Raw genomic sequence first — 352,120 nt, forward strand, 5'->3', positions numbered from 1 at the left:
AGGACCGGGGCTTATCTAGGCCAGGGGGTGCTGTGCCGAGCGGTGGTGGAGGAGTAAATGAACAGTCCTGTGAAAGGTGTTGCTTGTGTTCAGAGGCGGCCGAATGCATTTGGCTGCCTTCATTTTTTGCATATTTATAGAAGGAGAACCCTCACTGCTTTCTCAGGTTATACGTTGTCTCACTGTGTATATTTGGTACCACTTTTGTGATTGTGGGTTGTTGATTTAAGCTGTAAACGGTTGCTAATCTGCATCCGGCGTATTATAATAATTACGATGTGAAAATTGAAGATGCCTGAAAAGCTATTGCAACGGGCTGATTAAAGGTTGCTCCCGCCTCAGGGGCGGGAAGAAAAGGTTAAGGGGTGTAAAGATGGAGCAGCAGATGAGCTACAAAAAGGCCACAATTGTGGTTATCATAATCACGCTGATCAGCAAGGTGACTGGTTTTTTGAGGGAAATACTCCTGGGCAATGCATACGGCGCTTCATATATCACCGATGCCTATCTGATATCCCTGACCATACCGCAGACCCTGTTTTCCAGCATAGCGGCGGCAATCACCACCACATTTATCCCCCTTTACTCGCGTATCAGGGTAGACGGCGGGCCCGGTGAGGACATCCGCTTTACAAACAGGGTGCTCAACGTAGTGCTTGTTTCAAGTGCCTCCCTGGCTGTACTGGGTATGGTGCTTACACGTCCTATTGTTTCCCTGATTGCCATGGGCTTCAAGGGAGAGGTTCTCGAGCTGGCAGTCAGCTTTACCAGGATAACCTTCCCCATGATCGTGTTTATCGGCATATGCCAGGTTTTTATCGGGTATCTACAGGCCAATAGCGAATTTGCGCTGCCCGCACTCATTGGCATACCCAGCAACGCCGTGATCATAGCAATGCTTCTTTTAAGCGATACCGTGGGACCGTATGGTCTGGTACTTGGTACCCTTGCTGGTGCAGTGATACAGGCTGTCATGTTGCTGATCGGTGCATTCAAAAAAGGATATAGCTACAGAAGCGAATTGAATTTCAGGGACTCGTATGTGGTAAATGTGATCACTTTGGCGTTTCCAGTTATGCTGGGTTCGACGGTGCAGCAACTCAACGCCCTGATTGACAGAATGCTAGCCTCAGGCCTAGCTGAGGGCAGCATCTCGGCGCTCAACTTTGCCAACAAGCTAAACGGCTTTGCGTACGGCCTTTTCACCGTATCGCTGGCTACCGTCATATATCCACTGCTTTCGCGCCTTAGCGCAGAGAAGGACATGGCCGGCTTCAAGGAGAAGCTTGTAAAGTCTCTAAACGTTATCACCCTCATCATACTTCCCATTACCGTTGGGGCGGTGGTTTTAAGGCAGCCTATAGTGTCGGTGCTGTTTGAGAGGGGTCGGTTTGATGCAAGGGCAACTGCCATGACCGCCTCGGCGCTCATGTTTTATTCGCTGGGCATGGTATTTTACGGCTATCGCGACGTGCTGAACAGGACCTTTTATTCGCTGCAGGATACCAAAACGCCCATGATAAACGGCATGCTTACCGTTGCGCTCAACATTGTGCTGAACCTCATCCTGGTCAGGTTTATGCAGCATAATGGCCTGGCGCTGGCCACCAGCCTGTCGGCTGTGGTCATGACCATGCTTTTGTTTGCAAACTTGAGGAAGCGGCTGGGCGGCATCGGTGGGAGAAAACTGGTTGGCGCGTTTTTAAAATGCGGTGCGGCATCGCTGATAATGGGATTTGTCGTGTACTGGCTAAATGGTTTTGCTGCAAGGCATCTTCCTTTGTCCAGCGGCGTGACGAGCATTTTGGTCCTTGGGTTTATGATAGGGTTTGGCGCCCTGCTGTATTTTGCTCTTGTTTATCTTTTCAGGGTTGAAGAGGTGGGTTGGCTGGCAGATATGGCCAGAAAGCGGATGAAAATTTCTGAATGAAAATTATAATGTTTTCGTTTTGCAGGAAAAGGATGACAGATGAAACTGATTCAATCACCCATCTGTTTTCGAACTCTTACTTCATTGATGGCATCAATTATTGAAAACCAGTTAGAATCATCAATTGCGCCAGTTCCGCCTATAACATACACTTCTCTTATCTGTGGTGCGATCTGACGCAGGTAATTTAGAGTTTCCGCTTTTACATAGTATCTTGGGACCAGCAAGAAAGGCCATCCTTTTTTGGCAGCCAGGCACACACCTGCCAGCATATCGGGATAATCCTGCCCTGTTGCAAGCACAACCCCGCTTGAGCCACTGTGGTTTTCATCATAATAACGGTTTATCCTGACGGATGTCAGGTACCTGTCGGTACCGTATATTCTCTCAGATGTCAGGCCTATTTTCTCGAGCTGTTTCTCGATATTCGGTGAGACGGCAGCCGGACCGCCGGCTATTATCACCTTTTTTATACCCCACCTTTCAATGGCATCTTTAAGCTCAAACTCTAGGCTACTGCCAGCGGTAAGCAAAATAGGTTGCCCCCTTTGGGCAGCGCAGGCTGCGGCCGCCAGCGCATCAGGATAGTCATATCCCGTTGCCAGAACAACAGTGTCAAAATCTGTGATTTCCTTTAATCTGGAAGCCACCTCAATAGAGGTATTCACCCTGTCACTGCCATAGATGCGCTCTACATGGTAGCCCAAACTGGCAAGGTCTTTCTCTATGTTCTTTGAAACCGCTTCCCTCCCGCCGAGTATATAAACATACGAGGCTCCCAGACGCTCAAGTTCATCCAGCACCCCCGGGTACAGCGTGTGGGATGGTGTAAGCAGTAAGGGCGCATCAAGAGCACGGGAGAGAGGAGCCGCAGCAAGCGCATCTACATAATCCTCGCCGCCTGTCAGAATAACACTTTCTGCAGATGCCCAGCCCCTTTTACTTGCCTCTATTGCAGTGTCGTATCTGTTCTTTCCTGCTATTCTGATGCTTGATATCGCTTCCGGCATGGGATAAATTCTTGCTTCCATGCTTGCATCGCTTATTTCGTATTTAATCGGGAGTGCGGTGCTATCCGCCAGCATCAACCTTAAATTCCATGTTCCTTCTTTAAGCTCTGCAGCAGGGTCAAATACAGGCATCATATTGAAATAGCCCTCGCTTACTGCGCGAAAGCGTATATAAAGGAGGGTTCCATCTCCGGTTATCCCCCTGCCACCCGTTAGGACACATGCGTAACTTAAACTACCGGCATCGTTGTCACAGTAGTTTACCACTTCTTTCAAAAGAGACCCTGTACTATTGAAAACATCTCCCTGCGTTACCCCAACAACGCGCAGGATATTCGGGTTATAAGTCATCTCTAAAGACATACCGTAAAGGTCACGAACACCGCTTACTTTTATTTCAACAGCAAATTCTTCCCATGTGCGAACATCACTCGGAAGGTTTATACGAATCCCAACGTTTTGCTGGATAGTCTTTCCGGGATAAAGGACTGTTATTCTTTTAAAATGCAGCACATAATCGTAGAGGTTTACCAGACCGTCTTTGTTCAGGTCTTTTACTCGTATAAGGTTTTTCGGGCTGTCATCCGTATCAATTATAATTTCTGGTGGTTTTACGGTAGCAGACAAAAGTACTGGAAAGATGAGCAAAACTGCAAGTACCACATAATAAACATAAATACTTTTTTTCAGCTTCATTTCCACTGACCCCTTTTAAGCTGTTTTTATTGAGCTCTCATAGTTAGATAACTTTCGAATACCGGATATAAAGGCTATAATAAGCAATAAAAAGGGCATAATTTGAACATGATACAATACTCCACCAGTAATATTGTTGATTGCGAGGCACAGGAAAATGCACTTTTCAAATAAGCCAAGCCACTTTGTTTCCCTTGATTTTTCAGTCGCGGAAGCTTCCCTGTATATGAGGTAATAGCCAAATACATAAAAACCAAAACCAATGATTCCGTACTTTCTCAATACCAGAAGGTATTCGTTGTCAACCGGCGGGGCAATGTCGAAAACGTTTTTCGCAGGTCCCCACCCAAAAACTGGCGATTCGGCTATCTCTTGTAGCACATCAGCCCATCTTTGAAGCCTAGCAAGTAAACTCCTATCATGTGTAAAATGGAGGCCGCTTATCATGCGTATTCTGAATGATTCATCAAAGGCAAAAAAGATAGCAACAAAAGCTACAGCAGCAAAAAGCAAAAGAAGGGTTACCTTTTTCATCCGGGGAGATGCTCTCTTTTGGGATTTAAATATGAGCCATGCCACGCAGATGAAATTGGCAAGAATATTCGTCCTCGACAGGGTACAAAGCAGTGCCGCAAATGATGTAATGGCCAAAAGTACTTCGGCCCAGATGATGCCTTTTTTTTCTTTTCGCTGGAAAAAGAAAAGCCTGCACACCATGTAAAAAAATATTATATTCAAGAAAAATCCAGCACTGTTGGGATCGGCCACTGTCCCTATTATACGGCGGTATTTGTAGAGGGCATCGATGTGAAGTTCGTGGGTGTACAAAAAAGAGATATTTCCGTTAAAGTGAAAGAGGTTGAAAAACTGGTAGAAGCAAAAGAGAATAAAAACAAAGGAAAAAAATATAAAGGAGTTGAAAAAGTTCTGGATGTCTTTTTTTGAAGCACTGAAGGTGATAGTATTCACCACCGCCACCACAATGCCGTATTCTATAAAACGCGCTATTTCAAAAAAATCTCGCACAGAGGGGATGCAGTTGAGGAATAAAAACGAAAAAAGTATCGAAATTAATCCGTACACCACGATGAAAAAAAGCAATTTTATTCCAGTAGCATTTTGTTTGAGAAAAGTGCGCGGATCTTCGTAAAGCAACCTTATTAAAAGCAAAGCTAACATAATCTCGTCAAAGCGTATGCTGGGGAGCGTAGTCACAACAAAAACCGGCGGTGAGAGGATAAGCAATCCTGTGAATACAGAGAGCGCAGCAAATTTGCCGACACGCCAGGCAACAAATACCACCAAAAATGCAGTTACTGCAAATACTGCCATATGCAGCATAACATTTGGGTTATTTCTTTGCAAAAATTTGCCCGTCAAAATCAAATCAAGGAGTACAACTGTCATAAAAAGAGAATATCTTGTGTCATTTTCCTCTAAAGCGGTACAATACATAAGCACTTGTTTCACCGCCTTCCTTTTCGTAAATAACCGCAGCCCAAATATCTTTCCGTATTTTATCACGCAGCTACAATTTTTGTAAAGGTTCATTGTAAAATTAAAATGCAACTCCCCAAAATTCATAGCCCTCATTAAATTGATGAGGTATAAACCATGATTCATTCTAAAGTAGCGAGGAAATGTGAGAAAGGAGATACACAAAACTTCCTTGTCCTATTGTTGTTTACATTATCTTACTTCTGTGATAACATAATGGTATAAAGCGAGAAATGTAAATGTAGGATTTGGGTCAATCTCATGTAAATAAAAGGAAATGGTAGAAGATATTTGTTGATGGAGAGGTAATGAGAGATGGGAAATAGTATAATTTGCCATATTACGTCTGCGCATCCTCCATATGATGACCGTATATTTCATAAAGAGTGTAAAACTTTAGCTGGGAATGGGTATAAAGTTGTTTTAATTGCACCCCATGATAAAGATGAAGTGGTTGAAGGAGTTAAAATTAAAGCGATACCAAAACCTAAAAATCGTAAAGAGAGAATATTAAAAATTACATTACAAGTTTATAAGTCGGCATTACGAGAAAATGCAGAAGTTTACCATTTTCATGATCCTGAATTAATACCTGCAGGAATAATGTTGAGATTCCATGGCAAAAAAGTTATTTATGATGTACATGAGGATGTGCCAAGGCAAATTATGAGTAAGGAATGGATACCTAAATATTTAAGAGGAATGGTAGCAGGTGTAATGGGTATGATTGAAGCATTAGCTTCAAAAATTATTGATGGTATAGTGGCAGCTACACCTGCTATTGCTAAGCGTTTTCCAAAGTTTAAAACTACAGTGGTTCAAAATTTTCCTATTGTTAGTGAGTTTGTTTTGGGCGAATCCATTCCTTATCAAAATCGTCCGGCGAAAGTCGTATATATAGGTGGAATCTCGATTATAAGAGGTATAAAAGAAATGATTAAAGCTGTTGAATTAGTAGCCAAAAAGGTGGATGTGCGTCTTGTCCTTGCTGGTAGTTTTTCACCACCTAGTTTAAAGGATGAAATAGAGAATCTAGAAGGATGGCAATATGTAAATTTTTTGGGTTGGCAGAATAGGGAGTCAATAGCACGATTACTTGGGGAGGCAAGAGTAGGTTTAGTCGTTTTACATCCTATACCTAACTACGTTGAAGCATGGCCGGTAAAATTGTTTGAATATATGGCTGTTGGGCTTCCTGTGATTGTATCTGATTTTCCGTTGTGGCGTGAAATTATAGAGTGTACAGGATGTGGGATTTTAGTGAACCCGCTGAAACCTAAAGAAATTGCGGATGCCATAAAATGGATTTTGGAGCATCCTGAAGAAGCCGAAAAAATGGGACATAGGGGAAGAGAGGCTGTATTGAATAAATATAATTGGCAAGTTGAGGGAAATAAACTATTAGAGTTTTATAGAAGGATTTTAAAAGAGGAGGTTGCAGTTTGAGTGGAAATAAAAGAAATAAAAAAAGAAAATGAGATAGAAGAATATAGAAAGCTCGCTTCTAGCTATGGGTCAATATTTAATACATATGAGTGGTTAAAAATATTTAATAATATTGTTCTCTATGGTATTTATGATAAAGGAGGTAATTTGATAGGTGGTTTTCATTTATACGAAGAAAAAAGAATTGGGCTTACAATTTATCGTAATCCGCCATTTACTCCATTTGTTGGACCATTCTTTAAAATAGATGCTCATAATCCAGTAAATGTCTTGAATAAATATAGAGAAATTCTTTCTGTAGTTGCTGAGTTTTTAGAGCAATTGGATTATTCCATAATTTCTATTTCTCTTGGAAGAAATATTATGGATACTTTACCTTTTATATGGAAAAGATTTAAAGTTGTTCCTGGTTATACATATATTTTAGATTTGAAAAAGTCGGTCGATGATCTTTATAACCGAATGTCAGTTGAAAGAAGAAATGATATAAACAAGGCTATTAAAGATAATTTAGCTGTACGGAAGATTGATGATTATAATATTGTAAAATCGTTGGTATTGAAGACCTTTTCTCGTCAAAAAAAAGATGTTGATAACAAATACTATTTGGATAAAATACTTTTTAGTTTCGCAAACGATAATAATTCTTTTGCTTTTGCAACTTTTAAGGAAGAAATACCTATTGCAAGCGCTTTTTGTGTGTATGATAGAACAACTGCATATTACTTGTTAGGCGGTTATGACCATGAATTTAAACATCATGGAGCTGGCGCTTTAGCAGTGTGGGAAGCTATAAAGTGTTCTAAGGAGCTCGGTTTAAAATATTTTGACTTTGAAGGTTCAATGATACCACAAATAGAAAGATATTTCAGAGGTTTTGGTGGAGAATTAACGGCGTATTTTAGAATAAATAGAGCATGGTTACCTTTAGAGGTGATTCTCAAGTGTTATAGAAGGGAGTTATTCTGATGAAAGTTATAGTTACTCACGATGTAGATCATATCAGGGTTTTTGAGCACAAGAACGATTTGATAATTCCTAAATTCTGGATTAGGAGCTTTATTGAATTTGGTTTAGGTTATATAGCCTATAGAGAAGTGAAAAATAGGCTTAAAGAGTTTATTCATAATAAGTGGCATAATCTTGAAGAACTTATAAAATTTGATAAAGAAAACAGAGTTCCTTCAACATTTTTTGTTGCGGTTTCAAAAGGAAGGAATCTTGCTTATTCTTTAAGTGACGCAGAATTTTGGATTAAAAAGATAATAAATGAAGGATTTAAAGTGGGAGTTCATGGAATCTCTTTTGAAGATTATGATGGTATTAAAAGTGAACATGAAATTTTCAAGAAAGTATCTGGTTTAGAGAAATTTGGAATAAGGATGCATTATTTAAAAGTTACCAATAAGACCTTGGATATGTTGAATAAAGTTGGTTATCTGTATGATTCTTCAATTTATGAGTTAGCCAATCCTTTTAAAGTGGGCGATTTATGGGAATTCCCTTTGTCTTTAATGGATGGGTATATAATCAACAAAAACTCTCGCTATCAAAATCAAAATTTAGAGCAGGTGAAAGACACAACTAAAGAAATTATAGAAAAAGCTATTACATGTAATTTAAAGTATTTTACAATCTTATTTCATGATAGGTATTTTAGTGAAAGTTTCTTGACATGGAGAGAGTGGTACGTTTGGTTAATAGAATATTTAAGAGAAAATAGGGTTGAATTTATTACGTTTGAGGAAGCTATAAAAGAATTGAGGGAAACCTAACTTAATGTGACTGATTGTTGTTTACTCCCTTTTGTTGACATTGTTGGCAAATACCATCCCCACGCCGGCGTTTGCGGGAGGGAGTTATCAGCGTATAGTCGGCAATGACAGATATGAAAACATCGGCAGCTATAAGCCGAATTGGTTGGGAGACTGCCGATACCGCAATAATTGCCCGTAGCGATGATTTTCGGATGCCTGTTTGATGGTTCACTGGCATATAAGCTGAATGTTTTGCTTCTGATTACCAAAAGGATAATATACTGCCTGGTTTGGCGCCCTGCTGTATTTTGCGCTTGTTTACCTTTTCAGGGTTGAAGAGGTCAAGTGGCTTATAGACATGGTTAAAAGACGTTTGGGAATTTCTGGATAACAACGAGTCTGAAATTACCGGTTGACAATTTTACATGAAGCGAATATAATATTCTTTGCAAACCGATAAAGGTTGTTACAAACAGATAGCCTTTAGTGTGCGGAAGTGGCGGAACTGGCAGACGCGGTAGTTTGAGGGGCTGCTGCTCGTTAAGAGCGTAAGGGTTCGAGTCCCTTCTTCCGCACCAGAGTGAAAGCCTCGCTTGATTTATAGCGGGGCTTTAAATTTTTTTTGGCGAATTATTTTCTCGCTCCGTCAAATACTAAACCTGTGTCAATGACTTGTTTATACCCATCAGGAGGTTGGATTGATGACTGGTATATATCTCGGTATGGTGGTTTATTTCATACTGTACCCAGGAGGAAGGAATGGTGATAAAGCGCAGCATAGCGTGTATACTGCTTTTTGCGTGTATATTTTTTTATTCGAGCGGTGTGTACCCTGTTCAAGGTAATTGTTCGAGCAATATAGCTTATAGCGATTTAACGGGCTCTAGAATAAATTTTAAACTTCAAAATGTATTTCAAAAATCTGATATAGGTGTGATGGAGGTTGGCCATTATATTGAAGGTTTTTCCCTTGCCTCTAGAGTACCTCACAGAGTATCCCCCTCTACTGCTGCAAGGGCGGCTGTGGTGATGGAGGTTTCCAGCAAGAGAGTGCTATACGCCAAAAACCAGCATATGAAGCTACCCATGGCCAGTACCACCAAAATCATGACGGCCATATTGGCCATAGAAATGGGCAATCTTGACGATGTGGTAGTAGTTTCACCTAGAGCGGTGGGGGTGGAAGGTTCGTCCCTCTACCTAGCAAAGGGAGAAAGGCTTACCCTGGAGCAGCTTCTCTACGGCCTTATGCTTCGATCGGGCAATGATGCGGCTGTTGCCATTGCCGAGCATATAGGCGGTAGCGTTGAAAACTTTGTGAAGCTTATGAACAGGAAAGCGGTTCAAATAGGAGCAAAGAATACCAATTTTGTCAACCCACACGGGCTGCATGACGATATGCACTATACCACAGCCTATGACCTGGCACTTATATCAGCCTATGCTATGCAAAATCCCGTTTTTCGCACCATAGTGTCCACCAAATACAAAAAAATTCCCTGGGAAGGACGAAGCTATGATAGAGTACTCCAAAACAAGAATGCCCTGCTGTGGAGCTATGAAGGAGCTAACGGTATAAAGACGGGCTATACTAAAGTTTCCAAGAGGTGTCTTGCCTCTGCCGCATTGCGCAATGGTATGCAGCTGGTGTGCGTGGTGCTGGACTGCCAGCCATGGTTTGACGACAGTGCGGCATTGTTGGACTATGGCTTTTCAAACTTTAAACCGTATACCGTGATTTCAAAAGAGCAGGTTATGGGGTATATCCCAGTTAAGGATGGGTATGAGGTACAGGTGGCAGCTATATGCAGAGAGGAGATAGTTTTGCCGGTAAAAGAAGGGGAGGAAAAGGGAATATTAGTGGAGGTTAAGTTGCCAGATTATCTAAAGGCTCCGGTGAAGGCTGATACCAAGGTGGGGTATGTGAAGGTGACTTTGGGCGATGAGGTAAGCATAAAGAAGGACCTGTATACCGCAACCGATATCAAAGAAAACACCATAAGGTCAAATTTGAAGAGGATAATTGACAGGTGGCTCGATATAGAATATTGATTTTTTGAAATACTTTTGAAATATTTTTGTAAAAAATAGATGCATTTTTCCGTGAGCTGTGTTAATATAAAGATAGGTTGTACACTTTCAAAAAAGGTGGTTACAATGAAAAAGGTGTTCACCACGCTTATATTGATGTTATTTGTATGCTTGATGTTGAGCGCACCTGTCAGGGGGGAAGGGACACCTGTTAATGGGGATGTGAGTGGGGGCATATCTGGTCCTACAGATAGTGAGGTATTAAAAGTGAAGAGTACTGGACAAAAGGTAGTAGACCTTCAGATGAGGCTCAGGGACCTGGGGTATTTTAATTATAAAGTCACGGGATACTATGGGACAGCTACAGCCGATGCTGTGCGCCTGTTTCAAGAGCAAAACGGGCTTAAAGTGGATGGTACGGTGGGACCTGAAACCAAAAAGGTGCTGTACAGCCCTAATGCCAAGCGTTATACAGTCTATCCGTCTCAGGCGTCTTCTTATCTGCCGGCTTCCCGCGGTGGTAGGACATCCTTGGGAGTGCTGGTTGATTGGTTTTCAAAAGGTCAGTATCTCTTTCCCAGGGGTGCAGTGGCAAAGGTAATAGACCTGTATACTGGCAGGTCGTTTTACATGAAGCGCACCGGTGGGACCAACCACGCGGATTCAGAGCCGGTGACAGCGAAGGACGCCTGGACTATTAGGGAGATATGGGGTGGATGGAGCTGGGATCGCAGGCCGGTCATAGTGGAAATCGGGGGAGTGCGAGTAGCCGCTTCCATGCATGCAATGCCCCATGCCTATGATATTATCCCCAACAACGGCATGGAGGGGCATGTGTGTATCCATTTTTACAAGAGCAAAACTCATATACATAACAGACAAGACCCCGAACATCAGGATGCTGTGATGAGGGCCGCTGGCCGATGAGGCCGGCTTTTATTTTTTTTGGCTTATTACAAACTTATCTTGGTTGACTTGCCTGTGACCACTTTATTTTGCATAATCCTTTTTCACTGTAAAAGTTGCAGCAGGCATAAAAGGCCGCCTATTTGGTAAGATTAATTTACGGGTGATGCGAAATATGAAACGTTGGCTTAAAATTGGAATATCAGGCTTTGTGGCCGGGTTGTGCAACGGCTTTTTTGGCTCGGGAGGCGGTGCTATTGTGGTGCCGGCCATGGTACACCTCTTGGACATGAAGGAGCACGACGCGCATGCTACTGCTTTGGCGGTTATACTTCCTTTGACGGCTATAAGTTCATTTGTGTATTTCAAAAGCGGATTTTTTCAGTGGGATGTGGCTTGGAAAGTGGCTATTGGCGGTGCAGTAGGGGGACTTGTAGGGGCTTGGATCTTAAACAGAATTTCACCTTATTGGTTACGCAAAACCTTTGGCCTTTTCATGATCATTGCTGCTATAAGGATGATAGCATAAGATGCTGCTTTTTTTGATAGGGTTGTTTTTTGGAATTATCAGTGGAATGGGTATTGGGGGCGGTACTGTCCTTATCCCAGCCCTAGTGTTTTTGGCTGGGCTGTCTCAGCACGCTGCTCAAGGGATCAACTTAGTGGCATTTTTCCCAACGGCAATTTTGGCGATTTTTCTTCATGTCAAAAATGGATACATCAAGTACAGAATGGCCATTTACCTCTTCCTAGCAGGGGCTATAGGCGCATTTCTGGGAGCTGAGCTTGCTGTTATCACCTCTTCTGAAATCTTAAAGAGGCTGTTCGGGATTTTCTTATTGGTAATGGGCATTTATGAATTTGTCCGAAGCGGGAAAAAATAACATGGTAGCTGTACGCTTGTCGAAAAAAATTGCGTATGGGGTTTTAATGGGATTGCTAAATTTATAACATGTAAAGTGTCATGAAGAAAGTCATGCATCTCTATTAAAAACATTGAGTTTTCCTTAATTTTTGTGAAATATATGTATAATACACATACTATAATGTGTAATAGTTATATAACAGCCAAAGTCGTTTAAAATGCTGTTTTCAAGCCATTTGTTAAAAAATAAACTTGTAGAGTGTATAACATTTTTGCAAAACCTGTGTTATAATATATGATGATAAATGCAAGTTATATTGCATTATGACGGATAAAATTACATGCCATTGGCGCCATTATAAACTGTGGGAAGAAGGTGTGTGAAATGGGGTTAAAGGTGCTTGGGTTTAGAGGAGGAGTGCATCCCTTCCATAGAAAGGAAAGCACGCAGGACAAAGCAGTTGAAAGGATGCAAGCGCCAAGGCTGGTGTATATACCATTGCAGCAGCATATAGGTGCTCCCTGTGAACCGCTGGTAAAGCCAGGTGACCGTGTTAAACTGGGACAGAAGATTGGACAGCCAAAAGGATTTGTAGGCGCACCGATTCATGCCAGCGTTTCGGGAGTTGTAAAGGATATAAAGCAGATGCCTCATCCTACTATGGGACAGGGGATTGCCATAGTTCTCGAAAATGATGGGAAGGATGAATTGGACGAGTCAATTGTTCCAAGGGATATAGAGGCGTTGGACGTCGATGAGCTTAAAGGCTTAATCTTTGAGGCCGGTATTGTGGGTATGGGCGGTGCTGCCTTCCCGACTCACGTCAAGCTTTCGCCGCCTAAGGACAAGAAGATAGATGTTGTGATTTTAAACGGTGCTGAATGCGAACCTTATTTGACGGCTGACCACCGTTTGATGTTGGAAAATCCGCAGGATGTGGTGGATGGGCTGAAGGCCATCATGAAAGTGCTTGGAGTCGAAAGAGGGTATATCGCCATAGAGGATAACAAACCAGATGCTATACGCACTATTGCAGAAGCTACCGCATCGATGCCAGGTGTTGAAGTGGTACGGCTTAGGACCAAATATCCTCAAGGCGCCGAGAAACAGCTCATATATGCTGTCACCGGCAGACAGGTTCCATCTGGAGGACTGCCCATGGACGTGGGGGTTGTGGTCAATAATGTTGGGACAGCGGCTGCCATTGCCCGTGCAATAAAGACAGGTATACCGCTTATCGAGCGCATTGTAACGGTGACGGGTGGCGGAGTGGCCCAGCCCAAGAACCTTTCGGTGCGTATAGGCACGCTATTTAAGGATGTGATTGATGCCTGTGGCGGCCTGGTGGGTCAGCCGGCTAAGGTGGTATCGGGAGGGCCTATGATGGGGATTGCGCAGTACACCTTGGAGGTGCCGGTTATCAAAGGTACATCGGGTATCCTGGTACTCACTAAGCAGGAGGCCGAAACGCCTGATCCGGGTCCCTGCATACGATGCGGTAAATGTGTAGATGCCTGTCCTATGCGGCTTATGCCTCTATTTATCAGCGTTTATTCTCTCAAAGGGGATTATGATAATAGCGAAAAACTACATGCCATGGATTGTATAGAGTGTGGTTGCTGTTCGTATATATGCCCCGCCAAACGCCCGCTTGTGCAATCCATTCGCACGGCAAAGCGCGTGATTACCGAAAGGAAAAGGCGCGCAGCCGGTGCTAAATGACCGACGTGTACGCATGCTCCGATTGCATAGTTGCTGTTGTTATGCCATTGAGGCAACCGGGCAGTTGATTTGTGTTGGATTGATGAGCAGGGCTGTCTCCGATATCGCCTGTTGGGGTGGGAGCAGCTTGTAAGGCGGATTACAAATGCATCAACCTTCTAATTTGGGATTGTGTCCTTGGGATTTAGATGAACAGGGGGTGTTGCGATGGATTCTTTGATAGTTTCTTCTTCTCCCCATGTGTATTCAAAGGATACCACGGTTCGCATCATGCGGGACGTGGTGCTGGCGCTTTTACCGGCGGCAGCCGTTGCTGTGTACTTCTTTGGAGTAAGAGCAGCTCTAATAATGGCTATATCCGTTTTATCGGCTGTGATAACCGAAGCGGTTGTACAAAAGCTCATGAAAAAGCCGATTACCGTCAATGATTGGAGTGCTGCGGTGACGGGGCTTATGCTGGCTTTTAACCTGCCGCCCACCGTGCCCTTGTGGTTACCCGTGGTGGGTTCGATTGTTGCCATTGCCCTGGTTAAGCAGGCCTTTGGTGGATTAGGGCACAACTTCATGAACCCGGCCTTGGCTGCCAGGGCTATATTGCTGGCAGCGTGGCCGGTGTACATGACTACCTGGGCCGAACCCATTCATGGGATTGTGAACTCGGCGGCAGATGCCGTCAGCTCGGCCACGCCGCTTGCCATACTTAAGGGGCTTGAGGGAACCGAGGCGCAGCTTCCTCCTCTGTGGGCCATTATTCTGGGCAGTACCAAGGGTTGTCTTGGCGAGACGTCAGACCTGGCGCTTCTGCTGGGTGCTGCTTATCTGCTGTGGAGAAGGGTAATAAACTGGAGAATCCCGTTTAGCTTCATAGGCACTGTGGCACTGCTTACCTGGGTTTTGGGGCCACGGGGTCTTTTTACGGGAAATGCGATATATCATATATTTTCAGGTGGGCTTATCCTGGGCGCATTCTTTATGGCCACAGATTATTCGTCTTCACCGGTAACGCCTAAAGGGCAGATAATAATGGGTATTGGTTGCGGAGTAATCACGACCATTATTCGGCTGTACGGTGGTTATCCCGAAGGGGTCACCTATTCAATACTGCTGATGAACGTGGCCACTCCATTGATCGACAGGTTTACCATGCCACGCATCTATGGAGAGGTGAGAGCTGATGTCTGAGGGGGTGAAGATGTCCATCAAGCTGTTTATAATAACTGCTGTGGCGGCTCTTGCACTGAGCGTCACTTATGCCGTTACCGAGGAGCCCATAAGGCTGCAGAACGAACAGGCCAGTATGGAGGCTAGAAAGGCCGTACTGCCCGATGCCCAGGAGTTCCTTCCCGTCGACATATCGGAGTATAAAGATGAGTATCCCGATGTTATTGAGGTGTACCAGGGTAAATCAGGAGATGACGTAGTAGGTTATATCTTTAGGGTGGTATCCAAAGGTTACGGTGGCAATGTGGAACTATTTGTGGGTATAGACGGTAAGGAAAACAGGATCGAAAGCGTAAGCATCATCAGCCATAAAGAAACCCCAGGGCTGGGAGCCAAAGCGACTGAGTCAGATTTTTTGAGCCAGTATACCGGTAAATCGGCTGATAGTTCACTGGTGGTGGTTAGGGGAAGAGCCACGCAGGACACGCAAGTGGAAGCTATAACCGGTGCTACCATAACTTCTAAAGCCGTAACTCAAGGCGTAAACTCTGCTCTGGAGTTCTACGGCCGGGTATTAAAGGACGGAGGTGCTGAGCGATGAAGGCCTTGAAGGTGTTTTTCAATGGGGTACTCAATGAAAACCCCACTTTCAGAATGGTTTTGGGGATGTGTCCTACTCTTGCTTTGACTACTGCAGCCATAAACGGCATAGGCATGGGGCTGGCCACCACCTTTGTTCTGGTGGGTTCAAACCTGGTTATATCGCTACTTAAAAGCTTTATATCGCAAAAGATAAGGATTCCGGCTTTTGTGGTGGTCATCGCCACCTTTGTGACGGTGGTCAGCATGGTAATGCAGGCCTTTCTCCCTGAGCTCAACAAAAGCCTGGGTATATATATTCCGCTCATCGTTGTAAACTGCATTATTTTGGCAAGGGCAGAGGCCTTTGCATCCAAGAATTCGGTGCTTCTGTCGATAATGGACGGATTGGGCATAGGCATAGGTTTTACGCTGGCGCTGCTTTTGTTGGGTTCAATACGTGAGATAGTGGGTGCCGGCACCTGGTTTGGTGTGCCCCTTTTTTCAGACAGCTTCAGCCCGGCTGTCATCATGATCCTGCCTCCGGGAGGGTTTATAACCCTGGGGTTGGTGTTGGGGCTGCTCAACAAGTTGACTGGCAGGGCTGAATAAATCCTTGGTATACCACTTTTAATAAAACTTCAGTGAGCTTAGATTGGCTGTAGAGGGAGCGAAACTCCTATGACCAGCCAATTACACGATAGATAGACCGGGTAACGAAGGCGTGTTGCAGATTCTATTGCAGATGCGTTTGGTTACCACCACGGTTAATGGGTTCAGTTTTAAAAGCAATGTGTAGGGGGAAAGGGTATGGAATACGTGGGTAGAATATTCGTCATATTGATAAGCTCGATACTAATAAATAATTTTGTTATGTCGAGGTTTTTGGGCATCTGCCCCTTTCTTGGGGTATCAAAGCGGGTTGAAACGGCGATAGGCATGGGTGCTGCCGTCACTTTCGTGATGGCCATGACATCTCTGATTACCTATATCGTTCAGTATGCCATACTTGAACCTTTGGGCCTTAAGTATTTGCAGACAATCATATTTATTCTGGTAATAGCTTCGCTAGTGCAATTTGTTGAAATGGTTGTCCAGAAGGCCAGTCCGACGCTGTACCAGGCGTTGGGTGTATATCTACCGCTTATCACCACCAACTGTGCCGTCTTGGGAGTGGCAATCATAAACATAGATGAGAAGTATGATTTGATTCAGGCGCTGTTCAATGGGGTGGGTGCTGCCCTTGGATTTACCCTGGCTATAGTGCTTTTTGCTGGAATACGTGAAAGGTTGGAATTATCCGATATCCCCAAGCCACTCAAAGGTTTTCCCATTGCTCTCATTACAGCAGGCTTGATGTCGGTGGCCTTTCTAGGGTTCCAAGGGCTTATAAAATAAAGGGGGATTGTTGTATATGGAGAAGATTCTACTGTCCTTGCTCAGCCTGGGAGGTATGGGGTTTTTGTTTGGGGCGGTTTTGGCGTTTGCATCCAAGAGGTTTGCTGTTGAGAAGGACCCCAGGGCCGAGGCTATCCGTGAGGTGCTGCCAGGCGCAAACTGCGGCGCATGCGGCTATCCAGGGTGTGATGGTTTTGCAGAGGCTGTGGCCTCGGGTAGAGCCCCAGTGGATGGCTGTACCGTAGGGGGATCGCCTGTGGCCGTGAGGGTCGGCAGCATAATGGGCGTTGAGGTCAAGCAAAAAGAACGAGTTATTGCTCATGTGCTGTGCCAAGGTGACTGTCACAATGCTGTAAACAAGTACCAATACAAAGGTATACAGGATTGCGTGGCAGCATCCATGCTGGCAGGTGGACCCAAGGGTTGCAGCTACGGTTGCCTTGGGCTTGGAACATGTGTGAAGGTATGTCCTTTCGATGCCATCCACATCTCCGACGGTAGTATTGCTGTGGTGGACCGGGACAAGTGTACAGGGTGTGGCAAGTGCGTAGAAGCCTGCCCTAAGAATTTAATAGAGCTCATACCTGAGTCCAATCTGGTACAGGTGCTGTGTATATCAAAGGACCCGGGCAAACAGGTGCGTGAAAACTGTAAAGTGGGATGTATAGGGTGCCGGCTATGCCTCAAGGCTTGTCAATTTGAGGCCATAGACTTTGTTGACAATCTTGCCAGGATAAGGTATGATAAGTGTGTAAACTGTATGGTATGTGCTGAGAAATGTCCAACCGGTGCCATATATGCTCACTTTGCCAAGCGCAAGGTGGCCTTTATCCACGAGAACAAGTGCATAGGCTGTACCGCCTGTAAGAAGGTATGCAAGTTTGAAGCCATAGAGGGTGAGCCCGAGCAAAAGCACAGGGTGTTGCCTGACAGGTGTACGGGATGTGGCCAGTGTGTTGAACGGTGTCCGGTGAATGCCATTTCATTAAATGTCCGAGAGCATTAAAATTTTTGCATGCGGAAGAAGAGCACTTTCTTCTTCCGCTATGGATTAATAAAAAGCCGGGAAGAGAAAGTAAAGTGCTATCTTCAAGGCGAAGTTTTAATTTGCCCAATAAGGTAAGCGGTTAACCAGACCGGTTTCAAATAGGCCACTATCTTTGGTAATTAGGGCAATTGGATAGTGGCGAAAAAAATACATTAAATTTATTAAGAAATTGGGGTGAAGGTGATGAAGCTTAGCTTGGCCGATTTGAAAAACAGGCTGAAATGGGAGGAAAAAGGCTATAAGCTGCCGGAGTTTGACATCGAAAGGGTAAGGGAGAAGACCAGGAAAGAACCCATATGGATTCATTTTGGGGCCGGTAACATATTCAGAGCTTTTCCGGCTGTACTCCAGCAGACCCTTCTGGAAGGGGGATACAGTGACAGAGGTATCATAGTCTGCGAGTCTTACGATGAGGAAATCATAGAAAAGGCCTATGCGCCATTTGACAACCTCAGCGTAGTCGTTACTTTGAGGGCTGACGGCAGCGTGGATAAGAGGGTTGTAGCCAGCGTAGCCGAAGCCATACCTGCCAGAGGCAATATGGACAGGCTGGTAGAGATATTTACTTCTCCGTCGCTGCAGATGGTCAGTTTTACCATAACCGAGAAGGGATATTCGCTTAAGAATGCCAGGGGTGAATACTATCCCGAGGTAGTTGACGACCTCAACTCCCTGTCGGATCAGCCAAAAACTTTGATGGCCATGGTCGCATTACTGTGCTATAAGAGGTATCAAGCCGGCAGATTGCCCATAGCGCTGGTGAGCATGGATAACTGTTCCCACAACGGTACTAGGTTGTATGAAGCCGTGAAGGCTTTTGTCGATGCCTGGGTAGAAAAAGGTTTTGTTGACAAAGGGTTTAGGGACTATATAGAGGACCCCAATTTCGTATCTTTTCCTTGGAGCATGATAGACAAGATAACGCCGCGTCCGTCTGAGCAGGTAAAGGCCTTGCTGGAGGCTGATGGCCTTGAAGGGGCCGACATAGTGTGCACCAGAAAGAATACCTATATTTCCTCCTTTGTGAACGCCGAGGAAGCGCAATATCTGGTGATTGAGGATGTATTTCCAAACTCAAGGCCGCCTCTGGAAAAAGCCGGTGTGATATTCACTGACAGGGAGACGGTGGACAAGGTTGAGAAGATGAAGGTGTGTACCTGCTTGAATCCCCTTCACACCGTCCTGGCAATTTACGGATGTTTGCTGGGCTACAAGTCCATAGCCGATGAAATGAAGGATAAACACTTAAAGGCTTTTATAGAGAAAGTAGGGTATGAAGAGGGGCTACCTGTGGTGGTGGATCCAGGCATAATCGATCCTCAAGAGTTTATCAAGGAGGTCATCGAGAAGCGCTTTCCTAATCCATTTGTACCCGATACGCCTCAAAGGATTGCTACCGACACCTCACAGAAGATACCGGTGCGTTTTGGTGAGACCCTGAAGGCTTATATCAGGACGGAGAAAAGGGATATATCTACATTGACCTATATACCGCTCTTCTTTGCGGGCTGGCTCAGGTATCTCATGGGGATAGACGATGAGGGCAATCCCTTTACGCCCAGCCCAGACCCCATGCTGGAGCCCCTGCAGTCTTACGTGAAAGATATAAAGCTGGGAGATACCGGACCCTTTACTGAAACATTAAAACCCATATTATCCAACGAAAACATATTTGGCGTTAACCTGTATGAATATGGGTTGGCTTCTAAGGTTGAGGCCATGTTTGCAGAGCTGGTCGCTGGCAAGGGTGCAGTGAGGAAAACGCTGGAGAAATATATAAATATGTGATACGGCTTGTAGGGTTGGGTATGGCTTGTAAGATTGTTGGATAGAAGCAGAGTGGTGAGTAAAGAAAGGTTGCTGGACTTTAGAAACGTTTGGTGGGTAGAGATTGACTGTTGCCTTTGTCCCAATGCCTTGGGTGTTTTTGCTACCTACCAAGTGAATTAATGGTTGATAATAGTTGATGTGGTGATGGATTTGGTTCGATTAAGGCAGGTACATGTTATAGGAGAAGAGTACTGCGCAGGTATGGATACTCGCATGGACTGTTTTACAGACGGCAGAGTAGATACCGGTGCAAAGGCTGGTTCAAATACTGGTTCGTATGCCGCTTCCAATGCCTACTTATGTGCTGATTCAAATGCCGGACCAAATACCGGTTTAAATGCCGCTGTAAACAGCGATTTATATGGCAGTGTCGGACATGATTTACAGCATGTCATTGGCAGGTTTTACTGGTGCGATGTGCTAAAAGCTCTTCCATTGTTGCTTGAACAGTATGAAGGCAAAATACAGGTGGTGTACATGGACCCACCTTTTGTGACCGGCCAGGTGTTTCGATTTCAGCAGCCGGTTGGTGCACAAGGGTGGAGGGGAAACCGCACATACATTATAACCCATACCGCCTACGATGACCTGTGGAAATCGGGCAGGGATGCCTTTTTATCGATGATGAGAGAGGTGCTGTCCTGCGTATACCGCCTTCTTTCTCCTGAGGGGTCATTGTATCTGCACATCGACTACCGTACCAGCGCTTACATGCGCATAATGCTGGATGAGATATTCGGAGAGGAGAATTTCCTAAACGAGATCATATGGCACTATAGGAGCGGTGGCAGGGCTAAAAACCACTTCAGCCGTAAACACGATACCATACTGTTTTACAGAAAATCGCCTCAGTATTATTTCGATATCGAGTCGGTGGGGGTTGCCAGGGGGAAGGATAAGCGCAATCATATGAAACAGCAGGTGGATGAGGATGGGCGAATATTCTGGTCCATAAGGTCAGGAGGCAGGGAGTACCGGTATTACGAGGACAGCAAGATATATCCCAGCGATGTGTGGGACGATATCTCTCACCTCCACCAAAAAGACCCCGAAAGGACGGGGTATGATACGCAAAAGCCCGAGGCGCTGCTTGAGCGGATTATCAAGGCATCGTCCAGGCCGGGGGATCTGGTGGCCGACCTTTTTGCAGGTTCGGGAACCACTTTGGCAGTAGCCCAGAGGCTGGGTAGGCGATGGATAGGGGTGGACAATGGTGTCTTTTCGCTGCATACTTGCAGAAAGCGACTTGTGCACCAACTGAACTGCCTTTATGGTGAAGACGGTTTGAAGGCACAACGGTGGTGTAATAACGGTGAGGGCGCCGAGCATTTGATGGCTCATGTTGGGTCAGTCAGTGTGGGCCAGGATGGTTGCAGTGCCATTGTAAGCGAGAATAAATATGGAGATACCGGTGGAATGTCAGGGGAAGTGTCAAAGAGAGGAGTAAAGGTGCTTTTTCATCACTACCAGCGTTTCGAGAATGTTATGGGATATAGAGTGACCCCAAAAATTGATGTGGAGTGCGTCAGGCTGCACGATCACCATGTTGCTGTGCGGCTTAAAGAATACGCTTTGCCGCAAATCCAGGGGTATGAGTGCTTAAGCGATATGGTAAGGGAGTTGCCTTTAGGGCCTCTCGACCTTGTGGATTGCTGGGCGGTTGGCTACTTGGAGGATGGCGTGTTCAAAGCGGCTAGCTGGTCGATGAGGAGCTTTGATACCCCTTGCCTGAATGATGAGCTGAAGGTTCCTGTGCGCGGCGGCCAAGCTCCTGTGATGCACTTGGTGGATGTGTATGGGCAGCAGTGGTTTTTTAGTATGGAGGGATTGTAGTTATGTACAGGGATTGCAGGTAGCGGCCATTGGCCTATTGTTGCCTGTTGAGGCACGACTTTGTAAATTCACTTAATCGATAAAAATCGGAGTTCAGCGCAGTTGAAAGTGCTGGCTGGAGGTAACGATATTCATGTATCACAAGCTGATGGATATATATTACAGGATGTATAAACATTTTGGGCCCAGACACTGGTGGCCAGCCGATACGCCGTTTGAGGTGGTGGTAGGGGCGATACTCACCCAGAGCGTTGCGTGGCGAAATGTTGAACAGGCCATAAAAAATTTAAAACAGGGTGGGCTCCTGGACCTGGTAGCCATAGCTCAGGCTCAGCTTGATGAGCTGGCCCAGCTTATACGCCCCACCCGGTATTACAATACAAAAGCCAAGAAACTCCAGGCCTTCTGCAGGCATGTGGTGGAGAATTATGATGGGTCGCTGGAGCGCTTTTTTGCCAAGGACTTGTGGCCTTTGAGGGAGGAGCTTTTGGGGATATACGGCATAGGCGAGGAGACAGCCGACAGCATATTGCTTTACGCCGCTGAGAAACCCATATTTGTGGTAGATGCCTATACGAGAAGGATATTTTCCAGGCTGGGTATGGTGGATGCCGATATAAAATACGGCCAACTTCAAAGATTTTTCATGGATCACATTCCGCCTGATGTAATGCTTTACAACGAGTATCATGCGCAGATTGATGCGGTGGGCAACCATTATTGCGCAGCCAAAAAGCCATCATGTGAGGAGTGTCCGTTAAAGGCTTTGTGCGGATTTGTCCCCTCTGTCTAATTTGCTTGTACTGTTTACGCGTTGTTTGCTATTGCTTGTGATAAACTGTTTTTGGTTTTAAAGAAGATACTGCCTTGTTGTTGAGCTTTTCTGATTTTCAATCTTCTTTTGTTTTGGCCACGTAAGGCTCATTGTGTTGTGATTTGGTCTTGCCTTTTTCCTGGAGTTCTGCTCCACGCTTGTGTGTTCCTTCTAAGCCTGTCCAGGCATGAAAGGTTGATATAAACTCTCCGTAAGCGCTTTTATCTTGCAGGATGTCGTTTACCATATCATCTTTTTGGACGCGCCTTTTCTTTGCCAAGGTTATCACCTTCCCTTTTTTGATTATTGTACTGTTAGTCTGTACATATACGCTATTTTTTATTTAAAATTCTTGTTAAGTTTCCCTTTTGCGGACCAGGTAAAAATGTGGTAAAATATCTTCGATGGTGTTTTAAAGGATAAGGGGAGAAAGGGTTATGAGATAAATATGAGCCTGTGGGGGATATTTTTAAGTGCGCTTATAATAGGTTTTTCAGGAGCCATGATGCCGGGCCCTATGATGGGCGTCACTATTGACGGGAGCCTTAAAAAGGGGGCAGTGGCTGGACCAGTAGTGGTGTTGGGGCATGGGGTCCTTGAATTTATACTGGTTATGGTTATGGCATTTGGTTTGAAGGATTTTTTTGCCAACCTCAAGGTGGCGGGACTGATAGGCCTGGTGGGCGGAGCGTTTTTGATGTGGATGGGCTTTAACATGGTAAGGTCGGCTGTGCACAACGCTGTTCCCCTACAGGATGGCGCTAAAGGTTGTTTGAATGTTCAAAATCTGGCACTGGCAGGGGCGGTGGTCAGCATCACCAACCCGTATTTTATAATGTGGTGGGCTACCACTGGTATGGAAATGATACGTCAGGCTTATGTCCTGCGATTTTGGGGAGTGGCCTTCTTCTACGTGGGTCACATACTATCAGACCTCATATGGTACTCTGCCGTTTCTGTGGGGATATCCAGAGGAAAGAAGGTTTTGAGCGACCGTCTGTATCGCTGGATAATCTTTGCGTTGGGACTATTTTTGATTGGATTTTCGTTGTACTTTATGTACAGCGGAGTAGAAATGCTTATATAATTGTGCTTGAACGAGCAATAATAAGCACTGGGGAGGTCGTTGATATGAGTACGTTGATAGAGGATGGGGCAGTGGTATTGTTTCAGGGCGACAGCATTACCGATTGTGGACGAAGCAGGAGTGATGATGGTGACTTGGGAAACGGTTATGCGAGTATGATAGCGGCCTGGTTCAACGCCGTTTATCCCGAAAAAAGGGTGAGGTTTATCAACAGGGGGATAAGTGGTAACCGCGTAAGGGACCTTGTAGAGCGTTGGCAGCGTGACTGCATAGACCTTAATCCTTCCTGGGTGTCCATATTGATAGGCATAAATGACTGCTGGCGCAGGTATGACAGCAATGACCCCACACCAGTAGAAGTGTTCGCAGCGGGATACAGAAGGATCTTGACTGAGGTTTGCGAAAAGTTGCATGCCAAAATTATTATATGCGAGCCTTTTGTTCTGCCTGTGCCGGAAGACCGCAAGATGTGGCGGGAGGACCTGGACCCCAAAATCCACGTTGTACGGGAGCTGGCCAGGGAGTTTGGTGCATTGTACGTCCCCTTGGATGGTATTTTCGCCTCAGCTGCCGCAAAACGCGAACCGGAGTTTTGGGCACCTGATGGGGTTCATCCCTCTCGGGCGGGACATGCGCTCATTGCCCGTGCTTGGCTGCAAACAGTCAAGGCGGAACTTTAGAGGTATCCGAAAGTTTTTAAGCTTTGTGCTGTTTTGTATGTGAGATTGGTTTAAAGCAAAAGTGTTTTCTTAAAGCAAGTTTTGCGATGAATGGTAGAGAGAACGGAATTTGACATTTTAAAAGGAAGGAGGAAGGCGTTTTATCTTCCAACCTGTGCTGTGCAGGATGATGCCATTATGGCTTGTGAGCGTTGGATATGTTTTTTCAACTTGACACGGCTATGGTGGTGATGTGCAGGAAGCACAGGCAGGCACAGGTTGGAGGTTTTGTGCCGCAGTGCTATGGAACACAGGGCTGATATAGGAGTATTCGGTGGTTCGGGATTTTATTCCTTTTTAGAGGATGTGGAGGAAATAACGGTTCCCACTCCTTACGGGGCGCCCAGCGATAAGATTGCCGTGGTTAGGATAGGGGACAAACGTGTAGCCTTTCTTCCACGGCATGGAAAGGACCACAGATATCCGCCACACAAGATCCCTTACAGGGCAAATCTGTATGCTATGAAAGAATTGGGGGTCAAGCAGATCATTGCACCAACTGCATCGGGGAGCTTACAGCCCCACATCAAACCCGGTGATTTCGTGGTGTGCGACCAGTTTGTTGACAGGACATGGGGCAGGGAGGATACGTTTTTTGAAGGGCCAGTGGTGAGGCATGTAAGCGCGGCATACCCTTATTGCCACAGGTTGCGCAAGCTGGCGGTAGAGACCGGTAGGGAACAGGGTATAACCATCCACGATGGGGGTACGGTGGTGGTAATACAGGGGCCAAGGTTTTCTACTAAGGCGGAAAGCCGTTGGTTCAGCAGCATGGGCTGGGAAGTCATAAACATGACCCAGTATCCAGAGGTGATTTTGGCACGGGAACTGGGCATGTGTTATGTAAACATTGCCCTAATTACCGATTATGATGCAGGGCTTGAAGGGCGCGACGATATAGCTCCTGTGACCGAAGAAGAGGTCTTTAGGGTCTTTAAGGAAAATAACGATAAGGTGAGGAACCTCATAATGGCCATGATTGAGAAGATGGACGTAAACGTCGAGTGTGACTGCTGCAAGTGATTTAGTCTTTTAATGAGAAGACCTGTAATGCTCCATCCAGATATTGCCTTGTTGTTATAGCTTGCTCATGAGTGCAATCAGATGAAAAAGTTATTTCATGGTTTCCAGACAGGGAATATGATAAAAGCTATTGTACCAAGAGATTGAGCCTCCACGTGTCAGTAAGAAAAGGTGAAGATAACAAGAACAAGGAGGGAACAACCATCAGGCCTATTGAATGGAAAAACGATAGACTGTACCTTCTTGATCAAACTATTCTTCCACATGAAAAAAAATACGTAGAGTGTTTCACGTATCAGGATGTGGCGAAAGCCATAAAGGAGATGATTGTACGAGGAGCGCCTGCTATCGGAGTTTCGGCGGCTTATGGCATAGTTTTGGGCGCTGCAGAATATAAAGGGAATTATGTGGAAGGGTTTTTAAAACACGTTGAAGCGGTAGCGCAGGTGCTTAAAAATACGCGTCCCACGGCTGTCAACCTTTTCTGGGCCATAGAGCGGATGCTGAAGGTGGCTTATGATAACAGGTACAGGCCGGTTGGGGACATCAAGGATATGCTGCTTAAAGAGGCTGACAAAATGGCACAGGAGGATGTTGAGACAAACCGCAGGATAGGCCGTTTTGGTCAGCAGCTTTTGAAAGATGGCGATGTGGTGCTGACACACTGCAATGCCGGAGCTCTGGCTACTGTAGGCTATGGTACTGCACTGGGAGTTATACGGGCGGCCCACGAGGCGGGCAAAAAGATTTCGGTATATGCCGACGAGACTCGTCCCTATCTACAGGGAGCAAGGCTGACTGCCTGGGAACTTATGGAGGAAGGCATACCGGTTACCTTGATCACCGATAGCATGGCGGGGTATTTTATGAAGAAAGGTGTTATATCGGCTGTCATCGTTGGTGCCGATAGAATTGCCGCCAATGGGGATGTGGCAAATAAGATAGGCACCTATACCCTAGCGGTGTTGGCAAAAGAAAACCGGATCCCGTTTTATGTGGCAGCTCCGGTATCTACCTTTGACCTTTCGCTAAAAAGTGGTGAGGATATACCTATTGAAGAAAGGGATGAACGAGAGGTTACTCATATAGGGGGGATACGTATTGCGCCTCAGGGGGTAAAGGTGGCCAACCCGGCTTTTGATGTAACGCCAAATCAATATGTAACCGCTATAATTACTGATGTTGGAATTGTCTATCCTCCTTATGAACAAAATTTAAAAAAACTTTTAAATGATAAGTGAAAGTACGGTAAGTAAATGAAGAAGGCTGATTTTGGTGTATTTAAGCCTTCATTAGAAAAATACGGCATATAACAGCTTTATACAGGTTTGCATTATATTTCATCAAATAAAAACCAGTATAGCAGGCAAACTAAAAACAAGGAGGCGATAAACATGAAATTGATAAGATCCCTTGTTTTGTTTGCCTGTGCGTTACTGGTTTTAATGTTTTCTGTTTCATGCACTCAAAGGACTGCGCCGCGGCCAAACGCTCAGAATGTGCCACGCACAACCCGCTGGACTGCACCACCTAGGACGCCTACTACTCCGCCTGCGCCTAATGTCACACCTACAAGGGTTGATAACAGGCAGTATGTGAACAGGGCACGCCGCATTGCTGATAATGTGGCTGACCTTAAAGAGATTGAGTCGGCTACTTGTGTCATAAGTGGTAATACCGCAATTATAGGTGTGCAGTTTAGCGAGCAGTACAAGGGCAAAATGACCGACGAGATAAAGAAAAAGATCGATCAGATGGTCAAAAAGACTGATACTAGGATTAGGAGAGTTGCTGTTACTGCTGACCCTGACCTGGTGAGCCGTATACGGGACATTTTCAAGGACATAGGGCGAGGTAGGCCGCTGTCTGGTTTCGTTAAGGAGATTAATGAGCTGCTTAACAGGATACAGCCCAAGTAAGGGATAGGGCTGCATGGCCCTGTCCCTTACTTATTTTGACGTTTTTTACCTGGAAAATTGTATGATAAAATGATAAAATAAAAATGCAACCAAATTGTAGTAATTAACCGGGCAAATATAGTATACTTTTTAATAAACCAGATGTTATTGTTTGGTAAACGGAGAGTTGTTTCAAGGATTAACAAAACAAATTATAGGGAGGTAGTTTTTATGCAAAAGGCTGTTGAATTACATAAAAATGGTATGACATTAAGGGGGATGTTGCACAAGCCCGATAATGTGACAGGGAAACTTCCTATGGCTCTGATCTTCCACGGTTTTACCGGTAACAAGATGGAACCTCACTTTATATTTGTCAAGCTGTCCAGGCGGCTGGAGCAGGCGGGTATTGCCAGTTTGAGGTTTGATTTTCTAGGAAGCGGAGAAAGCGATGGCGAGTTTAAGGATATGACGCTTTCGGGAGAACTTGACGATGCAGAAGCCATTTTAAATTATGCTAAAAGCCTGGAGTTTGTGGACAAAGACAAAATTTTTGCAGTGGGTTTGAGCATGGGTGGTGCAGTGGCCAGCATGCTGGCAGGGCGACATCCGCAAGATATTGCGGCCCTTTGTCTGTGGGCTCCGGCTGGCAATATGGGCCAGCTCATTCAAGAGAGGATAAAACAGATCCAAGCAGCCGGGGTGAATATAGGCTCTATGGAGTATTTTGACCTGGGTGGTAACCTTGTAGGCAAAGGGTTTATAGAGGATGTATTGTCACTTGATATATTTAGCGTAGCTGCTCCTTATGATAAACGAGTATTGATTTTGCACGGAGACAGGGATGAGGCCGTACCTCTAAAGACATCCTACAGATATCTGGAAGTTTACGGAGATAGAGCTAAACTACATGTGATAGAAGGAGCCGATCACACGTTTAATAAATGGGAATGGGAACAGGAGGTAATTGAGAAGACGGTTGAGTTTTTAAAGAGCCATGTGTAAGTTGTATTCCGGTTTTCCTTAGGCTGTCCCAAATACCGACTGTTGGGAATGGGGCAGCTTGAAAGGGAGGTGTGGCTAAAGCGTGTTTTGGGAGGATGTATTTAAGCTTGTGTTGGCCATGTTACTTGGGGGGCTTGTGGGGCTTGAGAGAGAGATCACAAACAGACCTGCTGGATTTCGGACTCATACCCTTGTTTGTATGGGTTCTACGCTGGTGATGGTTACGTCGATCCATCTCTTCAGGTTGTACCACGGCATGGTCAACCTGGATCCGGCACGCTTGGGTGCACAGGTCATAAGCGGCATCGGCTTTTTAGGGGCCGGTACCATACTCAAGGATAAGACCAGGGTGCGCGGGCTCACCACTGCTGCCAGCCTGTGGGTTGTGGCGTGTATTGGCTTGGCGGTGGGGGCCGGCTTGTACGAATTGTCCATACTCGTTGCGGTGCTTGCCTATATCACCTTGATATTGCTCAAAAAAATGGAACGATTTCTCAAAAATAAATCGAAAGTAGAAGAGATTGAACTTGATATGCGGAATGTGCCAGGTCAGATTGCGAAAGTGACCGAACGCATGGGGCGCTTAAATGTCCAGATAAGGGATATAAAAATGGAGCCTACCGACGAGCCGTGGGTTCAGACCAAGTTTTATGTAATGCTTCCTCGGGGTATGAAACGAGAGGAATTGATGAAGGAGCTTAAGACAGTGGATGGGGTTGTGGTGGTTTATACGGAAGAGGATTGAGGGCACAAAGTTTTTAGGTTATATCTGCCATTTTAAGAATTTATAGAATAGGAGTGGTATGATAGATGTTTGAGCCTGCCAAAACTGCCCGTCCCTCTGTAGAGCTTTACGAGGAATACATTCAAGACAAAAGCCGCCGACCCATAAAGGCTGGTATGGTGAAGTTTGCTACCAAAACCAAGAAGGATATATACAATATTACAGCGCCCTTTATTCATGAATCCGGGAAATATATGGCAGGACGTGTGGAAAACAGGCATGATGAGCTGTCCAAGGTATGGCTGTTTGTTGAAAACAATGGCAAGTGGGTGAGGTCGCCTGTAGCGCCGGAGTTCTTGCGCTTTCAGGATCCGTTTCTGACCAGGGTAGGAGAAGAGGTCATATTCGGCGGTGTACAGATCGATACAAATCCCATGAACGAAAACCAGATCATTTGCTGGAGAACGCTGTTTTTCAGAGGAAAAAATTTTAGTGATATGAAGCTATTTGCTCGTGGTCCTAACGGCATGAAGGATATAAGGGTTGTGGGTCTAAAAGATGGCAAGATAGCGGTGTTTACCCGTCCACAAGGAGAGATAGGAGGCAGAGGGAAGATAGGGTATATAACTCTTAACTCGCTGGATGAGCTGAATGAAGACAACATCAACAAGGCTACTGTTTACCATTCCCATTTCATAGATCAGGAGTGGGGCGGCGTAAATGAAGTACATGTTCTGAAAAATGGACTTTTAGGTGTGTTAGGCCATATTGCTCGCTTTGACGAGGAGGGCAATCGCCACTATTATCCGATGGTGTTTGCGTTTGACCCAGAGTCTATGACTCATTCGCCTTTGAAGATTGTGGCTTGTAGGGATGACTTTTTACCCTCTCCGGCAAAACGAAATGACCTGTACGACGTGGTGTTCAGCGGTGGTTTGGTACGCCAGGAGGATGGGACTGCTGTACTTTATGCAGGCGTTTCGGATGCAACGGCCCAGTGGCTGGTGATACCTGATCCGTTTATCGAATATGAATCCTAAAGATTTAGCCATGCATAGAGTATTTTGGGTGGAATGCATTCATATTTGCCATAAGTGAGTGGCTTGGATTGAGAAAGCCACAGTGGATCCAGATTACGACAAAAAAGGGGCCGAATAAAACGTTTATTCAGCCCCTTTTTGGCTCTATTTATTGGCCATTGGAAACAGATTTTAAATTCATTTTCCCATAAACATCTTTATATCATCATCTGCATTGGTTATGCCGCCAATGCCGAATTTTTCGACCAATACCTTGGCAACGTTGGGCGACAGGAATGCCGGCAGCGTCGGCCCCAAATGGATGTTTTTAACGCCCAGGTACAGCAGCGCAAGCAGTACTATGACTGCTTTCTGTTCGTACCATGCAATGTTGTAAGCTATAGGCAACTCATTTACATCCTCCAGGCCGAAGGCTTCTTTGAGCTTGAGAGCGATTACGGCCAGGGAATAGGAATCATTGCACTGCCCTGCATCCAGTACCCTTGGTATGCCGTCTATGTCCCCAAGGTTCAGCTTGTTGTATCTGTATTTTGCACATCCTGCTGTCAGTATGACGGTGTCATGTGGTAGTTTCTTGGCAAATTCGGTGTAATATTCCCTGCTCTTCATTCGGCCGTCGCATCCTGCCATCACAAAGAATTTCTTAATCTTGCCTGCTTTTATAGCTTCAACTACTTTGTCGGCCAGGCTGAGCACTGTGTTGTGTGCAAACCCTCCTATGACCTCTCCCGTTTCGATCTGTGTGGGCGGTGCACATCTTTTGGCGTGTTCGATTATCTCGGAGAAGTCTTTTGTACCGTCCTCACGAACCGGGATGTGCTTGACTCCAGGATAGCCTACTACTCCGGTGGTGTACAGCCTGTCCTTATAGGAGTCCTTAGGCGGTATCAAGCAGTTGGTGGTCATCAGGATGGGCCCATTGAAGCTCTCAAACTCCTTGTCCTGTTTCCACCAGGCGTTTCCGTAGTTACCAACGAAGTGTTCATACTTCTTGAATGCCGGGTAGTAATGTGCTGGGAGCATCTCGCCGTGGGTATAGACGTCCACGCCAGTCCCTTGTGTCTGCTTGAGCAGCTCCTCAAGATCTTTCAAGTCATGGCCGCTTATCAGTATACCGGGATTGTTTCTCACACCGATGTTCACCCTTGTGATTTCGGGATGTCCGTAGGTAGACGTATTGGCCTTGTCTAGAAGTGCCATAACCTGAACCCCATACTTGCCGGCTTCCATGGCCAGTGCCACAAGTTCGTCGGCTGTTAGGCTGCTGTCAGGGAGTGCAGCCAGCGCTTTCTGCATAAAGGCGTTCACTTCAGCATCTTCGTACCCCAGGACTCTAGCATGGTATGCATAGGCTGCCATACCCTTGATACCATACAGTACCAGCGACTTTAAGGAACGTATATCCTCGTTTTCTTCCGACATGAGGCCCACGGTTGTAGCTTTTGTCTCAAAGTCGATCAGGGTTTTACCTTCCCAAATGGCAGCATCTGGTAAGTTTTCATCTAGCTTTATGCCAATGTTTAAAGCCTGTTCTTTGAGTTGGTCCCTGAGGTTGAGAGCCTGGGTTATTTTATTTACAAAGTATTCCTTATCGAAATTCACGTTTGTAATGGTGGAAAACAGGCTTTCAATAATGAATTTATCGGCTTCAGGAGTCTTAATGCCTGCCTCTTTCAATTTTATGGTATATACGGATATTCCTTTTAGCACATAGATTAAGAGGTCCTGCAGATTTGCCACATCGTCGGTCTTGCCGCACACACCTCTTAACGTGCATCCTACACCCTTTGCAGCCTCCTGGCATTGATTACAAAACATATTCATAAATGTACCAACCTCCTTGAAAATTTATCGGTCATATTCTAAATCTCTTCACTAAAAATCATCCTCAATAATCGTTCTATACCAGTTTTAGTCAGTTATCATCATTCTGGTTTCAATCAGTCTTCGATGACCTTTCCGTCTATCGAAATGGTGACCACGCGCCAGGGGATCATCTTGCTGCTCCTTGCAAGGGCATCTCTCACCGCATATGCAAGGCCACTGCAGCAGGGAACCTCCATCTTGAGCACTGTAATGCTTTTTATATCGTTGTATTTCAATATGTCGGTCAGCTTATCCGAATAGTCCACGTCATCTAGCTTGGGACACCCGATGATGGTGACTTTGTTGCGCATGAAGTCCTGGTGAATGTTGGCATAGGCATATGCGGTGCAGTCGGCTGCTACCAGCAAACTGGCATTGCGGAAATACGGTGCATTTGGTGGTACCAGCCTGATCTGGCACGGCCACTGGCGCAGCTGTGACTCAACCGGTGGTTGGCTCTGTTGCTGTGTCGGGCTATTTACAGACCTTTCCATTGACCTAACCTGTGTTCCCGGGCAACCACACGGCAGCGTTTCTTCCCTTCTTTGCATCATATGCTGTTTGACCGCTTCTTCATCAAAAGGTTGCGCCTCGCGCTCCTCGATGGAGATGGCTCCCATGGGACATTCAGGCAGGCATGCACCCAGCCCGTCGCAGTATGACTCCGATACCAGGGTGGCTTTGCCGTTTATAAGCTGCAGAGCGCCCTCGTGACAGGCGTCTATGCACAGCCCACACCCGTTGCACTTTTCCTGGTCAATTTTTACGATCTTCCTTATCACGGCTTTCTACCTCCTTTCTAAATACAGTCTTGTACCGGGACAATTATGAGTTTATCCCGCAACCGTCTTTGTTTGTAATCGCTATGGCCAACGTTATGATCTGCTATAAAATTCATGGCGTTGGCTTTTTACTCTGTTGTCCTGCTGCGGTTATTATATTATAATTACAATTGTCATGTCGGTATCTGATGTTACGAAAAATTAAAGGGTGGTCATATGGAGCTTGAAAGATACGTAGAAGTGCTTTCAAAGGCTGAGTTGTTTAAAGGCTTTGAGAAGGATGAAATCATCTTGATGCTTAAGTGTCTTGAACCAAAGGTGAAGGCATATGATAAGGGCAATTGCTTGGCCATGGCCGGTGAAAAGTTCCATGGTCTAGGCATTATGCTGGAGGGGGAAGCAGCCGCCTATAAAGAAAATATGGCTGGCACTAGGGTGATAATGGTACTTCTTGGGCCGGGGGATGTGTTTGGCGAGATTGTAGCCTTTTCCTCGGAGTCCCAGTGGCCTGTCACCGTTGAGGCGCAGCAGCCCTGCAAGGCGCTTTTCATAAGTCGCGACAAGATTGTTGGCGAGTGTAGGCATGTGTGCCCGTGGCACAGGAGGCTTATAGAAAATATGCTTATGATGGTGTCTGAACGTGCCATCGCATTGAGCAGAAAGGTGGAGTATCTGTCCATAAAGAGCATACGCGGCAAGATAAGCACTTATTTGCTAGAACAGTATAAAAAGACAGGAAAGACCACGTTTATGTTGCCTATGAATCGCAACGAACTAGCAGATTTTTTGAACGTGTCGCGGCCTTCCCTGTCAAGGGAGATGTGTAATATGCGGGATGAGGGAATAATAGATTTCCATCGCGCTTCAATAAAGATCAAGGACCTGCATGCGTTAAAAGGGATGGCACAGTGACGGTGATGACAAGATTTAAAACAAAAAATAAAAGTAGTGTTCAAGCAGAAAACGAAATATGCACGCATTACAATAAGGGACTGTATTCCTTAGTGTGTAATTCTGAAGACACATTTTCTCCTAGATATTCGTAAAGGACCTTCCCTACTGTTTTTACACCGGCTTGTATTTTTTCGGAGTTTACTGCGGCAAAGCTCAGCCTGAAATGGCGTATATCATGATTTTGATGGTAGAACAGGGAGCCTGGTGTGATGAGCACCCCTTTTTTGAGGCAACGGGCATACAGCTCTTGGTCGCTGTATCCGGGGGGAAGTTCAAACCATATATGCAGTCCTCCGTCCGGGGCTTTATACTTCACGTTTTTCGGGAAGCTTTTTTCTACAGCCTGTAGGAATATTTCGTATCTTCTTTTGTACTCTTCTTTCATATATTTTATATGGTCCAACCATATATTCTCCCTGAGGTACAGGTCAAACGTCCGCTGTATGAGGCCGGATGTTGAGATGTCCGATGTGTGTTTGGCTGAAATAACTCTGCCGCGTAAGGTTTCAGGCACTATCATAAATCCCAACCTTAAGCCAGGCATGAATATCTTGGAAAAGCTCTTGATGTATATGACGGTTTGGTGCTTGTCAAGCGCTTTTAAGGGCAGGGGTCGCTCATCGGTAAACGACAGTTCGCTTAGAGAATCATCTTCTACGATGAAGGTTTTGTGTTCCCTTGCGATTTTGAGTATTCCTATTTTTTTGGCGTGCGAATAGGAATAACCCGTTGGATTTTGAAAATAGGGCATCACGTATATGAACTTGGGATGGTATGTGGATAGCGCATTTTTCAGAGTATCCAGGTCTATGCCATCTTCTTGCATAGGTATTTCGATTATTTTAGCTCCTCTAGACTTGAAAGCCTCAAGCGCACCTCTATAAGTTGGGCTTTCCACAAACACGCAGTCACCGTATTCGATAAGGGCTTTTGAGATGATATCTATTCCCTGTTGTGCCCCCGATATTACATGCACGTCATCCGTTAAAACATCTATTGAAAAAGTTTTCAGATAATTGCATATTGACTCCCTTAAGGGTTGATAGCCCTGAATCTGATGGTAACCAAAGGCTTCGCCTTTGTCCCTATCCAATACCTTATTGATAAGTATTTTAAAACTGTCTACGGGAAACAAATCAGGCGTGGGTGTAGTACTAGCAAGGTTTATGGTATCTTCACCCACCTGAACTTGTCCTTTTTCCATCATCCGTAAGTGTTCGGATTCCTGTAAATGGGGTAATGGCTGTTCGTGCCGGTTAAAAGAAGCGACATATGTTCCGCTGCCGACTATAGAGTATGCCAATCCCTCGCTTTCAAGCTTTTTGTATGCGTTTACCACCGTTATGGTATTGACTCCCAGTTGTTGGGCCAGCTTTCTTATAGGAGGGAGCTTTTCGTTTGGCTGAAAAACCCCTTCTACAATCAGGTTTTTGAGCTGAATAAAAAGCTGGATATACAAGGGTGTGGAAAGATTGTTGTCAAGGTATATCGACATTTTCTTATCCATAGGATTGTTTCTCCTTTCTTTTCCTGAATTTTTTGTACCTCGCATATTGACATCACAACGATTATTATGTTATTAATAACACTAACAATACAATTATATAACAATAATAATTGTATCGCAACAATATTGCATCTGCCATGATAAAAATTTTGTATGGAGGAGGAGTTATTATGGAACAAGTTTTTGAGAAAAACAAAGAGCTGAACGAGAGGCTAAAGGGTGGGGTAATAATGGATGTGGTAACGCCAGAGCAGGCTGTTATTGCTGAAAAAGCCGGGGCAGTTGCTGTGATGGCTCTGGAAAGGGTACCGGCTGATATAAGGCGGTATGGCGGCGTGGCCCGGATGTCCGACCCTAAGTTGATCAAAGAAATAAAGGCGGCGGTGTCTATACCCGTTATGGCAAAGGTGAGGATAGGGCATTTTGTGGAGGCACAAATATTGGAGGCCATAGGTATAGACTATATCGACGAGAGCGAGGTTTTAACGCCGGCTGATGACAGGTACCACATTGATAAAAAGCCTTTTAAGGTGCCTTTTGTGTGTGGTGCGCGAAATTTAGGAGAGGCGTTAAGGAGGATTGGTGAAGGCGCATCCATGATAAGGACCAAAGGCGAAGCCGGTACCGGGAACGTGGTAGAAGCGGTACGCCACGTGAGGACCATTATGGCCGAGATAAGGAGCCTACAGGGCATGTCTGATGAGGAACTGATGATAGCGGCCAAGGAAATGGGAGCTCCCTATCACCTGGTGGAGTATGTGGCACGGAATGGAAGGCTGCCGGTACTAAACTTTGCTGCTGGTGGAATAGCCACCCCTGCTGATGCAGCCCTCATGATGCAACTGGGTTGTGATGGGGTGTTTGTTGGGTCGGGCATATTCAAATCCTCCAACCCCGAAAGAATGGCTAAAGCCATAGTTGAGGCGGTCAAACATTACGATGATCCGAAAATACTGGCCGAGGTGTCAGAGGACCTGGGTGAACCCATGTATGGTTTGGAGATCGATAAATTGGATGAAAAGGATAGGTATGCTGATAGAGGCTGGTAAAAGGTGTTTTTCCAGCCTCTCTTGACTTCTTAAAGGGAAATGGGTATAATGATTAACGTTGTGGTTTGAAGCCAGGTTTAATTGATATTTGTGGGCCTTGTGTGAAGCAGGGTCCTTTTTTAAGTCTTAAAGGAGGTGATTGCGTGGACGTTCAACGGATAGCGGAGCGGGTTTATCAGAAGACGAAGGTTGAAACCACTGCGCGGGATGTCGAAAAGGTGATGTCGGGATTGGCTAGGACTTCTCATTTTTGGGAAATCGTTTGTACGTCACAAAAGCCATTTAGCGTGGTTGCAGAGATAGTAGAGGATATGAGAAGCCGGGGTTTGGTGGATATTGGGAAAGATGGGGATATAACCTTAACTCCAGAAGGTAAAAAATTTTTGAGCGATCATAAAATATTTGCCCATAAGGATTATACGTGTCCCACCTGTGAGGGGCGAGGAATTTGGAGAGAGGACTTAAATGAACTTACTAAAAGGTTTGATGAGGTGACTGTTGACAGGCCCGAAGCCATCTTGGATTACGACCAGGGGTATATCACCACTCGGACAGTTGTAAGCAGGATAGCCCTGATTGCTGAGAGAGGTGACCTGGAGGGGAAAAAGCTGCTGGTTTTAGGAGATGACGACCTGCTCAGCATTGCTGCAGGGCTGTCGGGGTTGCCGGAAGAAGTGGTGGTTCTGGAGATTGATGACAGGTTGGTCGAATACATCAATAGGAAGGCTAGAGAGTTGGGCCTGCCTGTTAAAGCTGAGAAGTATGATTTCAGGGACAAGCTTCCCGAACAGTATGTGGGGCGTTTCGATACATTTAACACTGACCCACCAGAGACTCTGGAGGCACTTGAAGTATGTATGACCAGAGGGCTTACAGGGCTTCGCGGTGAGGGTTGCGCAGGATATTTTGGCTTGACGCGTACCGAGTCTTCTCTGAAGAAATGGAACCTCTTCCAACAATTGCTGGTTAGCAAGTTTGATGTGGCCATTACCGACATAATTCACGAGTTCAACCATTACGTCAACTGGGACTACCTGCTGGAGAGCATAAGGGACGACTATTCGTTCGTACAGGTGAAACCCCGGCTCAACTGGTACAGGTCTTCTATGTACAGGATAGAACTACTTGGCGGGACAGGAAAACTTGAAAACAAGCCAATGCCTTGTGAGCTCTACATTGATGAGGAAGCGCTGATTTATAAGCCTGAAAACAAATGACCTTAAGAAAACCCCCTTTAAAGGGGGTTTTCTTGCTTGTTGAAATAAAACGAAAAAAGTGGTAGAGTCTAATGGTAGGAGATAATGAATGATTAATTGAGGGGAAAGAGAAAACTGCGGATGTTGTGGTTGTGGGGATGTTGTTTCTGATGTTTCATTGATGTCATTTTATAGGCGTTGAGGGGATATATCTTAAAAAATCAAATTGTGAGGTGTGTTAAAGTGGGACATCTAGTTGAGTATTCCATCTCTACCAGCAAACCTGAAGAATTTGTAGATATAACACACCTGGTGGAGCGTGCTGTAAGGGATAGCGGTATTCGAAATGGCGTGGCAGTAGTATTTTGTCCTCACACCACCGCCGGGATAACCATAAACGAAAACGCCGATCCTGACGTGGTACACGACATCATAAAGGCATTGGATAAGGCGTTTCCGGTGCGTGGCGATTACAGGCATGTGGAGGGAAATTCCCATGCCCATATAAAAGCTTCATGCATGGGTTCAAGCTGCCACATTATCATTTCGGAGGGCAGACTGGTGCTGGGGACATGGCAGGGGGTGTACTTCTGCGAGTTCGATGGTCCCAGACGCAGGAAGGTGTATATAAGCTGTATGGAGGCAAAGTAATTGATCGTGTAAAGCTGTAATAACGGGAGCAACGTGTCAACTAAGCAGCGGCTGTGATTGAAGATAAAAAGGGATTGGGTGAAAATGAAGATTAATAGCGATGTGAAGATTTTATACGAGGACAACCACCTTTTGGTGGTGGAAAAGCCGGTAAACATGCTGACGCAGGGGGATGCCACCGGCGATGCCGACCTTCTGTCGATACTCAAGCAGTACATAAAGGAGAAGTACAACAAGCCTGGTAACGTCTATCTAGGTCTGGTTCACCGCCTGGATCGCCCTGTAGGGGGAGTAATGGTGTTTGCCAGGACTTCCAAGGCCGCATCCAGGTTGTCCGACCAGGTGCGCAAGGGGACTTTTGGGAAGGTTTATCTTGCTGTGGTGCGGGGGAAACCACCAGAGAGTGGGAGGCTTAAGCATTATCTCTATAAGGACAACGCCACCAATATGGTACGCTGCTTTGTTGCTCCAAGGGAAGGCGCAAAGGAAGCTGTACTGGAATATGAGGTGCTGGAAAGCCTGAATGCCTCAAACAAAGCCGATGTTTTGAGCCTGATCAAGATAGACTTGCTCACCGGGCGGCCACATCAGATAAGGGCACAGTTCTCCTTTGAGGGCTTTCCTCTGTATGGCGACCAAAAATACGGCAAAGGAGTAAATAAGCCAGGTCAGCAGCTTGCCTTGTGGTCTACAGCAATTAAGCTGGTTCACCCTACTTTAAAAGAGGACATGGTCTTTAAAAGTTTTCCGCCCGATTGTTATCCATGGAATCAGTTTAAAATTCTGGTAAGTGCAAAAAACGATGCAGACGGGTTGCTTTAAAGAAGCTAGAGAGAATGAAAAGTATAAATTGCATGAAGTTTTGCGTCATCACATTATTTCATGACGATTTAAGGGTAATGAGCAAGGAGGGTGATGAACGATGTATTTTGAATCCGAAGGCAAGCATAATACACAAAAGACGGTGGAACTGGCGTTAAAAACCGCAAGGGAAAGGGGAATACGCCATATAGTGGTGGCATCCTGCTCAGGATATACCGCCAGTTTCTTTAAAGATGCGAGTGACCTGGAAGTTGTGTGCGTAACGCACGTGAACGGATTTAGTGAAAAGGGCAAGAATGAGATGCCTGAGGAGGTGCGCCAGCAGCTTATAGCATCTGGCATTAAGGTTCTCACCACTACCCATGTGCTCAGTGGGGCAGAAAGGGGCTTGAGCAGGAAGTTTGGCGGTACATATCCTGTGGAGATTATGGCGCATACCTTGAGGATGTTTGGTCAGGGGGTAAAGGTATGCGTAGAGATTTCGGTGATGGCACTGGATGCCGGTTTGATACCGTATGGCCAACCTGTGATTGCGGTGGGTGGTACCAGCGAGGGTGCTGACACCGCCGTGATAATTACGCCATCTCACGCCAGCAGCATCCTTGAGACCAGGATACACGAAATTATATGCAAGCCCTACTGATTTGTGTGGCTATTGCTTTGTCAGATAAGGTGTGTTATAATATGGCTAAAATTGAATAATGGGCGATGGAGTTCGCCCTAAAATGCGCAAAAGCGCTGATAACTCCTACAAATAACAAGAAGTTATTTGTAGGAGTTTTTTTGTTTGGAGGTGAGGGTAAGAGCTATGGATATGGTGTATTACGAGTTAAAGGATAGTTTAAAGGATGATGCATGCCCTATATGCGTTCTAATCAATAGAAACGTTGACAATTTTATAGATGCCCTGCTGTACGAAAGCGTCAACGATATTAAAATAAGAAAGGATATTAATGACTCAAAAGGCTATTGCAATTATCATGCCTGGAAACTGCAGAGCTTTGGTGATCCTCTCGCCCATGCCATTATTTACAGCGACCTTATCGTTTCTTTAATACATGAAATAGATGTATTTTTGAAGGAAGTGAAGTTTTACCAAGGCGTCGAAAATTTCTTCGGCATTAAGAAGGAGAATAGAAAGTCCCTTAAACGCTTTAAAGATTACTTTGTTTCAAATAGTGATTGTCCTATTTGTAGTATGGTCAGGGATTGGGAGAAAGAGTATATATTGTCTTTTGTAGAGTATATGGAAAAGGACAGGGAGTTTAAAGAGAAGTTTAAAACCGAGGGATTTTTGTGTGTACCTCATATGTTTAAGCTTTTGGAGCATTGCAGGATTAGAAGTGCTGTTAAGGAAATTATGGCTGTTCAACTTGATAAATATAAAAAGCTTTTAAACCTTTTAAATGAGATTAAGAGAAAATCGGATTATAGGTTTGTCAACGAGCCCAAAAGCGATGAGGAAAAAGTGGCATGGATAAGGGCTGTGGAGAAATGGGTTGGCATACCTGGAATAAAAAAGTAGCCGAGCAACATAGGCACAATTGATTTTGTATGGCAACTTCCCGGAATTTTCAACATCGAACCTGCAAACACGCTAAAATAAAGCTTTCAAACTTTTCGAGAGCGCAATGGAGGTAAACTAAAATGAAGAAATATATATTCATCGGCATTGGAGGAAGCGTGGGAGCTGTCTTGAGGGTTGCTATAAAGGCTGTACAAATAGGTGTCTACAAAAATATACCTATAAATACGCTTTCAATCAATGTTGTTGGCAGTTTTATGTTGGCCTTTATTTTAACTGTTGTTCTTGAGTTCTGTGAGGTTGATGAACATGTCCATTTGGGTATCACTACAGGATTCTTAGGGGCTTTTACGACTTTTTCGACGCTATGTAAAGAGGCAGTAGAGCTTGTGCGTCGCGGATTTTACAATATAGCCCTGTTTTATATCGTTATTTCAGCAGCGTTAGGATTTAGTGCGGCTTATTTTGGCGTTTATTTAGCAGGAAGGATTAAAACTGTGATGATTAAAAGACATGGAGCTGACATTTTTGAAGAAGACAAATAAAGGATGTAGAAAGGATGAGGCAAATGACGTGGGTTTTGATTGGTATAGGCGGAGCTTTGGGCAGTATAACGAGATTTGTATTGGGCAAACTTATATCAAAGAGGTTTGGCACAGCTTTCCCAATAGGGACTTTTCTAATAAATATCACCGGGGCGTTTTTGCTGGGAATTGTGAGCAGCTTAGATCCGGCTCGACATGCATATCTGTTTTTGGTTGATGGTTTTTTGGGCGCTTATACAACTTTTTCCACATTCATGTATGAGGGGTTTGTTCTCTTTGAGAAGGACAAGAAGATGAATGCTTTCGTTTATATCTCGTGTTCTCTGTTTTTGGGGATTACATTCTATATACTGGGATTTAAGTTGGGCAAGTTAGGTACAATATATTTAAAGTGAGCATTGTGATTTTTGAATGTTACGCTTTCTGCTTGTGGCTTCTGTGTGGTATGGTTTGTTGAAGAATAGAAGGCTTGTACCCAGGGAAATATAAAATGGAAATCAAAATTAGATGAAAGGTGGGGTACAATGCCTTTGGGACTCACACTCCTTATAGTAGCGACCATTTTAGTTCTGTTCGGCGTTGGACAGCGCATGCTGGACAGGATGCGCTTGAGCGACAAAGCAGCTGTCTTGTTTATGGTGGCCATATTTGTAGGCAGCCTCATTCCTGACATACCTCTGGGAAGAAATGTTTATATAAATATCGGCGGGGCTATTGTCCCGCTTATACTGGTAATATATCTGTTCGCAAAAGCGGGTACAGGGATGGAAAGAATCAGGGCGGTTGTGGCGGCTGTACTCTCAGCTTTGGGGGTGTACCTTGCCGGACGTTATATGCCTTCAGAGCCTGAGACCATCATGATCGACCCAAATTATGTTTATGGGATTATAGCGGGGATCATAGGCTACCTGTTCGGACGTTCGCGCCGGGCATCATTTATAGCCGGTGTGTTGGGGGTACTTCTGGCAGATTTGGGCCAGTGGATCGAAAACATATTGAGGGGTATCCCTACCAAGCTTCGTTTGGGCGGTGCAGGAGCAGTGGATGCAGTAGTGATAGCGGGATTGCTGGCAGTGTTGCTGGCAGAGGTGGTAGGGGAGTTCAGGGAAAAGCTGCAGGGTGGAACGGCAAAAAAGGCTATGGTCTATCAGGATGGCTCTTTTATGAGAAAGGGCGGGGATGACGGCAGCAATACGGGAGGTGACAAGAATGAGTAAAAAGGTAAGCCGGGCTATCGTTTTTTGCTTTTTGATTGCCATTGCCGTGAGCCACTACGTTTCCACTGATGTATATGCCGATGATTGGTTTGAGAAGGAACGTGGATATTATACCCTGCTGGATGACACAGGCAAAGAGCTTACCCTGATGGCTAGGGAAGTGTTGGTAAAGGATGAATACATCAGTAGCGATAATAAACGTTATTCAGTCATCTCGGTAGACAAGGAGAAAAAGAGGGCTGTGCTTAAATACATGGGGGACGTTAAACTGCCTGAAGTGGAGGAAATTTCAGATTCGGTGGGTGCATTGGCACAGCAGTTTGACAAGAAAGGGAATATACTTTTGTACTGCACGCACAGCGATGAGTCATATGCGCCTTCAGATGGTACGCACAGCCGTCCTGGTGGTGGGGGCATCTTTGATGTGGCTGAGGCATTTAGAGATGCTTTGCGCGAGAGGGGGATAAACGCGGTGCTTGACAAAACGCCGCATGACCCCCATGACGCCGGCGCTTACAGGCGTTCCAGGCAGACAGCCATCAGCCTTATAAGGCAGTACTCTCCGGTGGCTGCAATATTTGATATACACAGGGATGCTGTGCCAGGGCATATTTACGTCACAAGAGTGGCAGGGCAACCCATGACCAAGGTTAGGATAGTGGTGGGCTCAAGAAACCAGAATAGAAAGGCTAATGAGGAGCTGGCTTATAAGATCAAGGCCATAGCTGACAAGGTGTATCCCGGGCTTATAAAGGACATATATATAGGGGCAGGAGCATACAATCAGGAACTTTCTCCTCGTTCGCTGATCTTCGAATTTGGTACCCATGAAAACAGCAAGGAATCGGCAGCAAGGTCTGCCCAGTATATGGCCGATGTAGTGGACAAGGCCATGTTTGGCGGTACCATACAGGGTAAGACACAGGAAGGCCAGGACAAGGGGACCTATCGGACAAGGCCTATAAACGAAGAGGTGCAACGCGGTGGAAGAAGAGGAATAGTATGGCTGGTGCTGGTGCTGGTTATAGGGGTAGTAGTATTTATCGCGATAAGCGGTGGTACTAGAGAGATGTTTTCTAAAATTACCGGCAATACTGATAGAGATGAGCGGGATAGAGAATAAGGTAACCGAGTTGCTGGTAGGTCCAGCGACTCGGTTTTGTGTTTTTGTAAAAGTTTTATAAATAGCCCTTAAGAGAGGAGAAAGCGGCGTTGAAAGTGATATACTGTGGTTACAGGGCGACTTATGGAGCGTATTTGATGGCAGCGCTTCATGTCGGGATATATAAAGGCGCTCAATTCCCAGACAACCAGCTCATAAAAGCCCATTTTGATATTTGTTGTTTATATGGCCAACAATATGGAAATTTAATATATGTAGGGTTAGATGAAAACCTGAATGAGATATATGTCATGGGTTGTAATAGGTTTTTTTCGATAATTGAGAAGGCTCAAACAAATATAAGTAAGATATTTAGAATAGATGAAGAATTGTGTCACGTCGATGTATCACGGTTCGAGGGCTTTTTCCCCAGGTTTATGGGTTTTTTGCTGGCACACGGTATAAATACCATGGTCTGCAAAAAGCTGTTTTTTTGGTGGTTTAGATACAAGTACAAATTCTTTGTGAAAGTTGTAGAACAGCAAAAGCAGGAGTTGAATAGACCCGATTCAATAGGTTATGAATCTTGAAATATGACGAAAGAGCTTAAAGTAATCAAGAGAGGTGAAACAAATGGGGGTGCTGTTTTATCACTGTTATGGAGGAGCTCATACATCTGTTACCTGTGCTTCCATACACCTAAATTACCTTCCCCATGACCGTATACCTGAAGTTCACGAGTTTAAAGCCATACCTTTTTATGATAAAATGGATAATAAGAAGCTGGGTACGCCTGTATACATGGGACGGGATGAGCTCGGATGGGACATTTATGTGGTGGGGATGAAAGATGGAAAAAGCGTAGTCATACCCGCTATCAAAAGCTTATTAAATGTCAGTGGCATATCCCAGCAGGATGTGCTGTTTGTCAGCGCCCTGGTACAACTCCATCCCATAACGGCCATAGGAGGATTTACCTCCAGAAAGCTGGGTATTCCCTTCATAGGCAGGCCTATGACCATATGGGGCATAAGGAAGAGTTATCCGCTTCTAGTGGATTTGGTCACCAGGGTCAAGCAGGCTCTAATGCAACGCAACGATAAATTATTGACTTAATGGTTTTTTTGCACGATAATAGAAGTGTGACCATATTTAGTAGCAGGTATTAAAAATAGCTAATAAATTTCAAACGGGGGAGAGGTTTAAACTGAGGAAAAAACATAGGATTGCGGTAGTAGAAACTGGCAGCATTGCTGAAGAGCTGGGTATAGAGCCCGGCGACTTTTTGGTAGCCGTAAACGGGCAAGCAGTAGAAGATATTCTGGACTATATGGAATGGATGAGCAACGATGAGGTAAATATTACTATAGAGAAGAGCGATGGGCAGATATGGGAACTGGATATCGAAAAAGACCCTGACGAAGACCTGGGGCTGACCTTTGAGCAGCCCATTATGGATAGGCAGCGGGTATGTCGTAACCGTTGCATATTTTGTTTTATAGACCAGCTGCCCAGGGGGATGCGCTCTACCCTTTATTACAAAGACGATGACTGGCGCCTATCATTTTTAATGGGGAATTATATAACCCTTACCAACCTGACTGAAAATGACGTAAAGAGGATAATTTCAAAGCGCATAAGCCCACTTTATATATCAGTGCATACTACCAACCCACAGCTTCGCCAGAGGATGATGGGAAACAAGCGAGCCGGTGAGGTGCTCAGCATCTTGAAGGAGTTTGAAAAGGCAGGTATATCCATACACTGTCAGATTGTACTGTGCCGTAACTGGAACGATGGTGCTGAGCTTGAACGCACCTTGTCCGACCTGTGGAGCTTAAGGTCTATAGTAAGGTCTGTGGCCGTAGTGCCGGTGGGCTTAACCAAGTACCGTCAGGGGTTGGAGAATATATTGCCGTTTGATGCTGGCTCTGCCGCGCAGGTGGTGGAACAGGTGGAGAGGTGGCAGAAGGTATGCCGGAGTGAGAGCGGTACCGCCTTCGTGTTTGCGGCTGATGAGTTTTATATTCTGGCCGGCAAGAAGTTTCCATCCTATGAGGAGTACGAGGATTTTCCTCAGATCGAAAACGGGGTGGGGTTGATAGTCAAGCTGGTCCATGAATTTGACGAGGCTATTGATAATTATCGCGGAAGAAATGTGGTTGCGAAAGAGGTCTCTGTGGCTACTGGGGTATCGGCTTATCCTACCATAAAAGCATTGATGGATAGGGTACAGCAGGAAATGGGGGTGACCGTGCACGTTTATCCCGTTGTCAACGGGTTTTTTGGGGAGAGCGTTACGGTGGCAGGGCTGATAACGGGTGGGGATATGATAGCCCAGCTTAAAGGTAAGAATCTGGGTGAGGCCCTGCTCATACCTTCTACCATGCTTCGCAGAGGTGAAGACGTGTTTTTGGATGATATCACCCTAGAAGGCTTGAGTGCATCGTTGGGAGTGCCAGTTGTCCCTGTTCCAGTTGACGGAAGCGAGCTACTTGAAACTATAGCAAACTTGGATAAGGCTTTGAGAGATAGAAGGGAGTGATGGGTATGGACAAACCAATAGTAGCTGTTGTAGGGCGTCCCAACGTGGGAAAATCCACCTTTTTCAACCAAATCGTCGGCAAAAGGATATCCATTGTGGATGACCAACCAGGGGTTACACGCGACAGAATTTATGCCGATGCTGAGTGGCTAAACAGAAAATTCACCCTTGTGGATACAGGGGGATTGGACCCTGAGAGCGACGATGAACTGCTTGTACAGATAAGGCGGCAGGTAGAGATTGCCATAGATACCGCAGATGTAATAATATTCCTTGTGGATGGTCAGGTAGGAGTAACACCGGCAGACCAGCAGATAGCTAACCTTCTGCGCAAAACCCGCAAACCTGTGGTGCTGGCAGTAAATAAAATTGATAACTTTGAGGACGAACCGATGGTGGGCGACTTTTTCAGCCTGGGTCTGGGTGAACCCATTGGCATTTCAGCCACCCACAAGAGAGGGATAGGTGACCTGCTGGATAGGGTGGTGAAATATCTGCCTGATAAAGGGATCGATGAAGAAGAAGACCAGGCTATAAAGATAGCTGTGGTGGGTAGGCCCAATGTGGGCAAGTCCTCGCTGGTAAACCGTATCCTAGGAGAAGAGCGGGTTATAGTGAGTGATATTCCGGGTACTACCAGGGATGCCATTGATACTCCCTTTGAGAGGGATGGAAAGGAGTATGTGATCATAGATACCGCTGGAATCCGTAGGAAAAGCCGCATAAATGAAGCCTTGGAACGCTATAGCGTGCTGCGTGCATTGGCAGCCATCAGAAGATGCGACGTCGTGCTCATAATGCTGGATGCCACGCAGCCGGTAGCAGACCAGGATGCCAAAATCGCCAACCTGGCTATAGAAGAGGGTAAGGCGTCGGTGATAGTGGTCAACAAGTGGGACCTGGTTGAAAAGGATACCTATACTATGGAGGAATACAAGAACCGCATCCTGCAAAAGCTGGGCTTTATTGCTTATGCTCCTATGGTGTTTGTATCAGCAAAAACAGGCCAGAGGATAAACAGGGTTTTGGAGTTGGTAGATGAAGTGTACAGTCGCTATATCATGCGGGTTTCTACTGGTGTGCTCAATGACTGCATTTCAGATGCGGTAGCTGTAGCTGCTCCGCCTTCCGAAAAAGGCAGAATGCTCAAGATTTACTATGCTACACAGGTAGCCGTCAAACCGCCCACATTTGTTTTGTTTGTAAACGATCCCGAGCTCATGCACGAGCCATATCAAAGATACCTGGAAAATTATCTGCGTAAGACGTTTGACCTTGTGGGGACCCCCATCAGGCTGCTGGTTCGCCAGAGGAGCTAATGCGGGTTTGGGAATGCAGGGATTTAGGAGGTGCAAGCATGAAGCTGTTTGTTTCCATTATCATAGGTTATCTGCTGGGCAGCATACCTCCCTCTTTCATTGCAGGGAAGATAGCTCGAAACATCGATATAAGGCAGTACGGTAGCGGCAATGCGGGAGCTACCAATGTGCTCAGGGTACTGGGTCTTAAAGCCGCTGTTCCAGTGTTTTTGGCCGATATCCTGAAAGGGGTTTTGGCAGCCCTCATTGGAAGATGGATAGCCGGTGAGACTGGGGCGGCGTTGGCAGGGTTTGCTGCCATTGTGGGCCATAACTGGCCGATGTTCCTCGATTTCAGGGGAGGAAAGGGTATAGCCACCTCGTTTGGCGTGCTGCTGGTGCTGTTTCCTCTCATAAGTGCCATCCTCTTTGTGGCAGGAGTGGTTGTAATCGCCATAACCAAGTATGTCTCCTTGGGGTCTATAACGGCGGCCATTCTGTTTCCTATACTGCTGGCCATATTCGGATACGATTGGAAAATGGTGCTGTTTGGGGTGGCTGTTGGAGGATTGGCCCTGTACAGGCACAGAAGCAACATATCAAGGCTCATAGAGGGGAAGGAAAATAAACTGGGTCAGAGAGCCAGGGTACAGTGAATTGATGTGGCAAGCAAACTATAAAAAGCATAAAAAATATACGGTTGGTTACATCGTTCTAAAATAGGGCATGAGGAGAGGTTTTTATGGTACATAGATTGGCAATTATCGGGGCAGGTAGTGAGGCACGGCTTTGTCTGTGATGGGACATAAAATGGTAACTACTTGTCATATTTTTTGTCTCCCTCCAATATATATTACTGATGCAAAGTTGCAAGGCATGAGTTAGCACATAGAGGCCGAGTGCCGCAAATGGGGCTTGAATCCGAGGTGAGCAGGGAGGAGCTGTATCGATGAGGTTCAACAAAAAAAGGGAGGGGGACAGATGGAGAAATTTGATGTATATCGGGACATAGCCGAGCGAACCGATGGCGATATATACATAGGGGTAGTGGGACCTGTCCGAACGGGAAAGTCAACGCTTATTAAGAAAATTATGGAGCTGCTGGTTTTGCCTAATATGGAAAACGGTTTTAAGAAGGAGCGTGCAAAAGATGAGATGCCGCAGAGCGGCACGGGACGTACTATAATGACTACACAGCCCAAGTTTGTTCCCAATGAAGCGGTGGAGATCACCATAAAGGGGACGGCTAATCTCAAGATAAGGATGGTTGACTGTGTGGGGTATCTGGTCAAGGGAGCCATAGGGCATATGGAAGGCGATGGGCCGCGTATGGTTCGTACGCCATGGTTTGACTATGATATTCCTTTTGAAGAGGCGGCCGAGCTGGGGACCAGAAAGGTGATTACCGACCATTCTACTATAGGCCTTGTGGTCACCACTGACGGAAGCATTACCGACATACCCAGGGTAAATTATGTGGAAGCCGAAGAAAGGGTGGTCAGGGAGCTCAAAGAGCTGAGCAAGCCTTTTATAATAATCCTCAACTCGAAAAATCCATCGGCACAGGATACGATAATGCTGCGTAATGCCTTGGAGGAGAAGTATGATGTGCCCGTTCTGGTCCTTGATGTCTTAAATCTCACCGTGGAGGATATACACAATATATTGAGCACGGTATTGTTTGAGTTTCCGCTTACCGAGATACGTGTCGACGTTCCCAAATGGGTTCAGAGCCTTGATGAGGACCACTGGCTTGTCAAATACATAATCGACTATGTGAGAAACGTTACGCAGGATGTATACAGGGTGCGGGACATCGAGAAAGTTGGCGGCAAGGATGAACAGCTGGAGCATATAGAGCCGCCTAAGGTGAGCAATATAAACCTGGGGAATGGCAAAGTGGCTATTAACATAGATGCCAAGCCTGGTATGTTTTATAGGATACTGGGCGAGGAGTGCGGCTATCAGATTGAGGGCGATTATCAGCTGATAGGGTTGATGAAGCAGTTGGCCATAGCCAAGAAGGAATACGATCGGATTGCTGAGGCGCTGCGCGATGTGCGAGAGACGGGCTATGGGATGGTACCGCCTTCTCTTGAGGAGTTGAAGCTTGAGGAACCAGAGATTGTAAAGCAGGGTAGCCGGTTTGGCGTGCGGCTTAAAGCCAGTGCACCTTCCCTGCATTTCATACGGGTGGATATTCAGACCGAGGTATCTCCAATCGTGGGAACCGAAAGGCAGAGTGAGGAGTTGGTGAAGTACCTGCTGGAGGAGTTTGAAAACGATCCGTCCAAGATATGGGAGACCAATATATTTGGCAAATCGTTGCACGAACTGGTTAAGGAAGGGCTGGCCAACAAGCTCATGAGAATGCCCGAGGATGTCCAGTTTAAGATTCAAGAGACGCTGCAGAGGATCATAAACGAGGGAAGTGGAGGCCTGATATGCATAATATTATAAAAGGGATGTTGCCTGGCAAGTTCCAGGAACATCCCTTTCATTTTTTGAAGTTATTTCTTGTAGCTTTTTTCCCTTATCTCCACCCTGCGTATTTTGCCGCTTATGGTCTTTGGAAGCTCGTCTACAAACTCGATTATCCTGGGATACTTATAAGGTGCCGTGGTCTTCTTTACGTGCTCTTGAAGCTCCTCTATCAGCTCCTGAGATGGAGTGTATCCTTTTGCCAGCACTATGGTTGCCTTTACCACTTGTCCCCTTATAGGGTCAGGGGCACCGGTGACTGCGCACTCTAAAACCGCAGGGTGTTCCATAAGAGCGCTTTCCACTTCAAAGGGGCCTATCCTGTATCCTGAGCTCTTTATGACATCATCTGCGCGACCAACAAACCAGAAATAGCCGTCTTCATCGCGCCATGCCATATCGCCGGTGTAGTAAATGTCGTCGTGCCACACCTCTTTTGTCCGCTCGGGTTCTCTGTAGTATCCGTCAAACATCCCTACCGGCTTGTTGCTGTGGGTACGGATGACAATCTGACCTTCTTCACCGATGTCACATGAACGTCCGTTTTCATCGACTATATCTATGTCATATCCAGGTGCGGGTTTTCCCATTGAACCTGGTTTTGGTTCCATCCAAGGGAAGGTGGCTATGGTTACGGTAAGCTCGGTCTGCCCATAGCCCTCCATCAGCTTGATGCCAGTGGCCTTAAGGAATTGATAGTATACCTCGGGATTTAACGGTTCTCCTGCTACCACGCAGTACCTTAGGCTTTCCAAGTTGTATTGGGATAAGTCCTCTTTGATGAGAAAACGGTATATGGTAGGCGGAGCGCAGAAAGTGGTGACCTTGTACTTTTCCACCATCTGAAGAAGGCGTTTGGGGTCGAATTTGATGTAGTCGTATACGAACACCGCACTGCCGCATATCCATTGCCCGTATATCTTGCCCCATACCGCCTTAGCCCAGCCGGTATCAGCTACTGTATAGTGAAGGCCATCGTCTTGCACATTCTGCCAGTATTTGGCTGTGACTATGTGGCCGAGAGGGTATATGAAATTGTGCTGCACCATTTTGGGATACCCAGTGGTACCCGAGGTGAAGTATAGCAGTGAGATATCTTCGTTAGTTGTGGCCTGGTTTCCAGTGGGGCGCTCAAAGTGAGATGGAGCGCTCTCTATTCCTTCATAATAGCTTATCCAGCCTTCCCTCTGGCCTCCAACCACCACTTTGTATTTGAGGGAGAGCGATTGAAGATGGGCCTGATCTACGTGCTCAAGCACCAGAGGTTCATTTAAGGCTACGATCATCTTGATGTCAGCGGCGTTGTTGCGGTATACGATGTCTTTGGCGGTGAGCAGATGAGTGGCAGGTATCGCTATTGCTCCCAGCTTATGAAGCGCAAGCAGGCAAAACCAAAACTCGTAGCGCCCCCTAAGTATCAACATCACTTTGTCGCCCTTTTTTATCCCTAGCGCTTTGAAGAAATTGGCTGTTTTATCGGTGTAGTGTTTTATCTGTTCAAAGGAAAAAAACTCTTCTCCTCCGTTGTCATCGCACCATACTATAGCTGTTTTGTTGGGCTGTAGTTTGGCTAGCTCATCGACGACGTCATAGGCAAAGTTGAAATTATCGGGGACGTTTATCTTAAAATTTTGTACGAAGTCCTCGTATGATGTGAATTTTCCTGAAACAAATCTTTCAAGCAACATTTGCATCTCTACTCCTTTTTACGTTTATTTGGTGTGGTTGCTGCTTTACCATGGATTTTAAGCAGCTTATAAAATATCAGCTTTCTGAAGCCGTGATGGCTTTACGGAAAGTGTGGCACATCAAGCCACTATTACCTTTGTGGTCAAGGCCTACATTATAGCTGCTAGTTTCATGCTTACATAGCCGATTTTCCGACTGGTTAAAGTTCAGCCTACTTGCCCTATCCTTCAGCTCATTTACTTTACAATATAATAGCCAAGAATTTGGCAGTCTTGCCGTTTAATGCCTTCATGCCATGCTTGAAACTGGCGTCGAAGAACAGGGCATCGCCCTCATTGAGTATCAGCTCATGGGTATGTATCACCACTTTGAGGGTCCCTTCCAGAACGTAGTTGAATTCCTGGCCGGGATGGGAATTGAGAGCTATTGGCTGGTCGTCGGGTTTTGGTTCAACGGTGACCAAAAATGGCTCAGCCTTTTTGTGGGCAAAGTTGTAGGCAAGACTCTGGTATTTGTATTCTTTTCTCCTTTCTACCTCCAGCCCCTTGCCTTTTCTTACCAGCGAGTAAATGTGAAGGCGTGGTTCCTCGCCCGTCAAAATTGCTGTCAGCTCCACGTTGAATTTGTTTGCCACCTGGTATAAAAAGCTTACGGGTATATCTGCTTCTCCGCTTTCATATTTTTTATAAAGTTCAAGGGGGATATTGAACTGTCGGGCCATATCCTCTTCTGAAATGCCCGAGATTTCTCTCAGCTCTTTGATTCTCATAGCGATTTGTTTGATTTGTTCACACATAGGTTTCCCCTTTCTCAACATTATTTACCCATGTTACTCTGTAGGGCAACATAAATGTTCTTACATCAGTTTACAGGCCGCTTTAATCCCTGGTTATGACAATTTCTGGTCCCGCAGCTTACAGTCAATCTCTTGAGTTTTTGGTGTAGCGTTGTTTAAAAACTCACGGTTTAGAGGATTATGTTTTATAAAACTAGTATAGTGAATGTTGTATAAATATGCAATACCTTAATCTTGTGTGGTGAGTATTTGGCTTTTGGGCGTTTGTAGCTTACTTGCCTGGATGTGGACTTAAAAGGTGGCAGCCTGAATCTTGAAAAAATAAAAGGGTAAAGAAAGTATAGAAAAATTTTCCCAAAGAATAATAATTTTTAGAGGATTTTTGGACATTAAAGCGAAAATATAAAGTAGAGAAGGGAACAGATTGTAGTTACGCTCATTCAGCTAAATCAGGAGGGTAAAATATATGCGCATAGAAAACATGGATATGGGCAAGGGGATAACGCTGTGGGTTTTACCTACAAAGAAATTTAAAACCGTCACTATAAGCTTTTGTTTCCACAGAGACCTTAATGAGGATTACACCTACAACGCTTTGATCCCGGCGGTGCTAAAGCGTGGATGTGAAGGCTTTGAAACTCTAAAAGATATTGAGCGGCACTTGGAGAGCCTGTACGGGGCTTTATTTGATGTGGGTGTGCAGAAGAAGGGTGAAAGGCAGGTACTCAGGTTTTCCATGGAAGTGGTAAACGATGATTACTTGGCAGAGCAGGGGATACTGGCACAGGCTTTTTATTTCCTAAACCGGGTGATCAACCGCCCTGTATTGGAAAATGGTGGTTTTAAAAAGAGCTATGTGGCCCAGGAGAAGGAAAATCTGAAAAACAGGATCAAGTCGCTGGTCAATGACAAGATTCAATACAGCTTGGAGAGATGTGCCCAGGAGATGTGCAAGGGTGAAAAGTACAGCAGGTATGTTTTTGGCAATATAAACGAACTAGAAAATTTGGACGATGCCAGGCTGTATAGCGTGTACTGCGATGTTACGCAGTCCAGCCCGCTAGATGTATTTGTGGTGGGGGATATAGACCCTGCTAAAGTGAGGTTGCTGCTTGAGCGCAGCCTTTCAATGGAGAGAAAGCAGGTAAGAACTATACCTAAAACTACTTATAAAAAGCTACAGGTGGTGCCCAAAACTGTCACAGAGGAGATGGACGTAAATCAGGGTAAGTTAGCCATGGGGTTTAGGACCAATATAAACGCCACTGACAAGGAGTATTTTCCTCTATTGGTATACAGCAGCATTCTAGGTGGTGGACCTCACTCTAAATTGTTTATAAATGTAAGGGAAAAAGCAAGTTTGGCTTATTATGCTTTTGCACGGCTGGAGAAGTTTAAAGGCCTGATGTTCATTGGCGCCGGTATCGATTTTGACAAGTATGAGCAAACGGTGAACATAATAATGGAGCAGCTTGATGCCGTGGCAAAGGGGCACATCACCCAGCAGGAGTTTGAAGGGGCGATAAATGCGTTGGTCACCTCACTTAAGGGAAGCATGGATCAGCCATCTCAGCTCATAGACTATTACCTGGGCAATAGCGTTATGGATTCCGATATCACCGTGGAGGAGCTGATAGAGAGGATAAAAGGCGTTACAGTGGATCAAGTGGTGGAAGTTTCCGACAGGATCAAATTGGATACAATCTATTTTTTGAGAAATAGAAAGAGGGGATATGTCATCCATGAGAAGAGAAATTAAAAACGAGGTATTGAACGAAAGGTTGATACATACGAAGTTAAAAAACGGTTTAAATGTATATGTGTTGCCCAAGAAGGGTTATCAAAAACAGTTTGCCATTTATGCCACCAATTACGGTTCCAATGATAATCAGTTTGTGGTACCGGGGGAAAAGGAGCCTACAAGAATGCCTGAGGGCATTGCACATTTTTTGGAACATAAGCTGTTTGAGCAGGAGGAAGGGAGCGTATTTGACATCTTTTCAAAGCTGGGGGCCAGTCCCAATGCTTTTACTAGTTTCAACACCACGGCTTATCACTTTACATCCACAGGGAGCTTTTATGAGTGTCTGGATGTGCTTCTCAATTTTGTGGGTACACCTTACTTTACAGACCAGACAGTGGAAAAGGAAAAAGGCATTATTACCCAGGAAATAGTCATGTATCAGGATGACCCAAGCTGGCGCGTGTTTTTCAATCTGCTAAAAGGGCTATACCAGAATCATCCTGTAAAAAACGATATTGCCGGAACGGTGGAATCCATCCAAAAAATAACCAAGGATATGCTGTACAAGTGTTATGAGACGTTTTATCATCCCTCCAATATGGTCTTATTTGTGACGGGGGATGTGGATACCGACAGGGTTGTACAGCAGGTTGAGCGCTATTTTAGTGATAAGGATGTGTCTAAGCAGGGAGAAATAAAGAGGATATACCCAAGTGAACCTTACCAGGTAGCCGCTCCGGTGGTGAAGGATAAGCTGCCAGTGCCTCGACCGCTGTTTATGCTGGGGTTTAAAGATACCCAGGTAGGACAGGAGGGGCAGCCATTGCTTGACAAGATGATACTAAATGACATCATGCTGGAGATGCTGGTGGGTCAAAGCTCGGACCTTTACGTCAAAATGTATGAAGAAGGTTTGATTGACTTGACCTTCAGCGCTGAATATACAGGAGAGAAGGATTACGGGCATATAATAATGGGCGGGGAATCGCCAAATCCAGAAAAAGTTGTAGACATGGTTTATAAGGAAATAGAAAGGCTGAAGCAGGAACCCTGGGATGTGGAGTGCTTCTCACGGGTCAAGAAAAAGAAGATAGGAGAGTATATAAGGATGTTCAACTCGCTGGAGACAATCGGCGTGCAGTTCGTGTCCTTAATTTTCAAAAATATAGGGTTGTTTGATTACATCGAGAGGCTTATGCAGATAAACTATGAACAGCTGAAGAGCCATTTCAATAAGTTTTTTGAAAATTACCAAAGTAGCGTATCCATTATACTGCCGAACTAGAGAATTTTTAAGGTAAAGGGGAGGATTTTATGTGGCCGGATCCGGTTGCATTTGAGATTTTTGGACGTCCTGTGTACTGGTACGGTATACTCATTGCGACGGGGGTACTTTTAGGGATTTACCTGGCCATGGGGTATGCCAGAAGGCTTAACTATGACCCCGAGATAATTTTGGATTTTGCCCTTCTGGCCATCCCGTTTGCCATTGTAGGCGCAAGGCTGTATTACGTGGTTTTCCAGTGGGAGATTTATAAAAATAATCCTGTGGATATATTTAAAATATGGCAAGGGGGCCTTGCCATATACGGTGCGGTGATAGGCGGCATAGTGGCGGCTTTAATATTTTCGCGGTGGCGCAAGGTCAATTTCTGGGACCTGGCTGATCTTGCATCACCCAGCCTCATACTTGGCCAGGCAATTGGCAGGTGGGGAAATTTCTTCAACCAGGAAGCCTATGGTAGATTGGTAACTGATCCAGCCTGGCAGTGGTTTCCGTTTGCTGTGTATATAGGATCGAGGAAAGAGTGGCACATGGCTACCTTCTTCTATGAGTCCATGTGGAACTTGTTGGTGTTTATATTTTTGATGTATTACAGAAAGCGGAGAAAAAGGCCAGGGGATATATTCCTGCTTTACCTGCTGCTCTATTCGTGCGGGCGCATTGTGATAGAAGGACTTCGCACCGACAGCCTGTACTGGGGACCATTCAGGGTATCGCAGCTGCTGGCAGGATTGCTGATAGCCTTTTCTGTTGTGATGCTTGTGGTTAGACGTAAAAAGGTAGAGCCTGCCACAAAAGGTGGTATTTTATCGGATGGAAAAGGGTTAGTATACATGGGCGAAGAAGAAAAGCATAGAGCGGAAGAGCAAAATGAGCAAGAAAAAGCAGAAAAAGAAGACATTTTAAAAGATGCGGAGCAAAAAGGTTCAAGCAACTCCGATGCTGATTGTCAATGATGATGTACCAGGAGAAAAACATCGTGTAAAGTGATTAATAGTTATTTGCAAGAGCTATACGGAATTTGGCGGTATGCTATCCAGCGTTTAAGAAAAATTTAGAGGTATGGGGGAGTACGCGGGGGCATTAATCCCTCTCAATTTATTGAGAGAATACACGGACCCGCTCGCCCTAGCATTTACAATTGTTTGACAATATGTTATCATAATGGCTTGAAAAAGGAAGCTTGGGAATCAACTAGATCAGCAGTTTACAATATCAATTACCACGTACACGTTTTTCTTTCTGCTCCTCCTAAGATAACTCCAGCGGTGATAGTCAAAATATTAAAGGGTTCCACGGCCTGCATTCTTTTTTTGAAGCATCCGAAACTCAAAAAGAAACTCTGAAGCAGTCATCTATGGAAACCAAACTACTATGTGGGCACAGCAGGGCAGGTTTTTAGTGATACTATCAGTCGGTGTATCGAGCACAAAAAAAGAGGGGGAACAGTTCCTCTCTTTTTTAATTTTAAAAAATGATGGGATGAAAAATAAAAAAATCGGAAAAAATAACGGATAGAAAATTGTTGGAGGTGAGGAAATGCCCGTATTGGACATCAGCATAGTACCGGTTGGCACCGGGCAGCCCAGTTTTAGCAGCTATGTAGCCCAAGCCTGCAAAATTATAGAACAGCAGGGGCTTAAATATCAGATTACGCCTACTGGAACAGTAATAGAAGGTAACCTTGATCAATTGATGAATGTAGCCCGGCAAATTCACAGCATCCCATTTCAAATGGGGGCCGAGCGGGTTATTACCAACATGACCATTGATGAGCGTTATGACCGTCCAATGGATATGGAAAAGCAGGTTCAGTCGGTCAGGCGAAATATGAACCAATAAATAATTTAAGTATGAAAGGAGAAATGTTGAGTATGGCTGAAGAGACGGGAAACAAGCAGAATGAAATGAACAGAAACGAAGGCGGCAGGAGCTGGTTAGGTATAATCATTCGCTTTGTAGTTGCTGCTGTGGTGCTGATGGTGACAGCGCTTTTGACCCCTGGTTTCTCCAATATAGGGTTTGGTACAGCGCTGTTGGCTGCAATTGTGATTGCCGCCATGGATTATGTTATACAAAAGCTATTTAAGATTGATGCCTCGCCCTTTGGACGAGGTATCGTGGGGTTTCTGCTCTCGGCACTGATCATTTACTTGACGCAGTTCCTGGTGCCGGGAATGCGGATCAACGTATTCGGCGCTATTGTGGCGGCTTTGATCATAGGGATTATCGATGCCATTATCCCTACACACGTTATGTGATTTGCGAAAAAAGAAATAAAATAAGAGGCCTTGAGAGAGGGGCCTCTTATTTTATTGTATGTTGATGAATCTATTGATGTGGCATTCAACGGTGTAGTACAATAATGGTACAATGTTGGGAAAGTACCACTTGATAGAGCAGTAATTTAGCCTGCCCAATTGGGTATTGGAAGCATATGGTATAAATTTTTAGCCTTTGGGAAAAGTATGGGAAAAGCAAATTGCCAAAAAAGCAAAAGCCCTGTGACGCTTGATGTTACAGGGCTCTGGTGCGCCCAGCAGGATTCGAACCTGCGACCTCCAGATTCGAAGTCTGTCACTCTATCCAGCTGAGCTATGGGCGCATGGTTTTAAACTTTTATCAAAAACAAATGGAGCGGCAGACGGGATTTGAACCCGCGACCTTCGCCTTGGCAAGGCGACGCTCTACCCCTGAGCCACTGCCGCACGATGGTGCGGGCGAGAGGACTTGAACCTCCACGGATACCTTCCACTAGATCCTAAGTCTAGCGCGTCTGCCAGTTCCGCCACGCCCGCTCTATATCCTCTATGTCCACCACTTTTTATCTATTTTCATCAAATTTAAATTTTTGTCCATTTATTTAAGGTTTATAATTTTAATCTGGTGACCCATCGGCGATTCGAACGCCGGACACCTGGATTAAAAGTCCAGTGCTCTACCACCTGAGCTAATGGGTCATATTGTGGCTGGGGCGGCAGGATTCGAACCTACGAATGCGGGAGTCAAAGTCCCGTGCCTTACCGCTTGGCTACGCCCCAACGCCATAAAAATAAATTGGGGTGGATAGTGGGATTCGAACCCACGACCTCCAGAGCCACAATCTGGCGCTCTAACCATCTGAGCTATACCCACCGTAATTTTCTTCTATGGCGCGCCTGAAGGGATTTGAACCCCTGACCTACGGATTAGAAGTCCGTTGCTCTATCCAGCTGAGCTACAGGCGCACATTAATGGAGCGGGTGATGGGAATCGAACCCACGCCGCCAGCTTGGAAGGCTGGAGTTCTACCATTGAACTACACCCGCATCACAACTTACTCTTTCTATTTATTATTTCCTAATGGCAAAATATATTTTAACCTGTAGTATGGGTTTTGTCAACATGCTTTTTTATTTTTTGTCCTAGTGAGGTCTCTTTTTCTACATTACCCCCTTTTTCTCCTGTTTTTACCTACTAAAATTTTATACGGCCTTTTATTTTTTCAGGGAGCTGTTGTGTAGGAGAAATATTATTTTGGCTTCCTGATCTTCTCGTCTTTTTAACTTTCTAAAAATAATGGAGATATGATAAAATATTCCGGTACAGTTTCCACTGTAAAGTGTATTGATGGCTTTTAAAGGTTGTTTGGAAGGAGGTTATTTATAAATGGCAAAAGCTTACATAGTGAAAAACAAGGAACAGCGGACGTTGTGCGGCCACCCCTGGATCTTTAGAAGTGATATAGAACGTATTGAAGGAGAGTGTCAGCCTGGCGATGTGGTGGAAGTATACTCATACAAAGGGAGGTTTCTGGGAAAAGGTTACTACAATCCCAAGTCTCAGATTGCTATAAGGCTACTTACGCGGGAGCAGGAAGATATCAATGCCGACTTCTTTTACAGGAGGGTTAAAAGTGCTTGGGAATATAGAAAGCAATTTGCTGATTTGAACAGCTGTAGAGTAGTCTTTGCGGAATCGGACTTTCTGCCCGCACTTATAGTGGACAAGTTTTCAAACTACCTTGTCATGCAAACCCTGGCGTTGGGTATTGACAGGTATAAGTACTTATTGGCAGACATCCTGGATGATATCATAAAGCCTGAGGGGATTTATGAGAGAAACGATGCTCCGGTGAGGGAGCTTGAAGGCCTGGACCAGAGGAAGGGGTATATTAAAGGGGAATTTGATACCAACGTCATAATGGTGGAAAACGGAATAAAGTTCCTGGTTGATGTGGCGAACGGCCAAAAAACGGGGTATTTCCTCGACCAAAAAGAAAACAGGGCGGCTATACGACCATTTGTAAAAGGAGCCAAGGTGCTGGATTGCTTTACCCATACAGGGTCGTTTGCTTTGCACGCGGCGCATTACGGTGCTGAAAGCGTTTTGGGTATCGATATTTCGGAACACGCAGTTGAGATAGCCAAAAAGAATGCTGCGTTAAATGGATATGAAAGAATGTGCCAATTTGAGGTGGGCAACACATTTGATGTTTTAAGGAAATATCATCAAGAGAAGAACACCTTTGATGTGATAATACTCGATCCCCCGGCATTTACAAAATCTCGTGAGACGGTGGAAAATGCCATCAGGGGATACAAAGAGATTAACCTAAGAGCCATGAAGATAATACGGCCGGGAGGGTATTTAATTACTTGTTCCTGTTCTCAACATATAGATCCGGAATTGTTTATGGACATTCTGTATACTGCTGCCATTGATGCCAAGAGGGATGTCAGAGTGGTTGAGAGGCGTTCACAGGCTAAGGACCACCCTGTGTTACTATCATCCAAGGAGACCGAGTATTTAAAATGCGTGATCCTGCAGGTGTGCTGAAAGGGCGGCTTGGTGATGGTGAAATATTTTTTCTGTTTTATGATCGAATATCGTTTAATCCTGCCTCAAAAACGTATATAAATTCTCTTATTTCGGTTTTGAATTGAATCTACATGTAGAGTTTTCAATTGACACAACAACTCCAATTTTCTTTAGGTGAGCGGGGTGAATACATATAAGTGGTTATGATGAGGCTACTGCTGGTTGAGGACGATGAAGCCATTGCTGTGGGGCTAGAGTATTCCCTGTCACAGGAGGGCTTTGAAGTTATAACCTGCTATAATGCCGCATCGGCTCTGGAAAGGATAGCGGCCGAGGGCTTTGATTTTGCCATCATCGACATATCTCTTCCCGACGGCAATGGATTTGACGTGTGCAAAAAGCTTAAGGAAAAAGGGGATACGCCGGTGATATTCTTAACCGCACGGGATGATGAGGGCAGCGTGGTCATGGGGCTTGACATAGGGGCCGACGACTACATCACAAAGCCGTTCAGGCTGAGGGAGCTCCACTCCCGAATTCGAGCCGTACTCCGCAGGGCAAGCAAATCAAGCCAAGACCACATAATAAGCATCGGCAGCTTAACCATTAATCTAGCCGAGGGTAAGGTGAAGAAGAATGGCAGGGAAGTGGTTTTGACGGCCCTGGAATACCGCATTTTGCTCACGCTCATCACCAATAGGGGGCGGGTGCTGACCCGGGATCAGCTGCTCCAAAGCATCTGGGATGTGTCGGGTGACTTTGTCAATGACAACACCCTCACTGTTTATATTAAGCGCTTGAGGGAAAAGATTGAAGATGACCCTCAGAATCCTACTATCATAAAAACGGTGCGGGGTATAGGGTACCGGATATAGCGGCTCTGGCATGAAGCCGTTAATCAAAGTATTTTCCTATAAAATTGCCAAGGGTATTAATGCGTTTTGTTGCATTAAAAGATTTATAATCCATTTTCATTATTTTATATTGCTATCACTATACGTACTCTCAAGTTGGTGAACCATGACAGGGTTTTAGAAAAATGATTAACGGGAGGATTTGGAAGTGTCTTTATGGAGAAATAAGGAAATAAAGAGGTTTGCCGTGGCAGTTTCCGTTTTGAGCACTGTTTTGGCTATTATAGGTTTCTCAAGCAGCGGTGACGCCGGAATCCTCGTCTTGATTACGGCTTTTTTGTTGTGTGGGGCGTTTTTTGCTTTCACGGCTTACCGCTACAAGCAGATAAGGAAATTGTCTGACTATTTAAGGCGGATCTGCTCTGGAGAGCATTTTCTTGACATACGCGACAACGTGGAGGGAGAGCTGAGTATTTTGAAGAATGAGATATACAAGGTGACCTTGATGCTATCGGAATATAATAAAAAGCTGCAGCAGGAGAAATTGCGTCTGTCGGAGCACATGGCTGACATATCGCATCAGCTCAAAACACCCATCACCTCCATGATGGTCATGGTTGACCTGCTGGGAAACGAGGACCTGCCGCCCGAAAAGCGCAGGGAATTCACTGCCCGCATCTCCTCCCAATTAAAGCGCATAGAATGGCTGGTCTCATCACTGCTTAAAATGGCGAGGCTGGATGCCGGCGTGGTGAAGATGAAGCGAGAGAGGGTTAAGGTGCGCACTCTCATAGAAAACGCTTTAAAACCCCTCCTCATACCCATGGAAGTGAAAGGCATTACCTGTACCGTTACAGGGCAGGATGAAACTTTAACGTGTGACCTGCAATGGACCACCGAAGCAATTATAAACATCTTGAAAAACTGCATAGAGCACTCTCCAGAGAATGGCAAAATCGAGATTGCCGCACAGGACAACCCGCTTTATTTCGAAATCCGCATATCCGATAACGGGCCGGGCATAAGCAAAGAGGACCTCCCCCATATATTTACCCGCTTTTATAGGGGCAAAAACGCGTCGCCCGACAGCGTGGGAATCGGCCTTGCCATGGCAAAAAGCATAATCAAGGAGCAAAACGGGGATATCACGGTGGAAAGCCGTGAAGGTAGAGGAACAACCTTCTTCATTCGCCTGTATAAGGCAGTTGTATGAAGGGGTTTTGTTGAAGATACGAAACGATGTATAAGCTTTCCGATTTCCAGCAAGTTTTTTGGTTTTGCAGTTTTAATATTTCAATTTCTGTGCCTCACGTTTCAGAGCATGTAAAAGTGACAAAACTGTCACAGAGTAAGTCACCTGAATGTCACGCCGTTGTGGTAGACTCGTTTTCGAAAATTAAAAATGCTCTGGAGGTGCTATATGGAGATACTACGGGTTGAAAACCTGACAAAGGTATACGGCAAGGGGGAGACGGCGGTCACCGCTCTGGACAACGTCTCCTTTTCGGTGGAGAAGGGCGAGTTTGTGGCCATTGTCGGGCCGTCAGGGTCGGGTAAATCGACGCTGCTCCATATACTGGGCGGGGTGGATTTTCCCACCTCAGGCAAGGTATACATCGACGGCACCGACATCTACAGCCTGGACAGGTCAAGGCTTGCCATTTTCAGGCGCAGGCAGATCGGCCTGATCTATCAGTTCTACAATCTGATTCCCGTGCTGGATGTGGAGGAAAACATAATGCTGCCTCTGCTGCTCGACGGCAGGAAGGAGGATAAGGCACGCTTGAATGAGTTGCTTACCACTCTGGGTCTTAAGGACAGGGCAAAGCATTTGCCCAATCAGCTGTCGGGCGGGCAGCAGCAGAGGGTGGCCATAGGCCGCGCTCTCATAACCAATCCCGCATTGATACTGGCGGATGAGCCCACGGGCAACCTGGACAGCAAAAACAGCGCCGAAATCATCGAACTGCTCAAGCTGTACAACCAGAAGTATAATCAGACCATCATAATCGTGACGCACGACGAGAGGATTGCGCTGCAGGCAAGCCGCATCATCAGCCTCGAGGATGGCAGGATCGTAAGTGATGAGGTGGTCAGGCCATGAACGTTATGAATAAAGTTACGCTGGCTGCATTAAAGAGAAGCAGGACGCGCACCATCGTCACCATCATCGGTATCGTTCTATCCACAGCCATGATAGCTGCCGTGACCACTTTTATATCCAGCTTTCAAAACTTCTTGATTAACTATACAAAGGCTGATACGGGGGATTGGCATGCGGTTGTTTGCGACGCTGACCTTGATACAATTGAGCGCATTAGCAAAAACCGAGAGGTAAAGGAGCTTGCCGTAACCAAGGGGATAGGCTATGCGCTGCTCGAGGAGGGATTAAACGAGTATAAGCCCTATCTTTATGTTCTGGGGTTTGATGAAAAGGCGTTTGAGATGTTGCCGGTGCATTTAAAAAGTGGCAGGCTTCCACAAAATGAAAACGAGGTTGTCGTGCCCTATCACATATTTACCAACGGCGGCGTGAAGTATGAGGTGGGCGACACCATTGAGCTTAAAATCGGTTACCGGGTTTCGGATGATGGCACAATTTTGGGTCAAAAGGATTATTACAGGCACAAGAAGGACGGGGTTTCAGAAAAGCTGGTGGTCACAGGTACCAGGACGTATAAGGTGGTGGGGATATGCGAAAGGCCGTCCTTTGCAATAGAGGAGTACTCTGCCCCAGGATATACCCTTATCACCGTCCTCGATAAAAGCGAGTTGAAGGAGAACGACGCGGCCAATGTGTATATAAAGCTTAAGAATCCACGAAGGGTGTACGACATATACAATAACCTCGGCATGGATAAGCTCAAGTACAAAGATTATGGATACAATGACGACTTGCTCAGGTTTATGGGCATAAGCCGGAATGATAATTTTTTGGCTGTACTGTACGGCCTTGCTTCCATATTGATAGCTCTTATCGTAGCCGGCTCGGTGTCCTTCATCTACAACTCGTTTTCCATCTCGGTCAGCGAGCGCAAGAAGTACTTTGGCTTGCTGACAAGCATCGGCGCCACAGCACAGCAGATCAGGCATTCGGTGTTTTTTGAGGCCCTTGTGCTGGCAGCTATAGGTATACCCGTAGGTGTATTATCGGGCATCGCCGGCATAGGCGTTACGCTGCATTTGTTGAGGGATATGTTTGCCAGCATCATGGCTCTGGGTGACCGCGTGCCTATGATGCTGTCGGTGTCTATTCCCTCCGTGATAGCGGCGGTGATTTTGGCTCTGGTTACCATACTGATATCGGCCTATATACCGGCATGGCATAGCGGAAAAATTTCGCCAATTGATGCCATCAGGCAGACTACTGATATAAAGCTCACTGCGCGGCAGGTCAGGACATGGCGCTTGACACGCAAGCTGTTCGGCATGGAAGGGGATCTGGCGCTTAAGAATTTAAAGAGGAGCCGCAAGCGTTACCGAAGCACGGTGGTCTCGCTTTTTATGAGCATAGTCCTATTTGTATCGGCTTCATCCTTTTCGATGTATCTTATGGACAGCGTTTCCAATGTGTATCAGGGTGTGGATTATGACCTGTACTATTTTACCAACGAAAGGGGCGATTTGAAGGATTCAACACTTAAAGCCTTCAGGGATAGCGTTTTGTTGGACATCATTGAACAGGGTTCCATAGTGAGAACGATATATGCTGAAGCTAGGATTCCGAAGGATTATCTTACTCAATCATTTTATAACAAGATGATTGATAAGGGTTTTATATCTGATGGGGAGGACGCTCCTGTAATGGTTACCTTATACAGCGTTGACCGCGATACCTTTAAATATTACGTCCGCCAGTTGGGGCTTGATGAATCGCTCTTTACAAATCCCGATTCCCCTGCTGGAATCGCAATAGATTACCAGCACTATTATGATGACCAGCAAAAGAGGTTTATAAATTCCAGGATATTCGGCAGTAAAAAGCCCGAAAAATTGACATTGATTGCTACTAATTGGGGAAAAGGCGAAAGAAAATTGGAGGATGAGATCCAACTTATTGAGTATGCCAATGATGCTCCGCTTGGGGTACTGGATTATGCTGTACAATTTAATTCAATCATTGTGGTAATTAGCGACGAGATAAGGGGGGCTATATTTGACGGCGACGAAGAGGTTTGGAACCCTGCCAGTATGTGTTTTGATGCCGTAGATCCCTTTGAAGCCGAACAGGACATAATGGATATACTTGTGGACGCGGGTCTTCCCACGCACAACCTGCATAATATAGCAAGGAATATACAGAACAGCCGCAATATCGTCACCATCATATCGGTGTTCTCCTACGGGTTTATAATACTGATCTCCCTCATAAGTATTGCAAACGTCTTTAACACCATCTCCACTAATATCAATTTAAGAAGAATAGAGTTTGCAATGCTGAAGTCGGTGGGCATGACCGACAGAAGCTTCAACAGGCTGCTCAATTATGAGTGTATATTTTACGGTTTAAAGTCTCTGCTTTACGGACTTCCGGTTTCTGTGCTGGTCACCTATCTTATATATATGAGCATACGGCAGGGGGTTGAAATGCCTTGCCGGCTGCCGACAGGGAGCATAGTGGTTAGCGTCTTAAGCGTGTTTTTTGTGGTGTTTGCCAGTATGGTGTACTCCATGAGGAAGATACGGCACGAGAACATCATGGACGCCATAAAAAGCGAGAGCGTATAGAGAATACCCTCGAAAAATGACCGAGCAATATATTGCTCAATGATTGACTCTGTAGTGCAACCTTGCATAATAATTGGGAGTGAAGCCCCAAGGCCGAACCTACAAACAAGTTAAATAAAGCTCTTAGACTTTTTTTGAGAGCGTACCTATGAGACAGCAAGTTTGCAATGAATTCAAAGGCAATTATACAATGAAAAAGGCGCCGGCTGATCTATCCAACCGGCGTCTTTTGTTTTTAACTTTGGCCTACGAGTTGAGTATAAATTAAATCCTAATTATGTTATTTTGAGGGTTTGGTTTCTGGTAATAAAAGATATATTCCCTTTGACTCTCTTTAATTTCAAATAACGGCAAGTATGACAAAGTTTAATATAAAGAGCAGTGTTGCCACTATCAATATTGGGTGTACGTCCTTCAGTTGGCCCTTGCACATTTTAATTACTAAATAGAATATAAACCCTGCTGCGATGCCATAGGATATGCTGTAGCAAAATGCCATAAATACGCCTGCAAAGAATGCAGGTATTGCCTCGTCTAGGTCATCCCATTTAATTTCCTTAAATGCAGACATCATCATAATACCAACTGCAATAAGCGCTGGTGCAGTAGCTGCCGCTGGTACCAGTCCGGCTATAGGCGCCAGCAGAACGCAGGCTAGCATCAGCAATGCTGTTACAACGCTGGTTAAACCTGTGCGACCGCCAACCCCTATTCCGGCAGCGCTTTCAATGTATGTCGTGGTGTTGGATGTGCCAAACAGCGAGCCAATCGATGTAGCGATGGCATCGGCAAACAATGCTTTGTCCATTTTGGACTTGAAGCCGCTGCTGGTCTCCATAAGCCGTATATCCTCTGCGCTGAAGATACCGCTTTGACGTCCGGTACCTATAAATGTACCGATGGTATCAAAAGTATCAGCAAGGCTGAATGCGAATATGGTCATCAAAACTAATGGAATCTTAGAAGCATCTGCAAACAAGGAGCCTATGCCTTCCGGTCCAAGAGCTGCGCCAAAGGTGGTGCCAAGCTGTGCGAATGCTGCGCCAAGCCCTGTGGTGGTTCCAGCCTTGGATATGTCAACCACACCCATGGGTATACCGATAATGGTTGTTGCGATGATCCCGAGTAAGATGGCGCCTCTTACCTTGAACACGAGCAATACAAAGGTCAACACAATACCTATGATGGCCAGGATGACAGTCGGATTATTGAAGGTTACTAAGGCCGGTACAGTGCTGGAATCACTAATAACGGTACCGCCTTCTAGTACTATGTTATGGCCTGGGTCGGAGGTAAAGTTCAAAAGCCCGGCATTTTTGATGCCTATGTAGGCTATGAATATGCCTATTCCTCCGCCTATGGCGTTTTGCAGGCTGACGGGAATTGACTTGATTATGGATTTACGGATTTTAGTCACGGTAATAAAGATGTTTATAAGGCCGCAGATGAAAACCATGGCCAGTGCCTGTTGCCATTTAAAACCTAAACCTAAACATACAGTATAAGTGAAGAAAGCGTTTAAGCCCATGCCAGGGGCTTGTGCGTAAGGCACGTTGGCAAAAAGACCCATGACAAGGGTGCCCACTACTGATGCGATGATTGTGGCCAGGAATACCGCTTCTCGTGGCATGCCTGTTTGTGAGAGGATGGCCGGATTGACAAAGATGATGTAGGACATGGCAAAGAAAGTGGTAAGTCCGGCCAGAATTTCGGTTGATACCTTTGAGCCGTTTTCGCTGATTTTAAAGAATCTGTCCAGCATAAAAAACCTCCTCTTCTTTAAAATTGTTAAACAAGTAAGCTACCGTCCACACTGAAAATGTGGAGGTTTCCTGTTTCATCGACCAGACTTACCACCGGTAAGGTATTTCCCGGCAGTAGATGTCTAATCTCCGCAGGCGCAATTTGTCTCCATCTTTTTTGTGGAAAATGGAGATGAATTGCATGTTTTATTAAGTAATATAAAAATAGGGCCAATGTACCATGTGAACATTTTATATTCATATAATACCGTATGTTCGTCAAAATTGCAAACGAAATTTAAAAAATTTTGCTTAATGATACGTTGAACAACCACAAAATTTGGGTTTAAACCACAAAGCTGGAGTGATTAAAACCCTGCCTGAAAACAGCAATTGATACGGTTTTTGTGTATTGACACCTTTATAATGAGTATAGTATTATTTATAAAAATGCAAAGGGGGGAAAAAGATGAAAAAGTTCACAATTGCATCGATATTATTAATTTCTATATTGGTATTAACTGGCTGTTCTCAGGGGACGTCCACCGGTCAGGATGTCATTAAGATAGGCGTAAACTACGAATTATCAGGCGGCGTTGCTACTTATGGCCAGAGTTCTGTAGAAGGCATTGAACTGGCTGTGGAGCAAATCAACAATGCCGGTGGAATTAAAGGCAAGAAGATTCAGCTTGTTAAGTATGATAACAAGTCTGAGCCTTCAGAGGCCACAACTTTAGCGACGAGATTGATGACTCAAGATAAGGTAGTGGCTGTGCTGGGGCCGGCTACGTCGGGGGCCTTTATGGCGACCATACCAGTGGCAAATCAGAACAAGGTGCCGGTGATCTCAGGTTCGGCTACTGCCGATAACGTAACTGTAGATGACAAGGGCGTAAAAGAATATGCCTTCCGTATATGCTTTACCGATTCACAGCAGGGCAGTGCGGCGGCAAAGTTTGCTCTGGATAACCTTTCTGCTAAAAAAGCCGTTATAATCATGGACAGCTCCAGCGATTATGCTAAAGGGCTTGCTGAGACGTTTACCTCCACATTTAAGGCTGGGGGTGGTACTGTAGTTGCTCGGGAAGCCTACATGTCAGGTGATACTGACTTCAACGCCGTTCTAACAAGCATAAAGGGTAAGGATTTTGATGTGATATTTATCCCAGGTTATTACAATGAGGCTGGACTGATCATCAAGCAGGCCCGAGCGCAGGGGATAGACGTTCCAATAGTTGGAGCCGATGGTTTTGACTCGCCCAAGCTTGCTGAACTGGCAGGCGCTAATGCCCTCAATAAAGTCTATTTTACCAATCACTATTCATCGGTAGATTCAAGCCCTGTGGTGGCCGAGTTTGTTAAGACCTTTAAAGCCAAATACAACAAAGAACCTGATGCGTTCAATGCTTTAGGGTATGACCTGGCAAAGTTTGTGGCTGATGCTTTAAACCGGGCGGAAAAGATAGACGGAGAATCGCTAAAGAAAGCGCTGGAGGCAACCAAGAATTTTGAAGGCGTGACCGGAACAATGAGTGTGGATAAAAATCATAATGTTGTGAAGGACATCATCGTCATCGAATTGAAGGATGGTAAGCAATTCAAGACATACAGAGTTACCAATTGAAACCGGATTGATGTAAAGTGATATTTTGGTGGATAAGGCTGGTATTGCGTATAAGTGAGGGCGCTCATTGTGTCCTCACTTATATGCATTTAAATAGAGAAAAATTACGTTTTGTTTGAGCTGGTATAAAGGATGCGGGCATATGAAGATGTATATAACGGCATAGTAGTTGAGGTATCAGAAGTTTAGTGAATTTTGTGCATATTGGTTTCTGTTTAAAGTTAAAAAAGTGAAACATGTGCAGAAAGAAGGGAGAGTAGGTGGAACAGCTGCTACAGCAAATCATCAATGGCATATCGTTGGGTAGCATTTACGCCCTTATAGCCCTGGGATACACGATGGTATATGGAATTATAAAGCTGATTAACTTTGCGCACTGCGATATATATATGATAGGTGCATATGTGGGGTATGTATGCATGGCCAAGCTGGGATTGGGCTTTGTACCTTCTTTGTTTGCTTCGATGCTAGTATGTACACTGTTGGGCGTTGTCATTGAAAAGATTGCTTACAAGCCTTTGCGAAACGCCACAAGAATCGCTGCGCTTATAACGGCCATAGGTGTCTCGCTGTTTTTGGAGTATACCACAATGTTTTTTGCCACCCCCAACGTGAGGACTTACCCTCCCATGACCGGATTTATGACAAGGACGTTCAAATTTGGAGGTATTGTAATCTCATCTCAACAAATTTTAATTGTACTTATAACGGTTATTTTGATGGTACTGTTGCAGCTTATCGTCAAGAAAACAAGGATTGGCAAAGCGATGCGTGCTGTTTCGTTGGATAAAGACGCTGCTGAGCTTATGGGGATTAATGTGGATTCCACCATTTCCTTTACATTTGCGTTAGGGTCGGCCCTTGCAGGGGCAGCGGGGATTTTGGTTGGCGTATACTATAACTCCATCAATCCATTGATGGGCGTTTTACCAGGCCTTAAGGCTTTTGTTGCTGCCGTCTTTGGAGGCATTGGAATCATCCCTGGAGCCATGCTGGGGGGATATGTGATAGGTTTTATAGAGGTTATGGTGTCGGGCTTAGGTTACTCCATGTACAGGGATGCTGTGGTATTTGCAATATTGATATTGATTCTCATTGTAAGGCCGGCAGGACTGCTTGGTAAAAATACTGGAGAGAAGGTGTAGCAGAAAATGAAGAGGTTGCTAAATGTTAGACCTGTAAAAGGATTAATTTTGCTTATTTTCACCTATATAATAATACAGCTGCTTATTTCTGTTAACCTTATAAACGATTACTTGCAGGCTACCCTTACCACCATTTGTATAAATATCATACTTGCAGTGAGCCTTAACCTCGTAACAGGGGTTACCGGCCAGTTTTCTCTAGGCCATGCCGGTTTTATGTCCATTGGTGCCTACACTTGTGCTCTGCTTTTGCTCAAAAGTCCTACTGTACCTACTTTTTTGCTTGGTACCTTGCTGGGGGCTTTGCTGGCAAGCCTGGTGGGCTTTCTGGTTGGGTTACCCACATTGAGGCTTAGGGGAGACTATCTGGCCATTGCCACGTTGGGCATGGCGGAAATCATTAAAATCATTTTTATCAACCTGGACGAGGTTACCAATGGTCCTCGAGGTTTAAGCGGTATACCTAGGTTTGTTAACTGGACGTGGTTATTCATATTTACAGTCGGGATTGTATTGCTAATAAGAAATTTTTTGAGGTCTTCTCATGGGAGGGCTTGCATAGCCATACGGGAAGATGAGATTGCGGCAGAGACTATGGGAATCAATACCACATGGTACAAGGTCTTGGCTTTTGTTATAGGCGCCTTTTGCGCTGGTATAGCAGGAGCGCTGTATGCCTCATATTTTTATTTTATAAAACCCGATCTGTTTGGATTTTTGAGGTCTGTGGACATTCTGGTTATGGTGGTGCTTGGAGGGTTGGGGAGCATATCAGGCTCTATACTGGCGGCAATTTTGCTGGCTATAATATCTACTCTGCTTCAGTCATTTGCAGAGGTCCGTATGATACTGTATGCATTGAGTTTAATTGTAATAATGATATTCCGTCCTCAGGGATTGATGGGAACAAGGGAGGCTTCACTTTCTGTATTCACCAGGCTAGGCAGGCTGTTTGCGGTTGAGAAGGGGGAAAAATAGATTATGCCGTTGCTTAAGGTCAATAAGCTTACAAAATCGTTTGGCGGTTTGACGGCCGTTTTAAATGTAAATATAGAGCTTAAGCAGGGAGAACTGGTGGGATTAATTGGTCCCAACGGTGCGGGCAAGACCACCGTCTTCAACCTGTTGACTGGCGTGTATGTCCCTACGAGTGGCAGTATTGTGTTGAATAAGGATGGTGTAGAACAAAAACTTCAAGGCCTTAAACCGCATAGGATATGTAAGGCAGGTGTAGCAAGGACCTTTCAAAATATACGCCTGTTTAAAGATTTGACGGTATTTGATAACGTGCGCATTGCAATGCATAAGGACGTGCGATACGGGCTGCTGTCCAGCTTTTTACACCTGCCGTCGTATCACAGGGAAGAAAAGCGGATCAGCGAGGCTACAATGGAACTGCTCCGGATTTTCAAATTAGACGACAAAAAGGATGAATATGCAAAAAATCTTCCATATGGGGAACAGCGCCGTCTTGAGATCGCTAGAGCATTGGCTACCAATCCCAGCCTTTTGCTGCTTGATGAACCGGCTGCGGGGATGAATCCTGCTGAGACGGCCCAGCTTACCGAATTGATAAAGTGGATCAGGGAAAGGTTCAATTTAACCATTCTTTTGATTGAACATGACATGTCTTTGGTTATGAAGATATGTGAACGCATCTATGTACTTGATTACGGAATATTGATTGCAGAAGGTACTCCGGATGAAATCAGGTCAAACAAGAGGGTCATAGAGGCGTATTTAGGAGAGGATGTTGGCGATGCTTGAGGTAAGAAATCTTAACGTCCATTTTGGGGTAATACACGCATTAAAAGGAATCTCTTTGGTGGTCAACGATGGTGAGATTGTAACTTTGATAGGTGCTAATGGTGCGGGGAAGACTACGACATTGCGTACAATATCGGGGTTAAAAAAACCCACCGATGGCGAGATTATACTGAATGGCAGAGATATAACCAATGCGTCTGTCCAAGAGAGGGTCAAGATGGGAATTTCCCATGTACCCGAGGGGCGACGCGTCTTTTCCAATATGACAGTTCTGGAAAACCTTGAGCTAGGGGCTTATCTTCGAAAAGACAAGGAAGGGATTGCAAAAGACTTGAAGAAAGTCTTTGACCTCTTTCCTGTGCTGGCTGACAGACGAAAACAGCTGGCCGGTACCTTGTCAGGTGGAGAACAGCAAATGCTTGCGATTGGCCGAGCACTCATGAGCAGGCCTAAAATTTTATTATTGGATGAACCTTCTATGGGCCTTGCGCCCTTGTTGGTTCAGGAGATTTTTAATATAATAAAAGACGTAAACAGTAGTGGGACGACGGTGTTGCTGGTAGAGCAAAACGCAAGGATGGCACTACAAATCGCTCATCGTGCTTATGTTATAGAGACGGGTAGAATCGTGCTTTCAGGTACAGGTGCTGAACTTATGGAGAGCGAAGAGATTAAAAAAGCCTATTTGGGGGGTTAATGATATGTTTGTTAAAAACAGGATGACCACCAACCCGTTTACCATTTCGCCTGAGCAAACCATTCCAGATGCCCAGGAGATTATGATGAAACATGGTATAAGGCGTTTGCCGGTGGTTAAAGACGGTAAGCTGGTGGGTGTGGTCACAAAGGAAGATATCGAACGGTATTCGCCTTCCAAGGCAACCAGCCTCAGTATGGGTGAGATTACCTATTTGCTATCTAAAACCAAAATCAAGCAAATCATGACCAAGGATCCTGTTACCATATCCCCCAATGCGCTACTTGAAGAGGCAGCCACGCTTATGCGGGACCAAAAAGTAGGGTTTTTGCCGGTGGTGGAGGGCGACAAGCTGGTAGGTATCATAACCGAGAGCGATATCTTTGACGCTTTCATTGAGCTGTTGGGCTTCCGTGAGCGGGGGACGCGGCTTACCATTGAAGCATCTGATGAGCCAGGTATTTTAGCCAGGTTGACCGGCATCTTTGCGCAGTATGGCGCAAACATCACGCGTGTGGCGGTTTACCGAGGTGCCGATGGCACCAGCAGCGTTGTGGTGGGCATAAACTCTTTTAACACGGAGAATATAGAAAAAACGCTGGAGGAAAATGGTTTTAGGATATTGTATAAGCTGCAAAACAAGTGAAGACCTTGAGTATTGCTGAATGTTGGTTGAGAGGCTTTCCTGCTATGGTTTAGCAGGAAAGCTTTTTGGAGTTGAAAAATGTGGCTATAATGGAGATGAAGCTTTATGCTAAAGGATGATTTGCTGTCTGCCTGAAAGGCAGTTTATTTTTTTTGAGCGATAAGAATAACTTATACTTGTAATAATTTTTAATTAATTGGATTTAGAGCCATCAGTAGTATATAATAAAACTAAATGTTTTCATTGAATTTCTTTTATTTATACGGCTTTAATTTTTTGAGAAGAGGCAGTAATAAGCTGGACATGAAGAGTTGACAAAATGGGAGGTATGACGGATGAGGACGGTAGGCACACAGGCGAGAGGCATACGCTTGCCCATCATAAAGAAGGGCGATGACCTAGTGGAGATAGTGTCTAAGGCGGTAGTTGAATCCAGTCGAACTGAAGGGTACTCATTGAACGACAGGGATGTGGTAGGGGTTACAGAGTCGGTGGTGGCTAGAGCTCAAGGGAACTATGCCACCATTGACCAAATAGCAGCCGATATAGCAGCCAAATATCCCGATGGCGAAGTGGGAGTGGTGTTTCCCATACTCAGCCGCAACAGGTTTTCGATGCTGCTCATGGGTATAGCGAAAGGGGTTAAGAAGGTTTACCTTCAGCTGAGTTATCCTTCCGACGAGGTAGGCAATCCTATTCTCACATGGGATGAGCTGGACGAGAAGGGAGTAAACCCCTATACCGATACTTTGACGGAAGAGAAGTTCTACGAGTTGTTTGGCCATGGAGCTGTTCACCCCTTCACCGGCATAGACTATATAAAATACTACAAGGAATTGGTGGAAGGGATTACCATAATATTTTCAAATGACCCAAGAGCTATATTGAAATACACGCCGCATGTACTGGCTGCCGATATCCATACCCGTTTCAGGACCAAGAGGCTGCTAAAGCAGGCGGGGGCTAAGACGGTTTATGGCCTTGATGACATACTGACTCAGCCGGTTAACGGCAGTGGCTATCATCCTCAGTATGGACTGCTAGGTTCGAACAAGGCTTCCGAAACCACCGTCAAGCTTTTCCCCAGGGATGGCCAGGAGTTCGTCGACAGGTTGCAGGCGAGGCTCAAGGAGCTTACGGGCAAGCACATGGAAGTAATGATATACGGCGATGGTGCCTTCAGAGATCCGGTGAGCGGTATATGGGAACTGGCAGATCCAGTGGTGTCGCCTGCATACACCAAGGGATTAGAGGGTACTCCTAGCGAGGTTAAGCTTAAGTATCTGGCTGATAACATTGATGATAAAGAAAACCTAGAAGGGAAGATAAAAGAGATTATAAGGTCCAAAGAGAAAAACCTTGTGGGCAAAATGATATCGCAGGGTACTACTCCGCGTCGTCTTACCGACCTTTTAGGTAGCCTTTGTGACCTGGTGAGCGGGAGCGGCGACAAGGGCACACCCGTCGTGCTTATACAGGGCTACTTCGATAGTTATGCTACTGACGCTGAATGAGAGCCTATAGTCGCTGTTGACACCGTGCTTATATGCTGGTATATTATTGCTGAAAAGGTATTGTGGGGTGCAGTTACATCGGTTTAAAGGTATTTTACAATTGTTGAGAAAAGGCATGGGTTTTAGCTTTCTAGTGTTCGCGGCAAAATTGCCGGAAGCCCCCATCAGTTAAAAAGCAAAGCTTATCTTCTTGCAAAACTTTGAAGAGGTTTGGGAAAACCAATTCAATAGAATAGTGGCGGGAGATATGTGAGAGCCATATTAGTCAGGCTGTGTGCAGCTTGATTAATATGGCTTTTTCATTTGAGAGGAGGGAAGGCTGTATGTTTGATGTGGCTATAATAGGTGCTGGGGTTGTAGGCTGCAGCATAGCCCGAGAGCTTGCCAGGTACAAGCTGGATGTATGCGTCCTGGAAGCAAAGTCCGATGTTGCCATGGGGAGTTCAGGTGCCAACAGCGGTATTGTGCACGCAGGTTATGACTGTAAACCGGGGACGCTGATGGCTTATCTTAACGTCAAGGGCAATGTCATGTATGATGATATTGCACGGGAATTGGATGTGCCATTCAAGCGAAACGGTTCACTGGTTTTGGCGTTTACTGATGAAGATGTGCAAACGCTTCATCGCTTATTGGATCAGGGCATAAAGAACGGTGTAACCCGTCTTAAGATTTTATCTGCTAAGGAAGTGCTTGATATGGAGCCCAACTTGAATCCTTCTATCAAAGCGGCGCTGTGGGCTCCCGCGGGTGGTATCACGTCTCCGTTTGAAGTCACCATAGCCATGGCGGAAAACGCCGCTGACAACGGAGTGCAGTTTTATTTGGGCCATCAAGTTTTATCCATTCAAAGGTGCGGCGATAGTAAATTCCACATTGAAACATCAAAAGGAGCATTTATTTCTCGGTATGTGATAAACGCAGCCGGCATAAACAGCGATTTGGTCAGCCAAATGGTGGGAGATCATTCATTCAGCATATATCCGCGTAAAGGGGAGTACTGCCTATATGACAAAAAGTGGGGGAACTTGGTCAACAGCACCATATTCCAGCCACCGTCCCGTCTTGGTAAGGGCGTACTAGTCACTCCTACCGTGGATGGCAACTTGCTAATAGGGCCGAATGCGGTGGATATAAATGACAGGGATGACGTCGACACCACTGATGAGGGATTGGGATTTGTGTATCAAAAAGCGTTAGAGTCGGTGCCTCTCCTGCCAAGGACTGATGTCATAACCCAGTTTGCGGGTTTGAGGGCAATAGCCGATGGGGAGGACTTCATAATTCGCCCATCCCACATAGTGGAAGGATTTGTTCATGTGGCGGGAATTTGCTCGCCAGGGCTTTCGGCCGCTCCGGCAATAGCTAAGTATGTTGTGGATATTCTAAACGGCATTATGCAAAGAAATAGCCACAAGTTGGAGCCTAAAAAGGACTTTAATCCTCACCGCAGGGGTATAAGCAGGTTTAGCGATGCCGACTGGCATACCAGGGAGGAGCTCATAAAAAAGGACTCAAGGTTTGGACGCATAGTATGCAGGTGTGAGATGGTGACCGAGGGGGAGATAGTTGAGGCCTTACACAGAAATCCGCCGGCGCTTACGCTAGACGCAATAAAGCGGAGGACCAGGGCAGGCATGGGGCGCTGTCAGGGAGGGTTTTGCACGCCGCGCATCATGGAGATAATGGAAAGGGAGCTGGACATCCCCATGGAGCAGATAACCAAAAAAGGTGGTAGATCGAGGCTTGTGCTGGGGAGGATCAAAGACTTTTTGGAGGGGGATGGGGAATGTTAAACATGAAAGTAGATGTAGTGATAATAGGAGGTGGGCCGGCTGGCTTGGCAGCGGCTTTGTCCTGCCATAAGCACGGCATACGGGATATAATCATACTCGAGAGGGATTCGCATCTGGGCGGGATTCTGCAGCAGTGTATCCACAACGGGTTTGGGCTTCACTGGTTTGGTGAGGAGCTTACCGGCCCTGAATATGCCCAAAGGTTTATCGACCAGGTTGAAAAGGCGCAAATCCCTTATCTTTTGAATACCATGGTGGTGGATATGGATGAGGACAAAACGGTCTATGCCATAAACCCCAAGCATGGACCCATTAAAATACAAGCCAAAACAGTGATACTGGCCATGGGGTGCAGGGAAAGGACCAGGGGGGCGCTCATGATTCCAGGAGGGCGACCGGCAGGAGTGTATACGGCAGGGATGGCTCAGAGGCTTATCAACATAGAGGGATATATGCCGGGCCGAGAGGTCGTCATACTCGGGTCGGGGGATATTGGCCTTATAATGGCAAGGAGGCTCACCTGGGAAGGCGCCAATGTCAAGATGGTGTGTGAAATAATGCCCTATTCGACAGGGCTTATAAGAAACATAAGGCAGTGTCTGGAGGATTACGGTATTCCCATAAGGTTTAAGCACACCGTCATAAAGATTCATGGCAGGGAAAGGCTTGAGGGAGTGACGGTTGCACAGGTGGACGATGCACGGCGGCCCGTTCCGGGCACCGAGGAATACGTTTCTTGTGACACACTTCTGTTATCGGTGGGGCTTATACCAGAGAACGAGCTCAGCCAGAAAGCCAACCTACAGCTTGACCCTGTGACAGGGGGACCGGTTGTTGATGAGTACAGGCAAACCAGCGTGCCCGGGGTCTTTGCCTGCGGCAATGTGCTTCACGTTCACGACCTGGTGGATTATGTAAGCGAAGAGGCTGAGATTGCTGGTTATGGCGTGTGGCGGTATTTGAACGGCCTGGCCTCTCAGCTCACCCGGCATGTGGATATGCGAGCTAAAATAGAGACAGGATACGGCATACGCTATGTTGTCCCCCAGAGGATTTCGGGAGAGGAGGACATAGAGCTGTTTTTCAGGTCGGATAATATATATGATGAAGGCATGGTGGAATTGACAGATGGACAGAAAGTGCTGGCTTCTAAGAGGTTTTTGCGCATCGTTCCAGGACAGATGGAGCGGTTTAAAATAAAAAAACAGGTCTTATCTGGCATAAAGCCTGGTGGCAGGCTGCTCATCAGATGGAGAAGCCTTGCATGAAGGGGGGAAAGCGCGCATGGAACTGATATGCATACTGTGTCCCAGGGGTTGCAGGATGCAGGTTGAACCCGGCGCAGACGGCCAGTGGGTGGTAAAGGGCAACGGATGCAGCCGCGGCAAAGATTACGCCCTTCAGGAGATGACATGTCCGATGCGTACCCTCACCACATCGGTGTGGGTGGAAGGCGGGACTTACAAGCTGGTATCGGCAAAAACCGATAGAAGCATTCCAAGGGATAAGATAATGGAGGCTTTAAAGCAGACCAAAAGGCTGAAGGTGAAAGCTCCCGTAAACATAGGCGATGTGCTTATTGAAAATATTGCCGGTACAGGTGCCAATCTTGTAGCCACTCGAAAGGTGGAGAGGGTGTAGCTTTATATGGTTGTTTGACTGTGTAAGATGAATACGGTAAAGTAATAGAACAATATGTACCGTAATTCACACGATTGCCATTATGATGTATAATTAAGGTGGTAGTCATCGGGCATATGGGAGGGGATTCTGTGATCTTCATCGGAATATTCGGTATACAGGACAAACAAAGAATTGTAAGGGAATACCCCAACGTCATATGCAAGTGCGGCAGCCTTTCGAGAGGTGAGCTCATAGAGGAGTACACCTATTTTCACTTTTTCTTTATCCCGATATTTAAATGGAACAAGAGGTACTACATGAGGTTCAGGTGCTGCGGCAGGATTTTCCGCGTACCGCCCGACTACGTCGATGAGCTTAAGGACAGCACCGATGTGGATGTAAACAGGCTTGAGGAGGTACAGACCTATTTTGGCAATCAGTGCCCAAATTGTGGTGCTGTACTCCATCACTCTTTTGCGTACTGTCCTTACTGTGGACAAAAAATACGTTAATGTGATGAATCGGTCTTGGGACTTCACCAATTAATTATTCTGCGAGGTTGCCATGCAAAATTATTCGTTGTGCCTATATTGCTCAGTTACTTTTCGATAGCGTTTAACGCAGAAGCCTATTCTAATAATGGTCAATTAATAAAGCTGTTTATTTGCCCTTGTTTGGAGGGACACACATTCCAAATATACTAAAATAACGGGGAATGGTGCTTACCATTCCCCTATTTAAAAATTTCTATTCTATTGAATTACCGTTCTCCCCCCATGAAGAATACCGCCAATGTGCCAGGGCCTGAATGGGACCCTATTACGGGGCCTATTTGATTTATGATTATGTCCTTAACCGAAAATTTTGACCTTATCAGCTCTGCTACGTATTGAGCATCTTTGTCTGAGTCGCAGTGGCTTATGGCCACCACCTGCTCCTCGGGATCGACGATGTGCTCTTCCATCATATCCACCAGCGTACGGAGGGACTTCTTGCGCCCCTTTACTTTAAGTTTGGGGACCAAGCGCCCTTCTCTGTCCACATGGAGCACCGGTTTGATGTCTAGTATGTTTCCTATAAACGCAGCCGTTCCCGATAGTCTTCCGCCTCTTTTGAGGTATTGCAGGTCTTCTACAGTGAACCAATGGTGTATCTTCAATTTGTTTTGCTCAACCCAGTCTATGATTTCCTCCTTGGAAGCCCCTCGTTCCAGCATTTCTACGGCATAGTATACTACCAGCCCTTCTCCCAGCGATGCAGATTTGGTGTCAATGACGGTTATATCAGCTTCGGGGTATTCCTCTAATACTATGTCCCGGGCTAATAGTGCGTTATTGTAACTGCCGCTCAATGCGGAGGAAAAACACAGGTATATGACTGGCTTTCCTTCAGCCGCGTATTTTCTGAACATCTCGGCGTAGGTTTGAACATTGACCTGTGAAGTGGTAGGGACTTCTCCGTCACGCATAGCGTTGTAAAAATACCTGTACGATATTGTTTGACCCAAGTCATCGGCGTATTCAACGCCTTTGAAGTTGTATGTAAAGTGTATAAGTGGGATATTGTGCTGCTTTACGTATTCAAAAGGAAGGTCGCTGCAGGTATCGGCAATAATGACGGTTGACATAGGACTCATACCCCCTGTCTTATGTAGTACGCTCTCGAAAAGTCCGAGAGCTTTATTTTTGCATATTTCAGGGCTCAGGTTTTCAGATTCACCCCTACTTTTTATACGATTTTCATACACAAATTCCCAGCTACTATCCACCTTATATTACCCACTTTTCCCTCTATTTCCTTGTATTACAGCTTCACTTTTTAAGCTTTTTCCCCCAAAATAGTTTTATGTTCACTAATTCTATTTCGTTTGGGGGTTTTACATGCTAAGAAACTGGCAATCTCATTCTGATTATCAAAAACAGCTTATACAGCGCCTCTCTATCCATGCTCAAAAAGAAAAAGGCAGGCTTATCCAACTCGATAAAGCTATCTCTAAGCTCTATCTACTTAACCTGGATAACCTGCTCCCAATAATAAAACCACTTTACCCTAACTTCGGTCGCCCCGCTATAAATCAGCAGGGCATTATACGTTCGTTAACACTTATGCTCGACCAACATGAATATTCTATCACAAAATGGGCCAAAACGGTACAACAAGATGACCTCTTTTTCGATATTTGTGGCTTCGATTCTAACAAGGCTCCTGGCGTCGGCTCCTACTACGACCTACTCTGGCGCCTCTGGCTTGCCATGGTCAAGAACCTCCTCAGGATTGTTTGTGTTCCAATAGCCCCTATGGCAAAGTCATTTATATAAAACCCGACTATGACCCTCGAATGTTTCCACCTGTGCCACGTCATACCAAAGCTTTCAAGGATAAATTCAAGACCAGAACATCGGTGGAACGTACTAATAAAAGACTGTTTATTGACTACTCTATTGAAAGGGTACGCTTAAGAAGCAATATGATGAGGTTTGCCATGGCTACCTTTGCTGCAGTTAATATCCATCTTGATGCTTGGGTCAAACATACAAACTTTAGTTTTGTAGATACCTTTATCGTCGGAGCGGCGTAGATAGCTTGGTTTACAGCTTTTATAGTTTTAACTAGAAGCTTTAAAAATCGTGTTCCTTAAAGCTTAGGTTGTTATACCCTTTTTTCGGTTATCCAGGTAATACCATATGAATTTTTCAAGGTTCATTTCTTTTATTTTCTCATAATACCTGCAATTTTGTTAATATAACCCATTTTCAAAATCTTGGTGACTATTCCCAGCTACTTTTCGAGAGTATTCAATTGATTTAAAAAATTAAAAATCTATGTTCATAACGACATAACATCCTACTTATACGTATAATTTGATACAACCGCCAAAAAGATTATAGTTTATTTATACACCAATTACAGTATATTTTCTAAATATTTCCAAAATGCAACTAGGCTTATCTACTTGGTTTTATCTTGTAATATGCAGCTAAATCAATAGAATCCGTAGTTTTACCATAACTAATCTGTACATTAATAAATTTATCACTGTTAAACGCATTTCTACGTGATAGTGTTAAGCCTCTAATAAAATCCCTCTCAAATTTTTGTTTATAATAATTTGTATTGTTCAATGACTGAACAGCCCCTGTCGTTCCTAAAGAAGTTCCATAGAAAAAATGAATTTTATTTGAAGGATTTTCATTTTTTAAATCCTTCAAATCGCCTTTATAAATGAAGTGGAAAGTATTATATGCATCTACAACGACTACCCACTTTTCAGTTTCACCATAAAATATGGTAGTTTCTGCATTTTCATCTTTTGAACAACCACTTACCAAATACAAAATGACAGTTATGATTAAAATACCGATCAGATATTTTCTCATAGGAATATATCCTCCGCTACACTGTAACGTAGTCTCGTCTGCATGCAGTATATCCCTCTTGATTAAATGTTCCCTCATCCTCTCATGTACCGGCCTCAACCATCTCTCAGACCCCTGTATCATCCAGTTGGCCATTGTCTGCCTCGATAGCGCTATCCCCATCCGCTCCCACTGTTGCTCCTGCCTGTACAGTGGCATACCTTCTACAAACTTCTGGACCATTACATATGCAATAGCAGATGGTGGGGCAATACTCCCAGGATGTACAGCTTTGGGCATAAATGCCGTTACTATGGGCGTGCTCACTTCATTTTGCTCACAATTGCGGCAGGCATATACATAGCGTACATGCTTCACTATGCTTACCTTGGCAGGTATAATCTTTAGCTCTTCCCTCACCTCTGTGCTCATCTCATGAAGCTTACCACCGCAGCATGGACATACCTGCTCTTCTTCTGGTAAACGGTACTCTATCACTTCAACAGGAAGGTCCTTTATATTCTCTGCCCTGTGTCCTTTCCTCTTGCGGCGCTTGTATGTTATCTCCTCTATAGCAGGCTCGGCAGCTTCTGCGTTCGATTCCTTCTCCGCTTCATTGAAAAAGCTGAGCTGTTCCCCCTCCCCCGAATTCGTCTTCTCGCTCGAACGCCCATACATCTTTTGCCGGCTTAAGCGAAACTGCTCTTCAAACCACCTCAATTTCGCTTTAAGCTCCTCTATCTCCTGCTTTAAAAGGCTGTTCTCTTTCATTAACTCTTCAATTGTAACTGCAGCAGTTGATGTATTTTCCATAATACTTATTATATTCGACACCAAATGCTAAAAACCTTCAATTCTTCAAAAAATTTTTAAAAATTCTTTATATTACCGTATTCACAATGACTTTTTTATGAGCACTTCTCTGCTCTAGCGATAATCCATCCAGTAACCATCTCAGTTCCCTTATGCTTATCTCTGCTGTACCAGTACCTCCCTTCGGCCAATCAAACTTCCCTTTCTCCAACCTTTTGTAGTAAAGCCAGAATCCATTGTGGTCCCACTGCAATATCTTTATCTTGTCCCTACTCTTGTTACAGAACACGAACAGGGCTGTTGAAAAAGGATCCAATGCAAAGCTTTGCTGTACGATAGCTGCCAAGGAATCTATTGATTTCCGCATGTCGGTACTCCCGCATGCAAGATAAACCTTTTGAGTACAAGCCAGCCCTAACATAGAGTACTCAACACCTTTACTACATCCAGCAGCAGTTTCTCATTAAAACCCTGTCTTACCTCAATTACAACAGGACCTACTTTTACGGTTAAAAAGTCGCATCCAGATGTGTCTTCTTGGCCACTTAAACTAACAGGTAACCATTGCACTGTATTATCAGTTTGTTCTTTTGGAGATTCTTTTCTTAGCCAATAGTACAGCTGTTTTTCGCTTATGTTGTGCTGTTTGCAAAATTCCTTCGCACTTAAGTCGCTGGCTCTGTAGGCTTCAATCCTAGCTTTCCATTGCTGCCTACGTTCTGTATGCGTCATAGACAATCCCTCCTCATCATTTCTATGGAGGAATTATCTCACATTTGCGTGCAAATTTTTAGGTGTGCTCTATTTGACGCTTACCCTATTCCTAACAAAACTTTATTTCCACTATTGAAAACAAATTACTATTCCTGTTTACATATATAACTATTGTTTCCCATAAATTTTTGCTCGCTTAAAAACATTTTACTCCGTAATATATAAATAATATTCACTTACACCTGTTGGTATTTCATAATCACATGTGCTACAGACAGATTAGATTGTTCTGCAATGAAGTAAGCCTTCACTATGCCATCGAAAGATCTATTATATTTGAAACATATAGCCTTAATCTTTAACTCTCCAATATTGAACTCCCTCTCAAACAACTTTTCATTTGGATATTGAGATACAACTCCTTCATCAACTATCAGAATTAAAGCATCAACATCTTCTCCATTAAGAACTTGTATTTCCCATATTTTTTGTTGCGAAGAAAGATTTAGAATGTTTTTTATTATTTCCTTGTCTCTTTTTATATGTTGAGAATAGCTTGTATCTTTATATTGGACAACTTTATCATCAACGATTAAATCAATGTTTATAAGGCTATCAATCATTTTACTACTATTAAACCCAAACTTTTCGTAGCTATTACCTAATAGAATTCCCCAATAATCATTCCCGAGAATATTTCTTATAGTGCTCTCTATTTCATCTAATTCCTCTAAACTTTTGCAATTATCTTCTGTTAAACCAAATCTAATAATAATTTTTGCCCCATAATCAGGTAAAACAATATATTCTTCGAATTTGACTAGACCATCAAAATGATTTTCTACCATCTTTGCCATATCAAGAACATTTTTTTTCAAATTATCACTTAATGAATATAACTTACACATGACCTCTTCTCCTTTATAGATATTAACTTATCAAGACATTGTATTAGTTTATTATTATGCAACTTATAAGAATAGCACGACTTTAGTTTGTTATATACATCGCTTCTTTTTCTCATATGACCGCATTGATTTTGTAAAACCTAATTTTTCAAAGAATCCTTCATTCCCTGGTTGCGAGCCAAAAAACAATGAAGTGGGAGATGCTTCCCAAGCTAATTCCATAAGCTTCTTTCCGATCCCATGTCCCTGATATTCAGGCGCAACAAATATATCAGGAATTGTCCCGAAATAATAACCATTCGTTAAAATCCGAACACATCCTATCAAAATATTATTATCATTCCAGGCAGTGATATTAATTGTCTTGTCCAATGCATTTTGCGTCATCGTTTTCTACTATTACGCAATAAAAACATAAACTATAGTTGGTTATTAGCATACCATGCTCGACAATATTTATGAAGTATATAATTTTTATAATCCCATTTTGAAAATAAACGCATACTTTCGGGATCCCCATGTTCAATAACCATTTTACTGATAGGTACGGTTAATTTTATATTTTGCGCAATAAATCTATTGTTTACATAATTTCTTAATATTACTTCAGCTCCTTGGGTTTTTAAATTCCCCAAACACCAAAATGGCGATGGCGTTTCGTAATTGGGATACACATTAAAATCTTTGTCTATAAAAAATATAGGTTTGTTTGTTACTATATTTTCTGTAGAATTATCCAAGGCTAGCTGATTATAAAGTTCTTTTTCGGTGTCTCCTAATACATCTCTAATGTGTGATTTTCCAAAATGTTTTAATGTAAGATCAATTAATTTATGAGGGATCTTTTCGATATCATCAGGTGTAATCCAAAAATCATAAAATTGTTCATTTTCACCATCACAAGAACCTTGGTGAAAGAAAAAATCAAATTCTCTACCTATATCAGCACAACGCTTCTCCAAATTTAATGTTTCAATTAAGTATTGAATATATGGCAACTGTGCAATATTAATCTTATATATAAAGGTTTGAATGCGAGGGGCTATCCCGTACTGAAATAATATGTCAATTGTTTGCAGTATTTCTTGAAATGCCCCTTTTCTGCCAACAAAATAATCAGTAGTTTTCTCATCTCCAAAAATAGTTAATTGAGCCACCTTAACACCAAGGGATGCCAGCCACGGAACATATTCCTTGTCACGGACAGCACGCCAATAACTAATAAGTTCAAAATGTGGTGTTTTTGTATCTGAAAGCTCGCTCGTAATTCTCCACAATTCTTTATAATTATCGCTGTAATCTTCTTCACGATAGCGATCAGAAACTTCAAGATTGTCTGTAAACGGGCGAAATTGCTCGGCAACAAATTTAAGGTCATCAATTGATAAATTACCATTAGGTGTAACTCCGAGCCAGCAATGTTTACACCTGTTAGGACAACCGTACATATCAAGACAAACAGTAATTTTTTCAAATTTCATTTTTCAACCCTCACTATACAAATTAGTACGCTCTCGAAAAGTCCGAGAGCTTCATTTATATGTGTTTCAGGGCTCAGCCTTTAAGCTTCACCCCTACTTTGTAAACAACTTTCATATCCTAATTTCCATTTATTACAACTTTACTTTCTTAGCTCTTACCCCCAAAATAGTTTTATGTTCTCTAATTCTATTTCGTTTGGGGGGTTTTACATGCTAAGAAACTGGCAATCTCATTCTGATTATCAACAGCATCTTATACAACGTCTATCTGCCTATGATCAAAAAGAAAAAAGCAGGCTCCTTGAGTTCGATAAAGCTATCTCTAAGCTCTATCTCCTCAACCTGGATAACCTGCTCCCAATAATAAAACCTCTTTACCCTGACTTCGGACGCCCAGCTAAAAATCAGCAGGGCATTATTCGTTCGTTAACACTTATGCTTGACCAACAAGAATATTCTATCACAAAGTGGGCCAAAAAGGTACAACATGATTCTCTTCTTTTTGATATTTGTGGATTCGATTCCGATAAAGCCCCTGGTGTCGGCTCCTACTATGACCTGCTCTGGCGCCTTTGGCTTGCTTCACATAAAAAACTCCTAAAAAGAATACGCAATCTTCGCCCATTCTCTCCTAAACCTAATAAAAGGTTTAAACCTAACCAAAAGCTGCCCAACAAACACCCAGGCATCGTAAGAAAACTTGTAGATCGCACTATTAAATGCAAACTCCCTGACTTTAGACCTGAAAAAATCCTTCAACAATTCCTCGCTCGCTGCCTGGTCGATACCTCCGCCCAAATGGGCCTCTTAGGTGATACTTCCAAACTATCTGTTGCCTTCGATGGCTCATCTTACAAGTCTGGAGCAAGCCATTACGGCGTCAAAGTCTGTGACTGCCGCTTAAAAGGTATCTACAACTGTACCTGTCCAAGGCGCTTCTCTGACCCTGAGGCAACCTGGGGCTGGGATAGCTACCGCAACCAGTGGTTCTACGGAAGCACTCTCTTCACTGTCACCGCTTCTGATAGCCCCTATGACTTACCTATATACATGCGAATAGTCCAGGCCAACCGCCACGATAGCGTTACTACCATCTTTGCCTTGAGGGACATCCATTCTATCTACCACAACCTCAGCTTTAAACATTTCATCGCTGACGGCGCTATGGATAACTACCCAACTTATGACCTACTCAAACACTATAACATGATACCTTTCATAGCACTGGATTCTCGTACTAAACTTAAATTTGACTACCCTCATCCTCACATCCTTTGCTTTGATGACAAAGGAAAACCTATATGTCCTGGTGGTATCCCTTATCAAAACTGGGGCTACAGTAAACCTAAAGGTATCAAGTACCGCTGCTGGTTTGCTTGCCGTGGCCAAAAACCTCCTCATGACTGTTTGTGTTCCAAGAGCTCCTACGGTAAAGTAGTTTATATAAAACCCGACTATGACCCTCGAATGTTCCCACCTGTTCCACGCCACACCAAGGCTTTCAAGGATAAATTCAAAACCAGAACATCGGTGGAACGGACTAATAAGAGATTGTTTATCGACTACAATATTGAAAGAGCTCGCTCAAGAAGCAATATGATGAGGTTTGCCATGGCTACCTTTGCTGCAGTCAATATCCATCTTGATGCCTGGGTTAAACATACAAACTTTAGTTTTGTAGATACCTTTATCAAAGCAGCCTAAATAGGTTAGTCTACAACTTTTATAGCTTCATCTACAAGCTTTAAAAACTTTATTTTTAAAGCTTAGGTTGTTATACCCTCTTTCAGGTTATCCAGGTAATACCATATTAATTTTTCAAGGTACATTTCTAATCTTCCTTGATTGCAAAACTATAATTTGGTCAAAATAACCCTTTCCTAATTTTCTCGTGAAAATCCCCAGCTACTTTTCGAGAGTGTTCATGTAGTTTCAACCCGGTTTTTGATACAAACGAACCAGTGCTAAGTAAGTCCCAAACTTGCATGATTAAAGCTGGATTGTAAATCCGATGAGCTGCCAGCTTTTGTGCCAAACATATTTTGGCTTTATTTCACTATACCATACATCGAATGCTTTGTACAGAGGAGTATAGCATATCAGACAAACAACACTGTCATTTATGCATGTTTTCTTTTGCCAGACAATATTATGAAACCACATTGTGGTAACAGAACAAATAAACATACAGGAGGACACAAAAATTGATGGGAAGGCACACTATCAAAGGACATGGAAGGCATGGGATGAGAACTAAAGCAAAGTTCTTCCAAAAACATCTTTGCGGAGGCCTTACACCCCCGCAAATAGTATTACAAACGTCAGAAGTTGAATGTGCTTAATAGGTCTTCAAAAGTATCCCTTCTTCTTATGAGCACGTCATTGCCGTTTTTATCGATGAGCACCTCGGCGGGCCTTAAGCGGTTGTTGTAATTGGATGCCATGGAGTAGCCATATGCCCCTGCATCGGTGACTACCAATATATATCCTTCTCTTATGGGAGGCAATAGCCTGTTTTTGGCAATGATGTCGCCGCTCTCGCATATGTTGCCCACCACTGTCGTATCCTGGTATTCGCCCGATTTAACGGGATGACCGTTTTCGTCGTATACCTCTACGTCGTGATGCGAGTTGTACATGGCTGGGCGTATCAGCACGTTGAATCCCAGGTCTGTCCCCACGTAGGTAGTGTTATAGCCCTGCTTTACTGCATACACTGTGCCCAGCAGGACGCTGCACTCTGCAACGATGTACCTGCCCGGTTCAATCTGGAATGTTGGATAAATGCCATGCTTTGTCGTCCAGCCGTGTATTATTTCATCAAGCTTTTGCCCCAAAGCCTTAAGGTCAAGGCGGTCTTGCCCTTCCTGCTTGCGATATGGGATACCAAATCCTCCGCCAAAGTCTATAAACTCCAGCTCGTTAAAGTTTTCGGCAATGGAAAGCAGGGTTTTTGCTGCCTCAACATATGGCGTTGGATCCATAAACAGCGAGCCTATGTGCTGGTTTATGCCTACAAGTTTGAGGTCATACTCCTTCAATATGCGCTTTACCTCGGGTATGAGTTCGGGATATATCCCAAATTTTGTGTTGTTGCCTGCTGTAATCACCTTTTCACTGTGGCCGGCACCTATCCCAGGGTTTATGCGAATAGCCACCTTACCGCCCGGATTGAGAGAACCGTACAGCTTGAGCTGTGATATGGAATCAACGCTTACGGTGATCCCTCTTTCTATGGCAAACTCCATTTCTTGGGAGGATGCATTGTTGGTTATGAAGAATATTTCTTGAGGTTTGAAACCGGCTTTTTCCAGGAAAACTATTTCCCCTGGAGATATGGCATCTGCGTGAAGACCTTCCTGGTGAATTATTTTAAGCAGGTGTACGTTGGAGTTGGCCTTCGTTGAATAGCATACCCGGAACCTGGGGTATGAGATCAAGCTTTTCATTTCCCTGCAGCGCTGCCTCAGTATATTTTCATTATATACGTAAAGCGGACTTCCGTATTTTTCAAGTAGCTGCTTGGGATTGGTATTTCCGAAAAAATTTGTCTCTTCAGTATAATAGCCCCTCATATTTTTCCCTCCGTGTGCAAGTTGAGGAATTTAACGTTGCATTTTTTAATGATAACACTATAACAAAAAATTCAATACTTTGTCAACTTGCTTGTATACGTGATGAGAATAAATTATAATTATCTTTGGTATTAATAAGAAAACGGGGTAGCTATACCGTCGCCTTTGAGGGGTGGAATAACTTGAAAGCCGGCTATATGGAAATATTTGAGGATATAAAGAAAGGGGAATTTGCCAGGCTTTATTTGTTTTACGGCCCTGAACAATATGTGAAGGAACAGGCACTTCTGCAGCTTTCGCAGGCTTTGATAGCCCCGGAGCTCAAGAGCTTGAATTACCAGACGATGGATGGGGAAACTATTACTGCCGATGACGTAATAAATGCCTGTGAAACCCTGCCCTTTATGTCAGAAAAAAGGCTTGTGGTGGTAAAGGACCTACCGGCCTTGTTGCAGGGAGGTCGCAGCAATATTGACGAGGATAGGCTCAAAAGCTATTTGCCTAGCATATCCTCTGCTACCTGCTTGGTTTTTTATTGCACCGATGACGTGAACAAGCGAAAAGCCTTATTTACTGCCATAGATAAGGTGGGCAAGGTAATAGAGTTTGAACCGTTAAAGCAAGAGGAGATAATAAAGTGGATCAAAAGCATGTTAAAACGCAATGGCAAACAGATGGAACCTTCTGCTTTGGAGTATTATGTAAGCATTGCCGGCAATAGGCTGGAGGATATATACAATGACCTTCAAAAGCTAATGATATATATAGGCGACAGAAAGGTGATAACCCGCTCTGACATAGAGCAGGTAGTTACTCCTGTGGCAGAATATACTGTATTTCAATTGGTAGAGGCGATAGGAATGAAAAAAACCGACCAAGCCCTCATGCTGCTTCACCAGCTTTTAGGAGAAGGCCAAAATGTATTCGCATTGTTAGCGCTCATTGCCCGGCAGGTACGTATAATATTTCAATGTAAATGGCTTAAGGAAAAGGGTTTGCCCCAAAAGGATATTGCTCAAAAGTTAGGGCTTCATCCCTATGTCGTGAAGAAGGCAATGGAGCAAAGCAGCCATTTCAGTATGGAACAGCTTAAAAAAGGCTTACGGGAGTGCTTAAAGGTGGATTATGGTATAAAGAGTGGGAGGATCCAGCAGCAACGTCTGGGAATTGAAATGCTCATCATAAACATGTGCAAAAAATGAGCCAGTCATCTTGCTGTGGAGTCGATGGCTCGTCTATCATAAAACAAAATTGCCGCCACACTACCCCTCATTTTGGCTGGGGGTCAATGGCGGTTTTCGGTTTTTTTGGGTGAGTTTTAAGCCTTCAAGGGTGTACGGAAAGAAAAGAACATCACTGTGCTGCCTGCTGTTGTGCCAGCGCGCGATTTAAACGGATGGCCAATCTGGATTTTTTACGATTAGCGGTATTTCTGTGGATAACGCCCTTTGAGGCAGCCATATCGATCCTCTTTACTACCTGGGGGAACAGAGCCTTTGCCCCTTCGATATCGCCGGCTTCTAAAGCTCTTTCAAATTTCTTAATCATGGTTTTCACATTGGAACGTATCATCTTGTTTCTGAGGGTGCGTTTCTTTATGATCCTTATTCTCTTGAGAGCTGATTTGGTATTTGCCACCTATTTCACCTCCTTTACCAGTTCAACGGTAATTATTCTACCATGAGTGAAATGCTAATGCAAGAACTAAGTTGGCATCAATTTTTTGGTGAGGTAAAGATGTTGGCTTCAATATGAGCAGGTATAAAATTAAACCCCGGCGAAAAATTATAAAAAAGGGCGATGTGACGCTTTTACTCTTTGGAGTCCAAGATTGGATTTAAATTTCGATGAAGGGATGGTGAACAAGTGGGGAATATACGTACTGACTTGGCGCTGGAGGCCCGCGAGCTTTACCAGCAACAAAACAGGGGGTATATACCGGGAGTCAAAGTTGATGAGGAAGAGGTGGAAGGAGTAAAGATTTCACGGGTGCACATTATATCTCCTTTGGGTGAGGAAAGCCTGGGCAAACCCCAGGGGAATTATATAACCCTTGAAGCGCCTGACATTAAGAATAGAGATCCGGAATTTCAAGAGACCCTCAGCAAGCTTCTGGCTCAAGAGATAGGTAAGCTAGTAAACCTTAACAAAAAAAGCGTGACTCTTGTGGTGGGGCTTGGCAACTGGAACATAACTCCTGATTCGCTGGGGCCTAAAGTAGTCGACAGGTTGTTGGTTACGCGGCATATCCTTGAATACATGCCTGACCAGGTGGATGAAAGGCTACGCCCGGTGTGTGCCATAGCTCCCGGCGTCTTAGGAATAACAGGCATTGAGACAGGAGAAATAATAAAAGGTATTGTGGAAAAGGTAAGGCCGGACCTGGTGATTGCCATAGATGCTCTGGCTTCGCGTAGGACTGATAGAATTGGGGTAACGATACAGATTGCCGATACCGGGATAAGCCCTGGCTCAGGTATAGGCAACAAGCGAATGGGTTTAAACAGGGAAACTCTGGGTATTCCCACCATTGCAATTGGTGTTCCTACGGTTGTCTACGCCTACACCATAGGACGTGACTCTCTGCAAATGTTAATAGACCAGTTTGCTGATCAGGCCACCCCAGGTAGCCAATTTTATCAGATGCTTAGACAGATGGACGAAGCTCAGTTAGATGCCCTGGTACATCAAGTGGTAACAGAGGAACTGGGAGATTTGGTAGTCACCCCTAAAGAGATAGACCTGTTGATAGACTATGTGGCCGATGTTCTAGCTGATGGGCTTAACTTGGCACTGCATGAAAACATGACCATAGAGGATATAAAGCATTTTGTAAGCTAACTCGATAAAACCAAGCATACATGTTTTTGCCCACGAATATTTATATAAAAGTACAAAAAGGAAAGAAGGATGTGGGGGATGGTACATATCCGGGTGGTCAGAGCAAAGACTATAATTTATTACCTTGTGTTGGCAGTAGTTATAGGGTTAATAACCTTTTTTTGCTATCAACTGATAGCTAAGGTATCCAGAGGCGTACCTTTTGTTGTCTCAAATGGTGGTGGGAACCCCGCGGGAGAAGGACGACAGCTTTATCTAAAGGTGCTTGATAAGCTTAATGACCCGCGAAATATACTAGCTTACCAGATGCCGTTTTTAAGCGGTATTTCGGCCAAAGATGGGGTTTCTCAGGAAGTTGCTGTTGAGACCAGTGCATCCCGTGGTGAGCCCACACAGCGGCAAACGGAACAGAACATAGATGCGCCTGAGGTGTTTTTAAAACACGACCCGGATATGTCAGAGGAGATAAAGATAGAGATATCCAAAATAAAGGATGACCTGGGTCCCATTACTTTGACGGGTGAGGGCCCACAGGTACTCATATACCATACCCATTCCCGCGAAGCCTACCGACCAGACAATCAAAATCCCTATAAAGAGGTTGAGGCTTTTCGTAGCAATGACCTCAATTACACAGTGGTAAAAGTAGGTGAGGAGCTGGCGAAACACCTGCAGGCTAAGGGGATTCCTGTGATTCACGATCGTACAGAACACGAGCAAGGAGACCATTCCACCGCTTATCAAAGGTCGCTGGAGACCATAAAGAAGCGGATGGAAGAATATAAATCACTTCAGATATTTATAGACTTGCACAGGAATGCGTATCAGCCGGGGGTAAAAAATCCCGATGATGAGGTGATCGTTATAGACGGCCAGAGGGTTGCTAAGCTGTTCGTGGTCATCGGCACCGGTGAAGGATACGTGGGTGGCTTTTCAGAAAAGCCCAATTGGAAAGAAAACTACAAGTTTGCTTTGCGGCTTACAAATAAGTTGAATGAACTGTATCCCGGAATAGCAAAGCCTGTATATGTCAAGCCTTCAAGATATAATCAGCACGTGTCCACAAAGGCAATACTTATCGAGGTAGGTAGTAACTTGACCACGCTGGAGGAAGCTAAACGGACTGCCAAATATCTTGCAGAAGCCTTGAGCCAGATTATAGAATAATTTGATGCTGTCGAGTGTGATTTTATGAATTGCCAGGGGCATAAGGTGCGCAAAATTTTATGGTATAATACTAACAAGAAAGGGCTCCTTTCTGATAAGATCAGGGAGGGGCATTTTATTTGCCTATGGAAATCAGTTTGGGCCATGCCTATAAAGTAAAGTTGCTTTTTTGCAATGCATTTATTATTATATTTAAGTAGTTTATCAGTTAGCGAAACGCAGAGGAGGAATAAATTAAATATGCCCAATGCCAGACAAAGTAAAATACGGAATTTCTGTATAATTGCCCATATAGATCATGGAAAGTCCACACTCGCTGATCGTTTGCTGGAGATAACTGGTACTTTGACTGAGAGGGAGATGCAGGAGCAGGTACTTGATACCATGGAGATAGAGCGAGAACGCGGCATTACCATCAAAGCCCAAGCTGTGAGGCTTGTTTACAAGTACAAAGATGGAGAGGAGTATATATTAAACCTTATCGATACTCCGGGCCACGTTGACTTTACCTACGAGGTTTCAAAGAGCCTGGCTGCATGCGAAGGGGCGTTGCTGGTGGTTGATGCATCCCAGGGCATACAGGCTCAGACCCTGGCAAACCTGTACCTGGCTTTAGAACATAACCTGGAGATTATACCTGTAATCAATAAAATTGACCTTCCAAGTGCACGCCCTGAATGGGCAAAGACACAGATTGAAGAGGTGATCGGGTTAGATGCCCACGATGCACCGCTTATCTCGGCCAAGAACGGCATAGGCATAGAGGAAGTGCTGGACAGGATCATAGAGAGGATTCCACCACCGGAGGGCGACGAGGATGCACCTTTAAGGGCTTTGATTTTTGATTCGTTTTACGATAACTACCGTGGGGTCATCACATATGTCAGGATAAAAGAGGGGACTGTAAGGCCAGGCCAGAGGATTAGAATCATGTCTAATGGCAAGGAATTCGAGGTCACCGAGGTGGGCATATTCCGGCCTCATCTTACGCCTATAGACGAGCTAAGGGCAGGAGATGTAGGGTATATAGCGGCGGGGATAAAGAATGTGGGTGATACCCGTGTGGGGGATACCATAACCAGCGCAGACAGACCGGCTTCTGAACCCCTTCCGGGATATAAAAAGCTGCAGCCGATGGTTTACTGCGGCATTTATCCGGCTGATGGGGCAAAATACGAGGATTTGAAGGAGGCCTTGGCAAAGCTGCAGCTTAACGATGCATCGCTGGTCTTTGAGCCTGAGACATCGGCAGCTCTTGGGTTTGGCTTCAGGTGTGGATTTCTGGGGCTACTGCATATGGAGATCATTCAGGAACGGCTGGAGAGGGAGTATGACCTAGACCTTGTAACCACCGCTCCTAGCGTGGTGTACCGCGTGTACAAGAAGAACGGTGAAATGCTGGAGGTATCTAATCCAACTGATATGCCTTCGCCTGCCGAGATAGACCATATGGAAGAGCCGGTGGTGAGGGCTCAAATCATAACCCCTACTGAGTACGTTGGGGATATTATGGAACTGTGCCAGGAACGGCGTGGAGAGTTTAGGCATATGGAGTATCTTGAGAGTACCAGGGTGATGCTGACATATGAGCTCCCGCTTAACGAGATCATATACGACTTTTTCGATGCGCTTAAGTCCAGGACGAAGGGGTATGCATCCTTTGACTATGAACTCATAGGATATAAAGAGTCGGATTTGGTCAAGCTGGACATATTGCTCAATGGACAGATGGTGGATGCCCTTTCGGTCATAGTGCACAGGGATAAAGCCTATGCCAGGGGACGAGCTATAGTTCAAAAACTGAAGGAGGTCATACCGCGTCACCTGTTTGAGATACCCATTCAAGCGGCTATTGGGAGCAGGGTTATAGCTCGTGAGACCATAAAAGCCTTGAGGAAGGATGTCCTTGCCAAGTGTTATGGCGGAGACGTCACCCGTAAGAAGAAGCTGCTGGAGAAGCAGAAGGAAGGCAAAAAGAGGATGCGCCAAGTTGGCTCTGTAGAGGTTCCTCAGGAGGCTTTTATGGCCGTACTCAAGCTCAATTGAACTTAATTAAATGGGAAGGAGAGCCCTATGCGCCAGGTGGGGATTTATATACACTTTCCATTTTGCCTAAAAAAATGTCATTACTGCGACTTTCCGTCTTATCAAGGAATGGAGCGGTGGATGGAGCCCTATCTTGAGGCCCTTTGTAGGGAAATACTCGAATGGAAGGGTGTAGTTGGCGGTTGTGTTGTCAAAAGCATATATCTGGGTGGGGGTACCCCTACCCTTTTTTCTGGGCAGCAGATATCCAGAGTGTTGGAGGCGTGCTTTAAAAACTTCAACGTGCAAAAAGATGCAGAGGTCACTATTGAAGCTAACCCCGGCACTGTTGACTTGGATAAGCTGTTGACGTTGAGGGCTGCCGGAGTAAACCGCTTGAGCATAGGATTACAAGCGTGGCAGGATAAGCATCTGAGGTTTCTGGGGAGGATACACAGCAGCGATGACTTTGTTCAAAGCATGATGTACGCTAAAGAGGCGAGGTTTGAAAACATAAACGTGGATGTCATGTTCGGGTTGCCCTATCAGACGTTGGAGGATTGGTTGGAGACCCTTGAGAAGGTGTGTGCCCTTGGAATACAGCATATATCCATGTACAGCTTGAAGGTGGAGCCTGGCACTTCGCTATATCGTTGGTATGAGGAGGGAAGATTTTCGCTTCCTACTCAGGAAGAAGATAGGCTGATGTACTACAGGGGCAGGGAATACGTAAGCAGATTTGGATTTGAACAATATGAAATATCCAATTTTGCCATACCAGGAAAGGAATGTGTTCACAACCTTATATACTGGTATAATGAAGAGTATATAGGTTGCGGAAGTGGAGCGCATTCCTATTTTAATAATGAGAGGTTTTCAAATACCAGCGACGTAGAAGAGTATATATGGGCGGTGATGAATGGTACACAGAAGATAAATTACCGGGAGAAGATAGGGGAAGATGATGAACGCTTTGAGACTATAATGCTGGGGCTCCGCCTAGTAAAGGGCATAAATAAACAGAGGTTTAAGGCCAGGTTCGGGAAAGATATAGAGTTCTATTATGATGAAACCATTAAAAAGCTGGTAAATCAGGGGCTTTTGATTGATGAAGGAGGTTCCATTAGGCTTACCCAAAAGGGGTTGGACGTTCAAAATGTCGTTTTGTTAGAATTTATGCACCTCTAGTAAAAACCTATTGACAAACAATTGCTGAAGTGCTAACTTAAATATAGATTAGCACTCGATTAATGAGAGTGCTAACAGAAAGAGGGGTGATATCTGTGCAACTGGGCAAACGCAAGCTACAGATACTGCAGGCGGTGATAGATGATTATATCTGTTCAGGGGAGCCGGTAGGCTCCAGAACGATAGCCAAAAAGTATGGCATGGGTATCAGCCCTGCTACCATAAGGAACGAAATGTCTGATCTGGAAGAGATGGGGTATTTGCACCAGCCGCATACATCAGCAGGGCGTATCCCGTCGGATAAAGCATATCGTCTGTATGTGGATAAACTGATGAAGACCAGGATGCTTACCGCTGATGAAGCTGAGCGCATCAAGAAGATATACGAGCAGCGTACTGCTGAAATAGAGAAGGTCATAGAGCAGGTGGCCAAGGTGCTATCTGACATTACAAATTATACTTCGGTAGTGCTGGGCCCGCAGCTTAATAAGGTGTTGATAAAGCGCATTGAGCTGATACCGGTCGACAGGCAGTATGCCCTTTTATTGGTTGTAACCTCTGCAGGCATAATAAAGGATACCATTATACGGATACCTGCTGATATTGATGTGGGGTATCTAGAGAGGGTTTCCAACATGCTAACGGTACACTACCGCAACAAGACGTTTGCAGAGGTAGATATAAATTCCGTACAGGATGTACAGAAGGAGATGATGAGGCAGAAAGAGTTTTTCAATTCTATTATAGATGCCTTAACTGAAAGCATCGCTCATAAAGAGCAAACGGAGGTGTATCTGGGAGGCACCACCAATATATTCAATTTTCCAGAGTACAGGGACATAATGAAAGCCAGAGCCTTTTTAAACTTGATGGAACAAAAGGATTTGTTGTATGCCCTTTTGAGCAAGTTTGATAAAAAAGGAGTAACTGTGGTTATAGGTACTGAGAACGAGCATGAACAGATGAAAGAATGCAGTATAGTGATGACCACTTACAGCATAGGTGACAAGGTGTTAGGAACCTTGGGCCTTATAGGGCCTACACGGATGGAGTATTCCAAAGCGGTTTCGGTGGTCCGATATGTAGGTGAAGCTGTAAGCAAGTACCTGACTTCCCTTTTTGAGGAGTAATATAATTTTTTAAACTGATTGTCAAAATATTTTAAGGGCGGTGAATTTTTGATGATTAATAACCATGATCTGCCAAAAGAGGAACAGGTGAGAGAACAGGGGCAGGATATTAATGAAAATGAGGAATTAAAGTCAAATCTTGAAGATGTTGTTGCCGCTGAAAGCGATCAAAACGATGATACGCCCGTGAAAGATCTGGATGTTGAAGAAGGGGTGCAACAGAAAGAGGGCTGTGTTGAGGAGCAGCCCGTTCCTACTGTTGAGAGCTTGCAGCAACAGTTAGAGAAAGCCATACAAGAGAGGGATGAATACCTCTCTATGGCTCAAAGGATTCAAGCCGATTTTGACAATTACAGGAAAAGGAACAAAAACGCTATAGCCGAAGCGTATGACGCTGCAACTGCCGATGTCATAAAATTATTTTTGCCCATTTTGGATAACCTGGAAAGGGCTCTTGATGCGGCTAAAGAGGGTTCTCCGGATGAGACCATTTCCAAAGGCGTTGAAATGGTGGTACGGCAGTTCAAAGACGTACTTAAAAAGCTGGGGGTTGAAGAAATAGATGCTTTGGGTAAGCCCTTTGATCCAGAGCTTCACGAGGCTGTCATGAAGGGTGAAGCCGGAGAAGGCGTTGAGGACAACACCGTGATTGAAGTCTTTCAAAAAGGTTATAAATACAAAGACAAGGTAATACGCCACAGCATGGTCAAAGTGGCGGTCAAGCAATAATCTTTAAAATCTTTAACTGGAGATAAAAGGAGGAATAGGATATGGGAAAGGTGATAGGGATAGACCTTGGGACCACTAACTCGTGTGTTGCTGTCATGGAAGGCGGTCAACCGGTTGTAATCCCCAACGCAGAAGGCGGTAGAGTGACTCCTTCTGTTGTGGCCTTTACCAAGACGGGGGAGCGCTTGGTAGGACAGGTTGCCAAGCGTCAAGCCATAACCAATCCTGAGCGCACCGTGATTTCCATAAAAAGGCATATGGGTACTAATTACAGGGTGAAAATAGATGATAAGGAGTATTCACCCGAGGAAATATCTGCCATGATACTTATGAAGCTGAAACAGGACGCAGAGGCTTATCTAGGCGAGAAGATTACCCAGGCCGTTATCACTGTGCCGGCTTACTTTAACGATAGTCAACGTCAGGCCACCAAGAATGCGGGAAGGATTGCCGGACTGGAAGTGCTCCGTATAATCAACGAGCCCACTGCTGCAGCTTTGGCGTACGGCCTTGACAAGGAAGGCAACCAAAAGATACTGGTGTATGACTTGGGCGGTGGAACTTTTGACGTGTCCATACTCGAGATCGGTGACGGCGTGTTCGAAGTGTTGGCTACCAGCGGTAACAATCGCCTGGGAGGAGATGACTTTGACCAAAGGATTATCGACTATATAGCAGATGAATTCATGAAGGAACACGGCATTGATTTAAGAAAAGATAAGATGGCTTTGCAGAGGCTAAAGGAGGCGGCCGAAAAGGCCAAAATAGAGCTTTCCAGTACCCTTTCCACTAACATAAACCTTCCATTTATTACAGCCGATGCCTCTGGTCCTAAGCACATTGATATGACCCTTACCAGGGCTAAATTTGAGGAGCTGACGGCTGACCTGGTGGAGATGACCATGGGCCCATTAAGGCAGGCACTCAAGGATGCAGGGCTTACTCCCGATGATATCGACAAGGTAATCTTAGTGGGCGGTTCTACCAGGATTCCCGCAGTTCAGGAGGCTGTGAGAAGAGCTACAGGTAAGGAGCCCTATAAGGGGATAAACCCAGACGAGTGCGTGGCCATAGGTGCTGCTATTCAGGCGGCTGTTCTGGCGGGAGAGGTAAAGGATGTGTTGCTGCTTGATGTGACACCTCTTTCGCTGGGCATTGAGACGCTGGGTGGAGTGTTTACCAAGATTATAGAGCGAAATACCACCATACCCACCAGGAAGAGCCAGATTTTCACCACTGCCGCTGATGGCCAGACCAGCGTTGAGATACACGTGCTGCAAGGCGAAAGGCCGATGGCGGCTGACAACAAGACACTGGGACGCTTCATTTTGGATGGAATACCGCCTGCTCCCAGAGGGGTACCTCAGATTGAGGTGACGTTTGATATAGACGCTAACGGCATCGTACATGTCTCCGCAAAGGATTTGGGTACCGGCAAAGAGCAGAAGATCACCATTACGGCAACCACACATTTGTCTGAAGAGGAGATACAAAAGGCTATTAAGGATGCTGAAAGGTACGCAGAAGAAGATAAGAAGCGCAAGCAGTTGGTGGAGGCCAAGAACAACGCTGACTCCCTCATATACAACACCGAGAAGACCATGAGGGAGATGGGCGATAAGCTCAGTAAGGAAGATAAGGATAGGATCCAAAAGGAGATCGAGGCTACTCGAAAGGCTATAGAGAGCAATGACGTAGATAAGATTAAAGCAGCTACCGAGAAGCTCACTCAGGTTTCGTACGAAATATTCGGCAGGATATATCAACAACAAGCCAGGTCTGCTGGTGGGGCTTCCGGTCAGGATGCATCGGGTAAGGGAAATAGGTCGAAAAATGATGATGTGGTAGATGCCGATTATGAAGTGATGGACGATAATAAATAAGCTAGAAAAGCCAAAACCGTCACGGTTTTGGCTTTTCTAGAATTCTTTTTTTGTTGTGTTGGCGGTCAAGGTGTGGCAGAAAGGTGGTGAGCGGGCTTGGAAAAGAAGAAGGACTACTATGAGATACTGGGAGTGGATCGCAACGCTACCGAGGAAGAGATCAAGAGGGCTTATAGAAATCTGGCAAAGAAGTACCATCCCGATTTAAATCCCGGCGATCCTGAGGCCGAAGCCAGGTTTAAGGAGATCAATGAAGCCTACAATGTGCTCATCAATCCCGAGACCCGTGCCCAGTATGACAGGTATGGACATGAAGGGCCTACCGGGCAAGGGTTCGGCGATTTTGATTTTGGTGGCATAGACGATATATTTGACATGTTCTTTGGAGATATCGGGTTTGGTACTTCCAGCAGGCGCCGCAGGAATGCGCCTGTACGGGGAGCCGATATCCGCTATGACCTGGATATATCGTTTGAGGAAGCAGCCTTTGGCACTAAGAAGGAGATAGAGGTTGCACGGCTGGAGACCTGCCCTGAATGTAAAGGTACAGGGGCAAAGACTGGCACGCAGCCTGTAACTTGCCCGGTATGTAGAGGGACGGGTGAGATTTCGTATTCGCAGACCACAGCCTTTGGTCGTTTTGTAAATGTGAGGGTGTGCGACAGGTGCCATGGAGAGGGTACTATAATTGAGGAACCCTGCCATCGCTGCAACGGCAGGAAGAAGATAAGGAGAATAAGGAAGATCAGCATAAACGTTCCTGCTGGCATCGATAGTGGGCAGGTTATCACCTTGAGGGGAGAAGGTGAAGCGGGAGAACGCGGTGGTCCGCCGGGAGACCTGTACGTATATATAACGGTACGGCCCCACAAGATTTTCAAGCGGGAGGGGTATGACGTGTATTGCGAGGTGCCCATAACCTTTGGGCAGGCAGCCCTGGGTGCAGAGATAGAGGTGCCCACTCTCGAGGGTAAGATGAAATATCGCATCCCTGAAGGTACACAGCCGGGTACGGTATTCCGCCTAAAAAACAAAGGTATCCCACATTTGAGGGGAGGGGCGCGTGGGGACCTCTATGTAAAGGTGAACATAGAAGTGCCCCGGCGGCTTACAGAAAAGCAGAAGGAGCTCATAAGGCAGTTTGAAGAGCTGAGCAAGGAACACAGGGATCATGATGATAAAAAATCTTTTTTCGATAAGATGAAAGACGCATTTGGCGTTTAACTAAGCATATAGCGGTTTATCATTTCAATGAAGGCGGAGGGATGATGTATGAAGTGGATAGAGATCAGTATAAAGACCACACATGAAGGCGTTGATGTGATGGCCCAGCCCCTGTATGAAGTGGGGGTGGAGGGGGTAGTGATAGAGGACCCAAGGGAGATTTCCGCCTTCATTGAGGAAAATGCCGATTGGGAGCTGGTGGACGAATCGCTTTTAAAGGATTTGAACGATGAGGTGACCCTCAAAGGCTATCTCCCCAATGACGCTGAATTTCATGACAAGCTTCAGTACATCAAGGAGAGGATCAAGTGGCTTAAAGAACAGGACTTGGGGTTTGATGTGGGCTCAGGAGAGCTAACCCTTGCCAGCATGCACGAGGATGATTGGGCAAACGGCTGGAAGAAGTATTTTAAGCCCGTTAAGGTGGGACAAAGGATTGTGGTTAAGCCCACGTGGGAGGAGTACGCCTCTAGGGAGGGCGAGATAGTGCTGGAGCTCGACCCCGGCATGGCGTTTGGAACGGGAACGCACCAGACCACTATCCTTTGCATACAGGAGCTTGAAAGGCATGTTTTTCCCTCTTGCCGCGTGCTGGATGTTGGGTGTGGGACGGGCATCCTCGCTATCGCTTCTTTACTTTTGGGAGCAGGGCATGCAGTGGCTGTGGATATCGACCCTAATGCTGTGAGGATTGCAAGGCAAAACGCTATGCAAAACGGTGTGCTTTCTCGAATGGATGTGGTGCAGGGGAATCTGGTCGACGGGGTGGAAGGCAAGTATGACGTGGTTGTTGCCAACATCATAGCCGACGTTATTATAGCTCTTACACGGCCCGTCAAAGACTTTTTGAATGCTGGTGGAGTGTTCATAGCTTCGGGGATTATACTTGATCGGTTGGATGACGTTCTTCAGGCCATAGGCAAGGAAGGATATAGGGATGCTGAGTATCGTACGATGGATGACTGGGCAGTGGTGGTGGCAAGGCATGCATAGGTTTTTTATAGAAAGGGGACAAATCAAGCGAAATGCAGTGACTATTGAGGGTGAGGATGCCGAGCACATCTATCGGGTGTTGCGTTTGCGCCCAGGGGATGCTATTGAGCTTTGCGACGGTCAAGGGAACGACTATGAAGCCGTGATAAAGGCCGTGAGCAAAAACGGGGTTGAGGTTTATATAGAGAGAAGTTACCCAAGCCAGGGCGAGCCCCAGGTTACAGTAGTGCTGTATCAAGCTATTCCCAAGAGCACCAAGATGGACCTCATAATCCAAAAATGCGTTGAGTTGGGGGTACGCCGGATTGTACCGGTGGTTACAGCCAGGACTATAGTAAAGCTTAATTCAGTGGATAGTGAGGTTAAGAAGGTGTCCCGCTGGCAGAAGATTGCCAGAGAGGCGGCCAAGCAGAGCAGAAGGGGCATTATCCCGGAAGTTTCCTTGCCTGTGCCATTTAGCCAGGCGATACGTGAATCCTCCGAGACGCTTCGCATATTCCCGTGGGAAAACGAGAGGAAGGCGGGGCTTAAAGGCCTTTTCGAAGCTTCAAATATCTGGGAGGATGGCATAGCCATTATGGTGGGGCCAGAAGGTGGCTGGGAAGAGCAGGAGGTTGAAGAGGCAAGGGAAATGGGGTGGAATACCGTCTCCCTCGGCCCCAGGATATTGAGGACCGAAACGGTAGGAGTGGCCATATTATCTGCAATCATGTTTTGTGCAGGGGAGATGCAATGGAAGGCAGAGTAGAGAGAAAAAGCGTTGCTTTTTATACTTTGGGTTGTAAGGTAAATCAGTATGATACCCAAGCAATGATGGAGCAGTTTGCGAGCCGAGGGTATCGTATAGTGGATTTCGGTGAGAAGGCTGATGTTTACGTGGTCAATACCTGTACCGTTACCAACCTGGCTGACAGAAAGTCCAGGCAGATGATACGTAAGGCTCACCGGACTAACCCCCATGCCGCCATTGTAGTAGTGGGCTGCTTTGCCCAAAGGTCAGCCGAGGAAGCAAAAAAAATCCCAGGCGTCAAGCTGGTGGTGGGTACGCAGGACCGGCACAAAATCGTGGACCTGGTGGAAGAAGCGCAGTCTGCGGAAGGAGTAGTCGTTGATGTAAAAGACATAATGAAGGTGAGGAAATTCGAAAGCACTCCCATAAGCTCATACGAGGGAAGAACTAGGGCTATATTGAAGGTGCAGGAAGGATGTAACCAGTTTTGCACTTACTGTATAATACCCTATACCCGTGGACCTATAAGGAGCAGGCCTCTACATGAGGTGTTGGAAGAGGCAAGGCGGTTGGTGGGCGTCGGGTTTAAGGAAATAGTGCTGACGGGAATTCATTTGGCTTCGTATGGAATGGACCTGCAGAAAGAATTGCAGGGTGTAAACTTGCTTTCATTGCTTGAGGGTTTAAATTCGATAGAGGGGTTGGCAAGAATACGCTTGGGCTCGATTGAACCCAACTTTATAACCTATGAATTTATTGAGGGCGTTCAGAAGCTCCATAAGGTGTGCCGACACTTCCATGTCCCACTTCAGAGCGGTAGCGATTCTGTCCTAAAGAGGATGAACAGGCGCTACACCACACAACAGTATAGCCAAGCAATAAGCGTGATACGTCAGAGTTTCCCCGATGCCGCCATAACCACCGATGTGATGGTGGGGTTCCCTGGGGAGACAGATGCCGAGTTTGAGGAGACCGTGAACTTTGTACAACGGATTGGGTTTAGCAGGATGCATGTATTCCAGTACTCTCCAAGGGAAGGGACACCCGCTGCCAAATTCCCCAATCAAGTGCCGGCGCGGGTCAAAGAAGAGCGTAGCCGTATACTCATAGATATAGGGCATCAGATTGCACGACGCTATATGGAGGGGTTTGTAGGCAAAGTTGAGGAAGTCTACTTTGAACAGGAGAGCCCTTACGGCCTTGATACCTATGAAGGGTATACACAGCACTATATAAGGGTGGTGGCTGGCAGCCAGGTGGATTTGAAGGGACAAATTTTGAATGTGAAGCTGAAGGAAGTAAGGGACGATTACATGGTGGGTGAAGTGCAAAACGGGTGATGGCGGATGGATTTGCTGCCAGTTATCCAGAGGTCGAAAGGGATGAATTGATTGCGAATATGTGGTAAAATTATGTACAGAGATTGAATTCACCATAGTGTTAGGAGGTAGTCTTTATGGATGATTGCATATTCTGTAAGATAGTGAGCAAGCAAATTCCTTCCAGGATTGTTTATGAGGATGACAGCATACTTGCCTTCCATGACATCGACCCCAAGGCGCCTGTACATGTGCTGGTAATACCCAAGCAGCACATCTCTTCCATCAATGAGGTGACACAAGAGAACAGCCAGGTAATTGCTCACATATTTGCCACCATGCCCAGAATTGCACAGCAACTGGGAGTAAAGGACAGCGGATACAGGGTGGTGGTCAACTGCGGTAAGGATGCCGGGCAGGCTGTGAACCACCTACACTATCACCTGTTAGGAGGCAGAAGCCTTACTTGGCCGCCGGGTTGATGGCCTCGATTTTGTTTATTGACACACAACAGAATGAAAGGGTATAATAGACTCACAGCGGTATTTCACATTTTATTATCTTAATTTGTCTTGGCGGAGGGAGGGAGAAGGCATGGCAGAAGTTGAAGTCAGAGTGGGAGAAAACGAGTCGTTTGAGAGCGCTTTAAGGCGTTTTAAGCGTCAATGTGCTCGGGCAGGCGTTCTGGCTGAGCTGCGCAAGCGTGAACACTACGAAAAGCCCAGCGTACGGCGCAAGAAGAAGTCTGAAGCAGCTCGCAGAAAGAGAAGATATCGCTAACAACCTGCGTAAAATGTGAAATTATCCCTCCCTCGGTCGGCAGGAGGAAAGTTGCTAAAGCAAAGGTTGCTGAATAACACACTAAAGCAGTAAGCTCGTTAGAAGACAAGTGCTTGCAAAGGGGAGGAAATATTGCAAATGCCTGTAAACCTGGTGCATATGCACCAGGTTTTTATCTAATGAACGACACAGTGAAAGCGTTCGACGGTTAACTGGTGGCGGAGGAATCGGTGACGGTAGTATTTCGCTACTAAAAGCCGACGAATCTTATGGAAGGACGGGATGAAAAGTTGTTTTTAATAAAAGAGTTTAAGTTTGACGCTGCTCACAACCTCGAAAGCTATAAAGGAAGATGCGAGAAACTTCATGGTCACACTTATAAGCTAGTGGTGGTGCTGCAAGGGATTCCGGACCATGAGGGCATGATAATGGATTTTTTAGAGCTGAAAGAGATTGTAAATGAAAAAGTTTTGAAAAAAATCGATCACTCATACATTAATAACATTATAAAGCAACCTTCGGCGGAAAACATAGCCCTCTGGGTGTGGAAGCAGCTTGAAGAGAGTGTAAATAGAAAAAATTGCAGGCTTTACGAGGTGCAGGTCTGGGAGACCGAAACAAGCGGGGTTGTATACAGGGGTGAAAGCTTTGAAGGACGTTCAAAGTGAAAAGGACGAAAGGCGGCTTCCTCTTAAAAAGGTTGGGATAAAAAACATAGAGTGGCCCTTAAAGGTGCTGGATAAGACGAAGGGCCATCAGTACACCGTCGCTAAAATAAGCCTTTCAGTCGATTTAAGGCATGACATACGGGGCACACACATGAGCAGGTTTGTGGAAGTGTTAAACAATTTAAAAATGCTGAGTCCGGCTGCTTTAGTAGAAATTCTTGCCGAAATAAAAGACAAACTGCGAGCTGAAAAAAGTTACCTTAATATTTGCTTTCCGTATTTTTTATGGAAAGAATCGCCGGTTTCCCGGCTTTCCTCGCCGCTTAAAATACAGGCCGTGATAGAAGCAGAAAGTAGCATGATGTCTACTATAACCATGGGAGTGCAAGTTCCGGTTCACACCCTCTGCCCGTGTTCTAAGGAAATAAGCGAAAAAGGTGCTCACAACCAGCGGGCGATTGTGGAGATTTACGTAAGGTCAAAAAAGATGATATGGTTTGAAGACCTTGCCGAGATAGCTGAGAGGAGTGCCAGCTCTCCTATATACGCCCTCCTTAAAAGGCCTGATGAAAAATTCGTGACGGAAATGGCATACAATAACGCAAAATTCGTGGAGGATGTGACACGCGATGTGGCTTTAGAACTTGAAAAAGATAAGAGGATAGAATGGTATAAGGTCCAGGTTACGAGTTTCGAGAGTATACATAACCACGATGCTTTTGCATGTGTGGAGAAAGGGATGACTGAAAATTGATGTTGGAGATTTCTCGTGAGTATTTGCAAGTTGAAATGGAAAAGGTGGGAGCCCATTCGGCATCCTTTCCAATATTTGAAAGAAAAGCGGAAATTATACCCTTGAAAATCTATGACGTATTAGCTCCGGGAGCAAATGTTATAAAGCAGGAAATGCTGTCTCTCGGCGGGGATGCAGTGGTTCACAAAAACGCCGTAGACTGCAAGGTAGAAAGGTCGGACGTAATTCTTCTGGGCACCAGAAAGCACTATGAGGCTTTGTTAAAAAAATTAGAGAGAGCCGATTACTTTGGATTGCAGGATGTAAGGAAAAAGCTAAGAGATTACCTGGAAAGCAAAAAACCGGCATATATCGAAAGCCCGTGGGGCCGCCGGATAACTTTTGACCGCACCCGGCTGATGGGTATAATAAACGTTACGCCGGACTCCTTCTTTGCCCGTTCAAGAAAAGAGGATTTAGAGCAGGTCATAAAGGCCGCTTCAGAAATGATAGAAAACGGAGTCGACATCATAGATATAGGTGGCCTTTCAACCCGTCCCGGTTCCGAACCCGTAGAGGAGGAAGAAGAACTGAAAAGGGTGCTTCCGGCTGTAAAGGCTCTCCGTGAGGAGTTTTCGCAAGTTCCTATATCGGTGGATACTTACAGAGCTAAAGTGGCGGAAAAAGCGCTGAATGCAGGAGCGGATTTAATAAACGACATCAGTGGGCTTCAGTTTGACGAAAATCTTGTAAAGGTAGTGGCCGAATATAAAGCTCCTTTGGTACTGATGCACATAAAAGGAACGCCAAAGGATATGCAGAAAAATCCTTATTATGATGATGTGGTGAGGGAAATAGTAGAGTACTTTTACGAGAGGATTGATTTTGCCGTTTCTTTTGGAGTAAGACCCGAAAACATCATCCTAGATCCCGGAATCGGCTTTGGGAAAAACTATGAGCACAACCTGGAAATCTTAGGCCGGCTAAAGGAATTTAAAAGCCTGAAAAAGCCGCTTCTTATTGGAGCATCGAGAAAGACTTTTATCGGAAAGGCGTTGGGGGATGTACCACCTGAGGAGAGACTGGAAGGAACCCTTGCAGTGACGGTATTATGCACGTTAAATGGAGTAGACATAGTGAGGGTGCACGACGTAAAGGAGAACCGGAGGGCCATAGACATTGTGGAGGCGATAAAATGCCAAGGGCGTTTGTAGCCCTGGGGAGCAACCTGGGGGATAGAGAAAGGAACATCACCGAGGCCATTGAAAGGATGGGGCGGCGGGGTATAAAGGTCATCAAGATGTCTTCTGTTATAGAGACGGAACCTTACGGGTATAAAGAGCAAGATAAATTTTTGAACGCCGCCTGTCTTGTGGAAACCGAACTTTCACCGGTAGAGCTTTTGGATGTGCTTCTTGAAGTAGAAAAAGAGATGGGTAGGGAAAGGAAAATTCGCTGGGGGCCTCGTAATATAGACCTGGACCTCATATTTTACGAGGACAGGATAATAATAGAAGAGCATTTGATAGTGCCCCATCCCGATGCCCACAACCGGGCTTTCGTGATGGGGCCGATTGCTGAGATCGATCCCGATTTTGTTCATCCAGTATTGAAAAAAAAGGTAAGAGAAATATATGAAGAACTAAATGAAAATTGACGGAATATGTAGTATAATAAAATTGAAGGATATAAGCTGGTTGGATGAATAGTTTGTATACAATAAGGGGGGAGGGGGGTTTTGAGGCGGAAAGGCATACACGGCTTTATGGTCTTTTTGATCGCTCTGTTTACTGTATGCCAGCTTGTGGCTTTTTTGAATTTCAGAACCGGTTATGTGATCCGCCATGAGGACTTTGTGGAGGTATCGATAGAGCCGCCCCATCCCGCTGACAGGGGCGATGCGTCAAGGGGAAGGGTCGATGACCAGTTGGTGGACGGTGACGACATGCAAAGTCAAGATGATAAGGAGATACTGCTTTTGAGCTTCAATATACGCCACGGAGTGGACCATAAGGGTAGAGAGAGTTTAAGGTCAATAATAGAGGAGATAAAAGGTTCCAAAGCACACATCATTGCGCTTCAAGAAGTGGACTATTACATGCCACGGTCTAGATTTAAAAATCAGGCACGCGAGATTGCATCAGCTCTGGGATTTTATTATGTATACGGTGAGACCATAAACGTGCTGGGGATAAAATACGGTAATGCCATTATAAGTGTGTATCCCATTATAGAACACCAAAATATCAGGCTGTATTCCAGCTCATTGGAAAAGAGGGCGATTTTAAAGGCAAAGGTCAGCATAGAAGGGGATATATATCACATATTAAACGTGCACCTAGGTTTGAAACGAGAGGAGCGCCAGAGGCAGATAGAGGAGATTAACGGCATAGTTGAGAATTTAAAAGGGAATGTCATTTTAATGGGCGATTTCAACGAACAAGCGTATTCTCTAGATGGACAATCCATAAGCGACAGCTTGGTGGATACGGCTATCATCAAGCAAAAGGAGTATTTGAATACCTATGCATTTTACAGCGATACACCCAATACCCGCATTGACCGCATATATGTAAGCAAAGATATAGAGGTAATAGATCACTTCGTTGTACCTTCGAAAACCTCGGATCATTCCATGGTTTTTGCATTGATTTCGCACAAAAAGAACAAAAAAGCAGGAATTATCTGAGGATTGTGGAATAAACAATAATAGTGGCAAAGGCGTTAAATAGGTGTTTTTTTGTTATTAGCAAGGGTATGATTAATATAAGGAGTCCAGTATAAAAGCTGTTAAGGGGTATTAATATGTCAAAGGGGAATTTTATAAATAAAAAATACGGGCTTGGGCTTGTCTTGGGGTTTATGATTGTGGCTGTGTGGGCGGCAGGTGCGTTAGCTCTGGCAGATAATGATAGGGTTTATGTGGTTCCCATACAGGGGGAGATAACGCCTGCCATGGCTGCTTTCGTTGAAAAGCAGGTTAGGCTGGCAAATGCCGACAACGCTGGTGGCATACTCTTTGTGATATCCACGCTGGGAGGAAGGGTGGATGCTGCTTTTAACATAAAGAAGGCCTTGCTTGAATCGAAAGTACCGACTGCTGTGTATATCATTGACCGAGCCGAGTCTGCTGGAGCGCTGATAGCCATAGCTTCTGACACCATAATAATGGCACCGGGCAGCCATATGGGTTCGGCAGAACCTATACCATACACTGAAAAGAACGTGGCAGCAATAAGCGGCGAGTTCAGGAGCACTGCTGAGTTGAAGGGGAGGGACCCCAAAATTGCTGCTGCTATGGTAGACAGAACGATAGAGATACCGGGTATAAAGGAGAAGGGTTCTTTGCTGGACCTGACTATTCAGGAGGCTTTAAAGTGCGGGTATGCGGATGCCATCGCTAAAAATGTGGATGACGCGCTTTCACATTTAGGGTGGGCAGATGCGCAGATATACAGGGTGGAGCCCGATTTTAAGATAAAAATAGCCCAGTTTTTGACTCGTACCGATGTGTCATCTCTCTTGTTGTTGGTTGGCATGATAGCAATACTTATCGAGGTTTTTGTGCCTGGATTTGGATTGCCTGGCATTATAGGCGTGATATGCTTTGGCTTGTATTTTGGAGGGAATTTTCTGGCTGGTTATACCGAATGGTGGTCTATAATGTTGTTTGTAATAGGTCTTATTTTACTTGCAATTGAGCTGGCTGTTCCCGGATTTGGCGTATTTGGCATAGGCGGGATTATCGCTATATTGGGAGGGCTGGTATTTTCTGCTTCAGATTTTGCAAAAGGGATGATGGCAGTAGGGATAGCTTTGCTGGCCGCTATTATTGCCATACCTATACTGTATGGGCTGTTTGGCGGACCCAGGTTGCTTAGAAAGCTGGTTTTAACCGAGAAAGTGGTGACGGTGAAAGAAGCCCAACCAATGCAGAAGGCAGGGCATGTACAGCTTGTAGGCAAAGCCGGAAGTGTGGTAACCCCGTTAAGGCCGGCTGGCATCGTGGAGATCGAGGGAGTCAAATACGATGTGGTGTCGGATGGTGAATTTATTTTGCCGGGTGAGAAGGTGAAAGTGGTGGAAGTTGAGGGTTCAAAGATTGTCGTCACCAGGCTGTAAGGCGCTGTTTTTATTAGCCTAAGCCTGAAAAAAATAAAAAAGGAGATGGTAGTATGCCAGAGACCATTTTACTTGTAATGGGCTTGATAGTAGTGGCTATAATAGTGCTGGCCGTGATCCTTACTTTTGTGCCGCTGGGATTGTGGATTTCAGCACTGGCAGCAGGGGTCAAGATAGGTATTTTCAACTTGATAGGTATGCGGCTGAGAAGGGTGATCCCGTCCAGGATAATCAATCCCCTTATAAAAGCTACTAAGGCAGGTCTGGACCTCAGCGTTGACAAGCTTGAAGCTCATTACCTTGCGGGAGGCAATGTAGACCGCGTGGTAAATGCATTGATTGCGGCTCAAAGGGCCAATATTCCTCTTGAGTTTGAAAGGGCGGCTGCCATAGACTTGGCAGGAAGGGATGTGCTGCAGGCCGTTCAGATGAGCGTAAACCCCAAGGTGATAGAGACGCCCAAGGTATCGGCTGTGGCAAAGGACGGCATAGAGGTGATGGTAAAGGCGCGGGTTACTGTGAGGGCCAACATAGACAGGTTGGTTGGCGGTGCCGGCGAGGAGACCATACTGGCCAGGGTAGGAGAAGGCATAGTGACCACTGTAGGTTCGGCTGAGAGCCATAAAGAAGTGCTGGAAAATCCCGATCGCATTTCACAGACGGTGCTCAACAAGAGCCTTCATGCAGGGACGGCGTTTGAGATACTCTCTATTGACATAGCCGATGTGGACGTGGGAAGGAACATAGGTGCTCAGCTTCAAATTGACCAGGCAGAGGCCGATAAGCGGATTGCCCAGGCTAAGGCTGAAGAGAGGCGTGCCATGGCCGTGGCCAAGGAGCAGGAGATGCGCGCCGCCGTGCAGGAGATGCGAGCCAAAGTGGTAGAAGCCGAAGCTGAAATTCCTAGGGCTATAGCTGCAGCCCTCAGAGAAGGGAAGCTGGGAGTAATGGACTATTACGCCATGAAAAACATAATAGCCGATACGCAGATGAGGGATTCCATAGCCAGGATGGGAAGGGAAGATACATCTAGTGAAGACAAGAAATAGAGGCGCACGCCGGTCTGGAGATGATGATAAATGTTAGATATAATTATAGTGTTTATAGTGCTTAGCATGATAATAGCCAATATATTAAAACATACAGGGGCTCCTAAGCAATGGCCTAATGCTGAGGTTTCAGGCGCCCCTGTGAGGCCTAGGCAGCCAAAGACGTCAACACAGTCCCGAGATGAAGGGGATGTTTACCGGCGGCCTGGCGGCCGTCAGACGCAAATATCTAGCATTGAGAAAGAGAACAAAACGTACATGGCTACTGAAAGGTTCAGGACATCCATAGATGCTGAGAGGGTCCAAGGCTTTTCTGTTGATAGCTCATTTGACAACTCTCTCGAGGGGGTAAGCCAAGAGGGTTTAGAGTATACTTCTAAAGATGTTGCTAGAGAAAATGTTGCGGCTGTGAGGCTTGAAATTATATCCCCAGAAGTAAAACCTCACGCTCTTTCTTTTAGCAAGCATGCCATAATAAATGGCATTATAATGTCCGAGCTGTTGCAGCCCCCTAAGGCGTTAAGAGGAAGGCGACTTTATTAAAGACATTTTGCCATCTGAGAAAAACTAGAATGTCTAATGCATTCTAGTTTTTCTTTTTTTTGCATATTATTTTGTATCAAGGAGGGATTGCCTTGAGGAAAAGGAGGATAGAAGAAGTAAAGGCAAAGGTATCCGAAATTTTTGAACTTCCAAAGGATATCGTGCTCAATCTACCCAGAATCAGCATGATTGGCAACAATCAAATGCTGGTTGAGAACCATAGGGGGGTAATAGAGTATACGCCCCAGAAGATACGTCTCAACTCTACAATCGGTGTGATCCGCGTTGAGGGGCAGGATATGAACCTTAAAAATATTGCCGCTGATGACATCTTGATAACCGGTGTGATAAAGCTGGTGGAATTTTAGGTGCCGAGGTGAAAGGCATTGCTTGTTTTGAAGCTGTGGAATTACATAGCTGGCTATCTGGTCATAAGGGTGGATGGCCTGTCTCTAGAAAAGTTCATCAATTTGACCATAAGCAATGGAATTTTTTTATGGGGGATAAAGCGTTCGGGCTATACCACCATGACCGCTTGCATAAGCATTGGCGGATTTAAAAGGCTTAAAGGTATTGCGCCAAAGGTAAAATGTAGGGTTAAGATACTCGGGAAAAAGGGGTTACCCTTTTTGCTTGTTCGGCTTCGTCACAGAAAGATGTTACTCATTGGGTTGACGGCATTCATGGTGGTGTTGTACTTCCTTTCTTCATTTATATGGATGGTAGATATAGAAGGGAATCTCAAGGTACCAGATGAGGAGCTATTAAATGTTCTGGCCAAATACGGTATCAGGCCAGGGGCTTTTAAAAAAGGGCTTGATATATCGGCGATTGAAAACCGGTTGGTCACAGACATACCCGATATTTGGTGGGCTAGCATTCAGATTAAAGGAACCAAGGCTATAGTAAAAGTAGTGGAGAGGGCACAGCCACCTCCTATGGTTGATAAGGATTTACCCTGCAATATAGTGGCAAGCAAAGACGGCATAATCCATGAGATGGTTGTACTAGAAGGCCAACCCATGGTAAGAGTGGGCGATACGGTGAAGAAGGGGCAGCTTTTGGTAAGCGGCGTAATTGAAGACCCGGAGACCAAGGCTACACGTTTTGTGCACGCTATGGCTCAGGTAACCGCACGTACGTGGTATGAAGGCCAGGCCATATGTTCGGTGGAAGAAGGGGTTGTGCGGCGGACTGGCAAGAAGGTGGTTCATAAGTTCATCGATATGGGGCGGTGGGTTGTGGAATATCAAAAAGGGGAAATACCTTTTAAGCACTATGAAGTGGAGGAAAAGAGGGTGCCCTTTTTTGGGGAAGGAAGGTTTTTCCCCGTTACCATGATAGTGAGGGAATACTATGAGGTTGAGAAGCTACCAGCCAGTATGTCCTTGGAGGTTCTTAGAGAAACAGCGCAAAAGAGGGCTATGGAGGATGTGAATAAAAAAATTCCCTCTAATGTTAAAATTGTTGACAAACAAGTGAAATACGATATGATAGAAGGTAAAGGGATAAAAGCTACTGTATATGTGGAAGTATTGGAGGATATATCGTTAGAGCAAAAAATCAATGTTGAGTAGGGGGATTGCTTGATTGGAGAGCTTTAGGGTTGAAAAGATTGTAGAAATTGACAGCATGGAAAAGTTGCGAGCGCTTTTCGGCAGCTTTGATCAAAATTTAGAGGTGATTGAGGAAGAAATAGGGGTAAATGTTGTAACCCGTGGGACAAATGTGGTCATCATGGGGAAACCACAGCAAGTGGAGATGGCTTATACGGTAATAACCAAGCTGCTTGATATGATAGGGAAAGGGGAGGCTGTGGACAGGGCGCAAGTCAGGTATGCCATACAGCTGGCGGCTGAAGGTCGCGAGGACCTTATAGAGGATATAGCATCTGATGTGATATGTTTAACCCATAAAGGCAAGCAGGTCCGTTGTAAGACGCTTGGCCAAAAACGTTATGTTACAGCCATTGCTCAGAATGACATTGTGTTTGGGATAGGCCCTGCTGGAACGGGTAAGACTTACCTGGCCATGGCTATGGCTGTGACGGCTTATAAAAGCCGGGAAGTGGGACGTATTATACTGACTCGGCCAGCGGTGGAGGCAGGTGAAAAGCTGGGCTTTTTGCCGGGAGACCTACAAAACAAGGTGGACCCTTATCTTAGGCCTTTGTACGATGCGCTGTACGACCTGATAGGGTTGGAAAATTATTTAAAGCTGATCGAGCGAGGGATTATTGAGGTGGCTCCCCTTGCCTATATGAGGGGGCGTACGCTGGAGGATTCGTTCATCATACTGGATGAGGCCCAAAATACCACGCCTGAGCAGATGAAGATGTTTTTGACGAGAATAGGGGTGGGCTCTAAAGCTGTAATAACTGGCGATATTACGCAGATTGATCTTCCGCGGGGTAAAAAGTCAGGCCTTGTGGAAGCCATACAGGTGTTGAAGGGCATAAAGGGGATAGAGTTTGTGTTCTTGACGCAGCAGGACGTGGTACGCCATGAGCTGGTCATGAAGATCGTCCAGGCTTATGAGAAGTTTTATTCGGGCAAAGGAGGAGCTGAACAGGAGGATTCCCGTGAATTTAGCAGTAACAGGTAAGGACAACGGAAAAAAGGTTTCATGGGCTGGAACGCGGCTTTTTAAGGTAGCCAATACAAATCTGCTATTACAAATTGCAATAGGCGTAGCGGCTTATATCAGCATATTTGTTGTATTATTGGCTGCTGTCTCGCCCAAAAGGTATGATTTGAAGGTGGGTGATATTGCCACAGAATCTATCCGCGCACCCAGGGATGTAGAAAACAAGATTGCTACACAGCGAAGGATGGAGCAGGCCAGGCAGAGCGTGGCTCCTATTTACAGGTTAAACCAGGATGTGAAGACAGAGACCGTTGAAGAGATAAACAGGATATTTAAAGAGATAATGATAGTGCGAGACATTGCCAACCAAAGGCTAAAGGGATGGGAAGAAAAGCAAAAAACAACCTTGTCACAACAACACTCTTTAGATGGAAATGAAGGGGGAAAAGCCCAAACGCAGCAAGCCGGTGAGGCTGACCAAAGTCAAGGTAGTACTCAGGGAAATGTCCATGATGCTGTCAAGGTGGATTACCACCAGGTGTTTGATAGGGAGTTTTTGGATCAAATAAGAGGGCGTATAAGCGTTGAATTGTCAAACGATGAGTTACTTGCTTGCATTACAGCAGATGAGTCCGAGATTTCCCAGCTTCATGAGCGATTGTTGGAAATAGTGATAAATCTGCTGGACTTAAAGATAAAAGAGGATAATTTGCTGGAAGCCAAAAATACGCTGAGAAACGAAGTTTTGACGCTGCCAGTTTCCAATGGCTTGCGCCTTGTGGGTACAACCATTGGGCTAACTATTATCAAACCTAATATGGTATACGACCATGAGGCCACTGAGGCGGAAAGGCAAAAGGCGGCACAAAATGTTGAAAGGGTTATTTACAAAAAGGGCCAGTATATCGTTCAGGATGGGCAACCAGTTACTGAGGAACAGATTGCCATGCTAAAGGAGTTGGGCCTTCTCAAAAATGAGATTTTTGACGTGCCTCTAGTGGTAGGTCTGGGGTTTTTAGTGTTGTTGTTGGAAATTGCAGGGGTGTTGTATATCCACTGCTTTGAGAAGGAGCTTATTGGACAACCCGTTACGTTTATCCTGATTACTTTGGTGGTCGGCCTGACCCTGGGGATAAGCTATGGCATGTCGGTGGTAGACCAATATCTCATGCCGGTTGCTTTGTCGGCGTTGTTGTTGACTGTCTTGGTAAAGCCCAGGATCGCCTTTTTTGTCAATGTGCTCATAGCGGTATTAGTGGGTATAATGACGCGAGGACACTTGGGCGTGGTGATTGCAGGACTGCTGGGAGGGATGACGGGGATATATATAGCTCACCGGTCCCAGCAGAGAAATGGCTTGTTTTTGGCGGGAGTGGGAGCCAGTGCGGCCAGCATGCTGAGCATAGTTGGGTATGAGCTGATTGTATCAGGTAACTGGTGGAGTGCTGTGCGCTGCTCGCTGTGGGGTGGCGGAAGCGGAGTGCTGGCGGCTGTGCTGGCAGTGGGCACTTTGCCCATTTGGGAGAACGCGTTTGGCGTCATAACACCTATAAGGTTGATAGAGCTTTCAAATCCCAATCACCCCTTGTTGAGGCGGCTGTTAAGGGAAGCGCCTGGGACCTATCACCACAGCATAATAGTGGCTAACCTTGCCGAGAGTGCGGCTCAGGCAGTGGGAGCAAACGGCCTGCTTGCCAGAGTAGGTGCCTATTACCACGATGTGGGGAAGCTTGTTAGGCCTTATTATTTCAAAGAAAATCAGCTTACAGCTGATAATCCGCATGATAAATTAAATCCCACATTGAGTACCAACATCATTATCTCCCATACCAAGGAAGGAATTAAATTAGCTCAAAGGTATAAGATTCCAAGGGCGATTCAAGACTTTATACTGCAGCATCACGGTACCACGCCGGTAATATACTTTTATCATAAGGCCAAGAATAATACCAAGGATGTTAGACTGGAGGATTTTCGATACAAGGGGCCAAAACCCCAAACTCCTGAAACGGCTATAGTGATGCTGGCTGATACGGTTGAAGCCGCAATGAGGACCTTGTCCGACCCTGCGCCAGGGAAGCTAGAGGGCTTGATACGCAAGCTAATAAAGGAGAAGCTGGAGGACGGGCAGCTGGATGAATGCCATTTGACGCTTAAGGACTTAGATTCCATTGCTACGGCATTTAAAGATGTGCTGTGCGGCATATTCCATGAGCGTATTGAATATCCAGATTTAGATTTAAAAGAGGAGCGAGATGAGCGAGATGGTGGTGGAAATTAACAACTCACAGGATAAGATAGAAATGACGCCAGAAATAAAAAGGTTTATAGAGGAGTGTGTATCTAAAACTTTAGAAATGGAAGGTGTAAGTATCCCGGTTGAGGTGAGCGTATTGTTAGTGGATGATCAACAGATTCATCAACTTAACAGGCAATACAGAGGAGTGGATGCACCGACTGATGTGCTGTCATTTCCTATGCTGGAGTTTGAAGACGATGGACGAGATAGGAGAGATTTACAAGCTGCCCTCAATGAGGCAGGGCGTAATGGCCAGGCGGTGGTACTGGGGGATATAGTATTGTCGATGGAAAGGGCGCAACAGCAAGCGCAGGAGTACGGCCATAGCTTTTTGAGAGAGGTGGGTTACCTGATAGTACACGGCATGCTGCACCTCTTGGGATATGACCATGAGCAGGAGCCTCAGCGCATTGTTATGCGCCAGAAAGAAGAACAGGTTATGGGGATGCTGGGGCTTTCGAGAGAAGATGGTTAGGTTTACATTGTAATGTGTTATTGATTTGATGTGGGGATAGGGTGGGTATGAAGTCGAGAAATATAATAGAAAGTTTCAATAATGCCATAAAAGGCATTGTACACGGATTTAGAACAGAACGGAATATAAAGATACATTTTATAATTGCGCTGTTGGTGCTTATCGCTGCCATTTTGGCTAACTTATCCAAAATAGAGGTCATGTTGCTATTTATTGTCATAGCTGTAGTGATTGCCGCAGAGCTTTTTAATACGGCTTTAGAGCGCATAATAGACATGATACACCCAGATTACCATCCATTGGCAGAAGCTGCTAAGAATATGGCGGCGGGAGCTGTATTGGTGACTGCCGTGGGTTCACTGATGGTGGGCTATATCATATTTTATAACAGGCTTAACTCGTTTTCGCTGGCCCTTGTACGCAGGTTAAGAAATGCCCCTATACATGTTACTGTCATAAGCCTTGCTATTATAGTAATTATTGTCATAATGCTCAAATCGTTCAATTTTAAAGGGAATTTTTTGAGGGGTGGTATGCCCAGCGGGCACAGTGCCTTGGCCTTTTCTTTATTTACCTCCATAGCGCTACTGAGCAAGAACGCCCTTGTAGCCACCCTGGCCATGTTTATGGCGCTTATGGTCATTCACAGCAGGTATGAAGCGGGAATCCATACCCTGGCTGAAATAATAATAGGCGCTTTTTTGGGCATGTTGCTGACCGTGATAGTGTTTGAACTGTTTCATATTGTGGCGTGATTTGAGGCAATCTTGATACGACAGGAGGAGACATAAGTGGCAAACCTTGATGTATTAAGGCTTATAGAGGAGGCCATGAAGGCAAAAGAAAAAGCATATGCTCCTTATTCCGGTTTCAGGGTAGGAGCGGCGCTTCTCTCGGAAGATGGCTCCATTTATACCGGGTGCAATGTGGAGAATGTAAGCTTCGGTGCCACCTGCTGTGCCGAAAGGGTGGCCATATTTTCGGCAGTGGCAGATGGTAAGCGCAGATTCAAGGCCATAGCGATAGTATCTGATTACGAGGGCTTCACCTTTCCTTGCGGCATATGCCTTCAGGTGATGTTGGAGTTCGATATTCCAACTGTGATTGTGGCAGACGGTAGAGGCACATCCAGCGAGTATGCTTTGGAGGAGCTTTTGCCGAAGGGATTTAAGAGATTTGTTGTGAAAGAAGGAGGGTGATTGAAAGTTGTCAGAAGGGTTTCGTTCGGGTTTTGTAGCCATAGTGGGTAGGCCTAATGTGGGCAAGTCCACGCTTATGAACAGCATGGTTGGTGAAAAGATTGCCATAATTTCGGACAAGCCCCAAACCACGCGCAATAGAATACAGTGCGTGCTTACCAGGCCCAACTATCAGATCATCTTTATTGATACCCCGGGAATTCATAAGCCCAAAAACCGTCTGGGAGAGTATATGGTACAGGTGGCCAGGGGTGCCCTGGAGGAAGTGGATGTAGTGCTGTTTATGGTTGACATATATGAAGGCATAGGCAGCGGTGACAGGTTTATAGCCGAGGAGTTGGGTAAGGTTAAGACCCCTGTGATTTTGGTGGCCAATAAGGTGGATAGGGTCGAGTCGGTTGAGGATGCGCGAAGGGCGGCTGAAGATTTCTGTGAAGAGGCGGATTTCGATGAAGTGCTGCTGGTGTCAGCTTTGAATGGTACAAATTTGGACAAGCTGGAGAGCGTCATCGTATCTTATCTGCCCGAAGGGCCTAAATATTATCCTGATGATATGGTGACCGATCAGCCCGAACGGTTTATAGTGGCAGAGCTTATCAGGGAAAAGGCGCTTGAACTGCTGGAAGAAGAAGTGCCCCATGGCATAGGAGTTGAGGTTACTTCCTTCAAAGAGCGCGAGGATAAAAATATTATAGACATATATGCTACAATATACTGTGAAAAAAAGAGCCACAAGGGGATAATAATCGGAAAAGGCGGCTCCATGCTGCGAGAGATAGGCACAAGGGCCAGGCACGATATAGAACGCCTGTTGGGTACCCACGTATACCTTGAGCTGTGGGTCAAGGTAAAAGAAAACTGGAGGAACAATGTCGTCGATTTAAAAAATTTAGGTTATAATTGACGTATTCGGATGATTTTACATGGAATATGGGTCAAGAATGGCGGAAACCCTAATAAATGTCACAAATGTATTTTTGCACAGACAGGGGGTTTATAAGTTATGGTAGATTTGTTGTGGCGTTTGTTTGAAAAGACCGGCTCGGTTGGCAGCTATCTGCTTTATAAAGCCGTGCAGAAGGGTGAGGGGGAAGGCTATCTTGACCCATCATTGTTCAGTCCAAGAGAGGAGAGAAAGGTTTCTCAAGTTGGAAAGGAATAGGAATCATGAATATTGTACGGACGGAAGGCGTGGTTTTAAGATATACAAATTTTAAAGAAGCCGATAGAATGCTTACCATTTTTTCTCCCGACAGGGGTAAGATGCAGGTGCTGGCAAGGGGTTGTCGTAAACCCAGCAGCCGTCTATTAGCGGCCAGTCAGGTCTTTTGTTACGCTGATTACGTGTTTATAAAGTCAAAGGAAATATATATTATGACCCAATCCGAGGTCAAAAACTCGTTTTACAATATTCGCAACGATGTAGAAAGGCTTGCGTATGGCACATATATCTTAAACCTGACCGAAGAGGCGGTAAGCTATGAGGAAGCGAATTTCCGCCTCTTTTATATGCTGTTGCATACCCTATCCCATCTGTCCTACGGAGAGGTTAACCCTGCAGATGTGACCCATATATTTGAGCTTAAATTGATCGACATGCTGGGCTATCGTCCAGTACTTGACAGATGTTTGGTATGCGGTCAAACGCCGGAAAGCAACCCCTTGTTTTTTAACATTGTGCAGGGTGGAATAATATGCCCCCATTGCAATAAAGAAACAAAAGATGGATATACTATCCATAAGGATACTCTTCAAACCATGAGGTATATACTGGATGTGGACATAAGGCGCCTGGGGGTTTTAAAGTTTTCGCAGGCGGTGAGGAACGAGTTAGACGGCATTTTGTCGCATTATTTGAGCTATAGGCTGGAGAAGGATATAAAAGCAAAGCGCTTTATAGATTACCTGAAGTGTAACGTTTAGACTATTTTTATGCCATTTTCTAACATGTCCCGATAAAATAATAGAAAAGGATATTGACTAAAATCATTGGAATGGTATAAGATAATGCAAGATAATATGCAAATAGCTACCATAAATCAGGGGTCAAATTTTAAAGCGCACAGTATAAAGCCAATTTATCTAACAAGGTTTACCGATTGAAGGTTTATAAACTTTATACATAGAACAGGAGGACGATATATGAAAAAATACGTTTACCTTTTCAGCGAAGGCAATGCCAGCATGAGAGATCTTTTGGGTGGTAAAGGCGCAAACCTTGCCGAGATGACAAACCTCGGTTTTCCTGTGCCACCTGGGTTTACGGTTACCACTGAGGCCTGTACCCGTTATTATCAGGATGGTCAGGTAATAGCTCCTGAGATTGAAGAGCAGATATATGAGGCCATGGCTAAAGTGGAGAAGATGGTAGGGAAGAAGTTTGGTGACAGCAATAACCCGTTCCTGGTTTCTGTTCGTTCGGGTGCGCGGGTATCCATGCCTGGGATGATGGATACCATTTTGAACCTGGGACTAAATGATGTAGCTGTGGAAGGTTTGGCCAAGCAGACCAACAATGAGAGGTTTGCTTATGACAGCTACAGGCGCTTCATCCAGATGTTTTCGGATGTGGTGATGGGAATAGACAAGAACAAGTTTGAAAAGATACTTGACGAGATGAAGGAGAAAAAAGGAGTAAAGCATGACGTTGACCTTACAGCAGAGGACCTCAAAGAGGTAGTTAAACGCTTCAAAGAGCTGTACAAGCAGGAGATGGGCCAAGAGTTTCCTCAGGACCCCAAGGTTCAGCTCCTGGAGGCTGTCAAGGCGGTATTTCGTTCCTGGAATAACCCCAGAGCCATTGTCTATAGGCGTATGAACGATATACCTTCCGATTGGGGCACCGCAGTAAACGTCCAGGCAATGGTGTTTGGAAATATGGGCAACGATTCGGGAACAGGTGTCGCTTTCACCAGGAACCCAGCAACCGGTGAAAAGAAGATATACGGTGAATTCCTTATGAACGCTCAGGGAGAAGACGTGGTGGCTGGTATCAGGACTCCTGAACCGCTGGATAAGCTGAAGGAGACCATGCCAGAAGTTTATAACCAGTTCCTTGAGATCGCCGAGAAGCTAGAGAAGCACTACAGGGACATGCAGGACATGGAGTTTACCATCGAACGCGGTAAGCTCTATATGCTTCAGACGCGTAGCGGCAAGAGAACGGCTGCGGCTGCTTTAAAGATAGCGGTGGACATGGTAGCAGAAGGGCTCATCACCAAGGAAGAAGCCATCTTAAGGATTGACCCCAAGCAGCTAGATGCATTGTTACATCCCACCTTTGTTCCAGAAGCTTTAAAGAAAGCCAAACCCATTGCAAAAGGTCTACCTGCTTCGCCGGGCGCTGCCACAGGACAGGTGTATTTTACTGCGGAAGAAGCTGTGGAGGCTGCAAAGCAGGGCAAGAAGGTCATACTTGTAAGGGCTGAAACCTCTCCTGAAGACATTGAAGGCATGTATGCTGCCCAGGGTATATTGACAGCACGCGGTGGAATGACTTCTCATGCGGCTGTGGTTGCCCGTGGAATCGGTACCTGCTGCGTTGCGGGATGCGAGCAGATTAGGATCAACGAGGAAGAAAAGTACTTTACCGTTGGCGATAAGATATTTAGGGAAGGCGATTACATCTCTCTCGATGGGAATACCGGTTATGTTTATGGGGAGGCGCTGCCTACTCAGGAACCCTCTTTGACTGGGGATTTTGCTACCCTTATGGAATGGGCTGACCAGGTAAGAACCCTTAAGGTAAGGGCAAATGCTGACACTCCGAGGGATGCTGCCCAGGCATTAAAGCTCGGAGCTGAAGGTATTGGGTTGTGCCGTACTGAGCACATGTTCTTCGATGAGGACAGAATTCCTGCCATGAGGGAGATGATTGTCGCTCGGACAGAGGAGGAAAGAAGAAGAGCTCTTGCCAAGCTTCTGCCCATGCAGAAGGGTGACTTCAAAGCCCTCTACGAGATAATGGAAGGCAAGCCCGTAACTATAAGGCTGCTTGATCCACCATTGCATGAGTTCCTGCCCCATGACGACGATGCCATTCGGGAGCTGGCAGAGCAAATGGGGATCACGTTTGAAGAGCTTAAAGCTACCGTTGTGAAGCTAAAAGAGTTCAACCCCATGTTGGGTCATCGTGGATGCCGTCTGGCCGTCACTTATCCCGAAATAGCCGAGATGCAGACAAGGGCCATCATGGAGGCTGCTATTGAAGTCATGCAGGAGAAGGGCAATACCATATTGCCTGAAATCATGATACCTCTGGTAGGCGAAGCCAAGGAGTTTAAGTATGTAAAGGATGTAGTGGTCAGGACGGCTGAACAGGTAATGAAGGAAAAGGGAGTAAAAATCGAGTATAAGGTTGGGACCATGATCGAGGTGCCCAGAGCTGCTTTAACAGCTGATGAGATTGCAAAAGAAGCCGAATTCTTCTCCTTTGGTACCAATGACCTCACGCAAATGACCTTTGGCTTCTCAAGAGATGATGCCGGTAAGTTCCTGGAGGAGTATTACAACAAGAACATCTTCGAGAGCGATCCGTTTGCCAAGCTTGACCAGGTGGGCGTGGGCAAGCTGATGAAGATGGCGGTTGAGATGGGTAGAGCTGTAAGGCCGGACATAAAGATGGGTATATGCGGTGAGCATGGTGGAGACCCCAGCTCTGTTGAGTTCTGCCATCGCATAGGATTGGACTACGTTTCCTGTTCGCCATACAGAGTGCCTATTGCTCGGCTGGCTGCAGCACAGGCAAAGCTGAAGGAGAAAAAATAAAAAAAGCATGGGGATTTCTTCCCATGCTTTTTTTTGTGTTTTTGGAGTAAATTAATTGTTGATTTGAGGAGGATATTGGATATAAATGTGGTATATATAATATAGGAAATATAATTCTAAAGAGGACGGAGTTTTATGATCAGGCAGCGAATAGAAGAGCTGGAAGAAAGAATCCTTTCACCGTATGCTTGCCTAAGCAGCCGGACAAGGGGAAGGCAGTATCCGCTGGAGAAGTGTCAAGTTCGCACCGAGTTTCAACGTGACCGTGACAGGATACTGCACTGCAAGTCTTTCAGGCGGCTGAAACACAAGACACAGGTGTTTATAGCACCCGAAGGCGATCATTACAGGACGCGGCTTACACATACACTGGAGGTGGCTCAAATTGCGCGCACTATTTCCAGAGCCTTGAGGCTCAATGAGGACCTGACTGAGGCCATAGCTTTAGGGCATGACTTGGGACATACCCCCTTCGGCCATATAGGTGAAAGGTTTTTGGATAGTGTGACCAGCAATGGCTTTAAGCACAACCTTCACAGCCTAAGGGTAGTGGATGTGCTGGAAGGGGAAAAGGGCCTCAACCTCACATGGGAGGTTAGAGATGGGATTGTGAACCATACCATGTCGAGCAAGCCGCCTGCTACTCTTGAAGGACAGGTGGTAAGGATAAGCGACCGAATTGCATATATAAACCATGACATAGATGATGCCCTGCGGGCTGGCATCATCACCATGGACGACCTACCAAAGGATTGCATTGAGGTACTGGGCAGGACCCACGGTGAGCGAATTAACACCATGATACTTGATGTGATTGAAAACAGCATGGATAGGCCGTTGATAACCATGAGCCAAAAGGTAGGTCAAGCTACCGAAAAGTTAAGGTCTTTTATGTTTGAAAAGGTATACATGGGTTTTGTGGCCAAAAACCAAGAGGAAAAAGCCAGATACGTATTGGAGCACCTGTATGACTATCTCATGAAACACCCTGAGGCTCTTCCGCCGGAATATCGTTCACTGATGGAGGTATATGGCTTGGAACAGGCGGTTTGCGACTATATAGCGGGGATGACTGACCGCTACGCTCTCAAGATGTTTTATACCCTGTTTATCCCCTCTGGAGTGTTGGGTGTAGGAGTATAAAAGTCACGGGAGATGTTGAAAATACTAGAGGTAGAGCTTTTGCTTTTATGTTCGAGTTAAGGGCAAAAAAAAATAAAGAGTAAAGAAGGATTTTTGGGGTAGATGTCGAATTATAACCTCTATTTGAACTGTTTAAAACCCCTTTAAAAATTTTATAAAATTTAAAGAGGAAAATCAAGAGTTATGTCGAATATATTTTGGGTTAGGTGAAGAGAAAATGGGAATATTCCTCCCCGATGAGTGGATTGATGAGGTGAGAGAGAGAAATGATATAGTCGATGTAATATCGGAATACGTACATTTAAAACCTCAAGGTAGAGGTTTTGTTGGGTTGTGCCCTTTTCATGCTGAAAAGACTCCATCTTTCCACGTCAATCCCGAAAAGCAGCTGTACCATTGCTTTGGGTGTGGTGTGGGAGGCAATGTTTTTACCTTCATAATGGCAGTGGAAAAGCTGGAGTTTGTGGAAGCGGTAAAGTTCTTGGCGGAGCGAGTGGGCATGGCTCTGCCTCAAACTACCGATGCGGAAGAGTTTATAAGGTCAAAGAGCAGGACAGAAAGGATATATGAAGTCAACCGTGAGGTTGCAAGGTACTACCACAGAATGCTGTTTTCGCCTGAGGGGGGACAAGCGCTTTCTTACTTGAAGGCCCGAGGTCTAGACCTTAATATCATCAGGAGATTTGGTATAGGCTATGCTCCAGATGGCTGGGAAAATGCAAAACAATACCTCTTGAAGCAGGGTTTTGAAGAGGAACTTCTCATCCAGGCAGGTATAGTGGTCTCCACTAAAGGTAGAACCTATGACAGGTTTCGCAATCGGGTGATTTTCCCCATCATCAAGCCCAGGGGGTTGGTGGTGGGGTTCGGTGGAAGGGTGCTTGATGATTCGCTTCCTAAGTATTTGAATTCGCCCGAAAGCCCGGTTTTTCACAAAGGCAGTACTCTATTTGGCCTAAACCTTGTGAGGAAAGCTTCTTCGCTTGACTATATTATCATAGCAGAGGGGTATATGGATGTGGTAACCCTCCATCAGTTTGGCTTTAAAACTGCGGTGGCATCGCTGGGGACGTCGCTGACGCAGCAGCAGGCAAAGGTCATAAGGCGGTATACCCAACAGGTATATATAGCTTATGATGGCGATGCAGCCGGGCAAAAGGCCACTCTGAGGGGGCTTGATATACTTCAGGATGCAGGGCTTAAAGTAAAGGTTATCCTGTTTCCCCAAGGCATGGACCCCGATGAAGTCTTGAGGAAATATGGTGCCGAATTCTTTAAAAAGCTTATGGACAAGGCTGTGCCTTTAGTGGATTACAAGCTTGACAGGCTACGCAGCCAGTATGACCTTCAAACTTCCGAAGGACGGGCAAGATACGCCACGGAAGCTGCTAAGATATTGATACAAGTGCCCAATTTGCTTGAGAGGGATGTCCATATACAGCGTTTGGAAGCTCAGACGGGTTTTTCATCCAGGCTTTTGTATCAGCAGATTGCTCAGCTTGAGGGTTCGGCGCAAAAAGAGGGTGTAAAAAGGCAATTGATTGGTAATAATAGGTATATCGATAAGATGCCTGGTGGAAAGGAGTCCATGCCTAGTCATATAAAAGCAGAAAGGTATTTGGTCAACTTGATGGCAAGCAGCAATTGGTTGGCGAAAAAGGTAGTTGAGAAAGTTGAACCACAGTATTTTGAAGAGCCCATAAATAGGGAAATCTTTAACATAGTTGTGGAGCTTCTTAATTCGGGTAAGGAGGTCAGTATTCCGCAGGTTTTGAGTAGTATACAGGACCAGGATAAAATACAGCAAATGGTTGAAATATTTGAATTGCCTGTGGAGTACGATAATATTGATAAATTTATTTCGGATTGCATAGATGAGATAATGTATCACAATTTGGAAAAGCGCAGACAGGAGGTTGTAAGGTTAATAAGGCAAATGGAACAGGAAGGGAAACAGGCAACCGACACCTACAGAGCCCTGCTGAGCGAGATGGCTGTATTGACCAGAAAGGTTGCAGCAAGCCGACACAGAAAGGAGGGGATATTATGAAAAACGAAGAAAACAAGCAAAAGAATGATAAACTGAAGAAGATAAAAGAGCTGATTGACAGGGGTAAAGAAAAGGGTGTCTTGACGTATAAGGAAATAATGGATGTATTGGAGGATGTTGACTTGGACCCCGAGCAGATCGAGAAGATATATGACACCCTTGAATCCTTGGGCATAGATGTGCTGGATGAAGAAGCAGTACCTGAAGATATAAACCTTGAGGAAGATTTGGACCTTAGCCTTCCTGAAGGCGTTAGCATAGATGACCCCGTGAGGATGTACCTTAAGGAGATAGGGAAGGTACCTCTGCTTACTGCAGAGGAGGAGATAGAGCTTGCCAAGAGGATGGAACAGGGCGATGAGGAGGCAAAGAGGAGGCTGATTGAGGCCAATCTCCGCTTGGTGGTCAGCATTGCCAAGCGGTACGTGGGACGGGGAATGCTTTTCCTTGACCTTATACAGGAAGGCAACCTGGGCCTTATCAAAGCGGTGGAAAAATTTGATTACAGGAAGGGTTATAAGTTCAGCACATACGCTACCTGGTGGATCCGCCAGGCCATAACCAGGGCTATAGCTGACCAGGCCAGGACCATAAGAATTCCGGTTCATATGGTGGAGACCATCAATAAGCTTATCAGGGTCTCGCGACAACTGCTTCAGGAATATGGCCGTGAACCCCAGCCTGAAGAGATTGCGAGGGAGATGGGCATCTCAGAGGAAAAGGTGAGGGAAATATTAAAGATTGCCCAGGAACCCATTTCGCTTGAAACTCCGATAGGGGAAGAGGAGGACAGCCACCTGGGAGATTTCATACCCGATGAGGACGCCCCTGCACCGGCTGAGGCAGCTGCCTATAACCTGCTCAAGGAACAGCTTAAGGAAGTGCTCGATACGTTGACGCCGAGGGAGGAAAAGGTTTTAAGGTTGCGATTTGGGCTTGACGACGGCAGGGCGCGCACGTTGGAAGAAGTGGGAAGGGAGTTTAACGTCACCAGGGAGAGGATTCGCCAGATTGAAGCCAAGGCGTTAAGGAAGCTAAGGCATCCCAGCAGAAGCAAGAAGCTCAAGGATTTTCTGGACTGAAGGGTTCGGCATCGTCAAAAATAAAAGGAGGTGCTGGATCCTTCTTTTTCTGCGAATTTTTTACCTATTGACTGAACAAGGGGGTTGCGGTATAATATCATTTGCAGTTGTTTGTTGGCAACTGCGGGGTTTTTGTGGGCCTTTAGCTCAGCGGTCAGAGCAGCCGGCTCATAACCGGTTGGTCCGGGGTTCGAATCCCTGAAGGCCCACCATTTTATTTGTTATTGGCTGGCTGAGATAAAGTTTAAGTGAGAGCATAAAAATGTTTTAAAATTCGTAGTCTAAAGTTGATAGTGGTGGTAGTCTCGGTTGATAAGGAAAATCTGTAGATTTTATTGAAATAAGTTTAACTAAAATGCTGGTGGCATGTAAAAGGCTTTTTTGAGTAACAACAACGCCGGGTAAAAACGGTGTTTTTTTATTTAAGGTGATGAGATGCGGTTGAAAGATAGGTTGCTCAGCGTTGCTAGGATGGTGCCTCCTTCAAAGTGCGTTGCGGATGTGGGGGCCGATCACGGGCGGCTTCCCGTTTGGCTGGTCAAAAACGACATTGTAGAAAGAGCCATTGTGACTGATATAAGCGCTGCGTCGCTTAAAAAAGCGGAGGCGCTCATAAAGGAGTATGGGTTGGAAGATAAAATTGAGACAAGGGTGGGAGATGGCCTGTCGGTCATACACCCGGGTGAGGTGGATACGGTGGTAATGGCTGGAATGGGGGGCCTGCTGATAAGGGATATTTTAAGTAGGGCTCCTCAGGTGGCGGCCAGCGTTGAAACCTTTGTGCTGCAGCCGATGAAAGGTCAGAGCTTGCTAAGGAGATGGCTGGTTGACAATGGATATATGATGGTGGATGAATCGCTAGCGCGTGAAAACGGCAAGTTCTATGAGGTCATTGTAGCCCGGCATGGCAGGCAATACATCCCTGAGGATGTCTATTATGATATAGGGTATATGCTCATTAAAAAGAGGGATCCCTTGCTCAAGGAGTTTATAGAACACAAAATGGCCAAGGCAGCGGCCATCATACAGCAGCTGGAGACGCAAGGGATGCCAGACTCTAAAAAAGCGCTTGACGAATTCAAACGCAAGCTAGAAAGTTATAAGGAGGTTTACCTATGGGTTACACGGTACGACAGGTGATAAAGGTGATGGAAGAGATAGCTCCTTCTTACCTTGCGGAGGAATGGGATAATGTAGGCCTGCTCGTGGGGGGATTGGAAGATGAGGTGCGAAAGGTCATGGTGTGTCTGGATGTAACTGAGGATATAGTATATGAGGCCGTACGAAAGGGGGCTAACATGCTCATCTCGCACCACCCTGTCATATTTGAAAAGTTGAGAAGCCTCCGCAGTGATGTGGGCAGGGAGCGACTGGTGTATCTTCTGGCGCGCAACGGCATAGCAGCCTATTGTGCTCATACCAACCTGGACAAGGTGTCTGGCGGAGTGGATGACGTTTTGGCCGCGCGTTTGGGCCTGCAGGATGTCAAGCCTTTGAGCGTTGACCAGAGGGAAAGGCTGTACAAAATAGTGGTGTTTATTCCAAAGGGGCATGAGGATAGGGTTATGGATGCTATGGCCGGGGCGGGAGCAGGATGGATAGGCAATTACAGCCACTGCACCTTTCAGATTAACGGCACAGGTACCTTTATGCCCCTCGAAGGAACCAATCCCTATATTGGCCAGCAGGGACGGCTTGAAAGGGTAGAAGAGGTGCGGCTGGAAACTATTGTTTCAGCGAATCGGCTGGATAGGGTTATCAAAGCCATGCTTGAGGTTCATCCTTACGAAGAAGTGGCTTATGATGTATATCCGCTAGCCAATCGCATTGAAAAGCACGGCTTAGGAAGAATTGGGAAACTGCAGCACAGCATGTTGCTTAAGGAATTTGTAGATAAAGTATGTAACGATTTAGGTGTTTCAAATGTTCAAGTGGCAGGGTGGAGGGACACAGAAATACAAACGGTGGCAATTTGCGGGGGAGCGGGTGGTAGCCTGATAAGCAAGGCTTATTCAAGCGGTGCCCAGGTTTTTTTGACAGGTGAATTGAAATACCACGAAGCCCAGGCTGCAGCAGAGTTGGGCATGGTCGTAATAGCCGTAGGGCATTACCCCACCGAAGTCTTCATAGTCCAAGAACTAGTTTATCGTTTACAAAAAGCATTTGATGCTTTAAAATATGAAATAGAAGTATTTGCCGCTGAGACTATGAGTGATATTTATAAGAAGGTGGGGAGATAGGGTGCCCTTTTTTAATTTTTTTTGTGCGGGGGTTGAGTGCATTATGTAAAGGTTGAAAGGAGGTTGCGTTCATGGGCCAGTTGGACCTGTTGTGGGAGTACCAGAATCTTGATTTGGCTTTGGATAAGTATGACAAAATGAGAAAAAATTCTCCTTTGCGGAGTAAGCTGATAGAGCTTAAAAACTATTTGATGCAGCAACAAGAATACTTGGTGAAGCTTAACGAAGAGGCCGAAAAGAAAAACCATATATTGAACAGGATCAATCACGAGTATGAGGATATCGTGAAGGCTTTTAAATCGGGTTTTGATAAGGTGGAATCTGGACAGGTTCGAAGCGTCAAGCAACTGGAAGAAATGCAAAAAGTGGCGATGGAGCTTAAAGAAAAGCTGAGCAAGAAAGAGGAAGAGATACGGAACCTGCTTAAGGATATTCAAAACCTCTCTAATAAGTTGGAAGATATACGTGTTCGTATGGTGAAAGCCAAAAAAGAATATAGTGATACAAAAGCAGAATATGATGATGAGGTTGCCAATATTCAAAAGGAGTACCAACAAATTAAACAGCGCAGAGACCAACTCAAAAATGAGCTTGACCCTGAATTGATAAAGAGGTATAACCGGCTAAAGAAAAGCCGGGGTACTGCTATAGTGACGGTGGAGCAAAACTGCTGCGGCGGTTGCAATATGAGCTTGGCGGCGCTGGTCATTGAAAGGCTGAAAAAGGGAGATGACATTATAGAGTGTGAGAACTGTGGCCGCATACTGTACTGGGCGAATAAGGCAGATTCAGATGCTAAAAGTGCAGGCTGACATATTTGACAAAGTGACCAAAGGGTGTTATTATTATATTGCAAAAAATTTAATAGGGCATGTGAGTAAGTCGGGCGATCGCGGCTGCACATTCTATAAGATGCAGCTGAGGAAAGTCCGAGCTCCACAGGGCAGGGTGCTGGGTAATACCCAGTGGAGGCGACTCCAAGGAAAGTGCAACAGAAATAGACCGCCTAGCATTTGGCTACAGGGCCAAATGTTGGGTAAGGGTGGAAAGGTGAGGTAAGAGCTCACCAGCAGTCCAGGCGACTGGATTGGCTCTGTAAACCCCACCTGGAGCAAGACCGAATAGGGGACACTTATGTGGTGGCCCGCCACGTCCCGGGTAAGGTCGCTTGAGCCTATCTGGCAACAGTAGGCCTAGATAGATGATCGCCCTCGACAGAACTCGGCTTACAGACTTGCTCACATGTATGTTGATCCCGCCCAACGGCGGGGCTTTGCTTTTATTGAGCTACTTTCGTTAAAGCAGACGTAAGAATGCGATACGCTTAATTACGAACCCATGATGTATCTGATTTTGTAAGTCTGGAGTGACCGACATGCACTTTAAACAGTACGTAGCAAGAGTGCTGCGCCGTGATGTTATAAACCTCACCGTGCCGGTGGTCACCGAGCAGGTGTTTACCATGTCGATGGGTGTGGTAAACGCCATAATGGTAGGCCAGGTGGGCAGTCAAGCTGTGTCAGCGGTAGGCATGGTGGACTCCATAAATAATATCTTTGTGGCTTTTTTTGTGGCTTTGTCTTTGGGTGGTACCGTGGTGGTGGCGCAGTATATAGGTCACGGCGATCGTGAGGAGGCAAACGACGCTACAAAGCAGGCATTGTTTTCTGGACTTATTCTATCGCTTTTTATCACCCTGGTAACCTGGCTGCTGCGCCGTCAAGTCATATTTGCTCTTTACGGTGCGGCAGAACCTGCGGTCATGAAAAACGTCAACACATACTTTAGCATAACGCTTCTCACTTATCCCTTTATAGCTCTCACTTCTATCGCATGCGGCGTTTTGAGGGGCGCAGGGGATACTAGAACTCCCATGAAGATTACTATATTGATGAACGCCATCAACATCTGTTTGGGGTATATATTGATTTATGGGATAAATATAAGCAATGTACACTTTTCTTTATCCATTCCTGCGCTTGGGGTCAAAGGAGCCGCCATTGGCCTTGCGGTGGCACGGGCGGTAGGTACTTTTATGATAATAAGCGTGTTGATAAAAGGTTCCAAAACCTTAAGGCTTACCCAGCTGCTGGATTTTAAATTCAATGTCTCGATGCAAAAAGCTATATTCAATGTAGGTATTCCTGCAAGCCTTGAATCTTTACTGTTTAACGGCGGGAAGCTCATCACCCAAGTATTCATTGTAGGTATGGGGACTGCCTCAACTGCTGCCAACTATATTGCCAGCTCGGTATTCTCAATGGTCAACGTTCCGGGAAACGCCCTGGGGGTTGCTGCTACAACTTTGGTAGGGCAGTACATGGGCAGGGGTGAGAAGGACGAAGCCAGCGATACCATGATGTATTTGACGCGGCTGGCGTCGTTTTGCATGCTCCTGCTTTGCATGATTACCTACCCCTTGGCTGTTCCTCTAGCCAGGCTGTATAGCAGTAGCGCAGATGTTGTCATGTTGGCTGCACACCTCATTCGTTTAACCTCTATGGCTACGCCGCCTCTATGGCCTCTTGCTTTTGTACTGCCTGCAGGTTTGAAAGGCGCAGGAGATACCAGATATACTATGGTGACCTCGTTTCTGGGGATGTGGGCTTTCAGGATTGTTTTGGGATATGTTCTCGGTGTATCCTTGAAGCTGGGGGTAGCGGGAGTGTGGATGGGCATGTTTACCGATTGGCTGGTAAGGGGTGTCTTATATTATTCGAGGCTGAAAAAGGGCAAGTGGGTACAAAACGTAGTGATTAAGGATATAGGTAATGTGGTATCGCATAATTGACTTAAGAAAATTGTAACTTTTATATTTTTTAAAAGGAATTTTGGCGGTTTTGTAGAATAATGTATCATAAACAAGCTAGAACACTCTCGAAAAGTGGTTAAGAAACCTAGCACAACGAATCAGAATAGTTAGGGAGTGAAGTCCCAAGGCTGAACCTACAAACAAGCTAGAATAAAGCTCTCAGGCTTTTTGAGAGGGTACAGGCCAAAGAAAAGGAGGTTTGTGAGTGGATAAGAGGGTTAAAGTGTTTACCGATAGTACAGCCGACCTTCCCTCTGAGCAACTTGAAGCTCTGGATATTTCAGTCATTCCTCTATACGTGACAATGGGCGATAAGAGCTATCGAGATGGTGTGGATATAACCACTCAACAGCTTTACAAAATGGTGGATGAGCTTCAATCACTCCCCAAAACTGCTGCACCGCCGGTAGAGGATTTTATTGCTGCTTTTAAGCCATGGGTTGACCAAGGCTATGATGTGGTTTATGTAGGCATTTCTTCCAAATTGTCGGCTACTGTTCAAAATGCCATGGTTGCAGCAAGCGAGTTTGAGCCTGGAAGGGTATATGTGGTGGATTCACAAAACTTGTCTACTGGTATAGGTTTGCTGGCCGTCAAAGCGGCAGAGTTGGCTATGCAGGGCATAAGCGCAGAAGAGATTGTTGAAAAGCTTACGCCGCTAATTCCCAGGGTTCGCACCAGCTTTGTCATAAACACCCTGAAGTACCTTCACATGGGAGGAAGGTGTACGTCGCTTCAACTAATTGCCAGTACCATGCTGAAGATAAAGCCGCAGATCGTAGTCAAGGATGGCGGAATGGTAGTAGGGGAAAAGTTCAGGGGTAAGGACAAGAAGGTACTGGATGCATTCTATGAGGTACATGTGGGAGATGGGAGAAACGTTGACCTGGAAAGAATATTCGTCACCCACTCGGATTATCAAGAGGGGGCCGAGTACCTTGCAGAAAAGCTGAAAAGCCACCTTAATCCCAAAGAGGTGTGTATAACCTCAGCAGGAGCGGTTATATCAAGCCATTGCGGTCCCGGTACGGTAGGAATACTGTATTTAGAGAGATAGGATGGTCGTTCATATAGCAAAAGGGGTTTTCTTTGATGAAAATCCCTTTTCATTTTGTTCTACGGATTTAATGGTGTTTATAGTAGAATGTACGGTAAGGATGTTATAATATACATATGTTAAGAGGCTTGACCTCTCCTCTTTGAGAAAGGGTGAAGTGCCATGGATGAAGTAAAAAAGCTGGAGGAGTTTAAAAGGATAGTTAATGAGAGCAACAAGATAGTCTTCTTTGGAGGAGCAGGGGTCTCAACCGAGAGCAATATCCCTGACTTCAGGAGCGCTACGGGGCTCTACAGCAGCAAAGATAAGACATCATATCCGCCAGAGGTGATACTGAGCCACAGCTTTTTTATGGAGCATCCTGAAGACTTCTATGAGTTTTATAAAAGCAAAATGGTCTATAGGGATGCAAAGCCCAATGCGGCACACATAGCTCTAGCTAAATTAGAACAGCAAGGTAAGCTTAAAGCGGTGATAACGCAGAACATAGATGGGCTACATCAAATGGCGGGGAGCAAAAATGTTTTAGAGCTTCACGGCTCCATCCACAGGAATTACTGCATGAAATGCGGTCAGAATTACGACCTGGATTATGTGATGAAAAGCAAGGAGCTAGTTCCACGGTGCCAAGAATGCGGAGGCATGGTAAGGCCGGACGTGGTGCTTTATGAGGAAAGCCTGGACATGGATGTGCTATATAGGGCGGTGCACTATGTTTCCAATGCTGATGTGCTGATAGTGGGAGGAACTTCCCTGGTGGTGTATCCTGCTGCCGGATTGGTGGATTACTTTAAAGGGAAGCACCTCATACTAATCAACAAAACATCGACGCCTTACGATTATAAAGCTGATATCGTGGTACATGATAGCATAGGCAAAGTATTGTCTTATGTAGTGGACTTGAGCTATTGAGCATATTTACTTGTAATGTAGCTACATTTGGGTTATAATATAGTTACAAAGGAGGTGTTTCATTTGGAACATGTAGGAGTGCGGGAGCTTAAAAATTCTCTAAGCCGTTATTTAAAGCTGGTTAAGAGTGGTAAGACTATACGAGTAACCGAGAGGGGGAAGACCATCGCAAAACTCGTTCCAGCACAAGACTGTATTCCCCAGGGAATAATTGAAATGCTAAACAAAGAGGTTGCTACCTGGAATGGTGAAAAACCTAAAGGTATGGTAACACTTCGTACAGTCACAAAAGAGAAGAATATTTCAGACATTGTATCGGAGGATAGGCGATGATTTTATATCTTGATACCAGTGCTTTAGTCAAGCTATATATTGACGAAGAAGGAACGTCTCTTGTTTGGAGGTTAGTACAGGAATCTTCAATAGTTGCCACTTCAAAAGTTGCCTATGCTGAAGCTCGTTCAGCGTTTGCACGTGCCTACCGTGAAAAAGTCATAGATACTGGCATGCACGATGAAATTGTAGCTGTGCTTAAGCAAGATTGGAAAAACTACTTTAAAATAGAAATTACCAATGAACTGATAGATCTAGCCGGAGAATTAACTTTAACTCATTCCTTGCGAGGATTTGATGCTATACATTTGTCCTCAGCTCTGACTTTGAGTTACATGTCAAATCAAAGGGTTATGGTGCTTTGTTTTGATATGAGATTGTGGGAAGCCTTTAAAAAATACAAATGTTTTGACGTGCTTCCGTGATATAGCAAATGCTTAGGTGACCTTTTTCCTCTTCGTGCCCCACTGTTTGTCTGTAATTCAAAGCGGGTAGGGGCTTATTTTCGTGTCTTTGGAAAGCTACTGCATTTCATGTTATAATAAACAAAACAGAACATATGTTCTTGATGGGAGGTTTATGATGGGACAGACTTACGGGGTAAGCAGCATACAGGTACTGGAAGGCCTTGATGCCGTCCGTATGCGGCCGGGGATGTACATCGGCTCGACGGGGCAGAGGGGTCTCCATCACCTTTTGTGGGAAATCGTCGACAATGCAATAGACGAGGCGGCAAACGGCTTTGCTACCAGGATCTCGGTTACAATACACGAGGACAACAGCGTGACCGTTGAGGATGACGGAAGGGGTATCCCGGTGGACATACACCCCACCTTGGGAATACCGGGGGTAGAGGTGGTATTCACGCGCCTCCATGCCGGCGGCAAATTCAACAACGAAAACTACCGATTCTCGGGCGGATTGCACGGCGTTGGCGCATCGGTGGTAAATGCCCTGTCGCGCTGGCTGGAAGTGGAGGTAAAGAGGGACGGCAAGCTTTACCGGCAGAGGTTTGAAAGCGTTTATGATCCGCAGCTTAAGAAGGTGGTTGCAGGTAAGCCGGTCACTTCACTTGAGGTTATAGGCAGTGCTACCGGTACAGGTACTAAGGTGCGGTTTTTACCCGATGATCGAATCTTTGATGATATACGCATGAATGCCGATATAGTTTCAAGGCGGCTTAGAGAGCTGGCCTATTTAAACGGCGGGATAACCATTGAGTTTTGCGATGAGCGCATAAAGGACGATACCGGCAAACGCCTTTATTGCTATGATGGAGGTATTGTCGACTTTGTAAAGTACCTCAATGAGGACAAAAATCCACTTCATGAAGGTGTGATATATATAGAAGGGGAAAAGGAAGAAATATTTGTCCAGATTGCCATACAGTACACCGATTCTTATACTGAAGGCATCTTTTCATATGTCAACAACATCCCTACATCTGAAGGGGGGACTCATGAAACCGGGTTTAAGTCGGCTCTTACTAAGGTTTTAAACGACTATGCCAGGAAGTACGGTTATTTAAAGGAGAGAGACCCCAATCTTTCGGGTGAGGACTTTCGTGAAGGCATTACAGCGGTCATATCCCTTAAAATGACAAACGTGCAGTTTGAGGGGCAGACCAAGACCAAGTTGGGCAACCCTGAAGCCAGGACGGCGGTAGAGGCAATTGTATCCGAAAAGCTGGGCCAATACCTGGAACAGCCGGCGAATGTCGAAGTAGCGAAGATAATCATAGAAAAGGCCATAAAGGCTGCCAGGGTGAGGGAAGCGGCCAGGAAGGCCCGAGAGATCGAGAGGAAGAAGAGCAGCTTGGAAGGTGCGCCCCTGGTGGGCAAGCTGGCAAGCTGCACAGGTAAGGACCCTAAGTTTAACGAGCTGTTCATCGTGGAGGGCGAATCGGCAGGAGGTTCGGCCAAGCAGGGAAGGGACAGGAGGTTCCAGGCCATACTCCCACTGCGTGGTAAGCCGCTTAATGCTGAAAAGAAGAGGCTGGACCAGGTGCTGAGCAATGAAGAGTTTGCCACCATAATCTCTGCACTTGGGACAGGTATTGGCGAGGACTTCAATTTGGCAAATCTCAAATATCACAAGGTGATCATACTGTCTGACGCTGATCAGGACGGGGCACACATACGGGCCATCTTGCTTACATTCTTTTTCCGCTACATGAAGGAGCTCATCACCAACGGCCATCTTTATATTGGCCTGCCGCCACTATACAGGGTTACCGATGGAAAGAAAGAAGTTTATGTGTATAACGACGATGAGCTAAAAAAAGTAGTGAAGGGCATGGGCAAAAGGTACACCATACAGCGCTATAAAGGATTGGGTGAGATGAATCCCGAACAGCTGTGGGAGACAACGATGAACCCGCAGAAGAGGAAGATCATACAGGTGACGGTGGAGGATGCTGCCGAGGCCGACAGGCTGGTTACCATCCTGATGGGCGAGAAAGTACAGCCAAGGAAAGAATATATAACCGCATATGCTAATTTCAATAAAACAGATGTGTTGCAAGAGATGGGAGTGTAGATAAAAAATGGCAAAGAATATAGATAACGAGTTTATGCAAAACCAGGATAACGTGATACTGAAACCTCTTGAGGAGGTCATGCACAAATCTATCCTGCCTTATGCAGAGTATGTCATAATGGAACGGGCCTTGCCCAGGGTGGAGGATGGGCTTAAGCCGGTACAGCGGAGAATCCTTTATACCATGTACGAGCTGGGGTTAACCCCTGATAAGCCGCACCGCAAGTCAGCCAGGATCGTGGGCGATACCCTGGGCAAATACCATCCGCACGGCGATGCATCGGTGTATGAGGCAATGGTGAGGATGGCGCAGGACTTCAACATGCGTGCGCTGCTCATTGACGGTCATGGCAACTTCGGCTCGATAGATGGGGATACTGCTGCCGCCATGAGGTATACCGAGGCGCGCCTTACCCCTCTTGCTATGGAGATGCTGAGGGATATCGATAAGGACACCGTTAAGTTCAGCTTAAACTTCGATGACACCTTGAAAGAGCCTGACATGCTGCCGGGGAGATTTCCCAATTTGTTGGTCAATGGCGCTTCAGGCATTGCTGTGGGCATGGCTACCAATATTCCTACCCACAATCTGGGTGAGGCAATAGATGCGGTGATAGCTCAGATGGAAAACCCGGATATCTCCCTTGATGAGTTGTTAAAGATCATGCCGGGACCAGACTTCCCAACCGGTGGGATAATAATCGGTCAGGATGAAATAAGAAAGGCTTACGAGACCGGCCACGGCAAGTTTTACTTAAGGGCTAAGGTGGAGATCGAGAACGCGCCTGGGGGGAAGAAGTTGCTCGTAATAAAAGAGCTACCTTACCAGGTCAACAAGGCAGCCCTGCTTGAAAAGATATTGAGGTTGAGCGAGGAGAAAAAGGGCGTACTTTCTGGCATTGCCGATATACGCGACGAGTCGGATAGACAGGGTATACGCGCAGTCATAGAGCTTAAGAAGGATGCTGACGCCGAGAAGGTGCTCAATTATCTTTATAAATATTCTGACCTGCAGGTCACATTTGGGGTCAACATGGTGGTCATAGCCGATGGCAAACCCCAGCAGCTGGGTCTTAAAGCTATCATAGACTACTACATCCGCCATCAAAAGGATGTGGTGACCCGACGCACCAGGTTTGAGCTTGACAGGGCCAAGGCACGGCAGCATATTCTGGAAGGTCTTATGGTTGCGATACAGCACATAGACGAGGTCATAGCCATTATCCGCTCATCTGACACGCCAAGTAAGGCCAAGCAAAGGCTGATGGATAGGTTTAACTTTACCGATGAACAGGCTCAAGCCATACTGGACATGAGGCTTCAAAAGCTGACAGGGCTTGAGATTTCATCACTTAAGAAGGAATACGAGGAGTTGATAAGGCAGATCAAAAAGCTTAAAAGCATACTGTCTTCCGAGAAGGAGCTGATCAAGGTAATAAAGCAAGAGCTTTTGGAGATAAAGGAAAAATACGCTGATCCCCGCAGGACAGTGATTATAGAGGATGTAAAAGAGGCTGAGATCAGGGCTGAAGACTTGGTATACGTAGAAGATGCCGTTATAACGCTGTCGCATAATAAGTATATAAAGCGGGTGCCGGCCAAGTCTTATAGCCGTTCCAGCCGGGATGTTGAAAGCGTTGAAACAGGGGATGGAGACTATATAGAGTTTGTGGTGGAGTCGGCTACCGACCACAAGGTGCTTATATTTACCGATGCTGGCAACTGCTATACGCTGGCATGTAGCGATATCCCCGAAGGTAAATGGCGAGACAGGGGCGTGCCGCTTCATACGCTAGTCAGTTCTATTGAGGATGGCGAAAAGCCGGTTGCCGTGCTTTCTTTAAGGGAATTTACAGAGGATTGTTATATACAATTCTATACGGCCATGGGCATGATAAAGAGGACGCCGCTTATCGAGTATGACGCCAAAAAGACCAAAATACAGGCCTGTGGATTAAGTGACAGTGACAGGGTGGTGGCTGCTGAGCTTACACGTGGGGATAGAGACGTCATGATCATCACCAGGCAGGGTATGAGCATACGCTTCCATGGAGATGAAGTACCTGTGGTGGGCAGGACTGCAAAAGGCGTAAAGGCCATAAGACTGAGGGAGGACGATGAGGTGATCTTTGGTTGCGAGGTGGATGACGAAGGCGAGATGGTGGTGGTCACCGATAGAGGTTTTGTCAAGCGTACCCTGCTGGCTGACTACCAACCCCAAGGCAGGGGCGGCGTAGGATTTAGAACCATACGTTTTGCCAGAAGTAAGTCCAACGGCAGCCATCTCGTTGCTGCCTTCTATGTGAAAGACCCGTATGAAATAATACTTCAACAGAAGGATGGGACGGTAAGCAGGGTGAGCACCGAGTCCATTGCCATAACCGAAAGGGATGGGGCAGGAGAGTTAGCTGTGCTGGTACTCATGGACAACGAGGTGTGTGCGGCGTACAGGAATTACAAGGGGTAGGAGAGTGTGAGCGGTTCTCTTATCTGTGGGAAATATTTTAGAGAAGGTGAGGTAGTATGTTATGATAACGTTGCCCGAGAGGTATTCAAGAAAATGGCTTGTCGTATTGGCGGTTTTATTTGTCCTTACTTTTGTCTTGTTTATTATTTTTAAGGTGGTATTGCACGCTGACATAACTCAAAAGAATATTTTGGGTTTTTCCATTTTGTCTGCTCTTGTCTCGTTGGTAATAACCACAGGCGGATTTCTGGGGTTTAAGGTTTATTTTTGTATTTCAACGGCATCAAATGTATTGGGTCTCTTATACATGCTGTACATTGCGGTGGACCAATCGGCTCCAGGATGGACTGACCTTGTGGCCATCATGGCGTATATGTTCATCATGGGAATAGGGGTATTGGGCGGGATAGTGGTGCAGGCGTTGGTGGGGTTAATAAAGAAGTATAAGTTACAGTGATATAAAGGTGCAATATTAAGAGCAGTAGTGTTGTGTAAGAGAGGGGAGAGTATAGTGATGGATAGTTTCATTAAATTTAAAGAATTATTGAAAGAGATTTTTCAGTTTGAAGCTTCAGATTTAGATTTTGGCATTTATAAAATTTTAAATTATAGAAAGAAGCATATAGAGGATTTTATAGAGAAACGGCTGTTACAAATAGTAGAGAATGCTTTTGCGGGGCATAAAACAGGTATTGTAAAAGAAATAGAGGAGAAATTGCAAAGGGCAAAGGAACGGCTGGAGGAGATAGGCAGAGAATTGGATGAGGAAGTTTTTATGCCTTCAGGAGAGATAAGGGATAAATTTAAAGATACACCTGCGGGTAGAAAGTATATGGAGTTAAAAGAACAAAAAGAAGAAGTGGAAAAATTGGAGGAGTTGAAGCATCAAGTTTTTAATGACCTTTACAGCTTTTTTTCAAGGTATTATGAAGATGGGGACTTTGTTCCACAGTACCGTTATTCTACAAAGAAGCACAGGTATGCCATTCCTTATAATGGCGAAGAAGTTACTTTGTATTGGGCCAATAAAGACCAGTATTATACAAAGACGGGGCTTCTTTTTAGAGACTATACCTTCAAAGTCGATGAATATAAAGTTATGTTTAGGGTGGTAGAGGCAAAAGAGGAATTAGGTTCAAATAAATCTACCAAAGAAAGATTTTTCGTATTAGTTCAAGACGATTGTATTCAGTTTGAACAAAACCAGTTGGTTATAAAGTTTGAATATAGAGAGCTTACAGATAAAGAGGTTGCAAAGTATGAAGTCAGCGGGGGGAACAATAGTTCAAAGCAACAAAAGATAAACGACATCAGCTATAGTCAAATAATTGATCAGCTTGTAAAAGTTAGAAAAAATTTAGCTTTATACCTTCAAAAGGAAAAAAATGAAATGCCTTTGTTAAAATATCACTTATATAGGTTTACTGCCAAAAATACCAGGGATTATTTTATTCATAAGGACCTTAGAAAGTTTTTGACAGAGCAGCTAGATTATTTTATAAAGTCTGAAGTATTGGACCTTGACGTGCTAGTAAATGAAAAGTATGCAGACAAACATATTATCAGGGCCAGGGTGGTTAGGGAAATAGGTGAGAAGATAATAGATTTTTTAGCGCAGATTGAAGATTTCCAACGAAGACTTTGGGAGAAGAAAAAATTTGTTATATCTACCGATTATGTTATAACACTTGATAGGATAAAGAAGTGGGCAGGCGAAGGCTTCCTCGATGAAGTAATTAATGAAGTATTATCAAATGAAAGACAGCTCAAAGAATGGGAAGAATTGGGGTTTGGGAAAATAGAAAAAAGAGAGGATTTGATAGAAAAGAGAGATATGGTAGAAACTGAATACAAAAAACTTCCTATTGATACTAGATGCTTTGACAAACAATTTAAGGAAAGACTACTGGAGAACATAAGTCGTAATATAGATTTGGATGAAGCCCTGGACGGTTTGCTTATTAAGAGCGAAAATTGGCAGGCGTTAAATACGATTCTGAATAAGTATAGGGAAAAGGTGAAGGCGATTTATATAGACCCGCCATACAACACAGGAAATGACGATTTTGTTTATAAAGATAATTATCAGCATTCTTCTTGGTTAAGTATGATGGAAAATAGGTTAGAATTGGCCAAAGAATTAATGAGATATGATGGAGCTATTTTTGTTAGTATAGATGATAATGAAATTAATAATTTACTAATGTTAATGAGTCAAGTATATGGTGATATAAATATGCTAGCCAATATTATTTGGGAGAAAATACATACCAGAAAAAATTCAGCAAGATATTTTTCTATTTCACATGATTATGTTTGTGTTTTTGCTAAAGAAAAAGAAAAATGGGATAGAGTTTTAATACAACGTGAGAATACTAACTTGTATAGCAATCCAGATAACGATCCAAACGGCCCTTGGAAACCAGATCCTATATATGCTAACAACCCTTATTCAGCAAACTATATAATCAGAAAACCAAATGGGATAGAACTTCGACCGCCAGCAGGACAATATTGGAGATTTAGCGAAAAAACATGGCAACGTTATGTAAAAGAGGGACGAGTAATATGGGGAGAGGGAAGTTCTTATCCTGTAGTTAAACGATATTTAAATGAGGTGCAAAATGGTCTTGTCCCTGTTACTCTTTTTACAAGGGAATTTGCGGGTGATAATTCCGTTGCTAATAAGGAGTTAAATGGATTATTTGGGGAGGGAAGAGCATATTCGTATCCAAAACCAACTATGTTAATCGAAAGGTTGTTAGAAATTACTACTCGAAATAACAAAACAGAGTATATCCTCGACTTCTTTGCAGGTTCGGGTACAACTGCTCATGCGGTTATGAAGCTCAATAAGAGGGATGGAGGGAGCAGAAAATTTATTCTTGTTGAGATGGCGGATTATTTTCATACTATTATTGTTCCAAGGGTTAAAAAAATAGCATACTCTTTTAACTGGAAAGACGGAAAACCACAAGATACAGATGGAATAGGAGGCTTTTTCAAGTACCAAATTCTGGAACAATACGAAGATGCGCTTGATAATATTGAGCTCAAGGAAAATGAGCAAATGTTTGATATATTAAAAGATGAATACCTATTAAAATATTTCCTGGATTATGAGACCAGCGATAGTTTGTATTTTGTGAATATGGAATGTTTGAAAAAACCATTTGCTTATAAGTTGAAGGTAAATCTCTCCGAAGTTGGTGAACCCCAAGAAATGATAGTAGACATACCAGAAACATTCAACTATCTATTAGGGCTGGAGATTAAGAAGATAAAAATTAGGTATAAGGGTAACAGAAAATATATATTCATATTGGGACAAAAAGATAACACGACATGTGCCGTGGTTTGGAGAAACTACGAAAACGATTGGGCAGAGGAAGATTACTGGCATGATAAAGAGTTTATAAAACAGGAGTTAGCTGAGTGGCAGCCTCAGATTGTATATATTAACGCACAAAGCGTTTTGACTTCTGATTTTGGCACTTTTGCTGCTGAAATCCGTTACATTGAGCCTGAATTTAAGAAGCTTATGAATTCATAAGAAACCCAAAGGAGATGGTTACATGTCTATCGAGCGATACCTTGTCTTGAATAAATACTTTTTATCCCTTTTTGAAGTGATGGATTTTAGAGAGCTGCCGTTGAAGAAAGTGGAGGAATACATTGATAGCCAAGATGAATTAATGCCTTTCATGAGTGCGTTGATGACATTGAAAGATTTAAAAATATCTAAAGATGATTTGCGGCGTTATGACTGGAATATCCAGGAATATGTCAACAGGATTAATCGCTATCGTGGGAATGTTGCACTAAAATATTTCCAGTATCTACCTGTTTTATTTACAGAAATTTTCTTAGATCAATTGAAGAATAAAAAAGATGAATTTATAAACCAGCTAAATGAGTTTGTACGTTATTATAGGAAGGAAACAGGGATAGATATAGCGGATTTTGAGGAAAATGATTTGTGCAAGCTGGCTTTTTGGATGGCTACAGGTTCTGGTAAAACATTGATTATGCATATAAACTATCTACAATTTTTGAAATATAAACTATTTGATCCTGATAATATAATTTTAATTACACCCAATGAAGGGCTTTCTATACAGCACTATGAAGAGCTGAAAAAAAGCGATATCCCATGCAGAGTGTACGATGGGACTTTAAGACCGGGCATTAAAAACGAGGTGTTGATAATAGAGATAACCAAGCTGGTGGATGAAAAAAAGGATGGAGGGATAAAGTTACCGGTAAGCAGTTTTGAGGGAAGGACCCTTTTGTTTGTAGACGAGGGGCACAAGGGCAGGGCACAAGAGGATCGTGTATGGGCTTCACTGAGAGCGAAGTTGGGCGAAGGGGGATTTGTATTTGAATATAGCGCTACTTTTGGGCAAATATTGTCTGAAAATAACAAAAATGTATTAGAAGAATATGCAAAGTCGATTATATTTGATTATTCATATAAGTACTTTTATCTAGACGGTTATGGCAAAGACTTTTTTGTTATAAACGCCAAGAATACTAATGCCATATCAGAAAATTATTTTTCCGAAACTATGTTTGTGGCCAATTTACTTTCATTTTATGAACAGCTCGTATTATATGAAGAAAACAGGAAATTAGCAGAGGAATATAATTTAGAAAAGCCGTTGTGGATTTTTGTTGGTACTACTGTTAACAAAGAGGAATCAGATATACTTCAGATAATCGACTTTATTGATAAAGTTATAAATAATGAAAAGTGGTTAAAGGACAAAATTGATGATATTTTGGTAGGAAGAGCAGGAATAGTAAATGAGGAAGGAGAGGATATATTCAAGTACAAATTCAATATATTAAAAGAAAATGGTGTACCACTGGAAGACTTGTTTAAAAGAGTATTTAATGGGAAAGGCAGCCTAAATATTTATGAGATAAAAGGCAGCGAAGGGGAATTTGGGCTGAAAGTCGGAGATAATGATTATTTTGGCGTTATAAACATAGGCAATTGTAATGATTTTAAGAAAAAACTGGAAGAAAAAGGCTTTGAGGTTAAGGTAGATGTTATTTCAGCGTCTCTCTTTAGCAGCATAAAAGATAAAAATTCCAATTTGAATGTTTTAATCGGCGCTAAAAAGTTTACAGAGGGGTGGGATACTTGGAGAGTATCTTCTATGGGTTTACTGAATGTAGGTAAGGGGCAAGGTCCGCAAATAATTCAGCTGTTTGGGAGAGGTGTGAGATTAAAAGGTAAAGATATGTCTTTAAAAAGAAGTAATGACCGCAGAGTAAGTGCATTAGAGACCTTGAATATTTTCAGTATCAAAGCAGATTACTTAAGCAGATTTTTAGAAGCCATTAAAAAAGAAGAAGTTGAGTATGAGACAATGTATATTCCTGTTGTATATCAACATCAAGACAAATGGAAGAGTTTGTATATGATCGATAAAAAAGATGATTTGAAATTTGAAGATAGTGAACTAGTTTTTCTGAGGGCGGAAGGTTCGACTTTTGTAAACATCGATTTGACTCCTAAAATACAAGTTTTTACTGCTGGGAATGTGAGAGAAAAGAATAGAGAGGAAGTTGCTAAGTCAGAAGGAGATAAGCTGGAATTATGGAAATATGTTAATTTATTTAACTGGGAGCGTATATTTTTTGAGATTATAGAATATAAAAAATTAAAAAATTATTGGAATTTGATATTTGACAAAGAGATATTGAGGGAAATTATTTTATCATCAGAGCTATATAACGTACGTGTTCCAAAAGAAATGTTTAGGGAAATAGGTTATGAAAGTATACTAAGACTAGAAGATATAGCTATATTGGTTTTGAAAAAGTATATCGATATTTATTACAGGAAAATAGCTAGAAGTTTTGAAAGCAATAATATAGATCCCTTTATTTTAGATGAAAAGACAGGGCAACTTATGATGCCATTTATGAGTAAAGAAGGTTCTAAAGGCTATATGATACAGGTTGATAAAAGAGAAAGACAAATAATAAATCATGTAAAAAAGTTAATATCCGACTTTAAAAATTTATTGGATGAACAGGATGATGATAAAGTCTTGCCGCGGTTATATTTTGAAACACATTTGTTTGTGCCTATACTATTAAAGAAGAAGATCAAAGACGAGGAAAAAATAAAACTATCGCCGGAAGGACTGAATGAAAGTGAAGCAAAGTTTTTGAAGGATTTAAAAAGTTTTTTACAGTGTAATAATGAGATGATTAGAGATACTGAAATCTACTTGTTACGTAATTTTCCAAAGTCTGGCGTGGGTTTTCAGCTTGAATGGGCTAGATTTTACCCGGACTTTATAATGTGGCTAAAAAAGGGAGAACGCCAGACCATCGTTTTTATTGACCCTAAAGGTTTAGAGCATGATAAAAGTTTAGATAATGAAAAAATACTTTTTGCTGGTGGATGCTTAGATAATAGTGATGATATAGTTACAATCAAAACTATTGAAAGGAAGATCAATAATCCGAAAATAAGGCTTGAATCCTTTATTCTGTCCATTACTCCGTATAGGGAGTTGGTAGAAGGATTGGCTAAAAAACCGAGCAAAGACGATTACGAGAGGCATCATGTTTTGTTCCTTGATGACGAAAAATGGTGTGAGAAACTTTTTAGAACGATAAATATGGCTGTATAAGCTTATGCAGGATATGATAAATGCTGGAAGTAGTTCATATATTTTGAAGATTCCTCCCAGGGGGTTGAGAAGCAATTTCCATATCAGCACCGTTGTGCCTCCGGCTATCATTCCGGATATGGCGCCTGCCCTGGTAGTCCTTTCACAGAAGAGCGAAAACAGCATTGTGGGTTCGAAAGTTGCCTCCAATCCTGCCCATGCGAAGGATACCACCCTGAATATGACGCTGTTTTTATCTTTTATACTACTTATGCATAAACATACACAATGGCTATATTATAATGCAGAACTTTAAAACAGTGCAACAGTAATTTAATAGGTTTAAAAAACTCTACACAAGCTTCAGTTTACAAATAGCCTGAAAATTGATATTATATTCTAAAATAAGCTTAAAGGAGGCTATCCTGTTATGTCAAATCGGGCATTTGATTGGCTAAATCAGGCTGTAAAAGATTTAAATCATGCGGTAGAATCTAAAGATGTTGGACATCATGAGTGGGCATGTTTTGCTGCCCAGCAGGCAGCCGAAAAGGCTGTAAAAGCTTTGCACCTTTATTTGGGGCAGGAAGCCTGGGGACATGTAGTTGCGAGGCTATTAAAAGATTTACCAGAAGAAATTGATATTGACAATAGGCTAATTGAGAAGGCTAAAGTCCTCGATAATTTTTATATACCCGCCAGATATCCTGACAGCCACCCGGAAGGAGCGCCTTTTGAACATTATGGCTCTTTGCAAAGCGAGGAGGCTATAAAATATGCCAGTGAGATTATTGAATTCGTCCGTTCTAAAATGGCCTGATTTTAATGAAGTGATCGGTTCGCTGAACAGGTGGGTGAAAAAAGTGTTACAAGAAAGAGCGGATATAATAAGGATAGGTTATTTTGGCTCTTATGCACGAAAAGATTGGGGAGTTGGGAGCGATCTCGATTTGCTTGTGGTGGTAGAAAAATCCGACAGGCCGTTTCACAAAAGAGCTGCCGAATGGGATGTCCTGAATATACCTGTACCGGTGGACTTGCTGATTTACACGGAAGAGGAGTTTGCTAAATTGCGGTCTGAAAAACGGTTCTTTTATAGGCAGCTTGAAAAAGAAGTGGTATGGCTTTACCCTGATACTATTCAGAAAGATGGGGGAGTGGGGTGACAGTAGTTCCCCTCAACCGGTTCAATTCAGCAATTTAATAGGTTTAAATACAGACATGACTAAATTTATTATTGAAAACATTGATTCAAAATGTTATTCTTTATTTAGAATAAAAGCTTGGTTGTACGGTAGTATGGTTTTATGTTTTGTAGAGTTAAATAACGGTAGTATTGAGGTAAGGCAGTAGTATGGTATGACGGTAGGGGCTTTACCGTAAACTGCTTTTGTGCACAAAACCCCTACGGGGGTTTTTTATTTTTTGTCTAAGGAAGGGTGAAGTGCAAGCCATGTTAAAAAATACCAGAGTATATATAGTGGCAGTCTTGTTGGTAGTCTTTTTAGCTTCCTGCGTATCAGCCAGCATTGCCGCACAAAAAGGTGGAGCATCCAGCGGCATCGTGACAAATGGGGAGGTCATTCACCTGAGGCTGGCCCATTTTTTCCCCGCTACCCACCCGATAGAAACCGAAGTGGTGTCTTACTGGATAAAAGCGGTCGAACAGGCAACCGGCGGAAGGGTGAGGGTGACTAGCTATCCTGGTGAAACGCTGCTCAGGGCTTCAGATGTTTATGAGGGCGTCATAAACGGTATAGCTGATATTGGGCTGTCGTGCTTTTCGTACAACAGAGGGCGCTTCCCCGTTTTGGAGGCATTTGAGCTGCCGGGCATAACATACAAGAGCTCATGGGTGGCCAGCAAAGTAGCTTGGGAAGGAGTGAAAATCCTGGCGCCTAAGGAGGTTGGGGATACCAAGCTCATGATGGTATTTGCTACAGGTCCAGGGGACCTGTTTACAAAAGTGCCTGTTAAAACGTTGAAAGACCTCAATGGGTTAGAGATAAGGGCAACAGGGCTTAGCGTCAAGACCCTTAAATCATTAGGAGCTGTGCCTATTGCTATGGCGCAGTCTGAGACATACCAGGCTCTGGCTAAAGGTATAGTGAAGGGTAACCTCTCACCCGCCGAGGTGTTAAAAGGCTGGAAACAAGGAGAAGTTATAAAATATTTAACAAAAACGCCCTTCCTTTACAATACATTGTTTTATCTAACCATGAACAAAGGAAAGTGGAATTCGTTGCCCGATGACATTAAGGAGGCAATAATGGAGGTCAATGAACGTTGTTTTAATGATGTAGCTGCCAGTCTGTGGGATAGGCAAAATGAAAAGGCTATCAGGTGGGCTGTAGATGAGATGGGTATAGAAATAATTGAGCTTACTGGTGAGGAAAAGGATAAATGGCTGGATAAGGTGCGGTCTGTACAGGAGGAATATATCAGTGCTGTAAATGATATGGGCATCGATGGTCAAAAAGTGCTTAACACAGTTAAACAGCTAGGTGATAAGTACAATAACCAGTATTGATTGGGGGATGGTCATGGAGAAGCTGGAGAGGGTTATAAAAAGAGTGAGCTGGTTGCTTGATACTATAGCCTGTATCGGTATGGTTATGGTAGTGCTGATTACAGTATCGAATATACTGTTAAGGCAGGTAGTTGGCTGGTCGATACTGGGGGCTTCTGAATATGTTAGCGCTGTATCGGCGGTGGTAATAAGTTTTTCATTAGCTCGCTGTGCTCTTGAGGATGGGCATATTAAGGTGGAGTTCTTTGGAGAGAAACTTCCTAAAAAAGCGCTCATGGTAATAGATACCTTCTCTAAAACCCTTATTTCTTCTATAATGGTGCTATTATTTATTCGGCTTATGCAGCACGGAAATAAAATTAGGTTAAGCGGTGAGGTATCACCAACAGCCCAGTTTCAATTATACCCTTTTATTTTTATGGTGGTTTTAGGCATAGGTGTTCTTTGTTTGGTAAATGTTTTGGAGCTATTAAAGCTTATTAGGAGAGCGGTGAGACGGGATGAGTGAACCCATAATTGGCGTAGCAGGCATATTCCTGTTTTTATTTTTAATATGTTTACGGGTACCTATAGCGTATGCAATGGCCATTGTAGGTGCGGCAGGTTTTGCGTTATTGGTTTCGCCGTCTGCGGCTTTAAGCATGTTGGCTACCGAAGTGTACTCCAATTTTTCGTCTTATTCACTGAGCATGATTCCTATGTTTATATGGATGGGGTTTTTGGCATACTATTCTGCCATAGGTTCGAAGCTTTATAGGTTTGCATATTGTTTTATTGGACACCGGCCAGGTGGACTGGCCATAGCCACACAGGTGGCCTGTGCCATATTTGGAGCGGTATGCGGTTCCAATACGGCTACAGCGGCTACTATGGGAGCCATAGCATTGCCCGAGATGAAGAAGTACAGGTATGATGATTCGTTATCTACGGCAAGCGTAGCGGCTGGAGGGGCTTTGGGGATACTCATTCCCCCCAGCGTTATATTTATCGTCTATGGCGTGGCAACCGGGCAGTCAGTTGGGAAACTGTTTGTTGCGGGCGTTGTCCCAGGTATCCTATTGATGCTGTTTTATATAATTGCCATATGGGTTGTTGTGTTAAAAAGAAGGGACTTGGCTCCTGCAGGAGAAAGGGCTTCATGGGCTGAAAAGCTTGATTCGCTGCGCAACGGAGTTCTGGAAGTGCTGGTCGTATTCATTATTTCGCTAGGAGGGCTATTTGCTGGCTGGTTCACTCCTGCAGAGGCGGGGGCAGTAGGCTGTGCTGGAATTTTGCTCATAACTATGATAAGGCGCCAGATAACTTTAGAAGGGTTTTGGAAGTCATTAAGAGATACCACCAGGACAACTGCCATGATCATGTTCATGGTGACGGGGGCTATGGTGTTTGGACGATTTATGGCGGTGACCAGATTGCCGTTTGAATTGGCAGGCTGGGTATCGGGATTGAATTTGCATCCTCTCTTGATTATGTTGTTCATACTCTTTATATACCTCGTACTTGGATGTTTCATTGATGCACTTGCCCTTATACTGCTTACATTGCCCATATTTTATCCTGTGGTGGCCAATGTGCTGAAGTTTGACCCCATATGGTTTGGTGTCATCATTGCGATGGTGGTGGCCATCGGAGTGATAACTCCACCGGTAGGAATGAACGTATTTATCGTTAAAGGAATCGCAGAAAATGTATCGGTTGAAACTGTATTTAAGGGCGTGTGGCCATTTTTATTGGCGGCAATAGCCTGTGTACTATTGCTCATAGTATTTCCGCAAATTGTCACGTTTTTGCCCAATGTGTTGTATTAGAAGAAAAATTTGAATCATACTTTTTCTTAAAAAAAGTGTTGCATTTAATATTGCAATTTAGAAAAGCAAAGTATAATCAATTATAAATCCGTTTTTGCTTTGATCACGATGTGAAAATATGGTAACATTTATTTTGATATGTTATAATTAAGCCAAGTCAAATAGTTATAACATTTTTGGTACATAAAAGTTGTTTTGCTTGATTCTGGTTTGTTGATGTTTATTCATTATCACTAAGATGTAGTTATTTGGGAAAAGGTTTATTATGGGAGGAGTGTTTACAATGGAGTATAGGATTATTGGAGAAAATTTACCGGCGGTTATTTTTAAACTAAGGCAAGGGGAGAGCGTTATAACGGAAGCTGGTGGAATGTGTTGGATGAGCGAAGGCATCGAAATGGATACTAATATGAAAGGAGGTTTTTTCAAAGGGCTGGGTAGAGCTATTTCTGGTGAAAGCGTTTTTATAAGTAAATACACTTGTTCAATGGATGGTGCCGAAATTGCTTTTGCTTCAAGTTTTCCGGGGAAAATAATGCCTATTGTTTTGGAGCCAGGGCAGTCCATAATTTGTCAAAAGGGTGCATTTCTGTGTGGCGAAAGCTCAGTTGAGGTGAGCGTACACCTTGTCAAAAAGCTGGGGGCAGGTTTATTTGGAGGCGAAGGTTTTGTCCTCCAGAAAATAACTGGACCAGGTACTGTTTTTTTAGAAGTTGATGGTTCGGCGGTAGAATACACCTTGTCGTCAGGGGAAGTATTAAAAGTAGACACAGGTCATATAGTGGCTTTTGAACCAACGGTAGAGTATGACGTAATTACAGTGAAAGGCTTTAAAAACTTATTTTTCGGTGGAGAAGGCCTTTTCTTGAGTAAACTTACCGGGCCTGGGAAAGTAATGCTTCAAACTCTGCCTATAAGCAATTTGGTAAGAAATATTTCTCCTTATATTGCTAATTTATTGAAGGACAAATGCTAAAATATAAATAGGTGTTACGTTTAAGTGTAAAAGGTGATTACAATGAAGAAAAATACAAAAGCAAAAGTAAAAACAAAAGAAAGATACATAACCATAATCGTTGTTCCGCCTGCAGGTAGCGATTTAAAATCAGTCAAAATTTATTGTCCTAAGTTCATTATACCGACGATATTGTGCCTCGTTTTATGTGGTGCTTTGATGGCGTGGGTCTTTGTTAGAAACTTAATGTATGAGAACAATAAACTGAGGGCCAACAACATTCAGCTTCATGAAGTGAATCGTGCTCAGCTTCAGGTAATAAAGGACAACGAGCAGAAAGTAAAGGATGTGACTTACAATAACTTGCAAATGCAAGAGAAGATACAACAACTAGCAGATTTATATGAGGAAATAGTGCAAAAATATAAGGGAATCACCGAAAGATATATATTGATGGCTGAAACACAAACATTAGCTAGCCGTTCAGATACTAGGAATGATAAAAGCTTCATATCTGACATTATCACCTTACAAAACAAAATTATGGAGATAAAATCTGTTTTAATGCTTGGTCCTTCTGACGAAGCCATATCGGATGCACGACTATTGCTAGATCATTTTGCTAAGGCTTTACCGGATTTTATTCCTCTACAAGGTAGAATATCAGACGGGTTTGGATATAGGGAAGATCCGTTTACAAAAGAACAGCAGTTTCACAGTGGAATTGATATTGCCGCACCCTATGGCGGCGATGTAAGAGCAGCAGGGGCAGGGAAGGTAGTTTTTGTAGGCAGAAAAGGGGGATACGGCAAGCTGGTTGTCATCGACCACGGGTATGGTATAACGACTTACTATGGCCATGCATCCAAGTTATTGGTGAAAGAGGGACAGCAGGTGGGGAAAGGAGAGGTGATTGCCAAAGTGGGCAGCACCGGTAGAAGCACAGGCCCGCATTTGCATTTTGAGATAAGGATAAACGATGTACCTATCAACCCTTTAAAATATATAACCTTGGAACAATCACCTTGATTAAAGATAAAATCAAATGATCAGGGGGTTATTATGGATGATTTCTAAAAAGAAAGATAAAGAGGTTGATACAATTATAGGCAAAGGTACTACAGTAGATGGAGACATAAGGTCTGATCGCAGCATACATGTCGATGGAAAAGTAAAGGGCAATTTATGTGTGGAAGGGGATGTGGTTGTAGGTAGGGAAGCTTCTATTACAGGAGATATTACGGCTAATAATGTTTATATATCGGGTGTTGTAGAAGGCAATGTGTACTGCTCGGGATTTTTGAGGATATTCTCAGAGGGTGTACTGAAGGGAGATGCTAAGGCGCGCAGCTTTGCAGTCGATGAAGGGGCTTTCTTCGATGGCAAAATCTCCATGAGTCAAGGGGAGAAGGCAAAGGATGACTATGGTGTTGCCAAAGAGGGACAGCAGTCAAATACTTAGGCGAGGGAACATCAGCTATCTCCCGCGAAGGGGAGTAGTGGCCGAGTGGCGCGGCCCGCGGTTGTGTCGTACCACTTGGGATGGCACAGCGTCGCTGAACCGAAGCGCAAGGGTAAACCCTGTGTGCATCCGCTTGAGGATGCCCCTCAATTTATTGAGGGGGAGGGCGTCACATATTGAATAGAGGGTGGTTTTATGGCATGTAAAAAGGTATTATATGAGGAATTATTACCCCTCGAGTTTATAGAGAGGGTTAATGCTTTCCCAGTGGCATATTTGCCTTTAGGGATCCTGGAATGGCATGGGCTTCATCTGCCGCTGGGTGCTGACGGTTTGCAGTCAAAAGGCGTGTTTGAGAAAATCGCATCAGAAATTGGTGGGATCGTACTTCCGATGTTGTTTCTTGGCCCTGACATCGTGGTAAACAAGGATGGCGTTTGCTACTACGGAATGGATCATCACAGCTTTGATGATGGGATGCCTCAGCAGCTAGAGGGATTAAAGTGAATAATTAGGTCTCTGGAACCAGAGATGCGGATGCTGGGGTCGCTGGGGCGCCGGAGTTGAAGACGCCGAAAGCCGGTGCGGGGCCACATGCTGTACTTGACATGACGGATAAAACATGTTATTATTCACTAGGTTGAAGTATGTTGTGCAAATATATACAAAAAAGGAAGATGGAGAGGAATATTAAATGACGAAAGGGCAGGTTGAAGCAAAGATAAGCGAAGCGGTTACCAAGTTTGAAAGGGAGTTTATGGGGCGAGGTCCCAAGCAGATCAAAACGGTAATCGTGGAGGACCTTATAATAATACGATTGATAGGTTTTTTAAGCAAGTCGGAGCAAAAGCTGGCAGAAAGCAGTCAAGGAGTGGAACTGATAAAGAGGGTAAGGAGTAATCTATTTGAAAATGCGAGGGAATACCTGGAAAGTTTAATCAAGGAAGTAATCGATGTGAATATAATAAGCATTCATTCTGATGTGAGCACAAAAACTGGCGAAAAGATAATTGTATTAACAGTAGACGAAAACTTAGAGCAGAAATTTGATAAATAACAGATGTTTATCAAGTTCGCTCAAAATGAAATTATATATTGCAATAATATATAATTTGTGTTAGTATATATATAGTCTGTGAGACTTTAAAAATTTAATATTGGTATATTGGAAGACGGTCCGAAGGGTTATAAACCAGTCGGTACGTAAGCCAATATTTAATGATTTACCTGAATCATTAAATATTGGCTTTTTTGTTTTTATTGTTAATTCTGTGGACGCTATTTTAAGCAGTCACAGCAAATAAACCTAATCTAAGGAGGATGAGTTGACCATGTTGAATACAAAGGTTCTGCTTACTAAAGGAATTGACATTAATGATAGGGAATACTGCCAAACTGCTTTTGAACTTTTTAATAGTAGAAGTTTTTTTATCCTTCTTGAGAAGTTCAGCAATGCCATCATCAAGGAAAAACCAGAGTATTATGAGTTTTTAAATATGTACTTCAATGATGAGGGATACATTGATATATGGCGCATACCTCATCTGTTGGTGGATCTGGTAGCAGGAAAATGCGAGTATCATGCGGCTTTGTTGAATGACCAAGCATTTAGAACAAAGTTCATGAGTTTTATTGGAGAGTTTTATAACTATTGCATAAAGAAAACCAGTTTGCTTTTGGTTGAAAGCAACAATTTTACTGATTATAAAAGCAATATGTTTCATATAAGAAAAAATCAGTACCTGTATAACCTTATAGTTGAAACATACTGCAAAATCTACGAAAATCTTGACAGCTATGGGAAATGACCAAACAGATGAAGAGCGAGCGTGCAGGATGCATTGCGTTAAGACAGGGGAGTTTTTAATTGTGCGGCAGCTGCGGATAAAAAGGTCTGTGTTATTTTAAAGAAAGCTCATTTTGTAAAAGCAATATATGAAATAGTACGACGTAGTAACAAGTTGAAGGAGGAGGATTATGAGACTGATATTGCTTGGAGCACCTGGAGTGGGGAAGGGCACTCAAGCGACCTTGCTCTCAAAAGCTCTTTCGATACCCCATATATCAACTGGTGATATGTTTAGGTATCATATTTCCAATAATACCGATTTAGGGATGGAAGCGAAACAGTACATTGATAAGGGTATGCTGGTGCCTGATGAGATAACAGTAGGGATGGTGGCAGATAGACTAAAACAACAAGATTGTAGGAATGGATTTGTGCTGGATGGTTTCCCGAGAACAATACAACAGGCAAAATTTCTGGATAAAATTTTGAAAGACCTGAATATACAGCTTGATATGGTTATCAATATTACTTTGGATGATAGAGAGATAATAAAGAGGTTATCTGGAAGGCGTATTTGTCCGCAGTGTAGCGCTGTCTATCATATTGAAGATAAACCCCCGAAGAATGAAGGGCTTTGTGATAATTGTGGTACTGGGTTAGTCCAGAGGGGAGATGACAAAGAGGAAACGATTATAAAAAGATTACAGGTATATCACTCTCAAAGTGAGCCGATATTGGAATATTACAAAGATAAAGTAAAGATAGTAAATATTGAAAGCCATAAATTACTTGAAGTAACTACAAAGAGGGTATTTGAGGCGCTAGGGGTGGACTACAAGACATTAAATGCTTGCTAGATTTTTGAATTTATACTGTTTGGTTAAAAGATACATAAACATTTGCAGGGTTAGAGCACGCGATTAAGGGAGGCGAAGAAGGAGAGGCATATAAAAAATGACGAAAGGACAAATTGAAGCAAAGATAAGTGAAGCGGTAACCAAGTTTGAAAGGGAATTTATGGGCCGAGGGCCCAAGCAGATAAATACTATCATTGTTGAAGACCTTATAATAATACGGCTAATAGGTTTTTTAAGCAGGTCAGAGCAGAAGCTGGCAGAAAGCAAGCAAGGGATAGAATTGATAAAAAGAGTTAGAAGTATGCTATTTGAAAATGCGAGAGAATACCTGGAAAAATTAATCAAAGAAGTAATTGATGTAAATATAATAAGCATTCATTCTGATGTGAGCACAAAAACTGGCGAAAAGATAATTATCATAACCGTTGATGAGGATTTAGAGCGCAGGTTTGAGTAAACAATAACTGGGAATAATGTAATTTTTTACAATAAAGGTGTATTGAGTTAAATACAAAAGTGGAGGAGTGAGTTCGATGGGGAATGAAGTACTGACCAAATTCATATTAAATGATGATTTGAAATATGTGCTGAGCGAAAAAGAGGTAATAATACCCGACAGCAGAGATGAGTTAATAGAGCTTGCATTGGGAAATCAAGAAAACAGTGTTTTTGAAGTAGCTTATGATGTGCCGGGTAAGGGTAGAATAGTTGAAGCTACTGTAGTAAGATGTAAAAATGGTGCGGTGGTAAACTATACTGACGCCTACATGAGGAGAAGAGATCCTGACTGCATGGTGGTGGCAGATGATGGCGATACCGATAAGCCAAGATACCGTGACAGATATGGAGAAGATTTTTCAACTTTAAGGCAACTGACGTTTGAATGGCTTAAAGGCCAAAACCTTATATTTATGCCGTTTATGGCAGGGGGGGAGGAGTATGGATATCCTGCTCTTCTTGTTGCGCCTGACAATGCAGGGTTTTTTGCTGCCGGCTTGGCAGATTTACAAGGTTTCATTCCCAGGCATAGGATACCTGACCAATTTAAGCCCAGAGCCATCATATATTTAGCTCCTCCTTTTAGGCATACTCACTTTGGAGGAAAACAAATAGTGGTACACAACAGGTTAAATGAATTGCATGAACTTTTTTCGTACAACCTGTATCCCGGCCCCAGTGCTAAAAAAGGGATATACGGAGTATTGCTTAACATAGGTGAGCAGGAGGGCTGGGTAACACTTCATGCTTCAACAGTAAGGGCTCTGACGCCTTATGATAATATCATAACCATTATGCACGAAGGAGCCAGTGGTGGCGGCAAAAGCGAGATGATTGAGCGCTTACACAGACAACCCGATGGAAGTATATTGCTTGGAGAGAATTTAAAAACAGGCGAAAAGCTGTTTATTGAATTAAAGGATGAATGTGAGCTCCAACCAGTAACCGATGACATGGCGCTGTGCCATCCCTCTTTTCAAGATGGTAACAAAAAGCTCATCGTAAAAGATGCTGAACAAGGATGGTTTTTGCGTATAAACCATATCACACAATACGGCACTGACCCGCTTTACGAAAAAATTACCATTCATCCGCCGGAACCTCTAATATTCTTAAATCTTTATGGCGTACCCGGCGCTACGTGCTTGATCTGGGAACATACCATGGATGCCCCTGGGAAACCTTGTCCCAATCCTCGGGTAATAATGCCCAGACGGTTTGTGCCTGGAGTAATTGATGACCCCGTAGAGATAGATATAAGAAGCTTTGGGATTAGGACACCAGCATGTACAAAAGAAAAGCCAACTTATGGAATTATTGGGTTATTTCACATTTTGCCGCCAGCTCTCGCATGGTTGTGGAGGTTGGTGGCACCCCGAGGGCATGATAACCCAAGCATTACCGATACGGTAGGAATGAGCAGCGAAGGTGTGGGTTCTTACTGGCCGTTTGCTACTGGAAAAATGGTCAACCATGCCAATATACTTCTGCGGCAAATTGTTGCCACACCTAATACGCGGTATATACTAGTTCCCAATCAGCATATAGGTGCATACCGTGTTGGATTTATGCCGCAATGGATTACGAGGGAGTACCTGGCACGGCGTGGCAGTGCAAGGTTTAAACCAGACCAGCTGGTTGAGTCCAGGTGTGCACTTTTAGGGTATGCTTTAAAAGCTGTTAAAGTAGAAGGAAAGTATATTCCCAAAGGGCTTTTAGAGGTCAATCATCAACCTGAAGTAGGTGATGAAGGCTATGATGCCGGAGCAAAAATATTGAGTGATTTCTTCAAAAGAGAGCTTGCTAAATTTGTAACTCCTGAACTTGATCCGTTGGGCAAGAAAATTATTGATTGCTGCATGAGCGATGGGACTCTTAAGGAATATATGGAATTAATTCCTATGAGGATGTAGTCAAGAGCTTGTAGTGGTGGATAATCCAGAATTGCAGGGTTAGGGAAGCAACATAATTTTAGTTTTTGTCAAAAGGTGGTGTTATGATGAATAGAAAAAAGGTTCTTCAGCCTCCAGCTAAAATAGGGATTATAGGAGGCGGACAACTGGGTCGAATGCTTGCAATGACAGCAAAGAGGATGGGGTATTTTGTGGCGGTATTGGATCCAGATGTTAATTCGCCGGCCGGACAGGTTGCAGACAAACAAATTACCGCTTCATTTTCGGATCGGCAAGCAATACGGAGTCTGGCAGAATTGACTGATGTGCTCACTTATGAATTTGAGCATATTGATGCTGATATTTTGAGTGAAATAGAAGTGGAGGGATATGCTGTGTATCCCTCTTCTTCTACGTTAAAAAACATTCAAGACAAATACAGACAAAAGACGTTGTTATCAAAGGCAGGGTTACCAGTACCGAAGTTTTATAAGATAAAAAGTAGAGAAGATTTAATAGACAAAATAGAGATTTTTGGGCTGCCGATGATGTTAAAAACTTGTTCTGGTGGATATGACGGCAAGGGGAATTTTGTCATCAGAAAAAAATCGGAAGCTGAAATGGTGTATGACTTGTTTATAAATCATGATGTAATGTTGGAGGAATATATAGATTTCACAAAAGAACTGTCTATAATAGTTGCACGAGATTTAGGCGGAGAAATAAAATATTATCCTGTTGTAGAAAATGTTCACAAGGATAATATATTGAGAATAACAAAGGTGCCGGCTGATATAGATGATGTTGTTGAGCTTAAAATAAAACACATAGCCCAAAAGACAGTGGAAGTTTTAAATGATATCGGCATATTTTGCATAGAAATGTTTCTCGATTCAAGAGGTGAAGTCTATATAAATGAAATCGCTTCAAGACCTCACAATTCAGGACATTATACTATAGAAGCCTGTGTGACTTCTCAGTTTGAACAGCTGATAAGGATAATCACTGGAATGCCGCTTGGCTCTACAGAACTCTTTTCTCCATGTGTAATGGTTAATATCCTTGGAAACGATACAGTTTGTGGGGCATACACTTTTGAAGGTATTGAAAAATTATTGGCAAAAGAGAAGGTGTATCTTCACCTGTATGGGAAATCTTTAACTTCCAATAGAAGGAAACTGGGACATATCACTGTTTTGGATGAGTGTGTAAAAAGAGCTGAGGAAAAAGCATTACAAGCGCTTGAGTGTATAAAAATTAAAGCTATATAGGTGTAATTGGAGGGAGTATATAATGGTCGATCAAAATGAAAGAAGGGACTCAGCCCGTAAAGTAGGGATAATAATGGGAAGTTATTCGGATCTTCCTGTAATGAAAGAAGCCGCTAAAATACTTGAGGAATTAGGAATTGCTTATGAAATGAGAATAGTATCGGCGCACAGAACTCCAGATGCCATGTATGATTATGCCAAAACAGCGGAAAAAAGAGGAATTAAAGTTATAATTGCAGGTGCAGGTGGTTCTGCACATTTACCAGGTATGGTTGCCTCTTTAACCCATATCCCGGTAATTGGGGTTCCCATTAAATCAAAGAACCTACACGGTATAGATTCGCTTTTATCTATAGTACAAATGCCGGCGGGAGTACCGGTAGCAACGGTACCAATTAATGGTGCTCAAAACGCAGCATTGCTTGCTGCTAGAATATTGAGCATTGGGGATTCAAATATGCAAGAGAAAATAGCTGTATATAATGAAAGAGTAGACAAAACAGCAATCCAAGAACTTTTCCATAACGGAGATGAATAAGTGGAATAAGGAGGATTGGCTTTGAGCGAATGCTTGACACGACAGGAGCGATTGAACAAAGATCTAATATCATATAATCCTAAAAGATGGCGTGTGAATATTCCGTTTAAGGATTACAGTTTAAGAATAGAAGATATAGTTCCTGCATTATCCGGTGCAATAGGTAAAGTTGCACTGGTTGCCGCATTTGCCGTGGCATGGGCTCAAGGATTTGGGATAAAAGACCCTGCCTTTGTTATTGAAAATGTCAGGCTGGAGATAGTCGTCGCCAGCATTTTAACGATTATATTTTGTGCCTTTTTAAACCCATATGCAGGGCCTCCAGGTACTCTTGCTCCGCTTATACCTTTGGTACCGGCAATGGTGGCTTCAGGGGTACATCCGCTGCCGTTGAGTATTCTCATAGGTTTCATAGGTATTATTATTTCCGGGTTTAAATATTTTGACAAAGTAATTGCTCTAAATGGTCCTGGCACTAGAGGCGGTATAATATTATTGTTTGGTATTATGGGAATTAGCAGCTCTTTAGATAATCTGAAAAACTGGGCACATAATAATGGGGTTTCTGAGTTGGTGGTGATCCTGCTTATTGTTTGCCTAATTTTATACTTGTTATTGAATAAATTTCGACTAAAATGGTTAATAATACCAACATGTGCCTTGGCGGCTTTGCTGATGTCTGGATTGTATGGCAAATACCCTGCCTTTGAGACTTCGATGGCCTTCCCGATAATGAATCCCAATATATGGTGGAATGAAAAATGGGGAATCGGGTGGGGGATAAATTTGGAGAATTTCATTAAGGCACTGCCTTTTACAATGCTGGCGGTGGTTATGTGGCCGCTTGATGCATTAGCTGTTAAAACCATACAGGAATTAAATTATCCCCGAGAAGCCAAAAAAGCGGTCTTTGATATGAATTCTACTTATACATTGGTCTCGATAAGGAACATTATCGGGGCAGTTTTAGGTGGTGGGCAAATATCGGCGGTGTGGAGAAGCTTTATGATACCTCTTGGAGTGGTAAGAAGACCTATAGGAGGGAGTGCTTTGATTTTAGGGATAATGGGTTTGGCTTTTGGCTTCTTTGGAGTACCCATAGACATCGCCGTGTTTCCTCCGCTGCTGTGGGTGGTCTTGATTTTCGGAGTATTTATGCCCCTTTTGGAAATAGGATTGAACACTGTAAAATCCATTGCGACTGCTCAAATAGCTTCTATTTGCCTAATAACAGGGTTCGCAATAAATCCCGTTTTAGGCTGGGTAGCTGCCAACTTGGTTGAAAATTTTAAAATAATTGATGCCACTGAAAACAATATGAAACTTTCGCGAAGCGATAAGGTAATGACCATAGTGATAGCTACGGCAACTATAGTATCGTATATTTTGGCAAATGTATTTTAAAAAAAGGAGAGATCGGGGGATAATCCCCCTAAATTTATTGGAGGAGGAAGTCACGCCTTGATTTTCAAATATAAAAAAACAAATGAAAAGAATAGAAAAATCATTAAACATATATCGTTAAACGACAGCTCAAACGATTTTACCTTGTTAAGCAATTTGTATTTTTCTATGACCCTAAAATAGATAAAGCTTCCTATCAAAAGACTAAGCATAAACACTCCTATTTTTTCCATATACGAAATCGGCTCCACCAACAAATACTGATTAAAAAGAAAGCCTATAAACTGCTTGGCAAAGATACCACCGGCAAGACACATAAGCCCCATACTCACAACAGTAACCTTTTGTACCATTAATACATCTATTGATGTCTTATTCGATTGTCCAAAGAATATTTTAGAATACTTTACGAAAGATATTATTGTACCAAGATTTATAATAATAATGCCCATCTCGAGGATGGAATCTTTTGCTCCATATGCAATCCAGTACTTGGACATGCTGCCATTAAAAAACGGAGCACCGGTAATACCAAGAACAGCTAATATTGCCGCAACAGAAACAGCAGGCATACTTTTTAATGCCCCCCGTATCTCATATATATTTCGTGTACCGTATTCCTTGCTTATTATACCTGCTGTAAGAAAAAGTACAGACTTAAAAACAGCATGGTTAATTATATGATAAACAGCACCCCAAAAAGCCTGTTCGTTATTCATATTTAGTCCCATTACGATAAGTCCTATTTGGGAAACTGTATGATAAGCCAGTATAAGCTTTATATCTTTCTGGGAAATGGCGAGCACAAAACCAACAACTGCAGTTAAAAATCCCAACAACAGAAAGAGGTCTGTCACATCAATAAACGGATCAAAAATATTTTTAATCCTCAAAAACAAGTAAACGCCGTTTTTTACAAACAGACCTGATAATATTCCGGATATAATAGAGGGAGCACTGGGTGTAGCGTGAGCCCTGGGCAACCAGCTGAAAAGAGGCATAAGTGCAGTTTTTAAGTTCAGAGCCGTGATTATAAAAGCATAAGGCAGGATTAAGCTGCTCAAATCTTGCAAAAGATACATTCTTTCCTGCACAAGTGCAAAATCTAGAACGCCAAGCATTCTGTAAAGAATTGCTGTTCCAAACAGGAAAAACACCATGGCAACCAGATTGGTAAGCAGGTATATCATCCCATCATATATCGACTGCTTAGCCTTCTGAAACATGATCAGTATGCTTACAACAACGGTAGACACTTCATATAATACAAAAACATTGAAAAAGTCATGAGAAACAAATATACCTATTATTAAACCTTCCAGAATGAGAAACAGCATCAAAAACAGCCTGTTAACATAGGTGCTTTTAATGTCAAAAGTAAGCATAGCCATAAACAAAACTGTAGTTAAAATCACCAGCACTGCTGCTATCAAATCCAGCTTAAGTGATATTCCAACGGTACTGCTCCAGCCTCCTAAATACTCCATATATATAAGACTGTCCGAGCCTTTAAGCCGTATAAAGTTGTATATGGCTGCAAGTACAAGTAAACACTGAAATACCAAAGCAGCATACCTGGAATATTTACCGGATATTATAAACAATAATGCGCCGAATATTATAGGAGACAGTATGAGAACGTATAAAGGTACCATTTATTTCACCCTTTTTTTCATAGCCTCTTCCCAATTTTCCGTACCATACTTACGGTATAAATGAATATACATAGTCAAAGCTATAGCCGTAGAGCTTACTCCTATTACAATAGCAGTTATCATAAGCGCCTGGGGAAGCGGATCGGCCATCTGATGCGGCGAAACATCTCCAATCGGCGGGAGCAACCCTTCTTTAAACCCGCATGAAATGAAGTACAATATTACCGCCGTCTCCATGACTTCAAGAGAGATTATTGATTTTACAATGTTTCTTTTGGCTATTAAGCCATATAAGCCGATAAAAAATATTATGAAGCTTACAACTTCACCTATAAACAATATTTATACCACCCTCCCTTAATTATGCTGCATCCTGAGCAATACCTGGAGCAACACGCTGTCATCACTTGCCTTCGTAAAATATAAATCTAAAAAATATTATTGATATACCACAGCACACTTTAAATCCAATTAGAACATTCATAACCATAAAATACATTGAATTGAAAAAATCAGCGTTAAATCTCCACTGATTAAAAATAAAAAATACAGGCACCGCAACAATGCATACGAAAAATATTTTTTCCAGAGTCTGAAGCACAGCAATATTGATATCGAATAACGGCATGGAAAGATACCGGCTCATGAATACAGCAGCCAATACGGCTCCTCCCTGAAAGCCACCACCCGGAGTTACATGCCCGTTTATGATAATATAAAAGCCGTACAGCAATATAAAAGGATAAAGCGAACCGGTTATTCTGGCTACAATTTCAGAATTGGTATTAGTTGTTTTACTATCCATCATACAGTACTATTCCCCACCTCGCCATGAAAAATAAATCACTGCAATTACGCTGACCAACAGCAGCAACGCTTCAAACAGCGTATCAAAAATCCGGTAGTTCAGGTAAATTGCTGTTACAGCATTGCCTGCACCAGTATCCTGTTTAAAAAACCTTACATAATAATCCCATGCAGGCGTTCCGGTAAGCTCAATAGTATTAATATAAGTACCCAAGGTTAAAAAACACATAATAATACACACGCCGCCTAACAACATACCGCGTTTTTTACCAAACAAATTGCTTAACGAAAATGTATTATTTTCATGAATATGATAAACCATAACAGGGTTATATTTCTTAATGGCAATTAAATACAGAATAGTGGCTAAAGTGCTGCCTATTATGGCCTCCGCTAACGATACGTCAGGGGCTCCGTAAAAAATATATACAACAGCATTTATCAACGAAAAAACCCCTAAATATATTATTGCCGTCCGTAATTGTCTTGCCTTGACAGACAATAATGCAAATACCATCATTGCCATGAGAAAAATTTTCACAATCATAGCTTCTCTGACTTCTCCTTCTTAATCTTATAGCCACTGTTATACGCAGATCGGGCTATTGAATGGGTTGAAAGCGGATTGGTTATAACAAACAACACCATCACTATAAGCACTTTTAAACTGAAAAAATTTAAACCCGATTTTACAACAATACCCAGCATCAATGTAATCAGCCCTACGGTATCCACTTTTGAAGATATTAAAATGCGGGGATAAAAATCTTTAAATCTAAAAAGTCCATATACTCCTGAAAATATAAACACCAAAGCCACAACAATCAGTATGTTGCCTATTAATTCCCTCATAACTCACCTCGCTTCTCAATAAACCTCGAAATCATCACAATACCAACAAAGCCGAACAGCGCGTATATAATAGCAATGTCCAGCAAATATGATTTATTGACTAAAAAAGCGAACACCACTATAACCATTACAATTTTTGAAGACAGCAAATTCACCCCTAAAATTCTGTCCCACACAGTAGGACCCAAAATAGCCCTGACAAGAGAAGCTACCCCCAAAATCGTCAATACCATGAGAACGATGTTCTCAAACCTCATCAGTTACCCCCTTCAAACGGTTCTCAAATTTAACCCTTATGTTTTGCTGCAACAAATTTTGACCATCTTCAGGACAATTCAAGCACAACACCTTCAGCTTTTTTCCATTTTTATCAACGGTTACAGTTCCGGGAGTCAGGGTAATTGAATTGGCAAGAATACAGAGCAGAAAGTCGTTATCCAACCCACTTTCATATTCAATAATTCCAACATTAATTTTGTGAGTAAGCATCCTGTAAATAGCGGTAAACCCGGATGCATAAATTTGAACAAATAGATAGGCAAGATATTTTATAAAGTTTCTTAAACTAAAAATATAAAGTTTTTTATAGTCCTGCTTAAGCAAATATTTTTCAGTATAAAGTATTGCAATAAAACTCGAAACAATACCAGAAACAACCTGTATAAAAGTAATTTTTTCATTAATTACAACCCAAAATACTGTAAGAATTATAATAACTTCTATATAATGCAAGAATTTTCTCAGAATCACAACATCTCATCACCCCACATACCATAGATGAACCATCTTTCTTTAAAAGAATAACATACTTTTTAATAAATGTAAATGGATATGGGAGGTGGGGCGACCCGCGGTCGTGTCATACCGATTGGGGTGGCACGGCGTCGCTGAACCGGAGTGCAAGGATGAGACCCTGCATGCTAATTAGCCCTTTCAGGTGGAATGAAGGATAAAGAAAGGGTTATGGTTGTTTTTAGACAAAGGTAGGGTCTTTGATAAATCAACATTGTAGTATTGGACTAAGTTTAATCACTTTTTTAATACAACGTTTTTTATCATCTTGTACAGTTCAATTAAAGGAATGATGGAAATAGATGCAAATAAGACTACGACCCATTCTACCATATCCAACTGCTTTACTCTAAGAGACAGTTAAAGTTGGTATTGGCATGGGGAGATCTAGAGCTGCATAAAGATGAATTAATGCAAAATTGGGAGTTAGCTAAGATGTATCAACCATTAAACAGAATAGCCCCTTTAGTCTGAGTTTAAAGGAGGAGTGAAAATGGATAATAATTATTTCCCGGAAGTAGTTCAGGTAATTCCTACGGAAGATTATAAAGTTTATATATATATATTTTGATGACGGCTCGATAAAGCTATATGATGCGAAAGAAATCATTAATAAAGGGGTATTTACAAAACTCAAAGACAAAAAAACGTTTATGGAGATCTATACAGCACTAAATGGAACTTTAGCTTGGGATATAGAAGGCAACTATGATACCAGTAGATGTCTTGACCTAGACTCATTGGTATTATACGAAACTTGTCCTGATGTCGAAGAGCCAAAAGAGTTATTTCAGCGTTATAATATAAAAAACTCGGAAGTCTAAAATTTCATATGCCACTGCATGGCGGGGGCTGAACAAAACACATGTTCAGTTCCTGCTCTTTTCTGTCATATACTTTACTTAAATGCAATAAATTAATAGCAAGGTGTTGTAAGCGAGGTGCTTTTTAATGAGGGTCATATACGTATCCAGAATACAGGCCATACGCACGCTTGTGGTGCTTGTGCTGGTTATAATCTCCATAGTATATACCCAGACCACACAGTATGATGTCATAAGCGTGTTTTTAAACACCAAGAGGGAACTGCCTATATACTCGGTGGAGACCGATGAGAAGAAGATTGCCATATCCTTTGATGCAGCCTGGGGGGCCGAATACACCGATGAAATCCTTGATATATTGAAAAAGAGGAATATCAAAGCGACGTTTTTCTTGGTAGGTTTTTGGATTGATAAGTATCCCGAAAAGGTAAAGAGGATTGCTTCGGAAGGCCATGAGATAGGTAATCATTCCACCACCCACCCGCATATGTCTCAGCTGAGCAGCCAGCAAATCCGGATGGAAATTGAGACCACGCAGAAGAAGATAGAGGAACTGGCAGGTGATCGAGCAGTTAAGCTTTTCAGGCCGCCCTTTGGAGACTACAACGATAGGCTAATCCTGACATGCAGGGAGATGGGGTATTATCCTATTCAGTGGGATGTGGACTCCCTCGACTGGAAGGAATACGGCGTTGAGCACATGTTTAATCAGGTGACCAAGAGGGTGCGTAATGGCTCCATCGTGCTTTTCCACAACAACGCCAAATACATCGTGCAGGCTTTGCCTCTCATATTGGATCATCTTATTCAGAACGGTTACACCATTGTTCCGGTATCAGAACTTATTTACAAGGATAATTACTATATAGACCACACGGGTAGGCAAAGGAAAATGGGCACGTGAGCGAATAAAACACCCATCAATTGAATAGCTATAATTTAGATGACAAAGTATGAAGCATTGGGGATGAAATGATACCGAGAAGGGAGAGGATATAATGTTGGAACACACTTCGGAAAACAACCAGGTCTTGGTAGCTGGGACGGTTGACTCTCCGCCTGTCTTTGCCCACGAGATATACGGCGAAGGTTTCTATAACTTCACCCTGGCGGTGCCCAGGCTCAGTGGTTATGTCGATGTTATACCCGTCACAGTATCTGAAAGACTTATTGATATAGGCACGCTTCCAGTGGGGGCTAAAGTTGTAATAAAGGGACAGTTTCGCTCATACAACAAGTACATTGATGGGAAAAACAGGTTGATACTTACGGTATTTGCAAAGGACATATCCATGAAGGAGGAGGAGTATCGAGGGATAAGAAATCCAAATCAGATTTACCTTGATGGGTATATATGTAAACCACCGGTTTATAGGACCACACCGCTTAATAGGGAGATAGCCGATGTGCTGTTGGCTGTCAACAGGTCCTATAATAAATCCGACTATATCCCTGTCATATTGTGGGGGAGGAATGCGCGGTTTTCTGAAAATCTTGCGGTGGGGCAGCGTATCAGGATATGGGGTAGAATCCAGAGCCGGCCTTATCAAAAGAAACTGCCAAACGGCGAGATACAGGATAAAATAGCATATGAGGTGTCGGTTTCAAAACTTCAGGTGGTGAGCGAGCAAAAATAAAGTGTCTTCGGACACTTTATTTTTTTCTGCACTTGATTCCTTTTCTAAGCTTGTACAATGTGCTAAAATAAAGAAGAACCCTTTTATTTGGGTTCTTCTTGGATATTGCTTGTGGGAGCAGGTATGAGCAGCCTTTGTCCGGGGTAAATGAGGTCAGGGCGTGGAATGTTGTTGAGGCGAATCAATGCATCCAGTGGTACATTGAACTTTTCTGCTATGCTGTAAAGGGTATCTCCAGGCTGCACGATGTACACCTTGCCGCCCGGTGGGGGTTTAGGGGGTTCAACGCCTGGTATGAATATCCTTTGGCCAGGATAAATGATATATGGAGGCGGAATTTGGTTAGCCCTTATGAGTTCAGCTAGCGGTATGTTGTATCTCTGTGCTATCTTATATAGCGTGTCGCCAGGCTGGACGATGTAGTAGAACCCTTTCGTGGGAGGGGCAGGTTCTTCAGGGATTTCAATCAGTTGTCCTGGATATATCCGATTTGGGTTGGGTATGTTGTTTGCAGCTAGGATGGCTTCTACTGTGGTGTTGAATTTCCGTGCAATCTTGTAGAGGGTATCGCCTGGCTGAACGATGTATGTCATTAGCTTTCCCTCCTTTTAGGTGCTGTATTATTATATCTATATGCGAGATACCAAGGTTATGTGATTGTTTTTTGTCAACTATCCCTAAATGAAATCGAAGGCATGAAAGCCTCAGAGTGAAATGTGATTGTTTTTAAAGGATAAAATGCCTAAAAAAGTAATTCCACAGTTGCTTTAATTTAATGTAAATTGAGATTTATACTTTCATCTATCTTGAAAAACGCTTTAAACATCTTAAACTTTAGGTGAAGCAATGGTTATTATACATTGCGCGTGAGTGCTGTATTAAACAGAGGGCTAAAATATTTTCGCATGCAAGCCCGTTCCAAATACCGCCTGTTGGGGGTGGAACGGCTGTAAGGGCGGACTATAAATACCCCAACCTTCTAAACGGGTGCTTATGTACCGTTTAGATGAACGGGCCAGGGAAATGGAATACCGTTCAAAAATCAGGGATGAACTGGTGGATCAGCTTTTTAGGGCTATACTAAGCCTTGAGACGATGGAGGAGTGCTACCGCTTTTTTGAGGACCTGTGTACCGTAAGTGAGATCAAATCCCTGGCACAGCGGCTGGAGGTGGCCAGGATGCTTAAAGAGAAGAAGACTTACAGCGAGATAGCTGAAAAGACGGGAGCCAGCACCGCCACCATAAGCCGGGTTAACAGATTTTTGCTTTACGGGTCGGACGGATATAATATTGTACTTGATAGGATATCTAAAAAGTAGAGACTGGCGAGGTGCATACTTAGCTTTTTGTTATGCTCTATCACCCTTGTGGTTGAAAGAAGTCAACTACCTTTTATACAATACCACAACCTACATACAACCGATAACAGTAGGAATGGATATAGGTTTCAGAACAGCAAGTGTATCGGCTGTTACAAAAAAGAAAGAGGTGTTTTCTGCGGAGATAGAGTTGAGGGCCGATATCAAAGGGTTACTGTTTAAACCGAAGGCAGCAGTACATGAGGACGTGGATAAAAAGTAATAAAGCAAACTAGCAGTCGCTCTAAAGCGGCAATTTAGAACAGCGGGTGAAGAGGTTATGACAGAGGATATAAAGAAAAGGTTTTGTGCCTTGAGGGATGAAATAATTAAGCTGCAGTACCAGCATTTAAATGAGATGCAAAGGAAAGCAGTGCTGACCACACAGGGGCCTCTCCTGGTGTTGGCGGGTGCCGGCTCAGGTAAGACTACCGTGCTGGTCAATAGAATTGCACACCTTCTTAGGTTTGGGTGTGCATACGGTAGTGACCATGTGCCCAAGGGCTTAAGCGTGCAGGATATAGATGCTATGGGAAAATACTTGAGTTTGTGCCGTGAGAGTGGGAAGGTACTTCCGCTTACTGAGCGCATATATGAACTTCTACGCTACCGAGTTGCATTGCCGGGCAGCATACTTGCCATTACTTTTACCAATAAAGCGGCAAAAGAGATGAAGGAAAGGATAGTTAATATAGTGGGGGAAGCGGCCCATGACATATGGGTCAGCACTTTCCACTCCGCTTGCGTCAGGATACTAAGGCGGGAGATCGACAAGATGGGCTATTCACGAAACTTTGTGATATATGACGAGTCAGACCAGCTGACGGTTATTAAGGACTGCGTCAAAGAGCTAGACCTTAATGAAAAGTATTATCAACCCAAAGAGATAAGGGATTTAATAAATCGGCTCAAGGATCAGATGATAGGACCTCAGGAGTATATGAGCAGGGCTTATAGCTATAGAGAAGAGAATATAGGCCGAATATATCAGCTTTATGAAGCTAAGCTTAAAAAGAATTGTGCCCTGGATTTTGGTGACCTCATAAACAAAACTGTGGAACTTTTTCGCTTAAGGCCTGATGTGCTGGATTATTATCAAAAGAAGTTTCAGTACATACTGGTTGACGAGTATCAGGATACCAACATGGCTCAGTACATGTTCATAAAGATGTTATCAGAGTTTCATGGGAATGTATGCGCTGTAGGGGATGATGACCAGGCGATTTACGGCTGGCGCGGGGCCGATATTAGAAACATCCTGGAATTTGAAAAGGATTTTCCAGATGCAGTGGTCATCAAGCTGGAGGAGAATTACAGGTCTTCTCAGACAATACTCGATGCCGCCAACAACGTGATAAAGAATAACAGGGGACGAAAGCCAAAAAAGCTATGGACCAGGCATAAGCAGGGAGAAAAGGTAAGAATTTACCAGGCATATGATGAGCACGATGAGGCTGATTTCATATGCCGTAAGATTAAGGATTTGATGCAGCAGGAGGAATACAAGGCGGGAGATTTTGCAGTGCTTTACAGGGTGAATGCTCAGTCGCGCGTGCTGGAAGAGGCCATGATAAAGTATGGCATTCCCTATCGTATATATAAGGGATTGCGGTTCTACGACCGCAAAGAGATAAAGGACGTGATTGCATACCTGCGCGTCATTGTAAATCCCGCTGATGATGTGAGCTTAAAGCGCGTAATAAACGTTCCCAAAAGGGGGATAGGGCCTGCCACCATAGAAGCGCTTGAGAGAGCGGCAGTAGATATGGGGGAAAGCATGTTTGGCGTTGCCATAGACCTTGATAAAAACGGGGTGCTATCAGGCAGGGCTGCTGCCAGCGTGAAGGCGTTTATTGATCTCATAATACGGCTTATTGCATTGAAGGATACCATGGGGATAGTGGAGTTTATCAACACGGTGCTGGAGGAAACGGGATATGTAAAAGAGCTTGAGAGCGAAGGTACCATGGACGCTTTAGCGCGCCTGGAAAACATAAAGGAATTCATCTCTGCTGCCAGGGAATTTGAAGAGGCCAATGAAGGCGCAAATATTGTAGACTTTTTGGAAAATATTGCACTTGTATCCGATGTGGACCAGGTAGGCGAGGACGAGTCGGCTGTGGTACTCATGACGCTGCACAGCGCAAAAGGGCTGGAATTTCCGGTCGTTTTTATAGCCGGCATGGAAGAGGGGTTATTCCCACTGTCTAGAGCTGTGGACAACCCTGATGAACTGGAAGAGGAACGCCGGCTGTGTTATGTAGGTCTTACCCGGGCTAAGCAGCGGCTTTATCTGTCTTATGCTCAAAATAGGACGCTTTACGGCAGCTCCATGTTGAGCATGCCCTCGCGATTTTTAAGTGAGATTCCTGAAGATCTAGTAGAGCCTGTGGATCGAGGATATGCCTTTGGTAGAGGAGATTTGGTGTTTAAATCGAGGACAAGCATTGACTCATCTGACAGATTTGACCTGCCGGCAAGGGCAACAAAAGGAAAGGCGGATTCTTCTGTTGGCGCCTCGTCTTCCAGGTTTGCGCTGGGGGATAAGGTTCTACACCAGAGGTTTGGCGTGGGAACCATCGTTGCTATGGACGGTGATGGTGATGACCTTCGCCTTCAAATCGCTTTTGAGCAAGGCGGCATAAAGAAGTTTATGGCCAATCTGGCTCCGCTTAAAAAGCTTTAATTTGTATAGCAAAATAACTTTAGGTAAGATGGTGTGGTGGTGTGTATGGACGTAAAGCAGGCAAGGGAAGAGATAGAAAAGCTGAGGGAAGAGATAAGGAAGCACGACTATTATTACTATGTCCTTGACCAGCCGGTGATTTCCGATGAAGAATATGATGCTCTCATGAAGCGCCTGACTTGGCTGGAGCAGGTGTTTCCTGAACTTGTTACTCCCGATTCGCCCACCCAGAGGGTGGGGGGACAGCCTTCAAAGGCCTTTAGAGCAGTACAGCACAGGGTGCCCATGCTTAGCTTGGCCAATGCCTTTAGCGAAGGTGAGCTTAAAGACTTTGATCGTCGGGTAAGAAGCGTTGTGGGCGATGATGTCGAGTATGTCGTGGAGTACAAGATAGACGGGCTGTCGGTAGCTTTATGGTATGAAAACGGCGTATTTGTGCGGGGGGCTACCCGTGGAGATGGCTTTACCGGAGAGGATGTGACTGAAAATTTAAAGACTATAAAAAGCGTTCCCTTAAGGCTTCTCAAGCCCTTTACCCTTGAGGTGAGGGGAGAGGTCTTTATGTCCAAAAGGGATTTTGAGGTGCTAAATCAACAGCGGCAAGAAGAGGGGCAGCCTTTATTTGCCAACCCGAGGAATGCCGCAGCAGGTTCCTTAAGGCAGCTTGACCCCCGTGTGACGGCTTCAAGGCCATTGGATATCTTCATATTTAACCTTCAGTACATAGAGGGTAGCCAAATGCCGGAAACCCATTGTGATGCTCTTGACTTGCTGCGTGAGATGGGCTTTAAGGTTTCACCTGTTTTGTACCGTTCGCGCCGTATAGACGAAGTCATCGATGTTTGCCTTGAGTGGCATGAAAAGAGGCATTCGCTTTGGTTTGACATAGATGGCCTGGTGATAAAGGTCAATAATTTACGGCAGAGGGACATGCTAGGGGCTACTACTAAGAATCCTCGATGGGCCATTGCATATAAGTTTCCTGCCGAGCAAAAGGAAACGGTGATACGCGATATAATTGTGCAGGTGGGAAGGACGGGCGTTTTGACTCCTACTGCGGTATTTGACCCGGTACCGGTAGGAGGGTCTATAGTTTCGCGCGCTACCCTCCACAACGAGGACTATATAAAGGAAAAGGACATACGTATCGGGGATACCGTGATTATCCGTAAGGCTGGGGATGTGATACCCGAAGTGGTGGAGGTTGTTAAGGAGAAAAGAACCGGGAATGAGAAGCCTTTTGTGATGCCCAAGCGTTGTCCGGTATGCGGAGCTGATGTTGTACGGCTTGAAGGCGAAGTTGCAGCAAGATGTACGGGAAACGCCTGCCCGGCACAGATAAAACGGCTGGTGATCCATTTTGCCTCCAGGGATGCTATGGATATACAAGGTCTGGGGCCAGCTATGGTAAATCAGCTGATTGATAGAGGAATAATCAAGGATGTGGCCGACCTTTACTACTTAAAATATGAAGATTTAATAGGAATTGAGAGGATGGGTAACAAGTCGGTCAGAAACCTACTGGAGGCTATTGAGCAGAGCAAAGACAGGGGGCTGGCACGGCTGTTGTTTGGCTTGGGAATTCCGCTGGTGGGAGCAAGGGCCGCACAACTTATAGCACAACACTTTAGTCATATCGATAGGATCATGAAAGCCAAGAAAGAGGAATTCCTAGAGATTGAAGAGATAGGTAATAAGATCGCTGAAAGCATAGAAGCTTTCTTTAATGAAGAGCAAAATATAAGGGTTATAGAAAAGCTCAAAGCTGCCGGAGTGCTTATGGAGCAGCCAGGCGTGGTGCGTCGCGATGAGTCGCTAAAAGGGTTGACCTTTGTTTTGACGGGTACATTGAGCAGCTATACCCGCGATGAGGCAACGCGCCTCATTGAGGAAAGGGGTGGTAAGGTCTCAAGCAGCGTGAGTAGGAAGACTAATTATGTGGTGGTGGGTGAAAATCCAGGTAGCAAGCTGGAAAAAGCCCGTGCTCTGGGTATTGCCATATTAAATGAAGAAGAGTTTAAACAGTTATTGGGCATAAAATAGGTCCAATTTACTATTCTTCAAATATTGATTTTTTAGTAGATTTATGTTTAAATATTTTTAGTAGATTTCTGTTCAAATATAAGATAATAATGGTAATTTTGTCATTTCTTGTTTTGTAAATCTGTAATAACAAATTTAATAAGGGGAAGGGGGTGAGGTATTGGGGAGACGAGTTTTGGCATGTATGCTTGTTGTGCTTATGCTATCAGCACTACTCCCGCAGCAAGCATTGGGAGCAACCTTGTTGAGGCGAGGAAGTCGTGGATCAGCTGTGCAGCAACTTCAGCAGCAGCTCATAAAACTAGGGTTTTTGCAGGGTAGTGCTGATGGTATTTTTGGGCCTAAAACAGAAGCAGCTGTGAAAAGTTTTCAAAAAGCTTATGGCCTTAAGCAAGATGGCATAGCCGGCCCGGCAACGCTGGCCAAGCTGGCTAAAACGTTATCCGGATCTTCTGGAAGCAGCGGCTCATCATCTACACTTGCACCAGAGCTGCCTTCGCGAAGTGGAAGCTCAACTGCACCTATAACGACGACGCTAAAGTTGGGCAGCAGGGGAAGTCAAGTGGTGACGCTGCAGAAGAGGCTCAATGAGCTGGGGTACAACTGCGGTGTAGCAGATGGGGTCTTTGGCTTAAAGACGCGCCAAGCAGTGATGGCTTTTCAGAAGGATAACGGTTTGGTAGCAGATGGTATAGTGGGACCACAGACCATTGCTAAGCTGTTTCCTGTACAGCAGCCACGGAATCCACAGCCACAACCGCAACAACCGCAGAATCAGCAGCCTCAGCCACAGCCACCGCAACAACCGCAACCACCTCAGGAGTCGCAGCTTGAGCCTGAACCATTGCCACCACAACAACCGCAGTCAGGGCCTGAACCACAGCCACCGCAACCCAGTTCTGGTTTTACGCAATTTCACGGTATACCGGGGACATTAGTCGGCAAGGTGATATTTGTGGATGCTGGACACGGTGGGGAATCAAAGGATGGAGGAGATCCTGGGGCTACTAGAGAACATCCGGGTTACGGACTTGTCAAGGAAAAGGACATAGTCTTCGATATAGCTTTGAGGCTCAAACGTATATTGGAAGAAGCTGGTGCCACGGTGATACTTACCAGACCTGATGATAGGTATTATTCTCTATTTTACAGGTCAGCCTTGGTGAATACCTATATTCTTCAGGTTGAGTTGGATTCTCTTAAAAAGGAAAAGGAAAATATAGAGAAAAACAAGTATGAGAAAGAAATAACTATGAAAGACAAAGAACAACAAAAGGCCCTGTATGAACTGGCTGTTGGGGATCGAGAAAAAGCGTTAATTGAATATAAACGCAATTTAGAGGAGTACCAGCTTCAAAAGAGCAATTTAATATCTCAACAGGCTGTGGTCAAGGTAACCTTTGAGCAAAAAGATTCGCTATATTTGAGCATCTACGATGCACATCAAACTAAAAAGGAACAATTGGATGTGCATAAAAAGTTGTTGGAAGATCTTCTTTCCCAGAAAAATAATTTTCAACAGCAAAAAGATAAGCTTACTATTGAAATTAGTACAATTCAAGGGCAAATTAACGAATTGAAGTCAAGGCTACAGTCCTTGGAAAAGCAGCTTAATGAATTGCCGGAAGGCCATCCTAATAGAGAAGTTATTATACAAGAAATAGGACAAATTCAGCTGAAATTAAAGGAAGCTGAAACGCTACTGGGACAAAAGAAAACCGAAGAGGCTGTATTAGACGCTAGAATTAAGGATGTGGATTTACAGATTAATTCTCTGGTAATGGTTGTGAAACAATATGAAGAAGACTTAGCTTTATTGGCTTCTGAGTTGGTAAGAGTAAAAGCTGAGAGGGACCTTGCTAAAACGCAGCTGGACCTAATATCCCGTCAATTAGAGGAACTGGAGGTAAATATAGAAAAAACCGAAGAGGCTATAGTTCTGCTTGAAAAAATTACAAAAGAGCCGGCAGAAATAATACCAAAGTTGGAAGAAGAGATAAATTCTTTAAGAAAAGAGGTTGAGGTGTTAAGCAAAAGGTTAAATGAATTGAACCAGAAAATTGCTTTGTACAGTGAGAGAATAAAGCAGTTCGAGGTTTATTTAAAGAATCCTCAACTAGCAGACAGAGTAGGCATATATGCAGGACAGCTTATAAATGGAAAAAGATATGCAACTTCCGATTTAGTTGAAGTCTTTGACCTTACACGCCAGAAATACCAGAATGACTACCTGTTTATCTCTCTGCACTGCAACTCGACTGCTACAGAGGAGCAGACATCAAGCTCAGGTATCAGCGTATTTTACAGGGACAACGGGCCGTATTCCTACAACGGCACATACGGCGTCAATGTAGACTACTACAAAGGGTACAATGCTGCTGAAAGGGAAAGGTTTGCCACTACTCTGCTGCAGCAGCTTAATGTCACTACCAATTTTTCTAAGAAGTACACTGTTCCTTATAAGGCTGACTTCAGCGTGCTCAGAGAAAACAACGTGATCTCTGTGTTGGTGGAGGTGGGCTTCATCAATAACCCCAACGATAGGGCGTTGTTAATCAATGAACAGACCCGTGAGGACGTGGCTGCTGGCATATACAAAGGAATTGTGGAGTATTATAAAAGATAAAAAGCATAGGAAAGCGGGCTTGATGAAGGCCCGCTTCTTTTTTTGCCCTTAGAGAAAGCTGGGGCTTTTTGTGCCCTAAAAACTGTTTGACTTTCAGTCAAATAGTGGTACAATATTATAAGCAAATATTTGAAGCAATTATGTGTTAAACGGAGGAAAGAAGTGAATATAGGTAAAATATCAAATGAATTCTTAAAAAATCAGATTATTTCGAAGTTAACAATTAAGCGCAAGGATGTGTTATTGGGGCCAGGTATAGGCAGAGATTGCAGCATAGTGGATTTTGGCGATGAGTTGTGTATAATCTCAAGCGACCCAATAACCGGGGCTTCCAGCCAAATGGGATACATAGGGGTTCACATATGTTGCAACGATATAGTGACCACAGGAGCGGAAGTGGTGGGAGTGACGCTTACCATTCTAGCTCCGCCAGATGCCCGAGCTGTAGATATTGAGCAGGTGGTAACAGATGCTGAACGAGCAGCCCTGGAACTTGGGATAGATATTCTGGGGGGCCATACAGAGGTTACGGATGCTGTTTCCAGAATGGTGCTGTGCCTGACAGCTATTGGCAAGGTCAAGAAGGAAAAGGTGATATCTTTTGCAAATGCTCAACCGGGAGACGACATAGTGGTCACCAAAAAAGCGGGGATGGAGGGTACCGCCATTTTGGCGCATGATAGGGAGGAGTTGCTTCTACGTCATTTTTCTCAGGAACTAATTGAAAAGGCAAAGGGCTTTATAAAATTCATCAGCGTTATGAAGGAAGGCAGGTTTGCCAGCTCTTTTGGCGTACACGGGATGCATGACGCAACCGAAGGGGGTGTGCTGGGGGCTATATGGGAAATCAGCGAGGCTATGGGTAAAGGGGTTGAGATAGACGTAAGCAAGATACCTATAGCCGCTGAGACTGCAGCTATTTGTCGCTTTTTCGGGATAGACCCGTTGAGGCTTATCTCCAGCGGTTGCATGGTGATAGTAGTGCCGGAAGGCAAGAAACTGGTTGAGTTGCTCAATCAGAATGGGGTTGAGGCTGTGGTGGTAGGCAAGGTTATTGACGGTACTGACAAATGGTTGCTTACTGAGGAGGGGCGCATTCCCCTCGAAGCACCGGATGCAGATCATCTGTATAAAGCGCTGAACTTTTCAGAAAAGTTACCATGATGGCGTAAAAAAGACGGTTTTTAATGAGTATGAATTGTGTTATAATACTGATTGAATCTTCCGAAAGTGTAGTAGAATTAAAAAGAGCCTAAATTTTAAAAGTCAGCTTTTATAAATCCGTCATAATTTGGGAATTTCAAGACTATAATACAAAACAAAGAAACGGAGACGGTAATATGATTTACAGCATGACGGGGTTTGGCAGAGGCAAGGTAGAGGACCAAGGAAGAGAGATGTCCATAGAGATTAAGACGCTGAACCATCGGTTTTTAGATGTCTATGTCAAACTGCCGCGCACCTTATCTTTCCTGGAAGAGGATATAAGAGGGATGGTCCAACAGCATTTGTCAAGGGGTAGGGTGGAGGTGAATGTAAGCTATTCCAGCTATAGAAGTGATGCTGTCGATGTACAGGTCAACCAACCCCTTGTAGATGCTTATCTGTCTTGTTTTAATAAGCTGGCACGGGAGCGAAATCTACCCAACGATATCTCCGTATCGTCTTTGCTTCATATACCCGAGGCTTTTGTCATCAATGAAGTGGAGGAAGACCAGGAGACGCTCAGGGAAATGGCAAAAACTCTTATGGAGCAGGTGCTATGCCAGGTAAAGGATATGCGCAGGAAAGAGGGCGAGAACCTAAAGAAGGATTTGCTGGTGAGGATAAGCAGAATAGAGTCCATGGTAAAGTGTATTGAGCAGAGAGCTCCTCAAGTTGTGGATGAGTACCGAGACAAGCTGAAAAACAGGCTCAAAGAGCTGCTACAGGGCTCTGAGCTGGATGAAAACCGCTTTAACATGGAAGTGGTGTACTTTGCTGAAAGGTGTAGCATAACGGAGGAAATAGTGAGGCTCTTTAGCCACCTCGAGCAGTTTAGAAATGCTTTCGAAGCAAGTGAACCTGTAGGCAGGCGGCTTGATTTCCTGATTCAGGAGATGTACCGGGAAGTCAATACCATCGGCTCTAAAGCCAATGATTTAATAATAGTTAACTTTGTGGTTGATATTAAAAGCGAAATAGAGAAGATAAGGGAACAGGTTCAAAATATAGAGTAAGGCTGAAAAGGAGAGTGGGGTAATGAGTATTAAGCTGGTTAATATAGGATTTGGGAATATAGTATCAGCAAATCGCCTTATAGCCATTGTCAGCCCCGAATCGGCGCCTATAAAGAGGATCATACAGGAGGCGCGGGAGAGGGGTATGCTCATTGATGCTACTTATGGGAGAAGGACCCGAGCTGTCATAATTACCGACAGCGACCACGTCATATTGTCTGCTGTGCAACCCGAGACGGTAGCCCATCGTGTCAATGCCAAAGACAATACGGCTTCTATTTCGACAGTGTCTGAAGAGGAAGAAGAGGAGTAAAGATAAGCAGTGGGGTTCACCATGTTCAGTAAAGGGCTACTGATAGTGGTATCAGGTCCTTCGGGTGCTGGTAAAGGTACTATATGCAATGCTTACCTTGAGAGAAATCCCCATGCCGTACTTTCTGTGTCTGTGACCACCCGTAAACCCAGGGCTGGAGAAAAGGAAGGGGTTAACTATTTTTTTAGGGATAAGGAAACTTTTCTTAAAATGGTAGAAAATGGCGAATTTTTAGAGTATGCTGAGGTTTATGGTAATTATTACGGTACCCCTAAAAAATTTGTTGAGGAAAAGCTGGCTGACGGTAGAGATGTTATACTGGAGATCGATATACAGGGAGCACTGCAGGTGAAGGAGCGTTTCCCAGAAGCGGTGTTCATCTTTGTAATTCCCCCTTCAATGGAGGAGCTTAAGAGGCGCATTGTAAAGCGTGGGACGGAGGATGCAGAGACCATATATAAGAGATTTCAAAGCGCCTATGAGGAATTGAACTATATTTCTCGGTATAATTACGTTATCCTAAATGATACGGTAGAAAGTGCTGTGGCCAAGCTGGAGGCCATTGTGTTGGCCGAAAAATGCCGTGTGGACCGAAACAAAGAGCTGTATTTAGAATTGACAGGGAGGGGTTGATAGTGCTTTATCCGTCGCTGAATGACCTCATGAAAAAGGTTGACAGCCGTTATACCCTTGCTGTGGCGGTGGCAAAGCGTGCAAGGCAGCTGGTTGCAGGGGCTAAGCCTTTGATTTCGACCAAGTCCAGCAAGCCTGTTACCATTGCCACTGAGGAAATAAACGCAGGCAAAGTATTATATAGGCGAACAAAAGAAGGTATAAAGTGATATGGAAGTTCTAAAGGATAAAAGGATCCTTATCGGCATAACCGGTGGGATTGCTGCATACAAGGCGGCTGAAGTTGTAAGCTCTCTTGTTAAGAAGGGTGCTCAGGTAAAAGTCATAATGACGGCCCATGCCATGGAATTCATAAAGCCTCTTACCTTGGAGACTCTTTCAGGCAATCCGGTTTATTATGACATGTTTTCCAGGCCAGGGGCTTGGGAGATAGACCATATATCCCTTGCAAAGTGGGCTGAACTGGTGGTGGTGGTGCCGGCCACTGCCAACATTTTGGGTAAAGTAGCCCACGGTATAGCCGATGACCTCTTGTCCACTACCATCATGGCTACCAGAGCACAGGTCATATTTGCCCCTGCCATGAACACCAATATGTACACCAATCCCATCGTCCAGGAGAATATAAGCTTTTTAAGAAGCAAGGGATATATGTTCATACCGCCGGCTGCCGGAAGGCTGGCCTGTGGGGACTACGGAGAGGGTAAATTGGCCGATATACAGGATATACTTGCTGAGATAGATAATTATTTCTCGAGGAAGAGCGATTTAAAGGGTTTAAAGGTGCTTGTAACTGCGGGTCCCACAAGGGAATATCTGGATCCTGTACGGTTTATAAGCAATCCTTCGTCAGGTAAGATGGGCTATGCCATTGCTGCTGCGTGTGCTGAAAGGGGAGCTGACGTGGAGCTGGTGTCAGGCCCGGTATTACTATCTCCGCCGCCAGGCGTGAGGCTTCACCGGGTTGAGACGGCCCAAGAGATGTTTGAAAAAGTAATGGAGCTCTTCCCCTCATGCAACATAGTCTTCAAAGCTGCGGCGGTAGGGGATTATCGTCCTGAGGCTTACTGTCCTACCAAGATAAAAAAGGACAGCGAGAGATTGATTTTGACGCTGATAAAGAATCCGGATATATTGAAAGAACTGGGCAGACGCAAGGACGACCGTATACTGGTAGGGTTTGCAGCCGAAACCGAGAATATTGAGGAGTATGCCAGAAAGAAGATGCGAGAGAAAAACCTTGACTTCATAGTGGCAAACGATGTAACCCGCCATGGAGCAGGATTTGAGAAAAATACAAATGAGGGTTTACTGATTACCCGTGAAGGCGAGGTTATAGCCATTCCTCAAATGGATAAGAGAGAATTTGCACACAGGATAATAGACGAGGTTATAAAGCGCATCCCTGTTTTGAGGCGGGTGTCAAATTAAAGGGGTACCTTGTGTGTACCCTTTTTATTTAGATGAGGGGGAGTTTTGTGAAGGGCGAAGTGGTGTATGCTGGTGTGATAATTGACCAGGCTCATCCCTCGCTTGATAAGGTATTTCTTTATCTTGTGCCCCAAGATTTAATGGAAAAGGTTCAAGTGGGTTCAAGGGTTCAGGTGCCGTTTGGCCCTTCAAATAGGAAGGTGGAAGGTTATGTGATTATGTTGGAGTCTGAAACCGATATACCATCTGAGAGGGTCAAAGCTATAAATAAAGTTATGGATGACTATCCCGTACTCCCTCGGCATATGATACCTCTCATAGAGTGGATGAAAGATGAATATCACTGTCTGACTATAGATGCCATCAGGTGTATAGTACCTCCCGGGCTTAGGGCTAACATTAAAAAAAAGGCTCAAAAGTTGGTATTTTTGAATGACCCAGGAGATTTGGTGGAGGAGCATATAAGTTATATTGCTAGCAAGTCGCAATATATGGCAGATGTGTTAAGGTTGCTGGCTCAACAGGATGGCATACCGCTTGAAGAGGTGAGGGCAGCGACCAGAGCGCCCCTGTCAAGCATAAAAAGCCTGGAAAAGCGGGGTTGGATTCGCATAGAGCAGCAGGAGGTGTACCGCGATCCCTGGGCTTATGAGCCGGATATAGGGATACAACCTAAGGTTTTAACTCAGGAGCAGAGGCAGGCTGTTGAAGAGCTGGAGACAGCACTCATCAAGGGGTACGGCAAATTTCTGCTCCAGGGCGTGACCGGTAGCGGGAAGACGGAGGTGTATATCCAGGCTGCACAAAAAGCTCTGGCCTTGAATAAACAGGTCATTGTATTGGTACCCGAGATATCCTTGACTCCTCAGACGGTGGAACGCTTCAAAAGCCATTTTGGGCAGCGTGTGGCCATACTGCACAGTGGCTTGTCCTTGGGTGAGCGGTATGATGAATGGCGCAGGATTAGAAACCAACAGGTTGATGTCGTGGTAGGGGCGCGCTCGGCTGTTTTTGCGCCTTTTGAGCGGCTTGGCCTTATCATAATCGATGAGGCCCATGAGGACAGCTATAAATCGGATATGCAGCCCAAGTACCACGCTGTGGATGTTGCTCGCAAGAGATGTGAATTAGAGGGGGCTGTGTTACTGCTGGGCAGTGCTACACCCGCAATAACCGATTATTACCTGGCACAAAAGGGCGTATACAAGAAAATAGAGATGAAGTATAGGGTAGACCAGAAACCCTTGCCTCCCGTGGAAATTGTGGACATGCGTAAGGAGATAGAGCTAGGTAATCGCAGCATATTAAGCGGTGCGCTTTACCGCGCCTTGAAAGATGTGTTGCAAAAAGGCCAGCAGGCCATCCTGCTCATTAACCGCAGGGGCTATGCCCAGTTCGTCTCGTGCCGCTCATGTGGATTTGTGGTAAAGTGCAGCAACTGCGATATATCGCTTACCTATCACGCTTATGACAACAGCTTAAAGTGCCACTACTGTGGAGCTATTCATCCCTATCCCAATGTCTGCCCTGCCTGTGGTAGCAAGTATATCAAGCATTTTGGGATAGGGACGCAAAAGGCTGAGGAGGAAATCGGGAAATTATTCCCTCAAGCTCGGGTAATAAGGATGGATATGGATACTACTTCTACCAAAGGGGCACACCAGCGAATTTTGAAGGCATTTGGAGAAGGGCTATATGATATATTACTAGGTACGCAGATGATTGCCAAAGGGCTAGATTTTCCACGTGTGACGCTTGTGGGGGTGATTGCAGCCGATACTGTACTCAATTTACCTGACTATCGTAGCCCTGAGAAGGCTTTTCAGCTGATCACTCAGGTAGCAGGCCGTGCAGGCCGTGGACCGCATGGCGGCAGGGTTATAATACAGACATATCAGCCTCAGCATTATGCCATACAGTTTGCGGCAAGGCATGACTACATTGGGTTTTACAGCAGAGAGATAGAAATACGCAAGCAGTTTATGTATCCTCCGTTTTCACACATGATCAGGATATTGATAATGGGTGAAAAGGAAGAGGATGTAATAAAGCTTGCCAATGATAGTAAAGACTGGCTTAAGCAAAGGATTGATGGTAGCTATGTGTTGAAGCAGGGATTGGATGAGATAGGTGCATATTCTGCTCCTTTGGAGAGAATTAACAATAAATATCGGTGGCATGTGTTGATCAGGATTAAGCCTGATGACATATACAGGCAGGCGTATCATGGCCTGGTGGATGAATATTTGGAATGGTTTATTGGCGTTAAGGAAACCATCATTGTGGATTTTCATCCATTGAGTCTGCTATAGAAAGGGATGGTCATTTTGGCAATAAGAAAAATTATGATATACGGCAAGGATGATGTGTTGCGCAAAAAGTCCAAACCGGTTGAGAAGATAGATAAAAGGGTTTTAGAGCTGCTTGATGACATGGCTGAAACCATGAGGCATGCCGATGGGGTGGGTTTGGCAGCTCCACAGGTGGGTATATTGCGGAGAGTGGTAGTGATTGATGTGGGCGAAGGCTTGATCGAGCTTATCAACCCCGAGATTGTGGAATCTTCGGGGGAGCAACGGGGGGCAGAAGGGTGCTTGAGCATCCCTGGGATAAGAGGCGAGGTTATACGCCCTGAAAGGGTAAAGGTAAAGGCCTTAAACAGAGAAGGGGAACAAATAGAGGTCACTGGGACTGGGTTGCTTGCCCGGGCGTTGTGTCATGAGATCGATCACCTGGATGGGATACTGTTCATCGATAAAGTGGTGCCGGGAACGCTGGTGGAGGGATAAGCGTGCTCAAAATAGTGTTTATGGGGACGCCGGAGTTTGCCATACCGTCGCTTGAGGCCATTGTAAGCAGCGGCCATAAGCTGATAGGGGTTGTTACCCAGCCTGATAAGCCCAAGGGCCGAGGGAAAAAGCTGGCATCGCCGCCTGTCAAAGAGTGGGCAACCGCCAGGAACATACCGGTCTACCAGCCTGAGAAGGTAAGGGATCCGGAGTTTATCAAAATATTAAGGGGATTAGCGCCTGACCTCATAGTCACTGCTGCCTATGGGCAGATCTTGCCTAAGGAAATACTCGATATTCCACCTTTGGGCTGCGTTAACGTTCATGCATCTTTGCTTCCCAAGTACCGCGGTTCTTCCCCCATACAGCAAGCCTTGATGGATGGGGAAACCGAGACGGGCATTACAATAATGTACATGGATGTGGGTATGGACACGGGCGATATAATACTCCAAAAGAGCATTCCTATATATCCTGATGAGCAGGCTGGTGAATTGCATGACCGATTAGCGGTACTGGGTGGGCAGGCGCTAGCGGAGGCGCTGAAGATGTTTGAGAATGGACGGCCTGAAGGACGGCCGCAGGAACATGATAAGGCCACTTACTGCAAGAAAATAGATAAATCCATGGGCAATATCGACTGGACACAGAGCGCTATACGCATCAAAAACCTGGTAAGGGGGCTTACGCCGTGGCCCGGGACCTTTACTTTTTTAGACGATCAGCGCATAAAAGTATGGAAGGTCCAGGAGTGGGAATACTCTAAACTGGGGACCTATATCCCTGGGCAGGTGGTGGCAGCAGACCAGCATCAGGGCTTAGTGGTGGCTTGTGGCGAGGGCTTTTTACGCCTCATTAAAATACAGGTGGAAGGCAAAAAGGTCATGGAGGACGTCGAATTTTTGAGGGGTAACCCTATAAAAGTAGGGGCTGTATTTAGGAGTGAGCCGATTTCAGAAGTGTCTCAGTTGTGGGAAGAAAAAGAGCAGTAGACTACAGGAGATGTTGTTGCATTGTCGGAGATAGCATAAAAGCATTTATGAAGAATTGCGGAGCGAATGTTATGGATAATAAAGTAGATGTTGCAAGGGATGTTGCCTTGCAAATATTGAAAGAGGTAAATCATGACGGTAAGTATGCCAATATAAGCTTAAAGCACCATTTGAGAAGAGCCAAGCTGTCTAACAGGGATGCTGTTTTCGTGACCCAGCTCGTTTACGGTACTTTAGAACGACAGATCACCATTGATTGGATTTTGAGCAAGTTTTGCAGCTTAAAGCGGGCCAATCCTTGGGTGGTAAACATATTGAGGATGGGCTGCTATCAGATCATGTATATGGATAGGGTGCCCGACTTTGCGGTTTGTGATGAAGCGGTCAAGCTGTGCAAGAAATACTGCAATAAGACTTTAGCTGGCTTTGTAAACGGCGTGCTGAGGAACGTAGTAAGGCACAAGCATGATATTTCTTTTCCTTCAAAGGAAAACGATCCTGTGCTCAGCCTTTCGCTTACCTATAGTTATCCTTCTTGGCTTGTAAGAAAGTGGATTAGTGACTACGGTGTAACGGTGGCAGAAGGTTTGATGATGCCTGTTGAAGGTGATCAAAATTGTGTTACAGTAAGAATCAATAAAAACAAGATCACGAAGGATGAGCTCAAAGAGCAGTTCGCTCTTCAGGGCATCCAGTTTGAAGATGGTCTGTATATGAAGGACGAGTCTTTAAGGCTTCGGTTTGTTGGCGATATTGAAACCAACCCCCTGTATGCGGAAGGCTTTTTCACGGTGCAGGGCGAGAGCTCCATGTTGGTTGTCCGCGTTCTTGAGCCCCAGAAGAACGAGCTTATTATAGATGCATGCAGCGCTCCAGGGGGCAAGGCCACGTATATGGCTGAGCTTATGGGAAATGAAGGGCGTATACTGGCATGGGATGTACATCCTCAACGGGTTGAACTGATAATGCTTAATGCCACCAGGCTGGGAGCTACTATCGTTGAGCCGATGATACAAGACGCCGCAGAGTTTCGGGCAGGCCTTGAGGGGCAGGCTGATCGTGTGCTAATAGATGCCCCGTGCAGCGGATGGGGGGTTATATACAAAAAGCCTGATATAAAAAACCGCATAAGGCCAGAAGGGCTTCATGAGCTATATGCCCTGCAAGGCCGCATAATTTCCACCTGTTCTCGCTATGTAAAACCAGGGGGTGTGCTGGTTTACAGCACATGCACTATGAATGTAGATGAAAATCAGAGGGTGATTGAGAGGTTTTTGCAGTCTAATCCCCACTTTACATTGGATGACTTTACGCATTTATTACCGGAAGGGTTGAAAAATTCGGTCATTCGACCGGGAATGATTCAGCTCATCCCTTCCAGGGATAGAATAGATGGTTTTTTCATTGCCAGGCTAAAAAGGATGGGGTGACCATGGAAGGAAAGCAGGATATTTTGAGTTTGTCGTCTGAGGAAGTGCAGCAAGCAGTACAGGCGTTGGGGCAGCCGCATTACCGGGCTCAGCAGATACTTCAGTGGCTCCACAGGGGTGTAAAGAGTTTTGATGAGATGACCGATTTGCCAAAGGCTTTGCGCGAGCTTTTGGCAGAGCGGTTTTATATAGTAAATCTCAGGATGCTGGATAAGCGCACATCACGTGCTGGGGATGCGACCAAGTATTTGTTTTTGCTTGAGGACGGTAATACGATTGAAAGCGTAGTGATGCGGTATAACTATGGCAATTCCCTTTGTCTTTCCACCCAGGTTGGGTGTAGGATGGGGTGTAAGTTCTGCGCATCCACCATTGGAGGGTTGGTTCGCAACCTTTCGGCAGGAGAGATGCTGGCGCAGGTTATAGAGGTGAACAGTGACCTTGAAAATTCCGGGGAACGCAGGGTGGGCAATATAGTGCTAATGGGCATAGGTGAACCACTAGATAATTACGATAATACCGTCAAATTCATTAAGATGGTGCATTACCCCCAGGGGCTCAACATGAGTTATCGCAGGATTACGCTGTCAACCTGTGGGCTTGTGCCCAAAATGATGGACTTGGCGGAAGAGGGGTTACCCATTACCCTCTCTGTTTCACTTCATGCTCCAAATGACGAGTTGAGGAAGCTTATTATGCCGGTTGCTTCGGCATACTCGATTGACGAGATATTTAAAGCCAGCAGGTATTACTTTAAAAAGACAGGTAGAAGGGTGACTTTTGAATATGCCTTGATCAGCGATTTGAATGACCGCGAGAGGGATGCTATTGAATTGGCTCGAAAGCTAAGAGGTTTTCCGTGCCATGTGAATATCATTCCATTGAATGTTGTCAGAGGAGTGGGATACAAGCGTAGTTCACCGGCTGTTGTGGAAAGGTTTGTTTCGGTATTGAAATCCCAGGGGATTGCTGTTACCAAGCGTAGGGAGCTGGGGCTTGATATAGAGGGTGCCTGTGGCCAACTCAGAAGGAGTTATATTAAGCAGGCTGAGGTTGAGAGGTGAGAGGTGAGAGGGGGACGTGAGGTTGGTATTTAGTGCTTACAGCCATCCAGGTAAGGTGAGAAAGAACAACGAAGACTACTTTTTTATCCCCACTGCTGGAGCGCAGGTAAAAAATTTGATGATGGTGGCCGATGGGATGGGTGGTCACAATGCTGGGGATGTGGCTAGCCGCATGGTGGTCGAGGCAATAGTTGAGTATTATTCCAAGAATTCGCACAAGGTTATGTCGATAGAGCAGGCCAGGGACTTGGTATTGAAATCCATTCAGCATGCCAATGGGAGGGTATACAATCAGTCTAGGACAGTAGATGCTTACAAGGGTATGGGTACCACCCTTACCCTTGCCTATTTTTTTGACCACAGGGTATGCATAGGCCATGTAGGGGACAGCCGTGCCTATCTCATACGCCATAGGTCGGTTAGTAAAATTACCAGGGATCATTCACTGGTTCAGGAGTTGCTAGAAAAAGGCAAGATCACTCAGGAAGAGATGGACAGCCACCCCCAAAAAAACATCATCACTCGCGCCTTGGGTACTGCTGAGGAAGTGGCGGTTGATTATTACGAGGTGGAACTGGAAGACAATGATATAATAGTCTTATGTACTGATGGTTTAAGCAACCACGTGGATTTAAATAAGAATGTAGATCTATTTTATTCTACAGAGTCGCTAGATGAAATTACTTCGAGTTTGGGGGAAATGGCGCTGGAAGCAGGAGGCGCCGACAACGTGACCGTGGTTATGGCCAAGTACTCCTGTGCGACGGAAAAGAGGTGAAGCCTTTGCTGGGACGGATTTTAGGTGGGAGATACGAGCTGGAAGAGAAGATCGGCAGTGGGGGCATGGCCATCGTTTATAAAGCCAAGTGCCATTTGCTCAAAAGGCATGTAGCCGTTAAAGTGCTCAGACCCGAGCTGGTGGAAGATGAGGAATTTGTAGCGCGCTTTAAGAGGGAATCCCAGGCAGCGGCCAGCCTTTCTCATCCCAATATCGTGAACATTTACGATGTGGGCGAGGAGAACGGCGTATATTATATAGTAATGGAGTACATCAAGGGGAAGACGCTAAAGGAGTATATTCGTGAGAAAGGGAAGCTTGACTGGGAGGAAGCTGTTCGCATTGCCATCCAGATATGTTCTGCTCTCAAACACGCTCATAAAAACGGTATCATACACCGTGACATAAAGCCTCAAAACATACTCGTCAGCGAAGACGGTACTGTCAAGGTTACGGATTTTGGTATAGCACGAGCTGTTACCTCTGCCACTGTCACCATGGCAGGAACCAATGTTATGGGTTCAGTGCATTATTTTTCACCTGAACAGGCCAGAGGAGGGCATGTGGATGCCAAATCTGACCTTTATTCTCTGGGTATAGTGTTGTATGAGATGGTGACGGGTACTGTTCCGTTTGAGGGCGATACCGCTGTTTCAGTAGCTTTGAAGCATATTCAAGAAAAGGTTAAGCCTCCGGGAGAGCTCAATCCTGATATTCCCAAAAGCCTTCAGGATGTCATAGAGAAAGCTATAGAAAAAGACCCCAATAAGCGTTATCAAAGTGCAGGTGAGATGATAAAGGATTTACAAAGGGTGCTTAAAGAGCCCAACGGCAGTTTTGTCATACGCAGTAGCGACAGCAACGATATGCCCACGCAGGTTTTCAAGCCGGTTAACGCTGAAAATAGGCTTCAAGAAGGTTTTGAAGAGAAAAAAAGGAAGCGTTTTGGATGGGTAAAGCCTCTATTCATTGCACTCCCTTTAATCCTCATATTAGCGCTATTTTACTATATAGGCAGTCAGATATACGAGAAGCATTTTGTAGTGGAAGATGTCGAAGTGCCAAAGGTAGTAGGGTTGAATGAACAGGATGCCGAAAGATTGCTGCAGGAACACAATTTAGTCATGAAGGTTATCGAGAGGAAAAACAGCAACCAGGAGGAGGGGGTAATACTTTATCAGGAACCGGCCGAGGGCATAAAGGTGAAGCCATATTCAGCGGTGAATGTGGTGGTCAGTCTAGGACCCAGGAAAGTAATAGTGCCAAATGTAGTCGGATTTTCCCAGAGAGATGCCGAGATAGCGCTGGAGAATGCTGGGCTTGAAGTAGGACCTCCACAGTATGTTGAAAGCGATAAACCTCCTGGAACAGTAATCAGGCAAAGCATTCAACCAAATACCGAAGTGGTAGAAAACACCGAAATTGTGCTTGTCATAAGCAAAAAGCCGGATGTAGAACTGATTGAGGTACAAGAGTACGTTGGGCTTAAAGAAGATATTGCCCGTGAGCTAATAGAAGGTATAGGCCTTGTGGTGGGCAAGGTCACCAAGGATTACAATCAAGAATATCCTGAGGGTATAGTATACAAGCAAAATCCACAGCCAGGCAATAAGGTGGAACCAGGCAGCGAAGTTGAGTTGTGGGTGAGTTTGGGACCGGTACCCTCTTATCCCAAGGTTTTAGAGATTGACCTCAGTCAGTACAAAAGTGGCCAAGATGAGGATGGCAGCGTAAAGGTCACGGTAAAGAGGGCAGATGGGCAGCTGGTGTATGAAGGTGAACACGCGTTGGCTGAAGGTATCATATCCATAAGCCTTGAAGGTTCAGGCGTTGTACGCTACATTATATATATAGATGGACAACCGGTAAAGGAAATTCAGGTAGATTTTACAAAAAGGGAAGATGCAGGTTGATGGAGAAGGGGATCATAGTCAAAGGAGTAGGTGGATTCTATGATGTCTATTTAAACGGCAGCCTGTTGCGGTGCCTCCCCAGGGGTAAGTTCCGCAAACAGGGCATTACTCCTATGGTGGGAGATGTAGTAGAAGTCAACGCTAAGGATGCAGTGATTGAGGCGATACTGCCGCGGAAAAATCAATTTAAGCGCCCATGCGTGGCTAACATTGACAATCTTGGCATTGTCATCTCAGTCAAACACCCTGATCCAGACTTGCTTTTGGTGGATAAGCTCATATTGGCGGCCAGGATGCACTCAGTAAAGCCTTTCATAGTGATAAACAAGATAGATTTAGCCGAGGGCGAGTCTGAAATAAAGGCTATTGAAGAGCAGTATCGTCGTTCGGGCTGCCAAATTTTTTGCATATCGTGTAAAGATGGGACTGGCATTGAAGAGCTCAAGCGCGGGTTGTACAGCGGTATTACCACATTTGCCGGGCAGTCGGGAGTGGGCAAGTCATCGCTGATCAACCGGCTCTATCCTGATATATCGCGCGAGGTGGGGGATATAAGTGAGAAGACCAAGAGGGGTAAACACACCACCCGGAGCGTAGAGCTTCTCGTATTACCTGATGGCAAGATGTTGGTAGACACCCCTGGTTTTAGCGCTCTGGAGGTGGACCTCATGCAACTCGAGAAGGTTCAACTCTATTATGAGGAATTCGTTCCATATGCTGATCAATGCAGGTTCCCAAATTGTATGCACTACCGCGAACCTCACTGTGCGGTAAAGCAGGCAGTGCAGCAAGGTGGGATCCATGAGATGCGCTACCAACGGTATATCAGAATTTTGGAGGACATATACGAAAAGAGGAGGGAGCAGAAATGATCAAGATAGCCCCCTCAATACTTTCAGCGGATTTTTCCAGGCTGGGTGAGGAAGTCAAGAGGCTGGACCAGGGGGGTGCTGACATGGTACACATCGATGTCATGGACGGCCATTTTGTGCCCAATATCACCATAGGGCCTCTGGTGGTCAAAGCCATACGCCCTTATACCAAGCTGCCTTTTGATGTGCATCTTATGATGGACAACCCTATGACATTTGTGGATGCCTATGTGGAAGCAGGGGCTGACAGCATAACTGTACATGCTGAGGTGCTGCCCCACCTTCACAGGGCGATACACTATATAAAGAGCTTGGGCGTAAAGGCTGCTGTTGCTTTAAACCCGTCTACACCCTTAAGCATGCTGGAATACATATTGGGAGATGTGGATATGGTATTGGTGATGACGGTAAATCCGGGGTTTGGCGGCCAAGAATTTATTCCTGCCATGATGGGGAAACTGAGGCAGCTGGTTGAAATGCGCAGCGCATACGGTGCCAATTTTAGTATACAGGTGGATGGGGGAATCGGGCTGTACAATATCAGAGATGTGGTAAAAGCGGGGGCCGAGGTTATAGTAGCCGGGTCTGCTGTCTTTGGCGCTAAAGACATAAAAGGCATTATAGAGGCCATGAGGCGAGAGGCGATATCGTGAGGTTTTTAATAATTGCTAATGGAGAGGTTAAGGATATACAAAAGGTAAAAGCCATGTTGCCGCAAGTAGATTATGTAATTTGTGCTGACGGTGGTTTAAAGCATGCGCTGGAGCTGGGCCTTGTCCCTGATTTGATAGTAGGGGATTTCGATTCGTTAACTTACGATGTGTTACACAAATATAGTATGGATGGTATTACGGTTAAACGGTATCCTACAGACAAGGACAAAACAGATATGCAGATAGCGGTTGACACGGCCGTAGAGATGGGAGCCAGCCAGGTATTCTTATTAGGTGCCTTTGGAAGCAGGTGGGACCACTCCTATGCCAATATGTTAATGCTTTACAGGCTGGCAAAACGCGGAATAAAGGCCCAGATTTTGGATTCGCATAACGTTGTGATGGTTTGCAGCGGAAAGGTGGAGATAGAGGGAGAGGTAGGTCAAATAGTTTCGCTACTCCCCTTAAGCGGCGATGTGAGGATATCGCGCACTGAGGGGCTTAAATATCCTATAGTAGATGGCGTTTTGCCATTGGATTTTCCTTACGGGGTGAGCAACGTATTAATAAAACCCAAGGCAGAGGTACATGTTGGTTCGGGTTGGGTAATAGTGGTAATGGCACGGGATTGATTCTTGGCAAGTCACCTGCATGCCGCAAGCAGCATATAATGTTAATTGAAGGGGAGAAGGTCAAATTTCCGTGCAGGTGGGGAAGTGAGCAGTTTGATCGTGAGGTTTTGTCCTAAAAAGAGGAATAATACGGCCAGGATTGTTTTGGGGATACTCTTTATCGTTGCAGGTACACTCCTCCTAATAATATGGGTGCCGTTGTGGATGTGGGTGTTTTTGCTGGGGTGCGTTATGATAGCCATAGGTGTCATCCTCTTGAGGAAGTGAGGTGATGGGGGTGGCTACCAGGATATATGTTATAAAACTGCCCAAATTGCTGGGCAAGTTGGTAAAAAAGTTAACGAAAATGAGGACAGGTTGAAAGGTTGTTAATACTTATGGTTGTTTATAATTAAAAAAACGTGCGTGATAGCACGTTTTTTTAATTGTTAAAGTTTATGCCATCTGATTGCGATAACTCCGCTTTATAGCGCTCTTTGTACCTTTCCTGATTTAAGGCAAGTGGTGCATACCCTGATGGTCTTGGGAGCACCATTGACGATTGCTTTCACTTTTTGAAGGTTAGGTAACCATCTGCGATTGGTCCTACGGTTGGAGTGGCTTACTGCTTTTCCGTACAATAGCCCTTTCTTGCATATGTCACAGGTCCTCGACATGGCCTTTACACCTCCTCCTTTATATATCCGCTACTGCCGTTGCTTAAAAACAATAATATTGTACCATTAAGCTTTGGGTTTTGCAAGAAACCAAAAAGCTAAAAAAATAAATGTTATTGCATGATTTGCTGTCATATTATAGAATGGTAGTAGAATTTTCGTTGGTGAAGAGAAGGGAGGCAAATTAATGGCTGCTAGGAAGAAAAACTCGTTGGGGGAAATTGTAATTGCGGACGAGGTGCTGGCGACGCTGGCGGGGATATCGGCTATGGAGTGCTATGGCATTGTGGGGATGGCCGCTAAACGTCCCACTGACGGGTTGGTAGAGTTGCTGGGGTTGGAAAACCTCTCTAGAGGTGTAAAGGTTTATACACAGGACAATGAAGTTTACATAAACTTGTATATCATCGTTGAATATGGAATTTCCATAGCTACTGTAGCCAGAAATGTTATGGAAACGGTGAAATACAACATAGAAAACTTTACCGGCGTGAGCGTAAAACGGGTGGATATCAACGTAGAGGGCATAAGAGTATGATCTACCCTGACTGAAGGAGGTACAAGAAGTTGAGGTGCGAATTCATTGATGCAGCCAAGATGAAGGAGATGATTCTGTCTGCCACTCAGTTTTTGGATAAGCACAAGCAGGCTGTAAACGCCTTAAACGTGTTTCCTGTTCCAGATGGCGATACCGGTACAAATATGTCGCTTACTATGCTGGCAGCTGCAAAGGAGGTACAGGGTGCTCGTTCGGACAGTATGGCGGAAGTGGTAAATGCCCTGGCCAGCGGAGCACTTAAAGGAGCCAGGGGAAATTCAGGGGTTATACTGTCCCAGCTGTTTAGGGGGTTTGCCAGGGCATTGCAGGGCCATCAAAAGGTTACCACCAGTGACTATGCAGAAGCCTTGCAGGCAGGCGTGGATACCGCATACAAGGCTGTCATGAAGCCGGTTGAGGGTACAATGCTCACAATTGCTCGAGTCACAGCCGAGGAAGCTAGAAAGATTGCCCGAACTCACAAGGACTTTAATGAATTTTATAAGGAGATCATAAAGGTGGCTAAGAATGTACTTGACAAAACCCCTGAGATGCTTCCGGTACTCAAACAGGCGGGCGTGGTTGATGCCGGCGGTATGGGCCTTTTGTATATCATGATAGGTGCCAGCCGCGCACTTAAAGGGGCTTTTGAGCTGGACAGTGTGGCTGTGGTGGATGAGGCCTATTCAGCGGCTCCCAAGATTGAGATGCAGCCTCAGGAAGATATAGAATACGGATACTGCACTGAGTTTCTCATAAAGAACTTGTATCCTTATGTGGAAGAAGGGGACGAGGAAAACCTCAAAGAGAGATTGAACAAGCTGGGGGATTCTGTGCTGGTGATACGCGATGGCAGCATAATTAAGGTACATGTACACACCAATATGCCTGGGAAAGCATTGCAGCTGGGCTTAAGATATGGAGAGCTGTCCAGCATAAAAATAGACAACATGAGGGAGCAGCATAGGCATATAAACGAAATTGGTAGAGAGGGATCAAAGCCGGAGGATGACGCTGTAGAGAAGCAGTTCGGAGTAATTGCAGTTGCAATGGGAGAAGGGATTTCTTCTATATTCAAGGATTTGGCGGTTGATTTTGTGGTCGAAGGTGGACAAACCATGAATCCCAGTATAGATGACTTACTGAGGGCTGTGGAGAGGGTGAAAGCAAAAGAGATATTTATACTCCCCAACAACAGCAATATAATCCTATCTGCCTCCCAGGTGCAGCAGATAAGCGACAAGAAGGTTTACGTTATACCCAGCAAGTCTATTCCTCAGGGCATAGCGGCCATGCTGGCCTTCAATCCAGATATGGATGCTGAGACCAATGTCCAGCGCATGACCGAGGCGTTAAGCTCGGTGAAGACTGGACAGGTGACCTATGCTGTACGGGACTCGAGTTTCGATGGTATGAGCATACAGAAGGGCGATATTTTAGGCTTGATCGATGGCAAGATAAGTGTAGTGGGTAAAGATATAAACGAGGTAACCAAAGGACTTATAAACAATATGATAACTGAAGACAGCGAAATAGTCACCCTGTATTATGGGGAACAAGTAAGTGCTCAAGATGCTCAAAGCGTAGCCGATTTTGTATCAAGCCAGTATCCCGACGTTGAGGTGGAAGTCCATTTTGGCGGCCAACCGTTGTATTATTACATCATATCAGTAGAATAAGGGCATAATGATGCTATGCATTCGAGATATTAGCACGAACAGCCGGCATATCCGGCTTTTTGTTTTTTAATAATGCTTTAAGAGGGTAGACTTGTCTGATGATATGATAGAGAATTTGACGGCCATCTTTTAAAATAATGTGGAAAAGTTTTATGATATAATTTTTCTTAAAAGTAATGGATGATGTTTTGCTGTGATGAGGTGTAAACAGGTCATGGATGTGTTAAAACAGGACGTGCAGTTTATAAAAGGTGTCGGGCCAAAAAAGGCTGCGCGTTTGACCAGGTTGGGGATAAAGACGATGGGGGACGCGCTACAGCATTTTCCAAGGGATTATGAGGTATGGAACGGTATAAAAAAAGTGGTCAATGCCGTGGATGGGGAGGATGCCTCCTTTGTGGTGTCTTTTGTTGGTAGTGCCAATACACAAAAACCCCGGCAGGGTTTAACTATAACTACATGGCGGGCCAAAGACGATACCGGTTATCTATGGTGCGTGTGGTTTAATCAGCCTTACCGCGGCAACATGTACAGCACCGATAAGGTGTATTTTGTGAGGGGTAAAGTAGAATACAGGTATGGGACGGTGCGGCTTCAAAATCCTATTGTGGAGGAATATGTTCCTGAAAAGCATGACGGCAGCAAGATATTCCCCGTTTATCCGCTTACCGAGGGCATCACGCAAAAGGATATGCGCAATTTGATGGCAGAGGCTTTGAGGAAAGTGGAAGGGAGCTTAAGCGATGAGCTTCCGGCAGATTTGCGAAAGAGGTTTAAGCTGGCAGAAAAGAATTTTGCGATGCGCCATATACACTTTCCTCAGTCGCTCCATGCTCTGGAAGAGGCGAGGCGCAGGCTGGTATTTGAAGAGTTGTTTTTTATGAAGATGGCGCTTCATCTGATTCGAGAACGAAATCAGAGCAATAACCAGGGGCTGGTTTTTAACTGGGACCACAGGGCTTTTGAGGCTTTTATAGAGAAGTTGCCCTTCCCCTTGACCAATGCACAGAAGAGGGTGGTGGATGAGATATTGCAGGACTTAAAGAGTGGCAGGGTGATGAACAGGTTGATACAGGGGGATGTGGGCTCAGGCAAAACAGTGGTAGCGGCTTTGGCTTTGTACTGTGCTGTGCTCAGTGGATTCCAGGGAGCAATGATGGTGCCGACGGAGATACTTGCAAGGCAGCATTACACCACGCTTAAAGGATTGTTTGAAGGAACAGGTGTAAAGGTGGATTGCCTGGTGGGTGGTCTCAAAGCCGCAGAGAAGGAGAGTATAAAATTCAGGTTGGCAGCAGGAGACATAGACGTACTGGTAGGGACCCATGCGGTGATTGAGGATGGGGTCAATTTCAAAAATTTGGGACTGGTTATAACCGATGAGCAGCACAGGTTTGGCGTGCGACAAAGGGCTGCGCTGCAGCAAAAAGGCCAATCCCCCCATATGCTTGTGATGTCTGCCACTCCCATACCCAGGACCCTTGCCCTCATGTTTTACGGAGATCTTGACGTCTCGGTGCTCGATGAGCTGCCGCCTGGAAGGAAGCCTGTTAAAACCTATCATGTGCCTCCTTCCATGAAAAGCAGGGTACTTGAGTTTGTTAAGCGCCAGGTGGCGGAAGGGCGCCAGGCATATATGGTATGTCCTCTTGTGGAGGAGTCGGATGCTATAGACTCCCAATCGGCGGTGGAACTGTTTGAGACGCTAAAGCGTGGGGAACTGGCCGACTTGAGGCTGGGACTTTTACACGGGCGAATGAAGCCTGCTGAAAAGGAGAGCGTGATGGAAGCCTTTGCAGCCGGCAAGATCGACGTGTTGATTTCCACGACGGTTATAGAGGTAGGGGTAAACGTGCCTAATGCCACTGTAATGGTGATTGAAAACGCCGAGAGGTTTGGGTTGGCCCAGCTGCATCAGCTAAGAGGAAGGGTAGGCCGTGGCCAACATCAATCTTACTGTATCCTCATTGCCGATGCAAAGACCAAGGAGGTTTATGAGCGCATGAAGGTCATGACCAAATCAAATGATGGCTTTGAGATAGCCGAGAAAGACCTTGAACTGAGGGGTCCGGGCGATTTCCTTGGAGTTAAGCAACATGGTCTGCCCGAGTTTAAAATCGCCAACCTTGTAAGGGATATGGGCATATTAAAGCAGGTTGACCTAGCTGTGAGGCAGGTTTTGCAGCAAAGGGACAACCCCGCCTATAAAGCACTGATTGAATATACCATGAACAGGTTTGATGAACAAATTAAACAAATAGCTTTCAATTAGAAAAATAAAAAATGTACACAGTTGCTATATATTACTAGAGTAAAATTCGTTGTGTTGGTTAAATTAATAATACCACCATAAATCAGGAGGTGAAGTAAGAGTGGCCAGGAATAATAAAAAGGTAGTTCCAGAGGCTAGGCAGGCACTTGACAACATGAAGTTTGAGATAGCTAGCCAGCTGGGAGTTAATTTGAAACCTGGATATAATGGGGATTTGACTGCCAAAGAGGCTGGTTATATCGGTGGGTATATGGTGAAGAGGATGATCGAGCAGGCCGAGAGGCAGCTCAGCGGTAGATAACATGCATGATAAAAGGGAATGGCGACAAGCCATTCCCTTTTATCATTTTTGGAAGCTGTTGTCTTGCTAAAAACAAAAAAAGCTGGTGACCTTTTAGCCACCAGCGCTGGGAGAGGAGAAATTGAAGGAAGAGCTCTATGGGGGATGTTACATTTTTATTATTGCACCATTTGATTAAAAATATACATCCCACAAAGTAGGAATTTAGCCCTTGTTTTTTGAAGATTGCTTGTTTGATATAGTAAATTATGCTAGAATGAATAGTAAATTAATAAAGTTTTGCTTGCGAGGGAATTTAATTTGAGGATTATAGCAGGGCGTTGGAAAGGAAGAAGGCTGCTGGCAGTGAAGGGCATGCATACCCGGCCCACCTCTGACAGGGTAAAGGAGGCTATATTCAACATACTGCAGCGGTGTATTGAAGGCGCTAATGTGCTGGACCTGTTTGCAGGGACGGGCAATCTGGGCCTTGAGGCTTTAAGTAGAGGTTGTGCAAGGGTGGTATTCGTAGAGAAGGACCCGCGTGCCGTAGATGTGCTCAACAAAAACCGTGCCAGCCTTGGCTGTACTGAACAGACTGCTGTGATACGCGACGATGTGTTTCATGCAATCAAACGCCTTTCCTGTCAGGAGAGGTTTGATATAATATTTGCTGATCCCCCTTACGGCAAAGGATTGGAGACTCCGCTTCTGAATGCCATTGCCGAGAACGATGTGCTTTGTCAGGATGGTGTGGTTATACTTGAACACTCCAGCAGGGACCCACAACCGGATAGAGTAGGAAATTTGGTTAAATTACAGGACAGGCGTTATGGTAATACAGAGATAAGCTTTTATAAGAAGGAGTGAGTATTGGAATGAAGGTGGCTGTTTATCCAGGAAGCTTTGACCCTATAACCAATGGACATTTGGATATCATAAAAAGAGCTAGCAAGATATTTGACAGGCTGATTGTTGCTGTGGCGTGTAACCCCAACAAGGTAGCGACATTTACCGTTGCGGAAAGGATGGAGCTCATTAAAAAAGCGGTGGGTGATTTGCCAAACGTGGAGGTTGACCACTTTGAAGGGTTGCTGGTCGATTTCATGAAAAAGAAAAACGCCAGCGTCATAATAAAGGGGTTGAGGGCGGTATCGGATTTTGAATATGAATTTCAAATGGCGCTCATGAACAGAAAGCTTGACCCCAACATAGAAACCCTGTTTATGATGACCAGCTATAAATATTCATATTTAAGCTCGAGCATTGTCAAGGAGATAGGGAAACTGGGAGGATGCATTGGTGACCTGGTGCCAGAGGTCATTTTGCCTGATATACAGAAAAAGTTGATTAGCTCATGAGGGGGAGTGGATAAGATGAACATCTTCAACCTTCTTGATATCTTGGAAGATGAGCTGGAAAACGGCAAAGTTGTTCCCCTCCTGGGAAAAGTGATGGTGGATCGCGATAAATGCCTGGATATTATCAGGGATATTCGCCTTAGCCTGCCTGAAGCACTGGAACAGGCTGAAATGATCACCAAAGAGCGCCAAAGGATATTGGCCGAGGCGCAAAAAGAGGCCGAAACCCTTCTCAAAGAAGCTGAACAACACATTAAAGCTCTTGTGGACGAGCACGAGATCACGCAAAGGGCCTACCAGCAGTCAAGGGAGATCATTGAAAATGCGCAGGAGAGCGCCAGAAAGATACGGCTGGGAGCGAGGGAATATGCCGATGAGATACTGCAGGAAGTGGAGCGCTATCTTGCCCAACAGCTAGAGGTCATAAAGCAAAATCGAGAAGAGCTGAAAGGTACCAAAAAGCAAGGGTAGGTCATTGTCGTGAATGCCGGGATGGGTTAAGGTGCCTTGTTATAAGGGAAACCAGTGCTGTTAATGTGAGAGACAGGATACAGTATAATACCCATTGCCACGCGCTTTGTAGTTGGCCAGAGAATGACATGTTCGGTTGCGGGGCGAATGGGTAAAAGGCATCCAGTTCTGGATTGGGGAAAATCTTCATAATACCCCACGCCAATGTGGATGCCAGTATTCCGTGAAGGAGTTTTGCCTTCATGTATAGGCTGAGGGAAAGGCCGTGCCTGCTCAAAAAGCCCATTACCTGGCAGTGTATGGAAAAACCACTCCAGCTGATTACAAATGCGCTCAGGATTATCTTTTGGGGCAAAGGTGCGATTGTTTGGGATATAAGCTTGCAGCCGGCGGTCATCTCGAATATCCCACCTATCAGTCCTGGAAGCAATTGTGGCCTTATTCCCAGTGGCAAGATAAACGGCATTAAAATTTGAGATATGGCATTTATGAGGTTGATTTTTAGTAAGATGTTTATGATTACAGAAAAAAGGATTATAAATCCCCCTATATAAAGGAGCGTATTCATAGAGTTGCGGACGGCATCGCCCAGCATTTCTCCCAAGGTTCTGCTGTCTTTTTTCCTTGCAGCCAGCATAGCTGATAAAGCCTCTTTAAAGGTGGGGGGGTTATCTGTTTTTTGGCTCTTTATACGGCCAGATGGTATATAAAAGCGAAACAGGAGGCCTACTATAATGGAGGCTATATAGTGACTTGCTGCAATGACTTTTCCAGCTGCTGAACTGTTAAGCATTCCTACGCCCACTGCGCCCAGCATGAAGAGGGGGCCTGAGGTACTGCAAAAAGCCATTATTCTTTGGGCTTCATGGACGGTTATATCGCCTTTCTCGAGAAAGGATGCTGTCAGCTTTGCTCCCACGGGATAGCCAGAAGTGATGCTCATAGCCCATATAAACGAGCTTTTGCCCGAACAGCGAAATAATGGCTTCATGACAGGCCTGAGCAGGACAGCAAAGAAGTCTACAAGGCCGAGGGCTATCATCATTTCAGAGGTAATGAAAAAGGGAAGCAGTGCCGGGAAGACGTTTTTCAGCCATGTATCCAAGCCGATTAGGGCTGCTTGTAATGATTGCTGCGGGAATGCGAGTAAAAAGCCGCCCACTAGGAGGCATAACGTTACCAGTGTTATCGATTGCACTGTAGATAAAGCATATTTTTTTTGCATTTTTCCTCCTGTAGGGTATTATAAAAAATTTGAGGCTTAGTATAAATCATATTGTGGAGGTAATGGATTTATGAAAAAAAAGGTAAAAATAGGGTTGGCTCTAGGGTCGGGAGCTGCCAGAGGGCTGGCTCACATTGGGGTGCTGCAGGTGCTGGAGGAAAACGGAATTGTACCCGATTACATAGCCGGGAGCAGTATTGGCGCCATTGTGGGGGCGCTTTATGCAGCCGGCATTTCCCCTAAGATGATGGAAGGCATAGCACAAAACCTGGATATAAAGAAGTATTATGACGTCACTGTTCCGCGTTGTGGATTTGTGAAGGGGCAAAGGATTGAAGAGCTGCTAAGGCTGCTTACTCGCGATAGAGATTTTAAAGAGCTCAACATTCCCCTTACCGTTACCGCTGTCGACCTTAAAACCTGCAGGTTAATAGAGCTTAACGAGGGTAAGGTGTATAAGGCTGTGCGGGCCAGCATATCTATTCCGGGAATATTCACCCCTGTGGAACACGGGGATTATATACTGGTGGATGGAGGATTGCTGGCACGTGTACCGGTAGATACCGTTAAAAGGATGGGAGCCGACGTGGTCATAGGCGTGGATGTAGGATTTCGGGGGCAACATCGCCCGCCTCTTAACATAATGGAGGTGATCATCCAGTCATTTGAAGTAGTGGAATTGGAGGTACTAAAAAGCAACGTCGAGAAAGGGGACGTAATCATATATCCCGATGTTCAGGATGTACACCCCTTTTATTTTGATAAAGTGGATGAGTGCGTGCAAAAGGGACGGCAAGCCACCCTGGAGGTCTTGGGACGCATAAAAGACCTCATAGAGGCACATCAGCATTAAACAATTCTGATCTTCTCAGTAAAATCTCTATTGCCTTTTCTGTATTTTGGCTGGGGAATGCCAAGACTATATAAGTTAGTCGCCAAAATGTCTATTTCAAACATCTCGCGGGCTATCGGGTTTTCTAGCACTCGTTCATAGTGTGATACCTTGGTTATTATAGGCTTTCTGGCATGTTGTTTTAATTGTTTCAAAAGCGGGATGGCCCTTTTTGAGAATCCCAGAACTCTCAGGTATTGGGGGCCACCGGCGTTTTTAAACCTTTCCACTTTTTCTTTCGTTATGTCCAAAAGTGCGTGGATAAGTATGCGCTGAAGGCGAGTGTATGTGTATCTCTTTGTCTTGATAAGGGACATGAATTCATTTAAAGTGGAGGCTTTAAGAGCGCATTCCTTTATGCGGTTTTCAAGGCCTTCGTCTACATCCATCAGGTTTTCTATGTCCTTTAGCGACATAGAGCGAATTTTTCCTAGTATAAGCTGCTCAAGGGAGGTGTTGGAGACCGGGCCCTTGCCCGATTCTATAGCCCGCTTTAATATTTCAAATGAAGGCTGGGGCATTGCCCGGGAAATATTGTTCCAGTCATTTTGCTTAATAACTTCATTTCTTATCGCTGTTGCGCTGGATAGCTCACCGCTCATTTCCTGGGCATTATAAGGTGCACCTATGCGCTTGATGGTGACTGGTATCATGTTGCTTTTTGTTCTATAGAGCGCTTTCAGGTATTCTATTGCCAGTATCGAATTTGAACTGCTCAACATTTTTTCCCACTGGCTTTCTGCAAAATTAAGTCCGCTCATTTTTGCATGTTCTACTATTGCTCTGTGCCTAGCCAGAGGGAAAGGCAGCCCTTGGTTTAAGTATTGCTTTAACAGCGTTTTAAAGGAGTGCGGCTCATCGGCCAGTATCCTGGCTATTTCTGCGAGGGGGTGTATTTCACCTATCTCGCTGCCAAAGCTTATATGAGTTACCACGCCTGTATGGTTAAGGAGCTGCACACCGCCATAAGCAAAAAGTTCTGCCGTTTGAGATGAATAAGCGATTGGGAGTTCTATGACTATATCTACCCCATTTCTGAGCGCCATCTCGGTTCTTTCCCACTTGTCTATTATGGCTGCTTCGCCCCTTTGGGTAAAATGGCCCGACATGGCCACTATGATGTAATCGGGCTTAATGAGTTCTAAGGAGCTTGTGAGGTGATATAAGTGTCCATTGTGAAAGGGGTTGTATTCTGCTATAATCCCCAGTACTTTCATCATATACCCCCCTCGCCTTGTAAGATTTTAAAACTGATGGATATTATTTTACATTAAACATAATGTGATGTAAATTTAAAAAAACTCTTGATTTGCTGGCTATTTGAGTTAGAATAAAAAAGGGCGTTTTAAACCTCAAAATATATACAGAAAATTCTGAAATTACGTTTTATGAAGGATTTTAACGTTTTATGTAGAATATTAAATGGGTTGTTTTTTTGTGCAATTGGCTAAAATAAATTTTTGCTGAAAGGGGTATATTCTATGGGTGTAATGGAATCTATCATTAGCAAGGCAAAGTCATGTAAAAAGCGCATAGTCCTCCCAGAAAGCAATGATGACAGAACGCTGAAAGCGGCAGAAATAGCTATGAGGGAGGGCATAGCCGATATAATCCTGCTGGGCAAGAAAGAAGAGATTTACAAGAGTGCAGCAGGGTTGGATTTAACGGCTGCCACAATTATAGAGCCAGAGGGCTCCGATAAATTTGACTTTTACGTTGAACAGCTGGTGGAGCTTCGCAAACACAAGGGTATGACCCATGAAAAGGCCAGGGAGCTTATGAAAAACCCGCTTTACTACGGTTCCATGATGGTCAAGCTGGGGGATGCCGATGGAATGGTGGCCGGGGCGGTGCACAGCACGCCTGACGTATGGAGGCCGGTTTTGCAGATCATAAAGACCATGCCGGGGATCTCGGTGGCGTCCAGCTGTTTTCTCATTGAAGTGCCTGACTGCCCATACGGCGAGAACGGGGTGTTCATCTATGCTGATTGCGGTTTGAACCCTAATCCTACTGCTGAGGAGTTGGCGGCCATTGCTGTGGCTGCGGCTAGGACTGCAAAGGTGCTGGTGGGCATGGAGCCTCGAGTAGCCATGCTCTCATTCTCCACAAAGGGAAGTGCCGAGCACGAATCGGTTGATAAGGTGAGGGAGGCCACGCGCATTGCAAAGCAGATGATGCCTGACTTGCTGATAGATGGAGAGCTTCAGGCTGACGCCGCTCTGGATATGGAAGTGGCCAAGAAAAAGTGCCCTGATAGCCCAGTAGGGGGCAGGGCCAATGTTCTCATATTCCCTGACCTCAATGCCGGCAATATCGCATACAAGCTTACTCAGAGGTTGGCCAAGGCTATGGCGCTGGGGCCATTAAGCCAAGGACTGGCAAAGCCGGTCAATGACTTGTCGAGAGGCTGTAGCGCCGAGGATATCGTCAACGTAATTGCAATTACGGCGGTTGAGGCTCAACAACAGTAAGGGGAGGGGCGAAGGATGAAGATTTTGGTTATAAATGCCGGGAGCTCCTCGTTGAAATATCAGCTTATCGATATGACAGATGAGTCTGTTTTGGCAAAGGGCTTAGCTGAACGGATAGGGATAGACAACTCTAAGCTGTCTCATATACCTGCTGGCAAGGAAAGGATTGAGATAACGGCAGATATCAAGGACCACGTGCAGGCTGTGAGGATGGTCATAGATGCACTGATACATCCCGAGTATGGGGTAATCAAGGACATGTCGGAGATTTCTGCGGTGGGCCACAGGGTGGTTCACGGGGGTGAAAAGTTTTCTGGTTCGGTTATAATAAATGATGAGGTGATGGAGGCCATAAGGGCAAACAGTGAACTGGCTCCCCTTCACAATCCAGCAAACATAACCGGTATAGAGGCTTGTAAGAGCGTTATGCCGAATACCCCCATGGTAGCCGTCTTTGACACGGCTTTTCACCAGACAATGCCAAAGGAAGCATATATTTATGCCATTCCTTATAGCGCTTATGAAAAATATGGCATAAGGCGTTATGGATTCCATGGCACTTCACACAAATATGTGGCTTTGAGGGCTGCCAATCTGATGGGTAGGCCTATAGAAGGCCTTAAAATAATTACATGTCATCTGGGCAATGGGTCCAGCATTGCTGCTGTTAAGCACGGCAAGTCGGTGGATACCAGCATGGGTTTTACCCCTTTGGAAGGCTTACCTATGGGTACACGCTGCGGTACCATTGACCCGGCAATTATCACTTTCCTTATGGAAAAAGAGGGTATGACCTATCAGGAGATCAATCATTATTTGAACAAGGAGTCGGGAGTGCTGGGCATATCGGGCGTGAGCAGCGATTTTAGGGATTTGGAGACGGCTGCAAATGAGGGGAATGAGCGGGCACGATTGGCATTGGACATATTTGCTTATTCTATAAAGAAATATATTGGGGCATACGCTGCAGCTATGGGCGGACTGGACTGTGTGGTCTTCACGGCAGGTATAGGTGAAAATAACCCTTACATCCGCCAAAAAGCCTGTGAAGGTTTAGAGTTTTTGGGCATAAAGATAGATAAGGAGAAAAACGAATATACCAAGAAAGGTAAAGAGGGTGAAATATCCACAGCTGATTCCACAGTTAAAGTACTGGTTATTCCAACCAATGAGGAGCTTATGATAGCCAGGGAGACCAAGGAATTGGTTGGCTGATGGCTAGGTTTTACGATCTCCAGGTGAGTCCATTTCCTTTTTATAGGTGGGAGGGATCACATATATATAATTGATTTGCGATAGATTGCAAGTATGGATGTAGCAAGTGGACGAAAATGGATATCAGGGGAAGTGACACCTTGATATCCTTTTTTTGTAATAAGTATTTGGATTAGGGGGGATGACCATGGCTGTAAGGCCGGATAAGTTTTTGGAAAAAATGTATAATATGACAGTACCTAAATACGAGTTTAATGCTAGGAACATTGATGAATGGAGAATGTGGAGGAATGATTTGAAGAAGGTATTTATAGAATGCCTGGGTGGTTTACCAGAAGGAAAAGTGGATTTAAATCCACAAATTGTGGAGCAAAAGGAGCTTGACGATTATGTAAGACAGCGGGTTGTATTTAACACTTTAGAAGATCTAGAAATGCTCGCTTATGTATTGATTCCGAAGAATATAAAAGGCAAGCTGCCAGCTGTTGTAGCATGCCACGGCCATGGGTATGGAAGCAAGGATATAGTGGGGCTTAATTTTGACGGCAGTGAGAAAACGGGGGATATTGGGTATCAGAAGAATTTTGCTGTTGAGCTGGTAAAGAGGGGATTTTTGGTCATAGCACCTGAACTCATTGGATTTGGTGACAGGACACTTGAGGAGGATGCAGCAAAAGCCTATAAAGGAGAGAGTTCTTGTTACAAAATATCAATTAATTTGTTAATGATGGGCAAAACAATGGCTGGAATACGAGTGTATGAGGTTATGCGTACCATAGATTATCTCTTAACCCATAGCGAAGTGGACCCTGATAGAATAGGCTGTATGGGCATTTCTGGGGGTGGACTGGTATGTGCTTTTACAAGCGCTTTGGATGAGAGAATTAAGGCTGCGGTCATCAGCGGCTATGCAAATACTTTTAAGGACAGCGTAATGTCCATTTACCATTGTATAGATAACTTCATACCTGGGATTATACAGTACGCTGAAATGCCCGATATAATAGGTCTCATAGCTCCAAGGCCTCTGCTCATAGAGTCAGGTACCCAAGACCCTATATTTCCCATAGAAGCTACCCGAAAAGCATTTGCTAAGCTAGAGAAAATATATGAAGTCTTAGGGGCTCGTGAAAAATTGGATAAGGATTTCTTTGAGGGACAGCACCAGATATCAGGCAGGAAAGCGTACCAATGGCTTTTAAAATGGCTATAATGAACCTTGTCGTGTCATAATAATATTACCGGTATTTTTTCTGAGATCCTTATTTCGTATGGCGATACCCGACATTTATACGCCAATATTTCCACTCCGGTATGGGCGGCTTCCTTGACTTTTTGTGCAAACGCAGGGTCCATATGGACATTGGGGCTAAAGCCTTTTGCATAGTCCATTTGAACGACAAAGAGCAAAACAGCCCGATGACCATCATTAACGGCTTGTATAAGCCCGTCAATGTGCCTGCGGCCTCTCTGAGTTGGGGTGTCGGGGAAGAAGCTCCAGTTTTCCAGTTCCAGTGTGACTCCTTTGACCTCAACAAAGCAGATATCTTTGCCTATAAGCTGCAGGTCAAATCGGCTGTCGTTGTATGGGACTTCTTTATTTATAATGGTATAATTTTGCAATTCTTGAATTATACCAGCTGTGATGGCTTCTGCAGCAAGGATATTGGGAAGCTGGGAATGTATGGACACCCAGCTTCCCTTCTTTTTCACCATTTGGAGCTCATATTTGGTCTTGCGATGGGGGAATGGGTAGTACGAAACTGCCACTTCTGCTCCAGAATGCAACAGCTCCTTAAGCCGCCCCGTATTGGGAACATGGCAGATAATTTCCTCTCCTGATATATCCACATGTGCGATAAAGCGATTGGGCCTGCATATGAATTTTCCATATAGCATGTCATAATTAAATTTCATATTTCGTCAGCTGTGATGGATGCTGCCTCCTCCCATTTTATAGCCTTTGTATTCCATTAATGTATCTAACTGTAATTCATAGCGCTATAATTTTGCAATTACCTAATCTGATTTTTACTTTATTATACACCTTTCTACACTGTCTTTGTAGTATTGTTAAATTCCCATAAGATTTAAGCAAGCACTGGGGCTACCCAGTGCTTGCTCTTCTGGTATATATTGTAGAAAGAGTCTGGATAACAGGCTATTGTTTCTCTTTAACTCGGTTTTCCGAAGGGCACAGTCCTTTGAGTGAGCACCCCTTACAACCAGCGCAACCCGTGGGCTGTAAGATGAGGGTATGGCATCTGGGACACCTGATGTATTTTTCTATATTGACAAGCATCTTACATGTGGGACACTGTACATGCATATTGAGCACCTCGCAATCATATTATAATTTGTGCCACTATTCCGGCGGTCAAGAATGAAATTGCAAAGCTTCCCAGCCATATCAAAAGGGCTTCCTTCCAATCCCTTTCCTTGAAGATCACCATGATGGCTGCTATGCAGGGGACAAACAGGGTTATGGCTATTAGCGCTACAACGACTTGCGCTGGGTTTAAAAGGCCCTGGGATACCATGTCATTGAGGCCGGCAGCACCAAAGTCCCTCCTTATTATTCCCATGATAAAGGCTACCGCTGTTTGACGGGGAAGCTTTAAAAATCCCTCAATTATTGGAGCAAAACCATCGGCTATTAAATTAAGGAGTCCAGTGTATTGAAGTATGGTTATGATGACGGCGCCCAGCAGGAAGAGAGGACCTGCTTCGGTGATAAATATCTTTGATTTGACGTAGGTTTTCTTAAGGACGTTCCCCATGCGCGGCAGGCGCAAGGGTGGAAGGTCTATCATGAGGTCGGAGGATTTTCCGGGGACCACTTTATTTAAAAGTGTGCCCGTAAGTGCAAAGACTATGAATATCACCAATACGTAAAGTGCGGCCATTTTTATGCCAAGCGGTCCCAAAAGACCGGCGATGACTCCAAGCTGTCCAGAACACGGAATGGCTAGGCCAAGGAGCATGGTGGCTATGAACCTTTCTCGCCTAGAACCCAGTATACGGGTTGTAATGGTGGCCATGGTGACGCAACCAAATCCCAGGATTATGGGAATGATGGCGCGACCGTTAAGTCCGAGGGAGTTTAAGCTTCGGTCGGTGAGTACCGCCACCCTGGGCAGGTATCCCGAGTCTTCCATGATGGACAGTACAAGATAAAACCCTACTACCAGCGGTAGTAGCAGGCCCAATACATATATGAGTGTCATGGTGAGCACTCCAAATTCGCCTATGAGGAGCTGTGCCAAAAAGCTTTCATTCCCCAGTATGGGTTCTAATGCCCGCATTATAAATTCATAATAGTATTTGCCCATGATTATCTCTTCTGTCCAGCCAACCACTGTCTGTGCCACGAATACGCCCACAAATTGGTATATAAGCCACAGGACCACGAGTAGTATGGGTATTCCTGTCAACGGAGATAACATCCATCTCCCAAGCTTCACAGAAAAAGAAGCGCCGCGATTGGTATAGCGTACTACCTCTTTGACTATTTCGTCAACTCTAGCACGCCTGGCCTGGTAGATTTGTTCCCTCATGCCTGTGATTCCGCTTATGTTGTGGCGGGCTATGATATTTTGGTCTTCTTCAAGCACCAATAGGGCTTCTGAGTCTTCATCCACCAAGTGACGAACTGTGTGCAAGTTTTCTTCCACGATGGGGAGTCTATTGCCGGTCCTTGCATGGGCAAGGGCTTCTTTTATCTCTTCTATCCCTTCTCCTTGGACGGCAACGGTAGGAATTACTGGTACCCCTAGCTCCTGGGACAGCTTATCAATATCGATTTCTATGCCGTTTTTTCTCACATCATCCATCATGTTGAGGGCTACCACCATTGGCTTGCCCATATCGATAATTTGCTGCGTGAGAAACAGGTCACGCTCTATATGTAGGGCATCAACTACGTTGAGGATGATGTCGGCGTACAGTATGACGTCCCTGGCTACACGTTCTTCATCGTTAAAGGATGATACCCCGTACACGCCGGGCGTGTCCATGACAACCATATCCTTGTATCGCCCGGAACTTATATCCACTGTAGTGCCAGGGAAATTGGAGACGTCTACATATGACCCTGTGAGGGCGTTGAAAAATACCGACTTCCCGACGTTGGGGTTGCCGACTAGTACCAGCTTCTTGGCATCCTTGTTGATATCTATTTTTTCGGTCAAATTGTGGCACTGCATTTCTTTGCATCCCCCTTATCTAATAATTTTACCTGGATCTTACTGGCCAGGCCTCTGCCTATGGCTATCTCCTGCATGCCGTTTTGGATGACCACAGGCCCGGCAGGGAATTTATATACGCAAGTGAGTATAGCACCTTCGTGTATGCCTAAGCGTATGGCCTGCGCGCTGATGTGCTTGTCAGGAATTAATACTATTTGGAACTTTTGACCTTTGTTTACTTGATCCAGCGTCATGGCAGCTCTCCCTTCTAAAGATATATTTTGTGATCGTTTTGCTAAAGGTTTTAATTTTTTACATCAAAATTACAGTGTTAATAAAGTAGATCTTACTATTGCCGTTTATACATTCAAGCGAATCCTTAATAAGCAGCAAAGTTAAAAGGCAATATTAAATTTTAAGCCAGAATAAAATAATTTGCGATAATGATAATTATTATCAACAACAATTCCTACTAAATCACTTTGAATTTTCCATAACCATTTTAATGTAAATGAGAATCATTGTCAATAGGCATTTTAAGTTATTTGTATTGACAATGTCAAATTTTTCTTATAATATTAACAATCAGAAAAACAACATCATAGAATTAAAGGGGAGTAATCCGTTGCCCTGAATTTGCCTGGGCAACGCTTCCAATCGTCAGTACGGCACTGCTTGTGAGCAAACGTAGTGCCCGGTTGGAAGGCAGACTTTATGTCTGAGGATGAGACCTTTGTCTGGCAAATAGCTGTCAGGCAAAGGTTTTTTTGTAGTTTAAATATATTTTAATTAAGTTGGCAGGAAAAAGATAAATATTTGTTGGTTCTCGTAATTATATCATATCTTTGCTTTCATTAATGTAATGATTGTTATTTCAACTTGGGTGGGATGTATTGCCGTTAAAAGTATTAAGGATAATAATGCTTGTAAATGCCTTCGTCCTATGGGACTTTTGTAAAAATTAAACAATAGGGGTGGTATATCATATGGAAAAAAGAGCATGGCATGTCTTATCTAAGGAAGATATAGAAAAGGTCCTCTTAACCTCATTTTCAAAGGGCCTTTCAAGAGGAGAGGTGTATAGGCGTCTTGAAAAGTATGGTCTTAATGAACTTAAAGAAAGAGGCAGGAAGACGGTTTTTCAGATGTTCCTTGAACAATTTAAAGACTTCATGATTGTTGTTCTGATAGCTGCTGCCATCGTATCGGGTTTGCTTGGAGAGATAACCGATGCCTTTATAATACTGCTCATCGTGGTGTTAAATGCTATTTTGGGAGTAGTTCAGGAAAGCAAGGCTGAAAAGGCGTTGGAAGCTTTGAAAAAAATGGCATCGCCTACAGCCAAGGTCGTAAGGGATGGCATGCCCGATGTGGTGCCGGCATCGCAGCTTGTACCAGGGGATGTGGTGGTTTTAGAAGCCGGTGATTTCGTCCCGGCTGACATCAGGCTTTTAGAGACTTCTAACTTGAAGATTGAGGAGGCAGCCCTTACCGGTGAATCGGTGCCTGTTGAAAAGTTCAGCGGTAAGCTGGAAAAGGAGGATGTGCCCCTGGGCGACAGAGTCAATATGGCATATGCTGGGAGCATCGTGACTTACGGCAGGGGAAAGGGCATAGTGGTGAGCACAGGCATGGATACCGAGATGGGCAAGATCGCCGAAATGATACAGACAGGAGAAGAAACCGTAACGCCGCTTCAAAAGCGCATGGAGCTTGTGGGCAAGACGTTGGGTACAGCTGCTCTGGCCATTTGTGGAGTCATATTTATTGTTGGTATACTCTACGGCAAAGAGATTTTTCAGATGTTTTTGACTTCTGTCAGCCTTGCAGTGGCGGCTATACCAGAAGGATTGCCGGCTATAGTGACCATAGTCCTGGCGGTAGGAGTGCAGCGCATGGCAAGGCGCAATGCCATCATACGAAAGCTGCCTGCTGTGGAGACCCTGGGCAGCGCTACCATCATATGCTCGGATAAAACGGGGACGCTAACGCAAAATCGCATGGCTGTCCAGCAGGTTTGTTATGGCAATAGGATAATAAACGTCGGTGACATTGAAGGACAAAAAGAACTGGATGACCACCTTAACCTGCTTATAACGACGGGTGTATTGTGCAATGATACGCAGGTCATAATGGAAGGGGATAACAAAAAGACCATAGGTGATCCTACTGAAACGGCACTGGTACATCTGGGGTTTAAGGTTGGACTTGATAAGGACATTTTGGATGCAAATATGCCTAGGGTTGATGAGCTACCCTTTGATTCAGATAGAAAGCTCATGACAACGATACATAAGCTAGGGGATGGCTACCGGGTATTTACTAAAGGTGCGCCTGATCGGCTGATTTTGCGGTGCAACAGGATACTGCTGGATGGGAGGATTGTCGACTTCTCCGATGAACTCCGACAGGCCATTCATAAGGCTAACGATGAAATGGCCTCCCAGGCATTGAGGGTATTGGGTATGGCTTATAAAGACATGGAAAATTTGAATTATGCCGATAAGGAGAAAGACCTGGAGAACGGCTTAATCTTTGTTGGTCTGGTGGGCATGATTGACCCTCCGCGTCCTGAGGCCAAGGAGGCCATCAAGATATGCCGCAAGGCAGGTATAAAACCTGTTATGATTACAGGCGACCATAAGGTTACGGCGGTGGCTATTGCACGGCAGCTGGGGATTTTAGAGAGGGACGAAGAAGCCATTACCGGTGTTGAGCTGGACCAGATGAGCGATGAGGAGTTTAAAGATCGCGTCAGGAAAATCTCGGTGTACGCCCGTGTATCTCCTGAACACAAAGTGAGAATTGTCAAGGCATGGCAGGCCTGGGGTGAGATAGTGGCCATGACGGGAGATGGGGTCAACGATGCCCCAGCACTTAAAATGGCTGATATTGGGGCAGCAATGGGGCAAGTAGGTACCGATGTGGCTAAGGGTGCGGCTGATATGGTGCTCACCGATGACAACTTTGCCACCATTGTTGCGGCGGTGGAGGAAGGAAGGATCATATTTGCAAACATCCTCAAGGCAATTCAATATTTGCTTTCATGCAACGTGGGAGAAATACTGGTGATCTTTATCGCTACCATGCTCAACTGGGAGGAGCCGCTGCTGCCTATTCATATTCTGTGGATTAATCTGGTAACCGATAGTTTCCCGGCATTGGCACTGGGCATGGAACCCGCAGAGCGGGATATTATGGATAAAAAGCCCAGGGACCCCAAAACCAGGATCTTCAGCAGGGGCATGGTGAGGCGGATTGTTTATCAAGGTTTTTTAACCGGCATTTTGACCCTTACTGCTTTTACAATAGGTCTAAAGGATGGATTGGATGTTGGGCGAACCATGGCCTTTGCGGCTTTGACTTTTGGCGAGCTGGTACATGTGTTTAATGTGCGCTCCAACAAATACTCTATATTTAGGATTGGTTTTTTGACAAATCGCTACGTGGTGGGGGCTGTTGTTGTTTCGGCCTTGCTTCAGATTTCGGTGATGGTGGTGCCATTCCTCTCGGATGTGTTTAATGTGGCTCCTTTAAGTTTAAGACAGTGGATGTGGGTAGTAGTTCTTGCCTTGGCACGGCTGGCTGTGGTGGAGATTGTGAAACTGCTAGGATACAATACTACCAAAGATGAGGAATGATGCGCTTGATGATATTTGCGCCTGCTTACCCTAGCTAAGACACAATAATGCCCAATATAGAGGGTGTGTAAATGTGATGGGGAAGTTTCACTCAATTTTATTGAAGGAAGGACACATCTAATTACTGAGGGAACGCAATTGTATCGTTATAATGCTATTTCTGAGGGGATATAAGTATTTGTTATTTGCTCCATAAGCCCAAATGAAGGTATTATAATACCAACAAAGGCTGGATGGCGGGGATTATCCTTGATGGGTATTTCTGGGTATCCCTGCCTCGCTTGAAGTTTTAAGGATAGACGGAGGGAGGAAGATATATGGGCTCATGGGGTTTACGAAAAATTGTCCTTGCGGGAATTTTATCAGCACTGGTGTTTGTGATAACGGCTTTTACCAAGATACCTTCCCCTTTTGCCAAGGCCGCATACTATCATGCAGGCGATAGCGTGATCTATTTAAGCGGTCTGGTCCTGGGGCCATATGTGGCTGCGGTGGTAAGCGGGTTGGGCTCATTTTTGGCAGACCTGTACTTAGGCTATCCTCTTTATATGTTCGCAACGTTTATCATAAAAGGCATCATGGGTGGCATTGCCGGATATTTTCTCTATGTACCTCATGGCAGTGTGTCGTGGTCGAGAAAGCTGCTGGGAGTCGCCCTTGCAGGTTTGTGGATGGCAGTTGGGTATTACATTTTTGAGGTGTATATAATAAGGATTGTGGATTGGAGGGCTAACATACCCAACTTCTTTGCAAACATCGGCCAGGCACTGGTGGGGGCAGTGATTTTCTTGCCACTGTCTAAGGCTGTAGAGAGATTGAAAGATGTTGGTTTTGGGATAAAAAGGTAAAAGGGTTGCGATGATTGATTTCAACTTGCGGTGTCAATTTCGGTTAATTATACAAATGATAGTAAGGGGGCCTCCCTTTAACTATTGAAGGCCTCCAAAATTTTATCGTTCAACAGTTTGTATTTTGGCAGTCAGCATATCTTGAGCAGGGCTTTTCAACTCATTTTCTACCGGAATAAGCCTTGTTTCATATTGTTCAATTTTAAAATTTAGTCTTTCCAAGGCTCTATTCATTTCTTCAATACGGGATATGAGTTTATCACGCTGTTCGATAAGGATTTGCTTTCTGGCCTCTATAGTTTTGTCACCTTGTTGGAGCAGCGTGACATACTCAATGAGCGTTTCAACTTGAACACCTGCGCTGCGCATACATTTAATAAATTCAATCCACCTGCAGTCTTCCTCTGTATATTCGCGGATACCGCTTTTGTTGCGATTTACCCGGGGGATCAGCCCAATACGCTCATAGTAGCGGAGTGTATCTGGCGTAAGGCCATATTTTTTGCTTACTTCTGCAATCGTCATGCGCTTTTACCTCCAATCTTCAATATCATTTATAATCTGGAGTTAACTCCAGGTCAAGGGGTTTTTTAATAGTAGCACTACATGTGCTACTATTAAAAAATTCGGATATAATTCATGTTAAAATTATAATTTTATATTGTTCTAAACATTTTCTTAATAGTTCAATTATATTAGCTTAAAGCTGTTTAAATCAATCTTCAGTGATTATTCGATAAAAGTTTACAAAACGAGTGTGATCTGCATATTTTTGGCTATTTATCTTCTTCTATTTTAAGGTGTGAATAATATTCATCAGAAACAGGTTCCATCCATATAACTTCACCCTTTTGAGGGTTGGTGGTAATGGCGATATGCGAAAGCCAGCTATCCGGTGCAGCTCCATGCCAATGTTTTACATCAGGCTGGATTTTTACAACGTCGCCTTCTTTGATTAATTGTACAGGACGGCCTTCTTCTTGATAATAGCCTTTTCCTCCAGTAATGAGCAAAATTTGTCCACCAGGATGTTTATGCCAGTTATTCCGTGCCCCCGGCTCAAAAGTAACATTAGATACTGTACAATTAAAGATACCGTCGTTAGGTACCAATCTTTCAACCCAGACTGTTCCTATAAAATAGGCATTTTGAATTTGTTGCCCTTTCGGGAAAATTATTTTGAAACTTGAGTCTCTTGATTCAATTTTGTCCATCCTTTTTTCCCCCTCTCAGCTACGATACCCTATGATATAAAACCAAGTCTCATAAGCCAGCCGGCGAGGTCTTTATCCGCTCTGTTAACATTGCTTCCTCTTATGGCTATACCGGACAGTACCTCTGCGTTGGGGCAGAGTTTCTTGATATCTCGTTCACTGTTTCCCATTCCGCTGCCTTCATGGGTGCAAAATGGAACAATGGTTTTTCCCGAAAAATCATAAGATTCTAAAAATGTGAATACTGCCATCGGCATAGTTCCCCACCAATTAGGATAGCCGAGGAAGATCACTTCATAGGAACTTATATCGTCTAACTTATTTGCAAGTTCCGGTCTGACATTCTGTCTTTTTTCTTCCTTTGCCACTTCAGTTGTTTTGTAATAATCTTCCGGATAGCTCTTTATCGTTTTAATCTCGAACATATCACCACCAGTTAATTGCTGTATTTTTTTTGCTATCACTTTTGTATTTCCACTATGAGAAAAAAAAGTAACAAGAATTTTTGAGGATGCCAATTTCTGTATACCTCCTTCAAAAAGCATCATTTTTCAGCTATTCACTCTCATTTTATCCCTGTAAGTTCCATGTTAACTTTTTTGAGAAGAGAGGGAATATCTAATTTTTGAGGACATTTACCAAGACATTCTCCACACTCCTTGCAAAAAGACGCAGATATTTTCTGCCCCATGAACCATCTGTATGTAGACCTTCCACCTGTCCAATCGCCGAACATAACAGCTTCATTGTACAACCTGAAATTTTCAGGAATATCCACACCGCTTGGACACGGCATGCAGTAACCGCATGCTGTACAATTTATTACTGCAAAAGATTCTAAGGTTTTCTTTACCTCTTCTATTAGTTTCAGCTCAACTTCACTCAAGTTATTTGGAGTCACATTCTTTATAATTTCAACATTCTTTTTAACTTGTTCTAAGGTACTCATTCCACTCAGTATAACAGCAACCTCCGGAAAATTCCCAAGCCATCTGAAACTCCATTCCACTTCAGACCAATTTTTTCCGTTACTGTGGAGAATGTCCTTTGCTTTCTGTGGAAGCCTAGCTAATTTTCCACCTTTCAACGGTTCCATTATCACTACCGCAAGGCCCTTAGAAGCAGCATACTTTAACCCTCTCAATCCTGCCTGATAGTTAACATCCATGTAGTTCAGTTGGATTTGACAAAATTCCCATCCATCATAGCCATCAACTATTTCTTTAAAAGCAGGATATTTGTCATGGAACGAAAAACCAGCAAATCTAATTTTTCCTTGCATTTTCGCTCTATTAAAAAACTCTGCGAACTTTAAAGTTTTTATTTTTTCCCATCTTTCCTTGTTGAGAGCGTGCATTAGGTACATATCCACATGGTCAGTTTGGAGTTTTTCTAATTGTTCATCCAAATATCTGTCAAAATCTTCGTGTTTTTCGACTTGCCATACAGGAGATTTAGTGGCAAGCAAAACCTTTTCTCTATATCCATCTTTTAAAGCTTTCCCCACTATTTTTTCGCTGTTTCCCATGTGATACGGATATGCGGTGTCAACATAATTTACACCATGTTCGATGGCATATCTAATCATCGCTATTGCCTTTTCTTCATCAATTTGAGACGGATTTTCCCCCAGTATAGGAAGTCTCATAGCACCGAATCCCAGAAGGGAAGTTTTCACACCTGTTTTTCCAAAATCTCTGTATTGCATAGGCCTACCTCCATTATTAATTTTAGAATTCAAATAACTACTGTTCTTCAATTTCATTTTAACTCAATTTTACCATTTAATAAGCCAAGTTCGGTTGCTGAAATTTTAAGGCCACTTTTTCCGAGTTTTCGCTTTTCCATATGTAACACCCCCAATATTATTGGTTTACAATTAAAATATAAATGCTGGAGTTAACTCCAAGTCAATACCTTTATTTGAAAAACCTTTAGAAGTGGCAAAGTGTTTTACAAGCAGATATTATCGATATAAAAAGATGCTATTCGACTCCATAAATTTACAAAATTTACAGGACAGATGTTGTATATTATCTACAAGGGGGGTTAGGACAAATGAAGAGGGTGTTTAGCATTGCAATACTGGGATATAACAGGCGCCAGGTTGAAAAATACCTTTCCGATATGCGCAAGGATTACGAGGAAGAGCTTTCTAAGAAAAAGGAACGTATGTTGCAGCTTATGGAAGAAAACAACAAGATAAAATCCCAGCTCAAGGAGCTAGAGAAAAAATTGGAGGAATTTTCTGAGAGGGAGGCTTACATCTCAAAGGCATTGGTCAGGGCTGAACAAAAAGCTCAGGCTATCATAGAAGAAGGGCGTCAGAAGATCGCGGCTGAGATGTACCAACTGGAGATGGAGAAGAATAAATGGAAAGCAAGGTGTAAGGAGATACGGCGCCAGCTGTTGGAGTTTGAATATATGGTATGTACCCTAATGGAAAACTTTTATTCTGAAATCAACTACCTCAAATCTAAAGATTTGACTGATTCAATTTTTGCAGAAGAAGAGGATATGGAATGCGATAAGAATAGCGAAGAAGAAAACGCTGGTTTGCTTAGCGTGTCATGATGTAATGTAATAGAAACAGCAGAAGCGGTTGCTCCTTTTATTAAGCAACCGCTTCTTATCATCAATACATTTCAGGATTCTTGCCACCCGGCACTGCTGGTTCTTTCTCGGGTATCTCAGCCACTAAACTCTCGGTGGTGAGAACCATGGCCGCTACGCTGGCGGCATTCTGCAATGCTGAACGAGTAACTTTGGTAGGATCAATTATACCTTTGGCCACCATGTCGCCGTATTCGCCTTTCAGAGCATCGAAACCAAAGTACTTGTCGCTGCTGGCTTTCACTCTCTCAGCTACCACGGAACCTTCCATACCGGCGTTAATGGCGATCTGACGGAGCGGCTCTTCTAAAGCGCGTTTTACTATGTTGATACCTGTCAGTTCATCGCCTTCGGCCTGGAGTTTTTCTACTTCTTCTATAGCTTTGATGAGCGCTACGCCACCACCAGGAACGATACCCTCTTCAACAGCAGCTCTGGTAGCGTTGAGAGCGTCCTCAATTCTCAGCTTTTTCTCCTTCATTTCGGTCTCGGTTGCTGCACCGACTTTGATTACAGCTACGCCGCCAGCCAATTTGGCAAGACGCTCTTGCAATTTCTCTCTGTCGTAGTCAGAAGTGGTCTCCTCAATCTGGGCTTTGATGGAGGCGATACGGTTCTTGATCTCTTTCGGGTCGCCAGCACCGCCTACAATGGTGGTATTCTCTTTGTCCACAGTTACCTTAGCGGCACGGCCCAGCATATCAATGGTGGCTTCCTTGAGAGTGAGGCCTACCTCTTCGGAAATCACTGTACCCCCTGTCAGGATAGCGATATCCTGCAGCATGGCTTTGCGCCTGTCACCAAATCCAGGAGCCTTTACGCCAACGCTGATGAGAGTGCCTCTCAGTTTGTTGACAACCAGCGTTGCCAAGGCCTCGCCTTCGATATCCTCAGCGATGATCAACAGTTTTCTGCCGTGTTGTACCACTTGCTCGAGTATTGGCAATAAATCTTGCACGTTGCTGATCTTCTTGTCGGTGATCAAAATCAATGGCTCTTCCAGCTCGGCAATCATCTTTTCAGTATCGGTTACCATGTAGGGCGAAATGTACCCTCTGTCAAATTGCATACCTTCCACAATCTCTACTTCAGTGGTCAAAGACTTGGACTCTTCGACAGTGATGACGCCGTCCTTGCCGACCTTGTCCATGGCATCGGCAATCAATTGACCAATGGTCTCATCGCCAGCAGAAATGGAAGCTACTTGAGCAATAGCCTCTTTGCTTTCAATAGGTTTGCTGAGCTTTTTGAGGGCTTCAACAGCTGCATCTACTGCCCTTTGGATGCCTTTCTTTAACAACATGGGGTTAGCGCCTGCTGCTACATTCTTTAGCCCTTCACGAATGATGGCTTGTGCCAGAACCGTTGCTGTGGTGGTACCGTCACCAGCTACGTCGTTTGTCTTGCTGGCAACTTCTCTGACCAACTGAGCGCCCATATTCTCAAATGGGTCTTCCACTTCAATCTCTTTTGCAATGGTTACGCCATCGTTAACGATTTGTGGAGAACCATATTTCTTCTCCAATACAACATTACGCCCTTTGGGACCAAGGGTTATCTTCACAGTATCGGCCAATTTGTTGACGCCACGCTCTATCGCTCTTCTGGCTTCTTCTCCGTAAATTATTTGTTTGGCCATATGTATCTACCTCCTTTTTTAGTTTTTATTCAACTACTGCAAGTATATCGCTTTGACGAACTATAATGTATTCTTCATTGTCCAGTTTGACTTCTGTACCAGCGTATTTGGAATAGATGACCTTGTCGCCCACTTTCACTTCCATCTTAATCTCTTTGCCATCGACCATGCCACCAGGACCTACAGCGATAACCTCAGCCATCTGGGGCTTCTCTTTTGCAGAGCTCGGCAAAACAATGCCACCCTTTGTGGTCTCTTCAGTTTCTAAAGCTTTGATTACAACCCTGTCACCCAATGGTCTTAACTTCATGGCATTAACCCTCCTTTTTCATAGTTGTGTTTTTTGTGACGGTTTGTTTTAAGCCCTTTCTATTAGCACTCATCATTGGTGAGTGCTAATCACAGTAAATAGTTTATATAAAAGATAAGGGGATGGCAAATACTGTTTTAGGCAAATTTTAATCAAATATTTCGAAATTCATAAAATAAACCATAAAATCGTTTTTTTACTTGCTGTATTTAGAAAAAGATGTGATTTTTAAGTTCTCTACAAATTCTGATTAAAATTAAAAAAATAGAAGAAAAGCAATTTTGATGTCAAAAAATTGTAAGCCTGTGATTTTTACAGTATAATACCCATAGGCGTAATTGGTAAAGGCTCAAACGCTGCCGAAAAGTTCTGGTACACCAAGTGTATAAAAAATTTTAGCAAGTAGAATGTGTTTAAGTAGTGTTGAAGGAGGGAAGGGTCTGTGGATAAGTGGGATAAGAGGTTTATGGAGCTGGCAGAAGTCATTGCCAACTGGTCGAGCTGCTATCAGCCAAACAGGAAGATAGGGGCGGTCATAGTAAAAAATAAGCGGATTTTGACTACCGGCTATAATGGTGCTCCGTCGGGGTATACCAGCTGTATTGAAAGGGAAGAATGTTTAAGGCGCAAGGCGAATATACCTTCCGGCACTCATCATGAGTTCTGCTATGCGGTTCATGCTGAACAAAATGCCATTGCCCAGGCGGCCAAGATGGGAATTTCAATTGATGGGGCTACTATGTACTGTACTCACCAGCCCTGCGTCATATGTGCCAAGCTTATTATCAACAGCGGAATAAAGAGGGTTGTATACAAATATCCTTACCCTGACGAGCTTGCAACGCATATACTGACCACGGTTGGAGTAAGCCTCGAGAAATACGAAGAGTAGTGGTTTTGTATGCCAACTCTTTGTTGAACATAATTAATCAATAAATTTTCCTGTGAGCTTCTGTATGGTGCGTGGGAGAGAATCTTTCGCACTTCCCAGGGGTTTGTTTTGGTTTCGATAGTCGAATTTATTTATAAACTGAAAAAGTTCCTGTTCCAGGCCTTGGAAAGATTTGATTTCAATGGGGATTACATCGGCCAGCCAGAGGGCTTGCTTGTGTGCAGGCAGCGTCTCTCTGGATATTTTTATGGTTAATAGCAGGTGTTTGAGGCAAAACCCCTTTGAAGCCTCAAGGGTTTTTTTGAATTCTTTTTCTGTGTCCCACAAGTAGAGGATAGTGTAGGCATACCGGTTCATGGTATTTGACATCCTATTGCAGATTACACACTGCTCATGTTGCTTGATGAGCCATTCCTCAAATTCGACTGTGAGCTGCTGTATCTCTTTTCTTCCTTTGATTATGCTGCTTAATGTAGAAGCATTTCTAGTTTTGCTTGCTTTCAAAACCGCATTGCAATGCTTTTCAAACTTCTCCATAAACTCTTTGAGGTGGGTATGGGTCATTAAAGCAAGGCCTAAACGGTTTTGAGCGTCGTATAACAGTTTAAAATGGTGTGGACAAAACCCTATTTGATTGACTTCTATTCGAGTATCTGGTTCCATCACTGAGCCCCCAAGGAAGGATTCCACATAGCTTTTTTCTATCCTGTTTTCCAGGTTGCATAAGGGACACTCCCCTCCTTCATGATAAGCGTCCCATACTGGAATGGTATCAATGTGGTATTTCATCGCTAACCTCCATACTTAGATCTAGCAAGTTCTGGCTACTATTTTATCATAAATCAAGTGGACCTGCCATAGATATAACTATGAAGTTTGTAGCTTAAAGGAGGAATTTTTATGCGTTACTCGAGGTTAAAGAGGAGAAAACGAAATCGTTATACTTGGATAGTATTCTTAGGGCTTTTATTGTTTTTGGTGGTATATATAGGATCTGCCAGTGCAGCCGGCAATTTCATAAGCCGACTGATTACGTCTTTTCTGAACAATTTCACCAGCGCTAACTCGGGTAAAGGGGATGCTTCTATTGGAGTGCCTGATACTCAGCTTACTGTTCCTGATAAAGCCGATACCGCTCCGAATGAGAGTTTGGATAAAGGTAATATCCAAAAAGTTACAGAACAGCTTGACATAGTTCCTTTTAATCTGTATACCATCCAACTGGGAGCTTTTTCGAGCAAGGAAAATGCTGAAATGGCTGCCAGTGAACTCAGGGCGAAAGGCGGGGCGGGGTATATTTTAAATGATAAATATTTTCGCCTTTTGGCCATGGGTTATGCTTCTGAGGGTGATGCCCAAAAAGTAAAGCAACAGTTGCAGAAGGAGGGGATAGAAAGCCAGATATACTTGATTTCGGCGTCGGGTGTCAAATTAGAGATAACCGCTGTGGCTGATAAGGTAAACAGCATAAAATCGGCCTTTTCGATATGGATTGATAAAGTTAAGGCGCTGGAGGATATGGTGAAAAAATTAGATACATCAGCGATATCGGTGGAGGACGCCAAGAAAGTTCTGAAAGCAACGGTTGAGGAGTTTAACTCTACCCTCGAGCAGCTCAAAACGTATTTGGTTACCCAGGAAAGCAATCCTATATTGACAGGACTTCAAAACCTTTACCAAAATTGTATCGAAAGCCTTAACGGAATATTAGCCGAAAATGTCGCGGACAGGGTAGCAACTTCGTCAAAAATAAAGTATACTTATATTGATATGGTTTATAGGTACAAGCAATATATAGATAACATAACGAGTGAACAAGGGGGAACTGGCAATTGAAAATAGAAGAAATATGCCGTCTGCTCAATGCCAAGTTGTTGACAGGCCAGGAGTTGTTGGATAGGGAAGTGTTTTCAGCCTGTGCCTCAGACCTGATGAGCGATATATTATCTTATGTAAAAAATCAAACGGTATTGCTTACCGGTCTTACAAATGCCCATGTTATAAAGATGGCTGAGATACTGGAAGTTACTGCTATAGTATTCGTAGGGGGGCGAATGCCGGCTAATGAAGTTGTTGACATGGCTAGAAAGATGGGCGTTGTTGTCCTTGTAACCGAATACACCATGTATGAGGCGTGTGGAAGGCTGTATAGCGCTGGATTACCAGGGTGTACGAGGGAGTTGTAGATGGGGGGAAATAACCGTTCGATTGAACAGGTGTTTTATATCAAGGCCGGGGATTTTGCTTCGGCAGGTGAGGCTTCTAGTCAAATAAAGAAAACGCTGAAGCAATTGGGTGTTGATTCGGGTGTTGTACGTCGGGCTACCATAGCGGCCTATGAAGCTGAAATGAACCTGATAATACACTCTATAGGTGGGGAGCTGAAGCTTAAGGTAACCCCTGAGACTATCATTATAACGGCCGAGGATAAAGGGCCTGGCATCCCAGACATAGATTTGGCCATGCAGGAGGGATACTCTACAGCTCCTGAGATAGCAAGGGAGCTGGGGTTTGGTGCAGGAATGGGCCTTCCCAACATTAAACGCAATGCTGACCGTTTGAACATTCAATCCAAAGTGGGAGAGGGAACGCTGGTGGAGATATATTTTGACATAAAAGCAAGGTGAGGGAATTGAAGGAATATTACCATTCTGTTACTTTGAGAAAGGACAAGTGTAGGGGATGTACCAATTGCATAAAGAGGTGCCCTACTGAGGCCATAAGGGTGAGGGATGGCAAAGCCAGGATAATTGCGGAGAGGTGTATAGACTGCGGAGAATGCATAAGGGTGTGCCCTTATCATGCAAAGGTAGCGGTTACTGACTCTTTATCTTCTATCGAGAAGTTTAGATATCGCATAGCGCTGCCGGCCCCCACCCTGTATGGCCAGTTTAAAAATGTAGACGACATAAAGGTAATTCTTGCAGGACTTAAGAAGCTGGGTTTTGACTACGTGTATGAGGTAGCAAGGGGAGCAGATTATGTGACCGCTTTTGTCAGGGAAGCGCTTAAGGATCCAAATCGCAAAAGGCCTCTCATATCCTCAGCCTGCCCGGCCATTGTCAGGCTTATTCAGGTGCGTTTTCCTGAGCTGATAGATAATATAGTGGATGTTGATTCGCCCATGGAAATTGCTGCACAGCTTGCCAGGACCGAATTTTGTGAAAAGCACGGCGTAAAGCCTCAAGAGGTGGGGGTATTTTTCATCACGCCCTGCGCGGCTAAGATGACCAGCATACGGAATCCGGTGGGCAGGAAGGAATCTTCGGTGGATGGGGCAATTTCCATCCAGGAGATATACGGCCCACTCTACAACCAGATGAACAACCTGAAAGAGGAAGACGTTGTGCAGATGGCGTCGCCCTTTGGAGTGGGATGGGCCAATTCTGGGGGAGCGTGCCTCTCACTTGGGATTGATAGTTACCTGGCGGTTGACGGTATACAGAACGTCATACGGGTGCTTGAAGAGATAGAGGATGAGAAGCTGACTGACCTGGAATATTTTGAAGGGTTGGCCTGTCCCGGTGGATGTGTAGGTGGTCCGCTTACCGTTGAGAACGGATTTGTAGCAAAAAACCGTATAAGGAAGCTGTCTGAAAAGGCAAAGGGTAACCCGGTTTCAGAAAAAGAATTGCAAGAAGTTGCGCAAAAGATACAATGGCGGCTTGATGAAAAGATACCTCCTAAACCTGTGATGAAGTTGGATGATGATATAGTTGAAGCCATGAGAAAGATGGAAATGATAGAGGAAATATACAACAGTTTGCCAGGGCTTGACTGTGGTTCCTGTGGTTCACCCAGCTGTCGAACCTTGGCTGAAGATATAGTGAGGGGTTTTGCTTCTGAGTTGGATTGTGTGTTTAAATTGAGGGAAAAGGTAAAACAGCTGGCACAGGAAATGATAGAGCTTTCTGAAAAAATCCCAGGAGGCAAAAAGGAAAACGAAAGGCAGGAGTGAAGTTGGATGAAAGTATCGCAAATGGTCGAGGCTTTATGCCTTAAGGTATTGGCAGGAGAAAAATTTTTGGAACGAGAGGTATCAAGCGGTTATTGCTGTGACCTTTTGAGCAGGGTGATGGCAAAAGGGGAAAAAGGAATGGCGTGGATTACCGTGCAGACGCACATGAATGTAGTGGCTGTGGCTGCATTAATTGAGATGGCTTGTGTAATAATCCCCGAAGGCATAGAGGTGGAACGCAAGGTCTTGGACAAGGCAGAAGAAGAAGGGGTAATAGTGCTTTCGTCTAATTTAACGGCTTTTGAGCTGGTGGGAAAATTGTATCAAATGGGCATTGTGCCTGTGCGCAACGATGCGAGCTGAAGCAAAGGTAAGATGTGGCTTTTGATCCGCCTTTGTCTCTTAAGACAAACTTTTATTTTTTTGAGGGGAAACTATGATGAAAATAGCGGTGGACCTTCATATACACTCGGCGCTGTCCCCTTGTGCCGATGATGACATGACCCCAAACAACATCGTTAACATGGCTATTTTAAAGGGGCTTGATGTGATAGCCGTAACTGACCACAACAGCTGTGACAACGTTAAGGCCGTCATGAATGTTGCTGACGGCCGTATTTTGGTATTGCCGGGTATGGAGGTTCAGACAAAAGAAGAGGTTCATTTGCTGTGCTATTTTGAAAATTTACAGAATCTGCTTGATTTTGACGCGTATATACGTAATTTTATGCCTTGGATACCAAATGTACCAGAGATTTTTGGGAATCAGTATATAATGGATGAAAAGGATCAAATCATAGGCCAGAGAGAGGATTTGTTGCTTTCATCTGTTGAATTATCGGTTGAACAGGTAGTATATCAGGTTTTGCAAAGAAAAGGGATTGTTGTGCCAGCTCATGTCGACCGCACTTCCTACAGCATCATTTCTCAGCTCGGTTTTATCCCTACAAACTTGCCCTTTAAGGTTTTAGAATTTTCGAAGTTTGACACGAATTACACAATGTATTTTCGAGAATACAAGCGAGTTTATTCATCGGATGCTCATCAATTGGGCCAAATACTTGAAAGAAGAATGTTAATAGACGTATATAATGTATCATTAGCTGCTGTTATACAGTGGTTTAAAGATTTATCTGTTGTTTAACAGAATTAAAACAAAAAATTTTACAACAAAATTCGTTAAAATAATAGCAAATACTCTTGATTGTAACGCGATTATATGAGATAATAACTCTTGTTGAGTAGTGTTTGTAATTTGTCTGATACGGTTTAATTTTTTAATGTGTAGTCGTAGAGACATTCGTAGTATATTGGTAGCTGGTAGATGAGATATGTATTTTTGATTCAAGTCGGCGATTTATTCAATAAAGTAACAGGGGAGGGAAGTATGACCATGGCGGTATCTGTTTTGACAGAGGATAAGGAAAAGTTTGAAGAATTTAAGAAGGTGATTGAGGAGTATAAAGGCAAGGAAGGACCGCTTATGCCTATACTCCAAAAGGCCCAGGAGATATTTGGTTGCCTGTCGTTGGATGTACAAAACTATATAGCGGAGGAACTGAATATTCCAATAACTGACATTTACGGCGTGGCCACCTTTTATGCCCAGTTCACTCTAAAGCCCAAGGGAAAGTACAAGATCGGAGTTTGTCTGGGGACGGCTTGCTATGTAAAGGGTTCGCAAAAGGTGCTGGACAAGCTGCAGGAAATCCTAAATATTAAGGTGGGGGATACCACCGACGATGGCAAGTTTACGCTTGAAGCTACGCGCTGCCTTGGAGCGTGCGGCCTGGCTCCGGTCATGATGATAAATGACCATGTATACGGTAGGCTCAAGCCGGAGGACGTGGAAGGGATAATTGCAAGATATAAGGATGAATAGTGGATGGAGGACATATCGCTTTATATTTTAGACTTGGTACAAAATTCCGTTGCCGCGGGAGCTACCCTTATTGAAATATCGATAACAGAGGATATACAGAATGACAGGCTCATACTGAGTATAAAGGACAACGGTCGGGGAATGGACTCTCAAACGGTTAAAAGGGTTACTGATCCTTTCTATACGACGCGGACCACCCGAAGGGTGGGTTTGGGGTTGTCGCTTGTAGAGGCAGCTGCCCAGGCCTGCAATGGTGGGGTTTATATCTTCTCACAGCCAGGAAAAGGTACCGAGGTGAGGGTGGAGTTTGAATATCATCATATTGACCGTCCACCTTTAGGCAGCATGGAGCAGACTCTAGTGACGTTGGTTGCTTGCAATCCAACGATAGACTTTGTATATACCCACACCACTCCGGTAGGGAGGGTGTATTTTGATTCACGAGAGGTCCGGCAGAAGCTAGGAGAGTTGCCGATAAATCATCCCGAAGTGATTGAGTGGATTAAGGAGTATATAAAGGAAGGCATTGATGAAATAAGCGGAGGTGGAGGAGCATGAAAACTTTAAAGGAATTAGAGGAAATCAGACAGCGGGCCTTGGAGTCCGTTAATTTAAGAAAAGAAAGGAACGGTACCAGAGTAGTTGTTGGAATGGGGACGTGCGGTATTGCAGCTGGCGCAAGGCCAGTGCTTTTGGCATTTTTAGAAGAGGTAAAAAAGCGAAATCTTCAAGATGTTATAGTGACTCAAACCGGTTGTATAGGGGTATGCCGTCTGGAACCCATGGCAGAGGTCTACAGGCCCGGTGAAGAGAAGGTCACCTATGTGAAGCTTACCCCTGAAAAGGTGAGGCGGATTGTAGCAGAGCATATTGTAAACGGTAGGCCGGTTACCGAGTTCACCATAGGTGCGGCTGATCAGCAATGATGTGTTTGGGAGGAGGTAGATAACATGGAACTGTATCGCGCTCATGTATTGGTATGTGGGGGGACAGGGTGCACATCATCAGGTTCTCCAGCTATTATAGATAAATTTAACGAAGAGCTTGAAAAACACAACATAAAGAACGAGGTGAAAGTGGTAAGGACAGGGTGTTTTGGTCTGTGCGAAGTCGGCCCTGTAGTGATAGTTTATCCCGAGGGCGCTTTTTATAGCCGCGTCAAAGCAGAAGATGTGCCCGAAATAGTCGAGGAGCACCTGGTTAAAGGTAGGATTGTAAAGCGACTTTTGTATCACGACAGCATAGCACAAGACCAGACCATCAAATCGCTTGACGAGGTTGGATTCTATAAAAAGCAGATGAGGATAGCTCTAAGGAATTGCGGTATTATAGACCCTGAGAATATAGAAGAGTATATTGCCATGGATGGGTATAAGGCTCTGGCTAAGGTGCTCACCGAGATGACGCCTGAACAGGTGATAGAGGTTGTTAAGGCGTCTGGCTTGAGGGGTAGAGGAGGTGCAGGGTTCCCAACAGGACTTAAATGGGAATTCACAAGGAAGGCGCCGGGGGATAAGAAGTATGTCTGCTGCAACGCTGACGAAGGAGACCCTGGTGCTTTTATGGATCGAAGCATCCTTGAGGGTGACCCACATAGCGTCATTGAGGCCATGGCCATTGCAGGATACGCTGTGGGTGCTGACCAGGGTTATATTTACGTGCGTGCAGAGTATCCGATAGCTGTTAAGCGATTGACTATAGCCATAGCACAGGCCAGGGAATATGGATTGCTGGGGAAAGACATATTTGGAACCGGATTTAACTTTGATATAGAGTTACGCCTTGGAGCGGGTGCGTTTGTGTGCGGTGAGGAGACCGCTCTCATGGCTTCTATCGAGGGCAAGAGGGGTGAGCCCAGGCCCAGGCCACCATTCCCGGCCATCAAAGGGGTATTCTCCAAGCCCACCCTTCTCAACAACGTTGAGACCTATGCGAACATTCCGCCTATAATCCTTAAAGGGCCTGAGTGGTTTAGCTCTATTGGTACCGAGAGGAGCAAGGGGACCAAAGTATTCGCCCTGGGCGGGAAGATCAATAATACCGGCTTGGTGGAGGTACCAATGGGTACAACCCTCCGTGAAATCGTATACGACATCGGTGGTGGGATCCCGGGCGGCAAGAAGTTTAAAGCTGCTCAAACGGGCGGTCCGTCTGGTGGTTGTATACCCGCCCAACATCTGGATACCCCTATCGATTACGAATCTCTCATACAAATTGGGTCTATGATGGGGTCGGGTGGCCTTATCATAATGGACGAGGATACCTGTATGGTGGATATTGCCAGGTTCTTCCTTGACTTTACGGTGAGCGAGTCATGTGGCAAGTGTCCGCCCTGCCGCATAGGGACTAAGAGAATGTTGGAAATACTGGACAGGATAGTCAGCGGTAAGGGACAGGAAGGGGATATAGAAAAGCTAGAGCTTCTTGCGAAGAACATTAAAGCCGCTGCCTTGTGCGGTTTGGGACAAACGGCGCCTAATCCGGTGCTCAGCACCATACGCTATTTCAGAGACGAGTACGAAGCTCATATAAAGGAGAAGAGATGCCCTGCTGGCGTTTGCCAGGCGCTGTTGCGCTATGTCATTATTGCTGAGCTGTGTAAGGGTTGTGGGCTGTGTGCTAGGAATTGTCCAGTGGGTGCTATATCCGGTGAGCGCAAGAAGCCTTATAGCATAGATGCCGATAAGTGTATTAAGTGCGGCGTATGCATTGAGAAATGTCCGTTTAATGCCATCAAAAAGCAGTAGACGCATCTTTGAAGGGAAAGGAAGTGAGAGACATGAGAATGGTCAAAGTTACTATAGACGGTATTCAGGTTGAGGTTCCAGAGGGGAGCACAGTTCTGGAAGCTGCTCGCCTTGCAAATATAGATATACCAACGTTGTGTTATTTGAAGGGGATCAACGAAATTGGGGCTTGCAGGATGTGCGTTGTAGAAGTGAAGGGTGCTAGGGCCCTGCAGGCTGCCTGTGTATATCCGGTTTCGGATGGAATGGAGATAAAAACTAATACGCCTGCTGTACGTGAAGCCAGAAAGGTGAACCTGGAGCTCATTTTATCCAATCATGACCGGAATTGTTTAACTTGCGTGCGTAACCAAAATTGTGAGCTTCAGGAGCTGGCGCAAAAGCTGGGCGTAAATGAGATACGTTTTGAGGGAGAGCGCATCAATTATCCGCTTGATGACTTTTCGCCTTCAATAGTGCGCGACCCCAACAAGTGTATCTTGTGCCGTCGCTGCGTATCGGTGTGCCGAAACGTGCAGGGCATAGGCGTAATCGGCGTGAGCGAGCGAGGTTTTGATACAATCGTTTCGCCGGTATTTGGTATGAGCCTCAAGGATGTGCCTTGTATATACTGTGGCCAGTGCATTGAAGCCTGTCCCGTAGGGGCCCTCAAAGAAAAGGACGACACCGAAAAAGTATGGAATGCTATCAACAACCCTGACCTGTTTGTGGTGGTACAGACAGCTCCGGCGGTACGCGTGGCTCTGGGAGAAGAGTTTGGCATGGAGATGGGCACCATCGTAAAAGGTAAAATGGTAGCTGCTCTAAAGCGGCTGGGCTTTGATAAGGTGTTTGATACCGATTTTGGAGCCGATTTGACTATAATGGAAGAGGGAACCGAGCTTCTTAATAGGCTTAAGAGCGGAGGAAAACTCCCGCTGATCACCTCATGCAGCCCAGGATGGGTTAAGTACTGTGAACACTATTTCCCAGAGTTTCTGGATAACCTCTCCACATGTAAATCGCCTCATGAAATGGTGGGTGCCCTGATTAAGTCCTATTATGCAGAAAAGAATGGCATTGACCCGTCGAAGATATTCGTGGTGTCGATAATGCCGTGTACCGCTAAGAAGTTTGAGGCCCAGCGTCCCGAGCTTAGTGCGACAGGTTATCCCGATGTCGATGTTGTGCTAACCACCAGAGAGCTGGCGCGGATGATCAAACAGGCAGGCATAGATTTTGTAAACCTTCCTGATGAGGAGTATGACCCCTTCTTTGGCGATTCTACTGGTGCCGGCGTCATATTTGGAGCAACCGGTGGCGTGATGGAGGCAGCTTTAAGGACGGTGGCTGAGATTGTCACTGGTAAGCCATTGGACAACATCGAAATAACTGAAGTACGAGGACTGGAAGGAGTAAAGGAAGCCGAGATTTCTCTGGGAGACATGACGATAAGGGCGGCGGTGGCCCATGGTACTGCCAACGCAAAAGCGCTTCTTGAAAAAGTAAAATCTGGAGAGAAGGAATACCACTTTATAGAGATAATGGCCTGCCCTGGTGGATGCGTCAACGGAGGCGGTCAGCCAATAGTCAAGGCCAAAGAGAGGATGGATGTAGATCCAAGGCAGGTAAGGGCATCTGCCATATATCAGGAAGATAGAAATCTGCCGCTTAGGAAGTCCCATGAGAATCCCTCGGTAAAGAGGCTGTATGAGGAGTATTTGGGATATCCCAATAGCCATAAAGCTCATGAACTGTTGCATACCCATTATATACCCAGGAAAAAGTATTTGTGATGTTAAACTGAGTTGATGAAGCGACAAGATGGGCCTTGACCGGGTAAGGTACCGGGAAAGGCTCATTTTTTATTTTTATGAGTTTTCTTGAGCAGTGCTATAAATTGTATAGTGAAAGGTAAAGCTAGTTTCCGTTGCTTTGAGGCAGTATAGAAACGTATGTACGGCGTGAGGGCTAAGGGATAACCATATCTTTAATACTCGAAATTAATAATTAAAATACAAATTTAAAATACTTAACAAATCGATGCAATTATATTAAAAAATTAAACAAACATATTAAAAATATTAAATCAAGCATTGACATTTTTAATCTTTAAAGATATAATGGGAATCAGAAGAGAGAAAATTTGACTTACTTATAGGAGGAGTGGCAATTGCAGCACAATATCATAACGATATGTGCGGTGTGTGGCACCAAGCTAGAAGTGACGGAATTGCATTGCTGTAGGTGCGATACCACATATAAAGGGCATTTTAAGCTAGATAAATTCAGTTACTTAACGCCGGAACAGAAATATTTCATTGAGGTATTTCTAAAATGTAGGGGTAACATAAAAGAAGTGGAAAAGGAACTCAATATTTCATACCCAACTGTTCGTAGCAAACTTGATGATGTTATTTGTAGTCTGGGCTACGATGTTGGTGGCAATGAAAAAAAGCAGACCAACAAAAGAGAGGTTTTGGAGCTACTGAGCCAAGGGGTGATTACCTACGAAGAGGCAATAAAGATGATGAAAGAGAACAGTAAATAAATTAATGAAAGGATGGGATGGGCATGATGAAAGAAGAAATAAGAAAGATTTTAAAGATGGTAGAGGAGAAGAAGATTACTGCAGAGGAGGCCGAAAAACTTATTGATATGATTGAGCCAGAAAACACAGGTCTAACACAGTATGATTCAAGCTCAAATGGAAATTACGAGAAATTTTTGAGGGTTAAAGTGGTTGAAAACGGGGCTAATAAAGTGAATGTAAATATTCCGCTCTCATTAATTGAGGTGGGGTTAAAACTGGGGACACAGGTTGGGGCACAATTTGAGCCCAAATTGGAAGCTTTGAAGAATATTGATTTTAACGAGATTATACAGTCTATTAAAAATGGAGCACAAGGAAAGCTTGTCGAAATAGAAGATGATGAGACTTATGTAAGCGTTGTAGTTGAATGACGTCTGAATTGAGAAAAGTTTATTTGAGGATGATAGAAAATGGTTGACATTGAGATTTTAGATAGACTGGATAAAGGACAAATTGATTTTAATGAAGCCTTTACTTTGATGAAAAGGAATCGGGAAGCTGTAAATACTGCTAAGGGACATTTTTTAAAGATCAACATTAAGGATGGAGAACGATGTTTCCCTATAGTGATACCGTTGTTTTTGCTCAAATCAGGTTTTTCATTGAGCAAAGCAGTAATTAGACTTATTCCAAAGGATAAACGAAATGATAAATTGGAAGAGGTATGCAGGATTTTAGACAAAATAGAAGGAAGAGATATAAAGAGATTGGTTGATGCTTTGAGACGGTGTAGATCATATCCTTTGGTTCGAGTAGAAGATGGTAATACTTTTGTGGATATAAGTGTTATATAATTTCCTCATCAAAACGTCGTGTTTTGGAAAGATATATTATTTTTGAGAGATTAAAAAGCCTTTTTAAAGGCTTTTTATTTTTTACAAGCTATATAGGATGAAACAAAAAACCAAGAATATTACAGATTGGCTACTTAACAAATTGCATACACTACACTACAAATGTAGAATATAGGTAAGCATTCTACATTTGTGGGGTGGTTTTATGAAGAAAATTCCTAGCATTGGCAAAGCCGAATGGCAGGTAATGAACGTTTTGTGGGAAAAGGGGGAGGCCACTTTTTCTGAAATAAGATTAGCACTTAAAGAGCATAGCTGGTCTCAGACCACCATTCACACCATGCTCACCAGGCTTATCAAAAAAGGAGTAGTAGCAATAAAGGAAGGCATATCGCCGTATGTATTCTATCCGCTTGTGTCCAGGGAAGAATGTAGAAAGCATGAAACTTTTTCATTTCTTAAGAGGGTGTATAATGGCTCCGTAAAACTTTTTCTGGCAAATTTTGTTAATGATGTAGAGCTCAGCGATAGGGAAATTGATGAACTCCTTAAGGTGCTTGAAAAGTGTAAGGCCACTCAATACCCAGGTGAAGGAGAGAATGACAATGCTTGAAGCGTTTTTCCAAACGGTTCTTTACATGTCCTTTTCAGGTGGCGTTCTGGCGCTTGTTGTACTCTGCTTGAAAGCTGTATTCCGTAACGGGATTCCTGCCTTTATTTGGTTGATGTTGTGGTTGCTGGTTGCTGTAAGGCTTTTATTGCCTGTTAAAATTGAAAGCAACCTAAGTTTATTTAATCTGGATTTGCTGCAAAAGGTTGAGGCTTTTATTACCGATAGCGGGTTTGAAGAGGGAAGTAGAAGCAACCGATACGATATATCTCGTTACCCAGATGCGGAAGGATTTCCCAGACTGGAATGGTACAAGAGAAGTGTTGGTCAGGGCGGGTGGGCGGTATCCCGGGATAAACATAAGGTGCATCCTTGAGATAAAATGCACACAAACCAGCGATGAGGAGTATGAGGTGGTATTGACAAAAACCTGGGATATAGAGATAAATGGGCAACGACCCGTAAGTTACTGGAAATACAGGGTTATCGGCGAACGCGTGCAGCTTGAGGAGTCTCAGAATAATGACAGACTGGTATTGCTTGTAAGATGAATTCCAAAAGACAAAAGTGCTCTTTCTGGCCAGGTTCAAGCTTTATCGTTGCCAGAAAGAGCACTTGTTTTTATAAATAACTTTTTACCAAATATTAACAATCATGTAGTGGGTTACTTTTAATGTTTACTGTTTTTTGCGTCCCAAAGCTCTTCCGTTGCTGGTATTGTTGCTGTTTTTGGAATTGTTGCTTTTTACCATATTCTGAATATTTCCCGCTTTTTGAATGCTATTGTTGCCCTGTGTATTATTTGTATCCTCATTTTCGTCTTTTATTTTACCGTTTTGGCTGTTTTGAGCGTTATTACTCTTATCAACGTTTTCTTCTTTAACTTCACGGACAGGCTGTTGGGCGTTTAATTCCTCATTTTCATTATTTTCCTTCCTGTTGGCATTTTCATCAACGGGCTGTTCTTGGTCGATTTCATCTACCTCATCGTTTTCCTTGTTTTCCTCTTGGTTATCCTGATTGTTTTGGTTGCGGACTCTGTTCTTTACAGCTGCTTTCTTTTGCGTTATTGCATCGTTTAGCTGTTCTTTAGCTTGGAGTTGAACAGCTTGCTTCTCTTCAACCAGCTTCTGTGCTTCCGCAATTTTTTCTTGGTCTCCGGTTTTCATGGCTTTTTTGAGCTGTACCTCTGCTTTTTTAAGTTCCTGCTTGGCGGTGTTGTATCTATGCCTTGCTTCTACCATCTTGGCTACGGCTTCCTTTTTTGCTGTCTGCATTTCTATTACTTTTTCTATTCTCTTCCTAGCCTGTTCTGGCAACTTATCCTTTATAGCGCTTAAAACTCTTATGCTGTTTTCCTGTCTCAGCCTCAGCCTTACTTCTATGGTGTTTGGTTCATCGTTTTCATTACTTGTGGAACCGTCATCAGAAATGTCCGTGTTGCTGTTACTTTCTTCGGCTGGAGTTTGTTGGCTATCCGGATTTTCTAATCCCTCTTCTGGAGAGCTTTGTTCTGGTTCGTTGCTTTCTGTGTTTTGTTCGGTATCAGTATTTTGTACATCCTGTGGTTCATTTTGACCTACCTCTTTATTTCCATTTTCTAGATTTTCTTGTGCTACCTTTTCTACTATTTCGTATGCCTGCTGCATTTTTTGGTTGTATTCGTCTACAAGTTCCAGTGCTTTTTCTTGATCGCCTTTTTCAAGCATGACCTCGCTTTCGCCAAGCCTTTCTTCAGCCACGTCGGTAAGTGCGGTTACCTTGTTTTCGTCTCCCAAAGTGAGAAAAACTTTCAGGTTGTCTAACGCAACGTCCACAGGATAAAGGATGCTATCGGGTGTTATGCCGGCTTTATCGGCATAAGAAATGACTTCGTCTTCCAGCGCAAAACCAGGCACTGCCAGGCTCAGCATGAATATAAATCCTGCTGCCAAAGCCAAACATTTCCTCATTTGAAAACCCTCCCGTTTTTTTATAGTTTATTTTTGCCTTTCGCCCATATATACGAATGCTGTATAATGTTTTTAGGGGGTATATCCATCAAAAACAGAAAAGTTAATGACCCCAAGAAAAACGGAAGGTATATCGTATAAATAATTAGGGGGGAAAGTAAGCTTGAACAAGGATCCAATAGATGGCTCCCGCAATGAGTTTATAGAGAAAAATAGAGGATTTATATATAAGATGGCCTGCAGCGTATGCAAAAGGAAATTGGATTTTGATAACGACGATGAATTGTCAATAGCGATGATTGCCTTTAACAATGCATGTGACAGCTATGATGAGAAGTATGGAAACTTTTTTTCATATGCTGCAGTGGTGATACGCAATGCCCTTATTGACTATTTTAGAAAGTCTAAAAATTCTCCTGTAGCCGTGTTTTCGGATGATGACCAACTGGATTACATAGATTACAGGGCGTCCATGAGGGATTACGAGTTAAAGTTAGAGAGTGAGTTCAGAAGGCAGGAGATCAAAGAATTGTCCGAAGAGCTTAATGCATACGGCATTGACTTTGAATTGCTGGTTTCCTGCTCTCCAAAGCATAAGGATACCAGAGATGCTCTTTTAAATATAGCACTGTATTGCGTAAGGGATACTGAGCTTCTTGACAGGATAAGGTCTAAAAAAGCGTTACCTATAAAAGAGCTGATGGGAAAGCTTGGTATAAACAGAAAGATGCTAGAGAGGTGGAGAAAATACATAATTGCCCTGGTTATCATTCTTGCGGGGGATTATCCATATATCAAATCCTATTTAAATATCAAGGTAGGTGAAAATGAGTGAAATATGAGGGTGTTGTACTCGAGGTGAAAGGCACAACGACGGTTATAATGACTCCAAGTGGGCAATTTGTAAAAGTGAGGGTTAAAGGGCGTTCTCCTGAGGTAGGTGAGTTATATTGTGGAGAAGCGCTGGGGGCCAGTAAAACATTTATCAGATATGTAGCCTTGGCGGCAGCTATTATGTTGGTACTGCTCTCACTTTCTGTATTAAGGCTTTATTATACGGCTTATGCCTCGGTTGTGGTGGATATAAACCCTTCCATAGAGCTCGTGGTCAACCGGTGGGAGAGGATAATAAAGGCTGTACCGCTAAATGAGGATGGCGGTAAAGTCCTTTCGGGAATCAAGTTGATCAACCTCTCTCTAAATACAGGACTAAAGAGGATTGTTGATGAGTCGATAAAACAGGAGTTCATAAGTTTTGATCGCATGGTGGATGGTGGCATAAGAGTAAATATTTACTATATCAGCAATGGAAAGGAAATTGAGTTGTCGGCTTTTGAGAGGTATCTTACCAGAGCAAACTTAAGATATGAGATAAAACAGCAATATTCTGATAAGTACCACCACGAAGTGAATACCCGTGAGGCAGGTGCTGCAAGTGAAAGCATTAAGGATGATGCTGGAAATCGTAAAGGCGACATTGATGGTAAGATAGACAATGGTACTAAGCACAATGATGCGTATGATGGAAACCAGGGAAGAAAAGGTCACAAGGAGGATACAAAGAAACAAGGTGATACGGGAAGAAATACAGAGAAAGGGAATACCAGTCAACAGGAGGATAAAAACTCAAACGACGACGATGCCGCTGGTAAGGGAAAAAGTGACAACAAAGGTGATATCGACAACATGAACAAAAAAGAAAATGACATCAACAAAACTGGTGCAAATGACAGTCTAAACAATAGAGAAAACAAGGTCAGCGGCCAACAGGGCCAGATTTATGGTAATGGTGGAAAATTCCCTATCCCTATAGGAGGTAAAAATGAAAATACGGTGGGTAATGAAGAGGCCGACGAATCCAACGTGACTAAAACGAAAGAACTAAACAGAGAGGCCCAGGGAGGCAAGGCAAACCCCACCAATTAATCTGGTAAAGAGGAAAGTATAAATCTTGCTAAAATCAGTGATGTTAAAGGTGCCTTAAATAAAGGGAAAAACAAGGTTTAGGGTATTTAAATAAAGGGATGGTTGTGGTACACTTAAAGTGTACCTTGTTTTATGCTATTTAGTGTGGTTGAATTTCCAAAAATTGGGAGGCTTTTGGATGGAAGGCAAGATGGATACGCAGGATAAGATCATAGCCACAGCTATAGATATGGTCGGACGTCAGATCAACCTGGATTTTACTGTGAGGGAGATAGCCGAAAAGGCCAATGTAAATTTGGCATCGGTTAACTATTACTTTCGTTCAAAATATAACCTCCTCAATGAGGTTGAAAAGTATTTTGTTCGCCAAAGCCATCATATATATGAGGAGGTGGCCCGCTTAAATGCCGGTCCCAAGGAAAAGATAAAATTTTGGGCCATGAAGACTATGGAACACATCATGGAATACCCGGGTATTATATATCTTATAGTTACCAAGCTGCTCCACAACAGAGGCAAAAATGCAGGGATTGTGGACTTGATAGATACATTGGAACACAATATTATGCCGCTCGTTAAGGAGTTGACGGGAGTTGTTGATGACTTTACAGCTTCGGTAAAGCTGATGCAGCTATTCTCAGGCGTTGTAGCACCTGTACTTTTTTACTACGGAGCCGGGCGCACGTTTAATATAGACATGCGAAGCAGTAAGGACAGAGAAGCGTACGTTGAGTCGCTGATCGAAAGCATACTATAGGTCTGTATCAGGCAGTCGATCTCATTTGTTTGCTAAGTTAGGATAATTTTTGGTAAGTGTAGAGTATTTACCAAATATCAAACCCCTGATGAACAAAAGGCCAACATCGGTAAGCGTGGCTTCGGCGTGCAAAGCAGGTGTTTGTCGGCAATTGTTGAATAAAAGAGCTGTTTTTTTGCCTTGACAAATGCTTTTTTAAGCGCTATATTTAAACGTGTATATTAAACAATTGTTTAATATAGGCGTTTGTCAGATACTTTTTTTGATCTGTATGACGAGGTGAGATGTTATCATGGCTGCTTTTAGCAGGTTTGTAGTGAAGCACAGGAAAGCAGTACTTGTGTTGTTTTTAATTCTCTTAATTCCTTCCGTTTTGGGCATATTATTAACGCGAGAGAATTACGATATATTATTGTATATGCCCGGGTATTTGAATTCACGGCAGGGAGAAGAGATTCTAGAAAAAAATTTTAACCTTTCAGGGCAGGCTTTCCTGGTGGTTAAGGACAGGAAAATGTGGGAAATTAAGGATATGAAATCCCGCATTGAGGCTGTAGATGGGGTGAAAGATGTAATATGGGTTGACGACTTTGAGGATATAACGTTGCCGGTTGAGTTTATGAACCCTGATATCCGAAAAAATTTCTTTTCTGGCAGCTCTACCATTTTGCAGATTCAGTTTGTTGACAGTGCCAGGTCTGAGTCTACAATGCGGGCTATAAATAAGATAAGAAAAATCATAGATAGGGATATGCTGTTTGGTGGCGAAGCGGTTATCATGAATGACCTTAAGGCCATAACTTCAAAGGAAATGGTATATTACATGGTCATTGCTGTAATATCTATATACCTAATACTCTCGGCTTCCATGACCTCATTTATAGAACCGCTACTTTTTCTCGTCTCAATAGGAATTGCCATTCTGCTGAATATGGGTACCAACGCTATAAAAGGCGAAATATCCTTTATAACGGCCTCTATAGCTGCCGTTATGCAGTTAGGCGTATCCATGGATTATTCCATCTTCCTGCTACATAGGTTTGAAGAGGAAAGGCAAAAGCATGCCAGTATAGACGATGCAATGGTTGCGGCCATGTCAAGGACAGGAGTGCCGGTGATGGGCAGTGCCCTTACCACCATTGCAGGGTTTGTGGCGCTGATGTTTATGAAGAACGGCATAGGCCGCGACTTGGGGTTTGTTTTGGCCAAAGGAATAATATTCAGCCTTTTGATGAATATCACTGTTCTTCCTTGTCTGATCCTGATGTTTAGCAAATATGCAGACAGGCACAGGCATCGGCCTATCATCCCCACCTTCAAACGGGTTTCTCGATGGATTGTTAGGTTCAGATGGGTTTTCCTTGTCATAATAATAGTCCTGGCTGTGCCTTCATTTCTAGCACAGCGAAATCTCCAGTATTACTACAGCATAGAACATTATTTGCCCGAGAACTCACGGGCTGCGGTAGATACCGACAAGATTAGGGAAAGCTTTATGAATACCGAAGTTGTATATGTCGTGATTCCCGATGAAGGCTCAATAGAGGAAAAGGAATTGATAAATAGGATCGAGGCTATAGATGCGGTGGATTCGGTAGCTGCTTTATCACGACAGGTTGATGTGACCATACCTGAAAGCTTTATTCCCGCTGATATAAGGGGAAAATATGTAAAAGGAAATTACAGGTATTTTGAGGTGCGCCTTAAGACTCCTTCGGATGACTTGCGGACGTTTGAAGCGGTTGACTGTATAAGGGAAGCCGCTGGAGAGGTGTTTGACGAATATTATGTAACTGGGTCTCCGGCGCTGACAAGGGATCTGGCCGGTCTGGTGGAGGCAGATAACAGGATGGTCTCCATAATATCCATAGGCCTGATATTGGCCATCATAGGTTTCAGCTATATGTCGCTTTCTCTTCCGTTTTTGCTCGTGCTGGTGATTGAAATGGCCATATGGATAAACTTAAGCATAGCGTATTTTCAGGGGATTACCGTTTCATCCTTGACTCCAATAGTTATAGGAGCCATTCAGCTAGGAGCCACAGTGGACTATGCCATTTTGTTTACCAGCCGTTACAAGGAAAACCGTGAAAGGATGAAGGATAGGCTAGAGGCCATAAGGCAAACGATAGAAGATACCGGACGTTCTGTACTGACTAGCGCTTTGACCATGATAGCTGCTACGCTGGGCATTGCATTGATTGCCAGCATAAAGGCAACGGGAGAGCTGACCATGATGATTGGAAGGGGTGCGGCTATAAGCATGGCGGTGATCTTCCTCGGGCTGCCTTCTGTATTTTTGATATTTGACAGGCTGATCGGTTGGACCACAAAAAACTGGGTAAGAGCTGAAAAAGCAAATAAATATGCAAAGAAGGGGTGAGAGATTATGAATGTTAAAAAGATGATAAAGAAGGTACTATCGAGAGCACTGCTGTTTTCGGTTGTACTTTGCTTCGTATTGATGCCAATGAGTACGACCTATGCTTATAAAGGTTTAAAAGTAGCATTGGCTCAACCATCTGACAACAACGCGAATGATGGTTCGGGCTTTGTTGCCAAAGATGAGACCGTCTACGTGATTCTTGACCATGACGGTAAGGTGCTGGAGCAAAGGGTTGTCAACCGAATTTATGTGAAAGGAGAGATAAAAGAGATACGGGATTATGGCCAGTATAGTTCTGTCAGAAATATGGAAACTTCAGCTGAACCGAGGGTTCAAGATGAGCAGATAGTATGGGATGCTCAGTTGCTGAAAAAAGGCGACATATATTATGAGGGTATAACCGATAAGGAACTGCCCATTGAAGTGTCGATAAAGTATTTCTTGGACGGCAAGGAGGTTGAGGCGCAGAGCCTGGCCGGCAAGAGCGGCAATTTAAGGATTGAGATAGGGATTAAAAACAAGCTTAAGGTAACCCAGCCCATAACCTATGAGAGCTATGAAAAGGGCCGCATATCTAAAGAGTATGAGCATTATGTACCTTTTCTAGTACAGGTATCTTACCCTGTTGACCTCAACATATTTTCTGATGTAAAAGCCGACGAGGCAGTAAAGGTTGTAACCGGCAAGACCATGAACTTGAGCTTTGCCACCTTTCCGTATCCCGATGCCAAAGTGAGCTTTGAGATGACGGGCCGCAACATAGAGCTTAAGCCCTTTACGTTCACGGTTATTCCGCAAGTGCCGCCTCTGCCGGATGTCGATATGGAAGATGAGCTAGTAAAAATGCTGGACGGCGTACGAAAGATTCGCGATGGATTGAATCAGTTTGGCGCTGCTACGCAGCCTCTGGCGAGCGGCGGCAAGCAGATGGCTGAGGGCAAACAGGTGCTTGAGCGAGGGATTTCTGCTCTTGTTGCAGGAAGCAAAAAATTAGATGAAAGCTCCAATGAGTTGGTAGCAGGTTTTGATGCCAGCATTCAAGGTTTTAATGAGTTAAAGGATGGGGTGACAAAGCTGGTCGAGGGCCTTAATGGAGTGGCTGCCGGGATGAATAGATTGGCCGGTTCTGCGGGGGAAGTGTCTTCTGCTGTAAATTCTCTGGCGCAGGCTGCCAGCCAGCTACAGGGTGCTGCCAGTGGTTGGGCACAGAACATGGCGCCTGCACTTATGCAGCTTGTAAATATAAACGAGGAAATGTTGACTATAGCCCAAAAACTGGTGCAGGAGCAGCCTAAAGATTCTGATTTGTATAAGCTGGGACAGATGGTCATTGAGCAAAACAGGATTATAGAGAGTATGGGTGGCCCGGAAGGCATTATAAATAGTGGTGCGCAGCTTTTAGGGGCAATAAATGGGTTGAAAGAAGGGGTAGATAAATTAAAAGAAGGGTTGGACAGCCAGTTCATTCCAGGAATTCAGGCCGTAAACGATTCAATTACCAGTTTGGTATCTGGTGCTGAGGCTACCCTTGATGGTATGGAAGAATACCAAAAAGGTCAAACGGTTTACAGGCAAGGGCTTGTGGAATATGTCCAGGGAGTGAGAAGCATTAATAATGGTTTGAATGCATTGAGTGGCAATTTAACCAGAGTGTTGACAGGAATGGATTCTTTGCTCAATGCTTTGGAGAAGATGGATGATGGCTTAAGTGCGATGGATTTGCAGGGCCTTTCCGAAATGGAGGAGGGAATTATACAGGCTATTGATGACATGCGCTTTGCCAAGGCATTGAAGCAGCGAATGGAGGAGCTGGCTGACGGCTACAGGTCGTTTATGGATAACGAGAGAAATAAAAACAGCAGCGTTCAGTTTATCATGAGGACCAAGGAAATAGTGTATGAAAAGGGCAGGGGAGAAGTGCAGAACATTCAGAGTGCCCAGCCCAGGATGGATGTGTGGAAGAGGTTACTTCACCTGCTGGGCTTATAGAAAATTTTTAAGTTTTTGTCGAACAAATTTTATAGGGTATACACCTCCGATGAGTCATGGTTCGAAATTTCCGATAGTTAAAGTGAGGCCTTGACAACATGTGATGAGTTATGATAAATTTTACCTGAAATTGAAACCATGAAGGTTTCAGAGAGTCATATCAAAAATTTTGTTTAAATTGAGCCCATGAAGGGAAAACCCATGAAGGGTTATAAAGACGTTGGGTCTTGCCTTTTATGGGTTATTTTATTTTTTAAAAGGAGTTGGTGCTATGCATATGGCTGATGCCTTGATTTCACCGGCCGTTGGTGGAACCATGCTGGCAGCTACTGTTGGAATCGCGGCTTATTCTGTTAAAAAGGTTCAAAATGATATGGATGAAAGCAAAATTCCTCTGATGGGGGTTATGGGTGCGTTTGTTTTTGCAGCACAGATGATCAATTTCTCGATACCCGGCACCGGTTCCAGCGGACATCTTGGCGGAGGAATGCTGCTGGCAATACTTCTGGGACCTTATGCGGGATTCCTTACAATGGCATCGATTTTGCTGATACAGGCTCTGTTCTTTGGTGATGGTGGATTGCTAGCTTATGGCTGTAATGTTTTTAATCTCGGCTTTTATACCTGCTTTGTAGCTTATCCTCTTATTTACAAAAAGCTTGTACGCAAAGGCGTCAGTCCAAGGAGTATTTTTGTTGGCTCTATGGTTTCTTCGGTAGTTGGCTTGCAGCTTGGTGCTTTCAGCGTTATGGTTCAGACACTTTTATCAGGGAAGACTGAACTGCCTTTTGTCCAATTCTTGTTGCTTATGCAGCCTATACACCTTGTCATTGGGGTGATTGAAGGGCTGGCCACTGCAGCAATAGTTGCCTTTATATGGAGAGCTAGACCCGAAATATTGGAAAGAGCAGCTATTGGTGAGACTCTAAGTGACGTGTCCATTAAGAAGGTCCTGACAGGGTTTGCGGTTGCGGCTGTTATAGTAGGCGGCTTGCTTTCCTGGTTTACCTCCACCAATCCTGATGGTTTGGAGTGGTCTATTGAAAGAGTAGCGGGTATAGCTGAACTGGAAACTCCCGATGGTATTCATAAGATATTTTCTGAGATTCAAAGCAAGACTGCGTTTTTGCCTGACTATGGTTTTAAAACAGATCAAGATGATGTTCAAGGACAACCGGCTGTGGAGGATGAAGAATCCTGGCCTTCAGTTGATGCCGGAACAAGCGTTTCGGGTGTGGTAGGAGGAGCTATGACGCTTGTATTGGCCGCATTTATGGGATGGATTATAAACATCTTAAAGAAAAAGAGGGGCAAAGCCGTTGCTTAACAGGGCTGCTGTTTAATATTTTACCTTTGGGAATGGTTTGTATGTCGAATATTATAAATTCGTTATATAACATAAGGTTGCTGGATGACCTGGCTAGAAAAAAGACATTCATACATAGCGTTCATCCGCTGATAAAACTGCTTACCACCATTGTTTATGTGGCTGTGCTTGCATCGTTTGAAAGGCATGAGGTTAGCGCTCTTTTGCCTTTTGCCTTTTATCCTGTATTCATTCTTTCTTTTGCCGAGATACCGGTGGTTCCGATTCTGAAAAGGGTATTGCTTGTTGAGCCTTTGATTATAGGGATTGGAATATTAAATCCGTTATTTGACAATTATATAGTTATGTTTGGTGACATTGCTGTTTCAAGGGGATGGCTTACTTTTTTGTCCATTTTTATAAAATGCAGCTTAGCGGTGACGGTCAGCATTTTATTAGTAGCAACCACGGGGATGGACAGACTGGCCATTGCACTGCGGATGCTTAAAATTCCTAGAATTCTTGTCCTGCAGCTTTTATTGACCTACCGATATATATGGCTACTGATTGAAGAGGCTTTAAGGATGATGCAGGCGTATTCCCTGAGGGCGCCAGGCCGAAAAGGGGTAAAGATAAATGATTTAGGTTCTTTTTTAGGCCAGATGTTGCTTAGGGCTTTTGACAGGGCACAGCGGATATATCAAGCAATGAGCTTAAGAGGCTTTACGGGTGAGTATAATGCCGGTGATGTACCTAAGATAAAGTTTAGGGATTTCGTATACTTTGCGGCATGGAGCCTGTTCTTTATTATTGCTAGGATCTACAATATCGCCGTATTAATAGGAGCGTTGTTTACAGGAGTGGGTAGATAGATGAGCCATCATAAACTTGAAGCTAGAAGTTTGTATTTTTCATATCCGGATGGACACGAGGCCGTGAAAAACGTGTCTTTTACGATTTATCAGGGAGAATCTGTAGGGTTAATTGGTGCCAATGGGGCTGGAAAGTCCACGCTATTGATGCTGCTTGTGGGTCTTCTGTTTCCTAGGCAAGGAGAAGTGCTTGTTGGAGACGTTAGGTTGACAAGAAAGACGTTATCCGCTATACGCCAGAGATTAGGGTTCGTTTTTCAGGATCCTAATGATCAGCTGTTTATGACCACTGTTTATGATGATGTGGCCTTTGGGCCGCGAAATTACGGGCTTGATGAGGACGAAGTAAAGATTAGAGCAGAAAAAGCGTTGGAAATGGTGGGGATACCTCACCTGAAGGATAGGGCGCCCTTTAGATTATCAGGTGGAGAAAAACGGGTAGCTGCAATTGCATCCGTTTTGTCCATGCAACCCGATATATTGATAATGGATGAGCCAACTTCTGCTCTTGACCCTAAATCAAGACGGAGGGTAATAACTTTACTAAAAAACTTTGAACATACAAAGATAATTGCCAGCCATGATTTGGATATGGTGCTTGAGACCTGCAGAAGGGTGATTGTGTTAAATGAAGGTGAAATAGCGGCGGATGGAATGGCGGAGGAGATTTTGTTCAACAAAGAATTGCTGGAGAGCTGTGGGCTGGAAATACCTCTTTCTCTTCAAAATTGTCCTGTATGTGGAGCTTTTAAATATAAATCGATCTAAAAATTTTGATTTTGGTTTCAAACTTCGCGTATAAGAAAGGAGCTGTGAACATTAAAAAATCCACATTAATATTTGTTTGCTTTGGTGGGCTATAATACTTCTAGAGATTAATTTTAAAATTAATCTCTAAATAAACTTGTAAGGTTGTTGTGAGGTGGTGTTATGGAAAAAATAGTTGGGATAAAAACGATACGGCCCAAACTGGGGGAATATCTTAAGAGAGCAGAAGAAGGGGAAGTTTTAGTAATATCATCTCGTTCAGAGCCTAAAGGAGTTATACTGGGTTATTCTGCATATAAAGAACTGAAGGCACTGGCACAGAAAGCCAAACAACTGGAAATTGCTCAAATTCTGAATAATTTCAGAAATAAAGCTGAAGAAGCCGGATTGTCTGAAGATGATGTACAGAAAGAAATAGAGGAAGTGCGGCGATGAGAGCAGTAATTGATACAAATGTCTTAATTTCTGGATTCATAAGCAACAAAGGTTTTTCTGTCAAAGTAATTGATTTGTGGGTTACCGGTCAGTTTGAACCTGTAGTATGCAAAGAAATCATAGAAGAGTACAGTGCTGTTTTGATAAGAGGCAAATTTTCTGTTTTAGGGAGTATCGAAGAAAGACTAGACGCATTAACCAAACTTTTATGTTTGGAACATGTAGTTTTTATAGAACCGCAGCAGGACTTCGATGTCATTAAAGATGACCCGAAGGATAATCTCTTTCTGGCATGTGCTTTGGAAGGGAACTGCAAATTTATTTTATCTGGTGATCGGCATCTATTGGACCTAAAAGAATATACCGGCATAAAAATTGTAGACGCCAAGGAATTTCTAAGTCTAATATAAACGTTCTAACGTAAGGAAGCAGGACAGTTTTCAGTTATGTTCTGCTTTTTCTTTTTGGGTGATAAACAAAGCAATCTTGTTTTAAGCAAATCTTCCTCGGTTATTTCACGGTTAATCAGCTTAATTAAATTGTGTCACCGTTTAGGCCTCCTAGACAAGTTCCTGGTGTGCACCACTATGAAACTAACCCCGGCCAACAAGCCTAGATTGACTGGGGAAAATATACCTACATTGCTAAAGGAAGCTGGCCAGGTGCGTAAACTTTATATCTTCGTCATGATGTTGGGGGACTCTAGAGCCCATATATATGGAATTTACAAACCGCTGCAATATCCATACTTTCATTTGCTGCCTCATTCACGGATTTGAATATTTTGGTGGAGTAACTGATATAGTGTTTGCAGACAGGATGAAAACTGTAATACTTGTTGATGGGAACAACAGGCCTATTAACAAAAAAGTTCTATTGGAAATTAGATGCGACATTTCTGAAGGGAGATGTAGACAACCTATAGATGAGCAAAAATGCTTCCAGTAAATTTCCGTTATAGCAAGAAAAAGAAACTGAACTGGAGAAGAAAGCCAGGCTGGGAAAAGATTGCGCAGTGCTTGCCGTCAGGAGCGAATATGAAAAAAGTAAACGCACTGCTTGAGCTGAAATTTACAGAATATCTGAAATCACAGCTGCAGGGCGAGAAAGAGGTATAGTAGATACTGAGAGCTTCCCGGACTGTCCATAAGGCCTTATTAAATAGCCGATTGTTGTTCCCAGAAATACCACGGCTTTAGGCTTCGGTGACTGGTGTCTTAACAACAGAAGGTCAGTCACTACTTCTCTTCACAAGAGACACCTGACATACCCTCTCGGGGTACAGGAGAACAACCTCTTCAACAGAAATACTTCTGAAACGCACTAAAACGGCTTTATTTTCGTTGTTTATGATGTACCGGCAAAAATATAATATATCCCTTGTGTAAAGAAGAGCGTTATAAGTCCAAATTGACAAAAAATAAAAAACAGGGATGACAGTTTTCAGCAAAAAAACGATGAAATTCTTGAAGTTATAAAAGTTGTATATACATTTATATATACATTGCAAATATAGCGTATATTACAGTATTGTCCATGTTGTGATATAATAGACAAAAAGTGAAAGGGAGAGGTAGTGGGTAGGGGTGATACTACATGGAGTGTAAGAGTTGCGCTGGAGCTAAAAGAGAAGTTCCAGCGGTTTGTAGAAGAAATGGGACTTGCCGCAAAAAGACCCAATAACGGACATGGTACAGCTATACGAGGTAAATAAAAGTCGGGATGCACTGCCTGCAGTAGATGCCGACGTGGAGTCCGGATGGGCAAGGATAGGATTACTTTTTTGATGGGGAATTACCGCCCTGCTGCTATTAAATGCCGAAAAGGCGGCGTACGTCTGGATATGGTTTTTGCCGGCAGGCTGCCTGAAGGATTTAAAAAAGCCAGTGATGTATGGCAGAGCGTTCCAAACACCATAGAAGGATACACTATTGTTGAGGATGCACCTCCACCGTTAACTGAAGAGGACGTGGCGAATTTCGTTAAGGCCTGCAATGAAATGCGGGAAATCGCCCCAAAAAGCAGGAGACACGAGTGCAACGTCCTGGCCACCTGGCCTGGTGGGAAATAAAAATGACTGCCGTTTACGGTAGGCGCAGTAAAATACAATTTGTGTAAGCGTCAAATAGAGTACACCTAAAAATGTGCGAGCAGAAGTTTTTTGTTTCTTTTTTGGAGAGATTTAAAATGTATTTGCATGTAGATGGATATGAAGGCAGAAAGAGAACTGGCTATTCAACAATACGCCGAAGGGTGCAAGGGCCAGCGCAATGATTTACAGTATAGTTGAGACTGCCAAAGAGAATGGGTTAAATCCATTTGAATATTTGAAGTATTTATTTGAGAAGCTGCCGAATATGGATATAGAGGATAAGGAAGCGCTAGACGAGGTTTTATCATGGTCAACAAGTTTGCCGGATTGTTGCAGGGTAAAGTAGAGGTAGAAAATCCCTACCTTAAGCAGGGTGGGGATTGCTTTTACGTGCGCCCGGCATGGGCGATAACTAGGCGGTGAAAGTCCGCTGTGAGCTTGGTAGTGGGAACCACTAGCTGAACCGCAAGGGTGTCCATCGTGAGGTGGAATCTTAAGGAAGCGGAAGGCAAAATCTCGGTCTGAGGAATACGAACCAGATAAGAGGCTGAATTGGGGCGGACGAGTTTGCATAACAAAACGAAGTCCAACACTACCCGAACCCCATACAGTAAATCTGGCAGATATACGAGATGAAAGTTATCGTTCTTACCAGGGGAGGTCTCAAGGATATTCGTGGAAATGAACTTTGAAATGACAACCCATGCAGTGATGTATGGCTGAGTCTTGAGAAGTCAGCAGAGGCCATAGTACTTATCCGAAATAGGAGATAGGGAAGGGCTGAACGTTAGGAGGTTTTGGAAGTCTAATGTACTCGGACGATATGCGAAGACTGCAGACAACCTCGAAAGGGGGCTATCCACTGGAGGAGGAGATGGAATCTCAGGGGACAGTGGAAGCGCATAGTGTATTGACGGCGTCAAGAGATGGAAGAAACGATGTGCAGTAGTACATCAATTCTAACGAACCGCCGTATACCGGACGGTATGTACGGTGATGTGAGAGGACGGTAGGTGAAATAATCACCTATCTCCTACTCGATTTGCTTTAAGCGTTTAATTGGGTGTTGTTTAAACGCCTTGGTGCTCTTTTGCTCATGTTCTGGAGCTTTTGCACGGGTGAAGCCTTCTCATGGGCTTGTTTGATGTAGTCTTGTGAAAGCCTGATGTAGCGCCTTGTCATGGTGAGGTCGGTATGCCCTAATAAGCGCTGGAGGCTGAACGGGTCACCACCTGCTTTGAGGAATTCAATGGCGAAGCTGTGGCGCAAACCATAGGGCGTTACCTTCACACCTGCTTGTTGGCAGTATTTGCGTACCTTGTAAGCCCATTGGTAGCGGTCTAATGGTTTACCAGTCTCTGTAGCAAAAATCGGTATGTCGCTACCCCACCACTGTGGGCGTACTTTGAGGAATCTCACCAGGGCTTGGGTTGTGAAAACCGAGAGGATTAACGTACGTCCAACACAGGTTTTTGAAACTTCAGGGCGTATGTACAGCTCACGGGCGGTTAAATTCAAATCGCTTGGCTTGACTCGAAAAAGTTCGCTGGGTCTTGCGCCTGTGTCCAGTTGGACGAGCATTAAGCAGTAATCACGCAAACCTGTGTAGGTATGCTGGTCGGGCTGTTTGAGGAGCTTGTGCAGGTCTTCAAGCGGGGCATGGCGGATGTTAGAAAAATCTTCTTTTGCTTTCTTTATACCCTCCACAGGGTTGGTGGGTAGGTAACCCTCTCTCACACACCAGTTGAAAAAGACCTTTAGATGGCGAAGTTTGATGTTTCTGTAGCCTGCAGAAAATGGTTGGCTGAAGTAGCGAATGATGCCTTGGTGTATTGTCTCATAATCCACCGGTTTTTTGTCTGCTCTGATGAACTTGAGGAAAGTAATAGCGTGATAACGGTAATTCTTAATTGTTTCCTCGGAGACTCCATCCGCTTGTTTGGCAAAGAGGAATTCATTTAACAAGTCGAGACAGTTAATGTTTTTAGTGTTTTTACCCATAAAAACATAACCTCCTCAGTAACACTAGATTTTTCTGAGGAGGTTAACCCGCTAAAATTTATTCAAATGCAGTATTTTCTAGGCTGGTGCGAAAGGGGGGACTCGAACCCCCACGGGCCGAAGCCCACTAGACCCTGAATCTAGCGCGTCTGCCAATTCCACCACTTTCGCACGCTATTTTCATTTTATATTTTGGTGGAGGGGGATGGATTCGAACCACCGAAGGCTGCGCCAACAGATTTACAGTCTGCCCCCTTTGGCCACTCGGGCACCCCTCCACGCTTGGTGCCTCGGGGCGGAATCGAACCACCGACACGCGGATTTTCAGTCCGCTGCTCTACCAACTGAGCTACCGAGGCTGGTATTGGCGACCCGGAAGGGACTTGAACCCTCGGCCTCTAGCGTGACAGGCTAGCGTTCTAACCATCTGAACTACCGGGCCATATTCTATGGTGGGCCTTCAGGGATTCGAACCCCGGACCAACCGGTTATGAGCCGGCTGCTCTGACCGCTGAGCTAAAGGCCCATCTTCCTTTCTCTATTTTTATTTTTTTGGTGACCCCTAGGGGATTCGAACCCCTGTTACAGGCGTGAAAGGCCTGTGTCTTAACCACTTGACCAAGGGGCCACTCTCTGGTCGGGGTGGAGGGACTTGAACCCCCGGCCCCATGCTCCCAAAGCACGTGCGCTACCAAACTGCGCCACACCCCGACTCTGTTGCTTTGCAATCTGAAAGCAAGTATTAATATACAGCATTTAAATTATTCTGTCAAGAGGAAAAAAATTTTATTTTGTTGACTCGATATGGTATAATTACACACGAACGTCTATACTTTGCAAAGAAGGAGATGGTTGATATGAACATAACTCATAATTACAATCCTGCTACGAGCGTTTGGGAGGTCTCTCTTTCAGGAGAAGTGGACGTATACAACGCTCCTCAGTTAAAGGAGGAACTTTACAGGCTTTTGGACCAGCATAACTCAAGCATAGTTATAGATTGCCGGGACCTTAAATATATAGACAGTACCGGGTTGGGCGTATTGATAGGCGTTTTAAAGAGAGTGAAGGACAACAACGGCAGTATATCCTTAAAGAATTTGAAACCCTACATTAAGAAAATTTTTACAATTACTGGACTTGACAAAATATTTTTAATAGAGGTGCAGGAATAATGAATATGGATAGCGTTTATTTGAGGGTACCGGCAAAGCCTGAGTATATGTTGGTTATACGGTTAACTACTTCAGCTGTAGCCAGTAGGGCCGGATTTGATGTGGATGAGATTGAGGACATAAAGCTGGCGGTGTCTGAAGCAGGGATTTTTATGATGAATCATAGCAGAAATGTAAAATGGTTGGAGCTTGAATTTAATGTGGACAAAGAGGAGGGTATTTGGATCGACATTTCAGCGTCTGAAGCCATACATCGGGATGCAGTGTTATGTGAAAATGAGCAATCGGAGCTCAGCTTCTACATAATGGAATCTCTGATGGATAGGGTAGAGAAAGTGGGCGATAGCGGATTTTTAAAGGGTATAAAGATGTATAAGAAATTTGGGGGTTAGTTTTTGATGAGTGTACAGACATCTGCAAAATCAGGTGCTGAAAATTTAGAAGCTCTGCTTAAGGAGTATTGCGAGACTCGGGATATAAAACTGAGAAACCTGTTGGTACAGAAATATTTATATATTGCTGAAATAATAGCAAAGAAGTTTGCTAATCGGGGTATTGATTACGATGACCTGTATCAGGTGGCTTCGCTGGCTTTGATAAAGGCACTGGAACGCTATGATATAAGCAAAGGTTATAAGTTTTCAAGCTTTGCAACTCCCACCATAATTGGAGAGATAAAAAACTATTTCCGTGACAAAAGTAGAATGATACGGTTGCCTAGAAAGGAAAACGAGATGCTCAAAAAATTGGATGAGGCTAGAGCGCAGCTTTCGGTTTCCCTTGGGCGTTCTCCCAAGCCAGAAGAATTGGCTGAGTATTTGAATGTGGACACTGAAGAAGTTTTGGAGCTGATGGAATCTAACCAAAAGGCAAATCCTCTTTCGCTGGATTATTATATAGATGAAGATAATGAGACTGACCTGTCGGCTGTAATAGGCCATGAGGAAGATGGTTACATCAAGATTGAGAATAAGGATTTTATCGACAGTATCATGGACAAGCTAAATGATGTAGAGAAAAAGGTCATATACGAACGTTTTTATAACCAGCGAAGCCAAAAAGATATAGCAGAGGAGATGGGCGTGTCACAGATGTATGTTTCAAGGCTGGAGCGAAAAATTTTGAGGAAACTCAAACACATGTTTAAAAACAGCCTTTGACAGATTGCTTTATATAAAAATGGTGACAATTGTTTTGTTTGAACGCTATAAAGAAGGGTAGTTATATAATTGTAGGAATGGAATCTAAGCAGCGATGTTTTTGGGGGTAGTGCCGGTGATGTTGTTGTACAAAAAGGAAATTGTAGGGGCCAATCCGCAGATGGTCAGAGGGCTGGTAAAGGAAATAATGGAGTGTATAGAGGCATGGCATCATCTAGAGGAGGAAGAAGATTACGAATTTCGACTCATAATCAATGAGCTGATTGTCAATGGGATAGTTCATGGGAACAAATGTTATGAAGATAAAATTCTTACCGTGATTGTCCATGCGCTGGATGATACTACCGTATCCATATGTATAAGGGACCAGGGGAAGGGGTTTAATTACAAGAAGATAGAGAGGGGTATTTTTCCCTGTGATTCTTTTTTGTTTTTAGAGAGGGGTAGAGGGCTTAAAATAGTACAGAGCATATGCGATGACATAAAGTTCAGCAAGAATGGTAGTTGGATTAGTGTAAAGAAGTCCATAAAATCATAACAGGGCATTTAAACTGATTGTCTACAATCAGAATATTTTTGTTTTTGGAGGATTTTTTTGTTTTGCGTAGAAATAAAAAATGTAGTAGAATAACTTTGAAGGGATTGAAATTATGAAGGGCCTTGTGATTGGCAGAAGAAGGGTGCGCTTTCGCTTTTTTGTTTTTTTGTGTATGGTTATAATAGGCTGTCATTACCTCATAAGCGCTTCAACTCGTGCGCCGGTTTATGGTATAGTGCAGTATGGAGAAATATTGCTGAAGGATAAAGGCGATGCTCTGTTAATCAGGCAGGAAAAGGTATATGATGCTCCAGATTATGGGCGTGTTAACTTTTTGGTAGCCGAGGGCGAATCGGTGCAGAAAGAAGCACCGGTAGCTGTGTTATATAAAGCCAATTACAAGGAAGAACTGATGTACCAGCTCTATAACGTGCAGGAGAAAATATTGCTTTACCAGCAGGAAAATATAGTGCAGGAGCTCATCAATAAAGATTTGGAAAAGGTCGAGAGGGATATTGCAGGTACTGTGGCGTCTATCCAGGTGGCAGTAAGGGATTTGCAGTTAGACAGGCTAGATGACTACGAGAAGAAGCTTCGTTTGCTTTTTTCCAGTCGGCAAAAGGTACTGGGGCAAAAGATGAAGTCCGACCCTTATCTTGAACGGCTTTACAAGGAAGAGGAAACCCTCAATAAGCAACTGGAAGAGTGGAAGGTGGAGCTGGTGGCTCCTGAGTCGGGCATAATAAGCTTCTCTTTGGATGGTATGGAGAATATTCTGGGTACAAAAGCAGTAGATGAGATTACAATAGAGGATTTCAAGAGCTTTTATGAGAAAGGTGTGGTGGAACAAGCAGATGGCGGGAAGAAGGTAAAAGCCGATCAGCCGTTTTTCAAAATTGTACAGCCCGGTAAGTGGTACGCAGCGTGCCTAATATCGAATCCGAAAATCAACTATGCAGAAGGTCAAGAAGTTGATGTGACTTTTATAGGCTCTCAGGTGCAGACCATTAAAGGGAGGATACATCGAATTGCCCATGGAAAAGGGGAAACACTTGTGGTGGTAGAGTTTAATGAAAAGGTTGAGGATTTTATCAGCAAAAGGAGTGCGAAGGTGGAGATAAGTAAAAATTTTCAGGGGTTTATGGTGCCTGCCGGCGCTGTTGTTACTCGGCGTGGAGAAAAAGGGGTAAGAGTGGTTGGGGAGGATGTAGAGGTTTTTGTTCCGGTAGAAACGATGGCTTCTGATGGGGAAAATGCTATAATTTCCGAGAAAGGGGAACGCAAGCAGCTAGAGCTTCATGCCAAAGTCCGCATTGAGAGGTGATGTGGCAATGGACATACAATATAATGTAAAAAAGGTAATGGAGAGAGTTGCTGAGGCTGCCCACAAAGCCAATAGATCTCCTGAAAGTGTTACTATTGTGGCTGTTACTAAAACGGTGGATGTAGGAAGGATAATGGAGGCCATAAATGCTGGTATATGCCATATTGGAGAGAACAGGGTACAGGAATTTGTGAAAAAACATGAGTTTATTCCTGTTGATGTGAAGAGGCATTTGATTGGGACGCTACAGACAAACAAGGTGAAATATATAATCGACAAGGTGGATTTGATACACTCGCTTGATCGCTTATCGCTTGCGAAGGAGCTGGACAAGCGAGCAGCGGCAGTTAATAGGGTTGTGCCTGTTTTGATACAGGTTAATGTATCAAAAGAAGCTACAAAGTCAGGCATCTATGAGGAGGAAGTTGAAAGCTTTATTGAGCAGTTGGAACCGTTTGAGCATATAAGGGTAAAGGGGCTGATGACCATAGCGCCGTTATCGGAAGATGCTGAGTCTGTGCGCCCTTACTTTGCGCGGCTGAAGGAGCTGTTTGAGAAGATAAAGGAGGGGAAATATAACCATATAGATATGGAATACCTCTCTATGGGTATGACTAATGATTTCGAAGTTGCCATTGAAGAAGGTGCTAATATTGTGAGGATAGGCAGAGCGATATTTGGGGAAAGATAGGTTCAGAGAAAGGGAGGAATTTTTATGGGAAACAGTCTGTTTAATAAGATTTTGAACTTGATTGGGTTGGAGGAGAATGTAATAGAAGAAGATCCTGAGGCTAGTGAATCCGAAATGGAAGAGCAGGACTTAAAAGAGCTGGAGGAGCCGTCGTTTTGGTCGAGACAAAAGAAAGGCAAAGTTGTAAATATACATACATCATCTTATGTAAAAGTGGTCATATATCAGCCTACTTCATTTGAAGATACGCAGACTATTATTAACAATCTAAAAAGCAGGAAGCCTATTGTGGTTAACCTAGAGGCGCTAGATACGGCATTGGCTCAAAGGGTGCTTGACTTTATAAGCGGAGCAGTGTATGCCCTTGATGGGACAATTCAAAAGGTGTCAAGGGGGATATTTGTATTGGCACCTAGCAATATCGATATAGTGGGCAATATTCCGGAAGAATTGAAAGGTAAAAGCTTTTATACGCTGGCAAACATAAAGGAAGAACAGACAGAATAGGGGGAATGGCATTGGCATACTGGGCAATCATATATGTACTCAGGGGCATACGCTGGTTTTTGAACGTACTTTCGTGGTTGATTGTCATCAATGCCCTTATGTCGTGGTTTGTGGATCCGACTCATCCTATACGCTCTTTTGTTATGAGAATAGTCGAACCTGTTGTGAGGCCGTTTCGCAGGCTGACTGATCGGTTGAATACCTCGGGATTTCCTATAGATTTTTCGCCGCTTCTTGCTTATTTCGCGATAATGGTTGTGCAGCAAATCATAGAGGTTGTCGAAAATCTTCTAAAGTACAGGGCAATGCCTTACTGACGTTTTTGTGGTAATCTAAGAGGAGGAGGATATTATTATGCCGTTGACGCCTATGGATATCCACAATAAGGAATTTTCCAGGAGCTTTAGGGGCTATGACGAAGATGAGGTGGATCAATTTCTGGATGAGGTTGTGCAGGATTTTGAAAGGCTGTATAAAGAAAACCTTGAGCTTAAAGAGCGCATAGGCCTTTTAAAGGAGCAGCTGGAATATTACAAATCCATGGAAAATACCCTGAAGGAGACGTTAGTTACAGCACAAAAAACTGCAGAAGAGGTGACGGCATCGGCACATAAAAACGCCGAGCTGATTATCAAAGAAGCTGAACACAAGGCACAGAAGATTATACAGGATGCCAATGAGCAGGTGTTGAAGATACGAATGGAATATGAAGAAACCAGAAAACAGGTGGAGATATTCAAGACCAGATTTAAAACGCTCTTACAGGAATATCTTAAAACTATAGAGAGGGAAACAGAATTGCCGTCTGTTGAAGGTCAGCCTGATTTTTAAAGTCATAACGATTCTCAATTTGTTTAAGGATAAAAAGTATCGTAAGGGGTATACTTAGTTTAAGTATCCCCTTTTATGTTTTTTGGGAAGATGGTGCAGCATGGGAAGGGATAGTGGAGCAAACAGCGGAAGGTCAAGCGACCAGCAAGCTTATTCAAAAATAGAGGAAATTGCTAGGACGCTTGAAAAGATGAAATTTGGAGAGTACGTTGAATACCTGAACGATACTTGGAGGGTTATAAGGACAAATTTTATAGCCGGTCTGGCAAGAGGGTTTGGTATGGCTGTAGGGTTTACCCTCCTTGGTGCGGTCGCTCTGTATTTCTTGACTCGGTTAGCTAATGAGAATTTGCCCATAATAGGCGGATTTATAGCGGAAATAGTAAAAATTGTAAAACAACACCTGTGAGGGGGAAAAAGGTCCATGAAGGATTACGAAATCAAATACCTTAGGAAAAAGCTGCTAGAAGAGTATAAAAAGGTGGAGTCTATGCTTAACGAGTCTAAGAAGAACAACTTTGGTATAGACGATTCCATAGGGAACAGCATAGAGGAGTTGTCAAAATATGACAATCATCCTGCTGATTTAGGAACTGAAACTTTTGAACAGGAGAAGTATGTCTCATTGCGCAACCACCAACTAGAATACCTGGGCGATATACGCGATGCCCTTCAAATGATAGAGAGAGGCAGCTATGGGATATGTCTATATTGCGGTAAAGAAATAGGTTTTGAACGTTTAGATGCATATCCAACTGCCAAGCTTTGTATTAATTGCCAGAAAAATGAGGCTGAAGAGCAAATTGACACCAACTGGGCTTGATTCCCGAAAATTACTGTGAAACTGCTATGAAATGTGCTTCCCATTATGCTATAATGTAATACGGTTTTTAAATAACTGGATGGAAGGGGAGCACCATGCTACAGATATTTATAGTGGCCTTCATAGTGGTCCTTGATCAGGTTACCAAATATCTTGCCAAGACTTACCTCAAGTCAATGGGTTCTGTTCCTTTGATACAGAATGTATTTCATTTTACCTATGTGGAAAACAGGGGTGCTGCATTCGGCATCCTACAAAACCAGAGATGGTTTTTTATAGCCTTAACGGTAGTGACGAGCGTGGTAATAGCATATTACCTGTTTGCCCGCAAGCAAGAGAGCATAGTGTTTACCATTGCGCTTTCCATGATACTGGGCGGAGCTATAGGCAATTTAATCGATAGGCTGCGCCTGGGATATGTGGTAGACATGCTTCATTTTATACTTATCGATTATCCAGTCTTCAATGTGGCCGATTCATGTGTGGTCATTGGTACCATGTTGCTGGCTTATTACGTTTTATTTATTGCAAACAAGAAAGAAAGGCGACTCAATTAGGTGTTTGCCTATGGAAAATTTGAGATTTGAAATCGAGCACCAAGATGATAAAAAGAGAATAGATGTATTTTTAAGCGAAAAGATTTCAGAGCATTCGCGTTCGTACATTCAAAAGTTAATAAGAGACGGGTTTGTATTGGTAAACGGTCAAAAAGTCAAGCCCAATTTCAAGGTAAAGCCTGGTTGTGTAATAGATGTTACCATACCGCCACCGAAGGAGATATCCCTTGAGCCGGAACCCATGGAACTGGATATAGTGTATGAGGATGATGACATAGTGGTGGTCAATAAGCCTCAGGGGATGGTGGTACACCCCGCTCCAGGGAATTATTCGGGTACGCTGGTCAACGCCCTGCTGTATTCTTGTGACGAATTGTCTGGGATTGGCGGCGTGATTCGGCCGGGAATTGTCCACCGTTTGGATAAAGATACTTCTGGGCTGCTGGTGGTTGCAAAAAATGACGCTGCCCATCGCAATCTGGCACAGCAGATTAAGGATAGGACTTTAAAAAGGGTTTACTGGTGTATTGTGGAAAAAAATATAAAAGAGGATAAGGGTGTTATAAATGCCCCTATAGGGCGCCATCCAACTAATCGCAAAAAAATGGCGGTAGTGAGTGGGCCTACTGCCAAACCGGCTATTACCCATTTTAAGGTGCTTGAACGGTTTGGCGAATACACTCTTGTTGAAGCCAGGCTTGAGACCGGCCGAACCCATCAGATACGGGTACACATGGCTTACATAGGCCATCCTGTGGTGGGTGATAGCGTTTACGGCTCTCGAAAACAAAAATTTGATTTAAAGGGGCAGGCATTACACGCAAAGAAGCTGGGGCTTATCCACCCTTCCACTAGAGAGTATATGGAGTTTGAGGCTCCATTGCCAGAATACTTTGAAAACTTGCTCAGCATTTTACGGAAAGATTATGCGAAAAATTGAAAAAGGTATGGACAACCTCTAGGTGACTATGTTATACTATAAAAAATCGGTGATGAGGCCTTTAAATCGATCCTGTGAGGTCGGTAAGGTGTTGGGTAGGCAGCGCGGAAAATTACATCTGGAATTATATGAAAGAGCGAAGACGTCTTACCGATCGGTGAGATGTCTTTTTTTGTAATAAAAGGGGTGAGATTTCACTTGATTCAAAAGGCTCTGATTATGGATGAAACGGCAATGAATAGGGCGCTTACGCGGATAGCTCATGAAATCATAGAACGCAATAAGGGTATCGAGGACGTGGTACTGGTGGGTATACAGACAAGGGGAGTGCCGTTGGCGCAGAGACTGGCTAAAAAGATACAGCAATACGAGGGCCAGGAAGTTCCCGTTGGGATGTTGGATATAACCCTTTATCGTGATGACTTATCCTTGCAACCAGAACAACCGATAGTCAACAGTACCAATATTCCATTTGATGTGAATGGCAAGATAGTGGTAATGGTGGATGACGTGTTGTTTACGGGAAGAACGGCACGGGCGGCCATGGATGCTCTGATTGATTTGGGTAGGCCCAAAGCCATCCAGCTTGCGGTTTTAGTGGACAGGGGCCATCGCGAATTACCTATAAGGGCAGATTATGTAGGGAAAAACGTTCCCACCTCTAAAAACGAAAAGGTGTACGTATATGTGAGTGAGATTGATGGTATGAACAAAGTAATCATAGCTGAACCTTAAAAATTCCCTTTAATACAGTCCTGTGAGGCTGTCAAGGGAATTGTACAGGATTTTACATGCCTTGATAGCCTTCTATCAAGGCTTTTTTTACGTCACAGGTTATAAAAAGAAATAAATTCTAAAATTTGGCAGGTGAGATAATGGCACTAAAGCGAAAGGATTTGCTAGGGCTCAGAGGATTGAGTAGGGTCGAGATAGAGGAAATACTGACAACGGCTGAAGAGATGAAATCCCTCCTCTTGAGCGGCTCTAAAGAGTCGTCTCTTCTGCAGAACAAGTCGGTGGTAACGCTGTTTTATGAAAACAGTACCAGGACGCGGTTTTCGTTTGAGTTTGCGGCCAAGTATCTAGGAGCACACACGGCCAGCGTAGCTGTCTCATCCAGCAGCGTTGCCAAAGGAGAAAGTTTAATTGATACGGGGAAAACCATTCAAAGCATGGGAGTTGACGTTATCGTCATTCGCCATCCGATGTCGGGTGCCCCTCATCTTTTAGCAAAGCATGTATCGGCCTCGGTTATCAATGCTGGTGATGGGATCAACGAACATCCAACCCAGGCGCTGCTTGACATGTTTACCATGAAGGAAAAAAAGGGGGCTATAGATGGTTTAAGGGTGGCTATAATAGGAGATATACTACACAGCAGGGTGGCGCGCAGCAATATATGGGGACTTACAACTATGGGAGCCGAAGTCAGAGTGGCGGGACCCCCTACTCTTATGCCTCCTGACATCGATAAGATGGGAGTTAAAGTCTTTTACAAGGTTGAAGAGGCGATAAAGGATGCTGATGTAGTCATGGGCCTACGACTTCAAAAGGAACGCCAGCAAAAAGGGTTGTTACCCTCATTGAGAGAGTACACCCGGCTGTTTGGCATAACCGAGGAACGCATACGGCTTGCCGCCAAAGATGCTTTGATCATGCACCCCGGCCCGGTAAACAGGGGGGTGGAGATAGCCTCCGAGCTGGTGGACGGAGAGCAGTCTGTAATCAACCAACAGGTGACAAACGGAGTGGCGGTCCGCATGGCGCTTCTATATCTCTTGATGGGGAGGAATCAAGATGCTGTGTATTAAAAATGGGGTAGTGATAGATGGAATCTCCTCTAAGCCCTATAAAGCCGATATATTGATAGACAAAGGTAAGGTAATTGATGTAAGGGAGAATATAGAAATTTCGGGGGCTGAGGTGATTGACGCCACGGGCAAATGGGTGCTGCCGGGACTGGTTGATGCTCACTGTCATTTAAGGGAGCCAGGGTATGAATACAAGGAGGATATAAGTTCTGGGACAAGGAGCGCTGCTGCAGGAGGTTTTACCAGCGTTGCATGCATGGCCAATACCAATCCCATCATAGATAATGCGGCTATGGTAAATTATATAAAATCGATGGCTATGGCTAAAGGCGTGGTCAAGGTCCATCCCATAGCCGCTGTTACAAAGGGTCAGAAAGGTGAAGAGCTTACAGAGATGGGCGAGCTTAAAGAGGCAGGGGCGGTAGCGCTGTCGGATGATGGCAAGCCTATAATGAATTCGCAGCTGATGAGGTTGGCTCTTCAGTACGCTAAAGGGCTTGATATGCTTGTAATTTCCCACTGTGAGGATTTGTCGCTTGTGGGAGACGGCGTCATGAATGAGGGATATATGTCCACGGTGCTAGGGCTCAAGGGTATAACCCGGGCTGCAGAAGAAGTCATGGTGGCACGGGACATTATACTGGCTGAGACGCTGGATGCCCCAATACACATCGCACATGTGAGCACCAGAGGCTCGGTGGAGGTCATTCGCCAGGCAAAGAGAAGGGGAGTGAAGGTTACCTGCGAGACCGCTCCTCACTACTTCTCAGCAACCGATGCGTGGGTGGATGGGTATGATGCCAATACTAAAGTGAACCCTCCGCTACGTACCGATGACGATGTGGAGGCTATAAAAGAGGGGTTGAAAGATGGGACCATCGATATCATCGCCACCGATCACGCACCTCACCATCGTGACGACAAAGAGGTGGAGTACAGCCTGGCTGCAAACGGCATATCAGGGTTTGAGACGGCTTTTTCGCTCGCCTATACCAATTTGGTCGAGACTGGGATTCTTTCGATGGTAGAACTGGTGCAAAAGATGAGCAAAAGGCCGGCCGAGATTTTGAATATAGATGCGGGGACCATACAGGTTGGGAAATTTGCAGACATAATAGTGGTTGACCTCGATAAGGAATACACTGTCGATGTCTCCAAATTTTATTCCAAAGGAAAAAATTCGCCTTTCCATGGCCATACGTTAAAGGGGAGGGTCATTTACACCATCGTGGATGGCAGAGTGGTCGTGAAGGATGGGCAAGTAATCCTGTGATTATTTTGGTTAAACTGCTATTGCAGATTGTGATGGTGAATATTTAAATTCGCAATTTTGAAGAAACCAAAATACCGAGTGTAATTTCAGGTTTGCAGTAAATGTAGGAAGTTAAATAAATGCGAGGTGAACACAATGATAGATGAGCTCATAGAAAAGGTTATTGACAAGAGAAATCCTACGGTAGTGGGACTTGACACTCGACTGGAGTATGTGCCCAATCATGTGGTTGAAAGGTGTACAGGAGGGTCGCCTTTTGAAGCAGCTTCTTGTGCCATTTTAGAGTTCAATAAAGCCATCATAGATGCGGTATACGAGTATGTCCCTGCCGTTAAGATACAGATAGCCTATTACGAGATGTATGGCCCGTCGGGGATTGAAGCCTTCAGGCTTACGGCACAGTACGCAAAATCAAAGGGCCTTATAGTCATAGGCGACGTTAAAAGAAATGATATCGGCTCTACTGCCGAGGCCTATGCATGTGCTTATCTTGGAGAGACACCCCTGAATGGCACTAAAATGCCAGCCTTTGATCTGGACTTTGTGACAGTTAATCCCTATTTGGGTACCGATGGCGTAGTACCGTTTATAAAGGCCTGCAAAGATTATAATAAAGGGATATTTGTGCTGGTTAAAACTTCAAATCCCTCATCAGGGGAATTTCAGGACCTGCCGGTTGAAGGGAAAAGGCTATACAACAAGGTGGCTGAAAAGGTGGTGGAATGGGGAAGAGAGCTCATAGGGGCAAAAGGCTATAGCCGTGTGGGTGCCGTTATAGGGGCTACTTATCCACGACAGCTTGAGGAGCTCAGGCGTGAGATGCCCAACACGTATTTTTTGATACCGGGCTATGGAGCCCAGGGTGGTAGCATCCAGGATGTGATGAGTGGCTTTGATGAACATGGCTTGGGTGCTGTAATCAACGCTTCACGAAGCGTGATATGTGCCTATCAAAGAAGCCCCTGGAAGGAGAAGTTTCCTCCAGAGCGCTTTGCCGACGCTGCGCGGGCTGAAGTGCTGCGAATGAAGGAAGAAATTGAAGCCGCACTTTCAAATAAGGGTGTTAAACCATGGTAACTTTAAAAATAGCAAATGGAGAAGGAGATGATGGATTATGCCAAGGGACCCAAACATCAAAAAAGTCCTTGTGATAGGTTCTGGACCGATAATCATCGGTCAAGCAGCTGAGTTTGACTATGCAGGGACTCAGGCTTGTAGGGCGTTGAAGGAAGAGAACGTGGAGGTTGTGCTGGTAAACAGCAATCCTGCCACCATAATGACTGATCCCAATATGGCTGACCACGTATATATCGAACCTTTGACGCTGCAAATACTCAAAGGGGTAATTGCTAAAGAAAGGCCCGATAGCCTGCTGGCTACCTTGGGTGGGCAGACAGGGCTTAATCTGGCTGTTGAACTGGCAGAAGCGGGAGTGCTTGATGAATATGGAGTGAGGATCATAGGCACTGATGTTCAGTCAATACAAAAAGGAGAGGATCGAGAGCTGTTTAAACAGACAATGCAATCCATTGGCGAGCCAATAATTGAAAGCGTTACCGTACACGACGTGGATAGCGCACTGGAATTTGCCGAGAAGATTGGATATCCCGTGATTGTACGGCCTGCCTATACCCTTGGGGGAACAGGTGGGGGTATGGCCAACAATAGGGAGGAACTTAAGCGGATTGCCTCGGAAGGGTTGAGGTTGAGCAGGGCGCACCAGGTGCTCATAGAAAAATCGGTGGCTGGCTGGAAGGAAATCGAGTATGAGGTGGTAAGGGATGCGGATGGCAACTGCGTCATCGTATGTAGCATGGAGAATGTAGACCCCGTAGGCATTCATACAGGCGATAGCATAGTGGTGGCTCCTGCGCAAACCCTGACCCCGGAGCAGGATGCCATGTTGAGGCGTGCCGCCATAAATATAGTCCATGCTCTCAATATCAGGGGCGGATGCAATATCCAATTTGCGTTGAGCGTTGACGGGCAACAGTATTATGTAATAGAGGTCAATCCCAGGTTGAGCCGTTCGAGCGCTTTGGCTTCCAAAGCCACGGGCTATCCAATTGCCAGGGTGGCTACGAAAATAGCTTTGGGGTACAGGCTTGATGAGATAAAACACAGCATGACGGGTAGGCCTTTTGCTGCACGCGAGCCGGTGGTTGATTATATAGTCCTCAAGATACCGCGTTGGCCCTTCGATAAGTTTGTGAAGGCTGATAAGGCACTGGGTACCAAGATGAAGGCCACTGGCGAGGTGATGGCCATTGGTGGCTGTTTCGAAGAAGCGCTTCTCAAGGCTGTACGTTCACTTGAGATTGGTGTGGACTATCTGCATATGGAGCATATTGCTAAGATGGATGACCAGCAGATAATCAAGGAATTGGACTACAAGACCGATGAGCGCTTGTTTGTAGTGGCTGAGGCGTTAAGGCGAGGTATCTCGATCGAAGAAATTTACAGTAAGACAGCCATCGATCCGTTCTTCCTCAATAAGGTATTGAACATTATACTATTTGAATCTAAGATCAAGCAAAAGGGTGCACACCTTGACAAGCCTATGCTGCTTGAAGCTAAGAAGATGGGCTTTACTGATACAGCTATAGGGAGGCTTGCTGGAATAGCACCTGCTGAGATACGGCGCAAGAGAAAAGAATGGGGGATATATCCTGTATACAGGCCCATCGATACTGGAGCCGGAGATGAGTCAGGCGTTGGGGCATACTACTATTCAACCTACAACGCACAGGACAATGCTGTTAAGGTGAGCAAAAACAAAAAGGTTGTGGTGCTGGGGGCTGGCCCCATAAGGATAGGGCAGGGAATCGAATTTGATTACTGTTCGGTTCACTGTGTGTGGGCTTTGAAAGAAATGGGGTATGAGGCAATCATAATAAACAATAATCCAGAGACTGTAAGTACCGACTTTGATACCTCCGATAGGCTGTATTTTGAGCCCCTATTTCCTGAAGATGTCATCAACGTTCTAGATCTGGAGAAGCCTGAGGGGGTTATGGTACAGTTTGGTGGGCAGACGGCTATTAAGCTGGCACGTATTGTGCATGAGGCTGGATATAGGGTATTTGGAACACAGCCCGAGTATATACACAAGTCTGAAGACAGAAAAGAATTTGACGCTGTTCTGGAAGAGCTCAATATACCCAGGCCACCAGGAACTACTGTATTCACCGTTGAGGAGGCGGTGGCTGCAGCTGAAAGCCTGGGGTATCCCGTACTGGTAAGGCCTTCATACGTGCTGGGCGGGCAGGGAATGGAGATCGCCTATAACCGTGAAAATATAGTTGAATACATGGAGATTATAAACCGCGTTAAGCAGGAACATCCGGTTCTGGTGGATAAATACTTGATGGGCAAAGAAATAGAGGTGGATGCAATATGTGACGGGGAGGACATACTGATACCAGGCATCATGGAACACATAGAGAGGGCAGGCATCCACTCTGGTGACAGCATCGCCGTATATCCAGCGAAGGGCCTTTCAAAAGCCACCGTTGAGCGTATACTAGATTATACGTACAGGCTGGCCAGGGTGTTGCGTATCAAAGGGCTCATCAATATTCAATACATTGAGCACAATGGAGATGTGTATGTAATTGAAGCCAACCCTCGTTCTAGCCGTACTGTCCCATATATAAGCAAGGTGACGGGGATACCGATGGTTGAGCTGGCCGTAAGGGCTATGATGGGACAAGGGCTGAAAGAAATGGGCTATAACCCTGGCCTTTATCCTGAGAAAAACGTTGTGGCCGTCAAAGTGCCGGTGTTCTCCTTTGAGAAATTGCCGATGGTAGAAGTAAGCCTAGGTCCTGAAATGAAATCCACCGGAGAGGTGCTGGGGATAGGCAGGACGTTGCCCGAGGCTCTGTTTAAAGGCCTGCTGGCGGCAGGGTACAACCTTAAAAGGGAAGGCAATGTGCTGATTACCGTATCCAATATCGATAAACAGGAGGTTGTGCCCATAGCAGCCGAGTTTGAAAAGCTGGGATTTAGCATACTTGCCACCAGCGGTACGGCCCACGTGCTGAATTCAAATTGCGTGGCTGCTAGCGTTGTCAACAAGGTAAGCCAGGAGCATCCAAATATAAGCGACTATATACAGCAGGGCAAGATAAGCCTCATAATAAATACGCCTACCAAGGGGCGTATACCGCAGCGCGACGGGTTTAAGATACGGAGAATGGCTGTGGAACATTCCATCCCCTGCTTAACTTCACTGGATACTGCCCGTGCCTTTGTCAGCATTTTGAAACAGAACATCGATGAAACTCGGATTGAGCTGATAGCGCTGGAAGATATAGAGTGAAAGGGGGTAGGCCATGAGGCTCTCGGCTTTTATAAAGGTGAGAGCCTCATCCGCCTTTAGTATGATGAAAGGTTTGGATATGTGCATGGTTGTAGAAAACGTAATGATTGCATCAAATATGTATAAAATGGCATTTTTGTCCAAAGACATCGCTCTAAAAGCCAATCCCGGCCAGTTTGTACATATAAAGGTGCCTGGCGATAACTCGCTGCTTCTCAGGCGGCCCATAAGCATACACGATGTGCATCCACAAGACGGAATGGTAGAGATAGTATATCAGGTAGTGGGGAAAGGTACACGCATTCTTTCAGGTATAAACTCAGGCCAAATTATAGATGTGCTGGGTCCCTTGGGAAACGGCTTTGAGATTCCCAGGGGAATCAAAAATGCCTTTATGGTAGGCGGTGGATGTGGTATAGCGCCCCTTAAGTTTTTGATAAGGCGGCTAAAGGAGATGGGGGTAGTGGTCACCGCATTACTGGGTTTTCGCAATCAAGAGACTGTGTATGGGCTCAATGAGTTTGAGATGCTTTCGGATCAATTGCTTGTGACCACTGATGATGGCAGCTTGGGCAGGAAAGGGCTGGTGACGCAGGTACTTGAGGAAAAACTCCTGCAACAGCTACCTGATATAATGTTTGCATGTGGCCCTGTGCCCATGCTTAAGGCTGTGCAGCGGATAGCTAGGGAATATAATGTACCTTGCCAGATATCATTGGAGGAAAGGATGGGGTGTGGGATAGGGGGGTGCCTTGTCTGCTCGTGTGCCGTTCGCACTCCGAATGGCGATTTTGAGTACAGGAGGGTGTGTAAGGACGGCCCCATTTTTTGGAGTGAAGAGGTGATACTTGATGAAGCCACAGTTGAGCGTTGAAATATGTGGCGTTTCGCTTAAAAATCCTGTCATTGCTGCTTCTGGGACCTTTGGTTTTGGGCGGGAGTACGCAGAGTACGTCGATTTAAACATGCTTGGAGGTATAGCAGTTAAAGGTTTGACGCTTTTGCCAAAGAAGGGAAATCCACCGCCAAGGATTGCTGAAACCCCTTCTGGCATACTAAACAGCGTGGGGCTTCAAAACCCGGGTATCGACTATTTTATTGAGCATGAACTTCCCTGGCTGCTCAAGTATGGTACGCGCATCATAGTGAATATAAATGGCAGTACCATTGAGGAATACTGCAAGATGGCCGAAAAACTGAAGGATGCACCTGTGGATTTTCTGGAACTTAACATATCTTGTCCCAACGTGAAGCAGGGCGGGGTTGCTTTTGGCACCCGTCCAGAAGTGGTGTACGATATTACGCGCAGCGTAAAAGCGCACGCAAAACAGCCGGTATTGGTCAAGCTGACACCCAACGTTGCCGATATAAAGGAAATTGCCGTGGCTGTGGAAAAGGCCGGCGGAGATGGTATATCCCTCATTAACACGGTGCTGGGTATGGCTATAGATGCCAAAAGGCGCCGGCCGGTATTGGCGAATATAGTAGGAGGGCTTTCAGGGCCTGCCATCAAGCCCATTGCTCTCAGGATGGTTTGGGAAGTAGCACGGGTGGTCAGCATACCCATCATAGGTATGGGGGGAATAACCACTGGTGAAGACGTGGTGGAATTCCTCTTGGCTGGTGCTACCGCCGTGGGAGTAGGTACAGCCAACCTCATGTCGCCTACTGCGTGTATAGATATCATCAATCAGCTGGAGGAGTATATGATACACAACGGCATTGAGGATGTGCATGAGCTGATAGGTGGGCTGGAGATTAAACCAACTTTCCGCAAGAAGTCACCATCTTCTATAAGGTGGCGATGAATTGCATATGGAACAGTTCATGATAGAGATAAAAATGCAGCAAAGAATCTAAGGAACTATGGAATTGCATGTATGAGCAGTCAGTAGGGTAGGAACTACCCGAATTCACGCCTGTGGAGATTGGACCTCTACTGTCGAGGACAAAGTCTCGGCAGCAAGTCTGGTCAATGAAGCAGGAAGCCTCCACCTCTAAAGGTGGATGGTAGTTCACAGTGTTAGAATAGGACTCCATATATGAGCGTTATTTTACAACTTATATTTGAACAAAGCAGGTTTGTGGTAAAATAAATGATTAATTCTAAAAAGCGATAAACGAAAGGGGAATAAGTTTATGGATAGGGAAAGGATACTGCAGATATTTAAGGAGACGGGCGTGTTGCTTCAGGGCCATTTTCTTCTAACCTCCGGGAGGCACAGCGGTGAGTATCTTCAATGTGCTAAAATTTTTCAGTATCCTTGGTATGCTGAAGAGGTAACCAGGGCTTTGGCAGAAAAATTCAAAGATGACCATATAGACATAGTGGTGGGTCCGGCCATAGGAGGTATCATCCTGTCGTATGAGATGGGCAGGTGTCTTGGCGTGAAAACCATATTTGCGGAGCGAGAAGACGGCAAGATGACATTAAGAAGGGGATTTGAAATACCTGCGGGAAGCAGGGTATTGGTGGTGGAGGATGTAGTCACCACAGGCGGGTCAGTCAAGGAAGTCATGGAGGTTGTGAGAAATTGTGGTGGAGAGGTAGTGGGGGTTGGAGCCGTAGTTGACAGGAGCGGTGGAAGCGTGGATTTCGGAGTGAAGTTTTGCGCGGTGATATCCATGGATGTCAAGTCGTATGCCCCTGAGGAGTGCCCAATATGCAAGACCGGATTGCCTCTTGTAAAGCCAGGCAGCCGAAATATAGGGAAGGCAAAGGCATAGCTTTAGTAAATAATGTATACACGATGCGGCTCATAATGTGGTGCAACGAAACAGTTTAAGTATTGCATTAGGAAGGTCAATCGACCTTCCTGATGTTTTTTATCTTTTCCTCGGATGGCGTTATATATAAGGTATTATAGCCTTCATATATTACCATTCCTGGCTTTGCTCCGCTGGGCTTTTTAACGTTTTTGCGCGGACAGTAATCCACCGGTACATTGCTGGAATTCCTTGCTTTGCTGAAATAGGCTGCCAGCAACGCTGCCTCCACTAATGTATTTTCAGGAACTGGTTGGCCCCCTGTTTTTATGACCACATGGGACCCCGGGATGTTTTTAGTATGGAGCCATATATCATTGGCGCTGGCCGTTTTAAGGGTGAGACGGTCGTTCTGGTAGTTGTTTTTCCCGACGAATATATCAAAACCGTCAGAGGAAATAAAATGATGGGGTTTTGAAGGGGCAGGGGCTTGCCTTTTCTCCTTTGTCGTCTTTTTGATGTATCCCTGCTCGGCCAGTTCCTGATATACTTCTTCCACATCGGATTCGTCGGTACACTTTTCCAGGCTTTCAAGCAACGCATCCAAATACTTTATCTCTTCTCTGCTTTCTTCTATTTGCTTGGAAACCTTATCTAATGTGTTTTTAGCTTTGGAATATTTTTTAAAGTATTCCTGGGCATTCTGGATGGGCGATTTCTTTTCATCCAGAGGTATGGTTATAGTGGAGCCGTTAGGGTCATAGTAGTTGACCAGTGTAACTTCCTTAAGCCCTTTCGGTATGGAATGGACATTTGCTGTCAAAAGTTCACCCCATAACCGGAATTTGTCGGCTTCTTTTGCCTGCTCCAAATCTTCCAGCTGTAGAGCCAGCTTTTTCTGGCAGCGCTCCAGGTTGGTTTTGATAAGCTTTGAGAGATAAGAGATGCGCTGCTGCAAGCGTTCTAGCCTGTCCCGTTCTGAATAAAAAGCTTCCAGCATTTCGGATACCGATGAATATCTCTCCAGCATAGAGACGGGGTATTGTTGATAGATAAAAGGGAAGATATCCCGTGGAAGACCCGTTTCATCCTTCAACATGGTTGGGCTAAACTGCTTGTGTTTTACGCCATCAAAGAAATCCATGAACGACAGGCATAGCGCTTCCAGCTGTTGTTCGGAAAGCTCCAGGATACCCATTGGTTTATCGCCTAAAGCCCTGTATACTATTTCAAAGGCTGTGGTTGGAGAAATTCCTGTATAGTTGTTCAAGAGGACATTTTCGACTTTCTTGTTTGTTACCATGGATTTTAAAAGGTTCTTAAACGATTCCGGCGTTTCTGATAAGGGGTCTCTTTTATCCTGTGCTGGAGGAGGACTGTACACAAGGCCGGGAAGTACCTGACGAACCCTGCTCATTGACTCGTTTACATGTTTTATGCTGTCTATTATCTTGCCATTCTCATTTACCAGTATTATATTGCTGTGCCGGCCCATAATTTCGATGATGAGCTTCTTTATGGTCAGGTCGCCCAGTTCATTTGTACTTTCGATGTATATTTCGGCTATTCGCTCCAACTGGGGTTGGACTATATCCACAATTCTACCCCCGCTGAGGTGCTTGCGCAGGAGCATGCAAAACATGGGCGGCGTTAAAGGATTGGGTTTGGTAGACTTTACAAGGTGGATACGGGGATGGTTGGCGCTAGCAGACAGCAGCAGCTTTAGCTCTTCATCCCGGGAGCGAATATAAAGGTAAATCTCGTCTTTTTCTGGCTGATATACCTTTTCAATGCGCCTATTGAGTATTTTAGTGCGCAGTTCTTCGATAACGCAGCTCAGTAGAACACCGTCGAAAGCCATCTGGCTCCTCCCTCTTGCAACAATTTTGAATTTTTACTTTTTTCATTATACTACATATCCGCTTGTGGTTTCAAAAATATTTGGTCGAGGTCCAGCTGTCAAAGGAAAAAAGATTTTGGACAAAACCCCATAAAAAAATACAAAACCTGAGAAATATGTGGTAAAATATTTGGCGATGGAGACATACTCAAAAATCCCCCCTAATATAATTAATATCAAGAGATTGGTTGGGGGGGGAGAGCATGTTGAAAGGGAAAAGCGTTGCTTTAATAGCAATTGTTGTTATGATGCTTTTGTTTATAGTGAGCTGCAACTCAATAAAGACTAAAGAAGAGTTTGAGGAGGAATTGCCGCAGGATGTGGTGTCAGAGGGAGAAGCCGAGGATGTTGAAGATAAGAACGTGCGTGAGACTGTGGTGTATTATCAGAACGATGCAGGATATCTGGTGCCGGTGATGCGCAGAATACCCTGGGAGGAAGGCATAGCTAAAGCCACGTTGAGGATGACAATAGATAGCCCTGAAATACAGCAGGACCTCATGGCCATGGGACTTAAGGCGTTGCTCCCCGCGGGTACTCAAATAAGAGGCATGTCCATAAAGGATGGTTTAGCAAAGCTTGATTTGAGCAAAGAGGCCATGGAATGCGAAAACGCTGTGGCCGAGCATAACATGGTTCAGGGGGTGGCGCTTACGCTGGCAGAGTTTGATTCCATTGACAGGGTTCAATTCATGTTTGAAGGAAAGATTGTCGATAAATTGAAATACGGGACCGATGTGAGTAAACCCATTGAGCCTCAGGACGTAAACCTTGAGATTGGTTCTAATGCTAGCAGCAAGGGTGCAAAGGTTACTGTATTTTTCCATTCCAAGCCGGACGCCGTTTATGATTACATAGTTCCGGTTACTAGAATAATTTCGGCTGACAGTGCATCCATTGAGACGGCTATTCAGGAGGTTTTAAATGGGCCTAGCGATGACAGCTTGAGCATGGATATACCTGCTGGTACGCGATTGTTGGGCGTAAAAACGGATAACGGCGTGGTTTCTATAAACTTCAGCAAGGAATTTGGGAATTTGGCGCAGCTGCCGCAGAGTGAACCCTTGGTGCTCAAGTCGATAATAATGACAGCAAAGCAATTCCCAGGTGTGGAAAAAGTTAAAATACTGGTTGAGGGTAAGGAATATGATGGAGGAGAAGTAAGCGTCTCCGCCTTTGCTAATGAGTATTGATAAAACACTGCTTTGTAAAAAGGATTGTATTGCACTTTCAGATAAATCATATAGCTAACATAGGAGGAGTAATGAATGGTTAGGATAGACGGAAGAAAAAATGATGAGTTAAGGCCTGTTAGAATGACTGCCAATTACATAAAAAATGCCAGTGGTTCTGTACTCATCGAGGTAGGCAATACCCGGGTGATATGTACCGCTACCATTGAAGATAAGGTACCGCCATTTTTGAAGGGTACAGGCAAAGGGTGGTTGACAGCGGAGTATGGTATGATACCGGCTGCTACCCAAGTCAGAAAAGCACGAGAGGTTACCAGAGGAAGACCTGAAGGTCGCACACAGGAGATTCAAAGGCTGATAGGTCGCTCGTTGCGTTCGGTTATTAATACCGAATTACTAGGGGAAAGGACCATCTGGATAGATTGCGACGTCATTCAGGCCGATGGTGGAACCCGGACCGCTTCTATAACTGGCGGGTTTGTTGCTCTGGCACACTGTATAAAGGCTTTGTTGGATCAGGGACTTATTGAGAAAAGCCCTCTCACCAGCTATGCTGCTGCTGTGAGCATAGGCAAGGTAAACGATGAAATATTGCTTGACTTGTGTTATGAGGAAGATGTGGTGGCAACAGTTGATATGAACCTTGTGATGACTGAAAAAAGCGAGCTTATAGAGATACAGGGTACGGGCGAGGGTTCACCTTTCGCTCTGCAGGATTTGAGCCTTTTTCTCGAGCTGGGACAAAAAGGGATTAACCAGCTCATTCAATGCCAGATGGAAGTTTTAGGCGAACTAAATAGCTTGGTGGGGCAGGGAAAATGAGACAGATAGTGATTGCAACCAATAATCTCGGTAAAATACAGGAAATTCGCCAAATTCTGGGCGACCTGCCCTTTGAATTATTATCTTTACGGGATGCTGGCATCACCATAAAGGTAGAAGAGGACCAGGATTCATTTGAAGGAAATGCGAGGAAAAAAGCGCTGGAAGTTGCCAAATATACGGGATATCCTGCTCTAGCGGATGATTCAGGTTTAGAAGTTGTAGCGCTTGGAGGCCAGCCAGGAGTGTATTCGGCCCGTTTTGCAGGAGAAGATGCTACCGACGAACAAAACAACGCTAAGCTGCTCAAGATGATGGAAGGCATACCCTATGAGAAGAGGCAAGCCGTATTTCGATGTGTGGTGGTTTTGGCTTATCCAGACGGAAGGATGCTTGAGGCAAAAGGAGAGTGCTATGGCAGGATAGGTTTTAAACCTTCGGGCAGTGGGGGATTTGGCTATGACCCGCTTTTCATTGTGGACGGTTTGGGGAAGACATTTGCGGAGCTTACTCCAGAAGAGAAAAACAGGGTCAGCCACCGCGGGATAGCTTTAAGAAGGCTTAAGGAGTTGATTAAACAGCAATGTTGTAATCTCGATGCCGGCAAAGGTGAGTAACTGTATGCCTTATTCAATATACCTTTATGCCTTGATGGCGTATTTCTAGCGATTAGTTTGCAGAGGTGAAATTTATAAGCAAGGGAAAGAAGTTGCATCATTTTTGTTACAAGGATTGTGGTCAGCAGCCAATCTCACTTCATCAATTGTGGATATGGTTAAAGGGACGGGAATGAACTATGAGAATTGGAGTAATCAGTGACAGCCATGGGAAAAGGTTTGCCATTGACAGGGCTTTGAAGAGCATAGGAGAAGTGGACATGCTTATCCACCTTGGAGATCTGTGTTCCGATGCCCTGTATATGGAAAAGTCATTAGAAGTGCCGGTGGTATATGTCAGGGGCAATTGTGATTTTTCTGGGCAAGCTCCTTATTCAAGGGAGATTGAAGTGAAGGGTAAACTAATATTTTTAACCCATGGACATCTTTACCGGGTAAAATGGGGGACAAGCTACATTGTGGACTTCGCAAGCAAGAATGGCTTTGATGTGGTGCTTTTCGGCCATACCCACGTGCCTGAAGTTTTTTGGGAGGATAACATCGTATTTATGAACCCAGGAAGCGTTTCTCTGCCCAGAGGTGGTGCAAGTCCATCAGCTGGAGTTATTGAGGTGGCAGACGATAAGATTTTGCCGTATATTGTAAAAATCTAAATTGCAGTATTAAATGCAACACCTTTCAAGAAAAAAGCGAGGTACAGATATCCAAATTTTTCTTTAGATTCTCTCAGTACTTGGAGCTCTACCTAGCTGTTTTGCGATGTAGCATATGCTTTTGTCTTCTTTGTGCAGGGCAGCAGTTTGACCTCTCTCGTAGGCATTTAGGTGTGTAAGAGAACGATATTTCGTAGTACAATTATGTTGGGCCATAGTGAGACCTCCATGTATGTTTAGTGGTTTTTGGATATCTATATCATACAGGATTTCTCACTATGGTTCTATAATTTTTGGTGTTTCATTTAATTTTACAACGAACCGTTGACAATAGTAGTAACAAATAGTATATTTTTAATGTATTCTGGATGCAGAGTGAAGACAATATGATATATCAAATTTATATTCATAAGCTTTACACATTAGAGAAGGGGGATTAGCCATTGTTTAAGGATGAGAAAAAGCCTTTGTACATGAAAATATTTGAATATTATGAGCAAAAGATTAAGAATAAAGAGTTATTACCTAATGATCAGCTCCCTACCGAGATGGAAATGGCAAAGATGTTTGGCGTGAGCAGAATTACGACAAAAAGGGCATTGGAGGAACTTGAAAGAGAGGGGCTCATATACAGAAAAAGGGGCAGGGGAAGTTTTGTTCTGGAATATCAGCAAAAAAAGACTAATGAGCCTGGCAGAAAAAATGTGATATCTATGATTGTCCCTGTGTCAAGCATGTGGGGGAGAAATATAGATTATGTCAGAGGAGCTACTAGTGTGATTGAGCAAAGAGGTTATTACCTTACTCTCCATATTACTGAAGATGAAAAACACGAGAGGGAGTTGTTAATGAGTATTCCGAAGGAGGGGATAAGCGGTATTATTTATTATCCTATATCTCGATCGCACTTTGATCTTTTATATGCTATGCATCTTACTGGGTATCCTTTGGTGATCATTGATAAGCATTTTGAATCTCTTCCTATAAGCTATGTTATATGTGACAATTTTGGAGGGGGATATCAATCTGTTACACATCTGGTGGATCTGGGGCATAAAAATATTGCTTATGTGGCATGTTCTACTATTGAATCTGTTAGTACAGTGAGGGAGCGTTTCTTCGGTTACTGTTCGGCTTTGGTGGAGCATGGGCTTCAGATCGATCTCAATCTTGCTGTTTTTGGCTTGGCAGACCAGAAAAAATATATTGCTCAAAGTTGTACATGTAAAACAGATTTTTTAAATCCTGTGTTGGAAGAGCTATTAAAGAAGGGAGTAACAGGTATTGTTGCAGAAAATGATTATATAGCTGTATGGATACAAAACGCTTTATTGGATATGGGAATTAAGATTCCTAAAGAGGTATCTCTAGTCGGTTTTGATAATCTGGATGTATTAGAAGAGGTAGGCGTTTTGCTAACGACTGTGGAGCAGAATTTCTACGAGATTGGTAAAACGGCCGCCGAGATTATCATTGAAATGCTTGAGGGTGGACAGAAACAACAGGTCAAAAAGATTATACCAGTTAAGTTGATTGTTAAGGAGTCTACAGGGCCATGCAAGGTTGTGTAGTATAAATTAAACTGTGGTGAATTTTCAGTATTGTGCAACATTCTATATGTTGTTAGGGAAAGGGCGAAGATTTCCCAGTGTATGCAGTATGTAAGAAAATGTTTCCCAATCTTGATAACGCATATTAGTTTTTACGGTATTTTTCATGTCCTCTCTGAACTACTTTAGAAGGGTACGCTTCGTAAGTAATAAATCACAATTGAGTTGAGTAACGATACCATGCTGGATCTCCCTTTGTATCATACTAAACCATAATAAGCTTTCCTAGAACTAATTTTTGATAGCTCAAAAATATTATTGACATAATATGAGGATATATGATATATTAAAAGCAGACAGCAAGAAGTATGATATATAAATGATATATTAAACCGTGGTGTAGTTTGTTTTATCAAAAGGGTTGTAATATCAAATGGCGAGGTAAGTTGAATGAAAGTCTAGTCGTTTTGTTGAGAGAGCGAGTAATTTCCTGGCAAATAGGCTCAGTGATATTGACTATACTAATATAATCTTGTTTAAACCTTGAGTAAAAAGATGGGACAGGTTTAAGGCCTCAGGAATCACGAAGTTTTTCGGAATGAATGGAAATCAACGGTGCAATCGAATAAATTGAGTTGTTTAGGTTTCATGCAGGATTCCTTTCCTTTTATGGTTTAGGTACATATGTTTAAATAAAAATATAATTTTCAACAGAAGGGGAGTGGATCCTGCTTGAAATAAGAGAGTAAAACCCTAAAAAATAAAGATTTAGGGTTTTACAAAAGCCCCAAGAATGACAAAATGAAGGAGGAGAGGGAAGATGAAAAAAAGATTGTTTTGCTTAAGTATGGTGTTGGTGTTATTTCTTTCATTGGTAGCATGTAGTGCTGATTCTGGTGAGAAGAAAGACACTACAACTAGCGAGAAGGGCACTACAACTACTGAAAGCAGCACAGAAACGGCAAATGATAAAGGCAGTGAAAAGATAAAACTTTCTGGAACGCAGCTCGGTTATAATGACGATCAAATTGCAGCGGCTGAAGCCAAAGGATTGACACCTTTTGATGAATACTATATAGCTGTGCGCAGAACCATTGAAAAAGAATATCCCAATTATGAAGTAGAGTATTTAGACTGGGGTTGGGCTGAAACTTTGGACCAAAAGCAACGTGCTGCTATAACAGCTGGAGATCCTCCAAGTGTGGTAGCAGGGGAAACGTTTATGCCTACTTATGCCAACAGCGGTATACTTGAACCATTGCCTCAGGATATAGTCGATATGGTTAATCCCTCGTTCCTGATAAAGGACAAGAATGGGGTTCCTATGGCGGTGGCTCACAAGGCTTCTATATTCATGCTTTTTTACAATAAGAAGCTATTGGCTGAGGCTGGGTTAGATCCTAATGCAGAAATTAAGACATGGGAAGATTGGCGTAATGCTGCAAAAATTGTTACTGAAAAAGGTAATGGAAAAGTATGGGGCGGCGGTATTCCGACATTCCCTCATTTCGGAGGAGCATTGCGTGTTACCCCATTTTTGCGCCAGAAAGGCACAGATTTTGGTGGGGGTACAAAAATAAATCTGACAGATCCCCGTGTGATAGAGACTTTACAGTTTATTCGTGAAATGAATGCTTATTTCCCACCAGGACTGGGTAACAGTGCAGATGAGGGGCCGTTGTGGGAGGCATTTGAAAAAACACAGAATATAGCTTTCGCAGTCAACGGCTCTTGGCAAGCTGCAGGCTGTAAGCGTAATAACATGGACTGGGGTGTGGCTCCATTACCATTACCTGAAGGTGGACAGATTGGAAACTGCATGGTGGGAGCTGTTTATGTAGGAGTGCCAAAGAATGCCAAGAATAAAGAACATGCATTTAATCTTATCCGAGCTCAACTCAAAAAAGAAAATCTACTAATTTGGTTGAAGGAATCTGTATGTGTACCATTAAAATCAATTATCGAAGATGAGAGCCTTTATGCCGATGATCCTGTTCTTTTAGTGGCGATGAGGGCTTTGCGAGAGGGAACATATTCGGGGTTAACCACCTTTGACAAAAATGATGCTCAGATATGGGAAATCATTAATACGAAGGTATTGGCCCGTGTGACGATGACAAATGATCCGATAGAACAAATTTGTGCTGAGGCTCAGAAAGAAATTGAAAATCTCCTCAAATGAGTGTGAGGGGTGTGGCAAGATAAATTCTTGCCACACTTCCTTTCCATAAAATTTGTTAAAGGATGTTGGAAAGGAAGGAAATTTAAATGTTCGCAGGTGTCCGGTATAAAAGTGTACAAGATGCTAGAATCGAAAGAAAACGAAAAGTTCTAACGCGTTCTCAACGGGAAGCAAGGCGTGCGTATATGATAATACTTCCATATTACATTTATATAGCTTTATGGAGTTTAATACCATTGTTGATAGGATTTTTCTTGGGTTTTACAGAGTTCAATGGGCTGGGTAGCGTGCCCAAATGGGTTGGTTTATCAAATTTTAAGACCTTTTTTGCGACGAGAGAGTATCTCGTGCTTTTATGGAGACAAATATGGATAGGAATGCTCTGCCTTTTTACCAATACAATATTTTCTTTTATACTGGGATTGGCTTTAAATGTTAAGAGCCGTATAAGAGGATTTTTTAGAACAGCCGTATATGTTCCTTCGGTTGCTGCTGTTTCTACAACCACAGCAGTGGTTGTGGCTTTACTGAATCCAGTGGATGGGGGTCTTAATAAGTTTCTTACGCTTATAGGTGCTAAGCCGATTGTATGGAATTATTCACAGTTCTGGATGGTATTTTGGATTGTGGTATACTTTGTTTGGCGTAATGTTGGACCGGCTGCAATAATATGGTTGGGAGGTTTACAATCTATTGATCCTAGTCTTTATGAGGCCGCAAGAGTAGATGGCGCTAAGAAGTGGCAGGAAATACGTTATATTACGATTCCTGGTTTAAAGTTTATTGCAGCATATATCATACTTACTGGCGTAATTAATGTGATGCAGATGTTTGACGTGGTTATGTTTATATCTAGGGGTAATCCTTACGGCAAAACAGATGTTCTTATGTATCGTATATATCGCGATGGAATACAGAGTTTTAATATGGGGATGGCTGGCGCAGAGTCTATTATATTGGGAATGATTACGCTCGTGTTTGCATTGTTGTATTATAAATTGATAGTACGAGGTGAAAAGTAGTGGCCAGATCAAGATTGAGGTTCTCCTATTTAGTATGGTTTATTGTAATGTGTATTGTTTCGTTAATAATGGTATATCCGTTCGTATTTTCTTTCTTGGCTGGGCTTAATGATAAAAAAGATTTTGGACATCTTGGTACACTGCTACCTATTCCCAGAAAAATTGTTTTATCTAATTTTTTATACATTTTTACTCCAAGTGGTATAAGGCCTTTGTGGAATACGATTTTTAGAACTACTTGGTATACTTTGATGGTGTCTCTAATGGCTGTCCTTGTAGGTTATGTAATGGCGAGATACGAGTTTAAAGGTAAAAAGCTTTTTTTCGCAATAATTATTTGTTCACAGCTTGTACCAGGTGTATTAACTTTAATTCCTTCTTTTGTGATGGTATCCAGAATTCCTTTTGCTGGTGGTAATAACTGGATGGGAATAGGAGGAAAAGGTTTAATTAATAATAGATTGATGTTATTTTTACCTTTTGGTTGGGATAAATTATTATGGGTTTTTTTGTTTATGCAATCAATGCGATCTTTGCCTAAGGATCTTGAGGAAGCTGCTGAGATAGATGGTTGTAGTTTCATGAGGATGATATTTAGGATACTTATTCCTTTACAGAAACCAATAATTGCAGTTATCGCTGTTAATACGGCATTATCGACGTGGAATGATTGGTTGACTCCATTCATTTATATAAATAGAATTCAGGACTCAACGTTACCTGCATATGTAGGTATGCTTACTGCGCAGTTACAGGCATTTGGAGAAAGAGATTATCCTAAATTATTTGCGACAGCTACTGTTGCAATTGTTCCGCCGTTTTTAATATTCCTCTTTATGCAAAAGTATATTGTCCAAGGTATTGCTTCTGTAGGAATAAAGGGATAATAGGCGGTTTACTACAGTATTTGTTGAGTGGTTTAGTTAAAATTTTCATTGAAAGTGGTGGGCGAAAACAGGTATAAAAAACTTGTAATAAAAAAATGCAGAAATCATCTACCAAAAATTCATAACGTGTGCTGAAGTTATTTTATTAGATTAAATGATAATTAGATGATAAAAAGTATGCAACTTGACTAATGGAGAGCAGTGAAGGGGGCAAATGATATGCCAACAGCGATATTGTCAGAAAGCAATTTGAAAGATAAAATCGTAGGCCGAATATTTGATATACAGCGTTTTGCAGTTCATGATGGTCCCGGAATAAGAACGACGGTGTTCTTTAAAGGTTGCAGTAATAGGTGTGGTTGGTGCCATAACCCAGAATCGATTACTAGTGAAAATCAAATTCAATATTATCCGAGCCGCTGCGTATATTGTGGAAACTGTGGTGTATGTTGTCCTCAGGGATGTCATGTTTTTACGGATTACAAACACGTGTTTGACAGATCCAAGTGTAGAGCATGTGGGCTATGCACGCAAACGTGCTATGTAAATGCGTTGGTTTTATGCGGGAGGTCGGTAACTGTAGACGATGTGATGGAACAAATAGTGGCTGATATAGTTTATTATCAAAAGTCAGGAGGTGGAGTTACACTATCAGGAGGTGAGCCGGTCCTACAAAACCGTTTTTGTTTGGAGCTTTTAAAGAGTATAAAGGCCCTTAATATTCACACTATAATTCAAACAGCTGGTAACTACGATTATATTAAACTTAAAGATTTGTTGCCTTATGTAGATCTTGTTATGTATGATATTAAAGCATATAGTGAGAATATTTACAGGACTCATATTCATGGTGATAGAGATACAATGTTTAATAATTTAATAAAATTGGATAGTGAAGGTATACCTATTATTGTGCGTACACCTGTTGTAGGTTCTGTAAATGACACTGCGGATGAGATAATGTTAATAGTTAAGTTTTTGCAGAATATTAAAAATTTAAAAGAGTATGTTTTGATTCCATATCATGGTTTGGGAAAAGCTAAGTATGAGTCACTGGGAAAGGAATATCGGAATACGTATTATACACCAGGGCCTGATGTAATGTTGAACCTTAAGAACTTAGCGGCTCAATACTTGCCGGTACCGGTATTAGTGTTATAATGATTTTTCTTGAAAATGATATATGCCCTTTGGTTAATTGAAATAATATCCCATTCTTTTTTTTATTACAGATATATCATATATGAAAGGGGCTATTAGTATGAGTATACCGAGTTATTCTGAAAGAATTGAAGCACTGCGCAAAACTAAGCTGGAATTCAATGATATTAAAATAAAAAAGCTGGGTTCATATAATTTTGATGATCATGGATGGATTCCATTCGAAGAGCCTATTGAATTTGAAATAGTTAGGGATCCCGATAGTGGACTGGTTGTCGGGATGGATGCTGTTTCCAAAACGTTTGCGAATTACTTAGATGCACATCCTGTATATATTCATCCTATGAGTGCCTTTGCGGGAGCCTGGGCAGGGAACGTACCTGGGGCATGTGATGACCCATGGAGACCAGAACATAGATTCACAGAACAGGAGCCTTTGTTTGAGAAATATAATATTACCACCCGTGGTTTGTACGGAATGAATCACTGTGGTCCTGATCTTAGGATCGGTTTGGAACTTGGATGGGGAGGCCTTTTACGGAAAATAAGATACTACAGAAAATTTAACAATCCCGTCGATACATCTTTTTATGATGGTGAAGAACGGCTGGTAGAGGCTATACAACGTTGGATTAAAAGGCACGTTGATTACGCCCGTCACCAGGCAATGATTACTCAGGATGAATTCATAAGGAACAATCTTTTACAAATTGCCGATATAAACGAGTGGTTAATTGAAAATCCTCCTCGTACATTGCGGGAGGCTATGCAGTTTATATGCTGGTTTCAATGCGTAGATCGAATGTACTTTAACGGTGGAGCAGGACAGGAGCTTGACGAACTATTGCGGCCTTATTACGAAGCTGATAAAGCAAATGGGATAATAGTAGATGATGAGGAAGTGGTTTGGTATGTTGCCAGTATGTTGTTTAACGATACTCATTACTGGCAAATTGGTGGGCAAAGTCCAGCTGATGGACATGACTTAACAAGTCGTATATCATTTTTAATTTTAGAAGGGATGCACAGGTTGAAAATTCCGGCTAATATAGCCTTGCGCATTCACGAAAATACAAATGAAAAACTTTTTGATAAAGCAGTAGAGTATCTTTTTGAAGATGGGACAGGTGTATCATTTTCATGTTCTGGAGGCTTAGATAAGGGTTTTGCACGTAATGGTTTTCCAATTACATTGGCTCGAATGCGGGCAAAAGTTGGTTGTAACTGGACAGCTCTTCCAGGTATAGAATACTGCCTCCAGGATGTAACGCGTATTTGTCTGGCAAAACCTTTGCTGATTGCGTTAGACGAGATGATTGCATCAGATGAAGAAAATAGTATGGAAAACCTGCTACGAAGATACGAGGCACATTTAAGGGAAGCTATCAACGTCATTAAAGATGGGGTTGATTGGCATGTAAAGTACAAGCACCTGAACAAGCCTGAGATAGTGCTGAATCTTTTTGCACATGGCCCGATAGAACGCGGGGTGGATATGTCCAATGGAGGAGTAGACATTTATAATTTTGCATGTGATGCCACTGCATTGGCTACAGTAGCTGATTCTTTGGCCGCTATAGAAAAATTTGTTGTTATTGAGAAAAAAATAACATGGGAAGAGCTGCAGACCATACTGAAAAACAATTGGAAAGACGCGGAACATATTCGGCTTATGTTTAAAAGTATACCTCGCTATGGTTCCGGCAATTCCAGAGCAGACTATTATGCTAGACTTGTGGCTGATATGTATACAAAGCTTATGATTGGTTCGCCAACTAAAGCTGGTTTCCGTGTGATACCGGGCATTTTCTCTCATGGAGATGTGTATATCCATGGCAAAAACCTTCCGGCAACACCAAATGGAAGGTTTGATGGCGATCCAATTTCACATGGTGCCAATCCTGATCCTGGATTTCTTCCCGGTGGAGGAACTGCGCCTACAGCAAAGGCTAATGCTGTTGCTTCTGTTCAGCCAGGTTATGGTAATTCTGCACCGCTGCAAATAGATATGGATAGCAAACTGGCGAAAGAAAGAGGAGGTAAAGAAATTATCAAGGCATTTATAAGGGCACATAATGAAATGGGAGGAACTCTGATCAATATCAATGTGGTGTCAAAAGAAAAGATACTAGAAGCTCACGCTAATCCTGATAAATACCCTGATCTGGTAGTAAGGGTGACAGGATATAGTGCTTTCTTTAAATCACTCTCTAAAGAATACAGGCAACAGATTGTAGATCGATGGATAGGGCATGATTGAAAAATATACTTGCTTTTTATCCTTATATGCAACGGTTCCTTATCAAAGGTATAATGATTGGTGCCATTAAGGGTTAGCATGGGGGGATGATATGAAACCGCAGATTGCAAATATCATAAACTTTGTACGAGGCGTTGAACCGCGCAATTCTGTTGATCTGGTTCGCCCAGTGAAAGAACAATTGGCTCTCTTAAAAAGATATGGACTTACAGGAACTTTTTTAATGCAATTCGATTCCTTAATCAATCCTGCTTTTGTCGAACTGTTGTCAATGTATTCGCAGGATATTGAAATTGGTGGTTGGTTAGAAATAGTTCAGCCAATGTGTGAGGCTGCAGGTGTACCTTGGAGAGGACGTCCTGGCTATAGCTGGGATTGGCACGCCAATGTGGCTTTTACTGTGGGATACTCTAAGGAAGAACGAATTGCTTTAGTGGATGTTTTTATGCAAAAATTTAAGGAAATATGGGGATATTATCCCAAGTCAGTTGGTTCATGGATTATTGATGCGTATACTCTGGCATATCTTTCAGATAAATATGGTATTGTTGCGTCCTGCAACTGTAAGGATCAATTGGGTACTGATGGATATACTCTCTGGGGAGGATATTACAGTCATGCGTATTATCCTTCAAGGAATAATGTATTGTGTCCAGCCCAAACTATTGAGCAACAGATACCAGTGCCAATTTTTCGTATGCTAGGAAGTGATCCTATTTATCAGTATGATATAGGATTAGATGTAAATAGAGGTAGACCAGAATGTCAGCAAGTTATAACACTTGAACCGGTATATAATGGTCCAAACGGAGGTGGTGGCGTCCCTGGTTGGGTGGACTGGTTTTTTCAAGAAAACTACAATGGAATATGCCTTTCTTTTGGATATGCTCAGATAGGTCAAGAAAATAGTTTTGGTTGGGAGGCTATGAAGGATGGTTTGACCTATCAGATAGAAAAACTTGCTAAACTTTCTCAGGAAGGAACAGTCATTGTACAGACATTATCACAGACTGGAGAATGGTTCAGAAACACCTATGCCTTGACTCCAGCTTCAGCAGTAGTGGCTCTTACCGATTGGAGAAATGAGGGAAGGCGTTCAGTGTGGTACAATTGTCGTAATTATCGTGTAAATTTTGTGTGTGAAAATAATAGTTTTTGGATACGAGATATTTATCGGTTTGATGAAAATTATGCCGAACGATATATAGAAGAAATATGTGATCTTCCGGTCTTTACTTACGATAACTTACCTGTTATTGATGGTTACCGATGGAGCGGGCATGGGATACGTGCTGGAATTTATTCTGTCAGGCCAGATGGGGGCAAAGTTGAATTTGAAGATATGGAAGTGTGGGAACAAGGTGAGAGTTTGAAGGTGTGCTGGAAATTAAAGTATGGTGAGAGAATAAGCTGTCTTTGCAGATCTGATATGTTGGAATGGCAGTTTCCATCATATGGTTATGGTCTTCACGCAAAGGCAGACCCTGAGTCAGTTTCAGCGTGTATAAAATTAGATGGTGAGCGGCTGAATTTTCGCTATAGGGGGTTTGATTATTCGGTAAAGTTAGAAGGTGCTGATATAAATGCACAATTTACCTTAGAACAGGCGGAGATTTATTTAAAAGCTCGGGGGAAAAATATACAGATGCGATTTGTCTAATGTAAAGGGTTCGTTATAAAATAGGCTGGTGGCGTTTTTTATACAATATGTTTCCTCAAGGATTTGAAGTATTTAAAGAGAAAGATTGTGAATGAATGTTGATAAAACTCTTTGTTCCCCCTTGACATATATTCATTTTTTTTGTATTATTATAAAAAAAGCATATAAAGGCCAGCCAAATTCGATGAACGGGAAGAGTAGGCGACATGACCAGGTCACAGAGAGCCGGGGATGGTGGAATCCCGGTACCGTTGGGTGTCGTTGAATGGGCCCGGGAGGAGTTGTGCGAACTTTAAGTAGCATAAACCGGTAGTCCACCGTTAAAAGGACAGGGTATCGAAGCGTGAGCTTCCGTACCTGGAATGAGATGGCTGCATTTAGGTGGCTAGCGGAGTGCGTAGGCATTTCGCCCTAAAGGGTGAAATGCCTTTTTTGATATAACCGCCGTCTAAATCGGCCGAAATTGGGTGGCACCACGAGGGGTACCTCGTCCCAATGGGGATGAGGTACCCCTTTTCAGTTATATTTCTTTGAGTTGGTTAAAAGTCAACTTGCTGAAAATTTTGTTTATACAGATTGGTTGTACTTCTTGTGTTGGATGCTTTGTTTTTAGGTACTGCTTTAATAAAATATTTTTCAATTTGTACCATCTTAAGCACTTGGCAAAATTTAAATATCATTGACTTTCGTAGGCTTTGCAGGGGCGATTATAAGCTTTTGAGTGACGGCATTTTATTTAAAAATTTAAGAACCGAAAGGAGTGAGCAAAAATGATATTCCCAAATGAGGCGGAGTTTAGAAGATTAAGGGGAAATGGTAGCGTTGTACCTGTAACGTTGAAATTAAACGCCGATGAGCTTACACCTATTAGCTTGTTTTACAGTTTGAAGGGCAGGAGAAAGTTTTTACTTGAAAGTGCGGAAAATGGTAGGAACTGGGGCAGGTATTCTTTTCTGGGCTGTAATCCTTACATGGCCATTAGTAGCTACGGGGACCAGATATTTATAGAAAAAGATGGGAAAATCGAGACCGTTGCCGGTAAAGTTCTAGATGAGGTAAAAAAATACATGAGTCGGTACAACATGGCATCGATAATGGGAATACCTCCCTTTACGGGAGGTGCGGTGGGGTATGTGGGCTATGACGTAGTGAGGCAGTATGAAAAGCTACCAGACAAAAATCCCGACCTCATTCAGGTGCCTGAAGCTTATCTGATGTTCTACAAGGATGTCATAGCATATGACCATTTTTACCACACTGTGTCCATTGTTTGCAATGTATTGCCGGAAGACCAGGTGGAATACAGTGATGTGGTGGATAGATTGAACAGTATAAAGGACCAAATCACAAAAATGGAAGAAATTCATCCTCTTGACATGACAAGCAATCTCGAGTATATCCATTCCAATTACGATAAGGAGAGTTTTTGTAAAATTGTTCAAAAGGCAAAAGAGTATATAGTTGCCGGCGATGTGTTTCAGGTGGTTCTGTCTCAAAGGCTGACTGCGATTACATACACCGAACCCTTTGATGCTTATAGAAAATTGCGCTTCCTTAATCCTTCACCGTATATGTTCTATATAGACTTTGAGGACTTCCAAATAGTGGGTTCATCACCTGAAAGCCTAGTGAACGTTGAGGGACGTACGGTAAGAACCAATCCTATAGCGGGAACAAGGCCCAGGGGTAAAACCAAGGAGGAGGATGAGAGGCTGAAAGAGGAACTTTTATCGGATGAAAAAGAGAGAGCTGAGCATGTCATGTTAGTGGATCTAGGGAGGAACGACATCGGCAAGGTGAGCAAATTTGGCTCGGTGAAAGTTGACAGGTTTATGGGAGTGGATATGTACTCGCATGTCATGCATATAGTTTCCACGGTTTCAGGCCAGCTTAAGGATGACAAGGATTGCTTTGATGCGTTGGTGGCCTGTTTACCGGCTGGTACGGTATCGGGTGCCCCCAAGATAAGAGCCATGGAGATAATTGATGAGCTGGAAAATGTAAGGCGGGGCATATACGCAGGAGCGGTTGGATACTTCGCTTATACGGGAAACATGGATATGTGCATAGCCATAAGAACCATTGTTTTCAAAGGTCAGAAAGCGTATATACAGGCAGGTGCGGGGATTGTATACGATTCTATACCTGAACTTGAATACCAGGAGACGCTTAACAAGGCTATGGCGCTCAAGGAGGTGCTTTGAGATGGTGATTTTGATAGATAATTATGATTCCTTTACCTACAATTTATACCAGTATATCGGCGAGATTTATCCCCATGTAGAAGTGGTAAGAAACGATGAAATAACGGTGGATGAGGTTATTAGTTCTGGTGCCAAGAGGATAGTGCTGTCGCCGGGGCCTGGCAGGCCTGAAGATGCCGGCATATGCGTTGAGCTTATAAAAAGGCTCAACGGTCAAATTCCCATTCTCGGCATTTGTCTGGGGCATCAGGCTATAGGATATGCTTATGGTGCAAAAGTGGTGCGTGCGAACAGAATACTGCACGGCAAGACTTCAATGGTTATACACAACGGAAAAGGGATACTGTGTGGAGTAAAAAACCCCATACGCGCAACTCGATATCATTCCCTGGTGCTGGATGAGGAGAGCTTACCGCCAGAACTAGAGGTTACGGCTCGTACGCCGGACGGAACCATCATGGCGGTGAGTCACAGAAGACTGCCGGTCTACGGAATACAGTTTCATCCTGAATCCATACTCACAGAGCACGGCAAAAAAATACTGAAAAATTTCATGGGAGGGATCATAAGTGTTGAGTGAAGTGCTGAAAAAAATAGTGTCGGGTGAGCACTTGACCCAAGAAGAGGCGGCGCTGTCTATGGATTATATAATGGACGGCAGCGCTACGCCGTCACAGATAGGCGCTTTTCTGGTGGCGTTGCGTATGAAGGGGGAAACCATTCCCGAGATAACAGGGTGTGCCCTTTCCATGAGGCTTAAGGCCCAAAAAGTGGTTCTAGACGACTATGCAATAGATACTTGCGGTACAGGTGGGGATGGTGGCAGGACTTTTAACATATCGACGGCGGTGGCAATTATTGCAGCAGCTGCTGGGGTGAAGGTGGCAAAGCATGGCAACAGGGCGGTGTCCAGCAAAAGCGGGAGTGCAGATGTGCTTGAGGCCCTGGGCATCAAGATTGAGATGTCACCCGAGATGGTGGTTGAGTGCATCAAGAGGACGCATATAGGCTTCCTGTTTGCTCCTCATTACCATGTATCCATGAAGAATGTGGTTGGACCGCGGCGAGAGCTGGGGATAAGGACAATTTTCAACATATTGGGTCCGCTTACCAATCCCGCTGGTGTTAAGGGGCAGGTTTTAGGTGTGTATGATGGGCGGCTGGTACACAGCCTAGCGGAGGTATTAATTAATTTGGGCACTCAAAGGGCAATGGTGGTACATGGCTTGGATGGCCTTGATGAAATCACTACTACCACGAGGACAATGGTAAGTGAGGTCAAGGAGGGAGAGATAATCGATTATGAGATAGATCCCGCTGAGTACGGTATTCCTTATGCCAAGCCCCAAGACATCGCGGGCGCTGATGCAGAATACAACGCTGAGCTGATAAAAAGGATATTAAAAGGCGAAAAAGGCCCTGCGCGGGATATAGTCCTCCTGAATGCTGCTGCTGCGCTGTACGTTGGCAATGACGCGGAGAGCATAAAGGAAGGGCTTGAAAAAGCTGCATACTTGATCGATTCTGGTGCGGCGTATGAAAAGTTAAAGGAATTCATAAGGGTGAGCAGGGAGGTGGCATATGTTTCTTGATGAAATAATAGCTTATAAGAAAGACCGCGTGAAGGAACAAAAGCAAAAAAAATCATTAAGAGTGTTGGAAGAGGAGATGCAGTGTGCACCGCTACACAGGAATTTTGTTAAGGCGCTACGCCAGAGTAGTTGTGGTAGCCGAGATGAAGTAAAGATTATTGCTGAGATAAAGAAGGCATCACCCTCCAAAGGAGTTATAAGAAAGGATGTAGTACCGGCTGATGTTGCAAGGTTATATCAGGAGGGTGGAGCAGATGCCATCTCGGTTTTAACTGAGGATAAGTACTTTATGGGGTGTGATGCCTTCTTGCAGGAGGTCAAGCAAGCGGTTTCATGTCCTGTGCTTAGGAAGGATTTTATAATAGATCCCTATCAGATTTATCAATCCAAGGCGCTAGGGGCTGATGCTGTCTTGCTCATCGTAGCTGTTTTAGGGAAGAAACTGAAGGAGTTTTACAACCTCGCAAAATCCCTGGAACTGGAATGCCTGGTGGAGGTCCATGACGAAAAAGAACTGGAAATTGCACTAGATTGTGGGGTGGAGATAATAGGCATAAACAACCGTGACCTTAAAAGTTTTACAGTAAGCCTTGATACCACCCAAAAGCTCATAAGTATGATTCCTGAACATATCGTGAAGGTGTCGGAAAGTGGCATAAAATCGCTAGAGGATATAAGGTGCCTTAAGTCCATAGGTGTGGATGCATTTTTGATAGGCGAGACTTTGATGACTGCAAACGACGTGGTAGGAACTCTCAGAAGGTTTAAAGGGATCCCATGATGGTTCTTTTTAAATGATGCTCAGCACTTATAGAGTGGTGGACGAGTTGGCGTTTGTTGTAATCTGGGTTTGATATTGGCGGCTGGATAGAGTATTCTGCGAGACATTTGAGGGGGCAGCACTTAAGATGGTTAAGATAAAGATGTGTGGCCTTACAAGGTATCAAGACATTGATTATGTAAATGAGTTAAAAGTCGATTATGCGGGGTTTGTGTTTGCCAAAAGCCCCAGGAGAGTGGATTTACCACATGCCGAAAAGCTGATTGCCCGGCTGGATAAAGGCATAAAAAAAGTGGGCGTGTTTGTAAATCAGGGTCGAGAATTTATAAGGGATGCATGTAACTTTTTAGGCCTCGATGTGATACAGCTTCACGGTGACGAAACCCCAGAGGAGGCCGCTGCATATGCCGCTGCATACGGTGTTGAGGTGTGGAAGGCTGTACGGGTAAGAGGTCAAAATGATTTGCTGCAGGCCTTCATATACAGGGTGGATGGTATATTGCTGGATGCAGCGGTACAGGGGAGTTATGGGGGGACAGGCCAAACGTTTGACTGGGATTTATTAGATGGTGTATCTTTTGATAAAAAAATCATTCTGGCAGGAGGCCTTAATCCTCTAAATGTTTGCTCGGCTATAGCCAAGGTAAAGCCGCATGCTGTGGATGTGAGTAGTGGCGTGGAAACCAATGGTTTTAAGGATTACTATAAGATGAAGGATTTTGTAGAAAGGGTGAGAAGCTTTGAAGAACGTGCCAGGTAGGTTTGGTATATTCGGAGGTCAGTATGTACCCGAAACAGTGATGAATGCCTTGATTGAGCTTGAGAGGGAGTTCAATGCGGCTATACAAGACGAAAGTTTCATGGAGGAATACCGCTATTACCTGAGGGAATATGCGGGACGGCCTACGCCGCTGTATTTTGCACAAAACCTTACCAAGAAACTGGGTGGGGCTAGGGTGTACCTGAAACGGGAAGACCTCAATCACACAGGGGCACACAAGATCAACAACGTTTTGGGACAGATACTTCTGGCAAGGCGAATGGGTAAAAGGAGGGTGATAGCTGAAACCGGGGCCGGCCAGCACGGCGTGGCCACCGCCACCGGTGCCGCTATGTTTGGCATGCAGTGTGAGATCTTCATGGGCAAGGAAGATGTAAAAAGGCAGGCTTTAAATGTATTTAGGATGCGTCTTTTAGGAGCCAGAGTGCATAGCGTCGAGTCGGGTACCGGCACGTTAAAAGATGCCGTCAACGAAGCCATAAGAGACTGGGTTACCAGGATAGAGGATACCTTCTATGTAATAGGTTCGGTGGTAGGACCTCATCCTTATCCGACTATGGTGAGGGAGTTCCAAAAAGTGATAGGGGAAGAGGCTAAAGCGCAGATATTGGAAAAAGAGGGCAGACTGCCCGATTATATCATCGCCTGCGTGGGTGGTGGCAGCAATGCGATGGGGATATTTCACCCGTTTTATCATGACAGAGAGGTAAAGCTTATTGGAGTTGAAGCTGCAGGGTTGGGATTGGAGACCGGCAAGCACGCTGCTACAATGGCTATGGGGAGCGTAGGCGTGTTGCACGGCATGAAGACCTTACTCTTGCAGGATAGCGAGGGGCAGATTATGCCGGTACATTCCATCTCAGCGGGGCTTGACTATCCGGGTGTGGGCCCGGAACACGCGTACTACAAAGAGATAGGGAGAGCCGAATATGTTGCCGTGACGGATAGAGAAGCGGTAGAAGCTTTTGTGGAGCTATCCAGGACGGAAGGGATCATTCCGGCATTGGAAAGCGCACATGCGGTAGCTTACGCCATGAAACTGGTTCCACAACTTTCGAAAGATAAAATAGTAATCGTAAATCTCTCGGGTAGAGGGGATAAGGATGTCGAGACGGTTGCAAATTTACCGGAGGTGGAACTATGAGCAGCACCGATTTGACTATGAACAGAATTGATAAAGCATTCAACAATTTGCGGGAAAAAGGCAGCAAAGCACTTATAACCTACATCACTGCCGGGGATCCCGATATCGACACCACTGCGGAGTTGATTGTCGAAATGGGAAAGGCGGGGGCAGATATCATCGAGCTGGGCATACCCTATTCTGATCCTCTAGCAGATGGACCGGTCATTCAAAGGGCTTCTGCAAGGGCGCTTAATAAAGGCATAAGGATAGCCGATATAATGAATATGGCCAGGTCTGTCAGACGGGTTACACAGGTCCCCCTGGTATACCTGGTGTATTATAACTCGGTATTTAAATACGGCATAGAGAGGTTTGTAAAAGAAGCGCACGATGTTGGCATAGATGGAATTATAATCCCTGACCTGCCTTTGGAGGAAAAAGGAGAAGTTTTTGACATAACCAGGCAATACGGTATACACCTTATTCCTTTGGTTGCACCCACATCCCATGAGCGTATAGCCAGGATTGTCGAAAACGCGAGTGGGTTTGTGTATTGCGTTTCCACAACCGGTGTCACCGGTGAAAGGGACCAAATTCATACCGATATAAAGGCATATATGGAAGAGGTGTCAAGATATACCAGCCTACCCAAAGCCATAGGTTTCGGCATATCAAAACCGGACATGGCGCGACAGTTTAGGGACTACTGTGACGGCATCATAATAGGAAGTGCTATAGTATCTCTTATAGAGAAGGCGTCAAGCAAAGATGAAATGCTTGAAAACATAGGTCAATTTATAAGAAATATAAAACAGGCATTGCGATGAAATGATGGCAATTCATGACGTGCCATGTAGGCGTGCCTTTAAGCTAATTGTGGGAATGATTTTGAACTGGTCTGTGATAAACAAATAAGGGCAGTTCCCCACAACGCGAACTGTCCTTATTTGTTAGAACATCTTCTTTTTCATCAAGATTAGCGCTGATACTATACATAGTGCCAGGGAAAAGAAAAATATGATTCCTCCTGCCATTGGATGGCTTTCAAGAGGGAGCCTGACGTTCATGCCAAAAAAGCTGTAAACAATAGTAGGAATTGCCAGTACAATAGTGACGGAGGTCAAAAATTTCATGACTATGTTTAAATTGTTAGAAATAATGGAGGCAAAAGCATCCATGGTGCTGCTCAATATATTGGTGTATATATTGGCCATTTCGATTGCTTGCTTGTTCTCTACAATGACGTCTTCCAACAATTCGGTATCATCAGGATACTTCTTTATGTAATCAGCTTTGAGTATTTTTTCCATCACTATTTCGTTGGCTGTAAGGGAGGTAGTGAAATATACAAGGCTTTTACTTAATGCCAAAAGTTGAATGAGTTCCTCATTTTTCATTGATTTGTGAAGTTCTCGTTCAATTATGCTGCTGGCCTTATCTATTTGGCGGAGGTATGTAAGATACTGAGCTGCGTTTTTGTATAGGATTTGGAGGATAAACCGAGTCTTTTTGTAGGTGTAAAAAGTCTTTACTCGGTTTTCTATAAAATCTGTTATAATGGAGGTCTCTTTTAGACATACGGTGATAATGCTTTTTTCGGTTGTGATTATCCCTAAAGGGATGGTGGTGTAAATCAAAGAATTATTTTCCATTTCTACTATAGGGATGTCCACTATAATCAAAACATTTCCTTCTTCTGCTTTTATTCTGGGTTTTTCTTCTTCATCCAATGGTGCTCGGATATAATCGGGATCCACATGAAGAGCTTCACATACTTTTTGAATCTCATATTCACTGGGGGCTGTTAGATGAACCCATACTCCCTCTTCAAAATTTTGTAATTCCTCTAACCTGTCTTCTATCGTTTTGAAAATACGGAGCATACGGTTTTACACCTTCTTCCTTGAAAAAATGGATATCGTGGATATCAACATTTAAGTTCATTAAGTTGATTAAATTATAATGCTATTTAAGAGGTCAGTCAATCTGCTTTTGTCTATATTATTGTGCAACCCCTTATTCACAATAACTTGACAAAAACTTGTAACCATACTATGCTTTAAGTTGAATATTAACTCAAATCGGCAAAATAGGAGCTGAGAGATGATGACAGATAAGATGGTCAACGCTCAGGGATTGACCGAAGAGGAATTTTTAAAGCAGTATGATCCTGATAAGTACGCTACCAGCAATCCTGCACTTACTGTAGATATGCTCCTTTTCGCATTGCGTGACGATGAAAAATCCAATACAGCTGTAACATCTACTAAGCACTTAGATGTACTTATGATAAAGAGAGGCGATCATCCTTTCATGGGTAAGTGGGCGCTTCCTGGGGGGTTTGTAACGCGCAATGAAGACCCGGAAAAAGCGGCCTTGCGTGAGCTTAAAGAAGAAACTGGTATAGACGAGGTACACATGGAACAGCTTTATACCTGGGGTGCCCCGGGACGTGACCCGCGGACCCATGTGGTTAGCGTTTCCTATATGGCTCTGGTTGATGGGGCAAAGGTAAAAGTGAGGGCTGGCGATGATGCCAGCGATGCCAGGTGGTTCAAAGTAAACCTCGATGTTGTCGATAAAAGAAGAGATACTATGCCAAATGGATATATTATGGAAGTCAAGTACAGGCTAGACCTTTGGAATAATCAACAACAGCTATATGGGGTGGTAAAAGCTATAAAAAGCGTGGAAAATGGAATAGTAAAGAGCAGGTATAAACTTCTTGAAGTGCAGGACATTGCATTTGATCACGCTGTAATAATTACTTATGGGCTTTTGCAGCTTAGAAAGAAGATATGGTTTGCCCCCTTAGTTTTAGGCGTTATGCCTCAATATTTTACAATGGCACAGTTAAAAGAGGCTTATGAAGCTGTATTGGGTGAAAAGTTTACACTGGACGAATTTGCCGATGAAATCTTAAAAACAGATATGATAGTTGAAGTTAAGAATGATGGCAAAGTGGAAGCTGGAAAAGATAAACTGTATATGCTCAATCCAGAGTGGGATTGCAGTAATGTTGTGTAGATATTTGTGAGGTTACGTTTCACCTCCTTAAATAGAGGTGCGATGACCTTATAAAAAGTTTATGTGCTAGGAGATGAAGAAATTGGTTAGGGTGGATTGGAAGGAAAAAAAGAATCTTACCATGCTCACCGACTTTTATGAGCTTACCATGTCCAACGGTTATTTTGAGCATGGGTTTAAGGACACGATAGCGTACTTTGATATGTTTTTCAGGAAAGTGCCTGACGGTGGCGGCTTTGCCATCATGGCGGGGGTTGAACAGCTGATCGATTATTTAAAAAATCTGCGCTTTACTCCCGAGGATATAGAATATCTCCGCAGCAAGAAGATGTTCAGCGAAGAGTTCTTAAAATACCTGGAGAACTTCAAGTTTGAGTGCGATGTGTGGGCAATTCCGGAGGGTACGCCAATATTTCCCAATGAGCCCATTGTAACGGTTGTAGGACCCGTCATCCAAGCTCAGTTTATAGAGACCATGGTGCTTCTCACCATAAACCACCAAAGCCTTATTGCTACCAAGGCCAACCGTATTGTACGGGCGGCGCAGGGAAGGCCGGTTATGGAGTTTGGCTCGCGCCGGGCACAGAGCTATGACGGTGCGGTGCTGGGCGCCAGAGCCGCTTATATAGGTGGGTGTGTGGGCACTGCCTGCACCATAGCCGAGAGGGATTTTGGGGTGCCGGCGGTGGGAACCATGGCCCACAGCTGGGTGCAGATGTTTCCATCGGAACTGGAGGCCTTCCGCGCATACGCAAGGACATATCCCGATAAATGTATACTGCTGGTAGATACGTATAACGTCCTGAAGAGTGGTGTACCAAACGCCATAAGGGTGTTCAGGGAAGAGGTAGTTCCTAGAGGATACAGGCCTCAGGGTATACGAATAGACAGCGGCGACATCGCATATCTGTCCAAAAGGGCACGGCAAATGCTTGACGAAGCAGGTTTCAATGATTGCAAGATCATCGCTTCAAGCTCGCTGGATGAATATATAATCAGGGATTTGTTGCAGCAGGGGGCTGCCGTCGATGTCTTTGGAGTGGGTGAAAAGCTCATTACCTCTAGCAGTGAGCCGGTATTTGGTGGGGTGTATAAGCTGGTTGCGGTGCAGCAAAACGGTAAGATCATACCAAAGATAAAGATAAGTGAAAATGTGGAGAAGATAACCAATCCAGGTTTCAAACAGGTGTACAGGTTGTATGATAGAGAGACAGGCAAGGCCATTGCGGATGTGATAACCTTGCATGATGAAGTGATAGATGATACCAAGCCGTACGAGATATTTGATCCCATACACACATGGAAGCGAAAGACGGTCACCAACTTCATTGCACGGAAACTCCTTGTCAAAATATTTGATAAAGGCAGATGTGTGTATGAGAGCCCTGATATCCACAGCATAAGGAGATACTGTCAGGAACAGGTAAATACCCTGTGGCCAGAGGTATTGAGGTTTGAAAATCCCCACAACTATTACGTGGACCTCTCTAAACCTCTATGGAATTTGAAGCAAGAACTGCTCAATAGATATGGCAATATGTAATAGTACAAATATACTAAGGTAATCAAAGTGAATTGTTTTTAGGAGTATTAATTGGCTTGTGCTAAAATATATAGGAAACATTGTGGTGGGTGTTCATCATTTTTTTTAGAAAGGGGGAGTGAGGCACACTGCCTGTTGAGTATTAACCTATATAAGCAAGAGTGCAGGTATGTGCCTAAATCAAATGAAAATATTGGTTACACCGACGTCTTTTAATAAAGAGGCGTGTCCTGAAGCGTGGCACATGCTAGAGCAGTTTGCCAGTGAAATTGTTTGTAATCCATATAACCGCCCGCTGACGGCCGATGAGCTTATTCCACTGCTTGAGGGCGTTGATGGATATATAGCGGGTGTAGACGATGTTTCGGCCAGGGTGATAGAAAACGCTCCTTCGACGCTCAGGGTGATTTCAAGGTATGGGGTTGGATATGACCAGGTGGATATTAAGGCCTGCGGTCAACGGGGAATTGTAGTAACAAATACTCCTAGAGTCAATGCAGAGTCAGTGGCTGATCTTGCGTTTGGGCTTATGCTTTCGGTTGCAAGGCAGATCCCCTATGCTAACAATCAGACAAAAAAGGGAGGTTGGCCACGTATCACAGGGATTGAACTCTATGGTAAGACTTTAGGAATCATAGGTTTGGGAGCCATAGGCAAGGGTGTGGCAAGGCGAGCAAAAGGTTTTTCCATGAGGGTGCTGGCATATGACCCTGCGATAGATGAGGATTTTTGCCGACAATACGGTATAGAACCTTCTTCTTTAGAGGTTGTATTGTCGGAGTCGGATTTCATATCGCTGCATTTGCCGCTTAAAGATCAAACCCGACATATCATCAATTCAAGCACAATTTCTATGATGAAGAGCGGCGCTATTTTAGTTAATACAGCACGAGGTGGGTTGGTAGACGAACAGGCGGTGTATGAGGCTTTAAAATCGGGCAAATTAGGAGGATTTGGCATGGACGTGTTTGAAGTTGAGCCGCCTGGAAACTCGCCGCTATTTGAGCTTGAAAATGTGGTGGTGACTCCACATATGGGTTCAAGTACGGTAGAAGCGATAAGGGCCATGGCTAATTTGGCGGTCAAAAACCTCATTGATGTTTTGACCGGAAAGGAGTGCCCCTACATAGTAAACGGGGAATATTTAAAGTAGTATGAGTGGGTATATGCTAAGATGGATAATGCAGCAGATCTTAAGATTGGGTAAATAAAAAAGGGGCGGTGTGCTGTGAGTAATCAAAATAAGTATTATAGTGTGTTCCCAAAGGTAGTTCCTGCAGACAGGCAGTCGCTTATAACTGTAAAATCGGTATTCCCACATCGGGCTTTTAAGAATGATAGGCAGTACGAAGTTTTATGCCATCCTGTAGATTATTGTAAAAATAACAACAAACATGATAAGTGCTGTAAATTTCATACATATATCAGAGATGGTATTTTGTATATAAACGGGTATTTTGAAGGAGAACAGGAACACATCATATATATAAATGAGGAAACGCAAGATGGAAAAAGGGAAATAGGTGTATTTAGTGTGTATTCATTGGAGGAAGATTTGTATAACAGAAGGCCATATAAGGGTGATATGCATATACATTCTTTTTATTCGGATGGTTTGGAATCTCCGGCATATGTTGCTGCATCTTGCAGGAAGATAGGTTTGGATTTTATGGCTATTACCGACCATGGGCTGTATAATCCATCTATAGAAGCTCAGCAAGCATTTGAAGGTGTTGATATAGACCTTAAAATATTTAGAGGGGAAGAAGTTCATCCGCCGGAGAATCCTGTACATATTATCAATTTTGGCGGTAGTTTTAGTGTAAATGAAATGTTTAAAAAGGATGAACGTGCTTATAGAGAGGAAGTTTATGAGATTGAAAGAAGTATCGCCAATGAAATACCTGAGGAAATGGAACGATATCAGCTCGCATCTTCTATATGGTGTTTTGATAAGATTCGGCAGGGGGGAGGATTGGGAATTTTTTGTCATCCTTTTTGGAGAGTACATAGTGGGTACTATATATCCACCCTTCTCACTGAATATATGTATGAAAAGCAGCCCTTTGATGCGTTGGAGCTTATAGGGGGATATTATAAGAGCCAAATTGAATCAAACATTTTACAGGTGGCCTCGTATTACGAGCAGCGAGCAAAAGGAAAGAAAATACCCGTGGTGGGAGTGTCAGATGCTCATGGTTGTGAAACAGGTGAGCTTTTTGGTTGGTATTATACCATTGTTTTTTCACCAACTCTAGAATTTGAAGACATAAGAGATAGCATAAAAAGCTGTTACAGCGTGGCGGTAGAAGCAGTTCCAGGCGAGAGAAAGATAGTCCATGGTGAATTTAGATTGGTGAAGTACGCCCTCTTTTTATTAAGAGAAGTACTGCCGCAACACGATGAAATTTGTTATAACGAAGGTTATTGGATGATTGAGTATTTGAAAGGAAACAGTAACGCCAAGAATCAGCTTGAGAGTTTAAAAGGTGGAGTGGATAGGTTTTACTCATTGTGTTGGGGATAGTATTTAATATTTTTAAATAATGTGGTTGTGGAACATCAATAACGAGGATATTTGGGGTGCGCGAGATCACTTACTGGGAGGCTTTCAGGTTGCTCATTATAACGGAGATACTGTTTGTGGGATCAGTTTTTAGAGTTAACTTTTGAACATTTGCTCTTTATAAATTTACAGTAGATTAGGTTTTTCTTTATAACGCTCATGTGTAATTGCATGGGCGTTTATTTTTTAGATTTAAAGCTCCAACTTGGATTACTTGAATGCCACCGAATATTCGATGATAAAAAATATTGACATTGCTGTAATGTCGTGTTAGTGTAATAGTGTACCAATTCACTAATACACAATCGAGGATCGGGGGCCGTCTTATAAGGTTTATGGGTATTGTAAGGGTCATTTTCACACGGTAATAGGACCGGCAACTTGAGGGGGAGATCAACATGATGTTGAAGAGGAGTGCCCTGAATATCGTCATTGACCCCGATGCGCCCATACCTATTTATATGCAAATTATCATTCAAATAAAGGGTTTGATCGCCAGCAGGGTTCTTGCACCCGGAGATAAACTGCCTTCTGTGAGAAAGCTCAGCCGCCAGCTGGGGGTAAATCCCAATACTGTGGCACGGGCGTATCAGGAACTGGAGCGAGAAGGCATTATACGCACAACTCGTGGAATCGGGGCGTTTGTGGGCAAACCAACTCTTAAAGTTTCAGCACAGCAGCGTTCAGAGCTTATGAACAGGATATTGGATTATCTGTTTACCGAGGCGTATCATCTCCAGTACAGCAAAGAGGAGCTTTGCTCTATGTTTATGCAACGGCTTGAACGGTGGAATCCGGACAAAAGCTGCTGATGGATGGAATACCAGACAATGATGAGGGGGTCATAATATGATCGAGATAAAGGAAGTTAAAACACGGAAGGATTTGAAGCAGTTCGTCTATTTTCCTTATAAGCTGTATGCAGGAAACAAATACTGGGTGCCGCCTCTTGTGATGGATGAGATGAATACCCTTCGCCAGGATAAAAATCCTGCTTTTGAGTACTGTGAAGCCAAGTACTGGCTGGCGCTCAAGGACGGTGAGGTTGTAGGACGAATTGCCGGTATAATAAATTACAAATACATAGAGAAGTGGGGGCAGAAGAACGCGCGTTTTGGATGGATAGATTTTATAGATGACCCTGAGGTATCAAGAGGTTTGCTTGCAACTGTGGAAGATTGGGCAAGGGGGAAGGGAATGACAGGCCTGCATGGGCCTCTGGGTTTTTGTGACCTTGACAGGGAGGGTATGCTGGTAGAAGGATTTGAAGAGATGGGCACCTTTACAACTATTTATAATTATCCGTATTATCCCGTTCATCTGGAAAACAACGGCTACGTTAAAGACGTGGATTGGCTTGAATACGAATTGGAGGTCCCCCTGCAGCTACCCGAGGTTATACAAAGGGCCTCACAGGATGCCTTAAGGAGGTTTAACCTTAAGGTACTGGACGCAAAAAGGCCCAAAGATTTCATTCCCTATGTCAGGGGTATCTTTAACCTCTTGAACGAGGCCTATAAGGACCTTTATGGTGTGGTACCGCTAACCGATAAGCAGATAGAGCTGTACACCAAGCAATATTTCGGCTTTGTAAATCCGGACTATGTAAAAGTAATTCTGGATCAAAATAATGAGGTAGTGGCATTTGGCATTGCATTTCCATCTTTGACGCGGGCAATGAGAAAGACGAACGGAAGGCTTTTCCCCTTTGGATTCATACACGTTTTAAGGGCTTTGAAGAAAAACGATACCATTGATTTGTGTCTGGTAGCTGTAAAGCCTGAGCTGCAGGGCAAAGGAGTGAATGCCATTTTGATGAGCGAGATTCACAAGGCGTGCATCAAAAACGGCATAGTCAAAGCGGAGTGCAATCCTCAGCTGGAATCCAATGTGAAGGTTCGAGCTCAGTGGCGATATTTCAATTTTAGGCAACACAAGCGGAGAAGGTGCTATATAAAGTACTTCTAATGATGACCAGGTAAAAGCTCCTGGCGAAAATGGCCGGTTTGAATACCAATTTTGCTAGAAGCAAATTATGGGGTATTATAACTTAAATGCCTTTTCGATCTCAGCTATCTGCTCGTCATTGATGGTTACTAACTTTCCCAAATCCCTAGCTGCTATGATGGCCTTGGCGCTGTATTCGGCTACTTCCAGCCTGTCGAAGGCATTGAGCAGGCTGCTTCCCGTTACGATGACGCAGTCGTTTTCCACCAGCACCACCGATGTTTCCTTGGAAAATGCATCTGCCGTCATTTCTGGCTGCATGAAGGTACACCCAAATGGTAATTTGGGTATGTTTCGCAGCATTATATAGCTCTCTGGTATGGTCTTGGTTTCAAAATTTTCATCTGTGACGGCAAAAGCCATGATGTTTGGCGGGTGAGCAATGAGCACCGAGTTGATGTAGGGGTGCTTGTCGTATATGGCTTTGTGCAGCAGTACCGACCGGCTGGGGTTTTTCCCTGCCTCTTTCCATCCGTTTTCAATGCGTACTAGGTCTTCCTCTTGGAGATACTTTCTATCCAGCCCGTAGGGCGTGATTATAAAGGAACCGTCGCTCAGCCTTTGAGAGAATGTACCCTGCGTGCTGGTGAAAAGCTGCTGGTCATAGGCGCGGTGTATGAGCTGGCACATGTTCCGCCTGGCTTCCCTTTCTTCGCTGGTAAACCTTTTGGGAATGAATTCGTTCAGCGTGACATCCTGCTTGTTCTTGGATATTTCTATGTGCCTGTCGGTTAGGCTCCTTAAAATTCCCAGTCTCCGAGCTTTCAGTTCAAGCCTTGCGCAGAAATCCAAGGTTTCAAAGGCCATGAACGCTTCAAACAGGTTTTTGCCACCCGTCACCACACCATGATTTTCGAGTATAACGGTTTTAAAGCCCTTTTCGAATTGGGCTGCAATCTTTTTGCCAAGGTCTTTGCTTCCAGGCAAGCCGTATTCTGCTATTCCGACCTGGCCACATATCAGATGTACATTGGGTATGAGCCTTGTGTTTGGTATTTGACGCACTATGCTGAAAGCTACAAGCGCAGGCGGATGGGCGTGAATAATGGCTTTTATATCAGGCCTTTTTTGATAGATCATCTCGTGAAAGGGGAGTTCAACTGAAGGTTTGTGAATCCCTTCTACGGTTCCATCAGCTTTCACGCGTATTATATCATTGCGGCTGAGAGAACCCTTGTCAACTCCGCTGGGAGTGATCCATATATCTCCGTTGTCGTCAAGGATTGATATGTTGCCACCCGATGTGGTGGTCATACCGTACCGGTATATTCTCTCCATGATCATTACTATTTGATCGGCTGGATGCAGTAGTTCAAACTTCAACATTTTGACCCTCCTTTTTCTTAAGACTATACAGCCATTAACTTAAAGTTTGCGAATTTCATTTTGGACAGCAATTTCTTATTTTAGCATTAAAAAAACAATAACGAAAAGGGGTGTTAAACTCCCCTTTTCGTCTGACCCATCTGTTTTTATTTTGTGGCCAAAACCTTTTTCAATCTTGCAAACCTTGGTAATCCGTTTTCGAACGGCGGCCTCGATTCGCCTTGGATAAGCGGCATAGCGTATTTGATAAACTCTTCGGTGACGCCGTTGCCTTCTTTGTTTATCCATTCGCGCGGTACCTTCTTCTCCACGTTGGCAACATCGGTCAAGTTGACCAATTTTATGTTGCACTTGTATTCTGGCCCTTCTTCCCTCTCAAACGCCACCATCTTATCGGTTATGCCTTGTACTGCGTACTGTACAGCGGCTTGTCCGGCAAGGTAGGCTTCATTCACGTCGGTAAGCGAAGCAACATGGGCTGCGCATCTCTGGAGCAGGCTGAATTCAATCCCGCGTACCTTGGCTCCGGTTTTCTCCTTCAATATTCCAGCCAGAGTGGATGCAAGGCCACCCAATTGGACGTGCCCGAATGCGTCAGTGTGTTTGTGCAGTGCAGGACCGTATTCGAAAATATATTTTCCGTCTTTATCTCTTATGCCTTCGGATACGGCCACGATGATGTTTTTCTTTTTCTCGTATACTGCCATTACCTCATCTATGAATTTATCGAGGTCGAAAGGAATTTCAGGCAAGTATATGAGGTCCGGACCGTATCCCTGTACACCTGCAAGTGCCGATGCCGCAGTAAGCCACCCGGCGTTTCTCCCCATTATTTCCAGCACTGTGATTATTTTTGTGTCATACGCTCTTACATCTAGGTAAATTTCCATTGTGGATGTTGCTATGTATTTAGCTGCGCTGCCATAGCCTGGACAGTGGTCAGTACCCCACAAGTCATTATCTATGGTTTTGGGTACACCCATCACTCTGCACTCATAACCCACTTTTTGCATGTACTTGCTTATCTTGTTGCAGGTGTCCATTGAATCGTTACCGCCATTGTAAAAGAAATACCTTATGTTGTATTTTTTGAATATTTCCAGCAGCTTTTTGTAATCGGTGTCATCCTCATCAGGGTCTCTCAACTTGTAACGTACGGAACCCAGCAAGGATGAAGGAGTGGTTTTGAGCAGTTCCAGCTCATATGGGTCTTCTTTGCTCATATCATAGAATTTCTCATTTAATATACCCTGAATGCCGTGTGCTGCCCCATAGACTGCTGTTATACAATCCTGCTTTAACGCCTCTTGAATTACGCCTGCCGCAGTGGCATTTATAACTGCAGTAGGTCCACCTGATTGACCAAGTATACAAGCGCCTCTCAATTCGCTCATTGACAAACCTCCTTTTTAAACTTTAATGTTAATTTATGTAAATATTTTTGTTGTGTATCCCTCTTAAACTTTATCGTACCTTATAAAATATACCATATTTGATTTTAAAAAGCAATTTTCGTAGACAAAAATCTAACAAATTATTTTATATTGGAATAATTTGGTGATGAAATTTTGAAAATGACCTTGATTTTGAAAATGAATGTGATAAAATTAATGTGACTAAGAATTCTAATGTGAGTACATAATCTTAGAAAAGGAGTTGTTGTGTTATGCCATTGGTTACATCAAAGAAAATGTTTGAAAAGGCTTATGAAGGTGGTTATGCCATTGGTGCTTTTAATGTAAACAACATGGAAATCATTCAAGGCATTACTGAAGCTGCAAAAGAAGTAAATGCCCCTTTGATCTTGCAGGTGTCTGCCGGTGCGAGAAAATATGCAAAGCATACATACCTTATGAAGTTAATTGAGGCTGCCCTCATTGAAACCGACCTTCCCATTTGCGTTCACCTGGACCATGGCGACAGCTTTGAACTTTGCAAGGCGTGCATTGATGGTGGATTCACGTCGGTTATGATCGATGGTTCACACCTTCCATTCGAGGAGAATATAGCTTTGACCAAAAAGGTAGTCGATTACGCCCATGAGAGGGGCGTGGTTGTAGAGGGCGAGCTGGGAAGGCTTGCTGGAATTGAAGACGCTGTAAATGTGTCTGAGGAGGAGGCTTTCTTTACCGATCCCGACCAGGCGGCTGAGTTTGTCGAGAGGACTGGGGTGGATTCACTAGCGATTGCTATAGGTACAAGCCATGGGGCATATAAGTTCAAGGGTGAGCCAAAGCTGAGATTTGATATTCTTGAGGAAATACAAAAGAGGCTTCCTGGATTCCCCATTGTATTGCATGGGGCTTCTTCGGTAATACCGGAATTTGTTGAGAAGATCAATAAGTACGGCGGACAGATGCCAGGGGCAAAGGGTGTACCGGAAGATATGCTGAGAAAGGCAGCGTCCATGGCTGTATGTAAGATAAACATTGACTCTGATTTGAGGCTTGCCATGACAGCTACTATAAGAGAATATTTTGCTAAGAATCCCAGCCATTTTGACCCAAGACAATACTTAGGTCCTGCTAGAGAGGCTATTAAGGAGCTTGTAAAGCACAAGCTGGTAAATGTGTTAGGATGTGCTGGGAAAGCAGACGAAGTAAGGTAAAATTTATTTGGTCAATGATATAAGCTTCTAAGGCTCCTCATAAATGTGCTGATTAATGAGGAGCCTTGTCTTTTGATTCTCGGTATTCCGTTAACCGAATAAAGGGATATTAAGAAAAAGATGGCACTGATCGCTGCAGCCAAGGTCAGCGATACGATGAGGGAAGAGCCGGCATGTGTGGATAAGTTAAAAACGCATCGTCCCAATGATGCCATTACAAGAGCGGCAAAACCGGGTTTAAAAAGCCAGTCGGCCCATCTTATCTGAAGTTTGGTAAGCTTTTTTACTGCAGAAAAATTCAGCATGGATACTGTAATGTTCCTCAAGTTAAATCCAATGATAAACCCGTATATTCTCAGGGCAGGGATGGATACAAGAAAGTAGGTACATAAGACCTGAATGATTCCTCCTATAAACAGGTTTAGCGTTGAGCGCTTTTGCCTGTCAAGGCCGTTTAAGACTGCGCTTAAAGTATGCTGAAGGGCAAGGAAGATTGCGCCCAATGTAAAAGGGGTTAGCAATTGTCCTACTTGGGGTTGAGCATACAGCGCAATTCCGATGGGTTGTCCAAGGGACAGCAGGAGGGCAGTAGATGCAAAGGCAACAAGGGATGTAAGCTGGATGGCACTTGAGATGTTGTGTCGTATGGATGACCAATTGCCAAGAGCCATTTCCTCCGCAAGATGGGGAATTATTATGGTGGAAAGCGCATTTGTAATGGTAAAAGGGATGAAAAGCAGTGGCATTACCATTCCTGATATAATGCCAAACAGCGATACCGCCTGGCTGTTTGTCATGCCGCTAGCGGCCAAGCGCCGAGGAACGAGAATGCTGTTGATGGAGTTTATGGAGGTAATTATAATCCTGGTAAAGGTTAAGGGGACAGCTATGGAGATAATGTTTTTGAGAAGTAAAGAAAATGGGGAAGTTTTGGCGTTATTGCCTAGGGTTTTGATGAATTTTGTGGAGTAATGGTATCGAATATGGAGGTATAATAAACTTGCAAGTTCTCCTATGACAACGCCGAATACAATGACTATAACTGCTTCTTCATAACCCTGAGGTTTTAGCCATAAGAGCAAAAATCCTACCGAAGAGATTCGGATCAGTTGTTCCAATATTTCAGCCAAAGCAGGTTGGTGTGTATGCTTTATGCCGTAGAAATAGCCTTTAAGTGTTGCTCCCATACCGGTTATAATAACGCATGGAAAGAGAATAAATAGTGGTATGTGGGTACGAGAGTCTTTTAATATTCTATTGGTGATCCAGTTTAAGTTGGTTAAGATTAATATAGAGAGGACCAATCCTACAATTATTACTATCAACAGGGCTGTTAATACGATCCTCTTACATTGTCTATAGTTTCCTACAGCATTGCTAGATGCTACCAATCGCGAAACAGCAATCGGTATCCCTGAGGTCGTCAAAGCTAATGCAATGGTGTATGGAGGAAATACCAACTGGTATACTCCCGTGCCTTCGGGTCCCAGCAGTCGGCTCAGCATTATTTGGTATACAAAGCCAATGATTCGGACCAGCACATTTGCCCCAGCCAAAATGAACGTTCCGTACAGCATGGAACGGGGATTAGTCTTCAATTTGCCATTCCTCCGATATAAATTGTTCTGGTTTCATAAATATTCACCTCAAATGCTTAGTAGAAGCAGGAATATGTTTTTTGTTTTTTATGAGATGATTGAAAAATATGCTAAAATATTTTTTTTTAAGTTATATCAGTTTGAAAAGTGGATAAGGAGGGGTAAAACAGTGGAAACCATGACGGGGGTTGAGCGCATTCACAATATTCTAAAGCGTAAGCCGGTAGACCGCATTGGCGTATTTGAGCACTTTTGGGGTGATACCCTTAAAAAATGGCAAGAAGAGGGGCATATCGGACCGGATGAAAATCTGATTGACCATTTTGGGTTTGATATGGAACTGTGTTGGCCGTTTAATCTTGTAGCCGATTTGGATTTTGTTCCAGAGGTGGTTGAAGAGACAGAAGAGACCATCTTGATTCGAGATGGAAATGGAGCCTTGCTTCGGAGACACAAGCTTCATGACAGCACACCTGAGCATGTAGATTTTTTGGTCAAGGATCGCAGAGGATGGGAGGAATACATAAAGCCATTGCTTAAGCCTGATCCCAGACGCATTAATTTTGAAGCTTATCGAAAAGCCAAAAAACATGCACAGGAACACAACCGCTTTTTTGCCTGGTCGGGTGTCAATGTCTTTGAATGTATTCATCCTGTGTGTGGGCACGAGCATATGCTTGTTGGTATGGCACTTGATCCAGAGTGGGTAAAGGATATGGTCGATACCTATGCTACCCTCATTATTGAACTTCAGGAGATCCTTTTTTCTCAGGAAGGATATCCTGATGGCATATGGTATTATGAGGATATGGGTTTTAAGCTTAAGCCTTTTATGTCACCGGCAATGTATAGAGAGATAATACAGCCGGGACACAAAAAGACCATTGAATATGCGAAAAGCCATAATCTGCCTGTTATTATGCATTCTTGCGGATATGTGGAGCCTCTTGTGCCAGGTATGATCGAAGCGGGAATTGATTGCCTGCAGGTGATTGAAGTAAAGGCGGGCATGGATTTAATTAAGCTGTATAAAGATTATGGCGATGTGCTTTCGTTTATGGGAGGAATTGATGTAAGGGTGTTGTATACAAACGATAAAAGGCTCATAGACCAGGAACTCGAAGCAAAGATTCCGATAGTGAAAGGTAAGTATGGATATGTGCTGCACAGCGATCATTCTATCCCCAATACTGTGAATTATGAAACTTATCGTTATTTTGTTGAAAAAGGACTGGAGTTGGGTACTTATTAGTTGAGGCTGTAATGGAATTATTGCACAAATTCTCTTGAAATGGGGGCGTGTAAAATGCGTGTTTTGGTTTTTTGTGATGACCGTTGGCATCCCTCAAGTGTGGTAAAAAGCGGACTTGGGCCTCTTATGGTTGAAGGCTTTGAATTTGTCTTTAAAGAGGACATGGCTGATTTGACGATGAACCTTTTATGCCAGTTTCCTGCAGTCATACTTGCAAAGTCAAATAATTTTTCATCAACGGATACAATGGAATGGGCAACTAAAGAAGCTCAACAAATTTTTGAGAGCTATGTCCTGAATGGCGGTGGCCTTTTGGCCGTACATTCGGGTACGGCAGAATACAGGGAAGCCACCATAATTCGCCGTATACTGGGTGGTGTCTTTATACACCATCCCGAACAATGCCTGGTCACGGTAGAGGCTGCAGGGAAACATGTTATTACTGATGGATTTGAGCCTTTTACCTTAAAGGATGAACACTATTTCATGGAGATCAATGATGACGATGATGTGCATGTCTTTTTGACTGCAACATCTAGCCATGGGATGCAGCCTGCCGGCTGGACGCGTAACCATGGTAAAGGGAAGGTGTGCGTATTGACTCCAGGTCATAACCTGGAGGTATGGCTTTATCCCAGTTTTCAGTTGTTGTTACGGAATTCACTCAATTGGCTGGTCAAGGATTAAGGATAGGAGGTTTGAGCAGATATGGAGCCGATAGCTGTTATAACAGGAGCCGATCGCGGGCTTGGGTTTGCGCTGTGTGAAAAGCTTTTGGAGAAGGGATGGCGCGTATTTGCCGGCCAGTATATGCCAAGCTGGCCACAACTAGCGGGTTTAAGTGAAAGATATCCTGAAAAGCTCCATGTTATATTGCTTGATGTGTCATTCGATGAATCAGTAAAGGCAGCTGCTATGCAGGTTTCTTCAATTGTGAACCATCTCGATATGCTAATTAACAATGCGGGCATCATTTCACCGTATAACGAATTGGATATAAGGGAGCAGTTGAATTATGAGGATATGCACCGCATTTATGACGTTAACGCTTTAGGTCCCATACGAACGGTAGGAGCGTTTTTGCCATTGATGGATAATGGAAGGTTAAAGCGCCTTTGTTTTGTGTCCTCGGAAGCCGGTAGCATTGGGGCGTGTACGCGAAAGGCGTGGTATGGCTATTGCATGTCCAAAGCCGCTCTCAATATGGCGGTAAAGATAATCTTTAACAGGTTAAGGCCAGAAGGTTATACCTTCAGGTTATATCATCCTGGGTGGATGCGCACTTACATGTGGGGAGAGAAAAATTATGAGGCTGATATGGAGCCAGAAGAAGCGGCTGTATATGCTTTACAATATTTTTTGAGCGGTACGCCGTATGCAGAAGGAGATATACATATAGATGAGGACCGCTTGGTTTTAAGGGATTATAGGCTGAATGAATGGCCATGGTGATATCTGTAACATTGACAGTTGGTTATTTTTATTAGTATAATTGAAGTACAATCTAGTGATAAATAAAAACAATTATAACAAAATCCTTGTTAAAAATAACGGCAGATTTGTTACAATGTATTTAAGGAAGTGATAGGGATTGAACGTTCAAAGGCGAGAAATCATAAATGCCTATATACAGAATAAGGGTGAAGTAAAGCTCAAGGAGCTGGAGAAACTCTTTCCAGAAGTATCTACTATGACGTTAAGGCGCGATCTCAGCTATTTGGAATCTAAAGGCCAGATTGTTCGAGTACGTGGAGGAGCAAAGTCGGTAAATTTGTTTTCCAGTTTAAAAGAAGACATGTATAGCCTGAGGGCCATGGAGAATGTTGAGGCCAAGATGAAGATTGCCAAAAAGGCATTAGAGTATGTCGAACGTGGCCGTTCGTATTTCATTGACTCGGGTACCACCATGATGTGTCTAGCAAAGGTATTGCCTGATGAGGACCTTTCTATACTTACAAGCGGTCCCAACATCGCTTTGGAGGTCATCAAAAACAACAACCCGTCGGTGACTTTAGTGGGGGGACGGCTCAGCCGCAATAACTTATCGACTTCTGGTGCAAATTCCCTGAACTTTATAAAAGATATAAACGTGGATATCGCATTTATGGCTACATCGGGTTTTTCACTGGAATATGGTTTTACGTGTGGCGATTACAATGAATGCGAGCTAAAAAGGGCTGTTATTAGAAAGGCGCGCAAGGTCATACTTTTGATGGACGTCAGCAAAATTGATAAGAACATGCCGTTTACTTTTGCAACTTTAAAGGATATAGATGTGCTTATATGCGATAAACCCCTACCTGAAAATATAATGCGAGCTGCTGAAAGGTATGGTGTCGAGATAAAGTAATGTTGGCTTATTGTTTAATATAAGGTTGTCCTAATACCGCCTGCTGGGGAGGACAACTGAAATAGGCGGATTACAAATACCCCAGCCGTCTGAACCGGTTTATTTGTCTGGTTCGGATACAGCAAGGAGAGTTTTATGAAGACCAAAGCCGTACGCCTTTATGGAAAAAGCGACTTGAGGCTGGAGGAGTTTGAGCTGCCCCCTATAAAAGATGATGAAATACTGGCTCAGGTCATATCCGATAGCATATGTATGTCTTCATATAAGGCTGCTATTCAAGGGAAAGACCACAAGCGGGTTCCTGACGATGTGGAAACCAACCCTGTCATCATAGGTCATGAGTTCTGCGGTATTATACTTGAGGTAGGCAAGAAGTGGCAGCACAAGTTTAAGCCCGGCCAGAAGTTCTCTATACAACCGGCTCTGAATTACAAAGGTAGCCTGGCGGCACCAGGCTATTCGTACAAGTACATTGGGGGTAGTGCAACCTATATTATCATCCCCAACGAGGTCATGGAAATGAACTGTTTGCTTGAATATAACGGCGATGCTTACTTTTATGGCTCGCTTGCCGAGCCCATGTCGTGTATAATCGGTGCCTTCCATGCGAGTTACCATACCGTACCTGGTAAGTACGTGCACAACATGGACATAGTCGAGGGCGGAAACATGGCAATACTGGCCGGAGCAGGGCCTATGGGTTTGGGTGCTATTGATTATGCCGTGCACAGGGATAGAAAACCGAGACTTTTAGTGGTGACTGACATAGACCAAGCCCGGCTTGAAAGGGCCAGCAAAATCATAACGGTAGAGGAAGCTGCGCGCAACGGAGTTACGCTAAAGTATGTAAACACGTCTGGGATGGGCAATGTGGCAGAATATCTTATGTCCTTGACCGATGGTAAGGGATATGACGACGTGTTTGTATTTGCACCGGTTAAGTCGGTGGTTGAGACAGGGGATGCCATACTGGCCAGGGATGGCTGTTTGAATTTCTTTGCAGGGCCTACTGATCCGAATTTTTCAGCCCAGGTCAATTTTTACAACGTACACTATGCATCTACCCACGTGGTAGGCACCAGCGGTGGCAACACCGAGGACATGATAGAGGCGTTGCAGATGATGGAAAAGGGGCTTATAAATCCGGCGGCTATGATTACTCATATCGGAGGGTTAAACAGCGTGGTGGATACTACCTTGAATCTACCTAAGATTCCGGGGGGGAAAAAGCTCATATATACCAACATCGAACTTGAGTTGACTGCTATAGCGGATTTTAAGGAAAAGGGTAAGACTGATTCGCTATTTGCCGAGTTGGCCAGGATAGTAGAGGAAAATAACGGCCTATGGTGTGCTGAAGCCGAGAGGTACCTTCTGGAACATGCCAAGCCAATAATCTGATGGAATATGGGATGCTAAAATGTAAAAGTGGATCTTGGTGATTATAAAATGGTGCCAATGTTGTTTTAATCAGTAAAACAGTGGCCTTGTTTTCAAAATGTGTAAATAAAACAAATTTGCAAAAATAAAAAGAGATATTGCCCGCTTTAAAGGGCAATATCTCTTTTTATCTCATCTCTTGACCGCCGGTTACGTTTATAGCCTGGCCTGTCATGTAGCTTGCTTCATCTGAAGCCAGGAATACCAGTACGTTAGTCACATCGTCGTATGTACATGCCCTTCCCAATGGAACCTGGCTTAGATATTTCTGTCTTATTTCTTCTTTTGTAAGTCCCTGGTTGCGCGCGTATTGTTCGTACAGGCTATTGACCCACAGGGGTGAGTCCAGCAGATTGCCGGGACATATGGCGTTGACCCTTATGTTGTATTGTGCTAGCTCGAGTGCCAGGCTCTGAGTAAGCCCTATGCCGCCAAATTTGCTTGCGGCGTAAGCCGAGTTCTTATAGGACCCTTTTTTGCCTGATTTGCTGTTTATTTGAATGATGTTGCCTTTCCTTTGCTTTATCATGATAGGTGCCACAGCTTTTGCACAATTAAAGTAGCCTATCAGATTTACCTCTATGACCTTTCTCCACTCATCGGTGGTGAATTCATCAATTCCTTTAGCGATGAGGATTCCGGCATTGCTGACTAGTAAATCGATTCTTCCATACTTCTCTACAGTTACACGCGCCATTTCTTCGCAATCTTCGTACTTTGTAACATCGACTTTTAATGCGATTGCATCCTTAAGGTCGGCTACCACCTTTTGTGCTGCTTCAAAGTTTATATCAGTCACCACCACTTTAGCTCCCTCGGCATCCAAACGCCTGGCTATGGCTTCACCCAATCCTTGGCCAGCCCCAGTTACAATGGCGACTTGATTTTCTAATCGACGGTATTTGTACTCCACACCTATCATCCCTTTCTGATAAATTTAACATGGACATTACAAATTCCTAAATATTATTATACAGGTTAGGTGACAATCAATCAACATTAAAAAGCTCTACATAAAAGGGAATATGAGCTGTTGACAATGAAAAACAGGTCTGTTAAAATGAAATCAAGCGTTTTATTTTACCAACTTAATGTTATGAATTTGTTATATTTGTTTAAAACAATGAAAAATATAACATCAAAATTAACACATATGTTAGGTTTTATGTTTTTGACATTGTAGCGTGGAATCCGATGGTATAATTGGTCATAATATTTTTGGACGAGTAAGTGTTGAAAATTGAAAAAAAGTAAAATGAAGAAGGGAGATAGAAATATGGCAACGCCGGTGATTATGCCTCGTCAGGGGCAAACAGTGGAAAGCTGCGTCATAACCAAGTGGTACAAGAAGAAGGGTGATACGGTAAAGGTTGGCGACTTGCTCTTTTCATATGAGACCGATAAGGCGGCTTTTGACGAGGAAGCAAAGGCAGAGGGTACTTTGCTGGAGATTTTCTTCGATGAGGGCGATGATGTACCAGTGCTTGCAACCGTCTGTGTCATTGGTGAAGAGGGTGAGGATATTTCCGAGTTTATGCCTGGGGGAAAGAAGGTTCCTACAACACAGGGCGGTGTAGTTGAGGGAGAGCAACAATCCGGGGCAGACAATGAAAAAAAAGAAAAAATAAAAGGCGGTACTGTGACACAGGAAGATGGCAGGATAAAGATTAGCCCAAGGGCTCGTAATTTGGCTGAAAAGGTGGGAGTAGATTACAGAGAAGCTACTCCTACCGGACCTAATGGCAGGATAATTGAAAGGGACATAAGGCAGCTTATAGAAGATGATAAGTTGGTCACTCCTGCTGCTAGAGAAGCGTATCTCAAAGCGGAGGAAGTGCATATAAGTGGCACAGGCATAGGGGGACGGGTTACTACTGCTGATGTGGAAAGGATGAAGGAAGATAAATCCCGCGAGATGGTGCAACCTCGCATTCAAGAAAGAGTTGCGGAAGCGGAATATGAGGAGGTCAAGCTCAGCAACATAAGAAAAGTCATTGCCAGGACAATGCATCAATCGCTGGCTAATACTGCACAGCTCACCATACATACCTCATTTGATGCCACCGAAATACTCGCGTTTAGAAATAAGGTAAAGGAGCAAGGTGGGCGTTTGGGACTCGAAAACATCACGCTCAACGATATCATACTCTATGTAGTATCTAGGACGCTGCTGAATCATAAGGTCTTGAACGCTCATTTTCTTGAGGATAAAATGCTCATCTTCAAACATGTACACCTCGGGGTTGCTGTAGATACAGAGCGAGGGCTCATGGTACCTACCATATACAATGCTGATGGCAAGTCTCTCAATCAGATATCACGAGAAGTGAAAGAACTGGTGGAGGCTTGCAGAAAGGGCAGTATCAATCCCGACTATTTGAAAGGAGGAACCTTTACGGTTACCAACTTGGGAACTTTAGGCGTCGAGGCCTTTACTCCCATACTCAACCCTCCGCAGACTGGTATTTTGGGCGTGAATACAATAGTGCAACGCGTCAAAGAGGTGGACGGCAAGATAGTCACCTATCCGGCCATGGGCTTGTCTCTGACGTTTGACCACAGAGCGGTGGATGGTGCTCCTGCCGCAAGGTTTTTACAGGAACTCAAGACCAATCTGGAAAACTTTGATATTTTTCTTGCAAAATAAGCAAAGAGGGAAAGGTGAATAAAGATGGTTTATGACCTGATTGTAATAGGTGGTGGGCCGGCAGGCTATTTAGGTGCCGAAAGGGCAGGCCAGGCGGGCCTTAAAACGCTTCTTATCGAAGAAAGATTCCTGGGTGGAGTATGCCTGAATGAGGGATGCATCCCCTCAAAGGCTCTGCTTCACTCGGCTAAGATATGCGATTATGCAAAGTTTGGTGAAAAATACGGGGTCACTGCAAAGGATGTGGTCTTGGACCACGGCATGGTAATAGCAAGAAAGAACAAGGTTGTAAAGACATTGGTGGCTGGCATAAAGTCGCAGCTTAAGGCCAGCCATGTGGAGGTTGTGGAAGGCCGTGCTTACATAGTTGATAGAAGTCACGATGGTTATACCGTCAAAGTAAATAATGAATCGTTTGTAGGTAAAAGGTTGCTAATTGCTACTGGTTCTGTACCCATCATGCCTCCAATACCGGGCATCGAAAAAGGCCTGGAGAAAGGTTACGTCCTTACCAACCGCGAGATACTCGATATACCGCAGGTACCCGACTCCCTGGTCATCGTGGGAGGCGGTATAATAGGGCTTGAAATGGCATCGTATTTCAATTCGGCAGGTAGCAAAGTCACCATAATCGAGATGCTGGACCACATCGGCGGAAGCATAGACAGGGAGATTTCGCAGATTCTGCTTAAGAATTATCAAAAGAAGGGAATAGAGTTCAAGCTTAACTCAAAAGTGGTGGAGATACATGATGGGGCTGTGGTCTATGAATGTGATGGAAAAAGAGAAGCTGTTGAAGCGGATAAGGTATTGATGAGCGTGGGGCGAAGGCCGACTGTGGAAGGCATAGGCCTTGAAAGTATCGGTGTTGAGATTGAAAGGGGTGCCATAAAGACTGACGATAAGGGCAAGACCAATAGGCCGGAGGTTTATGCAGCTGGCGATGTCAACGGCCGTTATATGCTGGCACATACCGCCTACAGGGAAGCTGAGGTTTGCGTAAACAACATGCTGGGCAAGAAGGACATTGTACGCTATCACGCCATCCCCTCCGTGATATACACCAACCCGGAGGTTGCATTTGTGGGTGAGACCGAAGAAACCGCAAGGGAAAAAGGTATTGACTTTGAAGTTGCAAAGGTATCCATGCGCTATAGCGGTAGGTACGTGGCCGAGAACGAGGGAGGAGACGGCATATGCAAGGTGCTCATCGATAGGAAGTACAGGAATATAATAGGTGTTCACATGATAGGCAATTATTCTTCAGAAATCATTTACGGCGCAGGATTGATGATTGAAGCCGAGATGCGCATAAAGGACATAAAGGAGCTGGTATTTCCACATCCAACTGTGTCGGAGGTTATAAGGGAGTGCATATTTCAATTTGAAGATTGAGAAGGGAGAGGTTTAAATGCCCAAACAGCTTTTTGTAAATCCCGATGAGGTAAGGAAAAGTGGATGGGTTAAATTTCAGGATATACCTGCAAATCAATATAACAAAACTATCGAAGAGGAAAAGGCCAACTATACTGCCGAGGATTTTATACGGATTTACAGGGATATGGTCATTATACGTGAGTTTGAGACCATGCTTCAACTGGTAAAAACTACCGGGGAATACAATGGCGTTCCTTATGACTATCCTGGGCCGGCGCATCTTTCCATCGGTCAAGAGGCGGCAGCGGTGGGCCAGGCATTCCATCTAGACAAAGACGATCTCATATTTGGTTCACACAGAAGCCACGGCGAAATCATAGCCAAGGGCCTTTCAGCCATAGAGAAGATGTCCGACGAAGAACTGATGGATATAATGAAGAGGTTTTGGAATGGCAGGATACTTAAAGTGGTGGAGGAGAGCAAGAGGGATTACAAGAGCGTAAAAGAGCTGGCAATGGATTTTCTCCTCTATGGTGCATTAGCCGAGATATTTGGACGTGAGACGGGCTTTAACAAAGGGCTGGGCGGCTCCATGCATGTTTTCTTCACCCCCTTTGGAATTTACCCCAACAATGCCATTGTAGGTGGCTCGGCAGGAATTGCAGTTGGAGCGGCGCTGTTTAAAAAAGTTAACCGCAAGAAGGGCATAGTGATAGCCAATATAGGCGATGGTGCCATGGGGTGCGGTCCGGTGTGGGAAGCAATGAACATGGCAGCCATGGACCAGTTCAGGTATCTGTGGGAAGAAGGCTACAGGGGAGGATTGCCTATAATATTCAATTTCTTTAACAACCACTACGGCATGGGTGGCCAGACATGTGGAGAGACCATGGCTTATCAGATACTGGCCAGAGTGGGTGCCGGCATCAATCCCGAACAGATGCATGCCGAAAGGGTGGATGGATATAACCCCTTAGCTGTCATGGATGCTATAAAGAGGAAGAAGCAGCTTTTGCTGGAGAACAAAGGACCAGTATTGCTTGATGTGGTGACATACAGATTTTGCGGGCATTCACCATCAGATGCCTCTACTTACAGGACGAATGAAGAGGTAGATGCGTGGAAGCAGCATGATTCTATAGTGACTTATGGAAAGCAGATTATTGATGCCGGTATAGCTACACAGGAGCAATTGGACGCTATTTTGGATGACGTGAAGGAGCGTATTGACAGGATTTACAAATTGGCCATAGATGAAAGCAAGTCTCCTAGAATGGACTTGGTATCCAATCCTGATGCTATAGCCAGCCTGATGTTCTCTAACGAAAGAATAGAGAAGATGGAGGATAGGGAATGCGAGGTCTTGATTCCTAAAGAGGAAAATCCTAGGCTGCAGCAGATAAAGAAAAAGGTCAGGGTAGGGATTCAAGACGGTAAACCGGTGCCCAAGAGCAAGGTGTTCCAGCTTCGCGATGCCATATTTGAAGCCCTGCTTGATAAGTTTTATGTGGATCCGACATTGATAGCTTATGGAGAGGATAACCGTGACTGGGGTGGAGCGTTTGCGGTATACCGTGGGTTGACTGAGGCATTGCCTTACCATAGGCTGTTCAACGCCCCTATTTCAGAAGCTGCCATTGTAGCCTCCGCTGTGGGATATGCCATGTGTGGCGGCAGGGTGGTAGTGGAGCTCATGTACGCTGATTTTATCGGAAGGGCAGGGGATGAGATATTCAATCAGCTATCCAAATGGCAGGCCATGAGCGCCGGTATTTTGAAGATGCCGGTAGTGTTGAGGGTATCGGTAGGGTCCAAGTACGGAGCACAGCACTCTCAGGACTGGACATCCCTGGTAGCCCACATACCTGGGCTTAAGGTAGTGTTTCCCGCAACGCCGTACGACGCAAAAGGACTTATGAACAGCGCCTTGATGGGCACAGACCCGGTGGTATTTTTCGAGAGTCAGCGGATATATGACGTTGGTGAGCTGTTCCATCCAGAGGGAGTGCCAGAAGGGTATTATGAAGTGCCAATTGGCGAGCCTGATATTAAGAAGGAAGGAAGGGATATAACTATATTGACAGCAGGGGCAATGCTTTACAGGGCATTGGAGGCAGCAAAGATTTTAGAAACCAAGTACGGCATGTCTGCCGAGGTCATAGATGCCAGGAGCATAGTGCCTTTTAACTATGAAAAGGTGATAGAATCAGTCAAAAAGACTGGCAAGATAGTCATAACCGGAGATGCATGTGAGAGGGTTTCTTATCTGAAGGACTTTGCACAAAATATTACCGAGCTGGCCTTTGATTATCTGGATGCACCTCCGGTGGTTGTTGGCGCCAGAAACTGGATTACACCTGCCCATGAACTAGAGAGGTTTTTCTTCCCACAGCCTGACTGGATAATCGACGCCATCCATGAGAAGATAGTGCCGCTTAAAGGGTACGTGCCCAGTAACAACTTTACGGCAAATGAACAGTTGCGAAGAAGCCGTCTAGGAGTGTAAAGCTCAAAATTGGGATTTTTGACAATTCAAATTAAACGTGAACTTGTATGTTTGCCATAAATTTGCTACAATAAGTTTGTCTATAGAAAGAACAACGTAAACAAGATTTAAAGGAAGGGATTGCGTTGTTGAGGGAATCGTTAAAGGAGTTGGAAAAGATATCAAAAGCGGTGGGTGTTCATCCCGACCTGGTCCAAGGTGGGGGCGGCAACACATCGGTAAAAATCGACCATGAGCTTATGGCCATTAAGGCTTCAGGCTACAGGTTGGAACAAGTGACCGAAGATGACGGTTTTGCCGTGGTGAATTATCGCAATATCGTGGAATATTTTAATAATGCTAGTATAACGCCTGACATAGACACCGAAAAAGTTGGGGCTGAGCTGATTAAACAAAATACCGTTCAGCTTGAGGGCTATAAGGCTTTAAGGCCGTCGGTAGAAGCTGGGTTCCACTCGATGCTTAAGAAATACGTCATCCATACCCATCCTGTTTATGCCAACATACTGTGCTGTTCAAAAGAAGGAGAGGAGCTTGTTGGGAAGATTTTCAATTCAAAGGGCTTGCACTGCGTGTGGGTTTCCTATACCATGCCGGGGTTTCATTTGACTCTGAGCATAAAGGATATTATTGAACGGTATATGGATGAGCATGACGTATTTCCGCAGTTGATATTTATGCAAAATCATGGCCTAATTGTAACTGCGGAGGATGCAGAAGAGTGCCTTAAACTTAATGAAACGGCAAACGACATAATAAAAAGGCATTTTGGTATTTCTACACACTATCCAGAAATAAAGTTGGAAAAAGTGAGTGATACAGAATTCATCAGCAGGACGGAATTCGTAAGGGATTTTATAAAGAACAACCGTGTAGATATGGAGTTTTTCAACAGAGTGCTTTATCCTGATCAAATAGTCTATCTAGGTAGCGAGCAGATAGCCCTAGACCGGTTAGACAACAAGATCAATATAAACACACGCACCGGCGAAGTGGTATATAAGACGGGATATATCGAAGCCAGGACGATAGAGGAGACTTTAACGGCGTGTTTATATGTCATACACCACATACTTAAAAACGGCTTAGAGATTAAGGCAATGACTGATGAAGACATCGACAAAATAAAGAATTGGGGAGCAGAGAAATACAGGAAGAAGATGGTGAGCGAGGCAAAATAAAGAGGGGCTTTAAGCCCCATTTTTTTATACTATTTCGGTCAGCCGAATCTGGTGGGTTAGAATCGGTTGGCTGTGAAGGATTAGATTTTAATAAGTACGCCTTGACCATACTTTTTCTGAATATATTATTGCTTGATGTATTATTTCATCGATGAAACCCCTTTGATATTGATGGAAACCTCATTTTTGCTGGGTAGCCACTTGGGCACCTGGTATATGGCCACATAAAACGCCATTGCAAGCAATATGCTCCACATGACATCTTTTATGGAATGTTGTTTTATGAGTACTGTGGAGGCACTTATAGTGGTCATACATATGAATGACGCTAATTTCATCCACCTTTTCTCTCTAAATTGGGGGCAGTTGACCAAAGATACATGTACAGCTATTGAGTTGAAGACATGAATGCTGGGCGCCACATTTGTAGGGGTATCAGTGGCGTATATGTGCTTTATAATCCTAGAGAATATGTCGTTATCAGTGATGATTGGCCTCAAGTTCTGCCCATTGGGGAACAAAAGATACAGTACATAGCACAGATACATGCCGCCAAACATGTATATGCACAGCCTATAGAAGTCCTTTTTAGATACCACCGCCAGGTACAAGAATCCCAGGCCCATGTATATAAACCAGAAGAGGTAAGGCACCACGAAGTATTTGATAAAGGGTATGTAATTGTCAAGCATTGAGTACATGAAATACTTGGGGCGTACAGTGCGTTCACAGTATTGAAACCATATCTGCGCAAACCCATAGAGCGATACCAGTGAAAGATGTTTGTATTTCCACAACAATGCTTTTACTTCATGTTTATTCAGTTTGGGTGTTTTAAACTTCTTCATTTGTATTATCCTGGTCATCTAAACTGTACAAAACTGCACAAGTTTAGACGGCTGGGGTATTTCTTACCGCCTTTCAGGTTGTCCCACCCCCAGCAGGCGGTATTTGGGACAACCATAGCCCCTGCCCCAAGAAGCAGGAACTCGCGCCCTTATCCGGGTCTCCCCACTTGTCCTGAGTACATCACCCTCCTCAGGACAGAGACATCCCTCAATACCCTATCAGGAGAGAGTGGCGTCACCACCGCTACCTTGAGAACTCGCCAGAGTCCGTAGCTTCCGCTACAGGCACCAAGACTTGTTCCATACAGAGGCCTCGGTACCTCCCCCAGCTCACTCCCAAGGCTTTGTATAAACTTCTCAGCCCTCTCTATTTCTTTCAAACGTTTCTTCCTCAACTGTTTATTCTTAACCGTTTTCTTTACATGCTCTTTCAATCCCTCTAATTCCCCAGCATCTAAATGCTCTACAATTGCCATATATCCTTCGGGAATCCGCTCTTTTAGTCCAAGCCCTCTCCTCGCTATTACATACGCCGCCGCTTCGTCCTTGCTTATCATATACTGTGGCGCGTACTTCAAAAGCCCTATCACTGATGTATATGCAGGGTCAACCTCTATAACCTGTATACCCTTCCGCTGTGCTAAAATCTTGACTTTATCCAAGAGCGACCTGTAGCTGAAATTATGCCTTATTCTCCTTAACTTCCTCCCCGAAAAGTCCCCCCTCTTCCCTTTGTCCCTTATGTCCAACCTCTCGATTACTATTGCTTTTTTCTTTTCTTCCGCTAGCCTTACTACTTCCCAGGCATACTGCCATCTGTAATATTCCCTCTTGCTTGAATTACCGCTCGCAAGATGCGGCATCGGAACCTTGCCGTAACTTACAAGCTGCCCATTCGCATCAGCTTCCGCCCACGCTATGTGTTCCGGATATGCGTTAATGTCTATGCCTATGACCCCATTTTCCTTCGTTACCACAGCTTCTGGAAAATCTTCCTCAATCGTAAAGTAGGCATATACCTTGCCGTTCTTAAGCTTTAGCTCCACCGAATAAGGTTCCCCACAAACGCCGATTGCCTCAAGCAATCCCTCCCGGCTCTTCCCTCTCTTCCATCCCGCTTGTATCCTCGCATACACATACTTTCTTTCTCCTACGTTGATCCTCAGCCAAATACCATTTTCATCTACCTCAATCCTTGTGTTGAGATTCCCTTTCTTGCTCCTGTCACCTCTTGAATAAAGATTGCCTTTTCTCCTCTCTTGCCACTCCTGTTTTAACTTCTTGTATGCTTTCCCGTTTATATGCCGTTTCTTGAGCTTATCAAACAAGCTCCTGCCACCAAATATAACCTTACTGGGGTTTTCGTCCCTCTCTCTGTAAGACTCTAAAACGCTCTTTGCCTTCATTATCGCATCATCTACATACCTCGAATTTAAATTAAAAACCCTCTGTAATTCTCTTTTTAGTGCATTTCTATCCCAGCCTTCTAAAAGCCTGTTATATGCGAATCTTACGCAGGATGACCATCTTCTCATTAAATCCGCTACTGCTTGCTCATCTTCCTTGCTTGGGAAAGTGAGTTTAGTCTGTATTGTTATCATGTCTTTTACCACCTCTTTGTCCGTAAATCCTCCCAGTTTTTTTGAAGCAATACTCTGCTGTCTTCTCACCATGATTATACTAAAAATCTATAAATGTGTATCTTAAGAATTTATTAAAATTTTTCTGCATTGAAAAAATAATTGTTGCCAATGGCCAAGTTCTAATTTTTATGGTAAGGCTTTTAGACAAAAGCATTAAATAGTAGGCAGAGTAAAAGTAAAAATAATATAACATTGTACTTGACTAACCCCTTAGGTGATAGCTTATTATGTCGGTGGAGGTGGTATAAATGTTAATAAATGAAGTGTGCAAAATAACAGGGCTTACGAAAAAAGCTATAGAGTATTATGAGGAGAAGGGGCTTATTGCTCCTAAGGTTGAAGAAAATGGATACCGCAATTTTTCTAGTGAAGATGTGGCAAAGCTTAAAGAAATATCTGTTTTAAGAAAGCTTGGGTTAAGCATCTCTGAAATACGCGATGTTTTGGAAAAAGATAATAAAAAGGCGGGCTTGACAAAAGTCAAGCACAAGAAGGATTTGGAGTTGCAGCAGTACAGTAAAAAGCAAGAGCTCCTGAATCAGTTAATTGAAGGTGAAAATATTGATGAAATCATGAAGCAGCTTGAGGAGCTGGAGAAACAGCAAATAATCAAGGAAAAATTATTAGATGCTTTTCCTGGATATTATGGACACTTCCTTGTTTTTCACTTTGGCAGATTTTTAAATGAACGGATTTCTAGCAAAGAGCAGGAAAAGGCATACAACAATGTTGTCAAATTTTTGGATAATATTAAAACTGTTGAGTTTACTGCTGAATTGAAAGAATATTTTGAAGAGGCTGTTTCTATTGTGAATGATGAGTTGTTGGAGAGTGTAACAAATGAAATAGTTAAAGCTATAGAAAATGTTGATGATTATATTGAAAAAAACAAGAATATTTTGGAACAGTATATTGCCTATAAAAATTCAGAGGAATATAAACAATCGTCTGAGTATAAAATTCAAAACCTTTTATTGGAGTTTCAAAAAACAAGCGGATATTTCGACGTGTTTATTCCAAACATGAGGAAGTTAAGCCCTTCTTATGATGAATACTTTAGGAAACTTGAGAAAGCCAATGAGAAGTTTGTTAATCGGTATCCTGAAACATCAACATGGTATAATGAGTAGGGTGCTCCTGGTAAGGTTATTGTATGTTGAGCATCTAAATTTGGCAAATATGCAAAAAAGTATTCTAATAAAATACCTAAAGGGGCAATGGCCACTTCTGCAAAGATAAATTGATACGGCATTACCAAAAATTTCACTATATATCATAGACTTAGCTCTAATATTTTGTTAAACTAATATCGTAGCATATTTTACTCAATTCTGATTTGTTAGGGGGATGGATGCTTTGAGTGATGTGATACTCAATGTGAGCAACTTAAAGAAGAATTACGGGAAGTTTGAGGCATTAAAGGGAGTCAGCTTTGAGGTGAAGAAGGGTGAAATCTTCGCCTTAATTGGACCCAATGGTGCAGGTAAGACCACCACCCTCAGAATTATAGCTACACTCCTTACGCCTACCGATGGAAAAGTCGAGTTCATGGGCTTTGATTTGAAAAAGAATCCGGACAAGATAAGGCAGGGAATTACATATCTCCCTGAGGAGGCAGGAGCATACAAAAATCTTACAGGGCTGGATTATTTAAAATTTATGGCAAGCTTTTATGCTGAAAAGCCGCAGGATGTAGATATGTATATCGAAAGAGCGATAAAGATCGTGGGCTTTAAAGACAGACTAAAAGATAAAGTGGGTACATACAGCAAAGGCATGACCAGGAAACTCCTTTTAGCAAGGGCTCTTATGACCAAGCCCAAGCTTGCCATACTTGACGAGCCTACTTCAGGGCTGGACGTCATTAACTCACTGGAGATAAGGGAGGTCATAAAGGAATTCGTAAAAGAAGGGATTTCAGTGCTCCTTTCATCTCATAACATGCTGGAGATCGATTTTCTGTCCGACAGGGTGGCAATTATAGACAAAGGGCAGATTCTGGAAACGGGTGAGCCTAGGGTGCTAAAAGATAAATACTCTGCGGAAAATCTGGAAGAGGTATTCAGGAGGCTGGTACAATGAGGAAATTTGCAAATTTATTAAAAAAAGAAATAAAAGAGCTAATAACGTTTCAGCTGGTTATTTCTTTGCTGTTCACCATGGGGTTGTTTTATTTTATAGGAAACATCGTTCAATCTGAAGTAAAGAAGATGCAAGAGAAACAAGAAATATATGTTTTAAATTTGGATGATTCACAAGAATCTAGAACGCTTCTCAATGGTTTATCCTATGCCGGTTTTAAAGTGAATCTTTTGGATAAAAAAGACAAGGATGAAGCTGTAGAATATGCGAAAAGCGGTAATATAAATTTGCTACTAGTAATCCCTGAGGGTTTTGGCGAGGCAGCATCAAAATTTCAGTTTAAAGAAATAGAGGCTTATTCCTTCATCCGCAGCTTTTCCATGACCAGTTCGGCAAATGCCGCAATAGTTGGTCAGGTAATTTCAGAGATAAACAAACTTCTTTCAGATAATTTCTTAAAGGCGAACTTTCCTGACCTCAACCCGGAGGACATAAAAAATCCCATAAAAAGCAAAGGGTTTGTTGTGGTAAAGGATGTTGTGGCCGAGGGGTCAGCTGCAGAGGTTAGCAATATCGTGTATTCCCAATCCATATTCATCCCCGTTATTCTGATGGTGATCATTGTATTTTCTTCTCAGATGGTGTTATCAGCCATGGCCATGGAAAAGCAAGATAAAACTTTGGAGACTCTCCTAACTGTACCCATAAGCAGAAACCAGATAGTGATTGCCAAAATGGCGGCTTCAGCTTTGGTGGGATTGCTTTCTGCGGTGATATATATGCTAGGGTTCAGGTATTATATGGGCGGCTTTATGGGGGATATAGGTGAGGGTAGCCAGATAAATGACCTCATGCAAAGGCTGGGCCTTCAATATACCTCGGGAGACTATTTAATATTGGGTGTATCGATATTTTTGGCTATACTGTGTGCCTTGGGACTGACTATCATTTTGGGAGTGATGGTAGAAGACTTAAAGAGCGCCCAGACAATGATATTGCCCCTCATCTTCCTCGTGATGATCCCGTATTTTATTTCCATGTTTTCGGATATTAACTCTTTGTCCTTACCTGCTAAGGTCTTAATTATGCTTATACCCTTTAGCCATCCCTTTATAGCGTCACAGAACATACTCCTTGGAAACTATGCTGTGGTGTTATACGGCATACTTTACATGCTAGCCGTCTTTATAGTTTTGATATTTATCTGTGGTAAGATATTTTCTACCGATAAGGTATTGACTATGAAATTGAGATTTGGTAAAAAAGGATTTGTCAAAAATGAGTGAGAAAATGTGTGGATGATGAAAAAATTTAAAATAAGGAATAATAAAAGCAGCAGGGGAGAAAACTTGTTGCCGAAAAGAAGGAGGAATGGTTGGTGAACATCGTGTTACTGGGCCCGCCTGGCAGTGGGAAGGGAACGCAAGGGCAACTTCTAGCTGAGGATTTCAATTTGGTACAATTATCTACAGGAGATTTGTTTCGCCAGATCCTACAGGACCCTGGCCATCCTTTGTACGACAAACTACAGGTTGTCAAACAGGGTAAGCTGGTGTCCGATGAGGTTGTAAACGCTGTGGTAGAAGATGCATTGACAAAGTTAAAAAACGCCAAGGGTGTAATATTTGATGGCTTTCCCAGGACTGTTGCCCAGGCAGAGGCGTTGGATAAAATGCTGAATTCGATGAACAAAAAAGTTGATGTAGTAATCAATTTTGATGTGACGAAGCATGTGCTCTTGCACAGGTTGCTGGGTAGAAGAATTTGTCCTAACTGTAAAAGGATATTTCATATAAGGCAGGGATATACAGAGTGCCCTGACTGTAGAGTGCAACTTATAACGAGAGAAGACGATAACGAAGAAGTCATAATGAAGCGATTCAATGAGTATAACGAAAAAACCGCCGGTGTGAAGGAGTATTATCTTAATTCTTCTGATTGTGTTTTTATAAACTTGACCGTAGATGACCCTGATATCACTGCCGAAGAAGTACATAATGAGATAGTGTCGGAGTTAGCTAAGAAGGGGCTAGCGCAATAAGGAGAAAGTGCAAATGAAAGTTTTTGCAATCGGTGACCTTCACTTGTCGGAAGCCAATCCCAAACCCATGGATGTGTTTGGTGAGCACTGGTTTCAGCACTGGGAGAGGATAAAGTATAACTGGATAAGCAAGGTGGGACCAGAGGATGTGGTCCTCATTCCCGGTGATATAAGCTGGGCTATGAAGCTGGAGGAGGCTAAGCCTGACCTTGAAAGCATAGGACAGCTCCCTGGACGAAAGATTATAATAAGGGGGAACCACGATTATTGGTGGTCTTCTATATCCAAAGTGAGGAAGATGCTTCCCGATAATATGTTTGCAATACAGAACGACAGCATATTTTTTGAGGGCATTGCTTTTTGCGGTACACGTGGATGGACAGTTTTGGAAGCACGGGAAGACGTGCAGCATGATATCAAGATATTTAATAGGGAACTGAATAGACTGAAATTATCGCTGGACAGCGCTAAGGGAGCTAGAGAAATAGTGGTGATGCTTCATTATCCCCCTTTTGATGAGAGGGGAAACGAGAATGATATGGCTAAGCTGATCAGGCAATATCCCGTGAAACACGTGGTGTTTGGTCACCTTCACGGTGCAAGCTTGAGTAGCGCGGTAGAAGGGTATATGGACGGCGTCACGTATCATTTGGTCTCATGCGATTATCTGAATTTTGACCTCAAATTGATAATGGAAGGATAAGTTATTGTAGTTAATCAACTTAGCCATTATGATTTTGTCTGCGTACCCGGTTTTTCAATCAAATATTTCCAGTAACGTACGGGCATGAACTGTCGCTGAAGTCGTGGATTGATCCTGCTTTTGATGGCGATGTTTTGAAAGTATTCCTTCCACAGGGTTTGATAGTCAAATTCTTCGTCATCTAGTGGGAGGGCTTCTTTAAACTCAAAGGGCAAGATGGCATATTGCCCTTGGCTGTGAAAAGCAGCCAGCTTTCTCTTTACGTCATGTATTATCCAGTCCTGGGTCGGCATGCGCCTTTTAAAGTGAGGTGCAATTATGCCCAAAATGTTAAAGTCAGGTTCAATGGGAGCGTAAAATATCCCATTTTTAAGTAACCGGAAACGTATCAATCCCAGCATTTTACCAGCTTCTTGGCTTACTTTTTTGTGTAGGACATGAATCCGAAACACATACGGGTCGGCCAAGGCCGAATCAACGCTTTTGCCCATCTTAAAGCCCAGTTTGAGATATCTGTATATGGCTGTTCCTGCATCCTGAGCCTCTGAAAGAAAGGCGTACAGCACTTTTTTGGCTGCTGAAGAGGATATTTTGTGTACTATGGCGTCATACACCCTTTGTGCTTTTTGTTGGTCTGTATTTATGTACACATATTGTACAAACAGGTTGTCCTGTATATTGTCGTCGCTTAGGATTTTTTCGGGCTCTTCTTGCCGGTAATACGCTTCGTATATGGCCGTTAACAACCCCTCGAAGCTTCCATCATATACATAGTAAACCACTTTCACATCTCTCCTGTTATGACCGTATGTACATCTTCTGGTTGGAACAACTGGGGATAAAGAGAGGGAAAGGTAAGCTGTTCACCTGCTACCTTTGTGCTATTTTGTTGCTTGGCTGTGGGCTTGAGCATTTGATACAGCGTCAGCTCGTTTATATTTCTCTCCCCGTAGAACTTGCCATTGCAGGTTATGAAGTGGCGTGCCCTTTTGAGCACAACGCCGAAACGCTTCAAAATATCAAAGTCGATGGTGCTGTACCGCCTTGCTGCAATTATGCGTTTGGCAGAGCGAACACCAATTCCGGGAACCCTGATCAGCATCTCGTAGTCGGCACGGTTAACTTCGACGGGAAACAAGTGGAGGTTTCTGAGCGCCCAGGCTGACTTTGGGTCGATTTCGGTATCTAACAGTGGTTGGTTTTCATCCAGCAGTTCGTCGGCCTTAAAGCCATAAACTCTAACTAACCAGTCGGCTTGATACAGGCGGTGTTCACGCATAAGAGGAGGGCTGGCAATAGACGGTAAATTTGGGTGTTGTGTCACAGGCACATAGGCCGAGTAGTACACCCTCTTTAAAGAGAAATGGTTATAGAGGCTTTCGGATAGCTTGAGTATTTTCAGGTCATTATCGGGCGTTGCACCTACTATAAGCTGCGTGGTTTGACCAGCAGGGACAAAAAGGGGGGCATTTTTATATAGTTTTCGCTCCTCACGGGTTTGAAGTATTTTCGAGTGAATGAACTCCATGGGCCGGATGATCGAGTCCCTGCTTTTTTGGGGTGCCAACAACTGAAGCCCCTGGCTGGACGGAAGCTCTATGTTGACGCTTATGCGATCAGCGTATTTACCAGCCTCAGCTATCAATAACGGATCTGCGCCTGGAATAACCTTTAAGTGGATGTATCCATTAAACTGATATTCTTTGCGCAGCTTTTTTACGGTTGTTACTAATAGCTCCATGGTGTAATTTGGGTTTTTATATACAGCCGAGCTTAAAAACAGCCCTTCGATGTAGTTCCTCTTGTAAAAATTTATGGTAAGCTGGGCCACTTCGTCGGGCGTGAATGTGGCGCGGGGGACATCGGCCGTTGCGCGGTTTACGCAGTACAAGCAATTGAAGGCGCAATGGTTGGTAAACAATATCTTGAGCAGGGATATGCATCGCCCGTCGTCCGACCAGCTATGGCAAATGCCGGGCAAGCTTGCATTGCCAAGTCCGCTTGACCTGTTTCGGCGAGAACTCCCGCTGGATGAACAGGATACGTCGTATTTAGCAGCCGCACCTAGAATCTTTAATTTTGTATGCAAATCCATAACGGGAACCCCCCATTACACCGTGTAGGTAAATTTTATCACATTTTGACTCATGTTGCAAACATATGTTTGGGTTTCACTTTCAAAAAATTTTTATCAAAACGTTTGACAAAGTACGAGCTTTTGTGTTAAACTTTATCTTGCCATCAAGTAGAAGCTATCCACTTCTCACCTTCCGGCGCGAGAGGGCTGCCAGGAAGGTCAATATGGCGGTTAGGAGATGATATTCTCTGGGCTGCGCTATGGAGATGAGAGTGGGTAGATTTGTGCCCGCTCTTTTGTTTTATTAAATTCGGGGGTGAACGGTCATCAACAAAAAAGAATTATTGGTTAACGAGCAGATTAGGGACAAAGAAGTAAGGGTGATTAGCGAGACGGGTGAGCAGCTGGGCATTATGCCAATTGAGAAGGCTCTACGGCTTGCCGAGGAGAGGCAGCTCGATTTGGTCAAAATTGCTCCAAAGGCCAACCCACCCGTATGCAAGATCATGGATTATGGTAAATACCTGTTTGAAATGGCAAAGAAGGAGAAGGAGGCACGTAAAAACCAGAAGGTCATCAATGTTAAGGAGATACGTTTGTCGGCTTCTATAGAAGACCACGACCTGGGGGTTAAGGCCAGAAATGCCGATAAGTTTTTAAAGGCAGGGGACAAGGTGAAGGTGACAATCAGGTTTAGAGGCAGAGAAATGGCTCACCCTGAGGTAGGGTATGAAGTTATGGAGAAGTTTGTGTCCATGCTGACGGTGGAAGCTGTGATGGAGCGTAAGCCCACCCTGGAAGGGAATCAGATGATTATGGTATTAGCGCCAAAGACGTAATGGAATGAATTTATAGCAGTTAAGCAGCAAACAAGGATAAAGCAGTGAGAGGAGGAATAAACAATGCCTAAAATCAAGACCCATCGAGGGGCAGCCAAGAGATTCCGCCTTACCAAAAATGGGAAAATAAAGAGGGCTAAGGCGTTTAAGAGCCATTTGCTTACCAAAAAGTCACCAAAGAGAAAACGGCAGCTCAGGAAAGCCACCTATGTTGCATCTGTTGAGGTCAAGAAGATAAAGCAGCTGATTCCTTATAAATAAGGCAGTAAAGGAGGGTGTGTTATGGCTAGAGTAAAGAAAGCGCTCAATGCAAGGAAGAAGCACAAGAAGATACTGAAGCTTGCAAAAGGTTATTATGGCGCCAAGAGCAGGCAGTTCAGAGCAGCCAATCAAGCGGTGATGAAAGCGCTGGCATATGCGTATGTGGGAAGAAGGCTCAAGAAAAGGGACTTCCGCAAGTTGTGGATTGCTAGGATCAATGCGGCGGCAAGGCAGAACGGTTTAAGCTACAGCCGGTTTATAAATGGCCTGCGCAAGGCAGGGATTCAGATAGACAGAAAGATATTGGCGGATATGGCTGTCAACGATGCCAACGGTTTTGCACAGTTGGTAAACATAGCTAAAGAAAAGTTGCATGCGTAAGTTTCAAGCAGCCGTAAGGTAAGGGGGAAAAGGCCTCATTGAAAATGAGGTCTTTTGTTCATTTTTACGTAAATTGAGTTTTAAGAAATTCATCTTATCTTGAGCTTACACGATGAATTTTAAGTGAGATTACGGTTTGTGGAATGGGATGGGAGGGTAAATCATTTATAATATGATTATTAAAACTCTAAGGCTTTTGCCTACACAAATCCTGGTGCTTGGCTTTGCTTCCATGATCTTAGTAGGTGCTTTGCTTCTCACTTTGCCTATAGCTTCCAGTTCAGGTGAAAGCATAGGCTTTTTAAATGCCTTGTTTGAAGCAACTTCAGCGGTATGCGTCACCGGCCTTGTGGTGGTAGATACTGGTGATGATCTAAGCCTATTTGGCCAGCTGGTCATAATTTCACTTATTCAGATGGGCGGCTTAGGGTTTATGACCATGGCAACGTTGGTATTCCTGCTTTTGGGAAAGCGAATTACCTTGAGGGAAAGGCTTGTGATACAGGAAGCCCTCAATGAGTTTAAATTGCAGGGCGTTGTGCGTCTAACCAGAAACATAATTGGGATTACTTTCCTGATAGAGGGGATTGGCGCCTTAATCCTTGCTTTGCGGTTTGTTCCGTTATACGGCTGGGGTAAGGGGCTTTATTTCAGCATATTCCACGCCATTTCAGCTTTCTGTAACGCCGGCTTTGACCTCATGGGAGGGTATAGGAGTTTTACTGGCTTTACCGACGATTTCATCGTAAACTTTGCGATAATGGGTTTAATCATATGTGGAGGGCTTGGCTTTTCTGTCTTGCTGGATATTTACAGAAACAAGCGTTTTGAGAAGTGGTCATTGCACACAAAGCTGGTGGTGTGCGTTACTGCTATATTGATTGTGACGGGTGCCTTGTTCTTCTTTATTGTGGAATTCAATAATCCGGCTACCTTGGGCGGCCAGAATTGGAGGGGCAAGATTCTAGGGGCATTATTCCAATCTGTGACCCCTAGAACCGCTGGATTCAATACAATTGATCAGGCTTCTCTCAGGAATGCCTCGAAGTTTATGACCATCATCCTGATGTTTATTGGGGCTTCACCTGCGGGTACGGGTGGGGGAATCAAGACCACTACGGCCAGCGTAATTCTGCTTACGGTGCTCAGCGTAATCAAAGGCAGGCGTGATGTAGAGGTTTTTAATAGAAGGATCCCTTATAGTATTGTAAACAGGGCGCTGGCGATAGCGGTTATAAGTTTCATTATATTGGTGAGCGTTAGCATGATATTGTCTCTGATTGAGCCCTATCCGCTGGTTGACGTGATCTTTGAAACGGCCTCTGCTTTGGGAACGGTGGGGTTGAGTACCTTTAATAACTCTGAATTAAACGATATTAGCAAAATATTCGTTATTATGACCATGTTTGCAGGTAGGGTAGGTCCTTTGACGCTGACGCTGGCCTTTGCAAAGAGGCTGGCAGGCGACAATGGCAATGTGAAATACCCTGAAGGTAAGGTAATGGTGGGTTAAAAAGGAGGTATTTTGTTATGAAGAAGCAGTTTGCAATTATCGGCATAGGGCGTTTTGGTTCAAGCGTTGCAAAGACTTTGTGTGCCCTGGGCCATGATGTCCTTGCTGTCGATAGGAGCCAGGAAAGGATACAGGAGATAGCCGATTGTGTGACGCATGCTGTTCAAGCCGATGCTACTGATGAGGAAACTCTGAGATCGTTGGGCATAAGGAATTTTGATGCTGTGGTGGTTTCGATAGGGGATGATATACAGTCCAGCATATTGATCGCATTGCTTTGCAAGGAACTGGGGGTCAAATTCGTAATAGGTAAGGCACAAAATGACCTGCATGCGAAAGTGTTGTACAAGATAGGCGTTGACAAGGTGGTATTTCCTGAAAGGGATATGGGAGTCAAAATTGCACATCATTTGGCATCAACCAACGTACTTGACTATATCGAGCTTGCATCTGACTATAGCCTGGTGGAGGTTACAGCCATTCCTGAATGGATTGGAAAGTCACTGAAACAGATCAACATGAGAGTGGTATACGGCCTCAATATTGTGGCCATAAAACGCGGCGATGATGTGCTGGTCTCTCCAAAAGGTGAGGACGTGATTTATGAAGGCGACGTATTGGTGGCCATTGGGCGGAACGACCACATAAAGATGTTAGAGGAGAGGGCACAGGAGTAAAAGGTGGTAATGCGCTTGGAAGAGTACGTCACTAGTACGCAAAACCCTTCTATCAAGCGAATTAAAATGTTGCACAACAAAAAATATAGGGATATCTACGGGCAGTACTTGGTAGAAGGAGTTAAGATGGTAAAAGAAGCGTTAAATGAAGGCGAAAGCATCTGGGCTTTGGTGGTATCAAGAGGGTTTAACTGGCTTGAATTTAAAAACCAGGTAGGCATACCGATAGATAATTTGAGGACTTTAGTTGTAGAAGATAAGCTGTTTGCGAGCATCAGCGATACACAAACGCCTCAGGGGATTCTAGCGGTGGTAAACAAAAAGGAGTATCGTCTTGAACACCTGTTGAGCAAACAATCGTTTTTTATAGTGGTTTTAGACCAGATAAGAGATCCGGGGAACCTGGGAACCATAATAAGGACTATGGATGCAGCAGGGGGAGATGGAGTTGTTTTGCTCAAAGGCTGTGTGGACCCCTTTAATTTAAAGGTTGTGCGCTCCACCATGGGCTCGATATTTCGCATGCCCATCTATGAGGTGGAGGACCACATCGAGTTTTTCAACAGGCTTGTGGAAGCCAAAGTCCATATTCTGGTCAGCCATCTGAACGGTTCCAACCTATTTGAGTGGCCGGGGGGATATGATAGAATAGCTGTTGTCGTTGGGAATGAATCAGAGGGCGTGCGTCAAGAAATATGCGGGTTTGCTTCTTCGCTAGTAAGGATACCCATGCCGGGGAGAGCAGAATCCCTTAATGCTTCGGTGGCTGCAGGTGTATTGATATATGAGGTGCTGCGCAAATCAGGCAAATAATGCCTTGAAATTTCTTGAATCCAGGTAGTGCGTATGGTATAATTAGCCTAAGAAAAGCCGGTGAAGGAGATGGGACCGGTGAGGCTGGCTGACATAATATGGAAAATTTTTGAAAAGACGGGTTCCATAAATGCTTACATCCTTTACAAGGAACTCGTAATGCTTTAATAGATAAAGGCGATGATGGAGAGGAGTATACCCTTAACGTCTTTATACAGAGAGGGGGACGCCATGGGCTGAAAGCGCCCCTATAAAGACGAGGGTAGAAGTTCGCTCCGGAGCTGGGGGCTGAAGTGGTAGTAGGTCCTGCCGGGTTTGACCCGTTATCGTTGAAGGAGGTTTCGTTTTTCACGAAACGAAATTGGGTGGTACCACGTGGCGTGTTAAGCCTTCGTCCCATGCTCGGACGAAGGCTTTTTTAATACATGACCATATCCATGAAAGGAGAGGGCTGTAGATGAAGGACCAGCTGGAACAGATTAAAAGGGAAGCTGAGCAAGCTCTTGCGCACATAGATAGTCTTGAAGGGTTGTCGAACTTTCGAGTAGAATTTCTAGGCAAAAAGGGCAAATTAACCCAGATTTTGAGAGGCATGGGAAAGCTCTCTGCTGAGGAGAGGCCCCAAATAGGCCAGCTTGCTAACCAGATACGGGCTTATCTTGAAGATGAGATTGAAAAGAAGAGAAAGGTGCTTGAAGAGGAGACACTCAACCGACGATTGAAGGATGAAGTGATCGACGTTACCATGCCGGGCAGGCGCCATTATCGTGGCAAGCTGCATCCCCTTAATATGGTGTTAAACGAAATTAAGGATATTTTCCTGGGAATGGGTTTTGAGATCGCCGAGGGGCCAGAGGTTGAATGGGATTATTACAATTTTGAGGCCCTTAATATTCCTAAGAATCATCCTGCACGGGATACGCAGGATACCTTCTATATTACAGACAATATACTTTTGCGTACCCATACCTCGCCTACCCAGATCCGCGTAATGGAGAGGCAGAAGCCTCCTATAAAGATCATAGTGCCCGGCCGGGTTTATAGGTCGGATGCGGTGGATGCCACCCACTCTCCCATCTTCCATCAGGTGGAAGGGTTGGTTATAGATAAGAACATCACCATGGGCGATTTAAAAGGCGTACTTGACGTGTTTGCCAAGGAGATGTTTGGACCTCAGACAAAGACGCAGTTCAGACCCCATCATTTTCCGTTTACCGAGCCCAGCGCAGAGATGGATGTGAGCTGTACCACATGCGGTGGCAAGGGATGCCGTGTATGCTCGTATACTGGTTGGATCGAAATTCTAGGTGCCGGTATGGTGCATCCAAAGGTGTTAAAGTATGGTGGGATTGACCCTGAGCAGTACAGCGGTTTTGCCTTTGGCATGGGCCTTGATCGCATAACCAACCTGAAATATGGGATAGATGATATAAGGCTGCTGTTTGAAAACGATATGCGTTTCCTGGAGCAGTTTTAAGGGGGTGGAGATAAATGCTGGTACCGCTTAAATGGTTGAAAGAGTACGTGAAAGTAGATGTACCTGTTGAACAGCTGGCGCACCGACTTACCATGACGGGGACAAAAGTTGAGAGTATAACCAGGCTGGGCGAAGGCATAAGTAATGTTGTGGTGGGAAAAATACTTGAAATAAAGCCTCATCCCAATGCCGACAAGTTGGTGGTATGCGTTGTTGACGTTGGAAAATGCAAGGTGCAAATAGTGACCGGTGCTCCAAATGTGAAGGAGGGACAGCTTGTACCTGTGGCACTCGATGGCGCTACATTGCCTGGAGGGTATAAGATAACCGCCACCACATTGCGAGGGGTTGAATCCCAGGGAATGTTGTGTTCCGGAGAGGAGCTAGGGCTTACCGAAGAAGACTATCCGGGAGCAGGGGTGGACGGTATATTGATTTTGCAGGAAGAATACCCTTTGGGGATGGACATAAAGGAAGCATTGGGATTAGATGACCATGTGCTGGAGTTTGAGGTTACTTCCAATCGTCCAGATTGTTTAAGCGTCATAGGCATAGCCCGCGAGGCATCGGTGGCTTTGAACTCCTCTTTTACATTGCCGCATATAGAGGTAAAGCCGGGTATCGGGGATGTCAATGCCGAGGCCAAGGTGGTGGTTGAGGCCCCTGACTTGTGCCCCAGATACTGTGCGCGCGTAGTAAAAGATGTAAAGATTGGCCCATCTCCGAGGTGGATGCAGCGCAGGCTGATTTCTGCAGGTGTTAGGCCCATAAACAACATCGTTGACATAACCAATTACGTCATGTTGGAGATGGGACAGCCCATGCACGCCTTTGACCTGGATAAGGTGGCGGGCAGAACCATCGTGGTGCGTACAGCGCGCGAGGGCGAAAGGCTGGTCACACTGGATGACAAGGAAAGGGTGCTCAGCCCGGATATGTTGGTTATAGCCGATGTAGAGAAGCCCATAGGCCTGGCGGGAGTTATGGGTGGGGCCAATACTGAGATTACCGATGGAACAAGGAACATTTTGCTGGAAAGTGCGCTGTTTGATAGGGGAGTCATACGACAGACGGCAAAGGCGCTTGGAATTCGTAGCGAGGCCTCGCTCAGGTTCGAAAAGGGGTTGGATATACACAACGCAAGAGCTGCTTTAGACCGTGCTGTGCAGCTTATTCAAGAGTTAGGCATTGGGACAGTTGTTGAGGGAGTGATAGATGTCTGCCATGGTTCTCTAGAGAAGAGAATTTTAGAGATACCCTGGAAGAGAGTAAACAGCCTTCTAGGTCTTAACCTATCGGCTGATGAGATGGCCGATATTTTGGCTAGGCTGGAGTTCAAGGTTGAGGTAAAGGGCGAATACATGCGCATAGAGGTTCCATCGTTTAGGCAGGACATAGAGGGTGTGGCCGATATAGCCGAGGAAGTAGCCCGCATCTACGGCTACAATAATATACCCATGACTTTGATGGAAGGCACACAAAGCCGGGGCAGGAAGACCAGGCGACAAAAGCTTATGGACAGGGTAAAAGATGTACTGGTTGGCACGGGCCTTTATGAGGTAGTAACCTACTCTTTTACCAGCCCAAAAGTTTATGGACTATTAGGCATCACCAATCCCCAGCTCATACCCAAAACAGTCAGGATCTTAAATCCTTTGGGCGAGGACCAAAGCATAATGCGCACCACGCTCATCCCGAGCCTTCTGGAAGTGCTTTCGCGTAACCGTAACAGGGGAATGGAAAGGTGCCAGATATTTGAAATAGGGCCAGCTTTCTTGCCCAAGTCGCTGCCGCTGGAGGATTTGCCAGAGGAAAAGCCGCTTTTGACCATTGCAGAGTACGGGCTGGACCTCGATTACTATGACCTGAAAGGCAAGGTTGAGGTGTTGCTGGATGAACTGGGGTTGCTGGATGAGGCCGAGTTTGTACCTCATGCTCATCCCACCTTCCATCCAGGGAGAACAGCCCTTTTAAAGATAAAAGGAAAAGGAGTAGGATTGCTTGGTGAGATACATCCAAAGGTGGCTAAAAACTTTCAGCTTGAAGTGAGAGTTCTGGTGGCCGAGCTTGAACTTGATACGCTACTTGATTTTGCAAAAGAGGAGAAAAGATATAGGCCGCTTCCCAAGTATCCGGCTGTTGAGCGAGACCTGGCGCTGGTGGTCAAGAAAGAAGTGTTGGCTGCTCAGGTGGAAAACTGCATAAAAGAGCTGGGAGGGGAACTGCTCGAAAGAGTGGAGCTCTTTGATGTGTATGAGGGTAGACAGATACCTGAAGGCTATAAGAGCATAGCATATTCCTTAAGCTATCGTGCTGCCGACAGAACCCTGACGGATGAAGAGGTAAATTCTCTGCATGATAAGATTGTAAAGGGTCTAGAACAACGGTTGGGTGCAAGGTTGCGATAGAGATGGGAGTTCCAAAAATTCGACAAAACGCTTGTTTAAACATGGCGGGTGTTGTATAATAGTACCGAGGATAGCGGGGGAACGGAGATGTGATCCATGGTGGACAAGACTAAAACCGTGGTGAGGATCGGCGGTCGAGAATATACCATAAGGAGTGTGGAGTCTGAGGAGTACATCCACAAAGTGGCCATTTATGTCGACAAGAAGATGGAGGAGATCAGGCAGCGGCAGCCCAATCTCAGCACCACGATGTTAGCCATGTTAACGGCCATCAATTTGGCTGATGAGGTTATCAAACTCCAGGAAAGGGTTGAAAAGCTTCAGAGGGAAATAAGCGTCTTGCATTCAGTACTGGAAGAGGATGGACGGAATGACATTCCAAATTCATCTGGTGTTTATGATGTATTGCGCAGGGCGCGACGTTGAAATAGTGTGAAGGTTTACAAAAAAGCAAAAGCATATGAGGAACGATGTGGGTTATAAAAAGCAGCCTTTGGGCTGCTTTTTGTTTGGGATTGCCACGTGAGTTTATAGAATCTTTGCCTATAGGTGTGGTATAATGAATATCGCAATTTTTCACGGCAAATAAACTTTAAAGTTGAGGGATTGAATGTGAACGAGAGAACATTTCGTGTACTGGAATACGATAAGATTATTGAGATGCTTAGTGGCCATACAGTATCGGCGCCTGGGTACGAAATGGTACAAGATTTGCTTCCTTACAGGGAGAAGGATAAGGTGATTTCGGCCCTGGCAGAAACTGAAGAAGCTTTAAAGATAATGATTAAATACGGGATGTCGCCTTTAGGGGCATTTCCTGATATTCGCAGCCATTTGAGAAGGGTTGAAAAAAGGGCAATGCTGGGCCCGGAAGAACTGCTGGAGATAGGGCACGTGCTTAAGACGTGCTCCAGGCTTAAAGAAGCCTTTAAAAGCAGGGATGGCTTAAATGAAGCCGGGCTCACCATCATTCCAGGATTAGTGTATCAGCTAAAATCTCACGACGGGTTGATGAACGAGATATTCAGGTGTATAGAGCCTGATGGGCGGATAGCAGACAGTGCTAGTCCCGAGCTTCACGATATTCGCCGCAATATAACGCGGTGTCAAGAGAAAATAAAGGAGCTTTTGAATAGCTATATACAGTCCCCGCAGTACCAGAAATTCCTTCAGGAGCCTATTGTTACTATAAGGAATGGAAGGTACGTTATTCCGGTAAAGCAGGAGTATCGCTCCAACGTGCCTGGATTGGTACACGACCAGTCGGTCAGCGGAGCTACCCTGTTTATTGAGCCCATGGCGGTGGTGGAAGCCAACAACAAGCTTAAGGAATGGATGCTCAAAGAAGAGCAGGAAATAAAGCGCATCTTGTCCAGGTTGACTGAAGAGGTCTGGAAAGTTAGAGAAGACATTAGCGGTTCATTTGAAATCTTAAGCCGGCTCGACTTCATCTTTGCCAAGGGAAAATTGGGGCATTCGATGAAGGGCGTGGTGCCCAGGATTGTAGATGGCGGTAAGGTTAATATAGTAAACGGTAGGCATCCGTTGATACCCGAGCATCAAGTCGTGCCTATAAGTCTTAATTTGGGGTATGACTTTAATACACTTGTGATCACAGGTCCCAATACCGGCGGTAAAACCGTGACATTGAAGACTGTAGGTTTGTTTGTATTGATGGCACAGGCTGGCCTTTGTTTGCCAGCCGATTACGGTACCGAGATAGGCATATTTCAGAAAGTGTTTGCCGACATAGGAGATGAGCAGAGTATAGAGCAGAACCTCAGCACTTTCTCCTCACATATGGTAAATATTGTATCGATTATTGACAACGTGGATAGAGGTTCCCTAGTGCTGCTGGATGAGCTGGGAGCAGGTACTGACCCCACTGAAGGTGCTGCTCTGGCCATGGCCATCCTTGAGTATTTGCACAATTGTGGTGCTAAAACCGTTGCTACGACGCACTACAGCCAGCTTAAGGTTTTTGCCATGACAAAGCCGGGGATGGAGAACGCCTCTATGGAGTTTGACGTAGAGACATTGAGCCCCACTTTCAGACTGCTTATAGGCATACCTGGTAGAAGTAACGCTTTTCAGATATCCAAGAGGTTGGGGCTTAAGGAGGATATCATTGAAAAGGCCAGGGAGTTTTTGACGCAAGAGGACATCCGGTTTGAGGATTTGATTTCAGACCTAGAGTATAACAGGGCTAAAGCACGGGAGGAACGTGAAAAGGCAGCAAAATATTTAAGGGAGATAGAGAGGGAAAGGGAGAGGCTTGCTGAAAAAGAGTCTCACCTTGAGGCGGCACGCCAGCAAATACTTCGGAAGGCCAGGGAAGAGGCCAGGATGATACTGCGCCAGGCCAAAGAAGAGGCTGACCAAATCATCAAGGAGTTGAACAGGTTGTCACAGGTGGCAGCTGAAAAGGAGCGTAACAGGTCTATCGAGCAATACAGGATGAAGTTGAAGCAAAGCCTGGACAGGCTGGATGGTGAGCTTGCTAAAGAGGCCAGCTCGTCTAACAAGTACCATGAACCGGTTAAAGAGGTCCGTCTGGGTGAGACGGTGTATATAAGTTCGCTGGGGCAAAAGGGGCAGGTACTCACCCTCCCAGATGATAATGGGGAGATTACCGTTCAAGTGGGCATAATGAAGGTGGCGGTCAAGCTGTCAGATATAAGAAGGGTTGACGAGGGCGATGATGCAGCAACTGCTGTCATTTCAGCTAAAAAGCCTTCGCCCAGAATGACAAGCGTTTTGCCCGAGATAGACTTAAGGGGTCAGACGGTGGATGAGGCTTTGATGAACGTGGATAAGTATCTGGATGACGCTTTTTTGGCTGGGTTAAAACAGGTGACAATTATCCACGGTAAAGGCACGGGGGCTTTGAGAGAAGCCATCCATCAATACCTTCGTCATCATCCCCATGTAAACTCCTTCCGCCTCGGGAAATACGGCGAGGGTGAGAGCGGCGTCACCATAGTGGAGCTAAAATAAAAAAGCAAAGAAGGAGTTGGGTGGTTGGTATGATTTTGGTAAGCGCGTGTCTGGCAGGGATATGCTGTAAATACAATGGAGGGGACAACGGCGTCCCTCTTATCAAAGAGCTTGTGCGGCAGGGCAAGGCCATTCCGCTGTGTCCCGAGCAGTTGGGTGGCCTGCCCACGCCCAGGCTGCCGGCAGAGATAAAAGGCGGCAGCGCTCGCGATGTTTGGCAAGGCAAAGCTTTGGTAGTGAGAAAAGACGGCGTTGATGTCACCGAAAATTTCATAAGGGGTGCAAGGGAGGTTTTGAAGTTTTGTCGAGAGATGGGGATAAAGCGAGCTATCTTAAAGGCAAGGAGCCCTTCCTGCGGTAAAGGATTGATATACGATGGGACATTTACGGGCAAGCTTGTTGAGGGGAATGGCATTACCGCACAATTGCTTATCGACAATGGAATTGGAGTATTGACTGAAGACGAGATTGCAACGTTATACTTGTTAAATGATTAAATGTATAATTCATTATACACCTGTCACGCTAGTATAAAACATCTTGAAACTATGCGTAAAATGAAGTAATATAAGAATATAGAATAGCACTAACTAAAATGAGAAACCTAAGGTAACGAGGTAAGAATATAATGGGAGGATTTTTTTAATGAAGGACCAATCTTTTTTTATTAAATTGTTTATTTCGTTTACGCTTTTGTTGGTCATAATAACTGTAATCTATATTTTGATATACGAACAAGTGGTAATAAATAGTTCTAAAGAAGAAATTGGCAGAAACTATATAGGAAAATTAAAAGTAGCAGAGAAGATTATGACAGAGTTTAAAAATGCTGTTCGAAAAGATATTGTAAGGCTGGCGGCCAGTAATTCAGTAAGTGCTCTCGTGGAGTTAAAGAATCTAAAAAAAGGTAATAGATTGGCTTTTGACAATCAATCTTTAATAAAGCTTTCGAATGCACAAAAGTCAATTTTAGAAGTAGTTAATGCTAATATAAGGTATGAATCAATATATTTATATATTGAGGACCTGGGGTTTTGTTTGACTAGCAATCAAGGATTGATATTTAATGACGATATAATGGATACAGGTTGGTTCAAAGCTTATATTGACTATAAAAATAACAGAAAACCCTTGGGCTGGATAGATACTAGGTTACCCGAGAGAGATGATAGCTCAATTTATCCTGCTTATAGCTATGTTGCAACATATGTTTTTCCTTTGACTCCTTATACAAGCGTATTACAAGGGGCGCTTGTTTTAAATATAAAGGAAGATGCGTTATCCCAACTCATCAATACTGATGATATAAACAAAGAGGGATATATTTTTATTATTGATAGCAATGGCGATGTTGTGACTCATGTAGATAAAAATTACGTGGGTTACAATATTTCCAGTATAGGTTATATAGATAAAATATTAAAGAGTGATGCAATCGATGGATACTTTATTAATGAAATGGAACAAAAAAATATTTTAATATCTTATTATAAATCCATTAATGATAACTGGATTTATATAGGCGTTTTTTCTCTGGAGCCTTTGCTTAGTAAGATTAATAATTTACGTACAAGGGTTATTTATTCTTCAGTACTGATAGCGTTACTAAGCATATTGAGCGTTTACTTAATATCGAGAAAGTTGTCCAGCCCCATAACAAAATTAATTCAAGATATTAAGCTCAATAAAGGGATAAATATTTATGAAAGTAAAGATGAGATGACAATATTGAGAAGAGCTTTTGAATCGCTTTCAAATCAGCTAGCACAAAATAAGATGAACATCAAGCAGGTTTATTTGAATAATTTATTAAACGCCAATTATTCATATGGAAATGTTGAAAACGATGGGTTAATTGAGGAATATTTTAAGTACGGACATTTTATATGTGTTTCTGTGATGATAGATAAGTATTATGAATTTGCAAATAAATATGAAGTAGAAAGGCAGTATTATTTAAAGATGTTGATAATAAACATTGTAAAGCAGATTATAGGGATGGATTATCTGTGTGAAGGAGTTAATTTAGATGGTGGAGAAATCGCATTTATCATCAATATAAGTGATGATCATGTGTATAAAATATATGAGGATTTAAGAAGATATTTCCATGAAATACAGAACGAGATTGGCAAGATATTAGATTTTACTGTATCTGTAGGAATCGGAAGGTGTTATGAAGGAATATCAAAAATACATGTGTCATATATGGAGGCAAAACAAGCGCTTAAATGGAGATTGGTTCTTGGGTATGGCAGTATTGTTTTATGGAATGAGGAATTTGGGAATTACAGCTATTATTACCCGTATACAATCGAAAAGAGCATATTAAATCAACTGGAATCCAGGGATATAGATAGAATTGAAAGGACTGTGGCTGAATTGATGAGCGAACTAAAAGAAAAGCAGGATATATCTTGCGATAATATCTTATTGGTCATAAACCAACTTGTGGGGAATACTATAGTGAAATATCTCACTGAGCTTAAGCTAGACATGAACGATGTTTTTGGCCATGATTTTAATATCTATAGCGAACTTTCTCGTAAGGAGACATTAGATGAAATAGAGGCTTGGCTTGTCAAGATGTACAGGGCTATAATAGACTTTCTTATAGCGTACGAAGAAGAGGAAGACGAGACTGTAAGAAAGATAGTGGATTTTATAGAAAGAAATTATAAGAAAGACATAGGAATACAGGAAGTAGCAAGCTTTGTAGGATTGAGTTATTCTCATGTTAGAAAGGTGTTTAAGAGCAGGATTGGAGAAAACATCGTTGAATTTATCAATAAGCTAAGGATAGAAGAGGCAAAAAAGCTGCTACTTAATACTGAACTGCCCGTAAGGGAGATAGCATTGATTGTGGGGTATAACAGCGATCAGACGTTTGCAAGAATATTCAAAAAAGTGGAAGGGGTTACCCCCGGAGAATATAGAAGGTTTAAAAATAGTATGGATGTATGATGTTTTGGGTTTTTTGTCATGTTGGTTTGTATACAAAGATGGCTTCCTCAAAAAGGAAGCTGTCTTTTATTTTAAGGATAATCAAAATTGAAAGTTCAAAATCAAAATTAATTGTTGATGTGCAAAGTTGTGATAACGTAAAATCAAAGCAGAACAAAGAGTATTGATTTACGAACTTGTGTAGTGCTTTTAACTTAAAGGAGGTTCATTTATGCTATACAATGACGTGAATTTGGCAACTGACATCGCAAAAAATAAAGCAGGCATAAGGACAAGAAGGAAAAAGTTTATTGCTTATATGTCGCAACATTACCTGCTCTACATTTTTTTGATATTGCCTATGGCTTACTTCTTCATATTCAAATATATACCCATGTATGGATTGCTTATAGCTTTTAAAGATTATAATATGTTTCAAGGGATATGGGGAAGCCCCTGGAACAATTTTGCTACGTTTAAAGAAATATTTGGAATGAAAGATTTTTATCGAGCTGTGCGAAATACTCTCCTTTTAAATGGGTTAGATTTAGTAGCAGGATTCCCTGCACCTATTATACTTGCCATTATGCTGAGTGAGCTGAGAAATAAAACCTATAAGAAGATATCACAAACTATACTGTATCTGCCTCACTTTTTGTCATGGATTGTTATAGGTGGTATTGTGATACAGCTTTTTTCAACGCAAACAGGGTTGATTAATGTAGTTCTTAAGAAAATGGGTATAGGGCCGGTGGAGTTCTTGAGCAAAAAGAATAATTGGCTTTTGGTATACGTGGCTTCTGGAGTATGGCAGAGCGCCGGTTGGAATGCAATAATATACTTAGCTGCTATAGCAGGTATAAATCCAGAATTATATGAAGCAGCCACTGTTGATGGTGCAGGAAGGCTGAGGAAAATATGGCATGTCACCCTTCCGTGCATTAAACCTACTATAATAATTCTGTTGATACTCAATGTGGGTAGAATTGCACAAATTGGTTTTGATCGGCCTTATGCTATGGGGAACTATTTTGTAACCGAGGTCTCAGATGTTATCAGTACTTTTGTGTATAGAGTTGGCTTGCGCTCAGGTAGGTTTTCAACGGCTACAGCAGTGGGCTTTTTCCAATCTGTAGTGGGTATGGTCTTTTTGTTGACGGCCAATTATATTGCGGAGAAGTTCGACGAACAAGGAATATGGTAACTATGGTGTATAAGCGGTCGAAAATAAGCCAAAAGGGGTTTTTAGGAGGTAAAGGTGTAATGGTAGCAGATACAAGGAGTAAAATCTTTGATATGGTACTTAACATATTGATTTTCATTGCGGTACTGGTATGCTTGATTCCGATTTTGCATGTGGCATCGATATCCTTGAGCTCAAATTCAGCGATACTTGCTGGAAGAGTTTATATCTGGCCAGTAGAACTAAATGTTGACTCTTATAAAGTAGTATTTGCTGACAAGACCATGATAAAATCTCTTGTTTTTACAGCAAAGCTGACTGTTGTATACACCCTGTTGAGTATGTTAATGACTGTGTTGGCTGCTTATCCTCTTTCTAAAAAGGGGCTAAAGGGAAGGAATTTGTTTCTGCTCATCATAGTGTTTACTATGTATTTTAGCGGAGGAATGATACCAGACTATATTCTCATAAAAAATCTCGGTTTGCTAAATAATTTCTGGGCATTGGTATTGCCAGGGCTTATAAGTGCGTTTAATATGATTGTGCTAAAGACGTTTTTCTCGACTTTACCAGAAAGCTTGGAGGAATCAGCCTTTATAGATGGTGCATCATACTTGACGATATTGATAAGAATAGTGCTGCCGTTGTCGTTGCCGGTATTGGCCACTTTGAGCTTGTTTTATGCCGTGGGACGATGGAATTACTTTATGGATGCACTGCTTTATATTACGGATTCCAAATTATACCCCATACAGCTGAAAATATATCAAATAATTTACAATAATATGCAGCCCGAGATTTCTGCCATAGAGGGGAATTTATCATCAAATTTGTTGCCTGAAAGCTTAAAGGCTGCTTCGGTTATGTTTGCAATTATCCCAATAATTATGGTATATCCATGGCTACAAAAGTACTTTATCTCTGGCGTTATGATTGGGGCTATAAAGGGTTAATATTTCAATTTTCATATAAAAATACAAAAATAAAGGAGGAGAAGATTCAATGAAAAAGAGGACACTGATGTTAATAGGTTTGCTTTTGTGCTTTGCTATTGCTGCTGCCACTTTATCTGGTTGCTCTTCAAAGAGCAATAGCGAACCGAAACAACAGCCAAGTTCTCAGGGCCAAAACAACAGCTCTGAGGGTTCTGGGGGGACCAAGGAACCAGCAAAACCTGTTGAATTGAGGGTGGAAGTCTTTGACAGAGGTACCCCTGGACAGACGCCGGTAGATAATAACTACTGGACAAAATGGATTCAAGAACAATTTGGTGATAAGAATAATGTAAAATTGACCTTTGTTCCATGTCCGCGATCCCAGGAAGTTGAGATGCTGAATATCTGGATGTCAACAGGGGATGCACCGGATATCTGTTTGACTTACGACGTTGCCACTGTCTACAAATACTATAAAGAGGGTGGATTGGCTGACCTCACAGACGCCCTTAACAAATATGGGCAACAGCTAAAAGAATTTTTAGGTGAAGAGCTTTTGGCATACGGACAGTATGATGGCAAACAATACGCCATTCCTGCCAAAAGGGTAATACAGGCAAGAACTGGAACATTTATAAGGAAGGACTGGCTGGAAAAGCTTAACCTGCCTGTACCCGAAACGACTGAGCAATTCTATAATACCTTAAAAGCATTTAAAGAGAAAAATCCTGGAAATGTTGATAAAGTGGTTCCATTTGCCATGACAGCGGATGTTGACTATATGGCTTATGGTTTCTTTGAGACGTTTTTAGAAGATGTGCCCGACAAAGACTATTATGTAAAGTATCGATTGTTCTTGCCTGGCTGGAAAGAAGGGGCTAGATTCCTCAACAAGATGTACAATGAGGGTCTAATTAGTCCAGAGTTCCCGCTTGATAAGGATGGAAAAATGATGGACCAAGATATAGTTAGAGGTTATGTGGGGGCTTATGGCGGGAATTATGACCTGGCGCTCAGAAATGTACCTGGCCACAACAACAACTTGAAGAAGAATATTCCTGGAGCAGAGTTTATTCCATGTGACCCATATACCAATGTGCATACTGGCCAGCACAGGAAAGAATTGTACAACCCAACAGGTATTAGAATAATAGTGCCCAAGACCAGCCAAGCAAAAGCCGATGCCGTCATCGAATACCTCAACTGGATGGCTGACCCGCAAGTGCTGTTCTTCCTGCAGTTTGGCGAGGAAGGCGTTCACCATACTATAGTTGACGGTTTGCCCAAGCTCCAAGCTGTAGAGGGTGAAAAGATGATGCCCTCATTGCAAAACATTGATTATACCCTTATTGTAAACGGAATTTATCTGGCAGACAAAGAGAAAACCATCAAAGCTAATGCATTTTCTTATCCCGGCAATGAGCATTTGTATGAATCAGCTTACAATCTTGCTATGCGGGGCGGCTATGTCAATCCGGGAGCTGGGTTAATTCCTACCGAGGCAGAGGCTAAATACGGAAAAGTTTTGGATGACAAGGAACTAGAGATATATGCAAAAGCCATTACGGCCAAACCTGAAGACTTTGATAAAGTATGGGATTCTTTAATACAGGAGTATCTGGCCGCTGGCGGGCAAGAGGTATTGGATCAAAGAGCTGCTTTATGGGATGAGATGTACGGGAAATAAGGCATTTGGGACAATCACAAATGACCTTTTATGAGCAATAAAGTGAGGTCATAGAAGGCCCCGCTGACAAAATTAAGGCATGCCGTTTTAAAGCAAAAATGTCTCAGCGGGGCTCCTCTTGTATCTTTTAGAAGTAAGATTAAAAACTAAGCAGAACAATAAAAGAAAACTAGAAAAAAGCCTTACGAAATGATAATATTTAAACAGATTCTCATAGGTTTTTAGTAGGTAGAAAGATTTCTAAATTGGGATAATAATATCAAAAAACACATAAAGAGATGATAGGAGGCAAAAGTATGATAAAGGTTGCTATTATCGGTACTGGAAATATTTCACCACAGCATATCAAGGGGTATTTGGAATTTCCCGACAGATGTGAGATCGTTGCACTTGTGGATATATATCCCGAAAAGGCCGTTGAAAAAAAAGAGAGGTTTGATTTAAAAAATGCAGAGGTCTATGATGACTACCACAAAGCGCTGGAAAGAGATGATATAGATTTAGTTGATATATGTACACCTCCATATACGCACGCCGAAATAGCAGTAAATGCTTTGAAGGCTGGAAAGCATGTGTTGGTTGAAAAGCCTATGGCGGCTTCCCTTGAGGAGTGTGACCTTATGATTGAAGCTGCTTTACGAGCTGATAGATATCTTTCGGTGATAGCGCAAAATAGATTTACTAATGGGTTTATGAAATTAAAGAAGGTCATCGATTCTGGGTTGGCAGGGAAAATTGCACATGTGCAGGTCAATTCATTCTGGTGGCGAGGTTATTCCTATTATGACTTGTGGTGGAGGGGGACCTGGGAAAAGGAAGGAGGGGGATGCACTTTAAACCATGCAATCCATCATATAGACCTGCTAATCTGGCTGATGGGAATGCCAACAGAACTTGTGGCGTTTATGAGCAACGCGGTACACGACAACGCAGAGGTTGAAGACATATCGGTGGCGGTGTTAAAATATGAAAACGGAGCAATAGGACAAATCACCAGCTCTGTTGTTCATCACGGAGAGGAACAAGAAATCATCGTACAGGGGGAAAAGGCCAGGGTTTCGGCGCCGTGGAAAGTTTATGCCTCGTTGGCCGCCGGTAACGGTTTCCCGATGGGTAGAGACGAGAAGCTCGAAAGTGAGTTAAATGATCTATACAATGGAATTCCTGAACTAAAATATACGGGACATACGGGACAGATTAATGATGTGTTGAATGCAATAGAGAAAAAGGGAGAATTGTTGATTTCAGGTGTGGACGGTAGAAATGCCCTTGAACTCATTACTGCCATCTATAAATCTGCAAGCTTAAAGCAGATGGTAAAACTTCCGCTGTCAAAAGATGACCCTTTCTATACGGTATCAGGGATTAGAGCTAATGTGCCGCGTTTTAACGAAAAGAAAATTTCGATTGAAAACTTTAAAGAAGACCACATAACTTTTGGAAAAGTGAATTAATTTTGCGTAAAGGAGGTATTTACCCATGAGCAAGGCTAGTGGTATGTATTATATGCCGGAAACGCCAGCTAAAAAGGTATGCGATGAGGGTGACTTCATCTTTGCCGCCGTAGGATTGGACCACGGCCATATCTATGGCATGTCAAAAGGCCTTATTGAGGCTGGCGGGCTAATAAAGTGGGTTTACGATCCGGATCCTTTAAAGGTGGAGGAGTTCCGCAAGGTTTTCCCGCAGGTCAAGGTTGCATGTAGTATTGATGAAGTGTTGATGGATTCTTCTGTCCACTTAGTGGCAAGTGCGGCTATTCCTTCTGAAAGGTGTAATATAGGGCTAAAAGCTATGGAGGCAGGTAAAGACTATTTTGCGGACAAACCTCCAATGACTACCATGGAACAGCTTGAAAAGGCAAAGGAAACAGTACAAAGGACCAAGAGAAAATATATGGTGTATTATGGCGAGCGGTTGCACAATGAGGCTTCAGTATATGCAGGTCAGCTGGTACAAAACGGGGAAATAGGAAGGGTATTGCAGGTGATTGGGTTGGGGCCGCACAGGGAAGGCAAAGGAAGGCCTGCATGGTTTTATGAAAAAGATAAGTTTGGCGGCATACTGTGCGATATAGGAAGCCATCAAATAGAACAATTTCTATTCTTTACAGGGGCAAAAGATGCAAAGGTCCAAGCAGCAAAAGTGGCTAACTATAACCATAAACAATATCCTAATTTTGAGGATTTTGGCGATGTAACATTAATTGCCGACAACGGAGCAACGGGGTATTTCAGGGTGGATTGGTTTACTCCTGACGGATTGAGGACATGGGGAGATGGCAGATTGTTTATACTAGGGACTGAGGGATATATAGAAATTCGAAAATACATTGACATAACTAGAGATGACAATACAGACCATGTCTATCTTGTAAACAAAGCTGGAGAGCATTATATCAATGTAAAAGGTAAAGTGGGTTTCCCCTTCTTTGGAGAACTGATTTTGGATTGCCTGAATAGGACGGAATACGCTATGACGCAAGAACATGTTTTCAAGGCTATTGAATTAGCTTTAGAAGCACAGAATAAAGCAATAAAATTAGAATAGATACCCTGAAGATGTAGTTTGAAAATTATTGTGAAAAGGAGAGAATTGGATGAAGGTAGTTTTTAGATGGTTTGGGGAAAATGACGACAGCGTAACCTTAGAGCAGATACGTCAAATACCTGGGGTAACCGGTGTGGTCTCTGCACTGTTTGATATTCCCGTGGGAGAAGTGTGGCCCCTTGAAAGAATACTGGCATTAAAAAAGAAAGTGGAAGATTATGGCTTGAAGCTGGAAGTGATAGAAAGCGTTAATGTGCACGAGGACATAAAACTGGGCTTGCCGACCCGAGAGCGCTATATCGAAAACTATAGGGAGACCATAAAGAACCTGGGACAAGCTGGAATCAAGGTGTTGTGCTACAACTTCATGCCGGTGTTTGACTGGATACGCACCGATTTGGCCATGAAGTTACCCGATGGTTCTGAAGTTATGGCATATGACGACAATATAATCAGGGATTTGGACCCCATTGAATTGATCAACGAGATGGAATCAGGATCAAGGGGGTATTCTCTACCCGGCTGGGAACCTTACCGATTGAAAGAGATAAGAAGGCTATTTGAGCTTTACAAAGATGTTGATGAGGAGAAACTGTTTGAAAACCTCAAGTATTTTCTTGAAAGCATAGTCCCGGTCTGTGAAGAATACGATGTGAAGCTGGCTATTCATCCCGATGACCCACCATGGTCAGTATTTAAGCTGCCACGGATTGTTACCAATAAGGAAAACCTAGACAGGATAATCAATCTCGTCGACAGTCCCTATAATGGGCTTACCCTGTGTACTGGTTCTCTTGGAGCCAATTTGGAAAACAACCTGCCTGAGATTATAAGATACTTCGGCAACAAAGGCAGGATACACTTTGCACATGTAAGAAATATCAAGATCGAGGAGAAAGGTGTCTTTTATGAGACCTCCCATTTGTCTTCTGATGGTTCGTTTGATATGTTTGAAATCATGAAGGCCTATTACGATGTAGGCTTTGAAGGGTATATGCGTCCCGATCATGGGCGGATGATATGGGGCGAAAAGGCAAGGCCGGGATATGGTTTATATGATAGGGCGCTGGGGATAATGTACCTGCTTGGGCTTTGGGAAGCCATTGGTAAGATGAGCAGAACGTAAGAGTTGGGGAATGGAGTGATGGATAGTGGATTTGAATAAAAGCAGTATGTATGAGTGCTGGCTAAACTATAAACATTTACTCTGCAATTTTGATGATGAATATAAAAGGTTTTGCAGCTATATTGTGGCCAGGAACAAGCATTCTATTATAAATGCTGCACTTGAGGAGCTCAAATTCGCATTTACTAGATTTATGGGACGTCTGCCTGAGGTGGTGGATTCCTATCCTGACTCCGATTGTATGCTGGTGGGCACTTTGAATGATACAGTGAATGAGACGCTCAGGGTAAACCATGGTGCATTACCTGACGATGGGTTCATAGTACAAAGATTTGAGCGCAATGGTAGGGATGTATTGGCCGTTATAGGCAAAAATGAAAAAGGAGTGCTGTATGGAGTATTTCATCTTTTAAGATCGATGTGTTGTGGAAGATCGCTTGCCTAGGTGCAGGGCATAGATGGGTCGCACAATCCCTTGAGGGTTATAAATCACTGGGATAATATGAGCGGCGATATAGAAAGGGGATATGCCGGTAAATCCATATTTTTTAAGGATAACAGGATTGTCAGCGATTTGAGCAGGGTTAAGGACTATGCACGGCTTCTGGCGTCGGTAGGAGTAAACGGTGTTGCCATCAACAATGTCAACGTACATCAGGTAGAGACACGCCTTATAACTGATGAGTTCCTGCCTGATGTGGCAAGAATAGCTGACATATTTAGGCAGTACGGCATAAGGTTGTATTTGAGCATAAATTTTGCTGCTCCAGTGGAGATAGACGGTTTGTCTACCGCTGATCCCCTGGATGAGTCGGTCAAAAAGTGGTGGAGGGATGTAGCAGATAAGATCTACAGTTACATTCCCGATTTTGGTGGATTTGTTGTCAAGGCTGATTTGGAATTTAGGCCGGGGCCTTTTACTTATGGCAGGAATCACGCTGAAGGAGCAAACATGTTGGCGGAGGCTTTGAAACCTCACGGCGGTGTGGTTTTCTGGAGGGCTTTTGTATACAATTGCCAGGTTGACTGGAGAGACCGCAGTGTGGATAGAGCTAAAGTTGCATATGAGAACTTCAAACCGCTGGATGGAAAGTTTTTGGACAATGTAATTGTGCAAATCAAGAATGGCCCAATGGATTTCCAGATAAGGGAACCGGTCTCTCCATTGTTTGGTGCTATGGAAAGGACCAACGTTGCTGTGGAGTTTCAGATTACACAAGAGTATACTGGTCATCAAAAAGACCTGTGTTATCTGCCTACCATGTGGAAAGAAGTGTTGGATTTTGATACTTATGCAAATATGCAAAGGGGCAGGGGTCAACGGTCAGCAAGGTTGTCAGCGGCTCCCTCTTTGGGATGAAATACGGGGGCGTAGTAGGCGTTTCGAATATTGGAGACAGCAAATGCTGGACAGGTCATGCGCTGGCACAGGCTAATTTATACGGGTTTGGGCGGTTGGGATGGAATCCTGAACTGTCAGCCCAGGAGATAGCAGAGGAATGGGTAAAGTTGACTTTCGGCCACGACAAACAAGTTGTGGATATGATAGTGTCCATGTTGATGGCTTCTAGGGATATTTATGAAAAATACACTGCTCCGTTGGGGATTGGATGGATGGTGAACCCTGGTCACCATTATGGGCCCAATGTTGATGGATACGAGTATTCCCATTGGGGGACCTACCACTATGCCGATTGGCAAGGGATAGGTGTTGACAGGACGGTGGCTACCGGTACGGGCTATACAGCACAGTACAGGGAACCGATAGCCAGCACGTATGAGAACATAGAGACCTGTCCTGATGAGCTTTTGCTGTTTTTCCATCATGTGCCGTATACCCACAAATTGAAATCCGGTAAGACTGTGATTCAGCACATATACGATACCCATTTTGAGGGAGCAGAAGAAGCACAGGGGTTAAAAGACAAATGGCTGATCCTTAAGGGAAAGGTTGATGATGAGGTATTCGAGCTTGTTCTTGAAAGGCTGGAGATGCAGATCAAGAACGCCATTGAGTGGCGGGATGTAGTCAACACTTATTTTTACAGGAAAACAGGTATTGATGATATACACGGGAGGAAGATTCATAAGTGATGAAATTCTTACCAATGGTTATCTATGTCAATAGCCCCGTGGAGGGTAAAAGGAGGGAGTCCATCTATCCAATCATGTTTAGAAGCACCTATTAGGACTAACATACCTTTCGGGGGCATCTTTTTTCTTCTGTGGTGTGCTTTACGCTTACGGTGTTTTCTAGGGCTGCTAATGCCTTCTTTTGTGAGAATTCTGTATACAGCGGGATAACTTACTTTAATGTTTTCATTTTCCTGAAAATTGCAATATTAAATGCAACACTTTTTTAAAGGAAAGTATGATATAGATATCCAAATTTTTACTGTTTAAAATGTAAAACCTTATGTTGT

334 protein-coding genes, 17 tRNA genes, 1 other RNA gene, 8 pseudogenes, 1 riboswitch and 2 other annotated features (1 of these 363 running past the window's edge) are annotated in these 352,120 nt (G+C 44.1%); of the genes and pseudogenes, 291 read left to right on the top strand and 69 right to left on the bottom strand.

The window, feature by feature from the left end; genetic code table 11:
- Both JOD02_RS02745 and murJ read left to right on the top strand, forming a co-directional pair.
- On the top strand, positions 1–57 hold the end of the coding sequence (locus JOD02_RS02745; protein ID WP_243426330.1) for a S41 family peptidase. It extends 1,551 nt beyond the left edge of the window; 57 of the gene's 1,608 nt are visible here — the last part of the coding sequence; its start codon lies off the left edge, out of view; the stop codon is at positions 55–57.
- A 316-nt stretch (positions 58–373) separates the two neighbouring features.
- Positions 374–1,930 (top strand): murein biosynthesis integral membrane protein MurJ, encoded by a 1,557-nt coding sequence (gene murJ, locus JOD02_RS02750; protein WP_204486715.1) that lies wholly within the window; start codon positions 374–376, stop codon positions 1,928–1,930.
- 50 nt (positions 1,931–1,980) lie between these two features.
- On the opposite strand, the gene JOD02_RS02755 is transcribed toward murJ, so the two are convergent.
- Together JOD02_RS02755 and JOD02_RS11745 are read right to left on the bottom strand one after the other, a co-directional pair.
- Positions 1,981–3,636, bottom strand: a complete 1,656-nt coding sequence (locus JOD02_RS02755; RefSeq protein ID WP_204486717.1) for a cell wall-binding repeat-containing protein — start codon at positions 3,634–3,636, stop codon at positions 1,981–1,983.
- A gap of 15 nt (positions 3,637–3,651) precedes the next feature.
- On the bottom strand, positions 3,652–5,106 hold the full coding sequence (locus JOD02_RS11745) for an O-antigen ligase family protein (protein WP_204486718.1): 1,455 nt from the start codon (positions 5,104–5,106) through the stop codon (positions 3,652–3,654).
- Positions 5,107–5,448: 342 nt separating this feature from the next.
- On the opposite strand from JOD02_RS11745, the gene JOD02_RS02765 reads away from it, so the two are divergent.
- From JOD02_RS02765 to JOD02_RS02845, 17 genes are all read left to right on the top strand, one after another.
- Positions 5,449–6,579 (top strand): glycosyltransferase family 4 protein, encoded by a 1,131-nt coding sequence (locus tag JOD02_RS02765; RefSeq protein WP_204486720.1) that lies wholly within the window; start codon positions 5,449–5,451, stop codon positions 6,577–6,579.
- On the top strand, positions 6,580–7,548 hold the full coding sequence (locus tag JOD02_RS11750) for a GNAT family N-acetyltransferase (RefSeq protein ID WP_204486722.1): 969 nt from the start codon (positions 6,580–6,582) through the stop codon (positions 7,546–7,548). It begins immediately after the preceding gene.
- Positions 7,548–8,354 carry a hypothetical protein gene (locus JOD02_RS02775; protein WP_204486724.1) on the top strand — a complete coding sequence of 269 codons (807 nt, stop codon included), beginning with the start codon at positions 7,548–7,550 and terminating at the stop codon, positions 8,352–8,354. The genes JOD02_RS11750 and JOD02_RS02775 overlap by 1 nt, the downstream gene beginning before the upstream one ends.
- 472 nt (positions 8,355–8,826) lie before the next feature.
- Positions 8,827–8,914 (top strand) — tRNA-Leu (locus JOD02_RS02780).
- Between the two features lie 181 nt (positions 8,915–9,095).
- On the top strand, positions 9,096–10,388 hold the full coding sequence (locus JOD02_RS02785; RefSeq protein WP_204486726.1) for a D-alanyl-D-alanine carboxypeptidase family protein: 1,293 nt from the start codon (positions 9,096–9,098) through the stop codon (positions 10,386–10,388).
- A 105-nt stretch (positions 10,389–10,493) separates the two neighbouring features.
- Positions 10,494–11,294 carry a peptidoglycan-binding domain-containing protein gene (locus tag JOD02_RS02790; RefSeq protein WP_204486728.1) on the top strand — a complete coding sequence of 267 codons (801 nt, stop codon included), beginning with the start codon at positions 10,494–10,496 and terminating at the stop codon, positions 11,292–11,294.
- Positions 11,295–11,448: 154 nt separating this feature from the next.
- Complete coding sequence (locus JOD02_RS02795) at positions 11,449–11,802, top strand: sulfite exporter TauE/SafE family protein (RefSeq protein WP_204486730.1); 354 nt, start codon at positions 11,449–11,451, stop codon at positions 11,800–11,802.
- A gap of 1 nt (position 11,803) precedes the next feature.
- Complete coding sequence (locus JOD02_RS02800; RefSeq protein ID WP_204486731.1) at positions 11,804–12,157, top strand: sulfite exporter TauE/SafE family protein; 354 nt, start codon at positions 11,804–11,806, stop codon at positions 12,155–12,157.
- A gap of 366 nt (positions 12,158–12,523) precedes the next feature.
- A complete protein-coding gene (gene rsxC, locus JOD02_RS02805) occupies positions 12,524–13,861 on the top strand; it encodes an electron transport complex subunit RsxC (RefSeq protein WP_204486733.1) in 1,338 nt (445 codons plus the stop codon).
- Positions 13,862–14,068: 207 nt separating this feature from the next.
- Positions 14,069–15,043, top strand: coding sequence for an RnfABCDGE type electron transport complex subunit D (locus JOD02_RS02810; protein WP_204486735.1), 975 nt, complete (start codon positions 14,069–14,071; stop codon positions 15,041–15,043).
- Positions 15,036–15,623: an RnfABCDGE type electron transport complex subunit G gene (locus JOD02_RS02815; protein ID WP_204486737.1), complete on the top strand. Its 588-nt coding sequence runs from the start codon at positions 15,036–15,038 to the stop codon at positions 15,621–15,623. The genes JOD02_RS02810 and JOD02_RS02815 overlap by 8 nt, the downstream gene beginning before the upstream one ends.
- Positions 15,620–16,213 (top strand): RnfABCDGE type electron transport complex subunit E, encoded by a 594-nt coding sequence (locus tag JOD02_RS02820; RefSeq protein ID WP_204486739.1) that lies wholly within the window; start codon positions 15,620–15,622, stop codon positions 16,211–16,213. The genes JOD02_RS02815 and JOD02_RS02820 overlap by 4 nt, the downstream gene beginning before the upstream one ends.
- A 198-nt stretch (positions 16,214–16,411) precedes the next feature.
- Complete coding sequence (rsxA, locus tag JOD02_RS02825; protein ID WP_204486740.1) at positions 16,412–16,999, top strand: electron transport complex subunit RsxA; 588 nt, start codon at positions 16,412–16,414, stop codon at positions 16,997–16,999.
- 16 nt (positions 17,000–17,015) lie between these two features.
- A complete protein-coding gene (gene rnfB / locus JOD02_RS02830) occupies positions 17,016–18,005 on the top strand; it encodes an RnfABCDGE type electron transport complex subunit B (protein ID WP_204486746.1) in 990 nt (329 codons plus the stop codon).
- Between the two features lie 225 nt (positions 18,006–18,230).
- Complete coding sequence (locus tag JOD02_RS02835) at positions 18,231–19,835, top strand: mannitol dehydrogenase family protein (protein ID WP_204486748.1); 1,605 nt, start codon at positions 18,231–18,233, stop codon at positions 19,833–19,835.
- Positions 19,836–20,000: 165 nt separating this feature from the next.
- Positions 20,001–21,710, top strand: coding sequence for a DNA methyltransferase (locus tag JOD02_RS02840; RefSeq protein WP_204486749.1), 1,710 nt, complete (start codon positions 20,001–20,003; stop codon positions 21,708–21,710).
- A 133-nt stretch (positions 21,711–21,843) separates the two neighbouring features.
- Positions 21,844–22,503: an endonuclease III domain-containing protein gene (locus JOD02_RS02845; protein ID WP_204486751.1), complete on the top strand. Its 660-nt coding sequence runs from the start codon at positions 21,844–21,846 to the stop codon at positions 22,501–22,503.
- Positions 22,504–22,600: 97 nt separating this feature from the next.
- On the opposite strand, the gene JOD02_RS02850 is transcribed toward JOD02_RS02845, so the two are convergent.
- Positions 22,601–22,804, bottom strand: coding sequence for a hypothetical protein (locus JOD02_RS02850; RefSeq protein ID WP_204486753.1), 204 nt, complete (start codon positions 22,802–22,804; stop codon positions 22,601–22,603).
- 168 nt (positions 22,805–22,972) lie between these two features.
- On the opposite strand from JOD02_RS02850, the gene JOD02_RS02855 reads away from it, so the two are divergent.
- From JOD02_RS02855 to JOD02_RS02890, 8 genes are all read left to right on the top strand, one after another.
- Positions 22,973–23,611, top strand: a complete 639-nt coding sequence (locus tag JOD02_RS02855; protein ID WP_204486755.1) for a LysE family transporter — start codon at positions 22,973–22,975, stop codon at positions 23,609–23,611.
- 44 nt (positions 23,612–23,655) lie between these two features.
- Complete coding sequence (locus JOD02_RS02860; RefSeq protein ID WP_204486757.1) at positions 23,656–24,291, top strand: SGNH/GDSL hydrolase family protein; 636 nt, start codon at positions 23,656–23,658, stop codon at positions 24,289–24,291.
- 282 nt (positions 24,292–24,573) lie between these two features.
- On the top strand, positions 24,574–25,353 hold the full coding sequence (locus tag JOD02_RS02865) for an S-methyl-5'-thioadenosine phosphorylase (protein WP_204487328.1): 780 nt from the start codon (positions 24,574–24,576) through the stop codon (positions 25,351–25,353).
- A 203-nt stretch (positions 25,354–25,556) separates the two neighbouring features.
- Positions 25,557–26,594 carry an S-methyl-5-thioribose-1-phosphate isomerase gene (gene mtnA / locus JOD02_RS02870; protein WP_204487330.1) on the top strand — a complete coding sequence of 346 codons (1,038 nt, stop codon included), beginning with the start codon at positions 25,557–25,559 and terminating at the stop codon, positions 26,592–26,594.
- Positions 26,595–26,747: 153 nt separating this feature from the next.
- Positions 26,748–27,272 carry a YhcN/YlaJ family sporulation lipoprotein gene (locus JOD02_RS02875; RefSeq protein WP_204486758.1) on the top strand — a complete coding sequence of 175 codons (525 nt, stop codon included), beginning with the start codon at positions 26,748–26,750 and terminating at the stop codon, positions 27,270–27,272.
- 210 nt (positions 27,273–27,482) lie between these two features.
- Complete coding sequence (locus tag JOD02_RS02880; protein ID WP_204486760.1) at positions 27,483–28,256, top strand: alpha/beta hydrolase; 774 nt, start codon at positions 27,483–27,485, stop codon at positions 28,254–28,256.
- A gap of 82 nt (positions 28,257–28,338) precedes the next feature.
- Positions 28,339–29,001, top strand: coding sequence for an MgtC/SapB family protein (locus JOD02_RS02885; RefSeq protein ID WP_341534515.1), 663 nt, complete (start codon positions 28,339–28,341; stop codon positions 28,999–29,001).
- 65 nt (positions 29,002–29,066) lie between these two features.
- Entirely contained in the window at positions 29,067–30,020 is a 954-nt protein-coding gene (locus JOD02_RS02890; RefSeq protein ID WP_204486762.1) for a DUF1861 family protein, read from the top strand.
- A 177-nt stretch (positions 30,021–30,197) separates the two neighbouring features.
- Here JOD02_RS02890 and hcp read toward each other — a convergent pair whose 3' ends face one another.
- Both hcp and JOD02_RS02900 read right to left on the bottom strand, forming a co-directional pair.
- On the bottom strand, positions 30,198–31,844 hold the full coding sequence (gene hcp / locus JOD02_RS02895) for a hydroxylamine reductase (RefSeq protein ID WP_204486763.1): 1,647 nt from the start codon (positions 31,842–31,844) through the stop codon (positions 30,198–30,200).
- Positions 31,845–31,960: 116 nt separating this feature from the next.
- Positions 31,961–32,668 carry a 4Fe-4S binding protein gene (locus JOD02_RS02900; protein WP_204486765.1) on the bottom strand — a complete coding sequence of 236 codons (708 nt, stop codon included), beginning with the start codon at positions 32,666–32,668 and terminating at the stop codon, positions 31,961–31,963.
- A gap of 216 nt (positions 32,669–32,884) precedes the next feature.
- Between JOD02_RS02900 and JOD02_RS02905 the strand changes: the two genes are divergently transcribed.
- Positions 32,885–33,580, top strand: a complete 696-nt coding sequence (locus JOD02_RS02905) for a Crp/Fnr family transcriptional regulator (protein WP_204486767.1) — start codon at positions 32,885–32,887, stop codon at positions 33,578–33,580.
- Positions 33,581–33,647: 67 nt separating this feature from the next.
- Here JOD02_RS02905 and pdxR read toward each other — a convergent pair whose 3' ends face one another.
- The gene (pdxR, locus tag JOD02_RS02910) at positions 33,648–35,129 is read right to left on the bottom strand and encodes a MocR-like pyridoxine biosynthesis transcription factor PdxR (protein WP_204486769.1); all 1,482 of its coding nucleotides are present in this window, start codon (positions 35,127–35,129) and stop codon (positions 33,648–33,650) included.
- Positions 35,130–35,299: 170 nt separating this feature from the next.
- Between pdxR and pdxS the strand changes: the two genes are divergently transcribed.
- The 16 genes from pdxS to spoIVA all read left to right on the top strand — a co-directional run bounded on the left by pdxS (position 35,300) and on the right by spoIVA (position 49,539).
- Positions 35,300–36,178 (top strand): pyridoxal 5'-phosphate synthase lyase subunit PdxS, encoded by an 879-nt coding sequence (gene pdxS / locus JOD02_RS02915; protein ID WP_204486771.1) that lies wholly within the window; start codon positions 35,300–35,302, stop codon positions 36,176–36,178.
- 143 nt (positions 36,179–36,321) lie between these two features.
- Positions 36,322–37,395: a bis-aminopropyl spermidine synthase family protein gene (locus tag JOD02_RS02920; protein ID WP_204486773.1), complete on the top strand. Its 1,074-nt coding sequence runs from the start codon at positions 36,322–36,324 to the stop codon at positions 37,393–37,395.
- A gap of 222 nt (positions 37,396–37,617) precedes the next feature.
- A complete protein-coding gene (locus JOD02_RS02925) occupies positions 37,618–38,025 on the top strand; it encodes a secondary thiamine-phosphate synthase enzyme YjbQ (RefSeq protein ID WP_204486774.1) in 408 nt (135 codons plus the stop codon).
- Between the two features lie 84 nt (positions 38,026–38,109).
- Positions 38,110–38,847 carry an RluA family pseudouridine synthase gene (locus JOD02_RS02930; RefSeq protein ID WP_204486776.1) on the top strand — a complete coding sequence of 246 codons (738 nt, stop codon included), beginning with the start codon at positions 38,110–38,112 and terminating at the stop codon, positions 38,845–38,847.
- 100 nt (positions 38,848–38,947) lie between these two features.
- Positions 38,948–39,490, top strand: coding sequence for a pyruvate kinase alpha/beta domain-containing protein (locus JOD02_RS02935; protein WP_204486778.1), 543 nt, complete (start codon positions 38,948–38,950; stop codon positions 39,488–39,490).
- 52 nt (positions 39,491–39,542) lie between these two features.
- Positions 39,543–39,605, top strand: a riboswitch (Fluoride riboswitch).
- A 35-nt stretch (positions 39,606–39,640) separates the two neighbouring features.
- Positions 39,641–40,372: a DUF6062 family protein gene (locus tag JOD02_RS02940; protein ID WP_341534527.1), complete on the top strand. Its 732-nt coding sequence runs from the start codon at positions 39,641–39,643 to the stop codon at positions 40,370–40,372.
- Positions 40,373–40,494: 122 nt separating this feature from the next.
- The gene (locus tag JOD02_RS02945; RefSeq protein ID WP_204486782.1) at positions 40,495–40,917 is read left to right on the top strand and encodes a fluoride efflux transporter FluC; all 423 of its coding nucleotides are present in this window, start codon (positions 40,495–40,497) and stop codon (positions 40,915–40,917) included.
- 23 nt (positions 40,918–40,940) lie between these two features.
- Entirely contained in the window at positions 40,941–41,312 is a 372-nt protein-coding gene (crcB, locus tag JOD02_RS02950) for a fluoride efflux transporter CrcB (protein WP_204486784.1), read from the top strand.
- 129 nt (positions 41,313–41,441) lie between these two features.
- Positions 41,442–42,134, top strand: a complete 693-nt coding sequence (locus JOD02_RS02955) for a DUF1614 domain-containing protein (RefSeq protein WP_204486786.1) — start codon at positions 41,442–41,444, stop codon at positions 42,132–42,134.
- A complete protein-coding gene (gene spoIIP, locus JOD02_RS02960) occupies positions 42,127–43,257 on the top strand; it encodes a stage II sporulation protein P (protein ID WP_204486788.1) in 1,131 nt (376 codons plus the stop codon). The genes JOD02_RS02955 and spoIIP (JOD02_RS02960) overlap by 8 nt, the downstream gene beginning before the upstream one ends.
- A gap of 95 nt (positions 43,258–43,352) precedes the next feature.
- Positions 43,353–43,826, top strand: a complete 474-nt coding sequence (locus JOD02_RS02965; RefSeq protein ID WP_341534528.1) for a DUF3189 family protein — start codon at positions 43,353–43,355, stop codon at positions 43,824–43,826.
- A 43-nt stretch (positions 43,827–43,869) separates the two neighbouring features.
- The gene (locus JOD02_RS02970; RefSeq protein WP_204486791.1) at positions 43,870–44,352 is read left to right on the top strand and encodes a DUF3189 family protein; all 483 of its coding nucleotides are present in this window, start codon (positions 43,870–43,872) and stop codon (positions 44,350–44,352) included.
- Between the two features lie 109 nt (positions 44,353–44,461).
- Positions 44,462–45,781 carry a DUF512 domain-containing protein gene (locus JOD02_RS02975; RefSeq protein WP_341534529.1) on the top strand — a complete coding sequence of 440 codons (1,320 nt, stop codon included), beginning with the start codon at positions 44,462–44,464 and terminating at the stop codon, positions 45,779–45,781.
- A gap of 5 nt (positions 45,782–45,786) precedes the next feature.
- A complete protein-coding gene (gene der, locus JOD02_RS02980; protein ID WP_204486793.1) occupies positions 45,787–47,100 on the top strand; it encodes a ribosome biogenesis GTPase Der in 1,314 nt (437 codons plus the stop codon).
- Between the two features lie 38 nt (positions 47,101–47,138).
- The gene (gene plsY / locus JOD02_RS02985) at positions 47,139–47,735 is read left to right on the top strand and encodes a glycerol-3-phosphate 1-O-acyltransferase PlsY (protein WP_204486795.1); all 597 of its coding nucleotides are present in this window, start codon (positions 47,139–47,141) and stop codon (positions 47,733–47,735) included.
- Positions 47,736–48,060: 325 nt separating this feature from the next.
- Entirely contained in the window at positions 48,061–49,539 is a 1,479-nt protein-coding gene (gene spoIVA / locus JOD02_RS02990; protein ID WP_204486797.1) for a stage IV sporulation protein A, read from the top strand.
- Positions 49,540–49,589: 50 nt separating this feature from the next.
- Here the strand turns inward: spoIVA and JOD02_RS02995 are convergent, their stop codons facing one another.
- Together JOD02_RS02995 and JOD02_RS03000 are read right to left on the bottom strand one after the other, a co-directional pair.
- Positions 49,590–51,245: an AMP-binding protein gene (locus JOD02_RS02995; RefSeq protein WP_204487336.1), complete on the bottom strand. Its 1,656-nt coding sequence runs from the start codon at positions 51,243–51,245 to the stop codon at positions 49,590–49,592.
- Between the two features lie 245 nt (positions 51,246–51,490).
- Positions 51,491–52,045 (bottom strand): helix-turn-helix domain-containing protein, encoded by a 555-nt coding sequence (locus tag JOD02_RS03000; protein WP_204486799.1) that lies wholly within the window; start codon positions 52,043–52,045, stop codon positions 51,491–51,493.
- Between the two features lie 466 nt (positions 52,046–52,511).
- On the opposite strand from JOD02_RS03000, the gene yfmF reads away from it, so the two are divergent.
- The 6 genes and pseudogenes from yfmF to JOD02_RS03030 all read left to right on the top strand — a co-directional run bounded on the left by yfmF (position 52,512) and on the right by JOD02_RS03030 (position 57,335).
- Positions 52,512–53,804: an EF-P 5-aminopentanol modification-associated protein YfmF gene (gene yfmF / locus JOD02_RS03005; protein WP_204486801.1), complete on the top strand. Its 1,293-nt coding sequence runs from the start codon at positions 52,512–52,514 to the stop codon at positions 53,802–53,804.
- Positions 53,788–55,074 carry an EF-P 5-aminopentanol modification-associated protein YfmH gene (gene yfmH / locus JOD02_RS03010; RefSeq protein WP_204486803.1) on the top strand — a complete coding sequence of 429 codons (1,287 nt, stop codon included), beginning with the start codon at positions 53,788–53,790 and terminating at the stop codon, positions 55,072–55,074. The genes yfmF and yfmH overlap by 17 nt, the downstream gene beginning before the upstream one ends.
- 29 nt (positions 55,075–55,103) lie before the next feature.
- Positions 55,104–56,030: a prolipoprotein diacylglyceryl transferase gene (lgt, locus tag JOD02_RS03015; protein ID WP_204486804.1), complete on the top strand. Its 927-nt coding sequence runs from the start codon at positions 55,104–55,106 to the stop codon at positions 56,028–56,030.
- A gap of 213 nt (positions 56,031–56,243) precedes the next feature.
- A pseudogene (gene tnpA, locus JOD02_RS11945) lies at positions 56,244–56,552 on the top strand (IS200/IS605 family transposase).
- A gap of 61 nt (positions 56,553–56,613) precedes the next feature.
- Complete coding sequence (locus tag JOD02_RS03025; protein ID WP_204486806.1) at positions 56,614–56,916, top strand: MTH1187 family thiamine-binding protein; 303 nt, start codon at positions 56,614–56,616, stop codon at positions 56,914–56,916.
- Between the two features lie 65 nt (positions 56,917–56,981).
- Positions 56,982–57,335, top strand: a complete 354-nt coding sequence (locus tag JOD02_RS03030; protein WP_243426335.1) for a phage holin family protein — start codon at positions 56,982–56,984, stop codon at positions 57,333–57,335.
- Between the two features lie 267 nt (positions 57,336–57,602).
- Here the strand turns inward: JOD02_RS03030 and JOD02_RS03035 are convergent.
- The 8 genes from JOD02_RS03035 to JOD02_RS03070 all read right to left on the bottom strand — a co-directional run bounded on the left by JOD02_RS03035 (position 57,603) and on the right by JOD02_RS03070 (position 58,382).
- Positions 57,603–57,679, bottom strand: a tRNA-Arg gene (locus JOD02_RS03035).
- A gap of 28 nt (positions 57,680–57,707) precedes the next feature.
- Positions 57,708–57,782, bottom strand: a tRNA-Gly gene (locus tag JOD02_RS03040).
- Between the two features lie 4 nt (positions 57,783–57,786).
- Positions 57,787–57,872, bottom strand: a tRNA-Leu gene (locus tag JOD02_RS03045).
- Positions 57,873–57,958: 86 nt separating this feature from the next.
- Positions 57,959–58,034, bottom strand: a tRNA-Lys gene (locus JOD02_RS03050).
- 6 nt (positions 58,035–58,040) lie between these two features.
- Positions 58,041–58,115, bottom strand: a tRNA-Gln gene (locus tag JOD02_RS03055).
- A 17-nt stretch (positions 58,116–58,132) separates the two neighbouring features.
- Positions 58,133–58,209: transfer RNA gene (locus JOD02_RS03060), tRNA-His, on the bottom strand.
- Between the two features lie 15 nt (positions 58,210–58,224).
- Positions 58,225–58,301, bottom strand: a tRNA-Arg gene (locus JOD02_RS03065).
- A 7-nt stretch (positions 58,302–58,308) separates the two neighbouring features.
- Positions 58,309–58,382, bottom strand: a tRNA-Gly gene (locus JOD02_RS03070).
- Between the two features lie 340 nt (positions 58,383–58,722).
- On the opposite strand from JOD02_RS03070, the gene JOD02_RS03075 reads away from it, so the two are divergent.
- The 5 genes from JOD02_RS03075 (at position 58,723) to JOD02_RS03095 (ending at position 65,456) form a co-directional block, all read left to right on the top strand.
- The gene (locus JOD02_RS03075) at positions 58,723–59,892 is read left to right on the top strand and encodes a class I SAM-dependent rRNA methyltransferase (protein WP_204486809.1); all 1,170 of its coding nucleotides are present in this window, start codon (positions 58,723–58,725) and stop codon (positions 59,890–59,892) included.
- Between the two features lie 188 nt (positions 59,893–60,080).
- Complete coding sequence (locus tag JOD02_RS03080; protein ID WP_204487338.1) at positions 60,081–60,749, top strand: response regulator transcription factor; 669 nt, start codon at positions 60,081–60,083, stop codon at positions 60,747–60,749.
- Between the two features lie 187 nt (positions 60,750–60,936).
- Complete coding sequence (locus JOD02_RS03085) at positions 60,937–61,941, top strand: sensor histidine kinase (protein WP_341534516.1); 1,005 nt, start codon at positions 60,937–60,939, stop codon at positions 61,939–61,941.
- Positions 61,942–62,148: 207 nt separating this feature from the next.
- A complete protein-coding gene (locus JOD02_RS03090; RefSeq protein WP_204486812.1) occupies positions 62,149–62,832 on the top strand; it encodes an ABC transporter ATP-binding protein in 684 nt (227 codons plus the stop codon).
- Positions 62,829–65,456 carry an ABC transporter permease gene (locus JOD02_RS03095; RefSeq protein WP_204486814.1) on the top strand — a complete coding sequence of 876 codons (2,628 nt, stop codon included), beginning with the start codon at positions 62,829–62,831 and terminating at the stop codon, positions 65,454–65,456. The genes JOD02_RS03090 and JOD02_RS03095 overlap by 4 nt, the downstream gene beginning before the upstream one ends.
- A gap of 340 nt (positions 65,457–65,796) precedes the next feature.
- Here the strand turns inward: JOD02_RS03095 and JOD02_RS03100 are convergent, their stop codons facing one another.
- Complete coding sequence (locus JOD02_RS03100) at positions 65,797–67,215, bottom strand: NCS2 family permease (protein WP_204487340.1); 1,419 nt, start codon at positions 67,213–67,215, stop codon at positions 65,797–65,799.
- A 452-nt stretch (positions 67,216–67,667) separates the two neighbouring features.
- Here JOD02_RS03100 and JOD02_RS03105 point away from each other — a divergent pair, with 452 nt between their 5' ends.
- The 11 genes from JOD02_RS03105 to JOD02_RS03155 all read left to right on the top strand — a co-directional run bounded on the left by JOD02_RS03105 (position 67,668) and on the right by JOD02_RS03155 (position 78,522).
- Entirely contained in the window at positions 67,668–68,822 is a 1,155-nt protein-coding gene (locus JOD02_RS03105; protein ID WP_204486816.1) for an ABC transporter substrate-binding protein, read from the top strand.
- Between the two features lie 260 nt (positions 68,823–69,082).
- The gene (locus JOD02_RS03110; RefSeq protein WP_204486818.1) at positions 69,083–69,967 is read left to right on the top strand and encodes a branched-chain amino acid ABC transporter permease; all 885 of its coding nucleotides are present in this window, start codon (positions 69,083–69,085) and stop codon (positions 69,965–69,967) included.
- Between the two features lie 6 nt (positions 69,968–69,973).
- Positions 69,974–70,945, top strand: a complete 972-nt coding sequence (locus JOD02_RS03115) for a branched-chain amino acid ABC transporter permease (protein WP_204486820.1) — start codon at positions 69,974–69,976, stop codon at positions 70,943–70,945.
- Between the two features lie 3 nt (positions 70,946–70,948).
- Entirely contained in the window at positions 70,949–71,734 is a 786-nt protein-coding gene (locus JOD02_RS03120) for an ABC transporter ATP-binding protein (protein WP_204486821.1), read from the top strand.
- Entirely contained in the window at positions 71,727–72,431 is a 705-nt protein-coding gene (locus JOD02_RS03125) for an ABC transporter ATP-binding protein (protein ID WP_204486823.1), read from the top strand. Before JOD02_RS03120 ends, JOD02_RS03125 begins: the two co-directional genes overlap by 8 nt.
- Before the next feature lie 4 nt (positions 72,432–72,435).
- Positions 72,436–73,077 carry a CBS and ACT domain-containing protein gene (locus tag JOD02_RS03130; protein ID WP_204486825.1) on the top strand — a complete coding sequence of 214 codons (642 nt, stop codon included), beginning with the start codon at positions 72,436–72,438 and terminating at the stop codon, positions 73,075–73,077.
- Between the two features lie 335 nt (positions 73,078–73,412).
- Positions 73,413–74,591 carry a coenzyme F420-0:L-glutamate ligase gene (locus tag JOD02_RS03135; protein ID WP_204486827.1) on the top strand — a complete coding sequence of 393 codons (1,179 nt, stop codon included), beginning with the start codon at positions 73,413–73,415 and terminating at the stop codon, positions 74,589–74,591.
- A gap of 323 nt (positions 74,592–74,914) precedes the next feature.
- Positions 74,915–76,387 (top strand): NAD(P)/FAD-dependent oxidoreductase, encoded by a 1,473-nt coding sequence (locus tag JOD02_RS03140; protein ID WP_204486829.1) that lies wholly within the window; start codon positions 74,915–74,917, stop codon positions 76,385–76,387.
- 2 nt (positions 76,388–76,389) lie between these two features.
- Entirely contained in the window at positions 76,390–77,655 is a 1,266-nt protein-coding gene (locus tag JOD02_RS03145) for an NAD(P)/FAD-dependent oxidoreductase (protein ID WP_204487342.1), read from the top strand.
- Between the two features lie 16 nt (positions 77,656–77,671).
- The gene (locus tag JOD02_RS03150; protein ID WP_204486831.1) at positions 77,672–78,028 is read left to right on the top strand and encodes a DUF1667 domain-containing protein; all 357 of its coding nucleotides are present in this window, start codon (positions 77,672–77,674) and stop codon (positions 78,026–78,028) included.
- A 131-nt stretch (positions 78,029–78,159) separates the two neighbouring features.
- Complete coding sequence (locus JOD02_RS03155; protein ID WP_204486833.1) at positions 78,160–78,522, top strand: zinc-ribbon domain-containing protein; 363 nt, start codon at positions 78,160–78,162, stop codon at positions 78,520–78,522.
- A 248-nt stretch (positions 78,523–78,770) separates the two neighbouring features.
- Here JOD02_RS03155 and JOD02_RS03160 read toward each other — a convergent pair whose 3' ends face one another.
- Positions 78,771–79,637, bottom strand: a complete 867-nt coding sequence (locus JOD02_RS03160) for a DegV family protein (protein WP_204486834.1) — start codon at positions 79,635–79,637, stop codon at positions 78,771–78,773.
- Between the two features lie 253 nt (positions 79,638–79,890).
- On the opposite strand from JOD02_RS03160, the gene JOD02_RS03165 reads away from it, so the two are divergent.
- On the top strand, positions 79,891–80,328 hold the full coding sequence (locus JOD02_RS03165; protein ID WP_204486836.1) for a hypothetical protein: 438 nt from the start codon (positions 79,891–79,893) through the stop codon (positions 80,326–80,328).
- 32 nt (positions 80,329–80,360) lie between these two features.
- A complete protein-coding gene (locus tag JOD02_RS03170) occupies positions 80,361–80,588 on the top strand; it encodes a hypothetical protein (protein ID WP_204486838.1) in 228 nt (75 codons plus the stop codon).
- Between the two features lie 367 nt (positions 80,589–80,955).
- On the opposite strand, the gene JOD02_RS11860 is transcribed toward JOD02_RS03170, so the two are convergent.
- The 6 genes from JOD02_RS11860 to JOD02_RS03200 form a co-directional block, all read right to left on the bottom strand.
- Positions 80,956–82,179, bottom strand: a complete 1,224-nt coding sequence (locus tag JOD02_RS11860; protein ID WP_394355735.1) for an IS66 family transposase — start codon at positions 82,177–82,179, stop codon at positions 80,956–80,958.
- A 67-nt stretch (positions 82,180–82,246) separates the two neighbouring features.
- Positions 82,247–82,600 carry an IS66 family insertion sequence element accessory protein TnpB gene (gene tnpB / locus JOD02_RS03180; RefSeq protein WP_279380614.1) on the bottom strand — a complete coding sequence of 118 codons (354 nt, stop codon included), beginning with the start codon at positions 82,598–82,600 and terminating at the stop codon, positions 82,247–82,249.
- Entirely contained in the window at positions 82,594–82,911 is a 318-nt protein-coding gene (gene tnpA / locus JOD02_RS03185; protein WP_204486844.1) for an IS66 family insertion sequence element accessory protein TnpA, read from the bottom strand. Before tnpA (JOD02_RS03185) ends, tnpB begins: the two co-directional genes overlap by 7 nt.
- A gap of 218 nt (positions 82,912–83,129) precedes the next feature.
- A complete protein-coding gene (locus JOD02_RS03190; protein ID WP_204486846.1) occupies positions 83,130–83,801 on the bottom strand; it encodes a hypothetical protein in 672 nt (223 codons plus the stop codon).
- A gap of 90 nt (positions 83,802–83,891) precedes the next feature.
- The gene (locus tag JOD02_RS03195; protein ID WP_243426307.1) at positions 83,892–84,173 is read right to left on the bottom strand and encodes a GNAT family N-acetyltransferase; all 282 of its coding nucleotides are present in this window, start codon (positions 84,171–84,173) and stop codon (positions 83,892–83,894) included.
- 47 nt (positions 84,174–84,220) lie between these two features.
- Positions 84,221–85,282 carry a radical SAM protein gene (locus JOD02_RS03200; RefSeq protein WP_204486850.1) on the bottom strand — a complete coding sequence of 354 codons (1,062 nt, stop codon included), beginning with the start codon at positions 85,280–85,282 and terminating at the stop codon, positions 84,221–84,223.
- Between the two features lie 210 nt (positions 85,283–85,492).
- Here JOD02_RS03200 and JOD02_RS03205 point away from each other — a divergent pair, with 210 nt between their 5' ends.
- Positions 85,493–86,986, top strand: a complete 1,494-nt coding sequence (locus JOD02_RS03205) for a transposase (RefSeq protein WP_204486852.1) — start codon at positions 85,493–85,495, stop codon at positions 86,984–86,986.
- A gap of 617 nt (positions 86,987–87,603) precedes the next feature.
- Here the strand turns inward: JOD02_RS03205 and lysA are convergent.
- Positions 87,604–88,857 carry a diaminopimelate decarboxylase gene (gene lysA / locus JOD02_RS03210; protein WP_204486854.1) on the bottom strand — a complete coding sequence of 418 codons (1,254 nt, stop codon included), beginning with the start codon at positions 88,855–88,857 and terminating at the stop codon, positions 87,604–87,606.
- A gap of 182 nt (positions 88,858–89,039) precedes the next feature.
- On the opposite strand from lysA, the gene holA reads away from it, so the two are divergent.
- Complete coding sequence (holA, locus tag JOD02_RS03215) at positions 89,040–90,059, top strand: DNA polymerase III subunit delta (RefSeq protein WP_204486856.1); 1,020 nt, start codon at positions 89,040–89,042, stop codon at positions 90,057–90,059.
- Positions 90,060–90,210: 151 nt separating this feature from the next.
- On the opposite strand, the gene rpsT is transcribed toward holA, so the two are convergent.
- Complete coding sequence (rpsT, locus tag JOD02_RS03220; RefSeq protein WP_204486858.1) at positions 90,211–90,495, bottom strand: 30S ribosomal protein S20; 285 nt, start codon at positions 90,493–90,495, stop codon at positions 90,211–90,213.
- Positions 90,496–90,723: 228 nt separating this feature from the next.
- On the opposite strand from rpsT, the gene gpr reads away from it, so the two are divergent.
- From gpr to JOD02_RS11420, 50 genes are all read left to right on the top strand, one after another.
- Complete coding sequence (gene gpr / locus JOD02_RS03225) at positions 90,724–91,698, top strand: GPR endopeptidase (protein WP_204486860.1); 975 nt, start codon at positions 90,724–90,726, stop codon at positions 91,696–91,698.
- Positions 91,699–91,776: 78 nt separating this feature from the next.
- Positions 91,777–92,865, top strand: a complete 1,089-nt coding sequence (gene spoIIP / locus JOD02_RS03230) for a stage II sporulation protein P (RefSeq protein ID WP_204486861.1) — start codon at positions 91,777–91,779, stop codon at positions 92,863–92,865.
- A 240-nt stretch (positions 92,866–93,105) separates the two neighbouring features.
- The gene (gene lepA, locus JOD02_RS03235; protein ID WP_204486863.1) at positions 93,106–94,911 is read left to right on the top strand and encodes a translation elongation factor 4; all 1,806 of its coding nucleotides are present in this window, start codon (positions 93,106–93,108) and stop codon (positions 94,909–94,911) included.
- Between the two features lie 27 nt (positions 94,912–94,938).
- The gene (hemW, locus tag JOD02_RS03240) at positions 94,939–96,078 is read left to right on the top strand and encodes a radical SAM family heme chaperone HemW (protein WP_204486865.1); all 1,140 of its coding nucleotides are present in this window, start codon (positions 94,939–94,941) and stop codon (positions 96,076–96,078) included.
- A gap of 95 nt (positions 96,079–96,173) precedes the next feature.
- Complete coding sequence (gene hrcA, locus JOD02_RS03245) at positions 96,174–97,208, top strand: heat-inducible transcriptional repressor HrcA (protein ID WP_204486866.1); 1,035 nt, start codon at positions 96,174–96,176, stop codon at positions 97,206–97,208.
- Positions 97,209–97,259: 51 nt separating this feature from the next.
- Positions 97,260–97,937 (top strand): nucleotide exchange factor GrpE, encoded by a 678-nt coding sequence (gene grpE / locus JOD02_RS03250; RefSeq protein ID WP_204486868.1) that lies wholly within the window; start codon positions 97,260–97,262, stop codon positions 97,935–97,937.
- Between the two features lie 41 nt (positions 97,938–97,978).
- On the top strand, positions 97,979–99,820 hold the full coding sequence (gene dnaK, locus JOD02_RS03255) for a molecular chaperone DnaK (protein WP_204486870.1): 1,842 nt from the start codon (positions 97,979–97,981) through the stop codon (positions 99,818–99,820).
- 96 nt (positions 99,821–99,916) lie between these two features.
- The gene (gene dnaJ, locus JOD02_RS03260; protein WP_204486872.1) at positions 99,917–101,044 is read left to right on the top strand and encodes a molecular chaperone DnaJ; all 1,128 of its coding nucleotides are present in this window, start codon (positions 99,917–99,919) and stop codon (positions 101,042–101,044) included.
- 48 nt (positions 101,045–101,092) lie between these two features.
- The gene (gene prmA / locus JOD02_RS03265; protein ID WP_204486874.1) at positions 101,093–102,037 is read left to right on the top strand and encodes a 50S ribosomal protein L11 methyltransferase; all 945 of its coding nucleotides are present in this window, start codon (positions 101,093–101,095) and stop codon (positions 102,035–102,037) included.
- Entirely contained in the window at positions 102,030–102,785 is a 756-nt protein-coding gene (locus tag JOD02_RS03270) for a 16S rRNA (uracil(1498)-N(3))-methyltransferase (protein WP_204486875.1), read from the top strand. Before prmA ends, JOD02_RS03270 begins: the two co-directional genes overlap by 8 nt.
- Positions 102,770–104,107, top strand: coding sequence for a tRNA (N(6)-L-threonylcarbamoyladenosine(37)-C(2))-methylthiotransferase MtaB (gene mtaB / locus JOD02_RS03275; protein ID WP_204486877.1), 1,338 nt, complete (start codon positions 102,770–102,772; stop codon positions 104,105–104,107). The genes JOD02_RS03270 and mtaB overlap by 16 nt, the downstream gene beginning before the upstream one ends.
- A 116-nt stretch (positions 104,108–104,223) precedes the next feature.
- Positions 104,224–104,568 (top strand): histidine triad nucleotide-binding protein, encoded by a 345-nt coding sequence (locus JOD02_RS03280; protein WP_204486879.1) that lies wholly within the window; start codon positions 104,224–104,226, stop codon positions 104,566–104,568.
- Between the two features lie 112 nt (positions 104,569–104,680).
- Positions 104,681–104,866, top strand: a complete 186-nt coding sequence (gene rpsU, locus JOD02_RS03285) for a 30S ribosomal protein S21 (RefSeq protein ID WP_204486881.1) — start codon at positions 104,681–104,683, stop codon at positions 104,864–104,866.
- A 290-nt stretch (positions 104,867–105,156) separates the two neighbouring features.
- A complete protein-coding gene (gene queD, locus JOD02_RS03290; RefSeq protein ID WP_204487344.1) occupies positions 105,157–105,534 on the top strand; it encodes a 6-carboxytetrahydropterin synthase QueD in 378 nt (125 codons plus the stop codon).
- Entirely contained in the window at positions 105,515–106,288 is a 774-nt protein-coding gene (folE2, locus tag JOD02_RS03295) for a GTP cyclohydrolase FolE2 (protein ID WP_204486883.1), read from the top strand. The genes queD and folE2 overlap by 20 nt, the downstream gene beginning before the upstream one ends.
- A complete protein-coding gene (folP, locus tag JOD02_RS03300; protein ID WP_243426309.1) occupies positions 106,288–107,481 on the top strand; it encodes a dihydropteroate synthase in 1,194 nt (397 codons plus the stop codon). Before folE2 ends, folP begins: the two co-directional genes overlap by 1 nt.
- Entirely contained in the window at positions 107,463–107,924 is a 462-nt protein-coding gene (gene folK / locus JOD02_RS03305; RefSeq protein WP_204486885.1) for a 2-amino-4-hydroxy-6-hydroxymethyldihydropteridine diphosphokinase, read from the top strand. Before folP ends, folK begins: the two co-directional genes overlap by 19 nt.
- A gap of 81 nt (positions 107,925–108,005) precedes the next feature.
- Positions 108,006–108,956: an endonuclease/exonuclease/phosphatase family protein gene (locus JOD02_RS03310; RefSeq protein WP_204486887.1), complete on the top strand. Its 951-nt coding sequence runs from the start codon at positions 108,006–108,008 to the stop codon at positions 108,954–108,956.
- A gap of 116 nt (positions 108,957–109,072) precedes the next feature.
- Entirely contained in the window at positions 109,073–110,389 is a 1,317-nt protein-coding gene (locus JOD02_RS03315; protein WP_204486889.1) for an NfeD family protein, read from the top strand.
- 53 nt (positions 110,390–110,442) lie between these two features.
- The gene (floA, locus tag JOD02_RS03320; protein WP_204486890.1) at positions 110,443–111,438 is read left to right on the top strand and encodes a flotillin-like protein FloA; all 996 of its coding nucleotides are present in this window, start codon (positions 110,443–110,445) and stop codon (positions 111,436–111,438) included.
- A gap of 30 nt (positions 111,439–111,468) precedes the next feature.
- Positions 111,469–111,981, top strand: coding sequence for a hypothetical protein (locus tag JOD02_RS03325; protein ID WP_204486892.1), 513 nt, complete (start codon positions 111,469–111,471; stop codon positions 111,979–111,981).
- Positions 111,982–112,073: 92 nt separating this feature from the next.
- A complete protein-coding gene (yqfC, locus tag JOD02_RS03330; RefSeq protein WP_204486894.1) occupies positions 112,074–112,349 on the top strand; it encodes a sporulation protein YqfC in 276 nt (91 codons plus the stop codon).
- An 18-nt stretch (positions 112,350–112,367) separates the two neighbouring features.
- The gene (gene yqfD / locus JOD02_RS03335) at positions 112,368–113,558 is read left to right on the top strand and encodes a sporulation protein YqfD (RefSeq protein ID WP_204486896.1); all 1,191 of its coding nucleotides are present in this window, start codon (positions 112,368–112,370) and stop codon (positions 113,556–113,558) included.
- Positions 113,559–113,613: 55 nt separating this feature from the next.
- Positions 113,614–114,585, top strand: coding sequence for a PhoH family protein (locus JOD02_RS03340; RefSeq protein ID WP_204487348.1), 972 nt, complete (start codon positions 113,614–113,616; stop codon positions 114,583–114,585).
- On the top strand, positions 114,563–116,848 hold the full coding sequence (locus JOD02_RS03345; RefSeq protein ID WP_204486898.1) for an HDIG domain-containing metalloprotein: 2,286 nt from the start codon (positions 114,563–114,565) through the stop codon (positions 116,846–116,848). Before JOD02_RS03340 ends, JOD02_RS03345 begins: the two co-directional genes overlap by 23 nt.
- Positions 116,823–117,341: an rRNA maturation RNase YbeY gene (gene ybeY, locus JOD02_RS03350; protein ID WP_243426312.1), complete on the top strand. Its 519-nt coding sequence runs from the start codon at positions 116,823–116,825 to the stop codon at positions 117,339–117,341. The genes JOD02_RS03345 and ybeY overlap by 26 nt, the downstream gene beginning before the upstream one ends.
- A gap of 47 nt (positions 117,342–117,388) precedes the next feature.
- Positions 117,389–118,096 carry a diacylglycerol kinase gene (locus JOD02_RS03355; RefSeq protein ID WP_204486900.1) on the top strand — a complete coding sequence of 236 codons (708 nt, stop codon included), beginning with the start codon at positions 117,389–117,391 and terminating at the stop codon, positions 118,094–118,096.
- A gap of 36 nt (positions 118,097–118,132) precedes the next feature.
- Positions 118,133–118,540, top strand: a complete 408-nt coding sequence (locus tag JOD02_RS03360; RefSeq protein ID WP_204486901.1) for a cytidine deaminase — start codon at positions 118,133–118,135, stop codon at positions 118,538–118,540.
- A 7-nt stretch (positions 118,541–118,547) separates the two neighbouring features.
- Positions 118,548–119,444: a GTPase Era gene (gene era / locus JOD02_RS03365; protein ID WP_204486902.1), complete on the top strand. Its 897-nt coding sequence runs from the start codon at positions 118,548–118,550 to the stop codon at positions 119,442–119,444.
- A gap of 99 nt (positions 119,445–119,543) precedes the next feature.
- A complete protein-coding gene (locus JOD02_RS03370) occupies positions 119,544–119,702 on the top strand; it encodes a YqzL family protein (RefSeq protein WP_204486903.1) in 159 nt (52 codons plus the stop codon).
- Positions 119,703–119,707: 5 nt separating this feature from the next.
- Positions 119,708–120,463 (top strand): DNA repair protein RecO, encoded by a 756-nt coding sequence (gene recO, locus JOD02_RS03375; RefSeq protein ID WP_204486904.1) that lies wholly within the window; start codon positions 119,708–119,710, stop codon positions 120,461–120,463.
- 219 nt (positions 120,464–120,682) lie between these two features.
- Positions 120,683–123,307: a pyruvate, phosphate dikinase gene (ppdK, locus tag JOD02_RS03380; RefSeq protein WP_204486905.1), complete on the top strand. Its 2,625-nt coding sequence runs from the start codon at positions 120,683–120,685 to the stop codon at positions 123,305–123,307.
- Between the two features lie 135 nt (positions 123,308–123,442).
- On the top strand, positions 123,443–124,450 hold the full coding sequence (locus JOD02_RS03385) for a deoxyguanosinetriphosphate triphosphohydrolase (RefSeq protein ID WP_204486906.1): 1,008 nt from the start codon (positions 123,443–123,445) through the stop codon (positions 124,448–124,450).
- Positions 124,451–124,667: 217 nt separating this feature from the next.
- Positions 124,668–126,500 (top strand): DNA primase, encoded by a 1,833-nt coding sequence (dnaG, locus tag JOD02_RS03390; protein ID WP_204486908.1) that lies wholly within the window; start codon positions 124,668–124,670, stop codon positions 126,498–126,500.
- Positions 126,497–127,582, top strand: a complete 1,086-nt coding sequence (gene rpoD, locus JOD02_RS03395; RefSeq protein ID WP_204486910.1) for an RNA polymerase sigma factor RpoD — start codon at positions 126,497–126,499, stop codon at positions 127,580–127,582. The genes dnaG and rpoD overlap by 4 nt, the downstream gene beginning before the upstream one ends.
- Before the next feature lie 136 nt (positions 127,583–127,718).
- Positions 127,719–127,794 (top strand) — tRNA-Ile (locus JOD02_RS03400).
- Between the two features lie 229 nt (positions 127,795–128,023).
- Positions 128,024–128,722: a tRNA (adenine(22)-N(1))-methyltransferase gene (locus tag JOD02_RS03405; RefSeq protein WP_204486911.1), complete on the top strand. Its 699-nt coding sequence runs from the start codon at positions 128,024–128,026 to the stop codon at positions 128,720–128,722.
- Positions 128,698–129,822: a Nif3-like dinuclear metal center hexameric protein gene (locus JOD02_RS03410; protein ID WP_204486913.1), complete on the top strand. Its 1,125-nt coding sequence runs from the start codon at positions 128,698–128,700 to the stop codon at positions 129,820–129,822. Before JOD02_RS03405 ends, JOD02_RS03410 begins: the two co-directional genes overlap by 25 nt.
- 71 nt (positions 129,823–129,893) lie before the next feature.
- The gene (locus JOD02_RS03415; RefSeq protein WP_204486915.1) at positions 129,894–130,634 is read left to right on the top strand and encodes a zinc ribbon domain-containing protein; all 741 of its coding nucleotides are present in this window, start codon (positions 129,894–129,896) and stop codon (positions 130,632–130,634) included.
- Positions 130,635–130,696: 62 nt separating this feature from the next.
- An RNA gene (gene rnpB, locus JOD02_RS03420) (RNase P RNA component class A) lies at positions 130,697–131,067 on the top strand.
- Between the two features lie 130 nt (positions 131,068–131,197).
- On the top strand, positions 131,198–132,613 hold the full coding sequence (locus JOD02_RS03425; RefSeq protein WP_204486917.1) for an MATE family efflux transporter: 1,416 nt from the start codon (positions 131,198–131,200) through the stop codon (positions 132,611–132,613).
- A gap of 226 nt (positions 132,614–132,839) precedes the next feature.
- Positions 132,840–133,691: a DegV family protein gene (locus tag JOD02_RS03430; RefSeq protein ID WP_204486919.1), complete on the top strand. Its 852-nt coding sequence runs from the start codon at positions 132,840–132,842 to the stop codon at positions 133,689–133,691.
- 162 nt (positions 133,692–133,853) lie between these two features.
- Positions 133,854–134,603: an NAD-dependent protein deacylase gene (locus tag JOD02_RS03435; protein WP_204486920.1), complete on the top strand. Its 750-nt coding sequence runs from the start codon at positions 133,854–133,856 to the stop codon at positions 134,601–134,603.
- 63 nt (positions 134,604–134,666) lie between these two features.
- A complete protein-coding gene (locus JOD02_RS03440) occupies positions 134,667–134,936 on the top strand; it encodes a type II toxin-antitoxin system Phd/YefM family antitoxin (protein ID WP_204486922.1) in 270 nt (89 codons plus the stop codon).
- Positions 134,933–135,361 carry a type II toxin-antitoxin system VapC family toxin gene (locus JOD02_RS03445; RefSeq protein WP_204486924.1) on the top strand — a complete coding sequence of 143 codons (429 nt, stop codon included), beginning with the start codon at positions 134,933–134,935 and terminating at the stop codon, positions 135,359–135,361. The genes JOD02_RS03440 and JOD02_RS03445 overlap by 4 nt, the downstream gene beginning before the upstream one ends.
- 157 nt (positions 135,362–135,518) lie before the next feature.
- A complete protein-coding gene (gene gyrB / locus JOD02_RS03450) occupies positions 135,519–137,474 on the top strand; it encodes a DNA topoisomerase (ATP-hydrolyzing) subunit B (RefSeq protein ID WP_204486926.1) in 1,956 nt (651 codons plus the stop codon).
- Between the two features lie 7 nt (positions 137,475–137,481).
- Positions 137,482–139,941: a DNA gyrase subunit A gene (gyrA, locus tag JOD02_RS03455; RefSeq protein ID WP_204486928.1), complete on the top strand. Its 2,460-nt coding sequence runs from the start codon at positions 137,482–137,484 to the stop codon at positions 139,939–139,941.
- 61 nt (positions 139,942–140,002) lie between these two features.
- The gene (locus JOD02_RS03460; protein ID WP_204486930.1) at positions 140,003–140,398 is read left to right on the top strand and encodes a hypothetical protein; all 396 of its coding nucleotides are present in this window, start codon (positions 140,003–140,005) and stop codon (positions 140,396–140,398) included.
- A 57-nt stretch (positions 140,399–140,455) separates the two neighbouring features.
- On the top strand, positions 140,456–143,494 hold the full coding sequence (locus tag JOD02_RS03465; protein WP_204486932.1) for a site-specific DNA-methyltransferase: 3,039 nt from the start codon (positions 140,456–140,458) through the stop codon (positions 143,492–143,494).
- A gap of 22 nt (positions 143,495–143,516) precedes the next feature.
- Positions 143,517–146,597, top strand: coding sequence for a DEAD/DEAH box helicase family protein (locus JOD02_RS11420; RefSeq protein WP_243426313.1), 3,081 nt, complete (start codon positions 143,517–143,519; stop codon positions 146,595–146,597).
- Between the two features lie 3 nt (positions 146,598–146,600).
- Here the strand turns inward: JOD02_RS11420 and JOD02_RS11865 are convergent.
- Positions 146,601–146,834 (bottom strand): annotated as a pseudogene (locus tag JOD02_RS11865) (sodium:solute symporter family transporter); the annotation flags it as partial.
- A gap of 172 nt (positions 146,835–147,006) precedes the next feature.
- On the opposite strand from JOD02_RS11865, the gene JOD02_RS03475 reads away from it, so the two are divergent.
- From JOD02_RS03475 to JOD02_RS03560, 18 genes are all read left to right on the top strand, one after another.
- Positions 147,007–147,396, top strand: coding sequence for a HEPN domain-containing protein (locus JOD02_RS03475; RefSeq protein ID WP_204486934.1), 390 nt, complete (start codon positions 147,007–147,009; stop codon positions 147,394–147,396).
- Positions 147,353–147,742 (top strand): nucleotidyltransferase domain-containing protein, encoded by a 390-nt coding sequence (locus JOD02_RS03480; protein ID WP_204486936.1) that lies wholly within the window; start codon positions 147,353–147,355, stop codon positions 147,740–147,742. The genes JOD02_RS03475 and JOD02_RS03480 overlap by 44 nt, the downstream gene beginning before the upstream one ends.
- 287 nt (positions 147,743–148,029) lie before the next feature.
- Positions 148,030–149,106: a TRAP transporter substrate-binding protein gene (locus JOD02_RS03485; RefSeq protein ID WP_204486943.1), complete on the top strand. Its 1,077-nt coding sequence runs from the start codon at positions 148,030–148,032 to the stop codon at positions 149,104–149,106.
- A 13-nt stretch (positions 149,107–149,119) separates the two neighbouring features.
- A complete protein-coding gene (locus JOD02_RS03490) occupies positions 149,120–149,614 on the top strand; it encodes a TRAP transporter small permease (protein ID WP_204486945.1) in 495 nt (164 codons plus the stop codon).
- Complete coding sequence (locus JOD02_RS03495; protein ID WP_204486947.1) at positions 149,607–150,914, top strand: TRAP transporter large permease; 1,308 nt, start codon at positions 149,607–149,609, stop codon at positions 150,912–150,914. The genes JOD02_RS03490 and JOD02_RS03495 overlap by 8 nt, the downstream gene beginning before the upstream one ends.
- 283 nt (positions 150,915–151,197) lie before the next feature.
- On the top strand, positions 151,198–151,890 hold the full coding sequence (locus tag JOD02_RS03500; protein WP_204486949.1) for a TIGR00266 family protein: 693 nt from the start codon (positions 151,198–151,200) through the stop codon (positions 151,888–151,890).
- 42 nt (positions 151,891–151,932) lie between these two features.
- Complete coding sequence (locus JOD02_RS03505) at positions 151,933–152,898, top strand: M23 family metallopeptidase (RefSeq protein ID WP_204486950.1); 966 nt, start codon at positions 151,933–151,935, stop codon at positions 152,896–152,898.
- A gap of 37 nt (positions 152,899–152,935) precedes the next feature.
- Entirely contained in the window at positions 152,936–153,331 is a 396-nt protein-coding gene (locus JOD02_RS03510) for a bactofilin family protein (RefSeq protein WP_204486952.1), read from the top strand.
- The gene (locus tag JOD02_RS03515) at positions 153,288–153,515 is read left to right on the top strand and encodes a hypothetical protein (RefSeq protein ID WP_204486954.1); all 228 of its coding nucleotides are present in this window, start codon (positions 153,288–153,290) and stop codon (positions 153,513–153,515) included. The genes JOD02_RS03510 and JOD02_RS03515 overlap by 44 nt, the downstream gene beginning before the upstream one ends.
- 11 nt (positions 153,516–153,526) lie before the next feature.
- On the top strand, positions 153,527–153,838 hold the full coding sequence (locus JOD02_RS03520) for a creatininase family protein (RefSeq protein WP_204486960.1): 312 nt from the start codon (positions 153,527–153,529) through the stop codon (positions 153,836–153,838).
- A gap of 187 nt (positions 153,839–154,025) precedes the next feature.
- On the top strand, positions 154,026–154,388 hold the full coding sequence (locus JOD02_RS03525) for a DUF2294 domain-containing protein (RefSeq protein WP_204486961.1): 363 nt from the start codon (positions 154,026–154,028) through the stop codon (positions 154,386–154,388).
- A gap of 274 nt (positions 154,389–154,662) precedes the next feature.
- Positions 154,663–155,139, top strand: a complete 477-nt coding sequence (locus tag JOD02_RS03530; RefSeq protein WP_204486962.1) for a hypothetical protein — start codon at positions 154,663–154,665, stop codon at positions 155,137–155,139.
- Between the two features lie 169 nt (positions 155,140–155,308).
- Positions 155,309–155,977, top strand: coding sequence for an adenylate kinase (locus tag JOD02_RS03535; RefSeq protein WP_204486964.1), 669 nt, complete (start codon positions 155,309–155,311; stop codon positions 155,975–155,977).
- Between the two features lie 97 nt (positions 155,978–156,074).
- Complete coding sequence (locus tag JOD02_RS03540) at positions 156,075–156,434, top strand: DUF2294 domain-containing protein (RefSeq protein WP_204486966.1); 360 nt, start codon at positions 156,075–156,077, stop codon at positions 156,432–156,434.
- A gap of 76 nt (positions 156,435–156,510) precedes the next feature.
- Entirely contained in the window at positions 156,511–158,388 is a 1,878-nt protein-coding gene (locus JOD02_RS03545) for a DUF4914 family protein (RefSeq protein WP_204486968.1), read from the top strand.
- Positions 158,389–158,474: 86 nt separating this feature from the next.
- Entirely contained in the window at positions 158,475–159,638 is a 1,164-nt protein-coding gene (locus JOD02_RS03550; protein ID WP_204486970.1) for a 5-(carboxyamino)imidazole ribonucleotide synthase, read from the top strand.
- Positions 159,639–159,660: 22 nt separating this feature from the next.
- Positions 159,661–160,176 (top strand): 5-(carboxyamino)imidazole ribonucleotide mutase, encoded by a 516-nt coding sequence (purE, locus tag JOD02_RS03555; protein ID WP_204486972.1) that lies wholly within the window; start codon positions 159,661–159,663, stop codon positions 160,174–160,176.
- A gap of 21 nt (positions 160,177–160,197) precedes the next feature.
- The gene (locus JOD02_RS03560; protein ID WP_204486974.1) at positions 160,198–161,580 is read left to right on the top strand and encodes a DUF3360 family protein; all 1,383 of its coding nucleotides are present in this window, start codon (positions 160,198–160,200) and stop codon (positions 161,578–161,580) included.
- Between the two features lie 50 nt (positions 161,581–161,630).
- Here JOD02_RS03560 and JOD02_RS03565 read toward each other — a convergent pair whose 3' ends face one another.
- The 7 genes from JOD02_RS03565 to JOD02_RS03595 all read right to left on the bottom strand — a co-directional run bounded on the left by JOD02_RS03565 (position 161,631) and on the right by JOD02_RS03595 (position 165,644).
- Positions 161,631–163,235 (bottom strand): complex I subunit 5 family protein, encoded by a 1,605-nt coding sequence (locus JOD02_RS03565; protein ID WP_204486976.1) that lies wholly within the window; start codon positions 163,233–163,235, stop codon positions 161,631–161,633.
- Entirely contained in the window at positions 163,236–163,574 is a 339-nt protein-coding gene (locus JOD02_RS03570) for a cation:proton antiporter subunit C (RefSeq protein ID WP_207754213.1), read from the bottom strand.
- Positions 163,575–163,638: 64 nt separating this feature from the next.
- Positions 163,639–164,043 (bottom strand): MnhB domain-containing protein, encoded by a 405-nt coding sequence (locus JOD02_RS03575; protein WP_243426314.1) that lies wholly within the window; start codon positions 164,041–164,043, stop codon positions 163,639–163,641.
- A gap of 6 nt (positions 164,044–164,049) precedes the next feature.
- Positions 164,050–164,589 carry a hydrogenase subunit MbhD domain-containing protein gene (locus tag JOD02_RS03580; RefSeq protein ID WP_204486978.1) on the bottom strand — a complete coding sequence of 180 codons (540 nt, stop codon included), beginning with the start codon at positions 164,587–164,589 and terminating at the stop codon, positions 164,050–164,052.
- Positions 164,586–164,894: a monovalent cation/H(+) antiporter subunit G gene (gene mnhG, locus JOD02_RS03585; protein WP_204486980.1), complete on the bottom strand. Its 309-nt coding sequence runs from the start codon at positions 164,892–164,894 to the stop codon at positions 164,586–164,588. The genes JOD02_RS03580 and mnhG overlap by 4 nt, the downstream gene beginning before the upstream one ends.
- Entirely contained in the window at positions 164,891–165,151 is a 261-nt protein-coding gene (locus JOD02_RS03590) for a monovalent cation/H+ antiporter complex subunit F (protein ID WP_204486981.1), read from the bottom strand. Before JOD02_RS03590 ends, mnhG begins: the two co-directional genes overlap by 4 nt.
- Positions 165,141–165,644 (bottom strand): Na+/H+ antiporter subunit E, encoded by a 504-nt coding sequence (locus tag JOD02_RS03595; RefSeq protein ID WP_204486983.1) that lies wholly within the window; start codon positions 165,642–165,644, stop codon positions 165,141–165,143. The genes JOD02_RS03590 and JOD02_RS03595 overlap by 11 nt, the downstream gene beginning before the upstream one ends.
- Before the next feature lie 393 nt (positions 165,645–166,037).
- Here JOD02_RS03595 and JOD02_RS11430 point away from each other — a divergent pair.
- The 4 genes and pseudogenes from JOD02_RS11430 to JOD02_RS03610 all read left to right on the top strand — a co-directional run.
- A pseudogene (locus JOD02_RS11430) lies at positions 166,038–166,160 on the top strand (DUF4160 domain-containing protein); the annotation flags it as partial.
- 19 nt (positions 166,161–166,179) lie between these two features.
- A pseudogene (locus tag JOD02_RS11870) lies at positions 166,180–166,510 on the top strand (DUF2442 domain-containing protein).
- A gap of 127 nt (positions 166,511–166,637) precedes the next feature.
- Positions 166,638–167,414, top strand: coding sequence for a polysaccharide deacetylase family protein (locus JOD02_RS03605; protein WP_204486985.1), 777 nt, complete (start codon positions 166,638–166,640; stop codon positions 167,412–167,414).
- A gap of 94 nt (positions 167,415–167,508) precedes the next feature.
- A complete protein-coding gene (locus tag JOD02_RS03610; protein ID WP_204486987.1) occupies positions 167,509–168,147 on the top strand; it encodes a single-stranded DNA-binding protein in 639 nt (212 codons plus the stop codon).
- 83 nt (positions 168,148–168,230) lie between these two features.
- Here the strand turns inward: JOD02_RS03610 and JOD02_RS03615 are convergent, their stop codons facing one another.
- Positions 168,231–168,740, bottom strand: a complete 510-nt coding sequence (locus tag JOD02_RS03615) for a LysM peptidoglycan-binding domain-containing protein (protein WP_204486989.1) — start codon at positions 168,738–168,740, stop codon at positions 168,231–168,233.
- Positions 168,741–169,140: 400 nt separating this feature from the next.
- On the opposite strand from JOD02_RS03615, the gene JOD02_RS03620 reads away from it, so the two are divergent.
- The 22 genes from JOD02_RS03620 (at position 169,141) to JOD02_RS03725 (ending at position 192,847) form a co-directional block, all read left to right on the top strand.
- Entirely contained in the window at positions 169,141–169,467 is a 327-nt protein-coding gene (locus JOD02_RS03620) for a YerC/YecD family TrpR-related protein (RefSeq protein WP_243426315.1), read from the top strand.
- A 115-nt stretch (positions 169,468–169,582) separates the two neighbouring features.
- Positions 169,583–169,729 carry a hypothetical protein gene (locus tag JOD02_RS03625; protein WP_204486991.1) on the top strand — a complete coding sequence of 49 codons (147 nt, stop codon included), beginning with the start codon at positions 169,583–169,585 and terminating at the stop codon, positions 169,727–169,729.
- A 135-nt stretch (positions 169,730–169,864) separates the two neighbouring features.
- The gene (pcrA, locus tag JOD02_RS03630; RefSeq protein ID WP_394355736.1) at positions 169,865–172,192 is read left to right on the top strand and encodes a DNA helicase PcrA; all 2,328 of its coding nucleotides are present in this window, start codon (positions 169,865–169,867) and stop codon (positions 172,190–172,192) included.
- Between the two features lie 45 nt (positions 172,193–172,237).
- Positions 172,238–174,235, top strand: coding sequence for an NAD-dependent DNA ligase LigA (gene ligA, locus JOD02_RS03635; RefSeq protein ID WP_204486994.1), 1,998 nt, complete (start codon positions 172,238–172,240; stop codon positions 174,233–174,235).
- 160 nt (positions 174,236–174,395) lie between these two features.
- A complete protein-coding gene (locus JOD02_RS03640) occupies positions 174,396–176,861 on the top strand; it encodes a peptidoglycan-binding protein (RefSeq protein ID WP_204487000.1) in 2,466 nt (821 codons plus the stop codon).
- 162 nt (positions 176,862–177,023) lie between these two features.
- Positions 177,024–178,025: an AIR synthase-related protein gene (locus tag JOD02_RS03645; RefSeq protein WP_204487002.1), complete on the top strand. Its 1,002-nt coding sequence runs from the start codon at positions 177,024–177,026 to the stop codon at positions 178,023–178,025.
- Positions 178,026–178,201: 176 nt separating this feature from the next.
- Positions 178,202–179,080 carry a YicC/YloC family endoribonuclease gene (locus tag JOD02_RS03650; protein ID WP_204487004.1) on the top strand — a complete coding sequence of 293 codons (879 nt, stop codon included), beginning with the start codon at positions 178,202–178,204 and terminating at the stop codon, positions 179,078–179,080.
- A 22-nt stretch (positions 179,081–179,102) separates the two neighbouring features.
- Positions 179,103–179,393: an extracellular matrix/biofilm regulator RemA gene (gene remA / locus JOD02_RS03655; RefSeq protein ID WP_204487006.1), complete on the top strand. Its 291-nt coding sequence runs from the start codon at positions 179,103–179,105 to the stop codon at positions 179,391–179,393.
- A 21-nt stretch (positions 179,394–179,414) separates the two neighbouring features.
- Entirely contained in the window at positions 179,415–180,026 is a 612-nt protein-coding gene (gene gmk, locus JOD02_RS03660) for a guanylate kinase (protein ID WP_204487360.1), read from the top strand.
- Positions 180,026–180,235 (top strand): DNA-directed RNA polymerase subunit omega, encoded by a 210-nt coding sequence (gene rpoZ, locus JOD02_RS03665; RefSeq protein WP_394355737.1) that lies wholly within the window; start codon positions 180,026–180,028, stop codon positions 180,233–180,235. The genes gmk and rpoZ overlap by 1 nt, the downstream gene beginning before the upstream one ends.
- A 1-nt stretch (position 180,236) precedes the next feature.
- Positions 180,237–181,457, top strand: a complete 1,221-nt coding sequence (gene coaBC, locus JOD02_RS03670) for a bifunctional phosphopantothenoylcysteine decarboxylase/phosphopantothenate--cysteine ligase CoaBC (RefSeq protein ID WP_204487009.1) — start codon at positions 180,237–180,239, stop codon at positions 181,455–181,457.
- Positions 181,458–181,504: 47 nt separating this feature from the next.
- On the top strand, positions 181,505–183,769 hold the full coding sequence (gene priA, locus JOD02_RS03675; RefSeq protein ID WP_204487011.1) for a primosomal protein N': 2,265 nt from the start codon (positions 181,505–181,507) through the stop codon (positions 183,767–183,769).
- Positions 183,770–183,802: 33 nt separating this feature from the next.
- A complete protein-coding gene (def, locus tag JOD02_RS03680) occupies positions 183,803–184,246 on the top strand; it encodes a peptide deformylase (RefSeq protein ID WP_394355738.1) in 444 nt (147 codons plus the stop codon).
- 2 nt (positions 184,247–184,248) lie between these two features.
- Complete coding sequence (gene fmt, locus JOD02_RS03685; protein ID WP_341534517.1) at positions 184,249–185,238, top strand: methionyl-tRNA formyltransferase; 990 nt, start codon at positions 184,249–184,251, stop codon at positions 185,236–185,238.
- Entirely contained in the window at positions 185,217–186,668 is a 1,452-nt protein-coding gene (gene rsmB, locus JOD02_RS03690) for a 16S rRNA (cytosine(967)-C(5))-methyltransferase RsmB (RefSeq protein WP_204487014.1), read from the top strand. The genes fmt and rsmB overlap by 22 nt, the downstream gene beginning before the upstream one ends.
- A 2-nt stretch (positions 186,669–186,670) precedes the next feature.
- On the top strand, positions 186,671–187,732 hold the full coding sequence (gene rlmN / locus JOD02_RS03695; protein WP_204487015.1) for a 23S rRNA (adenine(2503)-C(2))-methyltransferase RlmN: 1,062 nt from the start codon (positions 186,671–186,673) through the stop codon (positions 187,730–187,732).
- A 22-nt stretch (positions 187,733–187,754) separates the two neighbouring features.
- Positions 187,755–188,510 carry a Stp1/IreP family PP2C-type Ser/Thr phosphatase gene (locus JOD02_RS03700; RefSeq protein WP_204487016.1) on the top strand — a complete coding sequence of 252 codons (756 nt, stop codon included), beginning with the start codon at positions 187,755–187,757 and terminating at the stop codon, positions 188,508–188,510.
- 5 nt (positions 188,511–188,515) lie between these two features.
- Positions 188,516–190,423 (top strand): Stk1 family PASTA domain-containing Ser/Thr kinase, encoded by a 1,908-nt coding sequence (gene pknB / locus JOD02_RS03705; RefSeq protein ID WP_204487017.1) that lies wholly within the window; start codon positions 188,516–188,518, stop codon positions 190,421–190,423.
- Entirely contained in the window at positions 190,423–191,295 is an 873-nt protein-coding gene (rsgA, locus tag JOD02_RS03710; RefSeq protein ID WP_204487018.1) for a ribosome small subunit-dependent GTPase A, read from the top strand. The genes pknB and rsgA overlap by 1 nt, the downstream gene beginning before the upstream one ends.
- Positions 191,292–191,948, top strand: coding sequence for a ribulose-phosphate 3-epimerase (gene rpe / locus JOD02_RS03715; protein ID WP_204487019.1), 657 nt, complete (start codon positions 191,292–191,294; stop codon positions 191,946–191,948). Before rsgA ends, rpe begins: the two co-directional genes overlap by 4 nt.
- Entirely contained in the window at positions 191,945–192,580 is a 636-nt protein-coding gene (locus JOD02_RS03720; RefSeq protein WP_204487020.1) for a thiamine diphosphokinase, read from the top strand. The genes rpe and JOD02_RS03720 overlap by 4 nt, the downstream gene beginning before the upstream one ends.
- An 84-nt stretch (positions 192,581–192,664) precedes the next feature.
- Positions 192,665–192,847, top strand: a complete 183-nt coding sequence (locus tag JOD02_RS03725; RefSeq protein WP_204487022.1) for a hypothetical protein — start codon at positions 192,665–192,667, stop codon at positions 192,845–192,847.
- A gap of 197 nt (positions 192,848–193,044) precedes the next feature.
- Here JOD02_RS03725 and rpmB read toward each other — a convergent pair whose 3' ends face one another.
- Positions 193,045–193,236, bottom strand: a complete 192-nt coding sequence (gene rpmB / locus JOD02_RS03730) for a 50S ribosomal protein L28 (RefSeq protein WP_204487024.1) — start codon at positions 193,234–193,236, stop codon at positions 193,045–193,047.
- 187 nt (positions 193,237–193,423) lie between these two features.
- Between rpmB and JOD02_RS03735 the strand changes: the two genes are divergently transcribed.
- The 7 genes from JOD02_RS03735 (at position 193,424) to JOD02_RS03765 (ending at position 199,837) form a co-directional block, all read left to right on the top strand.
- Positions 193,424–193,774 (top strand): Asp23/Gls24 family envelope stress response protein, encoded by a 351-nt coding sequence (locus JOD02_RS03735; RefSeq protein WP_204487026.1) that lies wholly within the window; start codon positions 193,424–193,426, stop codon positions 193,772–193,774.
- A 29-nt stretch (positions 193,775–193,803) separates the two neighbouring features.
- Positions 193,804–195,453, top strand: coding sequence for a DAK2 domain-containing protein (locus JOD02_RS03740; RefSeq protein WP_341534518.1), 1,650 nt, complete (start codon positions 193,804–193,806; stop codon positions 195,451–195,453).
- Positions 195,454–195,667: 214 nt separating this feature from the next.
- Positions 195,668–197,725 (top strand): ATP-dependent DNA helicase RecG, encoded by a 2,058-nt coding sequence (recG, locus tag JOD02_RS03745; RefSeq protein ID WP_204487028.1) that lies wholly within the window; start codon positions 195,668–195,670, stop codon positions 197,723–197,725.
- A 100-nt stretch (positions 197,726–197,825) separates the two neighbouring features.
- Positions 197,826–198,026 (top strand): alpha/beta-type small acid-soluble spore protein, encoded by a 201-nt coding sequence (locus tag JOD02_RS03750; RefSeq protein ID WP_341534519.1) that lies wholly within the window; start codon positions 197,826–197,828, stop codon positions 198,024–198,026.
- A 279-nt stretch (positions 198,027–198,305) separates the two neighbouring features.
- Positions 198,306–198,875, top strand: a complete 570-nt coding sequence (rsmD, locus tag JOD02_RS03755) for a 16S rRNA (guanine(966)-N(2))-methyltransferase RsmD (RefSeq protein WP_394355733.1) — start codon at positions 198,306–198,308, stop codon at positions 198,873–198,875.
- A gap of 8 nt (positions 198,876–198,883) precedes the next feature.
- Complete coding sequence (gene coaD, locus JOD02_RS03760) at positions 198,884–199,366, top strand: pantetheine-phosphate adenylyltransferase (RefSeq protein WP_204487032.1); 483 nt, start codon at positions 198,884–198,886, stop codon at positions 199,364–199,366.
- 15 nt (positions 199,367–199,381) lie between these two features.
- The gene (locus JOD02_RS03765; RefSeq protein ID WP_204487034.1) at positions 199,382–199,837 is read left to right on the top strand and encodes an ATPase; all 456 of its coding nucleotides are present in this window, start codon (positions 199,382–199,384) and stop codon (positions 199,835–199,837) included.
- A 1-nt stretch (position 199,838) separates the two neighbouring features.
- Here the strand turns inward: JOD02_RS03765 and ylbJ are convergent, their stop codons facing one another.
- Positions 199,839–201,062 carry a sporulation integral membrane protein YlbJ gene (ylbJ, locus tag JOD02_RS03770; RefSeq protein ID WP_204487036.1) on the bottom strand — a complete coding sequence of 408 codons (1,224 nt, stop codon included), beginning with the start codon at positions 201,060–201,062 and terminating at the stop codon, positions 199,839–199,841.
- Positions 201,063–201,132: 70 nt separating this feature from the next.
- Between ylbJ and JOD02_RS03775 the strand changes: the two genes are divergently transcribed.
- Positions 201,133–201,915, top strand: coding sequence for a patatin-like phospholipase family protein (locus JOD02_RS03775; protein WP_204487038.1), 783 nt, complete (start codon positions 201,133–201,135; stop codon positions 201,913–201,915).
- Here the strand turns inward: JOD02_RS03775 and JOD02_RS03780 are convergent.
- Positions 201,912–203,171, bottom strand: coding sequence for a nucleotidyltransferase (locus JOD02_RS03780; protein ID WP_204487040.1), 1,260 nt, complete (start codon positions 203,169–203,171; stop codon positions 201,912–201,914). The genes JOD02_RS03775 and JOD02_RS03780 overlap by 4 nt on opposite strands.
- Before the next feature lie 264 nt (positions 203,172–203,435).
- On the opposite strand from JOD02_RS03780, the gene pta reads away from it, so the two are divergent.
- The 3 genes from pta to JOD02_RS03795 all read left to right on the top strand — a co-directional run bounded on the left by pta (position 203,436) and on the right by JOD02_RS03795 (position 206,856).
- Positions 203,436–204,428 carry a phosphate acetyltransferase gene (gene pta / locus JOD02_RS03785; RefSeq protein WP_204487041.1) on the top strand — a complete coding sequence of 331 codons (993 nt, stop codon included), beginning with the start codon at positions 203,436–203,438 and terminating at the stop codon, positions 204,426–204,428.
- Between the two features lie 15 nt (positions 204,429–204,443).
- Positions 204,444–205,643, top strand: coding sequence for an acetate/propionate family kinase (locus JOD02_RS03790; protein ID WP_204487043.1), 1,200 nt, complete (start codon positions 204,444–204,446; stop codon positions 205,641–205,643).
- A 187-nt stretch (positions 205,644–205,830) separates the two neighbouring features.
- Positions 205,831–206,856 carry a dienelactone hydrolase family protein gene (locus tag JOD02_RS03795; protein ID WP_204487045.1) on the top strand — a complete coding sequence of 342 codons (1,026 nt, stop codon included), beginning with the start codon at positions 205,831–205,833 and terminating at the stop codon, positions 206,854–206,856.
- A 14-nt stretch (positions 206,857–206,870) separates the two neighbouring features.
- Here the strand turns inward: JOD02_RS03795 and sfsA are convergent, their stop codons facing one another.
- From sfsA to JOD02_RS03810, 3 genes are all read right to left on the bottom strand, one after another.
- Complete coding sequence (gene sfsA / locus JOD02_RS03800) at positions 206,871–207,560, bottom strand: DNA/RNA nuclease SfsA (RefSeq protein WP_204487047.1); 690 nt, start codon at positions 207,558–207,560, stop codon at positions 206,871–206,873.
- Positions 207,561–207,988: 428 nt separating this feature from the next.
- Entirely contained in the window at positions 207,989–209,848 is a 1,860-nt protein-coding gene (feoB, locus tag JOD02_RS03805) for a ferrous iron transport protein B (RefSeq protein WP_204487048.1), read from the bottom strand.
- Positions 209,830–210,084: a FeoA family protein gene (locus tag JOD02_RS03810; RefSeq protein ID WP_204487050.1), complete on the bottom strand. Its 255-nt coding sequence runs from the start codon at positions 210,082–210,084 to the stop codon at positions 209,830–209,832. Before JOD02_RS03810 ends, feoB begins: the two co-directional genes overlap by 19 nt.
- A 732-nt stretch (positions 210,085–210,816) precedes the next feature.
- Here JOD02_RS03810 and JOD02_RS03815 point away from each other — a divergent pair.
- Positions 210,817–213,471 (top strand): calcium-translocating P-type ATPase, SERCA-type, encoded by a 2,655-nt coding sequence (locus JOD02_RS03815; RefSeq protein WP_204487052.1) that lies wholly within the window; start codon positions 210,817–210,819, stop codon positions 213,469–213,471.
- A 317-nt stretch (positions 213,472–213,788) separates the two neighbouring features.
- Entirely contained in the window at positions 213,789–214,319 is a 531-nt protein-coding gene (locus tag JOD02_RS03820; RefSeq protein WP_204487054.1) for an ECF transporter S component, read from the top strand.
- A gap of 102 nt (positions 214,320–214,421) precedes the next feature.
- Here JOD02_RS03820 and JOD02_RS03825 read toward each other — a convergent pair whose 3' ends face one another.
- The 4 genes from JOD02_RS03825 to JOD02_RS03840 form a co-directional block, all read right to left on the bottom strand.
- Positions 214,422–214,844 carry a MerR family transcriptional regulator gene (locus tag JOD02_RS03825; RefSeq protein WP_204487056.1) on the bottom strand — a complete coding sequence of 141 codons (423 nt, stop codon included), beginning with the start codon at positions 214,842–214,844 and terminating at the stop codon, positions 214,422–214,424.
- A gap of 251 nt (positions 214,845–215,095) precedes the next feature.
- Positions 215,096–215,533, bottom strand: a complete 438-nt coding sequence (locus JOD02_RS03830) for a (R)-mandelonitrile lyase (RefSeq protein ID WP_204487058.1) — start codon at positions 215,531–215,533, stop codon at positions 215,096–215,098.
- 29 nt (positions 215,534–215,562) lie between these two features.
- On the bottom strand, positions 215,563–216,051 hold the full coding sequence (locus JOD02_RS03835) for a flavodoxin (protein WP_243426317.1): 489 nt from the start codon (positions 216,049–216,051) through the stop codon (positions 215,563–215,565).
- 47 nt (positions 216,052–216,098) lie between these two features.
- Positions 216,099–217,241, bottom strand: a complete 1,143-nt coding sequence (locus JOD02_RS03840) for an aldo/keto reductase (RefSeq protein WP_204487062.1) — start codon at positions 217,239–217,241, stop codon at positions 216,099–216,101.
- A gap of 350 nt (positions 217,242–217,591) precedes the next feature.
- Between JOD02_RS03840 and JOD02_RS03845 the strand changes: the two genes are divergently transcribed.
- Positions 217,592–218,107, top strand: coding sequence for a DivIVA domain-containing protein (locus tag JOD02_RS03845; RefSeq protein ID WP_204487064.1), 516 nt, complete (start codon positions 217,592–217,594; stop codon positions 218,105–218,107).
- A gap of 61 nt (positions 218,108–218,168) precedes the next feature.
- On the opposite strand, the gene groL is transcribed toward JOD02_RS03845, so the two are convergent.
- Positions 218,169–219,785 (bottom strand): chaperonin GroEL, encoded by a 1,617-nt coding sequence (gene groL / locus JOD02_RS03850; RefSeq protein WP_204487066.1) that lies wholly within the window; start codon positions 219,783–219,785, stop codon positions 218,169–218,171.
- Between the two features lie 25 nt (positions 219,786–219,810).
- Positions 219,811–220,095, bottom strand: a complete 285-nt coding sequence (gene groES, locus JOD02_RS03855; RefSeq protein ID WP_204487068.1) for a co-chaperone GroES — start codon at positions 220,093–220,095, stop codon at positions 219,811–219,813.
- 442 nt (positions 220,096–220,537) lie between these two features.
- Here groES and JOD02_RS03860 point away from each other — a divergent pair, with 442 nt between their 5' ends.
- Positions 220,538–220,987 carry a deoxycytidylate deaminase gene (locus JOD02_RS03860; protein ID WP_341534520.1) on the top strand — a complete coding sequence of 150 codons (450 nt, stop codon included), beginning with the start codon at positions 220,538–220,540 and terminating at the stop codon, positions 220,985–220,987.
- 33 nt (positions 220,988–221,020) lie between these two features.
- Here JOD02_RS03860 and JOD02_RS03865 read toward each other — a convergent pair whose 3' ends face one another.
- Positions 221,021–221,776 carry a DUF6062 family protein gene (locus JOD02_RS03865; protein ID WP_204487071.1) on the bottom strand — a complete coding sequence of 252 codons (756 nt, stop codon included), beginning with the start codon at positions 221,774–221,776 and terminating at the stop codon, positions 221,021–221,023.
- Between the two features lie 111 nt (positions 221,777–221,887).
- Here JOD02_RS03865 and JOD02_RS03870 point away from each other — a divergent pair, with 111 nt between their 5' ends.
- The 16 genes from JOD02_RS03870 (at position 221,888) to JOD02_RS03945 (ending at position 234,101) form a co-directional block, all read left to right on the top strand.
- On the top strand, positions 221,888–222,823 hold the full coding sequence (locus tag JOD02_RS03870; protein ID WP_204487073.1) for an SPOR domain-containing protein: 936 nt from the start codon (positions 221,888–221,890) through the stop codon (positions 222,821–222,823).
- Entirely contained in the window at positions 222,820–223,173 is a 354-nt protein-coding gene (locus JOD02_RS03875) for a DRTGG domain-containing protein (protein WP_204487075.1), read from the top strand. The genes JOD02_RS03870 and JOD02_RS03875 overlap by 4 nt, the downstream gene beginning before the upstream one ends.
- On the top strand, positions 223,174–223,614 hold the full coding sequence (locus JOD02_RS03880; protein ID WP_204487078.1) for an ATP-binding protein: 441 nt from the start codon (positions 223,174–223,176) through the stop codon (positions 223,612–223,614).
- Between the two features lie 5 nt (positions 223,615–223,619).
- A complete protein-coding gene (locus JOD02_RS03885) occupies positions 223,620–224,945 on the top strand; it encodes a [Fe-Fe] hydrogenase large subunit C-terminal domain-containing protein (RefSeq protein ID WP_204487080.1) in 1,326 nt (441 codons plus the stop codon).
- A 6-nt stretch (positions 224,946–224,951) separates the two neighbouring features.
- A complete protein-coding gene (locus JOD02_RS03890; RefSeq protein WP_204487083.1) occupies positions 224,952–225,308 on the top strand; it encodes a DRTGG domain-containing protein in 357 nt (118 codons plus the stop codon).
- A 76-nt stretch (positions 225,309–225,384) separates the two neighbouring features.
- Positions 225,385–226,089 (top strand): PHP domain-containing protein, encoded by a 705-nt coding sequence (locus JOD02_RS03895; protein WP_204487086.1) that lies wholly within the window; start codon positions 225,385–225,387, stop codon positions 226,087–226,089.
- Positions 226,090–226,338: 249 nt separating this feature from the next.
- On the top strand, positions 226,339–226,827 hold the full coding sequence (gene nuoE, locus JOD02_RS03900; RefSeq protein WP_204487369.1) for an NADH-quinone oxidoreductase subunit NuoE: 489 nt from the start codon (positions 226,339–226,341) through the stop codon (positions 226,825–226,827).
- 3 nt (positions 226,828–226,830) lie between these two features.
- Positions 226,831–227,385 carry an ATP-binding protein gene (locus JOD02_RS03905; protein ID WP_204487088.1) on the top strand — a complete coding sequence of 185 codons (555 nt, stop codon included), beginning with the start codon at positions 226,831–226,833 and terminating at the stop codon, positions 227,383–227,385.
- The gene (locus tag JOD02_RS03910; protein WP_204487091.1) at positions 227,382–227,753 is read left to right on the top strand and encodes a (2Fe-2S) ferredoxin domain-containing protein; all 372 of its coding nucleotides are present in this window, start codon (positions 227,382–227,384) and stop codon (positions 227,751–227,753) included. The genes JOD02_RS03905 and JOD02_RS03910 overlap by 4 nt, the downstream gene beginning before the upstream one ends.
- Positions 227,754–227,777: 24 nt before the next feature.
- The gene (gene nuoF / locus JOD02_RS03915; protein ID WP_204487094.1) at positions 227,778–229,574 is read left to right on the top strand and encodes an NADH-quinone oxidoreductase subunit NuoF; all 1,797 of its coding nucleotides are present in this window, start codon (positions 227,778–227,780) and stop codon (positions 229,572–229,574) included.
- A 32-nt stretch (positions 229,575–229,606) separates the two neighbouring features.
- Complete coding sequence (locus JOD02_RS03920) at positions 229,607–231,349, top strand: NADH-dependent [FeFe] hydrogenase, group A6 (RefSeq protein WP_204487101.1); 1,743 nt, start codon at positions 229,607–229,609, stop codon at positions 231,347–231,349.
- 377 nt (positions 231,350–231,726) lie between these two features.
- Positions 231,727–232,104: a DUF2089 domain-containing protein gene (locus JOD02_RS03925; RefSeq protein WP_204487103.1), complete on the top strand. Its 378-nt coding sequence runs from the start codon at positions 231,727–231,729 to the stop codon at positions 232,102–232,104.
- Positions 232,105–232,127: 23 nt separating this feature from the next.
- Positions 232,128–232,517 (top strand): SHOCT-like domain-containing protein, encoded by a 390-nt coding sequence (locus tag JOD02_RS03930; protein WP_204487105.1) that lies wholly within the window; start codon positions 232,128–232,130, stop codon positions 232,515–232,517.
- Positions 232,518–232,556: 39 nt separating this feature from the next.
- A complete protein-coding gene (locus JOD02_RS03935) occupies positions 232,557–232,940 on the top strand; it encodes a hypothetical protein (protein ID WP_204487107.1) in 384 nt (127 codons plus the stop codon).
- A gap of 205 nt (positions 232,941–233,145) precedes the next feature.
- Positions 233,146–233,553: a BlaI/MecI/CopY family transcriptional regulator gene (locus JOD02_RS03940; protein ID WP_204487109.1), complete on the top strand. Its 408-nt coding sequence runs from the start codon at positions 233,146–233,148 to the stop codon at positions 233,551–233,553.
- Between the two features lie 230 nt (positions 233,554–233,783).
- Positions 233,784–234,101 (top strand): hypothetical protein, encoded by a 318-nt coding sequence (locus JOD02_RS03945; protein WP_204487114.1) that lies wholly within the window; start codon positions 233,784–233,786, stop codon positions 234,099–234,101.
- Positions 234,102–234,227: 126 nt separating this feature from the next.
- Here the strand turns inward: JOD02_RS03945 and JOD02_RS03950 are convergent, their stop codons facing one another.
- The gene (locus JOD02_RS03950; protein ID WP_204487115.1) at positions 234,228–235,502 is read right to left on the bottom strand and encodes a DUF5667 domain-containing protein; all 1,275 of its coding nucleotides are present in this window, start codon (positions 235,500–235,502) and stop codon (positions 234,228–234,230) included.
- A 163-nt stretch (positions 235,503–235,665) separates the two neighbouring features.
- Here JOD02_RS03950 and sigI point away from each other — a divergent pair, with 163 nt between their 5' ends.
- The 16 genes and pseudogenes from sigI (at position 235,666) to JOD02_RS04030 (ending at position 248,982) form a co-directional block, all read left to right on the top strand.
- On the top strand, positions 235,666–236,337 hold the full coding sequence (gene sigI, locus JOD02_RS03955; RefSeq protein WP_243426318.1) for an RNA polymerase sigma-I factor: 672 nt from the start codon (positions 235,666–235,668) through the stop codon (positions 236,335–236,337).
- Positions 236,334–237,428: an anti-sigma-I factor RsgI family protein gene (locus JOD02_RS03960; RefSeq protein ID WP_204487116.1), complete on the top strand. Its 1,095-nt coding sequence runs from the start codon at positions 236,334–236,336 to the stop codon at positions 237,426–237,428. The genes sigI and JOD02_RS03960 overlap by 4 nt, the downstream gene beginning before the upstream one ends.
- 178 nt (positions 237,429–237,606) lie before the next feature.
- The gene (locus JOD02_RS03965; RefSeq protein ID WP_204487117.1) at positions 237,607–238,185 is read left to right on the top strand and encodes a TetR/AcrR family transcriptional regulator; all 579 of its coding nucleotides are present in this window, start codon (positions 237,607–237,609) and stop codon (positions 238,183–238,185) included.
- A gap of 292 nt (positions 238,186–238,477) precedes the next feature.
- Positions 238,478–240,568 carry an efflux RND transporter permease subunit gene (locus tag JOD02_RS03970; protein ID WP_204487118.1) on the top strand — a complete coding sequence of 697 codons (2,091 nt, stop codon included), beginning with the start codon at positions 238,478–238,480 and terminating at the stop codon, positions 240,566–240,568.
- Between the two features lie 6 nt (positions 240,569–240,574).
- Entirely contained in the window at positions 240,575–242,560 is a 1,986-nt protein-coding gene (locus JOD02_RS03975) for a hypothetical protein (protein WP_204487119.1), read from the top strand.
- Positions 242,561–242,831: 271 nt separating this feature from the next.
- Positions 242,832–243,887 carry an energy-coupling factor ABC transporter permease gene (locus tag JOD02_RS03980; protein ID WP_204487121.1) on the top strand — a complete coding sequence of 352 codons (1,056 nt, stop codon included), beginning with the start codon at positions 242,832–242,834 and terminating at the stop codon, positions 243,885–243,887.
- A gap of 41 nt (positions 243,888–243,928) precedes the next feature.
- Entirely contained in the window at positions 243,929–244,738 is an 810-nt protein-coding gene (gene cbiQ / locus JOD02_RS03985; RefSeq protein WP_204487123.1) for a cobalt ECF transporter T component CbiQ, read from the top strand.
- A complete protein-coding gene (locus tag JOD02_RS03990; protein ID WP_204487125.1) occupies positions 244,739–245,506 on the top strand; it encodes an energy-coupling factor ABC transporter ATP-binding protein in 768 nt (255 codons plus the stop codon).
- Positions 245,507–245,668: 162 nt separating this feature from the next.
- Positions 245,669–245,941: a type II toxin-antitoxin system prevent-host-death family antitoxin gene (locus JOD02_RS03995; RefSeq protein ID WP_204487127.1), complete on the top strand. Its 273-nt coding sequence runs from the start codon at positions 245,669–245,671 to the stop codon at positions 245,939–245,941.
- Positions 245,938–246,351, top strand: coding sequence for a putative toxin-antitoxin system toxin component, PIN family (locus JOD02_RS04000; RefSeq protein WP_204487129.1), 414 nt, complete (start codon positions 245,938–245,940; stop codon positions 246,349–246,351). The genes JOD02_RS03995 and JOD02_RS04000 overlap by 4 nt, the downstream gene beginning before the upstream one ends.
- Before the next feature lie 131 nt (positions 246,352–246,482).
- A pseudogene (locus JOD02_RS04005) lies at positions 246,483–246,796 on the top strand (IS21 family transposase); the annotation flags it as partial.
- A gap of 80 nt (positions 246,797–246,876) precedes the next feature.
- A complete protein-coding gene (locus JOD02_RS04010; RefSeq protein ID WP_204487143.1) occupies positions 246,877–247,059 on the top strand; it encodes a hypothetical protein in 183 nt (60 codons plus the stop codon).
- 458 nt (positions 247,060–247,517) lie between these two features.
- Positions 247,518–247,655: a hypothetical protein gene (locus tag JOD02_RS04015; protein WP_204487145.1), complete on the top strand. Its 138-nt coding sequence runs from the start codon at positions 247,518–247,520 to the stop codon at positions 247,653–247,655.
- A 45-nt stretch (positions 247,656–247,700) separates the two neighbouring features.
- Positions 247,701–248,012: a hypothetical protein gene (locus tag JOD02_RS04020; RefSeq protein ID WP_204487147.1), complete on the top strand. Its 312-nt coding sequence runs from the start codon at positions 247,701–247,703 to the stop codon at positions 248,010–248,012.
- Between the two features lie 148 nt (positions 248,013–248,160).
- Positions 248,161–248,379: pseudogene (locus JOD02_RS04025) on the top strand (transposase domain-containing protein); the annotation flags it as partial.
- Between the two features lie 462 nt (positions 248,380–248,841).
- Positions 248,842–248,982, top strand: a complete 141-nt coding sequence (locus JOD02_RS04030) for a hypothetical protein (RefSeq protein WP_204487149.1) — start codon at positions 248,842–248,844, stop codon at positions 248,980–248,982.
- Positions 248,983–249,080: 98 nt separating this feature from the next.
- Here JOD02_RS04030 and JOD02_RS04035 read toward each other — a convergent pair whose 3' ends face one another.
- From JOD02_RS04035 to JOD02_RS04070, 8 genes are all read right to left on the bottom strand, one after another.
- On the bottom strand, positions 249,081–250,034 hold the full coding sequence (locus JOD02_RS04035) for a tyrosine-type recombinase/integrase (RefSeq protein WP_204487159.1): 954 nt from the start codon (positions 250,032–250,034) through the stop codon (positions 249,081–249,083).
- Positions 250,035–250,118: 84 nt separating this feature from the next.
- A tRNA-Leu gene (locus JOD02_RS04040) sits at positions 250,119–250,205 on the bottom strand.
- A gap of 22 nt (positions 250,206–250,227) precedes the next feature.
- A tRNA-Tyr gene (locus tag JOD02_RS04045) sits at positions 250,228–250,312 on the bottom strand.
- A 5-nt stretch (positions 250,313–250,317) separates the two neighbouring features.
- A tRNA-Phe gene (locus tag JOD02_RS04050) sits at positions 250,318–250,393 on the bottom strand.
- Positions 250,394–250,399: 6 nt separating this feature from the next.
- Positions 250,400–250,476, bottom strand: a tRNA-Asp gene (locus tag JOD02_RS04055).
- Positions 250,477–250,484: 8 nt separating this feature from the next.
- Positions 250,485–250,560, bottom strand: a tRNA-Ile gene (locus JOD02_RS04060).
- 27 nt (positions 250,561–250,587) lie between these two features.
- Positions 250,588–250,662 (bottom strand) — tRNA-Glu (locus JOD02_RS04065).
- 6 nt (positions 250,663–250,668) lie between these two features.
- A tRNA-Pro gene (locus tag JOD02_RS04070) sits at positions 250,669–250,745 on the bottom strand.
- Positions 250,746–250,891: 146 nt separating this feature from the next.
- Here JOD02_RS04070 and JOD02_RS04075 point away from each other — a divergent pair.
- The 21 genes from JOD02_RS04075 (at position 250,892) to pyrE (ending at position 268,715) form a co-directional block, all read left to right on the top strand.
- Positions 250,892–251,209, top strand: a complete 318-nt coding sequence (locus JOD02_RS04075; RefSeq protein ID WP_204487161.1) for an STAS domain-containing protein — start codon at positions 250,892–250,894, stop codon at positions 251,207–251,209.
- Positions 251,209–251,601 carry an ATP-binding protein gene (locus JOD02_RS04080; RefSeq protein ID WP_204487163.1) on the top strand — a complete coding sequence of 131 codons (393 nt, stop codon included), beginning with the start codon at positions 251,209–251,211 and terminating at the stop codon, positions 251,599–251,601. The genes JOD02_RS04075 and JOD02_RS04080 overlap by 1 nt, the downstream gene beginning before the upstream one ends.
- A 6-nt stretch (positions 251,602–251,607) precedes the next feature.
- On the top strand, positions 251,608–252,369 hold the full coding sequence (locus JOD02_RS04085; protein ID WP_204487165.1) for a sigma-70 family RNA polymerase sigma factor: 762 nt from the start codon (positions 251,608–251,610) through the stop codon (positions 252,367–252,369).
- Between the two features lie 118 nt (positions 252,370–252,487).
- Entirely contained in the window at positions 252,488–252,907 is a 420-nt protein-coding gene (locus JOD02_RS04090; protein WP_243426345.1) for an ATP-binding protein, read from the top strand.
- A gap of 112 nt (positions 252,908–253,019) precedes the next feature.
- Entirely contained in the window at positions 253,020–254,231 is a 1,212-nt protein-coding gene (locus JOD02_RS04095) for an HlyD family efflux transporter periplasmic adaptor subunit (protein ID WP_204487169.1), read from the top strand.
- Between the two features lie 7 nt (positions 254,232–254,238).
- Entirely contained in the window at positions 254,239–254,922 is a 684-nt protein-coding gene (locus JOD02_RS04100; RefSeq protein ID WP_204487171.1) for a YggS family pyridoxal phosphate-dependent enzyme, read from the top strand.
- 24 nt (positions 254,923–254,946) lie between these two features.
- Positions 254,947–255,429: a cell division protein SepF gene (locus JOD02_RS04105; protein WP_204487173.1), complete on the top strand. Its 483-nt coding sequence runs from the start codon at positions 254,947–254,949 to the stop codon at positions 255,427–255,429.
- An 11-nt stretch (positions 255,430–255,440) separates the two neighbouring features.
- Positions 255,441–255,746, top strand: a complete 306-nt coding sequence (locus JOD02_RS04110; protein ID WP_204487175.1) for a YggT family protein — start codon at positions 255,441–255,443, stop codon at positions 255,744–255,746.
- Positions 255,747–255,783: 37 nt separating this feature from the next.
- A complete protein-coding gene (locus tag JOD02_RS04115; protein ID WP_204487177.1) occupies positions 255,784–256,260 on the top strand; it encodes a DivIVA domain-containing protein in 477 nt (158 codons plus the stop codon).
- Between the two features lie 100 nt (positions 256,261–256,360).
- Entirely contained in the window at positions 256,361–256,669 is a 309-nt protein-coding gene (locus tag JOD02_RS04120; protein ID WP_204487179.1) for a DUF5665 domain-containing protein, read from the top strand.
- 15 nt (positions 256,670–256,684) lie between these two features.
- Positions 256,685–257,083 carry a TraR/DksA C4-type zinc finger protein gene (locus JOD02_RS04125; protein WP_204487181.1) on the top strand — a complete coding sequence of 133 codons (399 nt, stop codon included), beginning with the start codon at positions 256,685–256,687 and terminating at the stop codon, positions 257,081–257,083.
- Between the two features lie 95 nt (positions 257,084–257,178).
- Positions 257,179–257,640, top strand: a complete 462-nt coding sequence (gene lspA, locus JOD02_RS04130) for a signal peptidase II (RefSeq protein WP_204487183.1) — start codon at positions 257,179–257,181, stop codon at positions 257,638–257,640.
- Between the two features lie 10 nt (positions 257,641–257,650).
- Entirely contained in the window at positions 257,651–258,580 is a 930-nt protein-coding gene (locus tag JOD02_RS04135; RefSeq protein ID WP_204487185.1) for an RluA family pseudouridine synthase, read from the top strand.
- A gap of 162 nt (positions 258,581–258,742) precedes the next feature.
- On the top strand, positions 258,743–259,315 hold the full coding sequence (pyrR, locus tag JOD02_RS04140) for a bifunctional pyr operon transcriptional regulator/uracil phosphoribosyltransferase PyrR (protein ID WP_394355734.1): 573 nt from the start codon (positions 258,743–258,745) through the stop codon (positions 259,313–259,315).
- Positions 259,316–259,455: 140 nt separating this feature from the next.
- Positions 259,456–260,391, top strand: coding sequence for an aspartate carbamoyltransferase catalytic subunit (locus JOD02_RS04145; RefSeq protein WP_204487189.1), 936 nt, complete (start codon positions 259,456–259,458; stop codon positions 260,389–260,391).
- On the top strand, positions 260,378–261,664 hold the full coding sequence (locus JOD02_RS04150) for a dihydroorotase (RefSeq protein WP_204487191.1): 1,287 nt from the start codon (positions 260,378–260,380) through the stop codon (positions 261,662–261,664). The genes JOD02_RS04145 and JOD02_RS04150 overlap by 14 nt, the downstream gene beginning before the upstream one ends.
- A gap of 135 nt (positions 261,665–261,799) precedes the next feature.
- Positions 261,800–262,741: an orotidine-5'-phosphate decarboxylase gene (pyrF, locus tag JOD02_RS04155; protein WP_204487193.1), complete on the top strand. Its 942-nt coding sequence runs from the start codon at positions 261,800–261,802 to the stop codon at positions 262,739–262,741.
- A gap of 37 nt (positions 262,742–262,778) precedes the next feature.
- Positions 262,779–265,988, top strand: coding sequence for a carbamoyl-phosphate synthase large subunit (gene carB, locus JOD02_RS04160; protein WP_204487200.1), 3,210 nt, complete (start codon positions 262,779–262,781; stop codon positions 265,986–265,988).
- A 13-nt stretch (positions 265,989–266,001) separates the two neighbouring features.
- The gene (locus tag JOD02_RS04165) at positions 266,002–266,862 is read left to right on the top strand and encodes a dihydroorotate dehydrogenase electron transfer subunit (RefSeq protein WP_204487202.1); all 861 of its coding nucleotides are present in this window, start codon (positions 266,002–266,004) and stop codon (positions 266,860–266,862) included.
- On the top strand, positions 266,840–267,796 hold the full coding sequence (locus tag JOD02_RS04170; RefSeq protein WP_204487204.1) for a dihydroorotate dehydrogenase: 957 nt from the start codon (positions 266,840–266,842) through the stop codon (positions 267,794–267,796). Before JOD02_RS04165 ends, JOD02_RS04170 begins: the two co-directional genes overlap by 23 nt.
- 331 nt (positions 267,797–268,127) lie before the next feature.
- Entirely contained in the window at positions 268,128–268,715 is a 588-nt protein-coding gene (gene pyrE, locus JOD02_RS04175) for an orotate phosphoribosyltransferase (protein ID WP_204487206.1), read from the top strand.
- Between the two features lie 76 nt (positions 268,716–268,791).
- Here the strand turns inward: pyrE and JOD02_RS04180 are convergent, their stop codons facing one another.
- Positions 268,792–270,555, bottom strand: coding sequence for an Rqc2 family fibronectin-binding protein (locus tag JOD02_RS04180; RefSeq protein WP_204487208.1), 1,764 nt, complete (start codon positions 270,553–270,555; stop codon positions 268,792–268,794).
- A 242-nt stretch (positions 270,556–270,797) separates the two neighbouring features.
- Between JOD02_RS04180 and JOD02_RS04185 the strand changes: the two genes are divergently transcribed.
- From JOD02_RS04185 to JOD02_RS04200, 4 genes are all read left to right on the top strand, one after another.
- Positions 270,798–271,787: a GerMN domain-containing protein gene (locus JOD02_RS04185; RefSeq protein ID WP_204487210.1), complete on the top strand. Its 990-nt coding sequence runs from the start codon at positions 270,798–270,800 to the stop codon at positions 271,785–271,787.
- A 75-nt stretch (positions 271,788–271,862) separates the two neighbouring features.
- A complete protein-coding gene (gene rph, locus JOD02_RS04190) occupies positions 271,863–272,609 on the top strand; it encodes a ribonuclease PH (protein ID WP_204487212.1) in 747 nt (248 codons plus the stop codon).
- Positions 272,606–273,226, top strand: coding sequence for an XTP/dITP diphosphatase (locus JOD02_RS04195; protein ID WP_204487213.1), 621 nt, complete (start codon positions 272,606–272,608; stop codon positions 273,224–273,226). Before rph ends, JOD02_RS04195 begins: the two co-directional genes overlap by 4 nt.
- A 179-nt stretch (positions 273,227–273,405) precedes the next feature.
- Entirely contained in the window at positions 273,406–273,879 is a 474-nt protein-coding gene (locus JOD02_RS04200) for a metallophosphoesterase (RefSeq protein WP_204487215.1), read from the top strand.
- 63 nt (positions 273,880–273,942) lie between these two features.
- On the opposite strand, the gene JOD02_RS04205 is transcribed toward JOD02_RS04200, so the two are convergent.
- Positions 273,943–274,095, bottom strand: coding sequence for a helix-turn-helix domain-containing protein (locus JOD02_RS04205; protein ID WP_204487217.1), 153 nt, complete (start codon positions 274,093–274,095; stop codon positions 273,943–273,945).
- Positions 274,096–274,322: 227 nt separating this feature from the next.
- Between JOD02_RS04205 and JOD02_RS04210 the strand changes: the two genes are divergently transcribed.
- The 14 genes from JOD02_RS04210 (at position 274,323) to trpA (ending at position 291,912) form a co-directional block, all read left to right on the top strand.
- Positions 274,323–275,450 carry a GntR family transcriptional regulator gene (locus tag JOD02_RS04210; protein ID WP_204487219.1) on the top strand — a complete coding sequence of 376 codons (1,128 nt, stop codon included), beginning with the start codon at positions 274,323–274,325 and terminating at the stop codon, positions 275,448–275,450.
- 799 nt (positions 275,451–276,249) lie between these two features.
- Positions 276,250–277,611, top strand: a complete 1,362-nt coding sequence (locus JOD02_RS04215) for an extracellular solute-binding protein (protein ID WP_204487221.1) — start codon at positions 276,250–276,252, stop codon at positions 277,609–277,611.
- Positions 277,612–277,697: 86 nt separating this feature from the next.
- Positions 277,698–278,633, top strand: a complete 936-nt coding sequence (locus JOD02_RS04220) for a carbohydrate ABC transporter permease (RefSeq protein ID WP_204487223.1) — start codon at positions 277,698–277,700, stop codon at positions 278,631–278,633.
- Complete coding sequence (locus JOD02_RS04225) at positions 278,633–279,520, top strand: ABC transporter permease subunit (protein WP_204487225.1); 888 nt, start codon at positions 278,633–278,635, stop codon at positions 279,518–279,520. Before JOD02_RS04220 ends, JOD02_RS04225 begins: the two co-directional genes overlap by 1 nt.
- 219 nt (positions 279,521–279,739) lie before the next feature.
- Positions 279,740–280,681 (top strand): glycyl-radical enzyme activating protein, encoded by a 942-nt coding sequence (locus JOD02_RS04230; RefSeq protein WP_204487227.1) that lies wholly within the window; start codon positions 279,740–279,742, stop codon positions 280,679–280,681.
- A 100-nt stretch (positions 280,682–280,781) separates the two neighbouring features.
- Positions 280,782–282,941 carry a pyruvate formate lyase family protein gene (locus tag JOD02_RS04235; RefSeq protein WP_243426319.1) on the top strand — a complete coding sequence of 720 codons (2,160 nt, stop codon included), beginning with the start codon at positions 280,782–280,784 and terminating at the stop codon, positions 282,939–282,941.
- Between the two features lie 91 nt (positions 282,942–283,032).
- The gene (locus JOD02_RS04240; RefSeq protein WP_204487230.1) at positions 283,033–284,601 is read left to right on the top strand and encodes a hypothetical protein; all 1,569 of its coding nucleotides are present in this window, start codon (positions 283,033–283,035) and stop codon (positions 284,599–284,601) included.
- 175 nt (positions 284,602–284,776) lie between these two features.
- Positions 284,777–285,099, top strand: a binding site (T-box leader).
- Positions 285,100–285,371: 272 nt separating this feature from the next.
- Entirely contained in the window at positions 285,372–286,805 is a 1,434-nt protein-coding gene (gene trpE, locus JOD02_RS04245) for an anthranilate synthase component I (protein WP_204487232.1), read from the top strand.
- A 1-nt stretch (position 286,806) separates the two neighbouring features.
- Complete coding sequence (locus tag JOD02_RS04250) at positions 286,807–287,385, top strand: anthranilate synthase component II (protein WP_204487234.1); 579 nt, start codon at positions 286,807–286,809, stop codon at positions 287,383–287,385.
- Positions 287,375–288,397, top strand: a complete 1,023-nt coding sequence (gene trpD / locus JOD02_RS04255; protein ID WP_204487236.1) for an anthranilate phosphoribosyltransferase — start codon at positions 287,375–287,377, stop codon at positions 288,395–288,397. The genes JOD02_RS04250 and trpD overlap by 11 nt, the downstream gene beginning before the upstream one ends.
- Positions 288,387–289,178, top strand: coding sequence for an indole-3-glycerol phosphate synthase TrpC (trpC, locus tag JOD02_RS04260; RefSeq protein ID WP_204487238.1), 792 nt, complete (start codon positions 288,387–288,389; stop codon positions 289,176–289,178). The genes trpD and trpC overlap by 11 nt, the downstream gene beginning before the upstream one ends.
- 127 nt (positions 289,179–289,305) lie before the next feature.
- Positions 289,306–289,938, top strand: coding sequence for a phosphoribosylanthranilate isomerase (locus JOD02_RS04265; RefSeq protein ID WP_204487240.1), 633 nt, complete (start codon positions 289,306–289,308; stop codon positions 289,936–289,938).
- Positions 289,928–291,103 carry a tryptophan synthase subunit beta gene (gene trpB / locus JOD02_RS04270; protein WP_204487373.1) on the top strand — a complete coding sequence of 392 codons (1,176 nt, stop codon included), beginning with the start codon at positions 289,928–289,930 and terminating at the stop codon, positions 291,101–291,103. Before JOD02_RS04265 ends, trpB begins: the two co-directional genes overlap by 11 nt.
- Positions 291,104–291,120: 17 nt before the next feature.
- Positions 291,121–291,912 carry a tryptophan synthase subunit alpha gene (gene trpA / locus JOD02_RS04275; RefSeq protein ID WP_204487374.1) on the top strand — a complete coding sequence of 264 codons (792 nt, stop codon included), beginning with the start codon at positions 291,121–291,123 and terminating at the stop codon, positions 291,910–291,912.
- A 123-nt stretch (positions 291,913–292,035) separates the two neighbouring features.
- Here the strand turns inward: trpA and JOD02_RS04280 are convergent, their stop codons facing one another.
- The gene (locus tag JOD02_RS04280) at positions 292,036–292,968 is read right to left on the bottom strand and encodes a magnesium transporter CorA family protein (RefSeq protein ID WP_204487242.1); all 933 of its coding nucleotides are present in this window, start codon (positions 292,966–292,968) and stop codon (positions 292,036–292,038) included.
- A 223-nt stretch (positions 292,969–293,191) separates the two neighbouring features.
- On the opposite strand from JOD02_RS04280, the gene JOD02_RS04285 reads away from it, so the two are divergent.
- From JOD02_RS04285 to JOD02_RS04310, 6 genes are all read left to right on the top strand, one after another.
- Positions 293,192–294,112 carry an NUDIX hydrolase gene (locus JOD02_RS04285; RefSeq protein WP_204487244.1) on the top strand — a complete coding sequence of 307 codons (921 nt, stop codon included), beginning with the start codon at positions 293,192–293,194 and terminating at the stop codon, positions 294,110–294,112.
- An 82-nt stretch (positions 294,113–294,194) separates the two neighbouring features.
- Positions 294,195–295,655 carry a nicotinate phosphoribosyltransferase gene (locus JOD02_RS04290; protein WP_279380650.1) on the top strand — a complete coding sequence of 487 codons (1,461 nt, stop codon included), beginning with the start codon at positions 294,195–294,197 and terminating at the stop codon, positions 295,653–295,655.
- A gap of 184 nt (positions 295,656–295,839) precedes the next feature.
- Entirely contained in the window at positions 295,840–296,808 is a 969-nt protein-coding gene (locus JOD02_RS04295) for a phosphoglycerate dehydrogenase (protein ID WP_204487248.1), read from the top strand.
- Positions 296,809–296,883: 75 nt separating this feature from the next.
- A complete protein-coding gene (locus JOD02_RS04300) occupies positions 296,884–298,182 on the top strand; it encodes a PHP domain-containing protein (RefSeq protein WP_204487250.1) in 1,299 nt (432 codons plus the stop codon).
- 437 nt (positions 298,183–298,619) lie between these two features.
- A complete protein-coding gene (locus tag JOD02_RS04305) occupies positions 298,620–299,033 on the top strand; it encodes a GntR family transcriptional regulator (RefSeq protein WP_243426320.1) in 414 nt (137 codons plus the stop codon).
- Positions 299,034–299,070: 37 nt separating this feature from the next.
- Positions 299,071–300,189: a GNAT family N-acetyltransferase gene (locus JOD02_RS04310; RefSeq protein ID WP_204487252.1), complete on the top strand. Its 1,119-nt coding sequence runs from the start codon at positions 299,071–299,073 to the stop codon at positions 300,187–300,189.
- A gap of 75 nt (positions 300,190–300,264) precedes the next feature.
- Here JOD02_RS04310 and JOD02_RS04315 read toward each other — a convergent pair whose 3' ends face one another.
- Together JOD02_RS04315 and JOD02_RS04320 are read right to left on the bottom strand one after the other, a co-directional pair.
- A complete protein-coding gene (locus JOD02_RS04315) occupies positions 300,265–301,551 on the bottom strand; it encodes a class II aldolase/adducin family protein (RefSeq protein WP_204487378.1) in 1,287 nt (428 codons plus the stop codon).
- 149 nt (positions 301,552–301,700) lie between these two features.
- Positions 301,701–302,948 (bottom strand): 6-phosphofructokinase, encoded by a 1,248-nt coding sequence (locus JOD02_RS04320; RefSeq protein ID WP_204487254.1) that lies wholly within the window; start codon positions 302,946–302,948, stop codon positions 301,701–301,703.
- 272 nt (positions 302,949–303,220) lie between these two features.
- Between JOD02_RS04320 and fba the strand changes: the two genes are divergently transcribed.
- Positions 303,221–304,162 carry a class II fructose-1,6-bisphosphate aldolase gene (gene fba, locus JOD02_RS04325; RefSeq protein WP_204487256.1) on the top strand — a complete coding sequence of 314 codons (942 nt, stop codon included), beginning with the start codon at positions 303,221–303,223 and terminating at the stop codon, positions 304,160–304,162.
- Between the two features lie 11 nt (positions 304,163–304,173).
- On the opposite strand, the gene spoVB is transcribed toward fba, so the two are convergent.
- A complete protein-coding gene (gene spoVB, locus JOD02_RS11875) occupies positions 304,174–305,739 on the bottom strand; it encodes a stage V sporulation protein B (RefSeq protein ID WP_394355739.1) in 1,566 nt (521 codons plus the stop codon).
- A 199-nt stretch (positions 305,740–305,938) separates the two neighbouring features.
- Here spoVB and JOD02_RS04335 point away from each other — a divergent pair, with 199 nt between their 5' ends.
- From JOD02_RS04335 to JOD02_RS04355, 5 genes are all read left to right on the top strand, one after another.
- Positions 305,939–307,012, top strand: coding sequence for a uroporphyrinogen decarboxylase family protein (locus tag JOD02_RS04335; RefSeq protein WP_243426348.1), 1,074 nt, complete (start codon positions 305,939–305,941; stop codon positions 307,010–307,012).
- A 54-nt stretch (positions 307,013–307,066) separates the two neighbouring features.
- A complete protein-coding gene (locus JOD02_RS04340; protein ID WP_204487262.1) occupies positions 307,067–307,699 on the top strand; it encodes a ThuA domain-containing protein in 633 nt (210 codons plus the stop codon).
- A 21-nt stretch (positions 307,700–307,720) separates the two neighbouring features.
- On the top strand, positions 307,721–308,464 hold the full coding sequence (locus tag JOD02_RS04345; protein ID WP_204487264.1) for an SDR family NAD(P)-dependent oxidoreductase: 744 nt from the start codon (positions 307,721–307,723) through the stop codon (positions 308,462–308,464).
- A gap of 139 nt (positions 308,465–308,603) precedes the next feature.
- Positions 308,604–309,362, top strand: coding sequence for a DeoR/GlpR family DNA-binding transcription regulator (locus tag JOD02_RS04350; protein WP_204487265.1), 759 nt, complete (start codon positions 308,604–308,606; stop codon positions 309,360–309,362).
- Positions 309,363–309,497: 135 nt separating this feature from the next.
- Complete coding sequence (locus JOD02_RS04355; RefSeq protein WP_204487267.1) at positions 309,498–310,763, top strand: zinc-binding dehydrogenase; 1,266 nt, start codon at positions 309,498–309,500, stop codon at positions 310,761–310,763.
- 166 nt (positions 310,764–310,929) lie between these two features.
- On the opposite strand, the gene srlD is transcribed toward JOD02_RS04355, so the two are convergent.
- Positions 310,930–311,715, bottom strand: coding sequence for a sorbitol-6-phosphate dehydrogenase (gene srlD / locus JOD02_RS04360; protein WP_341534522.1), 786 nt, complete (start codon positions 311,713–311,715; stop codon positions 310,930–310,932).
- Positions 311,716–312,078: 363 nt separating this feature from the next.
- On the opposite strand from srlD, the gene JOD02_RS04365 reads away from it, so the two are divergent.
- From JOD02_RS04365 to JOD02_RS04380, 4 genes are all read left to right on the top strand, one after another.
- Entirely contained in the window at positions 312,079–313,449 is a 1,371-nt protein-coding gene (locus JOD02_RS04365) for a dihydrolipoamide acetyltransferase family protein (protein WP_204487271.1), read from the top strand.
- Between the two features lie 24 nt (positions 313,450–313,473).
- On the top strand, positions 313,474–314,844 hold the full coding sequence (lpdA, locus tag JOD02_RS04370) for a dihydrolipoyl dehydrogenase (protein WP_204487273.1): 1,371 nt from the start codon (positions 313,474–313,476) through the stop codon (positions 314,842–314,844).
- Between the two features lie 16 nt (positions 314,845–314,860).
- On the top strand, positions 314,861–317,332 hold the full coding sequence (locus JOD02_RS04375; RefSeq protein WP_204487274.1) for an alpha-ketoacid dehydrogenase subunit alpha/beta: 2,472 nt from the start codon (positions 314,861–314,863) through the stop codon (positions 317,330–317,332).
- Between the two features lie 125 nt (positions 317,333–317,457).
- Positions 317,458–318,513 carry a class II aldolase/adducin family protein gene (locus tag JOD02_RS04380; protein ID WP_204487276.1) on the top strand — a complete coding sequence of 352 codons (1,056 nt, stop codon included), beginning with the start codon at positions 317,458–317,460 and terminating at the stop codon, positions 318,511–318,513.
- Between the two features lie 140 nt (positions 318,514–318,653).
- Here JOD02_RS04380 and JOD02_RS04385 read toward each other — a convergent pair whose 3' ends face one another.
- Entirely contained in the window at positions 318,654–319,361 is a 708-nt protein-coding gene (locus JOD02_RS04385; RefSeq protein WP_204487278.1) for a phosphatase PAP2 family protein, read from the bottom strand.
- A 149-nt stretch (positions 319,362–319,510) separates the two neighbouring features.
- Positions 319,511–320,962, bottom strand: coding sequence for an IS200/IS605 family accessory protein TnpB-related protein (locus tag JOD02_RS04390; protein WP_204487279.1), 1,452 nt, complete (start codon positions 320,960–320,962; stop codon positions 319,511–319,513).
- A gap of 290 nt (positions 320,963–321,252) precedes the next feature.
- On the opposite strand from JOD02_RS04390, the gene JOD02_RS04395 reads away from it, so the two are divergent.
- The 5 genes from JOD02_RS04395 (at position 321,253) to JOD02_RS04415 (ending at position 325,830) form a co-directional block, all read left to right on the top strand.
- Complete coding sequence (locus JOD02_RS04395) at positions 321,253–322,134, top strand: MerR family transcriptional regulator (protein WP_204487281.1); 882 nt, start codon at positions 321,253–321,255, stop codon at positions 322,132–322,134.
- Positions 322,135–322,351: 217 nt separating this feature from the next.
- On the top strand, positions 322,352–323,086 hold the full coding sequence (locus JOD02_RS04400) for an ABC transporter ATP-binding protein (protein ID WP_204487283.1): 735 nt from the start codon (positions 322,352–322,354) through the stop codon (positions 323,084–323,086).
- Positions 323,083–324,372: an ABC transporter permease gene (locus tag JOD02_RS04405; protein ID WP_204487284.1), complete on the top strand. Its 1,290-nt coding sequence runs from the start codon at positions 323,083–323,085 to the stop codon at positions 324,370–324,372. Before JOD02_RS04400 ends, JOD02_RS04405 begins: the two co-directional genes overlap by 4 nt.
- A gap of 92 nt (positions 324,373–324,464) precedes the next feature.
- A complete protein-coding gene (locus JOD02_RS04410) occupies positions 324,465–325,127 on the top strand; it encodes an adenylate kinase (protein ID WP_204487286.1) in 663 nt (220 codons plus the stop codon).
- A 13-nt stretch (positions 325,128–325,140) separates the two neighbouring features.
- Complete coding sequence (locus tag JOD02_RS04415) at positions 325,141–325,830, top strand: metallophosphoesterase (RefSeq protein ID WP_204487288.1); 690 nt, start codon at positions 325,141–325,143, stop codon at positions 325,828–325,830.
- 26 nt (positions 325,831–325,856) lie between these two features.
- Here the strand turns inward: JOD02_RS04415 and JOD02_RS04420 are convergent, their stop codons facing one another.
- Entirely contained in the window at positions 325,857–326,612 is a 756-nt protein-coding gene (locus JOD02_RS04420; RefSeq protein ID WP_204487290.1) for a TIGR03915 family putative DNA repair protein, read from the bottom strand.
- A 2-nt stretch (positions 326,613–326,614) separates the two neighbouring features.
- Complete coding sequence (locus JOD02_RS04425) at positions 326,615–327,925, bottom strand: putative DNA modification/repair radical SAM protein (protein WP_204487291.1); 1,311 nt, start codon at positions 327,923–327,925, stop codon at positions 326,615–326,617.
- A 308-nt stretch (positions 327,926–328,233) separates the two neighbouring features.
- Between JOD02_RS04425 and infC the strand changes: the two genes are divergently transcribed.
- The 20 genes and pseudogenes from infC (at position 328,234) to JOD02_RS11880 (ending at position 351,791) form a co-directional block, all read left to right on the top strand.
- Complete coding sequence (gene infC, locus JOD02_RS04430; RefSeq protein ID WP_394355740.1) at positions 328,234–328,746, top strand: translation initiation factor IF-3; 513 nt, start codon at positions 328,234–328,236, stop codon at positions 328,744–328,746.
- Positions 328,747–328,809: 63 nt separating this feature from the next.
- Complete coding sequence (gene rpmI, locus JOD02_RS04435; protein WP_204487295.1) at positions 328,810–329,007, top strand: 50S ribosomal protein L35; 198 nt, start codon at positions 328,810–328,812, stop codon at positions 329,005–329,007.
- Between the two features lie 21 nt (positions 329,008–329,028).
- A complete protein-coding gene (rplT, locus tag JOD02_RS04440; protein WP_025746911.1) occupies positions 329,029–329,388 on the top strand; it encodes a 50S ribosomal protein L20 in 360 nt (119 codons plus the stop codon).
- Between the two features lie 172 nt (positions 329,389–329,560).
- Positions 329,561–330,901: a TrkH family potassium uptake protein gene (locus tag JOD02_RS04445; RefSeq protein ID WP_204487297.1), complete on the top strand. Its 1,341-nt coding sequence runs from the start codon at positions 329,561–329,563 to the stop codon at positions 330,899–330,901.
- A 17-nt stretch (positions 330,902–330,918) separates the two neighbouring features.
- Complete coding sequence (locus JOD02_RS04450; RefSeq protein ID WP_204487299.1) at positions 330,919–331,578, top strand: potassium channel family protein; 660 nt, start codon at positions 330,919–330,921, stop codon at positions 331,576–331,578.
- Between the two features lie 15 nt (positions 331,579–331,593).
- Positions 331,594–332,391 carry a TrmH family RNA methyltransferase gene (locus tag JOD02_RS04455; protein ID WP_243426325.1) on the top strand — a complete coding sequence of 266 codons (798 nt, stop codon included), beginning with the start codon at positions 331,594–331,596 and terminating at the stop codon, positions 332,389–332,391.
- Positions 332,392–332,460: 69 nt separating this feature from the next.
- Entirely contained in the window at positions 332,461–332,559 is a 99-nt protein-coding gene (locus JOD02_RS04460) for a YqzL family protein (RefSeq protein ID WP_204487301.1), read from the top strand.
- Between the two features lie 3 nt (positions 332,560–332,562).
- Positions 332,563–332,793, top strand: a binding site (T-box leader).
- Between the two features lie 55 nt (positions 332,794–332,848).
- A complete protein-coding gene (pheS, locus tag JOD02_RS04465; RefSeq protein ID WP_204487303.1) occupies positions 332,849–333,868 on the top strand; it encodes a phenylalanine--tRNA ligase subunit alpha in 1,020 nt (339 codons plus the stop codon).
- Positions 333,869–333,882: 14 nt separating this feature from the next.
- Positions 333,883–336,276 carry a phenylalanine--tRNA ligase subunit beta gene (gene pheT, locus JOD02_RS04470; protein WP_204487305.1) on the top strand — a complete coding sequence of 798 codons (2,394 nt, stop codon included), beginning with the start codon at positions 333,883–333,885 and terminating at the stop codon, positions 336,274–336,276.
- 96 nt (positions 336,277–336,372) lie between these two features.
- Positions 336,373–336,702 (top strand): cell division protein ZapA, encoded by a 330-nt coding sequence (locus JOD02_RS04475; protein ID WP_204487307.1) that lies wholly within the window; start codon positions 336,373–336,375, stop codon positions 336,700–336,702.
- A gap of 186 nt (positions 336,703–336,888) precedes the next feature.
- Positions 336,889–339,273: an endonuclease MutS2 gene (locus JOD02_RS04480; RefSeq protein ID WP_204487309.1), complete on the top strand. Its 2,385-nt coding sequence runs from the start codon at positions 336,889–336,891 to the stop codon at positions 339,271–339,273.
- A gap of 29 nt (positions 339,274–339,302) precedes the next feature.
- Complete coding sequence (locus JOD02_RS04485; protein WP_204487311.1) at positions 339,303–339,770, top strand: DUF523 domain-containing protein; 468 nt, start codon at positions 339,303–339,305, stop codon at positions 339,768–339,770.
- Between the two features lie 148 nt (positions 339,771–339,918).
- A complete protein-coding gene (locus JOD02_RS04490) occupies positions 339,919–342,237 on the top strand; it encodes a helix-turn-helix domain-containing protein (protein ID WP_204487312.1) in 2,319 nt (772 codons plus the stop codon).
- 298 nt (positions 342,238–342,535) lie between these two features.
- Complete coding sequence (locus JOD02_RS04495; RefSeq protein WP_204487382.1) at positions 342,536–343,420, top strand: ABC transporter permease; 885 nt, start codon at positions 342,536–342,538, stop codon at positions 343,418–343,420.
- Positions 343,421–343,479: 59 nt separating this feature from the next.
- Entirely contained in the window at positions 343,480–344,352 is an 873-nt protein-coding gene (locus tag JOD02_RS04500) for a carbohydrate ABC transporter permease (protein WP_204487314.1), read from the top strand.
- A gap of 49 nt (positions 344,353–344,401) precedes the next feature.
- Complete coding sequence (locus JOD02_RS04505) at positions 344,402–346,021, top strand: extracellular solute-binding protein (RefSeq protein WP_204487316.1); 1,620 nt, start codon at positions 344,402–344,404, stop codon at positions 346,019–346,021.
- Between the two features lie 296 nt (positions 346,022–346,317).
- Entirely contained in the window at positions 346,318–347,475 is a 1,158-nt protein-coding gene (locus JOD02_RS04510; protein WP_204487318.1) for a Gfo/Idh/MocA family protein, read from the top strand.
- A gap of 25 nt (positions 347,476–347,500) precedes the next feature.
- Positions 347,501–348,571, top strand: coding sequence for a Gfo/Idh/MocA family protein (locus JOD02_RS04515; RefSeq protein WP_204487320.1), 1,071 nt, complete (start codon positions 347,501–347,503; stop codon positions 348,569–348,571).
- Positions 348,572–348,620: 49 nt separating this feature from the next.
- Positions 348,621–349,697, top strand: coding sequence for a mannonate dehydratase (uxuA, locus tag JOD02_RS04520; RefSeq protein WP_204487322.1), 1,077 nt, complete (start codon positions 348,621–348,623; stop codon positions 349,695–349,697).
- Between the two features lie 46 nt (positions 349,698–349,743).
- A pseudogene (locus JOD02_RS11880) lies at positions 349,744–351,791 on the top strand (alpha-glucuronidase family glycosyl hydrolase).
- A gap of 26 nt (positions 351,792–351,817) precedes the next feature.
- Here the strand turns inward: JOD02_RS11880 and JOD02_RS11950 are convergent.
- Positions 351,818–352,024: pseudogene (locus tag JOD02_RS11950) on the bottom strand (ISNCY family transposase); the annotation flags it as partial.
- Positions 352,025–352,120 lie beyond the last annotated feature (96 nt).

It is taken from the genome of Caldicoprobacter guelmensis (assembly GCF_016908415.1).
Lineage (GTDB): Bacteria > Bacillota > Clostridia > Caldicoprobacterales > Caldicoprobacteraceae > Caldicoprobacter > Caldicoprobacter guelmensis.

Excerpts from the sequence above, each read along its gene's own strand:
- murJ (WP_204486715.1), top strand. The coding sequence starts at position 374 with ATGGAGCAGCAGATGAGCTACAAAAAGGCCACAATTGTGGTTATCATA.
- JOD02_RS02755 (WP_204486717.1), bottom strand. The coding sequence starts at position 3,636 with ATGAAGCTGAAAAAAAGTATTTATGTTTATTATGTGGTACTTGCAGTT.
- JOD02_RS02765 (WP_204486720.1), top strand. The coding sequence starts at position 5,449 with ATGGGAAATAGTATAATTTGCCATATTACGTCTGCGCATCCTCCATAT.
- JOD02_RS02775 (WP_204486724.1), top strand. The coding sequence starts at position 7,548 with ATGAAAGTTATAGTTACTCACGATGTAGATCATATCAGGGTTTTTGAG.
- JOD02_RS02785 (WP_204486726.1), top strand. The coding sequence starts at position 9,096 with ATGGTGATAAAGCGCAGCATAGCGTGTATACTGCTTTTTGCGTGTATA.
- JOD02_RS02790 (WP_204486728.1), top strand. The coding sequence starts at position 10,494 with ATGAAAAAGGTGTTCACCACGCTTATATTGATGTTATTTGTATGCTTG.
- JOD02_RS02795 (WP_204486730.1), top strand. The coding sequence starts at position 11,449 with ATGAAACGTTGGCTTAAAATTGGAATATCAGGCTTTGTGGCCGGGTTG.
- JOD02_RS02800 (WP_204486731.1), top strand. The coding sequence starts at position 11,804 with ATGCTGCTTTTTTTGATAGGGTTGTTTTTTGGAATTATCAGTGGAATG.
- rsxC (WP_204486733.1), top strand. The coding sequence starts at position 12,524 with ATGGGGTTAAAGGTGCTTGGGTTTAGAGGAGGAGTGCATCCCTTCCAT.
- JOD02_RS02810 (WP_204486735.1), top strand. The coding sequence starts at position 14,069 with ATGGATTCTTTGATAGTTTCTTCTTCTCCCCATGTGTATTCAAAGGAT.
- JOD02_RS02815 (WP_204486737.1), top strand. The coding sequence starts at position 15,036 with ATGTCTGAGGGGGTGAAGATGTCCATCAAGCTGTTTATAATAACTGCT.
- JOD02_RS02820 (WP_204486739.1), top strand. The coding sequence starts at position 15,620 with ATGAAGGCCTTGAAGGTGTTTTTCAATGGGGTACTCAATGAAAACCCC.
- rsxA (WP_204486740.1), top strand. The coding sequence starts at position 16,412 with ATGGAATACGTGGGTAGAATATTCGTCATATTGATAAGCTCGATACTA.
- rnfB (WP_204486746.1), top strand. The coding sequence starts at position 17,016 with ATGGAGAAGATTCTACTGTCCTTGCTCAGCCTGGGAGGTATGGGGTTT.
- JOD02_RS02835 (WP_204486748.1), top strand. The coding sequence starts at position 18,231 with ATGAAGCTTAGCTTGGCCGATTTGAAAAACAGGCTGAAATGGGAGGAA.
- JOD02_RS02845 (WP_204486751.1), top strand. The coding sequence starts at position 21,844 with ATGTATCACAAGCTGATGGATATATATTACAGGATGTATAAACATTTT.
- JOD02_RS02855 (WP_204486755.1), top strand. The coding sequence starts at position 22,973 with ATGAGCCTGTGGGGGATATTTTTAAGTGCGCTTATAATAGGTTTTTCA.
- JOD02_RS02860 (WP_204486757.1), top strand. The coding sequence starts at position 23,656 with ATGAGTACGTTGATAGAGGATGGGGCAGTGGTATTGTTTCAGGGCGAC.
- JOD02_RS02865 (WP_204487328.1), top strand. The coding sequence starts at position 24,574 with ATGGAACACAGGGCTGATATAGGAGTATTCGGTGGTTCGGGATTTTAT.
- JOD02_RS02875 (WP_204486758.1), top strand. The coding sequence starts at position 26,748 with ATGAAATTGATAAGATCCCTTGTTTTGTTTGCCTGTGCGTTACTGGTT.
- JOD02_RS02880 (WP_204486760.1), top strand. The coding sequence starts at position 27,483 with ATGCAAAAGGCTGTTGAATTACATAAAAATGGTATGACATTAAGGGGG.
- JOD02_RS02890 (WP_204486762.1), top strand. The coding sequence starts at position 29,067 with ATGTTTGAGCCTGCCAAAACTGCCCGTCCCTCTGTAGAGCTTTACGAG.
- hcp (WP_204486763.1), bottom strand. The coding sequence starts at position 31,844 with ATGAATATGTTTTGTAATCAATGCCAGGAGGCTGCAAAGGGTGTAGGA.
- JOD02_RS02905 (WP_204486767.1), top strand. The coding sequence starts at position 32,885 with ATGGAGCTTGAAAGATACGTAGAAGTGCTTTCAAAGGCTGAGTTGTTT.
- pdxR (WP_204486769.1), bottom strand. The coding sequence starts at position 35,129 with ATGGATAAGAAAATGTCGATATACCTTGACAACAATCTTTCCACACCC.
- pdxS (WP_204486771.1), top strand. The coding sequence starts at position 35,300 with ATGGAACAAGTTTTTGAGAAAAACAAAGAGCTGAACGAGAGGCTAAAG.
- JOD02_RS02930 (WP_204486776.1), top strand. The coding sequence starts at position 38,110 with ATGAAGATTAATAGCGATGTGAAGATTTTATACGAGGACAACCACCTT.
- JOD02_RS02935 (WP_204486778.1), top strand. The coding sequence starts at position 38,948 with ATGTATTTTGAATCCGAAGGCAAGCATAATACACAAAAGACGGTGGAA.
- JOD02_RS02945 (WP_204486782.1), top strand. The coding sequence starts at position 40,495 with ATGAAGAAATATATATTCATCGGCATTGGAGGAAGCGTGGGAGCTGTC.
- crcB (WP_204486784.1), top strand. The coding sequence starts at position 40,941 with ATGACGTGGGTTTTGATTGGTATAGGCGGAGCTTTGGGCAGTATAACG.
- JOD02_RS02955 (WP_204486786.1), top strand. The coding sequence starts at position 41,442 with ATGCCTTTGGGACTCACACTCCTTATAGTAGCGACCATTTTAGTTCTG.
- spoIIP (WP_204486788.1), top strand. The coding sequence starts at position 42,127 with ATGAGTAAAAAGGTAAGCCGGGCTATCGTTTTTTGCTTTTTGATTGCC.
- JOD02_RS02970 (WP_204486791.1), top strand. The coding sequence starts at position 43,870 with ATGGGGGTGCTGTTTTATCACTGTTATGGAGGAGCTCATACATCTGTT.
- der (WP_204486793.1), top strand. The coding sequence starts at position 45,787 with ATGGACAAACCAATAGTAGCTGTTGTAGGGCGTCCCAACGTGGGAAAA.
- plsY (WP_204486795.1), top strand. The coding sequence starts at position 47,139 with ATGAAGCTGTTTGTTTCCATTATCATAGGTTATCTGCTGGGCAGCATA.
- spoIVA (WP_204486797.1), top strand. The coding sequence starts at position 48,061 with ATGGAGAAATTTGATGTATATCGGGACATAGCCGAGCGAACCGATGGC.
- JOD02_RS03000 (WP_204486799.1), bottom strand. The coding sequence starts at position 52,045 with ATGTGTGAACAAATCAAACAAATCGCTATGAGAATCAAAGAGCTGAGA.
- yfmF (WP_204486801.1), top strand. The coding sequence starts at position 52,512 with ATGCGCATAGAAAACATGGATATGGGCAAGGGGATAACGCTGTGGGTT.
- yfmH (WP_204486803.1), top strand. The coding sequence starts at position 53,788 with ATGAGAAGAGAAATTAAAAACGAGGTATTGAACGAAAGGTTGATACAT.
- lgt (WP_204486804.1), top strand. The coding sequence starts at position 55,104 with ATGTGGCCGGATCCGGTTGCATTTGAGATTTTTGGACGTCCTGTGTAC.
- JOD02_RS03025 (WP_204486806.1), top strand. The coding sequence starts at position 56,614 with ATGCCCGTATTGGACATCAGCATAGTACCGGTTGGCACCGGGCAGCCC.
- JOD02_RS03030 (WP_243426335.1), top strand. The coding sequence starts at position 56,982 with ATGAACAGAAACGAAGGCGGCAGGAGCTGGTTAGGTATAATCATTCGC.
- JOD02_RS03075 (WP_204486809.1), top strand. The coding sequence starts at position 58,723 with ATGGCAAAAGCTTACATAGTGAAAAACAAGGAACAGCGGACGTTGTGC.
- JOD02_RS03080 (WP_204487338.1), top strand. The coding sequence starts at position 60,081 with ATGAGGCTACTGCTGGTTGAGGACGATGAAGCCATTGCTGTGGGGCTA.
- JOD02_RS03090 (WP_204486812.1), top strand. The coding sequence starts at position 62,149 with ATGGAGATACTACGGGTTGAAAACCTGACAAAGGTATACGGCAAGGGG.
- JOD02_RS03095 (WP_204486814.1), top strand. The coding sequence starts at position 62,829 with ATGAACGTTATGAATAAAGTTACGCTGGCTGCATTAAAGAGAAGCAGG.
- JOD02_RS03105 (WP_204486816.1), top strand. The coding sequence starts at position 67,668 with ATGAAAAAGTTCACAATTGCATCGATATTATTAATTTCTATATTGGTA.
- JOD02_RS03115 (WP_204486820.1), top strand. The coding sequence starts at position 69,974 with ATGAAGAGGTTGCTAAATGTTAGACCTGTAAAAGGATTAATTTTGCTT.
- JOD02_RS03120 (WP_204486821.1), top strand. The coding sequence starts at position 70,949 with ATGCCGTTGCTTAAGGTCAATAAGCTTACAAAATCGTTTGGCGGTTTG.
- JOD02_RS03125 (WP_204486823.1), top strand. The coding sequence starts at position 71,727 with ATGCTTGAGGTAAGAAATCTTAACGTCCATTTTGGGGTAATACACGCA.
- JOD02_RS03130 (WP_204486825.1), top strand. The coding sequence starts at position 72,436 with ATGTTTGTTAAAAACAGGATGACCACCAACCCGTTTACCATTTCGCCT.
- JOD02_RS03135 (WP_204486827.1), top strand. The coding sequence starts at position 73,413 with ATGAGGACGGTAGGCACACAGGCGAGAGGCATACGCTTGCCCATCATA.
- JOD02_RS03140 (WP_204486829.1), top strand. The coding sequence starts at position 74,915 with ATGTTTGATGTGGCTATAATAGGTGCTGGGGTTGTAGGCTGCAGCATA.
- JOD02_RS03145 (WP_204487342.1), top strand. The coding sequence starts at position 76,390 with ATGAAAGTAGATGTAGTGATAATAGGAGGTGGGCCGGCTGGCTTGGCA.
- JOD02_RS03150 (WP_204486831.1), top strand. The coding sequence starts at position 77,672 with ATGGAACTGATATGCATACTGTGTCCCAGGGGTTGCAGGATGCAGGTT.
- JOD02_RS03160 (WP_204486834.1), bottom strand. The coding sequence starts at position 79,637 with ATGTCAACCGTCATTATTGCCGATACCTGCAGCGACCTTCCTTTTGAA.
- JOD02_RS03165 (WP_204486836.1), top strand. The coding sequence starts at position 79,891 with ATGCTAAGAAACTGGCAATCTCATTCTGATTATCAAAAACAGCTTATA.
- JOD02_RS11860 (WP_394355735.1), bottom strand. The coding sequence starts at position 82,179 with ATGGAAAATACATCAACTGCTGCAGTTACAATTGAAGAGTTAATGAAA.
- tnpB (WP_279380614.1), bottom strand. The coding sequence starts at position 82,600 with ATGTTAGGGCTGGCTTGTACTCAAAAGGTTTATCTTGCATGCGGGAGT.
- tnpA (WP_204486844.1), bottom strand. The coding sequence starts at position 82,911 with ATGACGCATACAGAACGTAGGCAGCAATGGAAAGCTAGGATTGAAGCC.
- JOD02_RS03190 (WP_204486846.1), bottom strand. The coding sequence starts at position 83,801 with ATGTGTAAGTTATATTCATTAAGTGATAATTTGAAAAAAAATGTTCTT.
- JOD02_RS03200 (WP_204486850.1), bottom strand. The coding sequence starts at position 85,282 with ATGAAATTTGAAAAAATTACTGTTTGTCTTGATATGTACGGTTGTCCT.
- JOD02_RS03205 (WP_204486852.1), top strand. The coding sequence starts at position 85,493 with ATGCTAAGAAACTGGCAATCTCATTCTGATTATCAACAGCATCTTATA.
- lysA (WP_204486854.1), bottom strand. The coding sequence starts at position 88,857 with ATGAGGGGCTATTATACTGAAGAGACAAATTTTTTCGGAAATACCAAT.
- spoIIP (WP_204486861.1), top strand. The coding sequence starts at position 91,777 with ATGGTACATATCCGGGTGGTCAGAGCAAAGACTATAATTTATTACCTT.
- lepA (WP_204486863.1), top strand. The coding sequence starts at position 93,106 with ATGCCCAATGCCAGACAAAGTAAAATACGGAATTTCTGTATAATTGCC.
- hemW (WP_204486865.1), top strand. The coding sequence starts at position 94,939 with ATGCGCCAGGTGGGGATTTATATACACTTTCCATTTTGCCTAAAAAAA.
- grpE (WP_204486868.1), top strand. The coding sequence starts at position 97,260 with ATGATTAATAACCATGATCTGCCAAAAGAGGAACAGGTGAGAGAACAG.
- dnaK (WP_204486870.1), top strand. The coding sequence starts at position 97,979 with ATGGGAAAGGTGATAGGGATAGACCTTGGGACCACTAACTCGTGTGTT.
- prmA (WP_204486874.1), top strand. The coding sequence starts at position 101,093 with ATGAAGTGGATAGAGATCAGTATAAAGACCACACATGAAGGCGTTGAT.
- JOD02_RS03270 (WP_204486875.1), top strand. The coding sequence starts at position 102,030 with ATGCATAGGTTTTTTATAGAAAGGGGACAAATCAAGCGAAATGCAGTG.
- mtaB (WP_204486877.1), top strand. The coding sequence starts at position 102,770 with ATGGAAGGCAGAGTAGAGAGAAAAAGCGTTGCTTTTTATACTTTGGGT.
- JOD02_RS03280 (WP_204486879.1), top strand. The coding sequence starts at position 104,224 with ATGGATGATTGCATATTCTGTAAGATAGTGAGCAAGCAAATTCCTTCC.
- rpsU (WP_204486881.1), top strand. The coding sequence starts at position 104,681 with ATGGCAGAAGTTGAAGTCAGAGTGGGAGAAAACGAGTCGTTTGAGAGC.
- folP (WP_243426309.1), top strand. The coding sequence starts at position 106,288 with ATGTTGGAGATTTCTCGTGAGTATTTGCAAGTTGAAATGGAAAAGGTG.
- folK (WP_204486885.1), top strand. The coding sequence starts at position 107,463 with ATGCCAAGGGCGTTTGTAGCCCTGGGGAGCAACCTGGGGGATAGAGAA.
- JOD02_RS03315 (WP_204486889.1), top strand. The coding sequence starts at position 109,073 with ATGTCAAAGGGGAATTTTATAAATAAAAAATACGGGCTTGGGCTTGTC.
- floA (WP_204486890.1), top strand. The coding sequence starts at position 110,443 with ATGCCAGAGACCATTTTACTTGTAATGGGCTTGATAGTAGTGGCTATA.
- JOD02_RS03325 (WP_204486892.1), top strand. The coding sequence starts at position 111,469 with ATGTTAGATATAATTATAGTGTTTATAGTGCTTAGCATGATAATAGCC.
- JOD02_RS03340 (WP_204487348.1), top strand. The coding sequence starts at position 113,614 with ATGGAAAAGTTGCGAGCGCTTTTCGGCAGCTTTGATCAAAATTTAGAG.
- ybeY (WP_243426312.1), top strand. The coding sequence starts at position 116,823 with ATGAGCGAGATGGTGGTGGAAATTAACAACTCACAGGATAAGATAGAA.
- JOD02_RS03355 (WP_204486900.1), top strand. The coding sequence starts at position 117,389 with ATGAAGTCGAGAAATATAATAGAAAGTTTCAATAATGCCATAAAAGGC.
- JOD02_RS03370 (WP_204486903.1), top strand. The coding sequence starts at position 119,544 with ATGGTAGATTTGTTGTGGCGTTTGTTTGAAAAGACCGGCTCGGTTGGC.
- recO (WP_204486904.1), top strand. The coding sequence starts at position 119,708 with ATGAATATTGTACGGACGGAAGGCGTGGTTTTAAGATATACAAATTTT.
- ppdK (WP_204486905.1), top strand. The coding sequence starts at position 120,683 with ATGAAAAAATACGTTTACCTTTTCAGCGAAGGCAATGCCAGCATGAGA.
- JOD02_RS03385 (WP_204486906.1), top strand. The coding sequence starts at position 123,443 with ATGATCAGGCAGCGAATAGAAGAGCTGGAAGAAAGAATCCTTTCACCG.
- dnaG (WP_204486908.1), top strand. The coding sequence starts at position 124,668 with ATGGGAATATTCCTCCCCGATGAGTGGATTGATGAGGTGAGAGAGAGA.
- rpoD (WP_204486910.1), top strand. The coding sequence starts at position 126,497 with ATGAAAAACGAAGAAAACAAGCAAAAGAATGATAAACTGAAGAAGATA.
- JOD02_RS03410 (WP_204486913.1), top strand. The coding sequence starts at position 128,698 with ATGGGTTACACGGTACGACAGGTGATAAAGGTGATGGAAGAGATAGCT.
- JOD02_RS03415 (WP_204486915.1), top strand. The coding sequence starts at position 129,894 with ATGGGCCAGTTGGACCTGTTGTGGGAGTACCAGAATCTTGATTTGGCT.
- JOD02_RS03425 (WP_204486917.1), top strand. The coding sequence starts at position 131,198 with ATGCACTTTAAACAGTACGTAGCAAGAGTGCTGCGCCGTGATGTTATA.
- JOD02_RS03435 (WP_204486920.1), top strand. The coding sequence starts at position 133,854 with ATGGATGAAGTAAAAAAGCTGGAGGAGTTTAAAAGGATAGTTAATGAG.
- JOD02_RS03445 (WP_204486924.1), top strand. The coding sequence starts at position 134,933 with ATGATTTTATATCTTGATACCAGTGCTTTAGTCAAGCTATATATTGAC.
- gyrB (WP_204486926.1), top strand. The coding sequence starts at position 135,519 with ATGGGACAGACTTACGGGGTAAGCAGCATACAGGTACTGGAAGGCCTT.
- gyrA (WP_204486928.1), top strand. The coding sequence starts at position 137,482 with ATGGCAAAGAATATAGATAACGAGTTTATGCAAAACCAGGATAACGTG.
- JOD02_RS03460 (WP_204486930.1), top strand. The coding sequence starts at position 140,003 with ATGATAACGTTGCCCGAGAGGTATTCAAGAAAATGGCTTGTCGTATTG.
- JOD02_RS03465 (WP_204486932.1), top strand. The coding sequence starts at position 140,456 with ATGGATAGTTTCATTAAATTTAAAGAATTATTGAAAGAGATTTTTCAG.
- JOD02_RS11420 (WP_243426313.1), top strand. The coding sequence starts at position 143,517 with ATGTCTATCGAGCGATACCTTGTCTTGAATAAATACTTTTTATCCCTT.
- JOD02_RS03475 (WP_204486934.1), top strand. The coding sequence starts at position 147,007 with ATGTCAAATCGGGCATTTGATTGGCTAAATCAGGCTGTAAAAGATTTA.
- JOD02_RS03480 (WP_204486936.1), top strand. The coding sequence starts at position 147,353 with ATGCCAGTGAGATTATTGAATTCGTCCGTTCTAAAATGGCCTGATTTT.
- JOD02_RS03485 (WP_204486943.1), top strand. The coding sequence starts at position 148,030 with ATGTTAAAAAATACCAGAGTATATATAGTGGCAGTCTTGTTGGTAGTC.
- JOD02_RS03490 (WP_204486945.1), top strand. The coding sequence starts at position 149,120 with ATGGAGAAGCTGGAGAGGGTTATAAAAAGAGTGAGCTGGTTGCTTGAT.
- JOD02_RS03495 (WP_204486947.1), top strand. The coding sequence starts at position 149,607 with ATGAGTGAACCCATAATTGGCGTAGCAGGCATATTCCTGTTTTTATTT.
- JOD02_RS03500 (WP_204486949.1), top strand. The coding sequence starts at position 151,198 with ATGGAGTATAGGATTATTGGAGAAAATTTACCGGCGGTTATTTTTAAA.
- JOD02_RS03505 (WP_204486950.1), top strand. The coding sequence starts at position 151,933 with ATGAAGAAAAATACAAAAGCAAAAGTAAAAACAAAAGAAAGATACATA.
- JOD02_RS03510 (WP_204486952.1), top strand. The coding sequence starts at position 152,936 with ATGATTTCTAAAAAGAAAGATAAAGAGGTTGATACAATTATAGGCAAA.
- JOD02_RS03515 (WP_204486954.1), top strand. The coding sequence starts at position 153,288 with ATGACTATGGTGTTGCCAAAGAGGGACAGCAGTCAAATACTTAGGCGA.
- JOD02_RS03520 (WP_204486960.1), top strand. The coding sequence starts at position 153,527 with ATGGCATGTAAAAAGGTATTATATGAGGAATTATTACCCCTCGAGTTT.
- JOD02_RS03525 (WP_204486961.1), top strand. The coding sequence starts at position 154,026 with ATGACGAAAGGGCAGGTTGAAGCAAAGATAAGCGAAGCGGTTACCAAG.
- JOD02_RS03530 (WP_204486962.1), top strand. The coding sequence starts at position 154,663 with ATGTTGAATACAAAGGTTCTGCTTACTAAAGGAATTGACATTAATGAT.
- JOD02_RS03535 (WP_204486964.1), top strand. The coding sequence starts at position 155,309 with ATGAGACTGATATTGCTTGGAGCACCTGGAGTGGGGAAGGGCACTCAA.
- JOD02_RS03540 (WP_204486966.1), top strand. The coding sequence starts at position 156,075 with ATGACGAAAGGACAAATTGAAGCAAAGATAAGTGAAGCGGTAACCAAG.
- JOD02_RS03545 (WP_204486968.1), top strand. The coding sequence starts at position 156,511 with ATGGGGAATGAAGTACTGACCAAATTCATATTAAATGATGATTTGAAA.
- JOD02_RS03550 (WP_204486970.1), top strand. The coding sequence starts at position 158,475 with ATGAATAGAAAAAAGGTTCTTCAGCCTCCAGCTAAAATAGGGATTATA.
- purE (WP_204486972.1), top strand. The coding sequence starts at position 159,661 with ATGGTCGATCAAAATGAAAGAAGGGACTCAGCCCGTAAAGTAGGGATA.
- JOD02_RS03565 (WP_204486976.1), bottom strand. The coding sequence starts at position 163,235 with ATGGTACCTTTATACGTTCTCATACTGTCTCCTATAATATTCGGCGCA.
- JOD02_RS03575 (WP_243426314.1), bottom strand. The coding sequence starts at position 164,043 with ATGATGGATAGTAAAACAACTAATACCAATTCTGAAATTGTAGCCAGA.
- JOD02_RS03580 (WP_204486978.1), bottom strand. The coding sequence starts at position 164,589 with ATGATTGTGAAAATTTTTCTCATGGCAATGATGGTATTTGCATTATTG.
- mnhG (WP_204486980.1), bottom strand. The coding sequence starts at position 164,894 with ATGAGGGAATTAATAGGCAACATACTGATTGTTGTGGCTTTGGTGTTT.
- JOD02_RS03590 (WP_204486981.1), bottom strand. The coding sequence starts at position 165,151 with ATGAGGTTTGAGAACATCGTTCTCATGGTATTGACGATTTTGGGGGTA.
- JOD02_RS03605 (WP_204486985.1), top strand. The coding sequence starts at position 166,638 with ATGAGGGTCATATACGTATCCAGAATACAGGCCATACGCACGCTTGTG.
- JOD02_RS03610 (WP_204486987.1), top strand. The coding sequence starts at position 167,509 with ATGTTGGAACACACTTCGGAAAACAACCAGGTCTTGGTAGCTGGGACG.
- JOD02_RS03615 (WP_204486989.1), bottom strand. The coding sequence starts at position 168,740 with ATGACATACATCGTTCAGCCAGGCGATACCCTCTACAAGATTGCACGG.
- JOD02_RS03620 (WP_243426315.1), top strand. The coding sequence starts at position 169,141 with ATGTACCGTTTAGATGAACGGGCCAGGGAAATGGAATACCGTTCAAAA.
- JOD02_RS03625 (WP_204486991.1), top strand. The coding sequence starts at position 169,583 with ATGGATATAGGTTTCAGAACAGCAAGTGTATCGGCTGTTACAAAAAAG.
- pcrA (WP_394355736.1), top strand. The coding sequence starts at position 169,865 with ATGCAAAGGAAAGCAGTGCTGACCACACAGGGGCCTCTCCTGGTGTTG.
- ligA (WP_204486994.1), top strand. The coding sequence starts at position 172,238 with ATGGACGTAAAGCAGGCAAGGGAAGAGATAGAAAAGCTGAGGGAAGAG.
- JOD02_RS03650 (WP_204487004.1), top strand. The coding sequence starts at position 178,202 with ATGATTTACAGCATGACGGGGTTTGGCAGAGGCAAGGTAGAGGACCAA.
- remA (WP_204487006.1), top strand. The coding sequence starts at position 179,103 with ATGAGTATTAAGCTGGTTAATATAGGATTTGGGAATATAGTATCAGCA.
- gmk (WP_204487360.1), top strand. The coding sequence starts at position 179,415 with ATGTTCAGTAAAGGGCTACTGATAGTGGTATCAGGTCCTTCGGGTGCT.
- coaBC (WP_204487009.1), top strand. The coding sequence starts at position 180,237 with ATGGAAGTTCTAAAGGATAAAAGGATCCTTATCGGCATAACCGGTGGG.
- def (WP_394355738.1), top strand. The coding sequence starts at position 183,803 with ATGATATACGGCAAGGATGATGTGTTGCGCAAAAAGTCCAAACCGGTT.
- rlmN (WP_204487015.1), top strand. The coding sequence starts at position 186,671 with ATGGAAGGAAAGCAGGATATTTTGAGTTTGTCGTCTGAGGAAGTGCAG.
- rsgA (WP_204487018.1), top strand. The coding sequence starts at position 190,423 with ATGGAGAAGGGGATCATAGTCAAAGGAGTAGGTGGATTCTATGATGTC.
- rpe (WP_204487019.1), top strand. The coding sequence starts at position 191,292 with ATGATCAAGATAGCCCCCTCAATACTTTCAGCGGATTTTTCCAGGCTG.
- rpmB (WP_204487024.1), bottom strand. The coding sequence starts at position 193,236 with ATGTCGAGGACCTGTGACATATGCAAGAAAGGGCTATTGTACGGAAAA.
- JOD02_RS03735 (WP_204487026.1), top strand. The coding sequence starts at position 193,424 with ATGGCTGCTAGGAAGAAAAACTCGTTGGGGGAAATTGTAATTGCGGAC.
- recG (WP_204487028.1), top strand. The coding sequence starts at position 195,668 with ATGGATGTGTTAAAACAGGACGTGCAGTTTATAAAAGGTGTCGGGCCA.
- coaD (WP_204487032.1), top strand. The coding sequence starts at position 198,884 with ATGAAGGTGGCTGTTTATCCAGGAAGCTTTGACCCTATAACCAATGGA.
- JOD02_RS03765 (WP_204487034.1), top strand. The coding sequence starts at position 199,382 with ATGAACATCTTCAACCTTCTTGATATCTTGGAAGATGAGCTGGAAAAC.
- ylbJ (WP_204487036.1), bottom strand. The coding sequence starts at position 201,062 with ATGCAAAAAAAATATGCTTTATCTACAGTGCAATCGATAACACTGGTA.
- JOD02_RS03775 (WP_204487038.1), top strand. The coding sequence starts at position 201,133 with ATGAAAAAAAAGGTAAAAATAGGGTTGGCTCTAGGGTCGGGAGCTGCC.
- JOD02_RS03780 (WP_204487040.1), bottom strand. The coding sequence starts at position 203,171 with ATGAAAGTACTGGGGATTATAGCAGAATACAACCCCTTTCACAATGGA.
- pta (WP_204487041.1), top strand. The coding sequence starts at position 203,436 with ATGGGTGTAATGGAATCTATCATTAGCAAGGCAAAGTCATGTAAAAAG.
- JOD02_RS03790 (WP_204487043.1), top strand. The coding sequence starts at position 204,444 with ATGAAGATTTTGGTTATAAATGCCGGGAGCTCCTCGTTGAAATATCAG.
- JOD02_RS03795 (WP_204487045.1), top strand. The coding sequence starts at position 205,831 with ATGGCTGTAAGGCCGGATAAGTTTTTGGAAAAAATGTATAATATGACA.
- sfsA (WP_204487047.1), bottom strand. The coding sequence starts at position 207,560 with ATGAAATTTAATTATGACATGCTATATGGAAAATTCATATGCAGGCCC.
- feoB (WP_204487048.1), bottom strand. The coding sequence starts at position 209,848 with ATGCAGTGCCACAATTTGACCGAAAAAATAGATATCAACAAGGATGCC.
- JOD02_RS03810 (WP_204487050.1), bottom strand. The coding sequence starts at position 210,084 with ATGACGCTGGATCAAGTAAACAAAGGTCAAAAGTTCCAAATAGTATTA.
- JOD02_RS03815 (WP_204487052.1), top strand. The coding sequence starts at position 210,817 with ATGGAAAAAAGAGCATGGCATGTCTTATCTAAGGAAGATATAGAAAAG.
- JOD02_RS03820 (WP_204487054.1), top strand. The coding sequence starts at position 213,789 with ATGGGCTCATGGGGTTTACGAAAAATTGTCCTTGCGGGAATTTTATCA.
- JOD02_RS03825 (WP_204487056.1), bottom strand. The coding sequence starts at position 214,844 with ATGACGATTGCAGAAGTAAGCAAAAAATATGGCCTTACGCCAGATACA.
- JOD02_RS03830 (WP_204487058.1), bottom strand. The coding sequence starts at position 215,533 with ATGGACAAAATTGAATCAAGAGACTCAAGTTTCAAAATAATTTTCCCG.
- JOD02_RS03840 (WP_204487062.1), bottom strand. The coding sequence starts at position 217,241 with ATGCAATACAGAGATTTTGGAAAAACAGGTGTGAAAACTTCCCTTCTG.
- JOD02_RS03845 (WP_204487064.1), top strand. The coding sequence starts at position 217,592 with ATGAAGAGGGTGTTTAGCATTGCAATACTGGGATATAACAGGCGCCAG.
- groL (WP_204487066.1), bottom strand. The coding sequence starts at position 219,785 with ATGGCCAAACAAATAATTTACGGAGAAGAAGCCAGAAGAGCGATAGAG.
- groES (WP_204487068.1), bottom strand. The coding sequence starts at position 220,095 with ATGAAGTTAAGACCATTGGGTGACAGGGTTGTAATCAAAGCTTTAGAA.
- JOD02_RS03865 (WP_204487071.1), bottom strand. The coding sequence starts at position 221,776 with ATGAAATACCACATTGATACCATTCCAGTATGGGACGCTTATCATGAA.
- JOD02_RS03870 (WP_204487073.1), top strand. The coding sequence starts at position 221,888 with ATGCGTTACTCGAGGTTAAAGAGGAGAAAACGAAATCGTTATACTTGG.
- JOD02_RS03880 (WP_204487078.1), top strand. The coding sequence starts at position 223,174 with ATGGGGGGAAATAACCGTTCGATTGAACAGGTGTTTTATATCAAGGCC.
- JOD02_RS03890 (WP_204487083.1), top strand. The coding sequence starts at position 224,952 with ATGAAAGTATCGCAAATGGTCGAGGCTTTATGCCTTAAGGTATTGGCA.
- JOD02_RS03895 (WP_204487086.1), top strand. The coding sequence starts at position 225,385 with ATGAAAATAGCGGTGGACCTTCATATACACTCGGCGCTGTCCCCTTGT.
- nuoE (WP_204487369.1), top strand. The coding sequence starts at position 226,339 with ATGGCGGTATCTGTTTTGACAGAGGATAAGGAAAAGTTTGAAGAATTT.
- JOD02_RS03905 (WP_204487088.1), top strand. The coding sequence starts at position 226,831 with ATGGAGGACATATCGCTTTATATTTTAGACTTGGTACAAAATTCCGTT.
- JOD02_RS03910 (WP_204487091.1), top strand. The coding sequence starts at position 227,382 with ATGAAAACTTTAAAGGAATTAGAGGAAATCAGACAGCGGGCCTTGGAG.
- nuoF (WP_204487094.1), top strand. The coding sequence starts at position 227,778 with ATGGAACTGTATCGCGCTCATGTATTGGTATGTGGGGGGACAGGGTGC.
- JOD02_RS03920 (WP_204487101.1), top strand. The coding sequence starts at position 229,607 with ATGAGAATGGTCAAAGTTACTATAGACGGTATTCAGGTTGAGGTTCCA.
- JOD02_RS03930 (WP_204487105.1), top strand. The coding sequence starts at position 232,128 with ATGATGAAAGAAGAAATAAGAAAGATTTTAAAGATGGTAGAGGAGAAG.
- JOD02_RS03935 (WP_204487107.1), top strand. The coding sequence starts at position 232,557 with ATGGTTGACATTGAGATTTTAGATAGACTGGATAAAGGACAAATTGAT.
- JOD02_RS03940 (WP_204487109.1), top strand. The coding sequence starts at position 233,146 with ATGAAGAAAATTCCTAGCATTGGCAAAGCCGAATGGCAGGTAATGAAC.
- JOD02_RS03950 (WP_204487115.1), bottom strand. The coding sequence starts at position 235,502 with ATGAGGAAATGTTTGGCTTTGGCAGCAGGATTTATATTCATGCTGAGC.
- JOD02_RS03965 (WP_204487117.1), top strand. The coding sequence starts at position 237,607 with ATGGAAGGCAAGATGGATACGCAGGATAAGATCATAGCCACAGCTATA.
- JOD02_RS03970 (WP_204487118.1), top strand. The coding sequence starts at position 238,478 with ATGGCTGCTTTTAGCAGGTTTGTAGTGAAGCACAGGAAAGCAGTACTT.
- JOD02_RS03975 (WP_204487119.1), top strand. The coding sequence starts at position 240,575 with ATGAATGTTAAAAAGATGATAAAGAAGGTACTATCGAGAGCACTGCTG.
- JOD02_RS03980 (WP_204487121.1), top strand. The coding sequence starts at position 242,832 with ATGCATATGGCTGATGCCTTGATTTCACCGGCCGTTGGTGGAACCATG.
- cbiQ (WP_204487123.1), top strand. The coding sequence starts at position 243,929 with ATGTCGAATATTATAAATTCGTTATATAACATAAGGTTGCTGGATGAC.
- JOD02_RS03990 (WP_204487125.1), top strand. The coding sequence starts at position 244,739 with ATGAGCCATCATAAACTTGAAGCTAGAAGTTTGTATTTTTCATATCCG.
- JOD02_RS03995 (WP_204487127.1), top strand. The coding sequence starts at position 245,669 with ATGGAAAAAATAGTTGGGATAAAAACGATACGGCCCAAACTGGGGGAA.
- JOD02_RS04000 (WP_204487129.1), top strand. The coding sequence starts at position 245,938 with ATGAGAGCAGTAATTGATACAAATGTCTTAATTTCTGGATTCATAAGC.
- JOD02_RS04010 (WP_204487143.1), top strand. The coding sequence starts at position 246,877 with ATGCTTCCAGTAAATTTCCGTTATAGCAAGAAAAAGAAACTGAACTGG.
- JOD02_RS04020 (WP_204487147.1), top strand. The coding sequence starts at position 247,701 with ATGGGCAAGGATAGGATTACTTTTTTGATGGGGAATTACCGCCCTGCT.
- JOD02_RS04030 (WP_204487149.1), top strand. The coding sequence starts at position 248,842 with ATGTACTCGGACGATATGCGAAGACTGCAGACAACCTCGAAAGGGGGC.
- JOD02_RS04035 (WP_204487159.1), bottom strand. The coding sequence starts at position 250,034 with ATGGGTAAAAACACTAAAAACATTAACTGTCTCGACTTGTTAAATGAA.
- JOD02_RS04075 (WP_204487161.1), top strand. The coding sequence starts at position 250,892 with ATGAACATAACTCATAATTACAATCCTGCTACGAGCGTTTGGGAGGTC.
- JOD02_RS04080 (WP_204487163.1), top strand. The coding sequence starts at position 251,209 with ATGAATATGGATAGCGTTTATTTGAGGGTACCGGCAAAGCCTGAGTAT.
- JOD02_RS04085 (WP_204487165.1), top strand. The coding sequence starts at position 251,608 with ATGAGTGTACAGACATCTGCAAAATCAGGTGCTGAAAATTTAGAAGCT.
- JOD02_RS04090 (WP_243426345.1), top strand. The coding sequence starts at position 252,488 with ATGTTGTTGTACAAAAAGGAAATTGTAGGGGCCAATCCGCAGATGGTC.
- JOD02_RS04095 (WP_204487169.1), top strand. The coding sequence starts at position 253,020 with ATGAAGGGCCTTGTGATTGGCAGAAGAAGGGTGCGCTTTCGCTTTTTT.
- JOD02_RS04100 (WP_204487171.1), top strand. The coding sequence starts at position 254,239 with ATGGACATACAATATAATGTAAAAAAGGTAATGGAGAGAGTTGCTGAG.
- JOD02_RS04105 (WP_204487173.1), top strand. The coding sequence starts at position 254,947 with ATGGGAAACAGTCTGTTTAATAAGATTTTGAACTTGATTGGGTTGGAG.
- JOD02_RS04115 (WP_204487177.1), top strand. The coding sequence starts at position 255,784 with ATGCCGTTGACGCCTATGGATATCCACAATAAGGAATTTTCCAGGAGC.
- JOD02_RS04120 (WP_204487179.1), top strand. The coding sequence starts at position 256,361 with ATGGGAAGGGATAGTGGAGCAAACAGCGGAAGGTCAAGCGACCAGCAA.
- JOD02_RS04125 (WP_204487181.1), top strand. The coding sequence starts at position 256,685 with ATGAAGGATTACGAAATCAAATACCTTAGGAAAAAGCTGCTAGAAGAG.
- lspA (WP_204487183.1), top strand. The coding sequence starts at position 257,179 with ATGCTACAGATATTTATAGTGGCCTTCATAGTGGTCCTTGATCAGGTT.
- JOD02_RS04135 (WP_204487185.1), top strand. The coding sequence starts at position 257,651 with ATGGAAAATTTGAGATTTGAAATCGAGCACCAAGATGATAAAAAGAGA.
- pyrR (WP_394355734.1), top strand. The coding sequence starts at position 258,743 with ATGTCTTTTTTTGTAATAAAAGGGGTGAGATTTCACTTGATTCAAAAG.
- JOD02_RS04145 (WP_204487189.1), top strand. The coding sequence starts at position 259,456 with ATGGCACTAAAGCGAAAGGATTTGCTAGGGCTCAGAGGATTGAGTAGG.
- JOD02_RS04150 (WP_204487191.1), top strand. The coding sequence starts at position 260,378 with ATGCTGTGTATTAAAAATGGGGTAGTGATAGATGGAATCTCCTCTAAG.
- pyrF (WP_204487193.1), top strand. The coding sequence starts at position 261,800 with ATGATAGATGAGCTCATAGAAAAGGTTATTGACAAGAGAAATCCTACG.
- carB (WP_204487200.1), top strand. The coding sequence starts at position 262,779 with ATGCCAAGGGACCCAAACATCAAAAAAGTCCTTGTGATAGGTTCTGGA.
- JOD02_RS04165 (WP_204487202.1), top strand. The coding sequence starts at position 266,002 with ATGAGGCTCTCGGCTTTTATAAAGGTGAGAGCCTCATCCGCCTTTAGT.
- JOD02_RS04170 (WP_204487204.1), top strand. The coding sequence starts at position 266,840 with ATGAAGCCACAGTTGAGCGTTGAAATATGTGGCGTTTCGCTTAAAAAT.
- pyrE (WP_204487206.1), top strand. The coding sequence starts at position 268,128 with ATGGATAGGGAAAGGATACTGCAGATATTTAAGGAGACGGGCGTGTTG.
- JOD02_RS04180 (WP_204487208.1), bottom strand. The coding sequence starts at position 270,555 with ATGGCTTTCGACGGTGTTCTACTGAGCTGCGTTATCGAAGAACTGCGC.
- JOD02_RS04185 (WP_204487210.1), top strand. The coding sequence starts at position 270,798 with ATGTTGAAAGGGAAAAGCGTTGCTTTAATAGCAATTGTTGTTATGATG.
- rph (WP_204487212.1), top strand. The coding sequence starts at position 271,863 with ATGGTTAGGATAGACGGAAGAAAAAATGATGAGTTAAGGCCTGTTAGA.
- JOD02_RS04195 (WP_204487213.1), top strand. The coding sequence starts at position 272,606 with ATGAGACAGATAGTGATTGCAACCAATAATCTCGGTAAAATACAGGAA.
- JOD02_RS04200 (WP_204487215.1), top strand. The coding sequence starts at position 273,406 with ATGAGAATTGGAGTAATCAGTGACAGCCATGGGAAAAGGTTTGCCATT.
- JOD02_RS04205 (WP_204487217.1), bottom strand. The coding sequence starts at position 274,095 with ATGGCCCAACATAATTGTACTACGAAATATCGTTCTCTTACACACCTA.
- JOD02_RS04215 (WP_204487221.1), top strand. The coding sequence starts at position 276,250 with ATGAAAAAAAGATTGTTTTGCTTAAGTATGGTGTTGGTGTTATTTCTT.
- JOD02_RS04220 (WP_204487223.1), top strand. The coding sequence starts at position 277,698 with ATGTTCGCAGGTGTCCGGTATAAAAGTGTACAAGATGCTAGAATCGAA.
- JOD02_RS04230 (WP_204487227.1), top strand. The coding sequence starts at position 279,740 with ATGCCAACAGCGATATTGTCAGAAAGCAATTTGAAAGATAAAATCGTA.
- JOD02_RS04235 (WP_243426319.1), top strand. The coding sequence starts at position 280,782 with ATGAGTATACCGAGTTATTCTGAAAGAATTGAAGCACTGCGCAAAACT.
- JOD02_RS04240 (WP_204487230.1), top strand. The coding sequence starts at position 283,033 with ATGAAACCGCAGATTGCAAATATCATAAACTTTGTACGAGGCGTTGAA.
- trpE (WP_204487232.1), top strand. The coding sequence starts at position 285,372 with ATGATATTCCCAAATGAGGCGGAGTTTAGAAGATTAAGGGGAAATGGT.
- JOD02_RS04250 (WP_204487234.1), top strand. The coding sequence starts at position 286,807 with ATGGTGATTTTGATAGATAATTATGATTCCTTTACCTACAATTTATAC.
- trpC (WP_204487238.1), top strand. The coding sequence starts at position 288,387 with ATGTTTCTTGATGAAATAATAGCTTATAAGAAAGACCGCGTGAAGGAA.
- JOD02_RS04265 (WP_204487240.1), top strand. The coding sequence starts at position 289,306 with ATGGTTAAGATAAAGATGTGTGGCCTTACAAGGTATCAAGACATTGAT.
- trpA (WP_204487374.1), top strand. The coding sequence starts at position 291,121 with ATGAACAGAATTGATAAAGCATTCAACAATTTGCGGGAAAAAGGCAGC.
- JOD02_RS04280 (WP_204487242.1), bottom strand. The coding sequence starts at position 292,968 with ATGCTCCGTATTTTCAAAACGATAGAAGACAGGTTAGAGGAATTACAA.
- JOD02_RS04285 (WP_204487244.1), top strand. The coding sequence starts at position 293,192 with ATGACAGATAAGATGGTCAACGCTCAGGGATTGACCGAAGAGGAATTT.
- JOD02_RS04295 (WP_204487248.1), top strand. The coding sequence starts at position 295,840 with ATGAAAATATTGGTTACACCGACGTCTTTTAATAAAGAGGCGTGTCCT.
- JOD02_RS04305 (WP_243426320.1), top strand. The coding sequence starts at position 298,620 with ATGATGTTGAAGAGGAGTGCCCTGAATATCGTCATTGACCCCGATGCG.
- JOD02_RS04310 (WP_204487252.1), top strand. The coding sequence starts at position 299,071 with ATGATCGAGATAAAGGAAGTTAAAACACGGAAGGATTTGAAGCAGTTC.
- JOD02_RS04320 (WP_204487254.1), bottom strand. The coding sequence starts at position 302,948 with ATGAGCGAATTGAGAGGCGCTTGTATACTTGGTCAATCAGGTGGACCT.
- fba (WP_204487256.1), top strand. The coding sequence starts at position 303,221 with ATGCCATTGGTTACATCAAAGAAAATGTTTGAAAAGGCTTATGAAGGT.
- spoVB (WP_394355739.1), bottom strand. The coding sequence starts at position 305,739 with ATGCTGTACGGAACGTTCATTTTGGCTGGGGCAAATGTGCTGGTCCGA.
- JOD02_RS04335 (WP_243426348.1), top strand. The coding sequence starts at position 305,939 with ATGACGGGGGTTGAGCGCATTCACAATATTCTAAAGCGTAAGCCGGTA.
- JOD02_RS04340 (WP_204487262.1), top strand. The coding sequence starts at position 307,067 with ATGCGTGTTTTGGTTTTTTGTGATGACCGTTGGCATCCCTCAAGTGTG.
- JOD02_RS04345 (WP_204487264.1), top strand. The coding sequence starts at position 307,721 with ATGGAGCCGATAGCTGTTATAACAGGAGCCGATCGCGGGCTTGGGTTT.
- JOD02_RS04355 (WP_204487267.1), top strand. The coding sequence starts at position 309,498 with ATGAAGACCAAAGCCGTACGCCTTTATGGAAAAAGCGACTTGAGGCTG.
- JOD02_RS04365 (WP_204487271.1), top strand. The coding sequence starts at position 312,079 with ATGGCAACGCCGGTGATTATGCCTCGTCAGGGGCAAACAGTGGAAAGC.
- lpdA (WP_204487273.1), top strand. The coding sequence starts at position 313,474 with ATGGTTTATGACCTGATTGTAATAGGTGGTGGGCCGGCAGGCTATTTA.
- JOD02_RS04375 (WP_204487274.1), top strand. The coding sequence starts at position 314,861 with ATGCCCAAACAGCTTTTTGTAAATCCCGATGAGGTAAGGAAAAGTGGA.
- JOD02_RS04385 (WP_204487278.1), bottom strand. The coding sequence starts at position 319,361 with ATGAAGAAGTTTAAAACACCCAAACTGAATAAACATGAAGTAAAAGCA.
- JOD02_RS04390 (WP_204487279.1), bottom strand. The coding sequence starts at position 320,962 with ATGATAACAATACAGACTAAACTCACTTTCCCAAGCAAGGAAGATGAG.
- JOD02_RS04395 (WP_204487281.1), top strand. The coding sequence starts at position 321,253 with ATGTTAATAAATGAAGTGTGCAAAATAACAGGGCTTACGAAAAAAGCT.
- JOD02_RS04400 (WP_204487283.1), top strand. The coding sequence starts at position 322,352 with ATGGATGCTTTGAGTGATGTGATACTCAATGTGAGCAACTTAAAGAAG.
- JOD02_RS04405 (WP_204487284.1), top strand. The coding sequence starts at position 323,083 with ATGAGGAAATTTGCAAATTTATTAAAAAAAGAAATAAAAGAGCTAATA.
- JOD02_RS04415 (WP_204487288.1), top strand. The coding sequence starts at position 325,141 with ATGAAAGTTTTTGCAATCGGTGACCTTCACTTGTCGGAAGCCAATCCC.
- JOD02_RS04425 (WP_204487291.1), bottom strand. The coding sequence starts at position 327,925 with ATGGATTTGCATACAAAATTAAAGATTCTAGGTGCGGCTGCTAAATAC.
- rpmI (WP_204487295.1), top strand. The coding sequence starts at position 328,810 with ATGCCTAAAATCAAGACCCATCGAGGGGCAGCCAAGAGATTCCGCCTT.
- rplT (WP_025746911.1), top strand. The coding sequence starts at position 329,029 with ATGGCTAGAGTAAAGAAAGCGCTCAATGCAAGGAAGAAGCACAAGAAG.
- JOD02_RS04445 (WP_204487297.1), top strand. The coding sequence starts at position 329,561 with ATGATTATTAAAACTCTAAGGCTTTTGCCTACACAAATCCTGGTGCTT.
- JOD02_RS04450 (WP_204487299.1), top strand. The coding sequence starts at position 330,919 with ATGAAGAAGCAGTTTGCAATTATCGGCATAGGGCGTTTTGGTTCAAGC.
- JOD02_RS04460 (WP_204487301.1), top strand. The coding sequence starts at position 332,461 with ATGGGACCGGTGAGGCTGGCTGACATAATATGGAAAATTTTTGAAAAG.
- pheS (WP_204487303.1), top strand. The coding sequence starts at position 332,849 with ATGAAGGACCAGCTGGAACAGATTAAAAGGGAAGCTGAGCAAGCTCTT.
- pheT (WP_204487305.1), top strand. The coding sequence starts at position 333,883 with ATGCTGGTACCGCTTAAATGGTTGAAAGAGTACGTGAAAGTAGATGTA.
- JOD02_RS04475 (WP_204487307.1), top strand. The coding sequence starts at position 336,373 with ATGGTGGACAAGACTAAAACCGTGGTGAGGATCGGCGGTCGAGAATAT.
- JOD02_RS04485 (WP_204487311.1), top strand. The coding sequence starts at position 339,303 with ATGATTTTGGTAAGCGCGTGTCTGGCAGGGATATGCTGTAAATACAAT.
- JOD02_RS04490 (WP_204487312.1), top strand. The coding sequence starts at position 339,919 with ATGAAGGACCAATCTTTTTTTATTAAATTGTTTATTTCGTTTACGCTT.
- JOD02_RS04495 (WP_204487382.1), top strand. The coding sequence starts at position 342,536 with ATGTCGCAACATTACCTGCTCTACATTTTTTTGATATTGCCTATGGCT.
- JOD02_RS04500 (WP_204487314.1), top strand. The coding sequence starts at position 343,480 with ATGGTAGCAGATACAAGGAGTAAAATCTTTGATATGGTACTTAACATA.
- JOD02_RS04505 (WP_204487316.1), top strand. The coding sequence starts at position 344,402 with ATGAAAAAGAGGACACTGATGTTAATAGGTTTGCTTTTGTGCTTTGCT.
- JOD02_RS04510 (WP_204487318.1), top strand. The coding sequence starts at position 346,318 with ATGATAAAGGTTGCTATTATCGGTACTGGAAATATTTCACCACAGCAT.
- JOD02_RS04515 (WP_204487320.1), top strand. The coding sequence starts at position 347,501 with ATGAGCAAGGCTAGTGGTATGTATTATATGCCGGAAACGCCAGCTAAA.
- uxuA (WP_204487322.1), top strand. The coding sequence starts at position 348,621 with ATGAAGGTAGTTTTTAGATGGTTTGGGGAAAATGACGACAGCGTAACC.